Source organism: Agrobacterium tumefaciens, assembly GCF_005221385.1.
Lineage (GTDB): Bacteria > Pseudomonadota > Alphaproteobacteria > Rhizobiales > Rhizobiaceae > Agrobacterium > Agrobacterium tomkonis.
This window is the reverse complement of record NZ_CP039903.1, coordinates 1,016,752-1,469,113: the sequence shown is the minus strand read 5'-3', so window position 1 is coordinate 1,469,113 and position 452,362 is coordinate 1,016,752. Positions and strand designations below refer to the sequence as shown.

At 59.4% G+C, this 452,362-nt stretch carries 436 protein-coding genes, 6 tRNA genes and 3 riboswitches (2 of these 445 running past the window's edge); of the genes, 215 read left to right on the top strand and 227 right to left on the bottom strand.

The window, feature by feature from the left end; translation table 11 throughout:
- Together xth and erpA are read right to left on the bottom strand one after the other, a co-directional pair.
- Positions 1-698: the 5' portion of an exodeoxyribonuclease III gene (gene xth / locus CFBP6623_RS07335; protein WP_046798326.1), read on the bottom strand. 100 nt of this gene lie to the left of the window's left edge; 698 of the gene's 798 nt are visible here — the first part of the coding sequence; it begins with the start codon at positions 696-698; the stop codon falls past the left edge of the window.
- Between the two features lie 95 nt (positions 699-793).
- On the bottom strand, positions 794-1,126 hold the full coding sequence (gene erpA, locus CFBP6623_RS07330) for an iron-sulfur cluster insertion protein ErpA (RefSeq protein WP_046798327.1): 333 nt from the start codon (positions 1,124-1,126) through the stop codon (positions 794-796).
- Positions 1,127-1,341: 215 nt separating this feature from the next.
- Here erpA and CFBP6623_RS07325 point away from each other — a divergent pair, with 215 nt between their 5' ends.
- The 13 genes from CFBP6623_RS07325 to CFBP6623_RS07265 all read left to right on the top strand — a co-directional run bounded on the left by CFBP6623_RS07325 (position 1,342) and on the right by CFBP6623_RS07265 (position 17,215).
- Complete coding sequence (locus tag CFBP6623_RS07325; protein ID WP_046798462.1) at positions 1,342-2,559, top strand: deoxyguanosinetriphosphate triphosphohydrolase; 1,218 nt, start codon at positions 1,342-1,344, stop codon at positions 2,557-2,559.
- 76 nt (positions 2,560-2,635) lie between these two features.
- On the top strand, positions 2,636-4,393 hold the full coding sequence (gene argS / locus CFBP6623_RS07320) for an arginine--tRNA ligase (RefSeq protein WP_046798463.1): 1,758 nt from the start codon (positions 2,636-2,638) through the stop codon (positions 4,391-4,393).
- Between the two features lie 66 nt (positions 4,394-4,459).
- Entirely contained in the window at positions 4,460-7,513 is a 3,054-nt protein-coding gene (locus CFBP6623_RS07315) for an SPOR domain-containing protein (RefSeq protein WP_046798328.1), read from the top strand.
- Between the two features lie 240 nt (positions 7,514-7,753).
- On the top strand, positions 7,754-8,770 hold the full coding sequence (nagZ, locus tag CFBP6623_RS07310; RefSeq protein WP_046798329.1) for a beta-N-acetylhexosaminidase: 1,017 nt from the start codon (positions 7,754-7,756) through the stop codon (positions 8,768-8,770).
- A 58-nt stretch (positions 8,771-8,828) separates the two neighbouring features.
- The gene (locus CFBP6623_RS07305) at positions 8,829-9,677 is read left to right on the top strand and encodes a segregation and condensation protein A (RefSeq protein ID WP_046798330.1); all 849 of its coding nucleotides are present in this window, start codon (positions 8,829-8,831) and stop codon (positions 9,675-9,677) included.
- The gene (gene scpB / locus CFBP6623_RS07300) at positions 9,667-10,401 is read left to right on the top strand and encodes an SMC-Scp complex subunit ScpB (RefSeq protein WP_046798331.1); all 735 of its coding nucleotides are present in this window, start codon (positions 9,667-9,669) and stop codon (positions 10,399-10,401) included. The genes CFBP6623_RS07305 and scpB overlap by 11 nt, the downstream gene beginning before the upstream one ends.
- 130 nt (positions 10,402-10,531) lie before the next feature.
- Entirely contained in the window at positions 10,532-10,738 is a 207-nt protein-coding gene (locus tag CFBP6623_RS07295) for a twin-arginine translocase TatA/TatE family subunit (RefSeq protein ID WP_046798332.1), read from the top strand.
- A 53-nt stretch (positions 10,739-10,791) separates the two neighbouring features.
- Entirely contained in the window at positions 10,792-11,526 is a 735-nt protein-coding gene (gene tatB / locus CFBP6623_RS07290; protein ID WP_080842057.1) for a Sec-independent protein translocase protein TatB, read from the top strand.
- Positions 11,523-12,326: a twin-arginine translocase subunit TatC gene (gene tatC, locus CFBP6623_RS07285; protein ID WP_046798334.1), complete on the top strand. Its 804-nt coding sequence runs from the start codon at positions 11,523-11,525 to the stop codon at positions 12,324-12,326. The genes tatB and tatC overlap by 4 nt, the downstream gene beginning before the upstream one ends.
- Before the next feature lie 95 nt (positions 12,327-12,421).
- Entirely contained in the window at positions 12,422-13,705 is a 1,284-nt protein-coding gene (gene serS, locus CFBP6623_RS07280) for a serine--tRNA ligase (RefSeq protein ID WP_046798335.1), read from the top strand.
- A gap of 175 nt (positions 13,706-13,880) precedes the next feature.
- Positions 13,881-14,651, top strand: coding sequence for a 5'/3'-nucleotidase SurE (gene surE, locus CFBP6623_RS07275; RefSeq protein WP_046798464.1), 771 nt, complete (start codon positions 13,881-13,883; stop codon positions 14,649-14,651).
- A complete protein-coding gene (locus CFBP6623_RS07270) occupies positions 14,648-15,301 on the top strand; it encodes a protein-L-isoaspartate(D-aspartate) O-methyltransferase (RefSeq protein WP_046798336.1) in 654 nt (217 codons plus the stop codon). The genes surE and CFBP6623_RS07270 overlap by 4 nt, the downstream gene beginning before the upstream one ends.
- A 345-nt stretch (positions 15,302-15,646) precedes the next feature.
- Entirely contained in the window at positions 15,647-17,215 is a 1,569-nt protein-coding gene (locus CFBP6623_RS07265; RefSeq protein WP_046798337.1) for a peptidoglycan DD-metalloendopeptidase family protein, read from the top strand.
- Positions 17,216-17,426: 211 nt separating this feature from the next.
- Here CFBP6623_RS07265 and mobB read toward each other — a convergent pair whose 3' ends face one another.
- The 5 genes from mobB to moaA form a co-directional block, all read right to left on the bottom strand.
- Positions 17,427-17,942 carry a molybdopterin-guanine dinucleotide biosynthesis protein B gene (gene mobB / locus CFBP6623_RS07260; protein WP_046798338.1) on the bottom strand — a complete coding sequence of 172 codons (516 nt, stop codon included), beginning with the start codon at positions 17,940-17,942 and terminating at the stop codon, positions 17,427-17,429.
- 60 nt (positions 17,943-18,002) lie between these two features.
- Positions 18,003-18,641 carry a molybdenum cofactor guanylyltransferase MobA gene (gene mobA, locus CFBP6623_RS07255; protein ID WP_046798339.1) on the bottom strand — a complete coding sequence of 213 codons (639 nt, stop codon included), beginning with the start codon at positions 18,639-18,641 and terminating at the stop codon, positions 18,003-18,005.
- Positions 18,638-19,837, bottom strand: coding sequence for a multidrug effflux MFS transporter (locus tag CFBP6623_RS07250; RefSeq protein WP_046798340.1), 1,200 nt, complete (start codon positions 19,835-19,837; stop codon positions 18,638-18,640). Before CFBP6623_RS07250 ends, mobA begins: the two co-directional genes overlap by 4 nt.
- Position 19,838: 1 nt before the next feature.
- Positions 19,839-20,807 carry a DMT family transporter gene (locus CFBP6623_RS07245; RefSeq protein ID WP_046798341.1) on the bottom strand — a complete coding sequence of 323 codons (969 nt, stop codon included), beginning with the start codon at positions 20,805-20,807 and terminating at the stop codon, positions 19,839-19,841.
- Between the two features lie 173 nt (positions 20,808-20,980).
- The gene (moaA, locus tag CFBP6623_RS07240; RefSeq protein ID WP_046798465.1) at positions 20,981-22,030 is read right to left on the bottom strand and encodes a GTP 3',8-cyclase MoaA; all 1,050 of its coding nucleotides are present in this window, start codon (positions 22,028-22,030) and stop codon (positions 20,981-20,983) included.
- A 107-nt stretch (positions 22,031-22,137) separates the two neighbouring features.
- Here moaA and CFBP6623_RS07235 point away from each other — a divergent pair, with 107 nt between their 5' ends.
- The 3 genes from CFBP6623_RS07235 to CFBP6623_RS07225 all read left to right on the top strand — a co-directional run bounded on the left by CFBP6623_RS07235 (position 22,138) and on the right by CFBP6623_RS07225 (position 25,251).
- Positions 22,138-22,506 (top strand): gamma-butyrobetaine hydroxylase-like domain-containing protein, encoded by a 369-nt coding sequence (locus CFBP6623_RS07235; RefSeq protein WP_046798342.1) that lies wholly within the window; start codon positions 22,138-22,140, stop codon positions 22,504-22,506.
- 278 nt (positions 22,507-22,784) lie between these two features.
- Positions 22,785-24,596: a monovalent cation:proton antiporter-2 (CPA2) family protein gene (locus CFBP6623_RS07230; RefSeq protein ID WP_046798343.1), complete on the top strand. Its 1,812-nt coding sequence runs from the start codon at positions 22,785-22,787 to the stop codon at positions 24,594-24,596.
- A 46-nt stretch (positions 24,597-24,642) separates the two neighbouring features.
- Complete coding sequence (locus CFBP6623_RS07225) at positions 24,643-25,251, top strand: pyridoxamine 5'-phosphate oxidase family protein (RefSeq protein ID WP_046798344.1); 609 nt, start codon at positions 24,643-24,645, stop codon at positions 25,249-25,251.
- 415 nt (positions 25,252-25,666) lie between these two features.
- On the opposite strand, the gene CFBP6623_RS07220 is transcribed toward CFBP6623_RS07225, so the two are convergent.
- The 8 genes from CFBP6623_RS07220 to CFBP6623_RS07185 form a co-directional block, all read right to left on the bottom strand.
- A complete protein-coding gene (locus CFBP6623_RS07220; protein ID WP_080842060.1) occupies positions 25,667-26,737 on the bottom strand; it encodes a GGDEF domain-containing protein in 1,071 nt (356 codons plus the stop codon).
- A gap of 489 nt (positions 26,738-27,226) precedes the next feature.
- A complete protein-coding gene (glp, locus tag CFBP6623_RS07215; RefSeq protein ID WP_046798346.1) occupies positions 27,227-28,444 on the bottom strand; it encodes a gephyrin-like molybdotransferase Glp in 1,218 nt (405 codons plus the stop codon).
- A complete protein-coding gene (gene moaC / locus CFBP6623_RS07210) occupies positions 28,445-28,936 on the bottom strand; it encodes a cyclic pyranopterin monophosphate synthase MoaC (RefSeq protein ID WP_046798347.1) in 492 nt (163 codons plus the stop codon).
- Between the two features lie 7 nt (positions 28,937-28,943).
- A complete protein-coding gene (gene trpC / locus CFBP6623_RS07205; RefSeq protein ID WP_046798348.1) occupies positions 28,944-29,759 on the bottom strand; it encodes an indole-3-glycerol phosphate synthase TrpC in 816 nt (271 codons plus the stop codon).
- Positions 29,760-29,769: 10 nt separating this feature from the next.
- Positions 29,770-30,813, bottom strand: coding sequence for an anthranilate phosphoribosyltransferase (gene trpD / locus CFBP6623_RS07200; RefSeq protein WP_046798349.1), 1,044 nt, complete (start codon positions 30,811-30,813; stop codon positions 29,770-29,772).
- A 16-nt stretch (positions 30,814-30,829) separates the two neighbouring features.
- Positions 30,830-32,722 (bottom strand): peptidyl-prolyl cis-trans isomerase, encoded by a 1,893-nt coding sequence (locus CFBP6623_RS07195; RefSeq protein ID WP_046798350.1) that lies wholly within the window; start codon positions 32,720-32,722, stop codon positions 30,830-30,832.
- Between the two features lie 270 nt (positions 32,723-32,992).
- Positions 32,993-33,127 carry a hypothetical protein gene (locus CFBP6623_RS27195; RefSeq protein WP_256367998.1) on the bottom strand — a complete coding sequence of 45 codons (135 nt, stop codon included), beginning with the start codon at positions 33,125-33,127 and terminating at the stop codon, positions 32,993-32,995.
- 40 nt (positions 33,128-33,167) lie between these two features.
- Positions 33,168-33,347, bottom strand: coding sequence for a hypothetical protein (locus CFBP6623_RS07185; RefSeq protein WP_046798466.1), 180 nt, complete (start codon positions 33,345-33,347; stop codon positions 33,168-33,170).
- 437 nt (positions 33,348-33,784) lie between these two features.
- Here CFBP6623_RS07185 and coaD point away from each other — a divergent pair, with 437 nt between their 5' ends.
- The 8 genes from coaD (at position 33,785) to CFBP6623_RS07140 (ending at position 39,853) form a co-directional block, all read left to right on the top strand.
- Positions 33,785-34,279, top strand: coding sequence for a pantetheine-phosphate adenylyltransferase (coaD, locus tag CFBP6623_RS07175; protein WP_046798351.1), 495 nt, complete (start codon positions 33,785-33,787; stop codon positions 34,277-34,279).
- 29 nt (positions 34,280-34,308) lie between these two features.
- Positions 34,309-34,878 carry a peptidylprolyl isomerase gene (locus CFBP6623_RS07170; RefSeq protein ID WP_046798352.1) on the top strand — a complete coding sequence of 190 codons (570 nt, stop codon included), beginning with the start codon at positions 34,309-34,311 and terminating at the stop codon, positions 34,876-34,878.
- Between the two features lie 36 nt (positions 34,879-34,914).
- Positions 34,915-35,424 (top strand): peptidylprolyl isomerase, encoded by a 510-nt coding sequence (locus CFBP6623_RS07165; RefSeq protein WP_046798353.1) that lies wholly within the window; start codon positions 34,915-34,917, stop codon positions 35,422-35,424.
- Positions 35,425-35,662: 238 nt separating this feature from the next.
- On the top strand, positions 35,663-36,745 hold the full coding sequence (gene queA, locus CFBP6623_RS07160; RefSeq protein ID WP_046798354.1) for a tRNA preQ1(34) S-adenosylmethionine ribosyltransferase-isomerase QueA: 1,083 nt from the start codon (positions 35,663-35,665) through the stop codon (positions 36,743-36,745).
- The gene (gene tgt, locus CFBP6623_RS07155) at positions 36,745-37,875 is read left to right on the top strand and encodes a tRNA guanosine(34) transglycosylase Tgt (RefSeq protein ID WP_046798355.1); all 1,131 of its coding nucleotides are present in this window, start codon (positions 36,745-36,747) and stop codon (positions 37,873-37,875) included. Before queA ends, tgt begins: the two co-directional genes overlap by 1 nt.
- Positions 37,876-37,911: 36 nt before the next feature.
- Positions 37,912-39,069: an aminodeoxychorismate synthase component I gene (locus CFBP6623_RS07150; protein WP_046798356.1), complete on the top strand. Its 1,158-nt coding sequence runs from the start codon at positions 37,912-37,914 to the stop codon at positions 39,067-39,069.
- A gap of 107 nt (positions 39,070-39,176) precedes the next feature.
- Positions 39,177-39,431, top strand: coding sequence for a hypothetical protein (locus CFBP6623_RS07145; RefSeq protein WP_046798357.1), 255 nt, complete (start codon positions 39,177-39,179; stop codon positions 39,429-39,431).
- A complete protein-coding gene (locus tag CFBP6623_RS07140; RefSeq protein WP_046798358.1) occupies positions 39,428-39,853 on the top strand; it encodes a type II toxin-antitoxin system PemK/MazF family toxin in 426 nt (141 codons plus the stop codon). Before CFBP6623_RS07145 ends, CFBP6623_RS07140 begins: the two co-directional genes overlap by 4 nt.
- Before the next feature lie 36 nt (positions 39,854-39,889).
- On the opposite strand, the gene CFBP6623_RS07135 is transcribed toward CFBP6623_RS07140, so the two are convergent.
- From CFBP6623_RS07135 to CFBP6623_RS07115, 5 genes are all read right to left on the bottom strand, one after another.
- Positions 39,890-41,167, bottom strand: coding sequence for a type III PLP-dependent enzyme (locus CFBP6623_RS07135; RefSeq protein ID WP_046798359.1), 1,278 nt, complete (start codon positions 41,165-41,167; stop codon positions 39,890-39,892).
- Positions 41,151-42,683 carry an AMP-binding protein gene (locus CFBP6623_RS07130; protein ID WP_046798360.1) on the bottom strand — a complete coding sequence of 511 codons (1,533 nt, stop codon included), beginning with the start codon at positions 42,681-42,683 and terminating at the stop codon, positions 41,151-41,153. The genes CFBP6623_RS07135 and CFBP6623_RS07130 overlap by 17 nt, the downstream gene beginning before the upstream one ends.
- Positions 42,680-42,943, bottom strand: coding sequence for an acyl carrier protein (locus tag CFBP6623_RS07125; protein WP_046798361.1), 264 nt, complete (start codon positions 42,941-42,943; stop codon positions 42,680-42,682). Before CFBP6623_RS07125 ends, CFBP6623_RS07130 begins: the two co-directional genes overlap by 4 nt.
- 106 nt (positions 42,944-43,049) lie before the next feature.
- The gene (locus CFBP6623_RS07120) at positions 43,050-43,790 is read right to left on the bottom strand and encodes a hypothetical protein (protein ID WP_046798467.1); all 741 of its coding nucleotides are present in this window, start codon (positions 43,788-43,790) and stop codon (positions 43,050-43,052) included.
- A 286-nt stretch (positions 43,791-44,076) separates the two neighbouring features.
- A complete protein-coding gene (locus CFBP6623_RS07115; RefSeq protein ID WP_046798362.1) occupies positions 44,077-45,204 on the bottom strand; it encodes an S-(hydroxymethyl)glutathione dehydrogenase/class III alcohol dehydrogenase in 1,128 nt (375 codons plus the stop codon).
- A 647-nt stretch (positions 45,205-45,851) separates the two neighbouring features.
- Between CFBP6623_RS07115 and CFBP6623_RS07110 the strand changes: the two genes are divergently transcribed.
- Genes CFBP6623_RS07110 through CFBP6623_RS07100 form a run of 3 tightly spaced genes read left to right on the top strand, consistent with a single transcriptional unit; the run spans position 45,852 to position 48,098 of the window.
- Positions 45,852-46,979, top strand: coding sequence for a pilus assembly protein (locus CFBP6623_RS07110; protein ID WP_232370409.1), 1,128 nt, complete (start codon positions 45,852-45,854; stop codon positions 46,977-46,979).
- A 1-nt stretch (position 46,980) separates the two neighbouring features.
- Positions 46,981-47,523: a TadE/TadG family type IV pilus assembly protein gene (locus tag CFBP6623_RS07105; protein ID WP_046798364.1), complete on the top strand. Its 543-nt coding sequence runs from the start codon at positions 46,981-46,983 to the stop codon at positions 47,521-47,523.
- Positions 47,520-48,098 (top strand): TadE/TadG family type IV pilus assembly protein, encoded by a 579-nt coding sequence (locus CFBP6623_RS07100; RefSeq protein ID WP_046798365.1) that lies wholly within the window; start codon positions 47,520-47,522, stop codon positions 48,096-48,098. The genes CFBP6623_RS07105 and CFBP6623_RS07100 overlap by 4 nt, the downstream gene beginning before the upstream one ends.
- Before the next feature lie 41 nt (positions 48,099-48,139).
- Here the strand turns inward: CFBP6623_RS07100 and trmFO are convergent, their stop codons facing one another.
- The 3 genes from trmFO to CFBP6623_RS07085 form a co-directional block, all read right to left on the bottom strand.
- A complete protein-coding gene (gene trmFO, locus CFBP6623_RS07095; RefSeq protein WP_046798366.1) occupies positions 48,140-49,594 on the bottom strand; it encodes a methylenetetrahydrofolate--tRNA-(uracil(54)-C(5))-methyltransferase (FADH(2)-oxidizing) TrmFO in 1,455 nt (484 codons plus the stop codon).
- 492 nt (positions 49,595-50,086) lie between these two features.
- Positions 50,087-50,230 carry a DUF1127 domain-containing protein gene (locus tag CFBP6623_RS07090; protein WP_003495735.1) on the bottom strand — a complete coding sequence of 48 codons (144 nt, stop codon included), beginning with the start codon at positions 50,228-50,230 and terminating at the stop codon, positions 50,087-50,089.
- Between the two features lie 481 nt (positions 50,231-50,711).
- On the bottom strand, positions 50,712-50,858 hold the full coding sequence (locus tag CFBP6623_RS07085; RefSeq protein WP_004433052.1) for a DUF1127 domain-containing protein: 147 nt from the start codon (positions 50,856-50,858) through the stop codon (positions 50,712-50,714).
- Between the two features lie 664 nt (positions 50,859-51,522).
- Between CFBP6623_RS07085 and CFBP6623_RS07075 the strand changes: the two genes are divergently transcribed.
- From CFBP6623_RS07075 to CFBP6623_RS07060, 4 genes are all read left to right on the top strand, one after another.
- Positions 51,523-51,605, top strand: a tRNA-Leu gene (locus tag CFBP6623_RS07075).
- A 240-nt stretch (positions 51,606-51,845) separates the two neighbouring features.
- The gene (tig, locus tag CFBP6623_RS07070; protein WP_046798367.1) at positions 51,846-53,324 is read left to right on the top strand and encodes a trigger factor; all 1,479 of its coding nucleotides are present in this window, start codon (positions 51,846-51,848) and stop codon (positions 53,322-53,324) included.
- Between the two features lie 212 nt (positions 53,325-53,536).
- A complete protein-coding gene (locus CFBP6623_RS27075; RefSeq protein ID WP_080842066.1) occupies positions 53,537-54,100 on the top strand; it encodes an AAA family ATPase in 564 nt (187 codons plus the stop codon).
- A 223-nt stretch (positions 54,101-54,323) separates the two neighbouring features.
- Positions 54,324-54,974: a hypothetical protein gene (locus CFBP6623_RS07060; protein WP_046798369.1), complete on the top strand. Its 651-nt coding sequence runs from the start codon at positions 54,324-54,326 to the stop codon at positions 54,972-54,974.
- Positions 54,975-55,223: 249 nt separating this feature from the next.
- Here the strand turns inward: CFBP6623_RS07060 and sthA are convergent, their stop codons facing one another.
- From sthA to CFBP6623_RS07045, 3 genes are all read right to left on the bottom strand, one after another.
- Positions 55,224-56,627, bottom strand: coding sequence for a Si-specific NAD(P)(+) transhydrogenase (sthA, locus tag CFBP6623_RS07055; RefSeq protein WP_046798468.1), 1,404 nt, complete (start codon positions 56,625-56,627; stop codon positions 55,224-55,226).
- A gap of 733 nt (positions 56,628-57,360) precedes the next feature.
- Positions 57,361-57,894: a DUF1003 domain-containing protein gene (locus CFBP6623_RS07050; RefSeq protein ID WP_046798370.1), complete on the bottom strand. Its 534-nt coding sequence runs from the start codon at positions 57,892-57,894 to the stop codon at positions 57,361-57,363.
- Positions 57,895-58,009: 115 nt separating this feature from the next.
- A complete protein-coding gene (locus CFBP6623_RS07045; RefSeq protein ID WP_167379145.1) occupies positions 58,010-59,950 on the bottom strand; it encodes an LTA synthase family protein in 1,941 nt (646 codons plus the stop codon).
- A 221-nt stretch (positions 59,951-60,171) separates the two neighbouring features.
- Here CFBP6623_RS07045 and CFBP6623_RS07040 point away from each other — a divergent pair, with 221 nt between their 5' ends.
- Positions 60,172-61,851: an NAD+ synthase gene (locus CFBP6623_RS07040; protein ID WP_046798372.1), complete on the top strand. Its 1,680-nt coding sequence runs from the start codon at positions 60,172-60,174 to the stop codon at positions 61,849-61,851.
- Between the two features lie 221 nt (positions 61,852-62,072).
- On the opposite strand, the gene CFBP6623_RS07035 is transcribed toward CFBP6623_RS07040, so the two are convergent.
- On the bottom strand, positions 62,073-62,450 hold the full coding sequence (locus CFBP6623_RS07035) for a glyoxalase superfamily protein (protein WP_046798373.1): 378 nt from the start codon (positions 62,448-62,450) through the stop codon (positions 62,073-62,075).
- Positions 62,451-62,641: 191 nt separating this feature from the next.
- On the opposite strand from CFBP6623_RS07035, the gene CFBP6623_RS07030 reads away from it, so the two are divergent.
- On the top strand, positions 62,642-63,472 hold the full coding sequence (locus CFBP6623_RS07030; protein ID WP_046798374.1) for a TolB family protein: 831 nt from the start codon (positions 62,642-62,644) through the stop codon (positions 63,470-63,472).
- Positions 63,473-63,544: 72 nt separating this feature from the next.
- Positions 63,545-63,726: riboswitch (cobalamin riboswitch) on the top strand.
- Between the two features lie 96 nt (positions 63,727-63,822).
- The gene (gene bluB / locus CFBP6623_RS07025) at positions 63,823-64,536 is read left to right on the top strand and encodes a 5,6-dimethylbenzimidazole synthase (protein WP_046798375.1); all 714 of its coding nucleotides are present in this window, start codon (positions 63,823-63,825) and stop codon (positions 64,534-64,536) included.
- Positions 64,537-64,592: 56 nt separating this feature from the next.
- On the opposite strand, the gene CFBP6623_RS07020 is transcribed toward bluB, so the two are convergent.
- From CFBP6623_RS07020 to CFBP6623_RS07005, 4 genes are all read right to left on the bottom strand, one after another.
- Complete coding sequence (locus CFBP6623_RS07020; protein WP_046798376.1) at positions 64,593-65,546, bottom strand: hypothetical protein; 954 nt, start codon at positions 65,544-65,546, stop codon at positions 64,593-64,595.
- 207 nt (positions 65,547-65,753) lie between these two features.
- Positions 65,754-66,413: a hypothetical protein gene (locus tag CFBP6623_RS07015; RefSeq protein ID WP_052760219.1), complete on the bottom strand. Its 660-nt coding sequence runs from the start codon at positions 66,411-66,413 to the stop codon at positions 65,754-65,756.
- Between the two features lie 351 nt (positions 66,414-66,764).
- On the bottom strand, positions 66,765-67,868 hold the full coding sequence (locus tag CFBP6623_RS07010; RefSeq protein WP_167379146.1) for a DUF2865 domain-containing protein: 1,104 nt from the start codon (positions 67,866-67,868) through the stop codon (positions 66,765-66,767).
- A 132-nt stretch (positions 67,869-68,000) separates the two neighbouring features.
- Complete coding sequence (locus tag CFBP6623_RS07005) at positions 68,001-70,316, bottom strand: NADP-dependent malic enzyme (protein WP_046798378.1); 2,316 nt, start codon at positions 70,314-70,316, stop codon at positions 68,001-68,003.
- 228 nt (positions 70,317-70,544) lie between these two features.
- Between CFBP6623_RS07005 and CFBP6623_RS07000 the strand changes: the two genes are divergently transcribed.
- The gene (locus CFBP6623_RS07000; RefSeq protein WP_046798379.1) at positions 70,545-71,384 is read left to right on the top strand and encodes a UDP-2,3-diacylglucosamine diphosphatase; all 840 of its coding nucleotides are present in this window, start codon (positions 70,545-70,547) and stop codon (positions 71,382-71,384) included.
- Positions 71,385-71,651: 267 nt separating this feature from the next.
- On the opposite strand, the gene dgcA is transcribed toward CFBP6623_RS07000, so the two are convergent.
- On the bottom strand, positions 71,652-72,635 hold the full coding sequence (gene dgcA / locus CFBP6623_RS06995) for an N-acetyl-D-Glu racemase DgcA (RefSeq protein WP_080842067.1): 984 nt from the start codon (positions 72,633-72,635) through the stop codon (positions 71,652-71,654).
- 143 nt (positions 72,636-72,778) lie between these two features.
- On the opposite strand from dgcA, the gene CFBP6623_RS06990 reads away from it, so the two are divergent.
- From CFBP6623_RS06990 to CFBP6623_RS06970, 5 genes are all read left to right on the top strand, one after another.
- A complete protein-coding gene (locus tag CFBP6623_RS06990; RefSeq protein ID WP_080842068.1) occupies positions 72,779-73,939 on the top strand; it encodes an ABC transporter permease in 1,161 nt (386 codons plus the stop codon).
- A 10-nt stretch (positions 73,940-73,949) separates the two neighbouring features.
- Entirely contained in the window at positions 73,950-74,786 is an 837-nt protein-coding gene (locus CFBP6623_RS06985; RefSeq protein WP_046798382.1) for an ABC transporter ATP-binding protein, read from the top strand.
- Between the two features lie 7 nt (positions 74,787-74,793).
- Positions 74,794-76,164, top strand: a complete 1,371-nt coding sequence (locus CFBP6623_RS06980) for an MlaD family protein (protein ID WP_046798383.1) — start codon at positions 74,794-74,796, stop codon at positions 76,162-76,164.
- A 15-nt stretch (positions 76,165-76,179) separates the two neighbouring features.
- Positions 76,180-76,785, top strand: a complete 606-nt coding sequence (locus CFBP6623_RS06975; protein ID WP_046798384.1) for an ABC-type transport auxiliary lipoprotein family protein — start codon at positions 76,180-76,182, stop codon at positions 76,783-76,785.
- Positions 76,786-76,889: 104 nt separating this feature from the next.
- Complete coding sequence (locus CFBP6623_RS06970) at positions 76,890-77,858, top strand: alpha/beta hydrolase family protein (protein WP_080842591.1); 969 nt, start codon at positions 76,890-76,892, stop codon at positions 77,856-77,858.
- A gap of 46 nt (positions 77,859-77,904) precedes the next feature.
- On the opposite strand, the gene CFBP6623_RS06965 is transcribed toward CFBP6623_RS06970, so the two are convergent.
- A complete protein-coding gene (locus CFBP6623_RS06965) occupies positions 77,905-78,339 on the bottom strand; it encodes a PACE efflux transporter (protein ID WP_046798385.1) in 435 nt (144 codons plus the stop codon).
- 378 nt (positions 78,340-78,717) lie between these two features.
- On the opposite strand from CFBP6623_RS06965, the gene CFBP6623_RS26745 reads away from it, so the two are divergent.
- Positions 78,718-78,876, top strand: a complete 159-nt coding sequence (locus CFBP6623_RS26745; RefSeq protein ID WP_167379148.1) for a hypothetical protein — start codon at positions 78,718-78,720, stop codon at positions 78,874-78,876.
- 151 nt (positions 78,877-79,027) lie between these two features.
- Positions 79,028-79,279 carry a hypothetical protein gene (locus CFBP6623_RS06960; protein ID WP_046798386.1) on the top strand — a complete coding sequence of 84 codons (252 nt, stop codon included), beginning with the start codon at positions 79,028-79,030 and terminating at the stop codon, positions 79,277-79,279.
- A 193-nt stretch (positions 79,280-79,472) separates the two neighbouring features.
- On the opposite strand, the gene CFBP6623_RS06955 is transcribed toward CFBP6623_RS06960, so the two are convergent.
- The 4 genes from CFBP6623_RS06955 to CFBP6623_RS06940 form a co-directional block, all read right to left on the bottom strand.
- Positions 79,473-79,661 carry a hypothetical protein gene (locus CFBP6623_RS06955; RefSeq protein WP_046798387.1) on the bottom strand — a complete coding sequence of 63 codons (189 nt, stop codon included), beginning with the start codon at positions 79,659-79,661 and terminating at the stop codon, positions 79,473-79,475.
- 289 nt (positions 79,662-79,950) lie between these two features.
- Entirely contained in the window at positions 79,951-80,181 is a 231-nt protein-coding gene (locus tag CFBP6623_RS06950; RefSeq protein WP_046798388.1) for a hypothetical protein, read from the bottom strand.
- Positions 80,182-80,382: 201 nt separating this feature from the next.
- Positions 80,383-80,634: a hypothetical protein gene (locus CFBP6623_RS06945; RefSeq protein ID WP_046798389.1), complete on the bottom strand. Its 252-nt coding sequence runs from the start codon at positions 80,632-80,634 to the stop codon at positions 80,383-80,385.
- A 162-nt stretch (positions 80,635-80,796) separates the two neighbouring features.
- Positions 80,797-81,129, bottom strand: a complete 333-nt coding sequence (locus CFBP6623_RS06940; RefSeq protein ID WP_046798390.1) for a hypothetical protein — start codon at positions 81,127-81,129, stop codon at positions 80,797-80,799.
- Between the two features lie 434 nt (positions 81,130-81,563).
- Between CFBP6623_RS06940 and CFBP6623_RS06935 the strand changes: the two genes are divergently transcribed.
- A complete protein-coding gene (locus tag CFBP6623_RS06935; RefSeq protein WP_080842070.1) occupies positions 81,564-82,004 on the top strand; it encodes a hypothetical protein in 441 nt (146 codons plus the stop codon).
- 166 nt (positions 82,005-82,170) lie between these two features.
- Here CFBP6623_RS06935 and CFBP6623_RS06930 read toward each other — a convergent pair.
- The 3 genes from CFBP6623_RS06930 to CFBP6623_RS06920 all read right to left on the bottom strand — a co-directional run bounded on the left by CFBP6623_RS06930 (position 82,171) and on the right by CFBP6623_RS06920 (position 82,910).
- A tRNA-Lys gene (locus CFBP6623_RS06930) sits at positions 82,171-82,246 on the bottom strand.
- Between the two features lie 155 nt (positions 82,247-82,401).
- Positions 82,402-82,656 carry a GlsB/YeaQ/YmgE family stress response membrane protein gene (locus CFBP6623_RS06925; protein ID WP_003524764.1) on the bottom strand — a complete coding sequence of 85 codons (255 nt, stop codon included), beginning with the start codon at positions 82,654-82,656 and terminating at the stop codon, positions 82,402-82,404.
- Positions 82,657-82,682: 26 nt separating this feature from the next.
- A complete protein-coding gene (locus CFBP6623_RS06920) occupies positions 82,683-82,910 on the bottom strand; it encodes a hypothetical protein (RefSeq protein WP_137002514.1) in 228 nt (75 codons plus the stop codon).
- On the opposite strand from CFBP6623_RS06920, the gene CFBP6623_RS06915 reads away from it, so the two are divergent.
- The 5 genes from CFBP6623_RS06915 (at position 82,804) to CFBP6623_RS06895 (ending at position 91,103) form a co-directional block, all read left to right on the top strand.
- On the top strand, positions 82,804-85,452 hold the full coding sequence (locus tag CFBP6623_RS06915; protein WP_062653892.1) for a mechanosensitive ion channel family protein: 2,649 nt from the start codon (positions 82,804-82,806) through the stop codon (positions 85,450-85,452). The genes CFBP6623_RS06920 and CFBP6623_RS06915 overlap by 107 nt on opposite strands.
- Before the next feature lie 442 nt (positions 85,453-85,894).
- Positions 85,895-87,007 (top strand): hypothetical protein, encoded by a 1,113-nt coding sequence (locus CFBP6623_RS06910; protein ID WP_232370410.1) that lies wholly within the window; start codon positions 85,895-85,897, stop codon positions 87,005-87,007.
- Complete coding sequence (locus CFBP6623_RS06905; RefSeq protein ID WP_046800049.1) at positions 87,004-87,327, top strand: hypothetical protein; 324 nt, start codon at positions 87,004-87,006, stop codon at positions 87,325-87,327. The genes CFBP6623_RS06910 and CFBP6623_RS06905 overlap by 4 nt, the downstream gene beginning before the upstream one ends.
- Before the next feature lie 269 nt (positions 87,328-87,596).
- Positions 87,597-90,110, top strand: a complete 2,514-nt coding sequence (locus CFBP6623_RS06900; protein WP_046800050.1) for a GcvT family protein — start codon at positions 87,597-87,599, stop codon at positions 90,108-90,110.
- A gap of 159 nt (positions 90,111-90,269) precedes the next feature.
- Positions 90,270-91,103: a response regulator gene (locus tag CFBP6623_RS06895; RefSeq protein WP_046800051.1), complete on the top strand. Its 834-nt coding sequence runs from the start codon at positions 90,270-90,272 to the stop codon at positions 91,101-91,103.
- Between the two features lie 15 nt (positions 91,104-91,118).
- Here the strand turns inward: CFBP6623_RS06895 and CFBP6623_RS06890 are convergent, their stop codons facing one another.
- Entirely contained in the window at positions 91,119-92,675 is a 1,557-nt protein-coding gene (locus CFBP6623_RS06890) for a phospholipase D family protein (RefSeq protein ID WP_046800052.1), read from the bottom strand.
- Positions 92,676-92,834: 159 nt separating this feature from the next.
- On the opposite strand from CFBP6623_RS06890, the gene CFBP6623_RS06885 reads away from it, so the two are divergent.
- The 3 genes from CFBP6623_RS06885 to CFBP6623_RS06875 are packed head-to-tail and all read left to right on the top strand — an operon-like array spanning position 92,835 to position 94,153.
- Complete coding sequence (locus CFBP6623_RS06885; RefSeq protein WP_046800053.1) at positions 92,835-93,149, top strand: ArsR/SmtB family transcription factor; 315 nt, start codon at positions 92,835-92,837, stop codon at positions 93,147-93,149.
- A complete protein-coding gene (locus CFBP6623_RS06880; RefSeq protein ID WP_080842071.1) occupies positions 93,146-93,502 on the top strand; it encodes an SRPBCC family protein in 357 nt (118 codons plus the stop codon). The genes CFBP6623_RS06885 and CFBP6623_RS06880 overlap by 4 nt, the downstream gene beginning before the upstream one ends.
- Before the next feature lie 42 nt (positions 93,503-93,544).
- Positions 93,545-94,153 (top strand): ATP-dependent Clp protease proteolytic subunit, encoded by a 609-nt coding sequence (locus CFBP6623_RS06875; RefSeq protein ID WP_046800055.1) that lies wholly within the window; start codon positions 93,545-93,547, stop codon positions 94,151-94,153.
- A 9-nt stretch (positions 94,154-94,162) separates the two neighbouring features.
- Here the strand turns inward: CFBP6623_RS06875 and CFBP6623_RS06870 are convergent, their stop codons facing one another.
- Together CFBP6623_RS06870 and parE are read right to left on the bottom strand one after the other, a co-directional pair.
- Positions 94,163-95,053, bottom strand: coding sequence for an NAD-dependent epimerase/dehydratase family protein (locus tag CFBP6623_RS06870; protein WP_046800056.1), 891 nt, complete (start codon positions 95,051-95,053; stop codon positions 94,163-94,165).
- Between the two features lie 67 nt (positions 95,054-95,120).
- Positions 95,121-97,241 (bottom strand): DNA topoisomerase IV subunit B, encoded by a 2,121-nt coding sequence (parE, locus tag CFBP6623_RS06865; RefSeq protein WP_046800057.1) that lies wholly within the window; start codon positions 97,239-97,241, stop codon positions 95,121-95,123.
- 208 nt (positions 97,242-97,449) lie between these two features.
- Between parE and CFBP6623_RS06860 the strand changes: the two genes are divergently transcribed.
- From CFBP6623_RS06860 to CFBP6623_RS06845, 4 genes are all read left to right on the top strand, one after another.
- Positions 97,450-98,331 carry an alpha/beta fold hydrolase gene (locus CFBP6623_RS06860; protein WP_062653890.1) on the top strand — a complete coding sequence of 294 codons (882 nt, stop codon included), beginning with the start codon at positions 97,450-97,452 and terminating at the stop codon, positions 98,329-98,331.
- A gap of 216 nt (positions 98,332-98,547) precedes the next feature.
- Complete coding sequence (gene tpiA / locus CFBP6623_RS06855) at positions 98,548-99,318, top strand: triose-phosphate isomerase (protein ID WP_046800059.1); 771 nt, start codon at positions 98,548-98,550, stop codon at positions 99,316-99,318.
- A gap of 115 nt (positions 99,319-99,433) precedes the next feature.
- Entirely contained in the window at positions 99,434-99,886 is a 453-nt protein-coding gene (gene secG / locus CFBP6623_RS06850; protein ID WP_046800107.1) for a preprotein translocase subunit SecG, read from the top strand.
- Positions 99,887-100,045: 159 nt separating this feature from the next.
- Positions 100,046-101,674: a CTP synthase gene (locus CFBP6623_RS06845; RefSeq protein ID WP_046800060.1), complete on the top strand. Its 1,629-nt coding sequence runs from the start codon at positions 100,046-100,048 to the stop codon at positions 101,672-101,674.
- A gap of 302 nt (positions 101,675-101,976) precedes the next feature.
- On the opposite strand, the gene fumC is transcribed toward CFBP6623_RS06845, so the two are convergent.
- Complete coding sequence (fumC, locus tag CFBP6623_RS06840) at positions 101,977-103,368, bottom strand: class II fumarate hydratase (protein ID WP_046800061.1); 1,392 nt, start codon at positions 103,366-103,368, stop codon at positions 101,977-101,979.
- 500 nt (positions 103,369-103,868) lie between these two features.
- On the opposite strand from fumC, the gene CFBP6623_RS06835 reads away from it, so the two are divergent.
- Entirely contained in the window at positions 103,869-105,719 is a 1,851-nt protein-coding gene (locus tag CFBP6623_RS06835; protein WP_046800062.1) for a L,D-transpeptidase family protein, read from the top strand.
- Positions 105,720-105,774: 55 nt separating this feature from the next.
- On the opposite strand, the gene CFBP6623_RS06830 is transcribed toward CFBP6623_RS06835, so the two are convergent.
- Both CFBP6623_RS06830 and CFBP6623_RS06825 read right to left on the bottom strand, forming a co-directional pair.
- Positions 105,775-106,350 (bottom strand): hypothetical protein, encoded by a 576-nt coding sequence (locus CFBP6623_RS06830; protein ID WP_046800063.1) that lies wholly within the window; start codon positions 106,348-106,350, stop codon positions 105,775-105,777.
- Between the two features lie 6 nt (positions 106,351-106,356).
- Positions 106,357-107,058: an HAD family hydrolase gene (locus tag CFBP6623_RS06825; RefSeq protein ID WP_046800108.1), complete on the bottom strand. Its 702-nt coding sequence runs from the start codon at positions 107,056-107,058 to the stop codon at positions 106,357-106,359.
- A gap of 190 nt (positions 107,059-107,248) precedes the next feature.
- Here CFBP6623_RS06825 and rpiA point away from each other — a divergent pair, with 190 nt between their 5' ends.
- The 4 genes from rpiA (at position 107,249) to CFBP6623_RS06805 (ending at position 111,693) form a co-directional block, all read left to right on the top strand.
- On the top strand, positions 107,249-107,944 hold the full coding sequence (rpiA, locus tag CFBP6623_RS06820) for a ribose-5-phosphate isomerase RpiA (protein WP_046800064.1): 696 nt from the start codon (positions 107,249-107,251) through the stop codon (positions 107,942-107,944).
- A gap of 16 nt (positions 107,945-107,960) precedes the next feature.
- The gene (locus CFBP6623_RS06815; RefSeq protein WP_046800065.1) at positions 107,961-108,530 is read left to right on the top strand and encodes a DUF2059 domain-containing protein; all 570 of its coding nucleotides are present in this window, start codon (positions 107,961-107,963) and stop codon (positions 108,528-108,530) included.
- Between the two features lie 146 nt (positions 108,531-108,676).
- A complete protein-coding gene (gene gor, locus CFBP6623_RS06810) occupies positions 108,677-110,065 on the top strand; it encodes a glutathione-disulfide reductase (protein ID WP_046800066.1) in 1,389 nt (462 codons plus the stop codon).
- Positions 110,066-110,316: 251 nt separating this feature from the next.
- Positions 110,317-111,693 carry a class II 3-deoxy-7-phosphoheptulonate synthase gene (locus CFBP6623_RS06805; protein WP_046800067.1) on the top strand — a complete coding sequence of 459 codons (1,377 nt, stop codon included), beginning with the start codon at positions 110,317-110,319 and terminating at the stop codon, positions 111,691-111,693.
- A gap of 67 nt (positions 111,694-111,760) precedes the next feature.
- Here CFBP6623_RS06805 and CFBP6623_RS06800 read toward each other — a convergent pair whose 3' ends face one another.
- From CFBP6623_RS06800 to CFBP6623_RS06775, 6 genes are all read right to left on the bottom strand, one after another.
- Entirely contained in the window at positions 111,761-113,500 is a 1,740-nt protein-coding gene (locus CFBP6623_RS06800; RefSeq protein ID WP_046800068.1) for a TadG family pilus assembly protein, read from the bottom strand.
- A gap of 1 nt (position 113,501) precedes the next feature.
- On the bottom strand, positions 113,502-113,924 hold the full coding sequence (locus CFBP6623_RS06795; RefSeq protein WP_046800069.1) for a TadE/TadG family type IV pilus assembly protein: 423 nt from the start codon (positions 113,922-113,924) through the stop codon (positions 113,502-113,504).
- A 148-nt stretch (positions 113,925-114,072) separates the two neighbouring features.
- Positions 114,073-114,909 carry a RadC family protein gene (gene radC / locus CFBP6623_RS06790; RefSeq protein WP_046800070.1) on the bottom strand — a complete coding sequence of 279 codons (837 nt, stop codon included), beginning with the start codon at positions 114,907-114,909 and terminating at the stop codon, positions 114,073-114,075.
- A 13-nt stretch (positions 114,910-114,922) separates the two neighbouring features.
- Complete coding sequence (gene map, locus CFBP6623_RS06785; RefSeq protein ID WP_046800109.1) at positions 114,923-115,756, bottom strand: type I methionyl aminopeptidase; 834 nt, start codon at positions 115,754-115,756, stop codon at positions 114,923-114,925.
- 31 nt (positions 115,757-115,787) lie between these two features.
- Positions 115,788-116,507, bottom strand: coding sequence for a DNA/RNA nuclease SfsA (sfsA, locus tag CFBP6623_RS06780; RefSeq protein ID WP_046800071.1), 720 nt, complete (start codon positions 116,505-116,507; stop codon positions 115,788-115,790).
- 34 nt (positions 116,508-116,541) lie between these two features.
- The gene (locus tag CFBP6623_RS06775; RefSeq protein WP_046800072.1) at positions 116,542-118,401 is read right to left on the bottom strand and encodes a PHA/PHB synthase family protein; all 1,860 of its coding nucleotides are present in this window, start codon (positions 118,399-118,401) and stop codon (positions 116,542-116,544) included.
- Positions 118,402-118,540: 139 nt separating this feature from the next.
- On the opposite strand from CFBP6623_RS06775, the gene CFBP6623_RS06770 reads away from it, so the two are divergent.
- The gene (locus tag CFBP6623_RS06770) at positions 118,541-118,966 is read left to right on the top strand and encodes a hypothetical protein (protein WP_046800110.1); all 426 of its coding nucleotides are present in this window, start codon (positions 118,541-118,543) and stop codon (positions 118,964-118,966) included.
- Between the two features lie 575 nt (positions 118,967-119,541).
- Here the strand turns inward: CFBP6623_RS06770 and fnrN are convergent.
- Complete coding sequence (gene fnrN, locus CFBP6623_RS06760) at positions 119,542-120,267, bottom strand: transcriptional regulator FnrN (RefSeq protein ID WP_046800073.1); 726 nt, start codon at positions 120,265-120,267, stop codon at positions 119,542-119,544.
- A gap of 213 nt (positions 120,268-120,480) precedes the next feature.
- On the opposite strand from fnrN, the gene hemN reads away from it, so the two are divergent.
- From hemN to CFBP6623_RS06720, 8 genes are all read left to right on the top strand, one after another.
- On the top strand, positions 120,481-121,830 hold the full coding sequence (hemN, locus tag CFBP6623_RS06755; RefSeq protein ID WP_080842073.1) for an oxygen-independent coproporphyrinogen III oxidase: 1,350 nt from the start codon (positions 120,481-120,483) through the stop codon (positions 121,828-121,830).
- A gap of 114 nt (positions 121,831-121,944) precedes the next feature.
- On the top strand, positions 121,945-122,229 hold the full coding sequence (locus CFBP6623_RS06750) for an acyl carrier protein (RefSeq protein WP_003495848.1): 285 nt from the start codon (positions 121,945-121,947) through the stop codon (positions 122,227-122,229).
- Positions 122,230-122,320: 91 nt separating this feature from the next.
- Positions 122,321-122,800, top strand: coding sequence for a 3-hydroxyacyl-ACP dehydratase FabZ family protein (locus CFBP6623_RS06745; protein WP_046800075.1), 480 nt, complete (start codon positions 122,321-122,323; stop codon positions 122,798-122,800).
- A gap of 209 nt (positions 122,801-123,009) precedes the next feature.
- Positions 123,010-124,206 (top strand): beta-ketoacyl-ACP synthase, encoded by a 1,197-nt coding sequence (locus tag CFBP6623_RS06740; protein WP_046800076.1) that lies wholly within the window; start codon positions 123,010-123,012, stop codon positions 124,204-124,206.
- Positions 124,207-124,218: 12 nt separating this feature from the next.
- Positions 124,219-125,502 (top strand): beta-ketoacyl-ACP synthase, encoded by a 1,284-nt coding sequence (locus CFBP6623_RS06735; protein ID WP_046800077.1) that lies wholly within the window; start codon positions 124,219-124,221, stop codon positions 125,500-125,502.
- Between the two features lie 162 nt (positions 125,503-125,664).
- The gene (locus CFBP6623_RS06730) at positions 125,665-126,693 is read left to right on the top strand and encodes a zinc-binding dehydrogenase (RefSeq protein WP_035242478.1); all 1,029 of its coding nucleotides are present in this window, start codon (positions 125,665-125,667) and stop codon (positions 126,691-126,693) included.
- Between the two features lie 5 nt (positions 126,694-126,698).
- Positions 126,699-127,628: a lipid A biosynthesis lauroyl acyltransferase gene (locus CFBP6623_RS06725; RefSeq protein WP_052818591.1), complete on the top strand. Its 930-nt coding sequence runs from the start codon at positions 126,699-126,701 to the stop codon at positions 127,626-127,628.
- A 279-nt stretch (positions 127,629-127,907) separates the two neighbouring features.
- Positions 127,908-128,603 (top strand): hypothetical protein, encoded by a 696-nt coding sequence (locus CFBP6623_RS06720; protein ID WP_046800079.1) that lies wholly within the window; start codon positions 127,908-127,910, stop codon positions 128,601-128,603.
- A 58-nt stretch (positions 128,604-128,661) separates the two neighbouring features.
- Here CFBP6623_RS06720 and CFBP6623_RS06715 read toward each other — a convergent pair whose 3' ends face one another.
- On the bottom strand, positions 128,662-129,465 hold the full coding sequence (locus tag CFBP6623_RS06715) for a TSUP family transporter (RefSeq protein WP_080842603.1): 804 nt from the start codon (positions 129,463-129,465) through the stop codon (positions 128,662-128,664).
- Positions 129,466-129,646: 181 nt separating this feature from the next.
- Here CFBP6623_RS06715 and CFBP6623_RS06710 point away from each other — a divergent pair, with 181 nt between their 5' ends.
- From CFBP6623_RS06710 to recJ, 5 genes are all read left to right on the top strand, one after another.
- Positions 129,647-130,606 carry a nucleoside hydrolase gene (locus tag CFBP6623_RS06710; protein WP_080842075.1) on the top strand — a complete coding sequence of 320 codons (960 nt, stop codon included), beginning with the start codon at positions 129,647-129,649 and terminating at the stop codon, positions 130,604-130,606.
- 302 nt (positions 130,607-130,908) lie between these two features.
- Positions 130,909-132,129, top strand: a complete 1,221-nt coding sequence (locus CFBP6623_RS06705; RefSeq protein ID WP_046800081.1) for an LL-diaminopimelate aminotransferase — start codon at positions 130,909-130,911, stop codon at positions 132,127-132,129.
- 61 nt (positions 132,130-132,190) lie between these two features.
- Positions 132,191-133,501 carry a homoserine dehydrogenase gene (locus CFBP6623_RS06700; RefSeq protein WP_080842076.1) on the top strand — a complete coding sequence of 437 codons (1,311 nt, stop codon included), beginning with the start codon at positions 132,191-132,193 and terminating at the stop codon, positions 133,499-133,501.
- Between the two features lie 211 nt (positions 133,502-133,712).
- Positions 133,713-133,937 (top strand): hypothetical protein, encoded by a 225-nt coding sequence (locus tag CFBP6623_RS26740; RefSeq protein ID WP_046800083.1) that lies wholly within the window; start codon positions 133,713-133,715, stop codon positions 133,935-133,937.
- Positions 133,938-134,040: 103 nt separating this feature from the next.
- A complete protein-coding gene (gene recJ, locus CFBP6623_RS06690) occupies positions 134,041-135,849 on the top strand; it encodes a single-stranded-DNA-specific exonuclease RecJ (RefSeq protein ID WP_080842078.1) in 1,809 nt (602 codons plus the stop codon).
- Positions 135,850-135,978: 129 nt separating this feature from the next.
- Here the strand turns inward: recJ and CFBP6623_RS06685 are convergent.
- From CFBP6623_RS06685 to CFBP6623_RS06655, 6 genes are all read right to left on the bottom strand, one after another.
- Positions 135,979-136,053: transfer RNA gene (locus CFBP6623_RS06685), tRNA-Glu, on the bottom strand.
- A 449-nt stretch (positions 136,054-136,502) separates the two neighbouring features.
- Positions 136,503-136,577: transfer RNA gene (locus tag CFBP6623_RS06675), tRNA-Glu, on the bottom strand.
- A 420-nt stretch (positions 136,578-136,997) separates the two neighbouring features.
- Positions 136,998-137,771: an amino acid ABC transporter ATP-binding protein gene (locus CFBP6623_RS06670; RefSeq protein ID WP_046800084.1), complete on the bottom strand. Its 774-nt coding sequence runs from the start codon at positions 137,769-137,771 to the stop codon at positions 136,998-137,000.
- An 11-nt stretch (positions 137,772-137,782) separates the two neighbouring features.
- Complete coding sequence (locus CFBP6623_RS06665) at positions 137,783-138,940, bottom strand: amino acid ABC transporter permease (RefSeq protein ID WP_080842079.1); 1,158 nt, start codon at positions 138,938-138,940, stop codon at positions 137,783-137,785.
- Positions 138,941-138,943: 3 nt separating this feature from the next.
- Positions 138,944-140,140: an amino acid ABC transporter permease gene (locus CFBP6623_RS06660; RefSeq protein WP_046800086.1), complete on the bottom strand. Its 1,197-nt coding sequence runs from the start codon at positions 140,138-140,140 to the stop codon at positions 138,944-138,946.
- Positions 140,141-140,249: 109 nt separating this feature from the next.
- The gene (locus CFBP6623_RS06655; protein ID WP_046800087.1) at positions 140,250-141,272 is read right to left on the bottom strand and encodes an amino acid ABC transporter substrate-binding protein; all 1,023 of its coding nucleotides are present in this window, start codon (positions 141,270-141,272) and stop codon (positions 140,250-140,252) included.
- A 374-nt stretch (positions 141,273-141,646) separates the two neighbouring features.
- Between CFBP6623_RS06655 and CFBP6623_RS06650 the strand changes: the two genes are divergently transcribed.
- On the top strand, positions 141,647-142,834 hold the full coding sequence (locus CFBP6623_RS06650; protein ID WP_046800088.1) for a cystathionine beta-lyase: 1,188 nt from the start codon (positions 141,647-141,649) through the stop codon (positions 142,832-142,834).
- A gap of 14 nt (positions 142,835-142,848) precedes the next feature.
- On the opposite strand, the gene CFBP6623_RS06645 is transcribed toward CFBP6623_RS06650, so the two are convergent.
- Positions 142,849-144,030 (bottom strand): FAD-dependent monooxygenase, encoded by a 1,182-nt coding sequence (locus tag CFBP6623_RS06645; RefSeq protein WP_046800089.1) that lies wholly within the window; start codon positions 144,028-144,030, stop codon positions 142,849-142,851.
- A 28-nt stretch (positions 144,031-144,058) separates the two neighbouring features.
- Positions 144,059-144,304, bottom strand: a complete 246-nt coding sequence (locus CFBP6623_RS06640; protein WP_046800090.1) for a zinc-finger domain-containing protein — start codon at positions 144,302-144,304, stop codon at positions 144,059-144,061.
- A gap of 170 nt (positions 144,305-144,474) precedes the next feature.
- On the opposite strand from CFBP6623_RS06640, the gene CFBP6623_RS06635 reads away from it, so the two are divergent.
- The 3 genes from CFBP6623_RS06635 (at position 144,475) to CFBP6623_RS06625 (ending at position 146,600) form a co-directional block, all read left to right on the top strand.
- Positions 144,475-145,251, top strand: a complete 777-nt coding sequence (locus CFBP6623_RS06635; protein ID WP_046800114.1) for an alpha/beta fold hydrolase — start codon at positions 144,475-144,477, stop codon at positions 145,249-145,251.
- 200 nt (positions 145,252-145,451) lie between these two features.
- A complete protein-coding gene (cysE, locus tag CFBP6623_RS06630) occupies positions 145,452-146,276 on the top strand; it encodes a serine O-acetyltransferase (protein WP_046800091.1) in 825 nt (274 codons plus the stop codon).
- A gap of 120 nt (positions 146,277-146,396) precedes the next feature.
- Positions 146,397-146,600, top strand: a complete 204-nt coding sequence (locus CFBP6623_RS06625) for a DUF3126 family protein (RefSeq protein WP_003502851.1) — start codon at positions 146,397-146,399, stop codon at positions 146,598-146,600.
- A 69-nt stretch (positions 146,601-146,669) separates the two neighbouring features.
- Here CFBP6623_RS06625 and CFBP6623_RS06620 read toward each other — a convergent pair whose 3' ends face one another.
- On the bottom strand, positions 146,670-148,043 hold the full coding sequence (locus CFBP6623_RS06620; RefSeq protein WP_046800092.1) for a cytochrome P450: 1,374 nt from the start codon (positions 148,041-148,043) through the stop codon (positions 146,670-146,672).
- Positions 148,044-148,154: 111 nt separating this feature from the next.
- Between CFBP6623_RS06620 and CFBP6623_RS06615 the strand changes: the two genes are divergently transcribed.
- Positions 148,155-148,814 carry a TetR/AcrR family transcriptional regulator gene (locus CFBP6623_RS06615; RefSeq protein ID WP_046800093.1) on the top strand — a complete coding sequence of 220 codons (660 nt, stop codon included), beginning with the start codon at positions 148,155-148,157 and terminating at the stop codon, positions 148,812-148,814.
- A gap of 92 nt (positions 148,815-148,906) precedes the next feature.
- On the opposite strand, the gene fdhA is transcribed toward CFBP6623_RS06615, so the two are convergent.
- Together fdhA and CFBP6623_RS06605 are read right to left on the bottom strand one after the other, a co-directional pair.
- Positions 148,907-150,097 carry a formaldehyde dehydrogenase, glutathione-independent gene (gene fdhA, locus CFBP6623_RS06610; RefSeq protein WP_046800115.1) on the bottom strand — a complete coding sequence of 397 codons (1,191 nt, stop codon included), beginning with the start codon at positions 150,095-150,097 and terminating at the stop codon, positions 148,907-148,909.
- Positions 150,098-150,437: 340 nt separating this feature from the next.
- A complete protein-coding gene (locus CFBP6623_RS06605; protein ID WP_046800094.1) occupies positions 150,438-151,310 on the bottom strand; it encodes an ATP-binding protein in 873 nt (290 codons plus the stop codon).
- A gap of 207 nt (positions 151,311-151,517) precedes the next feature.
- Here CFBP6623_RS06605 and yajC point away from each other — a divergent pair, with 207 nt between their 5' ends.
- The 5 genes from yajC (at position 151,518) to CFBP6623_RS06580 (ending at position 156,359) form a co-directional block, all read left to right on the top strand.
- Positions 151,518-151,865, top strand: a complete 348-nt coding sequence (gene yajC, locus CFBP6623_RS06600; protein ID WP_046800095.1) for a preprotein translocase subunit YajC — start codon at positions 151,518-151,520, stop codon at positions 151,863-151,865.
- Between the two features lie 82 nt (positions 151,866-151,947).
- Positions 151,948-154,512: a protein translocase subunit SecDF gene (gene secDF / locus CFBP6623_RS06595; RefSeq protein WP_052818401.1), complete on the top strand. Its 2,565-nt coding sequence runs from the start codon at positions 151,948-151,950 to the stop codon at positions 154,510-154,512.
- A complete protein-coding gene (locus CFBP6623_RS06590) occupies positions 154,512-154,904 on the top strand; it encodes an Mth938-like domain-containing protein (protein ID WP_046800097.1) in 393 nt (130 codons plus the stop codon). Before secDF ends, CFBP6623_RS06590 begins: the two co-directional genes overlap by 1 nt.
- 23 nt (positions 154,905-154,927) lie before the next feature.
- Entirely contained in the window at positions 154,928-155,773 is an 846-nt protein-coding gene (locus CFBP6623_RS06585) for a phytoene/squalene synthase family protein (protein WP_046800098.1), read from the top strand.
- Positions 155,774-155,900: 127 nt separating this feature from the next.
- Positions 155,901-156,359 (top strand): hypothetical protein, encoded by a 459-nt coding sequence (locus CFBP6623_RS06580; RefSeq protein WP_046800099.1) that lies wholly within the window; start codon positions 155,901-155,903, stop codon positions 156,357-156,359.
- Between the two features lie 7 nt (positions 156,360-156,366).
- Here the strand turns inward: CFBP6623_RS06580 and CFBP6623_RS06575 are convergent, their stop codons facing one another.
- The 3 genes from CFBP6623_RS06575 to lipB form a co-directional block, all read right to left on the bottom strand.
- Positions 156,367-157,302, bottom strand: a complete 936-nt coding sequence (locus CFBP6623_RS06575) for a DMT family transporter (protein WP_046800116.1) — start codon at positions 157,300-157,302, stop codon at positions 156,367-156,369.
- Positions 157,303-157,376: 74 nt separating this feature from the next.
- A complete protein-coding gene (locus CFBP6623_RS06570) occupies positions 157,377-158,444 on the bottom strand; it encodes an NAD(P)-dependent alcohol dehydrogenase (protein ID WP_046800100.1) in 1,068 nt (355 codons plus the stop codon).
- 66 nt (positions 158,445-158,510) lie between these two features.
- Positions 158,511-159,242: a lipoyl(octanoyl) transferase LipB gene (gene lipB / locus CFBP6623_RS06565; RefSeq protein ID WP_046800101.1), complete on the bottom strand. Its 732-nt coding sequence runs from the start codon at positions 159,240-159,242 to the stop codon at positions 158,511-158,513.
- 189 nt (positions 159,243-159,431) lie between these two features.
- Here lipB and CFBP6623_RS06560 point away from each other — a divergent pair.
- Positions 159,432-159,516 (top strand) — tRNA-Leu (locus CFBP6623_RS06560).
- Positions 159,517-160,082: 566 nt separating this feature from the next.
- Positions 160,083-160,508 (top strand): PAS domain-containing protein, encoded by a 426-nt coding sequence (locus CFBP6623_RS06550; RefSeq protein WP_080842082.1) that lies wholly within the window; start codon positions 160,083-160,085, stop codon positions 160,506-160,508.
- A gap of 66 nt (positions 160,509-160,574) precedes the next feature.
- Here the strand turns inward: CFBP6623_RS06550 and CFBP6623_RS06545 are convergent, their stop codons facing one another.
- Positions 160,575-160,742 (bottom strand): Thivi_2564 family membrane protein, encoded by a 168-nt coding sequence (locus CFBP6623_RS06545; protein ID WP_003495928.1) that lies wholly within the window; start codon positions 160,740-160,742, stop codon positions 160,575-160,577.
- 109 nt (positions 160,743-160,851) lie between these two features.
- On the opposite strand from CFBP6623_RS06545, the gene CFBP6623_RS06540 reads away from it, so the two are divergent.
- Positions 160,852-161,277, top strand: a complete 426-nt coding sequence (locus tag CFBP6623_RS06540; protein ID WP_080842612.1) for an OsmC family protein — start codon at positions 160,852-160,854, stop codon at positions 161,275-161,277.
- A 3-nt stretch (positions 161,278-161,280) separates the two neighbouring features.
- On the opposite strand, the gene CFBP6623_RS06535 is transcribed toward CFBP6623_RS06540, so the two are convergent.
- The 3 genes from CFBP6623_RS06535 to CFBP6623_RS06525 are packed head-to-tail and all read right to left on the bottom strand — an operon-like array spanning position 161,281 to position 164,392.
- Positions 161,281-161,775 carry a peptide deformylase gene (locus CFBP6623_RS06535; protein ID WP_046800104.1) on the bottom strand — a complete coding sequence of 165 codons (495 nt, stop codon included), beginning with the start codon at positions 161,773-161,775 and terminating at the stop codon, positions 161,281-161,283.
- Between the two features lie 17 nt (positions 161,776-161,792).
- Positions 161,793-162,092, bottom strand: coding sequence for a hypothetical protein (locus tag CFBP6623_RS06530; protein WP_046800105.1), 300 nt, complete (start codon positions 162,090-162,092; stop codon positions 161,793-161,795).
- On the bottom strand, positions 162,092-164,392 hold the full coding sequence (locus CFBP6623_RS06525; RefSeq protein WP_062653918.1) for an FdhF/YdeP family oxidoreductase: 2,301 nt from the start codon (positions 164,390-164,392) through the stop codon (positions 162,092-162,094). The genes CFBP6623_RS06530 and CFBP6623_RS06525 overlap by 1 nt, the downstream gene beginning before the upstream one ends.
- A 362-nt stretch (positions 164,393-164,754) precedes the next feature.
- On the opposite strand from CFBP6623_RS06525, the gene mgtE reads away from it, so the two are divergent.
- Both mgtE and CFBP6623_RS06515 read left to right on the top strand, forming a co-directional pair.
- Positions 164,755-166,182 (top strand): magnesium transporter, encoded by a 1,428-nt coding sequence (mgtE, locus tag CFBP6623_RS06520; RefSeq protein ID WP_046800118.1) that lies wholly within the window; start codon positions 164,755-164,757, stop codon positions 166,180-166,182.
- Positions 166,183-166,251: 69 nt separating this feature from the next.
- On the top strand, positions 166,252-166,638 hold the full coding sequence (locus CFBP6623_RS06515) for a MerR family transcriptional regulator (protein WP_046800119.1): 387 nt from the start codon (positions 166,252-166,254) through the stop codon (positions 166,636-166,638).
- Between the two features lie 337 nt (positions 166,639-166,975).
- On the opposite strand, the gene CFBP6623_RS06510 is transcribed toward CFBP6623_RS06515, so the two are convergent.
- Complete coding sequence (locus tag CFBP6623_RS06510) at positions 166,976-167,941, bottom strand: heparan-alpha-glucosaminide N-acetyltransferase (protein WP_046800120.1); 966 nt, start codon at positions 167,939-167,941, stop codon at positions 166,976-166,978.
- A gap of 60 nt (positions 167,942-168,001) precedes the next feature.
- Complete coding sequence (locus CFBP6623_RS06505) at positions 168,002-168,694, bottom strand: DUF599 domain-containing protein (protein ID WP_052818408.1); 693 nt, start codon at positions 168,692-168,694, stop codon at positions 168,002-168,004.
- 505 nt (positions 168,695-169,199) lie between these two features.
- Here CFBP6623_RS06505 and cobU point away from each other — a divergent pair.
- The 5 genes from cobU (at position 169,200) to ccoP (ending at position 173,358) form a co-directional block, all read left to right on the top strand.
- The gene (gene cobU / locus CFBP6623_RS06495) at positions 169,200-169,721 is read left to right on the top strand and encodes a bifunctional adenosylcobinamide kinase/adenosylcobinamide-phosphate guanylyltransferase (protein ID WP_046800122.1); all 522 of its coding nucleotides are present in this window, start codon (positions 169,200-169,202) and stop codon (positions 169,719-169,721) included.
- Between the two features lie 240 nt (positions 169,722-169,961).
- Positions 169,962-171,584: a cytochrome-c oxidase, cbb3-type subunit I gene (gene ccoN / locus CFBP6623_RS06490; RefSeq protein ID WP_046800123.1), complete on the top strand. Its 1,623-nt coding sequence runs from the start codon at positions 169,962-169,964 to the stop codon at positions 171,582-171,584.
- Positions 171,585-171,594: 10 nt separating this feature from the next.
- On the top strand, positions 171,595-172,326 hold the full coding sequence (ccoO, locus tag CFBP6623_RS06485) for a cytochrome-c oxidase, cbb3-type subunit II (RefSeq protein WP_052818411.1): 732 nt from the start codon (positions 171,595-171,597) through the stop codon (positions 172,324-172,326).
- A gap of 12 nt (positions 172,327-172,338) precedes the next feature.
- Positions 172,339-172,491, top strand: coding sequence for a CcoQ/FixQ family Cbb3-type cytochrome c oxidase assembly chaperone (locus CFBP6623_RS06480; RefSeq protein WP_006316283.1), 153 nt, complete (start codon positions 172,339-172,341; stop codon positions 172,489-172,491).
- A gap of 3 nt (positions 172,492-172,494) precedes the next feature.
- On the top strand, positions 172,495-173,358 hold the full coding sequence (gene ccoP, locus CFBP6623_RS06475) for a cytochrome-c oxidase, cbb3-type subunit III (protein WP_046800125.1): 864 nt from the start codon (positions 172,495-172,497) through the stop codon (positions 173,356-173,358).
- Between the two features lie 54 nt (positions 173,359-173,412).
- Here the strand turns inward: ccoP and CFBP6623_RS06470 are convergent, their stop codons facing one another.
- Genes CFBP6623_RS06470 through CFBP6623_RS06460 form a run of 3 tightly spaced genes read right to left on the bottom strand, consistent with a single transcriptional unit; the run spans position 173,413 to position 174,648 of the window.
- The gene (locus CFBP6623_RS06470) at positions 173,413-173,859 is read right to left on the bottom strand and encodes a VOC family protein (protein ID WP_052818413.1); all 447 of its coding nucleotides are present in this window, start codon (positions 173,857-173,859) and stop codon (positions 173,413-173,415) included.
- Between the two features lie 16 nt (positions 173,860-173,875).
- Positions 173,876-174,232, bottom strand: coding sequence for a VOC family protein (locus CFBP6623_RS06465; protein WP_046800357.1), 357 nt, complete (start codon positions 174,230-174,232; stop codon positions 173,876-173,878).
- An 11-nt stretch (positions 174,233-174,243) separates the two neighbouring features.
- Positions 174,244-174,648, bottom strand: a complete 405-nt coding sequence (locus tag CFBP6623_RS06460) for a polyketide cyclase (protein ID WP_080842084.1) — start codon at positions 174,646-174,648, stop codon at positions 174,244-174,246.
- 120 nt (positions 174,649-174,768) lie between these two features.
- On the opposite strand from CFBP6623_RS06460, the gene ccoG reads away from it, so the two are divergent.
- The 5 genes from ccoG (at position 174,769) to gndA (ending at position 180,886) form a co-directional block, all read left to right on the top strand.
- Entirely contained in the window at positions 174,769-176,352 is a 1,584-nt protein-coding gene (ccoG, locus tag CFBP6623_RS06455; protein ID WP_080842085.1) for a cytochrome c oxidase accessory protein CcoG, read from the top strand.
- A complete protein-coding gene (locus CFBP6623_RS06450; protein WP_052818416.1) occupies positions 176,349-176,849 on the top strand; it encodes a FixH family protein in 501 nt (166 codons plus the stop codon). The genes ccoG and CFBP6623_RS06450 overlap by 4 nt, the downstream gene beginning before the upstream one ends.
- Positions 176,846-179,137, top strand: a complete 2,292-nt coding sequence (locus CFBP6623_RS06445; RefSeq protein WP_080842086.1) for a cation-translocating P-type ATPase — start codon at positions 176,846-176,848, stop codon at positions 179,135-179,137. Before CFBP6623_RS06450 ends, CFBP6623_RS06445 begins: the two co-directional genes overlap by 4 nt.
- A complete protein-coding gene (ccoS, locus tag CFBP6623_RS06440) occupies positions 179,134-179,292 on the top strand; it encodes a cbb3-type cytochrome oxidase assembly protein CcoS (protein ID WP_035223387.1) in 159 nt (52 codons plus the stop codon). Before CFBP6623_RS06445 ends, ccoS begins: the two co-directional genes overlap by 4 nt.
- A gap of 163 nt (positions 179,293-179,455) precedes the next feature.
- Positions 179,456-180,886 carry an NADP-dependent phosphogluconate dehydrogenase gene (gene gndA, locus CFBP6623_RS06435; RefSeq protein ID WP_046800130.1) on the top strand — a complete coding sequence of 477 codons (1,431 nt, stop codon included), beginning with the start codon at positions 179,456-179,458 and terminating at the stop codon, positions 180,884-180,886.
- A gap of 69 nt (positions 180,887-180,955) precedes the next feature.
- Here the strand turns inward: gndA and CFBP6623_RS06430 are convergent, their stop codons facing one another.
- The 3 genes from CFBP6623_RS06430 to CFBP6623_RS06420 form a co-directional block, all read right to left on the bottom strand.
- Complete coding sequence (locus CFBP6623_RS06430; RefSeq protein WP_046800131.1) at positions 180,956-181,282, bottom strand: RcnB family protein; 327 nt, start codon at positions 181,280-181,282, stop codon at positions 180,956-180,958.
- Between the two features lie 188 nt (positions 181,283-181,470).
- Positions 181,471-182,502 (bottom strand): L-glyceraldehyde 3-phosphate reductase, encoded by a 1,032-nt coding sequence (gene mgrA, locus CFBP6623_RS06425; RefSeq protein ID WP_046800132.1) that lies wholly within the window; start codon positions 182,500-182,502, stop codon positions 181,471-181,473.
- 230 nt (positions 182,503-182,732) lie between these two features.
- Positions 182,733-185,198, bottom strand: coding sequence for a beta-mannosidase (locus tag CFBP6623_RS06420; RefSeq protein ID WP_046800133.1), 2,466 nt, complete (start codon positions 185,196-185,198; stop codon positions 182,733-182,735).
- A 489-nt stretch (positions 185,199-185,687) separates the two neighbouring features.
- Between CFBP6623_RS06420 and CFBP6623_RS06415 the strand changes: the two genes are divergently transcribed.
- On the top strand, positions 185,688-186,740 hold the full coding sequence (locus CFBP6623_RS06415) for a LacI family transcriptional regulator (RefSeq protein WP_046800134.1): 1,053 nt from the start codon (positions 185,688-185,690) through the stop codon (positions 186,738-186,740).
- Between the two features lie 191 nt (positions 186,741-186,931).
- Here CFBP6623_RS06415 and znuA read toward each other — a convergent pair whose 3' ends face one another.
- The gene (gene znuA, locus CFBP6623_RS06410; protein WP_046800135.1) at positions 186,932-187,921 is read right to left on the bottom strand and encodes a zinc ABC transporter substrate-binding protein ZnuA; all 990 of its coding nucleotides are present in this window, start codon (positions 187,919-187,921) and stop codon (positions 186,932-186,934) included.
- Between the two features lie 104 nt (positions 187,922-188,025).
- Here znuA and znuC point away from each other — a divergent pair, with 104 nt between their 5' ends.
- Genes znuC through zur form a run of 3 tightly spaced genes read left to right on the top strand, consistent with a single transcriptional unit; the run spans position 188,026 to position 190,179 of the window.
- Entirely contained in the window at positions 188,026-188,958 is a 933-nt protein-coding gene (gene znuC, locus CFBP6623_RS06405) for a zinc ABC transporter ATP-binding protein ZnuC (RefSeq protein WP_080842087.1), read from the top strand.
- Complete coding sequence (gene znuB / locus CFBP6623_RS06400; RefSeq protein ID WP_046800137.1) at positions 188,951-189,769, top strand: zinc ABC transporter permease subunit ZnuB; 819 nt, start codon at positions 188,951-188,953, stop codon at positions 189,767-189,769. Before znuC ends, znuB begins: the two co-directional genes overlap by 8 nt.
- A complete protein-coding gene (gene zur / locus CFBP6623_RS06395; protein WP_046800138.1) occupies positions 189,766-190,179 on the top strand; it encodes a zinc uptake transcriptional repressor Zur in 414 nt (137 codons plus the stop codon). Before znuB ends, zur begins: the two co-directional genes overlap by 4 nt.
- Before the next feature lie 37 nt (positions 190,180-190,216).
- Here zur and CFBP6623_RS06390 read toward each other — a convergent pair whose 3' ends face one another.
- The gene (locus tag CFBP6623_RS06390) at positions 190,217-190,750 is read right to left on the bottom strand and encodes a gamma carbonic anhydrase family protein (protein WP_046800139.1); all 534 of its coding nucleotides are present in this window, start codon (positions 190,748-190,750) and stop codon (positions 190,217-190,219) included.
- Positions 190,751-190,785: 35 nt separating this feature from the next.
- Positions 190,786-191,475, bottom strand: a complete 690-nt coding sequence (locus tag CFBP6623_RS06385; RefSeq protein ID WP_046800140.1) for a fumarylacetoacetate hydrolase family protein — start codon at positions 191,473-191,475, stop codon at positions 190,786-190,788.
- 138 nt (positions 191,476-191,613) lie between these two features.
- Here CFBP6623_RS06385 and dusA point away from each other — a divergent pair, with 138 nt between their 5' ends.
- Positions 191,614-192,624: a tRNA dihydrouridine(20/20a) synthase DusA gene (dusA, locus tag CFBP6623_RS06380; RefSeq protein WP_046800141.1), complete on the top strand. Its 1,011-nt coding sequence runs from the start codon at positions 191,614-191,616 to the stop codon at positions 192,622-192,624.
- Positions 192,625-192,863: 239 nt separating this feature from the next.
- On the opposite strand, the gene CFBP6623_RS06375 is transcribed toward dusA, so the two are convergent.
- A complete protein-coding gene (locus CFBP6623_RS06375; protein ID WP_046800142.1) occupies positions 192,864-193,664 on the bottom strand; it encodes a DUF72 domain-containing protein in 801 nt (266 codons plus the stop codon).
- Positions 193,665-193,823: 159 nt separating this feature from the next.
- Complete coding sequence (gene uvrA / locus CFBP6623_RS06370; RefSeq protein WP_046800143.1) at positions 193,824-196,745, bottom strand: excinuclease ABC subunit UvrA; 2,922 nt, start codon at positions 196,743-196,745, stop codon at positions 193,824-193,826.
- Between the two features lie 278 nt (positions 196,746-197,023).
- Between uvrA and CFBP6623_RS06365 the strand changes: the two genes are divergently transcribed.
- Together CFBP6623_RS06365 and CFBP6623_RS06360 are read left to right on the top strand one after the other, a co-directional pair.
- Entirely contained in the window at positions 197,024-197,617 is a 594-nt protein-coding gene (locus CFBP6623_RS06365) for a single-stranded DNA-binding protein (RefSeq protein WP_052760243.1), read from the top strand.
- A 39-nt stretch (positions 197,618-197,656) separates the two neighbouring features.
- A complete protein-coding gene (locus CFBP6623_RS06360) occupies positions 197,657-197,926 on the top strand; it encodes a hypothetical protein (protein ID WP_046800144.1) in 270 nt (89 codons plus the stop codon).
- A 53-nt stretch (positions 197,927-197,979) separates the two neighbouring features.
- On the opposite strand, the gene CFBP6623_RS06355 is transcribed toward CFBP6623_RS06360, so the two are convergent.
- Together CFBP6623_RS06355 and CFBP6623_RS06350 are read right to left on the bottom strand one after the other, a co-directional pair.
- Positions 197,980-199,128 (bottom strand): CBS domain-containing protein, encoded by a 1,149-nt coding sequence (locus CFBP6623_RS06355; RefSeq protein ID WP_046800145.1) that lies wholly within the window; start codon positions 199,126-199,128, stop codon positions 197,980-197,982.
- 131 nt (positions 199,129-199,259) lie between these two features.
- Positions 199,260-199,889, bottom strand: a complete 630-nt coding sequence (locus tag CFBP6623_RS06350) for a MarC family protein (RefSeq protein WP_046800146.1) — start codon at positions 199,887-199,889, stop codon at positions 199,260-199,262.
- A gap of 217 nt (positions 199,890-200,106) precedes the next feature.
- Here CFBP6623_RS06350 and gyrA point away from each other — a divergent pair, with 217 nt between their 5' ends.
- On the top strand, positions 200,107-202,899 hold the full coding sequence (gene gyrA / locus CFBP6623_RS06345; RefSeq protein ID WP_046800147.1) for a DNA gyrase subunit A: 2,793 nt from the start codon (positions 200,107-200,109) through the stop codon (positions 202,897-202,899).
- A gap of 95 nt (positions 202,900-202,994) precedes the next feature.
- Here gyrA and CFBP6623_RS06340 read toward each other — a convergent pair whose 3' ends face one another.
- The 3 genes from CFBP6623_RS06340 to CFBP6623_RS06330 form a co-directional block, all read right to left on the bottom strand.
- Positions 202,995-203,255, bottom strand: a complete 261-nt coding sequence (locus CFBP6623_RS06340) for a hypothetical protein (RefSeq protein ID WP_046800148.1) — start codon at positions 203,253-203,255, stop codon at positions 202,995-202,997.
- Between the two features lie 82 nt (positions 203,256-203,337).
- Positions 203,338-204,813, bottom strand: coding sequence for a D-alanyl-D-alanine carboxypeptidase family protein (locus CFBP6623_RS06335; RefSeq protein WP_046800149.1), 1,476 nt, complete (start codon positions 204,811-204,813; stop codon positions 203,338-203,340).
- 139 nt (positions 204,814-204,952) lie between these two features.
- On the bottom strand, positions 204,953-205,672 hold the full coding sequence (locus tag CFBP6623_RS06330) for a hypothetical protein (RefSeq protein WP_046800150.1): 720 nt from the start codon (positions 205,670-205,672) through the stop codon (positions 204,953-204,955).
- Between the two features lie 137 nt (positions 205,673-205,809).
- Between CFBP6623_RS06330 and CFBP6623_RS06325 the strand changes: the two genes are divergently transcribed.
- From CFBP6623_RS06325 to CFBP6623_RS06305, 5 genes are all read left to right on the top strand, one after another.
- Entirely contained in the window at positions 205,810-206,073 is a 264-nt protein-coding gene (locus CFBP6623_RS06325) for a hypothetical protein (protein WP_046800151.1), read from the top strand.
- Between the two features lie 14 nt (positions 206,074-206,087).
- Positions 206,088-206,315: a hypothetical protein gene (locus CFBP6623_RS06320; RefSeq protein WP_046800152.1), complete on the top strand. Its 228-nt coding sequence runs from the start codon at positions 206,088-206,090 to the stop codon at positions 206,313-206,315.
- Positions 206,316-206,669: 354 nt separating this feature from the next.
- A complete protein-coding gene (locus CFBP6623_RS06315; RefSeq protein WP_167379149.1) occupies positions 206,670-206,822 on the top strand; it encodes a hypothetical protein in 153 nt (50 codons plus the stop codon).
- A 90-nt stretch (positions 206,823-206,912) separates the two neighbouring features.
- Positions 206,913-207,002, top strand: a tRNA-Ser gene (locus CFBP6623_RS06310).
- A gap of 167 nt (positions 207,003-207,169) precedes the next feature.
- The gene (locus tag CFBP6623_RS06305; RefSeq protein ID WP_080842614.1) at positions 207,170-208,468 is read left to right on the top strand and encodes a tyrosine-type recombinase/integrase; all 1,299 of its coding nucleotides are present in this window, start codon (positions 207,170-207,172) and stop codon (positions 208,466-208,468) included.
- On the opposite strand, the gene CFBP6623_RS06300 is transcribed toward CFBP6623_RS06305, so the two are convergent.
- The 26 genes from CFBP6623_RS06300 to CFBP6623_RS26735 all read right to left on the bottom strand — a co-directional run bounded on the left by CFBP6623_RS06300 (position 208,465) and on the right by CFBP6623_RS26735 (position 221,863).
- Positions 208,465-208,656 carry a hypothetical protein gene (locus tag CFBP6623_RS06300; protein WP_080842089.1) on the bottom strand — a complete coding sequence of 64 codons (192 nt, stop codon included), beginning with the start codon at positions 208,654-208,656 and terminating at the stop codon, positions 208,465-208,467. The two genes, CFBP6623_RS06305 and CFBP6623_RS06300, sit on opposite strands and share 4 nt — an antisense overlap.
- 11 nt (positions 208,657-208,667) lie before the next feature.
- Complete coding sequence (locus CFBP6623_RS06295; protein ID WP_232370413.1) at positions 208,668-209,018, bottom strand: hypothetical protein; 351 nt, start codon at positions 209,016-209,018, stop codon at positions 208,668-208,670.
- Complete coding sequence (locus CFBP6623_RS06290; protein ID WP_080842090.1) at positions 209,018-209,566, bottom strand: Lar family restriction alleviation protein; 549 nt, start codon at positions 209,564-209,566, stop codon at positions 209,018-209,020. Before CFBP6623_RS06290 ends, CFBP6623_RS06295 begins: the two co-directional genes overlap by 1 nt.
- Complete coding sequence (locus tag CFBP6623_RS06285) at positions 209,559-209,753, bottom strand: hypothetical protein (protein WP_137002511.1); 195 nt, start codon at positions 209,751-209,753, stop codon at positions 209,559-209,561. Before CFBP6623_RS06285 ends, CFBP6623_RS06290 begins: the two co-directional genes overlap by 8 nt.
- 3 nt (positions 209,754-209,756) lie before the next feature.
- Positions 209,757-210,467: a hypothetical protein gene (locus CFBP6623_RS06280; protein ID WP_080842091.1), complete on the bottom strand. Its 711-nt coding sequence runs from the start codon at positions 210,465-210,467 to the stop codon at positions 209,757-209,759.
- Positions 210,460-210,825, bottom strand: a complete 366-nt coding sequence (locus tag CFBP6623_RS06275; RefSeq protein WP_080842092.1) for a helix-turn-helix domain-containing protein — start codon at positions 210,823-210,825, stop codon at positions 210,460-210,462. The genes CFBP6623_RS06280 and CFBP6623_RS06275 overlap by 8 nt, the downstream gene beginning before the upstream one ends.
- Positions 210,818-211,159 (bottom strand): winged helix-turn-helix domain-containing protein, encoded by a 342-nt coding sequence (locus CFBP6623_RS06270; RefSeq protein ID WP_080842093.1) that lies wholly within the window; start codon positions 211,157-211,159, stop codon positions 210,818-210,820. The genes CFBP6623_RS06275 and CFBP6623_RS06270 overlap by 8 nt, the downstream gene beginning before the upstream one ends.
- Positions 211,152-211,997, bottom strand: coding sequence for a DUF6551 family protein (locus CFBP6623_RS06265; protein ID WP_233282613.1), 846 nt, complete (start codon positions 211,995-211,997; stop codon positions 211,152-211,154). Before CFBP6623_RS06265 ends, CFBP6623_RS06270 begins: the two co-directional genes overlap by 8 nt.
- Positions 211,994-212,638 carry a hypothetical protein gene (locus CFBP6623_RS06260; protein WP_080842094.1) on the bottom strand — a complete coding sequence of 215 codons (645 nt, stop codon included), beginning with the start codon at positions 212,636-212,638 and terminating at the stop codon, positions 211,994-211,996. Before CFBP6623_RS06260 ends, CFBP6623_RS06265 begins: the two co-directional genes overlap by 4 nt.
- Positions 212,631-212,960 carry a hypothetical protein gene (locus CFBP6623_RS06255; RefSeq protein ID WP_080842095.1) on the bottom strand — a complete coding sequence of 110 codons (330 nt, stop codon included), beginning with the start codon at positions 212,958-212,960 and terminating at the stop codon, positions 212,631-212,633. Before CFBP6623_RS06255 ends, CFBP6623_RS06260 begins: the two co-directional genes overlap by 8 nt.
- A complete protein-coding gene (locus CFBP6623_RS06250) occupies positions 212,953-213,705 on the bottom strand; it encodes a DNA N-6-adenine-methyltransferase (protein ID WP_080842096.1) in 753 nt (250 codons plus the stop codon). The genes CFBP6623_RS06255 and CFBP6623_RS06250 overlap by 8 nt, the downstream gene beginning before the upstream one ends.
- Positions 213,702-214,622, bottom strand: a complete 921-nt coding sequence (locus tag CFBP6623_RS06245) for a DUF5131 family protein (protein ID WP_080842097.1) — start codon at positions 214,620-214,622, stop codon at positions 213,702-213,704. The genes CFBP6623_RS06250 and CFBP6623_RS06245 overlap by 4 nt, the downstream gene beginning before the upstream one ends.
- Positions 214,615-214,995: a hypothetical protein gene (locus CFBP6623_RS06240; RefSeq protein ID WP_080842098.1), complete on the bottom strand. Its 381-nt coding sequence runs from the start codon at positions 214,993-214,995 to the stop codon at positions 214,615-214,617. Before CFBP6623_RS06240 ends, CFBP6623_RS06245 begins: the two co-directional genes overlap by 8 nt.
- A gap of 3 nt (positions 214,996-214,998) precedes the next feature.
- The gene (locus CFBP6623_RS06235; RefSeq protein WP_080842099.1) at positions 214,999-215,691 is read right to left on the bottom strand and encodes a hypothetical protein; all 693 of its coding nucleotides are present in this window, start codon (positions 215,689-215,691) and stop codon (positions 214,999-215,001) included.
- Complete coding sequence (locus CFBP6623_RS06230; RefSeq protein ID WP_080842100.1) at positions 215,684-216,109, bottom strand: DUF7694 domain-containing protein; 426 nt, start codon at positions 216,107-216,109, stop codon at positions 215,684-215,686. The genes CFBP6623_RS06235 and CFBP6623_RS06230 overlap by 8 nt, the downstream gene beginning before the upstream one ends.
- A complete protein-coding gene (locus CFBP6623_RS06225; protein ID WP_080842101.1) occupies positions 216,106-216,813 on the bottom strand; it encodes a hypothetical protein in 708 nt (235 codons plus the stop codon). Before CFBP6623_RS06225 ends, CFBP6623_RS06230 begins: the two co-directional genes overlap by 4 nt.
- Positions 216,810-217,064, bottom strand: coding sequence for a hypothetical protein (locus CFBP6623_RS06220; protein ID WP_080842102.1), 255 nt, complete (start codon positions 217,062-217,064; stop codon positions 216,810-216,812). The genes CFBP6623_RS06225 and CFBP6623_RS06220 overlap by 4 nt, the downstream gene beginning before the upstream one ends.
- A complete protein-coding gene (locus CFBP6623_RS06215) occupies positions 217,061-217,582 on the bottom strand; it encodes a hypothetical protein (RefSeq protein ID WP_137002510.1) in 522 nt (173 codons plus the stop codon). Before CFBP6623_RS06215 ends, CFBP6623_RS06220 begins: the two co-directional genes overlap by 4 nt.
- 229 nt (positions 217,583-217,811) lie before the next feature.
- Positions 217,812-218,693, bottom strand: coding sequence for a TAXI family TRAP transporter solute-binding subunit (locus CFBP6623_RS06210; RefSeq protein ID WP_080842104.1), 882 nt, complete (start codon positions 218,691-218,693; stop codon positions 217,812-217,814).
- Positions 218,694-218,714: 21 nt separating this feature from the next.
- On the bottom strand, positions 218,715-219,131 hold the full coding sequence (locus tag CFBP6623_RS06205) for a helix-turn-helix domain-containing protein (protein ID WP_080842105.1): 417 nt from the start codon (positions 219,129-219,131) through the stop codon (positions 218,715-218,717).
- A 1-nt stretch (position 219,132) separates the two neighbouring features.
- Positions 219,133-219,351 (bottom strand): hypothetical protein, encoded by a 219-nt coding sequence (locus CFBP6623_RS06200; protein WP_080842106.1) that lies wholly within the window; start codon positions 219,349-219,351, stop codon positions 219,133-219,135.
- Positions 219,341-219,922, bottom strand: coding sequence for a hypothetical protein (locus tag CFBP6623_RS06195; protein WP_080842107.1), 582 nt, complete (start codon positions 219,920-219,922; stop codon positions 219,341-219,343). Before CFBP6623_RS06195 ends, CFBP6623_RS06200 begins: the two co-directional genes overlap by 11 nt.
- Before the next feature lies 1 nt (position 219,923).
- Positions 219,924-220,211 (bottom strand): hypothetical protein, encoded by a 288-nt coding sequence (locus CFBP6623_RS06190; protein WP_080842108.1) that lies wholly within the window; start codon positions 220,209-220,211, stop codon positions 219,924-219,926.
- Complete coding sequence (locus CFBP6623_RS06185; RefSeq protein ID WP_137002509.1) at positions 220,208-220,516, bottom strand: hypothetical protein; 309 nt, start codon at positions 220,514-220,516, stop codon at positions 220,208-220,210. The genes CFBP6623_RS06190 and CFBP6623_RS06185 overlap by 4 nt, the downstream gene beginning before the upstream one ends.
- Before the next feature lie 286 nt (positions 220,517-220,802).
- Complete coding sequence (locus CFBP6623_RS06180) at positions 220,803-221,225, bottom strand: hypothetical protein (protein ID WP_080842110.1); 423 nt, start codon at positions 221,223-221,225, stop codon at positions 220,803-220,805.
- Between the two features lie 200 nt (positions 221,226-221,425).
- Positions 221,426-221,863, bottom strand: a complete 438-nt coding sequence (locus CFBP6623_RS26735) for a hypothetical protein (protein WP_175415494.1) — start codon at positions 221,861-221,863, stop codon at positions 221,426-221,428.
- Here CFBP6623_RS26735 and CFBP6623_RS06170 point away from each other — a divergent pair.
- The 23 genes from CFBP6623_RS06170 to CFBP6623_RS06060 all read left to right on the top strand — a co-directional run bounded on the left by CFBP6623_RS06170 (position 221,858) and on the right by CFBP6623_RS06060 (position 238,326).
- Positions 221,858-222,070, top strand: a complete 213-nt coding sequence (locus CFBP6623_RS06170) for a hypothetical protein (RefSeq protein WP_137002508.1) — start codon at positions 221,858-221,860, stop codon at positions 222,068-222,070. The genes CFBP6623_RS26735 and CFBP6623_RS06170 overlap by 6 nt on opposite strands.
- Positions 222,067-222,309, top strand: coding sequence for a hypothetical protein (locus CFBP6623_RS06165; protein ID WP_080842112.1), 243 nt, complete (start codon positions 222,067-222,069; stop codon positions 222,307-222,309). Before CFBP6623_RS06170 ends, CFBP6623_RS06165 begins: the two co-directional genes overlap by 4 nt.
- Positions 222,306-222,944 (top strand): hypothetical protein, encoded by a 639-nt coding sequence (locus CFBP6623_RS06160; RefSeq protein ID WP_080842113.1) that lies wholly within the window; start codon positions 222,306-222,308, stop codon positions 222,942-222,944. Before CFBP6623_RS06165 ends, CFBP6623_RS06160 begins: the two co-directional genes overlap by 4 nt.
- Positions 222,944-223,240, top strand: coding sequence for a hypothetical protein (locus CFBP6623_RS06155; RefSeq protein WP_080842114.1), 297 nt, complete (start codon positions 222,944-222,946; stop codon positions 223,238-223,240). Before CFBP6623_RS06160 ends, CFBP6623_RS06155 begins: the two co-directional genes overlap by 1 nt.
- The gene (locus CFBP6623_RS06150; protein WP_080842115.1) at positions 223,218-223,634 is read left to right on the top strand and encodes a hypothetical protein; all 417 of its coding nucleotides are present in this window, start codon (positions 223,218-223,220) and stop codon (positions 223,632-223,634) included. Before CFBP6623_RS06155 ends, CFBP6623_RS06150 begins: the two co-directional genes overlap by 23 nt.
- Before the next feature lie 179 nt (positions 223,635-223,813).
- Complete coding sequence (locus CFBP6623_RS27065) at positions 223,814-224,026, top strand: DUF2312 domain-containing protein (RefSeq protein ID WP_232370430.1); 213 nt, start codon at positions 223,814-223,816, stop codon at positions 224,024-224,026.
- A 3-nt stretch (positions 224,027-224,029) separates the two neighbouring features.
- A complete protein-coding gene (locus CFBP6623_RS06140; protein ID WP_080842116.1) occupies positions 224,030-224,617 on the top strand; it encodes a GcrA family cell cycle regulator in 588 nt (195 codons plus the stop codon).
- Positions 224,614-225,108, top strand: a complete 495-nt coding sequence (locus CFBP6623_RS06135; protein WP_080842117.1) for a hypothetical protein — start codon at positions 224,614-224,616, stop codon at positions 225,106-225,108. The genes CFBP6623_RS06140 and CFBP6623_RS06135 overlap by 4 nt, the downstream gene beginning before the upstream one ends.
- Positions 225,102-226,163: a phosphoadenosine phosphosulfate reductase family protein gene (locus CFBP6623_RS06130; protein WP_080842118.1), complete on the top strand. Its 1,062-nt coding sequence runs from the start codon at positions 225,102-225,104 to the stop codon at positions 226,161-226,163. The genes CFBP6623_RS06135 and CFBP6623_RS06130 overlap by 7 nt, the downstream gene beginning before the upstream one ends.
- Positions 226,160-226,510 (top strand): hypothetical protein, encoded by a 351-nt coding sequence (locus CFBP6623_RS06125; RefSeq protein ID WP_232370415.1) that lies wholly within the window; start codon positions 226,160-226,162, stop codon positions 226,508-226,510. Before CFBP6623_RS06130 ends, CFBP6623_RS06125 begins: the two co-directional genes overlap by 4 nt.
- A complete protein-coding gene (locus CFBP6623_RS06120; protein ID WP_080842119.1) occupies positions 226,507-226,722 on the top strand; it encodes a hypothetical protein in 216 nt (71 codons plus the stop codon). Before CFBP6623_RS06125 ends, CFBP6623_RS06120 begins: the two co-directional genes overlap by 4 nt.
- Complete coding sequence (locus tag CFBP6623_RS06115; protein WP_080842120.1) at positions 226,719-227,468, top strand: hypothetical protein; 750 nt, start codon at positions 226,719-226,721, stop codon at positions 227,466-227,468. Before CFBP6623_RS06120 ends, CFBP6623_RS06115 begins: the two co-directional genes overlap by 4 nt.
- Complete coding sequence (locus CFBP6623_RS06110; RefSeq protein WP_080842121.1) at positions 227,465-228,043, top strand: NUMOD4 domain-containing protein; 579 nt, start codon at positions 227,465-227,467, stop codon at positions 228,041-228,043. Before CFBP6623_RS06115 ends, CFBP6623_RS06110 begins: the two co-directional genes overlap by 4 nt.
- Positions 228,040-228,666, top strand: a complete 627-nt coding sequence (locus tag CFBP6623_RS06105; RefSeq protein ID WP_080842122.1) for a DUF1376 domain-containing protein — start codon at positions 228,040-228,042, stop codon at positions 228,664-228,666. The genes CFBP6623_RS06110 and CFBP6623_RS06105 overlap by 4 nt, the downstream gene beginning before the upstream one ends.
- A complete protein-coding gene (locus CFBP6623_RS06100) occupies positions 228,663-229,469 on the top strand; it encodes a hypothetical protein (protein WP_080842123.1) in 807 nt (268 codons plus the stop codon). Before CFBP6623_RS06105 ends, CFBP6623_RS06100 begins: the two co-directional genes overlap by 4 nt.
- Positions 229,469-231,025 (top strand): hypothetical protein, encoded by a 1,557-nt coding sequence (locus CFBP6623_RS06095; RefSeq protein WP_175415493.1) that lies wholly within the window; start codon positions 229,469-229,471, stop codon positions 231,023-231,025. Before CFBP6623_RS06100 ends, CFBP6623_RS06095 begins: the two co-directional genes overlap by 1 nt.
- A gap of 18 nt (positions 231,026-231,043) precedes the next feature.
- The gene (locus tag CFBP6623_RS06090; RefSeq protein WP_080842124.1) at positions 231,044-231,472 is read left to right on the top strand and encodes a hypothetical protein; all 429 of its coding nucleotides are present in this window, start codon (positions 231,044-231,046) and stop codon (positions 231,470-231,472) included.
- A 1-nt stretch (position 231,473) separates the two neighbouring features.
- A complete protein-coding gene (locus tag CFBP6623_RS06085; protein ID WP_080842125.1) occupies positions 231,474-233,714 on the top strand; it encodes a hypothetical protein in 2,241 nt (746 codons plus the stop codon).
- Between the two features lie 15 nt (positions 233,715-233,729).
- Positions 233,730-234,725: a hypothetical protein gene (locus CFBP6623_RS06080; protein ID WP_080842126.1), complete on the top strand. Its 996-nt coding sequence runs from the start codon at positions 233,730-233,732 to the stop codon at positions 234,723-234,725.
- Positions 234,726-234,733: 8 nt separating this feature from the next.
- Positions 234,734-234,928, top strand: a complete 195-nt coding sequence (locus CFBP6623_RS06075) for a hypothetical protein (RefSeq protein WP_080842127.1) — start codon at positions 234,734-234,736, stop codon at positions 234,926-234,928.
- A gap of 478 nt (positions 234,929-235,406) precedes the next feature.
- Entirely contained in the window at positions 235,407-235,718 is a 312-nt protein-coding gene (locus tag CFBP6623_RS06070) for a hypothetical protein (RefSeq protein ID WP_080842128.1), read from the top strand.
- Positions 235,719-235,750: 32 nt separating this feature from the next.
- Entirely contained in the window at positions 235,751-236,539 is a 789-nt protein-coding gene (locus CFBP6623_RS06065; protein WP_137002507.1) for a hypothetical protein, read from the top strand.
- Positions 236,509-238,326 carry a hypothetical protein gene (locus CFBP6623_RS06060; RefSeq protein ID WP_137002506.1) on the top strand — a complete coding sequence of 606 codons (1,818 nt, stop codon included), beginning with the start codon at positions 236,509-236,511 and terminating at the stop codon, positions 238,324-238,326. Before CFBP6623_RS06065 ends, CFBP6623_RS06060 begins: the two co-directional genes overlap by 31 nt.
- On the opposite strand, the gene CFBP6623_RS06055 is transcribed toward CFBP6623_RS06060, so the two are convergent.
- Both CFBP6623_RS06055 and CFBP6623_RS06050 read right to left on the bottom strand, forming a co-directional pair.
- Entirely contained in the window at positions 238,265-239,251 is a 987-nt protein-coding gene (locus CFBP6623_RS06055; protein WP_167379150.1) for a glycosyltransferase family 8 protein, read from the bottom strand. The genes CFBP6623_RS06060 and CFBP6623_RS06055 overlap by 62 nt on opposite strands.
- A 155-nt stretch (positions 239,252-239,406) precedes the next feature.
- Positions 239,407-239,607: a hypothetical protein gene (locus CFBP6623_RS06050; protein ID WP_080842623.1), complete on the bottom strand. Its 201-nt coding sequence runs from the start codon at positions 239,605-239,607 to the stop codon at positions 239,407-239,409.
- 92 nt (positions 239,608-239,699) lie between these two features.
- Here CFBP6623_RS06050 and CFBP6623_RS27010 point away from each other — a divergent pair, with 92 nt between their 5' ends.
- Entirely contained in the window at positions 239,700-254,066 is a 14,367-nt protein-coding gene (locus CFBP6623_RS27010; protein WP_080842132.1) for a PLxRFG domain-containing protein, read from the top strand.
- A gap of 46 nt (positions 254,067-254,112) precedes the next feature.
- On the opposite strand, the gene CFBP6623_RS06040 is transcribed toward CFBP6623_RS27010, so the two are convergent.
- The 16 genes from CFBP6623_RS06040 to CFBP6623_RS05965 all read right to left on the bottom strand — a co-directional run bounded on the left by CFBP6623_RS06040 (position 254,113) and on the right by CFBP6623_RS05965 (position 266,095).
- On the bottom strand, positions 254,113-255,420 hold the full coding sequence (locus tag CFBP6623_RS06040; RefSeq protein WP_080842133.1) for a hypothetical protein: 1,308 nt from the start codon (positions 255,418-255,420) through the stop codon (positions 254,113-254,115).
- Positions 255,414-255,791 (bottom strand): HNH endonuclease, encoded by a 378-nt coding sequence (locus CFBP6623_RS06035; RefSeq protein WP_137002505.1) that lies wholly within the window; start codon positions 255,789-255,791, stop codon positions 255,414-255,416. Before CFBP6623_RS06035 ends, CFBP6623_RS06040 begins: the two co-directional genes overlap by 7 nt.
- Before the next feature lie 373 nt (positions 255,792-256,164).
- Entirely contained in the window at positions 256,165-257,331 is a 1,167-nt protein-coding gene (locus tag CFBP6623_RS06030) for a tail fiber domain-containing protein (RefSeq protein ID WP_080842134.1), read from the bottom strand.
- A 48-nt stretch (positions 257,332-257,379) separates the two neighbouring features.
- Entirely contained in the window at positions 257,380-257,829 is a 450-nt protein-coding gene (locus CFBP6623_RS06025) for a GNAT family N-acetyltransferase (protein WP_080842135.1), read from the bottom strand.
- Positions 257,826-258,071 (bottom strand): hypothetical protein, encoded by a 246-nt coding sequence (locus tag CFBP6623_RS06020; RefSeq protein ID WP_080842136.1) that lies wholly within the window; start codon positions 258,069-258,071, stop codon positions 257,826-257,828. Before CFBP6623_RS06020 ends, CFBP6623_RS06025 begins: the two co-directional genes overlap by 4 nt.
- The gene (locus CFBP6623_RS06015; RefSeq protein ID WP_080842137.1) at positions 258,068-259,807 is read right to left on the bottom strand and encodes a hypothetical protein; all 1,740 of its coding nucleotides are present in this window, start codon (positions 259,805-259,807) and stop codon (positions 258,068-258,070) included. Before CFBP6623_RS06015 ends, CFBP6623_RS06020 begins: the two co-directional genes overlap by 4 nt.
- An 18-nt stretch (positions 259,808-259,825) precedes the next feature.
- Positions 259,826-260,395 carry a hypothetical protein gene (locus tag CFBP6623_RS06010; protein WP_080842138.1) on the bottom strand — a complete coding sequence of 190 codons (570 nt, stop codon included), beginning with the start codon at positions 260,393-260,395 and terminating at the stop codon, positions 259,826-259,828.
- 9 nt (positions 260,396-260,404) lie between these two features.
- The gene (locus CFBP6623_RS06005) at positions 260,405-261,412 is read right to left on the bottom strand and encodes a hypothetical protein (protein WP_080842139.1); all 1,008 of its coding nucleotides are present in this window, start codon (positions 261,410-261,412) and stop codon (positions 260,405-260,407) included.
- The gene (locus CFBP6623_RS06000; protein WP_208613755.1) at positions 261,412-261,690 is read right to left on the bottom strand and encodes a hypothetical protein; all 279 of its coding nucleotides are present in this window, start codon (positions 261,688-261,690) and stop codon (positions 261,412-261,414) included. Before CFBP6623_RS06000 ends, CFBP6623_RS06005 begins: the two co-directional genes overlap by 1 nt.
- Positions 261,687-262,199, bottom strand: coding sequence for a hypothetical protein (locus CFBP6623_RS05995; protein WP_080842140.1), 513 nt, complete (start codon positions 262,197-262,199; stop codon positions 261,687-261,689). The genes CFBP6623_RS06000 and CFBP6623_RS05995 overlap by 4 nt, the downstream gene beginning before the upstream one ends.
- Positions 262,199-262,615, bottom strand: coding sequence for a phage tail fiber protein (locus CFBP6623_RS05990; RefSeq protein WP_137002504.1), 417 nt, complete (start codon positions 262,613-262,615; stop codon positions 262,199-262,201). Before CFBP6623_RS05990 ends, CFBP6623_RS05995 begins: the two co-directional genes overlap by 1 nt.
- Positions 262,615-263,241: a hypothetical protein gene (locus CFBP6623_RS05985; RefSeq protein ID WP_080842141.1), complete on the bottom strand. Its 627-nt coding sequence runs from the start codon at positions 263,239-263,241 to the stop codon at positions 262,615-262,617. Before CFBP6623_RS05985 ends, CFBP6623_RS05990 begins: the two co-directional genes overlap by 1 nt.
- On the bottom strand, positions 263,241-263,942 hold the full coding sequence (locus CFBP6623_RS05980; protein WP_080842142.1) for a DUF6682 family protein: 702 nt from the start codon (positions 263,940-263,942) through the stop codon (positions 263,241-263,243). The genes CFBP6623_RS05985 and CFBP6623_RS05980 overlap by 1 nt, the downstream gene beginning before the upstream one ends.
- A gap of 3 nt (positions 263,943-263,945) precedes the next feature.
- Positions 263,946-264,401 carry a hypothetical protein gene (locus tag CFBP6623_RS05975; protein WP_080842143.1) on the bottom strand — a complete coding sequence of 152 codons (456 nt, stop codon included), beginning with the start codon at positions 264,399-264,401 and terminating at the stop codon, positions 263,946-263,948.
- Positions 264,402-264,463: 62 nt separating this feature from the next.
- Complete coding sequence (locus CFBP6623_RS05970; RefSeq protein WP_080842144.1) at positions 264,464-264,925, bottom strand: hypothetical protein; 462 nt, start codon at positions 264,923-264,925, stop codon at positions 264,464-264,466.
- A gap of 72 nt (positions 264,926-264,997) precedes the next feature.
- Positions 264,998-266,095 carry a N4-gp56 family major capsid protein gene (locus CFBP6623_RS05965; RefSeq protein ID WP_080842145.1) on the bottom strand — a complete coding sequence of 366 codons (1,098 nt, stop codon included), beginning with the start codon at positions 266,093-266,095 and terminating at the stop codon, positions 264,998-265,000.
- A gap of 148 nt (positions 266,096-266,243) precedes the next feature.
- Between CFBP6623_RS05965 and CFBP6623_RS05960 the strand changes: the two genes are divergently transcribed.
- The 4 genes from CFBP6623_RS05960 (at position 266,244) to CFBP6623_RS05945 (ending at position 268,285) form a co-directional block, all read left to right on the top strand.
- Positions 266,244-266,996: a glycoside hydrolase family 108 protein gene (locus CFBP6623_RS05960; protein ID WP_080842146.1), complete on the top strand. Its 753-nt coding sequence runs from the start codon at positions 266,244-266,246 to the stop codon at positions 266,994-266,996.
- Positions 266,993-267,517, top strand: a complete 525-nt coding sequence (locus tag CFBP6623_RS05955) for a 3TM-type holin (protein ID WP_080842147.1) — start codon at positions 266,993-266,995, stop codon at positions 267,515-267,517. The genes CFBP6623_RS05960 and CFBP6623_RS05955 overlap by 4 nt, the downstream gene beginning before the upstream one ends.
- On the top strand, positions 267,517-267,849 hold the full coding sequence (locus CFBP6623_RS05950; RefSeq protein WP_080842148.1) for a hypothetical protein: 333 nt from the start codon (positions 267,517-267,519) through the stop codon (positions 267,847-267,849). Before CFBP6623_RS05955 ends, CFBP6623_RS05950 begins: the two co-directional genes overlap by 1 nt.
- A 205-nt stretch (positions 267,850-268,054) precedes the next feature.
- A complete protein-coding gene (locus CFBP6623_RS05945; protein WP_129566823.1) occupies positions 268,055-268,285 on the top strand; it encodes a helix-turn-helix transcriptional regulator in 231 nt (76 codons plus the stop codon).
- A 248-nt stretch (positions 268,286-268,533) separates the two neighbouring features.
- Here CFBP6623_RS05945 and CFBP6623_RS05940 read toward each other — a convergent pair whose 3' ends face one another.
- On the bottom strand, positions 268,534-268,878 hold the full coding sequence (locus CFBP6623_RS05940; protein WP_046800153.1) for a hypothetical protein: 345 nt from the start codon (positions 268,876-268,878) through the stop codon (positions 268,534-268,536).
- A 319-nt stretch (positions 268,879-269,197) separates the two neighbouring features.
- Here CFBP6623_RS05940 and CFBP6623_RS05930 point away from each other — a divergent pair, with 319 nt between their 5' ends.
- The 20 genes from CFBP6623_RS05930 to CFBP6623_RS05840 all read left to right on the top strand — a co-directional run bounded on the left by CFBP6623_RS05930 (position 269,198) and on the right by CFBP6623_RS05840 (position 303,894).
- Positions 269,198-270,286, top strand: a complete 1,089-nt coding sequence (locus CFBP6623_RS05930) for a septal ring lytic transglycosylase RlpA family protein (RefSeq protein ID WP_046800154.1) — start codon at positions 269,198-269,200, stop codon at positions 270,284-270,286.
- Positions 270,287-270,358: 72 nt separating this feature from the next.
- Positions 270,359-271,525 (top strand): D-alanyl-D-alanine carboxypeptidase family protein, encoded by a 1,167-nt coding sequence (locus CFBP6623_RS05925; RefSeq protein WP_046800155.1) that lies wholly within the window; start codon positions 270,359-270,361, stop codon positions 271,523-271,525.
- 137 nt (positions 271,526-271,662) lie between these two features.
- Positions 271,663-272,337 carry a dTMP kinase gene (tmk, locus tag CFBP6623_RS05920; protein WP_046800156.1) on the top strand — a complete coding sequence of 225 codons (675 nt, stop codon included), beginning with the start codon at positions 271,663-271,665 and terminating at the stop codon, positions 272,335-272,337.
- Positions 272,330-273,355, top strand: a complete 1,026-nt coding sequence (locus tag CFBP6623_RS05915) for a DNA polymerase III subunit delta' (protein WP_052818440.1) — start codon at positions 272,330-272,332, stop codon at positions 273,353-273,355. The genes tmk and CFBP6623_RS05915 overlap by 8 nt, the downstream gene beginning before the upstream one ends.
- Before the next feature lie 104 nt (positions 273,356-273,459).
- Positions 273,460-275,010 carry a methionine--tRNA ligase gene (metG, locus tag CFBP6623_RS05910; protein WP_046800158.1) on the top strand — a complete coding sequence of 517 codons (1,551 nt, stop codon included), beginning with the start codon at positions 273,460-273,462 and terminating at the stop codon, positions 275,008-275,010.
- An 11-nt stretch (positions 275,011-275,021) separates the two neighbouring features.
- The gene (locus CFBP6623_RS05905) at positions 275,022-275,804 is read left to right on the top strand and encodes a TatD family hydrolase (RefSeq protein WP_046800159.1); all 783 of its coding nucleotides are present in this window, start codon (positions 275,022-275,024) and stop codon (positions 275,802-275,804) included.
- Position 275,805: 1 nt separating this feature from the next.
- Entirely contained in the window at positions 275,806-276,630 is an 825-nt protein-coding gene (locus CFBP6623_RS05900) for an MBL fold metallo-hydrolase (RefSeq protein WP_046800160.1), read from the top strand.
- 100 nt (positions 276,631-276,730) lie between these two features.
- On the top strand, positions 276,731-278,512 hold the full coding sequence (locus CFBP6623_RS05895; RefSeq protein WP_080842149.1) for a chloride channel protein: 1,782 nt from the start codon (positions 276,731-276,733) through the stop codon (positions 278,510-278,512).
- A gap of 454 nt (positions 278,513-278,966) precedes the next feature.
- The gene (locus CFBP6623_RS05890) at positions 278,967-280,268 is read left to right on the top strand and encodes an MFS transporter (protein ID WP_046800162.1); all 1,302 of its coding nucleotides are present in this window, start codon (positions 278,967-278,969) and stop codon (positions 280,266-280,268) included.
- A 59-nt stretch (positions 280,269-280,327) separates the two neighbouring features.
- Positions 280,328-281,575: an efflux RND transporter periplasmic adaptor subunit gene (locus CFBP6623_RS05885; RefSeq protein ID WP_162249002.1), complete on the top strand. Its 1,248-nt coding sequence runs from the start codon at positions 280,328-280,330 to the stop codon at positions 281,573-281,575.
- Positions 281,575-284,694 (top strand): efflux RND transporter permease subunit, encoded by a 3,120-nt coding sequence (locus CFBP6623_RS05880; RefSeq protein WP_046800164.1) that lies wholly within the window; start codon positions 281,575-281,577, stop codon positions 284,692-284,694. Before CFBP6623_RS05885 ends, CFBP6623_RS05880 begins: the two co-directional genes overlap by 1 nt.
- Positions 284,691-285,458 carry a 4'-phosphopantetheinyl transferase family protein gene (locus tag CFBP6623_RS05875; RefSeq protein ID WP_052760239.1) on the top strand — a complete coding sequence of 256 codons (768 nt, stop codon included), beginning with the start codon at positions 284,691-284,693 and terminating at the stop codon, positions 285,456-285,458. Before CFBP6623_RS05880 ends, CFBP6623_RS05875 begins: the two co-directional genes overlap by 4 nt.
- Before the next feature lie 24 nt (positions 285,459-285,482).
- A complete protein-coding gene (locus CFBP6623_RS05870; RefSeq protein ID WP_080842150.1) occupies positions 285,483-286,262 on the top strand; it encodes an amidohydrolase in 780 nt (259 codons plus the stop codon).
- A gap of 94 nt (positions 286,263-286,356) precedes the next feature.
- Positions 286,357-287,016 (top strand): TetR/AcrR family transcriptional regulator, encoded by a 660-nt coding sequence (locus CFBP6623_RS05865; RefSeq protein ID WP_046800166.1) that lies wholly within the window; start codon positions 286,357-286,359, stop codon positions 287,014-287,016.
- 409 nt (positions 287,017-287,425) lie between these two features.
- Positions 287,426-294,547: a type I polyketide synthase gene (locus tag CFBP6623_RS05860; RefSeq protein ID WP_137002502.1), complete on the top strand. Its 7,122-nt coding sequence runs from the start codon at positions 287,426-287,428 to the stop codon at positions 294,545-294,547.
- A 121-nt stretch (positions 294,548-294,668) separates the two neighbouring features.
- Positions 294,669-298,832 carry a beta-ketoacyl synthase N-terminal-like domain-containing protein gene (locus tag CFBP6623_RS05855; protein ID WP_046800361.1) on the top strand — a complete coding sequence of 1,388 codons (4,164 nt, stop codon included), beginning with the start codon at positions 294,669-294,671 and terminating at the stop codon, positions 298,830-298,832.
- Positions 298,829-300,526 (top strand): PfaD family polyunsaturated fatty acid/polyketide biosynthesis protein, encoded by a 1,698-nt coding sequence (locus CFBP6623_RS27005; protein ID WP_200960471.1) that lies wholly within the window; start codon positions 298,829-298,831, stop codon positions 300,524-300,526. The genes CFBP6623_RS05855 and CFBP6623_RS27005 overlap by 4 nt, the downstream gene beginning before the upstream one ends.
- Positions 300,523-301,887 carry an aspartate aminotransferase family protein gene (locus CFBP6623_RS27000; RefSeq protein ID WP_046800168.1) on the top strand — a complete coding sequence of 455 codons (1,365 nt, stop codon included), beginning with the start codon at positions 300,523-300,525 and terminating at the stop codon, positions 301,885-301,887. The genes CFBP6623_RS27005 and CFBP6623_RS27000 overlap by 4 nt, the downstream gene beginning before the upstream one ends.
- Positions 301,884-302,651, top strand: coding sequence for an SDR family NAD(P)-dependent oxidoreductase (locus CFBP6623_RS05845; RefSeq protein WP_046800169.1), 768 nt, complete (start codon positions 301,884-301,886; stop codon positions 302,649-302,651). The genes CFBP6623_RS27000 and CFBP6623_RS05845 overlap by 4 nt, the downstream gene beginning before the upstream one ends.
- Before the next feature lie 13 nt (positions 302,652-302,664).
- Positions 302,665-303,894 (top strand): thioester reductase domain-containing protein, encoded by a 1,230-nt coding sequence (locus tag CFBP6623_RS05840; protein ID WP_046800170.1) that lies wholly within the window; start codon positions 302,665-302,667, stop codon positions 303,892-303,894.
- Between the two features lie 24 nt (positions 303,895-303,918).
- Here CFBP6623_RS05840 and CFBP6623_RS26710 read toward each other — a convergent pair whose 3' ends face one another.
- Positions 303,919-304,185 carry a hypothetical protein gene (locus CFBP6623_RS26710; RefSeq protein WP_046800171.1) on the bottom strand — a complete coding sequence of 89 codons (267 nt, stop codon included), beginning with the start codon at positions 304,183-304,185 and terminating at the stop codon, positions 303,919-303,921.
- A gap of 213 nt (positions 304,186-304,398) precedes the next feature.
- Here CFBP6623_RS26710 and CFBP6623_RS05830 point away from each other — a divergent pair, with 213 nt between their 5' ends.
- From CFBP6623_RS05830 to CFBP6623_RS05805, 6 genes are all read left to right on the top strand, one after another.
- Positions 304,399-305,826 carry an ISNCY family transposase gene (locus CFBP6623_RS05830; protein ID WP_080842151.1) on the top strand — a complete coding sequence of 476 codons (1,428 nt, stop codon included), beginning with the start codon at positions 304,399-304,401 and terminating at the stop codon, positions 305,824-305,826.
- A gap of 118 nt (positions 305,827-305,944) precedes the next feature.
- Positions 305,945-306,208 carry a hypothetical protein gene (locus CFBP6623_RS05825; RefSeq protein WP_137002500.1) on the top strand — a complete coding sequence of 88 codons (264 nt, stop codon included), beginning with the start codon at positions 305,945-305,947 and terminating at the stop codon, positions 306,206-306,208.
- A 601-nt stretch (positions 306,209-306,809) separates the two neighbouring features.
- Positions 306,810-307,559: a L,D-transpeptidase gene (locus CFBP6623_RS05820; RefSeq protein WP_232370416.1), complete on the top strand. Its 750-nt coding sequence runs from the start codon at positions 306,810-306,812 to the stop codon at positions 307,557-307,559.
- 172 nt (positions 307,560-307,731) lie between these two features.
- A riboswitch (glycine riboswitch) is annotated at positions 307,732-307,825 on the top strand.
- Positions 307,826-308,276: 451 nt separating this feature from the next.
- Complete coding sequence (locus CFBP6623_RS05815; RefSeq protein WP_046800172.1) at positions 308,277-309,128, top strand: LysR family transcriptional regulator; 852 nt, start codon at positions 308,277-308,279, stop codon at positions 309,126-309,128.
- 157 nt (positions 309,129-309,285) lie between these two features.
- Positions 309,286-311,022: a peptidoglycan D,D-transpeptidase FtsI family protein gene (locus CFBP6623_RS05810; RefSeq protein ID WP_408606462.1), complete on the top strand. Its 1,737-nt coding sequence runs from the start codon at positions 309,286-309,288 to the stop codon at positions 311,020-311,022.
- 51 nt (positions 311,023-311,073) lie between these two features.
- Positions 311,074-311,712, top strand: a complete 639-nt coding sequence (locus CFBP6623_RS05805; RefSeq protein WP_046800365.1) for a trimeric intracellular cation channel family protein — start codon at positions 311,074-311,076, stop codon at positions 311,710-311,712.
- A gap of 208 nt (positions 311,713-311,920) precedes the next feature.
- On the opposite strand, the gene CFBP6623_RS05800 is transcribed toward CFBP6623_RS05805, so the two are convergent.
- A complete protein-coding gene (locus CFBP6623_RS05800; protein WP_046800173.1) occupies positions 311,921-312,571 on the bottom strand; it encodes a glutathione S-transferase family protein in 651 nt (216 codons plus the stop codon).
- A gap of 353 nt (positions 312,572-312,924) precedes the next feature.
- Here CFBP6623_RS05800 and CFBP6623_RS05795 point away from each other — a divergent pair, with 353 nt between their 5' ends.
- On the top strand, positions 312,925-313,581 hold the full coding sequence (locus tag CFBP6623_RS05795; protein ID WP_035217366.1) for a peroxiredoxin: 657 nt from the start codon (positions 312,925-312,927) through the stop codon (positions 313,579-313,581).
- A gap of 66 nt (positions 313,582-313,647) precedes the next feature.
- Here CFBP6623_RS05795 and CFBP6623_RS05790 read toward each other — a convergent pair whose 3' ends face one another.
- Positions 313,648-314,451, bottom strand: coding sequence for a hypothetical protein (locus CFBP6623_RS05790; RefSeq protein ID WP_046800174.1), 804 nt, complete (start codon positions 314,449-314,451; stop codon positions 313,648-313,650).
- Positions 314,452-314,483: 32 nt separating this feature from the next.
- Positions 314,484-314,936 (bottom strand): DUF5680 domain-containing protein, encoded by a 453-nt coding sequence (locus CFBP6623_RS05785; protein WP_046800175.1) that lies wholly within the window; start codon positions 314,934-314,936, stop codon positions 314,484-314,486.
- A gap of 166 nt (positions 314,937-315,102) precedes the next feature.
- Between CFBP6623_RS05785 and CFBP6623_RS05780 the strand changes: the two genes are divergently transcribed.
- From CFBP6623_RS05780 to fghA, 3 genes are read left to right on the top strand one after another with little or no spacing between them, the layout of a single operon-like run.
- A complete protein-coding gene (locus tag CFBP6623_RS05780) occupies positions 315,103-315,558 on the top strand; it encodes a YaiI/YqxD family protein (protein ID WP_046800176.1) in 456 nt (151 codons plus the stop codon).
- 25 nt (positions 315,559-315,583) lie between these two features.
- On the top strand, positions 315,584-316,261 hold the full coding sequence (locus CFBP6623_RS05775) for a DUF1345 domain-containing protein (RefSeq protein ID WP_046800177.1): 678 nt from the start codon (positions 315,584-315,586) through the stop codon (positions 316,259-316,261).
- A gap of 31 nt (positions 316,262-316,292) precedes the next feature.
- Positions 316,293-317,126: an S-formylglutathione hydrolase gene (gene fghA / locus CFBP6623_RS05770; protein ID WP_046800178.1), complete on the top strand. Its 834-nt coding sequence runs from the start codon at positions 316,293-316,295 to the stop codon at positions 317,124-317,126.
- 59 nt (positions 317,127-317,185) lie between these two features.
- Here the strand turns inward: fghA and CFBP6623_RS05765 are convergent, their stop codons facing one another.
- The 6 genes from CFBP6623_RS05765 to crcB form a co-directional block, all read right to left on the bottom strand.
- Positions 317,186-317,575 carry a RidA family protein gene (locus CFBP6623_RS05765; protein ID WP_046800179.1) on the bottom strand — a complete coding sequence of 130 codons (390 nt, stop codon included), beginning with the start codon at positions 317,573-317,575 and terminating at the stop codon, positions 317,186-317,188.
- A 232-nt stretch (positions 317,576-317,807) separates the two neighbouring features.
- Complete coding sequence (locus CFBP6623_RS05760) at positions 317,808-318,296, bottom strand: hypothetical protein (protein ID WP_046800180.1); 489 nt, start codon at positions 318,294-318,296, stop codon at positions 317,808-317,810.
- A 60-nt stretch (positions 318,297-318,356) separates the two neighbouring features.
- Positions 318,357-319,151 (bottom strand): ATP12 family chaperone protein, encoded by a 795-nt coding sequence (locus CFBP6623_RS05755; protein WP_046800181.1) that lies wholly within the window; start codon positions 319,149-319,151, stop codon positions 318,357-318,359.
- Between the two features lie 32 nt (positions 319,152-319,183).
- Positions 319,184-319,846 carry an HAD family hydrolase gene (locus CFBP6623_RS05750; RefSeq protein ID WP_046800182.1) on the bottom strand — a complete coding sequence of 221 codons (663 nt, stop codon included), beginning with the start codon at positions 319,844-319,846 and terminating at the stop codon, positions 319,184-319,186.
- Positions 319,847-319,852: 6 nt separating this feature from the next.
- Positions 319,853-320,842 carry an RluA family pseudouridine synthase gene (locus CFBP6623_RS05745; protein ID WP_046800183.1) on the bottom strand — a complete coding sequence of 330 codons (990 nt, stop codon included), beginning with the start codon at positions 320,840-320,842 and terminating at the stop codon, positions 319,853-319,855.
- Between the two features lie 66 nt (positions 320,843-320,908).
- Positions 320,909-321,286 carry a fluoride efflux transporter CrcB gene (crcB, locus tag CFBP6623_RS05740; RefSeq protein ID WP_046800184.1) on the bottom strand — a complete coding sequence of 126 codons (378 nt, stop codon included), beginning with the start codon at positions 321,284-321,286 and terminating at the stop codon, positions 320,909-320,911.
- A gap of 203 nt (positions 321,287-321,489) precedes the next feature.
- On the opposite strand from crcB, the gene CFBP6623_RS05735 reads away from it, so the two are divergent.
- Positions 321,490-321,810 (top strand): hypothetical protein, encoded by a 321-nt coding sequence (locus CFBP6623_RS05735; protein WP_046800185.1) that lies wholly within the window; start codon positions 321,490-321,492, stop codon positions 321,808-321,810.
- Between the two features lie 224 nt (positions 321,811-322,034).
- On the opposite strand, the gene CFBP6623_RS05730 is transcribed toward CFBP6623_RS05735, so the two are convergent.
- Positions 322,035-323,015 (bottom strand): copper chaperone PCu(A)C, encoded by a 981-nt coding sequence (locus tag CFBP6623_RS05730; RefSeq protein WP_046800186.1) that lies wholly within the window; start codon positions 323,013-323,015, stop codon positions 322,035-322,037.
- A gap of 89 nt (positions 323,016-323,104) precedes the next feature.
- The gene (locus tag CFBP6623_RS05725; RefSeq protein WP_080842152.1) at positions 323,105-323,485 is read right to left on the bottom strand and encodes a hypothetical protein; all 381 of its coding nucleotides are present in this window, start codon (positions 323,483-323,485) and stop codon (positions 323,105-323,107) included.
- Positions 323,486-323,659: 174 nt separating this feature from the next.
- On the opposite strand from CFBP6623_RS05725, the gene CFBP6623_RS05720 reads away from it, so the two are divergent.
- The 8 genes from CFBP6623_RS05720 (at position 323,660) to CFBP6623_RS05685 (ending at position 331,730) form a co-directional block, all read left to right on the top strand.
- Entirely contained in the window at positions 323,660-323,845 is a 186-nt protein-coding gene (locus tag CFBP6623_RS05720; protein WP_046800188.1) for a DUF3008 family protein, read from the top strand.
- 124 nt (positions 323,846-323,969) lie between these two features.
- Positions 323,970-324,057: riboswitch (glycine riboswitch) on the top strand.
- A 153-nt stretch (positions 324,058-324,210) separates the two neighbouring features.
- On the top strand, positions 324,211-325,350 hold the full coding sequence (gcvT, locus tag CFBP6623_RS05715; protein ID WP_046800189.1) for a glycine cleavage system aminomethyltransferase GcvT: 1,140 nt from the start codon (positions 324,211-324,213) through the stop codon (positions 325,348-325,350).
- Between the two features lie 28 nt (positions 325,351-325,378).
- The gene (gcvH, locus tag CFBP6623_RS05710) at positions 325,379-325,741 is read left to right on the top strand and encodes a glycine cleavage system protein GcvH (protein WP_046800190.1); all 363 of its coding nucleotides are present in this window, start codon (positions 325,379-325,381) and stop codon (positions 325,739-325,741) included.
- Positions 325,741-328,605, top strand: a complete 2,865-nt coding sequence (gcvP, locus tag CFBP6623_RS05705) for an aminomethyl-transferring glycine dehydrogenase (protein ID WP_046800191.1) — start codon at positions 325,741-325,743, stop codon at positions 328,603-328,605. The genes gcvH and gcvP overlap by 1 nt, the downstream gene beginning before the upstream one ends.
- Before the next feature lie 153 nt (positions 328,606-328,758).
- Entirely contained in the window at positions 328,759-329,301 is a 543-nt protein-coding gene (locus CFBP6623_RS05700) for a sigma-70 family RNA polymerase sigma factor (protein ID WP_046800192.1), read from the top strand.
- Positions 329,298-330,014 carry an anti-sigma factor gene (locus CFBP6623_RS05695; protein ID WP_046800193.1) on the top strand — a complete coding sequence of 239 codons (717 nt, stop codon included), beginning with the start codon at positions 329,298-329,300 and terminating at the stop codon, positions 330,012-330,014. Before CFBP6623_RS05700 ends, CFBP6623_RS05695 begins: the two co-directional genes overlap by 4 nt.
- A gap of 166 nt (positions 330,015-330,180) precedes the next feature.
- Positions 330,181-330,738: a fasciclin domain-containing protein gene (locus CFBP6623_RS05690; protein ID WP_046800194.1), complete on the top strand. Its 558-nt coding sequence runs from the start codon at positions 330,181-330,183 to the stop codon at positions 330,736-330,738.
- A gap of 188 nt (positions 330,739-330,926) precedes the next feature.
- Positions 330,927-331,730, top strand: coding sequence for an endonuclease/exonuclease/phosphatase family protein (locus CFBP6623_RS05685; protein ID WP_046800195.1), 804 nt, complete (start codon positions 330,927-330,929; stop codon positions 331,728-331,730).
- A 44-nt stretch (positions 331,731-331,774) separates the two neighbouring features.
- Here CFBP6623_RS05685 and CFBP6623_RS05680 read toward each other — a convergent pair whose 3' ends face one another.
- The 6 genes from CFBP6623_RS05680 to cysG all read right to left on the bottom strand — a co-directional run bounded on the left by CFBP6623_RS05680 (position 331,775) and on the right by cysG (position 337,382).
- Positions 331,775-332,290 (bottom strand): hypothetical protein, encoded by a 516-nt coding sequence (locus CFBP6623_RS05680; RefSeq protein ID WP_046800196.1) that lies wholly within the window; start codon positions 332,288-332,290, stop codon positions 331,775-331,777.
- 164 nt (positions 332,291-332,454) lie between these two features.
- Complete coding sequence (locus CFBP6623_RS05675) at positions 332,455-333,267, bottom strand: ferredoxin--NADP reductase (RefSeq protein ID WP_035217416.1); 813 nt, start codon at positions 333,265-333,267, stop codon at positions 332,455-332,457.
- 148 nt (positions 333,268-333,415) lie between these two features.
- Positions 333,416-333,922 carry a DUF934 domain-containing protein gene (locus CFBP6623_RS05670; protein WP_046800197.1) on the bottom strand — a complete coding sequence of 169 codons (507 nt, stop codon included), beginning with the start codon at positions 333,920-333,922 and terminating at the stop codon, positions 333,416-333,418.
- Between the two features lie 10 nt (positions 333,923-333,932).
- Positions 333,933-335,603: a nitrite/sulfite reductase gene (locus CFBP6623_RS05665; RefSeq protein ID WP_046800198.1), complete on the bottom strand. Its 1,671-nt coding sequence runs from the start codon at positions 335,601-335,603 to the stop codon at positions 333,933-333,935.
- Between the two features lie 8 nt (positions 335,604-335,611).
- Positions 335,612-335,926, bottom strand: a complete 315-nt coding sequence (locus CFBP6623_RS05660) for a DUF2849 domain-containing protein (protein ID WP_046800199.1) — start codon at positions 335,924-335,926, stop codon at positions 335,612-335,614.
- On the bottom strand, positions 335,919-337,382 hold the full coding sequence (gene cysG / locus CFBP6623_RS05655) for a siroheme synthase CysG (protein ID WP_046800200.1): 1,464 nt from the start codon (positions 337,380-337,382) through the stop codon (positions 335,919-335,921). The genes CFBP6623_RS05660 and cysG overlap by 8 nt, the downstream gene beginning before the upstream one ends.
- Before the next feature lie 262 nt (positions 337,383-337,644).
- On the opposite strand from cysG, the gene CFBP6623_RS05645 reads away from it, so the two are divergent.
- Both CFBP6623_RS05645 and mazG read left to right on the top strand, forming a co-directional pair.
- Positions 337,645-338,232 carry a deaminase gene (locus CFBP6623_RS05645; RefSeq protein WP_046800201.1) on the top strand — a complete coding sequence of 196 codons (588 nt, stop codon included), beginning with the start codon at positions 337,645-337,647 and terminating at the stop codon, positions 338,230-338,232.
- 68 nt (positions 338,233-338,300) lie between these two features.
- On the top strand, positions 338,301-339,146 hold the full coding sequence (mazG, locus tag CFBP6623_RS05640; RefSeq protein WP_046800202.1) for a nucleoside triphosphate pyrophosphohydrolase: 846 nt from the start codon (positions 338,301-338,303) through the stop codon (positions 339,144-339,146).
- Positions 339,147-339,342: 196 nt separating this feature from the next.
- On the opposite strand, the gene hflX is transcribed toward mazG, so the two are convergent.
- From hflX to dusB, 8 genes are all read right to left on the bottom strand, one after another.
- A complete protein-coding gene (gene hflX / locus CFBP6623_RS05635; protein WP_170979829.1) occupies positions 339,343-340,767 on the bottom strand; it encodes a GTPase HflX in 1,425 nt (474 codons plus the stop codon).
- A gap of 108 nt (positions 340,768-340,875) precedes the next feature.
- A complete protein-coding gene (gene hfq / locus CFBP6623_RS05630; RefSeq protein ID WP_003496145.1) occupies positions 340,876-341,118 on the bottom strand; it encodes an RNA chaperone Hfq in 243 nt (80 codons plus the stop codon).
- Between the two features lie 184 nt (positions 341,119-341,302).
- The gene (gene trkA, locus CFBP6623_RS05625) at positions 341,303-342,679 is read right to left on the bottom strand and encodes a Trk system potassium transporter TrkA (RefSeq protein WP_046800203.1); all 1,377 of its coding nucleotides are present in this window, start codon (positions 342,677-342,679) and stop codon (positions 341,303-341,305) included.
- Positions 342,680-342,727: 48 nt separating this feature from the next.
- Positions 342,728-344,092 carry a sigma-54-dependent transcriptional regulator gene (locus CFBP6623_RS05620; RefSeq protein WP_035217431.1) on the bottom strand — a complete coding sequence of 455 codons (1,365 nt, stop codon included), beginning with the start codon at positions 344,090-344,092 and terminating at the stop codon, positions 342,728-342,730.
- Positions 344,082-346,343, bottom strand: a complete 2,262-nt coding sequence (locus tag CFBP6623_RS05615) for a sensor histidine kinase NtrY-like (RefSeq protein ID WP_052818468.1) — start codon at positions 346,341-346,343, stop codon at positions 344,082-344,084. Before CFBP6623_RS05615 ends, CFBP6623_RS05620 begins: the two co-directional genes overlap by 11 nt.
- Positions 346,344-346,493: 150 nt before the next feature.
- Entirely contained in the window at positions 346,494-347,945 is a 1,452-nt protein-coding gene (gene ntrC / locus CFBP6623_RS05610) for a nitrogen regulation protein NR(I) (protein WP_046800205.1), read from the bottom strand.
- The gene (locus CFBP6623_RS05605; RefSeq protein WP_046800206.1) at positions 347,942-349,090 is read right to left on the bottom strand and encodes a two-component system sensor histidine kinase NtrB; all 1,149 of its coding nucleotides are present in this window, start codon (positions 349,088-349,090) and stop codon (positions 347,942-347,944) included. Before CFBP6623_RS05605 ends, ntrC begins: the two co-directional genes overlap by 4 nt.
- Positions 349,087-350,103, bottom strand: coding sequence for a tRNA dihydrouridine synthase DusB (gene dusB / locus CFBP6623_RS05600; RefSeq protein ID WP_046800207.1), 1,017 nt, complete (start codon positions 350,101-350,103; stop codon positions 349,087-349,089). Before dusB ends, CFBP6623_RS05605 begins: the two co-directional genes overlap by 4 nt.
- A 275-nt stretch (positions 350,104-350,378) precedes the next feature.
- On the opposite strand from dusB, the gene CFBP6623_RS05595 reads away from it, so the two are divergent.
- Together CFBP6623_RS05595 and CFBP6623_RS05590 are read left to right on the top strand one after the other, a co-directional pair.
- Positions 350,379-351,566: a bifunctional 2-C-methyl-D-erythritol 4-phosphate cytidylyltransferase/2-C-methyl-D-erythritol 2,4-cyclodiphosphate synthase gene (locus CFBP6623_RS05595; RefSeq protein ID WP_046800208.1), complete on the top strand. Its 1,188-nt coding sequence runs from the start codon at positions 350,379-350,381 to the stop codon at positions 351,564-351,566.
- Positions 351,563-352,072, top strand: a complete 510-nt coding sequence (locus tag CFBP6623_RS05590; RefSeq protein ID WP_046800209.1) for a CinA family protein — start codon at positions 351,563-351,565, stop codon at positions 352,070-352,072. The genes CFBP6623_RS05595 and CFBP6623_RS05590 overlap by 4 nt, the downstream gene beginning before the upstream one ends.
- Here the strand turns inward: CFBP6623_RS05590 and CFBP6623_RS05585 are convergent.
- Both CFBP6623_RS05585 and CFBP6623_RS05580 read right to left on the bottom strand, forming a co-directional pair.
- A complete protein-coding gene (locus tag CFBP6623_RS05585; protein WP_046800210.1) occupies positions 352,054-352,509 on the bottom strand; it encodes a type II toxin-antitoxin system RatA family toxin in 456 nt (151 codons plus the stop codon). The genes CFBP6623_RS05590 and CFBP6623_RS05585 overlap by 19 nt on opposite strands.
- A gap of 9 nt (positions 352,510-352,518) precedes the next feature.
- Positions 352,519-353,088: an ATPase AAA gene (locus CFBP6623_RS05580; protein ID WP_046800211.1), complete on the bottom strand. Its 570-nt coding sequence runs from the start codon at positions 353,086-353,088 to the stop codon at positions 352,519-352,521.
- A gap of 248 nt (positions 353,089-353,336) precedes the next feature.
- Between CFBP6623_RS05580 and CFBP6623_RS26705 the strand changes: the two genes are divergently transcribed.
- The 3 genes from CFBP6623_RS26705 to CFBP6623_RS05560 all read left to right on the top strand — a co-directional run bounded on the left by CFBP6623_RS26705 (position 353,337) and on the right by CFBP6623_RS05560 (position 355,655).
- Positions 353,337-353,513 carry a hypothetical protein gene (locus tag CFBP6623_RS26705; RefSeq protein ID WP_003496171.1) on the top strand — a complete coding sequence of 59 codons (177 nt, stop codon included), beginning with the start codon at positions 353,337-353,339 and terminating at the stop codon, positions 353,511-353,513.
- A 128-nt stretch (positions 353,514-353,641) separates the two neighbouring features.
- Positions 353,642-354,376: a helix-turn-helix transcriptional regulator gene (locus CFBP6623_RS05570; protein ID WP_046800212.1), complete on the top strand. Its 735-nt coding sequence runs from the start codon at positions 353,642-353,644 to the stop codon at positions 354,374-354,376.
- 346 nt (positions 354,377-354,722) lie between these two features.
- The gene (locus CFBP6623_RS05560; RefSeq protein WP_046800213.1) at positions 354,723-355,655 is read left to right on the top strand and encodes a DMT family transporter; all 933 of its coding nucleotides are present in this window, start codon (positions 354,723-354,725) and stop codon (positions 355,653-355,655) included.
- Positions 355,656-355,857: 202 nt separating this feature from the next.
- Here the strand turns inward: CFBP6623_RS05560 and lipA are convergent, their stop codons facing one another.
- The 12 genes from lipA to CFBP6623_RS05500 form a co-directional block, all read right to left on the bottom strand.
- Positions 355,858-356,829: a lipoyl synthase gene (gene lipA, locus CFBP6623_RS05555; protein ID WP_046800214.1), complete on the bottom strand. Its 972-nt coding sequence runs from the start codon at positions 356,827-356,829 to the stop codon at positions 355,858-355,860.
- A gap of 104 nt (positions 356,830-356,933) precedes the next feature.
- Positions 356,934-357,182, bottom strand: a complete 249-nt coding sequence (locus CFBP6623_RS05550; protein WP_046800215.1) for a GlsB/YeaQ/YmgE family stress response membrane protein — start codon at positions 357,180-357,182, stop codon at positions 356,934-356,936.
- 96 nt (positions 357,183-357,278) lie between these two features.
- On the bottom strand, positions 357,279-358,724 hold the full coding sequence (gene lpdA / locus CFBP6623_RS05545; RefSeq protein WP_046800216.1) for a dihydrolipoyl dehydrogenase: 1,446 nt from the start codon (positions 358,722-358,724) through the stop codon (positions 357,279-357,281).
- A 60-nt stretch (positions 358,725-358,784) separates the two neighbouring features.
- Positions 358,785-359,429: an SGNH/GDSL hydrolase family protein gene (locus CFBP6623_RS05540; protein WP_046800217.1), complete on the bottom strand. Its 645-nt coding sequence runs from the start codon at positions 359,427-359,429 to the stop codon at positions 358,785-358,787.
- 12 nt (positions 359,430-359,441) lie between these two features.
- Entirely contained in the window at positions 359,442-360,809 is a 1,368-nt protein-coding gene (locus tag CFBP6623_RS05535) for a pyruvate dehydrogenase complex dihydrolipoamide acetyltransferase (RefSeq protein WP_046800218.1), read from the bottom strand.
- 2 nt (positions 360,810-360,811) lie between these two features.
- Complete coding sequence (locus tag CFBP6623_RS05530) at positions 360,812-361,099, bottom strand: hypothetical protein (protein ID WP_161991186.1); 288 nt, start codon at positions 361,097-361,099, stop codon at positions 360,812-360,814.
- Positions 361,100-361,111: 12 nt separating this feature from the next.
- Positions 361,112-362,533 (bottom strand): pyruvate dehydrogenase complex E1 component subunit beta, encoded by a 1,422-nt coding sequence (locus CFBP6623_RS05525; RefSeq protein WP_046800220.1) that lies wholly within the window; start codon positions 362,531-362,533, stop codon positions 361,112-361,114.
- Between the two features lie 17 nt (positions 362,534-362,550).
- Positions 362,551-363,594 (bottom strand): pyruvate dehydrogenase (acetyl-transferring) E1 component subunit alpha, encoded by a 1,044-nt coding sequence (pdhA, locus tag CFBP6623_RS05520; protein ID WP_046800221.1) that lies wholly within the window; start codon positions 363,592-363,594, stop codon positions 362,551-362,553.
- Between the two features lie 153 nt (positions 363,595-363,747).
- A complete protein-coding gene (locus tag CFBP6623_RS05515; RefSeq protein ID WP_003512872.1) occupies positions 363,748-364,065 on the bottom strand; it encodes an FtsB family cell division protein in 318 nt (105 codons plus the stop codon).
- 304 nt (positions 364,066-364,369) lie between these two features.
- A complete protein-coding gene (gene eno, locus CFBP6623_RS05510; RefSeq protein ID WP_046800222.1) occupies positions 364,370-365,644 on the bottom strand; it encodes a phosphopyruvate hydratase in 1,275 nt (424 codons plus the stop codon).
- A gap of 135 nt (positions 365,645-365,779) precedes the next feature.
- Entirely contained in the window at positions 365,780-366,625 is an 846-nt protein-coding gene (gene kdsA / locus CFBP6623_RS05505) for a 3-deoxy-8-phosphooctulonate synthase (protein WP_046800223.1), read from the bottom strand.
- On the bottom strand, positions 366,625-367,506 hold the full coding sequence (locus CFBP6623_RS05500) for a VOC family protein (RefSeq protein ID WP_046800367.1): 882 nt from the start codon (positions 367,504-367,506) through the stop codon (positions 366,625-366,627). Before CFBP6623_RS05500 ends, kdsA begins: the two co-directional genes overlap by 1 nt.
- A 212-nt stretch (positions 367,507-367,718) precedes the next feature.
- Here CFBP6623_RS05500 and lexA point away from each other — a divergent pair, with 212 nt between their 5' ends.
- On the top strand, positions 367,719-368,441 hold the full coding sequence (lexA, locus tag CFBP6623_RS05495) for a transcriptional repressor LexA (RefSeq protein WP_046800224.1): 723 nt from the start codon (positions 367,719-367,721) through the stop codon (positions 368,439-368,441).
- Between the two features lie 412 nt (positions 368,442-368,853).
- Positions 368,854-369,531, top strand: coding sequence for a glutathione S-transferase family protein (locus CFBP6623_RS05490; protein WP_046800225.1), 678 nt, complete (start codon positions 368,854-368,856; stop codon positions 369,529-369,531).
- 19 nt (positions 369,532-369,550) lie between these two features.
- Here CFBP6623_RS05490 and CFBP6623_RS05485 read toward each other — a convergent pair whose 3' ends face one another.
- Positions 369,551-371,986 (bottom strand): ComEC/Rec2 family competence protein, encoded by a 2,436-nt coding sequence (locus tag CFBP6623_RS05485; RefSeq protein ID WP_046800368.1) that lies wholly within the window; start codon positions 371,984-371,986, stop codon positions 369,551-369,553.
- Positions 371,987-372,293: 307 nt separating this feature from the next.
- Between CFBP6623_RS05485 and gltA the strand changes: the two genes are divergently transcribed.
- Complete coding sequence (gene gltA / locus CFBP6623_RS05480) at positions 372,294-373,583, top strand: citrate synthase (protein WP_006312523.1); 1,290 nt, start codon at positions 372,294-372,296, stop codon at positions 373,581-373,583.
- Between the two features lie 103 nt (positions 373,584-373,686).
- On the opposite strand, the gene lpxB is transcribed toward gltA, so the two are convergent.
- The 14 genes from lpxB to CFBP6623_RS05410 form a co-directional block, all read right to left on the bottom strand.
- Positions 373,687-374,868 carry a lipid-A-disaccharide synthase gene (gene lpxB / locus CFBP6623_RS05475; protein WP_046800226.1) on the bottom strand — a complete coding sequence of 394 codons (1,182 nt, stop codon included), beginning with the start codon at positions 374,866-374,868 and terminating at the stop codon, positions 373,687-373,689.
- 4 nt (positions 374,869-374,872) lie between these two features.
- On the bottom strand, positions 374,873-375,745 hold the full coding sequence (locus tag CFBP6623_RS05470) for an LpxI family protein (protein ID WP_046800227.1): 873 nt from the start codon (positions 375,743-375,745) through the stop codon (positions 374,873-374,875).
- Positions 375,746-375,748: 3 nt separating this feature from the next.
- Positions 375,749-376,564, bottom strand: coding sequence for an acyl-ACP--UDP-N-acetylglucosamine O-acyltransferase (gene lpxA, locus CFBP6623_RS05465; RefSeq protein WP_046800228.1), 816 nt, complete (start codon positions 376,562-376,564; stop codon positions 375,749-375,751).
- On the bottom strand, positions 376,561-377,028 hold the full coding sequence (gene fabZ, locus CFBP6623_RS05460; protein WP_004441570.1) for a 3-hydroxyacyl-ACP dehydratase FabZ: 468 nt from the start codon (positions 377,026-377,028) through the stop codon (positions 376,561-376,563). Before fabZ ends, lpxA begins: the two co-directional genes overlap by 4 nt.
- On the bottom strand, positions 377,021-378,088 hold the full coding sequence (gene lpxD / locus CFBP6623_RS05455) for a UDP-3-O-(3-hydroxymyristoyl)glucosamine N-acyltransferase (RefSeq protein ID WP_046800229.1): 1,068 nt from the start codon (positions 378,086-378,088) through the stop codon (positions 377,021-377,023). Before lpxD ends, fabZ begins: the two co-directional genes overlap by 8 nt.
- Positions 378,089-378,137: 49 nt before the next feature.
- Entirely contained in the window at positions 378,138-380,462 is a 2,325-nt protein-coding gene (gene bamA / locus CFBP6623_RS05450) for an outer membrane protein assembly factor BamA (RefSeq protein ID WP_046800230.1), read from the bottom strand.
- Between the two features lie 199 nt (positions 380,463-380,661).
- Positions 380,662-381,783, bottom strand: a complete 1,122-nt coding sequence (gene rseP, locus CFBP6623_RS05445; RefSeq protein ID WP_162249011.1) for an RIP metalloprotease RseP — start codon at positions 381,781-381,783, stop codon at positions 380,662-380,664.
- A gap of 49 nt (positions 381,784-381,832) precedes the next feature.
- Positions 381,833-382,666, bottom strand: a complete 834-nt coding sequence (locus tag CFBP6623_RS05440; RefSeq protein ID WP_046800232.1) for a phosphatidate cytidylyltransferase — start codon at positions 382,664-382,666, stop codon at positions 381,833-381,835.
- Positions 382,666-383,409: an isoprenyl transferase gene (locus tag CFBP6623_RS05435; protein ID WP_046800233.1), complete on the bottom strand. Its 744-nt coding sequence runs from the start codon at positions 383,407-383,409 to the stop codon at positions 382,666-382,668. Before CFBP6623_RS05435 ends, CFBP6623_RS05440 begins: the two co-directional genes overlap by 1 nt.
- A gap of 64 nt (positions 383,410-383,473) precedes the next feature.
- Positions 383,474-384,031 (bottom strand): ribosome recycling factor, encoded by a 558-nt coding sequence (gene frr / locus CFBP6623_RS05430; RefSeq protein ID WP_046800234.1) that lies wholly within the window; start codon positions 384,029-384,031, stop codon positions 383,474-383,476.
- Positions 384,032-384,097: 66 nt separating this feature from the next.
- Positions 384,098-384,820: a UMP kinase gene (gene pyrH / locus CFBP6623_RS05425; RefSeq protein WP_003502561.1), complete on the bottom strand. Its 723-nt coding sequence runs from the start codon at positions 384,818-384,820 to the stop codon at positions 384,098-384,100.
- 97 nt (positions 384,821-384,917) lie between these two features.
- Positions 384,918-385,844: a translation elongation factor Ts gene (tsf, locus tag CFBP6623_RS05420; protein WP_046800235.1), complete on the bottom strand. Its 927-nt coding sequence runs from the start codon at positions 385,842-385,844 to the stop codon at positions 384,918-384,920.
- A gap of 362 nt (positions 385,845-386,206) precedes the next feature.
- A complete protein-coding gene (gene rpsB, locus CFBP6623_RS05415; protein WP_046800236.1) occupies positions 386,207-386,974 on the bottom strand; it encodes a 30S ribosomal protein S2 in 768 nt (255 codons plus the stop codon).
- A gap of 192 nt (positions 386,975-387,166) precedes the next feature.
- Positions 387,167-388,009, bottom strand: a complete 843-nt coding sequence (locus CFBP6623_RS05410; protein ID WP_046800237.1) for a cell envelope integrity EipB family protein — start codon at positions 388,007-388,009, stop codon at positions 387,167-387,169.
- 116 nt (positions 388,010-388,125) lie between these two features.
- Between CFBP6623_RS05410 and CFBP6623_RS05405 the strand changes: the two genes are divergently transcribed.
- From CFBP6623_RS05405 to CFBP6623_RS05390, 4 genes are read left to right on the top strand one after another with little or no spacing between them, the layout of a single operon-like run.
- Complete coding sequence (locus tag CFBP6623_RS05405; RefSeq protein ID WP_046800238.1) at positions 388,126-388,596, top strand: RidA family protein; 471 nt, start codon at positions 388,126-388,128, stop codon at positions 388,594-388,596.
- Positions 388,593-389,333 carry a glycerophosphodiester phosphodiesterase gene (locus CFBP6623_RS05400; RefSeq protein ID WP_046800239.1) on the top strand — a complete coding sequence of 247 codons (741 nt, stop codon included), beginning with the start codon at positions 388,593-388,595 and terminating at the stop codon, positions 389,331-389,333. Before CFBP6623_RS05405 ends, CFBP6623_RS05400 begins: the two co-directional genes overlap by 4 nt.
- A complete protein-coding gene (locus tag CFBP6623_RS05395) occupies positions 389,330-390,523 on the top strand; it encodes a GNAT family N-acetyltransferase (protein ID WP_046800240.1) in 1,194 nt (397 codons plus the stop codon). The genes CFBP6623_RS05400 and CFBP6623_RS05395 overlap by 4 nt, the downstream gene beginning before the upstream one ends.
- A gap of 22 nt (positions 390,524-390,545) precedes the next feature.
- On the top strand, positions 390,546-390,977 hold the full coding sequence (locus tag CFBP6623_RS05390) for an HIT family protein (RefSeq protein WP_006697570.1): 432 nt from the start codon (positions 390,546-390,548) through the stop codon (positions 390,975-390,977).
- A gap of 125 nt (positions 390,978-391,102) precedes the next feature.
- Here the strand turns inward: CFBP6623_RS05390 and CFBP6623_RS05385 are convergent, their stop codons facing one another.
- Positions 391,103-391,954, bottom strand: coding sequence for an urea carboxylase-associated family protein (locus tag CFBP6623_RS05385; protein WP_046800241.1), 852 nt, complete (start codon positions 391,952-391,954; stop codon positions 391,103-391,105).
- A gap of 109 nt (positions 391,955-392,063) precedes the next feature.
- On the opposite strand from CFBP6623_RS05385, the gene CFBP6623_RS05380 reads away from it, so the two are divergent.
- Positions 392,064-392,957: a LysR family transcriptional regulator gene (locus tag CFBP6623_RS05380; protein ID WP_046800242.1), complete on the top strand. Its 894-nt coding sequence runs from the start codon at positions 392,064-392,066 to the stop codon at positions 392,955-392,957.
- On the opposite strand, the gene CFBP6623_RS05375 is transcribed toward CFBP6623_RS05380, so the two are convergent.
- The 6 genes from CFBP6623_RS05375 to cckA all read right to left on the bottom strand — a co-directional run bounded on the left by CFBP6623_RS05375 (position 392,936) and on the right by cckA (position 400,881).
- Positions 392,936-393,886, bottom strand: coding sequence for a phosphatase PAP2 family protein (locus tag CFBP6623_RS05375; protein WP_046800243.1), 951 nt, complete (start codon positions 393,884-393,886; stop codon positions 392,936-392,938). The two genes, CFBP6623_RS05380 and CFBP6623_RS05375, sit on opposite strands and share 22 nt — an antisense overlap.
- A gap of 68 nt (positions 393,887-393,954) precedes the next feature.
- On the bottom strand, positions 393,955-394,299 hold the full coding sequence (locus CFBP6623_RS05370; protein ID WP_046800244.1) for an AzlD domain-containing protein: 345 nt from the start codon (positions 394,297-394,299) through the stop codon (positions 393,955-393,957).
- The gene (locus CFBP6623_RS05365; RefSeq protein WP_046800245.1) at positions 394,296-395,054 is read right to left on the bottom strand and encodes an AzlC family ABC transporter permease; all 759 of its coding nucleotides are present in this window, start codon (positions 395,052-395,054) and stop codon (positions 394,296-394,298) included. The genes CFBP6623_RS05370 and CFBP6623_RS05365 overlap by 4 nt, the downstream gene beginning before the upstream one ends.
- 68 nt (positions 395,055-395,122) lie before the next feature.
- On the bottom strand, positions 395,123-397,639 hold the full coding sequence (gene clpA, locus CFBP6623_RS05360; RefSeq protein ID WP_046800246.1) for an ATP-dependent Clp protease ATP-binding subunit ClpA: 2,517 nt from the start codon (positions 397,637-397,639) through the stop codon (positions 395,123-395,125).
- A 10-nt stretch (positions 397,640-397,649) separates the two neighbouring features.
- Positions 397,650-398,003, bottom strand: coding sequence for an ATP-dependent Clp protease adapter ClpS (clpS, locus tag CFBP6623_RS05355; protein ID WP_046800247.1), 354 nt, complete (start codon positions 398,001-398,003; stop codon positions 397,650-397,652).
- A gap of 292 nt (positions 398,004-398,295) precedes the next feature.
- Complete coding sequence (gene cckA / locus CFBP6623_RS05350) at positions 398,296-400,881, bottom strand: cell cycle histidine kinase CckA (protein ID WP_046800248.1); 2,586 nt, start codon at positions 400,879-400,881, stop codon at positions 398,296-398,298.
- Positions 400,882-401,212: 331 nt separating this feature from the next.
- On the opposite strand from cckA, the gene CFBP6623_RS05345 reads away from it, so the two are divergent.
- Positions 401,213-402,493 (top strand): flagellar biosynthetic protein FliO, encoded by a 1,281-nt coding sequence (locus CFBP6623_RS05345; protein WP_167379152.1) that lies wholly within the window; start codon positions 401,213-401,215, stop codon positions 402,491-402,493.
- A 113-nt stretch (positions 402,494-402,606) separates the two neighbouring features.
- Here CFBP6623_RS05345 and dksA read toward each other — a convergent pair whose 3' ends face one another.
- Entirely contained in the window at positions 402,607-403,026 is a 420-nt protein-coding gene (gene dksA, locus CFBP6623_RS05340) for an RNA polymerase-binding protein DksA (protein WP_046800250.1), read from the bottom strand.
- 302 nt (positions 403,027-403,328) lie between these two features.
- Here dksA and CFBP6623_RS05335 point away from each other — a divergent pair, with 302 nt between their 5' ends.
- The 4 genes from CFBP6623_RS05335 (at position 403,329) to CFBP6623_RS05320 (ending at position 407,181) form a co-directional block, all read left to right on the top strand.
- The gene (locus tag CFBP6623_RS05335; protein ID WP_046800251.1) at positions 403,329-403,805 is read left to right on the top strand and encodes a SixA phosphatase family protein; all 477 of its coding nucleotides are present in this window, start codon (positions 403,329-403,331) and stop codon (positions 403,803-403,805) included.
- A gap of 131 nt (positions 403,806-403,936) precedes the next feature.
- On the top strand, positions 403,937-405,415 hold the full coding sequence (locus tag CFBP6623_RS05330; RefSeq protein ID WP_046800252.1) for a YcjX family protein: 1,479 nt from the start codon (positions 403,937-403,939) through the stop codon (positions 405,413-405,415).
- Positions 405,412-406,491 (top strand): YcjF family protein, encoded by a 1,080-nt coding sequence (locus tag CFBP6623_RS05325; protein ID WP_046800253.1) that lies wholly within the window; start codon positions 405,412-405,414, stop codon positions 406,489-406,491. Before CFBP6623_RS05330 ends, CFBP6623_RS05325 begins: the two co-directional genes overlap by 4 nt.
- 129 nt (positions 406,492-406,620) lie before the next feature.
- Positions 406,621-407,181: a hypothetical protein gene (locus tag CFBP6623_RS05320; RefSeq protein WP_046800254.1), complete on the top strand. Its 561-nt coding sequence runs from the start codon at positions 406,621-406,623 to the stop codon at positions 407,179-407,181.
- A 14-nt stretch (positions 407,182-407,195) separates the two neighbouring features.
- On the opposite strand, the gene folK is transcribed toward CFBP6623_RS05320, so the two are convergent.
- The 3 genes from folK to folP all read right to left on the bottom strand — a co-directional run bounded on the left by folK (position 407,196) and on the right by folP (position 408,945).
- Positions 407,196-407,711: a 2-amino-4-hydroxy-6-hydroxymethyldihydropteridine diphosphokinase gene (gene folK, locus CFBP6623_RS05315; RefSeq protein ID WP_170979831.1), complete on the bottom strand. Its 516-nt coding sequence runs from the start codon at positions 407,709-407,711 to the stop codon at positions 407,196-407,198.
- 4 nt (positions 407,712-407,715) lie between these two features.
- Positions 407,716-408,081, bottom strand: coding sequence for a dihydroneopterin aldolase (folB, locus tag CFBP6623_RS05310; protein ID WP_003502532.1), 366 nt, complete (start codon positions 408,079-408,081; stop codon positions 407,716-407,718).
- 78 nt (positions 408,082-408,159) lie between these two features.
- A complete protein-coding gene (gene folP, locus CFBP6623_RS05305; RefSeq protein WP_080842156.1) occupies positions 408,160-408,945 on the bottom strand; it encodes a dihydropteroate synthase in 786 nt (261 codons plus the stop codon).
- Between the two features lie 179 nt (positions 408,946-409,124).
- Here folP and CFBP6623_RS05300 point away from each other — a divergent pair, with 179 nt between their 5' ends.
- On the top strand, positions 409,125-409,751 hold the full coding sequence (locus CFBP6623_RS05300) for a DUF922 domain-containing Zn-dependent protease (protein ID WP_046800256.1): 627 nt from the start codon (positions 409,125-409,127) through the stop codon (positions 409,749-409,751).
- A 309-nt stretch (positions 409,752-410,060) separates the two neighbouring features.
- Here the strand turns inward: CFBP6623_RS05300 and CFBP6623_RS05295 are convergent, their stop codons facing one another.
- The gene (locus CFBP6623_RS05295) at positions 410,061-410,381 is read right to left on the bottom strand and encodes a 2Fe-2S iron-sulfur cluster-binding protein (protein ID WP_003502527.1); all 321 of its coding nucleotides are present in this window, start codon (positions 410,379-410,381) and stop codon (positions 410,061-410,063) included.
- 130 nt (positions 410,382-410,511) lie between these two features.
- Positions 410,512-410,880, bottom strand: coding sequence for an Hpt domain-containing protein (locus tag CFBP6623_RS05290; protein ID WP_046800257.1), 369 nt, complete (start codon positions 410,878-410,880; stop codon positions 410,512-410,514).
- Between the two features lie 480 nt (positions 410,881-411,360).
- On the opposite strand from CFBP6623_RS05290, the gene CFBP6623_RS05285 reads away from it, so the two are divergent.
- On the top strand, positions 411,361-417,741 hold the full coding sequence (locus CFBP6623_RS05285; protein WP_046800258.1) for a lipoprotein: 6,381 nt from the start codon (positions 411,361-411,363) through the stop codon (positions 417,739-417,741).
- Positions 417,742-417,831: 90 nt separating this feature from the next.
- Here the strand turns inward: CFBP6623_RS05285 and CFBP6623_RS05280 are convergent, their stop codons facing one another.
- Together CFBP6623_RS05280 and CFBP6623_RS05275 are read right to left on the bottom strand one after the other, a co-directional pair.
- Positions 417,832-419,781: an elongation factor G gene (locus CFBP6623_RS05280; RefSeq protein WP_046800259.1), complete on the bottom strand. Its 1,950-nt coding sequence runs from the start codon at positions 419,779-419,781 to the stop codon at positions 417,832-417,834.
- A 262-nt stretch (positions 419,782-420,043) separates the two neighbouring features.
- Positions 420,044-420,961, bottom strand: a complete 918-nt coding sequence (locus tag CFBP6623_RS05275) for a PhzF family phenazine biosynthesis protein (protein WP_046800260.1) — start codon at positions 420,959-420,961, stop codon at positions 420,044-420,046.
- A gap of 308 nt (positions 420,962-421,269) precedes the next feature.
- On the opposite strand from CFBP6623_RS05275, the gene CFBP6623_RS05270 reads away from it, so the two are divergent.
- Positions 421,270-422,043 (top strand): NAD kinase, encoded by a 774-nt coding sequence (locus CFBP6623_RS05270; RefSeq protein ID WP_046800261.1) that lies wholly within the window; start codon positions 421,270-421,272, stop codon positions 422,041-422,043.
- Between the two features lie 21 nt (positions 422,044-422,064).
- Positions 422,065-422,565: a hypothetical protein gene (locus CFBP6623_RS05265; RefSeq protein WP_046800262.1), complete on the top strand. Its 501-nt coding sequence runs from the start codon at positions 422,065-422,067 to the stop codon at positions 422,563-422,565.
- Between the two features lie 3 nt (positions 422,566-422,568).
- Here the strand turns inward: CFBP6623_RS05265 and CFBP6623_RS05260 are convergent, their stop codons facing one another.
- The 4 genes from CFBP6623_RS05260 to CFBP6623_RS05245 form a co-directional block, all read right to left on the bottom strand.
- Positions 422,569-423,039: a hydrolase gene (locus tag CFBP6623_RS05260; RefSeq protein ID WP_046800263.1), complete on the bottom strand. Its 471-nt coding sequence runs from the start codon at positions 423,037-423,039 to the stop codon at positions 422,569-422,571.
- Between the two features lie 75 nt (positions 423,040-423,114).
- A protein-coding gene (gene prfB / locus CFBP6623_RS05255; protein WP_137002499.1) for a peptide chain release factor 2 occupies positions 423,115-424,246 on the bottom strand; the annotation gives its coding sequence in 2 pieces (ribosomal slippage) (positions 423,115-424,176 and positions 424,178-424,246; 1,131 coding nt in all).
- Between the two features lie 98 nt (positions 424,247-424,344).
- A complete protein-coding gene (locus CFBP6623_RS05250) occupies positions 424,345-426,792 on the bottom strand; it encodes a penicillin-binding protein 1A (protein ID WP_046800265.1) in 2,448 nt (815 codons plus the stop codon).
- A gap of 327 nt (positions 426,793-427,119) precedes the next feature.
- On the bottom strand, positions 427,120-428,391 hold the full coding sequence (locus CFBP6623_RS05245) for an N-acetylmuramoyl-L-alanine amidase (RefSeq protein WP_080842158.1): 1,272 nt from the start codon (positions 428,389-428,391) through the stop codon (positions 427,120-427,122).
- 645 nt (positions 428,392-429,036) lie between these two features.
- Here CFBP6623_RS05245 and CFBP6623_RS05235 point away from each other — a divergent pair.
- Complete coding sequence (locus tag CFBP6623_RS05235; RefSeq protein WP_080842159.1) at positions 429,037-431,961, top strand: Rne/Rng family ribonuclease; 2,925 nt, start codon at positions 429,037-429,039, stop codon at positions 431,959-431,961.
- 239 nt (positions 431,962-432,200) lie between these two features.
- Here CFBP6623_RS05235 and CFBP6623_RS05230 read toward each other — a convergent pair whose 3' ends face one another.
- The 3 genes from CFBP6623_RS05230 to CFBP6623_RS05220 all read right to left on the bottom strand — a co-directional run bounded on the left by CFBP6623_RS05230 (position 432,201) and on the right by CFBP6623_RS05220 (position 433,739).
- Positions 432,201-432,905 carry an SDR family oxidoreductase gene (locus tag CFBP6623_RS05230; protein WP_046800370.1) on the bottom strand — a complete coding sequence of 235 codons (705 nt, stop codon included), beginning with the start codon at positions 432,903-432,905 and terminating at the stop codon, positions 432,201-432,203.
- Positions 432,906-433,050: 145 nt separating this feature from the next.
- A complete protein-coding gene (locus CFBP6623_RS05225) occupies positions 433,051-433,416 on the bottom strand; it encodes an antibiotic biosynthesis monooxygenase family protein (protein ID WP_046800268.1) in 366 nt (121 codons plus the stop codon).
- On the bottom strand, positions 433,416-433,739 hold the full coding sequence (locus tag CFBP6623_RS05220) for an NIPSNAP family protein (protein ID WP_046800269.1): 324 nt from the start codon (positions 433,737-433,739) through the stop codon (positions 433,416-433,418). The genes CFBP6623_RS05225 and CFBP6623_RS05220 overlap by 1 nt, the downstream gene beginning before the upstream one ends.
- A 75-nt stretch (positions 433,740-433,814) precedes the next feature.
- Between CFBP6623_RS05220 and CFBP6623_RS05215 the strand changes: the two genes are divergently transcribed.
- Positions 433,815-434,498: an ArsR/SmtB family transcription factor gene (locus CFBP6623_RS05215; protein ID WP_046800270.1), complete on the top strand. Its 684-nt coding sequence runs from the start codon at positions 433,815-433,817 to the stop codon at positions 434,496-434,498.
- A 16-nt stretch (positions 434,499-434,514) separates the two neighbouring features.
- On the opposite strand, the gene CFBP6623_RS05210 is transcribed toward CFBP6623_RS05215, so the two are convergent.
- Positions 434,515-435,672, bottom strand: a complete 1,158-nt coding sequence (locus CFBP6623_RS05210) for a pyridoxal phosphate-dependent aminotransferase (protein ID WP_046800371.1) — start codon at positions 435,670-435,672, stop codon at positions 434,515-434,517.
- Between the two features lie 173 nt (positions 435,673-435,845).
- On the opposite strand from CFBP6623_RS05210, the gene CFBP6623_RS05205 reads away from it, so the two are divergent.
- The 5 genes from CFBP6623_RS05205 (at position 435,846) to aat (ending at position 439,768) form a co-directional block, all read left to right on the top strand.
- Positions 435,846-436,613: a DsbA family protein gene (locus tag CFBP6623_RS05205; RefSeq protein ID WP_046800271.1), complete on the top strand. Its 768-nt coding sequence runs from the start codon at positions 435,846-435,848 to the stop codon at positions 436,611-436,613.
- Positions 436,614-436,839: 226 nt separating this feature from the next.
- Positions 436,840-437,277, top strand: a complete 438-nt coding sequence (aroQ, locus tag CFBP6623_RS05200) for a type II 3-dehydroquinate dehydratase (protein ID WP_020012378.1) — start codon at positions 436,840-436,842, stop codon at positions 437,275-437,277.
- 25 nt (positions 437,278-437,302) lie between these two features.
- Positions 437,303-437,788, top strand: coding sequence for an acetyl-CoA carboxylase biotin carboxyl carrier protein (gene accB, locus CFBP6623_RS05195; RefSeq protein ID WP_046800272.1), 486 nt, complete (start codon positions 437,303-437,305; stop codon positions 437,786-437,788).
- 12 nt (positions 437,789-437,800) lie between these two features.
- On the top strand, positions 437,801-439,147 hold the full coding sequence (gene accC, locus CFBP6623_RS05190) for an acetyl-CoA carboxylase biotin carboxylase subunit (protein ID WP_006312619.1): 1,347 nt from the start codon (positions 437,801-437,803) through the stop codon (positions 439,145-439,147).
- A gap of 6 nt (positions 439,148-439,153) precedes the next feature.
- Positions 439,154-439,768 carry a leucyl/phenylalanyl-tRNA--protein transferase gene (gene aat, locus CFBP6623_RS05185; protein WP_046800273.1) on the top strand — a complete coding sequence of 205 codons (615 nt, stop codon included), beginning with the start codon at positions 439,154-439,156 and terminating at the stop codon, positions 439,766-439,768.
- Positions 439,769-439,783: 15 nt separating this feature from the next.
- On the opposite strand, the gene CFBP6623_RS05180 is transcribed toward aat, so the two are convergent.
- The 5 genes from CFBP6623_RS05180 to gatB all read right to left on the bottom strand — a co-directional run bounded on the left by CFBP6623_RS05180 (position 439,784) and on the right by gatB (position 443,632).
- A complete protein-coding gene (locus CFBP6623_RS05180) occupies positions 439,784-440,221 on the bottom strand; it encodes a DUF2155 domain-containing protein (protein WP_046800274.1) in 438 nt (145 codons plus the stop codon).
- A 131-nt stretch (positions 440,222-440,352) separates the two neighbouring features.
- Positions 440,353-440,751, bottom strand: a complete 399-nt coding sequence (locus tag CFBP6623_RS05175; RefSeq protein WP_046800275.1) for an NADH:ubiquinone oxidoreductase subunit NDUFA12 — start codon at positions 440,749-440,751, stop codon at positions 440,353-440,355.
- A 110-nt stretch (positions 440,752-440,861) separates the two neighbouring features.
- Positions 440,862-441,335, bottom strand: coding sequence for a GNAT family N-acetyltransferase (locus CFBP6623_RS05170; protein WP_046800276.1), 474 nt, complete (start codon positions 441,333-441,335; stop codon positions 440,862-440,864).
- Complete coding sequence (locus tag CFBP6623_RS05165; protein ID WP_046800277.1) at positions 441,332-441,829, bottom strand: GNAT family N-acetyltransferase; 498 nt, start codon at positions 441,827-441,829, stop codon at positions 441,332-441,334. Before CFBP6623_RS05165 ends, CFBP6623_RS05170 begins: the two co-directional genes overlap by 4 nt.
- Before the next feature lie 297 nt (positions 441,830-442,126).
- Positions 442,127-443,632, bottom strand: coding sequence for an Asp-tRNA(Asn)/Glu-tRNA(Gln) amidotransferase subunit GatB (gene gatB / locus CFBP6623_RS05160; protein WP_046800372.1), 1,506 nt, complete (start codon positions 443,630-443,632; stop codon positions 442,127-442,129).
- A 151-nt stretch (positions 443,633-443,783) separates the two neighbouring features.
- On the opposite strand from gatB, the gene CFBP6623_RS05155 reads away from it, so the two are divergent.
- The gene (locus tag CFBP6623_RS05155) at positions 443,784-444,104 is read left to right on the top strand and encodes a DUF1294 domain-containing protein (RefSeq protein WP_046800373.1); all 321 of its coding nucleotides are present in this window, start codon (positions 443,784-443,786) and stop codon (positions 444,102-444,104) included.
- Here CFBP6623_RS05155 and CFBP6623_RS05150 read toward each other — a convergent pair.
- Entirely contained in the window at positions 444,086-444,595 is a 510-nt protein-coding gene (locus CFBP6623_RS05150; protein WP_046800278.1) for a GNAT family N-acetyltransferase, read from the bottom strand. The genes CFBP6623_RS05155 and CFBP6623_RS05150 overlap by 19 nt on opposite strands.
- Before the next feature lie 319 nt (positions 444,596-444,914).
- Here CFBP6623_RS05150 and CFBP6623_RS05145 point away from each other — a divergent pair, with 319 nt between their 5' ends.
- Positions 444,915-445,172 carry a YjhX family toxin gene (locus tag CFBP6623_RS05145; protein WP_080842643.1) on the top strand — a complete coding sequence of 86 codons (258 nt, stop codon included), beginning with the start codon at positions 444,915-444,917 and terminating at the stop codon, positions 445,170-445,172.
- A gap of 60 nt (positions 445,173-445,232) precedes the next feature.
- On the opposite strand, the gene gatA is transcribed toward CFBP6623_RS05145, so the two are convergent.
- The 3 genes from gatA to CFBP6623_RS05130 form a co-directional block, all read right to left on the bottom strand.
- A complete protein-coding gene (gene gatA, locus CFBP6623_RS05140) occupies positions 445,233-446,714 on the bottom strand; it encodes an Asp-tRNA(Asn)/Glu-tRNA(Gln) amidotransferase subunit GatA (RefSeq protein ID WP_046800279.1) in 1,482 nt (493 codons plus the stop codon).
- Positions 446,715-446,769: 55 nt separating this feature from the next.
- Positions 446,770-447,057, bottom strand: a complete 288-nt coding sequence (gene gatC, locus CFBP6623_RS05135) for an Asp-tRNA(Asn)/Glu-tRNA(Gln) amidotransferase subunit GatC (protein ID WP_045015982.1) — start codon at positions 447,055-447,057, stop codon at positions 446,770-446,772.
- 125 nt (positions 447,058-447,182) lie between these two features.
- Positions 447,183-447,887 (bottom strand): metal-dependent hydrolase, encoded by a 705-nt coding sequence (locus CFBP6623_RS05130; protein ID WP_046800280.1) that lies wholly within the window; start codon positions 447,885-447,887, stop codon positions 447,183-447,185.
- Positions 447,888-448,076: 189 nt separating this feature from the next.
- Between CFBP6623_RS05130 and CFBP6623_RS05125 the strand changes: the two genes are divergently transcribed.
- Positions 448,077-448,379, top strand: coding sequence for an alkylphosphonate utilization protein (locus CFBP6623_RS05125; protein WP_046800281.1), 303 nt, complete (start codon positions 448,077-448,079; stop codon positions 448,377-448,379).
- A gap of 14 nt (positions 448,380-448,393) precedes the next feature.
- Complete coding sequence (gene ruvX, locus CFBP6623_RS05120; RefSeq protein ID WP_046800282.1) at positions 448,394-448,873, top strand: Holliday junction resolvase RuvX; 480 nt, start codon at positions 448,394-448,396, stop codon at positions 448,871-448,873.
- Here ruvX and CFBP6623_RS05115 read toward each other — a convergent pair.
- The 3 genes from CFBP6623_RS05115 to CFBP6623_RS05110 all read right to left on the bottom strand — a co-directional run bounded on the left by CFBP6623_RS05115 (position 448,825) and on the right by CFBP6623_RS05110 (position 450,195).
- Entirely contained in the window at positions 448,825-449,142 is a 318-nt protein-coding gene (locus tag CFBP6623_RS05115) for a DUF6105 family protein (protein ID WP_046800283.1), read from the bottom strand. The genes ruvX and CFBP6623_RS05115 overlap by 49 nt on opposite strands.
- A complete protein-coding gene (locus CFBP6623_RS26700; protein WP_156393988.1) occupies positions 449,139-449,300 on the bottom strand; it encodes a hypothetical protein in 162 nt (53 codons plus the stop codon). The genes CFBP6623_RS05115 and CFBP6623_RS26700 overlap by 4 nt, the downstream gene beginning before the upstream one ends.
- 250 nt (positions 449,301-449,550) lie before the next feature.
- Entirely contained in the window at positions 449,551-450,195 is a 645-nt protein-coding gene (locus tag CFBP6623_RS05110; RefSeq protein WP_046800284.1) for a TetR/AcrR family transcriptional regulator, read from the bottom strand.
- A gap of 187 nt (positions 450,196-450,382) precedes the next feature.
- Between CFBP6623_RS05110 and CFBP6623_RS05105 the strand changes: the two genes are divergently transcribed.
- Positions 450,383-450,658, top strand: coding sequence for a type II toxin-antitoxin system prevent-host-death family antitoxin (locus CFBP6623_RS05105; RefSeq protein ID WP_046800285.1), 276 nt, complete (start codon positions 450,383-450,385; stop codon positions 450,656-450,658).
- A 176-nt stretch (positions 450,659-450,834) separates the two neighbouring features.
- Here CFBP6623_RS05105 and CFBP6623_RS05100 read toward each other — a convergent pair whose 3' ends face one another.
- Complete coding sequence (locus CFBP6623_RS05100; protein WP_046800286.1) at positions 450,835-451,446, bottom strand: GNAT family N-acetyltransferase; 612 nt, start codon at positions 451,444-451,446, stop codon at positions 450,835-450,837.
- Between the two features lie 137 nt (positions 451,447-451,583).
- A protein-coding gene (locus CFBP6623_RS05095) for an acyl-CoA dehydrogenase family protein (RefSeq protein ID WP_046800287.1) crosses the window boundary here: on the bottom strand, positions 451,584-452,362 show its final stretch. Its footprint extends 874 nt past the window's final position; only the last 779 of its 1,653 coding nucleotides appear in the window; the start codon falls outside the window, past its right edge; it ends in the stop codon at positions 451,584-451,586.

Genomic DNA, 452,362 nt, shown 5'->3' with positions numbered 1-452,362 from the left:
CTGTCGGCCGCCTCCGCCGAGAGCATCAGGTGATCGATGCGGATGCCGTTATTCTTCGGCCATGCACCGGCCTGATAATCCCAGAAGGAATATAGTCCTGCCTCATCGGTCGTTGCGCGGGCGGCATCGGTAAAGCCCAGATGTTCCAGCTTGCGGAATGCAACGCGTGTTTGCGGCAGGAACAAAGCATCGCCTTCCCACACGCGTGGGTCGTGGCAATCGAAGGGCTCGGGAATGACGTTATAATCGCCGGCCAGAATGAGCGGTTCCTCAAGCGCGAGGCGATCTTCGGCAAAGCGCCGTAGCCGTTCCATCCAGGCGAGCTTGTAGGGGTATTTGACCGGATCGTCGGGCGGATTGCCGTTCGGCAGGTAAAGCGAGCAGACGCGGATCGCGCCGTTTTCAACGGAAAACACGCCTTCGATGAAACGGGCCTGTTCATCGGCATCATCGCCCGGCAGGCCGCGATTGATCTCGTCCGGCTTCATCTTTGAGAGCAGGGCAACACCGTTGAAACCCTTCTGGCCGTGGGTCTCGACATGATAGCCGAGTGCCTCGATCTCAAGGCGGGGGAAGCCCTCGTCAACCGACTTGATTTCCTGAAGGCAGACGATATCAGGCGATGAATCCTTCAGCCACTGGCAGAGGTTTTCGATACGCGCCTTGACGCCGTTGATGTTCCAGGTGGCAATCTTCATCGGAGTTTCCCTTTTGTGAGGGTACTTTTACCCGATGCAAAGGCGATTGCCACCGTTTTTGGAAATCGGCTGTGTGGATGTGGTGGAAAGATATCTCAGATCGAGAAGCTGGTGCCGCAGCCGCAACTTGCGACCGCATTGGGGTTCTTGATCTGGAAGGACTGGCCCAACAGATTGTCGACGAAGTCGATTTCGGAACCGGCCATGTAGATGACCGACATGCTGTCGATCAGCACCTTGGCGTCGCCGCGGGCAATCACGATGTCGTCATCGGCGGGGTCTTCCGCCAAATCGAACTTGTAGGAGAAGCCCGAGCAGCCGCCGCCTTCCACCGAAACGCGCAATGCGTGCTTGCCCGCATCGGCTGCGACGATCTGGGCGATTCGCTTCGCTGCGGCTTCCGAAAGGGTAATGTCGCTGTTTTCCATGTCGTTCCTCCTGCCGGGGTCAAGAACCGGAGAGCAATAATCTCGTTGTCACCATTATAAACCGGTCAAATTAACGGTCTATAGCCTGTGTGAAGGCGGTCTGCGCGGCGATGATGCTTTGCGCTGACCTCTGCGATAGGTATGAAGGGTGAATGAAAAGGTCAATGGCCGAGGCGAAAAGGACGCCGCGGCAGGAGAAGACAACAGGTGGATGCATGATCATAGACCAGCGCGCATTGGGTTTCGGAAGCGGCGAGAGAGCGGTTTTCGCCTCAGATCCATGGACCACGCGCGGGCGTCTTTTTCCCGAAGAGGGCAGTCTGACGCGTTCCGAATTCCAGCGCGACCGGGACCGCATCGTCCACACGACAGCCTTTCGCCGCCTGAAGCACAAGACGCAGGTGTTCATCAGCCCTGACGGAGACCACTACCGCACCCGTCTTACCCATACGATTGAGGTAGCTCAGATCGCCCGTGCGCTGGCGCGGGCGCTGAAGCTTGACGAGGATCTGGCGGAAGGGGTGGCGCTGGTGCATGATTTTGGCCACACTCCCTTCGGCCATACCGGCGAGGATGCGCTGGATGCGGTGCTGTTGCCCTATGGCGGTTTTGACCACAATGCCCAGTCGCTGCGCATCGTTACCAAGCTGGAGCGCCGTTATGCCGAATATGATGGCATCAACCTGACATGGGAGACGCTGGAGGGGTTGGTCAAGCACAATGGCCCGCTGGTGAATGCCAGGGGCGAGGGCGTCAAGGGACCTGTTCCGCTTCCCATCCTCGAATATTGCGAGCTGCAGGATCTGGAGATTGGCAGCTATGCCAGCCTCGAGGCGCAGATGGCGGCGATTGCCGATGACATCGCCTATAATACCCATGATATAGATGACGGCCTGCGCGCCGGTTATCTCACCTTCGAAATGCTGGAGGAGGTGCCGTTCCTGAGCGGCCTGATGGGCGAGGTGCGGGCGAAATATCCCGTGCTCGACAAGGAGCGTTTCGCCAATGAGATCATGCGCCGGCAGATCACCCATATGGTGGAAGATGTTATCGGGGTTGCGCAGCACAACCTTGCCCGCCTGAAACCGCAAAGTGCGGCCGATATCCGCGCCGCCGATTTCACCGTCGCGACGTTTTCGCCCGAGATGGCCGAGACAGACCGGCAGATCAAGAAGCTGCTGTTCGGCCATATCTACCGGCACCCGGAAATCATGCGCATCCGGGCCGGTGCGACGCAGATCGTCACAGACCTTTTCCACCGTTATATGGAAACACCGGCGGAGATGCAGAGCCACTACTGGGTGGACAGCATTTCCGGTATGAGCGAGGCCGCGAAAGCCCGGCATGTGGGCGATTATCTGGCCGGCATGACCGACAGTTATGCACTGCGCGCCCACCAGCGGCTGTTTGACCACACCCCCGATTTGCGATAGGGCAGCGGGCGATCGCGAAGCCGACCCGGTTATGATGGCCGGACATAAACAGAAGCCCTTCGCGCAGGTTGGAACGATGAACATTTTTGCCGATTTCGATACCAGGATCAAAAACGCGCTCGAAACCCTCGATCTCGTGAAAGAGAACCGCGAAAAGGTCGATTTCAGTCGAATTACCATCGAATCCCCGCGTGATCTCAGTCACGGCGACGTCGCAACCAATGCGGCGATGGTGCTGGCCAAGCCGCTTGGCACCAATCCGCGGGCGCTCGCCGAACTCATCGTGCCCGCCCTTCAGGCCGATGGCGATGTCGACAGCGTCAATGTCGCCGGTCCGGGCTTCATCAATCTCAAGGTCTCGGTTGGTTACTGGCAGCGTCTGCTTGCCGACATGATCGGCCAGGGCATCGATTTCGGCCGTTCGACGATGGGCGTCGGCCAGAAGATCAATGTCGAATATGTCTCCGCCAATCCCACCGGCCCGATGCATGTCGGCCATTGCCGTGGTGCGGTTGTGGGCGACACGCTGGCGAACCTGCTCGCTTTTGCGGGTTATGGCGTCACGAAGGAATATTACATCAACGACGCCGGCTCACAGATCGATGTGCTGGCGCGTTCGGTCTTCCTGCGTTACCGCGAAGCGCTGGGCGAGGATATCGGCGCCATTCCGTCGGGCTTCTATCCCGGCGATTACCTCGTTCCCGTCGGCCAGGCGCTGGCGGATGAATATGGCATCAAGCTTCGGGCCATGCCCGAGGAAAAGTGGATGCCGATCGTGAAGGACAAGGCAATCGCTGCGATGATGGCGATGATCCGTGAGGATCTGGAGACGCTGAACGTCAAGCACGATGTGTTCTTCTCGGAGCGCACGCTGCATGAGGGCAATGGCGGACCGATCCTCTCGGCCATCAACGACCTGACGTTCAAGGGCCATGTCTACAAGGGCACGCTGCCGCCGCCGAAGGGCGAATTGCCTGACGACTGGGAAGATCGCGAGCAGACGCTGTTCCGTTCCACCGAAGTGGGCGACGACATGGACCGCGCGCTGATGAAATCGGACGGTTCCTACACCTATTTCGCGGCCGACGTTGCCTATTTCAAGAACAAGTTCGATCGGGGTTTCTCCGAGATGATCTATGTGCTGGGTGCCGATCATGGCGGTTACGTCAAGCGGCTGGAAGCGGTCGCGCGCGCCGTCTCCGAGGGCAAGTCGAAGCTGACGGTACTTTTGTGCCAGTTGGTCAAACTGTTCCGTGATGGCGAGCCGGTGAAGATGTCGAAACGCTCCGGCGACTTCGTCACGCTGCGCGATGTCGTCGACGAAGTGGGTCGCGATCCGGTGCGATTCATGATGCTCTATCGGAAGAATTCCGAGCCGCTGGACTTCGATTTCGCGAAAGTGACCGAACAATCGAAGGATAATCCGGTTTTTTACGTGCAATATGCGCATGCCCGCTCACAGTCGATCTTCCGGCAGGCGCAGGAAGCGTTTCCGGGGCTGGCTCCCTCTGCGGAAGAGATGGCGGCATCCGTTTCTTTGATCAGCGATATCAATGAGTTGCAGCTGGTTGCAAAGCTTGCTGAATATCCGCGCCTGATCGAATCCGCGGCCCTTTCGCATGAGCCGCACCGGCTTGCTTTTTACCTCTATGATCTCGCCAGTTCCTTCCATGGACACTGGAACAAAGGCAAAGACCAACCGGAATTACGTTTTATTAACGATAAAAACCGAGAATTGAGCATTGCCAGACTTGGGCTGGTGAATGCTGTCGCGAATGTTTTGAAGTCTGGCCTTACGCTTTTGGGAGCGGACGCACCTGACGAAATGCGATAACATATCACCATTATTTGCTCACAATACGCTGGCAAGAGCTGCAATGCGTAGATGGTGGAACACGTAATGGTCGAAAAAAATGTCGCGTATAACCGGGACGCCCGGTCCGAAGGGTTCGCTGACAACGATCCTCTGGCAGAACTGGCGCGTATCGTCGGCTTCGAAGATCGTCCTTCGCATGCGGGTTCCGAGGCTCAGCCATCGGTTGCCCGCCGCGAACCCGAATTTAACCTCGAAGATGAGCTTCTGAGGGAATTCGAGGTTTACGACGCACCGCACGCCGATCCAGTCGTTCTTGATCCGGCAAACGATGTTCGTGCGGGCATCCACCCCAACGACTTCATGCAGCGTGTCGAATCGGTTTTCGCCCGCCGCGAGCCCGAGCTTGCACCCGCACCTGCACCCGAGGTGAGGGAAGAGCGGCTTCCCGAGGTCGACCAGGCCTATATCCATAATTACGTGGAAACATCAGCTCAGCAGGACATCCGCGCGGACTTCCGTGACGATGCCGGCGCCGTCGCCGAAGTTTTCGATGTGCATTCCCGCCAGCCGCGCGCCGCTGAGCCTGTGGTTTACCAGCCGCCCGCCCAGCAGGTCGCATGGGAAGAGCCGCAGGCCGTTGAAACGGCAGAGCCCGAATGGCACGCCATGCCGGAGCTTCCGGCCGATGTTTCGAGCAATGTTGCTTTTGCCGGTCAGGCCTATGCGCCGGAACCGCAGGCTTTTGATCTTGCCGATGAGGTAGAGATCGCGGTTGCCGAGGAAGCGCCCGCGCCGGTTTCCGTGCGTCCGCCTTCGCATGGCGGCCGTTCTTCGCTCGAATTTTCCAGCCTGCGCCTGCCGCTTGCCAATTTCGGCGCGCGCCGCGATGTTTCCGCTGTCGATCCGAGAAGGGTCGAGGCGCGCTCCGAACAGCCGCCTGTCGCGACCCGGATGGAACCGCAGATCGAGCCACAGATCGAGCCCGCGCCGGCACCTGCCGTCATTCAGGCGGAAGAGACAGCACCTGCCTTTGCACCCTCGGTTGCGGAAAGCTTCACGCCTGCCGAGCAGCCTGTGACGCCTCCGGTTGCTCAAAGGCCGGCTGCGACCAATCTGTCGCCGATGGATGAGCTGATCTACGACGTTGCGAAATATTCCATTCCCGGTCGTGGCGAAGAACCTGTCGTGCAGTCCGCGCCTGTCGTTCAGGCCGCAAAAATCGAACCGCCGGTGATTGCCGCAACGCCAGTTGTCGCAACGCCAGTTGCTGCGGCTCCCGCACGGGCGACGCCGGTTGCCCCCGCTGTATCCCCGGCTCCTCTTCAGGAGCCGGATTTCACGGATTTTGCCGGTTTCAACGATGATGATTTCGAGCTGGCGCTCGACGATCTCGATCTTGATCTCGACCTGTCGGAAATCGCCGAAGCCGAAGTTGCTCCTGCGCCCGCGCCGCAACCCGTTCGCCAGCAGCCGGTCGCTCCGGTGGCGGCTGCCGCGCCCCAGCCGGTGAGGGAACAGCCTGTTCCGCAACCACGCGCCGCAACCGTTGCCGCTCCCATCGCGGCAGCAGCTGCGCCCGTTCAGCCGCGTCCGGCTGTCGCTGCGCCGCAGCCGGCAGCGCCGCAGACGCTGGAAAGCCTGCCTTTCGATCCTTCGCAGATCGGTGAAACGGAAGAACACCCGGAAACCATCATTGAAATGGATGTTCCGGAACTGCCGGTCGGGGTTTTCGAACCCAAGCCGGCGCCGCGCCGTCACGAGGAAGACCTCGATATCGATACCGAGCTTGCGACGCTGTTTGCGCCTGCAGTTGCCGGTGGTCTCGACCGCCATAAACACGCGGAAAACCGCGCTGCCGCTCCGCAGGCGCGCGCCGCGCAGGCTCCTGATGACGCCGATGAATTCGAGCGGGCTCTGGAAGAGGACTTCCGCCGCTCCATGCAGGAAGCTGCGGCTTCCCGTGGCAATGCGTCGCGCGATGCCGAAAATACCTATGTCGATCATCAGGCGGCCTATCGCGATGAAGATGAACGCGGCGGTCGCCGCTGGATCATGCCGGTGGCCGCCGCAATCGGTCTGGTGCTGATCGGTGGCGGCGTCTACGCGCTGATATCAGGCGGTTCGTCCGGTACCGGTTCCAATGGTGCGCCGGTCATCATCTCCGCCGATAACGACCCGATGAAGGTCGTGCCGGAAAATCCGGGCGGTCGCGTCGTGCCAAATCAGGACAAGGCGGTTTATGACCGTGTTGCCGGCGGCAGCGCTGCCGATCCGAAACAGCCGGCGCTGATTTCCAGCAACGAACAGCCGGTGGATGTGGTTCAGCGCACGCTGATCCCGGAACAATTGCCGCTGGAAGGCGAAAACGACGGGGATATGGAAGCGACCGGCACGCCGGTTGGCGAAACCGAAGATCCGCGCCTGCTTTCTCCGGAAGAAAAGGCTGCTCAGAACGAAGGTTCTGGCGCGACCGGCGTTTCGCCGCGCAAGGTCCGCACCATGATCGTCAAGCCGGACGGCACGCTGGTCGCCCAGGAAGTGGACGCACCGGCAGCCCAGCCGCCAAAGGCCGACAAGGTTGCAGAGCTTGCCGCACCGCAGACCGCCAAGCCGGGTGAGGGCGCTCCCGCCGTCATCGCCGCTTCGCGGGTTCCAGTGGCGCCCGAGCAGGCTGCAAAGCCGCAGGCCAACACGCCTGCTGCCGCTGCCACGCCAACCTCACAGTCGCAAGCCTCGCAGTCGGCAGCACCGCTTCCTTCGGCGCGTCCGTCTGCCCAGCCCGCCAATGTGGTGGCAACCGTTACCAACCAGGGTAATGTCCGCCCGGCGACTGCCGCTCCGGCCCAGCAGCAGACGGCTGCCGTGGCACCTGCGACAACCAGCACGTCTTCTGCCGGTGGCTACTACATCCAGATCGCGTCGCTGCCGAGCCAGGCTGAGGCCCAGAAGTCCTACCAGAACATGTCGGCCAAGTTCGGCTCGGTCATCGGTGGACGCGGCGTCGACATCAAGGCCGCTGAAATTGCCGGCAAGGGCACGTTCTACCGCGTCCGCATCCCTGCGGGTGACAAGAACGAAGCCGTGGCGCTGTGCGAGAAGTTCCGCTCGGCCGGCGGCAGCTGCCTGGTGGCACGCTGATAGCGGCCGATCTGGCTTCGTAACGATTGGGGCTGCCGCATGAGGCAGCCCTTGGAGTATTTGGAGCTTCCACCACACTCTCCATCATCCTCGGGCTTGACCCGAGGACCCATAACCCGGAGCGATGGATCCTCGGGTCAGGCCCGAGGATGACGGCGGAGAGGTTGTCGGACGATTTTCGCAATCCCGATGGCGCAGTCTCCTTACCCTTACCCCTCTTTTCCCTGCGAGCGTGACACCATGACCGATTGCAAAGCCATGATCCTCGGATGCAGCGGGCTTTCGCTGACCGCCGACGAGATTGCCCTTTACCGTGACCAGCAGCCGTGGGGCTTCATCCTGTTCGGCCGCAATATCGGCGAGCCGCAACAGATTGCCGATCTCGTCGCATCCATGCGTGATGCCGTCGGGAGGCCAGATGCGCCGGTGTTGATCGATCAGGAAGGCGGGCGCGTTCAGCGCATCAAGCCGCCGATCCTGCAGGCCTATCCAAATGCCCGCATTCTCGGTGAAATCTACGAGCGCGACCGCGAGAGAGGCCTGCGCGCCGCCTGGCTGATGTCGCGCCTGCATGCCTTTGACCTGATGAAATTCGGCATCAATGTCGATTGCCTGCCGGTGCTTGATGTGCCGGTGGAAGGCGCCAGCAATGTCATCGGCAACCGCGCTTATGGCTATTCGCCGACCATGGTGGCGCAGATGGGCCAGGCGGCTGCCGATGGGCTGAAGGCCGGTGGTATGTTGCCCGTCATGAAACATATGCCCGGCCACGGTCGCGGCATGGTCGATTCGCACCATGAATTGCCTGTTGTCGATGTGCCGCTTGATGAACTGGACGACCATGATTTCGTGCCGTTCCGGGCGCTTAACCGCGAATTGATGGCGATGAGCGCACATCTGGTGTTCAACGCCGTTGATCGCGAACGCCCGGCGACTACCTCGGCGAAGGTGATCGAGGAGGTCATTCGCGGTCGGATCGGCTTTGACGGGCTGCTGATGTCCGACGACAGTTCCATGAATGCGCTGAAGGGCACGCTTGGCGAACGGGCTGCGAATATTGTTGCTGGTGGCTGCGATATAGTCTTGCATTGCAACGGCGTGATGGGTGAAATGCTTGAGGTTGTGAAGGAAGTTCCCGTTCTTTCCGGCCGTTCGCTGGAGCGGGTTCGGGCTGTGGAGGCGGGTTTCCCCGCTGCTGACGCCTCCGACGAAGCTGAACTGAGAGCTGAATTCAACGCCATGTGGGCCGTTTCCTGACGATCGGGCGGCGGTCACCCACTCGGGATCACAGGCCGGATGCCCGGCGGATGGAACAATGGCCGCAGACAAGTCTCGCAATTCAACGCCGATGGACAAGCTCTGGCAGGATGTGACGCCGGAGCGGCTGACGGGTGAGGCCGGGCTGGTCATCGATGTCGCGGGTTTCGAAGGCCCGCTTGATCTTCTGCTGCATCTTGCCCGCACGCAGAAGGTTGATCTGTCGCGCATTTCGGTGCTGGCCCTTGCCGAGCAATATCTGCAATTCGTGGAAAGTGCGCGCCGCGTGCGCATTGAGCTGGCCGCCGATTATCTTGTGATGGCGGCCTGGCTCGCCTTTCTGAAATCCAAACTACTCATTCCGCAGCAGGCAAAGGATGACGGCCCTTCGGGCGAGGAAATGGCCGCGACGCTGGCCTTCCGGCTGAAACGTCTGGAGGCGATGCGTGAGGCGGCCGAAAGGCTGGTCAACCGCGCCCGGCTTGGCCGCGACGTTTTCGCCCGTGGCGCACCGGAGCATATTCCGCATATCAATCGCTCGGCTTATGAGGCGAACCTCTACGATCTTCTGAGCGCCTATGCCAATCTGCGGCAGAGGCAGGCCATCACCCAGGTCACCATTGAAAAACGGCAGGTGTGGTCGCTGGTGGAGGCGCGTGAGCTTCTCAACAGCCTCCTCGGTGATGTCGGTGAATGGACGGTGCTCGATCAATATCTGCTGCAATATGTTCCGGATCCCGCCATGCGGGTGACGGCCATCGCCAGCGCCTTTGCCGCCTCGCTGGAACTGGTGCGCGAGGGATCGTTGCAAATCCGGCAGGAGGGGGCTTTCCAGCCCATCTATATGCGCCGGGGCACAAGGGACGAGCGCGGAGCCAGTGCCGGAGGGACCGATAATGACGAATGACGACGAGACCGGCGAGGCAATGATCGCGATAGATGGGGTGGAACCCGAACCCACGGTGTTTTCCGAGCGTCAGCTGAAGGAGGCTGAGCGAATTGCCGAAGCGCTGGTTTTCGCCTCGGCCGAGCCGGTTTCCATCGGTTTCATCGCCGAGCGTCTGCCGCGCGGCATGGATGTCGTCGCCATTCTGCACGCGCTGAAGGCCGCCTATGGCGACCGTGGTGTCAATCTCGTGCAGGTGGGCGGGCAATGGGCGTTCCGCACGGCGGGCGACCTTTCCTTCGTCATCCGCACGGAGGAGAAGGAGCCGAAGAAGCTGTCGCGCGCAGCGCTGGAGGTTTTGGCGATTATCGCGTATCATCAGCCGGTGACACGCGCCGAGATCGAGGAAATCCGCGGCGTGCAGACCTCACGCGGTACGCTCGACGTGCTGATGGAGGCGGGCTGGGTGCGTTTCCGCGGTCGCAGGCGAACGCCGGGCCGGCCGGTGACGATCGGCACCACCGTGGAGTTTCTCGATCATTTCGGCCTTGAGGAGTTGCGGGATCTGCCGGGCCTTGAGGAGCTGAAGGGAGCGGGACTGCTTTCGGGCCGTATCCCGTCCAATTTCGGTGTGCCTCTGCCGATGATGAGCGACGAGTTGCGTGAGGATGAAGACCCGATCACGCAGCTCGATCTGGAGGAACTGGGCCTGCTTGCACCGGGCGGTGGTGATGGTGACGATTGATATCGTCATAGGCCCACGCGATACACGCGAAAAGTTTATGGGCACGGCCCGTCTCAGCGACGATTTGTCGTTTGAAAAAGCCTTTCAAACGTCTTACATCGTCTAAAAGCGAAATTCAGGAGTTGCAGTTATGGGTTCTTTTAGTGTGTGGCATTGGCTCATCGTGCTGGTGATCGTTCTCGTCCTTTTCGGACGCGGCAAGATCCCCGAATTGATGGGTGATGTCGCGAAGGGCATCAAGAGCTTCAAGAAGGGCATGGCTGACGAAGACCAGACGCCGCCGCCGGCAGATGCCAATGCGAAGACCGTCGACCACAAGGCTGACGAGATCAAGTAAGCGGCCTGTTCCGTTTGGTGTGAGACTGGCGTTAGGGTCTCGGGAGCATATTGATGTTAGATATCGGCTGGAGCGAGCTTCTGGTGATTGCGGTCGTGCTGATCGTGGTCGTCGGACCGAAAGACTTGCCGCCCATGATCCGCGCCTTCGGCAAGACGATGGCCAGCCTTCGCAAGATGGCCGGGGATTTCCGCACGCAGTTCGATGAGGCCCTGAAAGAGGCCGATATGGACGATGTGCGCCAGACGATTTCCGATGTCCGCAATCTCAACCCCACGAATTCCCTGCGCGATGCGATGAGCCCGCTTCGCCAGCTGGGCAATGAGATCAAATCCGACCTGCAGAAGGCAACGGCGGCACCCGATGGCCTGTCCTCCACTGCCGCACCGGCGACGAGCGAGCCGGTCGCCCCGCTCGTGAGCACGCCGGAGCCGGAAATGAAGCTGCCGGATACGCCGCCCGTCGTCGCTGCCGCAGCGGCACCGGTTGCCGCCGCCACGGAAGAAAAGCCGAAACGCGCCCGTGCGAAATCGGTTGCGACCGTCGAAGCCGAAGCGGTTGTCGCCAAGCCGAAACGGGCCGCCCGGACCAAAGTGGCCGCAACGCCGGAAGCTGTTGCTTCCGCGATGACTAGCGAAGCCGCCGTTTCGAAGACGCCTGTGAAGGCTGTCGTCAAAAAGGCAGCGACCAAGAAGACCGAGGCTGACAGGCCGACGGCGGTGGCCGACGCCAAGCCGGTCAAAGCGGCAAAAACAAAGGCTGTGAAGCCGAAAAAGGATGAAGCATGAGCGGGGATACCGAAGATAAGCCGCAGCCGCTTATCGAGCACCTCATGGAGTTGCGAACCCGGCTGATCTGGTCGCTCGGCGCATTTTTCGTCGCTTTCATCGCCTGTTTCGCGGTTGCCAAGCACCTCTTCAACCTGCTTGTCATTCCCTACAAGTGGGCCGTGCTCTGGGCGGGGCTGGATGTGACAAAATCGTCGCTGATCTATACCGCGCCGCAGGAATTCTTCTTCACGCAGATCAAGGTCGCGATGTTCGGCGCGATGGTCATCTCCTTTCCGGTGATCGCCTCGCAGCTCTATAAATTCGTCGCACCCGGTCTCTACAAGAACGAACGCGCCGCCTTCCTGCCGTTCCTCATCGCGTCGCCGATCCTTTTCCTCATCGGTGCGGCGCTCGTCTATTTCTTCTTCACGCCCATGGTCATGTGGTTCTTCCTCGCCATGCAGCAATTGCCTGAGGATGGCGAGGTGGCGATTTCGCTGATGCCGAAGGTGTCGGAATATCTGAGCCTCATCATGACGCTGGTGCTGTCCTTCGGCCTTGTGTTCCAGCTGCCCGTCGTCACCACGCTTCTGGCGCGTGTCGGGCTTCTGACCAGCGACTGGCTGCGTGAAAAACGCAAGTTTGCCATCGTCATGGCCTTTGTGGTCGCGGCCGTGCTGACGCCGCCAGACCCCATGTCCCAGATCGGTCTTGCGCTGCCTGCGATCATTCTCTACGAGATTTCCATCTACATGGCTCGACTCGTGGAGAGGAAACGTGCGGCGGAATCCAAAAGCACGGAGCTGGAAGAGACCTGAGCCTTTGCGAAGGTCTACCCCGCTCACAAATCTCTCCGCGCCGGGCCTTTGCCCGGCGTTTTGCTGAGGGCATGCAACAACGGTCTGGAACGACGATGCACGACATTAAATGGATACGCGAAAACCCCGAAGCCTTCGATGCGGCTCTTGCACGCCGAGGTGCTGAGCCTGCCGCCAGCGGCCTGATCGCCCTTGATGAAAAACGCCGTTCCGTCATCCAGTCCCTGCAGGACATGCAGTCCCGCCGCAATGCCGCCTCCAAGGAAATCGGCGCCGCCATGGCGCAGAAGAACATGGAGCTTGCGGAGAAACTGAAGGCAGAAGTCGCCGACATCAAGGAAAACATGCCGCGCGCCGAGGAGGAGGACCGTCAGGTCACCGCCGAGCTGAACGACGCCCTGTCGCGCCTGCCGAACATGCCCTTCGACGATGTGCCCGATGGCAAGGACGAGCACGACAATGTGGTTACCCGCGTGGTCGGCCAGAAGCCCGGCTGGAACCATGAGGCCAAGGAGCATTTCGAGATCGGCGAAGCGCTCGGTTACATGGATTTCGAGCGCGCCGCCAAGCTGTCGGGTTCGCGTTTTACCGTTCTGACCAGCCAGCTGGCGCGGCTGGAGCGGGCGCTCGGCCAGTTCATGATCGACCTGCACACGACGGAACACGGTTATACCGAAGTTTCCTCGCCGCTGATGGTTCGTGACGAGGCGATGTTCGGAACCGGGCAGTTGCCGAAGTTTTCCGAGGACCTGTTCAAGACCACCGACGGCCGGTGGCTGATCCCGACGGCGGAAGTGACGCTGACAAATCTCGTTTCAGGCGAAATTCTCGAGCAGGAAAAACTGCCGTTGCGTTTCACCGCGCTCACACCGTCCTTCCGCTCGGAAGCGGGTTCTGCCGGCCGCGATACGCGCGGCATGCTGCGCCAGCACCAGTTCTGGAAATGCGAACTCGTCTCCATCACCGATGCGGAAAGTGCTGTTGCCGAGCATGAGCGCATGACGGCCTGCGCCGAAGAAGTGCTGAAGCGTCTCGGCCTGCATTTCCGCACCATGACGCTATGCACCGGCGATATGGGGTTTGGCGCACGCAAGACTTACGATCTGGAAGTGTGGCTGCCAGGCCAGGACACCTATCGCGAAATTTCGTCCTGCTCGGTCTGCGGCGATTTTCAGGGCCGGCGCATGAATGCGCGTTATCGCGGCAAGGACGACAAGGCGACGAAGTTCGTTCACACGCTGAACGGTTCAGGCACGGCCGTCGGCCGCTGCCTGATCGCGGTTCTCGAAAATTATCTGAACGAGGACGGTTCCGTCACAATTCCTGACGTGCTGTTGCCCTATATGGGCGGTCTGAAGCGCATCGAGAAGGCGGCCTGAGAATTACACTATCGTCATGCCGGACTTGATCCGGCATCCAGCCAGCCCAAGTCCTTGGGCTGAAAAGAGTCCTTCCCGCCGCGCAGACGCGCGTCGGCTGGATGCCGGATCAGGTCCGGCATGACGGAGGAGAGGATGCTTCGTCCCCTGCGACATGAAAGCGGAGAGAGAAAACATGCGGATTTTGCTGACCAATGACGACGGTATCCACGCTGAAGGGCTGGCGGTGCTGGAGCGTATCGCCCGCACGCTGTCCGACGATGTCTGGATCGTCGCGCCGGAAACCGACCAGAGCGGCCTTGCTCATTCGCTGACGCTTTCCGAACCGCTGCGTCTGCGAAAAGTTTCCGACAAACATTTCGCGCTGCGTGGCACGCCGACCGATTGCGTCATCATGGGCATTCGCGAGGTTCTGCCTGAGAAGCCAGATCTCGTGCTGTCAGGCGTTAATGCCGGCGCCAACATGGCCGATGACGTGACCTATTCCGGCACGATTGCCGGCGCCATCGAAGGCACGCTGCAGGGCGTGCGTTCCTTCGCGCTCAGCCAGGCCTTCAGCCATGCCGATGGCCGTGTCGTGCCGTGGGAAGTCGCCGAAACCTATGCGCCGGATCTTCTGCGCAAGCTGATGGATGTCGATCTGCCTGATGGCACGTTCCTCAACCTCAATTTCCCCAATTGCGCGCCCAAGGATGTGCAGGGCGTTTCCGTGACCGGGCAGGGCAAGCTCGATTTTGGCCTGACCGTGGAAGAACGACAGGACGGTCGCGGTTTCCCCTATTACTGGCTGCGCTTCGGCGAACGTCTCGGAACCTTCCGCGAAGGCACCGATATCCATGCCCTGAAGCATGGCAAGATTTCGGTCACGCCGCTTAAGCTTGACCTGACGGACTACACGGTGAAGGATCGGGTTGCGCAAGCACTGGGATTCGGAGTCGCCGATTGAAATCCGCAATGGTCGAAAAGGAAGGTTTTGCCGCTCTGGTTCTCCGCTTAAGGGGCGAGGGGATTTCCGACCTTGATCTTTTAACGGCGGTCGAGCAGACGCCACGCTCCAAATTCGTGCCGCCGCAATTTGCGGCCGACGCCTATTCCAGCCGCACGATCCCGATCGATTGCGGTGCCTTCATGGAAGGCGCCGACATGGCGGTGAAGATTCTTGCCCGCCTGCAGCTGAAACCCGGCCAACGCGTGCTGGAAATCGGCACCGGCAGCGGTTTCATGACGGCGATCATCGCTCGCCGGGTGGAGCGGGTGTTTTCGCTGGAGCGTTACAAGACGCTGGTGCAGCAGGCGCAGAACTGTCTCGATGACCTTTCCATCCGCAATGTCGTCATCCGCCAGGCGGACGGCAGCAACGGGCTTGTGGGCGAGGGCACCTTTGACCGCATCGTCTCCACGGCTGCCTTCACCACCATGCCCCGCTTCTTTGCCGAGCAGATCGTTTCGGGCGGAATGATGATCGCGCCGATCATCGTTGAGGGTGATCGCTGCGTGATGACCCGCTTTTCCAAGACCGGCAGCCGCTTCGAAAAGGAAGAGCTGTTTGAGGCGCCTTATCTGCCGCTCAGCACCCATATTGCCCGGCATTTGTAACAAAATGAAAATTTTGAAGACGGTTTATTTTAGTCTTCTAAAGTTCTGAATTTCCGTAACTAACTGATTTTCAATATCATTGTTGTTCAATCGTGACGCATCCGGTTTTCGTCATGGTTATCGAAGTGTCAAAAAAGCGCCAAACGGCTTAACGTTTTAACGGCGTGGTAACACTAACGCGCTTTAATCATAAACATCGACGCATGGTTTTCCCCACCTCGGGAAATGGGCCTTGCAAGAAGTGAAATTTGTGCCGGATCGGTCTCGATGCGGCGGGTTGGCGTCAGTGTAGATCGAGTCATGCGTATGAGACATTCGTCTAAAATCGGAAAATCAGTCGCAAAAATGTTCGCAGCGGCATTGCTGGCAAGCGTCGCAACGGGCTGTAGCTCGGATGCAACGCGGTTCGGCGGCCTCTTTTCCAGTGGACCGGATCAGATGACCACGGCGTCAATTCCAGCCCGTCAGGGCGGCGGTGCTTATGCGCAGGCCCCGGTTCCGCAGGGCGACATGAATGGCGGTTACGCCTCTGCTGCACCGCAGGGCGGTTACGCCAACCAGAACATGGCGGGCAATTCCTATCCGCAGTCCGGCGGTTACGGCGGCGGCATCCAGCCTTCCACGGCCCGCTCGGCTTCGGCCTCTCCGGTGCAGCGTTCCGAACTGTCGGCGCCGTCGGCAGTGGCAAGCCGCGATCCGTCGACGCGCAACGAAGCCATGGCCCAGCCTTTCCCATCCGCGCAGCGACAGGCAGCTCCGTCTCTGGCCGCGCCTGCTCGCCAGGCCGCAGCACCCGTTACCGACAATCTGACCACCGCAACCGTCCGTTCCGACAAGAATGGCTGGCATACGGATGGCGCTTCTTCGGTGACGCTGCGTCCGGGCGAAAGCATCACCACCATTTCCAATCGCTACGGCGTTCCGGAAAAGGAACTGCTGCGGGTCAACGGTCTGAAAACCGCGTCGTCCGCGCAGGCTGGCCAGTCGATCCTCATTCCGAAATTCGGCCAGGTGCGCAACGCCGCCAAGGATGCCGCCGGTAATATCGCGCTGAACCGCAATGGCGACCAACCGACGCCGCTGCGCAGCCCCGAGGGCAATGTGGCCGTGCTGCCGTCGCAGGCTGCTGCTCGCGACAAGGTTGCCTCCGAGGCCGGCAAGCTGACGCCTCCCGGCGGCAAGCCGCTGCCGCCGACCGGTGGCTACAAGGTTCAGCCGGGCGACAGCCTTGCGAAGATCGCCCGTGAAAACGGCGTCTCGGTTGCAGCGCTGAAGGCCGCCAACGGTCTTTCCAACGAGAGCATCCGTGTCGGCCAGACACTTTCCATGCCGGGCGCCGGCACTGACAATGTCAAGACGGCCTCCGTTCCCGCCAAGGAAGCGGCCAAGGCAGTCGAGACCGCATCCGCCAAGCCGGAGCCCTACAAGGCCCCTGCCGCTGCTGCCGCGACTGTACCGGCCGCGCCGGCTGCCACGGCAAGTGTCAGCGATATCGAAAAGAAGTCCGACATGGCTTCTCTTGCGCCTGAATCCACGGGCATCGGCAAATATCGCTGGCCGGTTCGCGGCGCAGTCATCAACAATTTCGGTGACAATGTCGAAGGCAGCCGCAATGACGGCATCAACATCTCGGTTCCCGAGGGTACGCCGATCAAGGCCGCTGAAAACGGTGTGGTCATCTATGCCGGCAACGGTCTGAAGCAGCTCGGCAACACGGTGCTGGTGCGCCATGACGACGGCAAGGTCACTGTCTACGGCAACGCCGCCAATCTCGACGTGCAGCGTGGCCAGAAGGTCCAGCGTGGCCAGACCATCGCCACCTCGGGCATGACCGGCAGCGCCAAACGTCCGCAGGTTCACTTCGAAGTTCGCAAGGATGCGACACCGGTGAACCCATCAGGTTTCCTTGAATAGGTATTGCGTCTCAAGGAATGATGAAGCCGGGTGAAGAGCCCGGCTTTTTCATTTTTGGGGGGGATGCAAACGTCTCCACATATTCGACGTCCTCCTCGGGCTTGACCCGAGGACCCATGGTGCGCGGAGTTGTGGATCCTCGGGTCAAGCCCGAGGAGGACGGATGAGAGAGTGCGGCCGAGACAGAAACGGCCCCGTTTCCAATGCCAGTTTACCCTCTCACCAACCCGACCGTCTTCTCGATGAAGTCGGCAATCGTTGCGGTATCATCGAGATCGAAAACGGGCAGGTTCGTGTCCGCCACTTCATGATCGGCGGCAATCGCGATGATATGTGGATCGAGCGGCGCAAGCGGTTCGGTTTTCATCGCCTCCAGCCGGCGCGCCTCGATCTTCGGCACCGGCTCATATTTGTAGCCTTCTATCAGCACGAGATCGCAAGGGGCGAGGCGGGAGAGGATGTGCTCGAAGGACGGTTCCCGTTCGCCGCGCAATTCATGCATGATGGCGAAGCGGGTGCCGGAGACGATGGTGACCTCATGGGCGCCGGCTTGGCGGTGACGCCAGCTATCCGCACCCACCTTGTCGATATCGAAATCATGATGGGCGTGCTTGATGGTGGAGACGCGGTAGCCGCGTGCTGTCAGCTCGGTGACGATGCGCACCGCAAGGCCGGTCTTGCCCGAATTTTTCCAGCCGGCAATGCCAAAGACCTTTTGTGTCGTCATGGTTCCAGCTCCATCTCTTTGTTTCAACGCATTGTCCTGATGCAAAACCGCTGTGCACCTTTACTGGAAATGCTCCAGATAGCTACGCGCCAGCGCCAGCTCATCCGGCGTGTTGATGTTGAAGAATGGATCGAGGCTGCCCTTTGCCGTTTCAAGCGGCGGAAAAGCCACGCCGATGGTGACGTGCCGGGCAAGATAAGCGCGGATGCGGCGGTTCGCATCGTTCCTCAGCCACTCCTCCAGATCGTCGGCAAGCGCCACCGGCCACAGCGCGAAGACGGGGTGAAGCTGGCCGCTGGAGGCGGCAATGATGATCGTATTGTCCGATACGTGTTCGCAAAGCCGGGCGACGAGATCGTCAGGAAAGAACGGGCTGTCGGCAGGCGCCGTCAGGAAATGGCTGCCGGCAGCCTCGCGATTGCGGAAGTGCCGCATGCCGGCCAGAACACCTGCAAGCGGACCGGCATGGCCGTTCAGCGTATCGGGCAGCAGCGGCAGGCCGAAAGTGCCCGCCCAGCCGCCCTTGTCATGGGTCGCGGCATTGATGGTGACATCCGAGACCTGCGGCGAAATGCGGCGCACGACGTGGGAAAGCAGCGGTGCATCGCCCAGCATCACCATTGCCTTGTTGGTGCCCATGCGCCGCGACAGGCCGCCGGCGAGCACGAGACCGGGTATCCGATGGGGAAGGGCGCTCATTGCCGCTGTTCCTGCAGCCTTACGACATAGGTGGTGAGAAGGGCGACAAGGCCGGTCGCCAGCATCACCATGAGGAGCGGCCAGGTTCCATCTTCTTTTGAGAGGACCGATGAGGCAAGCACGGAAAGGGCGGCACCGCCACCGATGGTCATCGCGCCGCCGAGACCCGAGGCGGAGCCGGCCAGATGCGGCTGGACGCTGACCATGCCGGCATTGGCGCTGGGCAGTGTCACGCCGTTGCCGACGCCGATCAGGGCAAGCGGCACGAAGAACGCATAGGCGCTTTCCGCCCCGGCGGAAATCAGTGTGATGGTCGTGGCGATGCCGGCAAGGGCGATGACGTTGCCCGACAGCATCATGCGGGTGATGCCGATCTGGCTGGCATAACGGCCGGAGACAAAATTGCCGAGCATGTAACCACTGGCCATGAAGAAGAATTGCAGGCCGAGCATGGCCGGCGCAAGCCCGTAAAGCACGCTGCCGACGAAGGGTGCGCCGCCGAGGAAGGAAAAGAACATGCCCGATGAGAAGGTCGAGGTCAGCGCATAACCCCAGAACAGCGGCGAGCGCAGAAGTTCCGGCCAGGCGTGGAACTGCTGTGAAAAACTCGCTGATTTATTGTGGTTGGTTTCGCCGAGATCGAACCAGGCCAGCGCCAGAATGCCGACGCCGAGCAGGGCAAGCAGCGCGAAGCTGGACTGCCAGCCGGAAATGTCGTTGAGCAACCCGCCGACCGTGGGACCGACCATCGGCACCACCGACATGCCCATAGTGACATAGCCGATCATCGAGGCGGCCTGTTCCATCGGCACCATGTCACGCACGATGGCACGGGCCAGCACGAAGCCGGAAACGACGGCCGCCTGTGCCACCCGCCCGATCATGAAGACGGTGATATTCGGCGCCAGCATGCAGACCAGCGTGGCGACGATCATGATCGCGATGCTGGCAAGCATGACGGGCCGGCGGCCGAAGAGATCGGAGAGCGGGCCGATAAGCAGTTGCAGGCAGGCGGTGGCGGCGAGGTAGCCTGAAACGGCAAATTGCATCACGGCATAGTCGGTCTCGAAATAGAGCGCCATGGCCGCAAGCGAGGGCAGGAACACATTCATGCACAGCGCCGCGACGCCGGCGATGACGACCAGCGTGATGATATGGGGTGGGGTGGTCCGGTCGAGAAAACGGCCGCTTTTCATCTCATTCTCCCGCCTCTTCCGTAACGGCAGTTTTCGTTACGGAAGCCGGCCGCACCGTGGTCGCAGCCGTTGGTGTCGCGGCTGCGCGCTTGGCCATCTGCGAACGCTTGCGCAGGCTTTCGCGGTAGAACGTATAGAGGCCTGAACCGATGACGATCATGGCGCCGATGATGGTGAAACTGTCGATCTTTTCGTTGAAGAAGAACACACCGATCATGAAACCCCAGAGCAGGCCGGTATAACGGAACGGCGCGACGAAGGAGATTTCGCCTGATCTCATCGCAAGAATGATCGCCTGATAACCGACCAGGACCAGAATGGCGGAAGCGGCGAGATGCGACACGATCGTGACGTTCATCGGCTGCCAGCCGCCGAAAGGCACGATCAGCAGACCGCCCACCGCCATGTTGACCGTGGCGGTGATGACGGTAATGGCGAGCGAGGGCACATCGGCATACATTTTCCGGGTCAGGAGATCACGTGCGGCGGTGACGGCCAGCGATGCGACGACCAGCAATGCACCGGGCGTGAAACCTTCCGGGCCGGGTCTGATGATGACGAGCACGCCGATGAAACCGACGATGATCGCCACCCACCGCCGCCAGCCGACCGGCTCGCGCAGGAACAGCGCCGCACCCAGCGTCACCACCAGCGGCAGGGACTGCAATATGGCCGAGGCATTGGAAAATTCGATGAGGCCGAGTGCAGTCAGATAAAGCACGGCTGCAGTCACTTCACAGAGACAGCGCAGGATGATGATGGGGCGCATCAGGGTTTTCAGCGGCCGCAGCGCGCCGAAATGCCGTGCGGCGATGTAGATCAGCACCACGGTCATGATGCCGCGCACGAACATGATCTGGCCGGTGTTGATATAGGGTGTGACGGATTTCGTCAGGGCGTCGTTGGCCGTGAAGCTTGCCATGGCGAGCGCCATGAAAAGCGCGCCGCGCGTATTATCCGTCAATGCCATTCCATACGATCCCAGACCATGCGCAGTTTTACCCTGATCGCCCTTTCAGACGGTTTCGGGCGGCCTCGCGGGCGCGACGACGCATTCCTCCATGTAAAGAGACGTGGCACGGAGGCGTCGGCAATTCAACCGTTTATATGGGTGGGTCGACGAGAAAGAGGTTCAGCCGCCGGTCAGCCGCCCGTCACGCTCATATGGCGGGCGACCGCGGGGCGTTTATGGGTGCGGTCGATAATGAAATCGTGTCCCTTCGGCTTGCGCAGAAGGGCTTCATCTATGGCGCTGGAAAGATAGGCGTCGCTGTCGGAAGCGCGCAGCGCCGTGCGCAGGTCGGCGGCATCGTCCTGGCCCAGACACATATAGAGCGTGCCGGTGCAGGTGAGGCGGACACGGTTGCAGCTTTCGCAGAAATTATGGGTCATCGGCGTGATGAAACCGAGCCGGCCGCCGGTTTCCTTCACCGTCACATAACGGGCGGGGCCGCCGGTCTGGTAGTCGCTGTCGATGAGCGTGAAGTTCTTTTCCAGATCGGCGCGCAGCTGCGACAGCGGCAGGTAGCGGTCGGTCCGGTCTTCCTCGATCTCGCCCATCGGCATGGTTTCGATGACAGTCAGGTCCATGCCGCGACCATGGGCAAAACGCATGATATCGGCAATTTCGGTGTCGTTGAAGTCCTTCAGCGCCACGGCGTTGAGCTTGACCTTGATGCCTGCGGCCTGTGCGGCATCCAGCCCTTCCATCACCCGGTCGATATCGCCCCAGCGAGTGATCTGGCGGAATTTATCGCGGTCGAGCGTATCGAGCGAGACGTTGATGCGCTTCACGCCGCAATCGGCCAGCTCATCGGCATATTTGGCAAGCTGCGAGCCATTGGTGGTCAGCGTCAGCTCCGTGAGCGCGCCGGTGCGCACGTGGCGGCCGAGGTTCCTCACCAGCGACATGATGTTCTTGCGCACCAGCGGCTCGCCACCGGTGAGCCTGAGCTTGCGCACGCCGCGCGTTATGAAGACGGAACAGAGACGGTCGAGCTCTTCCAGCGTCAGAAGGTCTTTCTTCGGCAGGAAGGTCATGTGTTCGGACATGCAATAGGTGCAGCGGAAATCGCAGCGGTCGGTGACTGAAACGCGCAGATAGGTGATGGCGCGGCCGAAGGGATCAATCATCGGTGCGTTGTTTTCCGTCAGGAATTGCGCTTTTTCAAGCGATCCGGGGAAACTGTTCACGTCTCCATCCTCTTTGCGCGATGCGCCTTTCAAATGATGTAGTGGCTTGCCTATCGTGAGGCAAGTCCGTAATTTTGACGCATATTATGAGCTTACGGAAGTGAAAAATGAGTGATGTCTGGCCGACCGAGCTGCTTGTGTCGAAAGACCGGCGGGAATTGACCGTTTCCTTTGACGATGGAAGCGTTTACCGGCTCCCCGCCGAGATGTTGCGGGTGCTTTCGCCCTCGGCGGAAGTGCAGGGCCACGGGCCCGGACAAAAGGTCACGGTGCCCGGCAAACGCAATGTCGCCATCCGCTCAATGGTCGCCACCGGCAATTATGCGGTTCGCATCGTTTTCGACGACGGCCATGACAGCGGTATCTACACCTGGAAATATCTGAGGGAACTGGGCGAAACCGGCGACGCACTGTTTGACGATTATCAACGGCAGCTTGCTGAAAAAGGCTTGAGCAGGGAGCCGCTATCCCGGTAGAGAAAACATGGAGGTGGATGACCTCGCGATGATAATGACAAAGACTTGAGAAACCCGTGCGTTTGGCAAAATGGTGGCATCCGCACTTCGTCACCCCGGACTTGATCCGGGGTCCAGCGCGATCAAGTCTTTGATCGCAAAAGACTCGTTTTTCACGGCGCAGACGCGCCGTGGCTGGATGCCGGATCTAGTCCGGCATGACGGAGGAAGGTTCTTACGCTTTGCCGGCAATCTGGCGAGGGGGCACTCTCGTTTTATCAACTTCAGCGGGGTGGCGTGTGGCTGTCGAAGCGAACGGAAATGATCTGGCCCAGGTGGTCGTGTTGTTGGCGGCAGGCGTTGTCGCCGCGCCGATTTTCAAGCGCATCGGCCTTGGCTCGGTGCTGGGTTATCTGGCCGCCGGCCTGGTGATCGGGCCTTATGGGCTCGGTTTTTTCTCCGATTCGCAGGCCATTCTGCATATAGCGGAACTCGGCGTGGTGATGTTCCTGTTCATCATTGGCCTTGAAATGCAGCCGTCGCGGCTGTGGTCGATGCGGCAGGATATTTTTGGGCTCGGGGCGCTGCAGGTGCTGGTCTGTATGGCGGGCCTGACATTGATCGGAGTTGGTCTCGGCTTTCCCGTCATCATGTCCTTTGTCGCCGGCACAGGTTTCGTGCTGACCTCAACGGCGATCGTCATGCAGATGCTGCAGGAGCGCAACAGCATGTCGAGCCTGAAAGGCCAGCGCATCATCGCCATCCTGCTGTTTGAGGATCTGGCCATCGTGCCGCTTCTGGCGCTTGTCGCCTTTCTCGGCTCGGGCGGCGAACATGTGACGCCCTCTGAACGCTGGATTTCCGTGGGCATCGCGCTTGCCGCCGTTGGCGCGCTCATTCTTGCCGGGCGTTATCTGCTCAACCCGTTCTTCCGGCTGCTCGCCGCCTCCGGTGCGCGTGAGGTGATGACGGCCGCCGCCCTGCTGGTGGTGCTGGGTTCGGCGCTGCTGATGCAGGTCAGCGGGCTTTCCATGGCCATGGGCGCCTTCCTTGCCGGCGTGCTTTTGTCGGAATCCTCCTTCCGGCATCAGCTGGAAGCGGATATCGAGCCGTTTCGCGGCATTCTGCTTGGCCTGTTTTTCCTCGGTGTCGGCATGGCGATCGATCTTGCCGTCATCGCGTCCAACTGGCAGCTGGTGGTCGTCAGTGTCGCGGGCTACATGCTGCTCAAGGGTTTTCTCATCTATGGCGTGGCGCGGGCGCTCGGCACCACGCGCCGCGAGAGCCTGGAGCGGGCGGTGCTGATGGCGCAGGGCGGCGAATTCGCCTTCGTGCTTTATTCCGCCGCCGTCAGCGCCGGCATTCTCGACCGGGAGGCCAACGCCATCCTGACGGCGACCATCATCATTTCCATGGTGCTGACGCCGCTGATGGTCATTCTGCATGACCGGCTGGTGCCGGCTGCGGTTCCCAATACCGATGATCTCGATGTGCCTGAGAATGTCGAGGGCAGCATTCTGCTGATCGGCTTCGGGCGTTTCGGCCAGATCGTCAGCCAGCCGCTTCTGGCGCGGGGATACACGCTGTCTCTCATCGACAAGGATGCCGAATTCGTACGCGATGCGGCTGAGTTCGGTTTCAAGGTCTATTATGGCGACGGATCGCGGGCGGAAATCCTGCATGCGGCGGGCGCCAGCACGGCGCGCGCCGTTCTCATCTGTGTCGACGACAAGGATGCGGCGGTGCGGATCGCGGAGATCGTCAAGCACGAATTCCCGCTGGTTCCGGTTCTCGCCCGCGCCTATGATCGTGGCCACGCCATCGATCTTCTGAAGGCCGGCGTGGATTACCAGATCCGCGAGACGCTGGAATCGGCGCTGAATTTCAGCGAGGAAGTGCTGGGCGCCATGGGCGAGGAGCGCGAAGACGCTGCCCGTCTGGTGGAGGAATTCCGTGACCGCGACGAGGAACGTTTCGCCATGGAAGTTGTCGGCGGCATTTATGCCGGCCGTTCGCTGATCCGCGGCAATGCCCAGCCGGCCGATCTCGTCGCCGCGCGCACGGCACGCGAGCGGGCGGAACGGGAAAAGGCGGAAGCGTCGGAAGAGTAAATGCCCTTCCGGCAGATGAAGCAAATTTCGAGGGATTGAGGCGAATATGACGATCATTCGTACTGTTGAGGAACTGAAGGCCATCTATGACGGCACGAGCGAAGCCTCGGTTGCGAAGGTGACGGCCACGCTCACGGCGGAATACCGGCTGATGATCGAGGCGTCACCCTTTCTGGCGCTGGCGACGGTGGGGCCGGAAGGCATGGACTGTTCACCGCGTGGTGACAAGGGCGGTGTGGTGCGGGTAGCGGATGACAAGACCGTGCTGCTGCCGGACTGGCGCGGCAACAACCGTGTCGACTCCCTTCTCAACATCGTGCGTGACCCACGGGTGGCGCTGATGTTCCTCATTCCCGGCTCGAATACGACGATGCGGATCAACGGCCGCGCCGTAGTTTCGGTTGATCCGGAGCTGCTGCAGAGCTTTGAGATGGACGGCAAACATCCGCGCACCGTTATCGTGGTGACGATTGGTGAGGTCTATTTCCAGTGCGCCCGGGCATTGATGCGTTCGGAACTGTGGAACCCGGAACACTTCGTCGAACCGGCGTCGCTACCCACCCCGGGTGTGCTGCTGAAAGCCGCGAAAGCGGAGTTCGATCAGGAAACCTATGACCGCGAATGGGCGGCGCGGGCGGCGGCTACGATGTGGTGAGGCGCCATGCCGAAGCGACCATCGGGGCTGCTAAGCAAGGCTTTGCAAGGCTCACGCCATTGGCGAAAAAGGAGCATCCGTAGCTCGTCACCACGCCGGCCTTGAGCCACTGCTGTCCGGTTTAAATTTTCGAGTGCCGTCTATAGCATTGATTTTCAATGCTGTTCAGACGCATCCCAGCTTTCTGACATGAATGAAGTATGTGCGTCATCCGATGAATGGCAAACCTCGCCAAGCGCTCTGACGTCATCCTCGGGCCCGTCCCGAGGATCTGCAACGTCCTGATTTTGTTGACGTGTTTAGATCCTTGGGACAAGCCCAAGGGTGACGTCGAGAAAAATACGCAACGTTCACCATTAACTTACATGCCACCAGGTCCGGCATGACGGAGAAGATGTCTCCGGCTTTTCATCATTCACGTCCGGTAAATCAGCCAGTTCTTGCCGGTATAGTTCTTCTGCATGCCGTCCTCGTAAAAGACGGAGCGGTTTCTGCCGGTTTCCTTGGCGTGGTAAAGCGCCGTGTCGGCATGGCCATAAAGCTCTCCCGGATTGTTGGCCTGCGAAGCGGAGGCGAAACCGATGGAGATCGTCACCGTGCCATAATCGGCGCCGGATCTTGAATTGCGGAAGGGGGTGCTTTCCAGCGACAGGCGGATGCGCTCGCACATCACCATCACTTCCTCCGGCGTATTGCCGTCGAGAATGATCGCGAATTCCTCACCGCCGCTTCTTGCGACGAAACCGTCCTTGCGGACATTGGCGCGGATGACCGAGGCGACGGTTGCCAGTATCTTGTCGCCGACCGGATGGCCGAACGTATCGTTTATCCGCTTGAAATGGTCGATATCGAGCAGCACCAGCGACGTATATTGCAGGCCGATGGAGCCGTCGTAGACGGAAGCCAGCCGGTCATCGAAGGCGCGGCGGTTGGAAAGGCGCGTCAGCGAGTCGGTATTGGCGATGCGCTTATATTCATCCAGCTCCAGGCGGACCTGGTGCATTTCTTCGGCATGGCGATTGACGTCGTTGAACGCCTTTTCACCGTCGGTGATCTTTGTGCCCGTGGCTTCGGCCAGCAACAGGATCGCATTCTTCAGAATATTGGTGCTGGAGGCGTTCTTGTCATCGATGCGCTGGCGCGTTTCGCCAAGTATCCTGTTGTAGTTCTCGATGGAGGATTGTTCCCGCCGCAATGTGCCCAGCAACGCTTCCAGTTCACGCCTGAGCTTTTCATGCGCGTCGTCGATTGCCCTGACCGGATTGCTTTCGCCGTGGCGCGTGGACAGTTCGTCCAGATCCTCCTGCGTGGCCCGGCTTCCAAGTGCCGCCAGATCCTTCGTCAGCGCCGGGTTCGAGCCGATATAGGCTTCGTAGAAAAGGCTGTAATTACGCGGGATCGGCGAAACACCCATGCTCCGCATGGCGTAGGCAATCTGCCCGGCAATGTCGGGTCCCGTTGTTTTGGGCGTGGATGCCGTGTTCATCAAGAAACTCCAGTGAGTCTGCTTATAGACAATGATTATTATTATGCGGGCTGTTTTGGAAAGCTTAATTTATGGAAAACTAATTTTTGTTCCCGGAAATTCCATTTTCGCTGATTTTTATCTTATTTAATTGATAATTATAAGTAATTTTCATTTTTAGAAATTTCCGGAGTTTTTTCCCTCTACTATTCGCCTTGGTGACAGCATCGTATTTATTCTGTCAATCCCGATAACGCTTTTCGAGTGATTTATTTTGGCACAGCAATACAGGATGCTAGGAAGGGAAACGTCGGGTCGGGGCATTTTTCAATTCGGCAAGACATGGCCTATAGGCGGAAAATTTCGCCGCTCATGTCTAAACGCAAGAATCTTACAGTTTTTATTTGATGGTCTCAACGCCGGACGGCGCGGTTTGCGCCGGTATTGGGATGATATCTGTCGAGCTTTTGAAACAGTGTACCGTTTTGATCCGGCGGCTCTCGGGCGGCGTCAGGTCCTGAGCTTTATAACCGGGCATTCCGTGCCTGCCGGTGCTTCCGGCGCATGTGGCGGACGTATGATCAGGACGTCGGAATGGGCAAGGATGTTCATCATCGATGAATCCTGTTTGGCATAGGCTTCCGCTACGCGTTCACCGCTGTCGTCGGTGCGGAGACGGGCGCGAAGATAATCCTGCCGATGGTCATTGGCCTTTAGCGGCGCTGCGGTCCTTACAGTAACTTTGCGTTCCAGAGGCGCGCGGCGGGCGATCCTGCGGATCAGCGGTTCGAGAAACAAGAGGCTGCAGACGAGGCTGGCGACTGGGTTTCCGGGCAGGCCGAGAACCTGCATCGTGCCGATCGCGCCGACCATCAGCGGCTTTCCGGGGCGCATGGCGATGCGCCAGAAATCCAGCTGCATGCCTTCCGCCTTCAGTGCCGCCTGCACGAGATCGTGGTCGCCGACGGAGGCGCCGCCCAGCGTCACCAGCACATCCACCTTGGCTGCGACGGCCTTGCCGATGGCGGCGCGGATCAACGTATCGTCATCGGCAATGATGCCGAGGTCGAGAATATCGGCGCCCGCCTGACGGGCGAGGGCTGCGACGCCGAAAGTGTTGGAGGCGATGATCTGAGCCGGGTTCGGCGTGCTTCCCGGCGGCAGCAATTCGTCGCCGGTGGCGAGGATGGCGATGCGCGGCTTGCGGTAGACGGCAAGTGTGGCGTGGTTCATGGCCGCTGCAAGTGTCAGGTCGGTGAAGCCGAGTTCGCGCCCGGCTTGCAGAACCGTTTCGCCCTGCGCAAAATCCTGCCCGCGGGGGCGAATGTGTCTCCCGGCGGTGACTTCGAAGGTGGTGCGGATCTTGCCGCCTTCCAGCACTTCCGCATCTTCCTGAATGAGGATGGTATCGGCTCCCTCAGGCACGGGCGCGCCGGTGAAGATGCGCACTGCTTCGCCTTCACCCAGATTGCCGGTAAAAGCATGGCCGGCAGCCGCCTGGCCGATGACGGTCAGGACTGAACCGATCTCAGGGGCATCGGCGCTGCGCAGCGCGTAGCCATCCATGGCCGAGGCGTCAAAAGGCGGCTGGGTGAGGTGCGCCGCCAGATCGGCCGAGAGGACGCGGCCGTCACATTCGGCAAGCGGCAGGGTTTCGCTACCGGTTACCGGAACCGCCGCTTCCAGAAGGCGCCTTGTGGCATCATCTACGGGCAGCAGCGGTTTCATTCAGCTCTCCTGCCGGCGAAAATCACCGGATTTGCCACCGCTCTTTTCGAGCAGGCGGATATTGACGATTTCCATCGCCTTGTCGGCGGCCTTCGCCATGTCATAGATCGTCAGGCAGGCGATGGAAACGGCGGTCAGCGCCTCCATTTCCACACCGGTCTTGCCCGACAGTTTCACCATGGCCTGGACGCGCAGGCCGGGCAGGGCGGTATCTTCGGTAATGTCCACCGCGACCTTGGTCAGCATCAGCGGATGGCAGAGCGGGATGAGATTGGCCGTCTGTTTGGCGGCCATGATGCCGGCCAGCCGGGCGGTGCCGATGACATCGCCCTTCTTGGCGTTGCCGTCGCGGATGAGCGCCAGCGTTTCCGGTTTCATCTTCACGAAGCCTTCGGCGACGGCGACACGGATGGTTTCCACCTTGTCGCCGACATCGACCATATGCGCCTCGCCGCTGGCATCGATATGGGTGAGCTTCTGGCCATCGCTCATCGGGATATTACTCGGCTGCCAGAATGCCGGATTGGCCCGTCAGCAGCGCTTTGGTGGCCGCCGCCACATCGTCCTTGCGCATTAGGCTTTCGCCCACGAGGAAGGTGCTGATGCCGCTTTTTTCGAGACGCTGGCAATCTTCGAAGGTGAAGATGCCGCTCTCGCCCACCAGCAGCTTTTCGGCCGGCACGAGGCCCGCCAGCTTCTCGCTGGTTTCGAGGCTGACCTCGAAGGTGCGCAGGTTGCGATTGTTGATGCCAAGCAGCGGCGAGGCGAGCTTCAGGGCCCGTTCGGTTTCCTCCGCGTCATGCACCTCGACCAGCACATCCATGCCGAGCATGAAAGCCTCGTCTTCAAGGCGTTTGGCTTCATCGTCGGAGAGCGACGCCATGATGAGCAGAATGCAGTCTGCGCCCCAGGCGCGGGCCTCATGCACCTGATAGGTATCGAACATGAAATCCTTGCGCAAAGCCGGCAAAGTGCAGGCATTGCGGGCGTCGGTCAGGAATTCCGGGGCGCCCTGAAAGCTTGGCCTATCCGTCAGCACCGAAAGACAGGCGGCACCGCCCGCCTCATAGTCAGCAGCCAGCGCCGGCGGATCGAAATCCGGGCGGATCAGGCCTTTCGACGGGCTGGCCTTCTTGATCTCGGCGATCAGGCCGAACTTGCCTTCGGCCTGCTTTGCCCGGAGCGCCTTGTAGAAACCACGCGGCGCGCTCTGGTCAGCGGCCATGGCTTTCAGATCGGCCAATGAGACCGTGGCCTTGGCAGCGGCGATTTCTTCGCGCTTGTAGATTTCGATCTTTTTCAGAATGTCGCTCATGGTCTCGCTCTCATTCCTGCTTGTGGTCGGCCTGCGTGGCATCTGCTTCGTTGGAAACGAGGACCAGACGGTCAAGCGCCGCCGCCGCCGCACCGCTGTCCAGCGCCTCGCTGACGATCGCCATCGCCTGACCCAATGTTTCGGCCTTGCCGGCGATGACAAGGGCAGCCGCCGCGTTGCAGAGCGACACGTCACGATAGGCATTGCGTTTGCCCGACAGGACGTCGCGCAATGCCGCCGCATTGGCAATGCCATCGCCGCCTTTCAGATCAGCCATTGCCGCGACGTCGACACCGAAATCCTTCGGGGTCAGATCGAAGGTGCGGATCTTGCCATCTTCCAGTGCCGCCACATGGGTGACGCCCGTGGTGGTGACTTCATCCATGCCATCGCCATGTACCACCCAGATGCTTTCCGAACCGAGATCGCGCAGCACTTCGGCAAGCGGCACCAGCCAGCGCGGAGAAAAGACGCCGAGCAACTGGCGCTTTGCACCCGCCGGGTTGGAGAGCGGGCCGAGCAGGTTGAAGATCGTCCTTGTGCCGAGTTCGACACGGCTCGGGCCGACATGGCGCATGGCGGAATGGTGCATCTGCGCGAACATGAAGCCAAGCCCCGCCTCTGCGATGCAGCGGGCGATGAGATCAGGACCGATATCGAGCTTCACGCCGAGCGCGGACAACGCATCCGCCGTGCCCGATTTGGAGCTCAGCGCCCGGTTGCCATGCTTGGCGACCGGCAGGCCCGTGCCGGCAACGATGATCGAAGCCAGCGTCGAGATATTATAGGTGCCGATGCCATCACCGCCGGTTCCGACGATATCGATGGCATTGGCGGGAGCCGAGACCGGCAGCATGCGGGCGCGCATGGAGGAAACGGCGCCGACGATTTCGTCGACCGTTTCGCCGCGCACGCGCAGCGCCATCAGGAAACCACCGATCTGCGACGGGGTGGCTTCGCCCGACATCAGAATGTCAAAGGCCGTCCGCGCATCCTCGCGGTTCAGGCTTTCTCCGTTCGCGACCTTGGCGATCAGCGGCTTCAGTTCGGCCATGGTTTCCGCCCCCCGGTCAGAAGCCGACCATCGCCTGATCGGCGAGGGCCTGATTGATGGTCACACCATAGTCGTTCTGCAGACGGTTGACCATCTGGTCCAGCATATCGTCGCCGGCTGCACGGGCAATGGCGGTAAATTGCTGGTCGTCATTGGCAAGCGCGTCGGCCGGGGCGTTGGTGTCAACCGAGGTGACCTTGAAGAGGATGCGGCTGGAACCCTCGGCATCTGCCGCCGTGCCAACCACGCCTTCAGCGCCGGAGAAAACGGCGGCAATCGTCTGGCGGCCGAAAATCGCATCCTCACTGGTGCGGCGCAGGCCGGATTTCTGTTCGACGGCAAGGCTGAGCTCGCCGGCAACAGCCTCAAGCGTCTCGCCCTTTTCAACGCGGGCCTTCAGCTCGTCGGCCTTGGCGGCAAGTGCTGTGCGCTGCTGCTCGGACGTCCAGTCGGCCACGACGTCGTCGCGCACTTCGGCAAGCGTGCGGTCGCGGGCGGGGATGATCTGCTCGGCATCGAACCAGATGTAGCCTTCGCGGCCGAGATTGATCGGCAGGGCTTCGGTGCCGGGTTCTGTCTTGAAGACTTCCTGTGCCAGTTGCGGCGAAGGCAGGCCCTCGACCGCGTCGCCCTTTTCATCGAGGCCGGCGGCATCGATGGCGGCAATGGTGACGGGCTTGAGGTTCAGCTGCTTTGCGGCATCGGCAAGCGACGAACCACCGGCGCGCAGATCCTCGTAACGGTCGTGCACATTGGTGACTTCTTCCGCCGCTGCGGCAGTGGCGAGGTCCTTGCGGATATCTTCCTTGGCTTCTTCCAGCGTGCGGGTGGTCTCCGGCTTGATGCCGGTGACGCGCAGGATGACCGGGCCGAAGGAGCCTTCGACGACGGCAGACACGCCGCCATCCTTCTGGATGCCGAAGGCTGCGTCGGCAATCGACTGGTCGGGGATCGTGTCCTTGGTGAATTCGCCGAGCGTCACGTCGGAAGCGGTCTTGCCCTGATCCTTCACCACCTGATCATAGGTGGTGTTGCCGAGACGGATCTGTTCGGCGGCAGCGGCAGCCATTTCCTTGTCCGTAAAGGTCAGCTGTTCAACCGTGCGGCGGCCGGCGGTGCGGAAGCTGTCCTTGTGGCTGTTATAATAGTCGGCGATCTGCGCGTCGGTCACCGAAGCCTGATCGGCAATGTCCGACGGTTCCAGCTTCACATAGGTGAACTTGCGGAATTCCGGTGCGCGATATTTCGTCTTGTTGGTTTCAAACCACGGCGTGAGCACATCGTCGCCCGGTGCCTTGACCGGCGGGATGACGGCGTTGGAAAGAATGACGTAGTCGACTGCGCGCTGTTCGTTGCGATACTGCTTCAGCGCATCCACCAGCACCTGCGGTGCGGCAAAACCATCTGACACGGCTTCGACAATCTGGCTTCTGACGGCAACCTTGCTGCGTTCCTTGATATAGTCGTCCTCGCGGAAGCCGGAATTGCGCAGGCGTTCGCTGAACAGATTGCGGTCGAACTGGCCGTTGACCGACTTGAAGGCCGGGTCTTCGGCAATGAGCTTGGCAAGGCGATCTTCCGAAAGGCCGAGATTCATCTTGGATGCAAGCTCGTCGAGCGATGCCCCTGCCGCAAGCTGGCTGAAGACCTGCCGGTCGATGCCGAAGGCCTTGGCCTGTTCGGTCGTCAGCCTTGTGCCGAACTGGCGGCTGAGATCGGAAATCTGGCGCTGATAGGCGAGGCGGAACTCCTGCGGGCTGACCGTCTGGTCACCCACCGTCATGACGGCGTGGGAATTGGCGGTGACAAGCGATGCGGAGACGCCCCAGACGCCAAACGAAACAACAAGCAGGAGAAGCAGCAGCTTGGCTGCCATGGTTCGAGAAGCATTTCTCAGGGAATCGAGCATCGTTATGCAAACCTCACAGGAACGTCATCGCGGTCGCCAGCCTTCCGGCCCGCAACGTATCGGCGTTCCTTAAATCAATCCAAACGGAAATTGAAGGGAATTTCCCTTGGAAAAACGGGGTTCTGAAAACGCTTATGTGATTGGAGCGGAGTTTTTCCGCCTTCATCTTCGCCGGATTGCCGTCATGAGGCGCAAAATAAAACCGCCCGGAGCGCCCAGGCGGTTGCGAAGAATCGTTTTTGAACCGGTGGTTAAGGCCGTTCGCCGCGTTTAGAAAGCGCGGTCGCGCCGGATCGTCGCCTTGAATTCCTCGTCTTCACGCCGCATCTCGGCGATGACGGAGATCATCGATGTCACGAACATTACGCTGATCAGGGCCAGAAGCATCGTCAGAAATGTGAACATGATATCGTCTCCGGGAGTTTCGAGGAAATTGTCCCCGTTATCAGTAATAATTCATATACTGGTAGCGGGCGGTCAGCTGCGGGTAGTCCGGTCCCTGGGCTTCAGGCTTCTGCTCATAAAGGCTAAACGTCGTTGCTACCATTGCGATAACCAGTACTGTCCAGGCGGTGCTGATGACGCTGATTTTCGCCGAAGTAGACTGTTTTTCTCTTACAAACATCTGTCCGTTCCTTTGGTTCTTTCTTAACGCGCCATGCCTCAACATGTTCCGCGTCAATCGTAAAAATCGATTAGCATCGCGCCTGTGAAACTTCCTTGAATGGCTCGTTCATCTGGCGTTCAGGAAACTGGCTAAGGGCGTCATTCGAGAAAAAGATACTCGGCAGCGAATGATGCGATGACCGAAAGGACGATCATGAAGGCCAGCATTTTCAATTCTCCGGATGCTTAACGAGTGAGGGGCGTTTCGGTTTCCCGATGTTGTGCATTTAAACAAAATAGCTCTGAAACCGCACTGAACGGCCCATTCATCGCGGGTTCACGGCACGGCCGCGGTTGTGCCGTGCGGTTATAATGTCTTGCGCCGCGTGCCTCTCCATGACAAAAGGCGGGCACATGATACCCAGCATCGAAGCGCGCCCACCATCTGAGAGCGATATGACGATTGCCTTTTATCCAGGATCATTCGATCCGATGACCAACGGACATCTGGATGTGCTTATCCAGGCGCTGAACGTGGCGTCGAAAGTCATCGTTGCCGTCGGCATTCATCCCGGAAAAGCGCCGCTGTTCAGCTTTGAGGAGCGGGCGGCGCTGATAAAGCAGGCGCTCGCCGAACATCTGCCGGGCGAAGCGGCGCGCATGGAAGTCGTCTCCTTCGACAATCTGGTGGTGGATGCCGCCCGTCAGCACGGAGCGCGCCTTTTGCTGCGCGGCCTGCGCGATGGCACCGATCTCGATTATGAAATGCAGATGGCCGGCATGAACCGCCAGATGGCGCCTGATATCCAGACCGTGTTCCTGCCCGCCGGCACCTCGTCGCGACCCATTACAGCCACATTGGTCCGGCAGATCGCCGCCATGGGCGGCAATGTCGACGCCTTCGTGCCGAAAGCCGTGCTTGAAGCCCTCAACGCCAAGCTGAAGCGCTGACTTCAGCCCCACATTCTGGAGCCAATCCGATGAAACTCGTTCGATTTGCCTTTGCCGGCGCCATGTTTGTAGGCGCACTTGCCGCCAGCACCATTGCTTCCGCCGCCGAACTTCTCACCGTACAGCTGAAGGACGGTCCCGTTGTCATCGAGCTGATGCCGGAAGTCGCGCCCAAGCACGTGGCGCAGATCGAGGCGCTGGCCAAGAAGGGCGCTTATGACAACGTCGCCTTCCACCGCGTCATCGACGGTTTCATGGCGCAGACCGGCGACGTGCAGTACGGCAATATGGAAAAGGGTTTCAGCGCCCAGCGCGCTGGCACCGGCGGCTCCGACCTGCCGGATATTCCGGCTGAGTTCTCCAAGACGCCGTTCACACGGGGCGTGGTCGGCATGGCCCGTTCGCAGGATCCGAATTCCGCCAATTCGCAGTTCTTCATCATGTTCGCCGACGGTCCGTTCCTGAACGGTCAGTATACCGTGGTCGGCAAGGTCGTGTCCGGCATGGAAGCTGTAGACAAGATCAAGCGTGGCGCCGGCGGCAACGGCGAAGTTTCCAACCCCGACCGGATGATCAAGGTCACCGTCGGCAAAAAGTAAGGTGGGGCAATAGAGCCCGAACAGAGGAGAATAATCATGGCCGAGATCAAGGATCCGGAAAACACCATCATCATGGAAACGACGACCGGCAAGGTCGTGATCCAGCTGCTTCCGGAAGTTGCGCCTGGCCACGTTGCCCGCATCAAGGAACTGGTATCGGAAGGTGCTTATGACGGCGTCGTGTTCCACCGCGTCATCGAAGACTTCATGGCCCAGACGGGCGACGTGAAGTTCGGCAAGAAGGGTTCGGAAAGCTTCAACCCGGCACGCGCCGGCATGGGCGGCTCTGAAAAGGAAGACCTCAAGGCTGAGTTTTCCGCCATTCCGCACGTTCGCGGCACCTGCTCCATGGCCCGTTCGCAGAGCCCGAACTCCGCCAACTCGCAGTTCTTCATCTGCTTCACCGATTCGCCCTGGCTGAACAAGCAGTACACCGTGTGGGGCCAGGTCATCGAAGGCATGGAAGCCATCGACAAGGTCAAGCGCGGCGAGCCGGTGAAGGATCCCGATTCGATCGTTTCCATCAAGCTCGCTTCTGCGGCTTGAGGATAGAAGATTTCTCCCGCCTTGCTAAATTGCAGGGCGGGCGAATGTTTTGCTGATGGGGTGTTCCTCGCACTCGACGTCATCCTCGGGCTTGACCCGAGGATCCATTACCCGGCGATGTCGTGGATCCTCGGGTCAAGCCCGAGGATGACGTCGAGGGGAGGAAGCCTCTTCACCAACAACGACCCGCCGGCAGTTTGCTGCGAGGCGGGTTTTGATATTTTCGAGAGCCCTTGCAATGCGTGTAGACCTGTTCGATTTCGATCTGCCCGAGGAGAATATCGCCCTTCGCCCGGCGAACCCGCGCGACAGCGCGCGCCTGCTGGTGGTCGATCCGAATGAAAACCGCATGGAGGACCATCGCGTTTTCGATCTGCCGTCTTTCCTGCGGCCCGGCGATGCACTTGTCTTCAACGACACCCGCGTTATCCCCGCCCAGCTGGAAGGTGTCAGGCTGCGCGAAGGTGCGCCTGAGACGGCGGTTTCGGCCACGCTGCACATGCGTGCCGACCAGTCGCGCTGGAAGGCTTTTGCCCGTCCCGGCAAGCGTATCAAGGAAGGCGACCGTATCCGTTTCGGTTACGAGCGCGACAATGCCTGCGGCCTTGCCCATCTGGAGGCCACCGTCGAAGCAAAGGGCGAGGATGGCGAGATAACGCTGCTGTTCGACGTTTCCGGCCCGGTGCTGGATGAGGCGATCGCTTCCGTCGGCCATATTCCTTTGCCGCCTTACATCGCCGCCAAACGGCCGGAAGATGCGCAGGACCAGTCCGACTACCAGACCATTTATGCCCGCGAAAAGGGCGCTGTCGCTGCCCCCACCGCCGGGCTGCATTTCACGCCTGACCTGTTTGCGGCGCTCGACAAGGCGGGAATCGAGCGGCATTTCGTGACGCTTCACGTTGGGGCAGGCACTTTCCTTCCGGTAAAGTCCGACGATACGGACGATCACAAGATGCATTTCGAGATCGGCCAGGTATCGCAGGAAACCGCCGACCGGCTGAATGCGGTGAAAGCGCGGGGCGGGCGCATCGTCTGCGTCGGCACCACCTCGCTGCGGCTGATCGAAAGCGCGGCTGACGAGAATGGCGTGATCCACCCATGGTCCGACGCCACTGGCATCTTCATCACGCCCGGTTATCGTTTCCGGGCAGTCGATATTCTGATGACCAATTTCCACCTGCCGAAATCGACGCTGTTCATGCTGGTTTCGGCTTTCTGCGGTCTCGAAACGATGCGTGACGCTTACAAGCGCGCGATCGAAACCGGATACCGCTTCTATTCCTATGGCGATTCCAGCCTGTTGTTCCGGAAAAACTGATGCACGACAAATTCACCTTCACCCTGAAAGCCACGAGCGGCGGCGCGCGCCTCGGGGAAGTCGCCATGCCGCGCGGCATCATCCGCACGCCCGCCTTCATGCCTGTTGGCACCGTCGGCACCGTCAAGGCCATGTATCTCGATCAGGTGCGTGAGCTGGGGGCCGATATCATTCTCGGCAATACCTATCATCTGATGCTGCGGCCGGGTCCGGAGCGTGTTGCCCGTCTCGGTGGTCTGCATGAGCTGATCCGCTGGCCGCATCCGATCCTCACCGACAGCGGCGGTTTTCAGGTCATGTCGCTGTCCGGCCTGCGCAAGCTGGACGAGAAGGGCGTGACCTTCAAGAGCCATGTGGACGGTTCGCTGCACCATATGTCGCCGGAACGCTCGATCGAAATTCAGGGCATGCTCGATTCGGACATCCAGATGCAGCTCGACGAATGCATTGCGCTGCCGGCCGAGCGCAAGGAAATCGAGCGCGCCATGGAAATGTCGCTGCGCTGGGCGGAGCGCTGCCGCGTCGCCTTCGGCGAACAGCCCGGCAAGGCCATGTTCGGCATCGTGCAGGGCGGCGACCAGCCGGATTTGCGCATCCGCTCCGCCGAAGGGCTGAAGCAGCTTGATCTCAAGGGCTATGCGGTCGGCGGCCTTGCCGTCGGCGAACCGCAGGATGTGATGCTGGGCATGCTCGACATCACCCTGCCGGTGCTGCCCACCGAAAAGCCGCGTTACCTGATGGGCGTCGGCACGCCTGACGATATCCTGAAATCGGTGGCGCGCGGCATCGACATGTTCGACTGCGTGATGCCGACTCGTTCTGGCCGTCACGGGCTTGCCTTCACTCGTCGCGGCAGGGTCAACATCCGCAATGCCCGCCATGCCGAGGATATGCGGCCGCTCGACGAGCAGTCCAACTGCCCGGCCTCGCGCGATTATTCCCGCGCCTATCTGCATCATCTCACCCGCTCCAACGAGGCGCTGGGCGGCATGTTGCTCTCCTGGCATAATCTTGCCTATTATCAGGAGCTGATGCAGGGTATCCGTAAATCGATCGAGGAAGGCCGTTTCGCCGATTTTTATGCGGAAACCATAGAAATGTGGGCGCGGGGCGATATAGACCCGATCTGACGCTTCCCGACCTTTCTCCTGTTTCGGACGCTTTCCTTGGCACACGCGCCTTACGTTCTTTTCCGGGATGACACGACCGGCACGGTGACAGCCTTCGCCGAGCCGGAAGAGATCATCGTCGCGGATGAGCCTGAGGCCTTTTTTGCCGCGCTCAAGCGCATGGAAGCGCTGCGACGGGCCGGGAAATACCTTGCCGGCTATATGTCCTACGAGGCGGGTTTCCTGTTCGAGCCGAAGCTTGCGCCTCTTGCCGACGAACCCCGCAATGTGCCGTTTCTGCGCTTCGGCGTCTTTTCCGGCCCGCAGCCGGATGCGGGGCGGTTTGCGCGTCCCGACGCGCTGCCGGATGCGGATGCGTTTCTTTCCGATCCCGTGCCGGCATGGACGCTCCAGGAATACCAGCAGCGCTTTGTGCGCCTGCACGACCATCTGCGTCGTGGCGATTGTTATCAGGGCAATCTGACCATGCCCGTCACTGCCCGCTGGAGCGGCGATCCGCTCACCGCCTTCTGGTCGCTGATCGCGCGCCAGCCGGTGAAATACGGCGCGCTGGTCGATCTTGGTGGCCCGGTCATCCTGTCTCGCTCGCCGGAACTGTTTTTCTCGGTCGATGGTGAGGGGTTCATCGAAACCCATCCGATGAAGGGCACGACGCCGCGCGGGGCTGATGCGGAGGAGGACCGGGCAATTATCGCGGCGATGCTGGCGGATGAAAAGACGCTGGCCGAAAACCGCATGATCGTCGATCTGCTGCGCAACGATATTTCACGCATCACCGAGGTCGGTAGCCTCGATGTGCCGAGGCTGTTCGATATCGAGACCTATCCGACCGTGCACCAGATGGTCAGCCATGTCAGGGCAAAGCTTCTGCCTGACGTGACGGTGGAAGACATCTTCGCCGCGCTGTTTCCCTGCGGCTCCGTCACCGGCGCACCAAAAATGTGGGCAATGAAAATCCTGCGGGAGCTGGAAGCCGGCCCGCGCGACGCCTATTGCGGAGCGATCGGCTTCATATCTCCTGATGGAGATATGCGGTTCTCCGTGGCGATCCGCACCCTCAGCCTGTTCGATAACGGCCGCGCCGTCTTTAATGTCGGCGGCGGCATCGTCTTCGATTCCGTTGCCGAGGCGGAATATGACGAGTGTCTGTTGAAATCGAAATTCGCGGTGGGGGACAGGTTGTTGCGGGGGTGATCGAGATGCGCACTTGACAGTTATGCATATTTTGATCGGCAGCGAACATCATTTCCATGCTAAAAGGTGTAAAATACGTATTTTACACAAAATGGAGACTGGCGACCATGGCGCAAACGATAAGAGTTCCAGCGACTGAGTTCGCTCGTAAATTCACGACGTTCCGGGAACAGGTGCAAACTGCGGGCGTGATAGAGGTTACGGCGCATAATCGCACGATTGGTGCGTTCCTCTCAGCATCTGAACTCGATCATTATCGGGACCTGCAAAGACGCGAGCGTGAAGTCATCAACGTAAGCGAGATGGATGACGAGACCATGGCGTCGATTATGGGCGCCGAATACGGCAAAGCTTCCGAGTGAGTTATCCGACTCCCGTTCCGGGCCTTATAATTCGCTATAACTACCTGTGGCATCGGGAAAAAAGCGAAGGCCTTTCGGTGGGGCGCAAGGACAGGCCTTGCGCCATCATCGTGTATCACTCCAAGACCAATGACACGATTGTCGTACCGATCACACATTCTCCTCCCGACTTTGGTGAGGAAGACACATCCATCGAAATTCCCGCTGAACTCTGTAGCCAACTGGGCCTAGATGACGATGCCAACTGGGTCCGAGTGAGCGAGGTCAATCGTTTCGAATGGCCGGGTATTCACTTGAGGGCGCTTCCCGCAGACCCGAACCGGTATGACTACGGTATGATTCCTCAGGAATTCTTCGAGCAGATCAAAAGCAAACTTCATCAGACAATGAAGAATGGACGTGTTGCTCAGGCCAAGCGTTAAGTGCGCCAGTGGTCATGGAAGTCAGCCGGAACTGGCTCACCGCCCGATCACCTCAAACGCTCCATCCTCCACCAGCACTTCCTTCGCTGCCGCATGGCTCAGAAAACCCGAAGGGCTGGCGCTGGCGCCATAGGCGCCTGATTGCAGGATGGCGAGGAGATCACCGGCCTTCAGCCTGGGCAGTGCGGCATTGCGGGCCAGTGTGTCGAGGGGCGTGCAGAGCGGGCCGACGATCGTTGCGGTCTCGTCGTATTCTGCCTGCATTTTGGCGGGTGCGACGATGGGGTAGTTGCGCTTGACGATCTGGCCGAGATTGCCCGAAGCGGCGAGGTGATGGTGCATGCCGCCATCCGTCACCACGAAGGTGGTGCCGCGCGAGGTTTTTACCGAATTCACTTCCGCCACATAGATGCCGCCGGGGCCGGCGAGGAAGCGGCCGGGTTCGACGATGATATGGGCGTCGGTTATCAGAGGATGCGCTTTCACAAGCGCCTTGAGGTCGGGAATGGCGGCGCTGACTTTTTCAAGATCGAGCGGCGTTTCGCCTGCGAAATAGGGGATGCCCAGGCCGCCGCCGAGATCGATGGTTTCGAGCGGTCTGCCCAGTATTTGCGCCATGCGTGCGGCAAGGGAAATGGCGTGTCGCCATTGGGAGACAAGCATGTCGGCGTCGAGGATCTGTGTGCCGCCGTAGATGTGCACGCCGACGAGATTGATATGTCTGGCGTCCCTGAAGAGCGGCAGGACGTTTTCCAGCTCTTCCTCGTCGAAACCGAAAGCCGTGGCCTTGCCGCCCATGCGCATGGCGCCGGCTTGAGCATCCGGCACGGGGTTGATGCGGATCGAGGCTTTGACCGGTTTGCCGATCTCTTCGATACGGGCGATTTCCTCGGCGCTTTCAATATGGATTTCGCCGATGCCGCCTTCGATTACCTCGCGCAATTCGGCCATGCCCTTGCCGGGGCCGGCGAAGATGATGTTCTCAGGTGCGACACCCGCCTTGATCGCAGCGCGATATTCGCCGACGGAGGCGATTTCAGCGCCGGCGCCTTGCTGCCGGAAAAGTGCGATGATGGCGGGCAGGGGATTGGCCTTCACCGAATAATAGATATCGGCAAAGCCCGAGAGAGCCGTTTCAAGGTTCTGATAGGCGCGGCGCATGGCGCTTGCATCATAGAGGAAGCACGGCGTTCCGGTTTGGGCGACGATATCGTGAACCGCAAGTCCGCCGATGACAAGATCGTTGTCAGTGACCGCAAATTGCGCAGTCGCAAGGGCCGGGCCGTGGCTCTGGGTTTTATCCGTGGGCGACATTGTCCGTCCGTTCGCGCACCAGCGCGCGGTAATCCACCTTGCCATTGGCGGTGACCGGAAGCCGGTCGACCAGTTCGATGGCGCGTGGGATCATGAAGGGAGCGAGCATTTCGGCGGCTTTCCTGAGTGCTGCCGAAACGTCGATATTTTCATTGGCGGCGGTTGCCACGGCATGCACCCTTTCACCGGCAAAGGGGTCCGGCAGACCGATGACGGCAACCTGCTGGAACAGCCCGGTGGACATCAGGCTTTCTTCCACCTCTGTCGGGCTGATGCGATAGCCTGACGATTTGATCATCGCATCGTTGCGGGCAACGAAGCTGAAGAAGCCATTCTCGTCTTCCACGGCCAGATCACCGGAATAACAGACGGTTTCGCCGCCCAGGGCCGCTGGAATGAAGGGATGAGGGCGCAGCACTTTTGCCGTGTCTTCCGGCCGGTTCCAGTAGCCGAGCGATACCGTCGGGCCGCGATGGACGAGAATGCCCGGCTCGCCCGGTTTTGCCCGCTGGCCCTTATCGGTGACGATGAAGATTTCACATTCCGGAATGGCCTTGCCGATGGAGGTCGGCCGGCTGTCGATTTCTTCCGGTGGCAGGAAGGTGGAGCGGAAGGCCTCGGTCAGACCATACATCAGGTAGATTTTTGTATCCGGCAGCTTTTCGCGCAGCGCCTTTACGGTTTCCTGCGGCACGCGCCCGCCGGAATTGGTGATATAGCGCAGATGCGGCAGGGGCGTCTTTGCGAGCGACGGGGCCGCCCTCGTCAGGATTGCCCAGACGGTCGGCACGCCGGCGAGACCTGTCACGGCGTGGTCGCGCAGATCGCGGACGATATCGTCGCCCAGCCGGAAGGTGGAGATGATCGTGGTGGCGCCCTGTTCCACGGCCGTCAGCAGCTGGTTAAGGCCATAATCGAAGCTGAAGGGCAGGAGGGAAAGAATACGGTCGCTCGCCGTAATCTCCAGATAGGTCCGCACAATGCGCGCGCCGGCCAGAAGATTGCGGTGCGACAGCATCACGCCCTTGGGTGAGCCGGTGGAGCCGGATGTATAGAGGATCGCCGCAAGGTCCTCGCCGATTGCCGCCGAGGTTTTGGCAGGCGCGTTCGTGCGGGTCTCGATATTTTCCGTCAGCAATACGCTCACATCGGCCAAGCCTTCCAGCGCTGCGCCGAGTTCTTCCTGCATCGCCCTGCTGCTGATGACGATTTTCGCGCCGCAATCCGTGATGATATGGCGGATCTGCTGTGATTTCAGCAGCGCATTGACCGGCACAAAAACGCAGGATGCCATGCTGACGCCGAAGATGGACCAGCATTCCTCTATGCCGCGTGGCAGGAAAATGACGACTCTGTCGCCGCGTTCTGCGCCGGCCTGCTGCAGGGCAGCCGCGCAAAGGCTCGCCGCTTGCGCGAATTCCCGATAGCTCAGCGCGATATCTTTATGGATAAGGGCCTGATCGTCGCTTGCCGCCCGTGCGGCGAGCAGGTGGTGCAGCAGGAAATGCGGTGTCATCTCCTCCGTTCCCTGAGGACGAAGGCGATGAGATCAGCGGGTGTACCGAGATTGTCAGGCGTGAAATGTTCATCATCGAGAATGATGCCAAAACTCTCGCCGAGGAAGATCATCAATTCCAGAAAACCGAGCGAATCGATCGCGCCGCCTTCAAGAAGCAGTGTATCGTCGGTAAAAGGTGCGTGGGCGGGAAAACGGCTCGAGAGATAGGAATGGATCGTATCAGCAACGTTGGTTTCGCTTTTCTTTGCCGCAAGCATGCTTGTTCTCCGATTTCCCGTGTGTTTCCCATAAAACCCGCCCGAAATGACGCTTTATCTATAAAGGTCGATATTCTGTCAGGTCAGTTATGGTTCACTAAAATACCTAGGGTGGCAATAACACCAACTCTGAGTATGTTTCGTTAATAAAATGTGGGTTCCATGCGCCTTTTACTTGTATCGGCGCGAATTTATGTGCCGCGAACCCGCCGGCATTGCGCTCACCATCAAGCGCCGCCATCGTCAGGGCAAGCCTGCCCCGGAAAAGAAGATGGCGGGCGATTGCAGAAATATGCCTTTGCGCGATCTCTCGGTCCTCGCAATAAATCAAGCGGGCGGAGGGCAGCTTTTTGGTTGTGGTTTTCAAGAACACCAGCGGATAGTGATGGCCGTCCGCCTGCATTATGGCCACGATACAGCCGAGCCGCAGGTGATCTTCCAGCATCTCACGCATTGCGGCCGGCAGGGTATCGGGCGACGCGGCTGCAAGCGGGCTCAGTCGCGCGCCGGAAGGACGCAGAGCCTTGAGCGGCAGGGGATAAAAAAGCGTGTGATCCGTCACCGTCTGAAAACCCAGCCTCTCGTTCAGCTTGCAGGCTTCGGGAGACGGGGTGAGGTCGGTAAACAGTTCTTCCTCAGACGAGGAGGCCATTTGCAGCATACGCGGTGCAAACCACCGGCACGAAGGCTCGACATACCAGCTGGACAGGTTGACGACGATGCTGCCGGTTTCGGGCAGACGGCTTTTGATCGTCAACAGAACGCCCGCCGCGTCCTCACCCTTCATCAACAATTGCCCGATCGAACCGAGTTTCCGGCGCGCATGGTGGTCGCTGATAAGCGCCAGTCCGCGGGACCAGAAAGCCGCGCTTTTTTCGGGGAAACCTTTCGCCAAAAGGGCAACGGCGGCGGCGCGGTTTCCGTTGTCGATCGGTACGATTTTCAGAGGTCGCTCTCCGCTGTCTGGCGTTAACTGGCCGGGGAAAGAGATTTTTCAACCTCGCCGCGTAGTATTGCCTTACGACGATAGATTTACTGTCCCGTTAATCGTCTGGGCTGCAGGGCGGCGGCGGCGATCACGTTTGCATGCAAGGCAGGCGCGCCGAACGCGCCCGCCTCCTGTGATTTGCCGATCAATAGACCACGACGCCGCGGATGCTTTCGCCTTTGTGCATCAGGTCGAAACCCTTGTTGATGTCTTCGAGCGGCATCACGTGGGTGATCATCGGATCGATCTGGATCTTGCCTTCCATGTACCAGTCGACGATCTTCGGCACGTCGGTGCGGCCGCGTGCGCCGCCAAAGGCGGTGCCCATCCAGTTGCGGCCGGTGACGAGCTGGAACGGGCGCGTCGAGATTTCCTGGCCGGCACCGGCAACGCCGATGATGACAGACTTGCCCCAGCCGCGATGCGAGGATTCCAGCGCCTGACGCATGACCTTGGTATTGCCGGTGCAATCGAACGTATAATCCGCGCCGCCGATCAGGTCGCCGTTGCGCTTCGTCATGTTGACGAGATAGGGCACGATGTCGTCGCCGACTTCCTTGGGGTTGACGAAGTGGGTCATGCCGAACTTCTCGCCCCACGCCTTGCGATCATTGTTGATGTCCACACCGATGATCATATCCGCACCGGCAAGGCGCAGGCCCTGCAGCACGTTGAGGCCGATGCCACCGAGACCGAAGACGATGGCGGTCGCGCCGATCTCGACCTTGGCGGTGTTGATGACAGCACCGATGCCGGTGGTGACGCCGCAGCCGATGTAGCAGACCTTGTCGAAGGGCGCGTCGGGATTGATCTTGGCGAGCGCGATTTCCGGCAGGACGGTGTAGTTCGAGAAGGTCGAGCAGCCCATGTAGTGATGGATCTTGTCCTTGCCGATCGAGAAACGCGAGGTACCGTCAGGCATGACGCCCTGACCCTGGGTGGCGCGGATCGAGGTGCAGAGATTGGTCTTGCGCGAGGTGCAGGAATAACACTCGCGGCATTCCGGCGTGTAGAGCGGAATGACGTGATCGCCCTTCTTGACCGAGGTGACGCCGGGGCCGACATCAACGACGATACCGGCACCCTCATGGCCGAGGATTGCCGGAAACAGACCTTCCGGGTCAGCACCGGAGAGTGTGAAATCGTCGGTGTGGCAGATGCCGGTCGCCTTGACCTCAACAAGCACTTCGCCGGCGCGGGGACCTTCCAGCTGGACGGTCATGACCTCAAGCGGTTTTCCTGCCTGAATGGCAACAGCGGCGCGTACGTCCATTTTCGATCTCCTGGCGTTGTCTCATGATTGGATAGGGCTGTTTTGCCCGAGCTTGTCGGCAGGGACAAGGGGCAAAAGCGACCTTCACGTCTCAGTTACGACCAAAAAAGTGAAGCACGTCTCGTGCTGGACGAGAAGAGCGAGCCTCGGCAAAATTGTATCCGCAATGGAATATCGACCCAGCGTATTCAATTGAATATTTCGACTATAATAAATTATGAATATCTGATTTAAATATATGATTTTACATACTATTTTTGATACTTGGGTGATCTTTAATTTACGAATCTGGTGTTTAATTCGCCATGTAGAATGACGAATGAAATTGGGCGGCCATCAATCGGTGGTTCCGGAAAATACCTTTATCTCGCGAGTGCAATTGGCCTTCGCCACTTGTGTCGCGCCGCCATGATCGCGGTGAGCATCAGCGGTTTTGCTGAATTTATATCCTGTGGCCGGGGGGATTTCGCCCGGCTGCAGTCTTTGTGTGTCTGGCTGGGGGGAGCCGGAACGATCCGTGGCGGTTGGATGAAAAGCGATCATTGCAGATGTTTCATATTGAAAAAATCTTGAGCGCGTCGGCGCGTCATTTCCGCCTGCTTCTGAGGGATCGGCGGGCAAATTTTGCGATCATGACGGCATTGCTGATGCCGGTTTTTCTTTTCACATTCGGACTGCTGTTCGAAGGCGGCCGGGCGCTGGCCTATTACAGCCAGTCGAAACGGGTGATCGCGCAGGCCTGTGAGCGCTCGACGAAACCGACCCGGACGAATGTGCCTATCGATGAGGTGCGCCGCAAAAACGTGCTGGATACGTTCGACGCGCTCATCACTTCCACCAAACAGGATGTGGTGAGCCGCGACGTGACGATCGACTGGTTGACCACCGATATTGAAGCGAAATTTACCTATAAGACGGTGTTGGGCGGCCTGTTCAATGTCGAAAAGATGGACTACGCGCTGACTTACCGTTGCGGCGGCATTCCTCCCTATCCCTATGACGGCGAGGTGATCGTCAACAACACATTCGACCGGCTGAACGGTAAAGACCGGATTCTCAAAAACGGTAAAAGCCCCGACGCCCCGAATGGTTGCTGGGGCGTCGTCAGCTATGAGGAAATTGGATGGGACGGCGGCACAGGCCCCGGCATCGAGCTTCAGGACTGGAGCAATGCGGCGTGCCGCAAAAAATTCGGCTGGCAGGGTTATGAGGAGCCGAAGAAGGATGCCGGACCTGCTTGCGCGAGTGTTTCGCAGCCGGAGGTCGCTCCGACTGACGCACAAGATCCGAAAAACAACAAACCGAAAGAAACCGATGAGGACGCGTTGCAATCCGGGGCGACCAATCCATGCCCGCCCAAATCGGACGAACTGCAAAAACCTTCCCTGCTGAGTGCCGAAAATGGCGGGATACCGCCGACCAAATATGTGGTGGAACTGGATAGCCATTGGGATAAGCAGAAGAGAAGTGACGCCAACAGTTCCATCTTCAAGATTGTCGAACTGCATCCCGGAAAATATGAGGTTTCGGTCTGGTATAATGGCCGTAACGACGCCTATGGCGGCACCAACGACATCGACATCTTCCTGCAGCTCCAGCGTCCGCAACTAGGCCCCGAAAAGAAGATCATCGAAATGGCGCAGAAGGACAAAGTCTTCTGGGAGCGCCGCAGTTATTCGATCACGGTTGATATCTATTCCGTCTACAAGCTGACGATTGCCGCAGGCGGGAAAAGCGACAGTCTTGGCGGCATCATCACGGCTTTTGAGGTGTAGTATGTCGACTCGCCGAAATAAAGGCCTCTTTCGCCGTTGCCGTGCTCGGTTCCGCTCTTATGCACTCGACATCCGGGCGGCCACCGCCGTCGAGTTTGGCCTGCTCATGCCGCTCTATTTCCTGCTGGTCTTCGGTATTTTCGAAGTCGGTCTGGCGCTGCTGCTCACTCTCAATCTGGCAACGGCGGCCAATGCCGGCGCGGAAATGCTGCGCAAGGCGGCGGCAAGCCATACGGCGGTTACCGAAATCGAATTCAGGCGTGTCATCGCCTCGAATTTCCTGCTCGGCACGACGGAAATCGACATGAAGATAACGCTCGTCCCGATCCCGGATGCGGATTTCACCGCCGTGCCGCTGACATTTCCCATCGAGAACAAGTTTCAGGCGCCGGATAAAAAAGCCGGGCAATATCTTCTGGCGCTTGGTTACAATTGGCTATTCATTCTGCCCACGACGCGCCTGCTGATCCCCGGTGGTAGCGACACGCAGCCGCAATTACAGAATGTCTCTCTGGCGATCACCGCCGTTCGGGTGACGGAATGATGGTGTTTCGGCTGAAATCCGTCCTCGCCGCCATGGTGCGGTCGCGCTCCGGCGTCGCCGCGGTGGAATTCTCCCTGCTATTGCCAATGCTGATCATCTTTCTGGCGGTGATGATCGAGACTGGTCGTGGCTGGCTCAGCTACGACCGTTTCGTCACGGTCGTCGACAATACAGCCCGCTGGTCCGCCCGTTTCCCGGAATTCGAGGAGCGGGTGAGGACGGGGGTAAAAACCTTTGTCATTCAGGCCGGGCAACCTCTTGACTCGAAGAAGCTCGATCTGACCTTGCGGAGCGCAAAATTGGTGGGCGGCGTCGCAACCGTCGAATTCGCGCCCTACGACTTCTTCGGGTCCGCAGAAGCCGTGACCTGGGACAAGATGCTGAAGGCGGGAAATTTCAAGGAAGAGGAAGCCGTCATCGTGATTTCGGGGCGTTATAAATATAGCCCGCTATTCTCGTTCCTGCACCCGACGACCATCGAGTTCGAATATGTCGCCACGGTCAATCCGTATTTCTCGCGGCACTATAAATATCAGAAGGGCAAGTCGGACTGGTCCTTCTGGAATGTTCGCTGAGGATAACGGTTAGCGAATGTGCCCTGAACGGGCTTTCCCGTTCACTGCTCCCCTGCGCCGGAAACCTTGATGGGTTCGCCCATCCCCAGCCACTGCGCGCAATCCTTCAGCGCTCGCGCTGCAACCAGCTGGCGTTTCATGATCGTCTTGTCCTTGCCGCGAAAACGTTTCACGCCTTCCGGCTTGACGATGGAACCCGGCTCCAGTTCAGGGAACAGGCCGAAATTGATGTTCATCGGCTGGAAGGAACGCTTGCCCGGCTCATCATCTGAGGAGAGGTGGCCGCCGGTGATGTGGTTGAGAAGCGAACCGAGGGCCGTGGTGGCCGGCGGCAGGCTCAGGGCCTCGCCCTTCCGTTCGGCGGCGGCGAAGCGGCCCGCGAGAAGGCCGACCGAGGCGCTTTCCACATATCCCTCGCAGCCGGTCATCTGGCCGGCGAAACGCAGGTCCGGACGGGATTTCAGCTTTAGCGACGGATCGAGCAGGGTCGGGGAATCGATATAGGTGTTGCGGTGCAGGCCGCCGAGACGCGCGAATTCCGCATTTTCGAGGCCCGGAATCATGCGGAACACATCCGCCTGCACGCCATATTTCAACTTGGTCTGGAAACCCACCATGTTGTAGAGCGTGCCGAGCGCATTGTCCTGGCGCAGCTGGACCACGGCATAGGCCTTCACGGTGGGGTTATGGGCATTGGTCAGCCCCATGGGCTTCATCGGGCCATGGCGCAGCGTCTGGCGGCCGCGTTCGGCCATGATCTCGATCGGCAGGCAGCCGTCGAAATAGGGTGTGCCTTCCCATTCCTTGAACCCGACCGTGTCGCCGGCAATCAGCGCGTCGATGAAGGCGTTATATTGCTCTTCGTCCATCGGGCAGTTGATGTAGTCCTTGCCCGTGCCGCCGGGGCCGACCTTGTCGTAACGCGACTGGTACCAGCAGATATCCATGTTGATGCTGTCGCGGTGTACGATGGGGGCGATGGCGTCGAAAAAGGCCAGCGCATCCTCACCCGTTTCTGTCTGCACTGCCGCCGCCAGATCCGGCGAGGTGAGCGGCCCGGTGGCAATGATTGTGCTGCCCCATTCCTTCGGTGGCAGGCCGGAAACCTCTTCGCGGACAATCGTCACCAGTGGATGACTTTCCAGCATTTCGGTAACGGCAAGCGAAAACCCGTCGCGGTCGACGGCAAGCGCGCCGCCGGCCGGCACCTGATGTTTGTCGGCACAGGCCATGATCAGCGAGCCGGCAAGCCGCATTTCGGCATGGATGACGCCGACCGCATTGGCCGTCGCATCATCGGAGCGGAAGGAGTTGGAACAGACCAGTTCCGCCAGCGTATCACCCTTATGCGCATCCGTGCCGCGCACGCCGCGCATTTCGTGCAGGATGACGGGCACGCCGCTCTCAGCAATCTGCCACGCGGCTTCCGAACCGGCCAGTCCGCCGCCCACGACATGAATGGGAGAATGGGTCTTGTCTTGCATGCTGGCGTCCATGGGCCGCCGCGGGGCAAAGGCTCCCGTCCGCCGGCTGTCTCTCGAGTGATTGTTCCGCACGGGTCCTGAAGGACACGGCATTGTTTGCGGCATGCACTAGCATGCATGGCCGGGGCAGCCAAATGTTTTTGAGGGATGGAGGGTATGAGGGGGGAGCTGCTAACTTCGCGACAAGGCTGGGAAGCTGGCAAGCATTTTTGGGAGCGAGTGCGTACCCCTTGTTTCTTCTTCCCGCCGGGGAGAAGTCCGCGACAGCGGGATGAGGGGGCGAGGGTGCGGCCTATCGCTGGCGTTGCCCCTCATCCGACCCTTCGGGCCACCTTCTCCCCGACGGGGAGAAGAAATATGCCGCGATGCCGGGCGCCTATCCAAAGGCTAATTTCTCGAGCCAGACCCGAGAATCAAAAACGGCGCCAAAGGCGCCGTTTTCTTAAAACCTGTCGCTCGATCGTCGCGCCCTGGAGGTCGGGCAGCGGGACGATCGTTTACGCCTTAGCGGAACGAACGGGCTGCTACGTTACGGATGTCGTAACGGGTCAGACCGATGTCGCTCAGAGCCTGGTTGGAGAGGCTGCCGAGTTCGTTGATCGTGCGGCGGTAGGAGATCCAGTTCTTTGCAATGCGGATAGGGTTCATGGTCGTTTCCTCAATCTATCTCTGTTGATTTCGTCTGCCGGCTCAGTGTTTCTCTGTGCTCTCGGCTGTTGAGGTTTATATATAGACATTAAGCCACGTTGTGCAGTGCAGAATTTAGGCTACTGCCATGCATTTGTGCACTATGTCGGCTAAATTTGCGGCTTTGAATATCATGTGGGCAAAATATGAGCGGAAATGCCTGTGTTTCAGGCGGTTTTGACCGATATGGCGGCCTTTTGCGGCGCTGAAGGGGCTTTTCAGGTGAAAAAGGAGCGGTGCGGCGGCTCTTGCATTATTCGCGCCGCGCAAATGGCAGGCATCTTCGATGCATTTTTCATCTGCCGACCGCGCGAGTGGCTACGGCAGAACCACTTTCGACCTGGAGAACCGCCCAAAACGAAAAAAGGCCGGAGGCGGGAGCCTCAGGCCTTTTTGGGTAGGTTGTCTCGCATCCGCCGCATCAAGCGGCGGGGGCGTATAATTAGAAGCCGACGGCGGTCTTGGCGACGCGGCGGATGTCCTGACGGCCAATGCCGAGGTCACTCAGTTCGCGGTCGGTCATGCGGCCGAGTTCGGTTACGGTCTGACGATACTTGCGCCAGTTGGTGAGCGAGCGTGCAATGTTCATTTTCATCTTCCTCTTCGTGCTGTTCAGTCTCTGCGGCCAGTCTTGGGAGGCTTTGGTCCGGGGCTGAACTCGATCTCTGTATGACCACGAATATAATCGGTTTAATCAAAACAAAAACAGACAAAGCAAGATGTCACCTATGCGCGCAATGCAATGCAAGCCGGTAAATCAGGCTGATTGCGGCGATTCATGCATAATTTGTGACCAATTTGTGTGCTTTTGGTGGTCGCCCGGGGGTTCGGCAGTGCGAAGGCGTGTGAGATGAACGGATAAGGGGCGGGGCAGGGTGCGGAAGCCCTGAATCGCCGGTTTGGAGCAGGGGCCGGCAATCCGGCAACTTGGGCTGCGGGGCAGGCTATATATAATGTCAATGTAGCCGCATAAATATTGCCTGTTTTACGCGCCTGCCCGCACGCGATGTGCCGGGCCAGATGGGTCGGAAAGGCGATGGGAGGCGCATGTGGTGCGGCTTGCCGTTTTTTGCCCAAAATCGCCTCTGTCCGGCTGTTGCGCGCTGTCCCCCGGCGCGGGCGGCGAATAAGCGGAGAGGGCGGCCGTCTCTTGCCACCGGCGCAGACGGCAAGAAAAGTCCCGAGGAAACGAAAGGCGTGGGAACGGCGTGCTTGACCCTTTCTGAACATTGTGACATACCGCCGCCCAACGTGCGGGTATGGCGGAATTGGTAGACGCATTGGTTTTAGGTACCAACGCTTCGGCGTGGGAGTTCGAGTCTCTCTACCCGCACCACAAGCAAAGCATGGCTGTGCCACGCTTGCGCCAGAGTGCATCTTTATAAGATGCGGGGAGCTTCGGGGTTCATCATCCCCTTTGCACCTTTGTCTCCGGCGCCGGCGCAATGTTGCCCGGCAGGCGCTTGTGTAAAGAAATAAGGGAAGCCACGGCCGGGGAACGATGTTTCCGGCGCAGTGCTCGAAAGTAAACCAACGGCTGTCTGAGCACCGCCGCCATGATGTGAAGGTTAGGAAAATGCAGGTTATCGAAACGCTCGCTGAAGGGCTGAAGCGCGAACTCAAGGTCGTGATCCCGGCTGCCGACATGAAGGCCCGTCTGGACGAGCGTCTGGTTGACGCCAAGGACAAGGTTCGCATCAACGGCTTCCGTCCCGGCAAAGTGCCGATGGGCCACCTGAAGAAGATGTACGGCAAGTCCATCATGGCCGACCTCGTCAACGAACTGGTTCGTGAAAAGCCCACCGAAATCCTTTCCAGCCGCGGCGAGAAGTCTGCTACCCAGCCGGCCATCTCCATGACCGAAGACGAGCAGGAAGCCGAAAAGATCCTGTCGGCTGAATCCGATTTCGAATTCACCGTTGCTTACGAAATCATCCCGGCCATCGAACTGAAGGCCAATGACGGCATCAAGGTTACCCGCGAAGTTGTTGAAGTCTCTGAAGACGAAATCAACGAGCAGATCCTCAAGATCGCCGAAAGCGCCCGCACCTTCGAGGCCAAGAAGGGCAAGGCCGCCGATGGCGACCGCGTCACCATGAACTACCTTGGCAAGGTTGACGGCGTTGCCTTCGACGGCGGAGCTGCCGAAGATGCTGAACTGGTTCTCGGTTCGGGCCGCTTCATCCCCGGCTTCGAAGACCAGCTGGTCGGCGTCAAGGCTGGCGACGAAAAGACCATCACCGTAACCTTCCCGGCCGACTATCCGGCTGCAAACCTTGCAGGCAAGGAAGCCAACTTCGACATCACCGTCAAGGAAGTTGCCGCTGCTGCCGCCGTTGAAATCAACGACGAACTGGCTGAAAAGCTCGGTCTCGAATCGGCTGAAAAGCTGAAGGAAATCGTCAAGGGCCAGATCGAAAGCCAGTACGGCAACATCACCCGCCAGAAGGTCAAGCGTCAGATCCTCGACCAGCTGGACGAAATGTACAAGTTCGACACCCCGGCTGGCCTCGTTGACGCCGAGTTCGACAACATCTGGCGCCAGATCAACACCGATCTCGCCCAGTCCGGCAAGACCTTCGCTGACGAAGACACGACCGAAGAAGAAGCCCGCGAAGAATATCGCAAGCTGGCTGAACGCCGCGTCCGTCTCGGCCTCGTTCTCTCCGAAATCGGCGAAAAGGCCGGCGTTGAAGTGACCGAAGAAGAAATGCAGCGCGCGCTGTTCCAGCAGCTGCAGCAGTTCCCCGGCCAGCAGAAGGAAATCCTCGATTTCTTCCGCAACACCCCCGGCGCTTCCGCTTCGCTGCGCGCTCCGATCTTCGAAGAAAAGGTCATCGACAAGCTGCTTTCCGAAATCTCGGTAACGGACAAGACCGTTTCCAAGGAAGAGCTGCTGGCTGACGACGCCGAAGAAGCAACGGAAACCAAGAAGAAGGCTCCGGCCAAGAAAAAGGCTGCTGCCAAGGCTGACGACGCCGCTGAAGGCGAAGAAGCCGCTCCGAAGAAGAAGGCTCCGGCCAAGAAGAAGGCCGCTGAAGGCGACGCCGAATAATCTTCTTCAGTGCAAGCTGATTGAAAAAAGGCCGTGGCGAAAGCTGCGGCCTTTTTGTTTTGGGTGCGCGCTTTTTCGGGATCAATATTTGCGGGTGATGAAGATTTGAAGCGCCGACATCATTACGTCATTCCGGATTATTATGGTCGAAACGCGTGGCCTCCGGATCAGGCGGCGCAGGCCACATTTGAGGAATGTCGAACGGCAGCGTCATGGGTGTCAGAAACTATTTGATCGAGGGTGTTTCCGGCGTCGGTAAAACCTCGGTGGCAACGGAACTCCAGCGGCGTGGCTATCATGTCATCCACGGCGATCGTGAGCTTGCCTACAAAGGCGACCCTGAAACCGGCGAACCGGTCGATCTCGCCCTGTTTCAAGACGGTGGAGATATTGCCTTCCGGCACCGACGCCATATTTGGGATGTCGAGAAAGTTCAGGAGCTTGCGACAGATCGAACGCACGCAATCACTTTCTTCTGCGGTGGCTCGAGGAACTTTCAGCATTTTATCGACGTGTTCGATGAGGTCTTTGTTCTCGATGTTGATGGTGCGACCTTGCAAAAGAGGTTGGCAGCCAGGCCCGCGGACGAATTCGGTGGAAACCCGGCTGAACGGGAGTTTGTCTTGCAACTCCATGCCACGAAAGAAGACCTCCCCGTTCATGCAACCGTCGTCAGTTCATCCAGACCTCTAGACGTGGTGGTGGATGATATTCTTGCCCGCTGTACAGGCCCAGCCGCAAAAGGGAGCATGAGAGCTTCCTCATCGTCGTTCTGATCACAATGCAGTGCAGCATGATTTTTTGTTGCATCTGCTCTTGTTCATCTCCCGTTCATCTGGCACCCTGCGCAGCATGATTTGCCCCGGCCGCGGAACGCGGCCGTTCGGGCATTGCGCGCCGCTTTGATGTGGCCTTATCGCCGCCAAACCATTGGCCTTAAGCTTTTACCGTGCCTGCCGGGTTCTCCCGGTGCGCCCTTAATTTGCCAGGGGACAAGATATGTCGCCACGAACGGGTTTCGCCCTTCTGTTGTCTTTGTTCACCGCCACCGGCACCGCTGCTCGTGCCGATGAGGCCGGGCTGATCTGGAAGCCGGTCAAGAATTCCGACCGGTCCTATACGGCGCGCATTGGCGCGAAGCTGCCGGTCGATACGCCGATCCGTGCGGGTTTGGAAATGGGCATGAATGCCTCCAGGACGGGGCAGGTGGTGGATACGCCGGTGCGGGTATGGGGCAATGTCACCTTGCTTGCCGAGCAGTTGCCCGGCGTCTCGCTTGCCCGCGATGTCGGCGTCATCTTCAATGCACTGACCGGCTCGAGCAGCGTTTCCGTGACCTCGCAGCAGAAGCGCATCGTCACCCCGGAGCTGGATATTGAGGCGAACCGCAATTTCACCGTGCGTTATGACGGCACGGCGCAGCAATGGAACGGCCTCGACGTGTCGCAGTCATTGCGGCTTTCCCGCTCCGAGACGGGTACCGCTTTCGTGCTGACGGGGGCCAGCCGCAACAGCTTCAACGAATTCAGCAGCGGCGTGGCGGTGGAGCAGAAGATCGGCGACAATCTGACCGTGCGGGGAACGCTGGATCAGGGCTATGCGGATCATTTCCGGCCGGGGGTCAGTGCGCGGTACAGTATTCGCTGGTGAGTGGGCGGGCTGCCTGCGGTGCGCGTGCGCAGGTGAAATGCAAGATGGAGATAAAGGCCTCTCTTCCGTCATGCCGGACTTGATCCGGCATCCAGCAAGCGCGCGTCTGCGCCATGAGAGTCCTTTTCAGCCCAAGGACTTGGGCTGGCTGGATACCGGCTCAGGGCCGGTATGACGGGCGAGGATGCCAAGACCTTGGCATAAGCACTGGCTGAACAGATTGGCGCGTTGTTCTCTGGAACGCGCAGCTCAATCCTTCTTGATCTCACCCATGCGGTTCCACGCATCGAGCCCCGCAATCTTGTAGGCCTCAGCCAGCGTGGGGTAATTGAACGTATTCTCCACGAAATATTCCACCGTGCCTTTGAGGTTCAGAACCGCCTGGCCGATATGCACCAGTTCGGTTGCGCCTTCGCCGACGATGTGGACGCCCAGCAGGCGGCGGGTCTTTAGCGAGAAGATCATCTTCAAGAGGCCGCTGTCGAGACCCATGATGTGGCCGCGTGAGGTCTCGCGGAAATGGGCGATGCCGCATTCATAGGGAATTCCGCGTTCGATGACTTCTTCTTCCGTCAGGCCGCAGGTGGAGATCTCCGGCACGGCATAGATGCCGTAGGGGAAGAATTGCGGCGGTTCGCCAGCCGGTGCACCGACCGCATGGCGGGCGGCGATGCGGCCCTGTTCCATGGACGTGGAGGCAAGGCTGGGGAAACCGATGATGTCGCCGGCGGCATAGATGTTCGGCACAGAGGTCTGGAAGGTTTCGGGATCGACCTTCAGGCGGCCACGGCTGTCGGCTTCCAGCCCGCAGGCCGAAAGATTGAGCGTATCGGTGGCGCCGACACGGCCGGCGGCAAACAACACCGTCTCCGTTTTGAGCACGCGGCCATTGCCGAGCGAAACGAGGCATTTGCCGTTCTCGTCGCGCTCCACCTTTTCCGCCTTCTGGCCGAAGATCAACTTCATATTGCGATCACGCAGCTGATAGGTGAAGTCCTCGACGATTTCCTTGTCGATGAATTCCAGCATGGTCTCGCGCGGTTCCACCACCGTCACCTGCGTGTCGAGCGCGCTGAAGATCGTCGCATATTCGATGCCGATGACGCCCGCGCCGACGACCACCATGGAGCGCGGCAGTTCCTTGATTTCGAGAATCTCATCCGAATCGAGTACCGCCTGGCCGTCGAAGGGGATGTGCGGCGGCCGGTAGGGGCGGGTGCCGATGGTCAGCAGGATGGAGGTGCCGGTGACGTTCATGATCTCGCCGTCGTTCTTCACCACTTTCATGGTGTTGGCGTCAACGAAGCTTGCCGTGCCGCGAATGTGCTGCACGCGGTTGCGGGCAAACTGGTGTTCGAGCACCTCGACTTCGTGATCCAGCGTGATGAGCAGGCGTCGGCGCAGATCGTCGGCGTCGATCTCCTGCTTGACGCGGTAGGAGCGACCGTAAAAGCCGCGCTCACGCCAGCCGGTGAGGTTGAGCGCGGTTTCACGCAGGGTCTTGGAAGGAATGGTGCCGGTGTGCACCGAAACGCCGCCGACGCGGCTGCCCTTCTCGATGACCAGAACCTTCTTTTCGAGCTTGGCGGCCTGAATGGCGGCCCGTCTTCCCGCCGGACCGCTGCCGACAACAATCAGATCGAACTGGTGCATGAAAAAAACCCCGGAATAGAATGCATTGCGATAACCGGATGTCGCATCCGGCGCGGCGTCGTCGCGAAATGGTCGTGATGCCATTTTGACGATGGGGAGTGATTCCCGCGTCAGCCTTGCCCGCAAGAGTGCAATGCAACAAACGCCTGCGTCAATCTGTAGCGCAAGAATCTGACGGATTCGTAACTGGGGGGGAATTTTAGGTGGACGCAAGGTGCGTGTGGCTTACCCCCCTCTGCCCTGCCGGGCATCTCCCCCTCAAGGGGGGAGATCGACCCGCGGGCAGGTTTTCCTCCATCTCAACATTTGCGAATGAAGTGGAGGTAGCGCCTCCTGCCGATCTCCCTCCTTGTGGGGGAGATGCCCGGCAGGGCAGAGGGGGGTAAAGCCACACGCGCCTGCGTCCACTATGCTCCAAACCCCCAACACCTTCATCCCGCACGGCGCTGCCGGACGGGGATAGCGGGAGCACTTCAGGCGATGGCCCGGCTGCGCTATTGTCGGGGTTGGTGTGGGTCGGATGCGTTGCGCAGCCGGGTCTTTCACCATGCCGTATCTCGCAAAGGGCTGTGCACCGCACTTTGCGAAATGGTTCTGTCGTCACGAACGCGCCACCGTCCCCATCAGAACCGTCCCTCGGTTTCAGCCACGTCTGGCATCCACCCGGCAGGACTGGATGCAAGATAACTGCACGCGGTAGGACGGGGAAAAGCGGGGATGAATTTTGCCGGTGTCAGCCGTCCTTACGGGTGACGTGGTGGTGGAGTGCGGCGAGATCCTGTCTCAGCGCCGCCAGTTCGGCCAGCACCTTAACGTCGATCTTTTCATGCAGTGACAGCACTTCCAGCTCGGCCTTCAGGTTCACCTCATAATCCTTGGCGGCCTCGAAACGGTCGCGGGCGGCCTGGCGGTTCTGCGACATCATGATGATGGGCGCCTGAATGGCGGCCAGCATGGAAAGCAGCAGGTTGAGGAAGATGAACGGGTACGGGTCGAAGGCGCGGGTGGTCAGGATGATGGTGTTGATGATCGCCCAGAAGATCAGGAAAAAACAGAAGGAGAGGATGAAACCCCAGGAGCCGCCGATCTTGGCGATATTGTCGGCCAGCCTGTCGCCAAGGCTTGCTCCAGCGGAAAATTCGGCATTGGTGTCGCGCGAGATCAGTTTTTTCTGGTGCGACAGTTCCAGAATGCGGCGCTCCACCTCACCGATTTCGCGGGAGGAACGCTTGAAATGCGACGTGATGTAGTCGGAGATATCTGACACGGTGTGTCTCCGGTTTTGATGAGGTGCCTGCGCTCTGTGCGAGATAAACCCGCATGGCGGTGGAATTCAAACGATTTCCGCTGCCATGCGGTTCAGGCGTCCCCGCCGAAAAGTATCAGACGGCCGGCGCGCCCTCGTGCAGCCAGTTGAAGCCGGGGAAGAAGCGCTCGCGGCCATATTGGGCGCCGAACATCATGTCGAACTGCAGCAGGCGGTAATCGCGCACCACGTCGGGAACGGCGTTCGGGGCGATCGACCAGTCGGGTAGGGCCTTGCCATCGGTCGCCACCAGCATATGCCGGTCGATGACGGAGAAGGCCTGCTGCACCTCGCCGAGCGTGCCGGTATAAAAGGGATCGGAGAAGCCGGCAGTCTTCAGCACGTGATAGGGCAAAAGCGCCGGGCTGATGCTGCCGATATTCTTGCGCACGCCCTTCTTGGAGGACCAGACGACGAGCGGTGTCTCATGCTCCTTCTTCATTACCTCCAGCGGCGCGCGGCGGCTGGCCACCATGCCCGGCATATAACCGCTTTCCACGAAGGTCTGGCCAAGCGGCGGCAGGTGGTCGCCAAAGAGGACGATGATGGTTTCGCGGTCGCGTTTCTTGGCCCAGCGCATCATTTTCAAAAGCGCTTCATCGGCTTCCGCCACCCCTTGCGAATAGGTGGCCAGCGCCTGCGAGGCCGAGGCGGAGAGGTCGCCTTCGACGCCGATGGTGTTTTCGGCGTAACGGTTCGCCTCGTAAGGCCCATGTCCCTGAAGGGTGACGGCAAAGAGGAACAGCGGGTTCTGCGCCTTGTCGGCCGTCGCCATGATCTCGTCCATCAGCGCATCGTCGGAGGCAAAGTTGCCGCGTTTTTCCATGGCCGGCAAAGTCGCTTCGGAGCGGAATTCCTCGAAGCCGAAATTCGTATAGACCTGCTTGCGGTTCCAGAACCATTCCTGGAAGGGGTGCATTGCGATGGCGGAATAACCTTCACCGCGGAAGAAGCTGGCGAGCGAGGGCACCGGGCGGCGGATATATTGCTGATAGGGAATGCTGCCATAGGGCAGGAAGGCGTTGGAAAAGCCGGTCAGCGCCTCGAATTCCACATTCGCCGTCATGCCGCCGAACTCGGGCGAGAACACGTTGCCGGACTGTTTGGCGCGGATGGTCGGCATCGGATCGGCGGAGAGCTTCACGTTTTCAAGCCGCGTCGGATCCCACAGCGATTCGCTCATCAGCATGATCACATCAGGATAATCGCCCTTGTTGGCGGCGAAGGCGGCGGGCTCCGAGGTCAGGTCGGCAATGCTGTTTTCGCCATAACCCTGCGGCGCCGAGACATTGGCCATCGGAATATTGAAGGCGAAGGCCATCAGGAAGCCGTTGTGACGGTAGTTTTCCTGCTGATCCCACATCATGGGAATGATGTTGAGGCGATCGCGGACCCAGGAATAATGCGAATAGTCCATCAGCGAGGCAAGGCCGGCAAGAAGCGGCAACGCCAGTGCGAGCCCCGCGGCGCGTTCACGCCAGCTCAATGACGGCGAATGGCGGCGCGCCAGCAACCAGAGCACCACGACAGCCGCAATGGCGGCGCAGATGCCGAGGCCAACCAGCACTGCCGTCAGCGGTTGCGCCTTCAGCATTGTGGGTAAGAGCTCGAAAATCTGGCGGCCGAACAGCAGGTCGGATGGGTAAAGCGGATCGGAGAGATAGGTCTGTTTCTGCGCGGAAATCAGCCCCGTCAGCGCGCAGAGCGGGGCAACTGCGATGAGGGACAGATAACGCCGGCCAAGGATCGCATCCAGCGCGACGAGAAGGGTGAGCACGGCGGCAATGGTGGTCATGCCCGGCCGGGCGGACGAGGTGAGGAAAGCACCGACATCATGGAGCGAACCGCGGGCGATCCATTCCAGCGCCACGACGAGCACGATGGATGCGACCGTCAGATTGGCCAGCGTATAGGCCGCGCCCGAAAGCTTGGAAAGGCTCCTTGTCCATGCAGGCGAAAAGACGAAACCAGCCTTTTCGGAAGCCGTTGTTTTTGGCGCCGAATCTCTCAAACTCATACTCCGGTATTTCAGGCGGCCGCCCAATCCGGGGAGGTGAATCGGGCGTCGCAAAAGTGTCATGTAACTGTCACATAAGCGCGATGAACGCGACATGAACTTTGCGGAGGATGGCTGGAGCGGTGATAACCTTAGCGTGAACGCAGCGGTGGCGCATCGTCCAGGCGATGGCATGCAATTGCCGCGTTGCGGAGCGGCCACGGGCGCGGTATTGAAATGGCATGAGCGACAGACACGATATCCAGAACCATCTCCGGATTGCCGTCGGGCAGTTCAATCCCACCGTTGGCGACGTGGCGGGCAATCTCGCCAGGGCGCGTGAGGCAAGGGCCGATGCGGCAACGCAGGGCGCCGATCTCCTGCTTCTGACCGAGCTGTTCATATCCGGCTACCCGCCTGAAGATCTGGTGCTGAAGCCGGCGTTCCTGAAGGCCTGCCTGAAGGCCGTGGAAGAGCTGGCAGCGGACACCGCCGATGGCGGGCCGGGTGTCGTTATCGGTTTTCCGCGTCAGGGCGAGACGGGCCGGTACAATTCGGTGGCGCTTTTGGATGGCGGCAAGATCATTGCGCTGCGCGACAAGATCGACCTGCCGAATTACGGCGAGTTCGACGAAAAACGCGTTTTCGCCGAAGGGTCGATCTCCGGTCCCTATAATTTCCGTGGGGTCAGGATCGGTATTCCGATCTGCGAGGAAATCTGGAACGACATGGGCGTGTGTGAGACGCTGGCCGAAAGCGGGGCGGAAATCCTGCTGGTGCCGAACGGTTCGCCCTATTATCGCGGCAAGCTGGACGTGCGCCACCAGGTGGCGCTGCGGCAGGTGATCGAAAGCGGTCTGCCTCTCGTCTTCGCCAACCAGCTGGGTGGGCAGGATGAGCTGGTGTTCGACGGTGCTAGCTTTGCCTTTAATGCCGACAAGACGCTTGCTTTCCAGATGAGCCAGTTCGAGGCAACACTTGCCGTCACCGACTGGAAACGCACGGCAGACGGCTGGCATTGCGACAGCGGACCATTCTCGAAAATTCCCGAAGGCGAGGAGGCGGATTACCGTGCCTGCATGCTGGGCTTTCGGGATTACGTCAACAAGAACGGTTTCAAGAGCGTGGTTCTCGGCCTTTCCGGCGGCATCGATTCGGCGATCTGTGCCGCCCTTGCCGTGGATGCGCTGGGCGAGGAGCGGGTGCGCTGCATCATGCTGCCTTACCGCTATACTTCGGAAGAATCGCTGAAGGATGCGGCCGATTGCGCCAGGGCGCTGGGCTGCCGTTACGATATCGTGCCGATCGTCGAGCCGGTGGAGGGTTTCCTCTCGGCGTTGTCAGATCTCTTCGAGGGCACGGAAGAGGGCATTACCGAGGAAAACCTGCAGAGCCGCACGCGCGGCACCATTCTCATGGCCGTCTCGAACAAGTTCGGCTCGATGGTGGTGACGACGGGCAACAAGTCGGAAATGTCGGTGGGTTATGCCACGCTCTACGGCGACATGAATGGCGGTTTCAACCCCATCAAGGACCTCTACAAGATGCAGGTCTATGCCATTTCCAGCTGGCGCAACGCCCATGTGCCACCGGGCGCACTTGGTCCCTCCGGCGAGGTGATCCCCGCCAATATCATCGCGAAGGCCCCGTCGGCCGAATTGCGCCCCAACCAAACCGACCAGGATTCGCTGCCGCCCTATCCGGTGCTGGACGATATTCTGGAATGCCTTGTCGAGAAGGAAATGTCGGTCGAGGAAATTCTGGCGCGCGGCCATGATGTGGCCACCGTGCACCGGGTGGAGCATCTGCTCTACCTTGCCGAATACAAGCGCCGGCAATCTGCGCCGGGCGTGAAGATCACCAAGAAGAATTTCGGCCGTGACCGGCGTTATCCGATTACCAACCGGTTTCGTGACAGGTGATTGGTGGGTGGAGGGTGCTGCTCATTTCTTCTCCCCGCCGGGGAGAAGATGCCCCGAAGGGGCAGATGAGGGGGCCAGCTCTCCGCATATCTCTACCGTCGCCCCCTCATCCGGCGCTGCGCGCCACCTTCTCCCCGGCGGGGAGAAGAAATGAGCGGCACACGCTCGGTCCACAATGAGGATAAACAGACGGCGCGGACACGCCGCGCCGCCGATTCATCTCAAATAACCTGCCCCACATCGATGCGGTTGCCGTCAGGGTCTTCAAAGACAAAGGCGCGCAGGCCATAATCCTTGTCCTGCAGGCCCTTGATGATGCGCAACCCGTGGCTCTTGCAGAGCGCGTGCAGCGCATCGACATCGCTGACCATCATATGCGCCACGTTGAAGGGCGCTGCCTTATGGGTGGGCTGCAATGTCAGGTGCAGTTCGGCATTGCCCTGTTTGAGGATCATGAAACCGACGGGGTTGCCGTTTTCGAAGGTTTTTGTGAAGCCCAGCACACCGACATAAAAATCATGGGCCTTTTCGATATTTCTGACAGGAAGCATTGCGGCGATCCGCCCGAAGCGGATGCCGTGATCGGCGATGGTATTCATCGCGGAACCTCGGATCTGGGAGAAACGGGGAGGGTTACGGGCGGTGCCGGAACGCTGGCGTTTTTTCCGATTTGAATTTGCAGGACGGTGCCTGCGGTCATAGGATCATAATCACCATGGCGGCGAAAGCAAACGGAATGTCTGCACCAGCCAAGGGTCCGATCCAGACTATCGACAGCCCGGGAGGCAGCATGCGCAGTTCCATCGAAATCTTCAACATCCGCACCCGGCAGATGCGGGCGGTGTGGCAGACGCCGGAATTGTTCGAAGCGCCGAACTGGTCGCCGGATGGCAAATATCTGCTGTTGAACAGCGAGGGGTTGCTCTATCGCCTGTCCCCATTCGGTGACTCCTCACCGGAGAAGGTCGATACCGGCTTTGCGACGCAATGCAACAACGACCACGGCATTTCGCCTGACGGTTCGCTCTATGCCATTTCCGACAAGGTGGAATTCGGCAAGAGCGCCATCTATCTTTTGCCATCGACGGGCGGCACGCCGAAGCTGATGACGAAGAACCTTCCCTCCTACTGGCACGGCTGGGCGCCGGACGGGAAGAGTTTCGCCTATTGCGGCATTCGCGATCAGGTCTTCGACATCTATTCCATGGATATTGAGAGCGGCGTCGAAACACGCCTTACCCATGGCGAGGGCCGCAATGACGGGCCGGATTATTCGCCTGACGGTGGGTGGGTCTATTTCAATTCCAGCCGCACGGGGCTGATGCAGATCTGGCGGGTGCGGGTGGACGGTTCCGCCGTCGAGCGCATTACCGACAGTTCCTATGGTGACTGGTTTCCACATCCGTCTCCCAAAGGTGACAAGGTGGTGTTTGTCTCCTATGGCGGCGATGTCTTCGACCATCCGCGTGATCTTGATGTGCGGGTGCGGCTGATGGATATGGATGGCGGCAATGTTGAAACGCTGTTTGAGCTTTTCGGCGGGCAGGGGACGATGAACTCGCCCAACTGGTCGCCTGACGGGGATGAATTCGCTTATGTGCGCTATTTCCCTGTGGAATGATGCGATTTGGTTTTCGTTGAGGTCACATTGCCGCACCGCCCTTACGATACTTGCATTCGCAAGTCCTCTTGATCATAAGTTTTCTCGTCAGGTGCCCGCCCTTGCGGCGGGAGAATCGGGAATTCGGTGAAAAACCGGAACGTGCCCAGCGCTGTGAGGCGGATGCCCTTTTCATAAGCCACTGAAGTTATTCGGGAAGGCGAAAGGGGCGGATGAAGTCGAGTCAGAAGACCGGCCTGGCAGGATAGACCGAACCGCGCGGACGGCGGCAGGTTGCTGAAGAGGCGCGTTGTGCGCGCGAAACCGGTATGGTTTCGGCAGCGGCGCGCCCGCATTGTTGGGGTTAAACGATGCCGACCGATCCGTCCGCTGGCGATCCATTGCAAGCCAGCCCATTCGACCACGCGCTTTCGCCCGCCCGCCCGTTTTCCGGTGCGGAACGCGAGGCGATTTACCGCGCCATCGAGACGCGCCGCGATGTGCGTGACCAGTTCCTGCCCGATCCGCTGCCGGACGAACTTGTCGAGCGTCTGTTAAAAGCGGCGCATTCGGCTCCCTCGGTCGGTTTCATGCAGCCGTGGAATTTCACGCTCGTCACTGATGCTGCCATCCGTCAGGCGGCCTTTGTGGCCTTCAGCCGCGCCAATGAAGAGGCAGCGGCGATGTTTACGGGCGAGCAGCAGGCGCTTTATCGCAGTCTCAAGCTCGAAGGCATCCGCAAGGCGCCGCTCAGCATCTGCGTCACCTGCGATCCCACACGCGGTGGCAAGGTGGTGCTGGGCCGCACCCATAATCCGCGCACGGATGTCTATTCCACCGTCTGCGCCATCCAGAACCTCTGGCTCGCGGCGCGTGCCGAAGGCGTCGGCGTCGGCTGGGTCAGTATTTTCCACGATAGCGACATTCGCACCATCCTCGGTATTCCCGACCATATTGAAATCGTCGCCTGGCTCTGCCTCGGCCGTGTCGATACGCTCTACAACGAGCCGGAACTGGCGGTGAAAGGCTGGCGGCAGCGCGTGCCGCTGGAGGAGCTGGTGTTTCGTAACCGCTGGGGCGGTTGACCGGCGACATCCACTCCTCCCGGCCGAAGCCGGGAAGGGTGGTGGCGACCGTCTCTTCAAACGACGGTGCAGTTAAAAAGATTGAGGATGGGATGAATGGGGCTGGCGAGGCTGATCGCGCCGCTTGCGCCCCAGAACAATCCGACGACATTGTTGCCGGCGGTGTCGATGACAGCGCTGCCGCTATCGCCCGGCTGGCTGAAGACCTCGCCGGCGCGGCGCGGCGATATGCCGATCTGGTTGCGCATATTCGGCTGCTGCACGTCGTAAAAGCCGGAAACGACGCCATTGGTGATATTGCTGGTCACGCCCGATTTCGTAACATTCATGTTGAGCGCCGCAACGGCCGCCCCCACCGGCGAGGGGAGGTTGTAGATTGCGCCGATGGTGGCGAGCCGGCCATTCGCCGGGCTGGCGACGGCCGCATCGACGCCATAGGTCGTTCCCTGATAGACGATGTTGCCTTTCTGGAAAGCGACGATATTGGCGGCAAGATCGCCAAACCAGGTGCGCGCCGGCTGCGACACGTCATCGCCGACCTGGGCATTGTCCCGGCAGATGACATGCTCGTTGCTCATGATCAGCGGCGTTCCGTTGGCGGCCCGCACGACCAGCCCGATGGTGCCGACGGTATCCGTCCAGGACCAGTAATCCGGGCTGCCGCTGATGCCGCCGACCATCGGTTCCACGACTTTTTCGCGCGGGTTGTCGGAGAGGCGTCTGGGGTGATCCTTCCATGCCGTCCCGGGCGCGGGCAGTTCTCGCACCGCCTCGCTCGGGCGGTCGAAGGATCCTTCCCGCACCTGCAGCGGCGCGCCGCCCAGCGTCGTCATCAGACCCGCCTTCAGCGATGGATCCGGCGCGCGGTGGTAAAGGATCAGGCCAAGCTCCTGTGTCAGTTCGCCGGCGGCGTCCTCAAGCAACCCGACGCCGATCGCCGTGACGCCGGGTATGCCTGTCAGCTGATGGTAATGCCGCTCCTTGAGCGCGGTGAGTTCCTCGAAAGTCATTCGCTTGCCTCATGGAAAAAGGGGTGAAGGATGGATGTCTGGTTTTTTAGAGTTTTTTCGCTTTTCTTCGAATCACGAAAACACTCCAACTCCTTGTTTTGACACATTTCCGGACGGAAAACCGGGTTCCACTTTTCCTGGAAATGCTCTTAAGGGGCGGCGCGCCCGTTGGGGTGAAGGGCTGCGCCGCCCGTGCCCCGCGAGCCCTCAGTTCAGCGGAATGATCTTGCCGCTGGAGGGAGCGCCGCCGCCGGCTGGCGGAGGACCGCCAGCCGCCGCCTGATCGGCCAGCATGCGGTATTGGGAGGTGCCTTTTTCAGTGCTGATGGTGCCGGAAACCGTGTAGAGATAGACGTCACCGGAGACGGCGTAGTCGTTGTTCTGATTGTTCACATAGAACTCGATCTCGACCGTCGACATATTGGTTGCGCGTTCCAGGAAGGCCTCCATCAGCATGGTGATCTGCTGATCCGTCAGGCCCTTGGAGCGCATTTCCTGTTTGGTCTTTTCATAAGAGGCGGAAGCGCCGCCGCCGCCGAAGAACCATGTCCAGACCGAAAGATTGGCGCTGGCCGTGGTCTTTTCGTATTCGTTGATCTCCTCGCGGTAGGAAGCATCCAGCATTCCGAGCGCAAGCGTGTTGAGGTCCTTCACATCCTGGCTGGAAAGCGCCGAGATTTGCAGCTGGGCCTTGATTTTTCCCGTGGTATGCGCCGGCACGGTATAGGAAATGCCGGTCAGCTGCCCCATGCCGGAGACCGAGATGGAATAGGATTCCTTCGCTTCGCCTGTCGGCAAAGTTGCGATGACCGGGACGAAGGGATCGAGCAGTTTGACGCCGGTTGCGGTGATCTGAATGGATGTCATGTCTATACTCCTGATGGTTGTGGGCTTCATAGGTCAATGAAACTCTGATCGTCCACTCGGGCTCGAGATGGGCGACATCGTCGTCTGGAGATGCATGAAAGGGCGCGTGCGGCTAACACCGCACGTTATATACATATTTCGTATGTTGTGTTCGTCCACTTTAAGTGGATATTTGTATACTATGCACCTTTATGGCGAAGTCAATCGCGTTTGTGAGTACAACTTATATATGAATATTTGCCGGAGAATGAGGTGAAGAATGTGTTTTCTGCATCCACGAAGATGCGTCAAAGCAGGTCGGGAGACACTCAGCCTGTACGGAAGTGACGCAGGCAGGGAAGACCGGTCTCTTCACTGCTGCGGTTGTATACCCTTCAGCGCCGGGTTCTTCAGGTCGATCCGGCCTGTCTGGTCCGGCAGGAACTTCGGGCCGATAACGCGCACTTTTGCGTCGTTCGGATCATAGTCGCGTTCAGGAATCGGTTGCTCCGGCGGTCTTGCGGCCTGTTGCTGTTCGGCCGGTTCCTTCGGCTTGTCACCTTGCGGTGATGGAATGGTGGTGATGCCGGAATAGGGCTTTTCGGCCTGCGGTCGGGCGGCCTCTTCCTGCTTTTGCATGTCCTCGTGATAGGCGGCCATGTTGCAGGCGCAGCCGGGCGCTTTCGCAGACGCGTTGCGATAGGCGAAGGCGGGGGGCAGGTCCTTGTAGGGTTTGCCGGTTTCGGCCGAGACCATGTCGGAGGTCTCCTGATCCGTCATGGAGTGGAAATAAAGCTCGGTCTCAGTACCCGGGCACATTTTCTGGCATTGCTCTGCCTGGGCGCGAAAGTCGAGCGGCGAAGCATTGGAGGCGATCGGGAAAAACGAACCGTCGCAGGTGCGCACGCAAAGGGTGCGAAGTCCGCCCTCGGCGGCGGCATTGGGGTATGGCGACAGGCCCGCCTGTCCCGGCTGATTGTCCGGCTGGCGGAACGCGTCAGGATAACGGGTCACATCGGGCGCTTGCGGCGGTTGCGTGTCCGTTTCCGGCATCGCGCTGCAGCCATTGGCGTCGAGCGCGGCGAGAATGCGCTGGCGCCTGATGCCGCCATCATCGCTGCGCTGAGCCGCCATCGCATCGTCACGGTCACGAATGATGGCGTCACGTTCGGCCTCGGCGTCCACCAGCGCATCGCCGATTTCGGCGCAGAGGCCGGCGTTGGGGTTACCGTAGACAATGACGCTGCCCGAGGAGCAGCCATAGCTGCGCATATCGTTCCTGATCTTGCGCACGACGATGTTCTGGCGGGCAAGCGCATTGGCGTAACGCCGCACCTCTGACGCATTGCCGATGACGCGTGGCGGTTCGCGCAATTGAGCATAAAGCGTATCGCAGACCTGATCCGCGAAGGCGGCGGCCGGGGCGAGGAAAACAAGGGGAAGCAGGAGGCCGATGATGCGGCTGCGCCGGGTCAATTGTGCGATCCGTTTAATGTCCCCAGCCGGTGGCAGGGGCGTTATACTTCACGAAATCCGTGTTTCAGGAAGATAACATAAGCTGTTGCCGCAATGCGGCAACAGCTTGTTCAAAATTGCGTTAATGCGCCCTCACACCGAAGGATGTGATGCCTGCACCACGGCAAAGGCCGCCATGTTGACGACGCCGCGTGAGGTGACGCTGGGCGACAGGATGTGGGCGGGCAGGGCCGTGCCGAGCAGGATCGGGCCGACATGCAGGCCTTCCGTCAGGGTGCGGGTGACGCCGAGCGTGATGTTGGCGGCATCAAGGTTCGGGAAGACCAGAAGGTTCGCCTCACCGGTCAGCACGCTGTTCGGCATCGCCCGCTTGCGCAGCGCTTCCGAGAGCGCCGAGCCGCCCTGCATTTCGCCGTCCACTTCCAGCTCGGGGGCTGCCGCCTGCACGATCTTCAGCGCGCGGCGCATCTTGCGGGCGCTTTCCGAGTCCCGCGAGCCGAAGTTGGAGTGGCTGGCGAGCGCGATCTTCGGCGTGATGCCGAAGCGGCGAATTTCCTTGGCCGCAAGAATGGCCATCTCCGCCACTTCCTCTGATGTCGGATCGTTATTCACGAAAGTATCGGTGAGGAACAGCGCGCCCTGCTGGGTGATGAGCAGGCTGAGGCCCGCAAAGGAGCGCACGTTCTCCTGCTTGCCGATGATCTGGTTCACGTCGCGCAGATGGCGGTCATAACGGCCTTCGAGGCCGCAGATCAGCGCATCCGCTTCGCCGCGCTTGACCGACAGCGCGCCGATGACGGTGGAGTTGGTGCGCACGATGGTACGCGCCGCTTCCGGGTTGATGCCGGCGCGGCCGACCAACGCGAAATAATCATCGACATAATCGCGGTAACGCGGATCGTCTTCCGGATTGACCACGGCGAAATCCGTATGCGGGCGGATGCGCAGGCCGAAGCGCTTCAGGCGCGTCTCGATGATCTGCGGGCGGCCGATGAGGATCGGGATGCCGGTACCCTCTTCCAGCAGAACCTGGGCGGCGCGCAGCACGCGTTCGTCTTCGCCTTCGGCAAAGATGATGCGCTTCTTTTCGGCGGCCTTGGCGGCATTGAAGACCGGCTTCATGATGAAGCCGGAGCGCCAGACGAAACGGTTCAGCTGGTCGAAATAGGCTTCGAAATCGGTGATCGGCCGGGCAGCGACGCCGCTTGCGGCAGCGGCGCGGGCAACGGCGGGCGCAATGCGCAGGATGAGGCGTGGATCGAAGGGCGAGGGGATGAGATAGGTCGGGCCGAAGACCGGGGTTTCACCGCTATAGGCTCTGGCCGCCACTTCGGAGACTTCCTCCCGCGCGAGTTCGGCGATGGCCTGCACGGCGGCCATCTTCATTTCCTCGTTGATGGTCGTCGCACCGCAATCCAGCGCGCCGCGGAAGATATAGGGGAAGCAGAGTACGTTGTTGACCTGGTTCGGGAAATCCGAACGGCCGGTGCAGATCATGGCGTCCGGGCGTGCGGCACGCGCGACTTCGGGCATGATTTCCGGATTGGGGTTGGCAAGCGCAAGGATAAGCGGATTTTCCGCCATGCGCTCCAGGAGTTCCGGTTTCAGCACGCCAGCGGCGGAAAGGCCGAGGAAGACATCGGCGCCGTCGATCGAGTCAGCCAGCACGCGCTTGTCGGTCTTCTGGGCGTAGACTTCCTTCCACTCGTCCATCAGCGTGTTACGGCCGTCATAAACCAGGCCTTCGATATCGTGGACCCAGATATTCTCTTTGTTGGCGCCCATGGCGACAAGCAGGTTGAGGCAGGCGAGAGCTGCCGCACCGGCGCCGGAAGCGACGATCTTGACGCTGGACAGAGACTTGCCGGCCAGTTCCAGCGCATTGGTGACAGCGGCGGCGACGATGATCGCGGTGCCATGCTGATCATCGTGGAAGACGGGGATATTCATCTTCTCGCGCAGCTGGCGTTCCACCTCGAAACATTCCGGCGCCTTGATATCCTCAAGGTTGATGCCGCCGAAGGTGGGCTCAAGCGCTGCGATGGTCGACACCATGTCATTGATGCCGGGCGCGTCGATCTCGATGTCGAAGACGTCGATGCCGGCGAATTTCTTGAAGAGGACGGCCTTGCCTTCCATGACAGGCTTGGAAGCGAGCGGGCCGATATTGCCAAGCCCCAGCACCGCCGTGCCGTTGGAGATGACGGCGACGAGGTTGGCGCGGGCGGTATAATCCGCCGCCATTTCCGGATTTTCATGGATGGCGAGGCAGGGGGCGGCCACACCTGGCGAATAGGCCAGCGCCAGATCGCGCTGGTTGCCGAGCGGCTTGGTGGCCTGGATTTCCAGTTTGCCGGGGCGCGGATAGCGGTGGAAAAAGAGCGCCTGTTCCTCGATGTCGGCCTTTGCCGTGTTGGCGGGCGTGTTGTTCTTATCGTGAGAGGTCATTCTTCCACCGTCATGTCTGGTTTCATTCCGGCCCCCTGAATACAACAAACTTCCCCATGGTACAGCCGTTATTTGACGCACATTCATGCAAATACGGGCATGGCTTATTCGCGTTTTCGTGAAGCCATCCGTCATATTCCATACAAAAACCGGCCTCTGTCATGTTGCTGAAACACGAGTCTGGTTCTGAGAGGTAAGAAAGCCGCAGGGACGCAACCGAACAGGGGGATGAAATCCGTGGCCGGTCAAATCGAAACCAGACAGTTCAGAACGCTTTTCATTTCGGATGTTCATCTTGGCTCCAAGGCGGCCAAGACGGATTTCCTGCTCGACTTCCTAAAGTATCACGAAGCCGAGACGATCATCATGGTCGGCGACATCGTCGACGGCTGGCGCCTGCGCCGCAGCTGGTACTGGCCGCAGGGCTGTAATGACGTGGTGCAGAAGCTGCTGCGCAAGGCCCGCAAGGGCACGCGCATCATCTATATTCCCGGCAACCACGATGAATTCCTGCGGGAGTTCCCCGGCATGCATTTCGGCGGCATCGAAGTGGCCGAGCGCATGATCCACGAGGCGGCCGACGGCAAGAAATATCTGGTCATCCATGGCGACGAGTTCGACGTCGTGGTTCGCAACGCCCGCCTGCTCGCCTATCTCGGCGACTGGGCTTATGACGCGGCGATCGCCATCAACATCGCCATTGCCGCCGTGCGCCGTCGCATCGGCCTGCCTTACTGGTCGTTTTCGGCCTGGGCCAAGCTGCAGGTCAAACACGCCGTCAACTTCATCGGCGAATTCCAGCGCGTGGTGGCTGACGAGGCACGGCGCAACAATGTCGATGGCGTGATCTGTGGGCACATCCACCACGCTGTCATGGAAGACATGGACGGCATCCGCTACATCAACACCGGCGACTGGGTGGAAAGCTGCACGGCGATTGCTGAAAATGCCGATGGCAGCTTCGAGCTGATCACCTGGATGCAGACCAGCGACGCCACCGCCGGACAGGCATCGGATGAGATGGAGCCGGTGGATATTCCGGGGCTGATCGGCAAGCACGCAGCCTGAGTTGGGGCCTGTGGGCTAAAGGAGTACCTGGCCTTCGGTGTTTCCTTGAGATCAATGCGCGCTCGTGTGGGATGAGCGGTCGCCGCTTGTTTCTTCTCCCCGCCGGGGAGAAGGTCGCGGCAGCGGGATGAGGGGGCGAGCTCTCCGAAATCCGGCAACGGCGCCCCCTCATCCGACCTTTCGGGCCACCTTCTCCCCGGCGGGGAGAAGAAACAAGCGGCGAGGTTCGCGTTCCATCTTGTTTATTTCATCGTCAGTATTCTGGCGTTACCCCCACAGTTCCGGCTGCGCCGGATAGACCAGCGAGCCCTCATAAACCAGCCCCGGATCACGATCCTCAGCCAGCAGCAGCGGCCCATCGAGATCGGCAAAGGCCGTGCCCTGCGCGGCCAGCACGGCCGGGGCCATGCCGAGCGAGGTGCCGAGCATACAGCCGACCATGATGGTGAAACCGAGCCTTTCGGCCTCCGCCTTCATGACAAGCGCTTCCGTCAGGCCGCCGGTCTTGTCGAGCTTGATGTTGATCGCATCGTAGCGGTCGCGCAGGCCGGCGAGGTCCTTGGTCGAATGCACGCTTTCGTCGGCGCAGATCAGCACCGGATGATCGATGCGGGCGAGGATATCATCCTTGCCGGCGGGCAGCGGCTGCTCGATCAGCGATATCTTCAGTTCTGCTGCAAGTCTCAGATAATATTCAATATTCTCGTCATTCCAACCTTCATTGGCGTCTATGATGATGCGCGCTTCGGGTGCGGCCGCGCGTACGGCCCGCAGGCGGGCTTCGTCGTCAGTGGTGCCGGTCTTGATCTTCAGCAGCGGACGGCCTGCATTTTCCGCGGTCTTCGCGGCCATTGTTTCAGGGTCGGCAAGCGAAATCGTATAGGCGGTGACGAGCGGCTTTGCCGCCTGTCCGAGAACCTGTTCGGCAGCGCTCCGGTCGCTGATCTTCGCCTCAAGGTCCCAGAGCGCGCAATCGACCGCATTGCGGGCCGCACCCGGTTTCATCGCCTGCTGCAATTCCTGCCGTGTCAGGCCGGCGGCTATCCGCTCTGCCATCACCTCGATATCGGCAAGGACACCCTCGATGCTTTCGCCATAACGCGGATAGGGCACGCATTCACCTTTGCCGACGAAGGAACCTTCACGGATGGTGCACGTTACGACATCCGCATGCGTGCGGGTGCCGCGTGAGATGGTGAAGCTGCCGGCGACGGGGAAGCGTTCTGTTGTGGCTTGCAGGTAACGGGGCATTTTTTTTCACTTCCGATTGGGCGGCAAAAGACACATGACGCCAAATTTATCACGAATTGTCAGCCGTCACTGTGGCTTGCCGGAGGCCAAAACGTTATGAAACCTTTAAGAATCTCGTGACGGCTGCACTCGCTCGGAGCATTATGCAAGAACAGGACACACGGCAACAGGCGAACCCGGCCGCAATCACCGAAGACGGTTCCGTCTCCGGCGGCGGCTTGCGTTATGTCATGAGCGGTTCCTGGCGCAACAGCAATCTCTCCGGAATTTTCGAAAGCCTCGACAGGATCGAAAAAAACAAATCCGGCGGCTCCGTCGAGATCGATCTTTCCGCTGTCGAAGCCATCGACACGACGGGTGCGTGGATCATCCAGCGCCTGCGCAAGGATATCGAGGCGAACGGCGCAACTGTTACGTTCACCGGCAACGACCGGATCGAGGACGTCATCGGTCAATTGCCCGATAAGGCGGAGATGCAGGGCGAGCCGGTCGCCAAACCGGGGCTGGTGGAACGCATCTTCGCGCCGATCGGCCAGGCCGTGGTTCAGAACGGCGCGGATTTCCTGGCGGGCATGTATATTCTCGGCTCCGCCGTGCGCGGCGCGCAGATGAAGCTCGGGCGCGGGCGAGGCGTCTCGCCGGCGGCGATCGTCAACCAGATCGACCATATGGGCGTGCGCGCCGTGCCGATCATCATGCTGATGTCGTTTTTGATCGGCGCGATCATCGCCCAGCAGGGCGCGTTCCAGCTCAGATATTTCGGCGCCGAGGTCTTCGTCGTCGATCTGGTCGGCATTCTGCAATTGCGTGAAATCGGCGTGCTTCTGACCGCGATCATGATCGCCGGCCGTTCCGGCAGCGCGATTACGGCGGAAATCGGCTCGATGAAGATGCGCGAGGAAATCGACGCGCTAAAGGTGATCGGTCTCAACCCCGTGGGTGTGCTGGTGTTTCCGCGGCTGGTGGCGCTGACCATCGCGCTGCCGCTTTTGACCATTCTCGCCAATTTTGCAGCGCTTTTCGGTGCGGCCATCGTGGCGCTGCTTTATTCCGGCATCACTTTCGAGGTGTTCCTGTCGCGCCTGCATGGCGCTGTCGAGGAATCGACCATTGCCGCCGGCATGATCAAGGCGCCGTTCATGGCGCTCATTATCGGCATCGTCGCGGCGGTGGAAGGCATGAAGGTGGGTGGTTCGGCGGAATCGCTCGGTCAGCATGTCACCTCCTCGGTGGTGAAGTCGATCTTCGTCGTCATTCTGGTCGATGGTCTTTTCGCCATCTTCTACGCAGCCATCGATTTTTAGGGAGGGCGCGTTGGAGCAGCAGGACCAGACACAGCAACAGATCAAGACCGGGAAAGACGGGCGCGAGATCGTGCTTTCCGTCGAGGGCGTGACCGTTGGTTTCAACGGCCGGAACGTGCTCGAAAATCTCGATCTCGATGTCTATCGCGGTGAAATCCTCGGCTTTATCGGCCCCTCTGGTGCTGGCAAATCCGTGTTGATGCGGGCGATTTTGCGGCTCCTGCCACGGCAGGCGGGTGCGATCCGCATTCTCGGTACCGATTACGACAAGGCGAGCGAAGACGACCGCATGATGCTTGACCAGCGTCTTGGCGTGCTGTTCCAGCAGGGCGCGCTGTTTTCCGGCCTGACGGTGAAGGAAAACATCCAGCTGCCGATGCGGGAATATCTGGACCTGCCGAAGAAGCTGATGGATGAGCTTGCTTATCTGAAGATCGAGATGGTCGGGCTGAAGCCCGATGCCGGCGACAAGTACCCGTCGGAACTGTCAGGCGGCATGATCAAGCGCGCAGCCCTTGCCCGGGCATTGTCGCTCGATCCCGACCTCGTCTTCCTTGATGAGCCGACATCCGGCCTCGATCCCATCGGGGCGGCGGAATTTGATATGCTGATCGCGCGCCTGCGTGATTCGCTCGGCCTGACCGTCTATATGGTGACGCACGACCTCGACAGCCTGTTTTCCGTCTGCGACCGCATCGCGGTTCTCGGCGATAAGCGGGTTCTGGTGGAAGGGACATTGCAGGACATGTTCGCCTGCGACGACCCGTGGGTGCAGTCCTATTTCCGCGGCAAACGGGCGCGCTCTGTCGTTCTTCCGGACGGCAAACATGAAAATCCGGTGGAGTAACAGAAGCATGGAAACCAAGGCGAATTACACCATAGTCGGAATTTTCACGCTGATCGTGATCGCTGCCGCATTCGGCTTCGTTTACTGGATGGCGGAATTCGGCCGTGGCGGCCCGACGGCGCAGCTCGTCGTGCGTATTCCCGGCTCCGCCAACGGTCTTTCCGTCGGCTCGCCGGTACGCTTCAACGGTATTCCGGTCGGTACGGTGCGCGGGCTTGCGATTGATCGCGACGACCCTGCTTATTCCATCGCCTTTACCGAAGTGCAGGCGGATGCGCCGGTTTTCCCATCCACACGCGCCGTGCTTGAAATTCAGGGCCTGACGGGTGCTGCCTATATCGAGCTTTCCGGCGGCAACAAGGATGGCGAGCGCATTTTGCAGAAAGCCGTCGAAAGCGGCGTTCCGGCCGAGCTGACAGCCGATCTTTCCAGTGTCACCAACCTGCTTGCCACGGCCGACAAGATTTTGAAACGCGCCGATGGCGCCATCGGCGAATTGCAGGGCTTCGTGCAGGATGCCCGTGGTCCGCTGACGCAAACGGTGCGCAATGCCGAGAAGTTCTCCGATGCGCTGGCGGCCAATTCCGACGGCATCAAGAATTTCATTGCAAGCCTCAGCTCGCTTTCCACCACCGTTCAGTCCGTCTCGGTGCGTCTCGACGGCACGTTGACCGCCATCGAGGATCTGGTGAAGGCGGTGGATGCCGGCAAGATCGATTCCATCCTGTCGAATGTCGACAAGGTGACGAAGGATGTTGCGTCGGCTTCCAGCGATATCCAGGGCATCATGGAGACCGTGCAGAGCACGGCACGTAATTTCGAGGCGGCGAGCACGGAAGTGCAGACCGTGGTAAAGCGTGCGGATGAACTTCTGGCCTCCGTCGATCCCGCCAAGGTTAGCACCGTGGTGGGTGATGTTTCCGCCGCAACCGCCGATGCGCGTGATGCGGTGGCGAATTTCAAACGGATTGCCGATGATGTCGGTGCCCGCCGCGCCGATATTGATCAGGCGGTTTCCGACTTCACCGACATGGGCCGCAAGCTGAACCTCGCCTCCAGCCGCGTTGATGGCATTCTTGCCAAGGTGGACGGTATGCTGGGCACCGATGACGCCAATTCGCTGTTTGCCAAGGCGCGCGAGACGCTTACCTCGTTCAAGGCCGTGGCCGACAATCTCAATGCCCGCATCGGGCCGATCGCCGACAATCTGACCCGCTTCTCCAGCTCCGGCCTCAAGGATTTCCAGGCGTTGATCGGCAGCACGCGACAGACGGTCGACAATCTCAACAATGCCATCACCAATATCGACCGCGATCCGCAGCGGTTGATTTTCGGCGGCGAAACCGTGAAACAATATGACGGCAGAACAAGGCGCTAAGAGGGGTATGGGCCAATGACACGATCAATGACCGGCCATAAACGCCGCGCCCTCATTCTGGCTCCGCTGCTTGCCGCGCTGCTGGCCGGCTGTGCTGGCGCGCCGAAGAACGACACGTTCGATCTTTCCGTGTCTTCGGCGACGGTAACGCAGGGGCCTTCGCTGAAAGGCCGGCAATTGCTGATTGCCGACCCGACCGCACTCAAGGCGCTGGACAGCGAGAATATCGTGGTGCGGCTTTCCGGTTCGGAAGTGCAATATCTCGGCAATTCGCAATGGAGCGACAGGCTGCCGCGCATGGTGCAGTCCAAGCTGGTGGAAGCCTTTGAAGACACCGGCAAGCTCGGCGGCGTCGGCCGTCCGGGGCAGGGGTTGGCGATCGACTATCAGGTCGTGACCGATATCCGCGCCTTCGAGGTGGATACGGCGAGAAACATCGCCAATATCGAAATGTCGGTGAAGCTTCTGAACGACCGCAACGGCACGGTGAAGGCGCAGGAAGTATTCCGCGCCAGCGCCCGTGTCAGTGGGTCCGGCAACGCCAATTTCGTGAAGGCGCTGGATCAGGCCTTTGCCGCCGCCACGCGCGAGATCGTGGCCTGGACGCTGAAGTCGCTTTAAGTCCTCGCGGCGGTCATCAGCGCTATAAGAAATTGCCTTATGTTTCGGGTAGGGCTGGTTGATGACCGGCCTTGCATTCAATGTTTCCGATCCGCGAGTTTCTGATGCGATTCCTGGTGGTTTTTTGGCTTATTCTGCTTTCCGTTCTTTCCGGGACGGGCGCTGCCACGGCAGCCGGCCTGCGGTTGATCGAGGTTCCATCCACTGACGGCAAAGCTCCCATCAGGGCGGCTGTCTGGTCGCCCTGTGCGGCAGCGCCGGTGGAAACCCGTATCGGTCCCTTCGTACTGCCTGCGGTGCGCGATTGCCCGATCGTTGACGGGAAATATCCGCTTATCGTCATTTCCCATGGTTTTGCCGGCACATATTTCAGCCATCGGGATACGGCGGCGGCGCTGGCGGACGCCGGTTTCATCGTCGCGGCGCTCAATCATCCCGGCGATAATGCGATTGATATGAAGCGGGCAGGCGAACTTTCCGCGCTGACCGACCGGCCAGCGGATATTGTCCGCCTGCTTGATCATATGCTGACAGACTGGAAAGAGGCCGACGTCGTCGATGCCGGGCGGATTGGTGTCTTCGGATTTTCGCGCGGCGGTTATACGGCGCTGGTGCTTGCCGGCGGCGTGCCGGATTTTTTAAACAGCGGATTGCCGTGCCCGGACGAGCAGGCGGCCATATGCGCGCAGATGCGGGACAAAAGCGCTGTTGCGAAAGACTGGGTTCACGATAAGCGGGTAAGGGCCGCGGTTGTTGCGGACCCGCTCAATGCCTTTCCCGGCGCTGAAGATCTGAAAAATATCGGTATTCCCGTCCAGCTGTGGAGTTCGGAACAGGGTGGCGATGGCGTTGTGCCGCAGGATATTGCTAGATTGCGCGATGAACTGCCGGGGAAACCGGACTACCGGACGGTGAAGGGGGCAGGGCATTTTTCGTTCATCGCGCCTTGCCCGGCAGACATGGCAAATGCTTTGCCGCAGATTTGCAGCGATGCGCCCGGCTTTGACCGGGCAGAGTTTCATCGCAGTTTCAACGCCGATGTCGTCAGCTTTTTCAGGGCCTCGCTGCGCTGAAGTCTTGCTGTCTTTTGCCGGGGCCGTCTTTTGCCGAGGCCGTCTATCAGACGGCATCCTGCGACTGCCATTCCGGCAGCGGGAAAATCCGGTCATAGCTCCAGTTGAAGACAAAAGCATAAACCACGTAAAACAGCGCAAACGAAATATCCATCACCAGCGCGTGGGCAAGGCTGATATTCAGATACCAGGCGATGAAGGGCATCAGCACGATCAGCAAGCCCAGTTCGAACAGCACGGCATGTGCGACCCGAATGGCGGGTGTCTTCAGCGTGGTGCCCTTCAGGCGCTGCATGGCGTGGTCGAAACCGAGATTGTAGATGTAGTTCCAGGCCGTGGCGAGTGTTGCGCTGACGAGGCCGACAATGCCGATATCTTCCATAGGCATGCCAAAGAGCAGCGCGCCGAGCGGAATGACGAGCAGAAGGCCGATGATTTCGAAGCTGAGCGCGTGGCGGATACGATCTTGCAGGGAGCGCAATTTATTCTCCGGTGTGTGACCGGGCCGTCCCGCATGCTGTCGCCGATATGGCCGAGGTCGTCCTCGCGGTGAGGCATATAGAGGTTTTGGGCGAAATTTTCAAGCGTTGGGGTCTTGAGGAGCGCGGTTCGATGTCACGGGGAGGGGGAAGCTTGTTTCTTCTCCCCGAGGGGGAGAAGTCCGCGGCAGCGGGATGAGGGGGCGAGGGTAGAGATATACGGAGAGCTTGCCCCCCTCATCTGACCCTTCGGGCCATCTTCTCCCCGGCGGGGAGAAGAAACACGCGGCGACGTTTTCATTTCTCGCGCGCACCAACGAAGCTGCAATGCGGAACAAGAACGGCGTTTTTTCGTTATCGCTCATGGAAGGAGGCGCGCCATGCAGCAGAATTCCTCTGATGGAAGAACGATCAAGGCCGCCAACACGGCAAAGGTCTCGACTTACACGCCCAGCCTCATTTCCCTCAAGGGAAGTTATGTGGCGATGATATTTCGCCGGCCGCTTTGCCGAAATCCGCTGGATGTGCGCAAGAAATAAGGGCGATACAATCAGCATATCGCTCCCATGCACATCAATGACGACGACTGCCGAAATGATTTGCTGCTTTAGATGTCTCTAAAGTGTGATTTTCAATCCGGTTCGTCTCCACCTAGACTGGAGAGCGCCACAAAAGCGAAGGGAGAATGACATGAAATCAGTTCTCATTATCGCCGCTGTCTTTGGCTTTTCCGCCAGTGCAGCGCTTGCCGAATGCGCGGGTCATGAAAAGATCAACGCTTCCGTTCCTGCCGTCGACCGTGAATTTAAAACCGCAAGCATCGTTCCGCCGACGGAACCGGTGGACAAGCCCGTCGTCATTCTGAAAAAGACCGACCGCCTTCCAGCGGCAACGGTTGCGACGACCGGTGAGCCCGAAGCCGCAATGCAGCGCATGCAATAAGACAAGACGATGACCTCTTCATTCTGAAAATCCCGTGCGCGACGCGATCCGCACGGGATTTGCTTTCGGGAGCAAGGCTGTGGGAGAAGCCTCTCTGGCACGGGGCATTGCGCGCGTCCTCATTTCGCCGGGACTTCCATCGCCCCTGCACCGCGTCTTTGCTCCAAGACAGAGCCGATGTCCGCAGCCATGCTCAGCTGTCAAGTTTCAACGACAGCTGCTTCGGCCCGTCGTTCTTTTTCAGCACATAGAGCGGCCGGGTGATGATGACTTCCGTTCGCCGCTGCAACTCGCGGCGCCGTTCCAGCGCGCGCTCGCGCATATCGCGGGAGCGGGCGACGACGGAGAGGGCATTTTCTATGGTTGCGTCTGCAGTGTTCATCGCTGACCTCCATAATGTTCACTTTATGTTCTCATTATTGATGGTCTGTGTCAACACTATGGCGCAGTCGCCGACCGGCAATCGATGCGCTCTGCGGGATCGGCTACCCGGATACGGCAGATGGCGTTGCAGCGGTATTGTGCGTGAGGCCGGTTTCGCCTGAGTGGGGTTTCACAACGCGACCCGGGGTTCCGGCAGCGTCGGTGAGGACACTCCGGGCACACAGGGTTGATTTTCGTGATGATGTCTGGATGACGCGGGCGCTGGTTCCGCCCGGCTTCAAAGGAGATCAGGAGAGGGAACGTTGATCCAACAATGCAGGGCCACCGGCAGACAACAGGTCGGTGAGATGTTCGCTGGCGAGTGCTACGATGGCAAGTGCAGCCTGCTGACGGTTCCAGCCGGCGCTTTCCGCCTTTTCAATAAGGCCCTGTATAGAGGGTTCCAGCGCGAACTGGCACTCGGCCTGATAGTCCATCGTGTCGATCGAAAGCGACGGGGAATTGATTGAGGCCCGCATCCTTTGGTCTCCCTGTTTTCCGTCATGCCCAGCAAACGCAAAACGCAATTCGGAACATGCACATTCAGAGGCCGGTGATATGGTGAATGCCCAGCGGGCCCACATATCACTGGCAGCGAATCCCCCAGCAGGCGGAGTTAACGGTAAGTGCTGATCGCTGTCAACGAACGCGCGGTAGCGACGGTGGCGCAGCGCGCTTTTTCAGAGCCGTCCATTCCGGAACGGTTTTCGTCTCCAGACCAGCAAAGCCATGACGTAAAGTGCAAAAAGTATGAACCATGCGACCGGAAGCACCATAAACAGCGCCGCATAAGCGCAATTTCCCTCAAAACAGGAACCGAGCAACCCGGAATCGGCAAGCGCTGCCGATAATAAAAACGCACATATTCCGCTCCCGACCGCGCCGAGGACGAACAGCAATATGTTGATGATCAATCTCATCGTGCCAATCATAGGGATGATTGAGACAGCTTTGCGGAAAGGGCGGCACGGCAACGCCTATAATTGCCGTTCCGACGGTTTTTCCGGAGCTTCGCCGCTGTCGGAGGGTGCCCGGGTTTTCAGAACCCTTCGCCGCCGCAGGCCCTGCCTTTGCCGGGCAGGGCCGCCATTGCCTTATTCGGTGATGGTATATTCGCCGAGTTCGCAGAGGTTCTGCGTATCTTCAAGATCTTCCAGCGCATCCCCCTGGAATTCGAAGCGCATGTCATATTTGCAGACGCTGCGGCCATCGGCGATGGTGATTTCCATCTCTTCCCCGGGGCCAAGCGCCTTCTTTCCGAACACATCGTCTTCCCAGTCATCAACGCCCACCGGTGAGGTGTAGAAGGCGTTGAGAACGGAGCCCGTGCCGTTCTTCAACGTGAACACCAGGTCTTCCGCCTGCGCCGCGCCAGCAACCGTCATTGCTGTGCCGAAAAATACTGCCAATACCCATTTCGATGTCATGATATCCCCCTTTGCCCTTGTTCTGGCAGGCCATGCATACAGCCAAACCAGCGGCTTGCAATGTAAACCGCAGCTATTGGTTAAGACGCGAGGCCGCATTTTCGGGGAGAGTTTTTTCGGTCGGTTTTAATTTTACTTAATTATAGATTTAATATGTATTATTTTTGTTTGTTATGGTTTTTATATAGATATATTTTCATATATTTTTTTATTATGTTCTGGTTTTTAATTTATTTTTTTGTATTTATTCGTTTTGATATTGTTTATTTATTATAGTATTTTCTATCGTCGTATTTATGATTTATTTACAGGCGAATTTTCTCTCTGCGATTAAATATTTCAAGGGTTTTTACTGACGAAATCGACTTTTCAAAAAGATGGTTGTGACTGGCCGGCCAGATCGGCGGACCGCTTCCCGATAAAGGATATTGGATTTGATCAACCGTTCTTCTTTGGTATTCCGTCGTTTCAGGCTGCCCGGTCTCGTGGTATTGAGCATCTTGGCTGGCGGCATTCTGACGCCGGTTTCGGGCCAGTCGCGGATTTGCAAAGATTCGACGCCTGCCAGCAATCTCAACGAAATGTTCGATGCGATCTATGCCTGCTGGGTGCCACCGGAAGACACCGAGGGGCTGGTGGTGACGCTGCGGTTCATTCTGCACAAGGACGGCCAGATACGCGGCAAGGTGGTCGTCATTGCCTCGCGTCCCCAGGAGGAGAGCCCGAGACGGCAGGCGTTTATCGATTCCGCCATCGATGCGGTAAAGCAGGCAGCGCCCGTTCGTTTCACGGAGGAATTCGGAAGCCGTATTGCCGGTCGGCCATTGGAGCCGCGCTTCATCGGGACAAAAAGCGTGTCGGAAACGAAGTTGTAGACTTTCCGGGGAACTGTTGCGCTGGCGGGGCTGTCTGGCTCGACATTGGCCGTGACAAGTACCGTTTCTTTCGCGGGCATTGCTGGGAAGGAAAGATTGCGCGAACTCAATCGCTCGGGCGATGCTTTAAGTAAGCATCGCAACATCTTGTCATTTAAAGAGAATTTGGTGGGTGATGTAGGGCTCGAACCTACGACCCGCTGATTAAGAGTCAGCTGCTCTACCAACTGAGCTAATCACCCGACCGACACCGTGTGGCGGTGTGAGGGGGGCTATAAAGGGGAAGTTTGGGCTTGTCCAGCGCGGAAATGAAATTTCTTCGATTTTTGTGACGAAAAAATTTCAGTCGCGCTGGAAAAGGCTGAAAATCCGGGGTTTTACAGATTTTCCTTTTTGCCTAGCCGCGTCTGAAAGCCCTGCCGATGAGGATGAGGATGCAGGCGCCGATGAAGCCGGCGATGAGATAACCGAGCCAGCCGGTCAGAACGATTCCAAAAACAGACAATATGGCGTTGGCGACGATCGCGCCGACGATTCCAAGAAGGATGTTCATGAAAACACCCATATTGCTTTTCATGAATTGTTCGGCGAGCCACCCGGCGACACCACCGATGATGATAGCTGCGATCCAGCCAATACCAGCAGATTCCATGATTTCCTCCCATGTTTGCTGCACTATCAAAGGTGATGATTCTCGTGGTGAAAAGCAAGGTAAACTCCGGAAAACCTCGCTTTATGAGGGTAGTTTTCCCCGTCGCAGGCGCTAAAAAGCCTGTGACGGCGTAAAGAGACGAAAGGCATGGATGTGCGGTTGATGTTCGGCGGATTGATGAATGGCAGACGGGTGTTCGGCGAACCGGTGCCTGGTCGGGGGCGAAGCAGTGCCATGGCCATGATATTGGTCATGATGTTTTCGCTGCTTGGCGGTTTGCTGCTGCCCGCAATGCCGGCATCCGCGCAAGGGGAGACAACGCCGCCGGCGCCCGCCGTGATCCAGGCCACCACAGTCGAGCAGGCGCGGGCGGAACTGGAAAAATGGAAGGCCGATGTTGCAACGATCGCCGGGCAGGTGGAGGCGGGCGGCAGCGATGATGCGCATCTGGTGGATATGAAGGGCCGTGCCGATGGCATTGCCGCCGATGCCGCGGCGGCCAACACCAAGCTGCGCACCCGGCTGGACCAGATCAAGACGCGTCTCGATGCGCTTGGCGAGCCGCCGGCCGATGGCCAGCCGCCGGAAGCGAGCATGGTGACGGAGGAGCGCGCCCGGCTGACGGCGGAGCGCGCCGAGGTGAATGCGATTGCCGGCGAGGTGGAGAGCATCGCCACCAATGCCGCGCAGATTTCCAACAATATCACGGCGGTTCGCCGGGCGCTTTTTGCCGCCACCCTGTTCAAGCGCACGGAAGTTTCTGCCCAGACGCTGGGCGACGCCTCTTCGGCCTTCGTCACCGAGGTGACCAACCTCAGCAATGCCTTCAGCAGCTGGACGGGGTTCGTGTGGAGCTACAAGCGGTTGCCGATGTTTGGGGCCGTGATGCTGTCGATCATGGCGGGGCTGCTGTTTCTGGTCGGTGGTTACCGGTTTTTCGGCAGCCGCATGGACCGGCGGGCCTTTACCGGCGAGCCATCTTATCTCAGAAGGCTTTCGGTGGCCTTCTGGTCGACCATGGTGCAGTCGCTGTCGCTGTTCCTGTTTCTGGCCACCTCGGCGTTTTTCCTCGATAATTTCAACGTGCTGCGATCCGATATAGCGCCAATCCTGTTCGGGGCCATGGCGATCCTCGGCTTCGTTTATTTCGTATCGCGGCTGAGTTACGCGATCTTTGCACCCACCCAACCTGAATGGCGTCTGCTGAAGGTGTCCAATCGCGGCGCGCATACGCTGTCTTCGGCGGTGCTGCTGATGGCGCTCGTCAATGGTCTCGACTATCTGTTTGGAACGATCAGCGAGACGCTTTATTCGCCGCTGATCGTCACCGTCGCCAAAAGCTTCGTCGCTTCGATCATTATCGGCATCATCCTGCTCACCGTATCGTTCCTGCGGCCGATGATCGGCGAGGGGCAGGATTATGAGACCGGCAACCAGCGGCTGCCGCGCTGGCTGGTCATCCTGCTGCGCGTCGGCGGTCTCATTCTCATCGGCGCGTGCCTGACGGGCTATGTCGGTCTTGCGCGTTTCCTTGCCACGCAGATCGTCGCCACCGGCGCCGTGCTGGCAACCATGTATATCGGCATCCTGTCCGGCAAGGCGATTTCGAGGCAGGGCGCCTTTGCCGAATCCCTTGCCGGGCGTTATCTCGCGCGGCGTTTCGGTCTCGGTCCGGTTGCGCTCGATCAGGCCGGCCTTGCCGCAGGGCTTGGTATTTATGTCGTGGCGCTTGCCTTCGGCGTACCGCTCATCCTGTTTTCCTGGGGCTTCCAGCCGGGCGATATCGAAAGCTGGGCCTATCGCCTGCTGACGGGCATTACCGTCGGCAATGCCTCGATCTCGCTGATCGGCCTCTTCGGCGGCGTTCTCGTTTTCGCTATCGGCTATATCATCACGCGCTGGTTCCAGAAATGGCTGGATAATAACGTCATGGCGCGGGGCCAGGTGGATGCCGGGGTGCGCAACTCGGTCAAAACAGGCATCGGTTATCTCGGCATCGCGGTTGCGGCGATCTTCGGCGTGTCTTCCGCCGGTCTCAACCTCTCCAGCCTGGCGCTGGTCGCCTCCGCCCTTTCGGTCGGTATCGGTTTTGGCCTGCAGAACATCGTCTCGAATTTCGTGTCCGGCCTCATCCTTCTCGTCGAACGTCCCTTCAAGGTGGGCGACTGGGTGGTGACGGGGACGACCGAGGGCACCGTCAAGCGGCTGTCCGTGCGCGCAACCGAGATCGAAACTTTTCGGGGCCAGTCGATCATCGTGCCGAATTCCGAGTTCATCAATTCCTCCGTCGGCAACTGGACGCACCGCAACCGCATCATGCGTGCGGAAATACCGGTTTCCGTGGCCTATGATTCCGATCCGCAGCAGGTCATGGATATTCTGCTGGAGCTGGTGCGTGCCCAGCCGCCGGTGCTGCGCAACCCCGAGCCGCATGTGGAATTCCTTCGTTTCGGCGATTTTTCGCTGGATTTCGAATTGCGGTTCCACCTTGCCGATCTGTCGACCGGGCTTGGTGTGAAAAATGCGCTGCGGATCGCCATCCTCCAGCGCTTCCGCGAGGAAGGCATCGATATTCCATTCCCGCAGCGTAACCTCAATATTCATGTGGAAGGCGACGCCAACCCGCAGATGATGGCGGCGCTGCTGTCAGAGGAGGGGGATAAGGCAATGGCGGCCCATACCGGGGCGGCATCGCCGGTCGCCGGAACCCCGCCGGAAAAGGATGCCGGCAAAGCGGGTGACAGGATTGTCGCCGAACCGAAGACCGTGGCAAAAGTGGCCGGCAAGGACAATTGAGCGGCCACGGCTGATCTTGATCGTTGCGCCGCCGGCATCGGGGCAGGCGCGTGCGGGGCGGGCCTCGCACCCGATTGCGTCGCGGCAAATGATGGGTAGGGGCGGAGACGCTTTTTTACTTGACGGCGGCCGGACGTGTCCGGTCTCCGTCATGAAAATATAATCAAAATACCCGCAATGACTGTATTGTTATGTAAACTTCAAGTTGATATATTGTGGTTATTACTTAGTTTATTTCTTTCCTGTCGGGGTTCAAATGCCGGATCCAGTCGATGAGAATGCCCAGCCTGCCCAGCCTGCCCAGCCTGCCCAGCCTGCCCAGCCTGCCCAGCCTGCCCAGCCTGCCCAGCCTGCCCAGCCTCCGGGCCAAATTCCTGTAAAAACGTCTCTGCGGGAAAAATTGAGGAGTGCCTGGAGGTGGGCGACACCCCATGCGGCCAGAGTGTCCTTGCTGGCGGCAGGTGTCGTTGTCGGTTCTGCCGGTCTGTTTTTCCTGATGGGTGAAACCGATGTGACGGATGATTACCTGCCGAAACGCTGGAATGAATCCATCCGCAGATTGGGTATCGAGCCGGTCTATCCTCCACAGGAGGATATCTATGTGGGAGACATCATCGCCGAGGTCGTGGATTCCGGCCACAAGTTCAAATCTTTGCCAACCGACCTCGAAAGCGAATCCTTCATCGGCCGTTACGTCAAGATCACCCAGATACCGAATTTGCGGGGGTATCTGGCGGTCAAGTCTGAGGCGCCTTATTTCGGCGACAGCACCTGGTCGGAGGATAAAAAGTCTCTCTCGATTGCTCAACCGCGTACCGAGGTTGCGGTTGATGGAACGACGTCGGGCCTGGTGGTGAAGGACGCGCTGTTTCCCGTCATCAAGATAGAGCGCAAGGAAGGAATGGCAGGACTTTTACGCAATATCGCCTTCGGTGGCGCACGGGCGGATATCGAGGAAATCGAGCTTCAGAATGTGCAGACTTATGCGATCAATCCCTTCCATGCACAAAATGCACTGATGGGGTTTTGCAATGATGGCGGCACCAAGGTCTATTGCGACGACGACTATATTCGCGAAAAACTCTCCTACATCCTCAACCGCAATATTTTGAGAACCGCGGAGACGGAGGATTGCGGTTCGCGCTATATTTACGACATTCGCCTGCTGGTCGTCCGTCAGGCGTTTCTGACACGCGGGGTGAAGGTCACCAACGGCCGGGCACGCGCCGCTTTCCTCGATGCGGGAGGGAGCAAGGGCGACGTCCAGAAGACTGTGGATGGTGCGACCGTTGCCGCGACCACAGGCCCGCAGGGCCAACAGCCAGCGGCCGAAAACATGGTCGGCAATGACAACAGCATTCGCAGCACGAACAGTTCCGGCCTCTTTTCCAATAGCCAATTTGCGAGGCCGCTCGTCATCGGCTTCAACAGCGTTTCCATCGGCATGCGCAACAGCACGCCCGCATGGCTGGACGCAGCGGCAAAAGCCGCCGCTGGCAAGGACGTGAAAGACCGCGCCAAGATTTGTGCATCTTCGCAGGAGGTTGCGAAATGAGACGGGCCATTTTTCTCTTCGGTATGTTTTTTCCGTTTTTGGCAGGTGCGCAGGATGTACTTCGTCCGTCTGTAACAGGTGGAGGTATTGCGCAATTCAACGATGATTGCATCTATCGTATTCCACCTTGCGGCAAGGATGGTGGCGGCGTTTTTCCTCCGCCACCACCTCCGCCCGGTGGGGGCGGCGGGATACACAATCTGCCGGGCGGTCCTGTCCTCAAGGACTCGATCATCGTTCCCGGCAATGATGTTCTCAAGGGTCTGAAGCTGGATGGCCCGGATGTGCGGGGGCTGCAATTGCAACTGCAGAACAGATAGCCGGTTGATCCAGCGCTTCAGGCTCCAATCCGTCATTGGCTGACAACTGTTCTGTTCCGGTCGATAGTTTCCGATATGTGCGCCGCCATCGTCTTCAAAAGGCGATGGCGGTCTGAATCTTATCCCCAGCGACGGCATTTTCGCGCCTGTCGCAGCACCCTATGGCCATGTCGCAATCAGGCGGCTGAACCGCAGCGGAGCGCTTCATATTCCCCTCATCGATTTGGCAGCACGACAGACAATGCCGGCGCTTTTTAGGGGTTCTGTAAATGAAGACACATGCACGGGCGGTGGTGATCGGTGGCGGCGTGGTCGGCGTCTCGACGCTTTATCATCTTGCTAAAAAGGGCTGGAGCGACAGCGTGCTCATCGAGCGCAAGGAGCTGACCTCGGGTTCCACCTGGCATGCGGCCGGCCTTTTGCCGTTGTTCAACATGAGCTATTCGGTGGGCCAGATCCACAAATATTCCGTGAAGTTTTATGAGGAGCTGCAGGAAGAGACTGGCATGAATGTCGGCTTTTCCAAGGTCTCGAATATCCGTCTCGCCCGTACCAAGGATCGCTGGGACGAATATATGTATTATGCCGGCATTGCCGAGACGATCGGCGTGCGCGTCAACATGCTGACGCCGGAGCAGGTGAAGGAAATCTGGCCGCTCTGCGAGACGGATGGGCTGCTCGGCGCCATCCAGCATCCCGATGATGGTTATATCCAGCCGGCAGACCTCACGCAGGCGTTGGCCAAAGGCGCGCGTGACCGTGGGGCGACGATCTACCGCAACACCACGGTTACCGCCATCGAGCAGACGGAAGACGGTCACTGGAAGGTGACAACGGATAAAGGCGAGATCATCGTCGAACATATCATCTCCTGCACCGGCTCCTTCGCCCGCAAGACGGGTGAGATGGTAGGCATCGATATTCCGGTCATTCCGGTCGAGCATCAATATATCGTCACCGAGCCGCATCCGGCCATTCAGGAACGCCGCCGTCAGGGCCTGCCGGAAATGGGTGTTCTGCGTGAATCGGACTCGGCCTGGTACATGCGCGAGGAGGCCGGCGGCCTGATCCTCGGTCCTTACGAAGTCGGCGCCCCGGTCTGTTATGTTGATGGTCCCTCTGACGACAGCGAATATGAGCTGTTCCAGGAGGAACTGGACCGCCTGATGCCGCATATCGAAACGGCCATGGTCCGCGTTCCGGCCTTCGGCGAAGTGGGTATCAAGAAGGTTTATAATGGCGCGATCGCCTATACGCCTGACGGCAATCCGATCGTCGGTCCCGCACCGGGCCTCAAGAATTTCTGGCTGAACGAAGGCCATTCCTTCGGCATCACCGCTGCCGGTGGGGCCGGCTGGCAGCTGGCCGAATGGATCGTCGATGGCGAGCCGACGCTCGACCTGATGGGCGTCGATCCGCGCCGTTTCGGACCGCACGCTACGGAAGGTTATCTCATTGCCAAGAATGAGGAGGCCTATGCCAACGTCTTCACCATGCATTATCCCGATGAGGAGCGTTCCGCAGCCCGTCCCTTGAAGACGACGCCGGTTTATGACCGTCTGAAGAAGCTCGGCGGCGTGTTCGGCTCCGTCTACGGCTGGGAACGCGCCAACTGGTATGCGCCGGAAGGTTATGCGCTCAAGGAAGAAGACCTCGGCGTGGGTGCCGATGTCATCACCAGCCACAATTACGCGCCGCCGCTGGAGGATGGCCGTATCGTCGAGAAATGGTCGTTCCGCCGCTCGAACTATTTCGAACATGTCGGCAATGAGGTGAAGAACGTCACTCAGAATGTCGGCGTGCTTGATATGTCGGCCTTCGCCAAGATGGAGGTGTCCGGCCCCGGCGCGCGTGCCTGGCTGGACAGTATTCTGGCCAATATCGTGCCGAAGAAGCGCGGCCGCATTGCGCTGACGCATCTTCTGACGCCGAATGGCGGTGTGAAGGTGGAGTTCACCGTTTATGAATGGGCGCCTGGCCGGTTTTATATGGTTTCGGCTGGCGGTCTTGAGGCCCACGATCATGACGTGCTGCGCCGTCTTGCGCCGACCGACGGTTCCGTGGTGCTGCAGCCGATCACCCAGAAATACGGCGTGCTGGTGCTTGCCGGCCCGAAGTCTCGCGATCTGTTGAAGAAGCTGACCCGTACCAGTCTGGAAAACAAGGATTTCCCGTGGCTGACGGCAAAGCAGATTTCCGTTGGCGTGGCGACGGCGCATGCGCTGCGCGTCAACTTCGTGGGCGAACTGGGCTGGGAGCTGCACCATCCGATCGAGATGCAGAATTACATCTTCGACCGGCTGATGGAGGCGGGTGCGGAATTCGGCATCAAGCCGTTTGGTATCCGGGCCATGGTGTCCATGTCGCTCGAAAAGTCCTATCGCAACATGGGTCGCGAGCTTTCGGTGGAATATAACGCCTATGAATCCGGTCTCGACCGCTTCCTGCGCCCGGAAAAACCCTTCATCGGCCGCGATGCGCTGGTGGCTTATAAGGAAGCCGGCCTGAAGTCCGTGTTTTCGACGCTGACCGTGTCGGGCAATACGGATGTCGATGCGCGCGGCTCGGAAGCGATTTCCGATGAAAACGGCGCTCTTGCAGGCCGTGTCACCAGCGGCGGCTTCGGCTGGCGTATTGGCAAGTCGATTGCGCTTGCCATGCTCAAGCCGGAATATGCGGCGGTTGGCACGAAGCTGAAGATCCGCATTCTCGGTACACTTTACGATGCCGAGGTGGTGGAAGAGAGCCCCTTCGATACGGAAAATGCGCTGCTGCGCGCCTGATGCGCCTTTATGCCAGCTAGCGAAATACGGCCCTTCGGGGCCGTATTTTCTTTTGGGTAAGCATATGTTTCAACTGGTTTGCCGGCAAAAGTGTTATTAATTATTCTGCAAAACGCCGCTGCTATTTTCCCCTGAAGGACGATGGGGGACTGGGACAGGATGAATTTTCTCGGCATTACGGGCATGCAATATTCGGGCGTGCCTTTCACCAATAATCGCATTCTGCTGGCGGAAGACAGCAACGTATTCACCCAGATGGTGAGTATGCGGCTCAAGGAAATGCTCGGCGTTTCCGTGGAGGTATGCCGCTCTTTTGAAGAATTGCAGGCCTGTTACGAACATTCTCCAGAACCGGTGACGCTGGCGATTTCCAACATCAACCTGCCGGGGGCGGAAAAGGGTGAGGCGCTGGAATATCTGATCGATCTTTCGATCCCGACCATCGTTTTTACCAGCACATTCCATGAGGCGACGCGCGAGACGCTGATCGCCAAGGATGTGGTCGATTATATTCTCAAGGACAATATTTTCGCCGTGGACATGCTGACGGAATCGGTCTGCCGGTTCCTCACCAACCACCGCCACCACGTGCTGATCGTTGATGACAGCCCAACGGCGCGGGCGCTGCTGTCGAGCCGCCTCAAGCGCTACAATTTCCGCGTCAGTCTTGCCGACAGCGGCGCGAAGGCACTGGAAATCCTGAAGGCCAGTCCCGATATCGGCCTCGTCGTGACCGACTACAACATGCCTGACATTGATGGTTTCGAACTGACGCGGCGCATCCGCACCGTGCGCGGGTCGCATGAGTTGCGCATCATCGGCGTGTCGTCCTCCACCAACCGGCTGTTGTCGGCGCGGTTCCTGAAGGCGGGCGGCAATGATTTCATGCTGCGGCCCTTCATCGACGAGGAGTTCTACTGCCGTGTCAACCAGAACCTCGATACGCTGGTGCAGATACAGCTGGCCAGGGCCGGAGTGAGGCCGGCCGCCTGAGCGCGGCCTTCTTCGTTAAAGCTGTGATTCAAGCGGCAGGAAACGCATGATGCCGGCGATGATCCGCCGGCTGATGACCGCGTCCGGTTCGCGCCGGTAGGTCTTCGGCCGGCCCTGTTCTTCCGTCATCCAGACGATGCGGTTGCCGCTATCGACGCCCAGCTCGAAACTCATCGTTCGGCGGATTTCTTCGGCGAATATTTCGTCCATGCGGGCCACCAGCAGTGGCGAATTGAAAACAACGCCCATTTCCGTATTGAGCGAGGCGGAGCGCGGATCGAAATTGAGCGAGCCGATATAGCCAGTCTTGCCGTCGCGGGTGAAGGCCTTGGTGTGCAGGCTCGCCTGTCCCGAACCGCGCAGGGTGAAGCTGCCCTGGTCTGCCTGCGAGCGCAATTCATGCAGACGCACCCCGCCCAGCAGAAGCGGTTTTCGATAACGGGCATAACCGGCGTGAACGGCGGCGACATCGGTTGCGGCCAAGGAATTAGTGAGGATGGCGAGAGACACGCCGCGTTCTGCAAGATCGAGGAATATCTCCACGCCCTGTTTGCCGGGAATGAAGTAGGGGGAGGTGATGTGCAGGCTCTCGCCCGCGGCCTGCATCAGCGGCAACAGGCTCTCCATCAGGAAATTGTGGCCCTTGCGGCGTTTTCCAGCCGCTTTCTCCGGCGGATCGGCCAGCACATCTGCGGTATCAACCCAGTGCAGACGGTCCGACATCAGAAAATGATCGCGGCCGTACTGGCTCTCAACGCGCTCGAGATAGGGTTTGGCGGCCTCACTTTGCGGCAAGGCATCCAGTTCGCGCCGCAGTCGGGCAAGCTTGTTCGGTCTGCGTGCCAGCAGCGAGCGTACCGGCACGGAAACGGCGCTGTTCCAATAATCGTCGAAGATTTCAGTGGCGTCGCCAACGATCCTGCCGAAACCGAGAATGTCGAAATCATGGAAATTCGCCCGCTCGGCGGCATCGAAATAAGCGTCACCGATGTTGCGACCGCCGACGATCACCGCCCGCCCATCGGCAATCCATGCCTTGTTGTGCATACGCCGGTTGACGCTTCGAAAGCGCAGCACCAGTTCGAGGCTGCGATGCAGGATGTTTTCCCGTGCCCGGGTGGGGTTGAACAGCCTGAGTTCGATATTGGGGTGGCTGTCGATGGCGTGGAAGATGCGGTCGGAAATGGAGACGCCGAGGTCATCGAGAAGCAGGCGCACGCGCACGCCGCGATCGGCGGCGGTGATGACTTCACGCATCATCAGCCGTCCGGTCAGATCGGCATTCCACATGTAGTACATGAGATCGAGACTGCGCCCGGCGGCGCGTGCCGCGGCCACACGCACGGCAAAGGCATCGAGGTTGGAATGCAGCAGGCAAAGCGCATTCTTCTCGTTCCAGCCGTTCCGGATCGACTGCCAGTGGCGGTCCAGCGCCGTTTCATCTTCTACAACGGGAAGGGCGGTGGAGGGGCGTTTGGGAATGGCCTTTTCCCGCTGCTTACCGATGACGACAAACAGGCTCGGCCCAATGAGGATGAGAAGAATGATGATGAAGGCCGTAAATGCAGTCACTTGTTTTTATCGCTCCCGGCCCGAAGATTATCAGGCGGGATGCAAACGCGCGAGGGGGTAAAGCGTTCATTGCCACGGGTAATGCGGGAGCGAAAAATATGGTGTTCGTGAATGGGCTGGGGCTTGCGAATCACATAAGCGTGTGCTTATGTGTTGGTCATGAGTGAGAATGATATTTTCCGGGCGCTGGCTGACCCCACGCGCCGTGCCATTTTCGAAAAGCTGGCGGATGGCGCCATGAATGCTTCCGCGCTGCGCGAAGGCATCGACATCAGCCAGCCGGCCATGTCACAGCATCTTTCGGTGCTGCGCGGGGCCGGGCTTGTGGTGGAAAGGCGACAGGGCCGTTTCGTCAATTATGAGGTCGATCCGGACGGGTTGACGCGCATTGCGGCGTGGCTTGGCAAATACCGCGCCTATTGGCCACAGCGTATCGAAGCTCTGAAGCTGCTGCTGAAGGATATGGATCAATGAACGTGCAAAAGCCGGAATCTCCTGATGCCATCGAGCTTGAATATGATCTCGACGAGCCGCCGCAGAAGGTGTGGCGGGCGATCAGCATTCCGGCGTTTCGCGCCATATGGTTGCCGGCAGAGGCTCTGGCGGAACCGGAAGCAATCGATAGAAAGCCCGGCGAGGAGGTGCGCTACAGGCTGCGCGACGATAATCCGCCGTTTCTGGAAAGCACCGTCACCTTTACGATCGCATCGAATGACCGTCGCGGCACCAGCCTGCGGATCATTCATGATATGCCCGTCATCAAGCCCGCACGGGTGGTAAAGGCGGCTGCCAACCACAACGGTTCGCCGATCAAGCTCGCCGCCTGACAGGCAGGTTCCTCGACATTTTCAAACGACAGGAGTTCGCCGATGCGCGAAGCGATGCAACTCGTCCCCATGGTAGTCGAACAATCCTCAAGGGGAGAACGGTCTTTCGACATCTATTCTCGCCTGCTGCGGGAAAGGATCATTTTCCTCAACGGAGAGGTCAACGATACGGTTTCCGCGCTGGTCTGCGCGCAATTGCTGTTTCTGGAGGCGGAGAACCCGAAGAAGCCGATCCATCTCTATATCAATTCGCCGGGCGGTGTAGTGACCAGTGGTCTGGCAATGTATGACACCATGCATTACATCCGCGCGCCGGTTCATACACTCTGCATGGGAACGGCCCGTTCCATGGGGTCATTTCTGCTGATGGCGGGTGAACCGGGCGAGCGCACGGCGCTTCCCAATGCCAGCATCCACATTCACCAGCCGCTGGGCGGCTTTCAAGGGCAGGCTTCGGACATGTTGATCCATGCCGAGGAGATGCGGCTGACCAAGCACCGCATGACGCGGCTTTATTCCGAGCATTGCAAACACAGCTATGAAAAATTCGAAGCGGCCATGGACCGGGATTTTTTCATGACGGCGGAACAGGCTCTGGAGTGGGGATTGATCGACCGTATTCTCGGGGTTCGCGAGGACGTTGCGGCATAAGGCCGGCGTTTACTCGGATTTTCCGCTGATGCCGGCGCCTACAGGCAGGACTTCCAGGCTGCGCCGGGCAAGCTCAGCCAATACTTCCTCGAAGCCGAACCCGGATGTCCAGCCAAGCCCCTTTGCGGCGCGGGCGGGTGAATAGATCCGATCAATGGTCATCGGCAGCGCCCAACCCTCCCGCGCAAACGCGTCCGCAAGGGCCGGGGTCCGCTGCCGGAGAACGGAAGGCGCATCCCTGGCGAGGGCGTCGCAATCATCAGCGGAAAACGGGGTGGCTGCCGATATGATATAGCGCTGGAAATTTTCTCCCGCATTGCCGAGTGCCAGCACATGAGCATCTGCAACGTCACGGACGTCGACGCCGCGATGCAGCCGATAGGCGGCCATCACGTCAGCGGGCTCCGGGAAACTTCTGGACATGCGCAGCACGCGCACGGCGAGGCGCGGGCTGGCCATTTCTTCAAGCAGCTGCTCGGCTTCGAGCTTCGTGCGGTGATAGATGCTTTTTGGCTGGGGCGGGGTGTCTTCATCGATAAAGGTGCAGCACCCCGCTGAAACCGCGTGTCCGTAGAGCGCCGTGGTGCTGGTGAAGACCAGCCGCTCAACGCCTGCCGCCATTGCCGCTTCCGCGACCATGCGGGTGCCATCGACATTGATACGCTGAAACTCGGCGTCTGGCACGCAGCCGACATGCGGGGCATGAAGGGCCGCGGTATGGATTACCGCATCAGCCCGCTCGAAAGCTCTCTGCAGAAGCGCGTTGTCGGCGAAATCGCCGACAATATGGGTTGTGGAAAAGGGAGAGCGGTCTATGCCCGTGACATCGTGCCGGCCGGCCAGCGCATTGAAAATCGCGCGGCCGACCCGACCGGAGCTGCCCGTCAGCACTATCCGCATGATGTCTCCTCCGTATCAGCACAAAAGGCAGCGCGGGGCGCTGCCTTTCAAGGGACCGTCTGGATGATCAGATATCCAGATTATCCGCAAACGCCGCGCGTTCCTGAATGAAACGGAAGCGGGCATCCGCCTTGGTGCCCATCAGATTGTCGACGGCCTCGCGGGTGCCTTCGAAATCCACGTCGTCGATCTCGACGCGCAGCAGGGTGCGCTTTTCGGGATCCATGGTGGTTTCCTTCAGCTGCTGGGCCATCATCTCGCCGAGGCCTTTGAAGCGGCTGATTTCGACCTTCTTTCCCTTGAACATGGTCTCCATCAGCTCGGCGCGGTGGGCATCGTCGCGGGCATAGGCGGATTTCGCCCCCTGCGCGATCTTGTAGAGGGGCGGCACAGCCAGATAGAGGTGGTTGCCGCGAATGAGTTCCGGCATTTCCTGATAGAAGAAGGTGATGAGCAGCGAGGCGATATGAGCGCCGTCGACATCGGCATCGGTCATGACAATGACGCGCTCATACCGCAAATCCTCTTCGCGATATTTGGTGCGGGTACCGCAGCCGAGCGCCTGAATGAGATCGGCGATCTGCTGGTTGGCGGAGAGCTTTTCGCGGCTGGCACTGCCGACGTTGAGGATTTTACCGCGCAGCGGCAGGATGGCCTGGTTGGCGCGGTTGCGCGCCTGCTTGGCCGAGCCACCCGCCGAGTCACCCTCGACGATGAAAAGTTCCGCATTTTCGGCCGTGTTCTGGGAACAATCCGCCAGCTTGCCGGGCAGGCGCAGCTTGCGCACGGCGGTCTTGCGGTTGACTTCCTTTTCCTTGCGGCGGCGCAGGCGTTCCTCTGCGCGCTCGATCACCCAGTCGAGCAGCTTGTCCGCTTCGCCGGGATTGCCGGCGAGATAATGGTCGAAGGGATCGCGCAGCGCATTTTCAACGATGCGCTGGGCTTCGACGGTTGCCAGCTTGTCCTTGGTCTGGCCGACGAATTCCGGTTCGCGGATGAAGACCGAGAGCATGCCGGCTGCCGAAATCATCACGTCATCGGTGGTGATTTCCTTGGCGCGCTTGTTTTGCGTCAGCTCGGCATAGTTCTTCAGGCCCTTGGTGAGGGCAATGCGGAAACCGGCCTCATGCGTGCCACCTTCGGGTGTCGGAATGGTGTTGCAATAGGAATGGATCTGGGTGTCGCCGCCATACCAGGTCACCGCCCATTCCAGCGCACCATGGCCGCCGGTCTTTTCGGTGCGGCCGGAGAAAATCTCACGGGTAACGGTGAATTCCTTGCCGAGCGTAGCAGCGAGGTAATCCTTGAGACCGCCCGGAAAATGGAACACGGCTTTTTCAGGGATTTCACCACCGGCCGGCACCATGCCGGGATCGCAGCTCCAGCGGATTTCAACGCCGCCGAAGAGATAGGCCTTGGAGCGGGCCATGCGGAAGATGCGGGCCGGTTCGAATTTTGCGTGATCGCCGAAGATTTGCGGATCAGGATGGAAACGCACGCGCGTGCCGCGGCGGTTGTGCACATCGCCCAATTCCTCAAGCCCGCCAATCGGCGCGCCGCGCGAAAAGCGCTGGCGATAAAGCTTGCGGTTACGCGCCACTTCCACTTCGAGAAGATCGGAAAGCGCATTGACCACGGATACGCCGACGCCGTGCAGGCCGCCTGACGTCTCATAGGCCTTGCCGTCGAACTTGCCGCCGGCATGCAGCTTGGTCATGATGACTTCGAGCGTGGATTTTCCGGGAACCTGCGGGTGGTTCTCCACCGGAATGCCGCGGCCGTTGTCGGTGACCGTCAGAAAACCTTCGGCATCGAGATGAACCTCGATGAAATTGGCATGGCCGGCGACGGCCTCGTCCATCGAGTTGTCGATGACTTCGGCAAACAGGTGATGCAGCGCCTTTTCATCGGTGCCGCCAATATACATGCCGGGACGCATACGCACCGGCTCCAGCCCTTCGAGCACGCGGATCGACGAGGCGCCGTAATCGTCACCGGCAGGAGACACGGGCGCGGGCGGGGCAGGGGGCGTGACGGCCGCAACGGCTGCGGGTTTCGGCTGCACGTTCACATTCGCGGCTGCGGTCGCCGGGGCCTTCACGGGTTTGCCCGCGTCCTCGTTCGTTGCCGTTTCGCTGTTTTGTGCCGCCGGAAGACCGGAGAAGAGATCGTTGCTATCGTCCATCATGTCCAAGGTTCAAAAATAGTGTCGTCAGAATTTCGCCAGGCGAATCATTTTGTATATGGGGCGATTATAGCGCCAAACGTGTAAGCCATGTGGCCGAACGCGGCGCGCCATACGCCAAGACCCATGTCAGGGTTTCGCAACAGGAGGATTGCGCCGCCGCCTTTGTGATGGCAAGTCTCGCAGCCACGAATGAACGGTTAACCAAGTCATGTCCACAGCTCATTTCACGTTTTGTACTCTTTTCTGCCTGACTGTTGCGGTGATGCCGGGCGCTGCTTCCGCTGCCGATGGGCCGTTGCGACCCTTCAAGGACGAGCTGTTTTCCAGCCAGACGGTGCTTTCCACCGGCGATGGGGGCGCGTCGGAAGTCATCGATTATCAGGAGATGCGCGACATTAACGGCCGCGACGAGGTGCCGGAGCGGCGGGTGAAGCGGCAGTATATGGATATGGCGCCAAAGAAGGCGCAGGCGCTGGAAAGTGTTTCCGTTGAGGGCAGGGCGCTTGAGGTCGGCCGCGTCGGGCCGGCAAGCGGGCAGGCCTTCACGGTCATCTTCATTCACGGTCGCGGCGGCGACCGGCGGCTCGGCATGAACGACTATACGTTCGGCGGCAATTTCAACCGGCTGAAAAACCTCGCTGTTGCCAATGGCGGCACCTATTATGTGCCGAGCGTGCGCTCCTTCGATGAAAACGGCGTTGCCGATGTCGCGGCGCTGATTGCCGATGCGGCCAAAAAGTCGGGTGGGAAACCTGTCGTGCTCACCTGCGCTTCGATGGGCAGTTTCATCTGTTATGGCATCAGCCGCGACAAGGTTGCCGTCGCCAATCTCAAGGGCATGGCGATCCTCGGCGGCGCGGTCGATCCCGATTTTCCGAAAAGCGCCTTTGCCAGGGCGAAGAAGCCGGTCTGGTTCACCCATGGCAGCGCTGACAAGGTCTATTCGGCGGATCAGCAGGCGACGATCTTTCGTGCATTGCTGAAGGCCGGGGAGCCGGCGCGGTTTACGCGGTTCGAGACCGGCAGTCACGGAACGCCGGTGCGCATGACCGACTGGCGGGCGGTTTTGAACTGGATTTTAAGCCGCTAAAGCCTCTGTTTTGGGTCAGCGGCGGCAAATTTTTAGAAATTGGCCGTCGTTTTGAACCTTCGGGCCGCTTTTTTGTACCATTTATTGCCGGGGCCGTTTAAAGGAATATCCCGGGATTTCCGGCAGTGTTTCTGTCGCGATTATGGGCCGTGAGACGGCTGAGGGAAGGGGCGCCGTTAATGGCGGCAACCCCGAGACAAAGGGAATGGGATACGCATGACGCCGAATGTTCGACCGCTTGTTGCCGGAAACTGGAAGATGAACGGCACGCGTGCCTCGCTCGATCAGATCAAGGCCATGGCAGAGGGCGTCAAGGGCGCGCTGTCCGAGAAGGTGGATGCGCTGATCTGCCCGCCCTCAACACTGCTTTATGTCGCAACGGCGCTGTGCGATGACAGCCCGCTGATGATCGGCGGACAGGATTGCCACCAGAATGCATCCGGCGCACATACCGGCGATATTTCCGCCGAAATGATTGCCGACTGCTTTGGCACCCATGTCATCGTCGGCCATTCCGAGCGCCGCACCGATCACGCCGAGACGGATCATCTGGTGCGCGCCAAGGCCGTGGCCGCCCATCAGGCCGATCTTATCGCCATCGTCTGCATAGGCGAGACCGCGGATGAGCGCAAAGCCGGCCAGACGCTCGATATTCTCAAGCGCCAGCTGGCCGGCTCGCTGCCGGATGAAGCGACGGCTGAAAATACCGTCATCGCCTATGAGCCTGTCTGGGCGATCGGCACCGGTCTCACCCCCACCACGCAGGACGTGCGCGAGGCCCATGCCTTCATGCGCGACGAGCTGGTCAAGCGCTTCGGTGACGCCGGCAAGACCATGCGCATTCTCTATGGCGGTTCGGTGAAGCCCGCCAATGCGCTGGAACTGATGGGCGTCGAGAACGTGGATGGTGCGCTGATCGGCGGTGCCAGCTTGAAAGCCTCGGACTTCCTTTCCATCTATGCGGCATATGAGCAACTGACGGCCTGAGACCAGCTTTCCTATCACAGTGGCTGGAAAGGGGCTTGGAATAAACCTTCGCCTCATGTAAAGAGCCGCGAAACCTTCTTTGTAGTGCTCCGCGCGGGGCATGGAATGGATTGTCATGCAGACCGTTTTGATTGTTATTCACCTCATGATCGTGCTGGCGCTTGTCGGCGTGGTCCTGATCCAGCGTTCCGAAGGCGGCGGCCTCGGTATCGGCGGCGGTTCGGGCTTCATGTCCGCGCGCGGAACGGCCAATGCGTTGACCCGCACAACGGGGATCCTCGCCGCGCTGTTCTTCCTGACGTCGCTCGGCCTTGGTCTTATGACCCGTTACGAATCGCGTCCAACCGATATTCTGAACCGTATTCCGGCCACGCAAGGCCAGGGTAACGGCATTCTCGACACGCTCGGCCCGGCAGCGACGCCCGCAACGCCGGCTCCGGCTGGAAATGGCGTTCCGACCAATAGTGGCGCAGCCGCGCCCGCACAGACGGCTCCTGCCGCTTCCGGCACGGCCGCTCCGGCACCGGCGCAGCCCGCCGATCCGAACGCAGTTCCGACCGGTCAATAAGCCCGGTTCTGATTTAACGCTCCGGCAGGCCAAAAGCCTGCCGGTTTTCTTTTGTTCGTATTCCGGCCAGTTGAATTACACATTCGTCAACAGCGAATTTGTAACAGCATGAAATTTGGGCTGGCGGAATCAGAGGTAAAAAGGTATCCGGTGAATCCCATGGCGCGATATGTATTCATCACAGGCGGCGTGGTCTCCTCTCTAGGCAAGGGCATCGCCGCGGCAGCACTCGGAGCTTTGTTGCAATCCCGTGGTTATCGGGTGCGGCTTCGTAAACTCGACCCCTATCTGAACGTCGATCCCGGCACCATGAGCCCGACACAGCACGGCGAAGTGTTCGTGACTGACGACGGTGCCGAGACGGACCTCGACCTTGGCCATTATGAGCGCTTCACGGGGCGTTCGGCCACCAAGACCGATAACATCACCACCGGTCGCATCTACAAGAACATCATCGACAAGGAACGGCGCGGCGATTATCTCGGCGCAACCGTTCAGGTCATTCCGCATGTCACCAACGAGATCAAGGATTTCGTGATCGAAGGCAATGACGATTACGACTTCGTCATCTGCGAGATCGGCGGCACGGTGGGTGACATCGAGGCGATGCCATTCATGGAAGCGATCCGCCAGCTCGGCAACGACCTGCCGCGCGGCACGGCGATCTATCTTCACCTGACGCTGATGCCCTATATTCCGGCTGCTGGCGAGCTGAAGACCAAGCCGACCCAGCATTCCGTGAAGGAACTGCAGGCGCTCGGTATTCACCCCGACATCCTTCTGGTGCGCGCCGACCGGGAAATCCCGGAAGCGGAACGTCGCAAGCTTTCACTGTTCTGCAACGTGCGTCCTTCCGCCGTCATCCAGGCGCTGGATGTGGCGAATATCTATGACGTTCCGATTGCCTACCACAAGGAAGGCCTCGATTCGGAAGTGCTGGCCGCGTTCGGCATCGAACCGGCGCCCAAGCCGCGTCTGGAACAGTGGGAAGAGGTCTGCAACCGTATCCGCACGCCGGAAGGCGAAGTGACGATTGCGATCGTCGGCAAATATACCGGCCTCAAGGATGCCTATAAGTCGCTGATCGAGGCGCTGCATCACGGTGGTTTCGCCAACCGCGTCAAGGTGAAGCTCGAGTGGATCGAGTCCGAGGTCTTCGAAAAGGAAGATCCCACACCCTATCTCGAGAAGGTCAACGGCATTCTGGTGCCGGGCGGCTTCGGCGAGCGTGGTTCCGAAGGCAAGATCATGGCGGCGCAGTTTGCGCGTGAGCGCAACGTGCCCTATTTCGGCATCTGCTTTGGCATGCAGATGGCGGTCGTGGAAGCGGCCCGTCATCTCGCCGGCATCGAAAGTGCCTCCTCCACCGAATTCGGCCCGACCCCCGAGCCGGTCGTCGGCCTGATGACCGAATGGGTTAAGGGCAACGAGCTGGAGAAGCGTTCCTCCAAGGGTGATCTCGGCGGCACGATGCGTCTTGGCGCCTACAAGGCGGCACTGAAGAAAGACACCAAGATCGCCGAAATCTACGGCACCACGGATATTTCCGAGCGCCACCGTCACCGCTACGAGGTGAATGTGGACTACAAGGACCGACTGGAAGAATGCGGCCTGGTCTTCTCGGGCATGTCTCCGGATGGTGTCCTGCCGGAAACGGTGGAATATCCTGATCACCCGTGGTTCATCGGCGTTCAGTACCACCCGGAACTGAAGAGCCGCCCGCTCGACCCGCATCCGCTGTTTGCGAGCTTCGTGGAAGCCGCAGTGGAGCAGAGCCGGCTGGTTTGACGGTTTGAATGAGATGAAGAGGGCCGCGACAGCGGCCCTTTTTTATTGCGGGAAAGTCTGGATATCTCCTCCGTCACCCCGAACTTGATCCGGGGTCCAGTGCGATCAAGTCATTGATCGCAAAATACTCTTTCACGGCGCAGACGCGCCGCGGCTGGATGCCGGATCAAGTCCGGCATGACGGAAAACCCTTCCCCGAATGACCATCCTGAGATTCGTTCTGGATGGGCTTTTCTTTTGTTGAACAAACAAAAAACGGGCCCGAAGGCCCGTTCCGATCTCAGCAAAAAAAACCGACAGGCTTATTTCGGCCCGATCATGTTTTCCGGGCGCACATACTGGTCGAATTCCTCGTTGGTGAGGTATCCGCCGCCGACGGCTTCTTCGCGCAGCGTCGTGCCGTTCTTGTGCGCGGTCTTGGCGATCTTGGCGCAGATGTCGTAGCCGAGCTTGCTGTTCAGCGCTGTCACCAGCATCAGCGAGTTCTCGACACCCTTTTTGATGTTGTCTTCGCGGGCCTCGATGCCGACGACGCAATTGTCGGTGAAGGAGACGGCGGCGTCGCCCAGAAGCTGGACCGACTGCAGGAAGTTGTAGGCCATCATCGGGTTATAGACGTTGAGCTCGAAGTGGCCCTGCGAGCCGGCAAACGAGAGCGCTGCATTGTTGCCGAAGATGTGGGCGCAAACCTGTGTCAGCGCTTCCGACTGGGTGGGGTTGACCTTGCCCGGCATGATCGACGAGCCGGGTTCATTTTCCGGCAGCGACAATTCGCCGAGGCCGGCGCGCGGGCCGGAGCCGAGGAAGCGGATGTCGTTGGCGATCTTGAAGAGCGCAGCCGCCGCCGCATTAATCGCACCATGCGAGAAGACCATGGAATCGTGCGAGGCGAGCGCCTCGAACTTGTTCGGCGCGGTCACGAACGGCAGGCCGGTGATCTTGGAAATCTCGTCAGCAACCTTTTCGGCGAAACCGATGGGGGCGTTGAGGCCCGTGCCAACAGCCGTGCCGCCCTGGGCGAGCTTGGAGAGCGCGGGCAGGGTGAGTTCGATATTGGCGATGGCCGAGGCGACCTGCGCGGCGTAGCCGGAGAATTCCTGGCCGAGCGTCAGCGGCGTGGCATCCTGCGTATGGGTGCGGCCGATCTTGATGATCTTTTCGAACTGCTTGACCTTGGCTTCCAGCGCCTTGTGCAGGTGCTTGAGGGCCGGCAGCAGGTGATGAACGATCTCTTCCACGCAGGCGATGTGCATCGCCGTCGGGTAGGTGTCGTTCGAGGACTGGCTCATATTGACGTGGTCATTGGGGTGAACCGGCTTCTTGGTGCCCATTTCGCCGCCGAGCATCTCGATTGCGCGGTTGGAAATCACCTCATTGGCGTTCATGTTCGACTGGGTGCCGGAGCCGGTCTGCCAGACGACGAGCGGGAAATGCTCTGTCAGCTTGCCGTCGATGACTTCCTGCGCGGCGGCGATGATGGCGTCACCGACGTTGGGGTCGAGGCCTGCCAGCGCCATGTTGGCGCGGGCTGCGGCCTGCTTGACGATGCCGAGCGCGCGAACGACAGAGGCGGGCTGCTTTTCCCAGCCGATCTTGAAGTTGCCGAGCGAGCGCTGCGCCTGCGCGCCCCAATAGCGATCGGCCTGAACTTCAATGGGTCCAAATGTATCGGTTTCCGTCCGTGTGGCTGTCATCAATCTTGCCTTTTTACTCGTGTTCCTCCGCCAAAACGGCGCCTTCGCCCGTCTTGCGCGGCCGATATATAGAATCATCGCGTCGGCAATGAAAGCGTTGCAATGCGGCAGAGGCAGATATTTCCCGCCGCGTTAAAGCGATTTCAACGCCAGGGCAGGGCCGGGGTGAAAAACGGATCGGCGTGTCATTTTTACTACGTCCCGAAATGACCGGAAAACCGGGCTTTCGGTGGTGTGCGGGTGGTGCTGGGAGCCACGGCAAAGTGAATGAAATAAATAGAAATTTAACCATTCTCGCCAATTCTGGAAATTACGTTTTTATGGCTTTGGCTGTATCATAAGGTTCATTTCGGCACGGTTGTGAACTTTGGGCGTTTCTTTTCAACGGGCCGTTGATCGGCTAGACAGGCATGAAACTGATGCCCGCCGTTTTCCTGGCGGTGCTGGGTGCTACGAGGATCAAATTGCAAGTCACATCTGGAAAAACATCGGCAGCGCTGATGCTGGTTCTCGGTCTTTCCGTCGCTCTTCCCGGCAGCGCCGGTGCGGTAACGCTGATGGACCTTCTGCGCGGCGGCCCGGGCAAAGTTGCGCGCGATCGCGGTGAGTTGCCGCCGGCCGGTATCGTCACCTCGCCGTCGGTTTCAGGACCGAGCGCCGATGCTTCCGATCCCGAGCCCCTGCCGCGGGTTTCCGGCCCACGTTACTATGACTACAAGGCGGATACCGCCCGCGCTGTGAACACGGCCAATTTCGGTGAGGATCTCGCCAACCTGAAGTTCAGCGCCACGCCTGAAATCGCCAAGGCGCTGGAAGCCTATTATGGCGCCGGCGGCAAGACGCTGTGGGTTTCCGACGGTGAATTGACCGAGCGTGCCAACGCCGTCATCGCCTTCTTCGAGACGGTTGGCGAAAGCGGTCTCGATCCGGCCGATTACAGCATTTCCGCACCGGCAAAGGATGTGACCGCCAGCATCAGCGGCAATGGTTCGGGCACGACTGCGACCGGCACGCCGGTGGAAACGGTATCGGCATCCACCTCTGACGCTTATCAGCGGGCGCAGATGCGGTTTGAACTCGCACTGTCTGCCAAGGTTCTGGCCTATGTGCAGGACACGACCCGTGGCCGCGTCGATCCGAACCGGCTCTCCGGTTACCATGATTTCAAGCGCAAGACGGTAAACCTTGCGCCAGTGCTGAAGCTTGCGGGCCTCAGCCCCGATGTTGCCGCCTATCTGCGCAGCCGCGAACCGTCGAGTGCCGAATATCAGGCGCTGAAGGCTGACCTCGCCCGCCTGCGCGGTGAGGGCGATGCGGCTCACACCGTCCGCGTTCCCGCCGATCTGGTGCTGAAGCCCGGCAATAGCAGCGCCGACATGGCCAATGTGGTCAAGGCAATCGAACATCGCGCTTCGCCCGCCTTCAAGGCCGAACATGCGGCGATCATTTCGGGCTACCAGCAGACGCAGGATTATACGCCTGACCTCGTCGATCTGGTGAAGGCTTTCCAGAGCGAAAACGGCCTCAAGCCGGATGGCGTCATCGGTCGCGCGACCGTGCGCGCCATGGTCGGCGAAAGCAACGAGGCGAAGATCGCCAAGGTGCAGGTGGCCATGGAGCAGATCCGCTGGCTGCCGGCCGATCTCGGCCAGCGTTACGTCCTCATCAACCAGCCCGCTTTCATGGCCTATTATCACAATGATGGCGTGGAACAGTTCGGCATGAAGGTGGTCGTCGGCTCCAAGGCCAACCAGACCTATTTCTTCCAGGACGAAATCCAGACCGTCGAGTTCAACCCCTATTGGGGCGTGCCGCAATCGATCATCGTCAACGAGATGCTGCCGAAGCTGCGCCGCGACCCGTCCTATCTCGACCGGTTGGGTTACGAAGTGCAGGTGGGCGGCCGTGCGGTCTCCTCCACCAGCGTCAACTGGTATGGCTCGACCAACGCCGTTTCCGTGCGCCAGCCGCCGAGCAGCGACAATGCGCTGGGCGATCTGAAAATCCTGTTCCCCAACGCGCATGCCATCTACATGCATGACACACCGGCCAAGAGCTTCTTCAACCGCGACATGCGGGCGCTGAGCCACGGCTGTATCCGTCTGGTCGATCCACGCCGTATGGCTGCCGCGGTTCTCGGCACCAGCGTCGACAAGGTGGGTGAGCAGATCGCTTCCGGCAAGAACCGCGCCGTGCAGGTGCCGGTGAAAATCCCGGTCTATGTCGCCTATTTCACCGCCTGGCCGGACAAGGACGGCAAGGTGCAGTTCTTCGACGACGTCTATGATCGTGACAGCTATGTGCAGAAGGCTTTTGCCGTAACGACGAAGGCGCGGGCCGCATCGATCTGATAAATCGCATTGAGAGAAAAAGCGCCGGAAACGGCGCTTTTTTTGTTTCGGCCGGTTATGATTCCGGGGGTTGTGGCTTGAAGAGTTCGAACGCCAGTTCGTCATCGCTATCAAGCTGGCTGGCAAGCCTCAGCGCTTCTTCCAGCGGCGATTTGCGGACGAGCAGTTCATAAAACAACAGATGAACGAAGAGCGGTGTCGCCGCGCCGTCAGGATAACCGGCTGACGCCACATAGGCTTTTGCGCCGCCCTCGATGAAGGCTTTGGCGAAAGCCCCGGAGCCCGTGCAGCAAGCCGTGCTGAAAACCACGGTGTCGCGCAGATCGACGGTTCCGAGGAACGCTTCGGCGGGCATGCTGCCGTCCAGCAATTCCATCCGGGTTACATCAGGGTCAAATTCGCCGACCACAAGCCCGTTTTCATCGCCATGGCCGCTGATGATGAGATAGGGGGGCGGATTGTCGGGTTGTTTCAGGCACACCAGAATATCTTCGGGCGTGCCGGGAAGATGCAGCCGGACCGACGCGCCAAGGCTTTCCAGCACTGCTCTCAGAAGCAGGGCTTCGCCGGTATCGCCAATGGCGATGATGCTGACAGCGGTGCGTGGGAATAGGAAATTGTGATCGACCACGGCGGTTTACGCCGCCGCGTCGCGTCCGGTCAGCAACCGGCCCACCAGATCGGGCGTCAGTGCTGCAAAATCATCGATCACGACGTCAGGTTCAAGCTCGGCCATCGGCACATCCGAATAACCGAAGGTCACGCCGATCGACGGTACGGCAGCGTTTTTGGCGGCGAGAATGTCGTTGATGCTGTCGCCGACCATGATCGCGCGCTGCGGATCGCCGCCGGCCTTTTCGATGGTGCCGAGAATATGGCGGGCATCCGGTTTGCGGAAGGCGAAGGTGTCGCCGCAGGTGATGGTCGCGAAATATCGCGTCAGCCCCAGTTTTTCGAGCAGCGGCAAAGCGAGGATTTCTGTCTTGTTGGTGCAGACGGCAAGCGTGATGCCGGCTTCCGAGAGCGCATCCAGCGTGTTGATGATGCCGGGATAGGGGCGGCTTTCGCCGGGCATTTCGGCACGGTAATGGGTGATGAAACGCTCATACAGCGGGTCGATCTCGGCTTCCGGCAGTTCCGTCTCGCGCAATGCGAAAGCCCGCTTGATCATCACCCGCGCGCCCTGGCCGACGAGGTGGGTCAGATCGTCATAGGTGACGGGGGCAAGGCCGGCTGCGGCGATGGTGTGGTTGAGGCTCGAGACAAGGTCGGCGGCGGTGTCGACGAGCGTGCCGTCGAGATCAAAGATGGCGAGCGGAGAGAGCGGGCGGGATGTCACGGGAACGGGCCTCTTGGAGAATGCGGGTGTCGAGGTGTCGGTGCTTTCATTCGTGCCAAGCCTAGGCAAACGGGCCTGTCTTTGCAACCGCGTCACAACGTTCTGTTCGTTGGCTTGAAAAAGGCTTTCGTTTGGCTTTCGACCCGTGTAAACAGCACGGCGACGACAAAGCTACCGGAGTTTCAGGCACATGGATGCCCGCCAGATGAAGATCAAGGCCGCCGAGGCCGCATTGTCCCATGTGCAAGACGGGATGAGGCTTGGTATCGGCACGGGTTCGACGGCCGAGGAATTCGTCCGGCTTCTGGCCGAGAAGGTCGCGGCCGGTCTCAAGGTCGAGGGCGTGCCGACATCCGAGCGCACCGCGCGTCTCTGCGTCGAGCTTGGCGTGCCGCTGAAATCCCTCGATGAATTGCCGGAACTGGACCTGACCATCGACGGCGCTGACGAGGTGGATCACGGGCTGCGTCTCGTCAAGGGCGGCGGTGGTGCTCTTCTGCGCGAAAAGATCGTTGCGGCGGCATCTGCCCGCGTGATCGTCATTGCCGACCAGAGCAAGGTCGTCGAGACGCTGGGCGCCTTTCCGCTTCCCATCGAAATCAACCCGTTCGGCCAGGTGGCGACACGCATCGCCATTGAAAAACTGGCAGCGCGGTCCGGTCTTTCGGGTGCACTGACAATGCGTTCGTCCGGCGACGGCGCCTTCATGACGGATGGCGGACACCTTATCCTCGACGCATCTTTTGGCCGTATTCCTGATGCAGAAGCGCTAGCACGCGAGCTGAACACGATTCCCGGTGTCGTCGAGCACGGACTTTTCATAAATTTGGCATCGCTTGCCATTATCGCGGGTCCTGAAGGCGCCCGCGTGATGCAGGCAGTATAACAGGAGCGAGATTTTCATGATCAAACTAGCGGGACTGGGCAAAGCTGCCGCTGCTTCGATCCTCATTTCCGGCGTTGTGTTCGGTACTGCCGTACGCGCTCAGGAAATTTCGGAAGCGCATGTTGCTGCCGCACGGCAGGCAATCGCCTCTCTTGGCGTTACCGACCGTTTTGATGACATTCTGCCTGGACTGGCCGAGCGTCTGAAGGCCGAACTTATTCAGGCCTCGCCGAATGTCGAGGATGCCATCACCGAGACCGTCGATGCCAAGGCGCTCGAGCTTGCGCCGCGCCGCGCCGATCTGGAACGCGAGGCTGCACTCACCTATGCGCGCGCCTTCAGCGTCGAAGAGCTGAACGCCATTTCCGCCTTCTACAGCAGCGAAGCGGGCAAGAAGCTTCTGAAGGACGGTCCGATCGCCACGCGCGAATTGATGAAGGCCGCCGATATCTGGGCCGCCGGCATCAACCGCGATCTCAACGCGTCCAGCATGTCGGAACTGCAGAAGGTTGCCGGCGCCGATCTGAAGCCGCTTCCGGCCGATCAGAACGCCACGGGCGGCGCTCCGGCTGCTCCCAAGCCCTGATTAAATGAACAGACAGTTCAGAAATATTCAAAGCCCGGTCGCAAGACCGGGCTTTTCATTTGTGCGTCGCAGCACCTATATGTGCCGTGAAGACGCCACCGTTCGCCTCGAGGCTGATGGCGTGGTTTTGATCAGGGGTTTTGACTATGACAGCTTATGACTACGATCTTTTCGTCATCGGTGGCGGCTCGGGCGGCGTGCGCAGCGGCCGCGTGGCGGCCTCGCTCGGCAAGCGCGTGGGGATTGCTGAAGAATATCGTTATGGCGGCACCTGTGTCATTCGCGGCTGCGTGCCGAAGAAGCTGTTCGTCTATGCCTCGCAATTCCCCGAACATTTCGAGGATGCCGAAGGTTTCGGCTGGAGTGTGGGCGAGCGCAGCTTCGACTGGAAGAAGCTGATCGCCGCGAAGGATAAGGAAATTACCCGTCTCGAGGGGCTGTATCGCAAGGGGCTGGAGAACGCCAAGGCCGATATTTTCGACAGTCGTGCCGAACTGGTCGATGCCCATACCGTGAAGCTCACAAAAACCGGTGAGACCTTCACGGCAGAGCGTATCGTGATTGCCGTCGGCGGCACGCCGAACGAGCACAAGGCGTTGCCCGGCCATGAGCTGACGATCTCGTCCAACGAAGCGTTTAATCTGGAAGAACTGCCGAAATCGATCCTGATTGCCGGCGGCGGTTACATCGCTGTTGAATTCGCCAATATCTTCCACGGACTCGGTGTTGAAACGACGCTGATCTATCGCGGCAAGGAAATTCTTTCGCGGTTCGATCACGACATGCGCAAGGGCCTGCATGAGGCGATGGAGGCCAAGGGCATCCGCATCATTCTCGAAGATATCATCGAGGAAGTCAGCAAGGATGGTGCCGATGGTTTCGTGGCCCGTACCAAGCAGGGCAGCTCGCTGCATGTCGGCCTGGTCATGCTGGCGCTTGGCCGCGATCCGAACACCAAGGGTCTGGGTCTGGAAAATGCCGGCGTGAAGCTGGATGCGCGGGGCGCGATCATCGTTGATGATTATTCGCGCACGAATGTGCCGAACATCTTTGCGCTGGGCGACGTCACCGACCGGGTACAGTTGACGCCGGTGGCGATCCACGAGGCCATGTGCTTCATCGAGACCGAATACAAGAACAACCCGACCAAGCCGGATCACGAGCTGATCGCGACGGCGGTGTTCTCGCAGCCGGAAATCGGCACCGTCGGTCTTTCGGAAGAGGAGGCGGGCAAGAAATATCCGGAGCTGGAAGTCTATCGCGCCCAGTTCCGGCCGATGAAGGCAACGCTGTCCGGCCGTCAGGAAAAGACGATCATGAAGCTGATCGTCAATGCCGCCGACCGCAAGGTAGTCGGCGTGCACATTCTCGGTCACGAGGCGGGCGAGATGGCGCAGCTTCTCGGCATCACGCTGAAAGCCGGCTGCACCAAGGATGATTTCGACCGCACCATGGCGGTTCATCCGACCGCCGCCGAGGAGCTGGTGACGATGTATTCGCCGAGCTACCGCGTGGTGAACGGCGAGCGCGTGTAACGCTGGTACAAGCGTGATATGATCGCTGTCCAAATTCGCCCGCCGCCGTTCGAAAACTGATGTTTTCTGGAGGGCGGCGGGCTGGTTAAATCGTTTGAATTGACTTTTGTACATCTGGAGTGCCCAAAAGGGGCAGAATGAGCCTGTTAGCCCTGACATCGGCTATGCAAAGCCGATGCTTGGAGCTATAAGCCGCTCAATTTTTCGAGGCGGTCGCGCGACAGTCGCGCGGGCGAAAAAAGGGTAAGAACATGGCACAGAATTGGACACCCGGCAGTTGGCGGCAGAAACCGATCCAGCAGGTTCCCGAATATCCTGATGCGGCAGCGCTTGCTGCAACGGAAGCCACGCTTGCGACTTATCCGCCGCTGGTTTTTGCCGGTGAAGCCCGTCGTCTGAAGAAACAGCTTGCCAATGTGGCTGAAGGTAACGCCTTCCTGCTGCAGGGCGGCGATTGCGCCGAAAGCTTCCTCGAGCATGGCGCGGACAATATCCGCGACTTCTTCCGCGCTTTCCTGCAGATGGCCGTTGTCCTGACCTATGGCGCGCAACTGCCTGTCGTGAAGGTTGGGCGTATTGCCGGCCAGTTCGCCAAGCCGCGCTCTTCCAACGTGGAAGTGCTTGATGGCGTAACGCTGCCGTCTTACCGCGGTGACATCATCAATGGCATCGAATTCAACGAAGGTTCGCGCATACCGAGCCCGGAGCGCCAGCTCGACGCCTACCGCCAGTCGGCCGCGACGCTGAACCTGCTGCGCGCTTTCGCTATGGGTGGCTATGCCAATCTTGAAAACGTTCACCAGTGGATGCTCGGTTTCATCAAGGACAGCCCGCAGGCGGACCGTTACCGCAAGCTGGCCGACCGGATTTCCGAAACCATGGACTTCATGAAGGCGATCGGTATCAGCGCGGAGAACAATCCAAGCCTGCGCGAAACCGATTTCTTCACCAGCCATGAGGCTCTGCTGCTCGGTTACGAAGAGGCGCTGACCCGCATCGATTCCACCTCCGGCGACTGGTATGCGACATCCGGCCACATGATCTGGATCGGTGACCGCACGCGCCAGCTCGACCATGCGCATGTGGAATATTTCCGCGGTATCAAGAACCCGATCGGCCTGAAATGCGGTCCGTCGCTGACGCCTGACAATCTGATCGAGCTGATCGATGCGCTGAACCCGGCAAACGAGGCCGGTCGCCTGACGCTGATTTGCCGTTTTGGCCATGACAAGGTTGCCGACAGCCTGCCGAAGCTCATTCGTGCAGTCGAGAAGGAAGGCCGCAAGGTCGTCTGGTCGTGCGATCCGATGCATGGCAACACGATCACGCTCAACCACTACAAGACGCGTCCGTTCGAGCGCATCCTGTCGGAAGTCGAAAGCTTCTTCCAGATCCACCGCGCCGAAGGTACACATCCGGGCGGCATCCATATCGAGATGACCGGCAAGGACGTGACGGAATGCACGGGTGGTGCGCGTGCCGTGACGGCGGATTCGCTGTCGGATCGTTACCACACCCATTGCGATCCGCGCCTCAACGCCGATCAGGCGCTGGAACTGGCGTTCCTGCTGTCCGAGCGCATGAAGAGCGGTCGGGACGAGAAGCGTCTGGCGATTGCTACGGCTTGATTTAAAGACTGATCAAACAAAAGCCGCCGGGACATTCCCGGCGGCTTTTTTGTATCTATCTTCGGGGCTATTGCACCAGCGCCGGCTGCTGGCAGCGCACATCGGTGACGCGCACATCGGCTTCGCCGATCTTGACGCCGAGAACCAGAAGCACGTTGTAGAGCAGCTGATCGACCGGAGCGGTGACCACTGCAAGGGTGTTGGCAAGCGCTGACTGGATGCCTGCCAGACCTCCCAGATCGAGGTTGAGAAAGAGCAGCCTTATATCCAGATTGAGGTTCTTCAACAGCGAACTGACAAGGGTGGTGACGGTGTCCTTGGTGGAAACGCTCTTGATCTTGGCCTGGGTGATATCCGACTGCGTGAAGGTCAGCTTGGTCTTCGTCATGTTGGTGGCATTGATGAGGGCGCTGCCATTGATGGCGAGCAGGGCTGAATCGACGATCGCTGCCTTGGTGACGCGCGGGTCCTTGCCGAAATTGGCAAAAGCTGAGGTATCGACATTGCCGAGCGCGATTTCCGCAACGCCGGGAACAACCTCTACATCGACCGTTCCCTGTCCGCCGCCCGTGCAGCGAATATCGGCAAGCCGCGCTTCGGCATGGGCGACTTCCACATAAAGCGGGATATTGACCTTGAGGCCGGCAATGGCCTGAAGCCCGTCCACCACGACATTGACCGCCAGCCGGGTCTGTGCGGTGCGGACGATGGTGCCCTGACCACCAACGGCGAGCGACGGGGTTTCGACCGGCGGTTCACCGATGGCAAGCGTTGCCTTGACGGAGGCGAGACCGAGAACATTGGCGTTGAGATTGAGCGCCAGCTGATTGCCGCCATTTCCGGCAACGGCTGCGGCATTGAGGAGATCGAAGACGCCGGCGGTGACCTTGAGGTTTTCACCGCTACCGATCAGCTTGTCCGAGAATGGTCCGAGATTGAGGATTTCCTCAAGCTTGAGCTTGATGTTGCTCTTGTTGGCGGTTTTTTCCAGTGTCTTCAGAATGTTGGCGACAGCCGGCTGCAGGCCGGTGGTTTTGGTCAGCGCATTGAGGAACTGACCGTAGGTGATTTCCGTCTTCAACACATCCTTGTAGGTGCCGGCGGTGAGCTTGAGATCGATGGCAAGCGCCTCGACGACATGCAGCGCGTTGACATCGGCGGCAACCAGCCCTTGGTAATCCATGAGTTTGAGCGAAACCGTGGTGCCGAGCAGGCCGCCGAGCAGGCTGTTCAAAATGCCTTCATCGAGACTTGCCAGTCGTGAGCCAACCGAAAATGCCGCGATCTTCTGGGACGAGGCCGTTCCGACCGCAGAGATCTTGGGCGGGGTGGTGAAGGCGGCAGCGAAGAATATCTGGCCCTTTTCGACGATGTTCACTTTCACCGCATTGGTGGGCAGGGCGTTGTCGACGAACCGTGCGCCGACAGGAATGGTTGCATCCGGCTCATAATGGCCCTTGATGACCTCGGCGTAACCCTTGCTGCTTGCAAATTCGTTTGCGGGATCGAAGGGTTGAAGACCGTTTGGAGTGAGCAGGCCCTGCGGCGTCTTGACGCCGAGATCCATGCCGTTGAGGGCGAAATATTGCTGGACCGCCTTTTCCGGGTCGGCGGCATTTGCCGCCGCCGATATGGCTGCGAGATCGGCGGTCTGCTGCAACTGGCGTTTCTGCAGGGTCAGATAACCGTAATCGACGCCAAGCGCCAGGACGCCGATGAAAAGCGGCGCGGTCAGCCCGGCCGAGATGGCGATGTTGCCGGCCCGATCCTTCAGGAAAGCGGGGAGCAGGGAAGGGATAGTCCGCATGTCATGCTCCTCCGATCCGGATGGTGGAAAAACGCCGGATGACCGGCTCTGGCATGGTGTAGCTGTAGAGGCTCCAGATCGGCAGATCGCTGGCGTCGTATTCGACCTTGACCGTGAACTGGTTGGCATTGGCGGGATCGGTGGCGACATCGACGGTGAAACGGTTCTTGTCCATGAAGGCGTAACTGAGATCGCTTTTGGTGACGAAATCCCGGGCAAGCTGCTGGCGCTCGGTCGTATTCAGGCCGGCAACCGCCGTTCTCGCCGCATCGGCGGCGATCTGCTGCACCGAATAGGCCGCCATCAGGTAGATGCCGTAGGCGATCATGGTCAGAAGGACGAGAAAGAAGATCGGCGCGACGATCGCGAACTCGACAGCGTTCGAGCCGGACCGATCGCGAAGGAAACGCACTGCATTACGCATAAAGCACCCCCGTTTCTTAAGGCACCAAGGTTCGATGCCTTGTTTTATTATTTTCGGAAATGCTAATTTATAGGTGTTAATTTTTTGTTGATGCCGCCCTTATGGGTTGCAGGCGCGTTAAAAACTTCGCGTCAGTACCAGTTGATTTTCAAATAAGCCGAAGCCCTTTGAAGCTGGCGTGGCCATCCTTGCCGATGATGATGTGGTCGTGGACAGCAATGCCGAGCGGCTTTGCAGTATCGATAATGGTTTTGGTCATCTCGATATCCGCCCGCGAGGGGGTGGGGTCTCCACTCGGGTGATTATGTATTAAAATCAAGGCTGTAGATGACAGTTCAAGGGCGCGGCGCACCACTTCGCGCGGGTAGACCGGCGTGTGGTCCACGGTTCCCTGACCCTGCACCTCGTCGGCGATCAGGACATTGCGCTTGTCGAGGAACAGGATGCGGAACTGTTCGCGCGTTTCATGGGCCATGGCGGCATGACAATAATCAATGACCGATGACCAGGAACCGAGAACCTGCTTGTTACGGATTTCGCTTTTCAGCATGCGCTGGGAAACCGAAGCGACGAGCTTCAGATCGAGAGCCACGGCTTCGCCGACGCCTTTCACCTCCTGCAGCAGCGGCAAAGGTGCGCCAAGCACGCCGCCAAGGGTTCCGAAGCGGGAAATCAGCGCCTTGGCGATGGGTTTGGTATCGCGCCTCGGGATCAGCCGGAACAGCAGGAGTTCCAGCAATTCGTAGTCGGCAAGTGCGGCGTCGCCGCCATCACGATAACGCGTCCGCAGCCGGTCCCGGTGACCGTGATAGTGCGCGGTCTCCGCTTCCTGTTCGGCAATGGTGACGGTGGGTTTTTTCGGAGCACTTCGCGGTTCGGCAAAAAAGCCGCGCTCATCCGCCGCGTCGAACAGGTCGCCTTCGCCCGCCTCAAAGCCTGACGTCGGGGAAAGATCGGCGGGAGGCGGGGCAGGGCGTTTTGCCATAGGCGGTCTGGCCTTATGCGAGTGGCGGAAGGCCCGGGCGATCAAAGCCGCCCGGTGACAGCGTAAAGATTTCGCAGCCTGTGGCCGTGACGCCGACGGCATGTTCATATTGCGCGGAGAGAGAACGGTCACGCGTCACCGCCGTCCAGCCATCCGAGAGCACCTTCACATGCGGCTTGCCGAGATTGATCATCGGCTCGATGGTGAAGATCATGCCCTCGCGGATTTCCGGCCCTTCCTCCGGCTGGCCGTAATGCAGAATGTTCGGCGTGTCGTGGAACAGGCGTCCGACGCCATGGCCGCAGAAATCACGCACCACCGAGCAGCGCTCTGCTTCCGCATAGGCCTGGATCGCCGCGCCGATTGCACCGGTGCGCGCACCGGGCTTGACCGCCGCGATGCCGCGCATCAGGCATTCATAGGTCACTTCCATCAGTCGCTCGGCGGCGCGCTTGATCTGGCCTACCGGATACATGCGGCTCGAATCGCCATGCCAACCGTCAAGCACATAGGTCACGTCAATATTGACGATATCGCCGTCGCGCAGCGGCTTTTCATCCGGAATGCCGTGGCAGACCACATGGTTGATCGAGGTGCAGACGGATTTGGTATAACCGCGATAATTCAGCGTTGCCGGCAGCGCGCCGTGGTCGGCGCCGAACTCGAAGACGAAACGGTCGATGGCGTCAGTCGTCACGCCGGGCTTGACGATCGCCGCCAGTTCGTCGAGGCAGCGCGCCGTCAGCTGGCACGCCTTGCGCATACCGTCGAAGTCCTCAGGGGTATAGAGGCGGATGACGCCGGTATTCTTGAGGGGAGCGGAGGCTGCGTCGATATAGGTGACCATCATAGTGCTTTCTGTCTCTTTACGTCCCTGTTCATAAAACAGCCGGACGCCATTCGTCCATCTTAACCGTTCCGCTGACCGAAATTTGTGCCGGGGAGACCGCGCATTTTACCGCATAGGCCTCGACACCACGTGCCATCGCCCGCTGAAACGCCAGCGCATAGACCGGATCAAGATCGTCGCAGATGCGCATCCGGTCACAATCGTCGCGCTGGATGAGATAGAGCATCACCGAACGGTAACCGGCTTCCGCTGCGTCACCCAGCTCCTCCAGATGCTTGGCGCCGCGCTTGGTAGCGGTATCAGGGAATTCGGCCAGACCCTTTTTTCGCATGAAATGCACGTTCTTCACTTCAACATAGGCGTCCGGCCGGCCGGGTTCGGTGAGCAGGAAATCGATGCGGGAATTGCGGCCGTATTTCTGTTCGCGCCGGATCGTCGAATAGCCGCCAAGCTCAGGGATACGGCCGTTCACGATTGCCTCTTCCGCCAGCCGGTTCGGCATGCCGGTATTGATGCCGACCACGGTGCCATCTGCCTCGACCATTTCAAACATGTGCCGGTACTTGCGGGTCGGGCTGTCATGTTCGGAAAGCCAGATACGGGAGCCCGGTGTCGTCAGCCCGCGCATGGAACCGGTATTGGGGCAGGAACCGGTAATCGCCGTGCCGTCCTCCAGAACGGCATCGAAGAGGAAGCGCTTGTAGCGGGAGATCAGCGTGGCGGGAACGAGCGGGGGTGTGAAGAGCATGTGGCCTGAAAGATGTTTCGGTGATGGAATTGGGTCAGGAAAGGACGTAGGTTCCCGGCGCGTCGCCGAGCACGGGCCGCTTGCCGTCTTCCGGCTTGCGCGCCTTTACCTTTTCAGCGTTCTGGCTTTCGATCCAGTTCTGCCAGTGCACCCACCATGAGCCCTTGTGGGCGGTGGCGGCAGCCTGCCAGGCATCAAAGTCTCCAGCCGGTGACGACCCCGTCCAATATTGGTATTTTTCAAGCTGCGGCGGGTTGACGACGCCGGCTATGTGGCCGGAAGCGCCAAGCACAAATTCCACCGGCCCGCCGAACAGCGCAGCACCCGTGAAAACCGATTTCGCCGGCGCGATATGGTCGTCGCGGGTGGCGAGGTCATAGATGGGTATCTTGATGTCGCCGAGATTGATCCGCTTGTCGGCAACACGCATCAGCCCGCGGGCGAGATTGTTCTCCAAGTAACAATTACGCAGATAGAAGGAGTGGCTGGCAGCCGTCACCCGGGTCGAATCGGAATTCCAGTAGAGCAGATCGAAGGGCAGGGGCTCGGTGCCGCGCAGGTAATTATCGACCATATAGGGCCAGATGAGATCGGAAGCGCGCAGCATGTTGAAGACGGTGGCCATGATCGAGCCGTCGAGATAACCGACCGCCTGCATATGCCTGTCGAGCGCCGCCAGCTGGCCTTCATCGATGAAGACCTTGAGATCGCCGGCATGGATGAAATCGGTCTGGGCGGCGAGCAGCGTGGCGCTGCGGATACGCTCATCACCTTGCTGCGCATGCAGTGCCAGTGCCGAGGATAAAAGCGTGCCGCCGACGCAATAGCCGATGGCGTTGATTTGCCTCTCGCCGGTTCTTTCCTCGATGGTGTCGAGGGCGAAATCAATACCTTCGCGGATGTAATCGTCCCAGCTCTTGTCGGCGAGGCGGGCATCCGGGTTGATCCAGGAGACCATGAACACGCTGTGGCCTTGATCGAGGCACCATTTAACGAAGGATTTCTGCGGGTTGAGATCGAGAATGTAGAATTTGTTGATCCATGGCGGCACGATCAGCAGCGGCCGTTTGAAGGCCTTCTGTGTTGTCGGCGCATAATGGATGATCTCGCAGAGCGGGCTTTTGGCCACCACCTTGCCCGACGTTACCGCGATATTCTGGCCGATGACGAATTTGCTGTAATCGGTCTGGCGCAGTTTCAGGTGGCCATTGCCTGCTGCTACATCCTCCGCCAGCTGCGCCATGCCCTTGACGAGATTGGCGCCGCTGGAGGCAACCGTTTCACGGAAGACCTGCGGATTGGTGAAGACGAAATTGGCCGGCGAAAGCGCCTCGGTTACCTGCCGCATGTAGAACAGCGCCTTGGTGCGTGTATGTTCGTCCAGCCCCTCGGCTTCCGTCACCATCCGGTCGGCGAAGCCCACGGTGGTTTGATAGGCTTTCAGGAGAAAATCGAAAAACGGATTGGCCTGCCAGTCGGCATCCGCAAAACGCCGGTTGCGGCGCTGCGCGGGGCCGGTCTCTGTGGGTTTTTCCGAGACCGAATCGGCAGCTTCGGAAAATTGCGCCACCGATTTTGTCCACAGGTCGTAATAGCTGGAGAGAAGATGGGTCTGCGCTTCCAGTGAACGCTGTGGCTCGGCCATCCAATATTCCGCGACATCGGACAGCGTCTTGACGAGGTCGGTCATGGGATCGGCGCTGTTTTCAGGGATTTCGCCGCGTTCACGCGGCGCCAGCCATTCGGAGGCGGCCTTGCCGAGATTTTCAAGCGCGCGAGCGATGTTGATCGCGAAGGCTTCAGGGTCGCGGATCAGGTAGGCTTCGGCGGATCCGGCGTCGAAACCGGGCGTTTTGCCGCCCTTTTGCTTCTGCCCGCCGTCAACACCCGCCATGCGCTATCCTCCGCCAAATTTGTGTTTGCACATTCTGCATGAAAACGAATACAAGTTCCACCAGCAAGGGGAGGCAGCAAAGGGCCGAACCGCAGTCGAATTCGATATCGGCAGATATCCTTACAGGCGGAACACGACGATGGGCAAGCAGATGGGCACATGGGGAACATATGCGGAAAACACTGCGAGAATCGCTGTGCTTTCCCTGTCCGGCGTCCTGATTGTTACCGGACTCGCGGCCTGCAAGGCTCCCGAACCGATCGTGGCGCCTGCCCATATGCGCCGCCCGACGGCAGAAATTGTCGGCCCGCGCCCCGTTAGCGACAATGCGGTGAGCCAGAAGCGCGACACCGGCACCTATCCGACCTTCTCGGCGCCCATGACGGCGGCCGGTACCCAGATGGGTGACGATGAGGCCTCCACCATGGAAACCAGCCTCTCGCGCCTTGGTGCGGCACGCCGCAACGGCCAGATTTCGGAAGCCGAATACAAGCGCCGGGTTGCGGAACTGCGGGCGCTCGGCGAAAACCAGAAGCCGGTTGCGACGCCTGCTGCTTCGCAGTGAGATTATCACGCGCGTTATGCGCGATATAACGAACCCACGCCAACATCCTTGAGTGACGAAACACGCCCTGAAACCAAGCTGGCCCATATGCGCCATGAGGCGTGAGATGGAGCGAGCGCATGCCGCCTGTTTCTTCTCCCCGCCGGGGAGAAGTCCGCGGCAGCGGGATGAGGGGGCGAGCTCTCCGAAATCCGGCAACGCTGCCCCCTCATCCGACCCTTCGGGCCACCTTCTCCCCGGCGGGGAGAAGAAACAAGCGGCGATGCCGAGCCTGGGATGGTGGCACTTACCGCTCATGGGTCAGGCCGGCGCGAAATCATAACCCCTTCTTTACCCTGCCTTTGAACCATCCGCTTACCGAAGATTTTAAGCGGATGGATGCTGTTTGGCGCTTATGATGCAGCCATAACAAACAGGCCGCTGAAAAAGCGGCATACAGGGTGAAATATCATGAAATGCATCGCCGCTTTGCTGGTTCTTGCCGGTTTTGCGCTCGCCCCCGCTCAGGCGCGGGCGCCGCACGTCAATATTGGAACGCCCGCGCTTCAGGGTCGATGAAAAATGGCGAATGCCGGTCAGTCGTTGCCGGCAGCTTCGTTCAGAATGTCGAGATCGGGTACCGTGATATGGCGGTTGTTCTCGATGCGGATAATGCCTTCCTTGCGCAGCTTGGTCATTTGCCGGCTCACCGTTTCGATGGTGAGGCCGAGAAAATCGGCGATGTCGGCGCGTGAGAGCGGCAGGTCGAAAGCCGATTTGTCGTCGTTTTCCGGATCGATGTGGGTGGCGATCATATAAAGGAAGCTGGCAACCTTCTCCTGCGCTGATTTACGGCCAAGCGTCAGCATCCAGTCGCGCGCCTCATCCAGTTCCTTCAGCGACTGGTTATGCAGCTTGCGCTCCATATCAGGCACTTCCGAGACCATGCGGTCGACGATGCGGCGTGGGAAAAGGCAGATTTCGACATCCGTTGCCGCTTCCGCCGTCATCTTGCTTTCCGCCATGAACGGGCGGCCGAGAAAATCCGGTGCGAATTGCAGGCCGACGATCTGCTGGCGGCCATCCGACATCATTTTCGAAAGCTTCACCACGCCATTGAGGATGTTGCCATAGGAGGTGACAAGTTCCCCCTGGCCGAGCAGCTCATTGCCGGCCTCCAGCTTTTTGCGGCTGGAATAACGGTTGAGATCGCAGAGCTGCTGCGGGGTCAGCGTGCTGCAAAGACCGCCGTGGCGCGCCTCGCAGGAGCGACAGACAACGGGCTCTTCCGAATTGTGGATGGTCTTCTGCAGCGTGTCCATAAGCCTTTTCCAATGCTGGCTTTTTCGGGACGATTGCGACCGTGGGTATCAAATACGGTCTCTTTAAAGGCTTGCGCCGCGTAGCCGTCGCCCCAGCGTCTACATTAGGAAGAACTTAAGGCGCAATTTGATTGAAGTCAAAGTTGCAAACTGTCGCAGCCGTTACTGAAAGAGAGGAAATCGACATTTTCTTGATAAAAGGCAAAACCGGTGATGAATACCGAACTTCTTCGCAAATATTCTGGCGCCGTACCCCGTTACACGAGCTATCCGACCGCGCCGCATTTCCACGAGAGAATCGATAATGCGACCTACCGGCAATGGCTGGGCGAGCTCAACCACCGGAACCGGATATCGCTTTACCTGCATATTCCCTATTGCGACCGGTTGTGCTGGTTCTGTGCCTGTCACACCAAGCACACGCTGAAATACGAGCCGATTGCCGTTTATCTGGAAGCACTTAAGCAGGAAATTGCCGCGGTCGGCGCGCTCGTTTCACCTGACGCAGTGGTGAGTGCCGTGCATTTCGGCGGTGGTTCTCCCACCATGCTGAAGCCTGAGGACATGGTGAGCCTGATGGACTGTCTGCGGCGCCATTTCACTTTTGGGCTGGCGCCTGAAATCAGCGTGGAAATGGACCCGAACGATCTGGATAACAGCCGTTACGACGCGCTTGCCGCCGTCGGTATGTCGCGGGCAAGCCTCGGCGTACAGGATTTCGATGACAAAGTGCAAAAAACCATCAACCGTATTCAATCTTTCGAACAGACAAAATCCGTTGTCGATGCGGTGCGGGCGAGGGGTGTTCACTCCGTCAATTGCGACATTCTCTACGGTCTGCCGTTCCAGACCTGCGAGACGCTGAAGAAGACAGTGGATCAGATCGTCTCGCTCGATCCGGACCGGGTAGCGCTTTTCGGTTATGCCCATGTTCCGTGGATGAAAAAACACCAGTCGCTGATCCCAGAACACGCGCTTCCGGATATTGCCGAGCGGTATCGCCAGATGACGATGGCGGGTGAGATGTTGCAACAGGCGGGTTACAAAGCGATCGGCATCGACCATTTCGCCAAGCCAGCCGATACCTTGTGCCAGGCGGCCGAAGCGGGTGCGTTGCGGCGGAATTTCCAGGGCTATACCACTGATACGGCCGATGCGCTGATCGGGCTTGGCGCTTCTTCGATCGGCCGGCTGCCGCAGGGTTATGTGCAGAACATGGTGGCGACCGGGGAATATCAGCGGATGACGGGCGAGGGCGGCCTTGCCATCGTCAAGGGAATAGAACTGTCGGAAGAGGACCATCTGCGCTCGCATGTCATCGAGCGGCTGATGTGCGATTTCGCGCTCGATTTCGCCGATCTCGATCAGCGTTTCGGCAAGGCCAGCCATGCCGTGCGGACGCAGGCACAGCATTTTGCCGCCGGCAACAGCGATGGCGTGGTGCGTATGGATGCCGATATTTTTGCGCTTACCGAGGTGGGCAGGCCCTTCGTGCGTAATATCGCGGCAATCTTCGACACTTATCTCGGCAATGGACGCGGCCGCCATTCGGTTGCTGTTTAGGCAACAGTTTTGCGGCAAATTTCAAAGTTACGTCACGAAACCATTGGCTTTTTTGTGTGACTTGCCTATGTGGTGCGTCAGACAGGATAATTCATACGAACGACAATAAGGATTATGGGCGTGACAGCTACATTCGACAAGGTTGCCGACATTATCGCCGAAACCAGCGAAATCGACCGCGAAACCATTACGCCGGAAAGCCACACGATCGACGATCTGGGCATCGACAGCCTCGACTTTCTGGATATCGTTTTCGCCATCGACAAGGAATTCGGCATCAAGATTCCGCTCGAGCAGTGGACGCAGGAAGTCAACGAAGGCAAGGTTTCCACCGAAGAATACTTCGTGCTGAAGAACCTCTGCGCCAAGATCGACGAATTGCGCGCAGCCAAGGGCTGAGATGATGATGCCCGCGTCAAGCGGGCATTTCTCTTTCTGGACCCGGCCTTTCATTGGGCGGGTCGCAACCGACCAGAGACGGGCCGGACGGATGTTGCTTGAATATTTTCAGATGATCGACAAGGTCGAGGCCGTGGATATGACGACGCGCTCATTGAAGGCGCAGTCCGTCGTTCCCGACAAAAGCCCGGTTTTCGAAGGCCACTTTCCCGGCATGCCGCTGGTTCCGGGTGTGCTTCTGATCGAGACCATGGCGCAGGCCTCCGGCATGCTGGTTCTGGCATTCAGCGATTTTGCATCCATGCCGTTCCTGATGTCGGTCGATGGCGCCAAGATGCGCACCTTCGTTGAGCCGGGCGCTGTTCTCGACATCGAGGCCGTGCTGGAACATGACGGTTCGGGCTTTGCGGTTACCAAGGCGAAGATTACCAGCGATGGCAAGAAGGTCTGCGACGCGCAGCTGAAACTGCGCACCATGCCCTTCAGCGAAATCCCTCTCGGTCCCATCGTAAAGAAGCGGGCCGAAGAAGTCGGCCTGATGGCGGCCATTGCCGCGGATGCGCAGAAATAAGCGCTTCCGCCCGTTTCGAAAGAGGGCGTTTTTTCCGTCGGCCCGGTTTCGATGCATGAAAATCGTGGGCTGGCGATGGCCGAACGGGCCTTCACCATTGCCAATCCGCACCGCGCGCTTTATTCCGCAACGCATGGAGCGGTCGTTTGCGACCGCTGTTGGATAGCCGTGACCATTCCGATGGGGCCGGCTGCAAAGGATGACAGACGATGAAATCTGACAATGATGTGGTGATAACGGGGGTCGGCATCGTGACCTGTCACGGCGTCGGCAGCCAGGCGCATGTTGCGCTTCTTTCGGGAGCAGCCGCGCCGGCGACGATTGTCGAGACCGAAAAATTCAAACCCTATCCGGTTCATCCCATGCCGGAAATTGACTGGTCCGCGCAGATTGCCAAGCGCGGCGACCAACGCCAGATGGAAAACTGGCAGCGCCTCGGCGTGTTCGCCGCTGGCCTCGCGCTCGATGATGCCGGGCTGAAGGAAAATGCCGAAGCCTGCGCCACCATGGACATGATCGTTGCGGCCGGCGGCGGTGAGCGCGACATCAATGTCGATACGCTGATTGTCGATGAAGCGCTGAAGCGTAACGACCGCGAAAAGCTGCTCAACGAGAAGCTGACGACCGAACTGCGTCCGACGCTGTTTCTCGCCCAGCTTTCCAATCTGATGGCCGGCAATATCTCCATCGTGCACAAGGTCACCGGGTCTTCCCGCACCTTCATGGGTGAGGAGGCGGCAGGTATCTCCGCCGTCGAAACCGCGTTTCACCGCATTCGTTCCGGCGAATCGAGCCATGCGCTGGTTGGCGGCGCCTTTTCGGCCGAACGTCCCGACATGATCCTGCTGTTCGAGGCGATCGGCGCGCATGCGCAGGGTGGCTGGCAGCCGTTGTGGTCGCGTGGCGACCAGGATGGCGGCGGCATGATTTCCGGTTCGCTCGGCGCATTCCTCGTGCTGGAATCGCGCAAGCACGCCAGCGAGCGCGGCGCACGTATCTATGCCCGCATCGACGCCATCGAGGGCGATCGTGGCAGCCGCGATGACGGCCGCATGGAAAAGCGTATGGAGCGGCTGCTTGCGCCTGCAAAGGACAGCGCCGCGACCGTCGTATTCTCCGGTGCGAGCGGTTATGACGAGGTGACCCGGCGTGAGAAGGATATTCTCGAAAAGGCGCTGCCGCAGGCCGTCATTCGCGGTTTTGGCGGTATCACCGGCCATGGACTTGAAGCGCAGTTTCCGCTCGGACTGGCTCTGGCGGCGCTGACGCTTGAAAGCGGTGCGAAGGTTCCTGCCTTCGATGCGGCTGCGGAAAAGCAGATGGGCGAGGCGGCCAGTGAAGCCGTCGTCACCACTGTCGGCCATGTGCGCGGCGAAGGTGTCGCCGTTCTGTCCCGCGACGTTTGAGGAGAATAGACCATGACTTCCAATTTCAAGGATCATCTCGGTCGCCCGATCGTCGCCGTGACCGGCATGGGTATCATCACGTCGCTGGGGCAGGGGCTTGCCGATAACTGGGCGGCGCTGACATCTGGCAAGTCGGGCATCCACAAGATCACCCGTTTCCCGACCGAGGGGCTTTCCACCCGCATCAGCGGCACTGTGGATTTCATCAATATCCCGGTTCCGAACTCCGTCGAGCGCTCCTATGCCTTCGCGCGTGAAACCACCATCGAAGCTCTGGCGCAGGCCGGTATATCGGGTGATTTCGATGGGCCGCTGTTTCTCGCAGCACCGCCGATCGAGCCGGAATGGAGCGCACGTTTCGAGCTTGCCGACCGTTCGCCGCCGGCTGCCCAGCCTGGCGACGCCTATGAGCGGTTCATGACGGCGTTGCGCCAGCGCCCCGATCCGGCCTTCCAGGAAGCAGCACTTTTCGGCGCGATTTCCGAGCGTCTTTCCGACCGCTTTGGTACACGCGGCCTGCCGGTCACGCTGTCCACCGCCTGTGCATCCGGCGCGACTGCGATCCAGCTCGGCGTCGAGGCGATCCGCCAGGGCCGCACCGAACGGGCGCTGACGGTTGCGACCGACGGTTCGGTCAGCGCCGAGGCACTGATCCGCTTTTCGCTGCTGTCTGCACTTTCAACCCAGAACGATCCGCCGGAAAAGGCCTCCAAGCCGTTCAGCAAGGATCGCGACGGTTTCGTGATTGCCGAAGGTGCGGCAACGCTGGTGCTGGAATCGCTTGAAGCCGCCGTCGCACGCGGCGCAAAGGTGCTCGGCATCATCAAGGGCGCCGGTGAAAAGGCCGACAGCTTCCACCGCACGCGCTCTTCGCCCGATGGCGGCCCGGCGATTGCGACGATCCGCGCGGCACTCGCCGATGCGGGCGTGGCCGAAAGCGATATCGGTTACATCAACGCTCACGGCACCTCGACGCCGGAAAACGACAAGATGGAATATGGCTCCATGCTCGCCGTCTTCGGCGAAGGCCTGAAGGATATTCCGCTGTCGTCCAACAAGTCGATGATCGGCCATACCTTGACGGCCGCCGGCGCCGTGGAAGCGGTGTTCTCGCTGCAGACCATGCTGACCGGCACATTGCCGCCGACGATCAACTACAACAATCCCGATCCGACCATCACGCTCGACGTGGTGCCGAATGTGAAGCGGGATGCTCAGGTGAGCGCAGTTCTCTCCAACTCCTTCGGGTTTGGCGGGCAGAATGCAAGCCTTGTCATGACGCGGGAACCGGCTTAACCGGTTTCGCCATCAACAGGAGCGTTTCCGGCCCGAACAATCCGGAAACGCTCTCGCTTCTTTGATTACGCATTCCGGCCGCAAAACCGTTACAGAGGTTTGCTGGAATAGCCCTTTAGATAAACGCCCCCAGATAAACGCCCTTGGGCGAAGGACTGAAATATGCGCGCTCTTCAACTCGTGGACGACCGGAAGCTCGAAAAAGTGGACCTGCCCGAACCGGATGCACCTGGTCCGGGCGAGGTGACGCTGCGCGTCAAGGCCGTGGCGCTCAACCATATCGATGTGTGGGGCTGGCGCGGCATGGCTTTCGCCAAGCGCAAGATGCCGCTTACCATTGGTGCCGAGGCTTCCGGCGTGGTGGAAGCCATCGGTCCGGGCGTTTCGAATGTGCTGCCGGGCCAGCTCGTCGCGGTTTATGGCGCGCGCACCTGCGGGCTGTGCAAGCCTTGCCGCGAAGGTCGTGACAATCTGTGCGAACATGTTCAGGGCGTGCACGGTTTCCATCTCGACGGGTTCGCGCAGGAAAAGATCAATATTCCCGCCCGCCAGCTCGTGCCGGCTCCGCATGGTATTGACGCCGTTGCCGCCGCACTTGCACCGGTGACTTTCGGCACTGTCGAGCACATGCTGTTCGACAATGCCAAGCTTGAGCCGGGCGAAACGATCCTCGTTCATGCCGGCGGTTCCGGCATCGGCACGGCGGCGATCCAGCTTGCCAAGAAGATGGGCTGCACCGTCATTACGACAGTCGGCTCCGACGACAAGATCGAGCGTGCCAAGGCGCTCGGCGCCGATCACGTCATCAACTACCGGACAGACCGTTTCGAAGGCGTCGTGCGCAAGCTGACGAAAAAGAAGGGTGTTGACGTGGTGTTTGAACATGTCGGCAAGGACACCTTCGTCGCCTCGATGTTCTCGCTGAAGCGCGGCGGCCGTCTCGTCACCTGCGGCTCCACCTCGGGCGTATCCACCGACATCAACCTGATGATGTTGTTCCAGCAGCAATTGAAGCTGCTCGGCTCCTTCGGCTGCCGCATGGAAAACATGGCCAATGCCATGCAGAAGATGGCCCGCGGCATCGTTCATCCGGTCATCGACACCGAAGTAACCTTCGACGATATCGACCGGGCGCTGGAGCGTATGGAAACGCGTCAGGTGTTCGGCAAGATCGTTCTGCGGATGGATTGACCATCGTGAAATTATTCCTCACGCGGATCGTCCTGAAACTGGACCACTTCCGGCAATGGCTGATTGCGACATTCGCCTTCGGCCTTCTCAATCTGCTGAAGCTTTTTCCGGCCGATGCGGGCATTCGCGCCGCCGACCGGCTGGCGCGCTTCGTGGGGCCGAAAACCGGCCGCCACAAGCTGATGCTCTACAATCTGGCGCGTGCCTTTCCGGAAAAATCCGAGGAAGAACGGCTTGCGATCGCCATGGATAGCTGGGCCAATATGGGGCGGCTGGCGGCGGAATATGTGTTTCTCGATCGGCTGTTTGATTTCGATCCGGAAAAGAACGAGCCGGGGCGCATTCAGGTCGAGGGCATTTCGACATTCCTTGAGCTACGCGACAATCCGCGGCCCTTCATCGTCTTTACCGCCCATAGCGGTAATTTCGAGCTGCTGCCTGTCGCGAGTTCTGCCTTCGGTCTGGACGTGACGGTGCTGTTTCGTCCGCCAAACAATCCGTATGTCGCCGACAAGGTGTTCAATTTCCGCAAGGAGCGCATGGGTAATCTCGTGCCGTCGCATGCCGGCTCGTCCTTCGCGCTGGCGCGGCAGCTGGAAAGGGGCGGCGGTGTCGGCGTTCTCGTTGACCAGAAGTTCAGCAAGGGCCTGACGACGAAGTTCTTCGGGCTTGAGGTTCGCACCAATCCGCTGCTTGCCAAGCTGGTGCGGCAGTTCAACTGCGATGTTTATCCCGCCCGCTGCGTGCGTCTGCCGGATAATCGCTACCGGCTGGAAATCGAGCCGAAGGTCGAGATTCCGCGCGATGAAAAGGGCAATGTCGATATTCAGGCAACCGCGCAGCTGCTGAACGACAAGGTGGAAAGCTGGGTGCGCGAATATCCCGGACAGTGGCTGTGGTATCACGACCGCTGGGACGTGAAACACCAGATCTGAGGCGATTGCGGCGCAGCCGGATTTTCCGCGGTTTATATTAAATTCGGCCGGGAAATTGTGCGTTTCGACATTTTTCCATATTAGTGGAACCTCATTTTTCGTTCATGGATTATCGAAATTGAAAAAACAGCGGTGGCTGTGATATTTTGGACAACAATCCCGATGGCGTTTTTGCGCTTCGTTACGTCATTTTTAAGCGCAAAGAGGCTATGATCAGGGATAAAGGGTCTATCCTTTCGGATTGAGAGCGGGGTGTTTGCCCGTTCAGGGAGAGTTGGGTTGAAAGATTTGATAGAGCTGTTCTGGCTGCGTTATACGGAACTGCAATCTGCCGTTGGCAAAAACGAAGCCAACAAGATCGCAGTGCTGGAACGTGAACTGGAGCAGCTTCTCGAGCGTATTGTCGGCCGTCAGACTGAAAGCTCGGAAGATATTCGCGAGCAGTTCCGCTTCGCCATCGACCTCCTCAACCACGAGGCGGAAGACCTTGGCTGCGTGCAGCGCAATTCCGAGCTTCTGCGAACCCTGGTTGACCGGTATGTCGGCATGCCGCTCAAGGCAAAGGTCATCGGCGACGAGGACGAGGATAGCCTGGAATGGCATCACCGCCACCTGATCCTCGATGAGGACATGCTCAACGACCTCGACGAGCCGGTGGTTATCGTTTCTCCCGGTTATCGCGTGTCCTTCGCCAATGCGCTCGATGCATTCCAGCGCAATGCGCCGGAAGGGCTTTTGGGGTGCCATATCGCCGAGCTGGTCGGCGTTCACCGCTTCCAGAACCATCTGCGCGAAAAGCTCGACAATTGCTTCAAGGGCGATACGTCGAAATACACCTATGCGGAAGACCAGAACGGCCACACGGTCGTCAAGTCGCTGGAAATGTCGCCCTGTTATTCTTCCGCCTACAAGCTTATCGGCGCCATGGTGGTGATCAGGGAAATCGCCGATCGCAGACGTCGCGCCACCGGCTGACGCAAAGAGCCCCATTCCCGTCGATCGCCTGAATGAGCGAAGGCGCTTTGCCTCTCACTTATTTCGGGAAAATGGTTTCCCAGATCGTGGCGATGGACCAGGCGGACGAAGCATCGACAAGCAGCTTCGTCGCCATTGCCAGACACGAAAGAACCAGAAGCGGGCGGATGATCTTCGCGCCGTTTTTCATGGCGAAACGTGAGCCGATCTGCGCGCCGACGAATTGGCCGAGCCCCATGGCGAGCCCCAGTTTCCACAGAACCGCGCCGCCGATGGCGAAGACGATGAAGCCGCCGAAATTCGAGCCGAGGTTCAGAAGTTTGGTATGGGCGGTTGCCTTCAGCATGCCGAAGCCGGCAAGCGCCACGAAGGCCAGCATGTAAAACGAACCTGCGCCGGGACCGAAAACTCCGTCATAAAAACCCACCAGCGGCGCTACCGTAAGGCCGAAGACGAAGGGGGTGATGCGGCGATGGCTGTCGATATCGCTGAGCTGTGGCTTGAAGGCGAAATAAAGCGCGATCGCAATCAGCAGGAACGGCATAATGGTGCGCAGCACGCCCGATGGCACGAAGGCGGCGGCGACAGCACCGAGTCCGCCGCCGAGCATGGCCATGATGGCCATCGGCAATTGTTCCCGCAGATTGACGTGGCCGCGTCTGGCGTAAGCGAGAGTGGCGGAGGCTGAGCCGAACTGCGCCTGCAGCTTGTTGGTGCCAAGCGTGTCGAGCGGCGCAATACCCATGATCAGCATGGCCGGAATGGTGATGAGCCCACCGCCACCGGCAATGGAATCGATAAATCCGGCAAAGATGGCGACGCAGAAAAGAACGACGAAAACGTTGAGGGCGATGTCTTGCACTTGGGATGTCCGGGCAGGCGGAAGGGAGAGGGCCTCTTCTTTCACCGAAAGCAATGCCGCGCAATATTTTTCTCGCTGATCCGCTGCCCCTGGGGGGATTGCGGTACTGCCGCTTATCGCTATGTTTCCGTGGCGTCGCCGGAAGAACGGGTGGCGCTTGAGACATACGGATGAGGGCATTATGCATAAAGTGATATTCGATACGGATCCCGGTGTAGATGACGCAATGGCGCTTCTGTTCCTGCATCGCCATCCCGATATCGATCTGATCGGCGTCACCACGGTTTTCGGCAATGCGCCCATCGATATCACCACCCGCAATGCGCTGTTCCTGAAGCGGGAATGGCAGATGACAGCGCCGGTTGCGAAAGGCGCCGGCGTAACCTTCGATCCCGCCCGCAAGGAAGGCCACTGGCCGACCTTCATCCATGGCGAAAATGGCCTCGGCGATATCGACATTCCTGAGACCGTCGATCTGCCGCTCGATCCGCGTCCGGCGCATCGTTTCATCATCGAGACGGTGAAGGCCAATCCGGGTGAGGTGACGCTGATCGCCGTCGGTCGCATGACCAATCTGGCGCTGGCGCTGCGCGAGGAGCCGGATTTTGCGGCGCTGGTGAAAGAAGTCATCGTCATGGGCGGCGCCTTCGACATGAACGGCAATGTGTCGCCAGCGGCCGAGGCCAATATTCATGGCGATCCGGAAGCGGCCGATCTTGTCTTTACTGCGCCCTGGCGCGTGGTCGTCGTCGGTCTTGACGTGACGACGAAAACGGTGATGACAAGCGCCTTCATGGCTGAGATGGCCAAGGCCGGCGGCAAGCCGGTGCAGCTGCTGTCCGACCTGTCGCAATTCTACATCGATTTCTACAAGACCCGCACCGGCGACGGCATGGTGGTGCATGACAGCTGCGCCTGCGTCTACCTCGTCGCACCTGATCTGTTTGAGACCCGTAACGGCCCGGTGCGCGTCGTCTGCGGTGGGCTTGCCGATGGCCAGACCATCCAGAAGCCGGATGGCCGCGCCTTCCCGCCAGGTGACTGGGACGGGCATCCAAGCCAGCTTGTCTGCACGGATATCAAGCCGGAGCGCGTGCTTTCGGTCATCCGCGCGGCAATTGTGACGGGGGAGCGCGGCTGAACGACAGGAATGGCCGTTCTTGAGCATGGCTTGCCTTGCATTTTCCAAGAATCTGGCGTTATGCAAGTTCCTTGATCCTATTGCGCGATCCACCTTGCCAAAGGGGCCGAAAAGGCTGTGCCCGAAGCACAGGTGGATGATCGCGATGGCGTGTGGGCCGAGAAAAGCCTTGTAGGTTTTCCCGTGCTTTGCGCTACAATGAATAACGCCTGCCGGGTCGGTTCGTGTCGGCGGCGTTTAAAAACAAAAAACGAACCTTCGTTATGGGCCGGCAGAACCGGTCCATTCCCATGAGGAAAGTGATGGAAGAGTTTCACAAGGTCCGGCGTCTGCCGCAATACGTCTTCGAACAGGTCAACCGTTTGAAAGCGAGCGCGCGAGCGGCCGGGGCCGATATCATCGATCTCGGCATGGGCAATCCCGACCTTCCGACCCCCAAGGCGATCGTCGACAAGCTTTGCGAAGTCGTTCAGGATCCCCGCACCCATCGTTATTCCTCGTCAAAGGGCATTCCCGGCCTTCGCCGCGCGCAGGCCGCCTATTATGCCCGCCGTTTCGGCGTGAAGCTGAACCCCGATACCCAGGTCGTCGCGACCCTCGGCTCCAAGGAAGGCTTTGCCAATATGGCGCAGGCCATCACAGCCCCTGGTGACGTGATCCTGTGTCCGAACCCGACCTATCCGATCCATGCCTTCGGCTTCCTGATGGCGGGCGGTGTTATCCGCTCGATGAATGTCGAGCCGGATGAGAGCTTCTTCGGGCCACTGGAGCGCGCCGTGCGCCATTCCATCCCGAAGCCGCTGGCGCTGATCATCAACTACCCGTCGAACCCGACGGCGCATGTGGCTTCGCTGGATTTCTACAAGGACGTCATCGCGTTTGCGAAGAAGCACGAGATCATCGTGCTCTCCGACCTTGCCTATTCGGAAATCTATTTCGATGACAACAATCCGCCGCCTTCGGTTCTCGAGGTTCCCGGTGCAATCGACGTTGCGGTGGAATTCACCTCCATGTCGAAGACCTTCTCCATGCCCGGCTGGCGCATGGGCTTTGCCGTCGGCAATGAGCGGCTGATCGCGGCGCTGACCCGCGTGAAGTCCTACCTTGATTACGGCGCCTTCACGCCGATCCAGGTTGCGGCCACCCATGCTCTTAACGGCGACGGTTCCGACATCGCCGAAGTGCGCAGCGTCTATCGCCGCCGCCGTGACGTCATGGTCGATACGTTCGGCAAGGCCGGCTTCGAGGTTCCGCCGCCGGCGGCGACGATGTTCGCCTGGGCGAAAATCCCGGAAAAGTTCCGCCATCTCGGCAGCCTGGAATTCTCCAAGCTTCTGGTCGAGAAGGCTGATATCGCCGTTGCTCCCGGCATCGGCTTTGGCGAGATGGGCGATGATTACGTCCGTCTCGCGCTCGTGGAAAACGAGCATCGAATTCGTCAGGCAGCGCGCAATCTGAAGCGCTTCCTGTCGAGCGCAGACGAAACGATGCACAATGTCGTTTCGCTTAACGCCCACAGATAAGGGCAACCGAAGGCGGCCGGGCCTCGGCCGCCACCATCATCAGCAAATCAGGAACATACCCATGGCAGATTCATTGAGAATCGGCATAGCGGGGCTCGGCACTGTCGGCGCTTCGCTCGTGCGCATCCTCCAGCAGAGAAGCAACGAACTTGCGATTACCTGCGGACGCGCGATTGAGATTATTGCGGTGAGCGCGCGCGACCGTTCGCGCGACCGCGGCATCGATCTCAAGGGTATTACCTGGTGCGATACGCCGGAGCAGCTGGCGAGCGAAGCCGAGATCGACGTGTTCGTCGAACTGGTCGGTGGCGCTTCCGGTCAGGCTGAAAATGCGGTGCGCGCCGCGCTCGCACGCGGTCTCCATGTGGTGACAGCCAACAAGGCGTTGCTGGCCAAGCATGGCGTGGAACTCGCGACCATTGCCGAAGACAAGGGCGCGCTTCTCAATTTCGAAGCGGCCGTGGCTGGCGGTATTCCCGTGATCAAGGCGCTGCGTGAGTCTCTCACCGGTAACCATGTGTCGCGCATCTACGGCATCATGAACGGCACCTGCAATTACATCCTCACCAAGATGGAGAAGGAAGGGCTGTCCTTTGAGGCCTGTCTGAAGGAAGCGCAGCGGCTCGGTTATGCCGAAGCCGATCCGGCCTTCGATATCGAGGGCAACGACACCGCCCACAAGCTGGCAATCCTGACGACGCTTGCCTTCGGCAACAAGATTTCGGCCGATGACATCTATCTCGAAGGCATCACCAATATCTCCAGCGAGGATATTCAGGCGGCTGCCGAACTCGGTTACCGCATCAAGCTTCTCGGCGTGGCGCAGGTGACTGAATCCGGCATCGAACAGCGCGTGCATCCGACCATGGTGCCGCTCGATTCCGTCATCGCGCAGGTGGATGGTGTCACCAATGCGGTGGCGATCGAATCCGATATTCTCGGTGAGCTGCTGATGGTCGGTCCGGGTGCCGGCGGCAACGCCACGGCGTCCGCCGTACTCGGCGACATCGCCGATATCGCCAAGAGCCGCCCCGGCGCCCAGCAGGTGCCGGTTCTCGGCCGTCCGGCAAAATCGCTGGCCGATTATCGCCGCGCCAAGATGAAGAGCCACGAAGGCGGTTATTTCATCCGCCTGACGGTGAAGGATCAGGCCGGTGTTTTCGCCTCCATCGCCACCCGCATGGCTGACAATAACATCTCGCTGGAATCCATCGTGCAGCGCCAGCGCGTGCATGTGGAAGGCGCGCCGCAGACCATCATCCTCGTCACCCATGCGACGATGGAGGATGCGATCCGCAAGGCGGTGAAGGCGATCAAGAACGAGAAATATCTCGTCAGCGAGCCGCAGGTCATCCGCATCGAGCGGACCTGAAGCGCTTCACGATTTTTCTGACGTTGAGGACCGCGCCTCCACATGGAAGCGCGGTCTTTTTTGTCATGGGGAGGCCTTGGTAAGGGTGTAAAAAACGCCCCCGAAACACCGGCTTTCAGCCGTCATAAAATTTTAGAAAACGGCTGCGGAACCGCTGGAATGCGACACGATTCGGCCCTATGGTTAATCCTGTTCACCAAGCGAGGGAGGCGTGGCCGTGACATCGATCATCCTGTTCAAGGACAATAAGCGTGCAGACGTTCCGGTTGCCCATCATCGGGCACGGCCTCACACTGCCAACGACAATATTCGCAGCATGGAATTCGATATGGCCGAACACGAGCGCAACTGGTGTTCGCTTGCCGTGTTCTCGCTGCTGCTGCTGGTCGGTGCGGTATCGATCGTCAGCCCGTTTTTCTCGATATTTGCAGTGTGAAAGCCGGAACAAGCGTTTTTGCTTGAAAAACGCGCCATCGCCATTTAGCCCGTTCTAAGCATTAAAGCGCCGATATATGCGCATGACAGGACGAATGGACAGGATGGCAATGATGGAGCCGGCCGATACCGTGGCCCGCGCGTTTTTAAGCGTGGAGCGGTCGGCGACAGAACAGCGCTGGGTCTCGCGGCTGGATCAGGCCGGACAGAACCGCGCGCTGGCCATGTCCCAGATCCATGCCATTCCCGAGCTGATTGCCCGCGTGCTGGCCGGGCGCGGAGTAGGCGTGGATGATGCGCTTGCTTTTCTCGATCCGACCATCCGTTCGCTGATGCCCGATCCACATGTGCTGACCGATTGCGAGAAAGCGGCCGAGCGGCTGGTGCGCGCCATCGAGACCGGCGAGAAGGTGGCGATCTTCGGCGACTACGATGTCGACGGGGCTGCTTCTTCCGCCTTGATGTACCGGTTCTTCGCGCATTTCGGGCTGACGCCCGAGATCTATATTCCTGACCGGATTTTCGAAGGCTACGGGCCGAACCCGGCGGCGATGCAGCAGCTTGCCGCCAATGGTGCGACCCTGATCGTGACGGTCGATTGCGGCTCAACCAGCCATGAATCGCTGCAGGCCGCCAAGGATGCGGGAACCGATGTTGTCGTCATCGATCACCACCAGGTGGGTTCGGAACTGCCGCCGGCTGTCGCGCTGGTCAATCCCAACCGCGAGGACGATCTGTCGGGGCAGGGGCATCTCTGCGCCGCCGGCGTGGTGTTTCTCGTGCTGGTCGCCACGCTGCGGCTGCTGAAGGACCGACGCAACAGGCAGGCCTTCACGCTCGATCTGCTGTCGCTGCTCGATATCGTCGCACTTGCGACGGTATGCGATGTGGTGCCGCTGAAGGGGCTGAACCGCGCCTATGTGGTGAAGGGGTTGATTGCCGCGCGCCATATGAACAATGCCGGGCTTGCCGCCCTGTTCAAGAAGGCGGGGCTTGGCGGGCCGGTCACACCCTATCATTTCGGTTTCCTGATCGGGCCGCGCATCAATGCCGGCGGCCGTATCGGCGATGCCGCACTCGGCAGCCGTCTGCTGACCATTGAGGATACTTCGCAGGCGGAAGTGATTGCGGAGCGGCTGGATGAGCTGAACCGCGAGCGGCAGGCGATGGAAGCGGTGATGCTGGCGGAAGCCGAGGCGGAGGCGCTGTTCGAATATGGTGACGGTTCAGGCGCCGGCGTCATCGTCACCGCCCGGGAAAACTGGCATCCCGGTATTGTCGGCCTGCTTGCATCGCGGCTGAAGGATCGCTTCCGTCGTCCGGCCTTTGCGATTGCTTTCGATCCCTCCGGCAAGGGTACCGGTTCGGGCCGTTCGATCAATGGTTTCGATATGGGCCGCATGGTGCGCGCCGCCGTGGAGGCGGGATTGCTGGTCAAGGGTGGCGGCCATGCCATGGCGGCCGGGCTGACGGTGGAGCGCGCCAATCTCGGCAAGCTCAGGACGTTCTTTGAAGAAGCGGCCGTCAAGACGGTGAGCGAACTGGTGGAAAGCAGCGTGCTGAAGATCGACGGCGCCATCGGTGCGTCCGGCGCGACGTTGCAGCTTGTCGACCAGCTGGAGCAGGCGGGTCCTTATGGATCGGGCCATTCACAGCCGATTTTTGCCGTTCCGGCCCATCGCCTGCGCGATGTGCGCCTCGTCGGCACCGCCCATGTCAAAATCACGCTCGAGGCCATGGACGGCTCGCGGCTGGAGGGCATCGCATTCCGCGCCGCAGAAGCCCCTCTGGGGCAGATGCTGCTCAATGCGCGTGGCAGGTCCATCCATGTTGCAGGCACCGTGGGTGCCGATCTCTGGCAGGGCCAGAGGCGTGTGCAGCTGCGCGTTCTGGACGCGGCTTTCGCACCCTGACGGCGCTGCCGATCTTTTTGAATTTTCGGGGGGACAGCTGATGAACGAGCCGCAAACGGCAATCATCATCGCATTCACGCGTTACGTGAAGTTTTTTATGCAGAGTGCTGATTTTCAAGGAGAAGCAAGTGGCACGCCCTAGGGGAGTCGAACCCCTCTTTTCAGAATGAAAATCTGACGTCCTAACCGATAGACGAAGGGCGCGTGCGCTTGTGGTGTGGCGCCCTTATAGTCAGGCTCCCGTTGGTCCGCAAGCGGAAAAATTGATTTTTTTCGCTTCGAGACGAGATTTTTTGAGGAAGTCCGCAGGCCTGTGGAAAACTGCGGGTGATCTGGCCAAAGCCTTGAAATATCGCCCCTATCACTTGGCGTGAGCAATGCCAATTTGCCTCGACGGAGGTCGGAGACGCCGTTTTTATCCCTTAGCTGGCATCCCTGCCGGCGTTATCGGAAAGGCTCTGTCCGCGGATCGAGGGGGAAAGGCAAGCCGGTCGATCTGCCCGCTGGCGTTTCCTCCGGCTTGCCTTCCATCGGGGGGACAGCATTCTAACGTGCCGATCGGGAATCGGTTCCGACGCAACTATCGCCTGCGACGAACTCGTAGGCGTGAAGAGTATCTGTGTATTTTTGATGGGGGATAACACGAAGGCAAGTGGCACGCCCTAGGGGAGTCGAACCCCTCTTTTCAGAATGAAAATCTGACGTCCTAACCGATAGACGAAGGGCGCGTGCGCTTGTGGTGTGGCGCCCTTATAGTCAGGCTCCCGAAGGTCTGCAAGCGGAAAAATGCATGATTTGACAAAAAAATGACAATGGCCGCCAGAAGGCTTGGAAAACAAGGATTCTTGTTTCGTAACAAATGGTTAAAGCGTCTGAGTATTGCTGCTTTCGAGGCCTTTCGCTCGGGAGGCAGGCCGCGAGATGACGACTCAGCGCGGTTGTTGGCTGGATTGGAATCGAACCGTGACGAAGTCATGAGGTAGAACACCTTTACCGTCATCCTCGCCCTTGAGGCGAGAATCCACTCTTCGGCCGCCAATGAATCTTCGCCTCAAGGGTGAGGATGACGGGGTGTGTGGCGCATTGTCCCTGCAACAAAAAACGGGGCCGAAACGGCCCCGTTGGATAATGCGTTGCTGATTGCAGTCTCAGTGCAGGATCTGGCTGAGGAACAGGCGTGTACGTTCGTGCTGCGGATTGTCGAAGAACTCGGCCGGCGAATTCTGTTCGACGATCTGGCCCTGATCCATGAAGATGACGCGGTTGGCGACCTGGCGGGCGAAACCCATTTCGTGGGTCACGCACAGCATGGTCATGCCGTCTTCGGCAAGGCCGACCATGGTGTCGAGCACTTCTTTCACCATTTCCGGGTCGAGCGCCGAGGTCGGCTCGTCGAACAGCATGATCTTCGGCTTCATGCACAGCGAGCGGGCAATCGCCACACGCTGCTGCTGGCCGCCGGAAAGCTGGCCCGGGTATTTGTGGGCCTGTTCGGGGATCTTGACGCGCTTCAGATAGTGCATCGCCACTTCTTCCGCTTCCTTCTTGGGCATCTTGCGAACCCAGATTGGCGCCAGCGTGCAGTTTTCGAGGATGGTCAGATGCGGGAAGAGGTTGAAGTGCTGGAACACCATGCCAACTTCGCGACGGACTTCATCGATCTTCTTCAGGTCGTTGGTCAGTTCGATGCCATCAACCTGGATCGAGCCCGACTGGTGTTCTTCCAGCCGGTTGATGCAGCGGATCATGGTCGATTTGCCCGATCCCGAAGGGCCGGCGATGACGATGCGCTCGCCCTTCATCACTTTCAGGTTGATGTCGCGCAATACGTGGAAATCGCCATACCACTTGTTCATGCCGGTGATTTCGATTGCCACGTCCGTTGTCGAGACGGCCAGTTTTTTTGCTTGGTTTTCTGCCATTTGAGCGTCCCTTATCGTTTATGCCCGGTGTCGAGGTGCCGTTCCATGAACAGCGAATAACGCGACATGCCGAAGCAGAATATCCAGAATACGAAGCCTGCGAAAATATATCCAGTCATGGCGGTGACGGGTGTCGCCCAGTTTGCATCCGATTGGTTGAGTGTGACAATGCCGAGCAGGTCGAACATGCCAATGATCGAGACCAGCGACGTGTCCTTGAAAAGCCCGATGAAGGTGTTGACGATGCCGGGAATGACCAGCTTCAGCGCCTGCGGCAGCACGATCAGTCGCGTTTTCTGCCAGTAGTTCAGGCCGAGCGAATCCGCCCCTTCATATTGCCCCTTCGGAATGGCCTGCAGGCCGCCGCGGATCACCTCCGCCATATAGGCCGAGGAGAACAGCGAGACACCGACCAGCGCGCGCAGGAACTTGTCGAAGGTCCAGCCATCGGGCAGGAACAACGGCAGCATGATGCTGGCGAAGAACAGCACGGTGATCAGCGGAATGCCTCTGATGACTTCGATGAAGAGCACGCAGAGCATCTTGATGACCGGCAGGTTCGACCGGCGGCCGAGCGCCAGAAGAATGCCGAAGGGCAGGGATACCGTTATTCCGAAGAATGACAGGATGAGCGTTACCATCAGGCCGCCCCAGAGCTGTGTTTCCACCTTCGGCAGGCCGAAGACGCCGCCGATGAGCAGGAAAAACGCAATGAAGGGCAGGATGATGAAAAGCACCAGCGCATTGAGGCGCTTGAACGGCGCTTTCGGGATGAGCATCGGCACCAGCAGGATGGCGAACGTCACCATCACGAGGATCGGACGCCAGCGCTCGTCAAGCGGATAACGACCGAAGATGAACTGTCCGAGCTTGGCCGATACGAAAGCCCAGCATGCCCCGGACTGGCCGTCCGGAAGCGCGCCGCCCTGAGAAGCGGTGAGGCAGGCGATACGATCGCTGCCGGTCCACACGGCATCGATGAACAGCCACTTCACCACCGGTGGCAGAAGGTAGGCCAGAAAGGCGAGGGCGAGAACCGTAAGGACGGTGTCCTTCGGTGTGGCGAAAAATTTGGTGCGCAGCCAATGACCGAAGCCGACGGCGCTCGAAGGAGCGGGTCTGGCGTCCTCGATGGTCTGTCGCACAAAAGCGTGATTGCTTAATGTCATCGATTATCTCTCCACCAGCGCCATTTTCGCGTTGAACCAGTTCATGACCACGGCCGTGAGCAGGGACAGCGAGAGATAGATGACCAGCCAGATCGCGACGACTTCGACTGCCTGACCCGTCTGGTTGAGGATCGTGCCGCCGACGGAGACGATGTCGGCAAAGCCGACCGCGACCGCAAGCGAGGAGTTCTTCGTCAGGTTGAGATACTGGCTCGTCAGCGGCGGGATGATGATACGCATTGCCTGCGGCACGATGATCAGACGTGTCGTCGTGCTGGAACGCAGCCCCAGTGCTTCCGCAGCTTCCGTCTGGCCCTTCGCCACGGCCTTGATGCCGCCGCGAACGATTTCGGCGATGAAGGAGGCGGTGTAGAAGGAAAGCGCCAGGAACAGCGACATGAATTCAGGTGCAACGACCGCGCCGCCCGACAGGTTGAACCGCCCGGCAATCGGGAAGTCGAATGTCAGCGGTGAACCGAGCGCCAGAAATGTCGCGGCCGGAAGGCCGATGATGAGAAGTGTGGCGGTGATGCCGGTGCGGAATTGCTGGCCGGTTTGTTCCTGTCTCGCCTTTGCCCAGCGATAAACGAAAAAGCTGATGACGATTGCCACCAGAAAGGCGAGCGGTATCAGCCAGGTGCCTTCTCCCCAGATCGGCTTGGGAAAGAAGAAGCCGCGATTGTTGAGATAGCTTCCAAGCGGCAGCTCCAGTGAATCGCGCGCCTGCGGCAGAACGGAGATGACGCCCTTGTACCAGAAGAAGATAACGAGCAGCGGCGGGATGTTGCGGAAGATTTCCACATAGGCCTGCGCGAGCTTCGAAATCAGCCAGTTGCTGGAAAGCCGGGCGATGCCGACGATGAAACCGATGATCGAGGCGGCGATGATGCCAAAAAATGCAACCTGGATCGTGTTGAGAATTCCAACGAGCAGCGCCCGGCCATAGGTCGCATCACTGGTATAAGCGATCAGCGACTGGCCGATATCGAAGCCGGCTCTTCCGTTGAGGAAGCCGAAGCCGGATGAAATGTTGGACCGTTGAAGATTGGTGATCGTATTCGTCACGATGATCCAGACGAAGGCGGTCAGGATGACGACTGTCACAACCTGATAGAAAATTCCGCGTATGCGTGGATCGTTGATAAGTGACGACGCGCTTTGCGCGCGCGATCGTTGCGAACTGACCGCGTTGCCTGCCATAGGCACCTTTCCCTTTTATATGCTCTTTGCGAGCTTATTTATATAATTTTAAAATGGAGGCCGGGCGTTGCCCAGCCTCCTGTCATGATCTAGCCGATGATGGGGTCGATCAACGGACCGGCGGTGCGTATTGCAGGCCGCCCTTGGTCCACAGCGCGTTCTGGCCACGCTCGATCTTCAGCGGCGAGCCGGCACCGACGTTGCGGTCGAAGACTTCGCCGTAGTTACCCACCAGCTTGACGATGTTGTAGGCCCAGTCGTTGGTTACGCCGAGGTCGGTACCGATCTTGGTGCCTTCTTCGGTGCCGAGCAGACGCTTGATATCCGGATTGGCGCTGGACTTCTGCTCATCGACGTTCTTGGAGGTGATGCCCAGTTCTTCTGCATTGACCATGGCGTAGTGAACCCAGGTCACGATGTCGAACCACTGGTCGTCACCCTGACGAACGGCCGGTCCAAGCGGTTCCTTGGAGATGACTTCCGGAAGAACGATGTTGTCTTCCGGGTTCTTCAGCTTCAGGCGGATAGCATAGAGACCGGACTGGTCGGTGGTGTAGACGTCGCAACGGCCGGAATCATAGGCAGAGGTTGCGTCGGCTTCCTTTTCGAAAACGACCGGGTTGTATTGCAGATTGTTGGTCTTGAAATAGTCGGCGAGATTGAGCTCGGTGGTCGTGCCGGTCTGAACGCAGACGGCGGCGCCGGAAAGCTCAAGCGCGGACTTCACGTTGAGGCCCTTTTTGGCGATGAAGCCCTGGCCGTCATAATAGTTGACGGTACGGAAGTTGAAGCCGAGAGAGGTGTCGCGGCTGATCGTCCAGGTGGTGTTACGGGTCAGAACGTCGACTTCGCCGGACTGGAGAGCCGGAAAGCGGTCCTTGCTCGAAAGAGCGACAAACTTCGCCTTGGAAGGGTCACCGAAAACCGCTGTGGCAATACCACGGCAATAGTCCACGTCGATGCCGGACCATTCGCCCTTGTCATCGGGATTGGAAAATCCCGGAATGCCGGCGCTTACGCCGCAGGTGACGAAACCTTTTCCCTTCACGTCCTGAAGCGTCGCAGCTGAAGCGACCGAGGCTCCTCCCAAAACTGCTGCGCCGATAGCGGCTGACAGAATTGCCTTTTTCATTTTTCCCAACCTTTGTTTGTTATCGTCAATAGCAAGGGGACCGGCATGTTTGTTTTACCCCAGCTCCCCCCTCAGCGAGATCTTTTCGATCCGCTTTTTCTATCACAATCGCAATTGGCAGCGGGGTCAAGACATGCCGACGATAATTGTGCCTATAAAACGGAATTTTCGGAATTTTGGTCGTGAAGTGTGCAAAGGGTGAAAATATAAGCATATTTTTGCGGAAATTTGCACTTGCACGATTTTTGTATACTTCTTGTATTCTGTTTCACGATGGATCAATGACCCATCCCGCGTGACCTTACGGGGCTTGACCTTGCCTCTGGCTCTCAGCATTGTCGCACGCGTCAATATTCTTCGAAAGCTGATCTGAAATGACCAAGACAAATGACCTGCTTTCCGCCGCAGGTGTGAATACGCGCCTGACCCATGGCGGCAATGATCCCGCGGACTGTTTCGGTTTCGTCAATCCGCCCATCGTACGCGGCTCGACCGTGCTTTTTCCCGACGCGGAAACGCTTTCGACTGAAAACCAGAAATACACCTACGGCACACACGGCACGCCGACGACGGACGCGCTGTGCAATCTCGTCAACGAGCTGGAAGGTTCGTTCGGAACTATCCTCGTGCCGTCGGGCCTTGCGGCGATCACCGTGCCGTTCCTTGCCTATCTCGGTGCGGGCGATCACGCGCTTGTCGTCGATTCGGTTTATTTCCCCACACGCCGCTTCTGCAACACGATGCTGAAGAAGCTCGGTGTGGAGATCGAATATTACGATCCCGCAATCGGGGCTGGCATCGAGGCGCTGATCCGGCCGAATACGAAACTCGTGCATCTGGAAGCGCCGGGTTCCAATACCTTCGAGATTCAGGATGTCCGGGTGATCACGGAGATCGCTCACAGGCATGACTGCGTGGTCACGATGGACAATACCTGGGCGACACCGCTTTATTTCAAGCCGCTTGATTTCGGTGTCGATATTTCCATTCACGCCGCCACCAAATATCCCTCGGGTCATTCCGATGTACTGATGGGCTTCGTCTCGGCCAATGAAAAACATTGGAAGGCGCTTTACCAGGCTAACACCAATCTCGGCATCTGCGTCACCTCCGATGACGCCTACCAGATCCTGCGTGGCATGCGCACCATGGGCATCAGGCTGGAACACCATCAGAAGAGCGCACTCGATATCGCCCAATGGCTGGAAAGCCGTGACGACGTCGTGCGTGTTCTGCATCCGGCCTTGCCGAGCTTTGCCGGGCATGAAATGTGGAAGCGCGATTTCAAGGGCGCGAGCGGCGTCTTCTCCTTCGTCTTGAAGGCGGAAGAGGGCAAATACAAGCAGGCGGCAGCCGCCTTCCTCGATGCCTTGACCTTCTTCGGGCTTGGCTATTCCTGGGGCGGGTACGAATCGCTTGCGGTTTCGGTGTCGCTCATCGACAGGACTATTGCGAAGGGGCCGTCGGAGGGGCCGGTCATCCGCCTGCAGATCGGGCTTGAAGACATAGCCGATCTGAAAAACGACCTAGAAGTCGGATTCGCAGCCGCGGCTGGGGTCTAATCAGTCCCCAACGCTTAGCCCTTTGCGTGATAGCCGTAGAGCCAGTCGAAATCGCTGAGGAACGCCTCTGAGGGCCGCGTGGAAAATACGAAGTCCCTGGCAATTCGGACCGGGCCTTTCGCATGATAGGCAAAACGATTGAGAGAGGCCCGCTTGCGGGCCTTATCTATGCGCGGCAGGCGCAGAGCCTCGAAGGCGGCGAGGGCTTGCGGCAGGGGCAGGGAGGCTCCACCGCCGCTGCCTGCCATTGTTCCCGCAAGTTCAAACGCATCCTCTATCGCCATGGCGGCGCCCTGTGCGGCGAAGGGCATCATGGCGTGGGCCGCATCGCCGATCAGTACCGTATCGCGGCCATTATGCCAGCGTCCGGGGCCGGCCTGATAGAGCGGCCAAAAGGTGGGGTTCTCAGCCTTTTCCAGCAGCCGCAGCAAATCCGGGCTCCAGCCGCGAAACTGTTCGAGCAGCATGGCTTTCTGCCGTCCGCTCGATTCTGCCCGCCATGTCGCGCCGGGATCGGTGCCAAGCGCGATGGCGACGATGTTGAAACCGCCGACTTCCTTCAGCGGATAGGCGACGACATGGCCGCCCGAACCGAGATAGGCCGTGACGGCGCTTTTATTGATGGCGGGTGGGACGTCGTTTTCGCTGACCGTGAAACGCCAGGCAATGTTGCCGGAAAAGGTGGCTGTCGGCGCGGAAGGCACGGCAAAACGGGCCGCCGACCAGACGCCGTCGGCACCAACGATCAGATCGTGATCGCGGAACGTGGTTGCGGCGATAACATCGACCGTTGCGCTTTCGATGCGCTTGCCGAGATGCAGGCGGCAGAGCGGATTATCCTTTACCGCATTCAGAAGCGCGCTTTGCAGCGTCGATCGGTGAAGCACGCCATAGGGTGCGCCCCAGCGTGTGCGGGCCACCGCGCCCATTGGCAGCGACAATAGCGTGGCCAGTGACTTGCCGGAGGCGAGATCGACGCTGACCGGCTCGGTCCAGCGCGCCTCGATCTCGGGCATTACGCCGAGTTCGGCGAGAATGCGGGCGGCGTTGGGGGAGAGTTGCAGGCCGGCGCCGACTTCCGTCAGCTCGCCTGCCTGCTCGATGATGTCACAATCGATACCGTGCCGGGCAAAAGAAAGGGCAGCGGTGAGACCGGCGATGCCGGCACCGACAATGGCTACGGATTTTATGGGCATGATGCGCCCCGATCAGCAAAAGTGGAGGTCAGGCGGCCTTCACATGGAAGACGCAGCCCGGAGGGTTGGTCTGCTCGGCCTTCAGCGACGGATTGTAGCGGAAAAGGGTGGAGCAGTAGGAACAGACCTTCTCGTTGTCGTCGCCCATATCGATGAAGATATGCGGGTGATCGTAAGGCACGGAAGCGCCGGTGCACATGAATTCCTTGACGCCGATCTCGATTACGCTGTGTCCGCCATCGTTCTGGAAGTGGGGAATGGAATGCCCGGCCATGTTCGTCTCCAAATGCAATATCGTTATCGAGCCGCAATCCGTCGTCGCGCAACGGCTCTTCGTTGCGGATATGTAGCCTCAAACGCATTGCATCTCCATAAAAATCGTCAGGAAAACATGTTCAATCTTGTGCTTTCCTGCCATATGGTCCGGCAAAAAGGATGTCCTTGATGAATCTCAACCTGCCGCAATTTTCAGATTTTTCCCATGACGGCCTGCGCCTTGCTTATTTCGATGAGGGCGATCCGGCGGGTGATCCGGTTTTGCTGATCCACGGCTTTGCCTCCAGCGCCAATGTCAACTGGGTGCATCCCGGCTGGTTGAAGACGCTGGGGGAAGCGGGCTATCGGGTGATCGCCATCGACAATCGCGGCCATGGCGCAAGCGACAAGCCGCATGATCCCGACGCCTATTATCCGCCCGTCATGGCGGGGGACGCGGTGGCGCTGCTCAATCATCTCGGCATCGCGGAAGCGCATGTGATGGGTTATTCCATGGGCGCGCGCATTTCGGCCTTCCTCGCCATGGCCCATCCTGAGCGTGTCCGCTCGCTGGTATTCGGTGGGCTCGGCATCGGCATGGTTGAAGGTGTGGGCGACTGGGATCCGATCGCTGAGGCGCTTCTTGCACCTTCGCTCGATGTCGTCACCCATGAGCGCGGCCGCATGTTCCGCGCTTTCGCGGACCAGACAAAAAGCGACCGGCTGGCGCTTGCCGCCTGTATCGAAACGTCGCGGGTTCTTGTTTCGCATGAACAGGCGGCAAAGATCGATGCACCCACATTGATTGCGGTCGGAACGAATGACGATATTGCCGGATCGGGCGCGGAACTCGCCGCGATCATGCCGCATGCGCGGGCAATCGACATTCCCGGCCGCGACCATATGCTGGCCGTTGGAGACCGGGTGTTCAAGGCGGCGGTTCTGGAATTTTACCGCTCGCTTTGATCTGGAGAATTTCCAGGAAATGCGGAGCCCGGTTTTTCGTGCGGAAATGCGGCGACGCTCAGGACGGCAAGAAACGGTTTTTCATGCTGCATGAAGAAAAACTGAAGCTTTGCCGTCTTTAAAGTCGTCATTCGAATCCCATTTCTAATGCACGTCTTTTTCTGTATAAAGAACGACCACTGCAAACGAGGAGACCATTCATGGTCGCACGTACCGAGGCCCGTCAGCCCGAACAGCTGGCGATCGTCGATCCGATCTGGGGCAGCCTGCTGCATGAAGCGCGTAGCGCCGCAGCTCAGGACCCGCTGCTTTCCGCTTTTCTTTATTCGACGATCCTCAATCACCGGTCTCTCGAAGAATGTGTGATCTATCGTATCTGCGAACTCCTCGATCATCCCGACATGCAGGCCGTGCTTCTGCGCCAGACCTTCCAGGACATGCTGGATGACTGGCCGGAATGGGGCAGCGTGCTGCGTGTCGATATCCAGGCCGTTTATGATCGCGACCCGGCCTGCACGCGCTTCATGGAGCCGCTGCTTTATTTCAAGGGCTTCCATGCCATCCAGACCCATCGCCTTGCGCATTGGCTGCTTGCGAAGGGCCGCCGGGATTTCGCGTTTTACCTGCAAAGCCGCTCATCGAGCATTTTCCAGACGGATATCAATCCGGCCGCGCGTATCGGCAAGGGCATCTTCCTCGATCATGCCACCGGACTGGTGGTTGGTGAGACCGCAGTTATCGGCGACAACGTTTCCATCCTGCATGGCGTGACGCTCGGCGGCACCGGCAAGGAGGGGGCGGACCGCCATCCGAAGATCGCCAATGGCGTGATGATCGGGGCGGGCGCGAAAATTCTTGGCAATATCGAGATCGGCAGCTGCTCGCGCATCGCCGCTGGTTCGGTGGTGCTGAAACCGGTTCCGCCGAAGACCACCGTGGCCGGTGTTCCGGCGCGCGTGGTGGGAGAAGCAGGGTGTTCGGAACCCTCGCGTCTGATGGACCAGGTTATCGGGGCCGATATCTGACAGGTCGTGAATATTGCGCTCGTCCGTGTGGAAGACACGGATGATGCGCCGCTTTCACTTTACTTTGGCCTTTGTCCCATGCCAAAAGCGGCCCAACCCGAACCGCACAGGAGAATAGTGGTGAAAGCCGACGAAATCAAAAAACTCGACGCCTATTTCAAGCGCACCTTCAACGAGAAGATGATTGTCAAGGCGCGTCCGCGCAAAGACGATTCCGCCGAAGTGTATCTTGGCGAAGAGTTTCTCGGCGTCGTCTACATCGATGACGAAGACGGCGACCGCTCGTACAACTTCTCCATGGCGATCCTCGACGTGGATCTGTGATCGTCACCTTCCGGTGACATATTCAGCAATAATAGTCGCCCGCGGTGATCACACCGCGGGCGATTTGTTTTAGCGCTGCGTGATCCTCATCATCAGCCGGTCCTGCGGCCGCAATGTCACCCGCATCAGCGGTTCCGCCGCAGCAGTGGTTCTGTTTTCGAGATGGACGGTCTGCAGAAGAACGGCAAGGATCGCCACGGCCTCCATCATGGCAAAGGCATTGCCGATGCAGACGCGCGGGCCGGCGCCGAAGGGCATATAGGCATAACGGTGACGCGCCTTGACCCTGTCCGGCTCGAAACGTGACGGGTCGAAGCGTTCGGGTTCATCCCACAATGCGGCGTGCCGGTGTACGGCATAGATCGGCACATAAAGAACCGTTCCGGCTGCAATGTCGTGCTCCCCGAGCCTGAAATCCTGCAGCGCCGTGCGCGTGATGACCGGGGCAGGCGGGTAAAGCCGCATCGCCTCCGAAAACACCTGTCTCGTATAGGTGAGATTGGCGATATGTTCGGCCGCGACAGGCTCGCCGCCGGTGATGGCCTCGATCTCCTCGACAAGTTTTCTTTCAATTTCTCTGTTCTGCGACAGAAGGTGGAAAGTCCAGGCTAGGCCGAGTGCCGTCGTTTCATGGCCGGCAGTGATGAAGGTTAGAAGATTGTCGATGATTTCCTCATCGCTCATCATGCGTCCGGTCTCCGGGTCTTTGGCTTCCAGCAGCATGGAGACAAGATCGGTTCGGTCGGTGGGGTTTTGCCGCCGGCCGGCGATCACCGTTGCAAGGCTGGCGCGCAGATAATCGACGGCGGCGCGGGATTTGCGCCGGCCGGGATGGGGCAGCCATTCCGGCGCGCCCAGCATGGCGAGCGCGAAGGTCCAGCCTGTCGGCTTCAGATAATCGGTAATGCTCTGTTCGACACGTGCAATATCGATGCCATATCCGCCGGACATCATGGTCTCGACAATGATGTCGAAGGTGGTACGCATCATCTCATGGCCGATATCGATGTCGCCGATTGAAGGGGAGCGCCAGCGCGCTTGCGTGCGACGTGCCGTTTCGATCATGGCAGGCAGCAATTCCAGCAGCTTTTCATGCCGGAATGCGGCCGCGACGGATTGCCTTTGCCATTTCCAGTGGTCGCCATCGGCGGTCAGCAGACCCTGACCGAGTGCGGGACCAAGCACCCGGCGGACATCTTCGCCCTTGCCAAGCAGATGGGCATTTTTGACCAGAGCCTCGTGGATCAGCACGGGATCGGCGAGATGCACGCGCATCGCGCCGCCGAGCCGGGTGAAGACCGCCGGTTCGCTGAAAATATCCGGCGGTAGAGCTTTTAACGGATTGCGGACAAGCGAGATTGCAAGACGCGCCGTGGCAAGTTTTGACAGGGGCTCTGCCCCGGTCTTGTCCATGGGTGGGGTGTGAAGGCCGGTTCCGATCATCGACAGCTCCTTATTCGCGTTTGAACAATGGGGTTTTGCTGTTAAGGTGTGTACCTTATTTTAGGTATTTAAGGTGTATGCCTTAGGTTTCAATGGCGGGGCAGGATTTTGATGAAGAGCAAAGAGGCAGAGCGACCGGCGCGAGCGCGCACGCGGGACAGAATTCTGGACGCTGCCCTTGAGCTGTTCAACGGGCGCGGGCCTGATCGCGTAACGACGGCCGAGATCGCCCTTGCGGTCGATATTAACGAGGGCAATCTTTATTATCATTTCCGCACCAAGGAATCGCTGGTTCTCGCGCTGTTTGCGCGGTTCGAAGCCGATGCGATGATGCTGGTCGCAACCGTTGACGGGGCAGACGAGGCTGCGGCGGCCACCTATGCCGGTTTTCTTCGGCAATGGTTCTCGCTGGTGTGGAATTACCGCTTTCTGTTTCGCGACCTGGTCGGCCTGATCGCACTGGCACCATCACTGGTGGAGCCGGTCAGAACCATAAGTGCTGCGATGCGACTGGCGGTTGGCGACATTGTCGGCCGCATGCAGAATGCGGGTCTGGTGACCATTCCCGAGAGCGAGCGCGACGCGGTTTTGACCAATCTGTGGATCGTCTCGACCTATTGGGCGGCCTATCTCAATCTGCAGGAAGGCGTCAGCGAATTCGGACCGCAGCAGCTGGGTTGGGGGCTGCAGCAGGTCTCCAGCCTCTTCAGGCCTTATCTTTCCGCTGAGGCGGCAGCCGAGCTTGAAGCGCTTGCCGAGAGCGAAGAATAATATCTCCGGCTGGAGACATGTTTGGTCATGCAAAAACGCCCGCGACGGGATGTGTCGCGGGCGTTTATCATTCTGGACTGTTGATCTAGGCGTCAGGCCGCTTTCAACAGATCGCCGTGCGGGTCGAGGACGAACTTGGTTGCCGCGCCCTGATCGAAGCTTTCATACCCCTGCACGGCATCGTCGAGTGCGATGATCTTGGCATTGACGATGTCGGCGATGGGCAGGCGGTCATGCAGGATCGCCTGCATGAGCTGGCGGTTATATTTCAACACTGGCGTCTGGCCGGTGTGGAAGGATTGCGCCTTTGCCCAGCCGAGGCCGAAGCGCAGCGACAGGGCGCCCTGCTTTGCTGCATTATCAACCGCGCCGGGATCTTCGGTGACGTAGAGGCCTGGAATGCCGATAGAGCCGGCGGCGCGGGTGATTTCCATCATCTGGTTGAGAACGATGGCCGGCTGTTCGCCGCCGGAATGGCCGCGTGCCTCGAAACCGACGGCGTCGATGGCGCTGTCGACTTCGTTGGTGCCGACGATTTCGGCAATCATGTCGCCCAGCCGGTCACCCTTGGAAAGATCGACGGGCTCGAAACCGACGCGGGCGGCGTGGGCGAGGCGATCCTTGTTGAAATCACCGACCATGACGACGGCCGCACCCAGAATGCGGGCGGAGGCGGCAGCGGCAAGACCGACCGGGCCGGCACCCGCGACATAGACCGTGGAGCCGACACCGACGCCCGCCTTGACGGCGCCGTGGAAGCCGGTCGGCAGGATATCCGATAGCATGGTGAGGTCGCGGATCTTCGACATCGCCTTGTCGCGATCGGGGAATTTCAGGAGGTTGAAGTCGGCATAGGGGATGGTGACGTAACGCGCCTGTCCACCGATCCAGCCGCCCATGTCGACGTAACCGTAAGCGCCGCCGGCGCGTGACGGGTTCACCGTCAGGCAGACGCCGGTATCCTGCGACTTGCAGCAACGGCAACGGCCGCAGGCAACGTTGAACGGCACCGAGACGATGTCGCCGATTTCGAGCATCTCGACATCGACGCCCTTTTCGATGACTTCGCCGGTGATTTCGTGGCCAAGGACGAGGCCCGGCATGGCCGTGGTGCGGCCGCGCACCATGTGCTGGTCGGAGCCGCAGATATTGGTGGAAATCACCTTGAGAATAACGCCGTGTTCGATACGGCGGCCATCCGGCGCCTCAAGCTTGGGGTCGTCGATGTCGCGGACCTCGACCTGTCCGGGCTTCAGGTAAACGACGCCTCTGTTCCTGCTCATATCCATCTCCTCCTCGGGTTGAAAGCCAATGCCGGCCCGCTCCTCCGCGGACAGGATATCGTCAAAATACGCGCCTGAACCGGTGTCCGGTTCGAGCGGAATTTTTCGGCGAAGGGATCGAAAGGGGAATGGTTGCGTGTCGATAAAAGACGCAGCCTGCCTCCCGATCACCGCCCGCCGCAGCCACCGGCATTTCGCCGGTGTTCCGACTGTTCCACCTCGAATTCGAAGCGGAACCGGATGGCAGCAGCAAACCATGCGGGGCGCGGCTTGTCGTTCGGAAATACGACACGCTTTGTGGCCGTAACGACACCGGCTTTCGCCAGCCGTCACTGTCGCGTTATCGGTCGATGGATTTCCTCAAGCGGCCGGCGGCGTCCTGAATATATTGCCACGCAACGCGGCCGGAGCGGCCGCCACGGGTGGTCGCCCATTCCAGTGCTTCGTGATGCAGGGTTTGCCGATCCAGTCCCAGATCGAAGTGTTCGGCATAGCTGTCGATCATCGTCAGATAGTCTTCCTGGCCGCATTTGTGGAAGCCGAGCCACAGGCCGAAGCGATCCGATAGAGAGACTTTTTCCTCTACCGCTTCCGACGGGTTGATGGCGGTCGATTGTTCGTTTTCCATCATGTGGCGTGGCAGCAGATGGCGGCGGTTGGAGGTCGCATAGAACAGGACATTATCCGGCCGCCCTTCGATACCACCATCGAGCGCCGCCTTCAGCGATTTGTAGGCCGTGTCGTCGTGATCGAAGGAGAGATCGTCGCAGAACAGGATGACGCGCTGATCCGAGATTTTCAGTATGTCGAGCAAAGCGGGCAGGGTGTGGATATCCTCACGATGCACTTCCACCAGTTTCAGGGGAACGCCGCTTGCAGTGCGCACATCTTCGTGAACCGCCTTGACCAGTGAGGACTTGCCCATGCCGCGTGCGCCCCACAGCAACACGTTGTTGGCGGGAAAACCATCGGCGAAACGCAGGGTGTTTTCATGCAGGATGTCACGCACATGATCGACGCCGCGAATGAGTTTGAGCGCGATGCGGTTGGGGCGGGGGACCGGTTGCAGGAAGGAATTGACCGGCGACCAGACAAAACAATCGGCCGCATTCCAGTCGTTTACGGCGGGGCCCGGGCCGGCCAGCCGCTCCACGGCAACGTTCAGCCGGCGCAGTTCGGCAAGAAGCAGGGTGGCCGTTTCTTCTCGAATCATGGTGTTTCTTCCGCTTGTCTGGTGTTCAAAACTCTGTTTTGCGACCGGCCTAGCATGGCGTTTCCGGCCCATAAAGGTTAAGAGGTCCGGAATCGGTACGGCGTGGGCCTTGCATCTGTTGCAATCCCGGCGTTCCCCACTATATTCCGGCGGCTTGAAAGCTGGGGCGGCATACGAGGTCGTGCCGTAATCGTTGAGGAGTTTTATATGTTCATTAGTCAAGCTTTTGCCCAGGACGCAACGGGCGGCGCATCGGCCTTCGGTTCCGGCCTGGAAATGCTTTTCCTGTTTGCGCCCCTTATGGTCGTCTGGTACTTTTTCCTCATCCGCCCGCAGCGCGCGCAGATGAAGAAGCGCCAGGAAACGCTGACCAGCATTCGCCGTGGCGATCAGGTCGTTCTTGGCGGCGGCATCGTTGGCAAGGTGACCAAGGTCATCGACGACAGTGAACTCGAAGTCGAAATCGCCGAAGGCGTGAAAATCCGCGCTGCCCGCGCTTATATTGCCGAAGTGCGTGTGAAGGGTGAAGTGGTCAAGACGGAAGCCGCTTCCTGATCCTGCCGGATAACCGGACGCCCGATTGCGAATTTTGACGGGTTGCGCTGTCCGCGCAACCCCAACCCTGACCGAGATCGAAATGCTTCATTTTTCCCGTTGGAAAACAGTCTTCATCTGGCTGCTTGTGCTGGCAAGCGTCTTCATCGCCTCTCCTAACCTGTTTTCGGAAAAACAGCTGGAGAGCATGCCTGCCTGGTACAAGGACAACAAGGTAACGCTCGGTCTCGACCTTCAGGGCGGCTCGCACATCATGCTCAAGATCGAGCGTTCCGACATTGTCAAGGAACGGCTTGAGACGATTGTCGGCGATGTGCGCACGCAGCTTCGCGACGCCAATATCCGCTATTCGGGGCTTGCCGGCAACGGCCAGCAGATTCAGGTTCGCATCAGCGACCCCGCCCAGCTGGAAGCCGCCAAGACGGCGCTTCGCGATCTTACGCAGCCGGTATCCGCTGGAACGCTGGTCGGCGGTTCCATCACCGAAGTGACGATGAGCGATGGCGGCGACAATCTGCTGCGGCTCAACCTCACCGACGAAGGCGTTGATTACCGCCTGTCATCGGCCGTGTCGCAGTCGATCGAAGTCGTGCGCCGCCGCGTCGACGAAGTTGGCACCACCGAGCCGCTCATCCAGCGTCAGGGTTCTGACCGCATCATCGTGCAGGTGCCGGGCCTTCAGGATCCGCAGCGCCTGAAATCGCTTCTCAACCAGACGGCAAAGCTGTCCTTCCGCATGGTGGACACCACCATGCCGGTGCAGGAAGCGATGAATGGCCGTCCGCCCGCAACCTCAGAAGTTCTCTATTCACAGGACGATCCGCCGGTTCCCTATCTGGTGGAGCGTCGTGCTCTCGTTTCCGGCGACAATCTCGTGGATTCGCAGGCGAGCTTCAACCAGCAGACCAACGAGCCGGTCGTTACCTTCCGCTTCGACAGCCGCGGCGCGCAGCGCTTTGCGCAGGCGACGCAGCAGAATGTCGGCAAGCCTTTCGCCATCGTGCTTGATAACCAGGTGATTTCCGCACCTGTCATCCGCGAGCCGATCATCGGCGGTTCGGGGCAGATTTCCGGTAATTTCTCGGTGCAGGGTGCAAACGACCTCGCGGTTCTCTTGCGTGCGGGCGCACTTCCGGCCACGCTGACCGTCGTTGAAGAACGCACCGTCGGCCCGAGTCTTGGTAACGACTCCATCACGGCGGGTCTCACGGCAAGCGCCATCGGCGCCGTCGGCGTCCTCATCTTCATGTTCGTCTTCTACGGCTTCTTCGGCCTGCTGGCGAACATCGCTCTCATCGTCAACGTCGTCATGCTGCTCGCGGTCCTCAGTGTGATCGGATCGACACTGACCTTGCCGGGTATTGCCGGTATCGTCTTGACCATCGGCATGGCCGTGGATTCCAACGTTCTGATCTATGAGCGAATACGCGAGGAGGTGAAGAGCGGCAAACCGCTGATCCAGTCGCTGGATAACGGCTTCACCCGCGCCTTTGCGACCATTATCGACGCCAACCTGACGACGCTCATCGTGGCGAGCGTGCTGTTCTACATGGGCACCGGTCCGGTCAAGGGCTTCGCGGTCACGCTGGCCGTCGGTATCATCACCACCGTCTTCACGGCCTATACGCTGACCGCTTGGATGTTTGGCTACTGGGTTCGTCGCAGCCGCCCGAAACATCTGCCGAAGGGTGTCCGCACCGCCATGTTCGATGGCCGGGACATTCCGTTCATGCGCTACCGCCGCGTGGTGTTCATGATCACCGGCGCCATCATGCTTGCCTGCGTCGGCGGTTTCATGGCCAAGGGTCTGAACCTCGGTATCGACTTCCAGGGCGGTTCGGTGATCGAAGTGCGCGCCAAGCAGGGCGAGGCGGATCTTGCTGATATTCGCGATCGTCTGAACCAGCTCAATCTGGGTGAAATCCAGGCGCAGAACTTCGGTACGCCGCAGGATGTTCTCATTCGTATCCAGGCGCAGGACGGCGGCGAAAATGCCGAGCAGTCCGCCATCACCCTGGTGCGCGGTGAGCTTGAGGACAAATATGATTTCCGCCGCGTGGAAGTCGTCGGTCCGGCCGTGTCGGGTGACCTTACCTATACGTCCACGATTGGCATCCTGCTCGCCATGACGGGGATCATGATCTATATCTGGGTGCGCTTCGAATGGCAGTTCGCGCTCGGCGCGGTCATCTCGATGGTGCATGACGTGGTCTTTACCATCGGCCTTTTCGTCTTCCTGGGGATAGAGTTCAACCTCACCAGTATCGCGGCGATCCTGACGATTATCGGTTATTCGCTGAACGATACCGTGGTGATCTACGACCGTATCCGCGAAAACCTCAGGCGATATAAAAAGATGCCGCTGTCGATGGTCATCGACGTGTCGCTGAACCAGACGCTGTCACGCACCATCCTCACTGGTTTGACGGTGCTTCTGGCGCTGCTCGCGCTCTACCTCTTCGGCGGTGAGGTTATCAGGTCCTTCACCTTCGCCATGCTGTTCGGTGTCGGTATCGGCGTGTTCTCTTCACTCTATATCGCCGCGCCGGTGCTGATCGCCTTCAAGCTGCGTCCCGACAGCAAGGATGCGGAAGACGAAAAGGATGAAAAGCCCGGTAACGCCATCGGCGGCAAGCCTGCCGTCTGATGGCCGGCGGGATCGAAATACGCCCGGCCCATTTTCCCGGCCGGGCGCCCATCGATGCCTATGGCAATGGCGGTTTCCGTTTTGCCGACATGTCGCATCGCGGCTCGCTTCTGCTCGTGCCTTCCGGCATTCATGGCTGGGAGCCGGTCGATGCGAAAGAATTGACCGTCGGGCATTTCGAAAAGGTTCTGGCGGAAGCGCAGGACATTGAGGTGCTGTTGATCGGTACGGGTGACGGCATGCGTGTTCTGCCGAAGGAACTGCGCGCCGCCTTTAAGGAGGCGGGCATTTCGGTCGATCCAATGAGCACGGGTGCTGCCGTGCGCACCTATAATATCATGCTTTCGGAATCGCGCGCCGTAGCTGCGGCGCTGATTGCCGTCGAAGGCTGACAGGACGTTTCGCGCGGGGAACCATGGCACCCACAGAAAATCTTGACGTCTGCCTCGCGACGCTGCGCGACACCGATCGCGACCGCTATCTCGCCTGTCTTCTGTCTCCCGCCGATAGACGCAATTCTCTGGCGGCGCTTTACGCTTTTAATGCTGAAATTGCGCGTATCCGCGATTCCGTGCGCGAGGCGTTGCCCGGCGAAGTTCGCATGCAATGGTGGCGCGATCTGCTTGAGGGCAATGCGCATGGCGACAGTCTGTCCCATCCCGTTGCCGCGGCTCTTTTGACGGTTATCGAGCAATATCGCCTGCCGCGTCCGGTGCTGGCCAATATGATCGAGGCGCGCATCTTCGATCTCTATGACGATCTGTTCGAGGATCGCAACGCGCTTGAGGGTTATGCCGGGGAGACCGCTTCCGCCCTGATTCAGCTGGCGAGCCTCGTGCTGTCGGCGGAAGACGCTCCGGCAAGTGCGGAGGCGGCCGGACATGCGGGCGTCGCGCAGGCCATGGCCGGAATTCTGCTGCTGATGCCGCTGCATCGCCGTCGCGGGCAGGTCTATATTCCCGCCGACATGCTCTCGGCCGCCGGGCTTGATCGTGAGACCTTTCTCGAAGGTGACGACAGGCAACGCATCGGCATCGCCATTGAGCTATTTGCCGCCCATGCGCTCGATCATCTGGAAAAGGCAAGACGCGCGAAGATTTCCAGGGCCGTCTTTGCCGCCTATCTGCCTGTTGCCCTGTCTGGACCGGTTATCGTCGCCGCCAGAAAGGCCGGGGTGGGCGTGTTCGACGGTGAGTTGCAGCTGTCGCAGCTTCGCCGGCAATGGCTGCTGGCAAAGGCGTCGCTCCTGAAGCGCTTCTGATTTTCGATCCGCGCCGCGTCGTTCGTAAGCCACACTTCACACAAGTCTCGATCTCTATGAACCTGAAGCAGGTTCGCGTCGTTTGATTCGCGAGTCGTGATGTTTCGGTGCTGAGGGAGCGTCCCCGATGAATATGGCGATCTGGATTATCGTCTTCGTGCTGCTTTCGGTCTTTGCCGTTTATGCTTGGCGCATGACGCGGGCTACGGATGAAGACAACAGTCATGATGTGGGGCAGGCGATCATGGATTTCGCCCGCGCCTTTCCCAATGAGGCGATCCGAAGCCTGCATATGACGGTGGATGGCGGTGCGGCCTTCGTGCGGCTGCACGACAACAAGGCCGGCTTCATGCGCAATATGGGATCGCACTATGTCTGCGTGATGATCGACCCCGAGCGGATCAGGGTCGAGAGCCTGGAAAGCGGCGACGGTTTTGTCGTCACCTTCTTTGACATGCCGAAATATAGCGGCTCATACCGCTTCAAATCCGCCGGTGAAGCGGCCGAGGTTTCCTTGTGGCTGCTTGGCAGCCTTGTGGAGGCGCAGGACCATCATGATGAGGGACCGCTGCCCTCTGGCACCTGAGTCCTCGTCATTGCCCGTCGAGCGGCGGGGTGGCTTGGGCCTGCTTGCTTTCCCGCCAGATGATGAACAGGCCGGATGCGACGATGATGAGGATGCCGAGCCATTTTGACGGCGTCGGGAAATCCGAAAACAGCGCATAACCGAGAACCGTCGCCGAGATGATCTCGAAATACTGGAACGGCGCCAGAAGCGACAGCGGCGCAAGCCTGAAAGCCCTGACAATCAGCAGGTGCATGTAGCCGGATATCGACCCCAACAGGATGAGCAGGACAAGCGCAAAGCCGGATTGCGGAAGCGACATCGTGAAATCTTTGTCGCCCAGCGCATCACCGGCCAGAAGCACCGCGCCCATGAAGATCGTTCCGGCAATGCCGGACATGGTCTGCATGACCAGCGGACTGTCGGCATCGCCGATGGCGCGGTTCAGGAACAGGTAAAGCGTATAGAGAAAGGCGCAGGCGACCGGCAGCAATGAGGTCCAGCCGAAGATTTCAAAACTCGGCTGAATGACGATCAACGCACCGCCGAAACCGACGACGATCGCCGTCCAGCGCTTCCAGCCGACTTTGTCACCGAGGAAGAGGGCCGACATCATCGTCAACATGAAGGGCTCGACGAAATAGATTGCAAAGACATCGGCGAGCGGCATGTACTTGACGGCGGCAAAGAACATCAGGCTTGCCGAGGCATGCAGCACACCGCGCAGACAGTTCATCCACGGGCGTTTAGCGCTGAACAGGGCTTTCGGCGAGACCAAGAGCAGCAGCGGCAGGGTGCAAACCACCTGAAAGAAGAAGCGGTAAAAGGTCACCTGCGCCGGCGACATGCCGCCGCTGACCGCCATATATTTGGCAATCGCATCCATGACCGGCAACACGAACATGCAGCCCGCCATGATGGTCATGCCCTTGGCGACGTCGCTGAAACCGGTCTGGCTGGTCATGGGTAAGGCTGCGCTTTCGACCAGAAGGTCCAACGAGGAAAGGGGCGCCGGTAGGCAGCCCCCTTCTTCAAAGGTCAGGCGGCTTTCTGGCGGGGCAGGCTCTTCATATCAATGACAAAACGATAACGCACATCGCTTTTTATCATGCGTTCATAAGCGTCATTGATCTGACCGATATCGATCATTTCAATTTCGGCGGCGATGCCTTTTTCGGCGCAGAAATCCAGCATTTCCTGGGTTTCGGGAATGCCGCCGATCATCGAACCGGCAAAGGTCTTGCGGCCGGGGATGAGGCTGAAGGCGTGGACGGAGAGCGGCTTTTCCGGCGCGCCGACCTGCACCAGGGCGCCATCGCGTTTCAACAGCGCGAGATACGAATCGATGTCGTGATCGGCGGCAACCGCGTCGATGATGAGGTCGAGGCTGGAAGCGGCCTTCTTCATCTGTTCGGCGTCGCGCGAAACGATAACCTCATGCGCGCCGAGTTTCTTTGCGTCTGCCGCCTTGCCGGGCGAGGTGGTGATCATCACCACCGTCGCGCCCATGGCATTGGCGATCTTGACGGCCATATGACCAAGACCGCCGAGACCCACGACGCCGACACGCTTGCCGGGGCCGGCATTCCAATGGCGCAGTGGGGAATAGGTGGTTATGCCTGCGCAGAGCAGGGGCGCTGCGGCTGCCGGATCGAGTCCTTCTGGAATATTGAGCACATAGCGGTCATCCACCACCACATGGGCGGAATAACCGCCGAGCGTATGCGCGCCGCCGCCCATGGCCTTGTCGGGCGAATTATAGGTGCCGGTCATGCCGTTTTCGCAATATTGCTCCAACCCTTCGGCGCAGCTCGCGCATTCACGGCAGCTATCGACGATACAGCCGACACCGACACGGTCGCCAGCCTTGAACTTTGTGACGTCCGAACCCAGCCGGGCGACGCGGCCGATGATTTCATGGCCGGGAACGCAGGGATAAAGGGAACCCGGCCATTCGCTGCGGGCCGTGTGGATATCCGAGTGACAGACGCCACAGAATTCAATCTCGATTTCGACATCGCGGGGACCCGGATCGCGGCGCTTGATCGTCGCGAGCTTCATCGGCGAAGAACCGTCATCGCAGGCATAGGCGGACGTTGTGAACATGGTCGTTCCTCCTCTTGTGGTGATCGATGCTGGAAACTCCGGCCGGCGCCAAAGGTTGCGGTGAGATCAGCCGCCGGATCCGGCCTCGGGCACTGCCGGGCCGAAAACCTCCTCGAAGGCCTCGCGCAGCAGAACGTCGACATCGCCGATCATAACCGGCAATCCGAGATCGACAAGGCTGGTGACGCCATAGGCGCTGATGCCGCAGGGAACGATGCCGGAGAAATGCCCGAGGTCGGGGTCAACATTGATCGACAGCCCGTGAAAGCTCACCCATTTGCGCAGACGGATGCCGAGTGCGGCGATCTTGTCCTCGGCCATGCCGCCACCGGGCAGAAGAGGTTTTTCCGGCCGCCTGACCCAGACGCCGACCCGATCCTCGCGCCGCTCGCCGCGGACATTCATCTTGTCGAGCGTGCGGATGATCACATCCTCCAGCGCCGCCACATAGGCGCGGACATCCTGACGGCGTCGTTTCAGGTCGAGCATGACGTAAACGACCCGCTGCCCCGGGCCATGATAGGTATATTCACCGCCGCGGCCCGTGGCGAAGACGGGGAAGCGATCCGGCTCGATGAGATCGGCGGCGTCGGCGCTGGTGCCGGCGGTATAAAGCGGCGGATGCTCCAGAAGCCAGACAAGTTCGTCGGCCTCGCCGCTGGCGATGGCCGCAACTTCGCGCTCCATTTCCTCGACCGCCTGTCCGTAAGGGACGAGACCGTCGGAGATTCGCCAGCGAACGGGCGGCGAACCGGCGACGGGTAGCATATTTGTCTCGATATCCGTGCGTGTGAGCATGAAAAAGTCCTTTCCACAGCCTTCTCGCAAAATGGCGGGACGGCGGCAACCCCAGCATTTCCGGGCTTCCTGCATATAGGGTGGGCCAGGGTGATTTTTAATTTCAAAAAACTGTCACGACGCTCTTGTGCACCGAAAATCCTTTTGCTACATGCACCCCCGTCGGCGCAAGTCGACGCCTACCACGATGCGGTCGTGGCGGAATTGGTAGACGCGCAGCGTTGAGGTCGCTGTGGGGCAACCCGTGGAAGTTCGAGTCTTCTCGACCGCACCAAAGAAACCCGCTTCGGCGGGTTTTTTCTTTTTTATCCAATTGGTTAGGTCTTCGCTTTGCGAAGCGGGAAGGTCTATAGGTGTAGATCGGGCGTGATCCGGCTGCGTCAATGTACCTTTATACTACAGCCGGAGCGCTATGCGTTGAGGGCGGCAAATTATAGATCTGCCAGTCGGGATTCAGCGTCGAACAATATTCGAAGCAGTCCCGTTTTCCTGATGGTTTCCATCACCGACCCGATAGGGGTCACCATCCATGACCTGATCCATTCGCCAGCCGCTTCCGCGATATGGACTTTCCCACGTCTGACAACCTGTGAGAACGACGGTCATCGTCAGCAGTCCAAAAGTAAGAGCGGTTCGCAGCATATTAACCTCCTTCGAAATGTTATCGCAAAGCTATGTAGGTGCAGGCAGGGCGCTTTGCGATGTCTCTCCAGGATTTATCGGTCCTTTGAGAACAATATCGGGATTCGATCGTTATAAAATTTCGGTGGATATCGATGCACGCTGCAGTAGCTGGACGGTTCCCCCTACAAAAACGAGGGGTGGAATATTAGAGGTCTAGTGTTAGCTTTTGTCAGAAAAAAATGTCCGGGGGTTTTCGTGCTGGGAGACAAGACGGATTCGGACAATGCGCTCGGTTATTATATGTGGAGCATTTCCGATAACAGGCTGATCATGGATGCGGTGACTGCGGAATGCCACGGGTTCTCCGAACCGGCGGCGTCGCGCGGGGTGACGATCGAGGAAGTCCTTGAAAAAATTGATGTGGAAATGCGCGATCGCGTGGCTCAGGCCATTTTCGACAGCATAACCACCGGTGTGTTCTTCGATCAGCGCTACAAGGTCAATTTGCCGGATGGTTCAGTGCGCTGGATCGTGGCGAAGGGCAGGGCGATTTTTGATGCGGACAATACACCGTTTCTGGGTATTGGCAGCGTTCGGGATATTACGCTCAAGAAACCCTACCAGTTCGAGCCTCGCCAGTAGCTTACAGGTTTCTCACAAAAAGAGGCGGCTTTCGCCGCCTTTTTCCGTTCGCGCTTCACCGGGACATCAGAAGACCGCGAGATATTTCAGCAACGAAATAATGCCGATGATGATGACGATGATCTGCGCGATCTGTTTCGCGCCGCCGCCGACGGGCAGTCGTGCGATGAGCCACAAGACGAGCACGATCACCAGGAAGGTGATCAGAATGCTGACGAGCGTAGATGTAACCATATGTCCCAGCTCCCTTTTTAATCAATCTCAACGGCCGTTCACCGTTGCGTGAGTAAAAGCGCGAGGCTAGCTTTGGTTCCATCGACTGAAATTAGCTATGGGGCAGGACGTGAATCAGTTCAGGGTCAAGAAGCGGCCGACGGGGGCAGTGGTTACGCTTGCCCGTCTTGGGCATCCGGATGTCGTTACGGCGACCGGCGGTGCACTTAAGGTGGTTACGGGGGCTTCAGAACCCGGTTTCAACCCGCTTGATCTTCTCTATTCGTCGCTCGCCGCCTGCCTGGCGCTCAGCGCCCGCATAGCAGCCAGCAGCATGGGGCTGCTTGACCGTTTCGAAAGGGTCACGGTGCATGTCTCCGGGCAAAAGGCGGACGAGGAGCCTTCGCGTATAATCCGTTTCGATATCCGCATCGCGATAGAGGGGGATTTTGATGGGCAGACACGCGCCGCAATCGCCCATGCTGCCGAGGATATCTGCACCGTCAGTAACACACTGAAGGGTGACGCTGAATTCGTGATGTCGATTGCCGACTAATCATCAGGGCTTGCGGGACTTTTCCCATTTTTTCACCAGTCGGTCGCGCTTCAGCTTCGAAAGGCGTTTAAGCCAGAAAACGCCATCCAGCTGGTCGATTTCGTGCTGGATGCAGATGGCGTGAAATCCCTCGGCTGTCTGCCGATGCTCCGCGCCTGATATATCCTGAAACTTCACCTCGACCTCATCCGGCCGCTCCACCTCATCCGTGAAACCGGGCATGGAAACGCTGCCCTCTCCATGGCGCATGGTCTGGGTGGACTGGGCGATGATTTCAGGATTGATGTAGGTCAGGACGGTACCCGGCGTCAGCTCCAGCACGAAAACGCGTTGTTTTGTGCCGATATGGGCGGCGGTGATGCCGACACCGGGCGCGGCGCGCATGGTGTCGATCAGATCTGTCACCAGATCCTGCAGATGATCATCAAAAGCGGTGACCGGCGTGCAGATTTCGGACAGGCCGGGATGGGGATAGGGCAGGATCGGCCTGATTGCCAAGGGATGCTCCGTTCGTTTCAAATCCGGGAGGAGGACCCGGCCAACGCCTGTCCTTCCGCCGTTGCCTCCAGAAAACTGCGTTGCGTACGGGCATCGCGTTTCGTTACCCGCACGAAGCGGGGCGACAGGGCAGCGATTTCGCGCAGAACGAGGGCATGCGCAAGCCCCAGCCTGTTGGCGATGCTGCGGCTATCAGTGGCAATATCGAGATGGATTGCCAGAAGGATTGCGGCACCCGTGGCCGTCAGTTGCTGCGATTGCCCCCGAATCTGTTCCACCGCCGCCATGAAGGCGGCAGCGGATTGCTCTTCATCCATCAGGAGGCGTCCGGTCGCAGGCGGATGGAGACCAGCACCGATTTCGATGTTGGTGTGAAACTGCCATCACCATAACTTGACAGCGGCACCAGCACGTTGAGTTCCGGATAATAACCGCCAATGCTGCCCTGCGGGATATTATAGGGCACCAGCCGGAAATTTTCAGCAATGCGCTCCACGCCGTCGCCATATTCGCCGATGACGTCCACACGCTGGCGGGAGTGGGCACCGAGCGTTTCCATGTCCTTCGGGTTCATGAAGATAACGTGGCGTTCGCCATAAACGCCGCGATAGCGATCATCCATGCCGTAGATGGTGGTGTTGTACTGATCGTGGCTACGGAATGTCTGCAGCACGAAGAGGTCATCGCGCGTCAGCGCCTGCTGATGTTCGGTCTGTTCGGGCAGCGGGCCGCTATAGAAGGTCGCCTTGTTCGTCGGCGTGTTCCATTCCCGTTCAGACGCCGTGTTGCGCAGATGAAAACCGCGCGGCACACGGACGCGTTCGTTGAAATTGTCGAAACCGGGAATGACCCGCTCGATCATGTCGCGGATGAGGTCGTAATCATCGGCGAGCGCCTTCCAGTCCACATGGACATTGCCGAGGGTTGCCTGGGCAATGCCGGCGACGATGGCGACTTCGGAACGCAGTTCGTCCGAAGCGGGCGGATTGATGCCGCCGGAGCCGTGTACCATGCTCATGGAATCTTCGACGGTGACGATCTGCGGACGGCCCGACGAATTCAGATCGATTTCCGTTCGGCCGAGACAAGGCAGCACGAAGGAGGTTTCGCCCGGCACCAGATGTGAATGGTTGAGCTTGGTGGCGATATTGACCGTCAACTTCTGCTTTTCGAAAGCCTTGACGATCAGCGGGCTGTCGGGTGTCGCCCGCATGAAATTGCCGCCGAGCGCGATAAAGGTCTGAGCCTCGCCATCCAGCATGGCAGCAACGGCCTCGACGGTGTTGTGGCCGGGCTTGCGCGGCATGGGAACGCCGAGTTCTTTCTCCAGCGCATCGAGAAGTGCGGGCGGGGCTTTTTCGTCAATGCCGACGGTACGGTCTCCCTGCACGTTGGAATGGCCGCGCACCGGGCAGAGGCCAGCGCCGGGACGGCCGATATTGCCGCGCAGCAGCATGAAGTTGGTGATTTCCCGCACGATGATGACGGAGTGCCGATGCTGGGTGACACCCATGGCCCATGTGGCGATGACGGAACCGGCATTCATGTAGATGCGCGCAGCTTCCTCGATTTCGGCGCGGGTGAGGCCTGACTGATCGAGAATGGTTTCCCAGCTTGTCGCGTCCACGGCAGCACGGTAGGCCTCTAACTCCACCGTATGTTCGGCGATGAAATCGTAATCGATGATGGCGGGTTCACCCGCAGTCCTTGCGGCATCGTCGGCGGCGAAGACCGCCTTGCTCATGCCGCGGACCGCCGCCATGTCGCCGCCCTGACGCGGCTGATAATAGTTGGTGGCGATCCTGGTGTTGCTGCCGGTGATCATCTCGATCTTGTCCTGCGGATCGGCAAAACGCTCCAGACCTTTTTCGCGAATGGGATTGAGGACAGCAATCCTCGCACCGCGAAGGGCTGCCCGGCGCAGATCACCCAGCATGCGGGGGTGGTTGGTGCCGGGGTTCTGGCCGATGACGAAAATCGCATCCGCCTGCTCGAAATCCTCAAGCAGCACCGTGCCCTTGCCGACACCGATCGAGGCTTTCAGGCCGACGCCGCTTGCCTCGTGGCACATGTTGGAACAGTCGGGGAAATTGTTGGTGCCGAAAAGCCGCACCATCAATTGATAGATGAAAGCAGCCTCGTTGGATGCACGGCCGGATGTATAGAATTCCGCCCTGTTCGGATTGTCTAGGCTGTTGAGAATCCGGCCGATTTCGGCAAAGGCGTCGTCCCACGAGACAGGCAGATATTTGTCGGTTGCCCGGTCATAACGCATGGGATGGGTGAGGCGGCCCTGTTTTTCCAGCTCGTAGTCAGACCAGCCGCGCAGCTCGGAGACTGTGCGGTTAGCGAAAAAATCCGGCGGCACGCGCGCTTCCGTTGCTTCCCATGCAACCGCCTTGACGCCGTTTTCGCAGAATTCGAAGGAAGACCCGTGTTCGGGATCGCCCCATGCGCAACCCGGGCAATCGAAACCATCAGGCTGGTTCGCCTTCAACAGCGCACGGGCGCCGGAAAGCGGCGCACCGGACTCCATAAGCCGTTTGCCCACGCTTTTCAGCGCGCCCCAGCCGCCTGCGGCCGAAGATGCCTTGCCGATGAAATCCGTCTTGCTCATTGCTGTGTTTTTCCTGAAATCTGCGTGATCGGCCATGTGGTGAATGAGGCCGATCATATGTAAAAAAGCTTCTTCAGAATCGCCTTTAGGCGACATATGTCAATCTTTAACTTGCCGGTTTCTGCGGAACAGTCGGGCGTTGCGGGGCGTTGTGCGAAGTGCAGCGCCGGGCCTGTCGGATGCGTCACCATGGGTACGGCGCTTCTGGATTGTTGTCTCGCGAAAGGGTGGTTCATGACATTTTCGTCGCAGTTGCGAGGCTTGTTGTTTTCCGCCTATCCGGTTGTTGACAATGTGCTTTTTAACGCCATTCTGCCTGCGCATTCGTGCACTGCGGCATTTCGAGAATAGGGGGACGCCAGATGACAGACCGTGACGACGATCTTGCCGCTCCCGAAGAGTTGAGGCCGACAGAAGCACCCTCCGACATCTATGCCGAGGACGGGTCCGTCCGTTCGGATTTTCTGGCTATGGTGGGCGCGGCGATCGCCGATCGCGACCTCTTGTTCCTGCGCAAGAATGTGGCGCGGCTGCATGAGTCCGAACTCGGCGACGTGCTGGAATCCATTCTGCCCGAACAGCGCCACGCGCTCGTGCGGCTTCTCGGTTCCGATTTCGACATGACGGCGCTGACCGAGGTGGATGAAGGCATCCGCCTCGATATCGTTGACCAGATGTCGAACGAGCAGATCGCCGCTGGTATCGGCGAGCTGGATTCGGACGACGCCGTTTATATTCTAGAAGATCTCGACGACGAGGATCGCGAGGATATTCTCTCGCAGCTGCCGTTCACAGAACGCGTGCGGCTGATGCGGGCGCTGGATTATCCGGAAAGCTCGGCCGGTCGCCGCATGCAGACGGAGTTCGTCGCCGTGCCGCCGTTCTGGACCGTGGGCCAGACCATCGATTATCTGCGCGAGGAGGAGGAGCTGCCTGACTCCTTCACGCAGATATTCGTCATCGATCCCACTTTCAAACTGGTCGGTGCGCTCGATCTCGACAAGGTGCTGCGGGCCAAGCGTCAGGTGAAGATCGAAACGATCATGCACGAGACCAACCACTCCATTCCGGCGGAAATGGATCAGGAAGAGGCAGCGCAGGTATTCGAGCAATACGACCTTCTCTCCGCCGCCGTGGTTGACAATAACGGCCGACTGGTCGGCGTTCTCACCATCGATGACGTGGTCGACGTCATCCAGGAAGAAGCCGAAGAGGATTTGCTGCGCCTTGGCGGTGTGGGTGACGAAGAACTGTCGGACAGTATCGCCAGCACTTCGCGCTCACGCGTGCCCTGGCTTGCCGTCAATCTTCTCACCGCTTTTTTGTCTGCCTCCGTTATCAGCCTGTTCGATGCGACCATCCAGCAAATCATTGCGCTGGCGGTTCTGATGCCGGCGGTTGCCGGCATGGGCGGCAATGCCGGATCGCAGACCATGACCGTGTCCGTGCGCGCGCTGGCGACCAAAAGCCTCGATATTCACAATGCTGCCCGCATCATCCGGCGCGAGGCAGGCGTTGGCATTCTGAACGGCCTGCTGTTCGGCTGCGCCATTGGCATCGTTGCCGGAATCTGGTTTCAGGATATCCATATTGGTGGCATCATCGCCACGGCCATGTGTCTCAACATGCTGGCGGCGGCGCTGGCCGGCATTCTCATTCCGCTGGTTCTGGACAAGTTCGGGGCCGATCCTGCTGTCTCTTCGGCGGTGTTCGTGACTGCGGTGACCGATATTGTCGGCTTTTTCGCCTTTCTGGGCATTGCCACCTGGTGGTATGGTATTTCCGGGTAGGCGGCCGGCGAAAATTGACTTTTACGTGAAGGTCAAATAATATTATTCGGTGATGAATCGGATAGGCCCTTGGACAAGTATTATAGCATAACCGAACTGACACGCGAATTCGGTGTTTCCACCCGCACCTTGCGTTTTTACGAGGATGAGGGCCTCATTCACCCTGAGCGTCGCGGCCGTACGAGGCTTTTCAGGGCCGCCGACCGCCGTCTCATTCAGGAAATCCTGCGCGGCCGCCGTATTGGATTTACGATCGCCGAAATTCGCGAGATCATTCACGTCTACAAGGAGCCGCCGGGCGAATCGGGTCAGCTCGTGCTGCTGATGAAGAAGGTAGACGAAAAGCGCGCCGACCTGCGGCAAAAACGCAAGGACATCGAGGAGACACTGGCGGAACTGGACAATGTCGAAGAGGCCTGTCTTACGCGGCTTGCCGAAATCGGCGTCGGGACTTGAGCGAAATTTGGGGCGATATTCGCGCTGGGTTATCGTTTAAGAATTAATATGTCTCCTCCGTCATCCTCGGGCTTGACCCACTGCTGTCCGGTTTAAATTTCCGCGCAAGCTGCATTACCCTTGAAGTCGTTGGTGAAGGGCGAACATTCACTCAACGTCATCCTCGGCCCTGTGCCGAGGATCTAACCACGTTGAATAAAATCAATACGTTGGCAGATCCTCGGGACAGGCCCGAGGATGACGTCGGCGCAATTGGCATGACTTTCCTTCCTATCGGACGACGCCGAGTACAGATGGGAACGCTCGAAAACGTGGGCTCGGTTTGGCCCACTCGTACCTACTGCGCCTCAACCGTACACTGCTGCGCCAATTCGCTGACCTTCGTCTGCTGATCGGCGCTGAGCTTGCCTTCCATCATGATGTCAAACAGGCTTTCCGCCTGCAGTTTCTCCAGCGTGCAGCCGCAGAAACGTTGGCACAGTTCCACCCCATTCGCCTGTTCGACGCAGCTTTTTTCGCAGCTGGATTTGTAAAGCTCCACCTGATCAACGGGAGGAGGCGGAGCCACAACCGACATGACATAAACGAGGCCGATCAGCACCGGTTGGTGAATGAGGTAAAAGGCCAGGCTGTGCCGGCCGGCGCTGGCGACCAGATTGCGTGGTGAGCTAGGGTTGCGAAAACGATCCAGCCAGCCGCGAGGGGTGACGAATTGCGAAACGCCAAGTCCGGCAAGGAATGGCGCGAGCCAGGGCAGCAACGGCACATAGTCGTTGGAGCGGGGGGGCATGGTGGAAAAGCCGATCCAGGCCAGCCATTTCGCGTTGAAGAGGTCGGATTGCAGATATTGCGGCAACGCCAAGGCGATCACCGCAAAAAGCAGCGTCACGAGTGCCGGCGCGCGCAGGAACAGCAGCCCGACGAGACTAGCAGCGGCGATATTGTGCAGGATGCCGAAGAAGATGAAGCTGTCGGGAAAGGCGAAATAGGTGGCGGCGGTAATCAGCAGCGCCGAGCCTGCCACCATGGCGAAACGCTTGCCGAAGGACGGCCAGTTCAGGCCTTTGCCATGGGCGAGAAACAGGCTGAAACCGGCCAGAAACAGGAACGAGGTGGCGATGGCGCGGGCATAAAGTTTCCACAGGCCCGTGGTTGCCGTGCCGGGTTCGAGATAGCCGAAATATTCCAGGTTCCACGTGAAGTGGTAGGATGCCATGGCGAGAAGCGCCAGCCCGCGCAGGGTATCAAGACCGCCTATGCGGCCCCTGCGACTGGTTTCGGTGACGGCTGCGTTTGTGTCCATGTTTTCCGCTTTTCATGAGACCGGTATTCATTCGGGCTTGGCCCTTGAAGTGCGGCTATTTCAAGGCCGGTTGTCTTCCATGATGGCGCGACGCGCCTCGGAAAAGAACTGTCGGCGCAAGAGCGCCACGATGATGATGACGGTGCTGGCAATGAAGACATAGGGGCTGATGAACCAGCCGAGATAACCGATGGACAGAAAGATCGTCCGCAGGCCGTCATTGAAGTTCTTAGCAGCGATGATGTTCATCTTTATGACATTTTCGGCGGCACGCTCGGCCGCCTCGCGGTCCGCACCGGCATCATGGACCATGGGAATGGCGCCGAACAGGATCGTGCAATAGTTGAACAGGCGGTAGGACCAGCCGAATTTGAAGAAGGAATAACCGAACAGACAGGTCAGCCCGATGACCTTCAGTTCGAAGGCCGTGCGCCCGGAATAATGCACGAAAGGCATGTCGCGAAACACCGATTCGACCTGTTCGGTGGCGCCCAGCAGAGCGAAACAGCCGCCGATGGCGAAGATGGAGGTGGAGGCGAAGAAGGCCGTGCCGTTCTGCAGACCGGCCATGATCTGCGTATCGATCATCTTCAGGTCGCGTTTGAGCGAATTCATGATCCAGTCCCTACGGCGCCCGGCCATGGCCTGATTGAGGCTGGTTCGCGAAAACAGCGTTCTTCCCGTTGTGACATGTGTATAGGTAGCCCACAACAGGATGAAAACGACGATCGATATGTAGTCCATGATGGTCATCACGGCAGGCCACCTTGCTGTTTGCGAATCTTGGAAAGCATATTGATTTGAAGGCTATGGCAAGGCAATGGCGACGGCCTCGGTGAGCAAATATTCTCACCGCGCGTTGCCGTGTCATCATCTCGTTTTCTGCTAACCTTCCGGTAACCATGTGGCTTTATCAATCGCTCTCGCGGACGACAGGTCTGCCGGTTCCGGGTCAGGTTTTGCGTACCGGTTCCGCCTTATATCGTGACACTATCTCCGGCAGATTGACAGGATGGCCGTTCGCACCTAGCCTTGCTTGAAGGACCGGTGTTTCCGGCATCCGGAGTTGCCACGGCTTTGATATGTCCCGCATCGTGCGGACAGGTTTTGACGTCTCCGGTCCGGTGTCAGCGGCAGTCCGGCATGAACAACCGGGGGACGCCTTTTTCTACGAATCGTTCCCTTCATGGCCGCCTGTCTCTGGCTTGCACCATTGCAAAGACGCCGGTCCGTTGCATTTTTCTCATTCAGGTTTCCGATGACAGATAAAAACCGCTCCGTTTTCATTCTTGGCGGGGCGCGCTCCGGCAAGTCGCGTTTTGCGGAAGATCTTGCGGTAAATGCCGGCGGAAGTCTGCATTATCTGGCCACCGGCAGGCCTTGGGATGAGGAGATGCGTGACCGCATCGGCCATCATCAGGCGCGGCGCGGCGGTGAGTGGACGACCCATGAAGCGCCGGTCGACATAGTCTCGGTGCTCGCGCGCCTCGACCGGCCGGAGAATGTCGTCCTCATCGACTGCCTGACATTATGGCTCACCAATCTTATGATGGACAATGCCGATATCGAGGCCGCCTTTGACGTTTTGGCGGCGGCAATCGCATCGGCCAAAGCGAAGCTGATTCTCGTGTCCAACGAGGTCGGTCTTGGCATCGTGCCGGAAAACCGCATGGCGCGTGAATTCCGCGATCATGCCGGCCGGCTGCACCAGCGTATCGCGGCCATTGCCGACGACGTCTTTTTCGTCGCCGCCGGGCTGCCCCTGAAGATGAAGGGCTGAAGCGACACCTGCAAAAGCAGGCTCGCCATCACCACGCATTTTTTGCCCTTCCGCAAATTCCCCTCATAAAGCCGCGCCCTGTTTTGCCGGGGCTGCGACAGCTTTGCTTTCTTGATCTGGATCAAGGTGGCGTTGCCCTGCCGGTGGCAATGCTCCAACCGACGCAAAGGCGCGTTTCCGCTCTCCCAGGCGCACAACCTGCCTTTCGTCGGTCGGCTTGCACGTTGGGGGAAACCAACAATGAACTACACGTTAGAAACCGCGATCGTGGCCCTTGGGGCCTTTCTCGCGTTGCTTGGGGCAGCCTTTGCCCATGACAGTCTTTTCGCCGCCCATATGTGGGTGCTGTTCTTTACACTGCTGGTCAGCACGGTGCTTCTGTTGCGCCGTGTCTCCTTCGCGCCTGTCGATCCGGCCGCGCTCGCCCGCCGCAAGTCGGAATATTTCGATGAGGTGGTGAAATACGGCGTCATCGCCACGGTATTCTGGGGTGTCGTCGGTTTTCTGGTCGGGGTTGTGGTGGCGCTTCAGCTTGCCTTTCCCGATCTCAACATCGCACCCTATTTCAATTTCGGCCGCATGCGGCCGCTGCACACATCGGCGGTGATCTTCGCTTTCGGCGGAAATGCGCTGATCGCCACGTCCTTCTATGTTGTGCAGAGAACCTGTCGGGCGCGCCTCTTTGGCGGCAATCTCGGCTGGTTCGTGTTCTGGGGTTATAACCTCTTCATCATCATGGCAGCCACCGGTTACCTGCTGGGCATCACCCAGGGTCGCGAATATGCCGAACCGGAATGGTATGTCGATATCTGGCTGACCATCGTCTGGGTCGCCTATCTCGTTACCTTCCTCGGCACGATCTTCATGCGCAAGGAGCCGCATATCTATGTGGCGAACTGGTTCTATCTCGGCTTCATCGTCACCATCGCCATGTTGCACATCGTCAATAATCTGGCGGTGCCCGTGTCGTTCCTGGGCGTCAAAAGCTATTCGGCGTTCTCGGGCGTGCAGGATGCGCTGACGCAATGGTGGTACGGCCATAACGCCGTCGGCTTCTTCCTGACGGCCGGCTTCCTCGGCATGATGTATTATTTCATTCCCAAGCAGGTGAACCGCCCGGTCTATTCCTACCGCCTGTCGATCATCCACTTCTGGGCGCTGATCTTCATGTATATCTGGGCCGGCCCGCACCATCTGCACTATACCGCGCTGCCCGACTGGGCACAGACGCTCGGCATGGTGTTCTCGGTGATGCTGTGGATGCCTTCGTGGGGCGGCATGATCAACGGCCTGATGACGCTTTCGGGCGCATGGGACAAGATCCGCACAGATCCCGTCGTGCGCATGATGGTGATGGCGGTTGCCTTTTACGGCATGGCGACCTTCGAAGGTCCGATGATGTCGATCAAGGCCGTCAACTCGCTCAGCCACTATACCGACTGGACCATCGGCCACGTGCATTCCGGTGCGCTCGGCTGGAACGGCATGATCACCTTCGGCGCGATCTATTACCTGACGCCGAAACTGTGGGGCAGGGACCGTCTCTACAGCCTGCAACTGGTCAACTGGCACTTCTGGCTCGCCACGCTCGGCATCGTCGTCTACGCCGCCGTCATGTGGGTGGCCGGCATCCAGCAGGCTCTGATGTGGCGCGAATATGATAGCCAAGGCTTCCTCGTTTACTCCTTCGCGGAATCGGTCGCAGCTTTGTTCCCCTATTACGTGATGCGTGCACTGGGCGGCCTGATGTTCCTCAGCGGCGCGCTGATCATGGCCTACAACGTCACGATGACCATCCTCGGTCATCAACGCGAGGAGGGCGTCCGCAAGGACGCGGCTCCTTCGCTGCAGCCTGCTGAATAAGGAGAGGCCGATGTCCATACTTGACAAACACGGCGTCATCGAACGCAACGCCACGCTGCTTCTGGTCGGCTCCCTGCTGGTCGTCTCCATCGGCGGCATCGTGGAAATCGCGCCGCTCTTTTATCTCGAAAACACCATCGAGAAGGTGGAGGGCATGCGGCCCTACACGCCGTTGGAACTGGCCGGACGCAACATCTACATCCGCGAGGGATGTTACGTCTGCCACAGCCAGATGATCCGGCCGTTCCGCGACGAGGTAGAGCGTTACGGGCATTACAGCCTGGCGGCGGAATCCATGTATGACCACCCATTCCAGTGGGGTTCCAAGCGCACGGGGCCAGACCTCGCGCGTGTCGGCGATCGATATTCGAACGAATGGCACGTGCAGCATCTGGCCGATCCGCGCTCGGTCGTGCCGGAATCGATCATGCCGTCCTATGCGTTCCTGAAGACCACGTCGCTGAAGATCACCGATGTTTCGATGGAGCTGAAGGCCAACCGTGCCGTCGGCGTACCCTATAGCGACGAGATGATCGAGAAATCCGCAGCTGACCTAGCCGCCCAGGCGGACCCGAATGCGGATTCGTCGGAACTTCTGGCGCGTTATCCCAAGGCCAAGGTGGGTGATTTCGACGGCGATCCGGCCAAGCTTACCGAAATGGATGCTCTGGTCGCCTATCTGCAGATGCTCGGTACGCTGGTCGATTTCTCGACCTATGACGATGCCGCCGGATACCGGTGAGGAGGCAAAACGATGGAAACCTACACGGCCATGCGCCACTTCGCCGACAGCTGGGGCCTGCTTGCCATGACCCTGTTCTTCGCCGGCGTCGTCGTTTTTACCCTTCGCCCCGGCTCGAAAAAGGCCGCGGACGATGCCGCCAGCATTCCGCTTAGGGAGGACTAAGATATGTCCGAAAAACACATTGATGACATCAGCGGCGTCGAAACCACCGGCCATGAATGGGACGGTATCCGCGAGTTGAACAATCCCATGCCGCGCTGGTGGGTCTGGACCTTTTATTTCACGATCCTCTGGGCGATCGGCTATACCATCGCCTATCCGGCTTACCCGCTGATATCAGGCGCAACGAAAGGGTTGCTCGGCTGGAGCAGCCGTGGCGAAATCGCAGCCGAAATTGCCGATGCGAAACAGGCGCAGAGCGTCTATGTCGACAAGATTGCGAACTCGTCGCTCGCCGAAATTCAGGCCGATCCGACCCTGATGCAATTTGCGCTTTCCGGCGGTGCTGCCGCTTTCAAAGTCAATTGCATTCAGTGTCACGGTTCGGGCGCGGAAGGCGGGCAGGGTTATCCCAACCTCAACGATGATGACTGGATGTGGGGCGGCAGCGTCGACGACATCTATACGACGGTGAAGCACGGCATCCGTTTTGCCGATGATCCTGATACGCGCGCTTCGGAAATGCCGGCCTTCGGCGATATCCTCCAGTCGAACGAAATCCGCGAGGTCGCCGCCTATGTCGTCAGCCTTACCGGTACGCCATCCAACCCGGCGCTGGTGGAGCCAGGCAAGCAGCTCTTTGCCGACAATTGCGCCTCGTGCCACGGGGAAGACGCCAAGGGTAATCGCGAATTCGGTGCGCCCAATCTCGCCGACGCGATCTGGCTGAAGTCGCATGGGGAGGAGGGGATCGTCTCGCAGATCCGTTCGCCGAAGCATGGCGTCATGCCCGCCTGGGGTGAGCGTCTCGGTGATACGACCGTCAAGCAGCTGGCGATCTTCGTACATTCGCTTGGTGGGGGCGAATGAGGCAAGTTAAATGCAAAGAAGGGCGCCGGGAGGCGCCCTTTTTTATTGTTCAGATCAGGCGTTTTCCGCCCGTCCATCCGGATATTCGGCTGGTCCCTTCAACTCGATCTTGTTGCCGAAGGGATCGCGGAAATAGAACGAATGTCCCATCCCTCTCGCGCCGCCGTGAAAGGCTTCCTGTTCTATCGTGACGTTAAATTTCGCCAGATGTGCGCGAAGCGCATCATGGTTCAGAGGACCGGTCGCTATGCAGATGTGATCGACATTACGTCCTCCGGCGATGGGCGGAGCAGCCTTTGTGCCACCGGGGTGCGTGACATCCCACAGCACGATCAAGGCATTTCCGCACCAGACTTGTTCCATCCCGAGAGCAGGGTAAGAGTAACCATCCCTACACCCCAGCACGTTCCGGTAAAAATCGAGCGCCCGCGTCATGTCGTCGACGATGAAAACGATATGATCGATACCGACCAACGAAAAAGGCGGCGTTGTCAAAGTCATGGCGGGCTCCTGCCGATCAGTTTTTCGACCAGACGGCCAGTTCGTATCCATCCGGATCGGTGAAATGGAAACGCCGGCCGCCGGGAAAGGCGAAGATCGCGAGGCTGATCTGTCCGCCGGCGGCTTCGACGCGCCGCTGCACATCTTCGATATCGGCGGCGTAGAGAATAACGAGCGGTCCGCCCTTGGCTGAAACCGGCGCGGTGGTGGTAAAGCCGCCCGTCAGGCGGCCATCGGAAAACTCGCAATATTGTGGGCCGTAATCCTTGAAGGACCAGCCGAATGCGCCGCCGTAAAATTCCTTGCTGCGCTCGATATCGGCGACGTTGAATTCGACATAGTCGATGCGTCGGTCATTGGTATTCTCTGTCATCATTTACTCCATCAATCCGCTTCAAGCAGCGATTTCAGCGTTTCGAGATCGGCCCTGATCGCCTTGGCGTCCTCTTCGAAATCCTCGTCCGTCATGCCTTCAAGCCGAAGCAGCGTGAAGCTCACTTCAGCGCCGCTGCCATTCGGCGTTACCCGAAGCGCGTTATAGACCTTCAGGCCATCAGGCAATGTGACGACATGGTCTATGACGCCGAATTCGTTGGTGGGGGCGAAATTGACGCACACTTCGCCAAGCGGCCCGCCATCGGCGATCCAGTCGTTGCCATCAGGCTTCAGCCCGCCGCCAAGACCCGCTGCCCACCGCGGCATGTTCTGCGGGTCTGAGGCGAAACCATAGACCTGGGCCCATGGCTTTTCGACTGACAGGTGAATGATTCTCGACTGCATGACAGGCATCTCGTCCTCCCTCTGCGGCGCATGCCTCCGGCTGCGCCACTTTGTCGTCACTTGATGTAAGTCAAGGATGTTTCCCCGGGGAGATGGGAGAAAGCAAGGAGATAAAAATGGACTCCTATCATGAACATCTATCGCGCCGGACAGGATCGCCCGCAACAGCCCGTCGAAAGGCTGGAGGCGGAAGCCGTCAATTCCGCAAAAACGCGCAAACCGCTTTACGAAGCGCGCAAGAAGATTTTTCCGAAGCGCGCAGAGGGCAGGTTCCGGCGGTTCAAATGGCTGGTGATGCTGGTCACGCTCGGCATATATTATCTGACGCCTTTCCTGCGCTGGGACCGTGGTCCCTATGCGCCCGATCAGGCGGTATTGATCGATATCGCCAACCGCCGCTTTTATTTCTTCTTCATCGAAATCTGGCCGCAGGAGTTCTTTTTTGTTGCCGGCCTGCTGGTCATGGCGGGACTGGGGCTGTTTCTCGTCACATCAGCCGTCGGGCGCGCATGGTGCGGTTATACCTGTCCGCAGACCGTCTGGGTCGACCTGTTTCTGGTGGTCGAACGGGCGATCGAGGGCGACAGGAACGCCCGCATGAAACTGGATGCGGCTCCCTTCACATTTGGCAAATTGCGCAAGCGGGTGCTGAAACATGTGATCTGGCTGGTGATCGGCGTTCTGACCGGCGGCGCCTGGATTTTCTATTTTGCCGATGCGCCGACGCTGGCGATGCAGTTCATGACCGGGCAGGCGCCGATGATCGCCTACTCGACCGTCGCCACGCTGACCGCCACCACCTATGTCTTCGGCGGGCTGATGCGGGAACAGGTGTGCACCTATATGTGTCCCTGGCCGCGCATCCAGGCGGCGATGCTGGATGAGAATTCGCTTGTCGTCACCTATAATGACTGGCGCGGCGAACCGCGCTCGCGGCACGCCAAGAAGGCTGCGGCAGCTGGGGAGAGCATCGGCGATTGTGTCGATTGCAACGCCTGCGTCGCGGTCTGTCCCATGGGCATCGACATCAGGGACGGGCAGCAGCTGGAATGCATCACCTGCGCGCTCTGCATCGATGCCTGCGATGGGGTGATGGACAAGATCGGCAAGCCGCGCGGGCTGATCGCCTATGCGACGCTGTCTGAATATCAGTCCAACATGGCGCTGGCGACCGGCAATGGCGAATACGCCATCCGTCCCACTAATGTGCGTGAGGAGGACGGCAGCTTCAGCAAGCGTGTCCGCCACTTCAACTGGCGCATCATCTTCCGGCCGCGCACGCTGCTTTATACGGCCATCTGGGCAGCTGTCGGCATCGGCATGCTGTTTGCGCTGGTGACGCGCGAGCGGCTGGCGCTGAATGTCCTGCACGACCGCAATCCGCAATATGTGCTGGAATCGAACGGTTCGATCCGTAACGGCTATACCGTCCGCATTCTCAACATGGTGCCGCAGCCACGCATAATGAGCCTGACGATAGAAGGCCTTCCGAATGCGGCGATGAAGATAAATGGCATGCCTGATACGGCCGCGCGCGCCTTTGAGGTGACGGTGGAGCCGGATGAGGCGACGACGCTGAAGGTCTTCGTCACCCTGCCGGGCAAGGATGTCGCGCGGGCGGCGGAAAATTTCGAATTCATCGTCAGCGATACGGGCGGCCACGAAACGGCCCGTTACGATGCGGTCTTCAATGCTCCGGGAGTGAAAAAATGACAGTGAACAATCGCCAGACATCCGGCTTCGTTTTCACCGGCTGGCACATGCTCGGCGTCATGGTGCTGTTCTTCGGCACCATCATCACCGTCAACATGATCATGGCCTGGAATGCGGTCAACAGCTGGAGCGGGCTCGTCGTGCCCAATACCTATGTCGCCAGCCAGCAGTTCAATGCCAAGGCGGAAGCCGCCAAGGCTAGGGCTGCAACCGGCATCAAGGGTAGGCTGGTGGTGGATGAAAAGACCGTGCGTTACGAGGTTTTCCATCCGGATAAAGGCCCCGTCGATACGGATACGGTGACGGCGCATTTTCGCCGGCCTGTCGGTGAAAGCCAGAATTTCGACATGGAACTGACCCCGGCCGCCACCGGCGTCTTTACCGGCGCGCATGACATGCTGCCGGGGCAATGGATCGTCGAGGTTACGGCTGTCAAGGACGGCCGGATCATCGTGCATGAGGGAACGCGGATCGCCGTTATCAGGGGACGTAAATGAGCTGCTGTGCACCGGGAACGGAAGGCTCGCTTCAACTCGGCGAGCCGGTCAATCCACCATCGTCAGAGGAATTGCTGCTGGCGAGCCGCGATCTGGGGCAGGGCCTGCGGCAAACCGATCTCAGCGTGCCGGGTGTCTATTGCGGCGCCTGCATCACCACCATCGAGACAGCGCTTGCCCGTCTGCGCCAAGTGGAGCGGGCGCGGGTGAACCTGTCGTCCAAACGTGTGGCGGTTGTCTGGAAAGAAGAGGTCGATGGCGTCAGGACCGATCCCGCCGACATCGCTCGTGCAATCCTGTCGACGGGATACCACACACATCTTTTCGCCAGCGGGCAGGATGCTTCGGACGCGTTGCGCTCGCAGCTGATAAGGGCAGTGGCGCTGTGCGGCTTTGCCTCCGCCAATATCATGCTTTTGTCGGTCTCGGTCTGGTCGGGGGCGGATGCGGCGACGCGCGACATGTTCCACTGGATTTCGGCGATGATCGCCGCGCCGGCGCTGATTTATGGCGGGCGTTTCTTCTATCAATCGGCCTGGAACGCGCTGAAACACGGCCGCACCAATATGGATGTGCCGATCGCGCTTGCCATCACGCTCTCCTATGCCGTTTCCCTGTGGGAGACGATCCATCACGGCGAACATGCCTGGTTCGACGCGACCGTATCGCTGCTGTTCTTCCTGCTGATCGGGCGCACGCTGGACCATATCATGCGCGACAAGGCGCGCTCAGCCATTGCCGGACTGGCCCGGCTTTCACCGCGCGGCGCGACCGTCATCGGTGAGGATGGAACGCGGGAATACCGCCAGCTTGCGGATGTCCAACCCGGAATGTCGATAGCGATTGCGGTCGGGGACCGTGTGGCGGTGGACGCCGTGGTCGTCTCCGGCAGCAGCGATCTCGATATGTCCATCGTTAATGGTGAAAGCGCACCGCGTCGCGTTACGGCAGGCGACAGCCTGCAGGCCGGCACGCTCAACCTCACCGGTTCGCTGACCGCCCGGGTAACCGCCTCGGCCAGGGATTCCTTCCTGTCGGAAGTGATCGGGTTGATGGAGGCGGCGGAAGGCGGGCGGGCGCGTTACCGCCGTATCGCCGACCGGGCCGCAAGCTATTATTCACCCGTGGTGCATCTTCTTGCGCTGGTGACGTTTCTCGGCTGGGGCATCTTCGGCGGCGACTGGAAACAGGCGATGCTGATCGCAATCGCGGTTCTCATCATCACCTGCCCCTGTGCGCTTGGCCTTGCCGTTCCCGTCGTGCAGGTGGTGGCCGCTGGAAGGCTTTTCCGGCACGGCATCATGGTCAAGGAAGGCTCGGCGATGGAGCGACTGGCCGAAATCGACACCGTGCTGTTCGACAAGACCGGCACCCTGACCGTTGGAAAACCCCGACTTGTCGAGACAGGCGACGTGAAGCCCGCCACGATGGCGATTGCGGCGGGCCTCGCCGCCCATTCTCGCCATCCTCTCTCGAAAGCCCTGCATGCCGCCTATAATGGTGCCTTGCCGGCCTATGAGACGGTGCGGGAAATTCCGGGTTCGGGTGTCGAGGCGGAGACGGAAGCCGGCACTTACCGGCTCGGCAATCGCCGTTTCGCCTGCCCGGATGAGGCACGGACCGACAATGGCGATGCGCGCTCGGAGGTGGTGCTGTCCCTCGATGGCCATCACCTGGCGAGCTTCGGCTTCGAGGATAATCCGCGCGCAGGTGCGGTGGCGGCATTGCGCAACCTGTCTGCGCGGGGCCTTGTGCGGGAAATCGTTTCGGGTGATCGGGCCGCCGCCGTCAGCGCCATGGCGCAGCGGCTGGGGATCGGCAACTGGCGTGCGGACCTTTCGCCGAAGGACAAGGCGGCGCGCTGCACGGAGCTTGCCGGCGAGGGTCGCAGAGTGCTGATGGTGGGAGACGGCATCAACGACGCGCCGGCGCTTGCCGCAGCACATGTGTCCATGGCGCCCGCCACCGCCGCCGATATCGGCCGGCAGGCCGCCGATTTCGTGTTCATGCAGGAGGATCTCGATGCCGTGCCTTTTGCGATCGAGACGTCGCAGCGGGCCGGACGGCTCATCCGGCAGAACTTCGTCCTTGCGATCGGCTATAATATCATCGCCGTGCCGATTGCGATCGCCGGTTTTGCAACGCCGATGATCGCGGCCATCGCCATGTCGACATCGTCACTGATCGTCGTTGCCAATGCATTGCGCCTTGCCGGTGCGGCTGAAACCACCCGTCCCCGGAACGAGGTAAAAACAGGATTTGCGGGCGAGGGGGCGCAACTGGCATGAACATGCTGATCTATCTCATTCCCGTCGCGCTGTTTCTGGGTGCGCTCGGGCTTTTCGCCTTCCTCTGGTCGGTTCGATCAGGGCAGTATGACGATATGGACGGGGCCGCCTGGCGGGTAATCGACGATGGTGATGACCGGCCACGACCCTCTTGAAGGGGCAGCAAAAGGTCAGTTTTGAACTGGCCTTGACCTGTCGCAAATATGCAAAGCTGATTTGCGTCATCAAAATTTAATCGTTTCAGTCGCGCCTAGCCTTGCCGTTTGGTGATTACAGTGCCACAACACGACCACCTAAAAGCAAGATGGAGGCACATCCGTGGAACAGGCAGAAATCGGTTTGATCGGTCTCGGCGTCATGGGCTCGAACCTGGCGTTGAACATCGCGGAAAAGGGCAACAAGATTGCCGTATTCAACCGAACCCCGGAAGTTACACGAAAATTCTACGCTGATGCGGGCGACCTGCAGAGCCAGATCATTCCCTGCGAAACCATCGAGGAATTCGTCGCCGCCATTCGTCCCCCACGTCCGATCATCATCATGATCAAGGCCGGCGATCCCGTCGACCAGCAGATGGAAATCCTGAAACCGCATCTCGCCAACGGCGACATCATGATCGACGCCGGTAATGCCAATTTCCGCGATACGATCCGCCGTTTCGACAATCTGAAGGATAGCGGCCTGACCTTTATCGGCATGGGCGTTTCCGGCGGTGAAGAAGGCGCGCGTCACGGACCGTCGATCATGGTCGGCGGCACCGAAGACAGCTGGAAGCGTGTCGAGAAGGTGCTGACCTCCATTTCCGCCAAGTATAATGACGATCCGTGCGTGGCATGGCTCGGCAATGACGGCGCCGGCCACTTCGTCAAGACCATCCACAACGGCATCGAATATGCCGACATGCAGATGATCGCCGAAATCTACGGCATCCTGCGTGACGGCCTTGGCATGAGCGCCGTCGAAATCGCCGATGTCTTCGCCGAGTGGAACAAGGGCCGCCTGAATTCCTACCTGATCGAAATCACCGAGAAGGTTCTGCGCGCCGCCGATCCAATCACCGGCAAGCCGATGGTCGATCTGATCCTCGACAAGGCCGGTCAGAAGGGCACCGGCAAGTGGTCGGTCATCGAGGCGCAGAACATGGGCGTCGCTGCAACCGCCATCGAAGCGGCCGTGGCTGCCCGTATCCTGTCGTCGCAGAAGGACGAGCGCGAGGCTGCCGAGAAGATCTTCGGCCTGCCGACCCTTGCAGCGGCACCCGCCGACAAAAAAGCCTTCATCGCCGATCTGGAAAGCGCACTTCTGGCCGCCAAGGTGGGTGCTTACGCGCAGGGCTTCGCCATCATGTCGGCGGCTTCGAAGGAGTTCAACTGGAACCTGCCGATGCCGACGATTGCCCGCATCTGGCGCGCCGGTTGCATCATCCGCTCGGAATTCCTCGATGAGATCACTTCGGCCTTCACCAAGGACCCGCATGTGGCCAACCTCATCGTGACGCCGGCCTTCTCCGCTATCGTCAAGGATACCGACGCGCCGCTGCGCCGTGTGGTTTCCTACGCCGTCCTTTCTGGCCTGCCGGTTTCGGCACTGGCTTCGGCGCTCGGCTATTTCGATGCCTATCGCCGCGGCCGCGGCAGCGCAAACCTCATTCAGGCGCAGCGCGACTTCTTCGGCGCGCATGGTTTCGAACGCACCGACGGTGTGGACAAGCCGCATGGCCCATGGGGCAGCGGCGCCGACATTTTCTGATCGGCTGCAACGATAAACAGCAAAAGGCCCGCGCAAGCGGGCCTTTTTCATTTCGATTACTGGTGCTACTCAGCGGGCGGCGGCGAGGCCGACGATCAGGCCGCTGACGGCATTGATAAGCAGGAACTGGTTGTCGACGCGTACCCAGCGCTGATCACGGCGCGGTTCTGCAAGGCGGTAACGGCGGTAGTCACGGCGGTCCACCATGTTGCGGCGCTCACGGGCTGAGAGGCGCTGGCCGCGATCCCAGCGTTGCTTCTTGACTATGACCTTCTTGGTGGTGACCTGACGCTCGACGGTAACGCCGCGATGGCGATCGTCGTGGCGGCTTTGGGCCTGAGCCATCGGAGCTGCAAGAACGGTGGCTGCCAGAAGAATGGTGACGAACTTTTTCATGGAAGTTTCCTCTCGGGTTTCGATGAGAAGAACTTACGAATAAACGAATGAACGGAAACTGAATTTAAAATTACATTTATGTAATGGTTCTTAACGGTTAGAGGCGAAAGTTAATCTTTTGTTTTGAGGTTTTTTCTGCTTGCTGAGGCAAACGGGCCGCCCGGCATAACCGGGCGGCCACGCCCTTATCAGACGCGTTCGGCGGATTTTGCCCAGAGGTTGATATCCGCATCCCTGGCGTAACGATCGATTTCCGCAAGCTCTTCAGCCGTGAAATCCGCCTTGTCGAGTGCCTTCACGCAATCCTCGACCTGTTCGACACGGCTTGCGCCGATGAGCGCCGAGGTGATGCGGCCGCCGCGCAGGACCCAGGCAATCGCCATCTGCGCCAGCGTCTGGCCGCGGCGCTCGGCAATGCTGTTGAGGGAGCGGATGTTCTCGACATTGCGCTCGTTGAGGAAAGCCGGGTTGAGCGACTTGCTCTGCGATGCACGGCTGCCATCAGGCACGCCGCCGAGATATTTGGTCGTCAGCATGCCCTGCGCCAGCGGCGAGAAGACGATGGAGCCGATGCCCAGTTCTTCCAGCGTATCAACGAGACCGTCTTCCTCGATCCAGCGGTTGATCATCGAATAACTGGGCTGGTGGATGATGCAGGGCGTGCCGAGGTCTTTCAGGATCGCGGCGGCCTCACGGGTGCGCTTCGAGTTGTAGGACGAGATGCCGACATAAAGCGCCTTGCCGGAGCGCACGATCTGGTCCAGCGCGCCGCAGGTTTCCTCAAGCGGCGTATTGGGGTCGAAACGGTGGGAGTAGAAGATATCGACGTAATCCAGACCCATGCGCTTCAGGCTCTGGTCGCAGGAGGCGATTACGTATTTGCGGCTGCCCCATTCGCCATAGGGGCCGGGCCACATGTTATAACCGGCCTTGGAGGAGATGATCATCTCGTCGCGATAGCCGGCAAAATCGGTCCTCAGGATTTCACCGAAGGCGGTTTCGGCGCTGCCGGGCGGCGGGCCGTAATTATTGGCGAGATCGAAATGGGTAATGCCGAGATCGAAGGCACGGCGGCAAATGGCCTGTTTCGTCTGGTGCGGCGTGTCGTTGCCGAAATTGTGCCAGAGCCCCAGCGAAATCGCCGGCAGTTTCAGGCCGGTCTTTCCGCAATGATTATATTTCATGGATGCGTATCGGTTTTCGGCCGGTTGCCAAACCATGGGTCTTCCTCCACTTGCTGATGACTGGCTGCCGGAGAACCCGGCAACCCTTTGAACCGATGAGGGCAGGCGCGAGACCGCCTGCCATTCCTGGAGCATGTCCTGCTTAAACGGAATCGCTCGACGTGCTCTACCTTTTCTGTTTTTACACATTTTCCGGACGTAAAACCGCCGCGCACTTTTACTGGAAATGCTCAAAGAGGGATGGTTGTGCCTTTCTCCGCATGGTTTCAATGCGAGGATTGGCAGGTATGAAGATCGAAGACGCGGAAATGCGGCTGCCCGCTTCCCGCCTTCGGGGTGAAGATGATACGGCGCGTTTCGCCAGCGGCGAGATCGAAGAGATTATCCGAATAACGCCCGGGCTGATCGGCTTCCAGCATGACGAAGAGTGCGAGGCCTGTTGCCGTGACATCGATCTCGAACTGGCCGTTTTTCAGCGTGCTGACCGAGAAAGTCAGTCCGGCGGGCTGAAGCTCCAGCGACTTGTAGGTATCGCGCACATGGTGGCCTTCGCCGGTCATGCCATTGGAGGCGATGAAGCTCCAGGCAAGGATTGCACCTTCAGGCAGGCTGTCCATGTCGATTTCGGTCAAAATTGCAGCCCTGTCCGTCGCGCAGGTGCCGTTTGCGGATTTCAGTGGCACGCGGTTGCCGTCCATGGTCAGCGCAACGATGTTCATGTCGATCTCGATGTCTTCCGCCGTGTCGTTGACCATGGAGAAGCTCACCTGTCGTCCATCCTCGGAGGGAATGGCCGAGACCGTGACCGGCTGGAAGAAACGGCGGGCGGCATAATGCAGCGCCTTCCAGCCGCCGCCATAATCGAGGCTCGACCATGAGGCGACCGGCCAGGTGTCGTTGAGCTGCCAGTAGAGCGTGCCCATGCAATGGGGCTTGAGCGACCGCCAGTAATCGACGGCCGTGCGAATGGCCAGCGCCTGCTGGACCTGGCTCAGATAGACGAAATTTTCGAAATCCTTCGGGAAGCGGAAGTAGCGGAACATGGTGCCGGCGATGCGCTCGTTGCCACCGACATTCTTCTGGTGCAGCTCGATCACCGGGGAGGCGATGTTCATGTCCTTGTCTTCCGCATAGCTGCGGATGACGGGCATCGACGTATAGGATTGGAAACCGAATTCGGAGCAGAAGCGCGGCTTGACCGCGCGATAATTGTCGAACGACTTGTTCTCGTGCCAGACTGACCAGTAATGCATGTCGCCGGAACCATCCGCATGCCATGCGTCGCCATAATCGAGATAACCCGAGGCTGGGCTTGAAGGCCACCAAAGTGCTTCGGGGGCGGCTTTTTTCAGCGCCCTTTCGATGGTGCGGTTCAGGCGGTCATATGCGACGAGATAACGGTCGCGATTGTTGCGGGATTCGTCGAACCAGGTCAGAGCGCCCACCAACTCGTTGTCGCCGCACCAGAGCGCTATCGACGGGTGCGAGGAGAGGCGTTTCACCTGATAGTCGACCTCGTGTTCGACATTGTCGAGAAAGTCCTCGCTGCAGGGATAGAGATTGCAGGCGAACATGAAATCCTGCCAGACCAGCAGGCCGAGACGGTCGCAGAGATCGTAGAACCAGTCTTCCTCATAAAATCCGCCGCCCCAGACACGGATCATGTTCATGTTGGCCTCGACCGCGGAGCAGAGAAGGTCTTCGGTCTTTTCCCGGCTGGTCAGCGAATAGAGTGCATCTGCTGGAATCCAGTTGGCGCCGCGGCTGAAGATTTCCCGGCCATTGATGCGGAAGGCGAAGCGGCTGCCCGCTTCATCCTTATCCGTCAGAAGCTCGATGGTCCTGAAGCCGATCTGGCGGGTAACGGTCTCGTCAGGCAGTTCCACGGTCAGCCTATACAGTGCTTGTTCACCACTGCCGGCCGGCCACCAGAGTTCCGGATTTTCCACGAAGAAGACGTGGCGGACCACCGTTTCGCCCGCACTGACGCCGCAATCGAGCCGCAGCCTTTCATCGTTGAGGGAGAGGTAGACCGGCAGGCTTGCCGGACCTTCGGCAAAAAGTGTGATGGCCACATGCAGCTCAACCCCGCCTTCGACATGGTGCTGCGAGGTGACGACATGCTCGATGCGGGCCGTATCGAGGCGCTTCAGCAGGATTTTGCCGTAAAGGCCGAGCGGCGCGATGGCGATGTTCCAGTCCCAGCCGAAATGGCATTGCGGCTTGCGCAGCATGTTGCCATTGGCGATCGGCGAATTGCCGGGGTGATAGGGAATATAAAAGGGCTGCCGCGCCTGCCGCTCTGCACCGGCCGCGATGTTGGAATGGAAATGGATACGGATGGTGTTCTCACCGGGCCGCACGGCGCGCGAAATATCGGGGCGGTAACGGCGGAAGCAATTGTCGGCGCTCAGGACCGGGACATCGTTGACGAAGACGATGGCGACGGTGTCGAGGTAATCGATATCGAGATACCAGCTGGCATCCGCCTCATCGAGGATGAATGTGCGCTCAATGATCCAGTCCTGCTGCGCCACCCATTGCACCGCGTTTTCATTGGCACCGTGGTAGGGATCGGGAATGATGCCGGCATTTTTGAGCGCGGTATGAATATCTCCCGGAACGGAAAGCTCGGTCGCATGGTCTCCTTCCACCGAACTCAGGCGCCAGAGCCCGGCCAGATCGATGGTGGTTTCGGGCGTGGAGGAAGAGATCATGATCGGACCCTGCATAATATGAATTCAACGAAGACGGCCCGGCATTATGAAGCAGGCTTGTGTCGGAATCTGGGGGAACTGGATGCCGGCAAAACGGCTTTTGCCGGTTCGCTCAGCTTCACGATCTTCTCCCTTCGGCAACGTTACCGTAAAACAAACGTGCCGTCATGCCCTTGATTGCTGACTTGTGGGGGTAAAAGTGTCCGTCATCAGCATTACGCGGTCAAGAAGTGGTCTTGTCTTAATATTCTGATATTTTTGATATATATATCAATTAATTGTGGTTATTTTTTAATTTGAAGAATTAATTTTGGTATATTCCGAATGCCTGGGTTTCGTGGCTGCAGGAGCGGTCTTCTGGGCGGATTTATTTTCTGCACCTGCATCGTTATAGCTGAATTGAGGCATGACAGGATGAGGCCGAACGGCGCGAGGGGACGTTTGCCTTTGCAACAGCGCAAAAGCTATCTATGATTATCGTTCGGTAAAGCGTGGCGAAATGACATGAACGATACTGGTAAATCCGGCGGGGGCGAAGCACCCGCGACGACGGGCGAGCGTCCGACCTTAAAGACCATCGCCTATATGACGGGTCTTGGCATCACCACCGTTTCGCGTGCGTTGAAGGATGCGCCTGATATCGGCGCCGAGACCAAGGAGCGCGTGCGGCTGATCGCCCGGCAGATCGGCTACCAGCCGAACCGCGCTGGTGTGCGGCTTCGCACCGGCAAGACCAATGTCATAGCACTGGTGCTGAGTGTCGACGAAGAACTGATGGGTTTCACCAGCCAGATGGTGTTCGGCATCACCGAGGTTCTATCCACCACGCAATATCACCTCGTCGTTACGCCGCATATCCACGCCAAGGATTCCATGGTGCCGATCCGCTACATTCTCGAGACCGGCTCGGCGGATGGGGTCATCATTTCGAAGATCGAGCCGAACGATCCGCGCGTGCGTTTCATGACAGAGCGTAATATGCCCTTCGTCACCCATGGGCGTTCGGATATGGGCATCGAACATGCCTTTCACGATTTCGACAATGAGGCCTATGCCTATGAGGCAGTTGAGCGGCTGGCGCAGTGCGGGCGCAAGAGGATCGCCGTCATCGTGCCGCCATCGCGGTTTTCATTTCACGATCACGCCCGCAAGGGTTTCAACCGGGGGATCAGGGATTTCGGGCTTACCGAATTTCCCATCGATGCCGTCACCATAGAAACGCCGCTGGAAAAAATCCGCGATTTCGGCCAGAGGCTGATGCAATCGGATGACCGGCCCGACGGCATCGTGTCGATCAGTGGCAGCAGCACCATCGCGCTGGTGGCGGGCTTTGAAGCCGCGGGTGTGAGGATCGGCGAGGATATCGATATCGTCTCGAAACAGTCGGCCGAGTTCCTGAACTGGATCAAGCCGCAGATCCATACCGTCAACGAGGATATCAAGCTGGCGGGCAGGGAGCTTGCAAAAGCCCTTCTTGCGCGCATCAACGGCGCTCCGCCGGAAACCCTGCAGAGCGTCAGCGAGCCGGTCTGGTCTTCCATGGCGCCGAAGCCGTAAAGAGTAGCGTCGGAATCGATGCTTTGCACCCGACTGTGTTGCGGGTTGCCACCTACTCGCCGTCATGCCGGCCTCGAGCCGGCATCCAGCCAGCCCAAGTCCTTGGGCTGAAAGGAGTCTCCCCGTCGCGCGGATGCGCGTCGGCTGGATTCCGGCTCAAGGCCGGAATGACGGAAAAGAAGCGTTATCGCTCACGGCTGGGCCAGGCAATCCTTCAGCGAGCCGGCAATGCCGCGCATCAGCTTGAAATAGAGGTCTGGACCGGGCTCCAGCGTGGCCGCTTCCGGATCGAGCGTCGCGGATTTCGCTGCCGTCCCTTCGGTGATGACCGAGATCAGTTTCGGCTCGAATTGCGGCTCGGCGAAGACACAGGTTGCGCCCAGCTGGCGAACTTTTTCCTGCATCTGCTTGACGCGATCTGCGCCGGGCAGGGTCTCGGGGCTGACGGTGATCGACCCCGCCGTCTTCACGCCATAACGATGCTCGAAATATTGATAGGCATCGTGGAAGACGATGAATGGCTTGTCCTTGATCGGCTTGACCGTTTCAGCCAGTTCCGTGTCGAGCGCATCGAGATCGTCGATCAGTTTTTTGGTGTTGGCCTGATAGGTCGCGGCATTGCCCGCGTCGGCCGCGATCAGCGCGGTCTCGATCGTCTGCGCCATGGCCTTGGCATTGGTGGGATCGAGCCAGAGATGGGTGTCGTATGCGCCGTGATCATGGTCCTCGTGACCCTCCGCATGGTCGTGTCCATGATCGTGCGCGCCTTCCTCTTCGGCGTGGCCGTTATGCCCTTCGTCGCCATGGTCATGTGCTTCAAAGGGGCCGCCTTCGCGGAAGGGCAGCTTTTCCAGGCCCTTGGCGTCTTCCAGTTCCACCACGGTTGCCTTTGTGGCCAGTGCCTCGAGCGGTTTTTCCAGGAAGGCTTCCAGCCCCGGCCCGACCCAGAACACCACATCCGCCTTTTCAAGCTTGCGCGCATTGGATGGACGAAGATTATAGGTATGGGGCGAAGCTGCACCCTCGACGATGAGCTGCGGTTCGCCCACGCCCCGCATGATGGCCGCGACGAGAGAGTGGATGGGCTTGATCGAGACCACGACATCGGGCGCGGCTGTGGCGCCGGAAGCGGCGGCCGCTATTGCCACCGACGCCATGAGCGGGATCAGGATCGATTTCATGAAATGCACTCCACTTGAAGAAGTATAGTTATGTTATTACATTTATTGCGTAACTCTATAACGTATGCAATAGCGGTAGGCAACATCGCCGAACGGACAATCCCATGCTTCATTCCGCCCGTCAGGGTAACGATATACTGGTTTCCCTTGCCAATGCCGGCGTGCAGCGCAATGGCCGCTGGCTGGTGCGCGGTGTGGAGTTTTCTGTCAGCAAGGGCGAGATCGTCACGCTGATCGGCCCGAACGGTTCGGGCAAATCCACCAGCGCAAAAATGGCGATCGGTGTGGTGAAACCAACCGAGGGTGACGTGTCGCGCGTTGCCGGCCTGCGCGTCGGTTATGTGCCGCAGAAGCTTTCCGTGGACTGGACCATGCCGCTTTCGGTGCGCCGTCTGATGACACTGACCGGGCCGCTGCCCGCGCGCGAAATCGATGCGGCATTGAATGCGACTGGCATTGCGCATCTTGCCAATGCGGAAGTGCAGCATCTGTCCGGCGGTGAGTTCCAGCGCGCTCTTCTGGCCCGCGCCATTGCCCGCAAGCCCGATCTGCTGGTGCTTGACGAACCCGTGCAGGGCGTCGATTTTTCCGGCGAGATCGCGCTCTATGATCTGATAAAAAATATTAGAAATTCAAGTAATTGCGGAATTCTGTTAATCTCGCATGACCTGCATGTGGTGATGGCGGAAACCGATACCGTGATCTGCCTGAACGGCCATGTCTGCTGCCGGGGAACGCCGCAGGCGGTGAGCCAGAGCCCGGAATATATGCGGCTGTTCGGCGGGTCTGCCGCCAAGGCGCTTGCCGTCTATAGCCACCATCACGACCACACCCATCTGCCCGATGGTCGGGTGCAGCACGCGGATGGTTCGGTGACGGATCATTGCCATCCTGACGATGGCCACCACCACGCTCATGATCATGACCACCATCATGATGACCATGGCGAATGCGGTTGCGGCCATGAACATGAGCATGAGCATGAGCATGGGGACCATGCGCCCTCGAAACACGCGCAGGGAGAACGGCATGTTTGACGACTTCTTCGTTCGCGCCATGGTCGCCGGAATTGGCGTTGCTCTTACCGCCGGGCCTCTCGGCTGTTTCGTCGTCTGGCGACGTATGGCCTATTTCGGAGATACGATGGCCCATTCGGCGCTGCTTGGTGTGGCGCTCTCGCTGCTGTTGCAGCTCAACCTCATCGTCAGCGTTTTTCTGGTGGCATCCGCTGTTTCGATCCTGCTGATTTTTCTCCAGCGGCGGCAGGCGCTGTCGTCCGATGCATTGCTTGGCATCCTGTCCCATTCGGCGCTGGCCATTGGTCTCGTCATTGTCGCCTTCATGAGCTGGGTGCGTATCGATCTCGTGTCGTTCCTGTTCGGTGATATTCTCGCTGTCACCCGCAGCGATATCGCGCTGATCTGGGGTGGCGGGCTGGTGGTCATCGTCTCCATGGTGTTCCTGTGGCGGTCGCTGCTCGCCTCCACCGTCAATACCGAACTGGCCGAAGCCGAAGGGCTGAACCCCGAGCGGGCGAAGCTCATCTTTACGCTGCTGATGGCGCTGGTGATCGCGATTGCGATGAAGGTGGTCGGCATCATGCTCATCACCTCGCTGCTGATCATACCGGCCGCCACCGCCAGACGTTTTTCCGCCACGCCAGAGGTGATGGCAGTGGTCGCTTCGCTGATCGGCGCCATTGCCGTTATCGGTGGCCTGTTCGGCTCGCTGACCTATGATACGCCGTCCGGCCCCTCCATCGTGGTTGCCGCCGTGATCCTGTTCGTTATAAGCCTGTTGCCGGCGCCGGGTTTTTCCCGCTCCGCGGATGAAGGAGGCAAGTCATGAATGCTCAACCCCAGCAGAACCTTACCAAGAACCAGTCGCTGGTCATGAATGCCCTTTCAAACGCGCATCAGCCGCTCAGCGCCTATATGATCCTCGACAAGCTGCGGGACGACGGTTTCCGCGCGCCGCTGCAGGTTTACCGGGCGCTGGAAAAGCTGGTGGAGTTTGGTCTCGTGCACCGGCTGGAAAGCCTCAACGCCTTCGTTGCCTGCACGCATACACAGGCCGAATGCTGCTCAAATCATCATGGAACGGTGGCGTTTGCCATCTGCGAATCCTGCGGGCAGGTGACGGAATTCCACGATCACGAGATCGACCACCGCCTTGAGCGCTGGGTGAAGGACAGCAAGTTCAAGGCGGAAAAGACCACCATCGAGATTCGCGGTCTCTGCGCTAACTGCGCGTCATAGGCATCGTTTGCGGGGCGGGCATCGCTGCCCGCGTTGCTCATCCTTCGACAATCGCCAGATCTTTCGAAAAACGCTTCCAGTTCTCGATGTATTTTTCCGCAGAACGACGCAGGCCGGCGACGGCTTCGTCATCCAGCGTGCGGATGGCCCGCGCCGGCGATCCGACGATTAGTGAATTATCCGGAAATTCCTTGCCTTCCGTGACCAGAGCATTGGCGCCGACGAGGCAGTTGCGGCCGATCTTTGCTCCGTTCAGGATCGTCGCGCCCATGCCGATGAGTGAATTGTCGCCGATGCTGCAGCCATGCACTATGGCGTGGTGGCCGATGGTGCACATTTCGCCGATGGTCGCGGCAAAGCCGGGATCGCTGTGCACCATCGCCCCTTCCTGAATATTGGTGCCACGCCCGATACTGATCGGCTCATTATCGCCGCGCAATGTCGCTCCGAACCAGATGCCGACATCTTCGCCGAGCGTCACCGAGCCGATGACATTGGCATCAGGCGCGACCCAGTAACGATCCGCTGCTGGGGTCTGCGGCACCCGGTCGGCGAGGCGGTAAAGCGGCATTCGGTTTCTCCCTCTGGATTATGCGCCGGCAGCGATCAGGCGACCGTGACCGACAGTGTGCCGACACCATCGACGCCACACTCGATTCTGTCACCGCGCACGATCGGGCCGACGCCGGCCGGCGTGCCGGTCATGATCACGTCGCCAGCGGCAAGCGTGAAGAGCTTCGAAAGCTCGGCGATCACTTCCGGCACCTTCCAGATCATCTGCGCGAGATCGCCCGTCTGCTTGCGCTCACCATTGACATCAAGCCAGATCGCGCCAGTGGTGGGATGGCCTATCTGGTCCGCGGGAACAATTGGCGAAACCGGTGCGGAATATTCGAACGCCTTGGCGCCTTCCCAGGAGCGGCCCATCTTCTTCAGCCCGTCCTGCAGGTCGCGGCGGGTCATGTCGATACCGACGGCATAACCCCAGACATGGTTCAGCGCCTCGGTTGCAGGAATATCTGCGCCGCCACTTTTCAGCACCACGACGCATTCAACTTCGTAATGCACGTTCGAGGACAGGGGCGGATAGGGGAAGTCATTGCCGGCGGGCAGCAGATTGTCCGGGTTTTTCTGGAAATAGAAGGGCGGCTCGCGCGAGGGATCGTGGCCCATCTCGATGGCGTGATCGGCATAATTACGACCGACGCAATAGACCCGCCGCACGGGGAACATGTCGCCCGTGCCTTCAACGGGCAGGAGGACGGGTTTCGGGGCGGGGATGACGGTGGCGGCCATGGGAATTTCCTGTCGTCTCTTTAAGGTGCAATTCTTGTCCCGCGATTCCGGGCTGATTTCCAGTTGAAAATGCTGTCGAGGGCAAAACTGGCTTTTTACAGTCCTTTGCTGTAGAAGCCGGCGCAAAGAGGTTAATCCATGTACAGACAAGCGCTTGCAAACGGCGGAAAAATCTTCGCCGTGGCCCCGATGATCGATTGGACGGACACGAGGTGCAGATTTCTGCACCGGCAGTTGTCGAAGCGCGCCCTGCTGTTTACCGAAATGATCGTTGCCGACGCCATCATCCATGGCCAGCGTGACAGGCTGCTCGGTTACCATCCACAGGAACATCCCGTTGCGCTGCAGCTTGGCGGATCTGATCCGGCCAAGCTTGCCGAAGCGGTGCGGATTGCCGAAGATTACCGGTATGACGAGATCAACCTCAATGTCGGTTGCCCATCGGACCGCGTACAATCCGGCACCTTCGGCGCCTGCCTGATGCGCGAGCCTGATGTCGTGGCGCAGTGCGTTTCGGCGATGAAGGCGGTTGCGACTGTGCCGGTGACGGTCAAATGCCGCATTGGGGTGGATGATCAGGAACCGGAAACCGTCTTGCCGGATTTTCTGGGGCGTGTTGTCGCGGCCGGTGCGGATGCCGTGTGGATCCATGCGCGGAAAGCCTGGCTGCAAGGCCTTTCACCGAAGGAAAACCGCGAGGTGCCGCCGCTCGATTATGAGCTCGTCTATCGCATGAAGCGGGAAAATCCTGACGTCTTCGTCGGCATCAACGGCGGCATCGCCGATCTTGATCAGGCTTGTGACCATCTGCAGCATATGGATGGCGTCATGCTCGGCCGCGCCGCTTATCATAACACATCCATTCTCGCCGATGTCGATCACCGCATCTACGGTGGCGAGGCCCGGCAACCTGACTGGATGGGGTTGCGCGACACGATGATGGCCTATGCCGCCGGCTATATTGGCGAGGGTGGACGTCTCAACCACGTCACCCGTCATATGGTCGGTTTGTTTCAGGGCATGCCGGGGGCGCGCCGTTTCCGGCAAATTCTCTCCAGCGATGCCACCCGTCCGGGGGCAGGGCCCGAGGTGATCGAGGCGGCTTTCGCCGCGGTCGATTTCAACCCGACGAAGGAACTGGCGGGCTGAGGGCCGGAAACGGCCTTCCTGCGATTTTTATGCCGCCGGTGACAAGGATGTTGCGAAGAGTTTCGCAGTCTCAATCGGGAAATCGCTTAGAGCATTCCCAATAAAAGTGCGTAGCGGTTTCACGTCCGGAAAATGCGGAAAAACGAAAGGCTGGAGCAGGTCCGGCAACTCCGTTTAGACCGACACGACGACTTGCCGGGTGACGCTGCGACATCCGGTGTTCAGCGTCACCGCATCACTCAGACAGCCTTTTGCAATTCCTGCGCACCGTTGGGTGCATTGACCTTGCCGCCGGTGATGAAGAAGGCGAAAACGTCGCGCGGCGTCTTTTCCGCTTTCCGGTCGGGCGCGATCAGCGGTAGATCGTCCGGCACGCCGCCTGCCGCATAGGTCTTGACCCGTTCTGCCCAATGGCCGATCTCTGACTTCGGGTAACAGGTTGCGATGTCATCTTCGCCCTTTTGCAGGCGGCAATAGACGAAGTCGGCCGTAACGTCAGGCAGCATCGGATAATCGTGGTGATCGGCGCAAACGACTGCGACCTTGTGCCTGGCAAGAAGATCGATGAATTCCGGCACCTGAAATGTCGGGTTGCGCACTTCGACCACATGGCGAAGACCGATACCATCCTGTTTCTCCGGCAGGAGCGCCAGAAAGGCGCCGAAATCATCCGCGTCGAATTTTTTGGTCGGTGCAAATTGCCATAGGATCGGCCCGAGATGGGACCCGAGTTCCGTCAACCCTTGCGTCAAAAACTTCGTCATGGATTCGCCGGCCTCGGCCAGAACCCTGCGGTTGGTGACGAAACGGCTGGCCTTCAGGGAAAAGATAAAATCATCAGGCACTTCTGACGCCCATTTGGCGAAAGTCTCGGGCTTCTGGCTGCTGTAATAGGTGCCATTCACCTCGATTGCCGTCAATTGCCGGCTGGCATGTTCGAGCTGGCGTCTCTTTGGCAGTTTTTCCGGATAAAACGTGCCCTCCCATGGCTCGAATGTCCAGCCGCCGATACCGGTGCGGATCGTGCCTGATGTCGACATATGCTGTTCCTCCCAAATCCATGCGATATAAACGTCGTAGCTGCGTCATCTGAAATCCCCGGACCAGGCCCGAAGATGCATTTTTCGCGACTATGGATCCTCGCCTCAGGGGCGAGGATGACCGGGGCAAGCGCAAAGCCATCCGGTAATATCCGGAAACTACTCCGCAGCCTCGCGTTTGCCGGGCGGCCGGCGTTCCAGAAGTTCCTTCAGGAAATGACCGGTGTAGGAGCGTTCGACCTTGACGATGTCTTCCGGTGTGCCGGTTGCCACCACTTCGCCGCCGCCCGTGCCGCCTTCCGGGCCGATGTCGATGATCCAGTCGGCCGTCTTGATGACTTCGAGGTTGTGTTCGATCACCACGACGGAATTGCCCTGGTCCACCAGCGCCTGCAGCATTTCCAGCAACTTGTTGACGTCATGGAAGTGAAGGCCGGTCGTTGGTTCGTCGAGAATGTAAAGCGTGCGGCCCGTCGAGCGTTTCGACAGTTCCTTGGCGAGCTTGACGCGTTGCGCCTCGCCGCCGGATAGCGTGTTGGCCTGCTGGCCGACCTTGATGTAACCGAGGCCGACATCGAACAAAGCCTGCAGCTTGTCGCGCACCGCCGGCACGGCGGCGAAGAACTCCACGCCTTCCTCCACCGTCATATCCAGCACGTCGGCGATGGACTTGCCCTTGAAGGTGACATCGAGCGTCTCGCGATTATAGCGCTTGCCGTGGCAGACGTCGCAGGTGACGTAGACGTCGGGCAGGAAGTGCATTTCGATCTTGATGACGCCATCGCCCTGGCAGGCTTCGCAGCGGCCACCCTTGACGTTGAAGGAGAAACGGCCGGGCGCATAACCGCGCGCCTTTGCTTCCGGCAGGCCGGCGAACCAGTCGCGGATCGGTGTGAAGGCGCCGGTATAGGTGGCCGGGTTGGAGCGCGGCGTGCGGCCAATCGGCGACTGGTCGATATCGATTACCTTGTCGATGAATTCGAAACCGTCGATGCGATCATGTTCAGCCGGGATTTCGCGCGCACCCATCACCCGACGTGCTGCTGATTTATAAAGCGTCTCGATCAGGAAGGTGGACTTGCCACCGCCTGAAACGCCGGTAACCGCGGTGAAAACGCCAAGAGGGACCGCCGCCGTGACATTCTGGAGATTATTGCCGCGTGCGCCATAGACCTTGATCTCGCGGCCCTTTTTGGGCTTCCGGCGCTCTGCCGGCACGGCGACGCCGAGTTCGCCGGAGAGATACTTGCCGGTCAGCGATTTCGGATTGGCCATCACGTCCTGCGGCGTACCTTCGGCGATCACCTGACCGCCGTGAATGCCGGCGGCCGGGCCGATATCGACCACATAATCCGCCGTCAGAATGGCGTCCTCGTCATGTTCGACAACGATGACAGTATTGCCGATATCACGTAGGTGTTTCAGCGTCTCGAGCAGGCGGGCATTATCACGCTGATGCAGGCCAATCGATGGCTCGTCCAGAACGTAGAGAACGCCCGTCAGGCCTGAGCCGATCTGCGACGCGAGGCGAATGCGCTGGCTTTCGCCTCCGGACAGCGTACCGGAGTTACGCGACAGGCTGAGATAATCCAGTCCGACATCATTCAGGAAGCGCAGGCGTTCGCGGATTTCCTTGAGAATGCGGACCGCAATCTCGTTCTGCTTGGCGTTGAGATTTTCCGGTAGCACCTCGAACCAGTCGCGTGCCTTGCGGATCGACATCTGGGTGACTTCGCCGATATGCAGCTTGTTGATCTTGACGGCGAGCGCTTCAGGTTTCAGGCGATAACCGGCGCAGGCCGGGCAGGGTGCTGCCGACATATAACGCTCGATTTCCTCGCGCGCCCAGGCGCTGTCGGTCTCTTTCCAGCGGCGCTCCAGATTGGGAACGATGCCTTCGAAATTTTTCACCGTCTTGTAGGAGCGGGCGCCGTCCTGATAGTTGAATTCGATCTTGTCGTCGGTGCCCTGAAGGATGGCGTGCTGCGCTTCTTTCGAAAGGTCCGACCATTTGCTGGACAGTTTAAAACCGAAGGCCTTGCCAAGCGCTTCCAGCGTCTGGTTGTAATAGGGAGAAGACGACTTGGCCCATGGGGCGATGGCGCCGTCGCGCAGCGTGCGGGCAGGTTCCGGAACGATCAGATTCTCATCCACCTTCTGCTGCGAGCCGAGGCCATCGCAGCTGGGGCAGGCGCCGAAGGGATTGTTGAAGGAGAACAGCCGCGGCTCGATTTCCGGAATGGTGAAGCCGGAGACGGGGCAGGCGAATTTTTCCGAAAACAGCACACGCTCATGGGTTTCGTTGAGCGACTTGTTGGCGGAGCCGCCGGCGGCCGTTTCTTCCGGCGGCAGAGGCTTGTCGGCGAATTCGGCGATAGCCAGCCCGTCGGCGAGCTTGAGGCAGGTCTCGAGACTGTCGGCAAGGCGTGCTGCCATATCCGGGCGCACCACCGCGCGGTCGACCACCACGTCGATGTCGTGTTTGTATTTCTTGTCGAGCGCGGGCACATCGGCGATTTCGTAGAACTGGCCATCCACCTTGACGCGCTGGAAGCCCTTCTTCATCAGCTCGGCAAGTTCCTTCTTATATTCGCCTTTGCGGCCACGCACGATCGGCGCAAGAATATAAAGACGCGTGCCTTCTTCGAAAGCGAGGATGCGGTCCACCATCTGGCTGATGGTCTGGCTCTCGATCGGCAGACCCGTGGCCGGCGAATAGGGCACGCCGACACGCGCAAACAGCAGGCGCATGTAGTCGTAGATTTCCGTGACGGTGCCCACCGTGGAACGCGGGTTCTTCGAGGTGGTCTTCTGCTCGATGGAAATCGCCGGCGACAGACCCTCGATACGGTCGACATCCGGTTTCTGCATCATTTCCAGAAACTGGCGCGCGTAAGCCGAAAGGCTTTCGACATAACGGCGCTGGCCCTCGGCGTAGATCGTGTCGAAGGCAAGCGACGACTTGCCCGAGCCGGAAAGCCCGGTCATGACAATCAGCTTGTTGCGCGGCAGATCGAGGTCGATACCCTTGAGATTATGCTCACGGGCACCACGGATGGAAATCGTCTTCAGTTCACTCATGACAAGGCTCGTGGCAAGGCTCGGACAAAAATAACAGGCTTGATGGCGGCGCGTCCTTATGTAGTGACGCAGCCGGAGGTGTCGAGGTCTATTCCCTATCGGTCGGAGCTTTTCAGCCCACTTGACTCGAATTTCGCGATTAAATAGAACAAAAAAGGAACAAATAGCAAGTGCGAATATCCGCTGTTCGAAGCTCTGGATTATTCGTTGTGGATAGTTCCACGCTTGCGGTGCCCTTTGCGGGCCGCGATGGTTATTGTGTGCGGGATTTTTTTGAAATGCAATTGCCGGTCATGATGGCCGGCGGACAGGATGACGAGATGGCTGGTAGCGTAAACAAGGTAATTCTGATCGGGAATGTCGGCGCAGATCCCGAAATCCGCCGGACGCAGGATGGCCGCCCCATCGCCAACCTGCGTATCGCCACCTCGGAAACCTGGCGCGATCGCAATAGCGGCGAGCGCAAGGAAAAGACCGAATGGCACACGGTCGTGGTTTTCAACGAGGGCCTGTGCAAGGTCGTCGAGCAATATGTCAAGAAGGGCGCCAAGCTCTATATTGAAGGTCAGCTGCAGACCCGCAAGTGGCAGGACCAGACCGGTAACGACCGCTACTCCACCGAAATCGTGTTGCAGGGCTTCAACTCCACGCTGACCATGCTTGATGGTCGCGGTGAGGGCGGCGGCGGCGGCCGTAGCGGCGGCGGTGATTTTGGCGGTGGCGGAGATTACGGCAGCAGCGGTGGCGGTTCCAGCTCCGGTTATGGCGGCGGATACGACCAGCAGTCTTCGTCTCGCGGCGGCTCTTCGCGTGGCGGTGGCCAGCCTTCCGGCGGCTTCTCCAACGATATGGACGACGATATTCCGTTCTGAGCGGACGGCGAATGAGGTGACGCGTGACAGGAGGCAGGCATGAGTGATGATACGGCACCGAAACAGCCGACCACAAAACAACCGGCCACCTGGCGCATCATTCTCGCTTTTTTCCTCGATTTCTGGACGGCGTTTTTCGCCGCCGGGTTTCTCGTCGCAGCGGTCGCAGGCGGGCGCACACCACAAGGTTTTGCCCTGAACGGCCTGCCCGCCTTTATCGCCTTGGCGCTGATCATCGCCTATTTCATCGTGCTCGGCCGGTTTTTCGGTGGCACGCTGTGGCAGCGGCTTTTGAAGGCGAAACGTTAGCCAAACGGCTTTGCCGGTTTCTGCGGGAGCCGGTTATTTCGATGTCGTGGCGGTTACGCCGCGACTTTGTCGGCCAGCATCGCCACCATGACGTCGGATTGTGAGACAATCCCCACCATCTTGCCATTGGCGTCGATCACCGGCAGGTAATGCAGCCCTTCTTCCGCAAAACGGATGATGGCTTCTTCGATCGAGGTTTCCGGTCGCACGGTTCTGACAGGCGATGTCATGATGTCCTTGACGGTATCGTTGGGAGCACTTGAGCCGGAAAGAATGAGGCGCAGCCGCTGCAGAAAACCGATGGAGGGGCGGCCGTTTCTCCAGCTCGCCTTTTCCAGAAAATCCGTCTGGGTGACGATGCCGAGGATTTCGGCTTTATCGTTGGTGACGGGCAGCGCCTTGAAATGGTGGCTGTGCATCAGCGCATGGGCATGGCGCAGGCTATCGTCGGGGGCAACGCCAACCACATCGCGCGACATGACGCTGGCGCAATCGAGATGCAGCGCGCGGCGGCGATAGGAGCGCAGCTCGGTCTTGCGCAGGATGGTCTCCAGTTCCTCCCGGTCGATATCGAGGACTTCGTCATATTCCTTCAGCACCTCATCGAGGTCAGTGGAGGAGAAACCGATTTTCTGGATGGGGGTCGGATCCGTCGTGCCGTGGGCGGCCTTTCCGAGCTTCAGGCCATGCGGATAGGCGCGGCCGGTGGCATTGTTATAGGCAAGTGCCAGCGCAAGAAGGATCAGTGAATTTCCGGCGACTGGCCACAGAAGGAAACCATATCCGAGACTGTGCACGGCGGGGCCGCCGAGGACGGCCGTCAGCGCCACCGCGCCGCTTGGCGGGTGCAGGCAGCGCAGCGCCATCATGGCGGCGATGGCAAGGCTGATGGCGAGCGCGCTGGCGAGGAATGGATCCGGAACCAGCAAGGCCACAGTGACACCCACGAAAGCCGATACCAGATTGCCGCACAGGATGGACCAGGGCTGCGCCAGCGGGCTGGAGGGCACGGCGAATAAAAGCACGGCCGAAGCGCCCATCGGCGCGATCATGGCGGGCAGGGTGGGGTCGAAGCGCAGAGCGAGACTGCCCAGAAGTCCTGTCAGGAGAATGCCCACGAAGGCGCCGGTCGCGGAACGCAGCCTTTCCCTGTTGCTGACGGGTGCGGCATCCGGGATGAGGCGACGCAGCGTGGAACGCATGAAGAAAACTTTCGAATCCGAAAAAGATGCGCGTCTTTTAACCGGAACGGTGGCCGGATTTAAAGGATGGATTTTTTACAGTTTCAGCTGGATGCGGGAATTTGTTGCGAGATATCGCGGCCAGCTGCTTCTCAGAAGCCGAAGGCTGATTTTATGCCATCGACCACGAATTGCACCGAAAGGGCGGCAAGCAGCACGCCAAGCAGCCGGGTGAGGATCGCGCGGCCGGTATTGCCGAGAAAGCGGTCCATGCGCTCCGCAACGATCAAAGCCGCGTAGACAAGGGCCATGGCGAAAGCGAGGATCAGGATGAGCACGACCATCTCGATGGTGGTCTTCATCGTGCCGGCGAGAAGCACGGTGGCGGAAATGGCGCCCGGCCCGGCAATCAGCGGCAAAGCCAGCGGAAAGACCGCCAGATTGTGCAGATGGTCCTTGGTGATGGCGATCTCCGATGTCTTTTCCTTGCGCTCCTGACGCTTTTCGAAAATCATCTCGAAGGAAATCCAGAATAGCAGAAGGCCGCCGGCGATGCGGAAGGCGCCAAGCGAAATGCCGAGCAGGTTGAGGATGGTGAGGCCGAACAGGGCGAAGACGGCGAGAATGCCGAAAGCGATCAGCGAGCCGCGCAGGGCAACCTGACTGCGCTGGCTACGCGTCATCCCAGCGGTCAGTGCCAGGAACACGGGCGCAAGACCGGGCGGATCGAGCGTGACCAAAAGTGTGGTGAGCGCGTTGATGAGCGTTTCGCTGCTGGCCATTCTTTCCCCGCTTATTGCCTTTTTGTGCGCGAGCCTACGCAAGTCGCGGCTGCTTTGAAAGGGAGCGGCGGTGCTTTTGTCGGGCTAAATCGCGAAAAGCGGTGTTCGTCTTGCAAATGACGCAAAAGACTGTTCAAAACTCGCCGGGAAATTGGCTTAACGTGGCTGTTTCCGCTATAAAAATCCATCCGATTCTTAACAGAGAATGTGATCCGTTTTGACTGACCAGAGCCCCCCCGGCGGCGGAAAACTTCCGCCAGGCATTGAACCGATTTCCATCATGGAGGAAATGCAGCGGTCCTATCTCGATTACGCCATGAGCGTCATCGTGTCCCGCGCGCTTCCCGATGTCCGTGATGGTCTGAAGCCGGTTCACCGCCGTATTCTTTACGGCATGTCCGAACTCGGCATCGACTGGAACAAGAAATACGTCAAATGCGCCCGCGTCACCGGTGACGTGATGGGTAAATTCCATCCGCACGGCAATTCGGCGATCTATGATGCGTTGGCGCGTATGGCGCAGGACTGGTCGCTCCGCCTGCCGCTGATCGACGGTCAGGGCAATTTCGGCTCCATCGATGGCGATCCGCCTGCGGCTGAACGTTATACCGAATGCCGTCTGGAGAAGGCCGCCCATTCGCTGCTCGACGATCTCGACAAGGAAACCGTCGATTTCCGTGACAACTATGATGGCACGTTGCAGGAACCGGTGGTTATTCCAGCGAAATTCCCGAACCTGCTGGTCAACGGGGCAGGCGGCATTGCGGTGGGTATGGCCACCAATATTCCGCCGCACAATCTGTCTGAGGTCATTGACGGCTGTATCGCGCTGATCGAGAACCCGGCGATCGAGCTGCCCGAACTGATGCAGATCATTCCCGGCCCGGATTTCCCGACCGGCGCGCTGATCATGGGCCGCTCCGGCATACGCTCGGCTTACGAGACGGGTCGCGGATCGGTCATCATGCGCGGCCGCGCCACCATCGAGCCGATGCGTGGCGACCGCGAGCAGATCATCATTACCGAAGTTCCCTATCAGGTGAACAAGGCCTCGATGATCGAGAAGATGGCCGAACTGGTCAAGGAAAAGCGCATCGAGGGCATTTCCGACCTGCGTGACGAATCCGACCGCCAGGGTTATCGCGTCGTCGTCGAGCTGAAGCGCGACGCCAATGCCGACGTCATCCTGAACCAGATTTATCGCTATACACCGCTGCAGACCTCATTTGGCTGCAACATGGTGGCGCTGAACGGCGGCAAGCCGGAACAGATGACGCTGCTCGACATGCTGCGCGCCTTCGTCGCGTTCCGCGAGGATGTCGTCAGCCGCCGCACCAAGTACCTGCTGCGCAAGGCGCGTGACCGCGCGCATGTGTTGGTGGGTCTGGCGATTGCCGTTGCCAATATCGACGAAGTCATCCGCGTCATCCGTCACGCTCCCGATCCGGCTTCGGCCCGCGAGGAGTTGATGACGCGGCGCTGGCCGGCGCGGGATGTGGAAAGCCTGATCCTGCTCATCGACGATCCACGCCACCGCATCAATGAAGACGGCACCTATAATCTGTCCGAAGAGCAGGCGCGTGCCATTCTCGAATTGCGCCTTGCCCGTCTGACGGCGCTGGGTCGCGATGAAATCGGCGACGAGCTGAACAAGATCGGCGCGGAAATCAGCGAATATCTCGACATTCTGTCGTCGCGTCTGCGCATCATGCAGATCGTTACGGACGAACTCATCGCCATCCGTGATGAGTTCGGCACGCCGCGCCGGTCCGAGATCGTCGAGGGCGGTCCCGATATGGACGATGAAGACCTCATCGCCCGGGAAGACATGGTCGTTACCGTTTCGCATCTCGGCTATATCAAGCGCGTGCCGCTCACCACCTACCGGGCGCAGCGTCGTGGCGGCAAGGGTCGTTCCGGCATGGCGACGCGCGACGAGGATTTCGTCAATCGTCTCTTTGTTGCCAACACCCATACGCCGGTGCTGTTCTTCTCCTCGCGCGGCATCGTCTACAAGGAAAAGGTCTGGCGCCTGCCCATCGGCACGCCGCAGTCCAAGGGCAAGGCCCTTATCAACATGCTGCCGCTGGAACCCGGTGAACGTATCACCACCATCATGCCATTGCCCGAGGATGAAACCACTTGGGAAACGCTTGACGTGATGTTCTCGACGACGCGCGGCACGGTTCGCCGTAACAAGCTCGGCGATTTCGTTCAGGTCAACCGCAACGGCAAGATCGCCATGAAGCTCGACGAAGAGGGTGACGAAATCCTCTCGGTCGAAACCTGTACGGATCGGGACGACGTGCTTCTGACCACTGCTCTCGGCCAGTGCATCCGCTTCCCCGTGGACGATGTGCGCGTCTTTGCCGGCCGCAACTCGGTCGGTGTGCGTGGCATCAATATGGCAGACGGCGACCGCATCATTTCCATGACCATTGTCGGCCATGTGGAAGCTGAACCGTGGGAGCGTGCAGCCTATCTGAAGCGCTCGGCGGCCGAACGGCGCGCCGCAGGCGTCGATGAAGACGACATCGCGCTCGTTGGTGAGGAAGTGACGGAAGAGGGCGAACTCAGCGAAGAGCGCTATCAGGAGCTGAAGGCGCGCGAAGAATTCGTGCTGACGGTGTCCGTGAAGGGCTACGGCAAGCGCTCGTCCTCTTATGACTTCCGCACATCGGGCCGCGGCGGCAAGGGTATCCGCGCCACCGATACCTCGAAGACGGCGGAGATCGGCGAACTCGTCGCGGCTTTCCCCGTGGACGAAGGCGACCAGATCATGCTGGTTTCCGATGGCGGCCAGCTTATCCGTGTGCCTGTCAACGGCATCCGCATCGCCAGCCGCGCCACCAAGGGCGTGACGATCTTCTCCACCGCAAAGGATGAGAAGGTGGTTTCCGTGGAGCGCATCAACGAGCCGGAAGGCGACGACGAGGCGGAAAACGGCAATGGCGACGAGGCGGAAGACAATCTGCCGGATACGCCTGAGGCGCCGGAGAGCGAGGCGTAAGCCGCCTCGTTTCTCTCTCGTCAATCAACAGAAAACCCCGCGGCGCTCAGGCACCGCGGGGTTTTTCTTTGGGTCTTATCTGGCTAATTCGTTCGTTATCGAATTCGGATATGGATCGGCGCACGTCCGGAACGGCGGGCCACGTGAAGGTGGATGCTGGCTTCCGGCTGGTTGGCGCGCCAGGCGCGGGCGCCATGCGACAGGAGCAGGCTGACCAGATCACGCGTCTTTGCCTTGGAGCGGTTGAGACCGAGATCGGCGATCCGCATCGCTGCCTCATGAATGGGATGCAGAACCGACAGACTGCTTTGCCCGTTGCCAGACGCAATGTCCGAATAATTCTCGTTAACTGCCATCTTGGAAAGCCTCGCTACACATTACACAATTCGAGGAGACAGGCGATGTTTCGACAATGAACACCGCCTGCGGAAACATCGGTTACTGGAGTGACGCCCAGCAGCTGACGCCTTTCTTTTTCAATGCATTGCATGCATTTACCGCGGCGTTCTGGCCATCAAAGCCGCCGAAACGGGCACGGTAGATCTGGGAGCCGTCCTTGCTGAAGGCGACCGTGAAGGGTTTTGCGGAACGCAGGGCCGCACCACCTTTTTCCTGCGCGTTCTGCAACAGGCCGCGGGCGGAGTTTTCATCCGGCGATGCGCCGATCTGGATCACCCAGCCACCCTGAGGTGCGGCAGCCGTAGCCAGAGCCGAAGGGGCGACGGAAGCGGTGACGATATTATCCACCTTGGTCGAGTTGGTGATCATGCTGCGATCAGGAGCGATCGGCGCGCGAACAACCGGATCCTTGCCCTTCTGCCAGGTAGCGGCTTCCATGGCCTTGACGGCAGCATTGGAAGAGGAGCCTGCAAAGGCGGTGACCGGTGCTTCTTCATAACGGGCTTGCGGCACGGGGCCGGCATTGGGCAGGCCGGCATTGGTAGCCGCGACCGCAACGGAAGGAACAGCTGCCGCCACGGCGACGGGCTCTTCGACGGGCGCGGACCGTGTCTGGGCGATCAGGTTGCTGTTGCCGCCACGCGATGCCTGCGGCAGATAGGTCGCGACAAGCTTGCGCATGGTCGCGTCACGGGCGGCGCTGGAGCGACCGCCGAGAACAACGGCAACGATGGAACGGCCATCGATCTGCGCCGAAGTGGCAAGATTGCTGCCGGCTGCGCGGGTGTAACCGGTCTTGATGCCATCCACGCCCTTAACGGTTCCGACAAGACGATTATGGTTGCCGATAACCTGCTTGCCAAAATTGAAGGTGCGGGTGGAGAAGTAACCGTAATATTGCGGATAATGCTGGCGAAGGGCGATGCCGAGACGGGCCTGATCGCGCGCCGTCGTCATCTGCGCCGTGTTGGGCAGGCCGTTGGCGTTGCGGTAGGTCGTGCGGGTCATGCCGAGCGCACGGGCCTTGGCGGTCATCATTCTGGCGAAACGGTCTTCCGAGCCGCCGAGATATTCACCGAGCGCTGTCGCCATGTCGTTGGCAGAGCGAGTGACAAGAGCGAGAATGGCCTGCTCGACCGTGATGGCGCCGCCGGCGCGCACGCCGAGTTTGGATGGCGGCTCCTTGGCGGCATTGGCCGAGACGGGCACCTTGGAATCAAGCGAGATGCGTCCGGAATTAAGCGCCTCGAACGTCAGATAAAGCGTCATCATCTTTGTCAGAGAGGCGGGATAACGCAAACCGTCCGGATCCTCGCCGTAGAGAACCTTGCCGGTCTTGGCGTCGATGACGATGCCCGCATATTTCGGTTCCGCCTGCGCGGTGCCCACGGATGTTGCGGTTATGAACGCCGCAGCAAGGGTCATCGCCAGAAACCTTACAAAAGACGTCGCACCCGCTTTGCGCGAATGTACCCCAGATACATTTTTCAACACTGCTGAACTCTTCAATCGCATATTTCTGTTCCGCTCGGACACGCCCCGCCCGATAGCTCCGGGGAGAAACTTTATCGGGATGGCGTTACCAAGTGGTTTATGAAAGGTATCCACCCTCCATAAAATGCGACTTTTCGCACGCAATCTGTGCCATGTCGTTTCACGGATTTCCGTCTTTTGCGAGGCGCTGCTCGACATAATGTTTCACATCGGTGTCGAGTTTTTGCCATTGCGGCAGCAGGCCGGAGGAGAAACGGTAAAAAAGACTGAGATCCTGCCCGACGTGGATATCCCTCTGGCAGTCGCTGCCCGTGGCTTTCTGCGGTGTTTGCGGCAGAAGGCAGCGCACAACGTAGTCGCCTTCACTTTCGCGTCGTCCGGTCAAGATAACTTCCTTGCCGTAACCGGAATCGGCGCGCAGGCGGTGCAGCAACAATCCGTGCTTCAGCGGCACAGGGTCTCCTTCCGTCAACCGGGCATAGATCGGCCCGAAACGGCCTGACATGTCCTGTGACATGGTGCTTTGCGACAGCTGAATATAAACCAGCCCCGTCGCCTGCGCCGGATCGTCGAATATGGCGCGATTCCCTTCCTCATATCCGTTGAGGCCGGGCCAGGTCAGATAAAGATCGATTCGCTCCTGCTCGCCGCCCTCACGACCGGAGGGCAGGCGCAGCGTGTTTTTCGCGAGATTGAGCCGGTCGTTGCCGATTGTTATCTGCACCTCGTCGGTCGCCGTCGTGTGGCCCGCCTTCAGGATACGTTCGCCATACCATTTGACGCCGATATTAAGTGCGATGACTAAAATGAGAAGAATTCCGGCAATGGTGGCGGCGCGACGTATCAGCGACGAGGAAAGCAGGGGTGTTCCGTTCTGCATGGGCTTCCAGATTCGTTCTTGTCGCGGGGGCGATTTCCGGGCCGGAAATTGGCTGACAAAGCTTTAACCTGCGGCGATCGCCATTGAAATGCTGTTTTGCCGCTGCTACCTGATAGGGCGCAAGCAAAGGACGGCATATGGCAGCGCGCGACAGATATTCCCGGAAACTCGAATGTTCCAAATGTGGTCATCAGGGTTTTGCCGAAGTGTCGGAATCAGATGAAAAGAGCCGCGCCGATGTCGATTTTCGCGTCGATGAAATGCCGCGGGGGTTTCGCACCGAACGCGCCTCGGGTGATCCGACCGATTTCATGATCCGTTGTGGCCAGTGCGGCAACATATTTCGTTTCCTGCAAAAAACCGCCTATGCGCCCGGAGGTGAACCGCGCGTGAAGGCCTGAACGGGAGGTGCCGGATGACCATGCCGCAACAACCGAACGGGACACCGCCAAGGCGCAAGCCAATCTGGCCGTGGATCGTGCTTTTGGTGCTGACGCTCTGCGCCATCTACTCCTATAATCGCGCCAACGAAATCCTTGCCGAATTGTCTGACACGTTGCCGCCAGCGGTGCTGAACCTGTTCGAGGATATTCTTCGGGGTGGCGGACGGCACGGTGATGGCGGCCCCGGCATCGGGGTCTGAATAATCAAACGGCCAATAGTATATTGTCCACAGGCTGGCCTGTCGCATGCAGACGTTTTTTAGAGGCGCATTAAAGAAAAAAAGCCCCGCAAACGGGCGGGGCAGGTTGATCGCTCGGGGAAAGTTGGGCAATGCCCGGGAGCGATGTGACTATATAAGCGACAATATTGCTGACGCGATAGGCCACTTCCGTCCCAAACAGTACGCCGGCGCATAAAATTTGCTCAAGTGAGGAGGATTTGAAGAGATGAACTCGCTAAATCTGTCAGGCAACTTGACAGCAAGCCATCCTATTCTTTCCTTGCCTCGAATTGCACATATTTGCTCCTAACATAAAGAGACATGAGCAGACGCATGGATAAATCCGGAATCTTCTTCGTGGCGCTTTTGCTGGTGCTTGTCGCAATCGTTCTCAGCCTGACGCTGTTTGATTCGTCCCAACAGGTCCCCGCGGTTCCTGCGGGCGAAGGGTCTCTGCTGCCGCCGGCGACAACACCTGGACAGTGACTGGATATATGCAGGCGGGCGGACGGCAACGGCTTGCGACTGCCGGGATTGACGGCCATTTTCAAACCGCTATAAAGCCTCACCACCGAAGGATGGGTGTCCGAGTGGTTTAAGGAACCGGTCTTGAAAACCGGCGTGCGTGAGAGCGTACCGTGGGTTCGAATCCCACCCCATCTGCCACTTTTGTTTCGCATATGTTCCCATATGTTCCTGTTGGCCCTTGCGTGCCGGAGCAGTTCCGGTTCATATGTTCCCACTGGTTCCCATAAGGTTTCGTACTATCCCGGTCATTTCCGGGTACCAAACCGGGTATCAGGTGGCGAAAACCGGGTATCGATGGGGTGGGCGTGCTAACCGACACGGCGATTCGAAAAGCGAAGGCGCAGGACAAGCCTTATAAGCTCTCTGACACCAATGGCCTGCACGTCTATGTTACGAAGGCAGGTAGCAAAATTTTCCGGTACCGCTACGAATTTCTCGGCAAGGAAAAGACGCTCGTCATAGGTGATTATCCTGAGATGGGTTTGCTCGATGCACGGCGTGCGAGGGACGAGGCGCGCCAGTTCCTCAAATCGGGGAAAGACCCGTCCGCACAGAAAAAGCTTGAAAAGGCGATCCAGCGCTCTGACGCGGAAGCGACGTTTGCGGTTGTCGCGAAGGAGTGGTTCGACCTTGCCAGCACTGTTTGGGCGCCAGCCCATGCCAACGAGGTCTGGCGAACGCTCAAGCGTGACGTGTTGCCCCACATTGGCGGGCTGCCCATCACTGCGATCGACGCGCCGATCGTCCTTGGTGTGCTGCGCCTGATCGAGAAGCGGGGTGCTGTCGAGACGGCGAAGCGACACCGTCAGCGTATATCAGCCATCTTCGTCTACGCCATTTCCACCGGTCGAGCGACGAGCGATCCGGCTGCCGTGGTGCAGGGCGCACTGGTTCCGCTTCACAAGGGTAGGCGTCCAGCTCTGACCACTGTCGAGGCAGTCAGGCAGCTTCTTTCCGATGTGTGTAAAACGCCTGGGCGGCCTCATGTAAAATTGGGTCTGAGACTGCTCGCTGTTACGGCGGTGCGACCTGGTACCCTCGCAGCTACGCCTTGGGCGGAGTGGGACGATTTGGACGAGGACAATCCGGTCTGGCGCATCCCTGCGTCACGAATGAAGCTCAAGCTGGATCGGAAAACAGACGATCTCTACGATCATCTTGTGCCGCTTCCACGGCAGGCGATGGAGATTATTGCTTTGTTGCGGCGTCTGACTGGCAGGGGCGAATTTGTATTTCCGAATCCGCGGCGGCCGACGCAACCGATGTCCTTAAATGCCATGGGCTATTTCCTGAACCGGGCAGATTATTACGAAAAGCATGTGCCCCACGGCTTTCGTGCATCGTTCTCCTCAATCATGAATGAGCGGTTCCCGCAGGACCGATACGTCTTAGACTTGATGCTGGCCCACACCCCGAAAGATAAAGTCGAAGCGGCATACAATCGTGCGCTCCACATAGAGCGGCGAAAAGAACTGGCGCAGATCTATGCTGATCTGGTGCTGGAAGGCGTGCCGTCGCTCGAGGAGTTTGTGAACGGGCCTGTCAGGATCAACAAAAAGGGGCCGAACCCGGCCCCCTCGAGGAAAAAACGGATATCGGCTTAGCCGCCCGCCAGTTCGTCCAGGCGATCAAGCCGCCCGCGCATCTCATCGGTGAAGCGTTTCACCGTTTTGGCATCCACCGGCCGCTGGTGATCTTTGGGCAGCTCAAGTGCATCGCCAGCCCACTTCGCGGCGTTTGTGGCGATGTAGGCGCAGAGCTGGGCGAATTTGGCTTCGGTGAGTTTTGCCATCTGTTCATCCCTCAGTTTGGCGTAGTCATGTCGGCATAACGACCGATGTGCTCTTCGGCCTTTTGGAAGTAGATTTGCTGCAATCGTTCGTTCGGCTTGAACTCTGGAATGAGATCGGCGCGGCTGCCGCAGGCCTTAAAATCGGCGAATGGAAAAGGGACCCAGCTAATAGGGTCTTTCTCGGAGTGCCAATCAGGATATCCGAAGGCATATTCCTTTTCGCATTCCACGCAATTGTTCATGCCGAAGGTGACGGTCTTGTTGAGCGCGCCGCACCATGGACAACATGCCCCATTGGAAAAACACGGGACAGGGACGGGTAGTTTACGCAGCGCTTTGCTGAACTCGTCGTCGACGTTCATCATCGCTCCTCAGCCTGCAGGGCGAGAATTACCTGCGCCGATCGTTCGTGAAAATCCGAAGCACGCTTCGCGCTTTTGGTGATCTTGCCGTTTTTGTAGCTGGCAGGATCGTTCCGGATCTCGGTCACGCGAGTTTGGTGGGTGCCGGCGGCCAGCTCGAAGGCCTGCCGCCTGGCATTCTGTATTGCCACTTTCTTGTCTAGATGGAGGCGACGAGCATGTTCCTCGGCAGCCTCGGCCTTTGCTTTGAGGTTGCCGTAGTGGGCACTTATCATGTTGCCGATCATGTCCGGCTTGTCGGGGAACCGGGCGCGGTCCTCGAGGACGGTGGCGAGCTGGGTGCGCAGTTCATCAACATCAGGTCGCCGATTCCAGCTTTCGATGACGAGCCGCCTAGCGTCTGGCTTATGGTTGGGATGCAAAGTGCCAGAGTGCGATCCGCAAGCGCCGCACCCGACTTTCCAATAACCATAGTCGTCTTCGTAGGCCTCGACCATGCTATTGCCGGGGCCGCAGTGGGCGCAGTGGATTGGCTCGATATCAGTCATGGCCGCCCTCCTGCTTTGAGGCGGCATATTTGGCGCGCTGAATCGCCCGGTTTTGGATCGATGCGCGCTGGAGATTGAGGCTCTCCCAAATAGCTTTTGCCGCGTCGGCTTTGGCCAAGGCTTCTTTCTCCTCATCAGTGAGGAAATCGCGCCAAGGCCATTTCGCTTCTTTTTTTTCGAAGGTCATGCCTCAGCCCTCCTGTTTTGCGGGTGCTGCGGCGATGGCTGCGTCATATCCTGCGCCGACCATTGGAGCCTGTGTACCGTCGAATGAAGCCTCAAACATGGCTTCAAACATCGCCCGCATCATTTCCCAAGTCGGCTCTATCGGCACAAGCTGCCAACCCGCCACGTCCTGCACCTGTGCGGAGAGGGCGGAGCGAATGCGGGCCAGCGCATGGAATGGCACCTCGTAATAATCCTCCCACGTATCGGTGCCATCGGCTTCGAAACACATTCGGCTTCCTTCACGGACACGATCTACGCCAAACGCCTCGATCATTTCCTTGTTTGTCTGGAAAGCCTTCACGGCCACGGATGGCACGGGCGGGGCGGCGCGTAGGGCGTCAAGTTCGGCTTTGTATTCATGCCACAGCATATCCGCCGCTCTGCGGGCTGTGTTCGTGCTGTCGATGAAGCTCATGGCGAGATCGAAGGGGCGCAGGTTCGGATTGGGGGTTCCGTTACAGCATTTCAGGCCCGCCGCTATCAGCGCGTCACGTTGCGCGACAATCTCGGCCACGGGCTCCGCAGCGGACAGGGCGGCTATCTCTGCCTCGATCTCGGAAAGCACACGCTGCGCATCGCCGGCTTCCGTATCATAACTGCGGCCTTCGCGACCTTCGGCGACGCCGAGTTCGAAATACTGGTGCAGCAGCTCGGTAATCTTCTGGTTACGCATGGTGTTCGCCCTTCTGGATGAATTGATTTCTGTCAGTAAGGGCGTAGCCGGTGCCCCATACCGTGGCGATTTCGACGCCAAAAGTCTTGAGCTTCTTCCGCATCTTGCAGACGAAGACATCGACGATCTTGATTTCTGGCTCGACATCGACGCTATCGCTGTACATCGCGAGCATGATGGATTGCTTCGTTGCTACGTCGCGCGTGGTCAGGTGGGCAAATACCTTCGCTTCGGAAGCGGTGAGACGCCACTCGACTGGAATATGGATGTTGCTCGGCGCGAGCGCGTCTTCGAGCTGCCGGATCCGCTCCCGAAGGGTCTCAATCTCGGTGCCCTGTATATCGAGAAGATCATCCATGCGCCGCACTCACCAGATGATAGCCCATGAACCTCTCCCCCTTTATCTGGAAACCGTGCGTCGCGATTTTCCGGCGCAGCCTGCTGATGTGCGATTCGAGCGTGTTTTCGTCCGGTATGTCGCCAATCCAATCGCCATAGACGGCGGACATGAGGCTCTGTTTCGTTGCGATCGGCCGCGCCCGCAAATGGGCGAATATTCTGGCCTCACTCGCCGTCAGCCCCCATTCGACCGGCGGAAAGAACTCCATCGGAGCAAGGGCGGCGAGCGCTTGTCTAAGGCGCTCGCGCAGCGTCTCGATTTCTTCTTGCTGGCAACGAACCAGATCATCCATTCCGTGGCTTTCGGCGGTTCATGAAAATGACCGATGCATAAGCCCGCCAACGCGGCACCTTGCGCTCGGCCGCGAAGCGCTGGGCCTCGCTCTCGATCGTTGAGCCCTTGGCAGAAATGATGAGGCTGATGCGCTCGCCTTCAATCTCGCCCTGATATTCTTTCGCGTAGAGAAGATGCTCGACAGCCTTGATCATGTCTGCCGAGACCGGTGCTGCCCCAGCCGCGCGGCAAATCTCGAGGACCTTGCGAGCGCCGGCGGCGTGGCGACGGTTTACCAGCGATTTGATGGTGCTGACCGCGAGCGTTTCGCCTGGTTTGAATTTCGCGAACGGCGGGGGATTGCGCAGAATGACGACGCCGGCGCGCTCGCAAACCTGGGCGATGGTCAGCGCGTCTTCGTCGCCCGCCGCCACCATAGCGTTGTGGAGCTGGGTCGCCGTGACCTGAATGCGGTCGCGGTTATGTCGAACAAAAGCGCTGGCGCGAGTTTCGTGGGTTTCTGCCTTGACCACGAGAACGGGGAGATTGTCGATGCCGCCGTGCGTCACCGCGCCGATCGCCGTGTGCTGGCCGTCGATGACTTCCAGCCGTCCATCCACCTCGACCACGACAGGCGGCTTGAACGCGGTCCACGACCATTCCGAGACGATCTTGCGGATCAGCTTCACTGAGCGCTCTGAAAGCCCGCGCTGGTAACTCTCGTCGACATAGAGAGTTGCGGGCGGCACTATGCGCAGTTCCGGCGGGGCCGTGGTGATTTCGCAGGGGGTGACGTCGGGCAGCTTTAGCGCGGCGATCGGCCGCTTGCCGGTTGCGTTCTGCACAGTCATGTTCATACCTTGTCCCTTTCGCGGTAGCGGGCAAGCAGCGTCTTGCCAGCCTCTTCGTTGATGTTGTCGAGCTGGCGCAGCGCCCAATTGAGACCTTCGGCGAAGCCGCTGCGGCTGCCCTTGTGGTAATCGTCGATTCCACGCTGGGCGGCCTTGCGCTCGCGGTCCTCGACGATCGTGGTGACAGTGACGGGAAACGCGCCTCGGGAATGCGGCTCTGCGCTGTGATAGACGCTGTGACCCGGCTCTCCGGAAAGCGGAACAGCGCGCCACCATTCGTGGCGGACGGGCTGCGGGCCGTAGTCGAGACGAGACACGACCACGTATCTCGTGTCGTAGTAGCAATCAGCGCCGGTATGTTCGTTGACCGCCTGGGCGAATGCATATCGATCGTGGTGGCCCTTCGCCCAATATCCCATAAGCCCGCCGCCGTCTGATCCGGCTTCGCGGAGGTCGATAATTTCAATCGTCGGCGGGCGGCGGCCGATGAAGGAGGTAAGATGTTCGGCCGCGAGGCGCACCGATTCCTCGTAAGGCCCAAGAGGATTGATGCCGGCAAGGCTGAAATCACTCTCGATCGTTATAACCTGCTCGCCATCAACGCGGACCTCGACGGCCCAATGCTGCTTTTCCTTGGTGTCAGACAAGGCCGTTCTCCTTCAAAAAGTCCTCGAGGCCAACGGGCTGCTCTGAGGCTGTGAAATAGTGGGTGATATCGTCGTTGAGCCGGTCCCAAGCGCCGTCGAGGCGATCGACGACGCGGTTCCAGACCACGGGGCCGGTTTTCCGCTTGCGCATGGTGCGCTCGACCTTGCGCCAGCGGGCGTTTAGCTGCCTCCAGCGCTTCCGCGTGCGGTCGGGGAGGGTGTTCCAGCATTTGCGGCAGATGATCCACGACGAGCCCGGGTGTTTGTCCTGACCGGCGGTGCGGCGGCAATTGGGGTTGATGCAGGCGATGCGGTCAGTCATTGGTCGCGACCTCCCATAAGCCTCTCGCCGCGCGGACGAACGGCCCGCGTTGCAGCTCCTGCCGGATCTTCGCCTCAACGTTTCGATTGCTGCGGGCCTTCGGGTGCCTGACGAGCGCCCGGTAGATTTCAGCAAGAGGGATAGGTCCGCGCTTCTCGGACATGAAAGCGGCCAGCACCTCGCGCCATGTCTGCGTTACGCTGGTACCAGTCCAGAAACGAGGCAGGAGGAGGGGCACAAATTGGCCGTCAATGCCGCAATGGCCGAGCTGGGCCGCGTTGTCGAGACCATAGGCGCATAGCACCGACGGCGCACCGCTGTTCTTCGTCGCCCGCCTGCCGTCTACCAGGTGGAAATTGATCCGACCGCGGAGGAAAAGCACCGCGGCTGCTCGCTCCCACACGAAACGGAAGAACGCATCAGTTTCGGTGCGGGCGAAGATGAGGGAGACGCCGTCATCGTGATGAGCAAGGCGGCCCAGCCAGAGACCGATAACGGATGTGGAATACGGAGGGTTCAGCCAGACCCGGCCGCCCCACGGTTTCGTAAGCCCGTTGTCCTCGATCGTCAGATGCCGTTTCGCCGTAGGCCAAGGCCTCACGATGGGCGAGCAGGGGTCAAGATCGAACGATGCAGCGCCGCCCAGCGCTTCAATGATGCTGGGAGGCGTCAGCCACTCGTCGGTGCGTGCCCGCGCGCTGTGGTGGCCGCCGATGCCGGCAAAGAGGGGAGCAGTTTCCGTCATGCCGCCAACGCCTTCGGAAACTGGAGATATTCGGTGCCGTAAATCTCACGGCCAGCAGCTTTCTTGCCCACCCGCACCATTTGCACTGTGCCGAGATTGGTGACGGAGAATGCGTTGTCGTCGCGGGGCAGGTCAACGCTCGGGTAGGCCTGCATCGGCTTGACGCCCGGCAGCTTGCGCGCAACGTCGGCCGGAACCCACTCGCCCCACTGCTTGAACAGGAACGGGACCGGCTTGCGCGGGTAGCGGCGCAGCGTGCAGGCGTTCATGATGTCGTCGAGCCACTCCGGATGCATCGGACGGGCATCCTTGCCACTCTCGCCGCCGACAATTACCCAATCGATGTGATCCAGCCATTCAGCCTTAAGACGGGTGCGCCCAAGGAGGGGTTCCAAGCTCAAGCCGATCCATGGCAGGCCGAGACGCTGCTTAAGATCGATCAGACGGGGGATGTCCCGGTTTGCCTCGCGCTGCGACGTGATGGAGAACATCAGGCCAATGTGACGGGGCCAGTTATCGAGCCACGAGGTCGGCACCATCTTGGCGACGTTCGCGCCGCGCTTGGTCAGGAAGATGATGCGCAGGCCAATGGCGTGGGCCGCTTCGGTGAACAGCTCCTGCCGCCAGGCATCGTCCACTTCGTTATCGAAGGTGTCCGACATGGACTGCATGAAAACGCGCATCAGGCGGCTATGCTCGTTGAAAAACGTCAGCGAGGATTTGCGGTTCAGCATCCGGATCAGGGACACGGCGGATTTGATCTTCCGCCGCGGCGCCCCCGGGCCCCATTCGCCGGTGCCGCGAAACGCGTTCCAGCTCTCGGCATAGCAATGATCGCACCCGGGCGAGACCTTCGTGCAGCCCCACCAGAAATTCACGGTGGCGTCGCACCACTCGATTGCGGAGGTTTCAGCCATGGGCGGCCTCCGACACCAAGACGCGGGCTGCTATGATCGGCGGCAGTTTCTTGCACCAGCTGACGAAGCCCTCCAAGACAGGTTGAATATTTGTGTCGTCAGCCCAGCCGGCAAGGCCGATAAAGCCGCCGGGGTTAAATGAGACCGCCTCACGGTTTTCGAAGTGCCGGGAATCGCATCTCAGGGCGGCCCAGCCTGCAGGCCAGTCAAAAAACTGAACCCTTGGCCTCATTCGGAAGGTGCCATCCATCAAGCCGGACGCCCGAAGCGAGGCGTCCAGTTCGTTTTTGAGGGCTTTCAAATCGCTGGGCAGCAAATCAGCGAAAGTGAGGTCAGTTGCGGCGAACAACGCCCGCGCATCATCTCTAGTCAAGGCTCAATACTCCCCGTATTCGAGGGAAGGATCGAGTTCATCCATGATGAGCATAGAGCCGCAGGCGTAGGCCGAGAAAACCATCTTCTGGTAGCCCCAATAGCTACCCATGCCGATCACCTTAGCCACGTCTCGGCGGTTTATGGAGAGGCCTGAAACTTTGCCTTTATTGTCGACGTAGAATTGCGTCTCGCACTCATAGCGTTTGCGGGTATCGCCGTCCGGATCGATACCGACGTGATAGCAACCAGCTAGGTACGATGAATCGCTCTCTTCGATAAAGACGGCGATTTTTCCCCAAGGGGTGTCCGATCCCTCCTTTGCTTGCTCAATCATCTTTTCGAGAACGGCTGAGAATTTCAGCTCTTTCGGTGCGATTTGGAGCAGTTCCTGCATTTCGGAGGCGAGCTTTACGTTGAGCAGCTCAGTGATGTTTGCGTCCAACTTCTCGCGCAGCAGCGCCATGACCATTACGCCGTAGGCGGGAACGTCGATCTTGTCACCGATCGAAAGCGCCGCTCCCACTGCCGTGGTAAGCTGTTTTTTGACGTTTCCGCCGTATCTGAACTCGTCATCGACCGCGCTCTGGATCGCCTCGTCGATCTTCTTGTCGATTAGCTTGCGGATATGCTCTTCCGACGTTTTGCGCGTCACTTCGGCCAGAATGTAGTCTTGCAGGTTTGCGGGTTCAGTCATTGCTCGTCCTCGGGAACAGAGAGAAAGGAAGGGGCGCTGGCAGCACCCACAGGTGATACATGTCCGCGTCATCGACGATTTCAGCTCGAGGCGGGTAGACCTCGACCGCGGTGGCGTCGGGACCGGCTATCTCGTCCTTGATGCGCTGCATCTCCGGCCATGTCGGCCGCACGCCAGAGAGCGACGTGATAGCCAGGTGGCGCGTGCCATCGGGCAGGGTCCGATCCAGCACGCTGAACACGTTGTTGCGGTGCGCCGTGGTGATATCGGCAGTCCATCCGTGCGGATGGACAGTGCCTCGAGGGAGCTTGAGAGTTTCCCACTTGCTCCATTTTCCGGCGCGGCGGGCTATGCCCTCGTCGCGCAGGATCAGGCGGCGATTCCGGCGAGGCAGGTCATCGAAGGTGGAATAGCTCATGCCGCCACCTTGTCGATGTTCGCGTGGATCGTGACGAAGGTGTAGGCAATCACCCACGGATTGGCGTCCCACGCTCCTTCACCGTTGATCCGGTCCCAAAGCATCTGGAACACCTCACGGGGATTGTGAGAGGCTTGGCCGAAATACTGGTCGCCTTTCTCGACGACATACCGGCCCGTTGCCGGTAGCTTTTGCAGCCCCTCTGCGCGGGCGTCGTCGGCGCTGATGTCCTGCAGACGCTCGACCTTGACGTTCGTCACCTCGAGCGTCAGGCGGGAGTGCTTCTTGAACATGAAGCGGGCGGTTCGCTTATGCCATGCCGGCGTGTGAGGATCCGCGTTGTGCATGCCGCGGCGGAAGACCTCAGGGGCATCGAAAATGACCTCGTCCGAATCCTCGACGAACTGCCATTTCTGTTTGCCCAGCTTGGTCTTTGCCGCGCCCTTCGGCTCCCAATGGCCGTAGCGATAGTGAGTTTCGAGAACGTATAGGCGATCGCCCACCGCAACGCGCGGACGGAAAGGAGGTGACGCGACGCGTCGGCCGGACGCGTCAACGACCGTGAATGAAACGACGTCATTCGGAAGCGGACTATCGCCAAAAGCAACCATGTAGGGCTCAATGACCCGCCGCGTCTGCGTCTTGCGACCGGCCAGAAGGGCGCGCACCATTTCGCGGCTGAACAGGATCGGGCGGTCAGTCATGCTTCGCCGCCTTCCGCCTCTTGCGCAAGGCGCGCTAGGAGCGCTTCACCGTCTGGAAGCTGACTGACCTCGATAGCGGTCTCGACGATTCCGGAGCGGAGGGCGCGGCAAAATGCGAGATGGAATGCGTCGCACGTCATAGCGCCGCGCTGCATCTCCGCGAAGTAGACGTTCTCCGCGATGTCAGAGGCCTCGACGATCTTCTGACGGTGCCGCTTGAGAGGGTCTCGACTGGTGACGCGGTGGCTCATGCCGCACCGCCTTCGGCCGGCGCAGCTTCGCCAATGGTGCCGAGGATCGGAATAGCGTCCTCGAAGTCGATGAGGGTTCTGTAATCCTTGCCCTCGTCGCGGTTCTCGTCGCTCTGTACGGCGAGCTGCGCCGTCGATCGGTCGAAATCCTTGACCGTTCCGGCTCGAAGCGTCGGGGTGCAGACGCGATCTCCGATATTGAAGGGGATTTTTACGCTGTAGAGCGTGACCCACGCCCGAACCACATGTTGATGCGCGCTTTGGATGTCCAGCCTGTCCAAGCACTCGACAAGGGCGCTATCAGGTTCCCAGCCGTAACGCTCCTCCAGCTCCTTGGCGTATTCATAGCCATTGTTGTGGATGCAATCTGTCAGCTGGGATTTAAGATCCTTGGGCTGGAACTGTGCGCGAAGGTCTATCCATTCTTGGACCGGCTTCACCAACCGCTCAACTGCCCGCTCCACGACCACGGGGTCGTGATACTTGGGCCGAGGGGGGATTTTCGCTATTTCCGTCATATCAATCTCCATGACCTGTTCAGGAAACCCCGCCCGAAGGCAGGCGGGGAAACCGGAGCGGGTCAGCGCTTGCCGAGCCAGATAGCCAGGTGCAGGAGGCCCAGCAGGCAAAGGCAGAGGAAGAAGTCGATGATCGGCCCGGTGATGATCATGAGGAGGCAAATGGCGATCGCGGTCACACCGATAATCTCCGAAGTCCGATTCCTCACCGCGGCTTTCAACCGGGCGATCAATTGCCATACTCCGCTTTCACGCCCTGGGCGGCCCGCGCCGCTGCCGACACGAAGGCGGGCAGGGTTTTGGCGTCGATCCGATCCGTGTTGACGAAGATGGCGGCGGGCCAAGAGATGGTGCTGCGCGATGAGAACCAGCCCGCCTGCAGAGACTTGGGATAGGTGCCCTTCGGGATGTCGCGATATTCGTAGAGCGGGTCGCCCTTGATATCCGTCGCATCGTCGAAGTCCCGATCGTTGGCGCCAGCCAGAAGCACGGTATCGCCATAGACCTGATCGGCCTCATTGACGGTGCCGTTCTTGATGCCCGCGGGCACGAGCATGCACGTCGTTTCGCCGCTCGAGACGGCAGAGAGCGCGAGAACGCCACCTTCATTGCGAACCGGCACCTTTCCGTAGGATTCGTCCTCGGCAACGATGTTCTGCCAGATCAGCCACGCGCCGCTGCCGGGTTCGCCGATCGCGACGGAATACTTGGCCGGATCGTCTGGCAGGTCCGAAAGGTCATCCACGCCGGATTTCTTGCCGCACAGGACATGCAGATATTCCCGGTGCAGCGTTGCGACCTGCCGGAGATTCTTCACCTTGGCCGGGGAGGAGCGGCCGACGAACACCGGGCCGTCGGGCTGGCCGATCATCGCGTCGCAGGCCTGCGGGTCGGTGGGGTCGAGATCGAGGACCCGCTCGAGGTTATCAATCGTGCCTTCGGTCGGCACGTTGACCACGCTGAGCGATTTGCCCGCCATCTTCGCCACGGCGTCACCCGCGGCGAAGTAATTGCCGCTTTCGGCCCCGGTGCAAAGCCGGATAGATGCGGCCTTGGCCTCAATTGAGAGGCATGCAACGGCAATAGCCGCTAATACAATCAATGGCTTCATGAGAAGTCCTCAGGTTTGAGATTAGATTTCCTCGGCGCAACCGCGCGCCGCGACGAGTTCGATCACGCCAAGAAGCTGGCGGCGGGCTTTGCCGTCGCCGATCTTCATCCAGAGGCGCGCGAGGCGGACGCCATCAGGGCTCTGCATGAAGGCAATGGCCTCGTCTTTTTCGACGTTGTTGGACACGCCATGAGTCGGAGCATCTTCGAAGAAATAGGCGGGGCTCACGCCGAGGGTGTCGGCGATCTGCTGCAACCGGCTCGCGCCGACGCGGTTCACGCCCTTTTCGTATTTCTGGACCTGCTGGAACGTGATGCCGACTGAATCGGCCAACGTGGTCTGGCTCATGCCCATGACCTTGCGGCGGGCACGGATCAGCGCGCCGACATGGACATCCACTGCGTTAGGCTTCTTTGCGTGCTGTGCGGTATCGAGCATTTCAGTCTCCTTGAGTGAGGCCCATGCGGGCGCGGTGGTGATGATCGTCAGCCGCGGCCTGGCGCAGCATCCCTTGGCGGATCGCCTCGATGTAGTTGATCTGGTTACGGCGCTGGAGCGCGCGATGGGCGCGGCCGATCAGCCAGCCCAGCCCGAAGGCCGAGACCGCGAAAAACAGGCTGCCCAGCAGCGTGACGGGGGCGGAAAGGTCAGGCAGCATTTTCGAACTCCGGAAATTCAATCTCCGGCCGCGCCATCTTGCGGATGCGCCGCTTGTCGATCAGCTGCATGATGTGCATTACCGGCCCGCGGCGGTGCTGGTAGTCGAAACGAAACCAAGCGAAGTTGTCCTTGCTGTCGTGTTCCGTCTCCGCGAACCAGCGCACACGGCCGATTGGCACGATGTCGGTGCACATCGGCATGAAGTTCGCGCTTTGCAGGTTGAACGCGAAATCGGCTTCCAGAAGGAGCCAGGTCGGCGCGATCCTCATGAACTTCCGGATCATCGCCTCGAGGATCTGCCAGGTGTAGGGCGGGTTGGTGATGATCACGTCGGGCCGCGCGTGTTCCAGCCACGGATCGGTCAGGGCATCAACACCATCTTGAATGTCGCCGCTGTGGACGCACGAAAGGTCAAAGCTTTCCAACCAGCGGATCAGCCGGCCATCGCCATGGCACGGTTCGGCGAATGTCTCGACGCCCTCGAGGAACCTGCGCAGGGGCAAAGCGGCCTCATAGGGTGTCAGATACTCATCGTGCTTGTTGCGGGGAAAGTTGGAATGCTTGCTCACGTCAGTTCGCCCTCTCGCCGTAGAGAGGTGCGACGATCGTTCCAATCACGTGATCGACGTCCACCGCCGTGATGACATCGGCGAACAGGTGAAGCTTGGCCATCGCCTCGGCGAAGTTCGGCGCGGGGTAATGAACCACGAGGCCGAGCGACACCATTGACGCGGTGGGGTAAAGGTCGCGCAGCGCGATGTAGGCAATGAGTTGCTGGACGTTGAGGGAGGGGGAAAGGCCGGAGGCAGCGGCGAGCGCGACGCCCGCCGCGACGTGATACGGGGGAAGCTCGCTCATGCGGCATTCCCGAAGATCGCCTGCATCATCTCCATGCGGTTCTGCAACAGCAGATCTTCGATCATGTGCTTCTTGTAGACCGAGGGCGGAGCGCACTCCTGCCAGAGAATGACGTTGGCCGCTGCATCGCCTTCTGCCGCGTCGTTCAGCAGATCGAAGCAATCGGTAATTTCAGGCTCGCGGATGCTGTTGGTGGTGCGCCCGTCGTCGCAGATCATAGATCCGCCACAGGCGGAGCAGCTGTCAGGGAAGAAGTGGTTGAGACGCTCGACGAGGCCGCAGTTGGTGCAGGTCCAAGATTTCATCACGCACCTCAACGGTTCAAGGTGGCGTGGCACGTCGCGGCGGACGCGGTGCAGCGGCTCATGCCGTCATCGGCGTGGAAAATCAGGGCAAGCGATATCGCTCCCGCAAAAGCAAGCAGGCTTCGCATTCGTCTATCTCCATCGGCAAATCCGGTTGCGGCGAAGCAACCTTCGATGGAGTGAGATTTACACGCTATTGCGTGCGCGTCAAGTGGAAATGCACGCTATTGCGTGCGATGTTTTCGGGCGGCGCAACCGCCGCCCGAATCGCCGGGGCGAGCGCCCGTTACGATTTCTTCTTCAATACGTCAGCGACGCTGAAAGCGCCGCGCGCACCGGCTTCATTCGCATGGAACATCACGACCGTTACGCCTACATGCGCGGTGGGCGCGTGCATCGGCGTGTAAGTCGTCGAGCCGGAATAGAAGCCGCTATTATATGAGCCAAAGGTTTGCGCCTGCATCCCCACGAATTGCGACCCGCTCGCCGTCGTGGCATCCGTTAGACGGAAGTGGCTGTACCCGCGTTTTTTGGTCGCTTCCGCCGCCTTTACCAAGGTCGCCTGTCCGGCGGTCGAGGTGAACAAGAGGCCACTGGCCTGTGTGTCCAACCGAACCATGTTCGGAGCCAGCGGCATCTCACTTGTAGTTGCGCATGCCGTGACCAGAGCGACAGCGCCGACCAGTGTCAAAAACTTCAATGCATTCATGATATTCCCCCGTTTTAAGCTTTATCACAACTTACTTAAATTCCAGCGTGCTACTTAAGGGTGCTGTGAATAATTAACTATTCGTTTAGATTTGATTCGTTCCCGCTTGCCATAGTTCTCATTTTGTTCCAGATTTTTCGGCGTGGGAAAGGGTTGTAGATATATGGATTTTCAAGCTCTGCTGGATATTTGGATGAAGCTCACTCCTGAGAACCGCCAAAAGGCGTTGGAGTATCTTGCCGCTCTAAAAGCGTCTGAAAAAAAGCCAGAGCGGCCCGCTTCTGAGCAGGATCGAGCCCGGCGGAAAGCCTGATAAACTCAAGATCCTCGTCTGCCAGTTTTTGCCCTGTGAGGATTTCGAACGCCTTGGCCTCGCCTAATACGTCCAGCAGCGACATCAGTTTGTCGACAGTAGGGCGCTTGCCGTCACTAATCATTTGCTGGACGTAGTTCGGGCCGCACTTAGCCTCCAGGCTGATCGCTCTTTCTGAGCGTCCATCTGCTTTGATCGCCTCAACTAAACGGTCGTACCAGCCCTTTTCCATACCAGCGTTCATAGCACGCCGGTAAAAAAAGTGGTGCACGTTATGGCGTGCATTGACTTGCACGCTATTGCGTGTATCTAAGTTGGTATGCAAACCGAACTCCTAAAAGAAATCGAACGTTGCTTGCCGAAGTCGGGCGTAGGCCCGCACCGTTTCGGCATTCTTGCTGCTGGCAATGGCCGGCTCATTGAGCGTTTACGGAGTGGCGGCCGCGTCTGGCCCGACACCGAAGAGAAGGTTCGGGACTTCATCCGAAAGCTCGACGAAGAGCAGCGCCAGCAGGGAGCCGATGCCGCATGACGTCGATTCCCGCACTGCTTCCGACGAACGAACCCGCCTTACTGATCGGCTGCGACTTCGCTTTCGAGCGGGATATCACCGTCTGGCATCTTTGCTCGATCGACGCCAACGGCGATTTCCGGGCCGAAGTGATCGACGAGAACGATTTAGCCCGCCTCACGGTCGAAGGCATCGTTCCGCATGCGCCGATCCGTCCTTTCGAACCCAATCGTTTCAGCAAATCACGGGGGCGCATTTGACCATTCTCCAATTCCCAACCCCTGCGGCGGCTAACGTCCCCGGCCACCGCATCACCGAAGCGAAGGGTATTGCGTCCGCTTCGGTGCCCCATTCCCGCCATTCCGCATCCCTGCGGCCATCGTGGCTGGCCATGATCGCGATCACTATCCGCACTTCCTTTCGCCTGATTGCCCAGCCCACGCATACCTCTGCCTCTTTCGCTCGTACCGATCGAGGCGTTCTCGGTTTCTCCGAAGAGGACCCCCGACGCTTTGACAATGTCACGCCACGGCGTCTCGCTTCCGCAGGGAAAAACCCGCAACGTTGCGGGACAGGCCCATCAGCTCCGTTCGATGTTGATGGCCTGATTGACTGGCTCCGCAAGAAGTACCCCCGCGCCACGACCTATCACGTCGAGGCGAAGACGGGGATTCCGGCGGCCAGTGTAGAGAACTGGCTGCACCGACGCTCTCAGCCATCGGTGCAGCATTTCTCGATCCTCATTGCCGTGTTCGGTCCCGCGCTGTTGGCTGCTTCGATCAAGAAACCCCCGAGCTGGGTTTCGGAAGCGGTGCAGAAACAGCGTCGGCGCGAGATCGACGCGCAGATTGAAATGCTCCAGCGCGAGCGCGACAATTTCGACGAGGTAGCCTGATGAACTATCGGCTGCCCCGTACCTCGGTCGATAGCCTGGCTAAAGCCACCGAAGAACGTTTGATCCGAGAGAAGTTGGCCGCTGCTCGCGACGTCGAAATGTCGGATCAGGCCATTCTCGATCATCTCGACAAGATGGCCCGTAGCAAGATCTGGTGGATCGACACCAACTCGCAGGGGCGCAACGCTCGCCCCGCTGCCGATATCGCGACACAGCGGCTCCATTTGGCTGCTCTGGTGAAGGCTCGCGACCTCCTGAAAAAAGGGAGCGGCAATGCAACCGAGAGCGGCGGATGATCCTGAACGGGTGAGCTTTCACGCCGTCGCGCGGTACGTGCAGCGCATTTTGCACATCGATGTTTCGGAAGAATTTGAGACTGAAAAGGCGAGGGCACATGCCCATGCAGCCGCTGCCGGCATGTCGATCGACGAGGTGCGGGCGCTGATCTGGACCAAAGGGCTTTCGACCGCGGCGCAGTTTGGCCTCACGTCGTTCGATAATCACCACTTCGCGGCTCGTATCGCCCAGCCCGGTGGCGTCGTCGTCACGATCTTTACCCCGCGGTGCCGTGGCAACGGCAAGCTCAGGGTCCTTTCCGACAACGAACTGAAACAGAAGGCCCACCGGCTGAGCCGGCGGGCGGAAGCGCGGCGTGACACGCTGCAAAGCCTCGAAGGAGCCGACAGTTGAGCGAAAACATGACTTTTACTATCGAAGCCGGTCACGCCAAGGTCTTGAAGCAAGCCGCTCGAGCCTTGACCAGCACCGCGAAAAGCAAGGCGCATAACCCGCCACTCTCGGGTCAGTCCGAAGCCTTTTCCCGCGAGGAGACCGGCGAAGCCACTGTTGAAGGTGTCGCCGCGGCCGAGCTGCGCCAGATCATCGAGCGCATTGAGCGACTCGAGGAGGAGAAGTCCGCCATTTCCGCCGACATCAAGGACGTCATCGGGGAGGCGAAGGGCCGGGGCTACGACACCAAGGCGATCCGCACCATCATCCGCCTGCGCAAGAAAGACGCCAACGAGCGTATCGAGGAGGAAACCATCCTCCAGACGTACATGGCCGCCCTCGGGATGGAGTGAGCCATGCAGCAGGAATGGAAAGACCTGAACGCCGACGAGCGTTGCGCCGCCATCATTGCCATTTACCCCAAGACCAAGGGCACCGGCAAAGAGATTGCGCACGCGCTTTCGCAGCAGTTCCGCGTCACGATTTCGCGCAACGCGGTCATCTCGCACTATAACCGCCACGCTCCCAAGCTCGTCGATGTGCCCCTGACCGGCACCCCGAACCGGGCAGCAAACTCCGGTAACGCCGGTAAGAAGAAGTTATCTCCGCCGAAACAGGCGAAAGAGCCGATCAAGGTAAAAAGACCATCCGGCCTGCTTTTGCGCAGCGGCGGCCATTTCGCCCAGCCGGTTTTGGTAAAGCCTGCGGCGACGCCGCCGGTGCTGGAACAGCCGTTGACCGCGCCCGAGCCGCTGCGTCTCAAGCTCTACCAGCTCGAGCGCAACCAGTGCCGCTGGCCCGTGGAAGGTGACCGCGAGAATACCCTGTTCTGCGGCGCTGTGACGGACGAGCAGGAATCTTACTGCCCCTGCCACCGCAAAATGTCGATTGGTATAGGCTCACGAGCCGAACGTGACGCGCTCCGGGGGAGGAAGGCGGCATGATTGTCTGGAAGGAAGAAGAACACCGCCTCTTGGCCGTGTGTGGCGATATCGACGTTGGCGCCGTATTCCGCTCTACGACAGGCCGATATTTCCGGTACCGGGTTTGGGTCGGACCGACGACGAACCCGGCAGACGGCAATGCCAGCTCTGAGGCAAAAGCGAAACAGGCCGTCGTCGATCGCTTTGAAAAGTTCCTTGCTGCTGCCAAGTTGCAGCCGGTGCCGGTACCGCCGGATGACATGCCGCTGATCGAGATACTTGCGAAGGCGACGAAGGAGGAGCGGCAGGATTGGCTCCTGCGTTGCCCCCTGATGTTGCTCGCGCGGATCGGTGCGCAGGCCTCGGAGATATTCGCACAGCACGGCGAACATTGGGCGGTGAGCTACATCGACGCCCACGTCGCGAAGCTCCACGAGAAGCGACCGGCTTGGACGAACGAAATTGAGCTGTACCGGCATTTGCCCCAGGCGGAAGGCGGGGCAGGATGCTGATCGCAATCATCCCTGAAATTGCCGCGCTTATTGCATCTGATGCGCCGGTGGCAGTTGGAGTTTCCGGCGGAAAGGACAGCCAGGCGGCTGCGCTGGAAACATTCGCGCATCTCGATTCCGTGGGGCACAAGGGGCCCCGCATACTGATCCACGCTGATCTTGGGTCTGTCGAGTGGGACGATAGTTTCCGCATCTGCAAAGAGCTGGCTCACCACCTGGGGCGCGACCTAATCGTGGTGCGCAGGAAGGGCGGCGGGTTGATGGAGCGCTGGGAAAGTCGGTGGGTTTCCAGCCAGACGCGCTATGAGATGCTTAGCACCGTCACCCTTGTCCCTTGCTGGTCTACGCCGGGGATGCGCTTTTGCACATCCGAGCAAAAAACGAAGGTGATTTTTGCAGAGCTGAACCGGCGGTTCAAAGGCCAGACGATCATCAACGTTACTGGTGTTCGACGAGATGAGAGTGCCGCTCGAGCGCGGCAGGCGGTGGCAGATTTAGACAAGACCGGCCGGATCTGGACGTGGCGGCCGATCATTGACCATTCAGTCGCCGACGTTTTTTCAATGATCGACGGGAGCGGCCTAAAACCTCACCCCGCATATCGTGAGTTCGGCATGAGCCGGGTTTCATGCCGTTGGTGCATCATGTCCAGCCTTGCTGACATGACCGCCGCCACCCGTCAGCGCGAAGGGCATGGCCTCTATCGGCGCATGGTCCGCCTCGAGATCGATAGCGGCTTCGCGTTCCAAGGGTCCCGTTGGCTGGGTGATGTCGCCCCCGAGTTACTCTCAGCAGAGATGCAACGCGAGCTGGGCGAGGCGAAAGAAAAGGCGGCGCAGCGTGTCGCACTCGAGAAACAGATCACAAAAGACATGCTCTATGTCGCTGGCTGGCCGCTGCGCATGCTGACCGATGATGAGGCCGAGATCCTTGCGTCTGTTCGGACACAGGTTTCTCGGCTCTACGGCTTCAATGCGACCTGCCTTGACGTGGACAGCATCCATTCCCGCTACGCCAGTCTTCTAGCTGAGAAAGAGCGGAGGGCTGCCGCGTGACACGCCTCCCAGCCTCAACCTACCGCAAAAACACCAAGCCGAAGAAGCGCGTCACCATGGCGCGCCGAAACGCCAAGAGGGACGCCGCCGAGCCTGACATCGTGAAAACGCTCGAGGCGTTCGGCATGAGCGTCTTTCTCCTGCACGAACCTACCGACGCGATTGTCGGATATCGGGGCGTTACCCACGTCGTCGAGTTCAAATCAGGCCGCAAAGGCTATGGCGCTGCGCTGAACGATAATCAGCAGGCCTTCGCCGATGCCTGGCGAGGATCGGCTGTCGTCACGCTTCACAGCGTCGATGACGCCGTCGTGTGGGCCCAGCAGGTCAGCAGGGGGCAGCCATGACAAGCAAGCTCCAACAGGTCGTTGCCGATCTGATGCAGAACGAAATGGAGCAGTTCGCCGCGTGGTGCGCCAAGGAATGGACCATCACGCCCGAGCTTTTCAAATCTGACAACGTGTTCGACACGAAGCCGGAAGGCTATCGCGAGGGCTATAACGCCGCGCTGGAAAGCCTGTCGCTCGCTCTCGAGCAATACTTGGAGAGCAAGTCATGACGCGCTCTTTCGACGAACAGGAAATCCGCAACGCCGTCGTGTGCCGCCTCCGCCAGCTAATGCCCGGTGCCCGCATCGTGCACGAGCTGAACGTCGCAGGGCAGGGGACGAACCGGATCGACGTCGCCGCGGTCGGTACCGAGCATATCGTGGCGGTGGAGATCAAGTCCCGTAAAGACGTGCTGAAACGGCTCGAGGAACAGTGGAAGGCGTTCAATGAGGTCGCCCACTTCGTCATCGTTGCGGCCCACGAGAAGCATTTCGCCGATTACCGCGAAACGTACTGGCGCGATGACATGCCGTCACAGCGTAGCCTCAACCATCCGCTTTTCTTCGGCAAATGGCTTGGGCGGGAAAAGGTGTGGCGTTATCCGAAGCCTGAGCATGTCCCGCATCCATCAGGTCTCCCACAGTGCGACGGTGATCGTTGGTTCTTTGATCGTCACGAGCTGCACCAGCGCATACCCCGCGCCACGTCGATGCTCGAGATGCTGTGGGCCGCCGAGCTGCAAGCTGAGTGCCGACGTCACCTCATCTCCTGCTCTCAGCGATCAACACGGGCCGTGATGATCCGCGACCTGGCTTGGAACCTCTCCGGCAAGGAAGTGACGCACGCTGTGTGCCGCCAGCTGCGCCAGCGCGCCTTCGCCGAGGCCGATGCACCCATTTACCCCGATCAGCCCGCCGCCGCCTCCCAGCCGGCGCAGGAGCCGCTTTCTCTGCCATTTGAAGGAACGACAGCATGAGCCGCCGTACCATCGCGCCCGAAGCGTGGAAGCCAATCCCCGGCTTCGAGGACAGTTACGAGGCCTCAACACATGGCCGCATCCGCAGTCTTGATAGGATCGTCACATTTGCCGCGTCTGAGCGCCAGCCAGCGCACACCAAGAGGCTACGGGGAAAGATACTGAGGCGAAGCTTCACGAAGGGATACCCCTCCGTATCGCTTTATCGCGGATCAGTTCGTACTCAGAAAATGGTCCATGCCATCATCGCCGACACGTTTCTCGGCCCGCGCCCGCCAGGTGCACTGGCGTGTCATGGAAACGGCATCAGAACCGAATGCGACGTCGACAACATTTATTGGGGAACCCCGCAGGACAACGCCGACGACAGGAGACGGCACGGGAACAATCGGCCGGGAAGCCAGCACGCTAATTCAAAGCTGCATGAGCGCGACATCTCCAAGATCCGGCGTCTGGCATCTTCCGTGACGCAAAAGAGCCTCGCGGAGAGGTTCGGCGTCTCCCAATCCACAATTTCTTCCATCATCAACAATGCATCGTGGCGGCACGTCCCCACGTCAGGAGTGACCGCATGAGCCGTCGCGGTATGTCTTTCCATTGCCGGTACCACGAGGATGCGCTGGTGGGCTATCGCAAGCTCACGCTCGAGCAGCGCGGCGCGTACACGACCATTCTTGACCTGATCTACGATGAGGGTGGCCCGATCGAATACAACGAGCGGTGGCTTGCCGGAGAGTGGAATTGCTCGTTGAGAAAGGCCAAGGTTTTGCTCGCCGAGCTGCTCGAGCTGCGCAAGATTTACCTCACTCGCGACGGCAAAATCAGTAATCACCGCGCCGAGAAAGAGATAGAAAAAGCGATAGAAATCTCGCGAAAACGAGCTGAAAACGGATCGAAACGGAAACGTAAATCGCCAGAAGAAGGCGAAAAAAGCAATAAAATCAACAATTCCGTGAAGCAATTGCTGAACAAATGCGCTGCAATACCAAATACCATATCCAAAGATAATAATAATAACTCTACGGTAGATGAGGATAGGCAGGTATCGAGCGAGGTGGTGGACCGCTGGGCCTCTGCCGATCCACCTCATCGTCCGGTGGCTCCCAATCGTCTCATCGACAGCCTTGATCGTCGAACCGGCTCCGGTGCCGTCGCAGCGCTTGCCGCTGGCAGGGCAAGGCGGGGAGGTGGCCGATGACGCGCCCGCCTCGCAAGGCCGTGAAGGGTGGCGTTGACGCCCCGAAGCCGAAGAAAACCAGCAGGAAGAAACCGAACCCCGCCGAGGCCGTGACGCCAGAGGTCGAGCACGGCGCGGCTTGGGACGAGCGGTTTGTCGCCACGGCCAAGAAGCTCGTCGAGTATGGCGCCAGCGATGAGGAAATCGCGGAAGCGCTGGGCTGCGACATGGAGGAGATGGCTTGGTGGCGCGAAGAGCATCCCGCGTTCGACAAGGCGTTTTACCGCGACCCTCGCGGCGTCGGCCGCCCCTCGATTTGGGATGACAAGTTCGTCGATATCGCCAAGGCCATGGCCAAGCTCGGCGCGATCGACATGGACATCGCCAACGCGCTGGGCTGCAACATCCGGACCCTTCACCGCTGGAAGATCGAGCACCCCGAGTTTGCGGAAGCGCTCGAGGTCGGCAAGGAGGAAGCGGACACCATCGTTGAGCAGAGCCTGTTCCGCCGCGCCACGGGTTACACCTTCGACAGCGAGAAGATTGTAACCGCCGGCGGCGTGGTGCAGCGCATCGAGACGATGGAGCATGTCCCGCCAGATACCACCGCCGCAATCTTCTGGCTCAAGAACCGCAAGGGCACCGACTGGCGCGACACCAAGAACCTGAAACACGATGTGGAGAAGGATAGCCCCCTTGGGAAGTTCTTCTCGCAGCTGGGTCCCAGCACTTTCACTCCTGTCGATGATGCTCCCGACGATGATGCGACCAACGCGATCAGGCCCACCGACGATGACGAGGGCAGCGAGGGCGAAGACGCATAATGTATGAGCATCTCCGCGGCATGACTGAGGAACAGTTTCTTGAAAAGCTCAAGGACGCTCAGTGGCGGCTTCGAAACCTCTATTACATTCTCGACAAGCACAATCAGACGGTGCTTTTCCAACCCAACGAGGCGCAGGAGAAATTCCTAAAACGGATATGGCACAGGAACATCGTGCCGAAGGCTCGCCAACGCGGCTTCTCCACCGTCATTCAGCTCTTGATCCTCGACGCCTGTCTGTTCAATCCGAACCAGCGTGCCGCGATTATCGCGCAGGACCAGTTCACCGCCATCAAGATCATGCGCAACAAGGTCGAGTTTGCGTACAACCGGCTACCGGAGTTTATTCGAAATGAGGTCGGCATCGTTGTCGACAACACGGAAGAGAAGATTTTCACAAACGGGTCCTCGATTCAGGTTTCCACCTCGGCCCGCGGTGACACGCTGAACTGGCTCCACGTCTCCGAGTTCGGCATCATTTGTTTCGAATCTCCGCTGAAGGCCAACAAGATCGTCACCGGTGCTCTAGCCGCTGCCGGACAAGGCATCGTGTTCATCGAAAGCACTGCCAAGGGACGCGACGGCCACTACTACAAAATGGTGATGGAGGCGAAAGCCAACGCGGAAGCGAAGAAGAAGCTGACGCGGTTGCAATACAGGCTGCATTTCGCCTCTTGGTGGGACGCGGATGAGTACGAGCTCGATAGCCCCGACGACGTCATCATCACTCCGAAAGATGATAAATATTTCGACGAGCTGGAGCGCGAGATCGGCCGCCCCATCTCTCTCCGCAAGCGCGCCTGGTACGTCGCCACCCGTCTGAACGACTATTCCGACGAAGACGAGATGATGTGGCAGGAGTACCCTTCAACCGTCGATGAAGCGTTCAAAGTTTCCACTGAGGGCGTCATCCTCGCCAAGCAGATGACCATCGCGCGCAGCCAAGGCCGCATCACCCGTGTTCCGTACCGGCCAGAAATCCCGGTCAACACGTTTTGGGACCTTGGCGTTGATGATGATATCGCGATCTGGTTCCACCAGTCCGTCGGCCTGATGGACCACTTCATAAACTATTTCGAGTGCAGCAGCGAGGCCTACAGCTACGTCATCGCCGAGATGAACAAGTTTGGCTACGTTTGGGGCCATCACTTCCTGCCCCACGACGGCGACCATCGCCGCCCCGGCCGCGTCGTCATCGAGACGCCGAAGGAGATGCTGGAAGGGCTGGGCCTTCGGAACGTCCACATCGTGCCGGTCACGCCGGACCTGATGGCGATTGGCATCCCGGCGCTCAAGGATGATTTCGTCAATTACCTGATCGACGAGCAGAACTGCGCCAAGGGCATCCTGCATCTCGATAACTACCGGAAGTCTTGGAACACGAACATGGGTGTTTGGTCCGACCTGCCGAAGAAAAACGGGCACCAGCACGGTGCCGACGCGATCCGCCAGAAGGCGCAGTACCGCGAAGAGGTCCGCCGGCTGTGCGGCTACCACGTCTCATCATCGTCTTCATCCAGCTCGCGGCGCAGGTCGCGCGACCCGATGACCCTTTAACCCATCAAGAGGCCCATCATGAACACACCTGATCTTGACCTGACGAAGCGCGTCTGGACTTACAAACGCGCCGGCATTATAGCTATTGGCACTTGGCTACGGCTGGATCAGCGATTCCGGCCGTGTATGGTGATTATTCCAGCGGATAGGGAATATGACGACAGGCTGACGCCATGCGTTGTCACGATTGACAAGGCGTGGATCTGGTCTGAGGAAGTCGGCGACCCTATCCAAGCTGCGCACACAGCTCACCAATTCGCAGAAACTCTCGGCCTAGCTTCACACGACAAGCGCACAGTCATTCGTCTCGCGATGTTCATTCAGGACCATCTCGGCGACCTCCTGTCCATTCCCCCATACCAAAATCCCGATCAGCAGACCGTAGCCGAGATCACAATGCGCAATCCCGATACCGGGCGCACCATCGAAGCTGAAATAAGGGAATAGAATGTTCGATCTCGCCGCGGATGACGGTTCTGTCAGGAAGACGCGATATAATTCGCCAATCCCTTCCGACACACCTGCGTTGAGCCGTCCGCAGCGAGGTAATTCCCTCGATAATGCCAAGCACGTCGCGCTTCATCATCGCCTGCTGAATTTCTACACCCTCGAGCTGGACCGCCAGTATGAAAACCGCCGCGACATGGCGGTGGATGCCGATTTCTACGACAACATCCAGTGGACCGAGGAGCAGGCCGCGACGTTGCAGGCCCGTGGGCAGGTTCCGCTTGTGTTCAACGTTACCGCAACGACGGTCGATTGGGTCATTGGCACCGAAAAGCGCTCCCGCACTGATTTCAAGGTCTTGCCGCGGCGGAAAGAGGACGGCAAGCCGGCACAGCGAAAATCCGAGCTGCTCAAATACCTGGCCGACGTGAACAAGACTAAGTTCCACGTCAGCCGCGCCTTCGAAGATGCTGCCAAGGTCGGCCTGGGCTGGATCGAGGACGGTTATCAGGGCGACGACGAGGGAGAGCCGCTGTTCAGCCGCTACGAATCGTGGCGCAACATGCTGTGGGACAGTGCCTCGGTTGAACTCGATCTGACCGACGCCCGATATGTGTTCCGGACGAAATGGGTTGATCTGGACGTCGCAAAGGCCATGTTCCCCAAGCGCAAGGGCATGCTCGAGCGCAGCGTCGATGACAGTGACAATTTCGCGATGATCGATTCCTACGGCGACGAGCCGATGGACGGCCCCGAGAATGAAAGTCAGGGAAGGGGCGACGGCACTTACATCGCCGATCGCGTTACCGGCTATCGCCGCCGCCGCGTCCGCATCATCGAAATGTGGTTCAAGATGCCGGTGACGGCGGACAAGATCAGCGGCGGCACGTTCGCAGGGGAGTTGTTTGACCCCGCCAGCCCGGGGCATCAGGAGGCGGTGGACGATGGCGACGGTGAAGTGGTCAAGCGCCCCACGATGCGCATGTATGTCGCACTCTTCACCACCGCCGGCATGCTGTGGCTTTCGCCGTCGCCGTATCGGCACAATCGTTACCCCTTCACCCCGATCTGGAACAAGCGTCGCGACCGCGACAACATGCCTTACGGCTTGGTACGCAACATCCGCGACATCCAGAGCGATATCAATAAGCGCGCCGCCAAAGCCCTACATATCCTCTCGTCGAATAAGATCATCATGGAAGATGGCGCGGTGGACGATGTTGAGGAACTGCGCGACGAGGCCGCCAATCCAGACGCGATCATTGTCAAGAAGCGCGGCTACGAACTCAAACTGGACACCGATCGCGAACTGGGGCAGTGGCACCTCGAGCTGATGTCGCGCAACATCCAGATGGTGCAGCAGGTCGGCGGCGTCACGGATGAAAACCTTGGCCGCAGCACCAACGCTGTTTCCGGTATCGCAATTCAGGCGCGACAAGAGCAGGGCGCGCTCGCCACGGCCAAGCTGTTCGACAATTACCGGCTAGCCCAGCAGATCAGGGGCGAGAAGGAACTGGCGAACATCGAGCAGTTCATGTCCGAGGAGAAGCAGTTCCGCATCACCAACATGCGCGGCAGCCCGGAATATATCACCGTCAACGACGGGCTTCCCGAGAACAGCATCGTCCGCACCAAGGCCGACTATGTCATCGACGAGGACGATTGGCGCGCATCGGTGCGGCAGGCGCAGGTCGAATCCTTGCTCGAACTTCTCACCACGCTCGCCCCGGTCAATCCGCAGATCGCCATTGTCCTGATGGACCTTGTCGTCGAGGCGATGGATATCCCGCAGCGCGAGGAAATCGTGAAGCGCATCCGGCAGGTCACGGGCATGAAAGACCCCGACGCCGACGAGACGGCACCATCGCCGGAGGATCAGGCCAAGGAGCAGGCCGCGGCGCAACAGCAGCGGCTCGCCATCGAGACGACGATGGCTCAACTCCGCAAGTTGCTGTCCGAAGCCGAAAAGAACGAAGCACAGGCCGCCGACATGAAGGCGCGGACAGTCTCCGCCAATGTCGGCAGCCAAAGATCCGCGCTCGAGGCAGCAGGCATGGCCGGTATGGCGCCGGGTCTCGCCGACGTCGCCGATGTAATCCTGCACGAATCCGGATTTGTCTCGCGCACCGAAGGCGAGGAGACCGTGGCCGCGGCGGCACAGGCCCAACAGGTACAGGCGGCCCAAATGGCCCAGCAGCAACCCCAACAGCAACAGAACCCCATGGCAATCGGCCTGGGCTGACGAGAGGTATCGATCATGGCAGGCAAGCCAAATGCCGCAGAACTGGAATTGTTGACCGAGGAGGAGCGCGAGGGCCTGCTCGACGATGACACCGTGGATGAAGGCCTCGAGGACGGTGATGACGCTGGCGGCGATGATGCTGGCGCTGCCGCTGATGACAAAGCGGGCGAAGGTGCGGATCAGGAAGGCAAAGATAAGCCCGATGCCGCCGAGGAAGAGGATGGTGATGAGGCCGGTGCCGATGCTGATGGCGAGGCCGAGGCAAAAGCCAAACAGGAAGCCGACGCCAAGGCGGTAGCGGACGCAGCCGCAGCGGAGGCAGCGGCAGGTGGTGGGGACGATAAGGCAGCGGCTTCCGCTGCCGCCGAGGCAAAGCCTCTCGAGGGCGACAAACGCCCCTCTTGGGTCCTCGACCCGAAGATACCGGAGCAGATCGAGGCACTCGAGAAGCAAAAGGACGAGCTGGACACCAAATGGGACGATGGTGAGCTGACCGGCCCTGAGTATCGCGCCGAAATCCGCAAAATCGACGCGCAGCTCGACGTGTTCAAAGAGCAGCGCATGGCGGCCAACATCGGCAAGACCAACGCTGTGCAGCACTATTTCGATGTTACCGTTCCTGATTTTCTCGCCAAGCATACCGAATACGAGAAGGGCAGCATCTTGCATGCCATGCTGGAAGCCGAGGTGAAGAAGCTGCAGGTGCAGTCTCAGAACCCGCTTAACCCGGCGATCCTCGAGCGGGCGCACGAGAACCTTACCGCCCAAGTCACCAAGGCTTATGGCGTGAGGCCAAATGCCCAGGCTAAGCCGAACGCGGGTAAAACCACCGCTGCGGCCCGCGAGGTTGTGCCGACGCTCGGCACTGTGCCTGCCGCTGATGCAAATGACGACGTTGACGGCGGCGAATTCGCCTATTTGGATCGTCTCGCCAACAGCGACGTGGAGAAATACGAGCAGGAACTCGCGAAGCTCAGTGATGAGAAGCGCGACCGCTACCTGGCTGAATAGGAGCGGCGATGCTGAGACTTGTCGTCAAGGTTGGTGATACCGTGAAAATCGAGGGCGTGGGTACGATTCACGTCGAAGAACGATCGGGGCGCAGCGTGCGCCTCGGTTTCGAGACGCCGCTGGGGCCAATCACGATCCAGAAGCGCGACGACGAGAGCTTACCGGCGCTGACCCGCCGGCAGGCGGCAATGGATCAGTTTTGAGGGTGTCATGAAAAAGAAGTTCTACAGGGTGGTTATCGCTGCCGCCAACTTTTTGTACCGAACGGCGGGCGCACGGTGATGGCCGGGGCTAGCGGCGGTTAGACAGCCATCCAACGCCCAGACAATATCCGCAGCTTTCATCATCTACCTTACCCGTTCCCACGCACTGCCCGCAGGTAACCCAATCATCTGTATTGAGACGGCTTCCCATCGCCCCTGAGCAACGCTTTCTGTCGTATGACCGCCCGCAGCGCTCATTGATAGATTCAGCCCTGTAGCTAATGTGGCCGCAAGTTTCACAAACGGCAACAGGTTTTGGCCTAACGCTCATACCATTCCCCGCAGTTATCGAAACCATTCCTCAAGAATGCATGGCAAAAGATCGCAGCGCAAGGGAAGGGCTAGAGAACTCCAAAAAATCCGGTATATTGCGCTGATCAACAGGCGCATGAGTGCCCTTCGCAAAAGGATATAGCGAATGGCTCTCCCGCAAGTGCATGTAATCTGTGGTTATGCTGGTGGCGACGGCAATGCCAAGGACAAGCAGCCTCTCTTCAAGGATCCGCAGTGGTCCGAAGAACCCGCCGCCAACACCCCCACCACGAGCCGCGCGACGGACAAGGATGGCCTTGTTCCGGTTCTCCGCGTCACCAACACCGTCGATATCTATGTGTCACACGCATCTGCGCCGAACGCCGGCGTCAGCCCGCGTCATGTGCTTCTGGCGGCGAATGCGCCGCACGACCTGTATGTGAAGCCGGGCGACAAGCTTGCGTGGGTGCAGGCCTAATGTCGATGCGCCGGCTGCGGAGTGATAGAAGGTTGAAGGGACTAGATCAGTCTCTAGGGCGGAGAAACAGGAAGCGGATCGTTGATGTAGACGCCCTGATTGCGTCTGCCGCATTTGACCTTGATCCGGAGACGCTGCGCGGCACTGTTGCAAACGGTGCCGCTGTGTCCGCCATCACTGACCGCAAAGGCATGACGCTGGCGGGTGCCACCAATCAGCCGACATACATGACCGCCGCCACCCCGAACGGGAAAGCTGCATTGAACTTTCTGTCGGCGTCCTCGCATCGGCTGACCAGCTCCGGCGATCACTCGGCCGTCGACAACATGTTCGCCGGTCAAGGGTCGTTTATTCTGATGGCCACCAAGGCTGTAACGACAGGCGGCGGTGGCTTCGGTCGCGTTTTCAACAAGGGTTCAACGGGAACGCCGGACCGGTTTGGTATCGCCGGTCTCGTCGGTGGCATTCCGGCCGGCGCACTCGGTGCAGCGTTCTCGACAACCAACCCCTCAATGCAGCTGGATGAAACGCTGCCGCTCAACGCCTGGCATGTCGTCGGCATCCACTATTCGGCTGATAACCCAAATGTCTTCGAGTACGTGCTGAACGATGGCCCCTACAAGGCTAAAGCTCCGGGCACCCTTCCGGCTGGCAATTATGTCGACAACGTAGCTGATGCGCTGATCCTTGGTAACAACCCAGCCTTTACGCGTGGCTGGAACGGGCAAGTGGCCCGTATGATCATCATCCGAAAGAAACCGACCAAAGCGGAGATGCTTGCAGCGGTAGCATGGCTGCGCACCACGATAGGTGCCGCATGATCGGATTCGGGCTATTTGATACGAGCATCAATACGGTCATTTTTGACACGGTCGCTCAGTTTCGTAGCGTCAATTTCGGCCTCACCAACGCAGCCTATATTCTCGGTCTCGATACCGAAAATGATGGCGGCGGTGGCCTGTTTTTCCTCCGGGATGCTGTCGCAGTGTCCGAAGAAGTATACGGCCTGTATCTCGTTGCAGATGACGGCTCCGGCTGGGTGCGTGACTGGGACGGCAGGAACGCCAATGCCGCATGGTTCGGGGCTAAAGCCTCGCCATCCGATTTGACCGGGCCGGATAACTCTCCTGTCATCGCCCGGCTGCCCAAATTTGCGATCACGCACTGGCCTGCCGGTCGGTTTCGGTTCGCCTCCGCACCGACAGAGGACGCCTGGCGAAACACTTTCCATCGGGGTATGAGCACCGTTTTTCAGATGACGGGCGCCATGACTGTGTCCGACATTTTTATGTGCTGGTCATTCCAGCCCAGCGAAGCATTCGGCCAAACCGGCGATGTTGGCAGTTCGATAGGCCTGCAAAACATCAGCGACCTTACCCAGACTGCGATGTCTCCCATCGAAGGTGTCGTTCTTGTCGGTCCCGGACTTGCTCAGGGCATCGGCTTTGCGATGGGTAATACACCCGGCGTGCCGCAGTACTTTACAAAGCCGCGCAACTTCAGCTCCGAGAATTTTTACGTTGGCTTTGGCGTCAAGTTTCCCGTCCGCAACCTGTTCCTGACCGGCTTCACCAACTGTGTCGCCAAGGGCTGTGCCATCGGTTTCGATATGGACAATCAGGCCGCAGACCCGGCCCAGCCAGGCGCGGTCAACAGCGGCGAGAACATGACGCTGGACCATTGCGTCACCAGCAACATCACGGAGATTGCGGTCAGGACGCGCAAGCTCCAGCGACTGACAATCGTTGGCGGCAGCCTCGATTATTCCAAGGTTATGATCGATGCCGAAAACAGCCTCGTCATGGTCCAGAACGTTTACATCGAAAGCAACGCCAACCGCTCACCTGCAGCATGGTTCAAGGCACGTGGCGTTGCCCATATCGATATCGACGAAAGCACCATCATCTATTGCATTCCCGGTCCGAATACCGATCTCATCGAATGCAGCGACAGTGCCTCCATCGATTGCCGCGCCACCTTTTGTTCCAATGCATCGGCGGCCAGCATCAATCGCAATGTGCTTTATACCGGCGCTTCAAAGAACGTCCGGGGGAAACTGAAGGGAGCAAATGCCAAGAACTATCCACCCCTGCTGTCGAAGCACCTCAACCTGATAGCTGACGGCTATTTCGAGAGCGGAACTCTGGATTTCATGCGCAGCGGTGCGGGTGAGACGGTTCGCGCTGCCATTGTGTCTGATGTTGTGCGCCCTGGCTTAACCTACGCCGTTAAACTCAGTTCGGCCGTGCCCGAGGAGGGCGCACGTCTCGCCTTCCGTCCGGTTCGCGTCGAGCCCGGCAAATGGCTGTTCTTCAGCTATTGGGACAAGCTTGCCGGCACCATCGTCAATCTGGCAAACAGGATCCAGTGGCGCGATCTGGACGGCAATCCACTTGGTGACCCCATCTTTGTCGGTGGAGCAACGCTACCACCGAATTTCTCGCCCACCTCGATCTCAACCAAATTCAATACGGCAGAGCGAGATTGGACGCTGCAGCGTGCAGTCGCTCAGGTACCTATTGGGGCATTTTCGGCGCTGATACAGGTCAGGATCGATCCGAATTCGCCGGGCAGCTACTACGTGTCCGAGGCGCAAGCTTATCTGTAAAGGTCCGCTCGTATTGCTCTAGCAAATAGCGCTTTACGAGCGGACGCCAAAAAAACATATACGACCGCAACTTGCTCTTTTGCCACTGCTTCAGGAGTTCTGCGGACCGATCAGCGGCCAATCGTCTTCGGTGTGAAGCAATGACCGGGAAGCGGTTGTCGAACTCATTGTACGCTGCAGTGTATTTCGCGGTTGGTCCCTCGGCCATGAGCCATGGCTTGAAGGGGCCGGTGAAGTGAACGATGGCGGGTGGTCTACTCAACTTTGGCCCGAGAGCATCGTAGGTTCCGTGAAAATTGTAACCGGGCCAGAAAAGCTCGACTTTGCCCCGAGTGACGGCGTTCAGAGCGCTCTGGTCATGTTGTCGGCATGCTTTGGAGTGTTCGAAAAAATAGCTCAGTGCTAGCGGGCCCAGTGTTGCGAGAGTTTGTCGCTGAAAGGCTAAGACGCCGGCGTTGAAATACTCATCGACATTCGTCCCGATCGACTGTACGTAGGTGCGATCCGCCCTTGCGCCGGGGCCATGCTCGTACTTTGAGAGCCAAAGCCCGCCCCTGCCGGCGGCCAAATGACCTACAGGCACGTCTTTAAGCAGCAGACCTGAGACGTCACCAAGGATCTGGGTGTCGCCGTCAACATAAATGATGTGGTCATATTGTTCGGGAATATGCTCGAATAGCACCAGCCTTCCCAACGTGGCTACGGCAACGTGGTCTTTTTTGAACGTAACTCCCGCCGGCAGTACGAACTGCTGATCGCTGAGACTAAAAATGCGGAACTTGGGGAAAGTGGCAGCTACTTCGGCTATGAGCGCGTCATCTATATTGATGAGATAAATAAGAATGTCGCACTTATTTGCCTCTGCTTGTGGCAAAATCTGATCAGCCGAAACCAAGGTCGGGTATAGAAACCCAATATCTGTCACGTAAATTATTGCGCGATTATGCACTTCGCTACCCGTAATTAGAAAAATATCATTTGCCTCTACTGGCGGAGAGAGAGGCCTATCTCCTCGAATTTTGTCACACCATAAAAGGGCTGGCAATTGATGTTTCGATTGTGACAGAAGTAATTTTCACGTTATGGGCGAGATCGCAGGCTTTTGCGCCAGTCGCCAGTATAGCCGAACGTTGGCGCTGGTATCGGCTCGCTGAACCAGAAGCGGGTGAAAGGCTTCACATCCGGCGCGCAGAACCAGTGCGCCTCTCCGTTTTCGTCGATGGCCCACCATTGCGCGTTCTTCGGAGCCATCTTCCAGTCGATTTCAAACATCGTTTCCATCTCGTCAGCTTCCAATTTCCCCCGCCTCCAATTATAACCGAATAACAGCCAGCGCATGAGTGCGGCATCCTTGTTTTTGCAGGAGCCCACGCATGCCTATCATCGTCGGTCTTGGCGGCAACGCCGAGTGGAATGATCCCCTGAACCTCTATGGTGGCGAAGCGCCGGGGCTTTCTCCCAAGACCGATACATCCAGCACATTGCCCGCGGGCATGTCTCAGCGCGATTGGGATGATACGGTCAACACGGTGATTGCCGAGGCAGCAGGCGAGGGCGATGACGGTATGGCCGGCGTGGCTCACGTCATCCGCAATCGTTCCAACATCCGCGGCAAGTCCATCGGCGACGTCGTGCGAGAGCCGGATCAGTTCACCGGCTACGCCAGCCCGGGCGCAAAGACCGTCGAGGCTATGCGCGATCCTGCCATGCGCGCCCGCGCCGAGGGCATCTTGCGCAATGTGCTGACCGGTGATGGTCCCGATCCGACCGGAGGCGCTGACCACTATCATGCAACGTCGGTAAACCCGGGCTGGGCCAGCGCCATGCCGGAAACTACGCGCATCGGCCAGCATATCTATTACAATTCGAAGGGCGAGAAGAAGGTTGCCGCTCCCGACGCTACGGCATTCGTCGCCGAAAAGGATGATTTGGGCCTCTACGGTCCCAAGGGGCAGTTCCGCGATCTTCTCCAGGGCGATGAAGGGAAGGGTACAAAGGTCCCGAACCCGAACGGTAAGGGGCTGGCCCGCCTCGTCCGCGAGCCGGAAGACGCGCCAATCGGCACCGGCGGCAAGCTGAACTTCGTGCATGCCGGTCAGGATAAGATCAATCCGCAGTTCGCCTCGATCCTTTCCGAGACGTCGAAGGCGATGGGTCGCGATTTCACAATCAATTCCGGCTACCGGTCGCCGTCGCATCGTGTCGAAGCCTCCAAGGCTGGCGGACCGGGCGAGCATTCCACCGGCACAGCATCCGATATCTCGATGAAGGGCATGAGCGAGGCTGAACGCGGCCAGCTCGTCCGCGAACTGTATTCTCGCGGCGCGCGTCGCTTCATCACCTACACCAGCAGCCCCGACATGCTGCACGTCGACATGAAGGATCAGACCGGCAAGGGCACGCCGTGGTTCATGCACGACAAGAGCAATAAGAACCTCGCAAAAGCACCAGCGTGGTTTCAGGAGATTGCAGCCAATCCCGGGCAGGCGGCCAAACCGAAGGGCGTCGTCGCAGACGAGGCTTTCAAGGGCAATGACCCCCTTGGTCTGTATGCAGGCCAGCCCAACCCATTTGAACAGGACGCCGCCAGCGCGGCAGAGGCCAAGCGCACGGCAGAAGCGCAGGCGACGGCGGAGACCGAGCGCCAGCGTGTCGCCGGCGAGGTGAGCGCCAACAATGACGCGGTGGCGGGGCAATTGGCTGGCCTCGAGGCCAAGACCCCGGGCCGATTTCAGGAAGTGCCGGAGAGCCAGCTCGCCACGTGGCAGGAGCAGTGGGACAAGGAGAACCGATCCAGCGGCACCGCTGGCGACTTGGTGCGCCGTTGGGGCGTGGGTGCGGCGAACACCAGCCAGTCGCTCGATAACCTTGGCAACCTCCTGCTGAACAAGATCCCGGGCGGTACATACATCAACGACGCGCTGGACGGCATTGACCGCTGGATGGGCGGCGGCACCACAGTTGCCGAGAAGCGGCAGGAGAGCATCGACCGCCAGAACGCCACGCTTTCGCCGGAAGGCGAGGCGGCGCGCGACAAGAAATGGTGGGACGACGAAAAGGGAACGCTGGGACCTGCATGGACCGATCCGCGCAGCTATCTTGGCACCATCGCCGAAAGCGGTCCGTCCACCGTCGCAAGCATGCTGCCATCCGGTATTCTGGCACGCGGTGCTTTCGTTACGACGCTCGCTGGTGGCGCATCGAAGGAAGTTGCCGCAGCTACCGCGGCCAAGACGGCCACGCTCGCGGGCGGCATTACTGAGGGGCTGCTGGGCGGTGCTGACGCGGCCTTGTCCGTCAAGCAGCGTATCGCCCAAATCCCGCGTGACCAGCTCGTGCAATCCGATGCCATCAAGCAGCTCATCGACAGCGGCATGTCGGAACAGGCGGCCATCGATGCAGTCAGCAGTGACGCGCAGACGCAGGCCCTCATCACCGCAGGCGTTGTTACCGGCGCGTTCGGTGGTTTCGGCGATCGCGCGCTGGCGAAGATCATCGCCGAGGGCGTCGAGGGTGGTGTTGCGCGTCGTGTTGCCACAGGCATGGCACGCGGTGCTGTGGCCGAAGGCTTGCTCGAGGAAGCTCCGCAGAGCGCCGGCCAGACTATTTCCGAGAACGCAGCCATGCGCCGCGTCAATCCGGATCAGGAGTTGACCGAAGGTCTCGGCGAATCCGTGGCGTCTGGTATCGCGGCCGGTGGCGCCATGGGTGGCGGTATGGGTGGTGCTGGCGGTCTCGCTCGACCTTCTGGCGGTACCGCAGCAGTTGGACCCGCACCTATTGAGCCGGAGCCTGTCAGACGTGGTCCATTGGGCCGCGCTGCCGAGCATGGGCAGAAGCGTGAAGCGGAGCGTGCTACAGCGGCGGACGCTGGTGCCCCGATTGATGGGCGGCCAGCCACAAAATCGACGGTCCGCGTTGAGGCGGAAGGCGTCGAGCCATTCATGGGCACCGTTGAAGGCTACGAGGGCGGTGAGGCCATCATCGTCGATTCCGGCAGCGGCGAAGTGTTCCAGGTGCCGATTGCCAACATCACCGAGATCGCACCGCCAGTTGGCGACTACCGGTTCCCCGAAAAGGCGGAAGACGGCATGCCGGAACTGTCCGCAGATCCGGCGCTCGAGCCCTTGGCTCCCATGGGTAGCGAGACGACGTCCGAGATGCCTCCGCGCAGCGAGGATATGGCAGCGACCGACAAACGGCCACTAAGGCCGCAACCCGGTCACCGTGTCATCGTGGATAGCCCGGAAGTTGGCAGGTTCCCGGCGCGCATCGAGCGTTACGAGAACGAGGGCAATGAGGCGCTCGTTGTCGACGACAAGGGGAACCCGTTTCAGGTGCCGACGACGGCCCTCAAGGTCAGCAGCCTTACGATGGCGCAGGTCGAGGCGCAGGACCTCGAGCGCAACCCGCCGATCGAGCGTGAGATCGGCGATGCCGGTCCAAATAGCCGCAAGCTGGGCGAAGCCACCGTAATCTTGCCAGACGACAATCATGCGGCGCTCTACGACTTCGCGAACCAGCGTCTATTTGAGATGCGGACCCATGGTCGGTCCCGGTTCGGTAATGACGGTGAACGGTTGCAGTTTGGGTCTCGAGCAGCACAGCGAGAGCTGGCGGACAAGTTTGGTATCTCCTTTGACGACGTTGGCGCTGTGGCTGATGACTATCGGTTCAGGGTGGAGCGTGCCGCGAAACAGGCGAAGTCCACGCTTCCCTTCAAGATGAATGCCCTCAATGACCGGCTGTTGAAGCAGCGGCAGGCGGCGCGGGCGAAAGAGGCAAACGAACCGCTGGTGCAGCCGGCCGATGACGGCGCTACGTGGTGGGACGTCGATTCGACCGCGCAGGACCGCAAGCGCGTGCTGGAACAGGCTGGCGTGAAGCGCTCCGAGCGCATGATGTGGCAGGGCATGACACCTGGCATCAAGAAGAAGCTGCTGGATGTGCGGGACGCGCAGCGCGCAGCGGTGGACGATGTTGCCACGCTATCCGGTGAGGACGAGGTGTCCGCGAAGATGCGGGCGATCGCCGATGAAATCGGCCAAGACGATGGCGCAGTGTACCCGGATCATGCGGAAGCCATGCAGGCAGATGCAGCGGCAAACGAGGCAGCCACGTCTCCAACAAACGATCTGCCAGAGCCGACAGCAGCACAGAAGGAAGCCGGAAACTACAAGGTCGGCCGACTGAAACTAGGCGGCCTCGATATCTCGATCGAGAACCCTGCAGGTTCGCAGCGTAAGGGTGTGTCATCGTCGGGCAAGGCTTGGTCCGTCGATATGAAGAGCCATTACGGCTACATTCGCGGCACCGTGGGGCGGGACAAAGACCATATCGACGTGTTTGTGCGGCCCGGTACCGAGACGCTCGACGATTCCTCGCCCGTGTTTGTCGTTGACCAGAAAGACCCGGCACGCGGTCGTTTTGATGAACACAAGGTTATGGCAGGGTTCGACAACGAGGCGCAGGCCCGCGCCGCATATCTCGAAAACTACACCGCCGACTGGAAGGGGCTGGGCGATATCAGCCAGACCACACTCGGCGACTTCAAGACCTGGCTGAAATCAGGCAAAACCACCGAGCCGTTCGCGCCGAAGTGGTTTGCATCGCAGGAGAAGGCCGAAGGCTATGTTGCGAAGAACCAGATGGGCAAGACCCATGAGGTTGTGCAGCGTGGCAAAAGGTTTGAGATATTGGAGCGCGAAGCAGAGGCGCGGGAGGCCTCGTCCGCAGATAAAAACCTAGGTTCCACCGATACGATCCCGCCAGTCGCCGATAAGGCGGACCGAAGAGCAGATATCGTTGCACCGAAGGCAAAACCGATTGTCTCGGAAAATAAGCTCTTCACCGACGACGCTGCAGCCAAGGCGCGTGAGTTGCTTCGCAAGAAGCTTTCGGGCAATACGCTGAACAGCGGCATCGACCCGGAGCTGTTGCAGGCCGGGATCACACTTGCCGGCTATCACATCGAGAAAGGTGCGCGCACCTTCGCTGCATATGCTTCGGCTATGCTGGCGGACCTTGGCGAGGGCGCGCGCCCTTACCTCAAATCGTGGTATATGGGGGTTAAGTACGATCCTCGCGCCACGGCATTCGACGGCATGTCGAGTGCGGCAGAGGTCGAAGCGACCGATGTCAACACCCTCACCGGAGCTACCAATGAACCTGAACAACTGGATCGAGCTGGGGCGCCAGCACTGGAAGGAGTTCCTGCCGAACCGGTATCGGGAACTGAAAACGGCCGGGATACTGGACGACGCGTTGAAGACGGCAGCGGAACTGACGTATCAGGAGGCAGACCAGCTCGAGCAGAGCGGGTTCCAGCCGGACGAGGCGTGGCAGATGGTCAGGGAGAACTATCTCCTGCTGCCGCCGGAAGGCAACCAGCAGGCCGAAACGGCCAGCCCAACTTCGCAGGATCTGATGAGCGCGGCGCGCAGCGGCCAGAGAACCGTCGAGATCAGGTAGAAGAAGGCCCGTTCGGGCCGATCCTTCGCGGCTTTGAGGGCAAGTGGCGTGACGCGGCACTCGAGCTTGAGCGCCGACAGACCGGTGACGCCATTGGTGCGTTGTCTCACCCCGATGTTGGTCCCATCGATCTGGTATGGGGCAGAGCGGGGAACAACCAGCACGACGGTTCCGGCCTTGCAAAGCTTATCGCCTGGCATCCGGAAGTCTTGGAAGATCTGCAAGGGTTTATCGACGGCTTGCGCGTCGATCCAGCGTCCAGAACAGAGCGCCGCATCCAGCTCGTCAGCGAAAATGGACGCGCTGGCATCAGGCTTGACTACGATCGCAATGCAAAAACGTGGCTGCTCACCGCGTATGACACCAACACGCCCCGACGCACCGAGAGAAGTTCACGCCGCCTCAGTGAAATATGGGCAGGCCGGTCTACGCCTGCATCGTCGGGAAAGAGTGCTGGTAAAAGCGCCAGGTCAGACACCGCCTCTACAAACCTGTCGGATGCCATCGCTAGCCGACAGACCAGCACCGATGAAAATATATCATCGACCCTCAAGGATGTCCAATCCGCCGCAGTGCCCGCGCAGCAGCGGCCGGCAGATTACGTCATCAGCGATGCCGACGGCTTGGGCGAGGGCGGCCAGAAGGCCAAGTTCCGCTCCAACGTGGCCGCTATCGAACTGGTGAAGCAGCTTGAGCAGGATAACAGGCCTGCGACCCGCGACGAACAGGCGGTTCTCGCCAAGTGGGTAGGCTGGGGCGGCCTGCGTGCCGCATTCCCGCGTGAAGATGGCAGCGTGGCGAAAGGCTGGGAGAAGGAAGCCGCCCAGCTCAAGGAGCTGCTGTCCAAGGAGGAATACAGCGCGGCCGAGTCCTCGACCCGCAACGCGCATTACACCGCGCCGGAGATCGTCGATGCGGCATGGGCCATAGCGCAGCGTCTCGGCTTCAAGGGTGGGCAAATCCTTGAGCCGTCCGTCGGTGCTGGTAACTTCCTCGGGCTGATGCCAGGCGATTTGCGCGGTGCGTCTCGTGTTACCGGCGTCGAGCTGGATCGCATCACCGGCACGATCGCCAAGAACCTCTACCCCAACGCCAATATTCAGGCCCCGATCGGCTTTGAGAAGCTGACCGTGCCCGATTCCTATTTTGATCTAGCGATCGGCAACCCCCCGTTTGGTTCGGAGAGGCTTTACGACAAGGATCGGACACACCTCAACAAGCTGTCCATCCATAACTTCTTCTTCGCAAAGGCGATCGAGACGCTGCGCCCGGGCGGCGTGCTTGCCATGGTCGTGACCAATCGTTTCCTCGACGGGCAGTCAGCCGCGGCGCGCAACATGATCCAGAGCAAGGCCGATTTCATCGGTGCGATCCGGTTGCCGAACAACGCTTTCCTCAAGAACGCCGGTACCGAGGTGACGACGGACATCGTCATCCTGCAGCGCCGTGAGGAGGGCACGGCTCCAAAATCGAGCGAGTGGCTCGAGGTCGTGGATTATCGCGGCAAGGACGGCAACACGGTGCCGCTCAACAAGTATTTTGCGAACAATCCTGACATGATGCTGGGCGATTTCGGCGGCTACGGTTCCATGTATGGACCGAACGATCCTGCATTGGTCGCACGCGGCGGACAGGACACACCGGCGGAGCTGGCAAAGGCCATCGAGAAGCTGCCGCAGGACATCATGGGCGATACAGGCCCAGCGAGGGTGACAGAAACTGTCACCGTGCCGGAAACCGTCAATGACGTGCAGGTTGGCACCATGTTTGCCGCGCCGGATGGCTCAATCCATCTGCGCACCGCCGATCATATCGGCCAGCCGACCTCGCAGGCGGTGGCGTTCCCGAACGAAACGGCCAAGGAGCGCGTCTCCGGCATGATCCGTGTCCGCGACGCCTTTGCCAAGCTCCGGCGGGCACAGATCAGCGATACCGCCAGCGATCAGCAGATTGAAAACCTAAGAAACAGGTTGAACAGTCTGTACGATGGCTTTGTAAAGTCTCACGGTCCTGTCAATTCTGACGCAAACAAACGCCTGTTCCGAGACGATCCGACATGGCCGCAGATAAGCGCGCTCGAGCAGTCGTTCGATAAGGGCCTCAGCGCCGCGATGGCAAAGAAAACTGGCGAGAAGGCCCGTGTGCCGTCGGCTGAGAAAGCGGCTATTTTCTCCCGCCGCACCCAGCAGCCTTATCGCCGCCCGACCAGTGCCACCAGTGCGAAGGATGCCCTCGCCACGGTGCTCAACGACTATGGCCGGGTCAACCTCGAGGCCATGTCGCAGCTCTACGGCAAGACGGTGGGCGCCATAGTCGACGAGCTGGGCCCGCTGGTCTACCGGACCCCGACCGGCGCGTATGAGACCGCCGACCAGTATCTCTCCGGCAACGTAAAGCAGAAGCTGGCCGAGGCGGAGCGTGCCGCAGAGCATGATACCGAGTTTCGACGCAACGTGAATGCGCTGCGCGACGTCATCCCGGCAGACATCGAGGCGATCGACATCGATGTTAAACCGGGTGCGCCGTGGCTGCCTGCTACCCACGTCGAAGACTTCATCAGCCAAATTGGGCAGGGCGCGGTAAAGCCGCGGGCGTTCTATTCCGCCGCCAATGCGAAATGGGACGTCACAGTCCCGCAGGTTACGCCAGCGGCGCAGACGCAATGGGGAACCGACAGGGCAGGCGTCGGCACCGTTTTGAGTGCCGTGCTGAACGGTCAGACCATCACCATCCATGATCGCACCACCGACGGTAAATCCGTGGTCAATCAGGCCGCTACGGATGCGGCGAACGAGAAAGCCGAGCGCGTCAAGGCAGAGTGGCGCAAGTGGCTGTGGCAGGACGACAAGCGCCGCGACGAGCTGGCGCGGCTCTATAACGACACGTTCAATACCGACGTCATCCAGCAGTTCGACGGCTCGCACCTCACGCTCCCGGGCAAAGTGGGCGATGACATCATTGAGCTTCGCCCGAGCCAGAAGAACTTCATCTGGCGGACGCTGCAGAGCGGCACCGCTCTTGCCGATCATACCGTTGGCGCGGGGAAGACATTCGCCGCCATCGCTTCCATCATGGAAAAGCGCCGCATCGGGCAGGCCCGCAAGCCCATGCTCGCTGTTCCGAACCATCTGGTGGGCCAGTGGGCCGCAGATTTCGTCCGGCTCTATCCCGGTGCCAAGGTGCTGGCAGCAACGAAACAGGATTTTGAGAAGGATCGCCGCAAGCGGCTCTTCGCCCGCATCGCCACCGGCGATTGGGACGCCGTCATTGTTGCGCACTCCTCGTTCGGCCGCATCGGCATTGATCCGAACTATGAGGCGAAGTTCATCCAGCAGCAGATGGACGATCTCGAGGCCTCGCTGGCAGAGGTGCGCCGTGAGACCGGCGCAAAGAGCCGGAATGTCGCGCAGCTCACCAAATGGCGCGACAATCTCAAGGCCAAGATGGAGCGCCTGCTCGATTCAGGCCGGAAGGATGACGGGCTGACGTTCGACGAGCTGGGCGTTGATGCGCTCTATGTCGATGAGGCGCACGAGTTCAAGAACCTCGCTTATTCGACGTCGATGCAGCGCGTCGCAGGTCTCGGCAACATGGCCGGCAGCGCGAAGGCGGCCGACCTCTATATGAAATCCCGATTCGTGCTGGAAAAGACCGGCGGCAACAACCTGGTATTCCTGACCGGCACGCCGCTCTCCAACACCATGGCGGAAATGTTCACCGTCCAGCGTTACCTCGACGAGCAGGCGCTGCGCGCGATGGGCGTGTCGCACTTCGATGCCTGGGCGCGTGTGTTCGGCGAAGTCGTCACCGATTGGGAGCTTTCGCCGTCGGGTCAGTACAAGCTCAACAGCCGGTTTGCGAAATTCGTGAACGTGCCCGAGCTGATGCAGCGGTACCGCAGCTTTGCCGACGTCATCACGAACGATGACATCAAGGCGCAGCTGGCGGCGCTGGGCAAGGTGTTCCCGCTGCCGAAGGTCAAGGGCGGCAAGCCTACCAACGTCGTCGTAGAGCGCTCGCCGGACCAGGCTGCGTTCATCGGTGAGGGCCAGCCCGACGATGACGGCAATCTCGTATTTCCCCGCGGCTCGCTGGTATGGCGCGCCGAGAACCTGCCGAAGAAGGCCGAAAAGGGCAAAGATAACATGCTCAAGGTCATGTCGGACGCCCGCAAGGCGGCGCTCGACATGCGGCTGATTGACCCCAGCTATCAGGATCATCCAAAATCAAAGGTCCATCGGGCCGCCAACGAGATGACGCGGATCTACAAGGCGTCCACGGATCAGCGCGGCACCCAGCTCGTCTTCATCGACCTGTCCACGCCGAAGAAAGCACAGGCGGCGGAAGCTGCTCGCCTTCGTGACCTGATGGAAAAGGCGGACAATGGCGATGAAGCCGCTATCGAAGCGCTCGACAAGGTGTCTCCCGACGAGCTTCTGGCGCTCGAAAGCACGTTCTCGGTCTATGATGACCTGAAACAGAAGCTCATTGATCGCGGCATTCCCGAAAACGAGATCGCCTTCATCCATGACGCCAGCACCGAGGCGCAGAAAGAGGAGCTGTTCGGCAAGGTCCGCTCCGGCCGCGTCCGGTTCCTGTTTGGATCGACGGCCAAGATGGGCGCCGGTACCAACGTTCAGAACCGCCTCGTTGCGCTTCATCACCTCGATGCGCCGTGGCGACCCTCTGACCTCGAGCAGCGCGACGGGCGCGGCGTGCGGCAGGGCAATGAGCTTTATGCCGCCGATCCCGAAGGCTTCGAAATCGAAATCCTCCGCTATGCCACCAAAAACACGCTCGACGCGCGCCAGTGGCAGACCATTGAGGCCAAGGCCCGGTTTATCCAGCAGGTGCGCAAGGGCGACATGAAAACCCGCGAGATCGAGGATATCGCCGGTGAAGCTGCGAACGCTGCCGAGATGAAGGCCGCAGCGTCCGGCAATCCGTTGATCCTCGAGGAGATGGACACGCGCCGCAAGCTGCGCCAGCTCGAGGGGAAATCCGTCGAGCATGACAGGGAGCAGCACCGCATCAAGGGCAAGATCAAATCGCTCGAGAGCGAGGCCGAACGCTTGCAGCGCAATATGCCCGCGGTGGAAGCCGATGCCGAGCTTGCCAGCAACGCCCCGGCTGAGTTTACCGGTACCGTCAACGGCGAGACGTTCGACAAGCGCAAGGAATTCGGCGCAGCGATCATCGCGGCGATGCGAAAAGAGTTGATCGACAAGGAGGGCGTGCGCGACATCGGCGAATACGCCGGCTTCAAGATTGGTATCGATCCGCTGGGCTATGGCAGGGCATTCAATGTCACGCTCGAGGCCGGTCGAGAATATACTGTCCCGGTCGATGACGCATCAGACGTCGATGCGGCAGGCCTTGCGCAGCGCATCGTCAACACGGTGAAGCGCCTGGCTAACCTGCCAGCGTTTGAGAAGGAACGCGCAGCGGAGATCAAGGGGCAGATACCGGACCTGCAGAAGCAGATCGGGGTGTGGGAAGGTGCACAGGAGCTGGCTGATACGGCGACGCGGCACCGCAGCCTGCTCGACGCGCTCAAGCCTCAGCCCAAGGGCAAAAAGCCGGCCGTCAAGGTAGAGGCGGGCGAGGTGGACGCGCCGATCGCCAACAAGCGGCCGGATCCTGTCGTCATCGCCTTGTCGAACGATTTGCAGACCGTCGGCATTCCGGCAGCGCCGGCAAGCACCGCTATCTTCCAGTGGGCGAAGGACACAGTGGCCCGTTTTGGCAGGAACGGGCACGAGTATCTGATGGCCGTTGATGACGATGGCAGTGTCGTAGAGTTTGGTACCGCGAAGAAGAAAGACGCGACCGGGATCAACAATAAGCTCCATGGGGCGCTTTTGAACCCTGACCGGCGCATGGTCGTGTTCCACAACCATCCCAGCAATACGCCGCTCAGTGTCGCCGATATTTCTATGCTTGCGATGCCGGGGCTGCACTCGGTTTGGGCTTTTGGTTCCAATGGCATGCAGATGCGGGCGGCGCTGACACCAGAGGCGGAGGCCGTTGCCCGCCCCGCATCGGACCCGAACGAGACGGTGGCAACGTGGCGTAGCGCCATGGCGGATGCGCTCGAGCAGGTTGACGCATTCCTAAGACCGTTGGTCGCGCAGGGCGTCGTAGACGTCGAAACGGGCAACGAGGCTTATAGCAGCGCTCCTTCACTTTTGGCTGAAAAGGCCGGGATTATCGACATTTCCAGCAACACGAAGTATGATGTTTCCGCCATCGAGGGCTTGGACGCGAAGCTCGATAAATTGGCGGTCGCGATCAAGGAACAAGTCAGCGATGGCACCACAGACAACAATCAGGGGATTTCACGGCGACCCGCCCGCGACGTTCGACACGTTGCAGAAGTGGAAGGACTGGCACGCATCGGTGAGCCAGTGGCCCGCCCGCGATCCGGACCGGCAGGGCTATCTGAAACAGGCTCGCCAAATTATCAGGGAAAAGAGCGCCGAGCCGAGCGCGAGCCCCGACGCGTCGAGCGAGTAACACAGTCCCGCATCGTCGAGGAACTGAGCGGCAAGCTGACCGATTTTCAGCCCGCTCTCCTGAAAACCATCCCATTGAACTATTTCAGCGAGTTGGCTCGCTCCAACATGACAGCGGTGGGCGACTATCTCCGCGTCAAGCGGCTGATGGATGCGTTCCGAGGCACGAAACATGCCGAGGCGGATGCCGTGGCACAGGAATGGCTCAAATACACCCGCCTGGGCTTTGCCGGAAAGGACAAGGCAAAAGCGCAGGTCTTGGCCGATCTGATGCATGACGCCACGCTGGCGGGGATCGATCCTTCGCAAGTCGATGAAGAGACCCGCGCGAAGGCTGGTTATGACTATCTCCGCAAGCGGTATATGGCGTTGCCCCCGAAGGGCAGGGAGCTTTTCCAGAACGTCCGTGACGCCTATCGCGAGCAGGCCGAGCAGCTCGACGAGATCCTGCTCGACAACGTCCGGAAGGCGCAGGAAATCGCGCAGCAGAACGCAGAGGACCGGTACAAGCGGACCATGCAGCGCATCAAGGATGTGGGGCTGACCGGCCTCGACAAGAAGAACGCCGAAGAAGACGCCACCAGCGCATACAAGGCGGAAACCACGAAATCGCGCTGGGCGGCCAAGGCCAGACTGACACGGATGCGCGTGGCGTTCGAAGCCAGCCGGGTGCAGCCCCCGTATTTCCCCTTGGGCCGTTTCGGCCGATACTTCGTCACGGTGCGAGACATCGACGGTGCCATTCTCAGCTTCTCGAAGCACGAGAACGTTGCCGAGCGCGACCGGATGGCGCGCGAGATGCGCGACGAATACCCGGCCGGCAAGGTCGAGGTGGGCGTGATGGAGGCTGGCAGCGACATGCGCAAGGCCATGGACCCGCGCATCGTCGCCGAGATAGAGGAAATTCTCGGCGGCGCAAATATCGGCGGCGATGTGATGGATCAGATCTGGCAGCGTTACCTCGAGTCGATGCCGGACCTGTCCACCCGCAAACGGTTTATCCACCGCAAGGGTACGTCCGGTTTCAGCAAGGACGCGCTGCGCGTGTTCTCGTCACACATGTTCCATGCCGCTCACCAGATGGCACGCCTCAAATATGGCCTCGAGCTGCAGGAGCTGGTGAACAAGACCGTTGATCAGGCGAAGGAAGCGGATGACCAGACCAAGGCCATGACGCTCGCCAACGAGTTGTCGAAGCGGCACGATTGGGTAATGAACCCGACCGGCAGCAAGGTGGCGCAGACAATGACCAGCATGGCATTCGTCTGGTACCTGGCTGCATCTCCCGGCGCGGCGCTGGTGAACATGACGCAAACCGTCATGCTGGGTCTACCTGTGCTGGCGGCAAAGTTCGGCGGGTTCAGGGGCGCGGCGGCAGCGATCAGAAAGGCATCAGCCGATTCAGTCGCCGGCCGCGGCAGCGTAGTCAGCGACCGGCTCTCCGGCGATGAGAAGCGGGCTATGGAAGCCTTCTACGAATCCGGCCTGATCGACAGGACGCAGAGCCACGACCTTGCCGGCGTCGGCGAAACAGGGGTGGAATACACGCCGCTGCGCGCCAAGGTCATGGAAAAGATTTCGTGGGCGTTCCACCGCGCCGAGGTCTGGAACCGCGAGGTGACGGCGCTGGCCGCCTATCGCATGGCGCGCGAGGCGGGGCAGAACATGTCGGAGGCGATCGACACGGCCCACGACCTGACATGGAAAACCCATTTCGACTATTCCAACAGCTCGAGGCCTGCGGTGCTGCAGAACGACTTCGCCAAGGTCGCTCTGGTGTTCCGCCAGCACAACATTAACATGCTGTATCGCGTGATCCGCGATATCCACCAGTCGTTCAAGGGCGAGACGCCGCAGGCCCGCCGCGAGGCGCGGTACCAGCTCGCCGGCGTAATGGGTATGATGACCGCTATGGCGGGTGTCACCGGCACGATGGGGTTCAGCGTCGCCATGATGATTGCAGGCGCGCTGTTCGGTGATGATGATGACCCGATGGCGTTCGAGGATCAGTTCAAGGCTGACGTGGTGGACATCCTCGGTCCCCAGCTGGGCGGTGTGCTGCTGAACGGTGTCCCGGGTCATTATCTCGGCATCGACCTGTCGTCGCGCATCGGCATGCCGGATCTGTGGTTCCGGTCGCCGACGCGCGAGTTGCAGGGCAAGGCCGAGTTCCAATACTGGCTCTCGCAGAGCCTCGGGGCGACCGTCAGCCTTGGCGAACAGCTCTATACTGGCTTCAAGGTCATGACGGACGACGGCGATATCGCCCGCGGCATCGAAATGATGGCGCCAAAGGCGGTGCGGGACTTGATGAAGGCTTACCGCTACTCGCAGGACGGTCTCGCGACGATCGGCAAGGATCAGATACTCCCGGCCGACCAGATCGACGCAACGGACATCGTTGCCCAGGCGATGGGCTTCACCCCGGCGAAAATCTCCGAGACGTGGGACCGCAACAGCGCCCTGAAGAACGCCGAAACCCGCGTGAAGCAGAAGCGTCAGAGGCTGATCAACAAGTGGGCGATGGCGACAATGGCGGGAGATAAAGAGGCCGCGGGCGAGGCGCTGGACGGCATCAAGGCCTTCAATGCGGTGAAGGTGCATGCAGGGTTCCCGATTAAGGCCGAAACGCTCAAGCGCTCGATCAAGACGCGGACAACAAATGCCGCGAAGCGGGAAGATGGGGTTCTGATCGGGAATAAGGCTCTCGGATCGGCGCTGCGCGACAGGCTGGCCGATCCGGTCTATCGATAGGCGTCAGTCACCAAGACCGATGACGCCAGAATAGTCTACGGTGTTATTAAGGGTTTAGGCCGTATGATCTTTGGCGTTCTCTCAAATTCTCTTGAATGGCCGTTGGCCACTGCCATTCTGGCACGCCAGCCTGCTGCAATCCGGCGGCTACTTCGTCGATAGACGCTCCCTTCTCCAACGCTGTTTCCGCCTGCGCCAGAGCTTCCTGCTGAGAGGCGTCGGATGGGGACGATGCGCCGACACCGGGGGCGTCAGCCTCCGACAAACGCTTCAACTCTTCCACCCTCCCGCGAACACCCTGGAAGTGGTCAGGGAGGCCGCGAATACGTTCAGAGGTTTGCGCCGGCTTCGCCTTCGTGTCCGAGCCCGAGGGTTTCGCCTCAGGTTTATCTGCCGGGGCCGGCTTTGGACCGGATGCGACAGGTTTGCCGATTGCCGTGTCCACGAGAACCTTCTTCTCAGCTGGAGCTGGTGTGGTTTGCCCCATAAGTCCAGGCTGGCCCTGTTGGAGTTCCAACTCTTGTTCGATAAGTTTTTCCTGCTGTGGCCGGGGCAAATCATCGAAGGATGTCTCATCGCCGACGAGGCCGCCGTCGAGACGTTTGCGCAACGAGGTTATAGCCGCAGCACGGTCTTTTGTTTGCCCGAGCCCATATTGGCGATCGATCTTCTTTTTCTGTTCATAAACTTTCAGCTCAGAGGCCTGTTTTCTCGCCTCTTCCTGCTGCTTAGCCCATGCGCTGGCTGAATCGGGGCTGAAATTCCCAGCAACGAATCCCGGAATGTCTTTTATATCGAATGTTTGGGTAATGGGCTCCCCGTCGGGACGGGCGATCTTGATGGTAACGCCCGGGTTGCCTGTGTACGGATTGGTGCCCTGAGACACCTTCGTGAAATTGTACCCCTCTCCAAAATAGCCTGGTATCTGCGCGCCTTTGTTAAGCCAATCTAGCCCTCCGTCCACATCGCCCATTGTGAAAAGGCGAAGCGAATTCATGAAAGCGCGAGAGCCGGACTGAGTGTTCTTGTCGTCGGCCCATTTCTGAAAGTTCGTAGCGCCCTGGATATCTCCATTCAACTGCATCTGTCGGATGCGTGGCTGAACAAAGCCTTTTTGGTAGGCATTATCGAAATCGGCGTCGCTTAGAATGCCGTCTTTAACTTTCTGGTCGAAGTCGGATTGGAAACCCTTCGCCAGCGTGTCAGCCGCATTCCTTTGCTCCAAAGCGCGATTATATTCCGCATCCTCTCGATCTGCCAAAACCTTGCGCCTATCAGCGTCGGCGCGGGCCTCCTTAAGTTGCATGCCCTTCTGGAAGCTATCCATGAACCCGCCAAGACCCGAACCTAGCATGCTATGTCTCCCTCTTCCTGCTCCAACCAACTCCAAGAGCGGCCTTCTCTGATACTGGAAATATGTGATGGCGTGACACCGAATTTCTCGGCAAGAACTTTCCCGCGGATTGCCCCGCTTGATCGTCGGATATATCGCACGTTGTCCTCGGTCAGCTTGACCATGCTGTGACGCTCCCCGCGATTATGGGTGCCGTGTAAGAGCTTGTCGCCGTTGTTCTGTTTGGTGGTGGCCCACCTCAAACAACCGGCAAAAAAACAGGAGGGATTACCGCAATTGTGGGCGGCTTCATGCTCAGGAGACGGAGGAGGTCCGTTGACCGCCTCGCAGACGAAACGATTGACAAGGATGCGGGTGCCATCAACCTTCATCTGCCCATACCCAGCGCCGCATGTCGTAAAGGGCCACGGGTAGGAACATCCATCGTGCATGTGGTTATAGACATAAGCTAATACACTGCCTTTAGACGGGCGTGGGCGCCCACCTTTCAGTGGGTCTCCATATCGGCAAAGGCGATGATAATGGGCTGCACATAATCCGCCGTTTAGGCGCCCGCCTGCGCCGCAGACCGTGCAAACAGCGCAGCCTTTGATGTACCCACGACGAGTTATATCTGTTGTCCCGTTTCTGGAGTTTCTCGCATAGTGCATTTTGCACCAGCCACGAGCGCCCCCGGCGCGCCAATGCGAGTTCCCATCACAACCGTCTACAGAGCAGGATTTGACCGTTATCGGGCTAGCTTTCCTAGGCACTATAAGCCTCCGGCAATTTCTTCTTTTTGGATGTTGTGGACGCATTTTGCCCGATCGGCTCAACGCCGCCAAGTCCGAAAGCTTCAATCGTCGCATCGAGCTTGGTGTCGAGGTCCTGCACCGCCTTCATTGTGATGCCGATTGCGTCCTGCACCGGGATCGTCTTGCCGTCACCTTTGCCGGTGGCGCGCTGGAAGTCCTGCGCATAGGTGCCGATGTGGTGGCCTCCGTCAGCCACCCCTTCCTTGTAGTCCCATTCTTCGACCGGCATGGAGTTGAGAGCATCAAGGGCTTCGCCCTCGCCAATCTCCTCCTTGTTCTCCTTCAGCTCCTCGTCGGAGAAGATCAGTCCGCCAACGCCGCCTAGGAAGCTGCCTATGCCAGCCGCATTCTGCGCTTTCATCTGCTGCTGCGCCTTCCAGCCCTCGAGTTGCAGGCCATACTGCTGGTTCAGCGTGCTTGCCTGACCAGCGTAACCCTGCATCGCGCCGCCGTACCCAGCGTTCATAATCGTGGATGCTGCGAGTGCCTGGCTGTTCGTTCCCTGCGCACCGCCAAGTGCTGCGCCGCTCGCCGCGACGCTGCCTCCGGCGCCGGCGGCAGCTTGTGCCGGAAGGCCTTTGCCAAGATTGACCACGTCGGCTTTGAGGGCGAGACCTTTATCACGCACCGCCTGCCGGGACGTGTTGGCCGCTCCAGCCTCCGCCAGCGTCGTTCCGAGATCGGATGCGGCCTGCACCCCTGCGAAGCGCCCGCTGCCCGGCGTGACGCCCATGGACGAATTTGCGCGCTCCGTTGCGGCCCGGTTATTCGCTGCGGCGGTCTGGACGTCGGCGCGGGCCTCGGCTGCAGCTTCGGATTGCCGCTCCTCTGTCGCGTAATTGGTCGCTTCCTTGATGAAGTCGTCTTCGATGGGTTTGTAGACCGAATTATATCGGTTCCGATCCTCTCGCGACCAATTGGCCTGATCCGTTGCGAGCCCCAGCTGTTGCTGCGTCACCTTGTTGGTGAGATCGTCGAGTTCTTTCTGTCGGTCCTGCGAGATCGCAAATGCGTCTCGGGCAAAACTCAGCCACGCTTCGCCCGTTTCTGCCTGTTTGAGTGCCGCTGCGCCGATCTGCGGATCGGGAGCCGGTGCGGAGGAGCTGCCTTTGCCCATGGATGTGCCTCTTCGAGAATTGAAGTGCACTCATGCGCAATGAATTTCTTATAGCGCGGGCTTGCCCGTTTTTCCAGCGAAGCGTTGCGGCAGCCAGCGGCATTCCCGCCGGAGCATGCCGTAGACGATCAGATCTTCGCCTTTCTCTCCCGCCTCGCGTAAAATGCCTTCGCGCTGGAAGCCGAAATGTTCGTTAAAGCGAATGGCGTCGGCGTTGTCGACCGAGACGAAGGAGTTGAGGCGGGGATAGTCGAGCTGGATGAAGGGGTAGGCGAATACCCGGAGGATAAGCTCACGCGTGATCCATTTTCGGCCGCCATCGGACACGACAGAGACCCAACATCCCGTCGTGGTGAAGCTGTCGAACACGACAACGCCGTGCAACCCCTCGTCGGATCGAACGCCGATCGCCGCTGCATCGTCGCGGAACTTGATTCCGCCGTGAAGCGTTGCCCAGCCCAGCATTTCGTTGGTGGGGCTGTAGACGACTTGTTTCAACGGAGGATCCTTTTCTGGATCGCCAAGGCGATGCCGTTAAGGCGCTTCGATATGTCCTCGATGTCTTTTTGAAGGGCGTTGAAATCGGTCATGGTGGGGGCGGCGGTGAGCTGCGCCGATTTGAGTTTGTTGCTGATCTGTAGCAGCTCGCGCAGGTCCTCGATCCGAACCGCGGCCTTGTCTCGGTTGCCCCTTCGCGAACCGTCCAACACCTCGAGCTTTTCGAGCTGCTCATTGTTCATGCGAGGGTCCTCAGTTCGTCCACCGAAGAGGCCATCGCAATGCGGCTGATCGCCACGTTGGACGACACCGCAATTTCCCAAATTCGGGCCATGCTCTTCGCGGGAAGGCGCTGGACAGCGTCCGTCCTGTCGATAACGCGGACGAGTTGGCCGTCACCAAATACGCTGACCGAAATACTCAGATACTCCGGCAGCGAGAGCATGGTGTCGCCATTGACGGGATACTCGTTCCAGCAATGCTCGTTCAGCGCTGAGTTCAATTCGCCACTGGCAAATATGGCGGCGTTTTCCTCTGCAATACGCTCACGATCGGCGATGATGCTGGGATCAACCGTGGCAGATCCGAGTTTCCCTCGATCGACGAGGATTGCGCCGAAATTCATCGGGCGAGGGAGCCACCATTCTTTAGAGCGCCAGACCATCGTTTCCGGAGGTCCTTCCGGCGGGTCGAACCGATAGATGCTCGTCTCTCCCGGCCGGGTGAAATAGAGCGCTGAATCGGTAACATCGAAAAAGCACGCGCTCATGATTTCGGCGGACCGCATTAGAAAAGGCGTCGCACCCACAGTAACGAACACGCAACCTGCGACGCGCTGATTTTCGGTCTCCGTGTCGTAGAACAACGCGTATGCGCCCGAATATTGCGCCCCTATCGCCGTTGCGGGCGACAATTTTAGCCAGTCGTGAGGGCGGAAAATCTCCCGCGTCACAAGGTTAACTGATCCGTCGCCGCCCACGGCTACAAGTCCATCATTGCTCGGATAGCAGATCGCAAATCCGAGATCCGCTACGCCGCGCGGATTGATGCAAGGAAAATTCGATTCGAGCTTTTGAGACTGCATCGAATCCGGATGGCTGCCGGTCATAACGTAGGGATTGGCCTTCGTCATGACGACGAGCACGCTTCCGATCGAACCGAGTGCAACCACGTCGCTGTCACAGTTCAAAATGTATTTTTCCGGCCAGACATGTGGGCGCCATGGCTCGCAGAAGTACACGCTGCGTCCCACGAATGCCGCCATCATGCCATTCGGCATCACGGTAAGGCCGGTAAGTGCCGCTGGTGGCTCGTCCCAGCCGGCGGAGGGGAGAGCCTCCTGAAACGCGTCAACCGCGACACCGTCAACAAAGTTATCAGCCGCTGCGGGGCGTTCGGCGATGAAATACAAATAGGTCCCGGTGGAACCGGTCTGACTGCGGTAGATGCGCTGCTTTGTAATTTGTCGATCGGCGACAGGCATGGTGAAGCCCGAAAGCGTCACATCCTGCCCGGGTTTCCAGTCCACAATGCCAGACGCGGGCGACGGCGCAGTCTCCTCGCCGAACTCAGTGACAAATGTGTAGACGTAGGTTCGGCTTTGGGTATCTCCCGTGCCCGCGCCGGTGACTGTTGCTGTCAGCGCGGTGGCAGGCCTTGGCACTGCGAGATCGTAAATATCATCGTCAATCCGCATTTTGGGAGCGCCGTCACCGGTATAGTAGAGCCGCTCTTGCGCTACCGGTCCCGGTGCCGCATCGACAACCACAGGCCAAGACAGCCAGGCTCCGTTGTGGCGATAGATCGTTTTGGCTCCAGCCTCGACGAAATAACCGGTTTTGCCTGATTTTCTTAAAGGCGTCAGCCCGCCATCATCGAGGCGTGCATTTACGGCTTCCTGTGCCGCGGTTTCCGGCAGAAGGCGAGGAAGGATAAGCGGACGCTCTCCAATAAAGGCTGAGATGTTAATGGCTGGCATCGGCCGCCACCTCCCGGTTTACGCGATTTCGGCCTGCCGCCACATGGTATCAACCTGCAACTCCGTCAAATTGAGTGAGGAGGCGATCAGCACCAGTGTCGGATGCGTCCGTTCAAATTCGCTGGCGTCAGCCCATTCGATTTGAGCTTCTTCCTTTTCAAGTCCTTCCGGCAGCGCTGCGATTGCAGCGTCCACCGCTGCAAGGGATATTCCATTTCGAACAAGCGTCAACCGTAATTGGCGGCGGGTAATAGGAGGGAACACGGCAGGCTCAGGAGGCGCAGCCACCAGCGCCCCTCCCTGATAAAGCAGTCCCTCCGCGATATCGCCCGCATCGGCGTCAATGCCCAAAACGATCTTGTCATTCGGCACCATGCGGGACGGGTCCTGCTCGACGTTGGTAACCCTCAGAGTGACCGGATCGACCATCGCCCAAGCACCATAGATCGCTGTGAGGAAATTGCCCTGTTCGTCCCATGTCGTGAGACTGCGCCGCAGGTCGTACCAATCTTGACCGTCCTCATTGGCAAAGAACTGGATGCCGGTCGTGCTGGTGAGCTTGAAGTGGCCGAAGTTGACGATTTCCATGTGTTTACCTCAAGCGTTGTGTGCTGTGATCCAGCCGCGCACTGGGTCAAATAGTTGGAAGTAGCGGTAGCAGAAGTGCTTCATCCAGGCGTTGCTGCTCTCAACCCAAAAGCCGGTCACCGCGCTCCCGGCCGGGGCTTCCTGCCACAAATCGGCGCGCATGGTGAATTCGCCACGGGATACCCACCGGGTGTTCAGGTTAGCCACGCGGTCATTGGCCACCGCCCAGGCGCGGGAATCGGCGTGGGCTGCGGCGCGGTCCTCGATGCGGTTGTTCAAGTCGCCAAACTGAACATTCCAAAGAGCGCCGTCTGTGCCGACGCGGAATATCCCCCGGTTTCCGGAGAAGTCCCATATCCAAGTGCTGCCGTCTTCTCGGACCTGCAAACCTACGTCTCGCACACCTGGGTAAAGCATGCGGTGCGTGGGATAATTCTTGTTGACCGTGATATCCCCCGTGAGGGTACCGCCAGCCAGCTTCAAATATCGCCCATCGAACAGAGCCGTAAGCGCAGCCTTGATATTCCCCCACGTCGTGCGGAACATCGTGGAGGTGCCAGATAGTACCCCCGTGAAGGTGTCGCCGTCGTCGGGTGTTGTTTTGCCGTTCGCAGCAGCTACCGCCGCTCCAACGGTTGCAGTTGTAGTCCCCGGGGGCTTGTCGAAGAGGTCGTTGTAGGAGCCAGTGTAGGCTACCTCTTTTAGACCGTCTCGGTCGGCCAGAGCCGCGAATGCGCCGGCCGTGATGCGAACATCGATGCGCGCGCCGGCGGGGAACGCTTTGGCTGTTGTACCTTCTTGCGCGCGCTCGACGGTCAGCACGGCTCCGGCTCGAGCTGTGATCTTGACAATTTCCATATTGTTCGCGGCATCGATAATGGTCGCAGGTGTCCAATCACCGGCGACGAGCGCAGGAAATTTCCCTGCATCAGCACCTTGAATAGAGATCGTCGTCGCGTCGTCAGTGATGGATGCTGCCAACAGCGAGACAGCGTTGTTTCCGAGTTTAACACCCATCAATGGCACTCCTTGATTTTGAGATTAAAGACGAACTGTTTGGTCCGCCCTTCCTGCGTCGTCACCGTAACCGTCACAGTCGCCGTTTCGCCCAGCGCTCCACCGGATACCCAAACTTTGGCGTTTGTGTCGGTGTATTCCGTGCGATCAACGACGGCTGTTGAATTTGCGATGGTGGACGTTGCTCCGGACAGCCGATCGGGCGATGGCAGCCATCGAGCGAAATCGACGTCGTAATCGAGGACATCAGCCGGCTTCTTCACCATAAGGTCGGTCATGGCATCACTCCCCGGTCTCGAGGCAAGCGCATTACCGACATATCCCGCGGCACGATGAAGCGGCGCAGCTCGGGCGCAACAACCAGCGCCCGCATCGGCTGCACCCGAATGATCCGGTTCGGTGTTGCGCGACGAAGGTAGCGCCAAGACAAAAACGCCTCGCCATTGATGGTGATCGTGGTCGACGACAAGGCTGTGATGCGGCGAACGAGCTTGGTGCTTGTGGCAACTGCTACGGTTGTGACGGCTTGGGGCGCGACACGACGGGCGACGAACATGGACCCAGCGATGCTTATCTGCGCGGCAGCCACGGCACGCCGGCGCGCCGTAAGCAGTACCGAACCAGATATCGCCACGACAGCGGCGCAACTCGCGGCGATTCGACGGGTGAGGGAGAGCGAGGGGGCTATGACGGTCTGCGCCTCGCCCACCGTGTCCACGACGAAATTTCCGGTATTGACCGCAAAGGCGTTCACCTCAGCTCCATTGGTCGTGCCGCGGCTCTCCATCAGTTCACCGCGATATCGAGGTCGGTGGCATGGATGATGCACTCATCGGTGGGATTGAGTGTCTTCGGCGCGGTGAGGGCACCTTGAAACACCATTTCTCCCCCGAGCGGGTCGGTCCAAATCGCGAAATGCGTGACAGTAACGGGGGCTGCGCCGTCGTGGGGCGCATAGAGCAGTTCCTTCGCGTTGGTGCACGCTTTCCCGGCTGCCGCGGTGAAACCCGTTTCCACCGCGCCGCCCTGCGCTGCGTCGAGCCGGGTATATGCGGGCCAAGCAGCCGCAGCCACCTCCGACGTCCCTGCATTGCCGGGATCTGCGGTGTGCAGCGAGACATACAGCCGTGCTGGTGACACCGCGATAACCCCGCGGAGGAAGTGGTTCAGGATGGCGTTTGCGGCATAGGTGCTGGCTGGCATCAGTAAAAGCTCGCTTTCGTTCTCGGGCGCGCGCCCTGCTGGCCCTTGGCAACGATCATAGGCAGCCGGTCGAGGAACCGGCTGAATTCTGTGAGGAGGGCGGTTGCGTTTGCCGGGTTCGCGCCACCATCATCGTTCGGGAGCATCAGGGCTTTACCGGCCGCGCCCATGCCAATCTCCGTCGCATACTTGTCGAGCATGAAATCGGGGAGCGTCATCGCGCGGAGCGACGGTTTCAGGACAAGTCGAACGGACAGGGTGCCGGTGGCGCGTGGCGCGACCATGATTTTGCCAGGCGTAATCTGAGTGATGAAACGCGCCGGCGCTTCGTTCACGTTGTCGCTGTCCCAGCCCGGGTGATTTTCATCGAGCCATGCCGCTGACTGCGGGGTGAGGGGTACGCCGTTAAGCTTGGCGGCCTGTATCTTCTTTATCTCGGCGTCGCCAAAGGTGCTGAGGCATTCGCCGTCGATGTCGGTGATTTCGATCGTGTCCTTCTCGCGCCAGATATCGGCTTTTTCGCACACCTCGCGCGCAGCCTCGCGGATGCAGCGGTAAGCCGTCAGATCGGCGCAGTTCGGGACATAGGGCAGGACATGGGGCAGCATGTCGTCGATGTCGCGCATCACCGCCTCCTGTTCGGATTGGAGGAGGCCTCGCCCTGCACCTTGATGCCAAGAGCGGTGGCGAAGGTCTGATAGTGCGTCATGGCCTTGGTCGGATCGCCTGCGATGTCATCCTTGGAGAATGCCTTGAACAGTGCATAGTCGATCAGCGGCACGGTGTAGGGTTCCGGAAGCCCGATTTCGACGTCCCACGCCTCGAGCTTCTCGACATCCTTGTTCGGGATCGGCGTGACCTTCGCCGGGAGGTAGGAAATAGCGACTTCGACGATGCCATTGCCATCGTTGCCGGGGTAACATGCAAATTCCAGCGGCACGTTCTCGTCGAAGATGACCTGGCGCACTTCCTTGGTGAAGGGGACGTAGGCGGGATTGTGCCAGTTCGGCTCGTGCGAATCGAGCATGGCGCGCGCCGCGGTGCGGATCGCTCGGCCGCCGAGGTTCTTCACCGTGTCGATGATGTTCCGGTTCACGCCGAGGAGCTGGAGCGGCGTGACGCTATCGAGCGTTTCGGGGATCTTCTGATAGGTGCCCTGCTCGAGCGAGAACTGCGCAGTCTTTGCCGATGCCGAGGGCTTGGCAAGGACAATGGCCTTAACCGCATCATTGATGCAGTCGGCAAGCTCGGAAAGCGGCCAGCGAACATTGTCTTCGTCCAACAGCAGGACGCTGGCGCGCTTCATCACTTCACTCGCCTTCGGCATGGCTTACTTGCTCTTGTTGGTGGCCTTCTTGGCGGGAGCGGCTACGGGTGCCTGCTCGGGCTGCTTGTCCGCCTCGCCGACTGCCTGTTGGTCGCCGTCGAGAGCATTGGTTTCGTCGCCAGCGTTCGAGCCGTCATCGTCGCCGGTGCCTTCACCTTCCCCGGCGCCATCTCCCTCGGAGCTGGAACCGTCGTCATCGCCTGCGTCGTCGCCAGTGCCTTCACCTTCGCCGGTGCCGCCCTGTCCGGACAGGAATGCGGGGATTTCCTGATCGTCCTCGGGCGGAGGCGGATCGAGCGGGACCTCGCGGTAATGGGTGACGTTGAGGAAGATCGAGCGATGCAGAACGCTGTTCACCTCGTTGACGAAACGGCCATGCGTGTCGCGGTCGAAGCTATAGGTGATGCCACCCACCGTCTGTTCCGTTGCGCCCAGCGTGCATTCGATGACAGTCTTCATAGTTCACTCCTTGAAAGAAAAAGGGGCTTGGAAGCCCCTTGCCACATCCAGCCTTGAGGGGCTTACTCGCTGGTGAGGAAAACAGTCAGCCCGATAATACCCGGAGCGAAGGTGGCCGCGACCGTCGTGAATTTCACGCCGATGCCGCGATCCACGTTTGAGGCAGTGGTGCGGTATGCGGTCTTCAGTGTCGGACGAGCGACGCCGCCTGCCTGCGCCAGATTGGAGCCGGAGAAGAATTCCGCGCCGCAGGTGCGGGCGTTATCTTCCAGACCAAACGTTGCGCTCATGATGCCCACGTCGAAAAGAACGGTGGGAGCGCCGTTGGTGTCGAGATCATCCATATCGACGATGATTTCTGCGACACGGCAATTGGACGGGATGCAGGCCAACTCGAGAATGTCACCAGCGGCGGGCGCGGCGGTGAGCTGGTGCGAAAAGCGGATGGCAACAGCTTCGCCAGCCGTGGACGGGTAGGAAAGGGGTTCGGTCCCTTTGGCATATTTGCTCAGAATGAGCGTCATGAGCGTGTTCCTTTGGAGTTCGTGTCGCGGTGGCGAAGCGGATAAAGCCCGGGGCGAACCCCGGGCAGGTCATCAGGCGTTGGGATCGACGGCTGCGGTGTCGATCGACATCACGCCATAGTCGCGACCGTTGAAGCGGGTCTTCTTGACGCCGGCGATGACGCCAGAAGCAACGACCGGCTCATTGCCGTGGTCCTTGGTTTCTTCCGTCCAAGTGTAGCGGAAGCCGCCGGCGGAACCGAAGGCGATGACACCGCCCTGACGGCCGATGAAGAGCGCGCGACCAGCGGCGACATTGCCGCCAGCGCCGTAGTCGTTGAAGCGAATGCCCCATTCATGGCTGTGCAGGACCGTATTGCCGATCATCCCGAGGCCGCCCTTGAAGATCGGGCTTGCGCGTCCTTCGGCAGCCGCGGCGGCCTTCTGGATTTCGAGCCAGCCGCCCTGATCCTTGTTGCGCAGGTCATATTCCTGGAAGGGGTTCATGACGCAGACGTAGTGCGCTTCGCCATTGATCATGATGGGCATCATGTTGGCGTTCTTCGGATCCTTGGCCGACATCATGCGGGCCTTGGTCTGTGCGCGCTCGATCACAGCGCGGGACATGATGTCCGCCGAATCGAGGTTTGCCTTAGCGGTCGCATCGCCGCCGTAAAGGATATGATCTGCGTCGGGCGCTTCTATCGGGTTCTCGGCGTGGCCAGCCCATGCCGTCGTTTCGATGAAGTCTTCATTGATGCCGCGTGCGCCGGACATGTAGATGAAGATCATCTGATCGTTGAACTTCGACCAATAGTCGGAGAGGCGGTTCTTGCCGACCTGGCGCATGTTGTGGGCGGTACGCTTGCGGCTCATCTTGCCGCCAGCAGAGACGCCGTGGCGCATCTGGTCGATCTTGATCTGGTCGGTGAAGAAGCGAAGGCTTTCTTCCTTGCCCTCGAGGCGCTGGTCGCCATAGGTCGGGCGGTTGCGGAGCTGCACCGACAAGTCGAAGCTGATCTGGTCGCCCGCTTCCGACTCGAGGTCGGTCAGACGCTGGATCGCATATTCATCGGACGTGCCGATAAACTTACGGTCCCAATAGCTTTTCTTGGTGATGTCGATGAAGAGCGCGCCAGACCACTTTTTCTGCGCTTTCGGATCGCCAAAGGCAACCACAGTCTTGGTCATGAGTGATGTCTCCGGTTCAGGATCAAACAGCACTCATGCGCATCTGCTCTCTAAATACTGGATTTGGCGGATTGTTGCAACAACTGGCGCATGATATTGAAACACATCGCTAGCGCATGAGTGCGGCCCCTGATTTTGGAGCGCACCCATGACTGACCGATTCGAGATTTGCCAAGCCGTCACAGGCAAGTGGGAAGGGGGATGGAGCGACCATCCCGACGATCCCGGCGGCAAGACGATGTACGGCATCACCGAAATCCGCTGGCACCAATATCAAGACAAGATGAGCATGAAGCGGACGCCGGTGCGTAACATCACCATGGCACAGGCTCTCAAGTTCTATCGCAGCGAGTTCTGGCTCGCTTGCGGCGCTGACAAGCTGTTCCCCGGCGTTGACCTGGCTGTTTACGACGCCTCGGTCAATTCGGGCGTTTCCCGTGGGCGGAAATGGCTCCTCGCCTCCGCCGGTAGCAATGACCACAGCGAGACGGTTAAGAAAATCTGCCGCGCTCGCCTGTCCTTCATGCAGTCGCTCAAGATCTGGAAAACCTTCGGCAAGGGATGGGGACGTCGCGTCGCTGACATCGAGGCGCGCGGCGTCGCTATGGCTCTCGCGGCAATGGGCCTTTCCCCGTCGCAGGTAAGCGGCAAGATCAAGACGGAAGCAACGCAGTCGGCGAAGCAGGCCAGCTCGGCAAAGAAGGCGGCCACCACCAGCGCCACCGCGGCGTCGGCGCCAGCGGCCGCGTCCGTGGTCGAGCCTTCCACCGTGACAGATGCAACGACAGTCTGGATCCTCGTCGCCATTGTGGCGGCCGGTGCCGTTGCAACGGTTATCTTCATCGCCAAGAAGCGCGCCGCCGATGCTCGCGTTGAGGCCTACAACGAGGTGGCGGCATGAGCGCGCTCGCATCTATCCTGATCGGCGCTGCGCTGCGCGTCGGCGCTTCCACGGTCAAAACCATCCTTGAGAAGCAGGTGGGTGGCGTCGCGGGTGAGATCGGCGGCACTGTGATCGACGCGATTGCCAAGCAAGCCGGCGTCACGGTCGACGAGCTGCCCACGCTGCCGCAATCCACGCTGGACGAGGCGGTAAGCCAGGTCGAGCCCATCGCGCCGGCACTGATCCTCGCCGAAGTCGAGCAGCAGAAAGAGGCGAACCGCCTCATGCTGGCCGAGATGAACAAGGATACGTCCTTCGGCTGGCTCTGGCGGCCCGCAGGCATGTGGCTCATGCTGGTCTGCATCGCGTGGTTCGTTATCGTCCGGCCGCTGCTCAATGCGCTCCTGTGGGCGACCGGCACGGGCATCCAGATTGAGGTCGGGCTTGACCTCGCGACCTTCCTTGGCATTTTCACGATTTATACCGGCCTCTACATGGGCGGAAACACGGTCATTCGTGCGGTGAAGAAAGAAGGCTGATGTCTTTTTGGGATTGGTGGAATTCTGCCGAGGCAAAGCTCGCTCTGGCAGGCATCGCGGGATCTGCCGTTTCCGTCGCGATGGAATGGACAGGCTGGTGGGCCAGCGCCCGCAAGCTCTTCGTCGGCGCACTGACGGCCTACTATCTCAGCCCGCTGGGGACAAAGTTCTTTCACTTCATCTTCGGGCCCATGAGCGTGGCTGAGGAACAATCCGCCAGTGTTGGCGGTTTCATTACCGGTATCGGCGGTGTTATCATCGTTGAAATTATCCTGAAGGCATTTCGCCTCCGTCACGCGGAGATCGGGAGACGCCGACATGACGAGACCTAGAGCAAGGCATATTAGGGAGGCGGCGAAGCCGCAGGGCAGGGTGGTGGCTGTCGCGACGGTGGTACTCGTCGTCTGGCTAATTATTCTCCAACTATAGTTCCCGTGGCTTGACATAACGTCCCATATGTTCCCATATTGTTCCCGCGGATAGTTCCAACTCGGCGATGCCTCTCGCCGGTGCCATGATTTTGCTTGGAGCGTACCGATGTCCGACAACCCCGCACAAAACCTAATCGCGCTTGACGCGTATCTGTCCTTAAAAGAAGTCCTCGCCATGGTGAAGGTCGGCTCGTCAACGCTGTACCGCTGGATGGACGACGGCGACTTTCCTCGTCCGCGCCAGCTGGGAGAACGATGCGTTCGATGGACCGTCGCTGACATTAAGGGATGGCAGGACAGCCGACAGACCGTGGGAAGGCTGAAAAAGGCGTCGTAAAAACTGAAAAATATTCCCGGGTATAAAACCGGGTACATTTCAAAATGACCAAAAAATTTTAGAGCCAATTTCAACGCAGTAGGCGCTTAAACGTGACAGACACCCCATCTGCCATTCAGCTCAAAAATGACCATTTAAAAAACGCGGAACGATTACCGATCCGGGCCACGTCGTTTGGTCAGGGCTGCGTTGATATTACCCACAACGACGAAACCCGCCTTTCGGCGGGCTCCAGATTTCACATTTGATCAGATTTCGGGGCAACCCCGTTCGTTGGCGAAGGTGATGCGATCCGGCCCTCGGCGGGTGAAGCCTTGAACGACGACGCGGCCGGGGGTGACGCGCACGACTTCAGGATCTCGCAGGCCAGCCTCACGGGCGGCGGCGCGAGCTTCGCGTTCGCTGCAGCCGCGCATACGGGGCGGACCACGGCGGTCAACGTCTCTGTCGCGATCTCGATCGCGGATGACCGGGCGCACGCCGTCCGGACCGATCCTTAATTCCATGTCCTGCGCTCCTGCCGGGATCGGCGCGGCGATGGATACCAAGGCGATGCCAAGCGCCAGACCTGTAGCTTTTATTGACTTGATCATGGTTTCCTCCCTCAGCCGAAAAACCGGCGGAAGCTTGTTTGTTTGCGGGGAAGAAACGCGGCCACACTGCCTTTGTTCCGTTATTTCGAATGTGGGAGAAGGCGCGGACGAGCGTCAACAGTCGATTTCAAGCGCCCAAAAAGAGATAAATCATTAACCACGTTCATTACAATTTTATCGAATTTGCAGAAGTCGTTCGCATTTTCGCCACGTTATGCACAAGATTAAGCGACTGTTAGGTGCTTCGATGGCAGGGGCAATTCATCGAGGCAAGTGAGGGTGCGGTTCTCCGAGCCAATAGCAGCGTGGGGCAGACGATTTGAATTCTACGGTCAAGAAACTCGGCATCAGCACCAGATCGGGTGCGAAGTGGCTTGCAATTTCCGTGCTTTGCGCTGCGACAGCGTCGTGTTCCACCACGACCGAGACCAAGCCTAAGCCCAAGCGCAGCAAGGAATATTTCTCTGAATCGGAATATGGCGTCAAAGCCAGCCCGCGCGTTGCCGATGGCAAGAGCATTCCCAAGGGCGGCGGGCGCGAGCTGATCGGTAATGCCTATACCGTCAAAGGCCGTCGTTATTTTCCGAAAGAAGAGCCGGGTTATAACAAGACCGGTCTTGCCTCCTGGTACGGTTCCGCCTTCCATGGCCGCCTGACGGCGAATGGTGAGGTGTACGACAAAGAACATCTTTCTGCCGCACATCCGACATTTCCCCTGCCGAGCTATGCGCGCATCACCAACACGGAAAATGGCGCGTCGGTTCTGGTGCGCGTCAACGATCGCGGACCTTTCCACGAAGGCCGCCTGATCGACGTTTCCAGCAAGACGGCCGATCTTCTCGACATGAAGGCGACAGGTACGGCGAATGTGCGGGTGCAATATGCCGGCCGCGCCCCGCTTGACGGTCACGACATGCCCTATCTGATGGCGTCCTATATTCCGAAGGGCTCGCGCTCGCCGGGTGTTGCGCCGGAAGGGCAGATCGCAACGGGCGTGATGGTGGCTTCGGCCTCTCCGAACTTCGTGCCGGCTCCTGCCTCCAATCCGAACTATAGCGGTTCGACGCAGACGGCGCTGGTCGGTTCCAGGAAGAATGCGGCTCTGCAGGCCATGCCGCTGGTCAATGGTCCCGCGCCAGCGTTCGAACAATTTGCGATCCTGCCGGAAATCGGTCCGTTCCTGGCTGAACGTCCCGAAGGAAACTTCATGCGAGAGCCGGCGGCGCCCGGCGGCAATTATCTGCGCGTGCCGACACCATCGTCCAAATATGCGGCGGCTTATTCGCAAGAATCTGCTACGGTTTCCCGGACCACACGTGCCTTCGACAGCGTGCTGGTCGATCGTGGCGCGCTCAACGAGCAATCGATACTCGCCCATGTGAAGCGTCAGCAGGCGAAGTCCCGCTGACGGATTGAAGGGTAGGGCTGCATCCGTTTCGTTTCGGGCGGCCGGTTTCGGCAGGCAGGACTGGGCGGTTTCATGCACAAGGCCATTTATCGCTCCTATTGTTCGGTGGTCGTCGCGGCCGGGCTTGCATTTTTAAGCGCAGGTGCGGCGCAATCGCAGACTGCGCCCTTCATCGCCAAGGCTGAACAGGCCTATATGATCGATGCCGAAACCGGCACCGTGCTTCTTTCGCAAAATGAGGATCAGTCGTTTCCGCCGGCGTCGCTTGCAAAGCTGATGACGGTGGAGGTGGTGCTGGATGCGCTTTCCAAGGCGCAGGTGACGCCGGAGACCGCTTTTCCCGTCTCTGAATATGCCTGGCGCACGGGCGGCGCACCGTCACGAACCTCGACCATGTTCGCGGCGCTGAAATCTTCCATCGGTATCAACGATCTCCTGACCGGCATCATCGTGCAGAACGCCAATGACGGCTGCATCATCGTCGCCGAAGGCATGGCGGGTTCGGACCCTGCATTTGCCAAGCGCATGACGGTGAGAGCGGGCGAACTCGGCATGAACCGCAGCAGGTTTACCAATTCCACCGGGCTTCCTGATCCGGGCAACCAGACGACTGCCAGGGATATGGTGCGTCTTGCCCAGCATCTGCATGATACCTATCCGGATCGCTATGGGCTTTTCACCAAGCCGGATTTCGAATGGAACCGGATATTCCAGCGCAACAAAAACACACTGCTTGGGAACGGCATAGATGGGCTCGGGCTTGGCTTTGCGGAAGGCAGCGGCTTTGCGGCCGTGGTTTCGGCAGAGCGGGAGGGACGGCGGGTTTATCTGGCGCTATCAGGCATAACAGACGACAAGACGCGGCAGGAAGAAGCCCGCCGCGTGGTCGATTGGGGCCTCACAGCTTTCGAAAAGCGCCATCTTTTCAGCAAGGATGAAGTGGTGGGTTCGGTCAGCGTTTATGGCGGCGATGCCGCCTATGTCGATCTCTCGCCAAAGGAAGATGTCAGTGTGCTGGTGCCGGTCAACAATCCGGAGCGAATTTCCGGACGGATTGTCTATCGCTGGCCGTTGAATGCACCTCTGGACGTTGGCGCCAATGCGGGAACGCTTAAGGTCTTTTCGGGCGAGCGGCTGCTGCGTGAAGTGCCGCTTTATACCAAGGGTTCGGTCGGCAAGGGCTCGCTGACCCAGAATGCGGCGGGTGCGTTGAAGGAACTGCTGCTGTTCTGGCTCTGAAAATCCGCGCCTTGTGCCACCTTGCTCCTATGCTTTTGTTCAGGCACCTCATTTTCTGAAAAGCGCTTCACACTTTTCGGTTCGATGCTGTAAACAGGCATTTCAATATTTCCGGGAATTCCTCGCAGGACGTGACATTGGCCGAAAAGACTGGACTGTTCATCAGCTTCGAAGGCGGCGAGGGTGCCGGCAAGTCGACGCAGATTCGCACACTTGCCGAGGCGCTTCGTGGTCGCGGCTTCGAGGTGGTCGTGACGCGCGAGCCGGGCGGCTCGCCGGGTGCGGAGGCCGTTCGGCATGTTCTGTTGTCAGGCGCGGCGGAATCCTTCGGGGTGCGCATGGAAGCAATCCTGTTTGCGGCGGCGCGCAACGACCATGTCGAAGAGATCATTCGCCCGGCGCTTGCGCGTGGCGAGATCGTGCTCTGCGACCGCTTTCTTGATTCCTCCCGTGTTTATCAGGGCACGACCGGCAATCTGGAACCGGATTTCATCGAGACGCTGCAACGCATTGCGATCGATGGCGTTGTGCCGGAACTGACGCTGATCTTCGATATCGCCGCCGAAAAGGGGCTGGCGCGCGCCAGAAAACGGGCGGATGAGGGGGCTGCGCCCGACCGGTTCGAAAAGGAAGAAATCGAGACCCACGAGAAGCGACGGGAAGCCTATCTCGATATAGCGCTTGCCGAGCCGCGTCGCTGCCGTATCGTCAATGCCGACCAGCCGGAGGAGAAGGTGGCGGAGGACGTGATGTCCTTTGTCGAGCCCTTGCTCGAACAACTGGGAACGGCAGTGGGCGCGGCGCATGAGTGAGGTTCAGGGCGTTCTCGACGGCGCGATTGCGCCGCAGCAGAACACAAAACTTTTCGGGCATGAGGAAGTCGAAGCGTTCCTCGCGCAATCCTATCGCTCCGGCAAGGGCCATCATGCCATTCTCATCGAAGGGCCGGAAGGGATAGGCAAGGCGACGCTCGCCTTCCGTTTCGCCAATCATGTCCTCACCCACCCAGATCCGTCTTCGGCCCCGGATGTCCTTGCCGATCCCGATCCGCAGTCGCTCGTCAGCCGGCAGATCACGGCCGGGGCATCGCACAACCTGTTGCATCTGACGCGTCCGGTGGATGAAAAAACCGGCCGCGTGAAATCCGCCATAACCGTGGATGAGGTGCGGCGGGCCGGGCATTTCTTCTCGCAAACCTCGGGCACCGGCAACTGGCGCATCGTCATCATCGATCCGGCTGATGATCTCAACCGCAATGCCGCGAATGCGATCCTGAAAATACTGGAGGAGCCGCCGAAGCGGGCGATGTTCCTCGTCCTGTCGCACGCGCCGGGCAAGTTGCTGCCGACCATCCGCTCCCGCTGCATGCCGCTTCGTCTGCTACCGCTTTCAGATGCGGATATGGTGCAATCACTCGATCATCTCGGCATCGGCTCCGCCGGCGAAAAGCGTGACGCCTTGATTGCGGCCTCGAAGGGCAGCGTGGCGCAGGCGCTCAAGCTCACGAATTATGGCGGCTCCGACATTGTTGAGGCCTTTGCCGAGGTGATGTCTGCGGAAGGGCCGGGAGCACGCAAGAAGATGCACAAGCTTGCTGAGGTTCTGGCGCAGAAGGATGGCGATATCGTCCTCGGATTCTTCATGGAGCATGTGACGGAAGAGCTGATGGAGCGGGCCCGGGCGGCGGCGATGGCGGGCGATATAGCGGCGGCGGAAAGACATGCGCGGCTTTCCTCGATGCTTGCGGAGCGGATCAGCGTGGCGCAGGCCTATAATCTCGACAAGAAGCAGATGGTGCTTTCCATTCTGGAAGATATTCGCGGCGTCTGAAGGCGCGGGGATCGTACAAATCGTACTCTTCGCTTTCGCTGCTGCGAACAATGGTTTAAGAGCGGTCTATCCAAAAAAACAGCCTGTAAAGTCGATAGACCGTCATGACAGACAAGACACCATTCTACATCACCACCGCGATCTCCTATCCCAACGGCAAGCCGCATATCGGCCATGCCTATGAGCTGATTGCGACGGACGCCATGGCACGTTTCCAGCGCCTGGATGGAATGGATGTTTTCTTCCTGACCGGCACCGACGAACACGGCCAGAAGATGCAGCAGACGGCGCGGGCGGAAGGCATTTCGCCGGAAGAGCTGGCGCAGCGCAATTCCGACCAGTTCCGGGCAATGGGCAAGCTGCTCAACGCCTCGAATGACGATTTCATCCGCACCACGGAAGAGCGCCACCACGAGACCTCGCGCAATATCTGGAACCTGATGGCCGATAGCGGCGACATCTACAAGGACAGCTATGCCGGCTGGTATTCCGTGCGCGACGAGGCCTATTACGGCGAGGACGAAACGGAAGTGCGCTCCGACGGCGTGCGTTACGGGCCGCAGGGCACACCGGTGGAATGGGTGGAGGAGGAAAGCTACTTCTTCAAGCTCTCCGAATACCAGGACAAGCTGCTGAAGCTCTACGAGGAAAACCCTGAATTCATCGGCCCGGCGGAGCGGCGCAACGAGATCATCTCCTTCGTCAAATCCGGCCTGAAGGACCTGTCGATTTCCCGCACCACCTTCGACTGGGGCATCAAGGTTCCGAACGATCCCAAGCACGTCATGTATGTCTGGGTCGATGCCCTGACCAACTACATCACCGCCACGGGTTACATCGAAGACAGGAACGGCCCGCGCGCCAAATATTGGCCCGCCGACGTGCATATCATCGGCAAGGACATCATCCGCTTCCATGCGGTCTACTGGCCTGCCTTCCTGATGAGCGCGAAGCTGCCGTTGCCCAAGCGGGTCTATGCGCATGGCTTCCTGCTCAACAAGGGCGAGAAGATGTCGAAGTCGCTCGGCAATGTCGTCGATCCCGCCAATCTGGTTGCTCACTTCGGCCTGGATCAGGTGCGGTATTTCTTCCTGCGCGAAGTTTCCTTCGGCCAGGACGGCAGCTATAGCGAAGAGGGCATCGCCACCCGCATCAATGCCGATCTTGCCAACGGCATCGGCAATCTCGCCAGCCGTTCGCTGTCTATGATTGTCAAGAATTGCGACGGCCAGATCCCGGCACCCGGCGAATTCACCGAAGAAGACAAGGCGATGCTGGCTTCGGCTGACGGGCTGCTGGCGCTCTGCCGCGAGGAAATGGGCAAGCAGTTGCTTCACCGTGCACTTGCGGCCATCATCGCCGTCGTTTCGGAGACCGACCGTTATTTTGCGTCGCAGGAGCCATGGGCGCTGAAGAAGACTGATCCTGAGCGCATGGGCACCGTGCTTTACGTCACGGCGGAAGTGGTGCGCCAGATCGGCATTCTCCTGCAACCCTTCATGCCGGAATCCTGCAACAAGTTGCTCGATCTCGTTGCAGCTGCCGCTGACAAACGCGATTTCGCAGCGCTCGGCGAGGCCGGTCGTCTGGTTCCGGGCACGCCGCTCGAAGCCCCGAAGCCGGTCTTCCCGCGTTACGTTGCGCCGGAAGCGTGAAGGCGAGACCGATGCTGATCGATACCCATTGCCATCTGGATTTTCCTGACTTCGATGCTGAGCGCGACGATATCATCGCCCGCGCCCATGCCTCCGGCGTGAGCCAGATGGTGACGATCTCGACCAGGGTGCGCCGCCTGCCCGAGCTTTTGAAGATCGCTGAAAAATATCCGTCGGTCTTTTGCTCGGTCGGCACACATCCCAACAGTGCAGCCGAGGAACTGGATATCTCGGCTGACGATCTGGTGCGGCTGGCGGAAAGCCACGACAAGATCGTGGCGATCGGCGAGGCGGGACTGGATTATTTCTACGATACGCAGAAGCCGGAAGACCAGAAAACCGGCCTCATTCGCCATATCGAAGCGGCAAGACGGACGAAGCTGCCGCTCGTCATTCACAGCCGCAGCGCCGATGACGACATGGCCGCTATTTTGCGCGCGGAAAGCGAAAAGGGGGCATTCCCCTTCATCCTGCATTGCTTCTCCGCTGGTCCTGAACTGGCGAAAACCGGCGTTGAGCTTGGCGGTTATGTTTCCTTTTCGGGCATTCTCACCTTCCCGAAATCGCAGGATATCCGTGATATAGCCGCCACCGTGCCGCTTGACCGGCTGCTTGTCGAAACCGATGCGCCCTATCTTGCGCCGAAGCGCTGGCGGGGAAAACGCAACGAGCCTTCCTACGTGGTCAATACCGCTGAAGTTCTGGCCGAGGTGCATGGTGTTTCTTTCGAGCGCATGGCCGAAATCACCACCGAGAACGCCTTCCGCTGCTTTTCGAAGATGACAAGGGTGTAGCGTGGCAATCTACCGTCGTCGCTTCACGGTTCTCGGCTGCGCGTCTTCGCCCGGTGTGCCGCGCATCAACGGCGACTGGGGTGCCTGCGATCCCGAAAATCCGAAGAACCGGCGCACGCGCACGGCCTTCATGGTGGAGCAGATCGGCCCGGATGGCGGCAAGACAACTGTCGTGATCGATACTGGCCCGGATTTTCGCGAACAGATGATTGCCGCAAAGGTGGAGGCCGTCGATGCGGTGCTTTACACCCACGCCCATGCCGATCACCTGCATGGTATCGATGATCTGCGCATCTATTTCGCCATCCAGCAAAACCGCATTCCGATCTATGCCGATCCCGTCACCATGGCGCGCATATGGGACGGTTTCGCCTATTGCCTGGAGACACCGCCGGGCAGCAGTTATCCGCCAATCGTCGAACCGCGTATCATCGCCGACATCGACGTGCCTGTGATTATTAACGGGGCAGGTGGGCCGATACCTTTCAACGTGCATATGCAGCAGCATGGTGATGTACATTCGCTTGGCTTTCGCATCGGCGACGTTGGCTATTGCACTGATGTCAGCGATTTTCCGACTGAGAGCGTGCCCAAGCTTGCCGGCCTCGATATTCTCGTTATCGACGCGTTGCAGCACCGCTACCACCCCAGCCATCTTTCGCTGGAACAGGCGCTTGGCTGGATCGAAAGATTCGCACCCAAACGGGCGATCTTGACCCATATGCATATTCCGCTCGATTATGAGACGGTAATGCGTGAAACGCCTGATCACGTCGAACCGGCTTACGACCAGATGCGTTTCGAAGTCGAGTTCGAGGCGCCCTGAGCATGTCTCTCAAAATCGGTCTCCGGTTTTGGGGCAGGGACGTGCTTTGAAACACTAGTACAGGCGCGTCGCGCTTTGACGTCGCCTGAGAAGGAACAGCATGTCGACCCGGCCTTTCCGTGCACCCAGTATGGCGAGCTTCTTCGACAATCTGCGCGCCAGCCGGTTGCGGGCGATGTTCCGACGCGGCGAACTGGGGCTGGTGGCTCTTGCGGCTCTCATCGGCATTGCGGCGGGGCTTCTGGTGGCGCTGATCGGCGCGTTGAGCACGGCGCTGCATGTTCTGGTCTTCGGTACCGAGCGGCTGAGCAGCAGCGACCTCTCAGGCCCCGTCGTGCTTGCTGGACCGATCGTCGGCGGCATCGTGCTTGGCCTGATCATCTTCATTCTTTCAAAGACCCGCAAGAAACCGATGGTCGACCCGATCGAGGCCAATGCCCTGCATGGGGGCCGCCTGTCGCTGACGGACAGCATCATCGTCTGCGTGCAGAACATCGTCTCGAACGGTTTCGGCGCGTCCGTCGGGCTTGAGGCGGGTTACACGCAGATCGCCAGCGGTGTGGCCTCAAAGCTCGGCATCAAGCTGAAACTGCGGCGAGGGGACATGCGCATCCTCGTCGGCTGTGGTGCTGCGGGTGCGATTGCGGCGGCCTTCAATGCGCCTCTGACCGGGGCGTTTTACGCCATCGAACTCATTATCGGCACCTATACCGTCGTCACGCTTGCGCCGCTCATCGTCTCCGCGCTGGTGGCCACCACCGTTATCGGGATTATCGGCGGCCATGGCCTGTCGATCGATATTGTCGATGCCAGCCGCGTGACGCCTGCGGATTACGTGCCCGCCATCTTTCTGGGTGTTGTTTGTGCGGCGATCGGCATCGTGCTGATGCAGACCGTTTCCTTCATCGAGGAGACGGCCCGCAAAAGCGCCATTCCCGGCTGGTTGCGTCCGGCCATTGGCGGCGTGGCGGTCGGTGCTCTTGCGCTGATTTCACCGCAGGTGCTGTCGAGCGGCCATGGCGCGCTGCATCTCAATATCGATGCCGAACTGACGATTTACGGGTTGGCCGGGCTCTTCCTGCTGAAAGCGGCGGCCAGCGCCATTTCCATCGGTTCCAATTTTCGTGGCGGCCTGTTTTTCGCCTCGCTGTTCATGGGTTCGCTTCTGGGTAAGGTTTTCGCGCTCTGCGCCCCCTATATCGGCTATGGCTCGACAGCGCCCATCGTTTATGCCGTGATTGGTATGAGCGCCTTTGCCGCCGCCATCATCGGTGGCCCTTTGACGATGACGTTCCTGGCGCTGGAACTGACGGGCGACTTCCAGATCACCGCTCTGGTGCTCGCCGCCGTCATCACCACGTCGCTGGTGGTGCGCACGACCTTCGGTTATTCCTTCGCCACCTGGCGTTTTCACCTGCGTGGAGAGAGTATTCGCAGCGCCCATGATATTGGCTGGATCCGCGACCTGACGGTTGGCAAGATGATGCGTGCCGATATCCGAAAGGCCAATGTCAGCATGGGGCTCCCGGCCTTCAAGGAGAAATTCCCGCTCGGTTCGACGCAGCGGGTGATCATGACCCATGATGACGGGCGTTATGCCGGCATCGTCCTCGTGCCGGAAATCTACGCCGACCCGATGGATCGTGATCCGAGCAAGATCAGCCTTGAGACCTATCTGCAATATAAGAACGACGTGCTGCTGCCCACCATGAATGCACGTCAGGCGGCAGCGGCCTTCGATGCCACGGAAAGCGAAGCGCTGGTCGTTGTTAATGACAAGATAGAGAACCGCCCGGTTGGTCTGCTCACCGAAAGCCATACGCTCAGGCGCTACAGCGAAGAGCTGGAACTGAGACGCCGGGAGGCGTCAGGAGAGTTATAGAGTTAGATTAGAAAATTCTCTTTATGCATTGATATAATTATCATTTAACTAAGTTTTATACTGGTCGTATTTTGTGCGCGCAAAGGAATGAGCGCGGCTCGTTGATGTGCCTGCACGCGAAATCCTTGCATCAAACCCAAGTATGGTACCTGTGATGCGCTGACGCTCAAGCCATCTCAACGCTCTGCATTTATGCGTCGTCCAAAGTCTGGGACGCGTCAGCCGTATGGCATTCTCGTTGCCTCTCCCATTTTTTCCGAGCCAGCTTGACAAAAAATACTTCTCCATAATAAATAGACTGACTACTTAATTAATGAAATATCGAATGCACGGGAGTGGGCAGGCGAGGTCGCTGACGTGGACCGTCGTGCGCCTTCGAGCAGACGTGCGACCAACTCATTTGCCGCCTTCATCATTACCGGAAGCGCCGGGACTGTGAAATTTGGAGATCGTGATGCCTTCAGACAGCAGCCCTGCCGAGACGATGCGCCTTGCGGCGGCATATGGCGATCTCGACGCCGTTTCCGAAGTCGGTCGTCGCGGACTTGGTCTGCCGCATAGCCGCATTCCGCTCTATGGCATCATCCTTGCCGGCGGCCTGTCGCTTTTCGGCAATGCCGTGGCCGGCGTCGTGTTGCCGTGGATCGTGCTTTCCCTGACAGGCAATGCCGCATGGACAGGGTTTGCAGCGGCGGCTGGCATGATGCCGCTGGTGATCGGCGCTTTTTTCGGCGGGCCGATTGTCGACCGTTTCGGTTCGCGTGTCGTTGCCGTTACCGCCGATCTTGCCAGCGCATTCAGCGTTGCAGCCATTCCGTTGCTCATGATGGCCGGACAACTGGATATCGTCCTGCTGATCGGCCTGATCGTGATCGGTGCTCTTCTCGATGGACCGGGCATGATCGCCCACGATGCAAGGGTGCCGGAACTCGCCCGTGTTGCGCGCATGCCGATCGAGCGGGTGACGTCCATTGATGAATTGCTGGAAAACACTGCGCTGATCTTCGGTCCACCGGTCGCCGGCATCGCAATCGCGGCTTTCGGCATTGAATATGCCTTGCTGATCACGGCCGGCTGCTCGCTGCTTGCCGCCATCATCGGCGCGATCTGCCTGCCGCGCCATCGTCGCAGGATCACGGATCGGGAAAAGGGCGGTGTGGCACTAGCGGGCCTGCGCTTCCTGCTCACCGAACCGCTGCTGCGTCTCATGCTTGTCGTCGCCATGGTGATGCTGGCGGTTTTCGGGGCGCTCAACGCCGTTGTTCTGCCGGTCCTGTTCAAGGCAAGCGGGGCGGATGTTCTCGACCTTGGGCTGTTCCTCGCGGTTTCCGGGGCAGGGGCGGCCTTTTCGGCTGTCACCTTTGCCATATGGGGCCATGCCTGGAACGGACGCATTGTGCTTCTGGCGGGCATATCCGGCGCTACGCTTGCGATCGGCCTGATAGCCCTCATTGAGACCGGCCCATATTTATTTTTTGCGGCTGCCTTGATCGGCCTGTCGACCGGGGCGCTTGGTCCCCTCGCCAATACGATGTTCCTGAAACGCGCACCGGCCTCGATCCGAGGGAGCGTGCTTGGGACGACCGCGGCAATTGCCATGATGGCGACACCGCTTGCCGTGCTGATTGCCGGTTTCGGCATGGAGGCTGTCGGTCCCGCATTGTTCCTGTGGGGGCTGACTGCGACCCTCTGCTGGCTGGTGCTCTGGGTGCTCCTCAGCCAGGCGGCACGGATGCTCGGCAAATCGCCGCCATGACCGGAGAGCCGTCGCAATCCTCCCATCTCATTCAACTTCCCATCCGGACCCCTTCCATCATGACTGAACCGAGCTCCATCGCTGAAAATTCCACGGGATATACCGAGCCCACATCTGCCGAAAAACGCAGACGGGGTTCCGCCACCAGACTGTTCTGGTGGGTGGCTGTTGCTGTCGCTTTTGTCGGTGTCGCTCTGTGGCTGATGCTGTCTGGCGAAGAAACACCGGCAGCGGCGCAGAATGCGCAGGCCGCCAAAGTGTTGCCGCATGTGTCCGTCGTTGCGGCAGCCTCCTATGATTTCAACGCCAGCCAGGATGTTGCCGGTCTTCTCGCTGCACGTAATGATATTTCGATCGGTACGGCCGTGACCGGTCAACGCATAGTCGAGGTTTCTGTTGATGTCGGCGATACCGTCGCCGCCGGGCAGCTGCTGGCGCGGCTGGAGAGCAAGACGCTCGCCGCACAGGTCCAGCAAACAGAGGCCAATGTCGCCCGATCGCGTGCTGCGCTTGCGGAAGCGGAGGCCGCCGAGATCGAGGCAAGCGAAAATCTGCGTCGCGCCGAGGGGCTTTCCGGTTCCAGCGTCAGCAAGGAGCAGCTTGGCCAGCGGCGCGCGGCGGCGGCGATGGCGGCGGCGAAAATCGAGGGCGCGCGGGCGGAACTTGCGGGCACGCAGGCGCAGCTTACCCAGAACCGTCTTGAACTGGAACGCACCGAAATCCTGTCCCCCAAACCCGGCGTCATTACCCAGCGCCACGCCCGCATCGGCGCGATGCCCGATAGCACCGAACCGTTGTTTCGTCTGTTGCAGGATGGAGAACTGGAGTTTCTGGCCGAAGCGCCGGAACGGGTGCTGCCGTCGCTGCAGGCAGGCCAGTCCGTGACGATCACCGTCAATGGCGTGAGCCGGCCCATTCAGGGCACCATCCGTGTCGTCGAACCGGCGGTCAACACCCAGAGCCGCCTCGGTATCGTGCGGATCGCCGTTCCTCCGTCCGCAGATCTGCGCGCTGGCGCATTTGCGCGTGGCAAGGTCGATCTTGGTGAGCGCCGGTTCCGTGTCGCCGTGCCGGAGGCGGCCCTGCGGCTGCGCCGTGAAGGCACCGCCCAACTCGTCGTGGTCGATCACAATGACAGGGTGGCGCGACGCACCGTTCGCCTGGGGCTGGCACAGAACGGCATCATCGAAATCCTTGAAGGGCTGGAACCGGCCGAACGCGTCGTTGAAAGCGCCAGTGCTTTTCTGCGTGACGGCGACCAGATCGTCGGCGTGGATGAGTTGGCGCAGAAAGGGGAGGATCGTTGATGACCAACATTTCGTCCTGGGCCATCCGCCGTCCGATCCCCACTCTCGTGCTCTTCCTGCTGTTGACGCTCGTCGGCATCCAGTCCTTTTTGAAGTTGCCGGTCAACGCCAATCCCCGCGTCGATTTTCCTGTTGTCACTGTGTCCATCGCCCAGGCCGGTGCTGCGCCAGCCGAACTGGAAACACAGGTGACCCGGCGGGTAGAAGGCGCGATTTCAGGCCTTGCCGGCATCCGGCACATCCAGTCGACCATCGGTGACGGCCTGTCGACCACGACGGTGGAGTTCCAGCTCGGCATCGACACCGCCCGCGCCACCAATGATGTGCGTCAGGCAGTCTTGCAAATCCGCACCGAAATGCCGCGGGACATCGAGGAGCCGATCATTGCCAGCCTCGATGTCGAGGGTGGGGCGATCCTCTATTTCGCCGTTCGCGCGCCGCAGATGTCGCCTGTCGACCTTTCTTGGTTCGTCGACGAGACGATTGCGCGGGAACTCTTGACGACCAAGGGCGTGCAGCGCGTGCAAAGGCTTGGCGGAGTCAGCCGCGAAATCACGGTCCAACTCGACCCCAATCAGCTCATTGCCTTCGGCATCACCGCCGAGGATATCAACAATCAGGTTCAGGCATTCAACACCAACGTGCCCGGCGGCAGAAGCCGGCTCAATGAAAAGGAACAGTCGATCCGCGCGGTCGGCGGAGCGATTACCGCCGGCGAGCTTGCGGAACGTCCGATCAGTCTTCGCAACGGCCAATGGACGACGCTCGCCACGCTTGGCAAGGTCACGGACGGATCGGCCGAACCGCGCGAGTTGTCGCGTCTTGATGGTGAACCGGTGGTTGGCTTTTCGGTGTTCCGGTCCAAGGGTTCGAGCGACACCGCCGTCGAGAATGGTGTGGACGCCACTATAGACCGGCTGACCGACACCTATCCGGTCGTGGAGATCGATCGGGTGCTTTCCACGGTCGATTATACACGGGCGAGCTATGAGGTCGCCATGGAAACACTGATCGAGGGCGCGGTGCTGACGGTCGTGGTGGTGTTTTTCTTCCTGCGCGACTGGCGTGCGACGCTGATCGCCGCCGTTGCCATGCCGTTATCGATCCTGCCTACGTTTGCGGCGATGCTGTGGCTTGATTTCACCCTCAACAGCATCACCCTTCTGGCGCTGACGCTGGTGATCGGCATTCTCGTTGATGACGCCATCGTTGAGGTGGAAAATATCGACCGCCACCTGCATATGGGCAAGCGGTCATTTCAGGCGTCGATCGATGCGGCGGATCAGATCGGTTTTGCGGTTCTGGCAATTACCGCCACGATTGTTGCGGTGTTTCTGCCGGTCAGCTTCATTGGCGGGGTGATCGGGCAATATTTCAAGCAGTTCGGGCTTACCGTTTCGGTCGCCGTCCTTGCCAGCATGCTCGTTGCGCGTCTCGTCACCCCGCTGATGGCCGCCTATCTTCTGGCGCCGAAGGCGATGAAAGCGGCGGAGCATGGAGCACCGAAATCACGCCTGGGCCGGGCTTATGTCGCGCTTCTCGAGCTGGCGCTGCGCCACCGGCTGAAAACCTGCGGAATTGGCGTTCTGGTGCTGGTGGGTTCGTTCCTTCTCGTTCCACTCCTGCCATCGGGATTCCTGCCGAGCGACGACCGCGGCCTGTCGCGAGTCCAGATCGAACTGCCGCCGGAATCGACGTTGCGCGATACCGACGATGCCGTGCAGTCGGTAATGACGGCGCTCCGGCAGATGCCGGAGGTCAAAAGCATCTTCGCCTCCGTCGGGCGTACTGATGACGGGCCGGATGTGGCCCGTGCCTCGTTGCTGGTCAATCTGGCGCCTTCTTCCGAGCGGACGCTTTCACAACGCCAGTTCGAACTGGCAGCCGCAAGCCTCATTGCCCGCACGCCGAATATTCGCTTTGCGTTCCAGAACGAAAATGCGGCGCGCGACATTTCCATCATTCTCGTCGGTGATGCGCCGGAGAAGCTCGCGGCTGCGGCGCTTGCCGTCGAAACGGGAATGCGCGACCTTACCGGCATCGCCAATGTGCAGACCATCGAACCCCTGCCTCGCGCCGAGCTGCAAATCCGGCCACGTTTCGATGAGGCGGCCCGGCTTGGCATTTCCACGCAGTCCATCGCCGCCGTCATGCGCATTGCCACCACGGGCGATACGGATGCCAATTCCGCCAAGTTCAACATCGGCGACCGGCAGGTGCCGATCCGCGTGATGATCGACAGGGGTGCGCAGAGCAATCTCGATACGCTCGGTATGCTCAGGGTGTCGGTGGCAAATGGCAGCGTGCCGCTGATGTCCATCGCCGATCTTTCGGTTTCGGAAGGGCCCGGACAGCTCAACCGCTTTGATCGCCAGCGCCGCGTGACTATCAGCGCCGATCTTGCCGGCATTCCGCTTGGCGTGGCGCTGGAGCGCATTCATGCCTTGCCCGCCATGGCGGCGCTTCCAGCCGGAGTGCGGGAGGTGCAATATGGCGATGCGGAATATATCGGCGAGATGTTCCAGAGTTTTAGCGCGGCCATGCTGTTCGGCCTGCTGATGGTGCTGGCTGTGCTGGTCGTTCTTTTCAAGGACTTTCTCCAGCCGATCACCATTCTCGTGGCTTTACCGCTTTCCGTGGGAGGAGCGATCGTAGGCCTCATGCTTTATGGCGGCGCGCTTGACCTGCCAGCCATCATTGGCCTGTTGATGCTGATGGGCATCGTCACCAAGAATTCCATCCTGCTGGTGGAATTTGCCATCGAGAAGCGAAATAGCGGTCTCGACCGCCATCGGGCGCTGGTCGAATCCGGCGTTGAACGTGCCCGGCCGATCATCATGACCACGCTTGCCATGGTCGCCGGCATGATGCCGGCGGCGCTGGGGGTGGGGGCGGATGCGGGTTTTCGCGCGCCCATGGCGATTGCGGTCATTGGTGGCCTCATCACCTCCACCTTGCTGAGCCTGGTCTTCGTGCCAGTTGTCTTCACCTATATGGATGATCTGCGCGGCTGGCTTGGCCGCAGGCTGCAGCGCCTCACCTCCGTCACGGCCGCTGACCGGGCAGGGGCTGAGCAGCTGATGACTGGCGGGAGCGAAACGTTGCGGGGGCACGGATGATGCCCGGCCACCAGATTTCAGGTACAAGCGCACCCGTCATGCGAGACGATATTGCCGCTGCCATTTCCCGTTCGGAGGGTTTTCTGTCAGGCCCGGTTTTTCTCGATACCGGCTCGAAAAACGTCGTTGCGCTCGAAGCGCAATATCATCTGCCCTGCTATCGGCCGGGGTTGTTCGACAGGCTGGAGGTAGTAATGCCTGCGCTGCTTGCCGACGCTGTTCCCAAACGGCAGGCGGAGTTTCTCGCTGGGCGTTTTCTGGGGCAGGCGGCGCTGAAGCTTCTCGGCAGGCCTTCCGTTCCGATCGGCATTGGCAACAAGCGCGAGCCTGTGTGGCCGCCGGGCATCTCCGGTTCCATCAGCCATTCCCACGGCATATGCGTCAGCATGGCGACGCTGGACAGTGAGGCGATGGTCGGCGTCGACATCGAGAAAATAGAACCTGGCGCGGTTATCGAGATCATCCTGAAGCGTGCCCTCGACACGCTGGAGCGAGAGCTGATTGCCGACCGGGAACAATGCGACGGTCGCGTGCTGCCTTTTCTGGTGTTTTCCGCCAAGGAGACGCTGTTCAAAGCGCTTTATCCGGTGGTTGGACGTCACTTCGATTTTCGTGCGGCGCGTCTTTTCGAGAGGCCGGATCGAAACGAATTGCGGCTGGAACTGACACGTCCACTGCATCGCTCGCTTCCGGCCGGCAGACGTTTCCTTATCCGTTTTTCGGTGACCGGGAGTTTCGTCCGCACCTGGCTTGTTTGTCGTTAAAATCGTGTTTTCAAGGAGACATTCATGAGTGACAGTGATCTTCGCATAACGCTGGTGCAGGCGGATCTGGCCTGGGAAAACGCCAAGCAGAACCTGCAGCAGTTCGACCGCCATCTGGATGATATAGGTGAGACGGATCTGATCGTTTTGCCGGAAATGTTCACAACCGGTTTTAGCATGAACCCGCAGACGGTGGCGGAACCCATGGACGGGCCAGCGGTGGAATGGTTGCGGGAGACTGCCCGTCGGCACGACGCGGATATCGTCGGCAGCGTGGCGATCGCCGAAGACGGCCGTTATTTCAATCGCCTGCTCTGGGCCCGTCCGGACGGTGCGCTCATCCATTACGACAAACGGCATCTCTTCACCTATGCCGGAGAGCACGAGCATTATACGCCAGGGCAGGTGCAGCAGGTGGTGCATTTGAAGGGCTGGAACATCGCGCCCTTTGTCTGCTTCGATCTCAGATTTCCGGTCTGGTCGCGCAATCGCGGTCAATATGACGTGGCGCTCTATATTGCGAGCTGGCCCGCCCGCCGGGCTTCACATTGGAAAAGCCTGATGCCGGCCCGCGCCATTGAAAATCAGGCCTATGTCATCGGTGTGAACCGCGTGGGCATTGATGGCAACGAGCTTGCTTATGACGGTGACAGCATGGTCATCGATCCGCTGGGAGAGATATGTTTTCACGCCAATGTGAATGCTGCCGTGCACCAGCAGCAGCTTTCGCGCCAGATGCTCGACGATACAAGGGCGAAATTGCCGTTCCTGCGTGAATGCGAGCAGTTCGAATTGACCGTTTGAGGCGTGATCGGCGCGAGGTCGGGGCGGGGCGGGTTGACAGTCCGCCTCGATATAATTAATGGACTAAGCGCTCAGTTAATTTATGGGAGCAATCATGGCCCGCAAGCTCGATCCGGCAAAGCATGAAGCCAAGCGGCAGCAGATACTTGAAGCTGCCATCAGCTGCTTTGCGCAAAACGGGTTTCACCAGACCACCACTGCGCAGATCTGCGCGGCGGTCGGCATGAGCTCCGGCAATCTCTTCCATTATTTCTCCAGCAAGGAAGCGATCATTGAAACGATCGTTGCCGAGGAGCGGCGGGAAACCGCCGTTTATTTCGCCGAACTCGGCGCGGCGGACGATCAGTTCGGTGCTGTTCTGGGCTTTGTCGATGCATCGCTGGAACTTGCCACCGATCCTACCTATGCACGGCTGGTGCTGGAGATCGCGTCAGAGGCGATCCGCAACCCGGCTATTCATGCGCTTGTCAGGACCGCCGATCAGGAAATCCGGGCGGGGATCACTGATCTTTTGCGCAAGGGAATGGAACGCCGCCAGATCGACGCCAATCTCGACGCCGAGCGTGCTGCGACCTGGATCGCGGCGCTGATAGACGGAGTTTTCTCACGTCTGGCGGTCGATCCCGATTTCCGGCCACTTGAAGAGGCCGACATGATGCATCTGATTATCGGCCGCTTTCTGGCTGCGAGACAATCTGTCGGCGAGCTGGCTGGGACCGGGCAAAATCCGACGCCGGCAACGGCTGGTCGATAGGCCTGCAGGGAATACCCAGAGGAAAATCGGTCTGCGGTTTTCCATTCCATTGCTTCTGTAGTCGCTGACAGGCGGCTCCGGGTTCGCGGATATTTACGAGAAAATCCGAGATGTAGAGCGGGGCTTTTGACAGCCAGTTTTCATTAATTCAACTGAAGATGTCGGATTTATGAAAATTTCAACGCAAAGTATATTGATGCTTTTCAAATGAATGAATGTATGTTTTATACAGCCTCAGACGCATAAAGGCGAAATGAACTGAGAAAACTCTCATATTAATATTCCAAATCCGGAGTATTAATAATATTTTTTGCATGCGATACGGCCTCCATTTCTGAATTACATCGTAATTTTTCTTGTCTCTGACGGGAGCGTTGCTTCTCGTCCCCAGGGAAGGACTATTCCTGTGATGCTGCAAAACCGTAATTCCGCACCGCCTCCTCTCGATATCGCCATTGTCGGCATGGCCAGCCATTTTCCTGATGCGGCCGATCTCTATGATTTCTGGTCCAATATCGTGAACGGTCATGATGCGATCCGCGACATAGGCACGGTTGATCCTGTGGAATATTGGCGGCCGGAGGACTTCTACGATCCTGATCCGCGCGCCGCTGACAAGGTCTATGGCCGCAAAGCCGGCTTTGTGCCGCCGATCGATTTCGATCCCGCCGGTTTCAAGCTGCCGCCGCTGATGCTTCAATCAATCAGTACGGCGCAGCTTTTCGCACTGCATGTTGCAAAACGGGCGATGGCGGATGCCGGTCTGCTCGGAGCAGGCGCTGAAAAGACCGACCGCGACCGCATCGGCGTCATTCTGGGCGGTTCCGGCAACGGCAATACGGCGTTTTCGCTTGCCGTGCGTCAGCAGGTTCCGTTTCTGCGTCAGATTCTCCTGAACAGCGGCCTGTCGGCCGAGGTGGCGGAAGAAACGATTGAACGCCTGCAGGGGCTGTCGCTGGAATGGAACGAGGATAGTTTTCCAGGCTTTCTCGGTAACGTGGCCTGCGGCCGTATCGCCAGTTATTTCGATCTCGGTGGCACGTCCTATATGGTGGATGCCGCCTGCGCGAGCAGTCTCGCCGCCATCAAGGCCGCTATTGGCGAACTGACGGATGGCAGCTGCGACGCTGTTCTGACCGGCGGCGTTAATCTCGAAAACTCGATTTTCTCGTTCCTGTGCTTCAGCAAGACGCCCGCTTTGTCGAAAAGCAACCGTTCGCGGCCATTCGACAAGCAGTCGGACGGCATGATGCTGGGTGATGGCGTCGGTTATCTGGTGCTGAAGCGGCTTGCGGATGCCGAGCGTGATGGCGACCGCATTTATGCGGTGATCCGCGCGCTTGGCGCGTCCAGCGATGGTCGCGCCAAGAGCATCTTTGCGCCGCGTTCCGAAGGGCAGGTGAAGGCCTTGAAGCGCGCCTATAGCCAGGCCGGGTTGACGCTAGCCGATATTCAGCTGATCGAAGCGCATGGTACCGGCACGGAATCCGGTGATGAGACTGAGATCAAAAGCCTTATCAGACTGTCTGAGGAACAGGGCATCGATGCGGGTCATGCCATTGCGATTGGCAGCATCAAGTCGCAGATCGGGCATACACGCTGCGCGGCAGGTGCGGTGGCAATGATGAAAGTGGCGCTTGGCCTCTATCACAAGGTCCTGCCGCCGACCATCAATGTGGAAGACCCCACTGATGTTCTCGCAAAACCCTTTTACGTCAACAGCCTCGCACGGCCATGGATGCGCCCGGCCGGCGGCGAGCTGCGGCGCGGCGCCCTAAGCGCCTTCGGTTTCGGCGGCACCAATTTTCACGTCATTCTCGAGGAATACGAACCGGAAACACGGGAACAGACATACCGGCTGAACCGCGCGGCTGAGGTCTTCGTGTTTCATGCGGCAAACCCGGCCCTGCTGGATGCGACCTGCCGTGATGCGCTTTCGCAGCTTTCCGGCGAGGGCAGGGCGGCTTTCTTCGACGCACATCTGGCCGATGGCGGCAGGCTTTCTCCACCTGCAGCATCCGCTCGCCTCGGTTTTGCGGCCGCGACGCCCGAACAGGCGTGCGCCTTGCTGACGGAAGCTCTGGCGCTGTTGCAATCCAGTCCCGATCAGGGTTTCGAGCATCCGGCCGGAATGTATTACAAGCCTGAGGCCGCACCTGTGGCAGGCCGTATCGTCGCGCTTTTTCCGGGGCAGGGCGCGCAATATGTCAATATGGGGTCGGGGGTCGCGGTCGATTACCCGGAGCTGCGCCATGCCGTAGAGGCCGCGGATGCCGTGGCTATAGAGGCGGGCCAGCCCGCCCTTTCGGGTGTGATTTATCCGCCACCGGCCTTTTCCGACGAAGAGACCATGCGGCAGGCCCGTGAACTTACCCGTACCGCCAATGCGCAGCCGGCTATCGGCGCGGTGAGCGCCGGTTATTTCCAGCTGCTGAAACGGCTTGGCTTCACCCCCGATTTTGTTGCTGGGCATAGCTATGGCGAACTTACAGCTTTGTGGGCGGCAGGCGTGCTTTCGGATGCGGATTTTCACCGGGCATCGCTTGCCCGTGGCCGGGCTGTCGAAACTCCGAGTGGGCTTAGCGATCCCGGCGCGATGCTCGCGGCACAGATGCGCCGTGAGGATGCGGCGGAATTGCTGGCGGCCGTGCCGGATATCGTGATCGCCAATGATAACGCACCGGAGCAGCTGGTGTTCGGCGGTGCCACGGAGGCGATTGCCCGCGCCCAGGCCTGGCTTACCGAACGTGGCCGCCGTTGCCAGACGCTTCCGGTTTCGACGGCCTTTCACACATCTTACGTCAGACATGCGGCGGATCCGTTCCGGGACGGAATTGCCGGAATTGAATTCTCGCAGCCAAGTTGCGCGCTTTATTCAAGCGCGACGGCGGAACCTTATGGTAGCGACCCCGCGCTTTATGGTGATGCGCTTGTCGAGCAGCTGGTGCAGCCCGTGCGGTTCCGGGACATGATCGAGCGACTGCACGCCGATGGCGGTTATCTGTTCGTCGAGATCGGCCCGAAAGGCATTCTCGGTAAACTGACCGGTGACATACTCAAGGGCAAACCGCATGCGGTGGTTTCGCTCAACCCGAGCGCCAATGGCGAGGAAGCACTGCAATTCCGCCGGGCACTGGCAAAACTGGTGGTGGAAGGTGTGGCTCTTGCCGAAGCCGACCCTTATGCCCGCCCGCGCCCGCTGGAGGATCGATCGGTGAAGCCGGCCACCAGCTTCAGGCTGCAGGGCGGCTTTTATCTGACCGAGAAAAACCGCGCGCGGCGCGAGCACGCGCTACGGCATGATACGGCCGTGGTGGAGAAGTTCATCGCCCAGCGTGTCGCAGGCTCGCCTGAATCGGCCGCTTCTCCGGTCGTTCGCGCCGCACCTCGACCTGTTGAGGTGGCCGAGGCTTTTGCGCCGATTGCGAAACCTCTTCCTTCCTTTCCCCCTTTGTCCTCCTCCATTCAGCCCTCCCATGACACTGACAGGATCGAGATAGCGATGACCAGCCAATCCGAAAATATGTCGAAGCCGGACCAGATGGACAGGCAGATCGAAAGCCAGAATCTGCTCAGCCAGCTTCACCAGCAGTTCCAGACCAACCAGAGCGAATATATCAATATGCTGGGGTCTCTGGTCAGCAAGCAGCATAACCTTCTGGAAAAATTCCACGGTCATCCGCAGATGGAAAACATGACCGCGAGCCTTGCGCGTAGCCTGCAATTGCTGGAGCGCAATCAGGAACTCTACCACCTCAATCATGAGCGCTATTTCGACAACCAGATGTCCCTGATCAGCGGCGAGGTGGTTCGTAACCTGCCGCATTCCCCCGCCTACATTCCCAATATGCTGGACATGCCGAAACCGGCGCAGCCGGTTGCGGTAACGCGGCAGGAGAGTTTCGCGCCGGCGCCATTGGCTACACCCAAGGCTGCCGATAGGGCAGCTTCAGCACCGATCGTCTCCATAGCCGCGCCGAAACCGGTGATGCCGGTGATGGCCGCACCGCAGATAACCGTGCCGCAGACGCCGGCACCCGCCGCACCGGCTCCTGCTCTCAGCGACGAGGATCAGGCGAGGATCGCTGTTCTCGAAGGCATTACCGAAGAGCGACTGATCCGCGAGTTGACGGATATCGTCAGCGAGCGCACGGGTTATCCGGTCGATATGATCGGCGACCAGATGGACCTTGAGGCCGATCTCGGGATCGACTCGATCAAGCGGCTGGAGATTTTCGGGGCCATGTTCGACCGGCTGTCGAACGGCACCCGGCTTCTTGAAGATGCGGACAAGAACCGCAACGACGAGAATTTCGACATCGAAACCATGAGCAATATCCGCAAGATGACGCAGTTCTTCCTGCGCACGGTCGATGAATTGCTGGTGGCCGTCAAAGGAAACTCAGCCGTTGCTGTTGCCGTGGCGCCGGTTGTTTTGGCCCCGGCACTCAGCGCCGAGGATCAGGCAAGAATTGCGGTGCTTGAAGGTATCACCGAAGAGCGGCTGATCCGCGAACTGACTGACATCGTCAGCGAGCGCACGGGTTATCCGGTCGATATGATCGGCGACCAGATGGACCTTGAGGCCGATCTCGGCATCGATTCGATCAAGCGGCTGGAGATTTTCGGGGCCATGTTCGACCGGCTGTCGAACGGCACCCGGCTTCTTGAAGATGCGGACAAGAACCGCAACGACGAGAATTTCGACATCGAAACCATGAGCAATATTCGCAAGATGACGCAGTTCTTCCTGCGCACTATCGGTGAATTGCTGGCCGATATCAAAGGTCCTTCTCCGGTTGTTGCGGCCGTTTCCGAAACTGCGGTACCGACTGCACCCGCCAGCGCACCAGCTGCAGCGGGTGCTTCCGTTGTGACCCTGCAACGTCTCGGCGTGGTGACATCAACGAAACTGTCGGACATCGGCGATGAGGAGATATCACAGTCAAAAAAAGCTTCGGCTGAGCAGGATGCATCCGCGTTTCCTGCTCAGCCGCTCAATGCCGGCCCTTCCGTCCATCGTCAGCGGGTGGTTCGTCAGGACCTTGCCCGGCCCGACCGGACATCGCTGACCCTTGGTGCCGAACGGATCTGGCTGCTTGTTGATGATGGCAAGGGACTGAGTGAGGCATTGGCCTCCCGCCTCGTTGCCCTGGGCGAGAAGGTTGCGCGCCTTCAGCTGTCCGCGCCGGCTAAACCGGCAAAAGGCAAGAGAACGGCAAAACAATCATCGTCCGGGCTGGCGATGGAGGGCTTGCGCGATTATAACCTCCAGGATCGCGGCAGGGTGGCTATCGAGGCCATGATCGCTGAAATCGAACAGGCGGAAGGCCCGATTGGCGGCTTCATCCATCTGCAGCCGGTAACCGCTGTGGAATCGATCGGCGATGTGTTCCCCGAAGCAGGCTATGAGGCGGCCGAAACACTCTTTACCCTGGCTGGGGTACTTCAGCCGCGTTTGACGGGCACGGCAGCACGCAGTTCCTTCTTCATCGCCAGCCGATGCGACGGTTCGCTCGGAACGTCTGGCAGGGGATTATTCAACGCCATCGGCGCAAGTTTCGGCGGATTGTCGAAATCGCTTTCCGTAGAGTGGGACGATGTTTTCTGCCGCTTTGTGGACATCGATCCGGCACTGCCCGACGAGGAAGCTGCCGGCATCCTGATCGAAGAACTGGAAGACCCGCAAACCGCACTGGCGGAAGTCGGGCGTGGTCCTGACGGGTCACGCATGACCCTTACCAACCAGGCCGAACCGGCGATGGACCAGCCGGAAACCGCGCTCGATGCGGATAGCGTTCTTCTCGTCAGCGGCGGCGCGCGTGGCATCACCGCCGATTGCGTGATCGCTCTGGCGGAGCGCCGTCCCGTTCGTTTCGCCCTCCTGGGGCGCACCGATATCAACGCGCCATTGCCCAGCTGGGCAGAAGGTATCGAAGGAGATGAGGCGCTGAAGGCAGCCGCGATTGCCGCGATGCAGGCCGAAGGCGAACAGCCGACGCCGGTGAAGGTCGAAAAAATGCTGAATGGTGTACGCCATGCGGTGCAAATTCGGCAGACGCTGGCGAAGATCGAACAGCTTGGCGGCAAGGCGGCCTATTTCGCCTGCGATATCGCCGATACGAAGGATGTCGAACGCACCGTGACCACCGTCGAAGAGACCTTCGGCAAGATAACCGGCATCATCCACGGCGCGGGCCTGCTTGCGGACAAGCGTATCGAGAAAAAGACTGGGGAGGATTTCCACGCAGTCTTCCATACCAAGGTGCGAGGCCTTCAAAATCTGATGCGGGCGCTGCAGCCGGATGCCATCAGGCAGCTGGTCCTCTTCTCATCCGTATCGGGCTTCTTCGGCAATGCCGGACAGACCGACTATGCGATGGCGAACGAGGCGCTGAACAAATTCGCGCATATATTCAAGGCGCATTATCCGGATGCCTTCGTGCGCAGCATCGGCTGGGGACCTTGGGACAGCGGCATGGTCAATGACGTGCTCAAGAAGGCCTATGGTGAGCGCGGGCTGGCGATCATTCCGGTGAAAACGGGGACACGGTTCTTCGCCGAAGAGTTCGGTTCCGGCGATGGTCCGCAAATTCTGGTCGGCGGCGACAGCTACAGGGCCGCAAAAACGGTCAAGACGAAGGTGGCATCTCGTCTCGTGGAGCGCAGGGTCGATCTCACTACTGCGCCCTTCCTCGCCGACCATGTGGTCGACGGACGTTACGTCCTTCCCGCCACGGCAGCGGCAAGCTGGCTGGTCAAGTTGGCGGAAGATATGTTGCCCGGCTATCGTTTTGAGACCCTGCTCGGTTTCAAGGTTCTGAAGGGTGTCACGCTGGAGGCCGGGGAAACCTGCCTGCTGGAAGCGCAGATCGAACCTGCGGCGGAAGCGTCGTGCCCTGTGGCCGGTGACAGGCATGCCCTGACGATTTCGGTTCATAGCCGGACCGGCTCCGAACGTCAGAACCGATATATGGGCACCGTGGTATTAAGCCGCGAACTGAGCCTTCGCCCACGTCTCGGGGCCTTCGATCTTGGCAAGGATGACGAGCCGCTGGGTTACCCGCTTTACGGCACGCCGCAGGAAGGTCCACTTCTGTTCCATGGCCCAAGCTTTCGGGGGCTGCGGGAGGTGCTGAACGGCGGCGATCACGGTCTCACACTCGCCTGCGAGTTGAAGCCGGTCGAAGAGGCTATGCAAGGGCAGTTTCGCACGACCTCGTTTAATGCCTATCTCGGTGATGTCTTCATGCAGGCGCCGTGGTTGTGGCTGATCCTCGGCAGCGATTATGCCGGACTTCCTTCCGCCATCGGCCGCGTTGACCAGTTTGCAGCACTCGGTTTCGGGCAGCCGTTCTTCCTCTCCATGACGATAAAATCCCTGACGCAGGCGAGCCTTCTGGTGGATATCGCCGTGCATGACGAGACGGGACAGCTTTATTTCCGGCTCTCGGATGTCCAGTTCACCGTTTCCCGGCAATTGCGAGAGCGGCTGGTCGGGCGCGAAGACAAGGTCGAGGCGGCAGAATAGCCGCCCCGAAAAAGCAAAGGCTTTCCATAAACTCGTAACGACAGGCAGTGAGAAGCGTTTCCGTGTTCCGGTTCAGGCCGGAGACGCTCTCCCTCTGCGCGCCATTTGAAGGATGATCGCGATGGGACAGATAGCAATTACGGGGCTTGGATGCGTCTTTCCGGGTGCGGATACCCCGGATGGTTACTGGCGCAACCTGGTCGAGGGCAGGGACAGCACGTCGCCACTCTCCGCTGCTGAACTGGGTGTCGATCCAGCGCTTTATTATCATCCCGAGCCGGGAACGGCCGATCATATCTGCTACAACCGGAACGGCCACGTGCATGACTTCCGTTTTGAGGCCGAGGGGTATCGTCTGCCGGCGGAGGACCTTGCCACACTCGACCCTCTGTTCCACTGGACCATGCATGCGGCGCGTCAGGCTCTTCAGGACAGCGGCGCATCACCACAGCGCTGCGGCCTGATCGCCGGCAATATCGGCATGCCGACCCACTCGGGCAAACGGCTCATGTCGGGCTTTTATCACCGGATTCTCGAACCCTATCTTCGGGAATTGCTCGACCGGCCGGATTTTTCTTTCCCCGCCTATTGGGATGCCAGCGGCCTGTCCGGGCTCAATCTCATGACCGGTAGCCACAATGCCACGATTGCGGCCCTGGCGCTTGGTCTTTCCGGGCCGACCTACGCCATCGACGCGGCCTGCTCTTCGGCACTTTACGCCATCCGCGTGGCCAGTTCCTATCTTCTCGACGGCAGCGCCGACATGATGCTGGCGGGCGCGGTCTGCCATGCGGACCATATCTATCTCGACCATGGTTTCAACGTTTTGCAGGCTTTTCCGACCGACGGCCGTTCGGTTCCCTTCGACCGGTCCTCGCAAGGGCTGAAGGCCGGGGAAGGTGCCGGCATCGTGGCGCTGAAACGCTACGAAGATGCGCTGCGCGACGGCGACCGGATTTACGGTGTCATCGAAGCGATCGGCGTTTCCAATGATGGCGGCGCCAAGCACATGCTGCTGCCCGATCCGCATGGGCAGATGCTGGCGCTGCAACGGGCCTATACGGGGATATCGCCTGATATCGATTATCTGGAATGCCATGCGACGGGAACGCCGGCGGGCGATCAGGTGGAGCTTTCGACCGTCGAACGCTTCTTTGGCGAAAAGTCGATACCGCTTCTTGGCGCTAACAAGGCCAATAATGGCCACAGCCTCACCGCATCCGGTATGGCGAGCCTGCTGAAGGTGCTGCTGGCGATGCAGCACGACCTGATACCGGCGACGCTGGATATAGAAAACCTTGTGACGACACCCAAAGGGCTTGTGAACCGTGAGCATATCGTTCGCGAAAACAAGCCCTGGGCGAGGGGTGAAAAGCCGCGCCGTGCCGGCATCAATGCCTTTGGCTTCGGTGGCGTCAATGGCCATATGGTGCTGCGCGAGCATGTCGCTGGCGCGATGGTGCCGACGTTCTCAGGCCTGCCTGCCTCCATTCCGGCAGGAATTGATATTGTCGGCATAGCCATGGCCCTGCCGGGAACAGACAATGTCGAAACATTTCGCGAGACGATAACTACCGGACGTCAATGGCTCCAGCCATTGCCACGCACGCGTTGGCTGGGTCTCGAAAAGCGTGCCGATATTCTGGCCCTGGGCGGGATCGGGGAAGCGCCGGCCGGTGGCTATATCGAAAGTTTCGATTTCGATTGCCGCCATTTCAAGCTGCCGCCGAAGGTCATCGGCAATCACCTTCTGGCCCACGCCTTTCTGCTGCCGGTGGCCGAGCGGGCATTTCTGGATGCGGGTTATGCGCTGGACGGGCAGAGGCGCAACATCGCGGTCATCGTCGCGCGGGATGTCGATCATAGCTGCCTGCGTTATCAGGCGCGCAACGAGATCGGTTGGCAATTGCGCGACAGCCTCGACAGGTCGGGCATAAAACTTTCGGCAGAGCAGCTCGCTGGTTTGCAGCACATCGTCAAAGACAGTCTTTTTCCTGAACCCTTCGCCGAAGGCATTACCGGTGGGGTGGGCAATATCGCCGCAAGCCGTGTGGCCGCGCATCTGCGGCTGGACGGACCGGCTTTTGCCCTGTGTGCGCATGAAAGCTCGGCTTTCAAGGGGCTTCAACTGGCGCGCTACATGCTCTCCGAGAATATGGTCGATGCGGTCATTCTGGCCAGCAGCGCCTGCGATGGCGGGCTGGAAAACATGATCTATGCCACTCCCCATCGAACCCAGCCCGTGGGGGAAGGCTGCGGCGTGCTCATGCTCGAAAGAGCGAATGGCGGACCAGCCGGGCGCGCTTATGCCCGCCTTCGCGGTCTTGAAATCCGCCATGACATGACGCCGGGCACCACCTTCCAACCATCGGCGGATGCCGTGGCCGATGCGGCTCAGGCCTGCCTGCAAAAAACAGGCGTTGCGCCGGAAGAGATAAGTTATCTCGAACGCTACAGCATGGCGGATGATAGGGAGGCCCGCATCGAGGCAGAGGGGCTTGCCAGGGTCTATGGCGCCACCGTTGCTGCGGGCAGTTCAAAGCGTCATTACGGCCATCTTGGCGCGGCTTCGGGCATGCTCAGTCTTATCCATACGGCGCTGGTCCTGCATTATGGCCTGTCACCGCTGCGCTCGGCCGGTCCGCGACTGGCGGCAATCAGCGGTATGGGGGTTGACCGGGCCTATACCCATATATTGCTGGAAAGCCCGACAGTGGCGAGGCCTCAGGCGGTGAGCGTTCCGGTGCGTGCTTCGGCGACCGATCCGCTGCTCGTCAGGGTGTTTACCGGACGGGAGCGGACCATGGCCGAGATCATTCTCGATCCCGCCAATTTTGCCCTGTTTGGAAAATCTCCACCTGCAATGCGGCCACTTGCGTCCCCGGCAGTGGTGACCGAAGCTTTCGATAGCCCGGTCTCCGGCTGCTTCCCACGCCTGCCGCTGACCTGGCAGCAGCGGCAGGCGATCCGGAATGCACAAACGAACCTGCGTTTCATGCAGACCGAGCAGGCGTTCTATCGTCGTCTAAGCCATTTGATGTCCGTTGAGGTGGCTATTCCGGCGCGTGCCGCATTGTTCGATGAAGCGCAATTGATCGAGTTGACGGATGGCGCGGTCAGCCGCGTGCTTGGGCCGGATTATGCGCTGGCCGACACCTATGCGGTACGCACGCGCATGCCGTCGCCGCCCTATATGTTCGCCTCACGCATTACCGGCACAACGGCCAAGGCCGGCGCGCTGGAGCCCTGCCGCATCGAATGGGAACTCGATCTGCCCAGCGATGCCTGGTTCATGTGCGAGGACAAGGTTCCGGCTTTCGTGGCGCTGGAATCCTCACATGCGATGATCGTCGCCTTCACGCTTATCGGTTGCGACCAGCTTTTCAGGGGCGAATTGCGCTACCGGGCGGTGGACAGCCGCACCTTCGTTTATGGCGAAATGCCGCGCGCCGGCGAATTGTTGCGGGGGCGGGTGGATATCAAATCCTTCCTCAAGGTCGGCCGTAATATTCTGGTTTCCTACGAATATTGGTGCCTTGCCGATGAGCGGCCCGTTTTCCGGCTGGAGGCCAATTCCGGCTTTTTCCTGCCGCGCGATCTGGAACGCTCGAAGGGTGTCGATCCGGCTCCCTTCCTGAAAAATGACGACGCTGTGCGGCAACCCTTCACGCCGCTGCTGAACTGCACAAGGAATCGTTTCAGCGAAGACGATGTCGAGGCGTTGGGCAACGGCGACCCGGCAAGCTGCTTTGGTCAAAACTACAGAACTGAAACTGCCGCGCCAAAGCTGTGGACACCGATGGCCAGAATGCTCGACCGGGTGGTGGATGTCGACCCCAAAGGCGGCGCGTTCGGCCTCGGCGTGGTTGTCGGCGAGCGCGACATCGATCCTGATCACTGGGCTTTCAAGGCGCATTTCAAGAACGACCCCTGTGTGCCGGGAACATTGCTGGTGGAAGGCTGCGAACAACTTCTGAAATTCTACCTGGCCTATCTCGGGCTCTATTCGGTTCCTCACCTTAGCGGGCATACGCTGACCGACCATCAATACAGCGCCAAGTTCCGGGGGGAGGTAAAGCCGCAGCGCGATACGCTCAGTTATCGCCTGACCTGCAAGTCGATCGACCTCGCCTATGGCGAGGACGGTGTGACGCTGGAGACCGCATCCTTCGTCTTCGTCGCCGAGATCATCCACAAGGGCAATGTCATCGGCATTTGCGACAATCTCGGCGCCGGTTTTGCCCGTCGCCGCACCAACCAATCATCATGGGTGGCCGCAGCATGAACGAAAATCCGCAAATCAATTTCACACCGCTTTTCCGGACATGGAAAAAACAGGCAGACATTGACGCTACCTCTATCGAGGCAATGGGCCGGCTCCTCGCCGATCTCGATAAACGCCTCTACGTACTCAACCCCGGCGGCAAGCAATTGCTCGAAACCAGCTGTGCGGAGGTGGAGAAATGCCTGGGAATTGTGCCCGTGCTGGAGCCCCACCAACTCGGAGATCCGGGTTTCCTGCGCGATTATGGCGTGCGCATGGCCTATTATGCCGGGGCGATGGCCAATGGCATTCACTCTGAAGACATGGTGATCGCGCTCGGCAAGGAACGGCTCCTGGGCTTCTTCGGTGCGGGTGGTCTTGGCAGGGAGCGCGTCGCCTCGGCGCTGGCGCGAATAAGCGCCGCTCTGCCGCACGGCCCCTACGGCGTCAATCTGCTGCATAATCCCGGCGATGCCGAATGGGAAATGGATGTGGTGCGTCTGTGCATCCGCCATGGCGTGAAGGTAGTGGAGGCCTCGGCCTACATGAACCTCTCACCGGCCATCGTTTATTGGCGTGCAGTCGGGCTTGTTCGCAACGGGCAGGGGACTATCGAAGCGCGCAACCGCATCATCGCCAAGGTTTCGCGCCGCGAAGTGGCACAGCATTTCATCAATCCGGCCCCGGAAAAAATCCTTTCGAGACTGGTCGAGGACGGTCTGATTTCCGCCGAACAGGCGGCGATGGCGGGCGAAGTGCCGATGGCCGATGACGTCACCGTCGAGGCCAATTCCGGTGGTCATACCGACAATGGCGTGCTGAACTGCGCCTTTCCTTCCATTGCGGCGTTGCGGGATGAAATAGCCGATCTCAGGGGAGAGGTGTTCCGCGTCCGCATCGGCGCGGCCGGCGGCATCGGCAATCCGCAGGCGATCTATGCGGCTTTCGCCATGGGAGCGGCCTATGTCTGCACCGGTTCCATCAATCAGGCCTGTATCGAGGCTGGCACTTCGCCACAGGTGAAGGCCCTGCTCGGACGCGCGAGGATGGATGACATGGCGATGGCGCCATCCGCCGACATGTTCGAGATCGGATCCAAGGTTCAGGTGCTGAAGGGTGGCACCATGTATGCCATGCGCGCCCAGAAACTCTACAATCTCTACAAGCAATATGACAGCCTCGAAGACATTCCGGTAGCAGAAATCGCCAGTCTGGAGAGCGGGCTTTTTCAGCGCACCTTGCCGCAGGTCTGGGAAGACACCCGGCAGTTCTTTCAGGCGCGCGGCAATCCCAGAATGATCGAAGCGGCGGAAACGCATCCGAAAAAGCGCATGGCGCTGGTTTTTCAATGGTATCTCGGCCAATCCTCCCGCTGGGCGATTGCCGGAGAAAAATCCCGCGCGGTCGACTACCAGATATGGTGTGGCCCAGCCATGGGCGCAATCAATGAATGGTTGCGCGGCAGCCCTTACGAGCCGGTGGAGCGCCGCTCCGTCGTGGCTATCGCCGATCTTCTGATGCGCAACGCGGCCTATCTTGCAAGGCTCGGAGCGCTGAAACACATGGGCCTGCCGGTGCCGGACGCGCTCTACCGCTATCGGCCCTGGGCGGAAAATTCCGCCGGTCCTTCAACGCCGCCAACACGGCATCCATCCCCGTCAATCGGAACCGCCCCGGCAGCATCGCCGGCCAGACTGGAGAACGCACAGCCATGATCACAGATACGGATAGCAAGCTGACGCTGAAGATTTCGCGCGATTTCTACAAGCGGCTCTGGGAACTGATGCCGGGCGGCACCCACTATAATTTCGGTGACGCCGAGCGCGCCTTCGTTGTGCCCTTCAACAAGGGCCGCAATTCCCGCGTATGGGATCTTGATGGCAACGAACATCTCGACCTGTTCTGCAAATTCGGGGCACTTTTCGTCGGCCACCACAATGAGGCCTATAATGAAGCGCTGATCCGCTACATGGAGAAGGTCACTTCGGTCGACACCTGCGATCTGGAGATCGAGGTGGCGGAACTGATGATAAAGCACATTCCCTGCGCCGAGATGGTGCGGTTTTGCCTGAGTGGCACCGAAGCGGTGCAGAATGCGCTGCGGTTGGCGCGCGGTTTTACCGGCAAGAACCGTTTCATCCGCTTCCACGGCCATTATCACGGCAATGCTGACAACGTCATGGGCTGGCGCAAGAAGGACAATCTCGATTTTCCCGTGCCGGAAAAATACCAGGGCGACATGCTCGATACGCTCGGCCGTGCGGATGGCGTGCTGGAAAGCCAGAGCTTCATGCTGCCGTGGAACGATATCAACGCGCTGGAAGCCACCATCCGCCGCTACGGCAACGAAATCGCGGCCGTACTGATGGAGCCGATCTGCATCAATGGCGGCGGTATCTTCCCGGTCGAAGGTTATCTGGAGCGCACCAAGGAACTGTGTGAAGAGCATAATATCGTGCTGATCTTCGACGAGATCATCACCGGTGTGCGCCTGGGTCTCGGCGGCGCGCAGGATATTCTCGGCGTTACCCCGCATCTCGCCACCTTCGGCAAGGCGCTCGGCGGCGGATCGATGCCGATTTCCGCCATTGCCGGCCGGCGCGACATCATGGACCTTTATACGCGCGGCAAAGTCATCCATGCCGGCACTTTCAACGGTTATCCGTTGGGTCTCGCCGCCATCAAGGCGACCTTCGATATCGTCGAAAAGGATCCGGGTTGCTACGACCGGATGCGTCGCTACACCGAACAGATCTCGGGCGTCTTCACCAAGGCGGCCAAGGCTGCCGGCATGCCGCTCGTCATTCAAGGCATGCCGACGGCGCTGGTCTATCACTCACAGGAAGAGCCGGTGGATCGTTCCGAAGGCTATTCGCACAAGGTGAAATTCTGCGACATCATCATCCGCGAAGTGAGCAAGCGCCACGGCATCCAGTTCTCGCCGTTGTCGCGCATCTATTCCAACCTCTTGATGAACCAGGACGACGTGAATTTCTTCGAGGAACGCATCTCCGATGCGCTTGTCAATGCCCGCAAGGTCATGGAAATCGCCTTCAAGGACGAGGAAGTCGCGTGAGCCAGCAAATTGCGGTCGTGACAGGTGCTTCAGGCGGCTTCGGCGCCGCCATTACCCTTGCATTGCTCGATGTGGGTTATGCGGTAGCGGCGGCGGATATCGACGTCGCCGCGCTGCAACGCCTTGAAGAGGAGATCGGAAAACCCGGGCGCCTTGGCGTTTTTGCCATGGATGTCACCGACCATGGCAGCGTTGAGCAGGCATCGGGCGCCATTGCCGAGAAAATGGGGTTGCCGGTGACCGTATTGGTCAACAATGCCGGCATTCTCGACCGCACCTATTGCGTCAACGACCGCAGCCAGACGCAGTCCCGCAAGGTCATCGACGTCAACCTTACGGGCGCGTTCAACTGCACGGGTGTCTTTACGCGCTCAATGGTCCGCCAGCGTTACGGGCGGGTCATCAACATCGCCTCGATTGCTGGCATCTGGGGGGCAGGGGGAGGGGCGGCTTATGCCGCCTCCAAGGCCGGTCTCATCAAGGCTTCGGAATCCTGGGCGCAGGAACTCGGACAGTTCAACATCAGCGTCACGGCGATTGCGCCGGGAATCTGCAAGACCAATATGTCCAAACCCTTCGAACAGGAAGGCATCAACGACACGGTGGCCGATGAACGTCTGGTGCGCTCGATCGTCCCGGTCGGGCGGTGGGGTACGCCTGATGATGTGGCGGAAGTGGTCACGTTTCTGGCCACCTGCAAAACCAATTACCTCAATGCCGCAGTGATCCCAATGGATGGCGGCATGCGGGTCGGAACGCTTTGAACGGAGATCGGCGATGACTTACGATAACGGCGTGGAAAATATTCTGCTAACCGGCGCCACCGGCGTCATGGGCGGACGCCTGCTGCAGGAACTGCTGAGTACAACGAAAGCCACGGTCTATTGCCTGGTGCGTGCCGCCGACATGGCGGAAGCGATGGGCAAGGTAGAGAGCATCCTCTTCTGCTATGACGAGGAACGTGGCCTAAAAGGGGAAGCCGCCGCCCGCATCGTGCCTGTTCTCGGCGATGTTTCCAGATCACATCTCGGCCTGCAAAGGCAGGTATGGCGTGATCTTGCCGAAAAGATCGATCTTGCGCTGCATTGCGCGGCCAATGTCAATCTCATCGCATCCTACAGCAAAATAGCGCCGGTCAATGTCGGCGGTTCGGCCAATATGGTGGAGTTTTGCCTCGAGGGTAAAATTCCATTGATGCATACATCGAGCTTCAGCGTTATCGGCGACAAGCTCTATGAGGAGTTTACGCTCTATGAGGATGCGCTCGACGTCGGCCAACGTTTTCCGGACATGGATTACGAACGTTCCAAGTTCGAGTCGGAAAAGCTGATGCACGCCGCCGGGCAAAAGGGTCTCGATTTCATCATCGTACGCCCCGGCAATATATGGGGTGATAGCCGCACCGGTCGTTATCCGCTGACGCAGACCAAGGTAAAGGGTATCTATTACGAAGCGGTGCGCGCCATTGTGGAAACCGGCTTCACCTTCGCTTCGGACGAGGATTTCGACATCACTCCGGTTGATTACGTGGCGCGGGCGAGCTTGCATCTCGCCATGAACTGGCGAGCCCATAACCGCCGCACCTTCAATCTCGTCAATCCGAAACCGATCGACTGGAACGCGCTGGTGGAACAGGTGCGAGATTGCGGCTACGTGGTGCGCGAATTGTCACGCGACAATTATTTCGATGCGCTCAACCAGGGCCGGATGCTGCGGGAGGGCAAGGCCTATAGCTCGGTTTTCACCGATCTTCTGTCGATGCTGGGCAATGCCGATTATGTGCGTGACAGCGCCAGATACGACACCGGCAATGCCCGACAGGCACTCGCCGGAACGGGAATCAGCTGCCACGAATGCGATGTGATGCTGATGATGCGTTATCTCGATTACGCCTTCGAAAAAGGTTTCCTGCCGCTGGCTGGAAGCGGTTTTCCACTGGCGGAAATTTCGAGGACCGTTGCGCCGCGCGGTTTCATGGAGCGGCTTTACGACGCGAAGCTGGTTTAACTTCTGCGCCATGCAGTTCGGCTGCTAGTCGTGCAAAGCCATGTCGCGCATCAGGGCGCTGCCTTGATCCGAATGCAGCGATCCGTCGTCGATCGACGCGGTAACTGTTGTGTCGATTGCCGGCCTTTTGTCGGGGAGCGTCCTTGCGGCGAAAACAGCAAGGACAAGCAGCGCCAGTCTGAAGGCGATCGTGCGGCTGGCTTCCGTTTTTCGATGACGATTGGGTGACGCCCAAACCGACTGCCTGCAAAGGTGGAGCTGAGGTTGGAGTTTTCGAGTGGCGCCAACCATGGCATTATCTGGTCTTGACCGTCGCGTTCCCTATGATTTGGTTCCATAATCTATCTTATGCGATTATCGTATGTAAGGGCTATTTAGTAATGCGACAGTTGGGCCAGTTAGAGATGCGACAGTCTCGCCTCTCGACGCACTGGTCAAAGCCAACGTTGGGAGCAAGGATGACGATCTTCAGCCTGGTCGAGACCATGAGCGGTCGGAGTCGTCATGTCCTTTTTGATCACCATGTCGCAGAAAGAATTGCATCGCCTCGAACTTATCCAGAAGATCCGTGACGAACGCCTGAGCGTCGTCCAGGCGGCGGACCGGCTCGACCTCAGTCGAAGTCAGGTCCATCGGCTGCTGCAGGCCTATGACCGGGATGGCCCGGCCGGGCTCGTTTCGAAGAAGCGATCACAGCCAAGCAACCGGCGCCACAGCGAGGAATTTCGCAATGCGGCGCTGGATCTGATCCGCGAACGCTATCTGGATTTCGGCCCAACGCTGGCGCGTGAGAAGCTGATCGAGCTGCACCGGATCTCGGTCGCCAAAGAGACGCTGCGGCAATGGATGACCGAGGCCGGAATCTGGATCTCGCGCCAGGAACGCAAGAAACGGGTTTTCCAACCACGTGGCCGACGTGATTGCTTTGGCGAACTGGTTCAGATCGATGGTTCGCATCACTGGTGGTTCGAGAACCGCGGCCCCAAATGCGCCCTGCTCGTCTATATCGATGATGCCACCGGCAAGCTTCTGCATCTACGCTTTGCCGGATCGGAGAACACGTTCGACTATCTGCATGCTACGAAGGCCTATCTACAGCAATGGGGCAAGCCGCTGGCCTTCTACAGCGACAAGCACGGCGTTTTCCGCTCGCTGCATGCGTCGAAGAAGGACCGCACCAGCGGACTGACGCAGTTTGGCCGTGCTCTTTATGAGCTAAACATCGACATCATTTGTGCCAACACCCCGCAGGCTAAAGGCCGGGTGGAGCGTGCCAATCAGACGCTGCAGGATCGGTTAGTGAAAGAGATGCGGCTTCGCGGCATCGACACGATTGAAGAAGCCAATGCCTTTGCACCTGAGTTCATTGCGGATTTCAACATTCGTTTCGGCAAGCTGCCACGCAATCCGAAGGACATGCACAGACCGCTGGCCGATCAGGAGAACCTCGATGGCGCCATGTGCCGCAAGGAAGTCCGCACCCTGTCGCAATCTCTGACACTGCGTTACGACAAGGTGCTGTTCATTCTCGATCCGACCGAGATATCCAGGCCATTGGCGGGCCAGAAGGTGATCGTGTGCGATTATCCCGACGGCCGGCTCGAGATCATGCACGAGAGCTTTGCCCTGCCCTATAGAACCTTCGACACGTTACGCTCGGTACATCGCGCCGAAGTCGTAGACAACAAGCGACTGGATGACATGCTGTCGCTGGTTGCCGAGATGCAGGCTGGTCGCGAACAGCAACGCAGCAAGGACGGCCATCGCCGCACCGGTCAGACGGATCATATGTTCGGCATTCGCGACGGCAGCACGGCGAACGGCTATCAGAAGCGTGGCCGCAAGCCGGGACGACGCACGGATTTCATGAATGATCCGGAGGTGATTGCGAGAAGGCAGAAAGCGCTTGCTCGAATGGAGGCGGCTGAATAAGGCCGCTTTCGGCCCGAAGGAGACATTGTATTAGACTGATACGATACCGGCCCGCTTTTCAGATCGAGTAAAAATGATAGACAATTGTCGCTCTGATCCAGAGATGCAGGAGTCGCCATTGCCAAACGTGTCGCTCGTACACAGAATTGAGCAATCGCTTTTGTCATTATGTCGTCGGGAAATTCTTCCGTCATCTGCGGCAAGTTCCTTCCTGCTTAACGGGCGGGCGCTGGAAGCACTCCCGTATCATCTCATCAAAGAGATGGAAGACATCGGAATGGACCTCGAGATTGCGGCTTGGCACGATGAAGAAGAGTTTAGTCCAAATATTCGCCCTGTTATCTCCCGTGCAGAAGAGTGGCTGGCGAAGGTTCCTCGGTAACTTTTCGCTGAGAACTGATGACCGGTATTGGCGCAAAGCAGTCGCCACAACTGAGGAAGCTAAAGCCGAAGAGGGAGTTTCATTACCCGCCCCCTCCCTACCCTTGCAACCCGGCCCAGCCGGTCCGGTCGGGGGCTGATTGTCGGAGCCAGTGTCGCATTTCTAACGGGCCAGCGGCGTCGCATCTCTAATCAGCTTTGACATCGTATGTAGCGCCCATTTAGTAATGCGACACTTGGGCCAGATAGAAATGCGAACCTCTCCTCGCATAACGCTGGTCAATGTCAACGTTGGAAGTCGCCACGCCCTGTTCGACCACAATTTCAGAAAAATTGCACCGTGCCACGGCTGTCTGCAGCGCAAACGCAATCCCGGTCGACGACCGCGTTCATGACTGACCCGTGTTTGCAAGATAGGCCTTGAATAGACATCACACCCGGTTTTTACCGGGAATGTCGCAGGGCCAATCTGCGCATTTGCGCAGTATCGAACGGGCAGATTTCATGGTTTCTGTCGCGCAGCAGACATCCGGGCCGTGGCGCTTAGTCGGTTGTCAGCCCCGATCCCGGCATAGCCCCTAGAATTCGACAGCAGAACAGCCTTGGAACAGAAAATCAATTCTCACTTGTCTCGCAGATCGCTGCTTACCCTGGCCATCAGTTCATTCCTGGCTGCAGGTTGCGAGCAGGTTCCCAAGACGAAACTCGAAGTTGTCGCGGCTACCCTGCCCGAAAATAAAAATGAAACGACGACAGCCCCAAAAACGGCGAAGGACAACAGGCCAAAGCCTGCGGGTACCGGTTTCGCTTACGACGAAATTTATGCTGCGCTGGCGGATGGTGGCTTTGATGTTCCTGCAGTCAATTACCGCGCCATTGACCCACAATACCTCCGACAGGAGGTCGAATACATCACCGCAGAGCCTGCCTATTCCATTGTCGTAGATACAAATGAGCGGTTCCTCTACTGGGTTCTTCCCCGTGGCCGAGCCATACGTTACGGCGTGGGGCTCGGAACTCAGGGACGGTCATGGAAAGGGCGCGCTGTCGTTCAGTGGAAGCAGAAATGGCCAAGGTGGAAGGCGCCGGACGATATGATCGCACGCAATCCTGAACTCAAGCCCTACGGTGTTGAAGCAGGTGGAATGGCCCCCGGCCCCAGGAATCCTCTCGGTGCGCGCGCCATGTACATTTTCCAGAACGGCAAGGATACGCTCTATCGTATTCACGGATCACCAAGCTGGAGAACCATAGGCAAAAACTCTTCCTCGGGTTGCGTAAGAATGCTGATGCAGGATGCGATCGATCTTTATGATCGAGTGAAAGGGAAAACACCCCTTTTGGTCATCTGATAACGTCAATCTGAGCGGGAAATGATCAAGAATAACCGCTGCGGGTCAAATTTACGCCATAAACGACACCATATCTCGCGGTCGTTCGGTTTAGCGGATCTGGGGCCTTTCGGTCGTGGAAACGCCAGATCACAGCGCTCCAGACCTCGTGATTGAGGCGTGGGGCAACACATATCGAGCAGCGGGAGAGACCGATTTCTCCCAACATCGGCGCCGACGGAGCAACCACCCCGGAAACTCTCAGGCAAATGGACCGCTGCAAGATCATACAAACTCTGAAAAGCGGGCTTATTGCTCGCGCCGATGGTGTAAGTTCGCCGAAACACGGTGAGCGAATCTCTCAGGCCAATGACAGAGGGGGTGCCAAAAGCCCAAGAAAACGGGCAAGGAGCACCTATGGCTGGAAGTCACCCTTCCCTATCGACAGTCGATTGCGTTGACGCAGTTTCAAGACCATTTTCATTGACAATGGCGGCAATTCCATTTGCCGCACACGACCTTGGCAGGCGTTGCGGATTCCTGCGCGCCGGCGCTCATGCCAGCCGGCGTCAGCGGCGGCATTTCACCCCATTCACCTTCAAAATTTGAACGGTTCTACGCGGTTTCACCGGGCAATGGCGCTCGACAGGTGTGGCGCAAGCACCTCGCGATCCGCCATCTCGCGATGAGATCCGTATGCGGTTCTTGTACGAACACACCTAATTCAGGAAATTTAAAATGGTCGATTGGGAAGACTTGCGATTTTTCTCCGCCTTTGCTCACCACGGTTCGATCACGGCAACCGCCAAGGCGCTACGGGTTGATCATACGACCGTCAGTCGGCGCATCACATCGCTGGAAACCTCACTTTCGGTAAAGCTTGTGGATCGCAGGCCACGATCATATGTGCTGACCGATATGGGCCGCGACGTCGCGAACTTCGCCGAGGATATGAGCAGATCGGCATTTGCTCTGAGCCGCTGCGCCGGTTCCGGTCAGAACGGTATCGAAGGTGATATCGTGGTATCCGCGCCGCCATCGCTGCTCTACAGCTTCATTGCGCCGCAAATCTCCGCGCTGCAATCTCAGCATCCTGACGTAAGGCTCCGTCTTGTCGGCACCATGGAGGCGATGTCCCTCTCCAAGGGAGAAGCGGATATTGCCATCAGCCTGAAGAGGCCGAGCGAAGCCACGCTGGTTGCGCGTCGCCTTGGACAATTTTCCTATTTCCTCTATGCCGACCCTGCCTACCCGACGAGAAACGGCCCTCCTCTCTATATCAGTTACGATGATACCATGCGGGAGTCGGATCACTATCGCTGGCTTGATGACAGGCTTTCTGCCGACGAGGTGTTCATGTGCAGCAACGACCTGCGCATACAGGCTGCTGCTGCCGCCGGCGGCTGTGGGGTGGCGCTGCTGCCCGCCTACCTCGCCGCGGAACACGGTCTTGTGAGGTTCGATCCACTCGATCCGGGTGTCAGGATCGACGTTTGGCTGGTGATCCACGAAGACGTGCGCGACACGCCACGGATACGTGTTGCCATGGACTTTATCAGTGAAAGTCTCAAGCCCTTGTGGCGTTCCTGATTATGTGCAGATCAAGCCTGCGCCATTGCCGAATTTTCCGGGATTTGGCGCGGTGTAAAATGCCGCGTGACAGGGTCTGTCCTGCGCGCGTGCGGTGACCGGTTGGACCTGCCCGCATTCCCACCCTATTCCCGATACGTGAGCGTGGAGTATTTTCATGTCTTTGATTGCTCGTTACAGGAGAGGTACCGTCGGATACCTTGTTCTCCCTGCCAAAAAACGCGGCGCAAAAATTTCCGCTCGAAATCGTAAGCGGGTGGGCCTTCTAATCGTGGCATTTGCGATCGGTTATGCCGCGATCGCAGTCCGCCTTTTGCAATATGGCTATTTTTCCGAGAGCGAAGCGACGGCGAGTATTCCACGATCACCCCATATAATCGCCTCCCGCCCCGACATTCTGGACCGCAATGGCCAGCTTATCGCAACGGATATCAATCTCATCTCGCTTTATGCGGAGCCTCGCCGCGTTGTTGATGCAAATGAGGCCATTGAAAAGCTCGCCTCTGTTGTTCCCGACCTGGATTGGGCTGATCTGCACAGAAAACTAACGTCTGACTCCGGTTTCCAGTGGATCAGGAGACAGCTTACGCCGCGCCAGGAAGCTGAGATCATGCGCCTTGGCATTCCGGGCATCGGCTTCAGACCCGAAAAGCGGCGTTTTTATCCTGGCGGGCCAGTGGCATCTCACATTGTCGGGCATGTCAACATCGACAATCAGGGGCTGGCGGGCATTGAGCGCTATCTCGACAGGCAAGGCCTGGCAGACCTGCGTGGCGTTGGGCTTACCGATCCCACCCAGCTTGAACCCGTCCGGCTGTCCATCGATTTGCGTGTTCAGAGCATCGTGCATAACGTCGTTAGCGATGCCTTGAGGAACTATCGGGCGGAAGCGGCAGGTGCCGTCGTAATCGATGTCGACACAGGCGAGGTTCTCGCGATGGCGTCGGTCCCCGATTATGACCCGAATGAACCTTCGCGGCGCCTTGCCGATGGCACGATCGACAGGGACTATGAAAAGGGATGGTTCAACCGCATGAGCAATTCAGCGGTTGAAATGGGCTCCACCTTCAAGGCGTTCACCCTTGCCATGGGGATTGATGCAGGCGTCGTCAATCTGAACTCGGTGGTTGATGCCTCTCGCCCCCTGAAGATGGGTGGTTTCATCATCAGGGATTTTCACGGCCGAGGACGGCCGCTGACAATCCGGGAAGTCTTTCGCTATTCATCAAACATCGGCACGGCAAAAGTCGCGGATCTCGTTGGCCTGGAAAGTCACCAGCAGTTTCTCTTCAGATTGGGCCTGTTGTCAAAGATGCAGACGGAGTTACCGGAAATTGCTTCGCCCGCAGCGCCAAGGAACTGGAAAAAGATCAATTCCGCAACGATCTCCTTCGGTCACGGTCTGGCCACGACACCGTTACAGACGGCCGCGGCTGCGGCGGCTCTCGTAAACGGCGGCATGTTCCGGCACCCGACCTTCATCGCCGACAACGACAGGCGTCACCAAATCACCGGCAGGCGTGTCCTGCAGGCCTCGACCAGCGCAAAGGTCCGCGAGCTGTTCTGGTACAACGGCACCCAAGGTTCGGGCCGAAACGCCCAGGTGGCCGGTTTTGATGTGGGCGGGAAGACCGGGACAGCGGAAAAGGTTATCGATGGCAAATATGCGAAGAACCTGAACTTCAATACATTCCTCGCAGCATTCCCCATGCACCGCCCCCGTTATCTGGTTCTGTCGATCATAGACGCCCCACTTTCCGGCGAGCGCGGTGGGCGTCTTGCGGCCTTCAATGCCGCGCCGATGGTGCGCGATATCATTGAGCGCGCCGCACCTCTTCTCGGGGTTCGGCCGTCCTTCGGGAACCCGCAGGCATCTCCGTTGATGAACTACTGAATTGGCGATGAACCCATGTCATTCACAGATACTGAATTTTCGGGTTATTCGATGATCTTTCCCTCGACCAGCGACATTATCCATATCCTCTATTTCGTTGCGATTGTCGCAGAGGCGATGACAGCCGCACTCGCCGCCGGCCGTCGCGAAATGGATTGGATCGGCGTATTTTTACTTGGATGCATTACCGCCCTCGGCGGTGGGACCGTGCGCGATGTTTTTCTGAACCACTATCCGCTGTCGTGGGTCGAAAACCCCAGCTATCTCCTCGTGACGGGATTATCTGCGCTGGCGACGATCCCAATCGCCCGATACATGTATCAACTGCGCAAGATGTTCCTTTTTCTTGACGCAATAGGACTGGTCGTCTTCACCGTCATCGGCTGCCAGATTGCGTCAGGCCTTAACCTGCCGCTGGTTGTCGTGGTGGCGGCGGGAGTGCTGACTGGATGTCTGGGCGGCGTACTTCGGGATATACTGTGCAACGAAGTACCGCTGTTATTTCGTTCGGAACTCTATGCAATCGTCTCGGTCCTTACCAGCCTGATCTACTTGAGTGCGCCCCTTTTGGGTGCCTCTCACGCGATATCCTCGCTCGTCGCAATGGCCCTCGGGTTGATGCTCAGGCTCCTTGCAATACGCTTTAACTGGTGTGTACCGACATTCGTTTACACGAAGGACCCTCACTGAGGAGAGCTGCCGAAGCCGGAAGCTCAGGGGTCGTGGCATTAAAGGCTCCGAAAGGCGTGGCAACGACTGATCCAACAAGTAGATCGATGCAGCAGGTTCTTTCTTGAAATGGCCCAGCTTCCGGCTCTTCCAAGCCGGGCGTGTGGTCCCTACCCGCGCCCCGGTCGCCTGGGATGGCATATCGCGTCAATGTTTCGGGCTGAGACGGTCAAGTTTTCTGCGCAGCTCTGAAAACCGCCAGCTGATCGGCGAAGGCCCGCTTATAGGCGGGACGTGCTTCGCCTCTGGCCACATAAGCTGAAAGGTTCGGATATTCGTCGAGAATGCCTGAACTTATTATCCTTTGCAGGACCGACACCATCAGCAGATCGCCGGCGCTGAATGCGCCATCGAGCCAATCGGCTCCACCGAGGCGGCGGGACAATTCACCGAGCCGCTTGCGAATGCGTTCATCCACCATTCGAAGGCGTTCATCATGCCAGCTTTTGTCCCTTTCGAGAAAGCCGGTGACAAAGTGCTCGACGATCGGTGGCTCCATGGTGCTGAGGGCCGCAAACATCCAGCTTATCGCCCGCGCCCGCGCATCCGCCTCTTTGGGCAGCAGGCCGGCATGGTGCTCGGCTATATGGAAGATGATGGCACCGGATTCGAACAGAACGAGATCGCCCTCTTCATAGGTCGGAATCTGCCCGAAAGGCTGAAGCGTGAGATGCTCCGGTTCCTTCATCGCCTTGAACGAGAGAAGGCGCACATCATATGGCTGGCCCACCTCTTCCAACGCCCAACGAACGCGCATGTCGCGGGCGAGGCCCTTGCCGCCGTCGGGTGAGCGTTCAAAGGTGGTAATCGTGATCGTCATCGGTATTCTCCACAACATCGGGGTTTGGAGACGGCGTCGCGCAGTTTTTCGTGTCGGTTCTCAGAGCCGGCCGGAGCGGCATGGTAGCGTTTCGTCAGAATAGGCAAATCGACTATCGAAAACAATCCTGACTCACGCACGCGCCTTTGGGGCAGCAGTGTCTGCACCGAATATCTGCCATGGAACATCATTGCGCTTCACGGAAACTTCGCAAACTTCCCCTGCTCTGCGACGCCACCGGGGCGCGATGAAAAGGCTGGCCATTTTGCGCAGACACTCTAAGCTCCGGCGCCGGACACGGATTGCCGAAACCATCAGGATTTCAGTTCAAATCATTAGGGAGAGACTATCAGATGAGCCTGCGTATCAACGACATAGCACCTGATTTCACCGCCGAGACGACCCATGGGCCGGTGAGCTTTCACGACTGGATCGGCGACGGATGGGCGGTGCTGTTTTCGCATCCGAAGAATTTCACGCCGGTCTGCACCACGGAACTCGGCGCAATGGGCGGCCTGCAGCCGGAATTTGAAAAACGCGGCGTCAAGATCATCGGCATTTCTGTCGATCCGGTCGAAAGCCATGAAAAATGGAAAAACGACATCCGCACCGCGACCGGTTTCAATGTCGATTATCCGCTGATCGGCGACAAGGACCTGAAGGTGGCAAAGCTCTATGACATGCTGCCGGCCGGCGCTGGCGACAGCTCCGAGGGCCGCACGCCTGCCGACAACGCCACCGTGCGCTCCGTTTTCGTCATCGGTCCAGACAAGAAGATCAAGCTGGTCCTCACCTACCCGATGACCACCGGCCGCAATTTTGAGGAAATCCTTCGCGCCATCGATTCCATCCAGCTCACGTCCAAGCACCAGGTGGCGACACCGGCCAACTGGAAGCAGGGCGAGGATGTCATCATCACCGCCGCCGTTTCCAACGAGGATGCGATCGCCCGTTTCGGTTCTTACGACACGGTTCTTCCGTATCTGCGCAAGACCAAGCAGCCCGGCTGATTTGAAGCCTGTGATGGGGCGGTGAAACATCATCGTCCCATTCTCCCTTAGGTACGACAGCAGGCTCTAGCCGGCGTCCTGCCTGACGACGCGCAGCATTGGCCGGGCATCGAGTTCGGCGGGCGTAAAACGCGCAAGAAGGTCGAAAGATGTTATGGCTTCGCCGGCAGCGAAGCGTCGCCCGTTGACGACGAGATGCCCGAGGCCGAATAGGGTGAGAAGCGCTTCCGTCGCATCTCCGGCCGGGGTTTCGAAAAGCAGATTCGTCTGGCCGAAATGTTCCAGACCCGTTGTCCAGGCCCTGATCTTTTCCCCCTCCTCCGTCACGAAGGCTCCGAAGGCCAGCATCGCCGCCATTTGCTGCGGTTGGTCGAGATGGCTGTTTGCATAATTCAGATAGTCATCGAGATTGGCGCGGCCGACGATCATGTCGAGATAATGCAATGCAACGGCCTGCATGGGAGCGACCTGATGAATGCCGAGCAGGGCTGAGGCGATCTCGTTATGGGCGATTTCAGGATTGTCCTCATCCGCCATGATGAGGAATCTGAACTCGCACTGATGTGTTGCGCGGCTGAAATCGTCATATGCCGCTTTGGCATCGACGCAAAAGGTCTTTGACCAGTCGACCCTGGCCTCTGCGACTGCCGGATATTGGGCCGGCGCAACCGGCGCCGCTACGACCGGCCCGGGACTGCCGACAAAAACCCTGGTCGAACCGCGCAGGCCGTCAAAAACGCCCTTTTCGCTCAGCCGCTCACATTCATATCCCTCCTCGCCCCACGCTTGTGTGAGGGTCAAATCAGAGATCGTGGGTTCGCTGTCGAAATAGAGTGTCGCCTTGAAAAATAGAGTGTCGCCATTTGCCATTGCAAATTCCCGTCCATGGCATTTCCTGCGCTCTATGGCTTTATGATCCCGCCATGATAGTCAAGCCGGTACGTCTCGACATGGCCCCGGTAAATGCGCTCAATGCCGGTGAAGGACCGGAATTCACCTTCATTCGTATCGACATAGACCAGATTTTCCACCGGGTGGGTGAAGCCGCCAAGGAACCGGCCCTCACGATAGAGCGTGGAAAGCGACCGCTGAATGACACTGCCAGCCGTGGCGCCGTCGATCATGTCGGGCCGGAGGATGCGGCCGTAATAACTCATCGCCCACACCGCCGTTCCCTGATGCCAGACGACCTCCTGCCCGATGAAATCGGTTCCCCCGAAATAGCTGTCGATATAATGCCAGTCGCCGCTCTGATAGCCGAGATCGTGTGATCCCTTGCGCGTGGGCGTCGCGGATTTGTTGCCGCCGCCGACATAAGTGGCAGACTTGGCCCGCACGATGAACTCTTCCAGCATGGGAAACCTTTCGGGGTAAGAACATAAAGGGAACATAGGCGATTTTCAGCGTGGTCGCAAGTGCGGCCCCTACTCGGCATCGAACCCGCATTTCAGCAATGACGGGCTTGGTAATCGCGGCGTTTGCGCTTAGAAGCGTGGCAGGAATTATCCGAAAAGAGTGCCCATGACGCAAAAGCCGCAAATCTATGTCGATGCCGATGCCTGCCCCGTGAAGCCGGAGATTCTCAAGGTGGCGGAACGACATGGGCTGGAAGTGACCTTTGTTGCCAATTCCGGTCTGCGCCCATCGCGTGATCCCATGGTGAAAAACGTCATTGTTTCCGCTGGTTTCGACGCCGCGGACGACTGGATCGCCGATCATGCGAGTGAGAACGATATTGTCATCACCGCCGATGTGCCGCTGGCCGGCCGCTGCGTCGCCAAGGGGGCGCTTGTGACCGGGCCGACGGGTCGCGTTTTTGACCAGTCGAATATCGGGATGGCGACGGCGATGCGCGATCTTGGCGCGCATCTGCGCGAAACCGGTGAGAGCAAGGGATATAACGCAGCTTTTTCACCGCGCGACCGCTCCGCTTTTCTGGAGACGCTTGACCGCTTCTGCCGCCGTGTCAAAAAATGATGCTGCAAACAGAAAGGTGCCGCCCATGACCACGGCCAAACCGAAAAGCCCCACGACTACAGGAAGCAATGCCTTTCGCCGACATCAGCCTTTCGTGTTCGCTTTTTTCGCCGGTGCTCTTGGTCTCGGTCTGGCATTAGCCTTTGCGCCGTCGCTTGCCGTAGAAATGGCGGCCGTTCTGTTTTTCTTGACCTATCTGACGCTGGTTGCCTTTCGTCTGCCGGGATTGACGGCGCAGCATCTGAAGGCCCATGCCGATAGCGACGATCTTCCGGCAATCGCCATCATCGCCGTCACACTGCTTGCGGTGGCGGTTGCCGTTGTCTCTTTGTTTCAGGCGCTCAATCACACGGGCGAGACCGTCTGGACCCTGCTCATCGCTTTTGCCTCGGTGATTTTCGGCTGGTTGACGATCCACACCATGACGGCCCTGCACTATGCGCATTTGTACTGGCGGCCGGCCACGGTGGATGGCAAGCGCCAGCATCGCGGCGGCATGGATTTTCCGGCGACGAAAGAACCCTGCGGTTACGACTTCCTCTATTTCGCCGTGGTGATCGGCATGACAGCGCAGACATCGGATGTGGGGGTGACAACGACCGCCATGCGCAAGGTTACGCTGCTGCACTCCATCGTTTCTTTCTTTTTCAATACGGTTCTGGTTGCGGCGGCTGTGAATGCCGCGGTCTCGCTTGCGGGCTGAACCGGAAAACTCTTCTCAAAGGAATGGCCTCATGAATATCATTTCGCAAAATACGGCTTTTGACGGCATGCAGGGCGTATTTTCGCACACATCTGAAACCCTGAAATCCGAGATGACCTTTGCGGTCTATGTGCCGCCGAAAGCGATCCACGAGCCCTGCCCGGTTGTCTGGTATCTCTCCGGACTCACCTGCACCCATGCCAATGTCATGGAAAAGGGCGAATATCGCCGCATGGCTTCCGAACTGGGCTTGATCATCGTCTGCCCGGACACCAGCCCGCGCGGCAATGACGTGCCGGATGAGCTGACCAACTGGCAGATGGGCAAGGGTGCCGGCTTTTACCTCGACGCCACCGAGGCGCCGTGGTCCGAGCACTACCATATGTACAGCTACGTGACGGAAGAGCTGCCGGCCCTCATCGGCCAGCACTTCCGTGCAGATATGAGCCGCCAGGGCATCTTCGGCCATTCGATGGGCGGCCATGGTGCAATGACCATTGCGCTCAGGAACCCCGAGCGTTTCAAAAGCTGCTCCGCCTTTGCACCGATTGTGGCACCCTCTTCCGCCGACTGGTCAGAACCGGCGCTCGAAAAATATCTCGGTGCCGACCGTGCCAAATGGCGCCAATATGACGCCTGCTCACTGGTTGAGGACGGCGCCCGTTTTCCCGAGTTCCTGATCGATCAGGGCAAGGCAGACAGTTTCCTTGAAAAAGGTCTGCGCCCCTGGTTGTTCGAAGAGGCGATCAAGGGCACGGATATCGGCCTGACATTGCGCATGCATGATCGCTACGACCATTCCTATTATTTCATCTCCACGTTCATGGATGACCATCTGAAGTGGCACGCCGAGCGGCTGAAATAAGGATGAAGACAAGGCTGGCGGCGCCCTGAGAGCGCCGCCCTTTCAGGCCTGGCCTGATATTACGGGATGCGGGCAATGACCTTGATCTCGAAATCGAATCCGGCGAGCCAGTTGACACCAACGGCAGTCCAGTTCGGGTACGGAGATTTGCTGAAAATCTCCTCTTTGACCTTCATGATGGTTCCAAACTGGTTTTCCGGGTCCGTATGGAACGTCGTTATGTCGACTATGTCGTCAAAGGTGCAGCGCGCCGCCTCAAGCGTGGCTTTCAGGTTCTCAAAGGCCAGCCGGACCTGCCGTTCAAAATCCGGTTCAGGCGTTCCGTCGGTACGGCTGCCAACCTGGCCGGAAACGAACAGAAGGTCACCGGAGCGAATAGCTGCGGAATAGCCGTGTTCCTCGTAAAGCGCGTGCCTGTTGGCAGGGAAAATCGCTTCGCGTTCGGTCATTTTGCATCTCTCTCTTGGGTTGAGTGACAATGGACGGCGAAGCACTGCTTTCAACACTTCGAACGTCATTTCACATACGTTACGTATGCGAGATAGTGACGTACGCAGCGTATGTCAATTAAGATACGTAACGTATGTGAATCTATGGACGTCATGACGCATTTTTTTTTGAGGCAGAGGTTTCCACAGCGAAAGAGAAGAATAGCTTTCGCGCGCTTGCCTCGCGTCCCGTTTATGGAAAAAGCGCCGTCGCCAGTGTCGTCGGGCCGGAGCGGTTCAGCCGGAATTCACGGATCACCCTTTCGGCGACGCCATAAGCCAGCTCCTGCTCGATGGACTGATTGTCGAAGCTGACAACGGTGGCGGTGAATTTGGCCTCGGCGATCACCTCGCCCGTTGCCACGGCCGCGGCACGGACGATCACCTTTGCTGAGGCCCGCTCTCCAAACAGGAACGGCGCGCGCGTGACGGATGCAAGACGGATCGTCAGCACAACGCGTGGTCTGGTCTCGCCACGCGCCGTCGTCCTGATAGCACTCTGTACCTGAGCATGGATGGACTGCATCAGTGCTGGCGCGACATCGGGGCGTGCGGCGACGAATGCGCCACGCACATCGTAAAGCAACCGGTCGGCATTGGTCGCTTCCGGTTCCAGCCTGAAAGACATGAGCGTGAAACACGCCAGCAAGACAATGCCAAGGCGTTTCAGCGTGGTGTTCATGATCAGCGGCTCCCCTAACGTGAGGTAACCGCATATTCGATCATCAGGGTTAGAAAAGCGTTAAGAAGCGCTCTTCAGCGACTCCAGAACATGGAGCGCGGCGCGCATGTCGATGAGCCTGACGGCGCGGCGTTCCAGCGCCTCCTCGTCCTCACCCCATTGTTCGGCGGTCCAGTCTTCGTCGAGATGGGCAAGCGCCCAGGTTTCTTCCAGCGTCAGCTGTCTTTCCGCCAGTGCGAGCGCCAGAATAGCGGAGCCGGTCAGCGAGGTCATGGTATGCAGGGCGGCAAGCCCAATCGGCGTATCGTATTTCCTCAGCGTCACCGCGAAGGCAGCTATGGCCTCGCGCGGCTGGTCGCGATGCATGACGCCTTCAACGAGAATGAAACGGGCACCGAGCACATTGGCGGCCCAGTCCAGCACCGGGTCCCAATGGTCAGTCTGACGCTGAACCAGCGCTTCCGGATCGCCGGCGCGGTAGCACAGGAGATCGGAGGAGGAAAAACGGAGAATGTCTTCGAAAACCGCCTGGGTGTCGTTGGCGATGCCGTCGATGGCCGTGTTCACGTGCCGCGAAACAGGCATAACCACCGGGTTCACCACTTCCTTCTGCGCATCCCATTCGTCGCGAAGCAGGTCCGCGAGCGCCTTCGTCGGAACGATCAGCGGCTTCTTGGCGGGTGTGCGCAACGGCTTGCCATCAAGATGGATGGTAAATCCGCCCTCCTCCACATCCGCGACGGTCACATCCTTATAGAACCGCTTCGGCAAAGGCTTCTGCATCTGGATTTGCGCACGCAGGATCGGGTCGGGATGGCTCAGGCCCTCCGTAAGGTCGTTCAGGAGATCACGCATGGCACGTCCTCATCAGTCAGCTAGAAGGTTTGTCAAATATCGGCCGGAACATAGGCCGGGATTTCACGCGGGTGGCCGACGACGGCATCTGCGCCCGCGTTCCAGAGATCGTCGACCGAGGCATAACCCCAGGCGACGCCGATGGCTTTTGCGCCCGCCGCCTTGGCCATCTGCATGTCATAGATTGCGTCGCCGATGACAACAGTGTCGGCCGGAACCATGCCGGTTTCATGGCAGCATTCCATTACCATGGCCGGATGCGGCTTAGAGGGGCAATCATCCGCCGTGCGCGAAACGATGAAGTGATCTGCAAAACCGTGAGTTTCGAGAATATGGGTCAGCCCGCGCCTGCCCTTGCCGGTGACCGCGCCGATCAACACGTCGTCGCGTTTCGAAAGCGCGTCGATCAGCGGCGCGATGCCGTCGAAAAGCGGTTCGATCATGCCCGGGCGCTCCCGGATCGGATGATAGATTTCGCGATAACGCGCCGTCATCGCCTGCGCCTCGTCATCCACATGCGTCTTGCCGAGCATGCGGGCGATGGCGATATCGAGCGTCAGGCCGATGATCGCCTTGGTCTGCGAGATATCAGGGCGCGGCTTTCCGAAATCGGCAAACGTGTCGGCCATCACGGCATGGATAAGGCCGGCGCTGTCAACCAGGGTGCCGTCGCAATCGAAAAGAACCAGTTTCATCTGATGTCAGTCTTCCCTATCGCCATCGGCCACATCAAGGCCAAGCAGGTTCCAAGTCTGCACCATATGCGGCGGCAAAGGCGCGCTGACCCGAAGGCGGCCGCCGTTAGGGTGCGGTATGTCGATATGGCGCGCATGCAGATGCAGGCGCTTCTGGATACCGCCCGGGAAATCCCAGTTCGGATCGTCGATGTAATATTTGGGATCGCCGATGATCGGGTGTCCCATATGCAGCGCATGAACGCGAAGCTGGTGGGTGCGGCCGGTATAGGGTTCCATTTCCAGCCAGGCGAGGTTCTGCGCGGCGGTATCGATGACACGGTAATAGGAAATGGCGTGATCGGCCCCCTCCTCGCCGTGTTTGGCGATGCGCATGCGGTCGCCATCCATCGTCTGTTCCTTGACGAGCCAGGTGGAAATCTTGTCCTGGTGTTTGCGCGGCACGCCCTTGACCAGCGCCCAATAGGTCTTCTTGGTATCGCGCTCGCGGAAGGCGGCCGTCAGCTTCTGCGCGGCGCCTCTTGTGCGGGCAACCACCAGCACGCCTGACGTATCGCGGTCCAGACGGTGCACCAGACGTGGCTTTTCGCCCTTCGGGCTCGTCCAGGCTTCCAGAAGCCCGTCAATATGCCGGTTTACGCCGGAGCCACCCTGCACGGCAATGCCGGCCGGCTTGTTGAAAACGAAAACCTTGTCGTCCTCATGCAAGAGCATACGCGCCAGAAGTTCAGCGTCTTCCGAATGTTTGAGGTCCTTCGATCCAATCGGGCCGGTTTTGACCTTGAGGTCGGAATCAACGGGCGGCACGCGCACCATCTGCCCCGGCTGCACCCGCGCATCCGTCTTCACCCGACCGCCATCCACGCGCACCTGGCCGGAGCGCAGCAGCTTCTGCAATTGCCCGAAACCAAGGCCCGGATAGTGAATCTTGAACCAGCGATCGAGGCGCATACCGGCCTCGTCGGCCTCGACCTTGATATGCTCGATACCTGCCATGAAATTTCCAGTCTTTCTGTCTTGATCGCGCGCTCTGTTCGCCGGCGCGCCGTTTGGATCAAGCCTTTAGAACAAACTGCGGCCCAAGGCCAGCCCGGCAAAAACCGCAGCGATGGAAACCGCAAGGCTTGCAAGCACGTAAACGGCCGAAAGGCCGAACGCACCGCGCTCGAAAAGTGCTACCGCATCAAGCGAGAAGGACGAAAATGTCGTGAAGCCGCCAAGCACACCGGTGACGAGAAACAGGCGCATTTCCATCGAGGCATTCAATCGCCGCGCCACCAGCTCGACCAGAAGACCAATCAGGAACGATCCGACCACATTGACCGCCAGCGTTCCCCAGGGAAAATTCAACCCCGCCAGCCGAACGCTCAAGACGCCGACCAGATAACGGAAAACGGAACCAATTGCGCCGCCGGCGGCGACAAGAGCGATATTAACCATGGGGATTGTGTCTCCGGAGGAAATGGCCGGACCGGGCAGTCCAACGGATTTTTAGACCATCATAATCGCAGGCGAAAGCCCTCTACCCGCCGCATGCGTCCACTAAAATACGATTAAATTGCAGCTCCGCGATTTAGCCTTCCAACAAGACGCAGATGCTAATCTCCAATTTTTAAGGGTCGGCGAAAATAGCCGGAGGTTGGATGACACAGGTTCTTTCCGTTTCTGCGAATACGGCAGCCTATGCGCTGGAGGCAGTGAAGCCGTCGCAACGCGTGCCCCGCAAGAGCGAGGTCGAAGAAGCCATTCACGAACTGGCGCGCAAGGCCGAACATGGCGACGACTTCCAGCTCCGAGCCCTGATGACGGCAATAAAGCCGCCGGCGCTCACCCTCTATTTCCTGACCGCCGCCAGCCAGCGTCACGAACCGCAGGCGACGCTCGAACAGGCCGTAGAGGCCTATGAGGAAAACAATGCGAAAACCAAATCAGAAAACAGTAATTTAAATCAGTTTGATACCTGAATATTTTAATTTTATTTCTGAATACAGGCGCGCCATCAGCAGGCCTTCGACGTTCAGGCTGGTGTCAGGATGATTTTCTAAGTATTTTCAACCGAATGCCGGAAAAATCACGGAGGCGATGGCCATCACGCCTTTTCCGCCACGGCGCTGAAAACAAGATATAACAATAAAAAAGCTTGCGGCTACCGGATCTGTCACGCGTTCCGGTAGCCGCTCTTTATTGATCAGTTATGCTGGTGGTCGCCGCCGTTGCCCTTGGCCGCGCTGGCGGCAGAGAGTACGATCTCGACCTTACCGGCCTTTTCAAAGATCAACGTCACCGGCACTTTGTCGCCTTCGGCAAAGGGCTTCTTCACGTCGAAGAACATCATGTGCAGGCCGCCGGGCTTCAGCTCAATCGTCTGGCCGGCGGGGATGACGATGCCGTCATCCAGCTTGCGCATCTTCATGACGTCGTTGACCATGGCCATCTCATGGATTTCGGCGCGGCCGGAAGCGGAGGATTCCACGCCGATCAGCTTGTCGTCGCTGGTACCGGCATTCTTGATCGTCACGTAACCGCCACCAACCGGCTGGCCCGGCAGCATGGCCTTGGTGGCACCGCCGGAAACCTCAAGCATGCCGGCCTTCACAACATCCATATCCATGGCGCCATGATCATGGCCTCCGGCAGCATGGGCCGCCTTTGCGGCAACGCGAATGGTTGGGGCGGGGCTTTTCAGCGAATGCGGATCGACACCGGCGGCCGCAACCTCATCCCAGGAAACCTTTCCCTTGTCGCCGCAAAGCTGCGTCACCTTGAAGGGCAGATCCTGTCCGGCTTCGATGCCGGAGATTTTACCCTGAACGGCGAAGGTGTCATAAAACTCATCTGGCAGGTTGCCACCCTTCCAGCGGATTTCGACCGGACCGCTTTTGATTTCCTTGCCGTGGTTCTTGTAGGCCTTCTGGTAATCACCCTTGATGACTTCCAGCTCCCAGCCGGCCTTGGGCTGCGGCTTGGCGGAAATGAAGCCTTCCGGCAGCTTTATCTGCACTTCTGTCGTTGCAAGCCCGCCGTCGCAACCGTGCGGTACCTGCAGCGCCGCGACGACGGTGCTTTCCTGCTCGGCCGAGCCGTCAACGAAAGTGGCGTGGGCGAAAGCCTGCGCGGTCGAAACCGAGGCAACGAACAACGTGCAGGTGATGATTTTGGTGGTCTTCATGTCTCTTGTCCCTTCGACTGCATCCCATCAGGGCTTTGGCAGTCGCTCCGTGCCGCCCTCAGGCGGTGATGATCCGGTAAAACGAAAAATCAGGCGGACAGGGATGGAGGCCCCCGCGCTGCGGGTTTCTGGATCGTCAGGACAGAGCGGAAGCTCCATTTAGCGGTCAGGCGATTGTCGAGCCAAGAGAATTCGGTCCTCAGCCAGCCTTCCGTATCGGGTATCGGCACAAGAATGGACGAGGCCAGCAGGCAGGCCTCGCAAAACAGCATGGCATCGCCGGAATGGGCCGGATCGTCCTTGCCGTGGGAGACGTTGACGCCATCGCCGTGGCCAAGGCAGATTTCCGCAAAGGTGCCGTCCGGCAGCCGGTAGCTCTCGTCCAGAGAGACCGTCGGCGCTGCCGCCAGCACGGGCTTGTGGGCAAAACCGAGCGACAACATCAAGGCCGCGCAGAAAATGCGAAGCATTCTCTCCATCCCTGTCAGTCGTCGGTTTCTGTTTGCATCCATGACATCATGCGATATCCCGCTTTCCGGCCGATTTCAAAGGGGAATTTTGCCGCATGCTTGACTTCTCGCAAGGGAACAATCGTCACTAGGCGGCATTTCCCTGCTGGAACGATCGTTTCAAAGGAGGCAGACATGCCAGCCAAATCAAAAGCCCAGCAGAAAGCGGCGGGTGCAGCACTGGCCGCCAAACGCGGCGAAGTCAAAAAATCCAGTTTACAAGGTGCTTCAAAAAGCATGGAGAAGTCCATGACAGAAAAGGAACTTGATGATCTCGCATCAACGAAACGCAAGGGCCTGCCGGAGAAAAAATCCCACTGATATTGTCCCGGTTTCCAACTCGTCACCCACCACAGCGCTGCCGATGGCGCAGATGGAGCAAGAATCTGTTCAGATGCGTCATTTGGTCCTTGCCAACAGCGGGGCTTCGAAGATAATGAGCGTCGCATCATCGTTGGGAGAAGCCGCTACACTGCGGTGCCGAAGGAGCAACCGCCCCGGAAACTCTCAGGCAAAAGGACCAGCGGTGACGACGGAACTCTGGAGAGAAGCCACCTTGATCTAAAGGACGGCTCGCCGAAGGGATAACAATCTCAGGCGACAAGGACAGAGGGGGCTCTTGAACCGGCGCGTCTTGCGCCATGACCTGAGCCCGCGCGATATCTCGCGCAACCCTGGAGGCGTCCTTGGACGATACCGCCGAGCTTAAAACCACGCCGCTTCATTCCCTGCATGTTTCGCTCGGCGCCCGCATGGTGCCGTTTGCCGGTTACGACATGCCGGTGCAATATCCGGCTGGTGTGCTGAAGGAGCATCTTCAGACCCGCACTTCCGCCGGTCTGTTCGACGTGTCCCATATGGGCCAGGTTATTGTGAAGGCCAAGTCTGGCGACAACGCCGATGCCGCACGCGCGCTTGAGACGCTGGTTCCCGTCGATATTCTCGGCCTGAAGGAAGGCCGCCAGCGCTACGGCTTCTTTACCGACGACAACGGCCATATCCTCGATGACCTGATGATCACCAATCGCGGCGACCATCTTTTCGTCGTCGTTAATGCGGCCTGCAAGGATGCCGATGTCGACCATATGAAGGCGCATCTTTCCGGCACCTGCGAAATCACCCTCCTCGACGACCGCGCACTGATCGCGCTGCAGGGACCGCGCGCCGAAGAAGTGCTGGCGGAACTGTGGGCTGGCGTGTCCGAAATGAAGTTCATGGACGTGCAGGAAGTGCCACTGCACGACGTGCCCTGCATCGTTTCCCGTTCCGGTTATTCCGGTGAAGACGGTTTTGAAATCTCCGTGCCGGCCGAAAAGGCAGACGAGATCGCCAAGGCCCTGCTCGAACATCCCGATTGCGAAGCCATCGGGCTTGGCGCGCGCGACAGCCTGCGGCTCGAAGCCGGCCTTTGTCTCTATGGCAACGACATCGACACCACGACCTCCCCCATCGAAGCCTCGCTTGAATGGGCAATCCAGAAGGCGCGCCGCGCCGGCGGTGATCGTGAAGGCGGTTTTCCTGGATCCGAGCGTATTCTCGGCGAACTCAAGGACGGTACATCGCGCCGCCGCGTCGGTTTGAAGCCGGAAGGCAAGGCGCCGGTGCGCGGCCATTCCAAGCTTTTCGCGGATGCCGAGGGCAAGACGGAAATCGGCGAAGTGACTTCCGGCGGCTTCGGTCCTTCGGTCGAGGGTCCCGTCGCCATGGGCTACGTGCCTGTTTCCTACGCTGCTCCCGGCACGGCTGTCTTTGCGGAAGTGCGCGGCAAATATCTGCCCGTCACCGTCGCCGCCCTGCCCTTCATCAAGCCCACCTATAAACGATAATCTTCATCCCATCTCCGGAGAGAATACGATGCTGAAATTTACCGCAGAACACGAATGGCTGAAGTTCGAAGGCGATATCGCCACCGTTGGCATCACCAGCCACGCCGCTGAACAGCTCGGCGATCTGGTTTTCGTCGAATTGCCGGAAGTGGGCGCCACCTTCGCAAAGGATGGCGATGCAGCGACCGTTGAATCCGTCAAGGCGGCTTCCGATGTTTATTGTCCGCTGGATGGCGAAGTGGTCGAAATCAACCAGGCCATCGTTGATGATCCCTCGCTGGTCAATTCCGACCCGCAGGGTGCCGGCTGGTTCTTCAAGCTGAAGCTTTCCAATGCGGCGGATGCCGATACGCTGCTCGATGAAGCAGCCTACAAGGAGCTGATCGCGTAATGACGACGCCCACCGAATTCCATTTCACCGACTATCAGCCCTATGATTTCGCCAACCGGCGTCACATCGGGCCGTCGCCGTCGGAAATGGCGGAGATGCTGAAGGTCGTTGGCTATAAGAGCCTCGACGCGCTGATCGACGCCACCGTTCCCTCCTCCATCCGCCAGAAGGTACCGCTCACCTGGGGTGCGGCGCTGACCGAACGCGAGGCGCTCGACCGTCTTCGTGAGACGGCCAACAAGAACCAGGTGCTGACCTCGCTGATCGGCCAGGGCTATTACGGCACCATCACGCCGCCGGTCATCCAGCGCAACATTCTGGAAAACCCCGCGTGGTACACGGCCTATACGCCCTACCAGCCGGAAATCAGCCAGGGCCGTCTTGAGGCGCTGCTGAACTACCAGACCATGGTCTGCGATCTGACCGGTCTCGATGTCGCCAACGCATCGCTGCTCGATGAAGCGACAGCGGCGGCGGAAGCCATGGCCATGTGCCAGCGCGTCGCCAAGTCCAAGGCAACCGCCTTCTTCGTGGATGCCAATTGCCACCCGCAGACCATTGCGCTGATCGAGACCCGTGCGGCCCCGCTCGGCTGGAAAGTGATCGTCGGCAATCCCTTCACCGATCTCGATCCGGTCGATGTGTTCGGCGCGATCTTCCAGTATCCGGGCACGCACGGCCATGTCAGCGATTTCTCCGGCCTGATTTCCCGCCTGCATCAGACGGGCGCGATTGCCGCCGTCGCCGCCGATCTTCTGGCGCTGACGCTTCTGAAGTCTCCCGGCGAAATGGGCGCAGACATCGCCATCGGCACCTCGCAGCGTTTCGGCGTTCCGGTCGGTTATGGTGGCCCGCATGCGGCTTACATGGCCGTCAAGGATGCGCATAAGCGCTCCATGCCCGGCCGTCTGGTCGGCGTTTCGGTCGATGCGCGCGGCAACCGTGCCTATCGCCTGTCGCTGCAGACCCGCGAACAGCATATCCGCCGCGAAAAGGCGACGTCGAACATCTGCACCGCGCAGGTGCTGCTTGCCGTCATGGCTTCGATGTATGGCGTCTTCCACGGTCCGCAGGGCATCAAGGCGATTGCCCAGCAGACCCACCAGAAGGCCGTGCTGATGGCCAAGGGGCTGGAAAAGCTCGGCTACACCATCGAGCCGGAAACCTTCTTCGACACCATCACCGTCGAAGTCGGCCATATGCAGGGCGTCATCCTGCGTTCGGCCGTGGCTGAAGGCGTGAACCTGCGCAAGGTCGGCGCGACCAAGATCGGCATGAGCCTTGACGAGCGTACGCGCCCGGCAACGCTTGAGGCCGTCTGGCGTGCTTTCGGCGGCAATTTCTCGATCTCGGATTTCGAGCCGGACTATCGCCTGCCGAAAGAACTGCTGCGCACCAGCCAGTACATGACGCATCCGATCTTCCACATGAACCGCGCCGAAAGCGAGATGACCCGTTACATCCGCCGCCTTTCGGACCGTGATCTGGCGCTCGACCGCTCCATGATCCCGCTCGGTTCCTGCACCATGAAACTGAACGCCACGGCGGAAATGCTGCCGATCACCTGGCCGGAATTTTCCGACATCCATCCCTTCGTGCCGGCCAATCAGGCGCTCGGTTACAAGGAAATGATCGACGATCTCTCCGAAAAGCTGTGCTCGGTCACCGGTTATGATGCCTTCTCCATGCAGCCGAATTCCGGTGCGCAGGGGGAATATGCAGGGCTTCTCACCATCCGTAACTTTCACCTCGCCAATGGCGGCACCCATCGTGACGTCTGCCTCATTCCGACTTCCGCACATGGCACCAATCCTGCCTCGGCGCAGATGGTCGGCATGAAAGTCGTGCCGGTGAAAGTGCGGGATAACGGCGACATCGATATCGATGATTTCCGTGCAAAAGCAGAGCAGTATGCGGAAAACCTCTCGTGCTGCATGATCACTTATCCGTCCACCCACGGCGTGTTCGAGGAGACGGTTCGAGAGATCTGCGAGATCACGCACAGCCAAGGCGGTCAGGTCTATCTCGACGGCGCCAACATGAACGCCATGGTCGGTCTCGCCCGTCCCGGCGATATCGGTTCTGATGTTTCGCACCTCAACCTGCACAAGACCTTCTGCATTCCGCATGGCGGCGGCGGCCCCGGCATGGGACCGATCGGCGTCAAGGCGCATCTTGCTCCTTACCTTCCGGGTCATCCTTCGACGGACGGCCGTGAGGGTGCGGTGTCTGCTGCTCCCTTCGGCTCGCCGTCGATCCTGCCGATCTCCTGGAGCTATTGCCTGATGATGGGCGGCGAAGGGCTGACGCAGGCGACCAAGGTGGCGATCCTCAATGCCAACTATATCGCGGAACGGCTGAAGGGCGCTTACGACGTGCTCTACAAGTCCGAGACCGGTCGCGTGGCGCATGAATGCATCATCGACACTCGCCCGCTCGCGGATAGCTGCGGCGTGACGGTGGACGATGTGGCAAAGCGCCTTGTCGATTGCGGTTTCCACGCGCCGACCATGAGCTGGCCGGTGGCCGGCACGCTGATGATCGAGCCGACCGAATCCGAGACCAAGGCGGAAATCGACCGTTTCTGCGATGCCATGCTGGCGATCCGCGAGGAAGCCCGCGACATCGAGGAAGGCCGTGCGGACAAGAGCAACAATCCGCTGAAGAACGCGCCGCACACGGTAGAAGACCTCGTCGGTGAATGGGATCGTCCCTATAGCCGCGAAAAGGGCTGCTTCCCGCCCGGCGCGTTCCGCATCGACAAATACTGGTCGCCGGTCAACCGCATCGACAATGTCTATGGTGACCGCAACCTCATCTGCACCTGCCCGCCGATGGAAGATTATGCCGAAGCGGCAGAGTAAACTTTGTTTAGCTCAAGACAAAAGCCCGGATCGCTCCGGGCTTTTTTTATGGCAGAAGTGGCGGTGTGACCTGGCCCGGCTTTCTCGCGGCCGGGGTCTTGTGTTTTTTCGTATCTGCTTGTCTAACTTGCGGACGAGGCGGAGAATGTGCGGATGCAAGGCGATGAGATTGCTGTCCTGATCGGGCGCGTTGCGCTCGGAGACCGCTCCGCCTTCGCCACGCTTTACCAGGCAACCAGCCCGAAACTTTTTGCAATCTGCATCCGTATCTTAAAGGACCGGACGGATGCGGAAGAGGCATTGCAGGAAATCTATATCAGAATCTGGCAAAGAGCGCATTCCTTCGCAAGTCGCTCGGGGCATGCGCTGACGTGGCTTTCCACCGTCGCTCGAAACCACTGTATTGATGTCATCCGGGCGCGGAGACCCGTGAGCGATGACATCGATACCCTGCTGGACCTTGAAGACCAGGTGACTCTGGACCCGGAAACGCAAACCGTGATGCGCGATGAAGGCCGGCGGATCGACAGGTGTATGGAGGAGCTGCGGCCGGACCAAGCCAACGCTGTGCGGCGAGCCTATGTGGAGGGCATGAGTTATGCGGAACTTGCGGAAGACATGAATGCACCGCTCAACACGGTGCGGACGTGGCTTCGCCGCAGCCTGCTGAAACTGAGAGAGTGCATGGAACGATGATATCTGGCGAACATAGTCATGGCGACACGCCGCAGGATGAAGTCCTTGCGGCTGAATATGTGCTTGGCCTTCTTTCGCTGGAAAAGCGCCGGCTGGTCGAGAAGCGCATGACGGATGATGCCGACTTTCAGCGCCTCGTGGAGCGCTGGCAGATCGATACCGCATCGTTCAACGATGCCTATGGCGAGATCCCACCCGACGCCGCAATATTCAGCCGTATCGAAAATCGCCTCTTCGCCAACAGCCCCGATCGTTCCACTGCTTCGCTCTGGCAGTCACTCGTCTTCTGGCGCAGCGTATCGCTTGTCTCCTCACTCGCGGCTGTCGTTGCCATTGCCCTTATGTCAGGTCTGCTTATACCGGGTGGCAAGCGAACGGCGCCGCTCGTTGCCAACCTCACCGCCCCCGGCAACGTGATCGATCTTGTGGCGTCCTACGACGCGTCAAGCGGACGCCTGAAAATCACACCGGTTGCAGCGGACGGCGGTGAACGCCGGTCGCTTGAACTGTGGGTGGTACCACCGACGGGCAATCCGAAGTCGCTCGGCATCATCGACGCGAAGGTTGATGCGGAAATGATCATTTCACCCGAGATACAACGCACACTCGGTGAAGGTTCCGTATTTGCCGTCAGCCTTGAACCGTTCGGCGGTTCGCCCACCGGCCTTCCCACCGGCCCGATCGTCGCATCAGGCACTGCGCGTCGCTTATAGCTGAAGCACAGATATTCATCATTAAAGTCAATTGGTTATCATTTTTCCTGGCTCGCCTGAAACTTCGAGGCGCCGGCTTCCGTCTCTTGTATCGCTACGGATGACCGATAGCGGCCACCGGAAGAAATGCCTTTCGGGGTTTGGAAGTCACCAAGGAGGAATAACGATGTACAACGTTTCTGTTCGCGCCCTGACGCTGGCCGCAGCTCTTTCCATCGGCATGGTTTCCGCTTATGCCGCGAACCCCAAAGTTGGCGGCGCCGCAATGTTCGAGGACAAGAACATCGTTGAAAATGCGATGAACTCGAAAGACCATACAACGCTTGTCGCAGCGGTGAAGGCTGCCGGCCTTGTCGAAACACTTCAAGGAAAAGGTCCGTTCACGGTGTTCGCGCCGACCAACGAGGCTTTCGCGGCCCTTCCGAAGGGTGCGGTCGACGATCTTCTGAAGCCCGAGAACAAGGAGAAGCTGGTCAAGGTGCTGACCTGCCACGTGGTCGCCGCCAATGCACTGTCACCCGCCATCGAAAAGATGATCAAGGATGACAAGGGCGAGCATGACGTGAAGACCGTCGGCGGCTGCGTGCTTAAGGCCAAGGAAAGCATGGGCAAAATCACGTTGACGGACGAGAACGGCACGGTTGCTCATGTAACCATCGCTGACGTCAAGCAATCCAATGGCGTCATTCATGTCATCGACAAGGTGTTGCTGCCGAAGATGTAACTGTCGCGGCATGACACAAAATGGCCGGATGAGCCATTCGGCTTGAACCCTTATCAAAGGCCCGGAAACATCCGGGCCTTTGATATTCGGGCGACGACACCTCCACATCCTGAAATGGCTGGACATGATTGATCGTCGGCGGTTCCATGCTAAACGGGATCATGCAATCCTGCAGCAATGGAGTGTGAATGCGTCTGATCTGCCTGAACGGCTGGGGCGGAAAGCTTCACGACGAGCTTGTTCCCTATCTCTCTTCTTCCGATCCCGATATTTTGTGTCTGCAGGAAGTGGTGCATACGCCGGCTGCCACGCAGGACTGGCTAGCCTATCGCGATCACGGCATCGACCTGCCGCAGAGGGCGAATTTCCTGCGGGATGTCGCAGACGCCCTGCCCGATCATATGGCGGTCTTCTGCCCGGCAGCGCAGGGCGATCTCTGGCACGGCGAAACACGATACCCGTCGCAATGGGGGTTGGCGACCTTCGTGCGTAAATCCATTGCCATTGTCGCGCAGGTGCAAGGTTTCGTACATGGCACCTTTTCGGCCGATGGATATGGCGATCACCCGAGATCGCGAACCGCCCACGCCGTTCGTATTTTCGATTTCACAACCGGCCAGCCCGCCGTCATCGCCCACATGCACGGCCTGCGAGACCCCAACGGCAAACACGATAGCGCCGCACGGCTGGCGCAGGCGACGCGTCTCGCCCAGCTCGTCAGAAACATCGCGGAGGCTGGTGACCGGATCATCGTCTGTGGTGATTTCAATGTCTTGCCTGACAGCAAGACTTTTGCTGTTCTGAAAGAGCTGGACCTTACAGAGTTGGTTACGACGCGCGGCTTTACCGACACGCGGACTTCGCATTACACCAAGCAAAACCGCTATGCGGATTACATGCTGGTCAATCCGGCTGTGAAGATCGATCACTTCGACGTTGTGAGACAGCCCGAAGTTTCGGATCATTGCCCGCTGTTGCTCGAATTCAGTTGAGAAACCGGACGCTCATGTGCGCCGTCAAAATCAGCTGAATCCAGTTAACGCACCAGCTGGATATCGCTCGTCACTACCGTCTTTCCGGTCCTGCCGTCTTTGTCGGTGGTACGCAGCCGCAGGCCATTATTGCCGACCTTCTCGATTGTCATGGCGGCGACACGGTCACCGTTGATATCACGGTTCCAGCGAACGGTCAGATTGATCGCATTTCCCCGGCGATTGCCCGCCAGTGCCGAAGGGCGGCCGGACGGGCCTGTGTAGGTGCCGCTGTAACGCGCGCCGCTGGCGGCGAGATCGGCTGCAATCGCCCGCTTTACCACCAGAAGCCCACGGCAGGTACCAGACATGCGCAAAGCTGTCTGCCGTGCATCGGAATTCAGCGTACAATTAACGTTGACGGCCGGCGCGCCGATACGGGTGATCACCGTGCCCTTGCCAGTCCATGTACCCTCGAGTGATGACAGAAACGCGCTTTCATCGGCGACTGCCGGCAGCGCGGTGAAAAGGCTCGCTGCAAAAGCAATGATGGTGGTGCGTATTCTTTCTGTTTTTTCCATTGGACGGTTTCGCCGGTTCGGTTTCCTTCGAACGATAACGCGCCATCGCCTCCGGATGTTCCAGTCCGACGATTTGCCGTTCCGGCCTCATCAACAGCCTTAAAACAAAAAAGGAGGCCGTTGCGGGCCTCCTGTCTCAATGTGTTCGCGTGGGACCCGCGCCGTCAGCCGACGAAAGCGCGCTCGATGACGAATTCGGCGGGCTTGTTGTTGGCGCCTTCGTTCAGACCTGCCTTTTCAAGCAGTTCCTTGGTGTCCTTCAGCATGGCCGAGGAACCGCAGATCATGCCGCGATCAATTTCCGGATCAAGCGCCGGAACGCCGAGATCGGCAAACAGCTTGCCATTTTCGATCAGCGTGGTGATGCGGCCCTTGAAGGGGTAGTCCTCGCGGGTCACCGTCGCATAATGCTTGAGCTTGTCGCCGACGATCTCGTTCAGGAATTCGTGGTTGCGGATTTCCTCAACCAGATCGAAGCCGTATTTCAGCTCGGCCACATCGCGGCAGGTATGGGTGAGGATGACCTCTTCAAACTTTTCATAGGTCTCGGGGTCGCGGATCAGGCTTGCGAAAGGAGCAATGCCGGTGCCGGTCGAGAACATATAGAGCCGTCTGCCGGGCGTCAGCGCATCCAGAACCAGCGTGCCTGTCGGCTTCTTGCGCATCAGAACGGTATCGCCGGGCTTGATCGCCTGAAGATGGGAGGTCAGCGGGCCGTCGGGAACCTTGATCGAGAAGAATTCCAGTTCCTCATCCCAGGCGGGGCTGGCGATGGAATAGGCGCGGTAGATCGGCTTTTCTCCGACCATCAGGCCGATCATGGCGAATTCGCCGGAACGGAAACGGAAGCCGGCCGGACGCGTCATGCGGAAACGGAACAGGTGATCCGTATAGTGCTCCACCGATAAAACCGTCTCGGCGTAAACACCATCAGGTATCTTGATCGCGAAATCTTCCGTCTTGGCTGGCGCGTTCATTTCAGGTTCCGTCCATTCTTATTCGATAAGCGACATTCTCCAACCGGGCAATTATACCATTTTTGCCGAGGTTTGAAGGCATGAGAATATCACAACTGCTATGTGCTCAGGAAATATGTATCAAAAAATCATATTTCCGCGCAACGTGTCACAGAGACGCACGCCGACGCCAGCTATAGGCCTCGCCGCCCGCTGCCGGCCGGGCCGTCGGCTGGTAATAAACCGGGATTTCCGGCAGGCGATTTTCGGACAGGCGGCGGATCGCCGTGCCGTTCGTCACCGCAAAACTGGTAAAGCCGGTGCGCAGCATCGGCGGCACCTGGTCGATCAACACGTCGCCGACTGCCCTCACCTCGCCTCTGAAACCCAGGCGGTTGCGCAGCAGCGAAGCGTGGCTGAAACCACGGCCATCATTGAAGGCTGGGAAACTCACGGCTACGAGGTCGATACGGTCAAGGTAAGGCTCAAGACGGGCGACGTCGTCGGCCGGCGCAATCAGCACGCCAAGGCCTGTATCGTTGCTTTCCGCCGCACGGATGAGGAAATCGGCGAGCGGCAGCACTGGCTTTTGCACGGCTGTCGCTTTCACCTCTTCCGTTTCGATTACCCAGGGATCGTTTTCCACGAAGCCGTCGCGGTTCCAGATTTTTGTCATGACACTCTCCTCAGGCGGCTTCGGCGGCGGAACCGTAGAGCGCATCCTTGAAAGGCTGCGGTCCGACGCGGCGATAGGCATCGAGGAAGATTTCCTCTTTCGACAGACGAAGCCCCAGATAGGTATCGACTATGGTTTCAATGGCGTCGGTTACCCTGTCCGGCTCAAAACCACGGCCGATGATCTCACCGATCGAGGTGTTTTCGTCACCCGATCCGCCGAGCGTGATCTGGTAAAGCTCGGCACCCTTTTTCTCCACCCCCAGCAGGCCGATATGGCCGACATGGTGATGGCCGCAGGCGTTGATGCAGCCGGAAATCTTGATCTTCAGCTCGCCGATTTCCGCCTGACGCTCCGGAGCGCCGAAACGGGTAGAAATTTCCTGCGCCACCGGAATGGAGCGCGCATTGGCAAGCGCACAATAGTCCAGCCCGGGACAGGCAATGATATCGGTGATGAGGCCGGCATTGGCGGTAGCAAGGCCAGCACCCGCCAGCGCACGATAGACCGGCTCGAGATCGGCAAGCGCCACATGCGGCAGGATGATGTTCTGCTCGTGGCTGATGCGGATTTCGTCGAAAGCGTATTCTTCGGCAATATCAGCGACGAGTTCCATCTGCTCGTCCGTCGCATCGCCTGGAATACCACCGATCGGCTTCAGTGAAATGGTCACCATACCGTAGTCGGGGTGCTTGTGCGGCTGGACATTCTGGTCAACGAAACGGGCAAAACCCTCATCCGCCTTCTTCCAGCGCGCCAGGCTTTCCCAGCCTTCGGGGCGGTTCTTCAGTTCCGGTGGCGCGAAATAAGCGGAGATCGCCGCAATATCGGCATCCGGCAGCTTCAATTCGGTGTTTTTCAGCTCGGCGAACTCGACCTCGACCTGGCGGGACAGCTCTTCCGCGCCGGTTTCATGCACGAGGATCTTGATGCGCGCCTTGTATTTATTGTCACGGCGGCCGTGCAGGTTATAAACGCGCATGATCGCCGTGGTGTAGGACAACAGGTCCTCTTCCGGCAGGAAGTCGCGGATTTTCTTGGCGATCATCGGCGTGCGGCCCTGCCCGCCACCGACATAAACGGCAAAACCAATCTCGCCCTTGTCGTTCTTTTTCAGATGCAGGCCGATATCATGGACCTGAATGGCGGCGCGATCGCGCTCGGCACCCGTTACCGCGATCTTGAACTTGCGCGGCAGGAACGAGAATTCCGGATGCACGGAAGACCATTGGCGCAGAATTTCCGCATAGGGGCGCGGATCAGCGACCTCATCGGCGGCCGCGCCAGCGAAATGATCGGCGGTCACATTGCGAATGCAGTTGCCCGACGTCTGCAGCGCGTGCATTTCCACGCTTGCCAGTTCGGACAGGATATCCGGTGTATCGGAGAGCTTCGGCCAATTATACTGAATGTTCTGGCGGGTGGTGAAGTGGCCGTACCCCCGGTCATATTTGCGGGCGATATGGGCCAACATCCGCATCTGTTGCGAATTCAGCGTACCGTAGGGAATGGCGACGCGCAGCATATAGGCATGCAGCTGGAGATAAACGCCGTTCATCAGGCGCAGCGGCTTGAATGCGTCCTCGGCCAGCTCGCCGGACAGCCGGCGCTCGACCTGATCGCGAAACTGCGCCACGCGGCCTTCAACAAATGCGTGATCGAACTCGTCGTAACGGTACATATTCTTCCTCAGACTGCGATAAATGCTGCATCGGCCGGCTTGAAGCCGGTGGCATAGTGCACGGTGGGGCCAGCAGCGCGAATGCGCTCGCGAAGCCGGGTCGGCCAGAGCTTGCCATTCTCCTCCACCACGTCAACGATGGCCACATCGACCACCTTATTGGCGGAAAAATCACGCTTGCCGATTTCCTCGAACGAAGCGACGGCCTCCGCATGGCGGGCAACGATGGCGCCCTGCAGGTTCTCCGTCCAGTCACCATTGGCGTCGAGCCAGACGGCGATACCATCGCCCAGACGATTGGCGGTCAAAACCTTGTCAACCATTTACGTACTCCCGTTTGAAATCCGCCGGCTGCGCTGACAATGCAAGCGCCTCGGACCTGTCGAAATTGGCGCCCGCCACCGCATCACCGATGATGACCATGACCGGCCCGGTCAGTTCATCGCGATGTTCCAGATCGGGCAGATCGTTCAATGTGCCATGCAGCAGGCGGCGATCCGCACGGCTGGCGTTTTCAATGACGGCGACGGTGGTTTCCACACCCAACCCCGCTTCGATCAGCCGCGTCGCCACCGAGGCGGCAACGCTGCGGCCCATATAAACGGCGATTGTTGCGCCGGAAACGGCAAGACGGGCCCAATCGGGCAGGACATCGCCGGTCAGATCGTGGCCGGTGGTGAAAATCAGCGACGAAGCCACACCGCGCAACGTCAGCGGCAATTCGAAATCCGCAGCGGCGGCGAAGGCGGAGGTGATGCCCGGCACGATCTCGTAACCGATGCCGGCATTGCGCAGCGCCGCCATTTCCTCGCCTGCCCGGCCATAAACCAGAGGATCGCCGGATTTGAGGCGCACGACACGCTTGCCATCCCGGCCAAGACGCACCAGCAGACGGTTGATCTCTTCCTGCGACTTGCTGTGGCAGCCCTTGCGCTTGCCGACAGACAGGCGTTCGGCATCGCGGCGGCCCATATCGACGATCGCCTGCGGTACCAGGGCATCATAGACGATCACATCGGCTTCCATCAGCACGCGCTGTGCACGCAGCGTCAGCAGATCTTCCGCACCGGGACCGGCGCCAACAAGCCAGACACGACCTTCGCTGCGTTCCGGCGATTGCAGCAGGCGATCTGCGGCATGACGGGCGGAAGAGGTATTACCGAGAGCGACAGCATCCGCAACCGCACCCGAAAAGAACCGACGCCAGAAATTGCGCCGCAAGGCGCCCCTGGGCACATTCTCCTCGGCCGCATCACGATACTGCACCGCAAGCCGTGCGAGTTTTCCGAGTGACGGCGACAGCATCTGGTCGATGCGGGCGCGGATCATCTGGGCAAGAACCGGGCCTGCCCCTTCCGTGCCGATGGCGATGGCGATGGGTGCGCGGGCGACAAGCGCCGGGGTGAAGAAATCGCAAAATTCGGGCTGATCCACCGCATTTGCGGGAATTTTCTTCGCACGCGCGGCGGATACGATTTCGCGGTCCAGCGCCTCGTCTCCGGTGGCGGCAAAAACCAGCGTTGCACCCTCGATCAGCTCAGCGGCGAAAGAGAACGCCCGATGATCGATACCATTTTCGGTGATATAGCCGGCAAAATCCGCCTCCGGCTGATCGGCGTAAACAATGATATGCGCATTGGTGTTGGCGAGAAGCCTTACCTTGGCGAAAGCCTCGTCTCCATTTCCAAAGACGGCGACCTGCCGCCCCTCAACCCGGAAGAAAGCGGGGAAGGTCGAAAGGCGGTCGCCAGCTGTGGAAAAATCATGTTCGTTGTGCATTGGACATATATCCCGCATTGCGGCGCAAGATTGAAGAAACAGAAATTCAAGCCTTTCCAGCGCTTGGATTTTTATTTCTCGAACACCCCTGTTTTTGAGGAAAACAAACCGCCACCCCTGTTTTGGCCCTGTCAGGGCGCCCTCAAACCCATGAGAATCCCTTGACAAACCGGGTCCTCGCGCCGAACAAGGAAGGACCATTTTCTGTCGTTTTCTCCATGCGAATACCGCTTTCTTTAAAGCGGCACGAAGGATCAGACCCTTGACCAGCCACAGCCTCGCTTCCCGCCTTCTCGACGTCATCGAGCACGATATCCTGCCCTTGACGGCCCGCGGTGTGAGCTTGGGCAACAAGGTTTTCGGTGCGGCGATCCTGCGCAAATCTGATCTTTCGCTGGTGGTCGCCGAGACGAATAATGAGCTCGAAAACCCTCTCTGGCACGGCGAAGTGCACACGCTGAAGCGGTTTTACGAACTGGGTGAAAAGCCGAACACCAAGGACCTGATTTTCCTTTCCACCCATGAACCCTGCACCATGTGCATGTCCGCCATCACCTGGGCCGGATTCGACAATTTCTATTCCTTCTTCAGCCATGAGGATTCACGCGATGCTTTTGCAATTCCGCATGATCTGAAAATCCTGAAAGAGGTATTCGGGCTGGAGCCGGGCGGTTATCGCCGCAACAACGCCTTCTGGAACTCTTTCTTCATCGCCGATCTGGTTGAAGGCGAGGACGATCCGTTGAAAACCACGTTGAAGGCGCAGACGGCCCGCATCAAGGCAGCTTACGATGATCTCTCGATCAGCTATCAGTCATCGAAGAGCGACAACGATATTCCGCTGAACTAGAGAATTTCCGTCAAGGGTGCGGCCCGGATTTCCGTGCAGAAATGCGTAAAAACAAAGGTTTAGATACGATGGAAGCCTCGAAGGATATTTCCCGCCTGATCGAGATCATGGAGGCGCTTCGCCAGCCGGAAACCGGCTGCCCGTGGGACGTCGTTCAGACCTTCGAGACGATCAAGCCTTACACCATCGAAGAGGCCTATGAAGTTGCCGATGCCATCGAGCGCAAGGATACGGACGATCTGTGCGACGAGCTGGGTGACCTTCTTCTGCAGGTGGTTTTCCATGCCCGCATAGCGGAAGAAATGGGCGAATTCGCTTTCGGTGACGTGGTGCATGCCGTCACCTCGAAGATGATCCGTCGTCACCCGCATGTTTTCGCCGTCTCCAGTGCCGACACGCCGGAAACGGTCAAGCTGCAATGGGACCAGATCAAGGCTGAAGAAAAACGTGAGCGTGCGGAGCGCCGTGCGCGCCGGGGTATTACCGAGGATTTCAAGTCCGGCTTTCTGGGGGGTGTGCAGCGCAGCCAGCCGGCGCTGACCGAGGCTTTGAAGCTGCAGGAACAGGCGGCGCGCGTTGGTTTCGACTGGTCGGACCCGGCACCCATTCTCGACAAGATCGAAGAGGAAATCGCCGAGCTGCGCGAGGCGCTGGCGGAAGGCAGGCCGGAGAAGGTTTCTGACGAACTTGGCGACCTGATCTTCGCGCTGGTCAATATTGGCCGCCACGTCAAGGCCGATCCGGAGAATGCGCTGCGCGGCACCAACACGAAATTCCGCAGGCGTTTCAATCACATCGAGACATCGCTCAACGATAATGGCGAGACACTTCAAGCGGCGAGCCTTGAAAGAATGGAAGACCTCTGGCAGGCAGCCAAGCGCATTGAACGCTCGCTTGATACGGTTTCTTCGTGATCGCTTGGATATGCATTAAAGGCAGGCGTGCTAAGCGCTTCGAGGATTGTTTATAGAGGCCGCAAACCTCTCCTCCGTCATGCTCGGGCTTGTCCCGAGCATCTGCTACCCATCGATTTTGAATACCGTGGCAGATCCTCGGGACAAGCCCGAGGATGACGTCGAATATGACGAGATCTTACCATCATCGAAGCGCTCATCGCTCCCAGTCTTCCCGCTCGCGGACGGTTGCTTTTCCAAGCTTCCGCTCCAGTTCCACCGCCTGTGCTTCCGACAGGCGGACATCCAGCGCAACCGATCCGTCCTCATGGTCTTCACGGTTATCGACGATGGAGTTGCTATAGACCCAGGAGATCAACGGCAATTGCTCGACGGACAAGACAACGGTCGTTTCCGTCAGCACGCCGGACAGGCGCTTTGAAATCTCTTCCATCAGGGCATCAACGCCCTCGCCCGTGATCGCCGAAACGGCGCGGATATCAGAGCGGCCTTCGGCGCGCTGCATGATGGCGTCATGCGCTTCCGGCTCCAGACGGTCGACCTTGTTCCAGACCTCGATGATGCGCTTTTCGGCTTCCTTCTCGTCGATGCCGAGATCGCTGAGAATACGCAGCACATCCGCAGACTGGGCGGCATTGTCCGGATCGGACATATCACGCACATGCAGAACGAGATCGGCTTCAAGCACCTCTTCCAGCGTCGCACGGAAAGCGGCGACGAGATGCGTCGGCAGGTCGGAAATGAAGCCAACGGTATCAGACAATATAACCGTGCGGCCATGCGGCAGCTTCATGCGCCGCAAGGTTGGGTCGAGCGTGGCGAACAGCATGTCCTCCGCCAGAACACCCGCCCCGGTGATGCGGTTGAACAGCGTGGATTTGCCGGCATTGGTGTAACCGACCAGTGCGACGATCGGATGCGGCACCTTGCGGCGCTTGGCGCGGTGAAGCTGGCGGGTACGCACCACCTGCTCCAATTCCTTCTCGAGCTTGACGATGCGATCCTGCAGCAGGCGTCTGTCGGCCTCGATCTGGGTTTCACCCGGACCACCCATGAAACCTGCACCACCGCGCTGGCGTTCAAGGTGGGTCCAGCTTCGGACGAGGCGGCCCTTCTGGTAATTCAGATGTGCAAGATCAACCTGCAGTGTGCCTTCCTTGGTGGAAGCGCGACGGCCGAAGATTTCGAGGATCAGGCCTGTGCGGTCTATGACCTTGGCATTCCATTGCTTTTCGAGATTGCGCTGCTGCACTGGCGTCAGCGGATGATCAACGATCACCAGGCCGGAATTGGTTTCATCCAGAAGATGACCGATTTCCTCGATCTTGCCGGTTCCGAACAGGGTGGCGGGGCGCGGCTGATTGACGGAAACGATGAGACCCTGCGTCACCTCGAGCTCTATGGCGAGCGCCAGACCCTTCGCTTCCTCAAGCTTGGCTTCGACGGAGCGGCCGGGAGCGGCCGGTGCCGCCGCCGCATCGCGATTTTCGCGCTGTTGCTTGAGGACCGGCACGAGAACCACGGCACGCATGTCGTCGCGGCGCTTTTCCTGCTCCGGAATGATCGATTCGTTCGAGGTGTCGCGCGTCGAAATGGGCTCAGCCTTATCCAGAAAGAACATTTCGGCCGACCGCGTCCGCGCGGACGGCCATGAAGATTAACCTGACCAGACCGGAAATGTTCCGATCCGGGTCAGTCTATATCGAAGATACCGTCAGAGGGAGCCTGATCAGGCCGCGCCTTCTTCGCTTTCGAACATCTGCATCGGCTGGCCGGGCATGATGGTGGAAATCGCATGCTTGTAGACCAGCTGCGAATGACCGTCACGGCGCAGAAGCACGCAGAAATTGTCGAAGGAGGTGACAACGCCCGTCAGCTTGACGCCGTTGATCAGAAAAATCGTGAGCGAAATCTTTTGCTTACGAACGGTATTGAGGAAAAGATCCTGAAGGTTTTGAGAACGTTCCGCCATGGCGCCGCTTCTTTCTTTATTGCCGGCAGGGACACCGGAAAATAATCAATCAATAATAAACCGGCCGAGTCTAGTCCCCCGCTTGGCCAGCCTGCAACTCTGGTATCAAATCATGTCCCGTTCCGCAACGGCGAAAACGGCCTGACGGGTACGAGTATTGACCCGATTTTTCGATTCGAAACAGTCAGAAATATTGTATCGAAACCCGGAAAAGTTGCTCCACGTCGCGCACTGCGTCCGCTGACGCAAACAGCACGACGCGGTCCTTCGCCTTGATTTTGGTGCTGCCATCCGGGCGGATCACCACGCCGTCGCGATAGATCGCGCCGATGCGTACGCCGTCGGGCATGTCGATATCACGGAAGGACTGGCCCACCAGCGGCGAGGTTTCCAGCGCTTCCGCCTCAATCACCTCCGCCGAACCGCGCTGCACGGCATAGACCGAGCGGATGCGGCCTTTGCGCACATGCTGGAGAACGCGGGAGATGGTGACGGCGCGAGGGTTGATATAGGCATCAAGACCGAGCGAACCCGCGACATCGTGAAAGGACGAACTGTTCAGCAGCGCAAGATTGGACTTGCAGCCCAGCTGCTTTGCCATCACGGCGGCCAGAATATTCGTCTGGTCGTTATTGGTCAGCGTCACGATCAGGTCTGCATCCTGAATATCGGCCTGCATCAGAATTTTCTGATCAAGCGCCGAACCAAGCATGACGATGGTGTTGCTGAGCTGCTCCGATGCGGCAATAGCCCTGTCGCGATCCGCCTCGACGATCTTCACCCGCGTTTTCGGCTGCATCTCCTCGATCTTGCGGGCAACGAAGTGGCCGATATTGCCGGCGCCGGCAATCACGATACGCTGCGCTTCCTGCTCCTCATGGCCAAACAGGCTCAAGGTACGGCGGGCGTGCTGACGCTGACAGATGACATAGGCAAGGTCGCCGACCCTCAGCTGTTCGGAGGAATGCGCCACCTTGAGGATGCCATTGCGGAAAACGCCGACAACTGTGGCGATGAGGTCCGGAAAGAGGTTGGAAAGCTGGTGCAGCGGCGTATTGATGACCGGGCAGTCTTCCATACATTCGATCGCCAGCATGTATATCGTGTCATCGGCGAACCGCACGACGTCGGTGGCGCCCGGAAAGGCGATACGGCGCAACACCATCTTGCCGACTTCCACTTCCGGGGAAATCGTCACATCGATGGACATGTTCTCGCGGCTGAAGAGATCGGCATATTCCGGCTTCAGATAACTCTGGTCACGGATGCGGGCAATCTTGGTCGGCACGCTGAACAAGGCATGCGCCACCTCGCAGGCGACGATGTTGATCTCGTCATGCAGTGTGACGGCGATGATCATGTCCGCCTGGTCGGCGCCCGCTTTCGCCAGCATATCCGGATGCGCGCCATGGCCGACGTAGCCGCGCACATCGAGCGTCTCGGTGATGGCGGAGATGAGCGGCGCGGCGGTATCGATCACCGATACCTCGTTATCCTCGCGCGACAATTGTTCGGCGATGCCGTAACCCACCTGCCCTGCGCCGCAAATGATGACTTTCATGCTGTCTCTCTGACGGAATAATCGGTTACGGCGATGCGCCTTGGTTCCTTATACGCCGAGAGATTTCAGTTTGCGATGCAGCGCTGATCTTTCCATGCCAACAAATTCTGCCGTGCGCGAAATATTGCCGCCGAAACGGTTGATCTGGGCCACCAGATAATCCCGTTCGAACATTTCACGGGCTTCGCGCAGCGGCAGGGTCATGATGTGCTGGTCGCCCTGCGCCGAGATCTTCGGCAGCATGTCGCCGATATCCGACGGTAGCATGTCGGCCGAGATCGGTGCTTCGCCGCCTTCGGGACGTGCGAGAATCATCAGTCGCTCGATATTGTTGCGCAGCTGGCGGATATTGCCCGGCCAGTCGTGCGTTTGCAGGACGGCCATGGCGTCGTCGCCGATCTTGCGCGGGCGGATGCCGGCCTGCTCGGAAATCTGCCGCATGAACATATCGACCAGGAAAGGGATATCCTCGCGCCGTTCGGACAGAGCCGGCACCTTCACCGGTACGACGGCAAGGCGATGGTAAAGATCCTCGCGAAACTGGCCTTCGGCGATCAGGCTTTCGAGGTGATGGGCGGTCGAGGAAATGATGCGCACATCCACCTTCACCCGCTTGCCGCCACCGACGCGCTCGAACTGCTGGTCGACCAGCACGCGCAGGATCTTGTTCTGGGTTTCGCGCGGCATTTCGCCGACTTCGTCGAGATAAAGAACGCCGCGATGAGCTTCTTCCAGCGCGCCGACCTTGCGCGGCTGACCCGGCAGCCCTTCGGTACCGAAGAGCGCGATTTCCATGCGGTCCGGCGTAATCGTCGCGGCATTCAGCGCCACGAAAGGTCCGGTGGCGCGCGAGGATTTCTTGTGCACCATGCGCGCTACGAGTTCCTTGCCGGAACCGGAGGGGCCGAGGATCATGATGCGGCTGTTGGTGGGCGCTACCCTGTCGATGGTCTGACGAAGCTGCGAAACCGCAAGCGAGGCGCCGACGAGTTCAACCGCATCACCCGTGCGCTTCTTGAGTTCCTGAACCTCACGCTTCAGCTTGGAGTTTTCCAGCGCCCGTTCGGCGATCAGGATCAGGCGGTCTGCCTTGAACGGCTTTTCGATGAAATCGAAGGCACCGCGCTTGATGGCGTTGACGGCGGTTTCGATATTGCCGTGACCGGAAATCATGACGACAGGAATTTCGGGATGGCGGCTCTTGATTTCGTCCAGCAACGCCAGACCGTCAAGCTTCGAACCCTGCATCCAGATATCGAGAAAGATCAGGCGCGGCACGCGCTCCGAAATCGCGGCCAGCGCACTGTCGCTGTCGAACGCCATGCGGGTTTCGTGGCCTTCATCGGAGAGAATACCCGCCACGATTTCGCGAATATCCGCCTCGTCATCCACGACCAGAATATCAGACGCCATATGCTGCTTCCTTGTTATTTTCGCCGCCGACCGCCTCGATATAGGGCAGCAGCACTCTGATCATGGCGCCGTGGCCGTGATCGAACTCCGGCGGGGCATCGTGGAGTTCCAGATACCCGCCATGCTCTTCGATGATCTTCTTGACGATGGCGAGGCCGAGACCGGTGCCCTTGTCCCGCATCGTCATATAGGGTTCGAGAATGCGATGGCGGTTCTCGACGGGCAGGCCGCGGCCATTGTCGATGATATCAGCCACGAAACGGGAATTGGCCTCGTCGAAAGAGGCGCGCACGAGGATTTTACCCGGCCGCTTTTCGCCTTCCACCGCTTCGATTGCTTCCGTCGCATTCTTGATGAGATTGCCGAACGCCTGCCCCAGCATGCGGGCATCGAACATGCCCTCCAGCGGGATATCACCCAGCTCAGTGGAGAACTTCGTGTCGGCGGCGCTGATTTCCCGCAGAAACGCCGCGTCCTTCAGGATCGAGCGCAGGTCCGACTTTTCCTTCGTCGGCTTCGGCATGCGCGCAAAAGCCGAGAATTCATCCACCATCCGGCCGATATCACCGACCTGCCGGACAATGGTGTCCGTACACTGGTCGAAGATAGCGCGGTCGTTCTCGTCGATCTGCTTGCCGAAACGGCGCTTGATGCGCTCGGCGGAAAGCTGGATCGGCGTCAGCGGGTTCTTGATTTCATGGGCAATGCGGCGCGCCACATCCGACCACGCGGTGGAGCGCTGGGCGATGACGAGATCTGTAATGTCGTCGAGGGTGATGACGTAGCTGTCGCGGCTGTCGCGGGCATCCTCGCGGGTGACCTGCACATTGAGCGTCCGTTCCTTACCGCGTCGCATGATGTTGATCTGCTTGCGGAAGTTGCCGCGCGACCAGGTATTCGCCTCGGTCACGACCTGTTCGATTTCAGGCGCAATCTCGGAAAGCTGCGCGCCGATAAGCTGCTCGGAGGTCTGCGCCAGGAATTCCTCGCCCGATGGGTTGACGATGGTGATCTTGCGGTTCTCGTCAACGCCGATAACGGCTGCGGTAACGCCTGATAGCACAGCCTCGATGAAGCGGCGCCGATCGTCGATATCGTCCTTCGCCTCGATGATCTGATCCTGCTGGCTGCGCAGTTCCGAGACCATCTTGTTGAAGGTGCGCGACAGGCGCCCGACGTCACCGTCCACAGCCCGAACGGGCACCAGCACATGCATGTTACCGGTGGCGACGCTATCGGCGGCACTGATGAGAAGGCGGATCGGCCGGACGATACGGTCGGCCACCGCAATTGCGGTCCAGATGGCCGCCAGAAGCACGATCAGCGCAAAACCGAGATAGAGAATAGCAAAGGCGATCTGCAACGGTGCGCGGCCTGCCTCCATCGCCTTGTATTCGGCGCGGTTCTCCTCCATCAGCCGCATCGCGCCCATCACCTTGGGATCGACCGCGCGCACGGTATAGAGGAAGGTGCCCTGGATGCCTTCAAGCTTGATGATGGCGCCAACGAGATTAGTGATACCGGGCGGGATCAGGGTCGGTTGACCGGCGGCAGCTTTTTCGAGCGCATCATGCGGAATGGCGGGAAGCGGCTTTTCCGTCTTGATGTCGGCTTGAGCAACGGCGTCTCCGTCCTCCTGCACCAGAAACGCGCCAAGCAGGCCGCGGCCCTTGGCCTGACGGGTCATCAGATCAATGAACCCGGTGCGGTCGAGATAAAAAAGCGCGCGGTTGCGATCAAGGTCGGTGGCCATCGACAGGGTTTGTCCCTGAAGGTAGCCGGCATTTTCCATCATATAGGCTTGAGCGATATTGCTGGAGGAATCGACGATCGACTGGGTTCTAAGCGAAAACCAGCGGTCGAGACCGACATTCAGCGTCAGACTGGCGAAGATGGCGACAAGCACGGCCGGCGTGATTGCCACGATGGAGAACAGCACGACGATGCGGACGTGCAGACGTGCCGCCGCCCTGCCCTTTTTACGCGCTTTCAGCAGGCGGTTGATTTCGCGGCCGATCAAAAAAATCAGGCCGATCACGAAGATCGAATTGATGACGACGGAAGCAATGACGACATTCGATGTCGGCGCAATCGGCGTGACGCCGAGAAGTACGAAGAGGGTGATGATGGCGCAAACAAGGGCGACGCCGGCGAGCACCAGCCCCGGCAGAGCGAAAGACATCCTGCGATCGGCAACCACCATGCCCGCTGCCTCATCGGCAACGGCGTGTTCAGCGGCGGGTTTCCGCATGCACTACTCCCAATCGCTGGCCAGCCAGCACCACATTTCTGAAGTCAGGCGAGAAACGCTTCAAGTCGGCGAATCTCTTTCCTTCCTAGTGTTTTCCAAGCAACACAATGTGGCGAAAATGCAACGACAAATGCCGCCTTGTCAACATTCTCAGGTTGGGCGGGAGCTACGATAGACCGAGACGCCAAGCTCGCGGATCTTTTTGCGCAGCGTATTGCGGTTGAGGCCGAGGAGATCGGCGGCCTTGATCTGGTTGCCGCGCGTCGCCGTCAGGGCAGCGAGAATCAGCGGATATTCGAGTTCCCGCAGCACGCGGTCGTAAAGGCCGGGCGGCGGCAGACCATCGCCGAAGCTGGCGAAATAATCCCGCATATTCTCCTCGACCGCCTGCGAAATGCTCAGCGTGCCGGTGCGGACCGCCATCTTGTCGAGCGGGCTGTCAGGAACATCCGACTGCAATTCCTGCTCGATGATCTCGCGGGTGATGACTTCCTGGGGATAAAGCGCCATCAGGCGGCGGATGAGGTTTTCCAGTTCGCGCACGTTGCCCGGCCAGGCATAGGCCTTCATGACCTCCAGTGCCTCGCTCTCGAAACGCTTGCCTTCCAGGCCTTCCTTCTCACCCGTCTGGATGAAATGGCGCACCAGATCGGGAATATCCTCGGCGCGGTCACGCAGTGGCGGCAGGCGGAGCGGCACGACATTCAGGCGATAATAAAGGTCTTCGCGGAAGAGGCCCTGATTGATCGACTGTTTCAAATCCTTGTTGGTGGCGGCGACGATGCGGACATCGGTGCGGATCGGCGTGCGACCACCCACCGTCGTATATTCGCCCTGCTGCAACACGCGCAGCAGACGCGTCTGGGCATCCATAGGCATATCGCCGATTTCATCGAGGAAAAGTGTGCCGCCCTCGGCCTGTTCGAAACGGCCGGTCGAGCGGTTCTGCGCGCCGGTAAATGCGCCCTTCTCATGGCCGAAAAGTTCGGATTCAATCAGGTCGCGCGGGATCGCCGCCATATTGATGGCGACGAATGGGCCGTTGCGGCGCTTGCCGTAATCATGCAAGGCACGCGCCACCAGTTCCTTACCGGTGCCGGATTCGCCCGTGATCATCAGCGTCAGATCGGTTTGCATCAGGCGGGCGAGAACCCGGTAGATTTCCTGCATCGCTGCCGAGCGACCAACGAGCGGCATGCCGTCCTGCATGTCGTCATCCAGCTTGGCCGGCTTGCGCTTCGGCTCAGAAAGCGCGCGGCCGATGATGGCTATCAGCTCTGTCAGATCGAAGGGCTTCGGCAGATAATCGTAAGCGCCCTTTTCCGAGGCCTTGATGGCGGTCATGAAGGTGTTCTGGGCGCTCATGACAAGAACCGGCAGGTCCGGCCTGGCCTTCTTGATGCGTGGCAGCAGATCGAAGGCGTTTTCATCCGGCATCACGACATCGGTCACGACAAGATCGCCCTCACCCGCCGAAACCCAGCGCCAGAGCGTTGCGGCATTGGAGGTGATGCGCACATCGTAACCGGCGCGGCTGAGCGCCTGGTTCAGAACCGTGCGGATCGCGGCATCATCATCGGCGACGAGGATCGTAGCTGTCATGGGTCATTTCCTGTCGTGTTCGGCAAAGAGCTGTCGTCGAGCGCCATTTCCGGCGAGACGGGCAACAATACGCGGAAAGTCGTGCGGTGGTTCTGGCTGTCGCATTCGACGATGCCGCCATGGGCGCCGATCAGCTTGGCAACAAGTGCCAGGCCGAGGCCCGAACCATTCGTCTTGGTGGTAATGAAAGGATCGAAGAGATGCGGCAAAAGATCGGCCGGGACGCCCGGACCATTGTCATGCACGCAGAATTCGAGCGGCAGCGAGATGCGTTCCCGGCTGCCGGCAACCGAAAGGCGCATGCCGGGACGGTAAGCGGTGGTCAGCAATATCTCGCCATCCGGCTGGTTGCCAACAGCTTCCGCCGCATTCTTCACCAGATTGAGAAAAACCTGCACCAGCTGGTCGCGATTGGCATAAACAGGCGGCAGCGAGGGGTCGTAGTTCTCGGAAATCTTGATATTGCGGGCAAACCCGGCCTTGGCGATGGCCTTCACATGATCGAGCACGGAATGGATGTTGACCGGTACACGGTCCACCGGCCGCTCGTCGGAAAATACCTCCATGCGGTCGACCAGCGAGACGATGCGGTCGGTCTCGTCGCAGATCAGCCGCGTCAGCGCCCGGTCCTCGTCGGCAACCGACGTTTCCAGCAGCTGGGCGGCGCCACGAATACCGGACAGCGGATTCTTGATCTCATGCGCCAGCATCGAGGCAAGGCCGGTGACCGAACGGGCCGCCGCGCGATGGGTCAATTGCCGGTCGATCTTGTCGGCCATCGACCGTTCCTGAAAGACGACGACGACCGATCCCGGTTCGCTGACAACAGGCGCAACGTAAAGGTCGACCAACTTGTCCTGTCCGAGACGCGGAGAACTCAGATCAACGCGATATTCGTTGACCGGGGCCCTGCGCTCCCGCACCTGATCTATCAGCGCCAGCAGCGGGCTGCCGAAGGGAATGAAGGTGGAGACGCGGTAGCGGGCAAGATGGGAGGCGCTCGCCCCGAAAAAGGCTTCGGCTTCCCAATTGGCGAATGCAATGAAACCCTCGGCATCCACCAGAATGACGGGGTTCTGCACCGCGTTCAGAACCGCCATGGCGAGCGGGTTTGCGTCTGCCGGGCTGTGTTTGTCAGCGCTCATGCGGCCTTCCTTGCGGCTTCTTCGCCCGCATTTTCGCAAAGGGCGGAACGCAGCAGATCCGCCACTTCCCCCGTGTCACGCGATGTCATGATTTTAGCCTTGTCGGGCGTGGTGAACTCAGGCGCGAAACGGTCGAGATACCAGCCCAGATGTTTGCGGGCATGCCTGAGACCGGCTTCCCTTCCGTAAAATTCCAGCATCATCTTGTAATGCTCAACGGCAATACCAGCGATTTCCGCACGCTCAGGCGCGGCATGTCCGGCCAGCACTGCGGGCAACCAGGGCTGACCCTGCGCACCGCGACCGACCATGACGGCATCAGCACCCGAACGGCGCAGGATTTCGCGTGCATCTTCGGCGGTCTCGACATCGCCATTGGCGATCAGCGGCACGGAAATCACCTCGCGCACTGCGCGGATGGCGTCCCAGTCTGCGCGTCCTTCGTAAAACTGCATGCGGGTGCGGCCATGAATGGTAATGAGCTGAACACCTGCCGCTTCTGCGCGGCTGGCAATCTCGGGCGCGTTGATGGTGTTATCGTCCCAGCCGAGCCGCATCTTCAGCGTGACAGGCACATCGACCGCGCCGACTGTCGCCTCAATCAGTGACAGGGCGTGATCGGGATCGCGCATCAACGCCGAACCGGAATAACCGCCCGTCACCTTCTTGGCCGGGCAACCCATGTTTATATCGATGATGCCGGCGCCATTATCAGCGGCGATCTTCGCCGCTTCCGCCATGAAATGCGCCTCGCGTCCGGCAAGCTGCACCATATGCGGAACCATGCCGGCATTTTTCAGCCGCGCCCAGGATTCACCCCTGTTAGCGACGAGCTCGCGGCTGGCGACCATTTCCGTCACAACCAGACCAGCACCATAACGCCAGGCAAGCTGCCGGAACGGCAGATCCGTCACGCCCGACATGGGCGCCAGCACCGCACGATTACGGATCGTTACGGAGCCGATGCTGAACGGTTCTGACAATTCCGGAAGGGGCAACTGATGATCTTTCATGCAGAAGGGTTATTTGCATTATTTTTAGACAGTGTTTGCGCAGTTGCCAAGCACTTTTAGAAGGTTGCACCTTTTATTTGCGAGGCGGCTGCCTGCCTGTTTTGCGGTCGGTAGCAAATTGTGCAGATCCGGGCGTGCAATGACGTGCGATCCTGCGGCGTGCGAGATGAATGCGCGTCTTATCGGGCTGGCCATCCGGGTTTTGAAACGCTAGAGCATGACTGTCAACCGCTAAGGGTTGCGCGCAAAGCATAAGACCAATGCAGGAAAGTACTATGAAACTCGGCATCGTCATCGTCGCCGCAGGACGCGGCGAAAGGGCAGGCTCCCCCGAGGAAGGGCCGAAGCAATATCGCCCGATTGGCGGAAAGGCCGTGATCGAGCATACATTGTCGACCTTTCTTGGCTGGGACAGCACCTGCCCGATCATAATCGTCAGCCATGCCGACGATGTCGCACTGCTCTCACCGATCCTGCAGCGGCTTGAAGCCGGCGAGCGGATCATCACGGTGACCGGCGGCGCGACGCGCCAGCAATCGGTGCTGGCGGGGCTGGAAGCGCTCTCTTCGGAAGACCTGACGCATGTGATGATCCATGACGCCGTGCGGCCTTTCGTCGCCGTGGATATGCTGGAGCGTATCGTGGCGCTGCACGCGGAAGGTGCTCGGGGCGTTCTGCCTGCCCTGCCCGTTACCGACACGTTGAAACGCGGCGCGGATGATCGCGTTGTGGAGACGGTTTCCCGCCAGGGGCTTTATGCGGCGCAGACGCCACAAAGTTTCGGCTTTGGCGATATTCTCGCCGCACACCGCGCCGCTGCCATTTCCGGAAAGACCGATTTTACCGACGATGCGTCGATTGCCGAATGGGCGGGACTGCCGGTGACGCTGACCGAAGGTTCGGTCGACAATGTCAAACTCACTCTCAAGCGGGATATCGCCATGGCCGATGAAAAACTCTCTCACGCCTTGCCAGACGTGCGCACCGGCAATGGCTACGATGTGCACCAGCTGGAGACCGGAGATGGCGTGACGCTTTGTGGAGTCTTCATCGAACACGACCAGAAACTCAAAGGTCATTCGGATGCCGATGTGGCGCTGCATGCGCTGACGGATGCGCTGCTCGCCACCTGCGGAGCCGGTGATATCGGCGATCACTTCCCGCCGTCCGATCCACAATGGAAGGGCGCCGCATCGCGCATCTTCCTCGAACATGCGGCCAAGGTGGTGCGCGATAATGGCGGCACGATCATGAATGCCGATGTCTCGCTGATCGCCGAAGCGCCGCGCATCGGCCCGCACCGCCAGGCCATGCGCGAAGCGCTCTCGGACATGCTCGGCATTGCGCTGGAGCGCTGCTCGGTGAAGGCGACGACGAATGAGACGATCGGCTTCGTCGGCCGCCGGGAAGGCATTGCGGCCATCGCCACCGCTACCGTCGTTTACAGGGGCAGACCGTTATGAGCCTTTTTCCCGCGGACATAGGAGATCTGGCGCAGCGCATCATCGCCGATTTCACAGCCCGTGGTTTTATGGTCTCGACCGCCGAAAGCTGCACGGGCGGCCTGATCGCCGGTTCGCTGACCGAAATTTCCGGCTCTTCCGCCGTCGTTGATCGCGGTTTCGTCACCTATACAAACCAAGCCAAGATGGAGATGCTGGGGGTTGGCGCCGAGACGCTGACGACATTCGGCGCGGTATCCCGACAGACGGCGCTGCAAATGGCGCATGGCGCCCTGTTCCGCTCGCGCGCGGATTTTGCCGTGGCCGTGACTGGAATTGCTGGTCCGGGTGGTGGTTCCGCTGATAAACCAGTCGGGCTGGTGCATCTGGCCGCCAAGGCACGCAGCGGCGAAATCCTGCATCACGAAATGCGTTACGGCGAGATTGGCCGCACCGAAATACGGCTTGCTACCGTCAGAACCGCACTTGAAATGCTTGTAACCCTCAATCAGGCCGGGTCGGCGTAAATCTTGTCTGCGCGGGTCTCGAAGGCTTCGGCGAACATGCGGAAAGCCCGGTCGAACATCGACCCCATGACGGCGCCAAGCAACCGGCTCTTGAATTCGTAATCGATGAAGAAATGAATGGCCGAGCCGCCATCTTCCGATTCTTCGAAACGCCAGCGATTGTCGAGATATTTGAACGGTCCATCGATATATTTCACGTCGATGGCGCGCTCGGCCGGGTTCAGCAGCACCTGCGTGGTGAAGGTCTCACGAATGGCCTTGTAGCCCACCGTCATATCCGCCACCAGCAGCACCTTGCCATCCCGCTCCTTGCGCGAGCGAACGATGAGCCCTTCGCAAAGGGGCAGAAACTGCGGATATTTCTCCACATCGGCGACAAGGTCGTACATGCGGTCGGGTGAGTGTTTGACGTGGCGATGCGTTTCGAACTGGGGCATAAGCGGCAGTTAATCGCCGATAACAAGAAGATCAAGAAGGCGGCGAAACTGTTTTCGGCTTTTCAGCTGGAATACAGGCACATCGGGGCCGTAAAGGGCGAAATTCTGCTCGAAAATCGGAGTATGGCGGCGCTCGAAATTCCAGATATAACGCAGGAAATCGGCGTCTATCCTTTCCGGACATCCCTCCGCCATTTCCGGCCGTGCCTTGCCATACCCCTTGATCGCCCGGCTGACGGCGCCCCACAGGCAGAGCCATCGCGGCATGCGCACCCAGAGTACGATGTGAGACCGCGGCATACGCATATCGAAAGATGACGGATTGCTGCCATCCATCAACCAGCGCTCCTCCGTGACCATGGCGGCGATCCTCTGCCGCTGTTCTTCTCGCGGGCGCAATTGCCAGCCGGGCAGCCAGAAAATTTCGCGGTCCATGGAGATATAACGAAGCCCGAATTTGCGTGCGAGCTTCTGCGAAAGCGTCGACTTGCCGCCGCCAGAACAACCGACGACCATGATGCGCTGCGCCCCGGCGATGATTACAGCGGCGTCTTCCACTGTCTCAAGATAGTTCGGCATCCTATACCCTCATCATAACCGGAGAGATTGCCTGACGCGCGGACACCCGCATTAAAGCGATATTGTCGTCGCGCATGGCAGTTACGGAAAATTGACTATTGCAACCCCCTCACAGGGATTGCTATTTATTTGCCACTAATATTACACCCACTGGATGCAAACGCGCCGGGCGCTCCCATTTTTCCCACGCGTATTCATCTTTGGGTTCAGACCCGATACATAACCGCTTTGAGCCACTGAGTGAGCCGATGGACGATTTTTCCAACATCATCAACCTTCTCGAATCCGCCAAGCAACTCGCATCGATGAACGGCATGCCCGTGCTTGCCTACCTTATCGACGTTGCAAAATGCGAGGCGAGAGAGAACAAGCCTGTTCTGCGCAAGCGCAAACGCGGCGAATCGACCGCCAAGGAAGACTGTTAATTGCCGTTTCGTATGGCCGACCGATAAAGCCGGCTGGCCCAATCTTCAAGACGATGTCATAATCAGACAATGAAACGGGCCGCTTTTTCGAGGCGGCCATTTCTTTGCACAATGGAAACGACAGCGTCATGACAGTCGCATCGGCAGATATAAGAACCTACCGGCAGGAAAGACCTAGGGAACGGCACGGTTTCGTGCAAATCGTTCTCCCGGTCTCCGGCTGCCTGCGGATCGATGTGGGCGGACGGCAGGATGAACTGTCGACCGGGCGCGGCGTCTTCATCCACCGTAATGCGCCGCATACGCAGGAAGCAACGGCGATCAACCATTCGCTGGTGGTCGATATCGATGAAAGTGCTGTTTCCGAGCAGACACTGGAGAGATTTGCCCGCGTGCCGTTTCTCGATATTGCGCCTGATACACGGCAATTGATCGCCTATATGCACGACCTCATCAAAACCGACGGCCGACGCGACGATATCGCCGGTCTCTGGGCACCGCTGCTGGTGGACAGCCTCGCGACTGAAAAAAGCGATATCCGCCAGCGCCTGCGCGAACTCAGTGCGGTCGTCAGGGCAGAGCCGTTCTTTCCGTGGACGATCGACATGCTGGCGGCCTGCGTGACGATCAGTGACAGCCGCCTGCATGCGCTGTTTCTCGAAGAATTCGGTCTCCCGCCTCACCGCTGGCTTGCAGGATTGCGTATGGACAAGGTCTGTACACTCCTCAGCGAATCCAGCCTGCCGATTGCGGAAATCGCGCTCAGGGCCGGTTTTTCCGACCAGACGGCGCTGACGCGCGCCATGCGCAATGCCTTGGGGGAAACGCCCGCCGCCTATCGCCGGAACTACGGCATTCACTAGATGTGAGCTTTCAGGAGGTTGTCCGTTCATAGCGGATCGAGGGTGGGTGTGGTTCCCCCCCTCTGCCCTGCCGGGCATCTCCCCCACAAGGGGGGAGATCGATTTGTGGCAAGGTCTCGCCCATCTCAACGTTTAAGAATGAAGCGGTGGGAGTACGTCTTGCCGATCTCCCTCCTTGTGGGGGAGATGCCCGGCAGGGCAGAGGGGGTAACGCCCCACACGCTTTGAACGGACAACCTCCTGAAAACCAACAATCAGAGCGGCAGACAACTCAGGAGTTTTTGTCAAGACAGCCGTAAAGGGCTGTGGCACATCGCGGACAAAGTGAATGCGGATGTGACATGACATGAACAACAGGACAGGTCTCGGTGTTTTTTACGGCGTGCTGGCGGGTGCGCTCTGGGGCGGCATCTTTCTCGCCCCGAAACTCGTGCCGGATTTTTCGGCCCTGCAATTATCGACGGCGCGTTATCTCACCTACGGGCTGATTTCCCTCATCATCATCGGGCCGCGCCTGAAACGGGTATCGGCGCATTTCGGCGCGCGGGAATGGATCGCGCTTGGCTGGCTGAGCATGATCGGCAATATCGCCTATTACGTCTTCATATCGACGGCGGTGAAACTGAGCGGCGTCGCCTTTACCTCGATCATCATCGGCTTCCTGCCCGTCGCCGTCACCATCATCGGCAGCCGTGATCATGGCGCGGTGTCGCTGAAGCGGCTGTGGCCGTCGCTTGCCTTCGGCGCAATAGGCATTATCGGCATTTCCTGGCAGTCGCTGACGGAAAACGATTCCGGGCTGGATGTTTCCCGTGTCATCGGGCTTGCCTGCGCTCTCGGAGCACTCGCCTCCTGGACGGCCTTTGCTGTCGGCAATGCCCGTTGGCTGTCGCGTCTTCACGATGTCAGCGCTGATGATTGGAACATGATGACGGGTGTCGTGACTGGCGGGCTTGCGCTGCTACTGGCCATTCCGGCCTTCAGCTTTGGTGGAGAAAGCCATAGCTCCGGAGACTGGCTGCATTTCGCTGCCATCGCCGCCGGGCTCGGTTTCACCGCCTCCATTCTCGGCAATGCCTTCTGGAACCGCATGAGCCGCCTTCTGCCGCTCACCATGGTCGGACAGATGATCCTGTTCGAAACGCTGTTTGCTCTGCTTTACGGCTTTCTCTGGGAAGGGCGTGGGCCGACCATTGTCGAGATCGTGGCGATCTGTTCGGTGGTGCTGAGCGTGATCTTGTGCATGCGGGCGCATAGGCCGGAGAAGGCTGTGGTGTGACTGGGTTGAAGGCCGGAAACAGGCGGCGGAGCCATTTCACAAGCCTTGCCTCCCACTCACGTCATCCTCGGGCCTGTCCCGAGGATCCAATCACGTATCGTACAATCGATAGGTCGCAGATGCTCGGGACAAGCCCGAGCATGACGGTGGAGAGAGCGTATATCGCCCGATCCAGCAACCTACGTTGCCGAACCTTTATCCCTTACTCAGCAGCCGCCAGCAGCTTCTTCTCGCGGGCAGCGCGCAGGCGTTCGAAATCGTCGCCGGCATGGTGGGAAGAACGGGTCAGCGGGCTGGAGGAGACCATCAGGAAGCCCTTGGTGTAAGCCACCGTCTCATAGGACTTGAATTCCTCCGGCGTGACGAAAGCTTCGACCTTGTGGTGCTTGCGGGTGGGCTGAAGATACTGGCCGATGGTCAGGAAGTCCACATCGGCGCTGCGCAGGTCGTCCATCAGCTGCAGCACTTCGTTGCGCTCTTCGCCGAGGCCAACCATGATGCCTGACTTGGTGAACATGGTGGGGTCCAGTTCCTTCACCCGCTGCAAGAGGCGCACCGAATGGAAATAACGCGCGCCGGGGCGAACGGTGAGATAATTGCCCGGAACGGTTTCCATATTGTGGTTGAAGACATCGGGCTTGGCGGCCACGACACGTTCCAGCGCGCCGGGCTTCTTCAGGAAGTCGGGAGTGAGGATTTCGATGGTCGTGGTGGGAGATGCAGCACGGATCGCCCAGATGACCTTTTCGAAATGTTCAGCACCACCATCGGCGAGATCGTCACGGTCCACCGAGGTGATAACGACGTGCGAGAGGCCCATCTGTTTGACGGCCTTGGCAACGTTCTCAGGCTCATCCATGTCAAGCGCATTCGGCTTGCCGGTCGCGACGTTGCAGAAAGCGCAGGCACGGGTGCAGATTTCACCCATGATCATGAAGGTCGCGTGTTTCTTGTCCCAGCATTCGCCGATATTCGGACAGCCGGCTTCCTCGCACACCGTTACCAGCTTGTGGCTGCGCACCAGTTCGCGCGTCTCGTGATAACCCTTGGAGGTTGGCGCCTTGACGCGGATCCATTCCGGCTTGCGCATGACCTCGGTATCGGGCCGATGCGCCTTTTCCGGATGGCGGATGCGCTTTTCGTCGGACGACGTTCTGTCGAGAATAGTGACCATTTAAAACCTGCTTCCATCGCCTGTGGCGATCTAAACACCTGTTGGCCGGATGCTTTAGAACAATTCCAGAAAAAGCGTAAGCCCTTTCCGGTCACGAAGCATTTTCAGCGCCGTACCAGCTTTGCCAGGAACAGCAGAAGGCTGGCGCCGATGAAGGACGTGACGAAATAACCGAGCCTGCTGTCCTGCACAAAGACATCAAGGGTGCGAAGTACGGCGACGGCGACAACCGAGCCGACAATGCCCAGAATTATGTTCATGAAGATGCCGAAGCGCATGTCCATGAGCTTGCCTGCAAGCCAGCCGGCGAGACCGCCGATGATGATTGCTGCAATCCAGCCTACACTTTCCATTCCCACGCTCCCTGAAGAACAGTTCCCTTGAGGAACCGGCGTTGAGACATATGGGACACCCGGCAAGGTTAGACAATGCCGGGCATCACGCAGCACTTATGCGTTCAGCACACGCCCATAGGCGTCGAGCACGCTTTCCTTCATCGATTCCGAAATGGTCGGATGCGGGAAGATCGTGTGCATCAGGTCTTCTTCTGTTGTCTCGAGGTTCATGGCGACAACGAAGCCCTGAATGAGTTCGGTGACTTCCGCGCCGACCATATGGGCACCGAGCAGCTCACCGGTCTTCTTGTCGAAGATGGTCTTGACCATGCCCTGATCTTCACCCAGAGCGACCGCCTTGCCGTTCGCCGCGAAAGAGAAGCGGCCGACGCGGATGTCGCGGCCCTGTTCCTTGGCCTTGGCTTCGGTGAGGCCGACCGAGGCAACCTGCGGGTTGCAATAGGTGCAGCCGGGAATCTTGAGCTTGTCCATCGGGTGGACATTCGGCAGACCGGCGATCTTTTCGACGCAAATGACGGCCTCATGTTCGGCCTTGTGGGCGAGCAGCGGCGGGCCGGCGACATCACCGATGGCGTAGATACCAGGCACGTTGGTCTTGCCGTAACCGTCGATGACGATGAAGCCGCGATCGGTCTTCACGCCGACAGCCTCAAGGCCGATGCCTTCGACATTCGCCACGACGCCGACGGCGGAAATCATCCGGTCAGCGGTGATCTTCTCGGAAGAACCGTCCTTCTTCTCCAGCGTCGCAGTGACGGAGTTTGCAGCCTTCTCAACCTTGGAAACCTTGGTCTCCAGATGAATCTTGATGCCCTGCTTTTCCAGCTGCTTCTTGGCGAAGGCAGAGATTTCCGCATCTTCGACCGGCATGACCTGGCTCATGATCTCGACGACGGTAACATCGACGCCCATTGTGCGGTAGAAGCTGGCGAACTCGATGCCGATGGCGCCCGAACCCATGACGAGCAGCGACTTCGGCAGTTCTTCCGGCTTCATCGCCTCGAAATAGGTCCAGATCAGCTTGCCATCCGGCTCAATGCCGGGCAGCGCGCGCGGGCGGGCGCCTGTCGCGACGATGATGTGCTTGGCGGTGTAAGTGCCCTCGCCCAGCGTGTTCTTCGGAACCGGACCCTGCGGTTGAACCACCGGCTTGGTGGACTTGCCAACGACGATTTCACCCGGCTTGGTGATCTTGGCTTCACCCCAGATGATGTCGACCTTGTTCTTCTTGAACAGGAAACCGACGCCGTTGTTCATGCGAGCGGCAATGCCGCGCGAGCGGGCGACGATTGCCTTTACGTCCGGCTTGATCGAACCTTCCAGCGTCAGGCCATAATCCTTGGCATGGGTGGCGGTGTGCATGACATCGGCGGTGCGCAGCAGAGCCTTGGTCGGAATGCAGCCCCAGTTGGAGCAGATGCCGGCAAGGTGCTCGCGCTCGACAACGGCGACCTTCATGCCGAGCTGGGCGGCGCGGATCGCGGCAATATAACCGCCCGGTCCCGAACCGATGATGATGACGTCATAAGATTGAGCCATTGGAAATCCTGCCTTGTCTTAATTCGGATGACGGCACGCCGTTCCGAAACGGAATTATTGTCAAAGTCCGAGCATCATACGGACGACGGGCTCCAGCCCACGCCCGATGGCCCGCGTGTTTTCAGAATCGAGATGAACGCCGTCCACTGGCGTCGTGCGGGCAACCGACCCGGCATCGAAAAAGCCGCAGTCGAGTTCATCGGCAAGGTCCCTGTAGACGGAAGCCAGCATCGCCGATTCATCGATCGCATCACGAAAGATCGCGCCCATGAACGGATTGGCCGTTTCGCACAATTGCGGCGGCGCGACGATCAGAACGTCAGGCGCTTCCCAGTCCGGAACCTGCCAGACGTGGTTGCGCGTGAGTTTTACCAGCCGCTCCACGCCCTTCATGGCAACAATGGCCGAACCATGGATCGCCGGTTTCATGTCGTTGGTGCCGAGCATGATAATGACCAGATCCAGCGGCGCGTGGCTGTGCAGCAGCGTCGGCAACAATCTGGCGCCATTGCGGTCACAATCGGCGGTGTGGTCGTCATAGGCGGTGGTGCGACCGCCCAACCCTTCATGGATCACATGCACGTCAGGCCCGAGCGCCTTTTGCAAGACGCTCGGCCATAGATCGTCATGGCTGTGCCGGCCACCCGTTTCCGCATTTGATCCCCAGGTCAGGGAATCGCCAAAGCAGAGGACCGACTTCACCATGTCACTCTCCGATCAAACCAGCATGCCCATCGGGTTTTCGATGTAGCGCTTGAAGGCGCCGATCAGCTCGGCTCCGAGCGCGCCATCGACGCAGCGGTGGTCGGTGGAAAGCGTGACCGTCATGACAGTGGCGATCTTGATCTCACCGTTCTTCACGACAGCGCGTTCCTCGCCCGCGCCAACCGCCAGGATGGTGGCATGCGGCGGGTTGATAACGGCGGAGAAGCTCTTGACGCCCATCATGCCCATGTTGGACACGGCGGTCGTGCCGCCCTGATACTCCTCGGGCTTCAGCTTGCGCTCCTTGGCGCGCTTGCCGTAGTCCTTCATCTCGTTGGAGATGGTGGAGAGCGACTTTTCTTCCGCCTTGCGGATGATCGGCGTGATCAGGCCACCCGGAATGGAAACGGCAACGCCGACATCCGAATGCTTGTGCTTGACCATGGCGCTTTCCGTCCAGGAGACGTTGGCATCAGGCACGTCACGCAGCGAAAGGGCCAGCGCCTTGATGACCATGTCGTTGACCGAAAGCTTGTAGGCCGGCTTGCCGTCCTTTTCGGGAGCAGCCGCATTGAGCTGTGCGCGCAGCGCCAGAAGCGTATCCAGTTCGCAATCCACGGAAACGTAGAAATGCGGAACCGTCTGCTTGGATTCGACCAGACGCTTGGCGATGACCTTGCGCATGCCGTCATGGGGCACCAGCTCGTAGGAGCCCTGTTCGAACAGCTTGAGAACCGCTTCGTCCGACTGACCCTTGGCGAGGGCCGGAGCCGGTGCGCCAGCAGCTGCTGCTGCCGGAGCGGCTTTCGCACCACCGGAAGCGGCAGCCTTTTCCACGTCGGTCTTGACGATGCGACCATGCGGGCCGGAACCGGAGACGGCCGAAAGATCGAGACCGGCTTCCTTCGCAAGACGACGCGCAAGCGGCGAAGCGAAGATGCGCTCGCCGGACTTTGCAACCGGTGCCGGCGTGGACGATGCGGGCGCCTGATCGGCGGCCGGCTTTTCAGCCTTGGCAGGAGCAGCGTCTTCCTTCGGCGCTTCGGCCTTAACGGCTTCCTGCTTCGGTGCTTCGGCCTTTGCTTCCGCCTTGGCCGGAGCGGCATCGCCGCCCTTTGCCGCCTCGGCCACATCCTCGCCATCGGCGGCGAGGATGGCGATCAGGGCGTTGACCTTGACGGCTTCGGTGCCGGCCGGAACAACCAGCTTGGCAACCGTGCCTTCGTCCACGGCTTCCACTTCCATGGTCGCCTTGTCGGTCTCGATCTCGGCGATCACGTCACCGGGTGCGACCTTGTCGCCTTCCTTGACCAGCCATTTGGCCAGATTACCCTCTTCCATGGTGGGAGAAAGGGCAGGCATGGTGATGTTGATAGGCATGACTAGGCCTCCCCCCAAACGAGATTGAAATCTTCCAGGTCTTCAGGATGTTCCATGAGCCAATCCACCTGTGACGGTGTAATTTCGATGTATCCGGCAACGTCAACGAGCCATTCGCCGACTGCACCGATAACGCCGATATCCTCACGCGGAACACCGGCGACAACATCGCCATCACCGTCGTTGACGACGGCCCAGAAGATTACCCGCTCGAACAAAGGCGCGTCTTTGGTCCCTAAAACACGGTACCAATTTTCGGTTGCCGGGAGGATTTGTTTTATGACACTCAAAATCATCTCCCCTTATTTGTAGCAGACGGTTTTGACGGCCTGAACGACTTCATCGACGTTGGGCAGAGCCAGCTTTTCGAGGTTTGCCGCGTAAGGCATCGGAACGTCCTTGCCGGCAATCGTCAGGATCGGCGCATCGAGATAATCGAAAGCGGCGCGCATGACCTGGTTGGCAACGAAGTCACCGACCGATGACTGCGGGAAACCTTCCTCGACCGTGACCAGGCGACCGGTCTTCTTGACCGATTCGATGACGGTGGGCAGATCCATCGGACGGATGGTGCGCAGATCGATCAGTTCGACATCGATGCCAAGCTTTTCGAGTTCCGCAACCGCCTTTATCGCATAGGTCATGCCGATACCGAAGGAAACGATGGTTGCATCCTTGCCCTTGCGATGAATGCGCGCCTTGCCGATCGGCAGCACGAAATCATCGAGCTTCGGCACTTCGAAGCTCTGACCGTAGAGAATTTCGTTCTCAAGGAAGATGACCGGGTTCGGATCGCGGATAGCTGCTTTCAGCAGGCCCTTGGCATCGGCTGCCGTGTAAGGCATGACGACCTTGAGGCCTGGAATATGGCTGTACCATGCGGCGTAACATTGCGAATGCTGCGCGCCAACGCGGGCAGCAGCACCGGACGGACCGCGGAACACCATCGGCGCGCCCATCTGGCCGCCCGACATGTAAAGCGTCTTTGCCGCCGAGTTGACGATCTGGTCGATCGCCTGCATGGCGAAGTTGAAGGTCATGAATTCGACGATAGGCCGCAGGCCCGTCATCGCAGCACCGACGCCGATACCCGCAAAACCATGCTCGGTGATCGGGGTGTCGATGACGCGGCGCTCACCGAATTCCTGCAGCAGACCTTGGGTGATCTTGTAGGCGCCCTGATATTCGGCGACTTCTTCACCCATGACGAAGACTTTTTCGTCGGCGCGCATTTCTTCGGCCATGGCGTCGCGCAGCGCTTCACGCACCGTCGTCATCACCATTTCCGTACCTGCCGGAATGTCAGGATCGGCTGCGACTTCGATCTTCGGTGCTGCCGGAACCTTGGCGGCTTCCTTGGCAGCGCTCGGCTCTTCGGCAGCTTCGCGGGTCTTGCCGCCGGCCGCATCAGAACCGGAATTTGCGGCTTCGGCTTTCGGCTCTTCTTTCTTCACGGAGGAAGAAATGTCGTCGGCGCTTTCGCCGTCCTGAAGAAGCACGGCAATAGCCGTGTTGACCTTGACGCCTTCGGTGCCGGCATCGATCAGCAGCTTACCGATCACGCCTTCATCCACAGCTTCCACTTCCATGGTCGCCTTGTCGGTCTCGATTTCGGCAATCACGTCGCCGGATGTGACCTTGTCGCCTTCCTTTTTAAGCCATTTGGAAAGCGTGCCTTCCTCCATGGTCGGGGAAAGGGCGGGCATAAGAATTTCTACTGGCATGGGGTTCCCTTTCCCGATCAGAGCAGAATGTCGGTGTAAAGCTCGGATGCATCCGGCTCTGGGTCGTTCTGGGCAAAGTCGGCGCTGTCGGCGACGATATCACGGACATCCTTGTCGATGGCCTTGAGTTCGTCTTCGCTTGCCCAGCCCTGCTCCAGAAGCCGCGCCTTGACCTGCTCGATCGGGTCATGTTCGGAGCGCATCTTCTGCACTTCGTCCTTGGAACGGTATTTCGCCGGGTCGGACATGGAGTGACCACGGTAACGGTAGGTCAGCATTTCCAGGATGATCGGACCCTTGCCGGAGCGGCAATATTCCAGCGCCTGATCGGCGGCGGCCTTGACGGCGCGCACATCCATGCCATCCACCTGAATACCGGGAATGCCGAAAGACTGGCCGCGCAGCGAATAATTCGACTGGGCGGTGGCGCGGGCGGTCGAGGTGCCCATCGCATAACGGTTGTTTTCAACGATATAGATGATCGGCAGTTTCCAGAGAGCAGCCATGTTGAAGCTCTCATAGACCTGGCCCTGGTTGGCGGCGCCATCACCGAAATAGGTCACGGAAACATTGTCGTTGCCACGATAACGGTTGGCGAAGGCAAGACCGGTTCCAAGCGAAACCTGTGCGCCGACGATGCCGTGGCCGCCATAAAAATGCTTCTCCTTGGAGAACATGTGCATGGAGCCGCCCTTGCCCTTCGACAGGCCGCCCTTGCGGCCGGTCAGTTCGGCCATGACGCCACGGGCGCTCATGCCGAGAGCCAGCATGTGGCCATGGTCACGATAGGCGGTGATGACCTGATCACCCTCCTTCTGCGACATCTGCATGCCGACGACGACGGCCTCCTGGCCAATGTAGAGGTGACAGAAGCCACCGATAAAGCCCATGCCGTAGAGCTGGCCGGCCTTTTCTTCGAAACGGCGGATGAGCAGCATTTCACGATAAGCGTGAAGTTCGTCTTCCTTCGAGAAGTCCGGGCTGTTCTTGCCGGTGAATTCGGTTGCAGCCTTTGCCGTGGTCTTGCGGCCGGATACGGTCGCTGGTTTTCGCGGCGCCATTCATCCCTCCCTGAGTTGCCGTTTGAATGGATAGATTGGCGCGTACCATATGCAAGAAAATGCCATGCAGCAATGCTTTAAACGCATGGCACATATTCACGCTAAGATGCTGTGAATAAATCACAAATGTTAAATTAACCTGATTTCGGTTAATTAGAAATATGTGTTCATGATGACGATTTCGTCCGTGCGGGACATATTCAGCTGGTAACGGGAAATTTCATCGATCATGTCCCGCTCCAGCGAGCCGTCACTCAGCAATTCCACCTGCCGCTCCAGCGCTACACGCGCCTGCGTCAGCTTTGCAAGCTCTGCGGTTCTGGCGATACGCTGCCGCTCCAGCCGCTCCGTCGCCTGAAGGCCGAAGTCGCCATGGATGGAATGATAGCCGAAATAGGAAAGAAAAGCGATCGTGATGGCCGGAACGATCAAACGGCCGAATCGTCTCTTTTTATGATGTCTGGTCCACATGCCGCAGAGAAGCCTTAAAACGCATAACCTTGAGTCTCGAGACTAAAGCGGATTGTTTAACTATCCGTTGACCTTAAATTGCGATCGGCAAATGGGCATAAAAAAAGCCCGCCGGAGGACGGGCTGGATTTGCCGGGAGACCCGCCCCTCTCCGCAATCATCTTCGCCCTTGAGGCGAAGATCCATAAGCGGACCGGAGTGGATCCTCGGGTCGAGCCCGAGGATGACGTCTCATCTGTTGACAGGTATTTCACCAACCTTAGCCCGCCAGACAGCGGGCCACATATTCAAACCTGAACGCGAATTACCCGCGCAGGATCGAACGGCCGGCATAAGCAGCCTGCGGGCCGAGCATTTCCTCGATGCGGATCAGCTGGTTGTACTTTGCGAGCCGGTCGGAACGGGCAAGCGAGCCGGTCTTGATCTGACCGCAGTTCGTCGCGACGGCGAGATCGGCGATCGTGGAATCTTCCGTCTCACCCGAACGGTGCGACATGACGGCGGTGTAACCGGCCTTGTGCGCGGTCTCGACCGCATCCAGCGTCTCGGAAAGCGAACCGATCTGGTTGACCTTGACGAGAATGGAGTTTGCGACCCCCATCTTGATGCCATCGCGAAGGCGGGCGGAGTTGGTGACGAAGAGATCGTCGCCGACCAACTGGCACTTGTTGCCAACGAGATCGGTCAGAGCCTTCCAGCCGTCCCAGTCGTCTTCAGCCATGCCGTCTTCGACGGAGATGATCGGATACTTGGCAACGAGTTCGGCGAGATATTCCGCCATTGCGCCGGGCTCCAGCGTACGGCCTTCACCTTCAAGCACGTATTTTCCGTTCTTGAAGAATTCGGTCGAGGCACAGTCGAGGCCGATATACATGTCTTCGCCCGGACGATAACCGGCCTTTTCGATCGACTTCATGATGAAATCGAGCGCAGCCGGCGCGCTTTCGAGACCCGGTGCAAAACCGCCCTCATCGCCGACATTGGTGTTGTGGCCCTGTGCGGACAGTTCTTTTTTCAGCGTATGGAACACTTCCGAGCCCATGCGCACGGCTTCGCGGATGTTTTCCGCGCCAACCGGCAGGATCATGAATTCCTGAAAGTCGATCGGGTTGTCGGCATGTGCGCCGCCATTGATGATGTTCATCATCGGAACCGGCAGCAGATGCGCGTTCGGGCCACCGACATAACGGTAAAGCGGCAGACCGGAGGCTTCGGCAGCAGCCTTGGCGACAGCGAGAGACACACCGAGGATGGCGTTGGCGCCGATGCGCGACTTGTTCGGCGTACCGTCAAGCGCGATCATCGTCTGGTCGATCTGGATCTGGTTTTCAGCGTCGAAACCGCCGATAGCGTCGAAGATTTCCGTATTGACGGCTTCAACCGCCTTTTCCACGCCCTTGCCGAGATAACGCTTGCCGCCATCGCGCAGCTCAACCGCCTCGTGTGCGCCTGTCGAGGCGCCGGAGGGAACGGCCGCACGGCCCATGGAGCCGTCTTCGAGGTAAACATCGACTTCAACGGTCGGGTTGCCGCGGCTGTCGAGAATTTCGCGCGCGATGATATCGGTAATGGCAGTCATGGTCTCTCCCTTGGGAATGGAACAGATATTTTCCGTCGCCTGTCTTAGACGATGGCGAAGAAATTACAATGACGGCGGGCGGCAGAAACAGAGCGCCCGCCATTAAAATCGATTGGCACGAGTAGCACCCGTTTCTTACGCTTTCGTGATGGCGTCGAAGGCCAGAAGCTTTTCCAGCAGTTTCGGCATGTCCTTCAGATGCACCATGTTGGGGCCGTCGGAAGGCGCATTGTCCGGGTCCTCGTGGGTCTCGATGAAAAGGCCAGCGATACCAACCGCCACTGCCGCTCGCGAAAGCGTCTCGACGAATTCGCGCTGGCCGCCGGTGGAGCCGCCCTGCCCGCCCGGCTGCTGCACGGAATGGGTGGCGTCAAAGACAACAGGCGCGCCGAGCGAGGCCATGATCGGCAGCGAGCGCATGTCGGAGACCAGCGTGTTGTAACCGAAGGACGCACCGCGCTCGCATAAAAGCACATTCGGGTTGCCGCTTTCATTCAGCTTGGCCAGCACGTTTCTCATGTCCCAGGGCGCCAGAAACTGGCCCTTCTTGACGTTGATGACGCGGCCGGTTTTCGCGGCGGCGACGAGAAGATCGGTCTGGCGACTGAGGAATGCAGGAATCTGCAGCACATCCACCACTTCGGACACAATGGCGCATTGTTCCTCGGTGTGAATGTCGGTCAGGACCGGGAAGCCGTATTCCTTCTTGAGATCGGCGAAAACCTGCATCGCACTGTCAAGGCCTATGCCGCGCTTGCCGGAAAGCGAGGTGCGGTTCGCCTTGTCGAAGGAGGATTTGTAAACGAGGCCTATTCCAAGCTTGTCGCAAAGCTCCTTCAGCACACCCGCAATCATGAAGGCATGTTCACGGCTTTCCATCTGGCAGGGGCCGGCAATCAGCGAAAAACGCTCGGTATTGGAAAAGGAAACCTTGCTGGCGCCATCGCCGGCGGTGACTTTGAGATTGTTCGTAACGCTCATTATTTTTCCTCGAAGGCGAAGGCAACACCCTGACCGGGCGCTGCGGGCACCACCAGCCGGCCGCCCGCTTCTGCGCTGGACACGCCATTAGCAGCAAGTGCCGCCTGTGTCACGGCAAGATCGCGAACGGAAAAGACGACGCCTGCGCCGCGCAATCCGCCACCGCCCTCCTCGGGAACACTAAAGGCCAGTCCGTCAAAGACCGGCTTCCGCGTCAATCTTATGCGGGTATTGCCGGTTGCGAAAACCATATCTCCATCCGGAGACATCTTGCCGTCGCAGCCAAACACAGTTTCGATCAGCTGCACGGCATTCGCATCACCACCGGAAAACAGCACGATCTCGCTGAGGCCGGAAACGCCGTTGGCATGGCGTTCCAGCGCCGCGCGGTCGCCCGGCAGGGCCTGCAACCGCTGACAGCTGAACAGAAAGAAATCCGCCGCGGAACCACTGGCTGCAAAAGCCAGCCGAAAAGCCGCCTCGCTCTGCGAACCATCCGGCATTTTGACTGGCCGCGAAAATTCAAAGACATTTCCGGCCGAGAGGCCTGAGGCTACGAATCGGTCGAGATCGCCAAGAGCGTCCTGCGTTGCAGCGACCAGTGCGGAAAAACCCTCCCCTCCGGCATGTTTCCGGAAGGCCTGATCCCGCCCGGTAAACACATCTTTCCGGCCAATCGAGGCATTATATTTAGCCGGATCAGCAATCACGAGAGGCTCCAGATACGTGCCGTCGGCGAAAAAAACGCAGGCATTCTGCGTGCCAAACGGGTGAAGAGCCGCTGGCGCTACTGTAAATCCCAGGTTTCCAAGGCGATTTTCTGCGACGTCGATGTGCTCGACAGGCAGTACGAGATGGTCGATGCGGTACGGTTTCGTCATTTCCCTGCTTCCTGCTGTCGCATGCGGCATGGCCATGCCGGAACAGTTAGGACGGCAGAAAAGCACAATTTCGTGCTTTCAGGCAAATCATCAAAACAACAGATAGCAGCTTCACGAAATTTTAGGGGATTGCGGAACACATATGGAACATATAGTGTTCGTTCTGTATTTGTTTCGCGACTTCAACGACGATTCTCAAGGGTGTTTTCCTCATGCTCACGCGCAAACAGCAGGAATTGCTTCTCTTCATTCATGAACGAATGAAAGAGTCCGGCGTGCCGCCCTCCTTCGATGAAATGAAGGACGCACTCGATCTTGCTTCCAAATCCGGCATCCACCGGCTGATTACCGCCCTCGAAGAGCGCGGCTTTATTCGCCGGCTACCTAACAGGGCGCGGGCGCTGGAAGTCATCAAGCTGCCGGAGGCCTATGCGCCGGGTGCCAGGCCGCAGCGCGGCTTTTCTCCAAGCGTCATCGAAGGCAGCCTCGGAAAGCCGAAGGCGCCAGAACCCCCACCGGCGCCCAAGGCGCCCGCCAACGATCTCGGCGGCGCGGTCACCGTTCCGGTCATGGGTCGCATCGCCGCCGGCGTGCCGATTTCCGCCATTCAGAACAATACGCATGATGTTGCCGTGCCGGTTGACATGCTGGGTTCGGGTGAACATTACGCGCTCGAAGTTAAGGGCGATTCGATGATCGAGGCCGGGATTTTCGACGGTGATACCGTCATCATCCGCAACAGCAATACCGCCAATCCGGGCGATATCGTCGTGGCATTGGTGGATGACGAGGAAGCGACGCTGAAGCGTTTCCGCCGCAAGGGCGCTTCCATCGCGCTGGAAGCGGCCAACCCCGCTTATGAAACCCGTATCTTCGGGCCTGATCGGGTAAAAATTCAGGGCAAGCTGGTCGGACTTATACGCCGTTACCATTGATCTGATTTAACCGTCATCCTCTCAAGACAGGCGTCGTCATGAGATGGCTCCTGTCGAAGATGACGGCAATTCCGGAATTCGGCTGACCATGCGAGTGTCGGGCAATCTTATGCTTCCAGCAGACAGTTGCATTCTGTCTGGTAAAGATCAGTTCCAGTTTCATATGGATATCGTTGTTACGGCCTTGCCCCCGGCCTGTTGCCACCACTGCGTCATATGCCGTGGACATCTGGTTGCGTGAGTTCGTTTACGCTGGGGGATGCGGCTGGCCTGGCGCTGCCACCGAATGGTGATACTCGGTGCAAAGCCCCCGTCATTCATCAACGCGACTTATGGGTGCCATGGATTATTTTCGGTATTCCATCATGCCCCGACAGGTATAGAAATGCGCGTCATATCCGGGAGATAAGCCATGTACGATCTTTACATCGCCAACAAGAACTACTCCTCATGGTCGCTGCGGCCGTGGGTGTTGATGCGCACGCTCGGTATCGCCTTTGATGAGAGACTTGTTCCGTTTGGCGAAGGTGTCGCCTTTTCCAGCTTTTCGCCGACCGGCAAGGTGCCCTGCCTTGTCGATGATGGCGTGACGATATGGGAAACGCTGTCGATCGCCGAATATCTCGCAGAACGGCACCAGGGCGTCTGGGCGAGCGACAAGCAGGCGCGGGCATGGTCGCGTTCGGCGGCGAGCGAAATGCATGCCGGCTTTTCCTCACTGCGCAATCTTTATCCCATGTCGGTCGGTATTCGGGTCAAGCCGAAGGGTGGCGATGCCGGGCTTGCGGCAGACATAAAGCGCATCGATGCGTTATGGAGCGAAGGTCTGACAAAATTCGGCGGTCCCTATCTTGCCGGTCAGAAATTCACGGCGGTCGATGCTTTTTTCTGCCCCGTGGCGTTCCGTTTCCAGACCTATGGCGCCGATCTTTCACCTGCGGCAAAAGCCTATTGCGATCGGCTGCTCACCCTGCCCGCCATGCGTGAGTGGTATGAGGCCGGAGTGAAGGAGATCTGGCGCGATGCGGCGCATGAACAGGAAATCAGCGGCATTGGCGCATTGACTGACGATCTGCGCGTGAAGGTCTGAATATCACTGCTGACGGCGTTTATTGCGATGCCGTCAGCAACTGCCTGACCGGTTCCGGCACCTCGTATTCGAAGCGGTCGCTTTTCCAGTCGTAGTAGCGGTGCTCGCTCCATGGCCTGTTCGCCCCGGCAATTGCTGCGCGTAGTCGTCCGACCACCCCCGGCTGATTATTGCCGGCGAAGCCTATTTCTACCGAGCCAATGCGCCGCAATATATCGCGGTTGAGTAGAAGTGCTCCTGAGCGGCATTGTGAAAACGAGGTCCTGCGGGAAACGACGACAATATCGGCGATATCGCAGGCTTTTCCGGCAAACCGGCCATCTTCCAGAACGACGATCCACTCCCCGCTCCTGGCGCGCGCCACGCACCATATGCCTTTGCTGCAGGTGAAGACGCCGGGTTGCGCATCTTTCAGCGCTGCCGTCATCTGCCGCATCACCGCCCTCATCTCCTCCGGCGTAAGTTTTGATTTTGCGGTCAAGCCTACACTGGTTACTGCGGCATGCGCTTTAAGAATGACCGGTGGCACAGGCTGTTCCGGCAACAGGAGTGCTCTTTGCCACTGGCCGTATACGAAGCCCTGTGGTCGCGTTTTTGTCGTATAGGCCTTGCCGTCTTCCAGCAGCGCCACCAACTCACCCTCCTCGTGAATGAGCAAATCCGGGACATCGCGATAGGCCACGGCCGCCGACAGGCCGAAGGCGGAGACAAGAAGCGGAATACCAAGCAATGCAAGCCGGCTGCGCAGCAAGGTGAGCAGCAGGAAGCCAGCGGAGCCGAGGCCAATGAACCACTCATGTGGCCGCCCCGTCGCCGCGCTGCCGCCCCAGGACGCCACTTCATTGGCGACTTCGATGACGAGCGCCATGCCATAGCCCATGATCTTCAGGAATGGCGCATCCAACCCGAACGGCATCAGCAGCATGGCGAGCAGGCCAAAGGGCATGACGATCAGCGACATCAGCGGCATGGCGGCCAGATTGGCGAAAAGTCCATAGGTGGTGACACGGTGAAAATGCTCTGCCGAATAGATCGCCGTCGAAAGTCCGCCAATCAACGATGTGGTGATGACGCCGCCAATGACGGTGCCTGCCATCTGTGCCGCCGTCATCCATACCGGTCTGCGTCCGATCAACAGTCGCTCGTGATCGCTGCGCCGGCGGCCCCACCAGGCATAGGTGGATACGAGCGCGATGGTCGCGGCAAACGACATCTGGAAACTCGGCCCCATGATTTCCGAAGGCGAAAAGCCGAGGATGATGAGAGCCGAAATAGCCACATTGCGGAGGCTGAGCGACGGCTGATCAAAAAGGACCGCGATCAGCATCACCGACATCATCAGCCAGGCACGCTCAGCGGAGACGGCGAAACCGGAAATCAGGTAATAGGCGAGCGTCATCAAGAGCGCCGCGAAAGCCGAAATCTTCTTGACGGGCCAGCGCTGAGCAAAGGCAGGAAACAGGCTGAAGGTCAGCCTCAACCCCACAAAGAATATGCCTGCGGCGAGCGCCATGTTCAGCCCGGATATGGCGACGATATGGGCAAGGCCGGAAAGCCTCAATGCTTCCATCGTGGGTGCCGAGATCGCCTGTCTCTCATCGGTGATAATGGAGGCGGCGAAGGCTCCGGCGTCACCGCCAATGGTGTTGCGGATGCGCTCTGCAATGGCGCTGCGCAGGCCATAAAGCCGCATATCCGCCCATTCCAGCCAACGCGTTTCGCCTTTCATGTCTCCCTTTGGTGATATCAGCGCCTGCGGCGGCTTGTAGAAAAATCCGGTCGCACCTATGCCTTTGAAATAGGAAGCGAAGGCAAAGTCGTTCAGACCCGGCAAGGCTGGACCGGAAGGTGGCGACAGCCGGGCTTTGCCTTGAATGGTCGCGCCAAGTGCGACCGGCTCACCTCCGCCACGGGAAAGCAGCGAAATTCTCGTCGGCGGGCGCGACAATGCCGGCGCTTCGGTCGCAGCCAGCTGAATAACATATCGCCAGGAGCCGCGCGCATCCACCTCCCGGCGAACCACCGTGCCGGTGATGGTGGTTGTAACCGGGGTATCCAGCACCACTGTTCCCGCTCGCCGGGTTTCAATATCTGCCAGAAGCATGCCCAGCAGAAGAAAAGCGCCAGCGCCGCAGGCCGCCGCCGACAGGCCGTTATTATACCGGGTAAGCAGCGCCAGACCGGCGGCAAGCAGGAATATGATTGCGAGAGCGGGCAAGGACGGCGTGACATCAAGGGAAAACCACAGGATCGCGCCGCAGCCGATAAGGACGGGAACAAAAAGGAAATCATGGCCGAATGCGCGCTCCTCGGCGACGCAGTCGGCAACCTTTCCGGCGATGACTGCCTTGAGATTCCGCCTGACAGCAAGGGTGGGCAAATCACAAGCCACAACATCGCCGGCGCGGTGAACGGGAAACAGGATTTCATGCGTGCCGGGCAAGCCACCCTGCAACGTTTCGGCATATCCGAAATGCTTTTTTTCCCCTTGACCAAGCAATCCGCGCCGCGCCCCTGCCGCACCGGAAACAGGTTTGCAGGGCAGCGGGAAGGATTGCAATCCTTTCCTTTAATGTTGCGTTGACCGAGATTGAATTGCCATGGCCGATAAAGCCGCAAGCAACGTAATTGCGTTTGCCGCAATGCACAATTTGACCTTCGAATAGCTTGGCATCGGCGCAAGGATCATATAGCTAATCGGTAGACGCTTAACCGCGAGGCGTGTCTCAACGCCTCCACCCGCATGTTCTCGGAGGATCAGTATGACGGAAAAAAGCGCTACAGTGACACTTGGCGAAAAGCAGGTGGAACTCCCGGTAAGGGAAGGCACGATTGGACCAAGCGTCGTCGATATCGCCACGCTCTACAAGCACACGGGCTCCTTCACTTACGACCCGGGTTTCACGTCGACGGCCTCCTGCGAATCCAAGATCACCTATATCGATGGTGACGAAGGTGTTCTCCTTCACCGCGGCTTCCCGATCGAGCAGCTTGCCGAACAGGGCGACTTCCTGGAAACCTGCTATCTGCTGCTTTACGGCGAACTGCCGACGGCTGCGCAGAAGAAGGACTTCGACACCCGCGTTACGCGCCACACCATGGTGCATGAGCAGATGAGCCGCTTCTTCACCGGCTACCGTCGCGATGCGCATCCGATGGCCGTCATGTGCGGCACGGTCGGCGCGCTCTCGGCCTTCTATCACGACTCGACCGACATTACCGATCCGCACCAGCGCATGGTCGCTTCGCTGCGCATGATCGCGAAGATGCCGACGATCGCCGCCATGGCGTACAAGTACCATATCGGTCAGCCCTTCGTTTACCCGAAGAACGATCTGGACTACGCTTCCAACTTCCTGCACATGTGCTTTGCCGTGCCCTGCGAGGATTACAAGGTCGATCCGGTTCTGGCCCGCGCCATGGACCGCATCTTCATCCTGCATGCCGACCACGAGCAGAACGCTTCCACCTCCACGGTGCGTCTTGCCGGTTCTTCGGGTGCGAACCCGTTCGCCTGTATTGCGGCTGGCATCGCCTGCCTCTGGGGCCCTGCCCACGGCGGCGCCAACGAAGCGGCGCTCAACATGCTGAACGAGATCGGCTCCGTTGACCGTATTCCGGAATACATCGCCCGCGCCAAGGACAAGAACGACCCGTTCCGCCTGATGGGCTTTGGCCACCGCGTGTACAAGAACTACGACCCGCGCGCCAAGATCATGCAGAAGACGATGTACGAAGTGCTGGAAGCAACCGGCAATTCCGACGATCCGATTATGCAGGTTGCGCTGGAACTGGAAAAGATCGCCCTTTCCGACCCCTACTTCGTCGAAAAGAAGCTTTACCCGAATGTCGACTTCTATTCGGGCATCACGCTGAAGGCGCTCGGCTTCCCCACCACCATGTTCACCGTTCTCTTCGCGCTCGCCCGCACCGTCGGCTGGATCGCACAGTGGAACGAAATGATCGAAGATCCGCAGCAGCGCATCGGCCGTCCGCGCCAGCTCTACACGGGCGCCGGCAAGCGTGACTACGTTCCGGTTTCCAAGCGCTAAACCGGGAATCAAAACATCAAAGGCCGGCGGGTGAAAATCCGCCGGCCTTTTTCTATTGGATAAGAGAAACACGTTCGGCCAACGGCTACGAAGGCCAGCTCTATCAGCCTTGCTGTCTGCGGGCGTTAAACACATCGAGAAGGATGCCAGCGCCGGTTTCGCCCGGAGGCACATCGGTGTGCAAGCGCTGCTGCACCAGAGCGTAACCCTCAAGCATCGCCCGCCGCTCGGTAGTGTCGGATGCAAGCCGTTCGGCCCAGCGCAGCATGGACCCTGGCCGCACCACCTCGTTGAGATATTCTGGCACAACCGGGTAGTCGGCAATCAGGTTCGGAAGTGCGCCCGTCCAGGTTTTTACCCGCTTGCTGAGCATGGTGAAAATCCAGTCGGTCTTATAAACAGAAACGGTCGGCACGCCGGCAAGCGCCAGTTCGAGAATAACAGTACCGGACGCAGCGATCGCCGCATCGGCCCGCGCAAAGGCGTTCCATTTGAAGGCGGAATCAATGCCGATTTCGGGCCTTATATACTCCGGCCATGTTGCCGCCAGCTCGCGTATACGGTTTTCCTGACGCGGCACGGTGGGCAACACGAAACGGGTTGGGCCGTTGCGTTCCACAAAGGCCTTTGCGGCCTCTCGAAATGGCTCCATCAACCGCGTGGTTTCAGTGGAGCGCGACCCGGGCAGCAGAAGAATGGTTTTGGCTTCACCCTTTGCCGGAAGGGAGCGTTCCGCCCGCTTTTGCCGCACCGCCAGCACATCGGGATCGACGCTGAGACGATGGCCGACAAAGGTGGTTGGCGGGCCGCCGAGACGCCGCATCGCGTCCGGCTCGAAGGGCAGCAGGGCAAGAACGTGATCGACATAGGACAACATCGCGGTGGCGCGATATTCCTTCCACGCCCAGACGCTGGGGCAGACGTAGTTGATAACCGGTAGATTCGGCAATTGCTTGCGGACTTTTTTCGCAACACGATGCGTGAAATCCGGGCTGTCGATGATCAGCAGAATATCCGGCTTTGCGGCGATGATCGCCTGCGCTGTCTGGTTGATGCGCGCGATGAGTTTCGGCAATTTTTTGAGGACTTGCGTGAAGCCCATGATGGAGAGTTCGGAATAATCGAACAGCGAGGTCAGTCCCTGCGCTTCCAGCGCCTCGCCGCCGACGCCCATCAGCTCAACGGATCCCGGATATCGAGCTTTGACGGAGTGGATCAAATCCGCGCCCAGAAGATCGCCGGACACTTCCCCGGCAATAACCGCCACTTTTAATGTCGCCGTCATCCGATCATCTCTCCCCGATCATATCACTACCGAGTGATGTATCGATGCCGCAGACAAATATGCCCGCCTGATCGGCGGCTTTCAACATCTCGTCGCGGTCAAGCACCAGCGCCCGTCCCGCTTCGACGGCGATGCCCGCCAGGCCGGCTTTCTGCGCATTCTCCACGGTTTCGATACCGATGGTCGGCAGGTCGGCGCGGATATCCTGTTGCGGTTTGCAAAGCTTCACCAATACACCCCTGCGGCGGGGCGATATGCGGCCCTCGGCACGCAGCGCCGCAACACGTGCCAGCATGGCATCGGTGCCCTCAACGCCTTCCAGCGCAACGATGCGACCGCCAACCGACACCGCTCCCTGCCCGACATCAAGCGTGCCAAGCGCAAGTGCCGCCTCAGCCGCCTTGCGAATATCGCGCAGGTCTTCGTCTGTGGGTTTCTGGGTGCCCAAAGTGCCTGTCGTAGCAAGCAGGCCGGGCGCGATCTCGTGAGCGCCGATGACTTTTGCGCCCATCGTGCCGATGACCTTGATCACCATCTGCAACACGGCGTCATCACCGCCCGACAGCAACGTGCGGACGATGGAGGGCAGTTTCAGCACGATGCCGACTGTCGGGCGGATTTCCCGCCATTCCGGCCGTCGAGCCACGGCGCCGGAAAGCACGACGCGGTCCACCCGGTTTTCACGCAGCAAACGGCCGAGCCCTGCCACGTCGCCCACGCTGATGACAGCATTGTCGAAGCCGCTCCAGTCGAAACTGGAATCATCACGCAGGCGCACAATGAAGGGATTTTCACCCATCTCGCGGGCCGCGGCCGCCACATAAAGCGGCAGCTGGCCGCTGCCGGCCACGATGGCTAGACGCCCGCCGCCTGTCACGGCTCACTTGCCCCGATTGGGCGAAGAGATCGCGCGGTCGGTGCCCGCGCCGATGAAATCGATGACTTCGAGGGCCTGCGGGCAATCCAGATATTCATTACGATCGATTGCCGCCGCGTTGCCGCGGATTGTGCCTTCAGCCTCGAAGATCTGCTTGTAGACACGCCGGACCTTGTGAATATCCGCCCGTTCAATGCCGGCGCGCGTCATGCCGACCACATTGAGGCCGCCAAGAATTCCGGGATTGCCGTTCAGCATGCCATAGGGAATAACATCGTAATTGACGGCCGACAGCCCGCCGATAAAGGCCTGACGGCCGATGCGGGTAAACTGGTGCACGGCGCAGCCGCCACCCAGGATAGCACGGTCTTCGATGGTGACATGGCCCGCCAGCATCACATTGTTCGACAGGATGATGTGATTGCCGAGGCGGCAATCATGCGCCACATGCGAATTGGCAAGGAACAGATTATCGTCACCGACAATGGTCTTGCCGCCACCATCCGAACTGCCGGCGTTCATCGTAACGCCTTCGCGCATGACACAGCGTTCGCCGATCACGAGCGTCGTTTCCGATCCGTCGTGGCGAACCGCCTGCGGGGTGCCTCCAATGATGGCCATGGGATGGATCACCGATCCACGGCCGATGGTGGTCAGGCCTGAAACGACGGCATGATTGTGCAATATGACGTCGTCGTGCAGCGTGACCTTTGCGCCGACATAGCTGAGCGCGCCGATGACGACATTTTCACCGATAACCGCACCGTCTTCGACAACGGCGGTCGGGTGAATTTTGGCCGAGGCGGCTACCCGGCTCATTGCTGGTCCTCGGGGATCATCATCGCGCCGACATCAGCCTCCGCCACCAGGGCGCCGTCGACCTTCGCCTCGCAATGGAATTTGAACACATTGCCGCGCTGACGCTGCTTGACGACGTGGATTTCCAGACGATCGCCGGGGATCACGGGTTTGCGGAAACGCGCATTGTCGATTGTCATGAAGTAGACCAGATGGCCGCCCTCGCCCTGACTGCGGGCGCATATTGCACCTGCCGTCTGCGCCATGGCTTCGACGATCAGAACGCCCGGCATGATCGGCCGATCCGGGAAATGGCCGGTGAAATGCGGTTCGTTGACCGTGACGTTCTTGATGCCGGTCGCCGAGTTGTTACCATCGATATCGATGATCTTGTCGATCAACAAGAATGGGTAACGATGCGGCAGAAGCTTCATGACTTCCAGAATGTCAGCCGCGCCGAGCGTCGTCTTCGTTTCTTCAGTCATTGTTTTTTTCTCCTGTTTTTTTATCACGCGCTTCAGCGCGCGCCAGAATTTCGGCCATGTCGCGCAGGAAATATTTCATCGGACGTGCGGGCGTTCCGCCGTAACGGGCGCCGGCCGGAACATCGGCGACAACACCACTCATCGCCGCGATCTGCACACCATCACCAATGGTGATATGGCCATTGACGCCCGCCGCGCCGCCGATCATCACGCCATCACCAATGCGGGTGCTGCCCGCAATGCCGACCTTGCTGACGATGCCACAATGGCGGCCGATGCGCACGTTGTGACCAATCTGGACCTGGTTATCGATCTTTGTGCCTTCGCCGATGACGGTGTCATCCATGGTGCCGCGATCGATCGTGGTATTGGCGCCGATCTCGACATTGTCCTGAATAATGACCCGGCCGATCTGCACGATTTTAAGCATGCCGCGGGGACCGGGAGCGTAACCGAACCCATCCTGACCGATGCGTGCGCCATTATGGATAATCACATTGTTGCCGATGAGGGCGACCAGAATGCTCGCACCACCGGAAATGGTGCAATCGCGCCCCACCTGCACATGCGGCCCGATGATGACACCGGGGCCAATCCGTGTACCGGCACCAATATGAGCGCCGGCGCCGATCACGGCGAGCGGCTCAACGATCACGCCCGCCTCCAGCTTCGCCGACGGATCGACATGGGCGGCCGGAGAAATCTCGGTCTCCATCGGCGCAATCGTCGCGGGACGCATGGCGGAGGGATGCAGCAAGGCACCCACCTGCGCAAAAAGCGTATGCGGATTTTTCGAGATCAGTGCAGGAATGTGAGACGGCACCATATTCGCCAGCGCAGCGTCGCAAATGACGGCGCCAGCCTCGCAGCTTACCAACTCATCGCGGTTCTTGCGGGAGAGAATATAGCAGAGCTGATCGGGTTTTGCCCGGTAGACCGGCGCGACGGACCTGATAATCCGCTCACCTGCCGCCTCATCAGACAGTTCCGCCCCAAAACGGTCTGCGATATCTTTCAATCGCAATCCATCGTGGGGCGGAAAAAAGGCGTTGTATTCCATTAGCCGGAAACTCCAGAACGTTCAAAGTTGCAGTTCTGGACTGCCGATATCAGAAAGTGTTGGACATGCCAAACCGGAAACGCTGTTCCTCGTCGTAGTCTTCCTTGGCGATCGGTACAGCATAGTCAACACGGATCGGACCGAAGGGCGATGCCCACATCACACCGATACCAGCGGATGCGCGGATGGAGTTGTCATCCTTTACACCTGCACTGTTGGCGACCTTGTTGCCGTAAAGCGTACCGGCATCGACGAAACCAGCCAGACGCAGGCCGAAATCTTCCGGAACGCCAGGCATCGGGGCGGTAACTTCAGCAGAAGCTGCGAAGTAGGTCGTGCCGCCGATGGAGTCGTTACCGATGCGCGGGCCAATACCGTCGTTCTTGAAGCCGCGAACCTGACGACCGCCGAACTTGAACTGATCGAATACCAGCAGATTGTCGCCAGTCGGAACAACATGACCCGCCTGACCGGTGATCGAGCCGATGACATCGTACTCGTCCGACAGCGTGTAATAGAAGCGCGCCTTGGCGTAGATCTTGTAATATTCGGAATCGCCGCCGAGGCCCGCAAATTCGTTCGTCAGGGCAGCCTGCCAGCCTTCGCGCGGCATGTTGCGGTCGTCGAGCGTATTGTAGTTCAGCGTGTTGGAGATGATGGACTGAGTCCAGTCGCCACCACGGATCAGAGCCTTATAGGGTTCGGCAAGGTTGCTGCCGGTTTCCCAATCGCCCTCACCATCATAGTTGAGCTGCTTGTAGGTATATTTGAACGTCGTCGAGAGGTCTTCGGTGATCGGCGCGGTCACACGCAGCGCGAAGCCCTGTTCGTCGTAATCATAATAGTCTTCGCTGCGGCTCTGACTCTTGAACAGGTCGAAACCTGCGGCCAGACGGTAGCCGAGGAAATACGGCTCGGTGAAGGACAGCGTGTAGCTGCGCGCATCGTCTTCGCCCGCACCGGCGGCGAGACGGATGTACTGGCCGCGACCGAGGAAGTTCTTTTCTTCGATGGATGCCTCAAGCAGAACGCCGTCGTTCTGCGAATAACCTGCACCGATACCGAACGAACCCGTCGACTGATCCTCGACATCAACCACGATGACGACGCGGTCAGGCGCGCTGCCGCCAGCGGTCGAGATGTTGACCTTCGAGAAATAACCCAGCGCTTCGAGACGGCGCTTTGCCGCCGTGATGATCGTCTGGTTGAATGCATCGCCTTCGGAAATATCGAATTCGCGACGGATGACATAGTCACGCGTGCGGGTGTTGCCGCGGATTTCGATACGCTCGACATAGGCGCGCTCGCCCTGATCGACGATATAGGTCACACCGATGGTGTTGCCGGACATGTCGCGGTCACCGCGCGGCGTTACGCGAGCAAAGGGATAACCTTCACCGGCAACGCGCTTGGAAATCGCTTCCATGCTCTGCTGAACTTCCTTGGCGCTGTAGCTGGCGCCCTGGCGGGTTTCAACGAGACCCTGCAGTTCAGAACCATCAACACCCGGAACGGTCGATTCGACAGCGACGTTACCGAAGTCGTATTTCTTGCCTTCATCCACCGTGATGGAGATGGTGTATTCGTTCTTGGACTCGTCCAGCACAGCATCGGACGACACGACCCGGAAGTCGGCATAACCGCGGTTGTAATAGAACTGGCGCAGCGCCTCTTCGTCGGCGCGCAGCTTGTCCTCATTATAGACGTCCTTACGTGTCAGGAACGACAGCATGTTGGACTTCTTGGTATTGATGACGGCGGCCAGACGACCGTCGCTATAGGAATTGTTGCCGACGAAATCGATGCGGCCGATCTTGGTGCGCTCACCCTCATTGATGACGAAAGCGATGTTCACGCGGCCCTGACCGACGGAAACGGTCTGGGTGGTGATTTCGACGTCACTGCGACCGATCGCGCCATAAGCTTCCTTGATGCGGGCAATATCCGCAGTCACGATCGCCTGATTGAACGGGCCGAGCGACTGGGTCTGCACGATGCCGGCGAGCTTGTCGTCCTTGATCTTGCGGTTGCCGTTGAAGACCACCTGGTTGACCAGCTGGTTCTCATTGACGGTTACGACCAGCGTGCTGCCGGAAACGCGCATGGAGACATTCGAGAAGTAACCGGTGGCGTAAAGACGCTTCACCGATTCATCGATATCCGAATTGGAAAAGTTTTTACCCGGCGCAATGGTGATGTTGGAACGCACGGAGTCCGCACCGGACCTCTCGGCCCCGCGAACATCGATCTTGCTGATAACGGCTGCATGTGCAGCACCAGCAGAGGCAAGCACGCCAAGGCCCGCAACCGAAGAAACACCAGCACACAGCGCAACCGCCGACACCGCGTTCAAAAATCTTGAACCAGCCTTCATTTCAAATCTTACCTTTTTACGTTGTCCCTCAGCGGGCGGAACCCGACTCCGGCCATGTGCGTCGTTTTACCTGCTTTTCCCCTACAAGCAAGTCAGAACGTTAAATTCTGTTTACTTCGTGATCCAGAGTGGCTCATTCGCCACTTCGGCATAAAAACAAGGTAAACAAGCTCCTAACAAAACCGTTAAAACACAATCCTCAGCCGATCAAGCTGCTGATATCATTCCATGTTGCAAAAACCATAAGACCCAGAATCATCGCCATGCCGATACGGAACGCAACTTCCTGCGCGCCGGCGCCGAGCGGCCTGCCGCGGATGGCCTCGATGGCATAAAACACCAGGTGCCCACCGTCCAGAACCGGGACAGGCATCAGGTTCAGAAGTCCGATCGACACTGAAAGCACGGCAGCGAGCTGGATGACGGCGGCGATGCCGAGTGTTGCCATCTGGCCGGATGCCTGCGCAACGCGCACCGGACCACCGAGCTGATCGGCATTCATGCGGCCGGTCACAAGATTGCCGATATAATTGAAAGTGCCGGTGATGACATGGCCCGTCTCCCGCACGCCCTCAAGCAGGGCCTCAGACGGCGAATATTCAATATGGCGGAAATTGCCGCTGGTCTGATTGGTCACGATGCCGATGATGCCCATTTCCAGCTTGTTGCCGAACTGGTCCGTGGTCTCGGTGCGGGTCGGAACCATTGGCAGCTTCAGCTCCTCGCCTGCCCTCTCGACAGTCACGGTGATCGGCGTGCCCGGCCGGATGCCGACGTAACGGCGGACATCTTCGAAGGTCATGACTTTTTCGCTGTCGATCGCCACCAGACGGTCACCGGGGCGCACGCCTGCCGCTGCGGCGGCGCTGTTTTCACGCACCTCGGCGACGACAGGATCGGCGATCATCCGGCCATATACACCGAACAGAACCGCAAAGATGAGGATCGCAAGGATGAAGTTGGCGATAGGGCCCGCCGCAACCGTCGCCGCCCGTTTCCACAATTTTGCGCCGGCAAGTGTCTGCGCCCTCTCCTCCAGCGACATATGCGACATGCCGGAACTATCCGGCTTGCTCGCCGCATCTTCGTCGCCGAAGAACTTGACGTAGCCGCCGAGCGGGATCGCGGAAATCTTCCATCGCGTGCCATGCCGGTCGGTAAAGCCAATCAGTTCCGGGCCGAAACCGATGGAGAATGCGGTGGAGCGGATGCCGCTCCAGCGACCGACGAGATAGTGGCCCATTTCATGGACGAAAACGAGCAGTGAAAGCACCAGGATGAAGGGCACGATGTAGCCGGTCAGAAAACCGGTCGCCGCCATTACTGTGTTCATGACAATCTGCCCTTTATGTCGTGACCTTTCGCGCCGCTTAAAAGCCCGGCAGGAGACCGCCGCCCGATCCGGGCACGTCGCCGGTTGCCGCCGCATGCACGAAAGCAATGAGGAATACCGTAAAGCAGGCAAAAACAAGACCGTCAACACGGTCCATGAAGCCGCCGTGGCCCGGGATGAGATGGCTGGAATCCTTGACCTGGAAACGCCGTTTCACGAAAGATTCGAAAAGATCGCCTATCTGGCTGAAGACCGAGAGGATGAAGGCGAGCCCGAGTACCAGCAGACTGATCCTGCCGTGATAGGCGAGCGATACCGCGCCGCCGCCGATCAGCGCGGCCACGGCGCCGCCGATCGCTCCGGACCAGGTCTTGCCGGGAGAAATCGCCGGTGCGAGCTTTGGTCCGCCAATGGCGCGCCCGACGAAATAAGCAAGAATATCCGTCGACCAGACAACGGCAAAAATGAACAGGATGGAGACGAATCCGGTCAACTCGTCACCACGAATGGCAGCCAGCGAAATGCCGCTGAGACCGGCATAGATGATGCCGCCCACAAGCCACCAGTTCCTGCCGCGCAGAACGGGGAAAAGCGCTGCCGTCAGCGTAAAACCTGACAGCAGCGGCAGATCGAGTGACGGTTCGCCAAAAATCGTGTTGCCGGCGATGACGGCAACCGCGAACCAGCCCCAGGCATTGCCGGTGGAATTGGTTTCGGACAGCCGGGTAACCGTCGACCATTCATAATAGATGAGGATCGCCAGAAGACCGGCCACGATGCGGAACAGAATGCCGCCATACCAGGTGGCGGCCAGAATGACCGCCGCCATGACGATTGCGGAGACTATCCGCAGTCTGAGTTCACGGCTCATCAGGCGCCTGCCACGGCAACCTGCTCGGCGATGGCGCCGAAGCGGCGATTACGCGTTGCATATTGCTCGATTGCGGAAAAGAACAGCTGCCGGTCGAAATCGGGCCAATATTCGGGAACGAACAGGAACTCGGAATAGGCCGCCTGCCAGAGCAGGAAATTCGACAGGCGCTCTTCGCCGCTGGTGCGGATGATGAGATCCGGATCCGGCATTCCGCACGTATCAAGTCTCGCCGAAATCATCTCTGGCGTAATCGATGCGGCATCCAGCCGGCCTTCCGCGACATCGCGGGCAATCGCCATAGTGGCGCGGGTAATCTCGTCACGGCTGCCGTAATTGAAAGCGATCACCAGCGTCAGCTTGGTATTATCAGCCGTCATCTGCTCCGCCTCTTCGAGAAGGGAGCGGATGTCGTTTTTCAGGCCCTGCCGGTCGCCGATGATGCGCACACGAACGTTTTCACGATGCAGTTCCGCAAGGTCGCGCCGAATGAAGGCCTTCAGAAGCCCCATCAGATCGCTCACCTCGGACTCCGGCCTGCGCCAGTTTTCCGAGGAGAAAGCGAAAAGCGTGAGATAGCTGATGCCGCAGTCGCCGGCCGCACGCACGGTTTCGCGCACGGCCTCAACCCCGCGGCGATGCCCCATCACGCGCGGAAGACCGCGCTGTTTTGCCCAACGCCCATTTCCATCCATGATGATGGCGACGTGCTCGGGTATTGAGGAACGTGTCGTCGTCGGCATATCGATCCAGTAACAGGCAGTGCGGAATTAAAACGAATAAAATACAGGTCTATCGCAAGCGATATCAGACCTGCATGATTTCTCTTTCCTTCTCGCCAAGCAAGCGTTCAATCTCGGAAATCGTGTCGTCGGTCATTTTCTGGACCTTTTCGGACTGTCCACGGCTTTCGTCCTGACCGATGTCGCCATCTTTTTCGGCTTTTTTCAGGCCGTCCATGCCGTCGCGGCGCACATGGCGAATCGCCACCTTTGCTTTTTCGGCATAGTCGTGGGCCACCTTGACGAGCGACTTGCGGCGCTCTTCGTTGAGTTCAGGCAGCGGAATTCTGAGGTTCTGGCCGTCGACGATCGGGTTGAGACCGAGATTGGATTCGCGAATGGCGCGGTCGACGGCGTTGACCATCGACTTGTCCCAGATGTTGACGCCAAGCATGCGCGGCTCGGGAACGGTGATGTTTGCCACCTGGTTGAGCGGCACGCGCGAGCCATAGGCCTCAATGGTCACGGGGTCGAGAATGTTGGCCGAAGCACGACCGGTGCGCAGCGATGCTATATCGCTCTTGAACGCATTGATGGCGCCATCCATGCGGCGCTTGATATCGTTGAGGTCAATACCACTCATCTAGATACTCCATCTCTGTCGGCCATAGCGGCCGGAATTCGCCCCGGGGGCGGCATGTTTTTTTGATTACTTGTCGTGCACGATGGTCTTGCGGCCGCCGCCGGTCAATATCTGTGCGAAACCGCCCTTCTCATGGATCGAGAAGACAATGATCGGGATATGGTTTTCGCGGGCAAGCGCGACAGCCGCGATATCCATCACCGCCAGACCCTTGCCGAGCACTTCGCTATGAGTCAGCTCGTCGAAACGGGTGGCCGTCGGGTCCTTCTTCGGATCGGCGGAATAGATACCATCCACCTGGGTGCCCTTGAAGATGGCCTCCGCGCCCATTTCCGCAGCGCGCAGGGCTGCGGCGGAATCTGTGGTGAAGAACGGATTGCCGGTGCCGCCGGCAAAAATCACCACGCGACCCTGGGCAAGATGGTGAAGGGCCGCACGCTGCGAGAAGCTCTCACAGATTTCAGGCATGGCGATTGCGGAGAGAACAACGGTGTCGATGCTGAGCTTGCGGAGCGAGGTTGCGAGCGCCAGCGCGTTGATGACGGTTGCCAGCATGCCCATATGGTCGCCGGTGACACGGTCGCCACCCTTGGACGCCACGGCCACGCCGCGGAAAATATTGCCGCCGCCAACGACGACGCCGACTTCAACACCCATCGCCCTTGCTTCGGCAATATCAGAGGCGATCCGGTCGGCCACCGCCACATCGATACCGAAACCCTGATCACCCATAAGGGCTTCGCCGGAAGCCTTGAGAAGAACACGTTTGTAGATCGGCTTGGAAGACATCATGACTCCTCGGAAATGTAACCGAAACGCGGATACACGAAGGGCACCGCGTTGTCACGCGATGCCCTCCCGTTTTCCCAAGATTGGGTAAATATAATCAGCCCTTGGCGACTGCGGCGACTTCTGCTGCGAAATCGCTTTCTTCCTTCTCCACGCCTTCGCCGAGCAGCAGGCGAACCATGCCGGTCACTTCGATGGAAGCGCCAGCTTCCTTTTCAGCTTCCTTGACGGCAGCGCCGACGGTGATGTCCGGGTTGATGACGAAAGCCTGCGACAGAAGGGCGACTTCTTCGAAGAACTTGCGCATGCGGCCATCAACCATCTTTTCGATGATGGCTTCCGGCTTGCCGGATTCGCGGGCCTGCTCGATGAAGACGTTGCGTTCGCGCTCAGCAACGGCGGCGTCGACTTCTTCAGCGCGGATGGCGAGCGGGTTGGTTGCAGCGATGTGCATGGCAACCTGGCGGCCGATGGAGTTCAGGACAGCCTTGTCGCCTTCCGACTTCAGGGCAACGAGAACGCCGAGCTTGCCGATGCCGTCGCCGGCAGCGTTGTGGACGTAGGTCGCGACAACGCCGTGCGGAACTTCAAGCGCTGCAGAGCGGCGCAGCGTCATGTTTTCGCCGATGGTGGCAATCGCGTCCTTGATGCTGTCGGCAACGTTCTTGCCGGTTGCAGGGTAATTGGCGGCGGAAACAGCCTCAACGGTGCCGTCGGTGGAGAGGGCAACCTGGGCGATACCGCGGATGAGGTCCTGGAACGCGTCGTTACGGGCAACGAAGTCGGTCTCGGAGTTGAGTTCGACAACAACAGCCTTGTGACCCATGGTGGCGACGCCGATCAGACCTTCGGCAGCCGTACGGCCGGACTTCTTGTCGGCCTTTGCGATGCCCTTGGCGCGCAGCCAGTCGATCGCCGCTTCCATGTCGCCATTGGTTTCAGCAAGAGCCTTCTTGCAGTCCATCATGCCTGCGCCGGATTTCTCGCGCAGTTCCTTCACCATTGCGGCTGTGATTTCGGTCATTGTTTGCCTCTTATCGGTTCGATCGGTCAGCCGGCTGAATTTGCCGTGCCGAAGTTCTGGGTGATGAGTGTACCCGGCCGCACACCCTTTGAAACCGGAGAGGATTTCAGGAAAGGGGTATGCGTATTCCCAAGTGCTGCGGCGTCTCCATACATCGAAATGATGGGTGCCGCCGAAGTGTGACAGCGTTATGAAGACTGCCTTCCGTTTCAACCACATCGGACGCCAGCGGCTTCTTAAAAAAAAGCGGCGGAGCGCTTGAAACGAACAAGGCCGTCAACCCATTGAAGGTCTTTGACGGCCTTGTCATATCCTGGTCGAGGAGACGGCGATCAAGAAATCGCCGCCAGACAGGGCCTAAATCAGGCGCCAGCCTCGTCTTCGAGAGCGGGCTCGATCGGAGCTTCTTCGGCAGCGCCGATGTCGCGGCCGGAAGCGCCCTGCTGACGTGCGATACCGTCGATGGCAGCGCGGGCGATCAGGTCGCAATAAAGCGAGATGGCGCGCGATGCGTCGTCGTTACCCGGGATCGGGTAGTCGATATGGTCAGGGTCGCAGTTGCTGTCGATGATCGCAACGACCGGAATGCCAAGACGCTTGGCTTCTTCGATCGCGATCTTTTCCTTGTTGGTGTCGATGATGAACATCAGGTCCGGAACGCCACCCATATCCCGGATACCGCCGAGAGCCTTTTCAAGCTTTTCGCGCTCGCGCTCAAGGTTCAGGCGTTCCTTCTTGGAATAGCCGGAGCCTTCCGAGTTCAGGATTTCGTCAACCTTGCGCAGACGCTGGATCGAGTTCGAAATGGTCTTCCAGTTGGTCATCATGCCGCCGAGCCAGCGGGAGTTGACGTAGTACTGGGCCGAACGCTTCGCGCTGTCGGCGATGATTTCGGACGCCTGACGCTTGGTGCCGACGAACAGAACGCGGCCGCCACGGGCAACGGTGTCCGACACGACCTGCAGGGCGCGCGACAGCATCGGGACGGTCTGAGCCAGGTCGATGATGTGGATGTTGTTACGGTCGCCGAAGATGTACGGCTTCATCTTCGGGTTCCAGCGGTGCGTCTGGTGGCCGAAGTGAACACCAGCTTCCAGAAGCTGGCGCATAGAAAAATCGGGCAATGCCATGCCTTGTTACTCCTTTTCCGGTTTAACCCCCGCGAAGCGAACAGCACCGATTTTCATCGATACCACCGGGCGGAACGGACCGGATTTCTCCCGGAACATCCCAAGCTTCGCGTGTGGAATGGTGAGCCGCATACAGTCGCCCGCATGAAAATGCAAGCATTTATGCGAAAAAATCGCTCAAATAGCCGCGTTTCAGCGGACTGGCTTGTTTTCGCAGGTTTCGGGCTTGAGAATATCAAGCTTCGCAAGCTTTCCAGTCAGAACGAAATCGCCGTAATCCATCGTCAGATCGCGGGTGATTCCGTTTTCGTAGAGCTTGAACGACATGCGGTAGATCGGCAGGGCGTCGGTACCGGTCTTGTCGTTATAATAGGCGATCGTCACCGGCCAGAATGCCGCCTTGGCGAAATCGCCCGCCTTGCCGGCGTCCGCGTCGCCATCCTTCGGAGTTTGCGACTTGCCGACCAGCGTCGAAGTGATCAGGCTCTCATCACCATCATCGGAACCATCGAAGATCCGGGATTCGAAGATGCGCTTCCCCTGTTTCGCATGTTCGATGACCTGAAACATATGCTGCGTCGGGAATTCGCTGGCGACGAGACTGACCTGGCGGGCATCCGGACGGGTCAGATCGACCTTCATGCCGTCGGTGCCGTCAATTGCCGCGCCCTGCACTTCCTTGTCCAGCTTGTCGTCAGTGTAGGACTTGGTCTCGAAGGTGAATTTCTTGGCCGTCAGATCCTCGAAGGTCGTGGTCTGCTGGTCGGTCATACGAACCGCGTCGCCGGTGTTGATCTGCGTCACGAAGCGGAAATCCGTCTTGTAACCCTGACAGGCCGAGCCGGTGAATTCATAGACCATGCGGCCCGTCATGCCCTCGATGCCGGAGCGGTCGGACGCATCCTTGAGTTCGAGATCATAGACTGCGCGATGGGCGACGAGGTCCGGAACCGCCACCGGCAAGGCATTGGCGGCGTTTGACAGGCCGGTCATAAGCCCTGTTGCGGCAACGAAACCAAGCGTCCTGACAAACATGCAATATCTCCTGTTGGAAGAGCCGCTCATATTGTACAAGCAACCGCCCGGCTTTTGGATCAACATCTTCTGAATGCCGGATTCTTGAAGGATTTACAACAAAACCGGAGACGAAAATGTCGGATGTCATCGAAGGCCGCCTCAAGGAACTTGGCTTTACGCTTCCCGTAGCCGCAGCACCAGCCGCAAACTACGTTCCCTTCACCATCAGCGGCAATCTGCTTTATGTATCGGGTCAACTGCCGATGGAATCTGGCAAGATTGCGGTGACCGGCCTTGTTGGCCGCGATGTCGACGTGGCCGGCGCCCAGCGCGCTGCCGAATTATGCGCCGTCAACATTCTCGCACAGGTCAAGGCCGCATTGAATGGCGATCTCTCGAAAATCCGCCGCGTCATCAAGCTGAACGGCTTTGTTGCCTCTGTCCCCGAATTCGTGGAACAGCACCTCGTTATCAATGGCGCCTCCAACCTTCTCGCCAATGTTCTCGGTGATGCCGGCAAACATGCCCGCGCCGCCGTTGGCATGGCCTGCCTGCCTTTCAATGCCGCCGTCGAGATCGACGCCATCGTGGAAATCGACGCATGACACTGAAACTTTCCTGGCTGACGGCGCAGCCCGTCTCCCATCGCGGTTATCATGATCTCAACAAGGCGGTTTGGGAGAACACGCTTTCCGCTTTTTCCCGCGCCATCGAGGCCGGGTTCGCCATCGAATGCGACGTGCAGCTGGCGGCCGACAGCGTGCCGGTGGTTTTCCACGACCATGACATGGCCCGGCTGACAGGCATCAATGGCGACGTGCGCGAGCGCACGTCAGGTGAACTGGCCATGCTTGCCGTTGGCCAAACCAAGGACCGCGTCCCTACCCTCAGGCAGCTTCTGGCGCTTACTGCCGGCAAAGTGCCGCTGGTGATCGAGCTGAAGGGCCGTGAGGGTGAAGGTGTCGATGACGGTTTCGCCGAGGCGGTTCTGGAAGACCTGGAGGGCTACAAGGGCCATGTGGCGCTGATGAGCTTCGACCACCACCTGCTGAAGGACCTGAAGGCTGCGGGCTCGCCCTGGCCACTGGGTCTCACCGCCGAAGGCGACAAGCCGGAAGACTTCTTCAAACACGACGAAGCGATGCAGTTGGGTCTTGATTTCATCTCCTATCATTGGGGGCATCTGCCCAACAGCTTTATCGAAGCGCAAAGAAAACTTGGCCTTCCGGTGATTACATGGACGGTCAGGGATGAAAATGCGCGCGAGACTACCTATAAATATGCGGACCAGATGACATTCGAGGGTTTCGACCCGAGAGAGAACCCATCCGCCACGGCATGACAGAAGATTATTCCATTCGCGTTGCGCAATCCCTCGGGGATATTGACCCGGAAAGCTGGAAACAGCTTTCCGGAACATCGCGCAATACATTAGGAAAACCGTACAATCCTTTTATTTCCCATGCTTTTCTATCATCGATGGAAAATTCCGGATCGGCGACAGCCAAGACCGGCTGGCTTGGAAATCATCTGCTACTCGAAAACTCGTCCGGTGATCTGGTCGGGGCAATACCGGCCTATCTGAAGAACCACAGCAAGGGCGAATATGTGTTCGACCATGGCTGGGCGGATGCTTTCGAGCGGGCCGGCGGTCATTATTATCCAAAACTGCAATGTTCGGTTCCCTTCACTCCGGCGACAGGGCCGAGGCTGCTCACTTCCGAAACGGTGGACGAAACGCGCTTCAAGCCGCTCCTTGCCTCCGGCCTCGCCCAAGTGACGGAAAAGATCGGCGTTTCTTCCGCACATGTCACTTTTCTGCCCGAGGACGATCTTGCCGCACTTCTGCCGCGCGATTTCCTGCACAGGACCGACCAGCAATTCCACTTCCTCAATGACGGTTACCGCGATCACGATGATTTTCTCGACGCCCTTTCTTCGCGCAAGCGCAAAGGGCTGAAAAAGGAGCGCCGCGCAGCGCTGGAAAACGGCATCGAGATCGACTGGCTTACCGGAAGCGATCTGACTGAGGATATCTGGGATCAGTTCTTCGCCTTCTATATGGATACCGGTGGCCGCAAGTGGGGCCGGCCCTATCTGACGCGGGAGTTTTATTCGCTGATCGGCGAACGCATGGCCGATGACGTATTGCTGGTGATGGCGAAACGCGATGGGCGTTACATTGCTGGTGCGATCAATTTCATCGGTTCGGATGCACTTTATGGCCGTCATTGGGGCTGCATCGAGGACCATCCCTTTCTGCATTTCGAGGTCTGTTACCATCAGGCAATCGATTTCGCGCTGGCTAAGGGATTAAAACGAGTGGAAGCCGGTGCCCAGGGCGAGCACAAGTTGGCGCGTGGTTACGTGCCGGTCACCACCCATTCGGCGCATTTCATCGTCCATCCGGGCCTGCGCCGCGCCATTGCCGATTATCTTCAGCGCGAGCGCGAGGAAGTCGAGCATATCGGCGATTATCTTGATGAACACACGCCCTTCCGCAAGGGCGAGAGACAGGAACCGGACGTTTAGTCCGCCATGAGGAGAGATCACGATGACGGCCAGCGCCTATGACGACAACAATATCTTCGCAAAAATCCTGCGTGGCGAAATTCCAAGCCACAAGCTTTACGAAGACGAGCATACGCTTGCTTTCATGGATGTGATGCCGCAGGCCCCCGGCCATCTGCTGGTCGTTCCCAAGACCGGTTCCCGCAATCTGCTCGATGCCGACCCGGAAGTGCTGGCAAAAACCATCCCCGTGGTGCAGAAACTCGCCGTGGCTGCCAAGGAGGCCTTCGATGCGGATGGCGTGTTCATCGCCCAGTTCAACGAACCGGCGGCTGGCCAGACCGTGTTCCACCTGCATTTCCACGTCATTCCACGCAAGGAAGGCGAGCCGCTGAAGCCGCATTCCGGCGTAATGGCCGATGGCGAAGTGCTGAAGGCGCATGCAGAGAAGATAAAGGCGGCGCTTGCTTCGTGATAGCTGCCTAGCATGTGACGTCATCCTCGGCCTTGTGCCGAGGATCCAACCACGTATCTGAAATCAATCGGTTGCAGATGCTCGGGACAGGCCCGAGCATGACGGAGGAGAGGTTTTCGGACTGATCATTCCGGAGAACGGTAAGCATTCCGTTCCGGCCATGGCCAGCCTTCAAGCACCGCCGTATCCGGCCGGAAAATCTCCACTTTCAGCGGATAACAGGCTGCCGTATCGCTCGAATGGGTGGCGCTGCAATCGCCGCCCGGGCAGGCGGAAAGCCCGCCGATGAGGTCGATCTCCGCGAAGAGTTCCAGATAATCACCCGGCCGCACCGGGCTCGCCTTCATGAAATATTGATGCGTGTCGCGGGTAAAACCCGTACACATGAAGACATTCAGCACATCGTGCACATGCGGTTCCGCCTCGCCGAATGACAGGTTTTTGGCCGAGGCAAGCGCATTGGTCAGGTTCGAATGGCAGCAATGGTGGTAATCGCCGCCGCTGAGCAGCTTGTTGGTATAGGGATCGCAGCGAGTGCCGATCACGTCATGCACGCCGCCGCCATCCTCGTCAAAGCCATACCATGAAAGCGTATCATGGGTGATGGTCGCCATCGGCCGCAGGGACGGCAGGTTGCTCCACATCCGGTTGCCGACGGAAACATGGGTGGCATGCAAAGCACGGGTCTTGCCGCTGAAAAAACGCTCGGTCAGATCATGGGCGTTCCAGAGGTTCAAATCCCCTACTTGCGGACCTTCGATGCTGACGATGCGGAAAAAATGCCCCTTCGGCACATTGAAAGTCCGACCATCACGCGGCGGCACGATGACCTCGTCGATCTTCTCCATGCTCTCCCTTGCCCTTTCCAGACGCGCGAGGTCCGGTGTCTCAAGAGTACCGTTCGGATAAACGACGACAGGGCGGATAGCGCGGCGCATGGCGGCATCAACGGGTTCGGCAGCAGGCACAGGGGTCATGAAATCCTCGAAGCGATGAAATGTCGATGTGAAATTGCGGCATGGACGACCGGCTGACAAGACGGGTTTTTCTTGCGCTCAGGGCAAGTCTTACTTACCCTTGCGGACCATGAAACTGCCGCCACTCGCCACACTCCGCGCTTTTGAAGCCGCCGCCAGAAAACAGAGCTTTTCTCTCGCCGCACAGGAACTCGGCATGACGGCGACTGCCGTTAGCCAGCATGTGCGCAATCTGGAGGCTTGGCTCGGTGTGCCTCTGTTCGATCGGCATGCGAGAGGCGTGAGGCTGAGCCCGGCGGGAAAGGAATTCGGCATTACGGTTTCGGCCAGCTTGCGGCAGATCGCTTCCGGCGCGGAACGGATCAGGCGAGGCAGCGGCGACCGCATGACTGTCCGCCTTGCCAGCCTGCCTTCGGTGGTGGCGCATTTTCTGACGCCCCGACTTCCCCGCTTCCGGGCGCTCCATCCCGACATCCAGGTATCGATCAGCTATTCCGGGCGAGATGATGCCACGCTACCCGATCTCAGCATCATCCACGGCCCGACACCTGCGCAGAGCGCCATGGCGCTTTTCAGCGCCGAGACGCGACCGACATGCGCACCGGCCTATGTCGCGAAATACGGTCCCTTCGATGAGGTATCGAGCCTGCTACAGGCGGAATTGCTGCATGACGACAGCGAGATCGCATGGCGGGGCTGGCTCGCGACGGCTGGCCTCTCCCTGCCAAAAACCGCCGGCCCGATCTTTGCGGATTTCAATCTGCTCGTAACCGCCCTCAAGGCCGGGCAAGGCATCGGCCTTTGCCCGACAGCACTTCTTGGCGATGAGATCGCCGAGGGTCAATTGACCGTACTTTCCAATCGGGCGGCCGATAGGGACAAATATTACTGGCTGATCGAATCGGGGGAGATGACCGGACCGGCCCGCATCCTGTCGGACTGGCTGGTTGCGGAAGCCCGCGGGCGCAAAACTCTTGGCGACTATTCCGCCGCGACGATCTGAGCAGGAGAGGTTGTCGCCTCCCCGGCCCGTTCCCTTGCCGAAAGCCAGTTGAGCAGTCGGGCCGAAGCGGCGCAGACGATGACAAAAGCGACGAGGCCGCCGAAGACATCGGAAAGATGGTGTCCGCCCTGCACGAGAACGGCCAGCGGCATCAGGAGGTTCACCGGCAGGATAACCGCCATCACCGCCCAGTGACGCGGCACAAACCAGACGGACATTGCCGCCATGACGATGTGAAACGACGGAAAGCCGATCAGCCCCAAAGCGTTTTTGGGCGAAAGATAGACAACGCCCTGCGTTGTAAGACGGCTCAACTCCTGCCCATAGGTATTATCGACAGCCATCGGAATGACCTGAGAAATCCATTGCGGCAGTTGCACATAGGCCGAAGGTCCGAATGTGGGGAAGAATATCCAGAAGGCGATGCTCGCAAAGGCGCCAAGCACTCCGGTCACCAGGAAGTGGTGCAATCTCCGCTCCTTGCCCGTAAAGCCGAGCGCGATCACGATCACCAGAAGCTGCGGCAGCGACGTCGCATAAACGAAGAACAGGATCGTTCCGATCCAGGGGTGTGCCGCCGCCCACAGGACGATGCCCGTCCAGCTATAACCGAAAACCGCATCGACACGGAAAAGCACGTGATCGATCGTCGGGAAAGCGACGGGCAGGAACATGTAGTTGAAAACAGAGGCGACGAGCGTGAAAAGGATGAACAACCCGCTCGAAATCAGAGCGGTGGCGATGCGAAGATCACGTCCGCTTTTGCGATAGAACTGACCGAGGACGAAAACGCCCGCACCCGCCAGCGCGCATAGGAAATATCCGACGTAATCGACACCGATGCCTTTGATAGCGATCAATGCCGCATCGATGATGAATAATATGGCGATAAAGCCAAGTACAAAGCGTTCTGCCGCAAATAGCCGCATGGAAAAAAGCCCCTGTCTAGTCAGTGGCAAACTAGGGCATCGCACTTAATATTCGGATAAGGAGAGTATTAAAAACCGAGCACAAACAACCCGCCGGCCAGAAGCACGATCGGAACCGCCACGCCGACGATGACACGCTGGCCGGCCAGCAGAAATGCGATGAAACCGAGGGCCGCCGCGCCGATGCGCAGCCAAAGGGGTGTGGCTTCCAGCGTTCCGGTTGGAAAGACGATCAGCTTGGCGGTAACGGCCATGACCAGTGAGGTGGCGACCGCTCTCACCCAATAAAGCGCCTCGGAATCTTCTTTCAGGCGGTTGCCGGCGAGGACGCCGAGCCAACGCCAGAGATCTGTCGCCAGCCAGCCGGCGATGGCGATGAACAGATAGGGCGCCCACCAGTTTTCGGTCATCATGGCTCACTCTCCGGCGACACGGGTTTGATCTTGCAGCGGAAAACGAAGCGGTCAATCACATAGGCAAGCGTTCCGCCACCGATGCCGGCATAGAGAATATCGAATTCGGGAGCGATAACCGCAAAGGCCGGCCCGGCGATCACGCCGATGACAAAAGCGACCTTGACGACGGAGTGGCGGGCCGACGCCCATATCGACGCCACGAAATAGACGGGTGTGAGGAAAAACAGCACACCGGCAACGAGCGGCGGAAAGGCGGCGACGACGCCATAACATAGGCCGACGATGATGGCGTTGATGACGGTAAGCGTGATGCCGAAACCGGCGAACCAGGCGGCACGCGCCTCGCGCGGTACTTTCGACAGGTTCTGCGTGGCGAAGACCCAGGCCGTAATCGCGACGAAATGCGAGAGAAACAGCAATATCCATGTCGGCGTCTTCGCACCGCGCATCTCCGGAACTATGGAGGCGACCATGGGCATCATCCGGACCGACGACAGCGTGACCGCCAGAAAACAGGCGGCAAGATTGGCGCCGCCAACCATGGAGCCGATCAGGATCATCTTGGCAGGCAGAGCCCAGATCATCAGCGTCATGAACACCGCTTCGCCGCGCGGCACCCCGGATTCCAGCGCAAAGGCGCTGAAACCGACAAAGGATGTCATGAGAATGAGCGAGGGCAGCGAGAAAATGCCCCGCATTCCCCTGAAGAACCAGCCACTGAGGGGGATGGCATCGCTATCGGCAGTTTGCATTCAAGATCCACTACACATGAAAATGCCGGGCTTTCGCCCGGCATCGATTTATCGGTCGCTTAACCGCATCACTTCTTCTTCGGCACCTTTGGCACCGTATTGGCCTTGCGGCGTGGCTTGTTCTCCTCGTCGGGCTTATCCGCCTCGGCGACCAGAACATCCGCTTCCTCATTGGCCGTTGCCGCCTTCGAAGCGGGTTTCGCCTTGGCCTTCGAGGCCTTGCCCGGCGACTTGGCGGCCTTCAGTTCCGCTTCCGGCTTCGGCTTCACGGGTGCGGTTTCCGGCAGAACCTCAAGCATGAGGCCGTCGGAACCGTCGTCCTTCTTGCCGACGGTGACGCTGACGACACCGCCCTTCTTGAGCTTGCCGAAGAGGATTTCGTTGGCAAGCGGCTTCTTGATGTGTTCCTGGATCACGCGCGACAGCGGGCGAGCACCCATCTTTTCGTCGTAACCCTTTTCCGCCAACCAGGAGATCGCATCCTCATGCAGATCGAAGGTGACGTTACGTTCGGAGAGCTGGGTTTCCAGCTGCATGACGAACTTCTGCACGACCTTGTGGATAACGGCGGTCGGCAGCGGCGAGAACGGAATAATCGCATCCAGACGGTTGCGGAATTCCGGCGTGAACAGGCGATTGATCGCCTCTTCATCCTCACCGGTGCGGCGTGAAGAACCAAAACCGATGGCCGATTTGGCCATTTCGGACGCGCCCGCATTGGTCGTCATGATGAGAATGACGTTGCGGAAGTCGATCTTCTTGCCGTTATGGTCGGTCAGCGAGCCATGGTCCATTACCTGCAACAGAATGTTGTAGATATCCGGATGCGCCTTTTCGATTTCGTCCAGCAGCACCACGGAATGCGGATGCTGGTCGACGCCATCGGTCAGGAGACCGCCCTGATCGAAGCCGACATAACCGGGAGGTGCGCCGAGCAGACGCGACACGGTATGGCGCTCCATATATTCCGACATGTCGAAGCGCAGCATCTCGACACCGAGCGAGGCAGCGAGTTGCTTGGCCACTTCCGTCTTGCCGACACCGGTCGGGCCGGAGAAGACATAGGAACCGATCGGCTTGTTCGGTTCGCGCAGGCCGGCGCGGGCCAGCTTGATGGCCGTTGCCAGCGCCTCGATGGCGATGTCCTGACCATAAACGACCGAGCGCAGTTCCTTTTCGAGATTGGCGAGAACCATCTCGTCGTCCTTGGACACCGTCTTGGGGGGAATGCGGGCCATCGTTGCGATGGTGGCCTCGATCTCCTTTTCGGTGATCAGCTTGCGGCGCTTGGAAGCGGGCAGCAGCATCTGCGCGGCACCGGTTTCGTCGATCACATCGATCGCCTTGTCCGGCAGCTTGCGGTCGGAAATGTAGCGGGCCGACAATTCAACGGCAGCCTTGATCGCCTCATTCGAATATCTGAGGTGATGATAATCTTCGAAATAGGGCTTCAGGCCCTTCATGATTGCGATGGTGTCATCGATCGACGGCTCGTTGACGTCGATCTTCTGGAAACGACGCACCAGTGCGCGGTCCTTTTCGAAGAACTGGCGATATTCCTTGTAGGTGGTCGAACCGATGCAGCGGATCGCTCCCGAAGACAGAGCCGGCTTCAACAGGTTCGATGCATCCATCGCGCCGCCGGACGTGGCGCCAGCACCGATGACAGTGTGGATTTCGTCGATGAACAGCACCGCGCCCGGAAACTCTTCGAGTTCCTTGACGACCTGCTTCAGCCGCTCTTCGAAATCACCGCGATAACGGGTTCCGGCAAGCAGCGTGCCCATGTCGAGCGAGAAGATCGTGTCGTTGGCCAGAGCTTCCGGCACCTTGCCTTCGACGATGCGCTTAGCGAGGCCTTCGGCGATCGCCGTCTTGCCCACGCCGGGATCCCCCACATAAAGCGGGTTGTTCTTGGAACGGCGGCAGAGGATCTGGATGGTGCGGTTGACCTCTTCGTGGCGGCCGATCAGCGGGTCGATCTTGCCGTTGCGCGCCTTGTCGTTGAGGTTGACGCAATAGGCCTTCAGCGCGTCCTGCTGCTTTTTGGCGGACGGTCCTTCTTCCTCGGGATTGCTGCGGCTTGCCTTGTTTTCGCTTTCGGGCTCATCAGCCCCGCGCGGCGCACGCGTCTGCGACGTGCCCGGACGCTTGCCGATGCCGTGGGAGATATAATTGACCGCGTCGTAACGGGTCATTTCCTGCTCCTGCAGGAAATAGGCGGCATGGCTTTCGCGCTCGGCGAAAATGGCCACGAGCACGTTGGCGCCGGTCACTTCCTCGCGGCCGGACGATTGTACATGAATAACGGCCCGCTGGATGACCCGCTGGAAGCCGGATGTGGGTTTGGAATCCTCGTCGTAACCGGTCACGAGGTTCGTCAGTTCATTGTCGACGTAATCACTGACGGTCTTGCGCAGCGCATCGAGATCGACATTACAGGCACCCATCACGGCGGCGGCATCCGCGTCGTCGATCAGCGCCAGAAGGAGATGTTCAAGCGTCGCATATTCGTGGTGACGCTCATTTGCAAAGGTCAGTGCCTGGTGCAGCGCCTTCTCGAGACTTGGGGAAAAAGTTGGCACGTTGCGATCCTCATTTCTTTTCCATGACGCACTGCAGCGGATGCTGGTGCTGTCGGGCGAAATCCATGACCTGGCTTACTTTCGTCTCTGCGACCTCATATGTAAACACCCCGCATTCTCCCACGCCGTGCTGGTGCACGTGCAGCATGATACGGGTTGCCGCTTCGCGATCCTTCTGGAAAAAACGCTCCAGAATATGGATGACAAACTCCATGGGAGTGTAGTCGTCATTCAGTAAAAGAACACGGTACAAATTCGGTCTTTTTGTCTTTGGCTTGACGCGGGTGATAACAGAGGTTCCGCGGTTGGTGCCGCCGTCTTCCCCGTCGCCCTCGCCCTGCATGTAGATCGGCCTAGCGATCATCTTTCATCATTCTCCACACTATTCTCGAACCGACAGCTCATCGCCAGCAGGGAGAACTTCGCCTCTTCATATCTAGGTCGTCGTGACGCGATTTTAAGCCCCTTACGCAACGGCGCAATCACTATTGCGTTTGCAAAGAGGCAAACCTCGGGAAAAGTGGGGATGCGGAGGCTTCCTGAGGGCGGGCGCAGGCAAACCGCTGATGGCGGCGGGTTTTCAGCCTGACGGAAAGGGTTACAGTGACCAACAGTGGGAGCGAATCTCTGTTGCACCGCCCTGCCGTTGCTCCTTGTCATCCAGCATTGTCATCCAGCATTTCGCGCACGGCAATCGCCAGCTGTTTCAGGGAGAAGGGCTTCGGCAGGAATCCGAATTTGGCATCTGCCGGCAAGTTTTTCGCAAAGGCGTCTTCTGCGTAACCGGACACGAAGATGAACTTCAGGTCGGGATAGGACTTGCGCAGTTCGCGAAGCAGCGAGGGGCCGTCCATTTCAGGCATCACCACATCGGAAACGACGATATCGACCTTGCCCTCCAGCTCCTCCATAACCTCCAGCGCCTCGGTGCCGGAGCCGGCCTCGTGCACGGTGTACCCACGGGTTTCCAGCATGCGCTTGCCGCCGCGCCGCACCGCCTCCTCGTCCTCTACCAGAAGTACGACAGCGGAGTTGCCGGTGAGGTCAAGCGGTTCTTCCTTTACCGGCTCAGGTGCCGCCATCGGGGTGAGAGCCGTTTCACCGGGCTGCTGGCCCGCAACGACTTCCACCACATGGCGCGGCAGGTAAATACGGAACGCGGTGCCCTTGCCCACTTCCGATTCGGGATAGATATAACCGCCGGACTGCTTGACGATACCATAGACCATCGACAGGCCGAGACCGGTGCCCTTGCCGACTTCCTTGGTCGTGAAGAAGGGTTCGAAAATCTTGTCCATGATTTCAGGCGGAATGCCGGTGCCGTTGTCGCCAACCTCGACCATGACCATGTCTTCCGCCGGGACTTCCGGACGGCCGAGAGCAGCCGCCTCCTTCGCATCCACATTGCGGGTGCGGATGGTGATCTTGCCACCATCAGGCATGGCGTCACGCGCATTGACGCAGAGATTGATCAGCACCTGCTCGAATTGCGACAGGTCGGTCTTTACCGGCCAGAGATCGCGGCCATAATCCACCTCGAGCTTGACATTGGTGCCGGAAATCAGCCGGTCGACCAGCATGCGCAGGTCACCGATCACATCGGTCAGATTGAGGATCGCCGGGCGCATGGTCTGCTTGCGCGAGAAGGCCAGCAGCTGGCGCACCAGAACCGCGGCGCGGTTGGCGTTGCGCTTGATCTCCATGAGGTCGGCAAAGCTCGGGTCGGCGGGCCGCGCCTGCAACAGCAGATGGTCGGACGACAGCAGGATGGCGGTCAGCACATTGTTGAAATCGTGGGCGATGCCGCCCGCCAGCGTGCCGACGGCGTTCATCTTCTGCGTCTGCGCCATCTGGGTTTCGAGCGCCTTCTGCTCCGTCACCTCTATGGCATAAACGATCGCCACTTCTTCCGGCGCCTCGTCGTCCTGATCGATGACGGCGTTGACGTAGAAACGGAAATGCCTGGTCTCGTCGCTCGGGTGGCGCGAATCGAACGGCGCGATATCGCCCTGACGGTCCTTCGCCTCGGCCAGCGCCTGTTCCAGTCGCGGCTTCTCATTGTCGTGCAAGACGGTTTCAAGCGCCACGCCCCGGTCGATATCGTCGCGTCCGACGACGCCGGAAAACAGCTTGAGGAAGGGTGCGTTGATGCGCAGAATGCGTCCTTCGCCATCCAGCGAAGCGATCGCCATCGGCGTATTGTTGAAAAAGCGGGTAAAACGCATGGCGGAGGAAGATTCCGTATCCTCCTGCCCCTTGGGGCGCATCAGAACGATCGTCCGGCTCTCGCCCGGCGCACCGTCCTTGGAACTGACCTGATGCACGAGGCGGGCCGGCATGCTCTGGCCGTTCACCCGGCGCATGTCGAGATCGAGGATTTCGGTGCGCTTGGCGCTGCCCTGCGGATGCACGGATTCGATCAGAGCCATGCCTTCGCCGGCAACGATGTCGGACACGGTCATCGAACCGGGTGAAAATTGCGCGAGATCGATGCCCAGCCATTCTGACAGGGTGGCGTTCAGATAAACGATCTCGCCCTTGCGTCCGGCGGAAAAGAAACCGGCCGGCGCGTGGTCCAGATAGTCGATGGCATTCTGCAATTCGCGGAAAAAACGTTCCTGATCTTCGCGCTCCGGCGTGATGTCGGCAATCTGGAAAACGTGCAGCCCCTCGCCGCCCGCATCCTTCAGCACCCGACCTTTAAGCCTGTACCAGTGCGGCCCGGCGCCCGCGTCATCGCCCAGCGGTTTCTGCAGCCGGAACTCCTCGTAACCGTCGCGGCCCTCCCGCAGCACGTTGATGAGCCGGTAAAGGGCTTCGGTGGATTCCCGGCTACGCGACAGCAGCGTCTCAAGGCTCTGTATATCGCTCGCCCTGGTGGTGCCGCTCATGCGGCAATAGGTGGCGTTGGCATAGACCATATGCCCCTTTGCATCGGTGATCAGCGTGCCTTCGGGATGGGCCGACAGGAAACGGCGGGCAAGCCCGTCCGATTGCGACTGGGGCATGACCTCGATGAAACCGATGATCGACGAAACCAGAAAAAAGATACCCATCATCGCCAGCACGCCGAGAATGCCGAGCACGATTTCGTTTTCCAAAGAGTTCTTGAAATAAACGAAGGCGGCGGCGGCGGCGATCAGCACCAGCGCCAGAAGCAGGATGCGCAAAACCGTGCCGGAACGGGCACGCCTGTCCACCAGCGGAAGGTCGTTGTCGCTTGTCTCGCGCACCCGTGTCATCTTGGCCTCGCAGTCGTGCAGGTCGTCATTCGGTCAGCCACGGTCCTCGACGGAATCGGGCGTTAAAATTTCTTGTAGCAACTCGCTTGAGCATCAAAAAGCTCCGCCGGGCCACAAAGGCTTAAAAACGCACAGGGAAAACGGCCTGAGAGGCGCAATACACCGGCCTTTCAGTCGATGAGGGAACTCAAAGCCACACCAACCGGTTTGTATTACAGGGGGACGGTGGCGGATAAACCTTGTATCGCGCCCAAAAAAATCGTCTTTTCCTGTTTGACGTTCACACTATAAGAACCACGGCAATATTAATTGCTCGAAAAAATCTGAAGGGATGATCTCCATGATGGAAGATTTTATCGGCACCTATGGAAACAATCTCATCGTCGCCGTCGTCGGTGTGGGTGTGGCGCTTCTCGTTCTGGCGATCGCTTTATGGCTTCTGCGCAGGCGCAGCGGTTCGGCTCCGTTTATCCGAGGCGGACGCAACCGGCAGCCGCGCCTGCAGGTTCTCGACGCGACGGCCGTTGATGCGCGCCGTCGCCTGGTGCTGGTTCGCCGCGACAATGTCGAGCATCTGGTGATGATCGGCGGGCCGACCGATATCGTCATCGAAAGCGGTATTGGCGCAATCCCGATCGTCAGGGACGTGCAGGAGCCGGAGTTGAAGGCGCTGCCGCGTCAGGAGAGCGAACCGAAGAGAGCCGAGCCGTCGTCCATCCCCCAGGAACGCCGTGCCGCCCTGCCGCAACAGCAGCCCGTCGCAGCGCCAGCCCCGGCTCCCGTGTCACAGGAACCCGTGAGAGCGCCGCAGCAGCGGCCGGAACCCATCGCACCCGCCCCTCGCCCGCAACAACCGGCCGCAGCAACTGCGCCACTGCCGTCGCGTCCACCGACACCATCGCAATCCGTATCGCCCCAACCCGTATCACCGCCGCCCGTCGCAATCCGTGAGCCCGCTCCACCGGCAAGGCAAGCCGCACCTGAGAGAGAGACCACTCGTCCCGCACTGCCGCCCTCAGCAGTGGTTGCCCCAGCTACGGCAGCTGCCATTTTGCCGGCCGCCGCAGCATCGCTCGACATGGCCGGCGAACGCAGCGAACCGCGTCGCGCAGAGCCTTTCGTGCCCGCTCCAGTACAGACATCCATACCGGTCGCACCGCCAGTGCCTGCACAGACGAGTCAGGCAAAGGTGGAAGAAGAACGGCCCACGGTTATCGCTCCGCCGGTTTTTGCCGCGCGCGAGCCGGTGCTCGACCAATCCAGCGCCGCTGATTTTCTCGATGCGGCGCGCGAGCGGGTTCTTCCCGGCCTCAAGTCCGAGCAGAATGCACCGCCGGCCCCGTTTCCGCCGAAACCGGAAAGTCCAGCTTTTGCGTCCAACGACGCTGAGCCGAAATTTTCCGATGAGCTGGCCAGCGATTTCGAGAGTTTTCTCGAAGCGGAGATAGCCAAGAGCCGGGATGCGGATCATGAACCGGCAATTGCCGCCGCAGAAAAGCAGCAGAAAAACGAACCCGTTTCACCACCAGTCACCGGAGCGTCGCCAGATGGTGACGTGCAGAAAGAAATGGCGCGTATTTTCGGCGAGCTTTCCGTTACCCGCGACCGCTGAGGCGGCGCGCATGAAGCTTCAACGCAAAAGGGCACGGAATAATTCCGTGCCCTTTTGCATGTGCTGATGCTTAAGATGGCCGGTTCGCCGCGGCGTCCGGCACAGCAGCCTTGTTATTCGTCGCGATAAACTTTTTCGCGACGCTCATGACGTTCCTGCGCCTCGATGGAAAGTGTCGCTATCGGGCGGGCGTCAAGACGCTTGAGGCCGATAGGTTCACCCGTTTCCTCGCAGAAACCGTAGGTGCCGTCTTCGATCCGCTGAAGAGCCGCATCGATTTTAGAAATCAGCTTGCGCTGACGGTCGCGGGCGCGAAGTTCGATCGCCCGGTCTGTTTCGGATGAAGCCCGGTCAGCGAGATCGGGATGATTGGCGCTTTCTTCGGCGAGATGTCCGAGGGTCTCGCGCGCTTCTCTCAGGATGTCATTTTTCCAGGCGACCAGCTTCGCGCGGAAGTAGGCCCGCTGGCTGGCATTCATGAACTCGTCGTCTTCCGAGAGTACATATTTGCTAAGATCGATCTTCTCACTCAACGCGATTCTCCTCGAAGAACATCTCAATGCGGCGGTGTATACTCCAATGATATAGGCCGGTTCAAGTCTACAGATCAGTTTTCAGGCATTTTTAAAACTGACACAAAAATCATCTAAATGACTAATTTTTATCCTTTATTGGCGTCGAGACGATCTGTTCTTCGATCACTTCAATGCGACTTGCCAACAGGAAAGAGGACTTGCGGTCCCGCGATCCTATCCTGTAGCATCCGGCTGTACCCCAGAGTTTCGAACGCCGGTCCCCGCCCTTGACAGATTCTCATCCGAAGCGAGTTTATCTTTTGCGCCACGCCAAAGCCGCCTGGGCGGCGCCTGGGGAACGCGATTTCGACCGGGGATTGAACGAGGCAGGTTTTGCCGAGGCGGAGATCATTGCCGATCTTGCCGCCGACCGGCGCTACCGCCCCGACGTGCTCTTGTCTTCCACCGCCGCACGCTGCCGGCAGACCACACAGGCCTGGCAGCGCGCCTTCAACGAAAGCATCGAAATCGCCTATGTCGATGAGATGTATAATGCGCGCAGCGAAACCTATCTCTCCCTCATCGCAGCGCAGACGGATGCTGGTTCGGTGATGCTGGTGGGCCATAACCCCACCATGGAGGCGACACTGGAAGCGATGATCGGCGAGGATCTTTTGCATGCCGCCCTGCCCTCCGGTTTCCCGACCGCAGGGCTTGCCGTGCTCGATCACGACGGCAGTGCCGCAAATGGCGAGGATCGCTGGCGGCTGGTCGATTTTCTCTCACCGGGCAAGTAACCGCCACAACGCGTGACGGAGCCACTGCCGATGGCGGCTCTCGTGAAAATCCATCGGGGCGCTTCTTTTTTGGGCAGCCGCGACTTCCTATATTGCAGCCGTGATCATGAACCGCAGCCAGGAAACTACCATTGCCGCCTTCTCTGACGTCCCTGACAGACAGTGCGCTTATCGCGCTCGATAATCTGGCCGACCGTGCGAGCAACCTCACCCATCCGACATTGCGGCTTGGCGTTACCGGGCTTTCCCGGGCGGGCAAGACGGTTTTCATTTCCTCCCTCGTCCACAATCTCCTGAATGGCGGCCGCCTTCCCTTATTCGAGGCCATGCGGTCGGGCCGCGTCTCGAATGTGCGCCTCGAGCCGCAGCCGGACGACGCCATTCCCCGCTTCCAGTACGAAGATCATATTCAGGCGCTGGTGCGCGACAGGCTGTGGCCGGATTCGACGCGGGCGATCTCGGAACTCAGGATCACGCTGGATTACCAGAGCGCCAGTGGTTGGGGCCGGTGGTTCTCGGCCGGCAAGCTGTCCATCGATATCGTCGATTATCCCGGCGAATGGCTGCTCGACCTGCCGCTTCTGTCGCAGGACTACAGACAGTTCAGCGACGCGACCGTCGCGCTCGCCGGGACAGGCATCCGTTCGGAGCTGGCGCAGGAATGGCTGGCGATTGCCTCCTCGCTCGATATCAATGCGCCTGCCGATGAGATGACGGCGAGACGGCTGGCGGAGAGTTTCGCGGCCTATCTGAAGGCCTGCAAATCAGACGAAAGATCGCTCTCCACCCTGCCGCCGGGCCGTTTCCTGATGCCCGGCGATCTGGAAGGTTCTCCGGCGCTGACATTTGCGCCCTTGCCGGGGCTGACCGATGAAAAAGCGCCGAAAGGCTCGCTGCGCGCCATGATGGAGCGGCGCTATGACGCCTACAAGTCGATTGTGGTCAAACCCTTCTTCCGCGAACATTTCGCCCGCCTCGACCGCCAGATCGTGCTGATCGACACGCTGCAGGCCGTCAACCGCGGACCGGAAGCCGTTCAGGATCTGGAACGGGCGCTGGGCGATGTGCTTGCCTGTTTCCGGCCCGGCACCAACAGCCTCCTGTCGTCGCTCATCGGCCGGCGCATCGACAAGGTGCTGATCGCCGCCACCAAGGCCGACCACCTGCATCACGAAAGCCATGACCGGCTGGAGCGGCTGACCCGTCGCCTGGTGGACCGCGCCATCACCACCATCGGCATGAACGGTGCCGGCATCGAGGTCATGGCTCTCGCTTCCGTGCGCGCCACCAGAGAGGCAAGCGTGCGTCAGGACGGCCACGAACTGCCCGTCATCGTCGGCACGCCGATGGCTGGAGAAACCATCAATGGCGAGACCTTCGACGGCAATCGCAAAACGGCGATCTTTCCCGGCGACCTGCCCGAAGACCCTGAACCGTTGTTTCGCAGCATCGACGAGGATGGCGACAAGGCGACGCTGCCGGATGTCAACGTCGTGCGCTTCCGCCCGCCGAATGTGGACGAGCCGGGCAGTGGCGGCATCCGGCTTTCCGTTCCCCATATCAGGCTCGACCGTGCCATGCAGTTCCTGTTCGGAGACAAGCTCGCATGAAGGCTCCCACACCCACCGATTCGCAGGCCCGCCGTCCGGCGGCTTTCACGTTAAAGACAGAGGAGACGGCACGGCCGTCGTCCGCGCAGAAACGCGCGCCGCGCAGCTTCGATACCGAGATTTCATTGACGACTGACGAAGACGATCCGTTTCTGGCACCGGAGGAGATCGATGCCGCCGCCTTGCCGGTGGCCTCGCCGAAGAAAAACCGCTTCTCTTTCGGCAAGCTCGCGCTTGGCGCGCTTGGCGTCTTGTTCTCGCTCGCATTCGGCCTTTGGGCGGATCAGCTTATCCGCAACCTGTTTTCCCGCTCCGACTGGCTGGGTTATACGGCGAGCATCGCCCTTATCGTCGCGCTTTTCGCCGTTCTCGTCCTCGTCGGGCGCGAAGTCTTCGGTATCATGCGGCTCAATGCCGTGCAGTCGCTCAAGGCCGATGCGGAGACGGCGAGCCTCGACAAGAGCCCGAAACCTGCCCGCGCCGTCATCACCCGCCTGAATGCCGTCCTTTCCCACCGCGCCGAAACGGCCAAGGGCCGCGCAGCGCTGAAGGATACGGAAAACGATGTGATTGACGGCCCCCATCTCATCGAGCTTGCCGAGCGTGAATTGCTGGCGCCGCTCGACCGGCAGGCGCGCGCACTGATTCTCAACTCCTCCAAGCGCGTCTCCGTGGTCACCGCCGTCAGCCCCCGTGCGATCGTCGATCTCGCTTACGTGTTGTTCGAGGTGACGCGGCTGGTTCGGGCCATGGCGGAACTCTACGGCGGCCGTCCCGGCACACTCGGCATGCTCCGGCTGCTGCGCGACGTCGTCGCCCATCTGGCCGTCACGGGTTCGATCGCCGTCGGCGATGGTCTCGCCCAGCAGGTTCTCGGACACGGCCTTGCCTCGAAGCTTTCCGCCCGCCTCGGCGAAGGCGTCATCAACGGCCTTATGACGGCGCGAATCGGTATTGCGGCGATGGACCTTTGCCGCCCGCTGCCGTTTCGTGCCGTGAAGCGGCCGGGGATCGGTGATTTCATGTCCGACCTGACACCCGATTTAAGCGGCGGAAAAAGCGGCGAAAAAGCCTGATTGGCAAGACATGGGCGGTTCAAAAGGTTACGAACAAAGCCGCGAATACGGGTGAAATAAACCAAGCATTAACCATTCCGCCGGTAGATTGCCGCCTATCGAACAGGCTTCTTCGCCGGGGAAAGTATCATGTATTCGCGCTTCTTTTCGCTTGTGGGCGGACTTGCCGCCATATTGTCCGTCAGCGGCGGTTTCGGCCTGTCTGACGTCCATGCCGCATCGCGCGATCGCGACGACGTATTCTTCCGCTCCGTGGCCGGCGTCTGGAAAGGTCCGGGCGAAATCGTCGCGGGCAAATACAAGGGCACCAAATTCACCTGCGATCTGACGGGTGAGCCGCTCGATGACAAAAAGACCGGCATCAAGCTTGGCGGCACCTGCCGCGTCGGCGTCTTCAGCCAGCCCATGTCCGCCATCATCAGCCAGAAGGGCAGCAGCTACGAAGGCAAGTTCCTCGATGGCGCCGAAGGCAAGGGATTGGACATTACCTCCGGACAGGTCAGCGGCGACAAGGTCGTCGTCGGCATCAACCGCTCCAAGCTCAATGGCGCCATGGTTGCCCGCGTCTCGAGTGACAATTCGATGAACATCACTATTTCCGTCAAGGTCGCCGACCAGATGATCCCTGTCATCGGCGTGACACTGGCACGCGACATCGACCAGCTCGCCGTCGGCTCGATCAAGCCCTAAGCACGATAATTCTCTCAGTCATTACCGAGCGGGAGTGTCCACCACTCCCGCTTTTCATTTGTGCGGACAATACCGCTTCTATCCGCCTGCTGAAGCCATTCCCGCACCGGCTTTCCCCGGACCTCGATATCCGGAGCGATCTCGGCGAGCGGCATCAGCACGAAAGCGCGCTCCGTCATACGCGGATGCGGCACTTCGATGCTTTCCGTTACGATAACCTCATTGCCATAGGTCAGCACGTCGATATCGATGGTACGCGGCCCCCAGCGCTCCGTGCGCACCCGCTTCATGCCCCTTTCAATATCGAGGCATAGTTGCAGCAGCGCGGGCGCCGTAAGCGAGGTTTCGACCAGCGCACAGCAATTGAAGAAATCAGCCTGATCCGTCTTGCCCCAGGGAGGCGTGCGATAAAGGCCGGAGACGGCCAACAGGCGGCAATTTTCATGCCTATCCAATTCGTGCAAGGCCTTGGCCATCGCGGCGGCGGGATCGCCGATATTGCCGCCGAGACCCAATGCGGCGACGGTCATCTTTTCAGGCACGGTGTTCAACACTCACCTGCGCGTAGTCGAGAATGCCGGGAACGGGAGCGGACGGTTTACGCACCGTGATGCGCAACCAGACGATTTGCGGGTACCGGGCGCGCAGCGCCTTGGCGATGTCGTTCGCCAGCGCCTCGATGAGATAACGGCGCTGCCCCACGACGATTTTTTCAATGACGGCGAAGGCCACGCCGTAATCGACGGTATTTTCAATGTCGTCGGTTTCCAGTGCGTCACCCGCCTCGACCTCCATCTCGGCATCGACGAAAAAGCGCTGGCCCAGCACCTCCTCCTGCTCGAGAAGACCATGACGGGCGAAAAAGGAACAGTTTTTCAGGATGATGGTATAGCGGCTCATCGCATCGCCTCCATGGCAGGAATGTTTCGCCCGAAAGTCGCGCCTTTGTGGGGACACGGCGTTCCGGCACTCGTTGATCTACGCATCGGCCTTTGCCGGCGCTTTGGCAAGAACCGCATCGGCAATTGCCAGTGCATCGCGTGTGGCAGTGACATTGTGCACGCGAAAAATCGAAGCACCCGAAAGGCGCAGGATCGCTGTCGTCGCAGCCGTTCCGATATCGCGCTCGGGAGCCGCATCCCTGCCCGTCAGCGACCCGATGAAACGCTTGCGCGACGTGCCGGCCAAAACCGGCAGGCCGAAAGCGGCAAGCTCACCGAATCGCGCCATAAGCTCGACATTTTCGTCCTCGTCCTTGGCGAAACCGAAACCCGGATCGAGCACGACGGCGTCGCGGGCAACACCCGCGTCCTCGGCGATCTCCAGCGAACGATTAAGGAATTCGAACTGGTCCTCGATGACATCGGCCCGTTTTTGCCGGTCGCGGCCGGTATGCATGATGCAGACGCCGGCGCGCGCAGCGGCGATCACGCCCGCCATCTCCGCATCCTTCTGCAGGCCGAAGACGTCGTTGACGATATGCGCGCCCGCCTCGATCGCAAGCCGCGCTGTCGACGCACGATAGGTATCGACGGAAATCAGAACCTCGCTCTCGCGGCGCAGCCTCTCGATGACGGGCAATACCCGATCCTGCTCCTGCGCCTCCGTCACATCCGCCGCACCAGGCCTCGTGGATTCGCCGCCGATATCGATGATATCTGCTCCTTCTTCCACGCAGGTCAGTGCATGGGAAAAAGCCGCATCGACGGCGAGAAAACGGCCGCCATCGGAAAATGAATCGGGCGTGGCATTGACGATGGCCATAATACGGCCACGCCCATCAAGTTTCAGGGAGCGGCCATGGGCCGCTTGCCACACGTTGCTGCCGGCTGTTATCACGTAACACGCGCCTTTCGGGAATAACGGAATGTTATGCCAATTCTTATAGGTTCCGCTCCGCCTATGCAGCAAACGTTTTTCAAGTTCAACCGGAAGGCCGGGTCATGACCAAATCATCACGTGCTCTTTGCGCCGCCCTTGCGGGCGCGCTGGCACTTTCTTCGGCTGGGCCGGCTTTTTCCGAAACCATCGTCCGCAAGACCTATTCCTATTTTTCGATCACCGGCAAAACCGCCGCCGATCTCGACCAGCAACTCTCAAAGCATGGCCCGCTGACGCGCAATACCGGCGCGCGCCATCCCGGCGCGACCGAGATCAAATTCGGCGGCGAGCTCACCTATGTGGAAAAAAACGGCCAGTGCAGCGTGGGAACGGCCAAGGTTCTTTTGAACACCCGTATCCTTCTGCCGCGATGGAAAAACCGCCGCCGCACCACCGCGGAGCTCGCCTTCATCTGGGATACGCTGCTTGCCGATATCAAACGCCATGAGGAACGACACGCGGAAATCGCCCGCACCCATGCCCGTTCGCTCGAAAGACAGCTGGCAGCCCTTCGTCCGCAGAAAAGTTGCGAAACGCTTCAGGAAATGGTCGGCAAGATCACCCAGTCGGTGATGGATGAGCACGACAGGGACCAGATGCGTTTCGATGTGGTGGAATCGAAAAATTTCGATGCCCGCATGACCCGGCTTTTGAAAAATCGGCTCGAACAGGGGCAAAATCGGCGGTAAATCGCCTTCGCCGCATTTTCCGCTAGAGACGCAACGCAACGGAAACATGACGTTACGTCATGTCCGATCTCACCCGTGACTTCTCGTCATGGTGCCGCCGCCGAGACTCATTGTAGCTTGTTCATACGGTTTTTAACGGTTGTGGCCCGCAGCGGGTCCGGCGCTCAAAACCCTCTCCGGTTCTCCCGGTGCGCACTTGAGGGCTCGCAGGTGTTTCCTCCCTCGCCTGCATGCTGCGTACCCGCCTCGCCCCGCTCTCCTCTACCTGGTGAGCGGGGCTTTTTCTGCGACCGGCGATGTGGAGAGCTTTCAGCCCTGGCGTTCGGGAACGTGAACGACAAGACCGTCAAGCTCGTCATTCATCTTGATCTGACAGGAGAGACGCGAGGTGGGGCGCACATCGAAGGCGAAATCCAGCATGTCCTCTTCCATCGGCTCCGGCCCGCCGACACGCTCCGCCCAGGCGTCATCGACATAGACATGACAGGTTGCGCAGGCACAGGCGCCGCCACATTCCGCGTCGATGCCGGGAATGGAGTTGCGCACCGCGTTCTCCATGACGGTGGAACCGTTGCTCACATCGAGTTCATGGGGCGTGCCGTCAAAGGCGACGATGGTCAGTTTTGTCATGCCGGAATCCAAAATGGTGATCTAAGAACTGTTCTAAACACATAGAAAGGCCGGTTCGCCTTGGCAACCCGCTTCAAGGGCGCACAGGCTGAACCGGCCTTGTTAAATGGCAAATTTGATGAACTCCGCCTCAGCGGCAGAGCTTGAGGATGAAGTTTTCCGCCTCGACGATGGTTGCCGCGAGTTTCGCAATCGCTGCGCTGTCCTTGCCTTGGTCCTCTACCGCAGCTGCGGCGGCGGAAACGGCTGGGGCGCCGACGGCCTGCGCAGCACCCTTCAGGCGGTGGGCGGTTGCCCTCACGGCCTTGTCGTCGGCCTCGGCAATTTCATGCAATGCGGCGCGGGCGTTGCGGCTGAACAGTTGCAGCACTTCGATTTCCAGATCCTTGTCACCCATCGTCTGACGGGCAAGATGATCGAAATCGATCGGCTTTTTCGTAACGGCCGGCGCACCGCCGCAATTATCCGGAGCTTCGAAAGCAATACTGACCGCTGCCATGGCTGGAATTCCTTGTCTCGCCGTTTCTTGTTTCGTGTCACATCTGTGTCGTATTTACGCATCCAAACCGGTGCTATCGGCTTAAATTACGGCGTGACGCGGGCGAAAATCTTCTGCTATGGTTAATTTATGTTAAACTTATGCGAAACAAGGCGTTCAGAGCGAAACTCAGGTTTAAAAACTGTTAAAAAGCCGACACTTCGCCGCTGCCGTAAATCCGCATTAATTGTTTCGAACACCTAAATGTGTCACTACGGTACTGCTGTTAAGACGAGGCTTAAGCGCAAGCTTTGTTATTACGGCACAGTGATGTAATTTCGCCCGAAAGCTGGACCACCAGCAATTCGGGATTTGGTAAATGGCGGAATTGCTCCCTTTAACGGGATAATGTTCCGCCGGCATGATGGCGGCAGTCCGCTTGCAGGTTGCAAGTGGTCGAACGGCATGAAGCCGGGCGTATGTGTAACGAGGCGTAACCGCATGGCGAATAACAAGATCAGCGACTCTGTCGACGAGACTGCATTTCAGGCGTTGGAAGACGCCCTGCAGCTCGGTGCTTTCGAGGAAAAGCCGGAATCGCGGAAAACCGCAGCGCCAAAGCCGCCGGAGGCCAGATTGAAGGAAGCAAGCAGACAGACCCCTGCTCCCGAGGCCGCGCGCGCGCCTGCCGAACAGGCGCCGAAATCGCCCAATCTGGAAGCGGCCAATGACGGCTCCAAGCGCAGCCCGGCGATGATCCTGAAATCGCTCGAAGGCGGCTCCATCGGCGGCGCACTCAGAAATGCGACGATCATGTCGGTGATCTGGGCGCTGGGCGGTCTCGGTGTGGCACACCTGCTTTACGGCAATGCGCTCTGGAATATCGCCTCGCTGGCCGACCTCACCGCAATTCCCGGCCTGATGGCGATCGTCGTCGGCATCCTCGTTCCCGTCATGCTGTTCTTCGCCTTCGCGATCATGATGGCGCGTGCCCGCGATCTGCGCAACGCCGCCCGCTCGATGGCCGAAGTCGCCCTTCGCCTTGCCGAGCCCGAAACCGTTGCCTCCGACCGCATCATGTCCGTCGGCCAGGCGGTTCGCCGCGAAGTCTCGGCCATGAATGACGGTATCGAGCGCACCATTGCACGTGCGACGGAACTGGAAACGCTGGTTCATTCGGAAGTCAACGCGCTTGAGCGCAGCTATGCGGACAATGAACTGCGTGTACGCAGCCTTGTGCAGGAACTGACCGCCGAGCGCGACGCCATCGTCAACCATGCCGAGCGCATTCGCTCGTCCATCGTTGGCGCGCAGGAACAGATCAAGGAAGAGCTTTCCATCGTCGGCGAAGAGCTTTCGATGCGGCTTGCCACGACAGGCGAAGCCTTCGCCTCGATGATCGACACGCGCTCCGCCGCCCTGCTTGAAAAATCGCGCGCTTCCACCGAAGCCATGGGCAGCCTGATCGCCGCCAAGACCGAAAACCTGCTTCAGGCACTGAATTCGTCAGGCTCGACCCTGTCGAACGAATTTGACATGCGCCTGCACAATCTTGCCTCGACGCTGGATGAGCGCGGCGAAGTGCTTCTCGAAAGGTTCGCAATCCATGCTTCGACGCTGGATAGCGGTGCTGAAAGCCTCAACAGCGCGCTTGAGGAGCGCACCCGCCAGCTCAACGAAACGCTGTCCACGCGCACGCTGGAACTCAACCGCAATATCGATCGCGGTCAGCAGATCATCGGTGGTTCGCTGGATACCGTGCTCGACAAGCTTTCGACGACGCTTGAGGAAAAGGGTCTATCCTTCCGCCAGAGCCTGCAGAGCACGGCTGATGATGCGATCATGGACCTCGATCTGCGTTCCGGCCTCTACGAAGAGCGGCTGCAGGCAACGGTTGGCCAGGTCAATACCGCCTTCGACGAACATGTGGCGGAATTTGCCAGTGCTTTCGACCAGCGCGCCGGCAGCCTCGACAGCAAGTTGATGGAAAGCCTCGCCCGCATCAACGAAACCGTTGCCGGCGGCTCCGAAGCGCTCGACACCATGCTGAACAGCGGCCTGGAGCGCATCGGCAATACCATGACCGATCAGTCTCTGGCGCTTGCAACCGCGCTGGGCACCGGCCAGGAAATGCTTGAAAGCGCCCTGGAAACCCGTACCCGCGAGTTCAGTGACGCGATTGGCCAGCGCACTGCCGAAATCACCAATGCCTTCGCCAATTCGCACGAGAAGATCGACAACGTGCTGGCGGAACGCAGCAACGCCCTGTTCGGCGCGCTTTCGGCCAGCCAGGACCGTTTCGACGAAGCACTCGCCAGCCGTTCGCTTGCCATTACCGGCTCTGTCTCCGGCACGGCCGAACGCCTTGCCGCGATGCTGGACGAACGTGCAGCCGCGATCAACAGCGTTGTTGCCGATGTCGAGCGCCGTCTGTCGGAAACCCTCGAAACCCGGGCTGCCGCCATCACCGGCGCTGTTTCCGGCATTGAGGACCGCATTTCCGACACGCTGGAAAGCCGCACCGCCGCCCTGCACGATGTCGTCTCCGGTGCTGAAAACCGCATCGCCGAAACGCTGGATGGCCGCACCGCAGCTCTTTCCAGCGCGATTTCCGGCGTTGAGGAACGCATCGCCGACACCATGGACAGCCGTACCTTGTCGCTGGACATGACATTCGCCAATGTCGAGGAGCGACTTTCCGAAACGCTCGACAACCGCACGTCCGCCCTCACCGGCATCGTGGCAAGCGCGGAAGAAAAGATCACAGGTGCGCTCGACAGCCGCACGGTGACTTTCGGCAACGTGGTTGCCGGTGCTGAAACCCGGATCGCGGAAACGCTCGACGGCCGCACCGCAGCCCTCAACGCCGTGGTTGCCGGTGCCGAAGAACGCATCGCGGATGCACTCGACAGCCGTACCATGGCGCTCGACATGGCATTTTCCGGCGCCGAGGAAAAAATCACGGAAGCTCTCGACACACGCACCGCAGCCCTTGGCGAGCTGGTGGCCGGCGCCGAGACCCGTATTGCCGGCGCACTCGACAGCCGCACGGATTCCCTGAAGACCGTCGTTGCCGGCGCTGAAGAGCGGATCACCGACGTGCTCGACAGCCGCACCATGGCGCTCGACCTGAGCTTCTCCGGCGTTGAGGAAAAGATCGCCGATATTCTCGACGGTCGCACCGCCGCCCTGCACAGCGCCGTTTCGGGTGTCGAGGACCGTATTGCCGGCGCGCTGGACAGCCGTACCGCGGCCCTTTCCGGCATTGTCTCCGGCGCGGAAGAACGCATCGCGGACGCGCTCGACAGCCGCACAATGGCGCTCGACATGACGATTTCAGGCGTCGAGGACCGGATTGCCGAGGCGATGGATGCGAGAGCTTCGTCGCTTTCGCTGGCTGCGGCCGGCGTTGGCCAGCGGCTGGAAGCCACCGCTTTCACGCTTGAGAATGCGCTTGCCAGCGGCCACGAGCGGCTGGAAACCATGCTCGGCTCGCAGGCGGAACGCATTGCCGGCTCGCTGGAGCACAATAGCGGCCTGATCGAACAGAGCGTCTCGGGCGCTGCCAACCGCATCGAAAGCGTCGTGGAAGACGGCAGCAGCCGTTTTGCGCAGACGGTCGAAGAAGGCGTTTCGCGTCTCGAAAGCAATCTGTCGCAATCTCACGAGGATATCCGCACCGCGCTCGACCAGCGCCACGCGGATATGGCAGCGACGCTCAGCTCCGCCACCACCCAGATGGGGGACATGCTTTCCGAGCAGGCGATGATGATCGGCACCACTGTCGCCTCCAGCGCCAGCATGCTGGAACTGTCGCTCGAAACCCAGCAGGAAACGTTGCAGAAGGCGATTGACGGCAGTGCCGTAACGCTGGAAGAGCGCCTTCGCAACAGCGCCGGCGACATCGCCGTCAAGATCGGTGAAGCCGCCCGTGAAATCGGCGGCGCGACGGATGCCCTGTCATCGCGCATCGAAACCTCGATCGGCAATGTCACCACCCGTCTCGACGAGACCGGCGCCCGTATCGAAACGTCGCTCGACACGTTGCAGGCACGCGTCGGCGGTGATCTGGCCAATGTGAATACGTCAATCGAAGATGCCGGCCGCCGTTTCGCCGAAGCGCTGGAAGACAAGACTGCAATCTTTGCCCGCACCAGCGACGAAGCTGCCGAGCGTATCACCGGCATTCTGGACGAACAGACAACACGCGTCTCCGACACATTTGAAAGCCGCACAAGCCGTCTGGCGGAAACCTTCGATACCGGCACGGCGCGTATTGACGAACGTCTCGGCACCATGGACCGGGCACTGACGATCGGCCTCGAAAACGTCAACCGTACCATTGAAGGCAAGGCGAGCGATCTCGCAGTCAGCCTGCGCGGCGCTGTCGTCTCCGCCACCCAGAGCATCGGCGATGAAGCGGCTCGCTCGTCTGCCCTGCTCTCCAAGTCCGGCTCGGAATTTGCCGATCAGGTCCAGGCGCAGAACGAGGCCTTCACCAAGGCCATCGAGGAACGCTCCGGCGAGATCGTCAACCGCATTTCGGATGCACAGACGCGTCTTTCCGGCCAGGCCGCAGCCGTCGCCCAGACCTTCTCCGAAGCCGGCAACATCATCGTCAACAAGGTGGCCGAAGCTGAAGCCGTCGTCCGCTCTCAGGTGGGCGTCATTTCCGAAACGCTGACGGGTGTCGAATCGGCCCTCGACGCGCGGGGCGAATCCATCCGCTCGGCGCTGGATAACCGCACCCGCGAACTCAACTCGATGCTGGCCAGCCGTTCTGCCGAACTGTCGCGCCTGATCGAGGAAAAAGCCAAGCCGGTGGTCGATGAATACGCCACCATTGGCCGCGAAGCTGCCGAAAAGATCGTTTCCGCTGCCCAGCAGAGCGCAGAACTTCTGTCGCAGAGCAACAGCGGCATGGTCGGCATGGTGGAACAGGCGATCAGCGATTACGCCAATGCCGGCACGGATGCGGCAAGCAAGCTCGTCGCCGCCACCCGCCAGAGCACCGACATGCTGTCGCAGACCCATACCGCCATGGCGGATGCCGTCGAACAGGGTATCGACAAATATGCCCGCTCCAGCAGCGATGCCGCCAACAAGCTGGTCGCCGCCACCCGCCAGAGCACGGATATGCTGTCGCAGACCCACAACAGCATGGCCGAAATCGTCGAAAAGTCGGCTTCCAACTTCAACTCCGCCGTCGAGCGCGCCGCACAGGAATTCGGCACGGCCGACGAAGCGTTGAATGCGTCTGCGACCCGCTTCTCCGATAGCGCTTCGCAGGCCGCCGACATGGTGTCCAGCTCCAGCCGTCTGCTGGAAGGAAAGATCGACCGCCTGTCGAATATTTCCGGCCAGACACTGGCGCAGGTTGCCGGCATCGTCGGCCGCTTCGAGGAACATTCGAAGGTGCTGAGCCAGGCCTCCGAACTGCTCAATGCGGCGCAATCGAGCCTCGTCGGCACGCTGGAGGAGCGTCAAGACGCGCTGCGCAGCCTGTCGGTCGGCCTCGTCAAGCGCTCCGAGGAAATCGAAAGCGCCATGCGCAACGTCGTCGGCGTGGTGGAAACCACGCTCAACGAAGCCGAGGAGCGTTCGCAGAACGTCGCCGGCAATCTACGCGACAATCTGCAGGCGTCCTTTACCGATATCGGCCGCTCGCTGGATGAAACCGAACAGCGCGCCCGCTCGGCGGCACAGACCATGCGGGGCGCCCTGCTCTCCGCCGGTCAGGATGCCAGCCGCTCGATCGAAAGCACGCTGTCCGACGCGCAGAAATATTCCGACGAGCTGGTCAACCGCCTGCGCGGCGGTGTCGAATCCTCGCTTTCGGAAGTCGACAATCTCTTGGGCAGCGCCTCGGAAAAATCCAACGCCGCCGCCGCCAACCTCAAGGAAACGCTGCGTCAGGCCGTCGAGGAGGCCGTGAGCCGCTTTGCCGGCGCGACCGACGAGATCCGCCGCTCCAGCCATGACATCCGCCGCGAGCTGGATGCGACCCGTGCCGAACTGAAGCGTGGCGCATTCGACCTGCCGGAAGAAGCCAAGGAAAGTGCGGCCGCCATGCGTCGCGCCGTTTCCGAGCAGATCAAGGCGTTGCAGGATATTTCCCAGCTTGTTGGCCGTTCGGCCCACCAGATGGAAGTCTCCGAACCCGTCGCCCGCGCCATTGCCGCAACCCAGCCGGCCGCCGAGCGCCGTGTCGAGACACGCCCGCAGCCGGCAGCAGCCGCTCCGGTGCCGCAGCGCCCGGCGCAGCCGCAGCCTGCCCCCGCGCCGGCCGCACTGCGCGGTTCCCTGCCGCTTGAGAACCGCCAGGTCGAAAACCGGCAAACCGAAAACCGTCAGGCACCCGCCCCCGCTCAACCGGTTGCGACCAACCCTGCCGGGCGTCGTGAAGAAGGCGGCGGCTGGATCAGCGATCTGCTGCGCGGTGCCTCGCGTGACGGTCAGGACGCCTCTGCGGCTTCCGCTCCCCGCGCCAGCGCCGAACAGCAACCGACCCGTGCGGCCGACACCCGCAACCCGCGACACATGGTCGAATCACTGAACTCGCTCTCCGTCGATATCGCCCGCGCCATCGACCACGATGCGTCGGTCGAACTGTGGCGCCGTTACCAGCGCGGCGAACGCGACGTCTTCACCCGTCGCCTCTACACGCTGAAGGGCCAGACGACGTTTGACGAGATCAAGCGCAAATACGAGCGGGAAGCCGAATTCCGCACCGCCGTGGATCGCTACATCACCGATTTCGAAAAGCTGCTGGCCGACGTGGCCCGCACCGACCGCGACCGAAGCGTTACGCAGTCCTACCTCACCTCCGATACCGGCAAGGTCTATACGATGCTTGCCCATGCGGCTGGCCGGTTCAATTGATGAAGACGCGATGCGGAGACGCCATCTCCGCATCGCTTTCCCAAATTCGACATAAAATGACCGTCACGGAACATTAGATTTCCGCGGCGGTCATTCTGCATTTCGGTGTAAACGCAGCAAATATTCGCGCTCATTGAACGGATCGGCGCCGGAACGCTGGCGCGGAGGGGGCGGGTTATTCGTCCGCTCATAATGACTGAAGCAGGTTTCCATCGTCCCCATGCCGCTCGTCAATCCCGGCAACCTTTGCTGAACGCTTTGAACCGCCGCCGATGATATCGTCCCTTCGAGCGTTGCAACGCCGCCCGATATAATCGAGTTTCTCGTACTCCCACCTGATTTCGTCAGCAAAGTCATTATCGCTGTTACGTTCGTCGCAGGTATTTCAAGCTTGAAATGATCTATTGGCTCGCAAACGAAAGTTTGTGCTTGCCTGAGTGCCATTGCCAGAACCCACGGCGTCAACTGCCGAAAATCGGCAGCCGTGCTCGACGGCGAGCTTTGTTGAGCAGCCGTAATGGCAACATGACAATCTGTCACCTGCCAGCCGGATATGCCTTGCCGCAGTGTTTCGAATACGGTTTCCTCGACGGCGCGATAGAAGCTTGCAGGCATCTGGCCACCGTCCACCTCCAGCGCGAAGCTGTTTCCCGTTCCTCTGGATCGTGGCTCGATCCGCAAGCCGATGGTTGCGAGAAAGGGATTAGGCGCCTTGAAGATGGTCTGAAGCGCCTGCCCGCTGCCCGCCAACCTCTCCACACAGATAACCGTACTATCCTCAAATTCGGCGTCGATGCCGAAACCCGTCGATAATTCCGACTGGATGATTTCCTTTTGCACCTCGCCATAGAGAGATACGAAAACCTCGTTGGTCTCTTCGGTTCTTCGCAGCCCGATAAGCGGATCCTGCTCGGCGAGCTGGTTTAATGCCAACCACAGCGCGGCGCGATCAGAACGGCGGCGGACAAGTACACGCGTTTCAAGGGTAGGCGAAGCGAAATGATGTGCGCTGTCCATAATCGCATCCACGCCCACCCGGTCGCCGATCCGGGCGCTCGCGAGGCCGGAGACGCGGGCGATCTGACCGGCGATGAGACTATTGGAATGATAAACACGACCACCTTCGAACAGATGTATCCCGGTAATTCTTTCCGGCCCCTGCGGCAGAGGCAGATATTGCCGAAGCTGAACCGTTCCGGATGAAAGATGCAGATATGACAGCTTTTCACCACCCCATCCGCGCTCGATCTTGAATATTCTTCCCGATATTTCCCCCTCTGGATCGGGGTGACGACCGGGTAACATTTCCGAGATAGCCGATATCAGGGCCGGCAAGCCGGCGCCCGTCATTGCGGCGCCTGCGAAAGCCGGATGCACCAAACCACGTGCGGTCTGATGCGAAAGCGACAACATCAGCTTCTCAGGCTCGATATCGCCGGATGTCAGAAGATAGTCCCGCAGCAGTTCGTCATCATTCTCGGCAAGAATTTCGCAAAGCACGGAGAAGAAAGGCTCGCAGGTCGCATCTGCTGCCGCCACGCTCACAAGCTTGCCGCCTGCGCCAGCAATAGTGGACATCGGGATCGGGCGAACCTTCAACTGATCGGCAAGGTCCTTGAGGACGTCTTCATAACGCGCTCCCGGACGGTCAACCTTGTTGATGAAGAATAAGAACGGAACCGAAAGGCGTTGCAGTGCCCGTATCAGTACTCTTGTCTGGGCCTGCACGCCTTCAACAGCCGAAACAACGACCGCGGCCGCGTCGAGCAGACCCAGCACACGATCGACCTCGGCGATGAAATCAGGGTGGCCGGGCGTATCAAGGAGATTGACGATGGTATCGCCGATATTGAAGGACACGACGGCGGCCCTGATCGTAATACCGCGTTGCCGCTCCAGTTCGAGGCTGTCCGTTTGTGTATTACCGGTGTCGACGCTGCCCAGCCTGTCGATAACACCGGTTTCAAAAAGAAGACGCTCCGTAAGGCTAGTCTTGCCTGCGTCCACATGGGCGAGGATGCCCAGATTCAAAGTGCGCATGATTCCTCAACTTCTCAGAAACTCCAACGTGATTTTCGTGAGAAGGGACTCGGCGCATCGGGACCTCTATTGGCTGGAAACCGAGACTAATCGCAACATCTCTGCCTGATAGCAGAGATGCGGAAGAATTTAAAACTGTGCCTGAATATCTGTCAAGGATTGCTATATCCGTATCTGCATCAAAAGCCGTCAACGGAAATGCGATAAAGCTCTGGCCCCCTTTGGCACGAGATGCCGCTGAGCTTGCCAGCATCTGTTCACCTCAAATCTCAAACGTACCCGATGCAACACGCACCGCATGGCCGCCGATGCGGGCGCGGGCGATTTCGCCGTCCTTGATGTCCATGCGCAGGTGGATGTGGGACGGTCGTTCCATTTCCACGCCCTGCTCAATGAGGAGCGGATAGTGGCCGTCGGTCAGGCCGTCGAAATGGTGGATGGCGCCGGAAAGGGCCGCAGCCGCCGAACCGGTGGCCGGGTCTTCCGAAATGCCCATATCTGGAGAGAACATGCGGGCATGGAACTTCGCCGCGTGGTTGACGCCGCCGCGACAGTAGATATAGGCCGCCGTCAGCAGCCCTTCCACCAGCGGTGCGGTGCGCAGCCACAGATTGGCGTCGAAATCCATGTCGCGCACGGCGGCGATATTGTGCAGGGGCACAGCCAGGAACGGCACACCCGCCGTCCAGATTGACGGCACGTGATTTTCAAAACCGAGATGGCCTTCGCTGACGCCCAGCGCGTCGGCAAGTGCGGTATGATCGAGCGGCAGCTCGACACGGGACGATTTGCGCGGCAGGTCGAATTCGGCGAAGCTGACAGCGCCGGCGCGCATCTTTACCGCACAACGGACAGGGCCCACCTTCTCTTCTAGCACGCAGACCATATCGACATCATCATCACCATCCTTGCGATTGCGCTCGGCGATGGCGACAGCAGCACCAACGGTCGGGTGTCCCGCAAAAGGCAATTCTCCTGATGGCGTGAAGATACGTAGCGAGGCCGCATGTGCCGGATTACCCGAGCGGTTGACGAAGACGGTCTCGGAAAGGTTCATTTCCCTGGCAATCGCCTGCATCGTGGCCTGATCGAGGTCATCGGCGTCATACATGACCGCCAGCGGGTTTCCCGCCATTCTGGTTTCGGTAAAGACATCATAGATATTGTAGTTCAGCACCAAATCCGTCTCCTGCCATTCATCCTACGGCCTGCTTTGCAGCAAACTGCATCAGGCCGCCCTGCATCGCAACCCTTGTCGAAGAGCGGAAATCAAGAAGCTGTGGAACGGTGCGGCGCAATGGCGCGGCGGGGGAACGTCTCCCTGCCCGAAAGGCCTTGTCGCCAACCGTCGTCTTCATGTACCAAGGATGCGTCTTGTGGCTTGTGATCGACCGTTTTTATCGACGTTTGAGGATTGCGAGCCGCTTCAACAGGTTACAGCATCGTTTGCAAGCCTTCTCAGGTCTGCGCCGTTGTCGAGGGAAGCGGATGTCGCATTCTAACTTTTCACTGTCCTTCGTCGCCTCCGCAACCGAGGAAGCGCAGACGGCGATGGAGGCGCTGAAGGGCGTTTACGGCAACACGCCGTTTGAAGAAGCGGAAGTCATCGTGGCGCTGGGCGGTGACGGCTTCATGCTGCAAATCCTCAACGAAACGATGAATTCCGGCAAGCGCGTCTATGGCATGAACCGGGGATCGGTCGGCTTCCTGATGAATGATTATCGGGTGGAAGGTCTGCTCGAGCGTATTGCAGTGGCAACCGGCAATGATTTTCATCCGCTGCGCATGACAACGACGGATTCGGATGGCGATGAGTTCACGGCCCTTGCCATGAACGAGGTCAGCCTGTTCCGCCAATCCCATCAGGCCGCGAAGCTTCGTGTCGAGGTGGATGGCAAGGTGCGGCTGGAAGAGCTGATCTGTGATGGCATGATGGTGGCGACGCCGGCAGGGTCCACCGCCTACAATTTTTCCGCCCATGGGCCGATCCTGCCGCTGGAATCACCACTGCTGGCGCTCACCCCCGTCAGCGCGTTTCGCCCGCGGCGCTGGCGCGGCGCGCTTTTGCCGAATAAGGTGACGGTCGACATTCACGTTCTGGAACGGGATAAACGCCCGGTGAATGCGGTGGCTGACCATACGGAGGTGAAATCCGTTCGTCATGTTCGGATCGCACAATCGCAGGACAGGACGGCGAGGATTCTCTCGGATCCGGACCGTTCGTGGTCAGACCGGGTTCTTGCCGAACAGTTCAACAATTGACGCTAACTATTCATAACGGCCATGCAACTTAGAAAATCGATCCTCGCTGCCCTCATTCTCGCCAACGCCGTGCTTCCCGCACGGGCGCAGACAGCGGCGATCGATACGCTACCTGTTTCCGCGATCTTCGTTGTCAGCAGCGGCATGTGGGAAGATCGAAACCTGGAGCCGCGGGAAGGCGCTGACGGCCAGTTGCGGCCACCGCCGGCATCGCCCACGCGTGGCTATTACAAGGTGATTGCCATCCGCCAGGGCGACGGGACGGCCAAGATTTACCTGCAGCGCATCGCCTTTACGGCGGATGGACCAAATCTCCTCGAAAATGTCGAGCTGGAGGAGTTCAACCAGATGAAATCCTATGTCACGGATGTTCGTCCCGAAAGCTCGAACGGCGCATCGGATTCGCCCGGCCTGTTTGTCACCGTCTATCTGAAAACAGACCCGATGGCCAAGGAAGCCGAAAGCTGGACGATCCTCATCGATGAGCTTGGCGAGATGAAGATAGAGAAAGCCTCAAACTGAGGGCTATATATCAAGCGCATGCGGCCCGGCCAGAACCGCGCCGAAATGATGTTTCCATAGCCTTGCACCAAGTTCACCGCTGCGGTCGAGGCTGGAGCCGACCGTCAGCCACGGCAATAGCGTGGGGTGCAGCCCCGCATCGAACAGGGCAAAACCAGCTGCCAGTACGCAGGTGTCAGCCTGAATGCCGCAGACCAGCACCCTTTCAGGCTTCAAGGAAAAGACATGGTCCATCGCCGCCTTCGGCGGTGCATAACCGTGCTTGATGAATATTCGATCAGCGGCGACGAGCGATTCATCATCCCTGCCCGGTTTCCAGCCCAGTTGCCGCTCGAAAGGCGTAACACTCTCATCATGTCGCTCGACGGTGGCTATGCTGGGCATCGTAGTTGCGAGTGAAGATATCTCCGCCACCAGCGCTGCTGGTGGATTGAAGCTCGGCTGAACGTCAACGATGTAGAGCACCTGTTTCACGCATATCCTCCAACGAAAAACCCCTCGCAATGGACCTGCGAGGGGCAATTTCTCGATTGACGCACCTGGCGCGTCTTAATCGATATCCGACACTTCCACGTCCGCGCCACCGCTGATGCGATGCGCGAGAGCAGCTTCCATGAATTCGTTCAGATCACCGTCCAGCACGTTGCCGGGCGCGGTGCTTTCAACGCCGGTGCGCAGATCCTTGACCAGCTGGTAAGGCTGCAGAACGTAGGAACGGATCTGGTGACCCCAGCCGATATCGGTCTTGGAGGCCGCCTGTGCGTTGGCCGCATCTTCCCGCTTTTGCAGTTCCACTTCATAGAGGCGGGCGCGCAGCATGTCCCACGCCTTGGCGCGGTTCTTGTGCTGCGACCGTTCCTGCTGGCAGGCAACCGCAATACCGGTCGGGATGTGCGTGATGCGCACGGCCGAATCCGTCGTGTTGACGTGCTGGCCGCCAGCACCTGACGAACGATAGGTATCGATACGGCAATCGCTTTCGTTGATGTCGATCTGGATCGAATCGTCGACCACCGGATAGACCCAGACGGAAGAGAACGATGTGTGGCGACGCGCATTGCTGTCATAGGGCGAGATGCGCACAAGGCGGTGCACGCCCGATTCCGTCTTCAGCCAGCCGAAAGCATTGTGGCCCTTGACAAGAATCGTCGCGGATTTGATGCCAGCCTCTTCGCCGTCGTGAACTTCCAGCACCTCAACCTTGAAGCCTTCGCGGTCGGCCCAGCGGGTATACATGCGCAGCAGCATGTTCGCCCAATCCTGGCTTTCCGTGCCGCCAGCGCCGGAATGCACTTCGAGATAGGTGTCATTGCCATCAGCTTCGCCTGACAGCATGGCTTCCACCTGACGGCGGTTCGCCTCGTTCTTCAGCGCCTTCAGGGAGTCTTCGGCGTCCTTGACGATCTCGTCGTCGCCTTCCATCTCGCCGAGTTCGATCAGCTCGATATTGTCCTTGAGCTGCTGCTCAAGCGCCTTGACGCCGCTGATGCTGTCATCCAGCTGCTGGCGCTCGCGCATCAGCTTCTGGGCCTCGGAGGCGTCGTTCCAGAGGGTCGGGTCCTCTGCCTTGTTGTTCAACCAGTCCAGTCGTCTTATCGCCTGGTCCCAGTCAAAGATGCCTCCTCAGCAGGCTTATGGCCTGCTTGATTTCGTCGACTACGTTCACGATTTCATTGCGCATTTCGCTGGTTCTTCGCCTTCATTGAAACTTGTTGCTCAAATAAATGCGGGGGGCGCGGATGTAAAGACCCGCGCCCCCCGATGATCCCGGAACTGGTGTCAATAAAGACCGCCGCCACCGCCGGTGATGGCCTGCTGCGCCTGCGGCGAGGTCTTTAGAATATCTTCCTGAGACATGTAGTTTTCCGCGCCGATGACCGAGAAGCTGTCGGCCGGGCCGGTGCCGGGCTTGAAGGCTTCCATGATGGTGTCCGGTTGCCCCTCCTCCGCCGCCATGCCTGTCTTGCGGTTGACGGCGACGAAGTTCATGCCGGCAGGCACGATGAACTTGCTCGGCTCCAGATGCTTGGCTGCATCGGCGATGAACTCACCGAAGATCGGTGCCGACAGCGAACCGCCCGTGCCGCCGCGACCGAGCGGTGCGGGTGAATCGAAGCCGATATACAGGCCGGCAACCATGTCCGGCGTATAACCGACGAACCAGGCGTCCTTTTCATCATTGGTGGTGCCCGTCTTGCCGGCAACCGGCAGATCGACCTTGATCTTGCCAGCCGCCGTACCGCGCTGCACGACACCCTCCAGCATGGAAGTCGTCTGGTAAGCGGTCATCGGGTCGAGAACCTGTTCACGATTATCGACGATGACGGGCTCGTCCTGGTTCTGCCAGCTGGTGGCATTGCAGCCCTCGCAGGCACGCTCCTCATGACGGAAGATCGTCTTGCCGTAACGGTCCTGAATGCGGTCGATCAGCGTCGGCTTGATCTGCTTGCCGCCATTGGCAATGACCGAATAGGCCGAGACCATACGCATGACTGTCGTTTCACCCGAACCGAGCGACATGGCCAGAAGCGGCGGCATCTTGTCATAGATGCCGAAGCGTTCGGCATATTCCGCCACCAGATTCATGCCCATGTCCTGTGCGAGACGCACGGTCATGAGGTTACGGGATTTTTCGATGCCTAGACGCAGGGTCGAAGGACCGGCGGAACCCCCGCCGTAATTCTGCGGCTTCCAGACCTGACCGCCGGAAACCACCTCGATCGGCGCGTCGAGAATGACCGATGCCGGGGTATAACCATTGTCGAGGGCCGCCGCGTAGATGAACGGCTTGAAGGAGGAGCCCGGCTGGCGCATTGCCTGCGTGGAACGGTTGAATTCCGATTGCGCGTAGGAGAAGCCGCCCACCATGGCCAGAACACGGCCGGTATGCGGGTCCATCACCACCATGCCGCCCTGCACTTTCGGTGGCTGGCGCAGGCGATATTCATTGCCGGAATTGGCAAGCGGCTGCGCATAGATCACATCGCCTGCCGCCACGACACCCACCGGCGACTTGGCAGTCGCCTTTTTGCCGGTCGCATCGCGATAGGCCCAGCGCATGTTTTCAGCGGAGATATGGCCGCGCGTGCGCTTGTCGCCATCTTCGGTTTCCGTGTCCGGCTGCACACCGATATCGATGCCATCGGCCGCAACGGCGAGGACCACGGCGACCTTCCATTCGGGAACGTCACGCAGGCCCTTGACCTTGGCGAGCGCCGCTGTCCAGTCGCCGGCCGTCTCGATCTTTTCGACAGGTCCGCGGAAACCGCGACGCTCGTCATATTGCACCAGACCATCCTGAAGCGCCTTGCGCGCCTCCGCCTGAATCTGCGGATCGAAAGAGGTGCGGACCGAAAGCCCGCCTTCGAGAAGCGCTTCCTCACCGTATTTCTCGACGATCTGGCGGCGGACTTCCTCGGCGAAATAGTCGGATGCGAAGATATGCGCGCCGCCGCGGCGCAGATTGACGCCAAGCGGCTGCTTTTTCGCATCCGTGGCATCCGCAACAGTGATGTAGCCGTTTTCGGCCATACGGTCGATTACCCAGTCGCGGCGCTCCAGAGCCGCCTTTTCGCGACGGATGGGATGGTAATTGGCCGGACCCTTCGGCAGCGAAGCAAGATAGGCGGTCTCAGCAATCGTCAGTTCCGTCACCGATTTATTGAAATAGGTGAGTGCCGCACCGGCAATGCCGTAGGAATTCAGGCCAAAGAAAATCTCGTTGAGATAAAGCTCGAGAATCTTGTCCTTGGAATAGGTCTGCTCGATGCGAAAGGAGAGAATGGCTTCCTTGAGCTTGCGGTCGATGGTCTGGTCGTTGGTCAGCAGGAAGTTCTTCGCCACCTGCTGGGTGATGGTGGAAGCGCCGACAGGACGACGGCCGGAGCCGAAATTCTGGATATTGACGAGAATGGCGCGGCCAAGACCGAAGATATCCACACCCGGGTGATTGTAGAAATTCTTGTCTTCCGCCGAAAGGAAGGCCGCCTTCACCCGGTCGGGGATGGCCTGGATCGGCAGGAACAGGCGTTTTTCATGGGCGTATTCCGCCATCAACGCACCGTTGCCGGCATGCACGCGGGTCGTTACCGGCGGCTCATAGGTGCTCAGAACTGCGTAATCCGGCAGGTCCTTCGTCACGCCGTGCAAATAAATCGCACCGACGACGGCGGCGCACAGGAAGAGCACGCTGGCCAAGCCGAAAAAATATCCAATCAGTCTGATCATACCAAGCTACCGATAATTCGAATCGTAACCATCAACGCCCGACGATATACGGGCGCATCCTTGCATATCGCGTGCCGTTTTGCACACCATACCTTCGATGACAAGCCGGATACGGCAGCATTCGCTGATATGTTACCGGGCCAACTGCCGCATATCGCGCTTCTGCCGCTGTGCGGATCGCCACCGAATCCGCTTCCGAGTAACGCGGGGAATGTGAGTAAAATAGGGCTTGCGGCTGTTAATCCTCCGCAACGCCCAAGAATTGAACAGCTTTTTGGCTGCAATCGGCACGGCGGCAACAGTGTTGTCGCGGCGCCGCCCCGTGTTTCAACCGCCGTTTGCCATGGCCTTGGCGCGGTATCGCCCCACTGCCGTCGCCAGCCTATCGCCAACCTTATTGCGCCATTCGGTATCGAGAAGCAGCTTTTCATCTTCCGGATTGGAGAGGAAACCCAGTTCCAGCAGCACCGATGGCACATCATGGGCGCGCAGCACCATGAAACCGGCGTAACGATGTGGATTATTGATGAGGCCGACCTGCCCCTCGAAGGAGGAGACGATGTTTTCCGCCAGCGTCACCGAAAAGGCCTGGGTTTCACGACGGGTGAAATCAAGCAGAATATCGGCGACTTCCGGCGGCTCGGCGGAGACAGCCACACCGGCGATCTGATCGGACTTGTTTTCGCGCTCCGCCAGCTCCTGCGCCTGCCGGTCCGAGGCCCGGTCGGACAATGTATAAACGGTCGCGCCTCGAATGCCCTTCTGCTTCAGGGTGTCGGCGTGGACTGAAATGAACAGGTTGGCATTGTTCTGCCGGGCGATCGTCACCCGTTCGGACAAGGCAAGAAACGTATCGGAATCACGGGTCAGGAACGCCTTGATGCCCGGTTCGCGGTTCAGCCGTTCCACGAGTTCCCTGGCAAAGGTCAATGTGATGACCTTCTCTTCCGTGCCGGTCGCCCCGCCTGTCGCACCGGCATCGATGCCACCATGGCCGGCATCGACCGCGATAACGAATTCCGCCTGCCGCGCCGTCTTGTCGCCGGGTGTGATGGCCGCGGTGGTAACCGGTGCCGGCGTCTGCCATTGCTGGGTCTTCACCAGCTCGGCGAATTTGGCCTTGGTGGTGATTTCCGTATCCAGCACGAAACGGAAAGCTGCGCCATCTTCGCCCTTTTTCGTTTCGGCCACCGCCACCTGCACCGGTTTTTTCGCGGTCAGCACGATACGGGCGCTGTTCTGGCCCATGCTGCCAAAGCGGATATCCGAAAAAAGACCTGACGGTTTGAGGTCGGATGCCGGAAAGGCGAAATTCACCGCCGGAAAATCGACGACGATGCGGGCCGGCGAATCGAGATAGTGAACATCGAATTCCGGCTCTTCGGCGAAATCGAGAACGATGCGGGTGCGCGCCTCGTCGCCAATGATGCGCGCCTGACTGGCGATAAGCGGTTCAAGCGCAAATGCCTGCGGAACGCCCCAGAGGATGGTGACGGCCGAAAGGAAGACCGGAACGACGAGGGCACGCGCAAGCCGCGCGATTCGCACGCCAAGCGGCCCTGCCCCACCTGATATCTCTGCGCTGCGCGTGAAATTCATGGTCTTCAAGAAATTCCGTATTTCAGTCATTTTCGATAAATGGAGCGGAAAAGCACCGGGAACGGCACTGTTTCGACCACGCCGGACGTTTGTTTGCGCGTTTGCGCCCCACAATCGCAGGCCTTGGTGAACCAATTGTTAACCCGGAAATTCCACCAACAATATGGCATATTTAGCCACCCTATTGCTATTATGACAGAGAAAACATACAACAAGGATGAGGGTTAAAAGTGTTGACGGGATAGATGCCCGCCGGCTGCCAATCGAAAAAGACGCTGGCGCTGCAAAACGGGCAATCATCTGCCGTCGTTACATTTATCCTGAAACTGGATCAATTCCGGCCGTGGCCGGAGACCTACCCGGTGGCCCTACCACCGCTGCTCTGAGGAGAGCAAATTCATCGGACCCCAAGGGGTCTATATATTATTGTCGTTCCGCCTGGCCAATGATGTCGCAGCAGTTTTCACATGAACCGGATACCAGGAGCAGGCCAAGCGCCTCGCCGTCGGTCCGGATGCTGCCAGTTTACAGAGGCCCGGCTGGAGACTTCATTTCCGGCACATCCTTGCACTCATATGAAAGGCCCGTCCGTATGGCGGGCCTGTTCTCGTATAAAACAAGGCTGCGCCGAGGAGCACAGCTTACATGGCAGACAAAATGCTTATCGACGCCTCCCACGAAGAGGAGACACGCGTAGTCGTTGTCCGTGGGAACCGGATCGAAGAATTCGATTTCGAATCGGAGCACAAGAAACAGATCCGCGGCAATATCTACCTTGCCAAAGTGACGAGGGTTGAACCCTCGCTTCAGGCGGCCTTCGTCGATTACGGTGGAAATCGCCACGGCTTTCTCGCCTTTGCGGAAATCCATCCGGACTATTACCAGATTCCGCTTGCCGACCGTCAGGCTCTGCTGAGGGCCGAAGCCGAGGATCATCGTCGCAGCGACGACTTCGAATCGGCAGATGCGCCCGAGCCCGGTGCACCGGCAATCGACCTTTCGCAGGTTGATCAGCCCGATGTCGGCATCGTCGCCGCAAGCGAAACCACCGAAGTCGTTGTTACGGAAGAGGCTACGCCAGCGACTGCAGCCGAGGAAGTCTCCGAAGAGACTGCGGTTGCAGCCGTCGAAACCGTTGCTGAAGAAGCGCCGGCCGAGGAAGAAAAGCCGAAGAAGCGCGTTCGCCGCCCCCGTGCCAAGAAGAAGACAGCTGAAGAAATCGCGGCCGAAGCCGCTGATGCCTCTTCCGAGGACGACGGCAGCACCGGCGGCGAGATGGCCGCGATGGTCGATGCCGATACGATTTCCGAAGAAGTCGAAGGCCTTCGTCGCGGCAATGACGATGATGATGACGACGATGATGACGATCATCACGAAAAGGAAGTGATCGAATCCGTCGGCGCCGAAGACGCCATGGAAGAGGTTCCCGATCGCGTTGCCCGCAAGCCGCGCAAGCAGTATCGCATCCAGGAAGTCATCAAGCGCCGCCAGATCCTTCTGGTGCAGGTCGCCAAGGAAGAACGCGGCAACAAGGGTGCCGCACTCACCACCTATCTGTCGCTTGCCGGCCGTTATTCCGTGCTGATGCCGAATACGGCGCGTGGCGGCGGTATTTCCCGCAAGATCACCCAGCCGACAGACCGCAAGCGCCTGAAGGAAATCGCGCGCGATCTGGAGGTTCCGCAGGGCATGGGCGTCATTCTGCGTACCGCAGGCGCCAACCGTACCCGCGTCGAGATCAAGCGCGACTTCGAATATCTGATGCGCCTGTGGGAAAATGTCCGCACGCTGACGCTGAACTCCACGGCCCCCTGCCTCGTTTACGAGGAAGGCTCGCTCATCAAGCGTTCGATCCGCGATCTCTATAACAAGGATATCGGCGAGATCATCGTTTCCGGCGAAGAAGGCTATCGTGAAGCAAAAGACTTCATGAAGATGCTGATGCCGAGCCACGCCAAGGTGGTTCAGCCTTACCGCGACATTCACCCGATCTTCTCGCGCTCCGGCATCGAAGCCCAGCTCGACCGGATGCTGCAGCCGCAGGTTACACTGAAATCCGGCGGTTACCTCATCATCAACCAGACGGAAGCGCTGGTTTCCATCGACGTCAACTCCGGCCGTTCGACCCGCGAGCATTCCATCGAGGAAACCGCGCTGACGACGAACCTGGAGGCGGCCGAAGAAGTGGCGCGCCAGCTGCGCCTACGCGACCTTGCCGGTCTTGTCGTCATCGACTTCATCGACATGGAAGAAAAGCGCAACAACCGCGCTGTCGAAAAGAAGCTCAAGGATTGCCTGAAGAACGACCGCGCACGCATCCAGGTCGGCCGCATCTCGCATTTCGGCCTGCTGGAAATGTCGCGCCAGCGCATCCGCGCTTCGGTGCTGGAATCGACCACACAGGTCTGCCAGCATTGCGGCGGCACGGGCCATGTGCGTTCGGAATCCTCCATCGCGCTGCATGTTCTGCGCGGCGTCGAGGAATATCTGCTGCGCAACACCACGCACAACATCACCGTGCGCTGCACGCCGGAAACGGCACTTTACCTGCTCAACCACAAGCGCGGCACGATCGTCGATTATGAAGGCCGCTTTGGCGTGTCGATCATCATCGCCGCCGATTCCAGCGTCGGTGCGCAGCATTTCGCCATCGACCGCGGTGAAGCCGTCGAAAATCCGGTGAAGATCGAAAGCCTCATCCAGATGCTTCCGAACTTCGTGGAAGAGGAAGACGACTTCGTCGCCGAGGTGGAAGAGGACGAGGAAGAGGAAGAAATCGTCAAGGCGCAGGCTGGCGAACCGCGTCAGCAGCAGCAGGGCGAAAACGGTGAAGATGGCAAGCGCAAGCGCAAGCGTCGCCGCCGTCGTCGTGGCAAGGGCGGACAGAACGACCAGAACGGCGCTCTTGATGCACAGGCCGGCGACGACGCCGATGATGCTGAAGGTGACGACGACAGCGCCGAAGCCGATGACACCGATGGTGATGCCGACGAAAACGGCGTGAACGAAGCCGCAAACTCCGACGAAGACGGCAAGCGCAAGCGCCGCCGCCGCGGCAAGCGTGGCGGCCGCCGCAACCGTGACGAGGCTCTTGATGCTGCAGGCGACGAAGGCGAGACGGAAGGTGAAGGCGAAGAGGTTTCCGCCGCAGCGCCCGTAACCGAAGAGCCTGCCGCCGCCGACGTGGTGGAAGGCGTGGTTGCCGACGTTGTGGCTGAAGAAGCGCCGAAGAAGCCGCGCCGCACCCGCAAGGCGAAAGCCAAGACCGAAACCGAAGACGCGCCGAAGGCTGAAACCGTCGAAACGATCGAGCCGGTGATCATCGAGCCGGCAGTCGTTGAAGCGACCGTCGTCGATGTCGCCATCGAAGAGGCGGGTGAAGCTTCGGCCGATCTGGCGCCTGAAGCAGACGCACCGGCGACGGAAGAAAAGACCCGCGCGAACCGGGGCAGCAATGTTTCCAGTTCGGAACCGGTGGTGACCTCTTCGGGTTCGTCCGCGAACAATCCCGACGGCGATGAGCCGAAGCCGCGCAAGGGCGGCTGGTGGCAGCGCAAGGGCTTCTTCTGATAGAAGCGACTAAACAAAAAGCCCGCAACCATGTTGCGGGCTTTTTGCTTTTGAGGAGCACTTCTCTCGCGTCATCCTCGCCCTTGAGGCGAGGATCCCTGACCGGTTGCAGACATTAATCCTTGCCTCAGGGGCGAGGATGGCGACGATGTGGAGAGAGGCCCGGAACTACCCAACGCGAGCGCCATATAAGGGCACTTTTGCCGTCGGCGTAGACACCGTTTGTTATGCCTGAACCCTCACACAGACCGCGTCAGTCCGCCATCGACGCGGATATTCTGACCGGTGATGTACCCTGCCCCCTCAGATGCGAGGAACGCCACGGTGGCGGCGATCTCCTCGCTTTTCCCATAACGCTGCATCGGCACGCCCTGACGGCGTTCTTCCGTGGCAGGCAGGCTGTCGATCCAGCCGGGCAGGACGTTGTTCATGCGCACATTGTCGGCCGCATAGGTATCGGAAAAAATCTTGGTGTAGGAGGCAAGGCCGGCGCGGAAGACGGCCGATGTCGGGAACATGCTGCTCGGCTCGAAGGCCCAGGCGGTGGAGATGTTGACGATCGCGCCCGCCTTCTGCTTCACCATGACCGGAGCGATAATCCGTGTCGGGCGGATGACGTTCAGCAGATAGACGTCGAGACCCGTATGCCATTGCTCGTCGGTAATATCGAGGATGGAGGCGCGCGGGCCATGCCCGGCGCTGTTGACCAACACATCGATACGGCCGAATTTTTCGAGCGTCAGATCCGTGAGGCGCTGGAGATCGTCATTGGACTGGTTGGAGCCGGTGACGCCGATGCCGCCCAGTTCCTGCGCCAGCGCTTCCCCTTTCCCCGAAGACGACAGGATCGCGAGCTTGTAGCCGTCCGCGGCCAGACGTTTCGCCACGGCGGCACCCATGCCGCTGCCACCCGCCGTTACAATAGCCACTTTTTCTGCCGACATCGTTTTCTCCATTTCCAATCCGGTGAACCGCCGCGTAGCGATCCTTCTCCATGCTTGAACCGCCTCATCTATAGCGGGTTTCGGAAACAAGTTCGAACCAGAAAGCCTTGGGTCCGCGTGAAGAAAAACTGATGCTGGCGGCGTGTCAGCGCGGCACTTCCACATCCGCCGAATGAACGTATCTGCTGTCCGGCGGAGCCTCCTCCCTCTCCCGCAGACCGTAGTCGCGCATCACATAGGCGATACGCAGGCGGTAATTGGAAAAGACGCCGGAGCGTCCCATGGCCTGCGCTGCGCGATGCGGCGCGGTGTTGCGCCATGCCTTCACCGCCTCCTCATCCCGGAAGAACGACAAAGAGAGCATCTTGTCAGGATTGCTGATGCTCTGAAACCGCTCAACCGACACGAAGCCATCAATGGTTTCCAGTTCAGAGCGCAGGCTGGCGGCGATATCAAGATAATGCTGTTTCTCGCCCTCGGCCGGAAAGACCTCGAAGATGACGGCGATCATCATTCACCTCCGGCATGGGGAGCGGAGGCAAGCCGCAGGAAAAGCCTGTCCTCACGACGGATGAATTGCTCGCGGCGGGCGAATTCATAATTCTCGCGCCCTGCCGGGTCGGCGGCGAGCCGCGCCCTGTAGGCCTCGTATGCGGCGAGGTTTTCAATATTGTAGACACCGTAAGCGATCGTGCTCGATCCCTCCTTCGGCGCGTAATAACCGATGAGATCGGCCCCGCAGCGCGGTATCACCTCTCCCCAGCTGCGGGCATATTGGTCGAAGGCGTCGACCTTGAAAGGGTCGATCTCGTAACGAATGAAACAGGTCAACATCGTCTTTCTCCTCGTGTTTCTGTCCCTCCTGTTTAAGCCATTGCCTCACGTCAATGCTTCGGCTATCATCGAACTATGAAAGACGGACCCCTGATCGCCAATGTCGCCGCCCTGATCGGCGACCCTGCCCGCGCCAACATCTTGACGGCGCTGATGGATGGACGCGCGCTGACGGCAAGCGAGCTTGCCGAGGCCGCCGGTGTCACCCTGCAGACCGCCAGCGGGCACCTGTCGAAACTCTCCGATGCCCAGCTGCTGAAGGCGGAAAAACAGGGGCGTCATCGTTATTTCCGTCTTTCCGACGAGGATGTGGCGCAGGTTCTGGAAGCATTGATGGGACTTGCCCAGCGCACCGGCGCGGTGCGTGTCCGCACCGGACCGAAGGACAAGGCGCTGCGGGAAGCGCGCATCTGTTACGATCATCTGGCCGGGGAAAGCGGCGTGGCACTGCTTGCGGCCATAACCGCGAACGGGTTCGTGACGCAGGGTGACGATCCCGTGCTGACGGATAGCGGACGCGACTTTTTCTCCAGCTTCGGCATCGATCTTTCGCCGCTCGAAAAAGCACGCCGCCCGGTCTGCCTGCATTGCCTGGACTGGAGCGAGCGCCGGCATCACCTCGGCGGCGGGCTTGGCGCATCGCTGCTCGACGCCATGCGTGAGCGCGACTGGCTGCGGCGCGGAAATGGCCGCGTGCTGACCTTCACGACAAAGGGTGAAAAGGCGTTCAACAGCACCTTCGGCTGCACGCCCGCCTGATCCCGTGTGAGCTGACTTATTTCAGCCAGCCGGCAATGCGTCCCACCGCCTCGGCGATGTCAGACACCGAGCCCGCATAGGAAATGCGGAGTGCGCGGTGGCCCTCCTCCGGGTCGAAATCCATGCCCGGCGTCGCCGCCACGTCGATTTCCGCCAGCATGCGCCTGGCGAAATCCATGCTGTCATTGGAAAAGCGGCTGGTATCGACATAGGCGTAAAACGCCCCATCCATGGGCGACGCCAGCGGCAGGCCGATTTCCGGCAGGCGCGCCATCAGGAAATCGCGGTTGGTGCGATAGCTTTCCCTGTAGACATCCAGTTCCTCCGCCGCAGAAAAGGCTGCGGTCGCGGCAAGCTGCGACAGTTCCGGCGGTGAGATATATAGGCTCTGGGCCAGACATTCGACCGGGCGGACCAGATTTTCGGGCAGCACCATCCAGCCGATGCGCCAGCCGGTCATGCAGTAATATTTCGAGAAAGAATTGATGATCACCGCACTATCGGTGATTTCAAGCGCGCTCGTCTCTTCGCCGACAAAGGTGAGGCCGTGGTAGATCTCGTCGGAGATGAAAGCCATGTCGCGGCTTTCGCAATAGCTGGCGAGCCGTTTCAGCGCGTCGCGGCCGGTGACGGTGCCGGTCGGATTGGCCGGGCTTGCCAGAAGCACGCCTTTCAGCTTGCAGCCGGCTTTGGCTTCCGCCCGTTCCAGACTGGCGGGCGTCAGCGTATAGCCGGTTTCGGCCGTAACCGGCACTTCGACCACATTCAGGCCGAGTGCCTTCAGAATATTGCGATAGGCCGGATAACCGGGCCTTGCGATCGCGACATGATCACCCGCGTCGAAGAGGCTGAGGAAGGCGAGATTGAAGGCGGCGGAAGAACCTGTCGTTACGGCAATGCGGGCCGGATCGATAGCCACCTGATGGCGCAGCCGGTAATGGCCGGCAATCGCTTCCCGCAATTCACGCAGGCCCAGCGCGTCGGTATAACCGATGCGCCCGTGCTTCAGCGCGGCCTCAGCCGCCTCGAGCGACGCCTTCGGCGCTGGATGGGAGGGCTGTCCAACAGCCATGGAAATGACGGGGCGCCCCGCCTGCCTGCGCCGGTTCGCTTCCGCCAGGATATCCATGGCGTGAAAGGGTTCGACTGCGCTCCGCTTCGACATCGTAATCAAGGGCATGCTCTTTCCTGAACCGTATTTCGCAGACTTGCCGCAGAATCACAATCTTCACAATCATGCGACCATAATGCGGACAACTATTTTTGCCGTATGGCATTTGGCTTAAAGTAAGGTAATTGCCATCATGATATTCATGAAGCACTGACCGCACAGTAATGAGGACCGATATGGCGCATCTTCTCCGTTCAACCCTTCTCGCCAGCGTGACGGCCCTTTCGACGGTTTTCGCGTCTCTGCCCGCTCATGCTCTGGATGCCGAGCAGAAAAAGGAAATGGGCGAATTCATCAAGCAATATCTGATCGAGAACCCCGAGATCATGCTTGAGGTTCAGGACGCGCTTGAACGCAAGCAATATGCGGCCCGTAACGCCAAGGCGGCAGAAGCCGTTGCCGACAACAAGAAGACCATCTTCGAATCGAAATACGATCTGGCGCTCGGCAATCCGGATGGCGATGTGACGCTGGTCGAGTTCTTCGACTATAATTGCGGTTACTGCAAACGCGCCATGGGCGATATGGACGCAATTTTGAAGGGCGACAAGAAGGTGCGCGTCGTCCTCAAGGAATTTCCCATCCTCGGGCCGGAATCGGTTGCCGCTCATCGCGTTTCCAATGCCGTGAAACTGCTTGCTCCGGCCAAGTACCCCGAATTCCAGCGCACCCTGCTTGGTGGTCGCGGGCGCGCGAACGAGGACAGCGCCATGGAAGTCGCCACCGCGCTCGGCCTCAAGGAAGCCGACATCCGCAAGTCGATGGCGGAAAACCCCAATGACGCGCAGGTGCAGGAAACGTACAAGCTGGCAACCAGCCTCGGCATTACCGGAACACCGTCCTATATCGTCGGCGACGAGGCGGTTTTCGGTGCTGTTGGTGCGGACCCGCTGAAGGAAAAAATCGCCAATATGCGCAGCTGTGGAAAAGCCACCTGCTCGTGATTTTTAGAGCGGTGGGCGATAAATCGGAATCGGTCCCGCCGCTCCAAGTTTTTGTTCGAACATCGGATTGTCTGAAAACCGCAAGACACTTTTCGGTCGGATGCTTAAAAAAGCCCCTGCATTCCCTGTGAGATGCCGGGCAAGCCGGCGCTTTCCGGCTTGCGGGGGCTTTTCCTTGGCGGCTGCGCAGTCTATAGCTGTCGCTGATTTTCTTATGGAAACTTGAATGAGCAATATCATCATCGTCATCAACGGCCCCAATCTCAACATGCTGGGAAAAAGGGAACCGGGTATCTATGGTGGCAAGACGCTGAAGGACATCGAGAATGATTGTCTTCAAGCCGGTGCCGATCTCGGTTTCGCAGTGGAATTCCGCCAGTCCAACCACGAAGGCGTGCTTGTGGACTGGTTGCACGAGGCGGGTGAGCGGGCGGCAGGCGTCGTCATCAATCCCGGCGCTTACAGCCACACCTCTATCGCGTTGCATGACGCTATTCGTGCGATTTCCACGCCTGTCGTGGAAGTGCATATTTCCAACATCCACGCCCGCGAAGAGTTCCGTCACAAATCGATGGTATCACCTGCAGCGAAGGGCATGGTCTGCGGTTTTGGACCATACGGATATATCATGGCGCTTCACGCGCTGAAAAACATCACGGCATAAAAAGAAACAAAGAATAGGGTTTGTCATGTCTGAAAAGAAACAGGGTATCGACAAGGAACTGATCCGCGAGCTCGCGAATATCCTCAACGACACCGACCTTTCGGAAATCGAAGTGGAGCAGGACGACCTGCGCATCCGCGTTTCCCGCGCTGCGCCGCCCGCCCCGGTTTACGCGGCGCCCGCCCCTTACGCCGTGCCGGCAGCTGCTCCCGCCGCGGCACCGACAATCGCCGCGCCGGCAGCACCTGCGGCCTCCGCAGCACCGGCCCGCAACCCGGCCAACACCGTTTCCTCGCCGATGGTCGGCACTGTCTACCTGTCGCCTGCTCCGGGCGCCCGTCCCTTCATCGAAGTGGGCGCGACCGTCAAGGAAGGCCAGACCATCCTCATCGTCGAAGCCATGAAGACCATGAACCAGATTCCGGCTCCCAAGTCCGGCAAGGTCGTGGAAATCGTCGTCAACGACGCACAGCCCGTGGAGTATGGCGAAGCCCTCGTGGTCATCGAATAAAGGCGGTTCAGCATGGTTTCGAAGATCCTCATAGCCAACCGTGGCGAGATCGCGTTGCGTGTCCTGCGTGCCGCAAAAGAGCTTGGCATTCCGACTGTCGCCGTGCACTCCACGGCCGACGCGGATGCGATGCATGTGCGCCTTGCCGACGAAAGCGTGTGCATCGGCCCGCCGCCCTCGCGTGACAGCTACCTCAACATCCACCAGATCGTTGCGGCCTGCGAAATCACCGGTGCGGACGCCGTTCATCCCGGTTACGGCTTCCTGTCGGAAAATGCCAAATTCGCCGATATTCTCGACGCGCACGGCATCACCTTCATCGGGCCGACCGCCGAACATATCCGCATCATGGGCGACAAGATCACCGCCAAGCAGACGGCGCAGGAACTCGGTATTCCCGTGGTTCCCGGCTCCGACGGTGAAGTGAAGCCTGAAAACGCGCTCGAAATCGCCCGGACGATCGGTTTCCCGGTCCTCATCAAGGCGACGGCGGGCGGCGGTGGTCGCGGCATGAAGGTGGCGAAGACCGAAGCCGATCTGGAAGAGGCGGTTGCGACTGCCCGTTCCGAAGCGGCAGCCGCCTTCGGCAACGATGCCGTCTACATGGAAAAATACCTCGGCAAGCCGCGCCATATCGAAGTGCAGGTTTTCGGCGATGGTGAAGGCAATGCCGTTCACCTTGGGGAGCGCGATTGCTCGTTGCAGCGCCGCCACCAGAAAGTGCTGGAAGAAGCCAATTCGCCGGCGCTGACGGTCGAACAGCGCATGAAGATCGGCGAGATTTGCGCCGACGCCATGCGCAAGCTGAAATATCGTGGTGCCGGCACCATTGAGTTCCTGTATGAAAATGGCGAGTTCTATTTCATCGAAATGAACACCCGTCTGCAGGTGGAGCACCCGGTAACGGAAGCGATCACTGGCATGGATCTCGTGCAGGAGCAGATCAGGGTCGCTTCGGGCCAGGGTCTGTCGGTCACGCAGGCGGATATCGAATTCCATGGCCATGCCATCGAATGCCGTATCAATGCCGAGGATCCGCGCACCTTCGTTCCCTCGCCGGGCACGCTGACCTATTTCCACACGCCGGGCGGGCTTGGCGTGCGCGTCGATTCGGGCGCATATCAGGGCTACAAGATCCCGCCCTATTACGACAGCATGATCGGCAAGCTGATCGTTCACGGTCGTGACCGTGACGAGTGCATCCGTCGTCTGCGTCGGGCGCTGGACGAATTCGTCGTCGATGGCATCAAGACCACGCTGCCGCTTTTCCAGGATCTTCTCCAGAATGAGGATATTCTGAACGGCGATTACGATATTCACTGGCTGGAAAAATATCTGGCCGGTGACGCGTCTCACTAAGACGATATGGCTGGGCGGCGCAGCAGAAATAACGGCATAACAGTCGATATTCTGCTGCGCGCCTATTCCGCCGGCCTTTTTCCCATGGCCGATTCGGCTGATGATCCGGAGCTTTTCTGGGTTGAGCCGGAGATACGCGGCATCATCCCGCTCGATGATTTTCACGTCTCCAAAAGCCTTGCCAAGGCGATTCGCAAGAAGCCGTTCGACATACGCTTCAACACCGCCTTCGAAGCTGTCATGGCTGGCTGCGCTGCCGCAGCGCCGGACAGGCCGAGCACCTGGATCAACGCCACCATTCGCAAGCTCTACACCGAACTGCACCAGATCGGCCATGCCCACAGCGTCGAGGCTTGGGAAGGCAAGGAACTTGTCGGCGGGCTTTACGGCGTGTCGCTCGGGGCGGCCTTCTTCGGCGAAAGCATGTTTTCCCGTCGCACCAACGCCTCGAAGATTTGCCTCGTGCATCTGGTGGAGCGGCTGAAGGCAAGCGGCTTTGTGCTACTCGACACACAATTCACCACCGAACACCTCAAGACATTCGGGGCCATCGATGTGCCGAAGCAGGACTATGCAAAAATGCTAGACCTTGCCGTCAACCGGCCGAGCCTGCAATTCTGAAGACTTTACGTAAAGTTATTTGCTTGCCGTTGAGGGAGCCGGAACTTCCGAGTCCTGCTTGCAGCCCGTCAGCCAGACGTCATAGATCGGGTGCTCAACGGCGTTGAGGCCTGGGCTGTCGGCGAACATCCAGCCGGTGAAAATCCGCTTGATCTTGCGGTCGAGGGTGATTTCATCGACCTCGACAAAAGCGTCGATCTTCTGGGTTTCCGTCTGGTCGCGGGAATAACAGACCTTTGGCGTCACCTGAAGCGCGCCGAATTGCACCGTCTCGTCGATATAAACATCAAAGGATGTGATGCGGCCGGTGATCTTGTCGATGCCGGAAAACACCGCAACGCGGTTTTCCAGACGGGCGGCGGAGACGGGTGAAATGAGGATGGCAGCAGAGACCGCAGCAAACAGCGACACTGTCAGCGCACGCAAAGAACGATCCCGCGTGATTTTCCTCATACGATATGTCTCCAAATATTTGCCTGTGTCGAGACGCCGACCGGATCAACGCGTAAGGGCGGAATGTGGCAAAAACCGGTGAGGCCGAATATCAGCGCGGTGTTTTGCACAACACCGCGCATCACAATGGCTCAGTTGCCGGGTGTCCAGGCGTCGTAGTCGCCGGTCACGCGCGGCCGCTCGCCGGCAACAGCCAGCGACCCTTGAGGGCGATAGGCCTTCGACGTGCCGGTGTGGTTCGGCTGATGCGGCTTCTGCCAGTCGCGCGCGACGTAGCTTTCCTGACTTGGCGGCACGTCGGTGCGGTAATGCATCCAGCCATGCCAGCCCGGCGGAATGGCTGAGGCTTCCGCGTAACCATTATAGATCACCCAGCGGCGCGGCATGCCCCAGGAAGTGGTGCCGCCTTCGTAATAAGTATTGCCCAACTCATCCTGTCCGACTTTCTTGCCAAAACGCCAGGTGTGAAACCGCGTTCCGATCGTCTGGCCGTTCCACCAGGTGAAGATTTGCGTCAGGAGAGTCTTCATTATCCGTTCCTCGGGCTTGAATGCGCTGCAGCGATTTTAAATCGCACGGCACAAGACATGCTTATGCCGCCCCTCACGGCAATTGTCCAGCATTTCGAGATATATCCGCGCTATTTCAGCTTCATCCTGAAGCCTGAATGCCGCTTCTCAAAACCCAGCCGCTCATAGAAGCGATGCGCATCCAACCGGGCCATGTTGGAGGTGAGCTGCGCGGCGTTCAGGCCCTGACGTCGGGCTTCCTCAAGGCAATAATTGATCATCACCGCGCCGATGCCCCGTCCGCGCATGTCAGACCGTGTCTGTACCGCCTCGATCACCATGGACTTCGCCCCTCGCCCGACAAGCTTGGTGAGGATGGCCGTCTGGAAGGTGCCGACCACCTCGCCATCCAGTTCCGCCACATAGAGTGTTTCGCTTGGCGATGCTGCAATGGCGCGGAAGGCCGCGAGATAGTCGGGCTGCGCCGATTCGTCAGCGGTGTCGCCGTGGCCGCCGATCTCGTCGGCGGCAAAAATGGCGGCGAGCGCCGGGAGATCGTCTTCGCGCGCCGTGCGGATGATCAGCTTCTGCAATGTCTCATTCATCGTTTCAGGCTCTTTTCCATAACGATGCCGGGCAGCCCCTCGATGCCCGCCATGCGCTCGATTCGGTCCACCTCGACAAATCCGACGCCTTCATAAAAGGCGATTGCGACAGTATTTTTAGGCTCGACTTCCAGCCGCATGATTTCCGCATCCGGAAAACAGGTTTCGAGTTCGGCGAAAAGATCGCGGCCAACACCCTGACGCTGAAGGTCGGGCGCCACATAGAGCTGGTGCAGCAGGGCCGTCTTCGCCATCTTGGTGGACATGGAGCCATAGGCCATGCCGCCGATCCGCTTGCCGTCATCCGCCACCAGAAACTCGCCGCCCTTTTTCTCGACCCGGTCCTTCATGGCCTGCGGCGAGTGCCATGCGGCAATCAGTTCGTTCACCTTGTCCGCGCCGTAAATCACGTCGTAGGTCGCGTGCCAGGTCGTCGCGAGCAGGGTGCGAACCGGCTCAATGTCACGCAGGCTTGCCGTGCGGATGAAAAACATGATTTGGCTCCGTCTTGAAACAGAAATGCCGGGCGTTGATCCCGGCAGAAGTGATGTCAGTCCTCTGTGCCCGACATCATCCTCGGGCTTGTACCACTGTGTGGTTTAATCGGGAATAATCCGGGCTAAAACTTATTACTTCCGTCATGCCGGACTTGATCCGGCATCCAGCCGCCGTGCGTCTGCGCGGCGAAAGGAGTCTTTTCAGCCCAACGACTTGGGCTGGCTGGATACCGGCTCAAGGCCGGTATGACGGAACCTCTATGCCGTTACCCGAGCACGATGCATGCTTCCTTGTCACTCTTCCTCGATACCGAGCTTGGCCTTCACCAGCGCCTGCACCGCCTGCGGGTTGGCCTTGCCGCCCGTCGCCTTCATGACCTGACCGACGAACCAGCCGGCGAGCGTCGGCTTCGCCTTGACCTTTTCGACCTGATCCGGGTTGGCGGCGATGATATCATCCACGGCCTTTTCAATGGCGCCGGTATCGGTCACCTGCTTCATGCCGCGGGCCTCGACGATTTCAGCCGGATTGCCGCCCTCGTTCCAGACGATCTCGAACAGATCCTTGGCGATCTTGCCGGAAATGGTCTCGGCCTTGATAAGATCGATGATGCCGCCGAGCTGTTCCGGCGAAACCGGCGTCGTCTCGATATCCTTGCCAAACTTGTTGAGCGCGCCGAGAAGGTCGTTGATGACCCAGTTGGCGGCGGCTTTCGGATCGCGGCCGGCAGCGACAGCCTCGTAATAATCGGCAATCGCCTTTTCCGAAACGAGGATCGAGGCGTCATAGACCGACAGGCCAAGATCGGCCACGAAACGCGCCTTCTTGTCGTCGGGCAGTTCCGGCAGATCGACCTTCAGCGCTTCGACGAAAGCATCGTCGAATTCGAGCGGCAGCAGGTCCGGATCGGGGAAATAACGATAGTCATGCGCATCTTCCTTGGAACGCATGGACCGCGTTTCGCCCTTGCCGGGGTCGAACAGGCGGGTTTCCTGATCGATGGCACCACCATCTTCCAGAATGGCGATCTGGCGGCGCGCCTCATATTCGATGGCCTGGCCGACGAAGCGGATAGAGTTGACGTTCTTGATCTCGCAGCGCGTGCCGAAACCTTCGCCCGGACGACGCACGGAGACGTTGACGTCGGCGCGCATCGAGCCTTCGTCCATGTTGCCGTCGCAGGTGCCGAGATAACGCACGATGGAGCGCAGCTTGGTGAGATAGGCCTTCGCCTCATCCGAGGATCGCATGTCGGGCTTGGAGACGATTTCCATCAGCGCCACGCCAGAACGGTTCAGGTCCACGAAGGACATGGTCGGGTGCTGGTCGTGCATGGACTTGCCGGCGTCCTGCTCCAGATGCAGGCGCTCGATGCCGATCTCGATATCCTCGAAATTGCCCTGACGGTCCGGCCCGAGCGAAATGGTGATGATGCCTTCGCCGACAATCGGGTCCTTGAACTGCGAAATCTGGTAGCCCTGCGGCAAGTCCGGATAGAAATAGTTCTTGCGGTCGAAGATCGAACGGTTGTTGATCTTCGCCTTCAGGCCAAGACCGGTACGCACCGCCTGTTTGACGCATTCCTCGTTGATGACGGGGAGCATGCCTGGCATGGCGGCGTCCACCAGCGACACGTTGGCGTTCGGCGCATTGCCGAAGGTGGTGGAGGCACCGGAAAACAGCTTGGAATTGGAGAGAACCTGCGCATGGACTTCGAGGCCGATCACGATTTCCCAATCGCCGGTGGCGCCGGGAATGAAGCGTTTCGGGTCGGGGGTGCGCACGTCTACAAGGGTCATCTGAAGCTCACGATATACGGGTTCTTTGGCTTTGGTGGGTAGAACATATGGCGCGCGGGCGCAAGACATCTTGCGTCCTCTGACGCCACGCGCCGGATTTTCGGCCTCGCCGGACACGGGTTTTTTACGCTTCTCGAATTCAATTCAGGCCATGACGACAATTGCCCTCGGCTTCCTGATCTATATTGCCTTCAATTTTTTCGTTTTTCTCGTCTACTGGTGGGACAAGGAGGCGGCGAGAAATGGCGGCTGGCGCATTCGCGAGAGCACATTGTTGTGGCTCGCCTTCCTGGGCGGCAGCATCGGTGCGATTTCGGCTCAGCACCTCCTGCGGCATAAAACGCGCAAGGAACCGTTCCGCAGCATCCTGCCAGCGATCGTGATCGTGCACGCCGGCCTCATCACATCCGTGATCATCATGCCAAACTGGCCGATGCGGCTGGTAACCCTTGCTCAGAACTCCGTGCCGTAAACACCGCTCTCGATCTCGACAAGCTGCTTTTGCAGACCGACCGACTGCACATCGCGATCGAGCTTCGGCGCGTAGGAAACGGAGAGCCAGCGGACGCTATAGCCATGGTGGCGGAAAAAAGCGACGGCCGGTTCGTTCTGGGCATGGGTTTCAAGTCGGATGGTTTCGAAGCCCTTGTCCACTATCAGCCGTTCAATATCAGCGAGCAGGAGACTGCCGACCCGCCGGCGCTGAAAATCCGGATCGATCCAGAAATCTGAAATCGTCTCGTCGAAATGTTCCCGCGCCGCCCATCCGGCAACCGAGCCACCGGACTCCGCTACCCGGATGGCCAGCCATGAGGAGCGGGTGAAATTGGAAAAGGCACTTGCCGCGTTGTCATAAAGCGTCGCGGTGATGCCGAGTGCGGCGGTTGCCTGCCGCCAGGCCCTGAGGCCGATGGCCGCCAAGGCCTCCGCTTCCTGCTCAAGCGCATTGCGAATGACGATCAAGCCGCGCCCTCCATGGCCGCAAGAAGTAAAGCACCGGCCGCGTGATTCGGCCAGCGCAGCTTTAAGGGCGGTGTCCATCTGCACAACCGTAAAAATTGGCAACGGATGCGAACAACACGCCGGACTTGACCGCCATGGCCTGGCCCGCTAACGAAAAAGCGCAAGTCAGGAGTTTTTATGTTCGCTCAATCGGAGTCCCGGTAACGGCCCTGCCCGCAAGTTTCTTGCGCGCCGGGCCATGCTGAAACCGAGCCGGATGCCTTAACGGCACCCGGGTTTGCTTTCACGCGTCTATATGACGCCGACCGGACTTCCAAAAATGGACATTTCCCGCGCCGAACAGCGCATTCTTCACCTGCTCGCCCAGGGCGACAGAATTGAACTCGTTCGAGACGATACCCGCAAAATCGAAAAAATTGCGCTCTATACGCGCGATGGCTGGATTTTCAGCGGCCTCGATCTCCTCACCTTCCGCAAACTGAAACGGAAGAGAGCAATCGCCTCTTCCGGCGGCAAACCTTACCGTATCACCACGCGCGGGCTGGAACTCGTGCGGGGTGAGCTGGACAATCGATAAAAAGAGACGGGCGGCACTTTGATGCCGCCCGTCGGATTTCTCATTCGCTTGTCAGGCCTCTCACCACCACTTGGCGGGGGTGAACTTGCCTGCGGCCTGCTCGATGGCATGTGCCGTCTTGAACAGCGTCTCTTCTTCGAAAGGCTTGCCGATGAGCTGCAGGCCGAGCGGCAGGCCCTTGCCGTCAAGGCCGGCCGGAACCGAAAGGCCCGGAAGTCCGGCCATGTTGACGGTGATGGTGAAGACGTCTTGCAGATACATCTTCACCGGATCGGAGGCGAGTTCTTCGTCACCCACAGCGAAAGCGGAAGATGGTGTGATCGGCGCCAGAATGGCGTCGACACCCTCATGGAAGACATTTTCGAAATCGCGCTTGATGAGGGTGCGGACCTTCTGCGCCTTCAGGTAATAGGCGTCGTAATATCCGGCCGACAGCACGTAGGTGCCGACCATGATGCGGCGCTGCACTTCCTTGCCGAAACCGGCGGCGCGGCTCTTTTCGTACATGTCGGCAATGTCCTTGCCGTCGACACGCAGGCCGTAGCGCACGCCGTCATAACGGGCAAGGTTGGACGACGCCTCTGCCGGCGCGACGATGTAATAGGCGGGAAGCGCGTATTTGGTGTGTGGCAGCGAGATATCGACCACCTCGGCACCGGCATCGCGAAGCCACTCGACGCCCTTGGCCCAGAGCTTTTCGATCTCTTCCGGCATGCCGTCGACGCGATACTCCTTCGGAATACCGATCTTCAGGCCCTTGAGCGACTGGCCAATGGCCTTTTCGTAATCCGGCACCGGCAGGTCGACGGAGGTGGTGTCTTTCGCATCCACACTTGCCATGGTCTTCAACAGGATTGCGGCGTCACGCACGTCACGGGCGATCGGGCCTGCCTGATCCAGCGAAGAGGCATAAGCGACGATGCCGAAGCGTGAGCAGCGGCCATAGGTCGGCTTGATGCCGACGGTGCCGGTGAAGGCCGCCGGCTGGCGGATGGAGCCGCCGGTGTCGGTTGCCGTGGCACCGGCGCAGAGATGCGCGGCAACGGCTGCGGCTGAACCGCCCGAAGAGCCGCCGGGCACCAGCTTCTGGTCGGAACCATTGGCGCGCCACGGGTTGATGGCCGGTCCGTACCAGGAGCTTTCATTGGACGAACCCATGGCGAATTCGTCCATGTTGAGCTTGCCGAGCATGACGGCGCCCTGATCCCAGAGGTTCTGGGTGACGGTGGATTCATATTTCGGCTTGAAGCCATCAAGAACATGCGAACACGCCTGCGTGTGCACGTCGCGGGTGGCGAAAAGGTCCTTCACACCAAGCGGAACGCCCTCCAGCTCGCCAGCCTTGCCGGCGGCGATGCGTTCATCAGAGGCTTTCGCCATCTCGCGCGCCTTTTCAGGCGTCAGGGCGACATAGGCGTTCAGTGCGCCGTTGGCCGCATCGATGGCGGAAAGATAGGCGTCGGTCAGCTCCAGGGCGGAAAATTCTTTGCCCTTCAGCTTTTCGCGGGCTTCGGCAATGGTAAGGCTCGTCAGGTCGGTCATGGTCGGCAACGGCTTTCGAAAATCTCGGAAAAATCAGGCGGCAAACGGCGGTCGCTTATTCGACCACTTTCGGGACCATGAAGAAGTCCCGGTCGGTCGCAGGCGCATTGGCGACGATGTCTTCCGCCTTGTTGCCGTCGGTCACCACGTCGGCGCGCTTCTTCATGTCCACCGGGGTCACTGACGTCATCGGCTCGACGCCATCGACATTCACCTCCGAAAGTTGCTCCACGAAACCGAGTATGCCGTTCAGCTGCCCGAGCATATTCTGTGCTTCTTCTTCGTTGACAGCGATACGGGCAAGGCGCGCAACGCGCTTTACGGTGGCGAGATCGACGGACATGGTTCTACTCCGGTCAGAATTTTCCTACCCGCTATAATCACCATGTCCGCCATTCGCAACGGTAGAAAACATGTCGCGTCAAACTGTGTGGCGGTTTTGCAGTCGCGACATGTGCAGGCAAAATGTCAGAAGGACAGCGTATCACCTGCCTTAGGCGTGTGAACACGGGCTTCAGAGCCTTCCATGCCGGCCACGAATTTCTCCGGCGTCTGGTCGATGATCGGGAAGGAACCGTAGTGGCAGGGAAGCACGTTCTGGAACTTGAAGAAGCGCTGGCAGGCAAGTGCAGCCACCGCCCCGCCCATGGTGAAGCGGTCACCGATCGGCACGAGGCCGATATCCGGCTGGTGCAGTTCATTGATGAGTTTCATGTCGGAGAAGATATCGGTGTCACCCATGTGATAGACGGCCGGGCCATCCTCGAAATGCAGCATCAGGCCATTGGCGTTGCCGAGCGAATGGGAGACGCCATCTTCGGTGATCTGGGCGGAGGAATGCAGCGCATTGGTGAAGGTGACCGAAAAACCATCGAAATGCACCGTGCCGCCGGTATTGCCCATATCGACCTTCGCGACACCCTTTGCGGAAAGCCAGGCGGCAAGATCAGCATTCGCCAGCACAGTCGCGCCCGTCTCACGGGCAAGCTGCACGGTATCGCCGACATGGTCGCCATGGCCGTGGGTCAGGAGAATATGGGTGATGCCTTCGGCTGCCGCCTTCCCATCCTGTCCGGCAAAACCGGGATTGCCGGTGAAGAACGGATCGATGAGGATCTTCGCGCTACCGTTTTCGAGGCGGAAGGCGGAATGGCCGAGCCAGGTGATTTTCATGGGAACTTCTCCTTTGTATTGCCGGTGTAGTATGACATAGAGCATTTCCAGTAAAAGTGCGTAGCGGTTTTACGTCTGGAAAATGCGTAAAATCAAAGGTCTAGAGCGGGTCTCACGTTTCCGTTGAAAACGGACGTTTTCTGGAAACAGCCTGAACAACCGCACTACCGATATTTCAGAGAGGCGACAATGGCCGCAGATAATGACGATTACGTGTATGACGAGGCAACCGGCGAATGGCGGCCGGCTTCAGAACTGGCAGCAGAGGCAGCGCGCGCCAATGAAGTGCGCGATGCGGCGGGCAATGTGCTTGAAGATGGCGATTCCGTAACCCTGATCAAGGATTTGAAGGTCAAGGGCACCAGCACTGTCATCAAGCAGGGCACCGTCATCAAGTCCATCCGCCTGACCGATAATCCGGAAGAGATCGATTGCAGGCATGATGCGGTCAAGGGTCTGGTGCTGCGCACTGAATTCGTCCGTAAACGATAAGGGCAGCACACGACATGGCGATACTCACCATCGAGGAATTGGCGGAAACCCTTCAGCCCGCACAGGCGATTGCCGGCCTCGACCTTGGCACGAAGACCATCGGGCTTGCCATGTCGGACCTATCGCGGCGTTTCGCAACGCCGCGTCCCGTCATCAAACGGGTGAAATTCACACGGGATGCCGAAGTGCTGCTGGCCTTCGCCGAAAAGGAGAAGGTATCCGCCTTTGTCATCGGGTTGCCGATGAACATGGACGGTTCGGCCGGACCCCGCGTGCAGGCAACACGCGCCTTTGTGCGCACCATGGGTGAAAAAACCGCCCTGCCGTTTATTTTCTGGGATGAGCGACTTTCAACGGTCGCGGCCGAGCGTGCACTTCTGGAGATGGATGTCTCACGCGCCAAGCGGGCCGAACGCATCGATTCGGCCGCCGCAAGCTTCATCCTTCAAGGCGCGCTGGACAGGCTTTCGGCACTCGCCCGCGCGGTCGACTGACGGCCCGTCCACCAGGCAGCAATCTGCTTCCTCTTGCGGAAAGCGAGGATGGCAAACACGATCAGGCTGTCCACCACAATGGCGCGCGCCACCAACGGCGGCAGGCTTTCCGGCGGCAGGCCGAGAATATTGCCGTAAATCTGGAATACCAGATCATGGGTCTGACGCGTCAGCATGTAAAAGCCGAAGCTCATGTCGTAGTAGGAAAGCCAGTACCAGCTGCCCAGCAATGCGACGGGGCCTGCCCAGAGGATCAGAAACCACTTCATGCCGCCTGCCCCCGCGCAAAAACCGTATCGGGAACGCCGGCAAGCACCGCCCAGCGCACCGCTGCCATCAGGCAGAGGTTCAGCGCCGGCGCGTCGATATCCAACGGCAGCATCACAAAAAACGTCATCATGACGCCCAAAGCTGTCCAGCGGCTCACTTGCGGCTCCCTTATGCGCAGTCATTGCGCATGGTTAACATTTCGTTAACTCACACTGGACCCGCAGCTATGACGACGCAAATGAAAGCTGTCATTATGGTTAACGACGAACGGCCGGCATGTGGAAAACGTGTATCTGCGTGAACGGTCAGACGCCGCGGCGGTTGCCGGTCCGGTAAGAACATGGCTGATTTTTCTTTAATGCCGCGCTTGCGCCGGGATTGCGGTCTCCCCCACCCCGGCAGCGGTTTCAGCCGTAAACGCCACGCACCAGCCTTTTGACGGCCGTGGTGATCTTCTCCCAGTCCCGCTCGGATTTCAGCGGTACACCGGCGAACTGGCCGCTGGTGGCAGCAGAAATGACGAGGTGCTGGATGGCGGCGAACAGCACGGCATTAACGGCGGCGGTATCCACACCCTTGGGAGCCGCCAGCGAACCACGCATGCGCTCCAGCCATTTGCCCAGCGACTTGGCGCGGGCTTCGGCCAGCTGACGGACCTGCGGCGAGCCATCCGACACTTCCCAGGCGATGATCTTGCAGACGAGCGGGTCGCTGCGCAGCGCATCCATGAAATAAAGCGCAAGCTTTTCCATGAGGTCGCCATAGGTCAGAAGGAACATCCCACCGGTGTCTTCAGGGATACGATCTTTCACCCAGGAACCGAGATCCTCGCCGATCGCCTCGATCAAACCGTCAAGGCCGCCGAAATAACGATAGATCAGCTGCTTGTCGCAGCCGGCACGGCGGGCAACCGCATTGATGCCAAAGCCCTGAAAGCCTTCCTCTGCAAGCAGCGACCGCGCGGCGTTGAAGATCGCCTTCTCAGTCGCAGCGCGATCCTTGATGCGCTTTTCCGGTCTGTCGGCTGAAATCGCCTCTGCGGTCGCCAGCATGGTTGTCTTCCCGTTTTCTGAAAGGCCTTCCTCAACGGGTTAACAAAGCATGAAGGGAAGAACAATGTGGCGGAGCGGATGGACAGAAGGTTCTTGTGGATGAGCTGGCCGCCAGACCAAAAATCGACGGCTTTAAATTTTCTGTATTTTCTGTATTATTCAGAAAATACAGATTTGAGGATTTTTCATGAAAAGAAAATCTATTTCCACGGCGGAGTTTATGCGACATTTCGGTCGCTACCATGACGAAGCGCAGAAATCGCCCATTTTGCTGACGAAGCACGGGCGACCTTCGGTCGTGGTGGTGCCGGTCGAACTTTTCGAAAAAATGCTGGGAGGCGACGATCCGCGCAGGTCTTACGCTGCCGGTGAAATGCCTGATGAACTGGCCGCCATGTTCAACAACGAACTGGAGAAAGACTCCGAAGAATATCGGAAATACCGCGATGAGCAGAACAGATAATGTCCAAGTTCAGACGCGGTGATATCGTTTCCTATCCCTATTTGTGGCGATGGCAGTCTGCGGCTAATCCAATGCGTGACCATGGGGAAAAAGATCGCCCGTCTGCATGATCCTGACTCGCTCTGCCTTTGCCCCGTTTCTGGCGGCGGGGGCAGCACGGGTCATTAGAACCTGAATTACTCCAGCGCCATGCCAAACCAGACACTACCAGGCGTTTCGTGGCTCTCCAGACGTTTGAAGCCGCGCGTTTCCCAGAAGCGCATGCCCGCATGGTTGCGTTCGCTGGCTCCGAGATGGATGCCGTAGACGTTGTTCTGTCTGGCCATATCAAGCCAGCGGGACAGAAGCCGGGTGCCGCCGCCCTTGCCTTGCGTGCGCGGCAAGAGGTTCATGTGGATATGGGCCGGAAACGGATCGGTAAGCCAGGTTGGCGTGCGGCGCGGATGGTGGATGAAATGGGCGCGGCGCTCGTCGGCGTCCCATGTCTGCTGGTCGCCGCCGGGATCGGGGTAAAGGGCGCGCAGATGTGGCCACCATTCCCGCTCCAGCCGCTCTTCGTGCAAGGCCGTATCGAGTGCGCCGACGATGTAGCCGCAGACACCCTCCTCGTCCTCGGCCACGAAAACGGCATCGGGCCAAAGATGCAGATAGGGCACGGAATAGATATGCCCGACCATGCGGCCATCATTATAAAGCGGCGTGGCATCCTGCCCGGCATCACCGGTGGCAAGGCTTATGGCGTAAAGCGCGCCTTCGTCCTCAGTTCGGGCGGAGCGAAAGGTCAGCATTGGCAGCCGCCTTCCCTTACCGCGCATCGACACGCGAAAGTGTCACGACAGATCGGAACACGCCTGACGCCATTGCTGTTTTTCAAATCCGAGACCCCTCCCGCCGGGACTGCTAAATCTTCATCCGCATACGTCGATCAGGACGCAGGCGGATAAAGGAGATCGATTATATAGTTCGGATCGAAGCGGGAATCGAGCATGCCGTAAGTGTGCCGCCAGCCACCCGCAAGACGGGTTTCGAGGAAGGCATCGGCGATCTTGCCGGCACCCAGGCGGCAAAGCTCGGCGGCAGCGGCCGCAAGCGCAAACTGCTCCACCAAGAGGCGGGCCGCTCCTTCGTCGCGTTCGGCAAGGGCGATCGCCGCGCGCAGCACGTCGGTGGTCTTCTTGCCGGCTGGCCCGAGGTCCCGTTCCAGCGTCTGGAAGACGAGATCGAACAGGTCCTTGCCCCGCTGGAGAACCCGCAGCACATCCAGCGCCATGACGTTGCCGGAGCCTTCCCAGATGGCATTGACCGGCGCTTCACGATAGTGGCGGGCAATCGGTCGTTCTTCGACATAGCCATTGCCGCCGAGGCACTCCATCGCCTCATAGATGAGGGCGGGCGCAATCTTGCAGCACCAGTATTTCACGATCGGCGTCATCACCCGCGCATAAGCGGCTTCAGCCGGATTGTTGCGGGCCGCATCGAAGGCCGTCGCCAGCCGGAAGGAAAGTGCTGTCGCGGCAGCTACATCCAGCGCCATGTCGGCGAGAACGCGGGTCATGATCGGCTGGCTGACCAGCATCTTGCCGAAGACCGAGCGTCCGCGGGCGAAATGCACGGCTTCGGCGAGCGAGGCACGCATCATGCCTGATGATGCCAGCGCGCAATCGAGACGCGTCAGCGTCACCATGTCGAGAATGGTGCGTATAC

What these genes read in the sequence shown, in the direction of transcription:
- CFBP6623_RS05605 (WP_046800206.1), bottom strand. Translation starts at nt 349,090, where the DNA reads ATGAGCGCTGACAAACACAGCCCGGCAGACGCAAACCCGCTCGCCATG.
- rpsB (WP_046800236.1), bottom strand. Translation starts at nt 386,974, where the DNA reads ATGGCATTGCCCGATTTTTCTATGCGCCAGCTTCTGGAAGCTGGTGTT.
- trmFO (WP_046798366.1), bottom strand. Translation starts at nt 49,594, where the DNA reads ATGGACGCCAGCATGCAAGACAAGACCCATTCTCCCATTCATGTCGTG.
- CFBP6623_RS05110 (WP_046800284.1), bottom strand. Translation starts at nt 450,195, where the DNA reads ATGCTGGCGACCGCAGAGGCGATTTCAGCCGACAGACCGGAAAAGCGC.
- CFBP6623_RS07105 (WP_046798364.1), top strand. Translation starts at nt 46,981, where the DNA reads ATGTCGACTCGCCGAAATAAAGGCCTCTTTCGCCGTTGCCGTGCTCGG.
- tsf (WP_046800235.1), bottom strand. Translation starts at nt 385,844, where the DNA reads ATGACCGAAATCACAGCCGCAATGGTGAAGGAACTGCGCGAGAAATCC.
- fumC (WP_046800061.1), bottom strand. Translation starts at nt 103,368, where the DNA reads ATGACAGCCACACGGACGGAAACCGATACATTTGGACCCATTGAAGTT.
- CFBP6623_RS06245 (WP_080842097.1), bottom strand. Translation starts at nt 214,622, where the DNA reads ATGGCTGAAACCTCCGCAATCGAGTGGTGCGACGCCACCGTGAATTTC.
- gcvP (WP_046800191.1), top strand. Translation starts at nt 325,741, where the DNA reads ATGACGACGCCCACCGAATTCCATTTCACCGACTATCAGCCCTATGAT.
- CFBP6623_RS05145 (WP_080842643.1), top strand. Translation starts at nt 444,915, where the DNA reads ATGGACATTTCCCGCGCCGAACAGCGCATTCTTCACCTGCTCGCCCAG.
- accB (WP_046800272.1), top strand. Translation starts at nt 437,303, where the DNA reads ATGTCTGAAAAGAAACAGGGTATCGACAAGGAACTGATCCGCGAGCTC.
- CFBP6623_RS06115 (WP_080842120.1), top strand. Translation starts at nt 226,719, where the DNA reads ATGACGCGCTCTTTCGACGAACAGGAAATCCGCAACGCCGTCGTGTGC.
- CFBP6623_RS27075 (WP_080842066.1), top strand. Translation starts at nt 53,537, where the DNA reads ATGGGTGTCAGAAACTATTTGATCGAGGGTGTTTCCGGCGTCGGTAAA.
- CFBP6623_RS06510 (WP_046800120.1), bottom strand. Translation starts at nt 167,941, where the DNA reads ATGGACACAAACGCAGCCGTCACCGAAACCAGTCGCAGGGGCCGCATA.
- CFBP6623_RS05615 (WP_052818468.1), bottom strand. Translation starts at nt 346,343, where the DNA reads ATGCGGAAACCCGCCGCTGAACACGCCGTTGCCGATGAGGCAGCGGGC.
- CFBP6623_RS06940 (WP_046798390.1), bottom strand. Translation starts at nt 81,129, where the DNA reads ATGACATCGAAATGGGTATTGGCAGTATTTTTCGGCACAGCAATGACG.
- CFBP6623_RS05975 (WP_080842143.1), bottom strand. Translation starts at nt 264,401, where the DNA reads ATGAAGACTGTCATCGAATGCACGCTGGGCGCAACGGAACAGACGGTG.
- rseP (WP_162249011.1), bottom strand. Translation starts at nt 381,783, where the DNA reads ATGGCGGCGACCGGTTTTCTGACCGGCTACATCGTGCCCTTCATCCTG.
- CFBP6623_RS05590 (WP_046800209.1), top strand. Translation starts at nt 351,563, where the DNA reads ATGAGCCTTTTTCCCGCGGACATAGGAGATCTGGCGCAGCGCATCATC.
- CFBP6623_RS06270 (WP_080842093.1), bottom strand. Translation starts at nt 211,159, where the DNA reads ATGGATGATCTGGTTCGTTGCCAGCAAGAAGAAATCGAGACGCTGCGC.
- CFBP6623_RS06255 (WP_080842095.1), bottom strand. Translation starts at nt 212,960, where the DNA reads ATGACTGACCGCATCGCCTGCATCAACCCCAATTGCCGCCGCACCGCC.
- CFBP6623_RS06290 (WP_080842090.1), bottom strand. Translation starts at nt 209,566, where the DNA reads ATGACTGATATCGAGCCAATCCACTGCGCCCACTGCGGCCCCGGCAAT.
- hflX (WP_170979829.1), bottom strand. Translation starts at nt 340,767, where the DNA reads ATGTTCTTTCTGGATAAGGCTGAGCCCATTTCGACGCGCGACACCTCG.
- CFBP6623_RS06330 (WP_046800150.1), bottom strand. Translation starts at nt 205,672, where the DNA reads ATGCAGAACGGAACACCCCTGCTTTCCTCGTCGCTGATACGTCGCGCC.
- CFBP6623_RS07045 (WP_167379145.1), bottom strand. Translation starts at nt 59,950, where the DNA reads ATGAGTTTGAGAGATTCGGCGCCAAAAACAACGGCTTCCGAAAAGGCT.
- CFBP6623_RS06140 (WP_080842116.1), top strand. Translation starts at nt 224,030, where the DNA reads ATGCAGCAGGAATGGAAAGACCTGAACGCCGACGAGCGTTGCGCCGCC.
- lpdA (WP_046800216.1), bottom strand. Translation starts at nt 358,724, where the DNA reads ATGGCTCAATCTTATGACGTCATCATCATCGGTTCGGGACCGGGCGGT.
- lipA (WP_046800214.1), bottom strand. Translation starts at nt 356,829, where the DNA reads ATGGTCACTATTCTCGACAGAACGTCGTCCGACGAAAAGCGCATCCGC.
- CFBP6623_RS07165 (WP_046798353.1), top strand. Translation starts at nt 34,915, where the DNA reads ATGGCCGAGATCAAGGATCCGGAAAACACCATCATCATGGAAACGACG.
- CFBP6623_RS05535 (WP_046800218.1), bottom strand. Translation starts at nt 360,809, where the DNA reads ATGCCTATCAACATCACCATGCCTGCCCTTTCTCCCACCATGGAAGAG.
- folK (WP_170979831.1), bottom strand. Translation starts at nt 407,711, where the DNA reads ATGACCGTCGCCGCATTGGGTCTCGGCGGCAATATCGGCGATCCCGCC.
- CFBP6623_RS07030 (WP_046798374.1), top strand. Translation starts at nt 62,642, where the DNA reads ATGCGCAGTTCCATCGAAATCTTCAACATCCGCACCCGGCAGATGCGG.
- bamA (WP_046800230.1), bottom strand. Translation starts at nt 380,462, where the DNA reads ATGAAGGCTGGTTCAAGATTTTTGAACGCGGTGTCGGCGGTTGCGCTG.
- CFBP6623_RS27010 (WP_080842132.1), top strand. Translation starts at nt 239,700, where the DNA reads ATGCCTATCATCGTCGGTCTTGGCGGCAACGCCGAGTGGAATGATCCC.
- CFBP6623_RS06225 (WP_080842101.1), bottom strand. Translation starts at nt 216,813, where the DNA reads ATGACTGACCGCCCGATCCTGTTCAGCCGCGAAATGGTGCGCGCCCTT.
- CFBP6623_RS07135 (WP_046798359.1), bottom strand. Translation starts at nt 41,167, where the DNA reads ATGTCGCCCACGGATAAAACCCAGAGCCACGGCCCGGCCCTTGCGACT.
- CFBP6623_RS05435 (WP_046800233.1), bottom strand. Translation starts at nt 383,409, where the DNA reads ATGCCGACGACGACACGTTCCTCAATACCCGAGCACGTCGCCATCATC.
- CFBP6623_RS05940 (WP_046800153.1), bottom strand. Translation starts at nt 268,878, where the DNA reads ATGATCAAGTCAATAAAAGCTACAGGTCTGGCGCTTGGCATCGCCTTG.
- CFBP6623_RS05395 (WP_046800240.1), top strand. Translation starts at nt 389,330, where the DNA reads ATGACAGAAGATTATTCCATTCGCGTTGCGCAATCCCTCGGGGATATT.
- CFBP6623_RS07110 (WP_232370409.1), top strand. Translation starts at nt 45,852, where the DNA reads ATGCCGGTTTTTCTTTTCACATTCGGACTGCTGTTCGAAGGCGGCCGG.
- CFBP6623_RS05245 (WP_080842158.1), bottom strand. Translation starts at nt 428,391, where the DNA reads ATGAATTTCACGCGCAGCGCAGAGATATCAGGTGGGGCAGGGCCGCTT.
- CFBP6623_RS27005 (WP_200960471.1), top strand. Translation starts at nt 298,829, where the DNA reads ATGAACGAAAATCCGCAAATCAATTTCACACCGCTTTTCCGGACATGG.
- CFBP6623_RS07185 (WP_046798466.1), bottom strand. Translation starts at nt 33,347, where the DNA reads ATGTTTGTAAGAGAAAAACAGTCTACTTCGGCGAAAATCAGCGTCATC.
- CFBP6623_RS05795 (WP_035217366.1), top strand. Translation starts at nt 312,925, where the DNA reads ATGAGCCTGCGTATCAACGACATAGCACCTGATTTCACCGCCGAGACG.
- CFBP6623_RS06200 (WP_080842106.1), bottom strand. Translation starts at nt 219,351, where the DNA reads ATGCTGCCTGACCTTTCCGCCCCCGTCACGCTGCTGGGCAGCCTGTTT.
- nagZ (WP_046798329.1), top strand. Translation starts at nt 7,754, where the DNA reads ATGACCGATTGCAAAGCCATGATCCTCGGATGCAGCGGGCTTTCGCTG.
- CFBP6623_RS07115 (WP_046798362.1), bottom strand. Translation starts at nt 45,204, where the DNA reads ATGGACGTACGCGCCGCTGTTGCCATTCAGGCAGGAAAACCGCTTGAG.
- radC (WP_046800070.1), bottom strand. Translation starts at nt 114,909, where the DNA reads ATGGCAAAACGCCCTGCCCCGCCTCCCGCCGATCTTTCCCCGACGTCA.
- CFBP6623_RS05810 (WP_408606462.1), top strand. Translation starts at nt 309,286, where the DNA reads ATGTCTTTGATTGCTCGTTACAGGAGAGGTACCGTCGGATACCTTGTT.
- CFBP6623_RS05125 (WP_046800281.1), top strand. Translation starts at nt 448,077, where the DNA reads ATGGCCGCAGATAATGACGATTACGTGTATGACGAGGCAACCGGCGAA.
- CFBP6623_RS06390 (WP_046800139.1), bottom strand. Translation starts at nt 190,750, where the DNA reads ATGCCGCTTTACCGCCTCGCCGACCGGGTGCCGCAGACCCCAGCAGCG.
- CFBP6623_RS06750 (WP_003495848.1), top strand. Translation starts at nt 121,945, where the DNA reads ATGGGCGTGACAGCTACATTCGACAAGGTTGCCGACATTATCGCCGAA.
- CFBP6623_RS07085 (WP_004433052.1), bottom strand. Translation starts at nt 50,858, where the DNA reads ATGAACATTGCACGCTCGCTCACCAACTGGCGCAAGTATCGTCAGACC.
- dgcA (WP_080842067.1), bottom strand. Translation starts at nt 72,635, where the DNA reads ATGCCCCGTTACCTGCAAGCCACAACAGAACGCTTCCCCGTCGCCGGC.
- CFBP6623_RS05665 (WP_046800198.1), bottom strand. Translation starts at nt 335,603, where the DNA reads ATGTACCGTTACGACGAGTTCGATCACGCATTTGTTGAAGGCCGCGTG.
- CFBP6623_RS06010 (WP_080842138.1), bottom strand. Translation starts at nt 260,395, where the DNA reads ATGGAAATCGTCAACTTCGGCCACTTCAAGCTCACCAGCACGACCGGC.
- CFBP6623_RS06350 (WP_046800146.1), bottom strand. Translation starts at nt 199,889, where the DNA reads ATGGCCAGCAGCGAAACGCTCATCAACGCGCTCACCACACTTTTGGTC.
- CFBP6623_RS06250 (WP_080842096.1), bottom strand. Translation starts at nt 213,705, where the DNA reads ATGACGGAAACTGCTCCCCTCTTTGCCGGCATCGGCGGCCACCACAGC.
- CFBP6623_RS06645 (WP_046800089.1), bottom strand. Translation starts at nt 144,030, where the DNA reads ATGCCCATAAAATCCGTAGCCATTGTCGGTGCCGGCATCGCCGGTCTC.
- CFBP6623_RS07005 (WP_046798378.1), bottom strand. Translation starts at nt 70,316, where the DNA reads ATGACCTCTCACGATAAGAACAACACGCCCGCCAACACGGCAAAGGCC.
- trpC (WP_046798348.1), bottom strand. Translation starts at nt 29,759, where the DNA reads ATGAGCGACATTCTGAAAAAGATCGAAATCTACAAGCGCGAAGAAATC.
- CFBP6623_RS06090 (WP_080842124.1), top strand. Translation starts at nt 231,044, where the DNA reads ATGAACACACCTGATCTTGACCTGACGAAGCGCGTCTGGACTTACAAA.
- CFBP6623_RS06885 (WP_046800053.1), top strand. Translation starts at nt 92,835, where the DNA reads ATGAGTGAGAATGATATTTTCCGGGCGCTGGCTGACCCCACGCGCCGT.
- CFBP6623_RS05265 (WP_046800262.1), top strand. Translation starts at nt 422,065, where the DNA reads ATGCAACTTAGAAAATCGATCCTCGCTGCCCTCATTCTCGCCAACGCC.
- CFBP6623_RS05440 (WP_046800232.1), bottom strand. Translation starts at nt 382,666, where the DNA reads ATGAGCCGTGAACTCAGACTGCGGATAGTCTCCGCAATCGTCATGGCG.
- CFBP6623_RS06815 (WP_046800065.1), top strand. Translation starts at nt 107,961, where the DNA reads ATGATCAAACTAGCGGGACTGGGCAAAGCTGCCGCTGCTTCGATCCTC.
- CFBP6623_RS05215 (WP_046800270.1), top strand. Translation starts at nt 433,815, where the DNA reads ATGAAAGACGGACCCCTGATCGCCAATGTCGCCGCCCTGATCGGCGAC.
- CFBP6623_RS05390 (WP_006697570.1), top strand. Translation starts at nt 390,546, where the DNA reads ATGACGGCCAGCGCCTATGACGACAACAATATCTTCGCAAAAATCCTG.
- CFBP6623_RS05925 (WP_046800155.1), top strand. Translation starts at nt 270,359, where the DNA reads ATGCACAAGGCCATTTATCGCTCCTATTGTTCGGTGGTCGTCGCGGCC.
- lexA (WP_046800224.1), top strand. Translation starts at nt 367,719, where the DNA reads ATGCTCACGCGCAAACAGCAGGAATTGCTTCTCTTCATTCATGAACGA.
- CFBP6623_RS05760 (WP_046800180.1), bottom strand. Translation starts at nt 318,296, where the DNA reads ATGAACACCACGCTGAAACGCCTTGGCATTGTCTTGCTGGCGTGTTTC.
- pdhA (WP_046800221.1), bottom strand. Translation starts at nt 363,594, where the DNA reads ATGGCGCCGCGAAAACCAGCGACCGTATCCGGCCGCAAGACCACGGCA.
- aroQ (WP_020012378.1), top strand. Translation starts at nt 436,840, where the DNA reads ATGAGCAATATCATCATCGTCATCAACGGCCCCAATCTCAACATGCTG.
- CFBP6623_RS06450 (WP_052818416.1), top strand. Translation starts at nt 176,349, where the DNA reads ATGACAGTGAACAATCGCCAGACATCCGGCTTCGTTTTCACCGGCTGG.
- lipB (WP_046800101.1), bottom strand. Translation starts at nt 159,242, where the DNA reads ATGCTCACACGCACGGATATCGAGACAAATATGCTACCCGTCGCCGGT.
- CFBP6623_RS06445 (WP_080842086.1), top strand. Translation starts at nt 176,846, where the DNA reads ATGAGCTGCTGTGCACCGGGAACGGAAGGCTCGCTTCAACTCGGCGAG.
- CFBP6623_RS05870 (WP_080842150.1), top strand. Translation starts at nt 285,483, where the DNA reads ATGAGTGACAGTGATCTTCGCATAACGCTGGTGCAGGCGGATCTGGCC.
- CFBP6623_RS06050 (WP_080842623.1), bottom strand. Translation starts at nt 239,607, where the DNA reads ATGGAAACGATGTTTGAAATCGACTGGAAGATGGCTCCGAAGAACGCG.
- CFBP6623_RS06525 (WP_062653918.1), bottom strand. Translation starts at nt 164,392, where the DNA reads ATGAGCAAGACGGATTTCATCGGCAAGGCATCTTCGGCCGCAGGCGGC.
- gatC (WP_045015982.1), bottom strand. Translation starts at nt 447,057, where the DNA reads ATGTCCGTCGATCTCGCCACCGTAAAGCGCGTTGCGCGCCTTGCCCGT.
- CFBP6623_RS26710 (WP_046800171.1), bottom strand. Translation starts at nt 304,185, where the DNA reads ATGGTTGGCGCCACTCGAAAACTCCAACCTCAGCTCCACCTTTGCAGG.
- CFBP6623_RS06110 (WP_080842121.1), top strand. Translation starts at nt 227,465, where the DNA reads ATGAGCCGCCGTACCATCGCGCCCGAAGCGTGGAAGCCAATCCCCGGC.
- parE (WP_046800057.1), bottom strand. Translation starts at nt 97,241, where the DNA reads ATGATGGACGATAGCAACGATCTCTTCTCCGGTCTTCCGGCGGCACAA.
- CFBP6623_RS05775 (WP_046800177.1), top strand. Translation starts at nt 315,584, where the DNA reads ATGACCACGGCCAAACCGAAAAGCCCCACGACTACAGGAAGCAATGCC.
- CFBP6623_RS27000 (WP_046800168.1), top strand. Translation starts at nt 300,523, where the DNA reads ATGATCACAGATACGGATAGCAAGCTGACGCTGAAGATTTCGCGCGAT.
- CFBP6623_RS07225 (WP_046798344.1), top strand. Translation starts at nt 24,643, where the DNA reads ATGACGATCATTCGTACTGTTGAGGAACTGAAGGCCATCTATGACGGC.
- CFBP6623_RS05225 (WP_046800268.1), bottom strand. Translation starts at nt 433,416, where the DNA reads ATGATCGCCGTCATCTTCGAGGTCTTTCCGGCCGAGGGCGAGAAACAG.
- CFBP6623_RS06070 (WP_080842128.1), top strand. Translation starts at nt 235,407, where the DNA reads ATGGCTCTCCCGCAAGTGCATGTAATCTGTGGTTATGCTGGTGGCGAC.
- CFBP6623_RS06465 (WP_046800357.1), bottom strand. Translation starts at nt 174,232, where the DNA reads ATGACAGAGAATACCAATGACCGACGCATCGACTATGTCGAATTCAAC.
- zur (WP_046800138.1), top strand. Translation starts at nt 189,766, where the DNA reads ATGAATGCTCAACCCCAGCAGAACCTTACCAAGAACCAGTCGCTGGTC.
- CFBP6623_RS06460 (WP_080842084.1), bottom strand. Translation starts at nt 174,648, where the DNA reads ATGCCTGTCATGCAGTCGAGAATCATTCACCTGTCAGTCGAAAAGCCA.
- gatA (WP_046800279.1), bottom strand. Translation starts at nt 446,714, where the DNA reads ATGACCGACCTGACGAGCCTTACCATTGCCGAAGCCCGCGAAAAGCTG.
- CFBP6623_RS06925 (WP_003524764.1), bottom strand. Translation starts at nt 82,656, where the DNA reads ATGGAATCTGCTGGTATTGGCTGGATCGCAGCTATCATCATCGGTGGT.
- CFBP6623_RS05410 (WP_046800237.1), bottom strand. Translation starts at nt 388,009, where the DNA reads ATGTTTGTCAGGACGCTTGGTTTCGTTGCCGCAACAGGGCTTATGACC.
- cysE (WP_046800091.1), top strand. Translation starts at nt 145,452, where the DNA reads ATGGTCGCACGTACCGAGGCCCGTCAGCCCGAACAGCTGGCGATCGTC.
- folP (WP_080842156.1), bottom strand. Translation starts at nt 408,945, where the DNA reads ATGGCCATCGTCAATGCCACGCCCGATTCATTTTCCGATGGCGGCCGT.
- CFBP6623_RS05400 (WP_046800239.1), top strand. Translation starts at nt 388,593, where the DNA reads ATGACACTGAAACTTTCCTGGCTGACGGCGCAGCCCGTCTCCCATCGC.
- CFBP6623_RS06075 (WP_080842127.1), top strand. Translation starts at nt 234,734, where the DNA reads ATGCTGAGACTTGTCGTCAAGGTTGGTGATACCGTGAAAATCGAGGGC.
- CFBP6623_RS05955 (WP_080842147.1), top strand. Translation starts at nt 266,993, where the DNA reads ATGAGCGCGCTCGCATCTATCCTGATCGGCGCTGCGCTGCGCGTCGGC.
- CFBP6623_RS07315 (WP_046798328.1), top strand. Translation starts at nt 4,460, where the DNA reads ATGGTCGAAAAAAATGTCGCGTATAACCGGGACGCCCGGTCCGAAGGG.
- CFBP6623_RS06665 (WP_080842079.1), bottom strand. Translation starts at nt 138,940, where the DNA reads ATGACATTAAGCAATCACGCTTTTGTGCGACAGACCATCGAGGACGCC.
- CFBP6623_RS06000 (WP_208613755.1), bottom strand. Translation starts at nt 261,690, where the DNA reads ATGACCGACCTTATGGTGAAGAAGCCGGCTGATGTCCTCGATTACGAC.
- CFBP6623_RS05750 (WP_046800182.1), bottom strand. Translation starts at nt 319,846, where the DNA reads ATGAAACTGGTTCTTTTCGATTGCGACGGCACCCTGGTTGACAGCGCC.
- metG (WP_046800158.1), top strand. Translation starts at nt 273,460, where the DNA reads ATGACAGACAAGACACCATTCTACATCACCACCGCGATCTCCTATCCC.
- tgt (WP_046798355.1), top strand. Translation starts at nt 36,745, where the DNA reads ATGCACGACAAATTCACCTTCACCCTGAAAGCCACGAGCGGCGGCGCG.
- CFBP6623_RS05720 (WP_046800188.1), top strand. Translation starts at nt 323,660, where the DNA reads ATGCCAGCCAAATCAAAAGCCCAGCAGAAAGCGGCGGGTGCAGCACTG.
- CFBP6623_RS05500 (WP_046800367.1), bottom strand. Translation starts at nt 367,506, where the DNA reads ATGACGAAACCGTACCGCATCGACCATCTCGTACTGCCTGTCGAGCAC.
- CFBP6623_RS05365 (WP_046800245.1), bottom strand. Translation starts at nt 395,054, where the DNA reads ATGCAAACTGCCGATAGCGATGCCATCCCCCTCAGTGGCTGGTTCTTC.
- CFBP6623_RS05670 (WP_046800197.1), bottom strand. Translation starts at nt 333,922, where the DNA reads ATGACAAAAATCTGGAACCGCGACGGCTTCGTGGAAAACGATCCCTGG.
- CFBP6623_RS06365 (WP_052760243.1), top strand. Translation starts at nt 197,024, where the DNA reads ATGCAATTGCCGGTCATGATGGCCGGCGGACAGGATGACGAGATGGCT.
- CFBP6623_RS05105 (WP_046800285.1), top strand. Translation starts at nt 450,383, where the DNA reads ATGAAAAGAAAATCTATTTCCACGGCGGAGTTTATGCGACATTTCGGT.
- CFBP6623_RS06900 (WP_046800050.1), top strand. Translation starts at nt 87,597, where the DNA reads ATGAAGACACATGCACGGGCGGTGGTGATCGGTGGCGGCGTGGTCGGC.
- CFBP6623_RS05790 (WP_046800174.1), bottom strand. Translation starts at nt 314,451, where the DNA reads ATGGCAAATGGCGACACTCTATTTTTCAAGGCGACACTCTATTTCGAC.
- CFBP6623_RS05570 (WP_046800212.1), top strand. Translation starts at nt 353,642, where the DNA reads ATGACAGTCGCATCGGCAGATATAAGAACCTACCGGCAGGAAAGACCT.
- CFBP6623_RS27195 (WP_256367998.1), bottom strand. Translation starts at nt 33,127, where the DNA reads ATGTTCACATTTCTGACGATGCTTCTGGCCCTGATCAGCGTAATGTTC.
- CFBP6623_RS06030 (WP_080842134.1), bottom strand. Translation starts at nt 257,331, where the DNA reads ATGGGCAAAGGCAGCTCCTCCGCACCGGCTCCCGATCCGCAGATCGGC.
- CFBP6623_RS05890 (WP_046800162.1), top strand. Translation starts at nt 278,967, where the DNA reads ATGCCTTCAGACAGCAGCCCTGCCGAGACGATGCGCCTTGCGGCGGCA.
- CFBP6623_RS05285 (WP_046800258.1), top strand. Translation starts at nt 411,361, where the DNA reads ATGGCGAATAACAAGATCAGCGACTCTGTCGACGAGACTGCATTTCAG.
- CFBP6623_RS06300 (WP_080842089.1), bottom strand. Translation starts at nt 208,656, where the DNA reads ATGGCAAAACTCACCGAAGCCAAATTCGCCCAGCTCTGCGCCTACATC.
- gatB (WP_046800372.1), bottom strand. Translation starts at nt 443,632, where the DNA reads ATGACCCTTGTAGACGTGCGCACCCCCGACCCGAAACGCTTCATTCCC.
- CFBP6623_RS06280 (WP_080842091.1), bottom strand. Translation starts at nt 210,467, where the DNA reads ATGCGTAACCAGAAGATTACCGAGCTGCTGCACCAGTATTTCGAACTC.
- znuC (WP_080842087.1), top strand. Translation starts at nt 188,026, where the DNA reads ATGCTTCATTCCGCCCGTCAGGGTAACGATATACTGGTTTCCCTTGCC.
- CFBP6623_RS05995 (WP_080842140.1), bottom strand. Translation starts at nt 262,199, where the DNA reads ATGGAGAGCCGCGGCACGACCAATGGAGCTGAGGTGAACGCCTTTGCG.
- CFBP6623_RS05620 (WP_035217431.1), bottom strand. Translation starts at nt 344,092, where the DNA reads ATGGCGTCTGATATTCTGGTCGTGGATGACGAGGCGGATATTCGCGAA.
- CFBP6623_RS06920 (WP_137002514.1), bottom strand. Translation starts at nt 82,910, where the DNA reads ATGACCAATATCATGGCCATGGCACTGCTTCGCCCCCGACCAGGCACC.
- CFBP6623_RS06705 (WP_046800081.1), top strand. Translation starts at nt 130,909, where the DNA reads ATGGAAGAGTTTCACAAGGTCCGGCGTCTGCCGCAATACGTCTTCGAA.
- CFBP6623_RS05280 (WP_046800259.1), bottom strand. Translation starts at nt 419,781, where the DNA reads ATGCGCACTTTGAATCTGGGCATCCTCGCCCATGTGGACGCAGGCAAG.
- CFBP6623_RS06220 (WP_080842102.1), bottom strand. Translation starts at nt 217,064, where the DNA reads ATGAGCCACCGCGTCACCAGTCGAGACCCTCTCAAGCGGCACCGTCAG.
- CFBP6623_RS06020 (WP_080842136.1), bottom strand. Translation starts at nt 258,071, where the DNA reads ATGAACAATGAGCAGCTCGAAAAGCTCGAGGTGTTGGACGGTTCGCGA.
- map (WP_046800109.1), bottom strand. Translation starts at nt 115,756, where the DNA reads ATGGTCACCTATATCGACGCAGCCTCCGCTCCCCTCAAGAATACCGGC.
- CFBP6623_RS06430 (WP_046800131.1), bottom strand. Translation starts at nt 181,282, where the DNA reads ATGAAAAAGTTCGTCACCATTCTTCTGGCAGCCACCGTTCTTGCAGCT.
- CFBP6623_RS05250 (WP_046800265.1), bottom strand. Translation starts at nt 426,792, where the DNA reads ATGATCAGACTGATTGGATATTTTTTCGGCTTGGCCAGCGTGCTCTTC.
- CFBP6623_RS05950 (WP_080842148.1), top strand. Translation starts at nt 267,517, where the DNA reads ATGTCTTTTTGGGATTGGTGGAATTCTGCCGAGGCAAAGCTCGCTCTG.
- CFBP6623_RS26745 (WP_167379148.1), top strand. Translation starts at nt 78,718, where the DNA reads ATGCAGCAGAATTCCTCTGATGGAAGAACGATCAAGGCCGCCAACACG.
- CFBP6623_RS06635 (WP_046800114.1), top strand. Translation starts at nt 144,475, where the DNA reads ATGAATCTCAACCTGCCGCAATTTTCAGATTTTTCCCATGACGGCCTG.
- CFBP6623_RS05685 (WP_046800195.1), top strand. Translation starts at nt 330,927, where the DNA reads ATGCGTCTGATCTGCCTGAACGGCTGGGGCGGAAAGCTTCACGACGAG.
- ccoS (WP_035223387.1), top strand. Translation starts at nt 179,134, where the DNA reads ATGAACATGCTGATCTATCTCATTCCCGTCGCGCTGTTTCTGGGTGCG.
- CFBP6623_RS05515 (WP_003512872.1), bottom strand. Translation starts at nt 364,065, where the DNA reads ATGTGGACCAGACATCATAAAAAGAGACGATTCGGCCGTTTGATCGTT.
- CFBP6623_RS05830 (WP_080842151.1), top strand. Translation starts at nt 304,399, where the DNA reads ATGTCCTTTTTGATCACCATGTCGCAGAAAGAATTGCATCGCCTCGAA.
- scpB (WP_046798331.1), top strand. Translation starts at nt 9,667, where the DNA reads ATGACGAATGACGACGAGACCGGCGAGGCAATGATCGCGATAGATGGG.
- CFBP6623_RS07295 (WP_046798332.1), top strand. Translation starts at nt 10,532, where the DNA reads ATGGGTTCTTTTAGTGTGTGGCATTGGCTCATCGTGCTGGTGATCGTT.
- sthA (WP_046798468.1), bottom strand. Translation starts at nt 56,627, where the DNA reads ATGCACCAGTTCGATCTGATTGTTGTCGGCAGCGGTCCGGCGGGAAGA.
- serS (WP_046798335.1), top strand. Translation starts at nt 12,422, where the DNA reads ATGCACGACATTAAATGGATACGCGAAAACCCCGAAGCCTTCGATGCG.
- CFBP6623_RS05405 (WP_046800238.1), top strand. Translation starts at nt 388,126, where the DNA reads ATGTCGGATGTCATCGAAGGCCGCCTCAAGGAACTTGGCTTTACGCTT.
- CFBP6623_RS06005 (WP_080842139.1), bottom strand. Translation starts at nt 261,412, where the DNA reads ATGGGTGTTAAACTCGGAAACAACGCTGTCTCGCTGTTGGCAGCATCC.
- CFBP6623_RS06585 (WP_046800098.1), top strand. Translation starts at nt 154,928, where the DNA reads ATGGCACCCACAGAAAATCTTGACGTCTGCCTCGCGACGCTGCGCGAC.
- CFBP6623_RS06235 (WP_080842099.1), bottom strand. Translation starts at nt 215,691, where the DNA reads ATGACTGAACCCGCAAACCTGCAAGACTACATTCTGGCCGAAGTGACG.
- CFBP6623_RS06670 (WP_046800084.1), bottom strand. Translation starts at nt 137,771, where the DNA reads ATGGCAGAAAACCAAGCAAAAAAACTGGCCGTCTCGACAACGGACGTG.
- CFBP6623_RS06955 (WP_046798387.1), bottom strand. Translation starts at nt 79,661, where the DNA reads ATGAACACTGCAGACGCAACCATAGAAAATGCCCTCTCCGTCGTCGCC.
- CFBP6623_RS06105 (WP_080842122.1), top strand. Translation starts at nt 228,040, where the DNA reads ATGAGCCGTCGCGGTATGTCTTTCCATTGCCGGTACCACGAGGATGCG.
- ccoO (WP_052818411.1), top strand. Translation starts at nt 171,595, where the DNA reads ATGTCCATACTTGACAAACACGGCGTCATCGAACGCAACGCCACGCTG.
- CFBP6623_RS06470 (WP_052818413.1), bottom strand. Translation starts at nt 173,859, where the DNA reads ATGACTTTGACAACGCCGCCTTTTTCGTTGGTCGGTATCGATCATATC.
- CFBP6623_RS07035 (WP_046798373.1), bottom strand. Translation starts at nt 62,450, where the DNA reads ATGAATACCATCGCCGATCACGGCATCCGCTTCGGGCGGATCGCCGCA.
- CFBP6623_RS06650 (WP_046800088.1), top strand. Translation starts at nt 141,647, where the DNA reads ATGACCAAGACAAATGACCTGCTTTCCGCCGCAGGTGTGAATACGCGC.
- CFBP6623_RS05730 (WP_046800186.1), bottom strand. Translation starts at nt 323,015, where the DNA reads ATGAAGACCACCAAAATCATCACCTGCACGTTGTTCGTTGCCTCGGTT.
- CFBP6623_RS06040 (WP_080842133.1), bottom strand. Translation starts at nt 255,420, where the DNA reads ATGCTAGGTTCGGGTCTTGGCGGGTTCATGGATAGCTTCCAGAAGGGC.
- CFBP6623_RS05540 (WP_046800217.1), bottom strand. Translation starts at nt 359,429, where the DNA reads ATGGTGAAGTCGGTCCTCTGCTTTGGCGATTCCCTGACCTGGGGATCA.
- uvrA (WP_046800143.1), bottom strand. Translation starts at nt 196,745, where the DNA reads ATGAGTGAACTGAAGACGATTTCCATCCGTGGTGCCCGTGAGCATAAT.
- CFBP6623_RS05235 (WP_080842159.1), top strand. Translation starts at nt 429,037, where the DNA reads ATGGCAGACAAAATGCTTATCGACGCCTCCCACGAAGAGGAGACACGC.
- ccoG (WP_080842085.1), top strand. Translation starts at nt 174,769, where the DNA reads ATGAACATCTATCGCGCCGGACAGGATCGCCCGCAACAGCCCGTCGAA.
- CFBP6623_RS05780 (WP_046800176.1), top strand. Translation starts at nt 315,103, where the DNA reads ATGACGCAAAAGCCGCAAATCTATGTCGATGCCGATGCCTGCCCCGTG.
- CFBP6623_RS06580 (WP_046800099.1), top strand. Translation starts at nt 155,901, where the DNA reads ATGAATATGGCGATCTGGATTATCGTCTTCGTGCTGCTTTCGGTCTTT.
- CFBP6623_RS05875 (WP_052760239.1), top strand. Translation starts at nt 284,691, where the DNA reads ATGATGCCCGGCCACCAGATTTCAGGTACAAGCGCACCCGTCATGCGA.
- CFBP6623_RS06095 (WP_175415493.1), top strand. Translation starts at nt 229,469, where the DNA reads ATGTATGAGCATCTCCGCGGCATGACTGAGGAACAGTTTCTTGAAAAG.
- CFBP6623_RS06740 (WP_046800076.1), top strand. Translation starts at nt 123,010, where the DNA reads ATGAAATCTGACAATGATGTGGTGATAACGGGGGTCGGCATCGTGACC.
- CFBP6623_RS05815 (WP_046800172.1), top strand. Translation starts at nt 308,277, where the DNA reads ATGGTCGATTGGGAAGACTTGCGATTTTTCTCCGCCTTTGCTCACCAC.
- CFBP6623_RS06035 (WP_137002505.1), bottom strand. Translation starts at nt 255,791, where the DNA reads ATGAAGGTTGATGGCACCCGCATCCTTGTCAATCGTTTCGTCTGCGAG.
- CFBP6623_RS06080 (WP_080842126.1), top strand. Translation starts at nt 233,730, where the DNA reads ATGGCAGGCAAGCCAAATGCCGCAGAACTGGAATTGTTGACCGAGGAG.
- CFBP6623_RS06335 (WP_046800149.1), bottom strand. Translation starts at nt 204,813, where the DNA reads ATGCGATTGAAGAGTTCAGCAGTGTTGAAAAATGTATCTGGGGTACAT.
- CFBP6623_RS06385 (WP_046800140.1), bottom strand. Translation starts at nt 191,475, where the DNA reads ATGGCCGCCACCGTCATCCCCGCCCCGAAACCCGTCCTCCTGCCCGTT.
- CFBP6623_RS05675 (WP_035217416.1), bottom strand. Translation starts at nt 333,267, where the DNA reads ATGAACGCGCCAGCCAAGACGGAAGATTTCGCGATCAAGATACCTGAT.
- CFBP6623_RS05585 (WP_046800210.1), bottom strand. Translation starts at nt 352,509, where the DNA reads ATGCCCCAGTTCGAAACGCATCGCCACGTCAAACACTCACCCGACCGC.
- CFBP6623_RS06620 (WP_046800092.1), bottom strand. Translation starts at nt 148,043, where the DNA reads ATGATCGGAACCGGCCTTCACACCCCACCCATGGACAAGACCGGGGCA.
- CFBP6623_RS06340 (WP_046800148.1), bottom strand. Translation starts at nt 203,255, where the DNA reads ATGGCAGTTAACGAGAATTATTCGGACATTGCGTCTGGCAACGGGCAA.
- CFBP6623_RS06150 (WP_080842115.1), top strand. Translation starts at nt 223,218, where the DNA reads ATGCAACCGAGAGCGGCGGATGATCCTGAACGGGTGAGCTTTCACGCC.
- lpxA (WP_046800228.1), bottom strand. Translation starts at nt 376,564, where the DNA reads ATGAGCCGGGTAGCCGCCTCGGCCAAAATTCACCCGACCGCCGTTGTC.
- CFBP6623_RS06315 (WP_167379149.1), top strand. Translation starts at nt 206,670, where the DNA reads ATGGATAAATCCGGAATCTTCTTCGTGGCGCTTTTGCTGGTGCTTGTC.
- argS (WP_046798463.1), top strand. Translation starts at nt 2,636, where the DNA reads ATGAACATTTTTGCCGATTTCGATACCAGGATCAAAAACGCGCTCGAA.
- CFBP6623_RS07060 (WP_046798369.1), top strand. Translation starts at nt 54,324, where the DNA reads ATGTCGCCACGAACGGGTTTCGCCCTTCTGTTGTCTTTGTTCACCGCC.
- CFBP6623_RS07000 (WP_046798379.1), top strand. Translation starts at nt 70,545, where the DNA reads ATGAAATCCGTGGCCGGTCAAATCGAAACCAGACAGTTCAGAACGCTT.
- CFBP6623_RS05345 (WP_167379152.1), top strand. Translation starts at nt 401,213, where the DNA reads ATGATCTCCATGATGGAAGATTTTATCGGCACCTATGGAAACAATCTC.
- CFBP6623_RS06880 (WP_080842071.1), top strand. Translation starts at nt 93,146, where the DNA reads ATGAACGTGCAAAAGCCGGAATCTCCTGATGCCATCGAGCTTGAATAT.
- CFBP6623_RS05290 (WP_046800257.1), bottom strand. Translation starts at nt 410,880, where the DNA reads ATGGCAGCGGTCAGTATTGCTTTCGAAGCTCCGGATAATTGCGGCGGT.
- CFBP6623_RS05370 (WP_046800244.1), bottom strand. Translation starts at nt 394,299, where the DNA reads ATGATGACCGAAAACTGGTGGGCGCCCTATCTGTTCATCGCCATCGCC.
- CFBP6623_RS05690 (WP_046800194.1), top strand. Translation starts at nt 330,181, where the DNA reads ATGTACAACGTTTCTGTTCGCGCCCTGACGCTGGCCGCAGCTCTTTCC.
- CFBP6623_RS06605 (WP_046800094.1), bottom strand. Translation starts at nt 151,310, where the DNA reads ATGATTCGAGAAGAAACGGCCACCCTGCTTCTTGCCGAACTGCGCCGG.
- hfq (WP_003496145.1), bottom strand. Translation starts at nt 341,118, where the DNA reads ATGGCGGAACGTTCTCAAAACCTTCAGGATCTTTTCCTCAATACCGTT.
- CFBP6623_RS06180 (WP_080842110.1), bottom strand. Translation starts at nt 221,225, where the DNA reads ATGAATGCATTGAAGTTTTTGACACTGGTCGGCGCTGTCGCTCTGGTC.
- CFBP6623_RS06660 (WP_046800086.1), bottom strand. Translation starts at nt 140,140, where the DNA reads ATGGCAGGCAACGCGGTCAGTTCGCAACGATCGCGCGCGCAAAGCGCG.
- tatB (WP_080842057.1), top strand. Translation starts at nt 10,792, where the DNA reads ATGTTAGATATCGGCTGGAGCGAGCTTCTGGTGATTGCGGTCGTGCTG.
- coaD (WP_046798351.1), top strand. Translation starts at nt 33,785, where the DNA reads ATGACGATTGCCTTTTATCCAGGATCATTCGATCCGATGACCAACGGA.
- CFBP6623_RS05130 (WP_046800280.1), bottom strand. Translation starts at nt 447,887, where the DNA reads ATGAAAATCACCTGGCTCGGCCATTCCGCCTTCCGCCTCGAAAACGGT.
- cobU (WP_046800122.1), top strand. Translation starts at nt 169,200, where the DNA reads ATGACAGATAAAAACCGCTCCGTTTTCATTCTTGGCGGGGCGCGCTCC.
- CFBP6623_RS05680 (WP_046800196.1), bottom strand. Translation starts at nt 332,290, where the DNA reads ATGGAAAAAACAGAAAGAATACGCACCACCATCATTGCTTTTGCAGCG.
- CFBP6623_RS06230 (WP_080842100.1), bottom strand. Translation starts at nt 216,109, where the DNA reads ATGAGCTATTCCACCTTCGATGACCTGCCTCGCCGGAATCGCCGCCTG.
- CFBP6623_RS05325 (WP_046800253.1), top strand. Translation starts at nt 405,412, where the DNA reads ATGAAGGCTCCCACACCCACCGATTCGCAGGCCCGCCGTCCGGCGGCT.
- CFBP6623_RS05220 (WP_046800269.1), bottom strand. Translation starts at nt 433,739, where the DNA reads ATGTTGACCTGTTTCATTCGTTACGAGATCGACCCTTTCAAGGTCGAC.
- CFBP6623_RS05980 (WP_080842142.1), bottom strand. Translation starts at nt 263,942, where the DNA reads ATGCCGAAGGCGAGTGAAGTGATGAAGCGCGCCAGCGTCCTGCTGTTG.
- CFBP6623_RS07125 (WP_046798361.1), bottom strand. Translation starts at nt 42,943, where the DNA reads ATGCTTGCGGCAAAGAAAAGCGAAACCAACGTTGCTGATACGATCCAT.
- fdhA (WP_046800115.1), bottom strand. Translation starts at nt 150,097, where the DNA reads ATGAGCAGGAACAGAGGCGTCGTTTACCTGAAGCCCGGACAGGTCGAG.
- CFBP6623_RS05840 (WP_046800170.1), top strand. Translation starts at nt 302,665, where the DNA reads ATGACTTACGATAACGGCGTGGAAAATATTCTGCTAACCGGCGCCACC.
- CFBP6623_RS06285 (WP_137002511.1), bottom strand. Translation starts at nt 209,753, where the DNA reads ATGACCTTCGAAAAAAAAGAAGCGAAATGGCCTTGGCGCGATTTCCTC.
- CFBP6623_RS05915 (WP_052818440.1), top strand. Translation starts at nt 272,330, where the DNA reads ATGAGTGAGGTTCAGGGCGTTCTCGACGGCGCGATTGCGCCGCAGCAG.
- CFBP6623_RS06640 (WP_046800090.1), bottom strand. Translation starts at nt 144,304, where the DNA reads ATGGCCGGGCATTCCATTCCCCACTTCCAGAACGATGGCGGACACAGC.
- mobA (WP_046798339.1), bottom strand. Translation starts at nt 18,641, where the DNA reads ATGAGCGCCCTTCCCCATCGGATACCCGGTCTCGTGCTCGCCGGCGGC.
- CFBP6623_RS06155 (WP_080842114.1), top strand. Translation starts at nt 222,944, where the DNA reads ATGAACTATCGGCTGCCCCGTACCTCGGTCGATAGCCTGGCTAAAGCC.
- CFBP6623_RS06100 (WP_080842123.1), top strand. Translation starts at nt 228,663, where the DNA reads ATGACGCGCCCGCCTCGCAAGGCCGTGAAGGGTGGCGTTGACGCCCCG.
- CFBP6623_RS07090 (WP_003495735.1), bottom strand. Translation starts at nt 50,230, where the DNA reads ATGAACCCTATCCGCATTGCAAAGAACTGGATCTCCTACCGCCGCACG.
- clpS (WP_046800247.1), bottom strand. Translation starts at nt 398,003, where the DNA reads ATGATCGCTAGGCCGATCTACATGCAGGGCGAGGGCGACGGGGAAGAC.
- CFBP6623_RS05550 (WP_046800215.1), bottom strand. Translation starts at nt 357,182, where the DNA reads ATGGAAAGTGTAGGCTGGATTGCAGCAATCATCATCGGCGGTCTCGCC.
- CFBP6623_RS06480 (WP_006316283.1), top strand. Translation starts at nt 172,339, where the DNA reads ATGGAAACCTACACGGCCATGCGCCACTTCGCCGACAGCTGGGGCCTG.
- CFBP6623_RS05860 (WP_137002502.1), top strand. Translation starts at nt 287,426, where the DNA reads ATGCTGCAAAACCGTAATTCCGCACCGCCTCCTCTCGATATCGCCATT.
- CFBP6623_RS05805 (WP_046800365.1), top strand. Translation starts at nt 311,074, where the DNA reads ATGATCTTTCCCTCGACCAGCGACATTATCCATATCCTCTATTTCGTT.
- glp (WP_046798346.1), bottom strand. Translation starts at nt 28,444, where the DNA reads ATGAAACCGCTGCTGCCCGTAGATGATGCCACAAGGCGCCTTCTGGAA.
- CFBP6623_RS05230 (WP_046800370.1), bottom strand. Translation starts at nt 432,905, where the DNA reads ATGTCGGCAGAAAAAGTGGCTATTGTAACGGCGGGTGGCAGCGGCATG.
- CFBP6623_RS07145 (WP_046798357.1), top strand. Translation starts at nt 39,177, where the DNA reads ATGGCGCAAACGATAAGAGTTCCAGCGACTGAGTTCGCTCGTAAATTC.
- secG (WP_046800107.1), top strand. Translation starts at nt 99,434, where the DNA reads ATGCAGACCGTTTTGATTGTTATTCACCTCATGATCGTGCTGGCGCTT.
- gltA (WP_006312523.1), top strand. Translation starts at nt 372,294, where the DNA reads ATGACGGAAAAAAGCGCTACAGTGACACTTGGCGAAAAGCAGGTGGAA.
- CFBP6623_RS07100 (WP_046798365.1), top strand. Translation starts at nt 47,520, where the DNA reads ATGATGGTGTTTCGGCTGAAATCCGTCCTCGCCGCCATGGTGCGGTCG.
- CFBP6623_RS06375 (WP_046800142.1), bottom strand. Translation starts at nt 193,664, where the DNA reads ATGTCGACATCAGGCACGATCCGCACCGGTATCGGCGGCTGGACATTC.
- CFBP6623_RS05970 (WP_080842144.1), bottom strand. Translation starts at nt 264,925, where the DNA reads ATGACGCTCATTCTGAGCAAATATGCCAAAGGGACCGAACCCCTTTCC.
- CFBP6623_RS06170 (WP_137002508.1), top strand. Translation starts at nt 221,858, where the DNA reads ATGCAAACCGAACTCCTAAAAGAAATCGAACGTTGCTTGCCGAAGTCG.
- CFBP6623_RS06615 (WP_046800093.1), top strand. Translation starts at nt 148,155, where the DNA reads ATGAAGAGCAAAGAGGCAGAGCGACCGGCGCGAGCGCGCACGCGGGAC.
- CFBP6623_RS06265 (WP_233282613.1), bottom strand. Translation starts at nt 211,997, where the DNA reads ATGAACATGACTGTGCAGAACGCAACCGGCAAGCGGCCGATCGCCGCG.
- CFBP6623_RS05785 (WP_046800175.1), bottom strand. Translation starts at nt 314,936, where the DNA reads ATGCTGGAAGAGTTCATCGTGCGGGCCAAGTCTGCCACTTATGTCGGC.
- tpiA (WP_046800059.1), top strand. Translation starts at nt 98,548, where the DNA reads ATGACGCCGAATGTTCGACCGCTTGTTGCCGGAAACTGGAAGATGAAC.
- CFBP6623_RS06205 (WP_080842105.1), bottom strand. Translation starts at nt 219,131, where the DNA reads ATGCTCGATACCGCACAGCACGCAAAGAAGCCTAACGCAGTGGATGTC.
- fnrN (WP_046800073.1), bottom strand. Translation starts at nt 120,267, where the DNA reads ATGGACACGCTGCAGAAGACCATCCACAATTCGGAAGAGCCCGTTGTC.
- erpA (WP_046798327.1), bottom strand. Translation starts at nt 1,126, where the DNA reads ATGGAAAACAGCGACATTACCCTTTCGGAAGCCGCAGCGAAGCGAATC.
- tatC (WP_046798334.1), top strand. Translation starts at nt 11,523, where the DNA reads ATGAGCGGGGATACCGAAGATAAGCCGCAGCCGCTTATCGAGCACCTC.
- CFBP6623_RS07170 (WP_046798352.1), top strand. Translation starts at nt 34,309, where the DNA reads ATGAAACTCGTTCGATTTGCCTTTGCCGGCGCCATGTTTGTAGGCGCA.
- cckA (WP_046800248.1), bottom strand. Translation starts at nt 400,881, where the DNA reads ATGACACGGGTGCGCGAGACAAGCGACAACGACCTTCCGCTGGTGGAC.
- CFBP6623_RS06700 (WP_080842076.1), top strand. Translation starts at nt 132,191, where the DNA reads ATGGCAGATTCATTGAGAATCGGCATAGCGGGGCTCGGCACTGTCGGC.
- CFBP6623_RS07220 (WP_080842060.1), bottom strand. Translation starts at nt 26,737, where the DNA reads ATGAACACGGCATCCACGCCCAAAACAACGGGACCCGACATTGCCGGG.
- CFBP6623_RS05880 (WP_046800164.1), top strand. Translation starts at nt 281,575, where the DNA reads ATGACCAACATTTCGTCCTGGGCCATCCGCCGTCCGATCCCCACTCTC.
- CFBP6623_RS07265 (WP_046798337.1), top strand. Translation starts at nt 15,647, where the DNA reads ATGTTCGCAGCGGCATTGCTGGCAAGCGTCGCAACGGGCTGTAGCTCG.
- CFBP6623_RS06275 (WP_080842092.1), bottom strand. Translation starts at nt 210,825, where the DNA reads ATGGATGATCTTCTCGATATACAGGGCACCGAGATTGAGACCCTTCGG.
- accC (WP_006312619.1), top strand. Translation starts at nt 437,801, where the DNA reads ATGGTTTCGAAGATCCTCATAGCCAACCGTGGCGAGATCGCGTTGCGT.
- recJ (WP_080842078.1), top strand. Translation starts at nt 134,041, where the DNA reads ATGGCAATGATGGAGCCGGCCGATACCGTGGCCCGCGCGTTTTTAAGC.
- moaC (WP_046798347.1), bottom strand. Translation starts at nt 28,936, where the DNA reads ATGAGCGATGGCCAGAAGCTCACCCATATCGATGCCAGCGGCGAGGCG.
- surE (WP_046798464.1), top strand. Translation starts at nt 13,881, where the DNA reads ATGCGGATTTTGCTGACCAATGACGACGGTATCCACGCTGAAGGGCTG.
- CFBP6623_RS05895 (WP_080842149.1), top strand. Translation starts at nt 276,731, where the DNA reads ATGTCGACCCGGCCTTTCCGTGCACCCAGTATGGCGAGCTTCTTCGAC.
- CFBP6623_RS05180 (WP_046800274.1), bottom strand. Translation starts at nt 440,221, where the DNA reads ATGAGGAAAATCACGCGGGATCGTTCTTTGCGTGCGCTGACAGTGTCG.
- CFBP6623_RS05695 (WP_046800193.1), top strand. Translation starts at nt 329,298, where the DNA reads ATGATATCTGGCGAACATAGTCATGGCGACACGCCGCAGGATGAAGTC.
- CFBP6623_RS05560 (WP_046800213.1), top strand. Translation starts at nt 354,723, where the DNA reads ATGAACAACAGGACAGGTCTCGGTGTTTTTTACGGCGTGCTGGCGGGT.
- CFBP6623_RS05155 (WP_046800373.1), top strand. Translation starts at nt 443,784, where the DNA reads ATGACGACAATTGCCCTCGGCTTCCTGATCTATATTGCCTTCAATTTT.
- CFBP6623_RS05300 (WP_046800256.1), top strand. Translation starts at nt 409,125, where the DNA reads ATGACCAAATCATCACGTGCTCTTTGCGCCGCCCTTGCGGGCGCGCTG.
- CFBP6623_RS06320 (WP_046800152.1), top strand. Translation starts at nt 206,088, where the DNA reads ATGACCATGCCGCAACAACCGAACGGGACACCGCCAAGGCGCAAGCCA.
- CFBP6623_RS05270 (WP_046800261.1), top strand. Translation starts at nt 421,270, where the DNA reads ATGTCGCATTCTAACTTTTCACTGTCCTTCGTCGCCTCCGCAACCGAG.
- crcB (WP_046800184.1), bottom strand. Translation starts at nt 321,286, where the DNA reads ATGGTTAATATCGCTCTTGTCGCCGCCGGCGGCGCAATTGGTTCCGTT.
- CFBP6623_RS06590 (WP_046800097.1), top strand. Translation starts at nt 154,512, where the DNA reads ATGGCCGGCGGGATCGAAATACGCCCGGCCCATTTTCCCGGCCGGGCG.
- dusA (WP_046800141.1), top strand. Translation starts at nt 191,614, where the DNA reads ATGTACAGACAAGCGCTTGCAAACGGCGGAAAAATCTTCGCCGTGGCC.
- CFBP6623_RS06845 (WP_046800060.1), top strand. Translation starts at nt 100,046, where the DNA reads ATGGCGCGATATGTATTCATCACAGGCGGCGTGGTCTCCTCTCTAGGC.
- tig (WP_046798367.1), top strand. Translation starts at nt 51,846, where the DNA reads ATGCAGGTTATCGAAACGCTCGCTGAAGGGCTGAAGCGCGAACTCAAG.
- gcvH (WP_046800190.1), top strand. Translation starts at nt 325,379, where the DNA reads ATGCTGAAATTTACCGCAGAACACGAATGGCTGAAGTTCGAAGGCGAT.
- secDF (WP_052818401.1), top strand. Translation starts at nt 151,948, where the DNA reads ATGCTTCATTTTTCCCGTTGGAAAACAGTCTTCATCTGGCTGCTTGTG.
- kdsA (WP_046800223.1), bottom strand. Translation starts at nt 366,625, where the DNA reads ATGAGCGTTACGAACAATCTCAAAGTCACCGCCGGCGATGGCGCCAGC.
- CFBP6623_RS05735 (WP_046800185.1), top strand. Translation starts at nt 321,490, where the DNA reads ATGACACAGGTTCTTTCCGTTTCTGCGAATACGGCAGCCTATGCGCTG.
- ruvX (WP_046800282.1), top strand. Translation starts at nt 448,394, where the DNA reads ATGGCGATACTCACCATCGAGGAATTGGCGGAAACCCTTCAGCCCGCA.
- lpxD (WP_046800229.1), bottom strand. Translation starts at nt 378,088, where the DNA reads ATGGAATACAACGCCTTTTTTCCGCCCCACGATGGATTGCGATTGAAA.
- CFBP6623_RS06770 (WP_046800110.1), top strand. Translation starts at nt 118,541, where the DNA reads ATGGGCAAGCAGATGGGCACATGGGGAACATATGCGGAAAACACTGCG.
- CFBP6623_RS06505 (WP_052818408.1), bottom strand. Translation starts at nt 168,694, where the DNA reads ATGACCATCATGGACTACATATCGATCGTCGTTTTCATCCTGTTGTGG.
- CFBP6623_RS06015 (WP_080842137.1), bottom strand. Translation starts at nt 259,807, where the DNA reads ATGCCAGCCATTAACATCTCAGCCTTTATTGGAGAGCGTCCGCTTATC.
- znuB (WP_046800137.1), top strand. Translation starts at nt 188,951, where the DNA reads ATGTTTGACGACTTCTTCGTTCGCGCCATGGTCGCCGGAATTGGCGTT.
- CFBP6623_RS06060 (WP_137002506.1), top strand. Translation starts at nt 236,509, where the DNA reads ATGGCTGCGCACCACGATAGGTGCCGCATGATCGGATTCGGGCTATTT.
- CFBP6623_RS06895 (WP_046800051.1), top strand. Translation starts at nt 90,270, where the DNA reads ATGAATTTTCTCGGCATTACGGGCATGCAATATTCGGGCGTGCCTTTC.
- hemN (WP_080842073.1), top strand. Translation starts at nt 120,481, where the DNA reads ATGAATACCGAACTTCTTCGCAAATATTCTGGCGCCGTACCCCGTTAC.
- CFBP6623_RS06120 (WP_080842119.1), top strand. Translation starts at nt 226,507, where the DNA reads ATGACAAGCAAGCTCCAACAGGTCGTTGCCGATCTGATGCAGAACGAA.
- CFBP6623_RS05945 (WP_129566823.1), top strand. Translation starts at nt 268,055, where the DNA reads ATGTCCGACAACCCCGCACAAAACCTAATCGCGCTTGACGCGTATCTG.
- CFBP6623_RS05905 (WP_046800159.1), top strand. Translation starts at nt 275,022, where the DNA reads ATGCTGATCGATACCCATTGCCATCTGGATTTTCCTGACTTCGATGCT.
- CFBP6623_RS07130 (WP_046798360.1), bottom strand. Translation starts at nt 42,683, where the DNA reads ATGACACCGCATTTCCTGCTGCACCACCTGCTCGCCGCACGGGCGGCA.
- CFBP6623_RS06805 (WP_046800067.1), top strand. Translation starts at nt 110,317, where the DNA reads ATGGCACAGAATTGGACACCCGGCAGTTGGCGGCAGAAACCGATCCAG.
- CFBP6623_RS06210 (WP_080842104.1), bottom strand. Translation starts at nt 218,693, where the DNA reads ATGAAGCCATTGATTGTATTAGCGGCTATTGCCGTTGCATGCCTCTCA.
- aat (WP_046800273.1), top strand. Translation starts at nt 439,154, where the DNA reads ATGGCTGGGCGGCGCAGCAGAAATAACGGCATAACAGTCGATATTCTG.
- znuA (WP_046800135.1), bottom strand. Translation starts at nt 187,921, where the DNA reads ATGAAATCGATCCTGATCCCGCTCATGGCGTCGGTGGCAATAGCGGCC.
- sfsA (WP_046800071.1), bottom strand. Translation starts at nt 116,507, where the DNA reads ATGCTCTTCACACCCCCGCTCGTTCCCGCCACGCTGATCTCCCGCTAC.
- queA (WP_046798354.1), top strand. Translation starts at nt 35,663, where the DNA reads ATGCGTGTAGACCTGTTCGATTTCGATCTGCCCGAGGAGAATATCGCC.
- CFBP6623_RS06530 (WP_046800105.1), bottom strand. Translation starts at nt 162,092, where the DNA reads ATGGATGAAGAGCAATCCGCTGCCGCCTTCATGGCGGCGGTGGAACAG.
- CFBP6623_RS06190 (WP_080842108.1), bottom strand. Translation starts at nt 220,211, where the DNA reads ATGAGCGAGCTTCCCCCGTATCACGTCGCGGCGGGCGTCGCGCTCGCC.
- CFBP6623_RS06975 (WP_046798384.1), top strand. Translation starts at nt 76,180, where the DNA reads ATGACACGATCAATGACCGGCCATAAACGCCGCGCCCTCATTCTGGCT.
- CFBP6623_RS07015 (WP_052760219.1), bottom strand. Translation starts at nt 66,413, where the DNA reads ATGACATCCATTCAGATCACCGCAACCGGCGTCAAACTGCTCGATCCC.
- CFBP6623_RS05660 (WP_046800199.1), bottom strand. Translation starts at nt 335,926, where the DNA reads ATGGTTGACAAGGTTTTGACCGCCAATCGTCTGGGCGATGGTATCGCC.
- CFBP6623_RS05165 (WP_046800277.1), bottom strand. Translation starts at nt 441,829, where the DNA reads ATGTTTTTCATCCGCACGGCAAGCCTGCGTGACATTGAGCCGGTTCGC.
- CFBP6623_RS06860 (WP_062653890.1), top strand. Translation starts at nt 97,450, where the DNA reads ATGTCCACAGCTCATTTCACGTTTTGTACTCTTTTCTGCCTGACTGTT.
- CFBP6623_RS05115 (WP_046800283.1), bottom strand. Translation starts at nt 449,142, where the DNA reads ATGAAGTGGTTTCTGATCCTCTGGGCAGGCCCCGTCGCATTGCTGGGC.
- CFBP6623_RS06575 (WP_046800116.1), bottom strand. Translation starts at nt 157,302, where the DNA reads ATGACCAGCCAGACCGGTTTCAGCGACGTCGCCAAGGGCATGACCATC.
- CFBP6623_RS06570 (WP_046800100.1), bottom strand. Translation starts at nt 158,444, where the DNA reads ATGTTCACAACGTCCGCCTATGCCTGCGATGACGGTTCTTCGCCGATG.
- gor (WP_046800066.1), top strand. Translation starts at nt 108,677, where the DNA reads ATGACAGCTTATGACTACGATCTTTTCGTCATCGGTGGCGGCTCGGGC.
- CFBP6623_RS06215 (WP_137002510.1), bottom strand. Translation starts at nt 217,582, where the DNA reads ATGACGGAAATAGCGAAAATCCCCCCTCGGCCCAAGTATCACGACCCC.
- eno (WP_046800222.1), bottom strand. Translation starts at nt 365,644, where the DNA reads ATGACTGCCATTACCGATATCATCGCGCGCGAAATTCTCGACAGCCGC.
- CFBP6623_RS06730 (WP_035242478.1), top strand. Translation starts at nt 125,665, where the DNA reads ATGCGCGCTCTTCAACTCGTGGACGACCGGAAGCTCGAAAAAGTGGAC.
- bluB (WP_046798375.1), top strand. Translation starts at nt 63,823, where the DNA reads ATGCCGACCGATCCGTCCGCTGGCGATCCATTGCAAGCCAGCCCATTC.
- trkA (WP_046800203.1), bottom strand. Translation starts at nt 342,679, where the DNA reads ATGAAAGTCATCATTTGCGGCGCAGGGCAGGTGGGTTACGGCATCGCC.
- CFBP6623_RS05745 (WP_046800183.1), bottom strand. Translation starts at nt 320,842, where the DNA reads ATGGCAGGTATCGAGCATATCAAGGTCGAGGCCGACGAGGCCGGTATG.
- rpiA (WP_046800064.1), top strand. Translation starts at nt 107,249, where the DNA reads ATGGATGCCCGCCAGATGAAGATCAAGGCCGCCGAGGCCGCATTGTCC.
- CFBP6623_RS07305 (WP_046798330.1), top strand. Translation starts at nt 8,829, where the DNA reads ATGGCCGCAGACAAGTCTCGCAATTCAACGCCGATGGACAAGCTCTGG.
- fghA (WP_046800178.1), top strand. Translation starts at nt 316,293, where the DNA reads ATGAATATCATTTCGCAAAATACGGCTTTTGACGGCATGCAGGGCGTA.
- CFBP6623_RS06905 (WP_046800049.1), top strand. Translation starts at nt 87,004, where the DNA reads ATGAGACGGGCCATTTTTCTCTTCGGTATGTTTTTTCCGTTTTTGGCA.
- ccoP (WP_046800125.1), top strand. Translation starts at nt 172,495, where the DNA reads ATGTCCGAAAAACACATTGATGACATCAGCGGCGTCGAAACCACCGGC.
- CFBP6623_RS06950 (WP_046798388.1), bottom strand. Translation starts at nt 80,181, where the DNA reads ATGCGGGCCTCAATCAATTCCCCGTCGCTTTCGATCGACACGATGGAC.
- CFBP6623_RS06735 (WP_046800077.1), top strand. Translation starts at nt 124,219, where the DNA reads ATGACTTCCAATTTCAAGGATCATCTCGGTCGCCCGATCGTCGCCGTG.
- CFBP6623_RS06915 (WP_062653892.1), top strand. Translation starts at nt 82,804, where the DNA reads ATGGATGTGCGGTTGATGTTCGGCGGATTGATGAATGGCAGACGGGTG.
- CFBP6623_RS06655 (WP_046800087.1), bottom strand. Translation starts at nt 141,272, where the DNA reads ATGAAAAAGGCAATTCTGTCAGCCGCTATCGGCGCAGCAGTTTTGGGA.
- CFBP6623_RS06130 (WP_080842118.1), top strand. Translation starts at nt 225,102, where the DNA reads ATGCTGATCGCAATCATCCCTGAAATTGCCGCGCTTATTGCATCTGAT.
- CFBP6623_RS05755 (WP_046800181.1), bottom strand. Translation starts at nt 319,151, where the DNA reads ATGCGTGATCTCCTGAACGACCTTACGGAGGGCCTGAGCCATCCCGAC.
- CFBP6623_RS05965 (WP_080842145.1), bottom strand. Translation starts at nt 266,095, where the DNA reads ATGACCAAGACTGTGGTTGCCTTTGGCGATCCGAAAGCGCAGAAAAAG.
- ntrC (WP_046800205.1), bottom strand. Translation starts at nt 347,945, where the DNA reads ATGACAGCTACGATCCTCGTCGCCGATGATGATGCCGCGATCCGCACG.
- CFBP6623_RS05725 (WP_080842152.1), bottom strand. Translation starts at nt 323,485, where the DNA reads ATGCTTCGCATTTTCTGCGCGGCCTTGATGTTGTCGCTCGGTTTTGCC.
- CFBP6623_RS05765 (WP_046800179.1), bottom strand. Translation starts at nt 317,575, where the DNA reads ATGACCGAACGCGAAGCGATTTTCCCTGCCAACAGGCACGCGCTTTAC.
- CFBP6623_RS07235 (WP_046798342.1), top strand. Translation starts at nt 22,138, where the DNA reads ATGAGTGATGTCTGGCCGACCGAGCTGCTTGTGTCGAAAGACCGGCGG.
- folB (WP_003502532.1), bottom strand. Translation starts at nt 408,081, where the DNA reads ATGAGCCGCTATACCATCATCCTGAAAAACTGTTCCTTTTTCGCCCGT.
- CFBP6623_RS06990 (WP_080842068.1), top strand. Translation starts at nt 72,779, where the DNA reads ATGCAAGAACAGGACACACGGCAACAGGCGAACCCGGCCGCAATCACC.
- CFBP6623_RS06420 (WP_046800133.1), bottom strand. Translation starts at nt 185,198, where the DNA reads ATGCAGGGTCCGATCATGATCTCTTCCTCCACGCCCGAAACCACCATC.
- CFBP6623_RS06295 (WP_232370413.1), bottom strand. Translation starts at nt 209,018, where the DNA reads ATGAACGTCGACGACGAGTTCAGCAAAGCGCTGCGTAAACTACCCGTC.
- CFBP6623_RS06165 (WP_080842112.1), top strand. Translation starts at nt 222,067, where the DNA reads ATGACGTCGATTCCCGCACTGCTTCCGACGAACGAACCCGCCTTACTG.
- trpD (WP_046798349.1), bottom strand. Translation starts at nt 30,813, where the DNA reads ATGGCCGAACTGAAGCCGCTGATCGCCAAGGTCGCGAACGGAGAAAGC.
- CFBP6623_RS05490 (WP_046800225.1), top strand. Translation starts at nt 368,854, where the DNA reads ATGTACGATCTTTACATCGCCAACAAGAACTACTCCTCATGGTCGCTG.
- CFBP6623_RS05800 (WP_046800173.1), bottom strand. Translation starts at nt 312,571, where the DNA reads ATGACGATCACGATTACCACCTTTGAACGCTCACCCGACGGCGGCAAG.
- CFBP6623_RS06360 (WP_046800144.1), top strand. Translation starts at nt 197,657, where the DNA reads ATGAGTGATGATACGGCACCGAAACAGCCGACCACAAAACAACCGGCC.
- CFBP6623_RS05580 (WP_046800211.1), bottom strand. Translation starts at nt 353,088, where the DNA reads ATGCCGAACTATCTTGAGACAGTGGAAGACGCCGCTGTAATCATCGCC.
- CFBP6623_RS05865 (WP_046800166.1), top strand. Translation starts at nt 286,357, where the DNA reads ATGGCCCGCAAGCTCGATCCGGCAAAGCATGAAGCCAAGCGGCAGCAG.
- CFBP6623_RS06710 (WP_080842075.1), top strand. Translation starts at nt 129,647, where the DNA reads ATGCATAAAGTGATATTCGATACGGATCCCGGTGTAGATGACGCAATG.
- CFBP6623_RS07245 (WP_046798341.1), bottom strand. Translation starts at nt 20,807, where the DNA reads ATGGCATTGACGGATAATACGCGCGGCGCGCTTTTCATGGCGCTCGCC.
- CFBP6623_RS06945 (WP_046798389.1), bottom strand. Translation starts at nt 80,634, where the DNA reads ATGATTGGCACGATGAGATTGATCATCAACATATTGCTGTTCGTCCTC.
- pyrH (WP_003502561.1), bottom strand. Translation starts at nt 384,820, where the DNA reads ATGTCTTCCAAGCCGATCTACAAACGTGTTCTTCTCAAGGCTTCCGGC.
- CFBP6623_RS05295 (WP_003502527.1), bottom strand. Translation starts at nt 410,381, where the DNA reads ATGACAAAACTGACCATCGTCGCCTTTGACGGCACGCCCCATGAACTC.
- frr (WP_046800234.1), bottom strand. Translation starts at nt 384,031, where the DNA reads ATGAGTGGTATTGACCTCAACGATATCAAGCGCCGCATGGATGGCGCC.
- CFBP6623_RS07250 (WP_046798340.1), bottom strand. Translation starts at nt 19,837, where the DNA reads ATGAAAAGCGGCCGTTTTCTCGACCGGACCACCCCACCCCATATCATC.
- CFBP6623_RS05320 (WP_046800254.1), top strand. Translation starts at nt 406,621, where the DNA reads ATGTATTCGCGCTTCTTTTCGCTTGTGGGCGGACTTGCCGCCATATTG.
- CFBP6623_RS05380 (WP_046800242.1), top strand. Translation starts at nt 392,064, where the DNA reads ATGAAACTGCCGCCACTCGCCACACTCCGCGCTTTTGAAGCCGCCGCC.
- CFBP6623_RS06545 (WP_003495928.1), bottom strand. Translation starts at nt 160,742, where the DNA reads ATGGTTACATCTACGCTCGTCAGCATTCTGATCACCTTCCTGGTGATC.
- CFBP6623_RS06775 (WP_046800072.1), bottom strand. Translation starts at nt 118,401, where the DNA reads ATGGCGGGTGTTGACGGCGGGCAGAAGCAAAAGGGCGGCAAAACGCCC.
- CFBP6623_RS05960 (WP_080842146.1), top strand. Translation starts at nt 266,244, where the DNA reads ATGACTGACCGATTCGAGATTTGCCAAGCCGTCACAGGCAAGTGGGAA.
- CFBP6623_RS05990 (WP_137002504.1), bottom strand. Translation starts at nt 262,615, where the DNA reads ATGCCAGCCAGCACCTATGCCGCAAACGCCATCCTGAACCACTTCCTC.
- mobB (WP_046798338.1), bottom strand. Translation starts at nt 17,942, where the DNA reads ATGACGACACAAAAGGTCTTTGGCATTGCCGGCTGGAAAAATTCGGGC.
- mazG (WP_046800202.1), top strand. Translation starts at nt 338,301, where the DNA reads ATGGAAGCCTCGAAGGATATTTCCCGCCTGATCGAGATCATGGAGGCG.
- dusB (WP_046800207.1), bottom strand. Translation starts at nt 350,103, where the DNA reads ATGAAAGATCATCAGTTGCCCCTTCCGGAATTGTCAGAACCGTTCAGC.
- CFBP6623_RS07040 (WP_046798372.1), top strand. Translation starts at nt 60,172, where the DNA reads ATGAGCGACAGACACGATATCCAGAACCATCTCCGGATTGCCGTCGGG.
- CFBP6623_RS06085 (WP_080842125.1), top strand. Translation starts at nt 231,474, where the DNA reads ATGTTCGATCTCGCCGCGGATGACGGTTCTGTCAGGAAGACGCGATAT.
- CFBP6623_RS05595 (WP_046800208.1), top strand. Translation starts at nt 350,379, where the DNA reads ATGAAACTCGGCATCGTCATCGTCGCCGCAGGACGCGGCGAAAGGGCA.
- cysG (WP_046800200.1), bottom strand. Translation starts at nt 337,382, where the DNA reads ATGCACAACGAACATGATTTTTCCACAGCTGGCGACCGCCTTTCGACC.
- CFBP6623_RS07195 (WP_046798350.1), bottom strand. Translation starts at nt 32,722, where the DNA reads ATGCTCGATTCCCTGAGAAATGCTTCTCGAACCATGGCAGCCAAGCTG.
- CFBP6623_RS06185 (WP_137002509.1), bottom strand. Translation starts at nt 220,516, where the DNA reads ATGAAATCTTGGACCTGCACCAACTGCGGCCTCGTCGAGCGTCTCAAC.
- CFBP6623_RS07325 (WP_046798462.1), top strand. Translation starts at nt 1,342, where the DNA reads ATGATCATAGACCAGCGCGCATTGGGTTTCGGAAGCGGCGAGAGAGCG.
- CFBP6623_RS07020 (WP_046798376.1), bottom strand. Translation starts at nt 65,546, where the DNA reads ATGACTTTCGAGGAACTCACCGCGCTCAAGGAGCGGCATTACCATCAG.
- CFBP6623_RS06960 (WP_046798386.1), top strand. Translation starts at nt 79,028, where the DNA reads ATGAAATCAGTTCTCATTATCGCCGCTGTCTTTGGCTTTTCCGCCAGT.
- CFBP6623_RS05175 (WP_046800275.1), bottom strand. Translation starts at nt 440,751, where the DNA reads ATGAAGACTCTCCTGACGCAAATCTTCACCTGGTGGAACGGCCAGACG.
- CFBP6623_RS26705 (WP_003496171.1), top strand. Translation starts at nt 353,337, where the DNA reads ATGGACGATTTTTCCAACATCATCAACCTTCTCGAATCCGCCAAGCAA.
- fabZ (WP_004441570.1), bottom strand. Translation starts at nt 377,028, where the DNA reads ATGACTGAAGAAACGAAGACGACGCTCGGCGCGGCTGACATTCTGGAA.
- CFBP6623_RS05170 (WP_046800276.1), bottom strand. Translation starts at nt 441,335, where the DNA reads ATGAATGAGACATTGCAGAAGCTGATCATCCGCACGGCGCGCGAAGAC.
- CFBP6623_RS06870 (WP_046800056.1), bottom strand. Translation starts at nt 95,053, where the DNA reads ATGCGGATAGTGCTGACGGGCAGCTCCGGTCGGGTCGGCCGCGCGATT.
- CFBP6623_RS05885 (WP_162249002.1), top strand. Translation starts at nt 280,328, where the DNA reads ATGACTGAACCGAGCTCCATCGCTGAAAATTCCACGGGATATACCGAG.
- CFBP6623_RS06355 (WP_046800145.1), bottom strand. Translation starts at nt 199,128, where the DNA reads ATGCGTTCCACGCTGCGTCGCCTCATCCCGGATGCCGCACCCGTCAGC.
- CFBP6623_RS05700 (WP_046800192.1), top strand. Translation starts at nt 328,759, where the DNA reads ATGCAAGGCGATGAGATTGCTGTCCTGATCGGGCGCGTTGCGCTCGGA.
- CFBP6623_RS06875 (WP_046800055.1), top strand. Translation starts at nt 93,545, where the DNA reads ATGCGCGAAGCGATGCAACTCGTCCCCATGGTAGTCGAACAATCCTCA.
- CFBP6623_RS06795 (WP_046800069.1), bottom strand. Translation starts at nt 113,924, where the DNA reads ATGCGTAATGCAGTGCGTTTCCTTCGCGATCGGTCCGGCTCGAACGCT.
- CFBP6623_RS06835 (WP_046800062.1), top strand. Translation starts at nt 103,869, where the DNA reads ATGCTGGTTCTCGGTCTTTCCGTCGCTCTTCCCGGCAGCGCCGGTGCG.
- CFBP6623_RS05385 (WP_046800241.1), bottom strand. Translation starts at nt 391,954, where the DNA reads ATGACCCCTGTGCCTGCTGCCGAACCCGTTGATGCCGCCATGCGCCGC.
- CFBP6623_RS05525 (WP_046800220.1), bottom strand. Translation starts at nt 362,533, where the DNA reads ATGCCAGTAGAAATTCTTATGCCCGCCCTTTCCCCGACCATGGAGGAA.
- CFBP6623_RS06800 (WP_046800068.1), bottom strand. Translation starts at nt 113,500, where the DNA reads ATGCGGACTATCCCTTCCCTGCTCCCCGCTTTCCTGAAGGATCGGGCC.
- CFBP6623_RS05855 (WP_046800361.1), top strand. Translation starts at nt 294,669, where the DNA reads ATGGGACAGATAGCAATTACGGGGCTTGGATGCGTCTTTCCGGGTGCG.
- CFBP6623_RS05375 (WP_046800243.1), bottom strand. Translation starts at nt 393,886, where the DNA reads ATGCGGCTATTTGCGGCAGAACGCTTTGTACTTGGCTTTATCGCCATA.
- CFBP6623_RS06980 (WP_046798383.1), top strand. Translation starts at nt 74,794, where the DNA reads ATGGAAACCAAGGCGAATTACACCATAGTCGGAATTTTCACGCTGATC.
- mgrA (WP_046800132.1), bottom strand. Translation starts at nt 182,502, where the DNA reads ATGGTTTGGCAACCGGCCGAAAACCGATACGCATCCATGAAATATAAT.
- CFBP6623_RS06135 (WP_080842117.1), top strand. Translation starts at nt 224,614, where the DNA reads ATGATTGTCTGGAAGGAAGAAGAACACCGCCTCTTGGCCGTGTGTGGC.
- CFBP6623_RS05205 (WP_046800271.1), top strand. Translation starts at nt 435,846, where the DNA reads ATGGCGCATCTTCTCCGTTCAACCCTTCTCGCCAGCGTGACGGCCCTT.
- yajC (WP_046800095.1), top strand. Translation starts at nt 151,518, where the DNA reads ATGTTCATTAGTCAAGCTTTTGCCCAGGACGCAACGGGCGGCGCATCG.
- CFBP6623_RS05985 (WP_080842141.1), bottom strand. Translation starts at nt 263,241, where the DNA reads ATGCGCGACATCGACGACATGCTGCCCCATGTCCTGCCCTATGTCCCG.
- ccoN (WP_046800123.1), top strand. Translation starts at nt 169,962, where the DNA reads ATGAACTACACGTTAGAAACCGCGATCGTGGCCCTTGGGGCCTTTCTC.
- CFBP6623_RS06415 (WP_046800134.1), top strand. Translation starts at nt 185,688, where the DNA reads ATGAACGATACTGGTAAATCCGGCGGGGGCGAAGCACCCGCGACGACG.
- CFBP6623_RS06325 (WP_046800151.1), top strand. Translation starts at nt 205,810, where the DNA reads ATGGCAGCGCGCGACAGATATTCCCGGAAACTCGAATGTTCCAAATGT.
- CFBP6623_RS05100 (WP_046800286.1), bottom strand. Translation starts at nt 451,446, where the DNA reads ATGCTGACCTTTCGCTCCGCCCGAACTGAGGACGAAGGCGCGCTTTAC.
- CFBP6623_RS06745 (WP_046800075.1), top strand. Translation starts at nt 122,321, where the DNA reads ATGTTGCTTGAATATTTTCAGATGATCGACAAGGTCGAGGCCGTGGAT.
- lpxB (WP_046800226.1), bottom strand. Translation starts at nt 374,868, where the DNA reads ATGACGGCGACATTAAAAGTGGCGGTTATTGCCGGGGAAGTGTCCGGC.
- mgtE (WP_046800118.1), top strand. Translation starts at nt 164,755, where the DNA reads ATGACAGACCGTGACGACGATCTTGCCGCTCCCGAAGAGTTGAGGCCG.
- CFBP6623_RS06970 (WP_080842591.1), top strand. Translation starts at nt 76,890, where the DNA reads ATGCGATTCCTGGTGGTTTTTTGGCTTATTCTGCTTTCCGTTCTTTCC.